Genomic DNA, 447,445 nt, shown 5'->3' with positions numbered 1-447,445 from the left:
AAGGCGGTACGATCGCCTATACGGGCAGCGTTGCAGACGCGGCCTCGCAAGCAGATGAACGTGTCGACATGGCCTTCCGCGCGCTCCGAAACTTTGAGTTCTCGGTGCTGGAGGTCGGCGCGGACGGCAACCTCACCGGCAGTATGATGATCACGCTGGAGCTGGTCGGAAAGTCGCCGGACGTGCTTGGCGGCGCGCCATTCGCCTTCAATATCGGCGTCGATTCAGAGCTTTCCAAACTGATCCGCAGCAGCCAGAGCATAACCGGGACCGACTGGCTCGCAGAGGTCCGTAATGGCTCGCTTACGGGCGATGACGCACCGGATGAAGAGGAAAGTGAAGACGCCCCCGCAGGTGACAACCCGTCTGAGCCATGAGCAAGCATCTGTTCAAATCAGGTTCAGGCACTATGCTGTAGAGTGAATGCCCATGAGAGCTGTGAACATGAAAAAAGCCGCCATTCTGGCCCCATGCCTTGTCGCTATTATTGCTGCGTGCACGCCGACCGTACGCGTGCAGGCGCCGACAGAGCCCATCACCATCAATCTCAATGTAAAGGTTGAACAGGAGATCCGCGTAAAGCTCGAAAGAGAAGTCGAGGACCTGATCGCCTCCAACCCGGACATCTTCTAGGTCAAAGGACCAAGGATTCAGATATGGCCAATATTCTCCGCATCGCCCTCTCCGCGCTCTTCATTGCCAGCTCAGCCCTCACCCTCTCAGCGCCCGCCGCTGCGGCCAATCCAGAACTGGAAGCGGCCAAGGATCAGGGTATCGTGGGTGAGCGCATCGATGGCTATCTGGGTATTGTCGATGGCAGCGCAGACGCTTCGGTTGTCCGCCTCGTGCAGGATATCAACAATCGTCGCCGCGCCGCCTATGGCGAAACGGCTGAGCGCACGGGCGCCACGCCGCAACAGGTCGCCCGCGTCACCGGCGAAACCCTGATCGCGAAGGCAGAGCCGGGCGAATACATCATGGATGACAGCGGGACCTGGTCGCAGAAATAGATTTCTGCCCTACCTCTTGGTTCATGACCCGACTGACGATCATTTTCATCATCGGCGCGATTGGCGTGCTCATTCTGGCCGGCATCGGCGTCGGCATGATGTGGGCGCAGCTTGGCGTGACGATGAGCATGCATGGCTGGATCGCCTACGGCCTTGGCGCACTCGCCAGTATCGCCCTTTCGGTCGGCCTCTTCTGGCTCACCTTTCACAGCGCGCGCAGCGGGCATGACGACATAGAGCGCCCGGAAGACCTCGATAGCTGACCGCAACGCTGCCACTTGGGGCGTCATAATGGCCCGAATCAGCTAGATTCGTTCTCTTTGCGGACACTCAAGAGGCCATCATGCAAGCTACCATCGATCCGGCGCACCTATCGGCCTACATCGCCTCGCGTATCTGCCATGACCTCGTTTCGTCGGTCTCCTCGATCACGAACGCGCTCGACTTCATGAACGAGCCGCAGGACTCCGAGATGCGGGTCCAGGCCGAAAAGCTCCTTTATGACGGCGCTGAAAGCGCGGCCTGCAAGCTGAAGTTCCTGCGCTACGCCTTTGGCTCTGTCGGCCTCTCGAACGGCGCCGCAGACATTCACGAAGCCAAGCAGATCACTGAAAGTTTCGTCTCCCACCACAACAAGCAGCCCGAACTCGAATGGGACATTGAGACAGAGCATCTCAGCTTCTCTCATGCCCGCCTGATCATGAACATGGTCATGCTCGCCATGGACTGTCTGCCGCGCGGTGGCTCGATCGTCGTAAAGGTCCGCAACGAAGTCGAAGGCCTTGGCATCGTCGTCCGCGCTGCCGGCAAGCGCTGCAAGCTGCGTGATGACACCGCGTCTGCCATCGCAGGCGACGTGCCAGAGGAGGGCTGGTCGGCCCGCACCGTGCAGCCGCTTTTCACGCGCATCATCGCAGAAGGCCTTGGCGGCGACCTCAGCGTGGAGACCGAGGAAGAGCAGATCACGCTCAAGGCAACCAGCCTCAATGCCGAAGGCTAAACTGCTCGTTAACCGGAGTGTGTCCATGCTGGGTTGTTCTGCGCGCATTTAGCTAGGGGGCTCGCGACATGAAAACCTGCCTGATCGTCGATGACTCCCGGGTCGTGCGCAAGGTCGCTGGCCGTATCATTCAGGACCTCAAATTCGAGACCCGCGAAGCCAGCGATGGCGCCGAAGCCCTCGATGCCTGCCGCCGTGACATGCCTGATGCGATCCTGCTCGACTGGAGCATGCCGATCATGAACGGGCTGGACTTCGTGCGCGCCCTTCGCCGCGAACATGAAGGCCGCAAGCCTGTCGTCGTCTTCTGCTCGACCGAAAATGACGCCGAACATATCGGCGAAGCCCTGCGCTCTGGCGCAAACGAATTCATCATGAAGCCTTTCGATGCCGACATCATCGAAAGCAAATTTGCAGAGGTGGGCCTCATCTGATGCTGATGGGGCGCAACCGCGCCCGGCAGGATCAATAGCTCACCTGGACGAGATCGGACCGGACTGGACTGGATATGGAAGAGACCGTCTTTCGCGAAATTGCAGAGCTCGCCCGTAAAGGGTCGGGTCAGCACATCCCGCCGACGAAGTCCTATCTGGTCGATGCCCGCCTGTCCTCAATCCTGCGCCGTGAAGGCCTCTCCAGCGTAGAAGACCTTGTCGCCATCCTGACTGCCCGGCCCGACAGCAAGCTCAGCACCGAAATCGCTGCGGCCCTGACCTCCAAGCGCACGCGCTTCTTCTCCGATCGCGGCACGCTGGAGCGGGTTGTGAAACTCGTCCTGCCAGAACTGGCCAAGCGGGCGCATGACGGCCGCATCCGGATCTGGTGCGCCGGTGGCTCGACCGGACAGGAAGCGCTCTCGCTTGCCATCCTGATCCAGGAAATGGGCAAGAAGGCATTCGAAGACGTCCAGATCGAAATCGTCACGACCGATATCTGTGAGCGCACCAGCGCATCTGCCCGGTCTGGCATCTTCGGCCATTTCGAAATCCAGAAAGGCCTTTCGGCCCGCCGGATGCTGGCACACTTCACGCGCCTCGACACAAGCGAGTGGCAGGTCTCTCACGCCCTCGCCAGCCAGATCGGCGTGCGCACACATAACCTCATGCAGTCGGCAGAGGGCCTCGGCATGTTCGATGTCATCCTGTGCCGCAATGTCATTACCGACATGACCAAGGAGGCCCGCATCAAGGCGCTCCTGAATGCTGGTCGCCAGCTTTCGGAGCGCGGCCTGCTCGTTCTCGGCGAAGGGGAATCGGCAGCGGGTCTCATCGCAGGCCTTGAGCCTTCGCGCGCCTTCCGGGGCGGCTATAACCGGAATGTCGACGCGGGCGACCTCACTGTCGCTGCCTGATTTTCGCCGGTACCGGCAGAAACACCGCCAGTAAACCGTCACTGCACCGTGAAAACACCGGTTTCAGGGCTGAGTTTCCCCTGCACTTTCCATACGGCCTAATCCTCCCCTTGGACCCTCTCTGGTTCCCGCCAACCGTCTCCAGCTCCCTCCGCCTCCCTTTAGGCGACCTCACAAAGCACTCTGCTTGACAAAGTTCATTTCTATGCCTACTTTGTATTTCAAAGTTATTGGAGGACGAAATGTCTAAAACTGCTACTGACGATCTTGCCTATGTCCGCTCGCTTGCTGAAGCGGGCGCAAATGCACCGCTGCTGGGCGGGCGCTTCCTTGTCTGGTGGGGCGGCCTCGTGACGGCGGCCTATATCGGCCATTATCTCATTGCGACCGGCATGCTCGGCTTCGGTCCCGAAGCGCTTGGCATCATGTGGACTGGTTTCATCGTTCTGGGACTGGGCGGCTATTTCCTGCTCGCCAAGGCCTTTCCGCATGACAAGCCCGGCCAATCTTCCGAGGGAAACCGCGTGTCCGAAACCGTCTGGATGGCATCCGGCTTCGTGCTCGGCAGTTTCTTTGCCGGCGTCACGATCAAGTCATTCCTCGACGGCGCAGCCTCCTACGGCTTCACCTGGTCCATTCCGCTCGTGCTGGGCGTCTATGGCATCTCGCAGCTCGTCAGCGGCGAAATCGCAAAGGTCGGCTGGCTAAAGCTCGCAGGCTACCTCGCCATTGCCTTTGTCGGTCTGACCATCCTCATCATCGACACAGCTGAGCTCTATCTCGCCGCTGCCTTTGCCGCTGCATGTAGTGTCCTGCTGCCAGGCCTCCTGATGCTGCGCGACGAACCGTCGGGCGTCGTGTAAGGCAGACCGTCATGGAGAACGAAAACCCTTTTGATCACAGCCAGATAGATGACGTCATACATGGCCGCCTGCGGCTCGGTGTGATGGCCTATCTCTCCTCGGCCAGCCCCGCCATCTTCGGCGAGCTGCGCGACAAGGTCGGCGCCACTGATGGCAACCTCTCGACCCATCTGAAGAAGCTTGAGGAGGCGGGCTATGTGCGTCAGGAAAAGCGGTTCGTCGGCAAGAAGCCCCAGACGCGCATCTTCCTGACAGAGCCCGGCCGCAAGGCCTGGCTCCACTGGATCGACCAGATGCGCGGCCTGATGGACGCGGCCGAATAGACCCGCGATCTGGAACGGTCCGCATCGCTCAGCATTTGTCTGAAGACCCGGTTGTCAGAGGTTCAGCCGGGTCTTGCTAGTTTAGGCTGGAAAGACAGATCTGGAGACCGGACTATGATCCCTCTGAAGAAAATCGCCCTTGGTTTTGCTGCGCTGACAGCCTTCACCCTGCCTGCAATGGCGCAATATGGCCCAAGCGGGCATGGCTATAACAGAGGCGGCGACGGCGTTGCCATCATCTATCAGCACCCTGACTTTCGCGGCCAATCGCTGCGTGTGACCGGCCCGATCGCGCACCTCAACCAGTATCGCTTCAACGACAAGGCCTCCTCCATCCGCATCCATGGCGGCAGCTGGGAAGTCTGCGTTGACCCGAATTTCCGTGGCCGCTGTGAGATCCTCAGCTACCGCGAGGGCGAGCTCAACGACTACCGCCTGAACGACAAGATCACCTCGATCCGCCCTGTCGCAGACCGCTGGGGCCGCAATGACCGCCGCTATGATCGCGGGGGCCGTTATAACCGTGATGATCGTTATGATCGTGGACGTCCCGGCTATGACCGTGGCCGCCCCGGCCGCGGTGATGCACCGCTGATCCTGTTCGCCGACCCGCAGTTCCGCGGCAGCGCCCTGCCAGTGAATGGTGCCATCCCGCACCTCAATGAGCTGCGGTTCAACGACAAGGTCTCGTCCATCGTCGTCAATCGCGGCGTCTGGGAAGTCTGTACTGACCCGAACTATCGCGGCCGCTGCGAGATCATCGACCGGTCGGTGGACGAAACCGGCTATTATCGGCTGAACGACAACATCACCTCGGTCCGCCCGGCAGGCTATAACCGCCGCCCCGGCTACAACCGCCCATTCTAGGGCTGCGCGAGGGGCTTCCCGCTTTTCCGATTGGGAAGTAGGAAGCCCTTCATGTCCGACCGATCCAATCCTGACAGGCTTATCGTCGTCGGCGCGCTGTCCGGCGCGCACGGCGTTCGCGGCGATGTGCGCGTGCGCAGCTTTACCGCTGACCCGGAAGCCATCTTCGATTTCGACCAGCTTTTGGACGACAAGGGAAAGCCCGTTCTCAGCGTCAAATCATTCAAGCCCGCCAGCGATCACTTCATCGTCACGCCGAAAACGTCCCGCCAGAAAGAGGAATGGGACGCGATGAAAGGCCTGAAGCTGCATGTCAGCCGCGCGGACCTGCCAAGCGCCGATGAAGACGAGTTCTATGTCGAGGATCTTGTCGGCCTGAAGACCTGCCACCCGGACGGCACCCTCTTTGGCCATGTGAAGTCGGTCCAGAATTTCGGCGCGGGCGACCTGCTCGAAGTCGCACCGGATGCCGCCGGAGAGCCTGCCTATTTCGTGCCCTTCACGCTCAAGGACGTGCCGGACATCGACTTCACCGCACGCACCGTCACGATAGCAGAGGCGCAGGTCTGGGCCGACCAGTCAGACCCACGCAAGAAATCAGACGTCTGAAGCCTGCATCGTGCCTGCCTTTACGGCGAGATCGATGAGGTAGGATTCCAGCTTCCGGCTCTGCGTCTGCAGGTTGAAGCTCTCCATGGCGAAGGCACGGCCAGCCTCACCCATACGGGCAGTCCGCTCACGGTCGCTCAGCATCCGGGCGAGCCGGTCTGCAAGCGCTGCATCGTCACCCTCATCGACAAGATAGCCGGTCTCGCCGTCCTTCACACATTCCGGAATACCGGCATGGCGCGTCGCCGCCAGCGCGCAGCCAGACAACATCGCTTCAATACAGACCAGCGGCAGGCCTTCTGCGTCGCCTGATTTGGCGCGTTTCGATGGCACGACGGCGATCCGCGCTTCGGCCCAATGCTTCGGCATCTCATCGGCAGGCACCCAGCCCGGAAGCTCTGCTTTGACGCCAGCTTCCTGCAGCTTCGCGACAAGCTCTTCCTTGAGGTCGCCATCACCGATCAGCCTGATCGTCCAGCCGTTCAGCTCTTCTCCAAGGCGTGCCAGTGCGGCGATCAACGTGTCGATGCCCTTCTTCTCGGTCCAGCGGCCAGCAAAGACGAGAAGGTCTTTCTTTTCACCGGGCTCAAAGCGCGAAGGGTCTGCCGTATTGTGGTGGACCACCATCTTGTCGGCCGGCGCGCCATTGCCAGCAAGCTCATCATGGATGAATTGCGAGCAGGGCAGGATAAGGTCAGCTTCGCGCCAGAGCTTGGCCCGGCGCCGGTTATAGACGCGAACAAAGCTGTCCTTGGTATTGGTCGTCTTGGTCGCGTCGCCGCCATAATAGGTCACCGCCAGCGGCAGGTTCAGCCGCTCTGCCAGCGGCAGCGCATAGGCGCCGGACTTGCCGAAGCTGGCATGGATGGCAACGGGCTCAACCGCTTCCATCGCATTCTGGAGCTTCGCAGAGATGGTACCGAGCTGCTTGTAAGCCGCCTCACCGCCTGCCCCGTGCAGCGGGCCGAGCTCGATAACTTCAGCGCCCTCTGGAACCGGGCCTTTCAGCTCATGGCCGATATAGACCGGCTTCAGCTTGCTGAATGCAGAATAGCCACGCGGAATGAAGCTTTCCGACGGGGTGAAGAGCTTGTCGCAATAGGCGAGAAACCGTCTCTGCGTGCTCATACGGGTCACCCTCTTTCTGACTGGCGCGCGGCTTCAGTATGGCACGCCCCCTGAACCGTCAAACATGTCTTGGCAGTCACCGCCCCATCGCATAAGACCCGAAGGCTGCAGCCCCAAAGGACCAGACATGTCAGATTACCGCCTCTTCGGCGCTGAGACCTCTCCCTATTCCATGAAAGTCCGTGCCTTCCTGAAATACAAGGGCGTGGACTTCGACTGGATCGGCCGTTCGTCGGAAAAGGAAGAAGAGTTCCAGTCCTATGCGAAGGCGCCGACGGTCCCGCTTCTGGTGTCGCCGGGGCGCGCACCGAACCAGGATTCGACCGATATCCTGTCTGCCATCGAGAACGACCATGCAGAGCCGTCCTCCGTGCCGGACGATCCAGCCTGCGCCGTGCTGGCCCTCATCCTTGAGGACTATGGAGATGAGTGGCTGAGCAAGGTCATGTTCCGCGAACGCTGGGGCCAGAAGCCTGACCGCGACGAAGCAGCTGACCGCACGATGGAGCAGCTCTTCGACGGCAAGCTGCCGCGCGCCAAGAAGAAGACCCGTGACCAGATCGTGAAGCGGATGCGCGACAGCCTCGAGCTGATCGGCATCGAGCGCAAGAATGAGAAGGCGCTGAAAACCTCGTTCGAGCGCTTCATTCCGCTGCTCAACGCACACCTCGAAAACAACCTTTTCATCTTCGGCAACCGCCCGTCCGTGGCCGATTTCTCGATTGCTGCGCAGCTGTCGCAGATGCTGATGGACCCGACGCCGGGTGCGTGGCTGCGTGAGAACGCGCCTTTCGTGACCGCCTGGTGTGAGTTCATGGATGCGCCAAAGGCGGGCGACAGCTTCAAGCCGCTGTCCGAGCTGGAGCCGACGCTGCTGGCCATCTTCACCGAAGAACTGTCGCAGACCTATCTGCCATGGGCGAAAGAAACGCTCGAAGCCGACATCGCCAAGCAGGACCGCGTCAGCGTCAAGATCGAGGGCAAGGCGTTCGAACAGGTCACCCAGCGCTATGCCGCGACCTCGTTCAAGTCTGTCCAGAAAGCCGTGCGCCGCCTGAGCGACAATGAGAGCCTGACGGCTTTCCTGAAAGCCGCCGGTGCCGACGTCTACTTCCAGAACCCGAACAAGTAGGCGGCCTCAAAAGCACAGAAAACAAAAAAGCCCCGGACGTCGCGTCCGGGGCTTTCTCGTGTCAGGGGTCTACGCGTCTGGAGTTACGCGGCAGACTGCTTGCCGATCAGTTTCGGCTTCGACTTTGGCTGGCCGGACGATCCGATCTCGATCTTGCGGGGCTTCTTGGCTTCTGGAAGCTCACGCAGGAGTTCGATGCGAAGCAGGCCATTCTGCAGCGATGCGCCGGTCACGATGACGTGGTCGGCGAGCTGGAACCGGCGCAGGAAACCGCGCTCGGCAATGCCGCGATGCAGATACTGGCGCTCTTCGCCGTCTTCACTGGCGGTTTTCTTGCCAGCAACGGTCAGCAGGTTTTCATTGGTTTCAATGTCGAGTTCATTCTCAGCGAAACCGGCCACGGCGATTTCGATGGCGAAGGCATCGTCTGCGACGCGCTCGATATTGTAAGGGGGATAGCCCTGCGCGCCATCGAGGCGGCTGGCTGAATCGATCAGGTTGGCCATACGGTCAAAGCCAACCATGGTGCGGTAAAGGGGGGTGAGATCAATTGTGCTCATGACAAACAGTCCTCTCTAAGCAACTGTATCCGGACGAGCCGGATCATCATTTCGGCTTATCTGTCGCTCCGGCCCGTCCATCGGCGCCGGCAGATTACCGGACCGGGCCCGCTTGGCAGCGCCCGGTCATGGTGTATTTGGGAAACACGGCCCCGCGTTCAAGGGGAAAATGAGGAGATGAAAATGAACCGGATTATCGCAACCAGCCTTCTGGCACTGACCCTTGCCGCCTGCGGTGGCAGCGACGATGCGACACCAGAGGTCGCAACCCCGCCTGAAAGTGGCGAAGCCAATGCCGAGATGGGTGCTGAAGCCACCCCAACCTCATTCACGATCGCGGACGCCATGGAAGGCACCTGGCGCAACCCGAACGAGATCGAGCGCGATGACGCCCGCAACCCGGCTGAGACACTGGAATTCTTCGGCATCGAGGGCGATGATACGGTGATTGAAGTCTGGCCGGGCGGCGGCTGGTACACCAACATTCTCGCCCCATGGCTGCACGCGAATGGCGGCACCTTCATCGCTGCAGTCACCTCGCCGGAGCGCTCAGAGCGCGCTGCGCAGGCCCTCGAAGCCTATCAGGCAAACTACAGCCCATACCCGGACCTGTTCGGCGAGCTTCAGTACACCTATTACGACTCCCAGTCGGGCCCGCTTGGTGAGCCTGAAAGCGTCGACGCTGTGCTGACCTTCCGCAACATCCATAACTGGATGTCTGGCGATCATGCCGACAAATTCTTCAATGATGCCTTCGCCGTGCTGAAGCCGGGCGGCGTCCTTGGTGTCGTCGAGCACCGCCTGCCATCGGCCCTCAACCAGGACCCGTCGGCCCCGTCTGGCTATGTCCATCAAGACTATGTCACCCGCCTTGCAGAAGAAGCAGGTTTCGTTCTTGAGGAAGCCAGCGAAATCAATGCCAACCCGGCTGACACCGCAGACCACCCGTTCGGTGTGTGGACGCTGCCACCGGTCTCGCGCACGACTGACCGTGACGGCAACACGCCAGAAGGCTTCGATGCCGCGAAGTATCAGGAAATCGGCGAGTCCGACCGCATGACCCTGCGTTTCGTGAAGCCTGCCGCAGGCGACACGCCGGCAGAGCCTGAAATGATGGAAGAAGAAGCGACCGAAGAATAGGCCGCACAGTCTAGATTGACCTCTCTGCACCCCAACCTGATAGTGGCGGGGACTGCAGGGAGGTCTTCTTATATGTTCCGGTCAACCGCGCTCGCCGCCGCCCTTGCGACGACCTTCTGCCTGCCCGCTCTGGCAGAGCTTGGCCCACCGAGAGAGGCCGCCCCCCTTTCGCGGCTCTTCCCGATGTTTGAAGACTATCTCGCGCTCGATCAGGACAAGCGCTCTCACTTTGAATTGACCTATGCGCTCAACGCATCCGACGAAGCCGATAACGATTTCCGTCTGTGGGTTGAGCGAGAGAGCGGCAATGTCGAAATCACGCGCACAGATGACGGCCTCGTCGATATGGACCAGATCGTCGGCCTTCTTCCCGGCAACCCCATGATCATGACCGACCTTCCGGCGGGACGCGGCAATGTTTCGATGAAACTGCTGCCGACGCTGGAACTCGGCGACGAGATTGCCATGGAAGATGTCTGCACGGCCCTGTCACAGGCAAATGCCGCAATCCGCAAACAGGCCGGGCTCATGTCTTTTGCTGCTCCCAAGATGAAAGGAATCGGCTTCAGCCTCCAGCCAGGCACTGAAGTCATCCTGGAGAAGCCCGATGGCGGCCGGGAAACCCTCGCCAGTAATGTAACTCTGATGAAAGTGGAGCCGCGGCGAAAAGACTGCCGTTCGGGGGGCACCCTCGCCTTTTCCAAGCCGCCCGTTTCCGACGACTTCACGACCTAGCTTCCCTGCGAACCCCAATGCCAACGCGACACCTTTTCCCGACGCGCCTCTACGAGGCCGCAATCGACGATACCGAGCAACTCAGTGAGCTGGAGGAGGCCTGCTGGATGCTGGAGGACGGCGATGAGGCCGGCCATCGCTGGTGCGAGGAGAAGGGATATCCCGGCTACACGTCTTACGCATCCCTCAACGATCTGCCGAAGCGCGCGCCAGCCTTTGCGGCGCTTGAGAAGCAGCTTCTCAAACAGGCAGGGTCATTCGCAGAAGAACTTGGCTGGGAAATAGAGCGCCGCGACATCCGTCTGGATGCGCTCTGGATCAATATTCTGGGGGAAGGCGGACATCATTCCGGCCATATCCATCCGGGCAGCATACTTTCCGGAACGCTTTATATCGCAGTACCTGAAGGCGCTGGCGCAATCCGTTTCGAGGATCCAAGGCTCGCCAATATGATGGCCGCCCCGCCGCTGCGCGATGACGTCGCCGAGGACCAGAGCAGGTTTGTCTACATTGACCCGCAGCCCGGTACGCTCCTGATGTGGGAGAGCTGGCTGCGCCATGAAGTCATGGCGAGCCGCACGGAAGAGGCCCGCATTTCCATCAGCTTCAATTTCGGCAAGCGCTGAGGCGGTCTCGCCCGGCCTATTTTACCCGGCGCACCCGGTAGCGGCCATTCGGGCCATCATCAAAGGTCAGGCCTGGATTATTGCCCACCAGCGAGTCGCTGATCGTCGCGGCGGCTGGCAGGGACGAAGGCGGCTTCACGCCACCTGGCGCGACCTGCTCCCACTCAGACCCATCCGACATGATGAAGAAGTGGCGCCCGGTCGCATTACGCAGGATGCGTGTCACCGAAACAGATATTGAATCGTCCAGTTGCTCCGGGTCAGGGCGCGGCATGAGACGCGCCCAGACAGGTCTGCGATCATCATCTTCAGCTTTTGGCGCTGGTTCTGGCTCCGGCTCTGGCGCCTGGGCCCAGGACGGAACCGAAGGCTCATTCGTCTGGGCTTGAGGCGCAGGCGTTGCCGCCTCATCGCTTTCCAGCGCATTGGAGAGTTCCCGGGCAGCCGTCTCGAAACAGCTTAGCCGCGCAGCAGCATCTTCGATCTCAAGACAGGCGGCCGTCTGCTCAGCGGCGCGGTTCACATTCTGTGCGCTCGCTGCGCCGGCGCAAATTGCTGCGCTCGCGATCAATACGGTGAAACGGCGATAAGTCATGTGCGGGCCTCCCGATCCTCTCTGGCAAGTCTTAAGACCAAATCCCTGACCTGCCAAACTGCATGTACAGGTAGCAAAAACTTGACGCGCCGAACCAGTCTGTGCAGTGCAACATTCAAATTTATCAGAGCCCTTCGGAGCCCTCCATGGACATTACCAAAATCGCCGTTGGCCAGAACCCGCCAGACGATCTCAACGTCATTATCGAAGTCCCGCTGGGCGGCGAGCCGATCAAGTATGAAATCGACAAGGCATCCGGCGCGATGTTCGTCGACCGCTATCTCTACACGTCCATGCGCTATCCGTGTAATTACGGCTTCGTGCCGCACACGCTCAGCCTCGACGGCGACCCGATCGACGTCATGGTGGTTGGTCAGCGCGCGCTGGTGCCGGGCGCTGTTGTCCGTGCCCGTCCGATTGGCGTGCTCCTGATGGAAGACGATGGCGGCGAAGACGAGAAGATCCTTGCCGTGCCACACCAGAAGCTCACCCGCTTCTATGAGAAGGTGCAGAACTATACCGATCTGCCCGACACGCTGATCGACCGGACCACCCACTTCTTCCAGCACTACAAGGACCTTGAGCCCAACAAGTGGGTGAAGGTGCGCGGCTGGGAAGGCGTCGACAAGGCGCGCGAGCTCATCCGGGAGTCGATCGAACGGGCAAAATCCAGCTAGACATCAGGAGCCGGTTTGGAACTTTCGGTCTGGCTGGCACTGGTCGGCCTCTTCTTCGCCGGCGGGCTGACGCCCGGACCAGCAGTCATGCTGGTCGTCTCCTCATCGCTGAGATACGGCGTGCGGCCAGCCATGCTGCCTGCAATCGGTGTGTCGACAGCAAACCTTGTCTGGATCGGCCTTGCCGCCGCTGGCGCAGCGGCGATTGCCTCGCAGTTCCCGCTCGCCTTTCTGGCGCTGAAGCTCGCGGGCCTCGGTTTCATTATCTGGCTGGCCTATGGTCTGGTTCGCGGAGCGGCGCGGGATCTGCGCCTCTCCCGCGAAGCCATGCCCAAGCGTGCGGCCCTGTTCGGCAGGGGCTTTGGGCTACAACTCGCAAACCCGAATGCGCTGGTCTTTTTCGGCGCGCTTCTGCCGGGTTTCTTCGACGCCTCGAGGCCGCTTGCCCCGCAAATCGCCATCATGGTCGCCACGATCACGGTCAGCGAGATGACGGGGCTGTTCGTCTATGCCTTTGCGGCTGACCGAATGGCCAAGAGTTTCAGCGACCCGGCCTTTGCGCGCTGGTTCAATATCGGGGCCGCGACCCTCATGGTCGGTTCGGCTGCCTTCGCTGTCTGGGCGACCAGCAAGCCCTAGAGCGTTTCCGCTGAAAGCGGAATTGGTCTAGGCGTCAACCAGCTCGAATTCGCCCGTGGTCGAGCTGCGCCAGTAGAGCTGGCCGAGCGCAATAGCGAACCACGAACCATGCAGTGTCAGCTTGCCCGTCTTCACGCGCTCCTCGACGAAAGGAAACGTCATGAGGTTCTTGAGAGACTGTTCAACGCCCGCAAACTCCAGAGCGCGCTGAGGGTCTTCCGGGTTTGCATTCAGCACCTTGTCACGTGCCTCGTCCAGCAGTCGCACCCAGGGCGCGATGAACTGTCCAACAGGCTTGTCCTTGGCCGCAGAGAGCGAAGCCTGCACGCCGCCGCAGCCGCCATGCCCCATGATCACGATATGCTCGACTTCCAGCGCCGTGACCGCAAACTCCAGCGCAGCACTGACACCGTGCTGGCCACCACCGGTCTCATAAGGCGGGACAAGGTTTGCGACATTGCGCACCACGAAAAGCTGGCCCGGCGCGGCGCTGAAAATGTCGGCTGGTTCAGCCCGGCTATCGGCGCAGCCAATCAGCATGATGTTCGGGTTCTGACCCTGGCCCAGCGTCTCATAGAGCTTTGCCTGCTCTTTGTAAGTTCCGCGCCGGAATGACCGGTACCCGTCAATCAATTCTTCTGGTGAACGCATGTTGATTACTCACTCTGTCTGATCCGCACCTAGTCAGAACTGCCACTATCGGCAACTTCCAATGCGGCAAAATTTAAACTTGCGATCAATCCTTTTGAAAACTCTATTGATTGAGATAGGCTTCACGGCTCGGGTCCTGGGAATGGGTGGATGACTGAAGAAACACCTGCGAAAAAGCCAAAACCTGCCCGCCGTCGCCAGGGGCCTCGGCGGAGCGAAGCCTCAAGGGTCGCCATCCTTGAAGCCACGCGCGAGGAACTGGTGCGCTCTGGATGGCGCAAATTCAGTGTCGATAGCGTAGCGCGCACGGCGCATGCCTCCAAACAGACAATCTATCGCTGGTGGCCGGCCACTGGCAGCATGTGCGTTGAGGCCGCAATCAGCCTCTTGCCTGCTGTCTCACAGGCCGTTGAAACCGATCCAGTCGAGCGTATCGCAGCGCTTATCCTGCCGATCGAGACACTGACACGCGCCGGCAATGGTCATGCTGTGCTACGCGGCGCGCTGATCGCAGCCGCCGACGAAAAGGCGGCTGGCGAAAGCTGGCGCAACTGGATGAAGGCGAATATCCGCGCGCCGCTCAGGCTCATCCTGGCGGAGGTGGCGGCAAAACAGCTGATCCGGCGAGATTACGATATAGATGAAGCGGTGAACCTGCTCATCTCACCGGCCTGGCACAATCTGATTGTCATGCGCGCGCCTTTGAAAGAGGGCTTCTCCCGCGACCAGGCGGCCCATCTCATTCAGCTGCTGAAGCCTTAAAGGTCTCAGGCCTTCGCGCCGCGCTTCCCGCCGCCATAGGCCGGGTCGGCCAGCGCACTTGCCTCATCAAGCGGCCAGCGCGGACGTGCCGAAAAACTCATCGCATCTGGATCCACCTTGCCAGCGGCCAGATGTTCTGCGCCCGCAAGCGCGATCATGGCTGCATTGTCCGTGCAATGACGAAGCGGCGGCGCAATAAGTGTCGCCCATTTTGCATGCGCCGTGCGTTCGAGCGTTTGCCTGATGGCCTGATTGGCGGCAACGCCTCCGGCGACGACCAGACGGCTTTCCGGTGCGCCATTGCGAAATACCGACAGGGCATGGAAAGTTCGAGATCCCAGGCAAGCGGCTATCGCGGCCTGATAGCTCGCGCACAAATCCGGAATGTCCCAGCTTGAGAAATCATCCTGCTCAGCGATGCGCGCAGCTGCCGTCTTCAAACCCGCAAAACTGAAATCCAGTCCGGGCTTGTTCAAAAGCGGTCTCGGCAATTTGTAACGCTCTGGATCGCCATCTTTGGCCGCTTTCTCCACCGCCGGCCCGCCGGGAAAACCGAGATCGAGAATTTTCGCAAGCTTGTCGAATGCTTCACCGGCTGCGTCGTCGATTGTTGTCCCGAGGCGCTTATAGTCGCCAAGCCCATTCACTTCGATGAGCTGACAATGCCCACCGGACACGAGTAGCAGGAGATACGGGAATGGGCAGTCTTCAGCGAGGCGCGGCGAGAGCGCATGCCCTTCGAGATGGTTTACAGGCAGGAATGGCTTGCCGGACGCGAGGGCCAGCGCCTTGCCCGTCATCATTCCCACCATGACCCCGCCGATAAGCCCCGGGCCCGACGTAGCCGCGATGCCGTCCAGCTGCGACAGCTTCAGCCCGCTTTCGAACAGCGCCTTCTCAACGATCTGGTCGGTAATGTCAGCATGCGCGCGTGCCGCGATCTCAGGCACCACACCGCCATAGGGCGCATGCGCCTCGACTTGAGAGCGTACGACCTCGGACAGGACCATGGCGCGCCCTTTCTTCAGGCGCACGACAGCTGCTGCGGTCTCATCGCAGCTCGTTTCAATTCCAAGAACCGTGTGAGAGGTCATGGCCCTCACTTAAGACGCACAGCCTGAAATCGGAAGCTTGGCGCTTCAGTTGTCGAGGAGCGCGCTCTTGATTGAGTAGATCCACTCATCCCGCTCAAGATTGTAGGCCTTGAAGGTGGTCGCGAAGTCCCAGTAGCACCAGCCTATGCCGCGGTCCTCTGCCGCCTTGCGCATGGCCCGCGTCCAGACGGCGCGCTGCTCCAGTGGCACCTCTTCATAGACGCCAAACTCACCCAGCAGCATGGGATGGCCCTGCTCGCTTGCGAACCGGGCCGCCGCTTCGGCGCCTGCATTGATCTCGCTATACTCCGCCACCGTGCCCCAGCGTGTGCCCGTTGGCGGCGGCGGGTCGGCAAAGAAGGCGCCTTGGTGGGTAAAATCATAGGGTTCATAGCTGTGAAAGGTCAGGATGATCCGGTCATCCTCTGGCGGATTGCTTTCCAGCAGGGCCGAGAGTGAGCCCCAGCCAGCACTGCCCACCACGACCCAGCGATCAGGATGGTATTCGCGCACAATGGAGAGAAGCTCTGCATTCACCGCATCGGTGCGCTCGACCGTCATCTTGTCATTCGGCTCGTTCAGAAGCTCGAGGATGACGCTTTCCGGGGCATCCTGAAGCGCCTCGGCAATCTGGCGCCACATCGCAAAGAGCCGCTCATAGTGCGCATCAGGGCGCGACATGAGGTCGTTATAATGGTGCAGGTCGACGATGATCTGGAGGCCTGCGGCATCTGCCTGCGCAATGACTTCCTTCACGCGGTCAATCTGGCCCTGGCGGATCGTATAGGGCTCTCGCTGCATCGCATGGACGTCCCAGCGCACGGGCAGGCGCACCGTATCGAAGCCAGCCGCCTTGATGGCCTGAAGGTCCTCTGCCCGGATCGTATAGCCCCAGTCGCCTTCGTTCGGCGCTTCCAGGGCTCCGCCGAGGTTCATGCAGCGCTGCACAGGAGATGTTGGCACGCGCATTTCATCGCGCGGGGCTGCTGATGAAGACGGCTCCGTACACGCCATTAGCGTCAAAACGAGAGCGGAACTGGCAAAGCGGACCAACATGGGCCGTCTCCTCTACAGGGTATTCCTGATATCAACTGGCGCACACATCGTGCCAGCTTTCACTGCTTAGCCCTGTCTTGCCTGCCATCGCCTTAATCTGTAGCAGGCAATCGATCACAATCTGGAGATGTCATGCCCGCAGGTCTTGCCCCCAAGCTAAAACTGAAAATCGGCACCAGAGGGTCTCCGCTGGCCCTGGTGCAGGCAAGACAGGTGGGCGCAGACCTTGAACGCCTCAGCAATGGTGAGGTGACCTGCGAGATCGTGACCTTCACGACGGGCGGCGACAAGCTGACGACCCAGCGCCTCATCAATGCAGGCGGCAAGGGCCTCTTCACGCGGGAAATCGACAAGGCCGTTGACGAAGGCAGGTGCGATCTTGCCGTGCATAGCCTGAAAGACGTGCCAGGCGCTCTGCCAGATGGTCAGGCCCTGCTCGCCTTTCCAAAGCGCGAAGACCCGCGCGACGGCTTCATCTCTCTGAACGGCGTCAAAAGCGCGCGCGACCTTCCAGAGGGCGCCACCGTCGGCACGGCGAGCCTGCGCCGCGAGTCCCAGACGCTGGCCATGCGGCCCGACCTCAAGATCGTCACCTTTCGGGGCAATGTGCAGACCCGGATGAAAAAGCTCGAGGACGGCCTCGCTGACGCAACCTATCTCGCCATGTCGGGTCTTGAGCGTCTCGAGATGACACATGTGGCTGTGCCGGTCCCGATCACCGACATGATCCCGGCTGCAGGCCAGGGCATCATCACGGTCGCCGCACGTCCGGATGATCTCGACCCCGCCGTCGTCGACCTCATAAAATCGCTGAACCATGAGCAGAGCCGCCTCGCCGCCTTGGCAGAGCGGGCCTTCCTTGTTGAGCTCGACGGCTCCTGTCGCACGGCCATGGGCGGCCATGCCCGGCTGGAAGACGGCAAGTGGCTGTTCGATGGCGAGGTGCTGGAGCCTGATGGTTCGCGCCGCTGGATGCAGGCGGACGCGCTGTCAGGCGAGGTGACCGACGAGGCACTGGCAGGCCTTGGCCGCAGCATCGGCCAGCGCATCCGCGAAGCGGCTGGCGGTGACCTGCCAGCCTTTGAAGATGACTAGCACGCCCATCATCGTCACCCGCAGCCAGCCGGGCGCAGACCAGACCGCGCAGGCCCTGAAAGAACGTGGCCTGACCGCCATCGTGACGCCGGCGATCAAGCTGTCTCGCAGTGAAGCCTCACTGCCGGACCTCTCAGTCTATGGCGGGCTCATCTTTACCAGCGCCAACGGGGTGCGTTTCCTGTCGGCGGAAACCGAAGCGCGTGACCTGCCTGCATGGTGCGTCGGCCCTGCAACGGCTTCAGAAGCCCTGCTTGAGGGCTACAGCCCCGTGCACCAGTCATCCGGCAATGCCGAAGACCTTGCCCATTACATTGCCCATCACTGGCCCGCAGGTCAGTCAAAGCGCCTCCTGCACGTCGCCAATTCTGCGGCAAAAGGCATCGTCAAAGCCGCGCTTGAACATGAAGGTTTCGAGGTTGATTTCCTCGCCCTTTATGAGGCGACCAACGCGCCAGCGCTGCACCCGGACGCGGTTTCGGCAATCGCGGGCGGCCCCTCTATCGTCCTCCTCCATTCTGCAAAAGGTGCGCGGGCTTTCATGGATCTCAGCGTGGGCTTGGACCTTCAGCGCGTCTCGTACGTTGCGATCTCAGAGCAGGCGGCCGGACCCCTGCGTGAGGGCGGTAAGGACCAGATTGAAATTGCTGACCATCCAGACGAAGCGCACCTTCTGGAAGCGCTGGACCGTTTGCTTGCCGCGCGCTGAGCGGCAATACATTGAAGGGCATCTGGACCGATTGGCCCGGAGCCGACAGGATGAACCCGAATGAGTGATCCGCAGACCCCGACCACAGACCCGATCGATGCCGAGTTCGAACCGGCAGAGCATGAGGCTGCGCAGGAGGGCCGCACCGAAGACACGCCTGCCCGTAAGACGTCCAGCAGCGGCCCGGGCTGGCTCTCTCTCCTGTTCGTGATGCTGATCGCCTTTGGCGCGCTTGGCCTCTCCCTCTGGTCATCCGGCCTCCTGCAGAAAGGCCTGCAGCCAGACGACACAGCCACCGGTATTGCCGCGCTGACCGACCAGCAGACCGACCTCGCCAACCGTATCGACGCACTCGAAGAGCGGCTGTCTGATGTGACCGCGCAAATCGACGGCCTGAGCGGCACTGTCGACGCGCTACGCTCAACGCCCCCGCAAAGCGACGCACCTGCTCAAAGCAGCGCGGCGGATGAAGACGCGATCGCTGACCTTTCCGCCCGCATCGATGCGGTCGAAGAGGAAATGGCGAACCAGCCGGAGACAGCTTCCTCAATCGACCCGCAGCGGATCGCCAATCTGGAAGCGGCCCTGCAGACCCTCGACAGTGAGAGCGCCCCGACATCGGCAGAGCTCGCCTCCCTTCGCCAGGAAGTCTCCAGCCTGCGCTCGCGTATCCAGCAGCTCGCCTCGGCGCAGTCCGCGCTGGAGGAAACCTGCGCTCAGACAGCCACCCAGGCAGACGCCGCGCGCCGCTCTGCGACGACAGCCGCACAGAGCGCGCTCGCCATCGCCTCGATTGAAAACGCCATCACAACCGGGGCGGATTTCAGAACATCCGCCCAACGCCTTCAGGAGCTGCAGCCTTCAAGCGAGGCCGCTGCCACGCTGGCACGCCTGTCTGGCAGCCCCGTCCCAAGCATGGGTACGCTGCAGACGCGTTTCGAGGCCCTGAAGGATGACGCGCTCGACCGGGACAGCGAAGCGGCGGGTGAGCCGGGCTGGGTTGATACCTTCTTCGGTGACATGGTGTCTATCCGCCGCGGCGGCGGCAATAGCGTCGTTCCCGCCATCCTCTTCGAAGCCGAAGACGCGCTCGAGGGTGGTGACTTGCAGCAAGCCGTCACCGCACTCGAAGGCCTGCCAACTGAAAGCCTCGCGGTTTATACAGGCTGGCTCACTGACGCGCGCAACCGGATCGAAGCGCGCGAAGCAATTGATACGCTTCACCTCGAATTTGCCGCGCAAAACCCCTAGATAAGTTTCCAATGATAGCTCTCTTCCTCATCGTCTGTCTCATCGTCGTCGCTGGCCTGATCGTCCTCTGGGCGTCCGGCCTGTCTGGCAATGTCGTCATCACGCTCGGCGCCGACACGATCAGCATCGAGCTTGTTGTCGCGATCCTTGGCGTCATCCTGCTCGGCGCGGTGATGGCGCTCGTCTGGGCCGCGCTCGCAGGGCTGATCAAGCTGCCGAAACGCTTTGGACAGGCCCGCCGCAACTCGAAGAAGCGCAGCGCCAACCGGTCGCTCGCTGACGGCATTCTCGCAGCCGAAGCTGGCGATATCAGCCTGTCGCGCAAATATGCGAGCCGGGCGGCCCAGCACGCAGACGATGAGCGGCTGAAGCTCCTGCTCGAGGCACGTACAGCCGAGATCGCGCAAGACTGGCCAAGCGCCGAACGCGCCTGGGGCCAGCTTTCCCGCCTGCCGGGCGGCGAACTTGCAGGCCTTCGCGGCGCAGCCATCGCCGCCACAGAGCGCGGTGATACCGCCGCCGCCGAAGCACGAGCCCGTGAAGCGCTCGAATTGAAAACGGCTGCGGACTGGCCCTTCACCTCGCTCTTCGACAGTCAGGTCGCACGCGGCCACTGGCAGGACGCCGTTGAAACGCTGGCCATCGGAGAGCGCCGCGGACTGATCTCTGGCGACAGCCTCCGCCGCAGGCGCTCAGTGCTCTACACAGCGCACGCGACCAGCATGCCGAATGCAGAACGCCGCGATGCCCAGAAGCTGCTTGCCGATGCGCTGCGCGCCTCCCCAGCTTTTGCGCCTGCCGCCTATCATGGCGCGCGCCAGCTCAAGCTGGAAGGCAAGGTGAAAGCGGCGCAGGGTGTTCTCGAACTCGGCTGGCGTTCCAGCCCGCATCCCGCGCTCGCCCATCTCAGCCGCAGGCTCGACCCCGAAGACACGCCAAAGACGCAGTCGGCGCGCCTCCGCGCCCTGATCGACACCAATCCCGATGCACGCGAGAGCCGCATCCTGAAGGCAGAGATCGCGATGGCAGAGCGCGACTGGATCGCCGCCATCAAGGAACTCGCCCCGCTGGTCGAAGAACAGCCAACAGCGCGCCTCTGCCTGCTGCTGGAACAGGCCCTTCGCGGCTATGGCGACAATTCCGAAGCCGACCGCTGGGGCCGAATGGCCATCACGGCCTCAAGAGAGGCTGAGTGGTCGGATATCGACCCCAACGGGCAGGCCTTTGACTATTCGCGCCGCGACTGGGCGCGTCTTGTCTATGCCTTCGGCGATGCGGGCACGCTGATCCATCCGCGCTATGAATCCTATGGCCGTGAGCTTGAGGCGGGCCGCTATATCGCTCTGCCTGCCCCCGTCGCTGCGGTGCGCACCCGCCAGACCGAACCGCAAAAGGCCTTGCCGCCTGCCAGCGAGCCAGGCCGCACGATGACAGAGCCGCCAGTCGACTATGTCCGCGACGGTGAGCAGGACGAGGCCTGACGCCGCAATAGAGACGCGCTGCGCCGCCCTGAATTGTCCACTTGCCCAAAGGCACGCTTGACGGTATTGAGGCGCCTTCCAACGGATAGCCGCCTTAGCTCAGCTGGTAGAGCATCGCATTCGTAATGCGGGGGTCAGGTGTTCAAGTCACCTAGGCGGCACCATTCATTTCTCGGTTTGCTCCGCAAAATTTTTGGTCCAGTGGACCAAAAATAGGAAATGAATGCGGCGGTAGCCGCCATGCGGGGGACCAAAATTCGGTGAAAAATGCCCCGGGAGGGGCTTCCGGGTCTGATACGGTTTCGTGGCTGCACCCATGTATGAATCGCTTTCACGGCTGCTCCCAAACCCGCTCAGTCCGTCTCCTTGGACGGCTTGAAGACGACCAGCGACAGCACGGCGAACGAGTAGACTGCCGCAATGCCTACAGTGAACAACACTGAGAGGATTTCCGGCCATCCGAGGATGGTCGCGAACACGGGATAGATTGAGATCTGCAGAAGATAGCTCGACACATAAAGCAGCGTGTAGAGGATCAGCGATCGCACGATTGCCGCGTTGCTCCTGAAGACGAAGGAACGTTGCAGATAGAAGTTTAGTAGAAGGCTGCCGACCGTCGTCACCGCGAAGGCGATTTCATGCGGGACGCCCAGTATCCTCTGGAAATACACGATGGCCGCCGCGAGCAGGTTCATCGACGCGCCGACCACGATGTACCGGATCAGCGCGCCGCTCGTCGGCGATGATTTCAGTTTCTGGAATAACGCGGCGATCATCGCGGGTTTGGTTTGTCCGACCCGGGAACATCATTGAGATAGTCCGCGACGATATAGGACGGGCGGGCCTTCGCCTCTCGCAATGTCCGACCGACATAGATGCCCGTCAGGCCGACGCTGCAGATGAGCACCCCGCCCATGAACCAGATCGACAGGATAAGCGATGGATAGCCGGAGACATCAAACTCACCCATCAGCGCCTGGATGAAAGTGACGATCGACAGCACGAATGTTATCGCCGCGATGATCAGACCGATTGTGACAATGATCCAGAGCGGCCTGTCGGAGAATGAGAAGACCACATCCGATGCAAGCTTCAGCAGCTTGCCGAGCGTGTAGGATGACTTGCCCTCGCTGCGCTTGCTATGCGCCACGTCGAGGTAGACAGGCTCAAATCCCATCCACTGGATCATGACCGGGAAGTATTTCTGTTCCTCTTCCCAGCTGCAATAGGCATCGACGACGGTGCGATGGTAGAGGCCGAAATTGGCGACGCTCGCATCAAGCGGCTTTCCAGTCATGAAGCTCAGCAGGCCATAATAGCCCGCAGAAATAGCGCGCCTATAGAGGCTGTCATTACGCTCAGCGCGGCGGGCAAGGACGATTTTCGCATCCTCTTTTTCCGCCGCCTCGAACAGGTTCGGGATTTCCTCCGGCTGGTCCTGCAGGTCGCAGTCCATGACGACGACCCACTCACCCGTCGAATGTTTAAGACCTGCCTCGATCGCGGAATGCTGACCGAAGTTTCGCGAGAACCGCATGCCCTTCACGAACGGGTTCGCCGCGCAGATTTGCTTCACGACTTCCCATGATCCACGCGGGCAGCGATCATCCACCAGGATGATCTCATAGCTGATGCCCATCTTGTTGCAGACATCGGCAACGCGCTGGCAGAGCGGCTCCAGCGATGTCGGGCTACCATAGACGGGGGAGACAACTGAGAGTGTCGGTGCGGTCATGACGTTTTATTCTTCCTGTGTAGCGCGCGACATCAGCGTGCCCGCAGCTCAAGCCAGTCAGTTCTTGAAGTAGTTCTCGACCGCTTCAATTACCTTGTCGCACTCGGCGCTCTCCATCGTGTACATCGGAAGGCGCACAAGGCCATCGGATACAGCATCCGTTACCTTGAGGTCGCCGGCTGTGCGGCCGAACTTCTTGCCCGCAATGGAAGAATGAAGCGGCACATAGTGGAACGGCGCCATGATGTCTTTCGACTTCAGATACTCCCGGAAAGCCTCACGGTCTTCGAGCTCGGGAAAGAGCAGGTAGTACATGTGGGCATTGTGCTCACACTCGTCAGGAATGAAGGGCAGGCGCACCTTCTCTGCCGGGACGCAGGCCTTGAACGCGTCATTGTAGCGATGCCAGACAGCAAGGCGCCCTTCCCTCACCGCGTCAGCAACTTCAAGCTGGCCGTAGAGAAAGGCCGAGATAATCTCGCCGGGCAGGTAGGATGAGCCGATATCCACCCAGGTATACTTGTCGACGGCCCCGCGGAAAAAGAGCGAGCGGTTGGTGCCCTTCTCGCGCAGGATCTCGGCGCGGTCGCAATAGCTCGTGTCGTTAATACAGAGCGCGCCGCCTTCGCCGCTGATGATGTTCTTGGTCTCATGGAAGCTGAAAGCCGACATCAGGCCAAGCGTGCCAGCATTGCGCCCCTTATAGGTTGAGCCGAGCGCCTGCGCGGCATCCTCAACAACCTTGAGGCCGTGCCGGTCAGCAATCGCGTTGATCGCATCCATGTCACAGACAACGCCCGCATAGTGCACGACGAAGATGGCCACCGTCTTCTCTGTGATGGCCGCCTCGATCGCTTCGGGAGAGACGTTCAGTGTGTCAGGGTCGATATCCACGAAGACAGGCGTCGCCCCGCGCAGGCAAACCGCGTTCGCCGTCGAAACAAAGGTGAAGGACGGCATGATCACTTCATCGCCTGCAGCGAGGTCGAGAAGGATGGCCGCCATTTCCAGCGCCGCGGTGCACGAATGGGTCAGCAGGGCCTTCTTTACACCGAGCATTTGCTCGATCAGGGTGTGGCAGCGTTTGGTGAATGTGCCGTCGCCTGAAATCTGGCCAAGTTCGATGGCCTCGCGGATATAGTCGATCTCCCGTCCCTGAACTTTCGGCTTGTTGAAAGGTACTATCGCCATGATCCCCGGCTTATCCTCAAATCCCTGTACGCGAGCCTCTTAGTACGCGCGAATCCTGCGTTCAAATAAATAGATGATCGATGCGTCGCGCAATGTGTAAGGCTCGGGGGCTGCAAGCGACAAAATTCCCCGAGCCGGCTAAGTTGCATCGAGCCCGGTACGGCGCTAACAGCCAAACTCTTGCAGATTGCCTGATGGGGCAGCAAGGGTGAAATCTGTTACTTTAGATAGCGTTCAGAGGGGAGCAGCAGGTGAGTTCATACGCTGAAAGATTAGCAAGCGACCCGCGATCACGCAGGGCGCCGGTCTTTTTCCTGATCCTGCTTATTCTCGCTTTCTACGCCTACGGGCGCTGGGCCATCGCGAACTATTATGACGCAGCCATCCCTCACTACGATTCTGTCGGCGCCTATCTGAGATACTTCACCGTTCTGGATGCTGTGCACCAGTACGGGCTAATACCGGCCATTCCATACGCCTTTGCTGACGCCCTCTCTCCGCTTCAATCCATCTTCACGCTTGCCTTCAGCCCCTTCCTCAGCAAGTCGATGTCGTCCTTCCACCTCTACAACACGCTATGCTTCATTCCGGCAGTGTTCGGGATGTATGCCGCCGCGCGCTCGTATCGCTGTTCGGCGGGCACGTCTTTGCTTTTCGTCTGCTTGCTCCTGGTGCCGGGCGGTTTGTACTACTGGGATCTGGGCGTCTTCGATCTTCGCCGTGACCCCGGCACCTATTTCCTGCTGATCGGCGCGCTCTTCTTCACCATCGCCTATTTCGCTGGAGAGGCGCCCACAAAGCGGCGGCGTGTTGCCTATGGTGTCTGCGCTGGTGCCACGACCGGCCTCTGCCTCCTGTCGCGCGACTCTGCTTTCGGCTTTATATTCGGTGTGATCGTGCTGCCCGCAATCGGGATGTGGCTCGCGAATTTTCGCAGGAAGCCTGTCCGCGAAAACTTTATCGACCTAGTCCCGGTCTTCGCGAGCTTTATCCCTTTCGTGTTCATCTGGGGACTGTTCGTCGACTCCATGCTGAACCGGGTGCTGAACCCCTACCTTTTCTATGGCGCGGGAAATGACGGTCAAACCACCCTGGTTGACAATGCAGCCATCACTTTCTTCCTGATTACCGACCTTGGGCACTCATACTATTGGGTGAGCTCCAAACTGGAGACCTTCAAGATCATGGTCGGTTTCGCCGCTCTCTTGGCCGGCATCTATTTTCTGTCCCGGAAAACGCCGCAAACTGACGTCAGGCCGTTGCCGCCGCAGCTGTCTGTGAAATCGAGAACGGTGACGCTGGTATCAATCTCGATCTTCATCGTCCTCTACGTGAATATATTCCTGGCCTTCGTTGTTGGCTGGATGTCGGTGAAGACCCGCTCGATCCTTGAGGTCGCAGCGCCTTATTACCCGTCAATGGCGGCCTTCCTTGTCGGTGGACTGCTCGTGCTGACCTTCCTGCCAAAAACCCAACGCATCCGCATCCAGGTCGCTAGCGCCCTGCTTGCCCTTACCCTCGTGGTCGTTGGCATGCATACGCGCTCTCAAACCCGTAAACCTAACTATCCGGACTGGTTCGTGACGGCCCACGAGGAGGTCGGGCAGATGCTCTCCGACACGACCGGCGAACCATATATCGTTGCCGAAATGGCGAACGACTTCCGCATGCCCGCCGTCCAGCTCTATGCCGTGCAGAATGGCGCAAAGCCACCGGAGCGGCTGTTCTATCAATTTGACGGGCGGTGGCACGACTTTGCCGTGGCGGGTCCTGAAGATCCGGCCATGAATGCCGGCTTCGAAGCTGCCATGGAGGAAGCTGTTCTCTGCCGCGCTGACTATATCCTCACCTTTGCAGATCTGGACAATTATCGGCTCGAGGGCCGGGCCGTCTATCTGCAGAGCAATGGTGCTGACGTGATGAACCGCATTGCGACGAAACTCGAAGACGCGCCAAAGACCTTCTTCGGCGATAACCCGCAAGCACCGTTCTTCCGCGTGATCGACAACCGCGCCAGGAGCGCCTGCGAAACAGCCAGCCAGGCGGGCTAGGCTTCACCCGCCGAGCGGATAGTCGGCGACCGGTTCGTAGATGCTCTTCTTCCCTTCGCGCGGGATGCTTTCGAAGAGATGGAAGCGGTCGGCCGTCCAGGGCCCTGCGCGAAGTACCTGCCAGCGTTCTGACCAGGCCATGGCCGCCTCAAGCGATACATTGTTGAGATAGGCGAGCGTGATGTGCGGCTTGAATGGTTTGGCATCGGGCGAAAGCCCGATCCGCGCCGCCGCCTTGCGGCAGTCGCTGGCAAGCTGGTCAAGGACCGGGCTTCGTTTCACAGTTGCGAACAGCGAGGACGGCTCCTTGCGGCCAAACCAGCCAACCCCCTCGATCTTTAGCTCAAATTGCGGCGGTGACAGCTCGCCAATCTCGGCGTCGAGCTCTTCGGCAAGTGGTTCGGACATCTCTCCGAAGAAACCGAGCGTGACGTGAAAGTGGCTGCGATCACGCCAGCGCGCGCCATCGACGCCCTTCTGCAGGGGCTCGAGGCGATCGGCGATATCGTCAGGGACGGGCAAGCCCGCAAACAGTCTGATCATCGCTCCAGCTGACAGCTAATCGCCGCCCTCAGCAAGAGCAGAGGGGCGCGGGACTAACCGGCGAGCTCGTCCAGCTTCCCGAAATGCTCTGCCAGAAGATAGTAGAAGGTCACACGCGACTTGTTTCCGCCTTCCGGCTTCAGCGTCTCGCAGACCTTGCCGATGGCAGCGTCGATTTCGGCATTCTTTTCCTTGAGGCCCAGCTTGGTGCGGCAATACTTGTCGCGCACCCGCTGCAGCTCATTCTCGTCAGAGCATGAAACCAGCGAAGAGTCCCGATTGCGCAGGGCGATACCAAGATGGCCGACAATTTTCTCTGCGGCCTTCTGGTTGTAGCCTTTTGCATATTTCTTGATGTTGTCAGCATACGCCGATGCGTCAGCCATCAGATGTCCCCCGATGAATATTTAGGTGTATCCCCACTGTCTCCCCGACAGTTGCCGTATGCTGCCGCTAGACATGCCGAAAGTCAAACTAGACTTGAGCCATTTTCCCCGGAGAGGCGTAAAATCAAGGCAACAGTCGAGGCCGATCACGAGTGTGTCAGCGCATCCGGTTTGCCTTGAACTCAGGGCGTGTTTCCCACATATTATCGGTAATCGGCATGAGAGTATGCCGGCCTTTCGAAAGAGGGATAAATGAACGACTTTAACTCATCTGTCGCCCGCGGCAGGACTATGGATGCCAGCATTGACCAAGGGCTTCGCACCTTCATGCTCGGTGTCTATCAGAAACTGACGCTCGGCATCGCGCTTTCCGGCGTGCTCGCCTTCGCGGCCGGCACCTGGGACCCGCTCACCGCGCTGATCTTTGGCACGCCATTCTACTACGTGGTGGCTTTTGCCCCGATCGCCCTGATCTTCGGCTCCATGTTCTTCATGAAGAATCCGTCGCCAACCGGATCGGCCATTCTGTACTGGGCAATCGTGACCTTCATTGGTCTTGGCCTCGGCGTTTACTTCTACATGGCTGAGTCGAACATCTCGACGCAGACCGCTGGCGGTATCTCGCAATCGCTCAACTACATGACGATCGCGAAAGCCTTCATGATCACGGCGTCGGCCTTTGGCGCGCTGACGCTCTGGGGCTACACGACCAAGCGTGACCTGTCGGCCATTGGCAGCTTTGCGATCATGGCTCTCTGGGCCCTGTTCGCGGTCTCCGTGGTCTACATGTTCCTTCCGATGCTCGGCATCATGGAAGCGTCTTCCGGCATGGAGTGGCTGATTTCGGGCGGCTTCGCCCTGCTCTCGGCTGTTCTGGTCGCCTGGCAGACACAGGAACTGAAGGAAGGCTATTACCAGCTTTCGCATGATGGCCGCAGCCTGGCCGTGATGACGAACTGGGGCGCCCTCAACTTCTTCATCATGTTCGTGAACATGTTCCGCTTTGTGTTGATGTTCCTCTCTTCACGCGAATAGAGCATCACGTCAAACCCAACTGACGAAAGCCCCGAAGCCACCGCTTCGGGGCTTTTTCATGTAAGGGGGCTGACAGCGGCTCCACCCTCGCCTTGACTCTGAACCGCGCCTGGTATGATCTCAGAACAGATCATGAACCAGCCGGAAGCGGGCGCGGCGATGGCCTATGACCCACATAACCCTTGCGCGAGCGATATCTGCCGCGGCGTCCTTCGTCTTTTCGGGGCGATGAACCTCGCTGGCGTAACGGAGATGACCCTCGCCAATGGCAGGCGTGCCGACGTGGCCGCCATTGGCCCCAAAGGCGAGATCGTGATCGTCGAGATCAAGAGCTCCGTCGCCGACTTTCGCGCGGACGGCAAGTGGCCCGACTACCGCCCCTTCTGCGACCGTTTCTATTTCGCGGTCAGCCATGGCTTTCCAAAGGATCTGATCCCGGACGAGACTGGCCTTATCGTGGCCGACGGGTTTGGCGGCGCGGTCCTGCGAGAACCAGAGCCAACGCCGCTTGCAGCCGCCCGGCGCAAGGCGATGACGCTACGCTTTGCACGCCTCGCAGCCCTTCGCGCCACGCAATATGTCCATCAACCCTTCACCCCGGAAGCCGCCAAATAGGTGGCAGGCGAGGCTGGACGCCCGAACACAGACTCCCTAGCTGACACGTTATGAGCCTTGCCTATCCCCTCGCCACCTCTGCAGACGCCGCCCTGAAGGCAGGCGGGGACGCCGCACGCACGCGCTATGAGGCCGAAAGCCTTGCCGGTGACACGCCAATCCTGTCGCTGGAGACAGAGTGGCTGAAACCGGATGCGGCTGATGTGCAGGGCCTGATCAAAGAAGCGGAATCCGGCGAGGCAAAGGGCTTCATCCAGATTTATGAGGATGCCGACGGCAAGCCGGTCCTTGCCGTCACCTACTGGAAGCTGAAACATGAGCGCACCGGCGAGGCTGCTGCCTCAGCCTCGAAGCCATCAGAGCCAGAGCCCGAAAGTCCACCGCCGCCGCCGAAACCGAAGAAACAGGCGACGGAAATCGACCACACCGATGACCTCTACTTCCGGCATGCGCGCAGCAAACGGGCCCGCAAGAGCAAACCTGCCGACCCGCGCCAGATGGACCTTTTCGTCAGCCCCGACCAGCGCGGCTACGAACACAAGGATCCAAACAATCCAAATACGATGCTGACCGATGAGGAAGGCGACGGCACCACTTTCGGGGGTTAGCCGCCAAACACCAGCTGCGTGATCATGGCCGCCAGCGCAGAAACCGCCATCACGACAAAGAAGACGATGCCGAGCATTCTGAGGCCCGGCTTCTCGCGGCTCGGCACACCGGCCCACCACGACCTGAAACTGTCATGCTTTTCCATGGCGCCCGCCTAGCAGGCGAACCTCAGGGCCGAAAGGCCAAAGTGTACCTTTTTTGCGGGTGATCAGGCGCTTGCTGGCTTGAAGGTCAGCGCGACGCCATTGTTGCAATAGCGAAGCCCCGTTGGCTGTGGCCCGTCCTCGAAGACATGCCCCTGATGGCCGAGGCAGCGGGCGCAGTGATACTCGGTCCGCGTATAGAACAGCTTGTTGTCGTCCTTGAAGCCGAGGCTACCCTCAATATAGCTCCAGAAGCTCGGCCAGCCGGTGCCGCTGTCATACTTCCATTCCGACTTGAACAGCGGCAGGTCGCAGCCCTTGCAGTGGAACGTGCCTTCGCGCTTCTCATCATCCAGCGGTGATGAGCCGGCGCGCTCTGTATCTTCCTTGCGGAGCACATTGAACGCATCGCGCGGCAGGCGCTCGCGCCATTCAGCTTCGGTAAGGTTGCGCCAGTCGGTATCGGCATACTGCGCCTCGGCGGCGCTCGGATTTTCGGCAGAGCTGCGCGCATTGGTGCACGCGGCGAGGAGGCCACCGGCAACGCTACTCAGCAGCAGACGGCGGCGCGACATGTTTGCGAAGACGTGTTTCATGATTGCGATATGGCGCTGAACAGCCCCGCGACCACTCACAAATGCGTGTGGAAAAGGTGAGAGCTGCGCAAAAAATGCCTGCAACGAAGGGTCGCTTTCGGCATCCACAGCCTTTAGAAGTCCGCCTTCAAATTAACCTCAACGTGCCGGAGCAGGTCATGGACGACGGAAAGCTGACAGACGCAGCGCGCGAAAAGCTGCGCCTCACGGTCGAGCGTATAGAGCGCCTCGAAGAAGAGAAAAAAGAAGTCGCTGACCAGATCAAGGATGTCTACGCTGAGGCAAAGGCCATGGGCTATGACACCAAGGCGCTCCGCCAGGTCGTGCGCCTGCGCAAGCAGGACCGCCAGGAGCGTGAAGAGGCCGAAGCCGTTCTCGAAACCTATCTGATCGCGCTCGGCGAGGTCTAACGACCCGTCTGGTTGAGACTTTTCGGCCAGTGTTCAGGCCGAGGGCCCAGCCCTATGGCCCTCGCAGGCAAGCGCCTCAGAATGGGCACCTTGTCCAGCAACCGGACAATCAGCGGCGCCTTGCCGGATGATTTGCCGCTGATGGCGGGCATGATCACGCGCTCATGCGCAAACACCTGTACGGCCTGCGTAATCTCTGCAGGCCATTCGCGCCGCTTTTGCACCTTTGCCAGCGTGGACCAGGACAGGCTGCCATCCTTCAGCGCCGGACCGATAATCCGCGCGGTCGCCACCGCATCCTGCAGCGCGAGATTGATGCCCACCCCGCCGACAGGCGACATGGCATGCGCCGCATCCCCGATCGCCAGCAGCCCGTCGCGCCACCATTTGCGCAGGCGGCTCACCTCGACGCGCAGCAGCTTTACATCCTCAAAGCTCTCGATGGCTTTCGCCGCACTGGCAAGGTCCGGCGCGATGGCCGCCACCTTATCGCGGAACGCGTCTATCCCCTGCTCGCGGACGCGCCCAAACCCGTCCTTCTCGATGACCAGCGCAACCTGCCAGTAGCTGCCGCGATTAAGGCTCACCAGAAAGCCGCCCTTCGCAATGTGGCCCAGCGATTCAGCTGGCGCCTCGCTCTCATCGCGCGGCAGGCGAAACCACAAGACGTCAATCGGTGCGCCCTGCTGGACCTGTTTCAGGCGGCCAGCCTCGCGCAGTGTGGAATCTCGCCCGTCGCAGGCGACCGTCAGCTTCGCGCGGATCTTGAACTCCTCGCCATCCTTGCTGGCGCAGATGCCCGTCACCTTGCCATCGCGCCCTGTGAGCCGCTCGGCCCGCGTCTCCATCATCAGCGTGAAGCCAGGCAGCTTGCGCGCCTCACTGGCCAGAAAGTCGAGGAAGTCCCATTGGGGCATGAAGGCGACGAACTTCGCCGCCGTCGGTAGATGGCTAAAATCGACCACCTGGTAGTGCCGTCCGCCCGCATTGAGGCCGATCTGCTCTGTCTTCTGGAAGTCCCGCTTCAGGAAAGCCTCGAGCAGGCCAAGTTCATGCAGCACCTGCATGGTGGAGGGATGGACCGTATCACCGCGAAAATCGCGCAGGAAATCCTTATGCTTCTCAACGACGACCACGTCGACACCCTGCCGGGCGAGCAGATAGCCCAGCATGATGCCGGCAGGCCCGCCGCCAGCAATACAGCATTCCGTTTCAATCACCTGCATGTGCCATCGCCCTGATCTTGGCGTTTCACCTGAACCGACCTAATGTCTCAGCTACTGATGTCACGCGAAATCGATGAGAGAAAGAAGCGCAAGGCGCTGCGCAAACTGCGCAAGGCGGCAGAGCTTGCCGAACGCGGCGAGGGCCCGCCCCTTTCTGATTGGGAACGTGAATTCCTGGAAGAAGTCGAGCAGCGTATTGAGACCTTCGGTTCTGCCTTCGCGGACCCTGAAAAAGGCAATCTCGAGGAGCCGATGTCGGCTCTCCAGACCCGCAAGCTGAAGGAAATCGATAAGAAGGCGCGCGGCAAGGACACCGGCTTCAAGACGCGCAAACCGCTTGGCTGGAAGAAGAAGCAGGACTTCACACCCCGCGTTCGCCAGCTCGACGATGACATCGCCGAAGAGCCAGCGCCGCCGCCTGAGACAAAGCCGGCACCCACACCGTTCAGCGTGATCCGCGGCAGCGAACTCGGCGAACCGCGCCCCAAGCGCACCCCGCGCAAGACACCGCCTGCAAAGCCTGCCGCCCAGTCCAGAAAGCCGGAGCGTGAGGCCAAGCCGGAGCCCGCCCCGAAACGGCCTGCCTTCCGCGTCATTCAGGGCGGCAAGGATGACGCCTGACCAGCAGGCGGCATGGGACCGCTTTCAGGCTGACACGGCAGATGCGCGCCAGCCCTATGACATCTTTGCCTTCGGGGACGGACCAGAACTCGCGGGCGAGCTTTTGGCGCTGGTGCTTGCGGGGACCAAACAGGCAACCGCGTCGCGCCTCAACCTCTACAAGACGATGGGCCTGCGCCCACCCGCACCCGGCGACCTTTCCCTCGTGCTCGACGGCGCGGGTCGCCCCGCCTGCGTGATAGAGACGACGCAGGTCGATATCGCGCCGTTCAGCGCCGCCACGGAAGAGTTCGCCTATGTAGAAGGCGAAGGCGACCGCTCGCTTGCCTACTGGCAGTCGGCCCACCTTTCATACTTCCACCGCGAATGCGCCCGCGAGGGCAGTTTCTTCTCACCGGACGAACCCATCGTCTTCGAACGCTTCCGGCTTATCTGGACTCCTGAAAAGCAATAGCAGGCCGACCACTGGCCTTCTGATGGAGCACAGGAATGAAAACCGTCGTCATCACAGGCGCCTCAACCGGCATTGGCCGCGCAGCCGCCGAACACCTCGCCGCTCAGGGCTGGAAAGTCTTTGCAGGCGTGCGCAAGCAGGAAGATGCCGACGCCCTGACCAAGGCGAACCCCGCCATCGAACCGCTCATGCTGGATGTCACAAAGCCTGAAGAGGTCGAAAAGGCCGCCGCGAAGGTCGCCGAAGCGCTGGGCGGGGCAAAACTGGCAGGCCTCGTCAACAATGCTGGTATCGCCAATATGGGCCCACTCGCGCTGCAGCCAGCCGATGAGTTCAAGGCCCATTTCGAGGTGAACGTCTTCGGCACGCTGAACGCCACGCAGGGCTTCCTGCCGCTGCTCGGCATGGACCGTAACCGGACCGGAGAGCCGGGCCGTATCGTCAACATCACTTCGCTCGGCGGACGCATCGCAGCCCCATTCCTTGGCGCCTACACTGCCACCAAGCACGCGGTTGAGAGCATGACAGACAGCTTCCGGCGGGAGCTGATCATCTATGGCATCGACGCCATCGCCATCGGCCCGGGCTCTGTGAAGACGCCGATCTGGGACAAGGCCGAAGACAAGAATGAAGGCCAGCCCTACGCCAATTCGGCATGGGCAGAGCCGATCTCCAGATTCTCCGACACGATGCTGAAGGGTGGGCGCGAAGGCCTGCCGCCAGAAAAGATCGCAAAAGTCATCGAGACCGCGCTGACCGATTCCAGCCCCAAGGCGCGCTACGCCCCCGTCCCGAACAAGTTCACAAACTGGACAATCCCGACCCACATCCCGAAACGCTGGCTCGACAGCATCTTTGCCAATCGTTTCGGCATGAAGAAGCCCGACTGACGCGAGAAGGCCTGACCGCGCGTCAGCATTCCAAGCGCCGCCCGCCCGTTCTAGGCTCTCCCGAAACAACAGACCAGGAGAAACGGATATGGGCGACCTCGTCACGCGCAAGGATGATAATGGGCTTTGCTGGCTTACGCTGAACCGGCCGGACAAGCTGAATGCGCTGACCGTCGACATGTTCAGGGAACTGCGCGCCCATGTCGGCGATCTCTACAAGGATGACAGCGTCGGCTGTGTCATCCTGAAGGGCGCGGGCAAATGCTTCTCTGCGGGCCACGACCTTGGCGACATCGCCGAAGGCGAAGCTGTGCCATCGCGAGGCTGGCATTCTGAAACGCTGCGCCTGATGGAAAAGCTGCCCAAGCCGGTCATCGCGGGCGTGCACGGCCACTGCTATACCGGCGCACTCGAGGTTGCCCTCGCCGCAGACTTCATCCTTGCGGCCCAGTCTGCCAAATTCGCGGATACGCATGCCAAATGGGCGCTCACCCCGATTTGGGGCATGAGCCAGCGCCTGCCGCGCCGCGTCGGTATCGCCACCGCCAAGCGCCTGATGTTCACCGCAGAGACGGTGAAGGCTGACGAAGCCATGCGTATGGGCCTCTGCGAAGCCATCTTTGCCGATGAGAGCTTTGAGGCGGACCTGGAAACCTTCGCGCGTCAGATCCTCGCAAACTCGCCCTTCAGCCATGCCGCCAACAAGCGCCTTCTTGAGGCGACTGACGCTGACAAGATGGATGCTGGCCTGCAATGGGAAATCCTGGAGAATGAAGGTGTCGGCCCTGACATGCAGGCGCGTATAGGTGCCTTCATGAAAAAGTAGCCCATCGCCTAGATGATCCAGAGCAGAACGCCGAGCAGAATCGTCCCCGTTCCGAACAGAAGCGTGATCGTCCCATACTCGATATGGGAAAGCGGCTCTGCCGTGTGCGCATCCATGCGCCGGGCAAGGCTGCAGGATTTTCGCCAGGCAAGGTAAAAGACGACGACCGCGATCAGGATGAAGACGCTGGCGCCCAGCTTGGCGACCCAGGTCGGCTCCACGGCGCGAAAGATCGCCTGAAAACCAAGGCCAAGCGCAGCCGAGGCAACGCCTGTGCGCATCCAGCCCGCGAACGTCCGCTCATTGGCGAGGATTGTGCGGTCTTCGGCGTAGTCAGTGCGTTCTTCAGCGAGTTCCTGCTTGCTGGGCATGTAAACCTAACCGCCCTGCGCCCCGATGGTTTCAGCCGCGAGGGTGCGCACCGGCGTGAACGGCCCGCAAACGCTCCGAATCAACGCCGGTATAGACTTGCGTCGTCGACAGGCTCGCATGGCCAAGCAGCGTCTGGATCGCGCGCAGATCCGCGCCCGCTGAAAGAAGGTGGGTCGCGAATGCATGGCGCAGGGCGTGTGGCGTTGCCGTTTCCGGCAGGCCCAGCGCACCGCGCAACACCTGAACGCCGCGCTGCACGATGGCGGGCTGCAGCCGCTTGCCGCGTACACCATAGAAAAGCGGAGTCTCGCCCGTCAGCCTGTACGGGCAAAGCCGCGCATATTCATCAATCGCGCGCCGCACTGCCGGGATAAGTGGCACCAGCCGCACCTTGCCTCCCTTGCCCACAATCCGCAGGCGTTCTGGCGCAGGCACCATGTCGCCATTGAGATCAAGTGCTTCAGAGATGCGAAGCCCCGACCCGTAAAGCAGCGTCAGCACGGCGGCGTCCCGCGCCGCCACCCACGGCTCCACCCCGCTCGCTTCCACCGTCTCGATCATGTCCCGCGCCGCGGCGACAGAGACCGGACGCGGCAGACGCGACTGGCGCTTTGGCCCTTTCAGGAAGGCAATCTCCGGATTTTCCATACCGTGATGATCATCGAGCCAGTGATAGAAGGTCTTTATCGCCGACAGCACCCGCGCCACCGACGTATCCGACAGCCCTTCACGTCTGCGCTTGGCAAGGAAGGCGCGAATGTCGCTGGCATGAAGGTGCCTGAACGCCTTGATCGCGACCGGCTCGCCCAGATGGTCCTCAAGGAAGTCAAAGAAACTGCGAAGGTCATGGCCATACGCCTCAACCGTATTCGCCGCGAGGCGGCGCTCACGCGCAATATGGTCCAGAAAGGCCGACAGGATTTCCATGAGGGTGGAGTGTCAGCGCGCAGGGTTAAGGGGGTATTGAGACCGCTAGAGGTTATAGCGCCGCTGGATGCTCGCCGCCGTCGAAATCAGGAAGACTGGCAGCGCAATCCAGCTGAACACCCGCACCCAGAATCCATAGAAAGCAGGCGTCAGGAAACGCGGCGTCCGCATTTCGGCAGGCTCGCTATCTACAGGAAAATAGGGTTGAACAATCTCCGGCACTCTGAATTCTGCTGGTGCCTGATCATGATACTCCCAGCGCGGCTCCGCGACGAGTGGTATGATCGGCACATGATTGGACGCGACCACCCGAATGACGTCCAGCGGCGACCAGTCTTCAGCCTCAGGACGGATGTCCCGGACAGCGCGCGTCTCCTGCTCGCCTAACTGAATGGCACTCGGCGCGATATTCGCCGGATTGCTTGCCAGCAGCACGCTAGGCACGAACAAAACAGTCCAGATCGCCATTAGCGGCCAGCTGCGCGTCCAGTATCCCGTCATGTTCCGGTGAAAGAAATCGACCAGCGCGTCGACCGGCACCCGGAAGGGCTTCGACCAGAGCGCATAATTGCTGCGCCTGCGCCGCGCCGCCTGCGCCCGCCCCGATATATGCAGCCTGTCCGCCGCGTTCTCATTGCCGCGCCTGCGCAACCAGCGTTCCGCCTCGCCATATACTCCCTGATCGAATTCGCTTCGTTTCAGGAGCTGGAAGAGCCGTTGGCCCTCATTCGATAGCGAATGTCCATCCTTGTCAGTAAAGGCCCACCGCCCGACCTGCAGCCCCTTGGGGTTGAGGCTCACCTTGTCCGGATTGCAGACAGTGATCTGCGTGAACTCGGCGCCCTGAAGGTCGATCCGGCCAACGCCCGTTGCCCCGCACCCGATCTTGAGCCGATCCCCCTTGGTCCCGAAGAGGTCGACGCTCGGCCGATCATTCTTCTTGATCTTCCCGCTCGGCGCCATGTCCAGAATGGTCAGCTCTGCACCGAATGATCCAAACCTCGCCTGCAGGCCGCCCTTGGCGTCAATGCCGCCCAGATTGGCATGCCCCTTCACATCGAGATCGTTTGCCTCGAACCGGTCGCAGACCACATGGAATTTTTTCGGCGCCCCATTCTCAAACCCGTCTATGGAGCAGGCCCTTATCGTACGCCCGACACTCACGGCGCTCAGTTCCAGCTCCTTGCCGCAATCGAAACCTGAGAGATCAATGTCGCCACCCACCGTCGCATGGGCGAGCCGTGTCTTGCCTGACACTCTGGTGACGAGGCTGTTCTTCTCGATCGTATCCGCTTGCGCCTTTGCTGCGAGCTTCTCGTCGAAACCGTAGAAGAGGTAGACGGACGGGTCGTGGCGGCAGATCAGGATACCATCCTCGAACTCACCTCCGATAAGAGAAAGATCGCCCTCGATCTGACAGCCGAACAGGTCGATGGAATGAGCTTTCAGCGGGTTCAGCATGATCGGCCCGCTCTCCATGGGGATGATCTCCCCGGAGCCGTCCTTTTCCCAGCAGAGCGCGCGAAACTGCATCCGCGAGAAGTCGCCTGTGATTGCCGTGACGCCGCCCTTGATCGACGCGCCGCAAAAGCGGGCATCTGACTTGACGGTTGCACCGCTCAGCGTGATCTGCCCGGTCACGACCGTGCGCCCGATGTCCTCATGGCTGTCGCCGTCCAGCATTTGCCCGATATAGGCGCCGCCAAGATCAAGCCGTCCACCAATCGTTGAGCCGCAGAGGCGGATGCCATTTCCGACACTGGCGTGTGACGCCTCAACGTCGCCTGCGACCTCAGCCGCCATGACGATCATGGCCCCCTCGACCTTTGCATTCAGGAAGGTCAAGGAGCGGCAGCTTGGCCTGATCTGCGTTCCGTCAGATTTTACTGCCCAGAACAACGAGAACTCGCCAATCGCGGCATCGGCAAACTCGATAGCACCGGTCTGGCTCACGAGGTTTGGCGCCAACGGCCTGATTTCTTGCTCGGTGCAGCCAATCCGGGCTCCATCAAGAACAACCCGCCCCCCAATGTCGGAGTGTTTGCCGTCGATACTGCCGCGGATGAGCGTTCGCGGAGCGGCGCCCGCTGCGTTCACATTGGAAGAAATCCTGGCAGAGTTGAAGCAGAAATTGGCGGACGCAACTTCCGGAATGCGGGAAGTTACCTTGTTTGTTTTTGGATCAAAGGCGGCTGCCTGGTCCTTCTCCTCGGCCTTGCCTGGATCAAGTGGCGCGAGGGCGAGGTTCACAAAACCAGTCTGAAGACCAGCCAGATCGATCTCGCCGGCAATCGATGCATTGTAGAGATCGACGCCGCCCCTGATCTGGAACTTTGGTTCACTTGCGCCGTCCTGAGAATATCTCAGGCTCAGCCCTTCATTCAGGACGGCCCCACGTGCATGCAGGCCCGCATCATAGCTTGAAGCGCCGCGAACATTATCCGCCACCGTCAGCCGCCCCATCTCTTCATAGGCCGTCAGCGAGGCGGCAAGACGCGGCTCCACCTTCAAATTCGACAGGTCTGCAACGCCTTTCACCTTGATGCCGGACAGGTTGAAGCCGCCATTCACCTCGGTGCCCGGCAGAACGAATTCATCTTCGATGAGGGCGCGGGAAAAGTCCGCGCCGAAAGGCGGATTGCCATCGCTGTCATCGGCCACAGATCCGCGGATCTCGAACAGGCCGCCAATGCGAAGGCGCCTCGACGTGACAAAGCGGGCATTGAGCTTGCTCGCCATCAGCCGCCCGGTCACCTCGACCCTGTCCAGCCTCAACCCCTTGGCAAAACGGCAGCCATTGAGGGCAAGCTCGCCGTCGATCATGACATTCTCAAATGTAACGGGACCACCAAATTCGAGCCCGCTCAGATCGACATCCCCACCAATCGAAAGATTGGCGATATGAAGCGCCTGCTCCGGCTGTCGCCCCGCAATGAATTGCTCAACGAAATCGGTGGCCGACAGATCCGACCGCGAGACATGATCCTCACGCACCAGGATGCCGGACGGTGACAGGAACCGCCAGCTGGAGATGTTGAGCGGCGCAATCGGGCGGTCTTCCAGCATCTCGATCGAGCCATTAGCGTAGACCCGGAAGCGCGCATTGAAGATAGCCGGCCCATACCAAAGCGAGGCAACCGCAATATCGCCGTTCCGCTGCTTGGTTTCAGGGTCGAAGCTTTTTTCGGTCACGCGCGGCTGCTCGAGGCTCACGCGGGTGAGATCAACCGGCTCCATCGACTGCTGGTGTTCGCGGGCTGCGCGTTCCCTGAATTCGCGTTCCTTGTCCTGCGGGGCTTCGCGCCACGCCTTGAGGTCTGCTTCGGTCAGTTCAAGCAGCGGTTCTGGCCAGCCTGTGTCACGGGCACGCACGGCGCACATCTGCTCGAACGTGCTGCCCTGGCGAAGCTCACCATCAACGCCAAACGCCAGGTCATCGACGCTGTCGAGGATCAGGAAAGGGCCCGCCTCGCCCGTCGTGAAGGTGCAAAAGAATTTGAGGTAGTCGACGACCTTTTCATCGGTCGTGAGCTGGATCAGCGGCTTGCCGCTACCAGCGAGCTTCAGCGAATTCGTCTGGTGCATGACGGTGCTTGAGCCGTCCAGATAGCGCGCCAGTTGCGGGCCCTTGATGTAGCAGAGATAGGCCCGCGCATAACGGTCGCCTGCGCGGATCGCATCCGGCGTCAGCGAAAGCCGGACAAGCCTGTAGCTTTGACCATCTCCGTAGAAGCTCAACGGATGGGTAGCTGCCTGAACGATCCGGTTTCGGGCCGCGAAATCCTGCAGCGCCTTCCTGTCAGCCGGTCGCTCCAGATCGTGCAGAAGTTCGCGCACAATCTCATCGGTGTCCGCTTCACTCCAGCGGCCATCATTCAGCAGCATAAGACCCCACCCTCAATTATTCTGGTCCAGCCCGCTCAACCCTAGAGATGGTCAGGCCCAAGTCCAGAACCTTCCCCTGGTTCGGGAATCACGGCCGCTGCCTGCTGCGCACCGGGCAGGATTGGCCGCTTTCTGCCGGGTGACGAAAAGAGAGGCTGCGACTACACCTCTTGGCGATGAAGATCGCCAGCATCCTCTTTCCGCTGCCGCTGCCTGAGCCGTTCGACTATGCCATTCCCGATGGCATGGATGTCGAACCCGGCAGCTATGTGCGCGCGCCGCTGGGCAAGATTGAGCGCACCGGCGTGGTGTGGGCCGTAAAGACCCGCGCCGAGGACGACACGCGTGACCTCAAACCCGTCATCGACGTCTACCCCGTCCCGGCCATGCCAGAGCCGATGCGTAAATTCGTGAGCTTTGCCGCCCGCTATAATGTCGCCCATCCCGGCCATGTACTCGCCATGGTGCTGCGGGCGCGCGGCGGTCTGAAGCCATCGCCCACCGCAACTGTGTATGTGCCCACGGGATATCGCTCGAACCGGATGACCGAAGCGCGGGTCAAAGTGCTCGACGCCGCCCGCGAAGCTGGCCCGACCAGCGCGGCAGAACTGGCAAGACAGGCAGGCGTCTCCCCCGGCGTGGTGAAAGGTCTCGTCGATATCGGCTCGCTTGAAGCGCGCGAGGTTGAAACGGACCTGCCTTACCCGCAGCCCACCCGCTTTGAGGGCGGCGAACATCTGACAGCCGAGCAAAAAACGGCGGGCGATGAGCTACGCCGCGCCATCGCAAAGGGCGGCTTCCAGCCCTTCCTCCTCGACGGTATCACGGGGTCCGGCAAGACAGAAGTCTATTTCGAAGCCATCGCCGAAGCTTTGCAGAAGGCCGACGATGCGCAGGTTCTCGTCCTCCTGCCGGAAATCGCCCTGACGCAGGCCGTGCTCGCCCGCTTTGAAGCCCGCTTCGGCGCGCCGCCCGCCCCCTGGCATTCGGGCCTGTCGGATGCTGAACGCCGCCGCACCTGGCGTGAGACCGCACATGGCCGCGCCCGCATCGTGATCGGCGCGCGCTCTGCGCTCTTCCTGCCTTTCCGCAATCTCAAACTCATCATCGTGGATGAGGAGCACGACACATCTTTCAAACAGGAAGACGGCGTCACCTATCATGCCCGCGACATGGGCGTGATGCGCGCAAAGCTCGAAGACGCTGCCATCGTTCTCGCCTCCGCGACGCCTGCGCTGGAGACAATGGTGAATGCCGAGGCTGGCCGCTACAAACGCCTCCGGCTCTCTGCCCGCCCTGGTGCGGCCCGCCTGCCGGATATCGAACTTGTCGACCTGCGTCTCAACCCGCCGGAAAAAGGCAACTGGCTCTCGCCAACGCTGTCTAATGCGCTTGTGTCTACATTTGAGGCGGGTGAGCAAAGCCTGCTTTTCCTGAACCGGCGCGGCTATGCCCCGCTCGTCATCTGCAAGGCCTGCGGGGAACGCCTCAAAAGCCCCGGCACCGAAAGCTGGCTGACCGAGCACCGCTACACCAATCGCCTCGTCTGCCACCTGACCGGCTGGTCGATGCCAAAGCCCGAAGCCTGCCCGATGTGCGGGGCAAAAGATTCGCTCATGGGCGTCGGCCCCGGGGTGGAGCGTGTCGCAGAAGAAGTCCGCGTCCTGCTGCCACAGGCGCGGGTCGAAATTTTCTCCTCGGACACGGCGCGTTCCGGCGAAGAGACGCGCGGCATTGTCGACCGGATGGCTGGCGGAGAGATAGACGTGCTGATCGGCACACAGATCGTCGCCAAGGGTCACAATTTCCCGAACCTCACCCTTGTCGGCGTGGTCGATGCCGATAGCGGCATGAAGGGCGGCGACCTTCGCGCTGGTGAGCGCACCTACCAGCTGCTGAGCCAGGTCGCAGGCCGCGCTGGGCGGGCCGAGCGCCCGGGACGCGCCCTCATCCAGACCTATGGGCCAGAAAACCCCGCCATGATCGCGCTAGCGGCAGGCGACCGTGACGGCTTCCTGCAGATCGAGCGGGATGTGCGCGCCGAGCTTATGCTACCGCCTTTCGGACGCATGGCAGCACTCGTCCTGTCGGCACCCACACCGCAACTCATCGAAGAAGCAGGCCGCCTGACGGGCGCCGCCGCGCCGAACGGTGAGGGCGTCACGGTCTATGGCCCCGCCCCTGCGCCAATTTCCCTGCTGCGCGGGCGCCACCGCATCCGCTTCCTCATCACCAGCCCGCGCGACGTGGATCTCTCGGCTTATATGGCGGCATGGTTAAAGGGGCTGAAGCTCCCGAACCCTGTGAGAATCTCTGCAGATATCGATCCGTATTCCTTCCTGTAGGCAGCCCGCGTGCCAATCGGTCGCAATTCAACCGCTGCAGCCACGTTGTCAGTGCCGAAACGAAGTGCTAAGCGCCCTCACAAGCATTGGGTCGGGGCATCGCCTGCCGGCCCAAACCCTTATGTTTCACTTCCGGGCATCCGCCCGCCAACAGACGGAATCCAAGGTCTTGGCCGCATCTTCCGCCTCCCATGCTAATGAAACTGCGCGCCGCTATGCGAGCGCTCTGTTCGATCTCGCCAAGGATAAAGGCGAGCTCGCGACGGTCGATTCCGACCTGAAGAGCCTCACCGCAATGGCCGCAGACAGTGAAGACCTTCGCCGTCTTCTTGAATCGCCTGCCTTCGCGCGCGAGGACAAGGCCAAAGCGCTTCAGGCGCTGGCCAGTGCTGCAAAGCTGTCCAAGCTCGTGTCGAACTTCCTTGCCACGATGGCGACGAATGGCCGGTCCAGCGACATCACCGGCGCTGCCAGCCATTTCGACCAGCTTTATGCAAAGCATCGCGGCGTGAAGCGGGCTGTCGCCCGTACCGCGGAAGAAATGACCGCAGAACAGCGCCAGAAGCTTGAAGCCATACTGGCAAAGGCTGTAGGCAGCGACGTCGAACTTGAGACAGAAGTGGTTCCAGCCCTTATCGGCGGCATCCAGCTGCGTGTCGGCTCCACTCTTGTCGATGCGAGCGTCGCCTCGAAACTTGAACGTATGAACACCGCCATGAAGGGAGCTTAGAGGCTCGATGGACATCAGCGCTGCAGAAATTTCAGGCATCCTGAAATCCCAGATCGAAAACTTTGGTGTCGAGGCTGAGGTCTCCGACGTTGGACAGGTCCTGTCCGTCGGTGACGGTATCGCCCGCGTCTATGGACTCGACAACGTACAAGCCGGTGAAACCGTCGAATTCGACGGCGGCGTGAAGGGCATGGCCCTCAACCTCGAAGCTGACAATGTCGGCGTCGTGATCTTCGGCGACGACCGCGGCATCAAGGAAGGCGACAACGTAAAGCGCCTGAACGAGATTGTTGCTGCACCAGTCGGCAAGGGTCTTCTCGGCCGCGTCGTGAACCCGCTGGGTGAGCCGATCGACGGCAAAGGCCCGATCGCAGACGTCGCAGACCGTAACCGCGTCGACGTGAAAGCCCCAGGCATTCTTCCGCGTAAATCGGTTCACGAGCCGATGATGACCGGCCTCAAGGCAATCGACGCCATGATCCCGGTTGGCCGCGGCCAGCGCGAGCTGATCATTGGTGACCGTCAGACCGGCAAGACCGCGATCTGTATCGACACCATCCTGAACCAGAAGCAGACCAACGATGCTGCGAAAGACGACAGCGAGAAGCTGTTCTGTGTCTATGTCGCCATCGGCCAGAAGCGCTCCACGGTTGCCCAGGTCGTCAAGACGCTCGAAGAGCGCGGCGCCCTCGACTACACCGTTATCGTGACCGCAACGGCTTCCGAGCCTGCTCCGCTCCAGTATCTTGCACCGTTCACCGGCTGCACGATCGGCGAGTGGTTCCGCGACAATGGCATGCACGCCCTGATCATCTATGATGACCTGTCCAAGCAGGCTGTTGCTTACCGTCAGATGTCCCTGCTTCTTCGTCGCCCACCGGGCCGCGAAGCTTACCCGGGCGACGTTTTCTATCTCCACTCCCGCCTGCTCGAGCGCGCAGCAAAGCTGAACGAGGACTACGGTTCCGGTTCGCTGACCGCCCTGCCGATCATTGAGACCCAGGCGAACGACGTGTCGGCCTACATCCCGACCAACGTCATCTCGATCACCGATGGTCAGATCTTCCTCGAGACCGACCTCTTCAACTCCGGTATCCGTCCGGCCGTGAACGTCGGCCTCTCGGTGTCGCGTGTGGGTTCTGCTGCACAGACCAAGGCGATGAAGAAAGTTGCTGGCTCGATGAAGGGTGAACTCGCCCAGTACCGCGAGATGGCCGCCTTCGCGAAGTTCGGTTCCGACCTCGACGCCGCAACCCAGCGCCTTCTCGGCCGTGGTGAGCGCCTCACCGAGCTCCTCAAGCAGCCGCAATTCTCGCCGCTGCAGATGGAAGAGCAGGTCGTCGTGATCTATGCCGGTACGCGCGGCTATCTCGACAAGGTTCCTGTCCGCGACGTGACGCGCTTCGAGAAGGAGCTTCTGGCCCACCTGCGCGGTGCCAAGAAGGACCTCCTCGCCAAGATCCGCAAGGACAAGGCGCTGACCGACGAGATCGAAGCCGAGATCAAATCGACCCTCGAAGACTTCACCAAGTCGTTCGCCTAAGACGCCACGCTATCAGGAGCTGAGCGATGCCCAGCCTCAAGGATCTGAAAAACCGGATCAACAGCGTGAAATCCACGCGGAAGATCACCAAGGCCATGCAGATGGTTGCAGCGGCCAAGCTGAAGCGTGCCCAGGATGCTGCGGCCGCCTCGCGTCCATACGCCCAGCGTATGGCCAGCGTTGTGGCAAACCTTGCAGGCTCCATGGGCGAAGGCTCCAGCGGCCCGAAACTTCTGTCCGGCACGGGCAGCGACCAGACCCATCTGGTCGTCGTCCTCACCTCTGAGCGCGGCCTCGCTGGCGGCTTCAACACCTATGTGGTGAAGGAAGCCCGCCGCCTGATCGCCGAGCTCGCCGGTGCTGGCAAGACCGTCAAGATCCTGACGGTCGGCAAGAAGGGCCGCGAACAGCTGAAGCGCGACTATAGCGAGCTTTTCGTCGGCCACCTCGACCTCTCTGACGTCAAGGGCAACGACTATTCCGAAGCCGGTATCGGCCTCGGCAAGGAAATCACCGGCCGTTTCGAGGCAGGTGAGTTCGACGTCGCCACCCTCGTCTACAGCCAGTTCAAGAATGTGCTCAGCCAGGTGCCCGTCGCCCAGCAGCTCATTCCTGCACAGGCCCCGGAAAACGCCGAGACAATCGATCTCAAGGGCGCGACCTATATCTATGAGCCGTCACAGGAAGAGATCCTCGAGACGCTCCTGCCGCGCTACATCAACACGCAGATCATCTCCGCCATGCTGGAAAGCGGCGCAGGTGAGCAGGCGGCCCGCATGACCGCTATGGACAATGCGACCCGCAATGCCGGTGAGATGATCGACGACCTGTCGATGGAATATAACCGGGCGCGTCAGGCCCAGATCACCAAGGAGCTGATCGAGATCATCTCCGGTGCGGAGGCCCTCTAAGGGGACGAGACGATGAATTTCTGGGTCTACGAACACTTTTCGAACAAGCGCGCACGGGTGCACGCGGCCGATTGCCGGTACTGCAATCACGGCCAGGGTGTCGGCGGCGACCAGACCAATGACGATGACAAGTGGCATGGGCCGTTCAAGACCTATGCCGAGGCAGAGACGACCGCACAGTCGCTCGGCCAGAAGGACACCCGCGACTGCGGCGTCTGCAAGCCTGCACAGGCAAGCGAGCGTCGCGGCATAAAGGTGTCCGATGTTGCCCCGGCCATCGCCGCGGCAGCCAAAAAGGATACTGCCCCTAAGCCGGCGGCAACCAAAAAGCCAGCTTCCACAAAGACCAAAACGACATCCGCTCCCAAGGAGACGCCTTCCATGAGCAGCTCTGCATCCGCCACGACTGGCAAGATTTCACAGGTTATCGGCGCCGTCGTCGACGTTGAGTTCGATGGCCACCTTCCAGACATCCTGAACGCTCTGGAAACCGACAATAATGGCAACCGCCTTGTCCTCGAGGTTGCCCAGCACCTCGGCGAGAACACGGTCCGCACCATCGCAATGGACTCCACCGAAGGCCTCGTTCGCGGTCACCCGGTGAAAGACCTTGGTGAGCCGATCCGCGTGCCGGTTGGTCCGGAAACGCTCGGCCGTATCATGAACGTCATCGGCGAGCCGATCGATGAGCGCGGCCCTGTCGAAACCAAGCAGCGCGCCCCGATCCACGCGCCAGCCCCTGAATTCGTCGACCAGTCCACCGAGGCTGAGATCCTCGTCACCGGCATCAAGGTCATCGACCTACTCTGCCCATACGCAAAAGGCGGCAAGATCGGCCTCTTCGGCGGCGCAGGCGTCGGCAAGACGGTTCTCATTCAGGAACTGATCAACAACATCGCAAAGCTGTTCGGCGGTTACTCTGTGTTCGCAGGTGTCGGCGAGCGTACGCGCGAAGGTAACGATCTCTATTACGAGATGATCGAATCCAACGTGATCAACCTCGAAGGCGACAGCCGCGTGACGCTGGTCTACGGCCAGATGAACGAGCCTCCTGGCGCCCGTGCCCGCGTCGCTCTGACCGGCCTCGCACAGGCCGAGTACTTCCGCGACCAGGAAGGCAAGGACGTCCTGTTCTTCGTCGACAACATCTTCCGCTTCACGCAGGCAGGCTCCGAGGTGTCCGCACTTCTTGGCCGTATTCCTTCCGCTGTGGGCTACCAGCCGACGCTGGCAACCGACATGGGCGCCCTGCAAGAGCGTATTACCTCCACCACCAAGGGTTCGATCACCTCGGTCCAGGCCATCTACGTTCCGGCTGACGACCTCACCGACCCTGCACCAGCGACCTCGTTCGCCCACCTTGACGCGACCACGGTTCTCAACCGCGCGATCTCGGAAAAGGGTATCTACCCGGCTGTTGACCCGCTCGACTCCACCTCGCGTATCCTCGACCCGATGGTCGTCGGCGAAGAGCACTACGAAGTTGCCCGCGGCGTGCAGGAAATCCTGCAGCGCTACAAGGAACTGCAGGACATCATCGCCATCCTCGGCATGGACGAGCTGTCTGAAGAAGACAAACTCGTCGTGGCCCGCGCCCGTAAGGTTGAGCGCTTCCTGTCGCAGCCATTCGACGTTGCTGAAGTCTTCACCGGTTCGCCTGGTGAGCAGGTCAAGCTCGAAGACACGATCAAGGGCTTCAAGGGCCTCATCGCTGGCGACTATGACCACCTGCCAGAGCAAGCCTTCTACATGGTCGGCGGCATGGACCAGGCCATGAAGAAAGCCGAAAAGATGATGGCAGACGCTTAAGCGTCCATCGAATCTCTATTGCTTTAAGCAGCCGCATCGGAAACGATGCGGCTGTTTTCTTTTGGGATCCTCGAAAATGAGACGTGTTCTGGTTGCGGGCCTTCTGGCGCTGGCGCCCTTCACCCTGCCTGCTACTGCCGTCCCACCCCCGCCGCCGCCTGCTCTGCCCGAAGGCACGCCGGAGACTGTCGACGGTTTCTACACGCCCGCCATGTACAGCGATTTCGTCGGCTGGCTCCAGGACGAGGCCGATGCTGCGATCACAGAGCGTCAGGCGCGCGACATCGCCAGACTTACAGGCCCCGCCTTCACACAGCTCCTCTCCCTTCGCATCCATGCTGACTGGTACTTCCGGGACGTTGCCGGTGGGCTGGAGCGCCTCTGCACCAGCCATCCCCGCGACTTTGACATCAATGTCGTAGGTTCGAACCATCTCACCCACGCCGAGATTGCAGAGCATTGCTACTGGCAGGTTCGCCTTATTGACGGGCCGCAGTCAGAACAGACCGCCCTGTCCTATCAGGGCGCCGCCTTCGACCCTGTCCGCGCCGCAGCACATTTGCGCGCGCAAGGCGTTTCGCCAGACGTCGAACTCTACAAGATCGATGTGGACTGGTCCGGCTACCAGAACGGTGACGCCTTCCGTACAAGCGGGCTCCGGACCCGCATCTGGACGAGCCGCACCTGTGACGCTTTCGCTCCGGCCCTCGCCAGGCTGGAATCGCTTGAGACTGGACCGGTCGACGTGCCAGGCTTCGGAAGCGAGACAGAGAAAGCTCACGGCATTCCGCATTCCTCGCGGCTAGAGGTCATCGTCTTCACTGTTCTTGGCGGCAATGATGCGAAGATCACCCTTCAGGGCAGCGCCGGTATGGCACGCTCAATCGTGACCATACTCGACGGTATTGTCGGCGGATGTGAGCCGGAATAGCGACGGCCAAGCTGTACACGTCATAACGGCCTTTCCAACTTTCAATTGAAGTCTACAGCCGCATCAGAAATGATGCGGCTGGTTTCGTTTGGGGGGGAAACGGTGAGCAATCGCGGCATGTTGAGGAAAAACGCCAAGGCTAGAGTTTCCATTATCTGTCTTCTTGCTGCCATCAGTCTGGGGGCTTGCGACAATAGCGAAAGTAGCCAGCGAAGCGCCGCGCCAGCCCCCAGAAACAGCCAACCATTCGCCGTAATGCAGGAACGTGCGGCTGATCTGGGCGCCTATAAGGACTGGATCGCATCATCCCTCGATACCTGTCTGAACTATCTGTCTGCCGACAATCCTGATCGCTTCATTTCTGACCCCGCCAATAGCAACCTTGAACCGGCCGGGTTCGACACGTTGCAATTGCGCAACGCGTTCACCCTCACGACGCGTGTGGCGGTGATCGGCGGCAGTACGCCTTTTGCGCAGCATGTTGAGGAAATAATGGTCCAGCCGGAGGTTCTGGACTTCAGCGACACCGCGCAGCAATTGGCCTCGGCCGACTCAGCTCCGGTACAGTTCGCCTTCGGTGACCAGTCCTGCGCGTCTCTTTATGCCGACGGTAACGATCGTGCGCAGATAACCGTGCCGGAAAATGCGATCTATGACTGGCTTGAGGATAAGGACAGGTCGTTCGACGCAAGCCGCCTATTTATCTGTGGGGCACATGAAGGTCAGAATTTTGAGGTCTTCCGCACTGGCTTTCGTCTTCGCGAAGCCGGACGTTGTAGCCCACTACACGGCATGTTGAAGTCATTCGAGTTTGGCGGGGACACCTACTCCATAACTTATGCCGCAAGCGAGACCGATAGCGCCTCTCCCCACTCCACGCTCTTCCTGCTCAGGCATTGAACGACGACAGGCCCTGCCAGCCCACCGCGACAGCAAGTCCCGGTAGACATTGGCGCTCAGACTTGTATTCAGGCCGCAGCAATTAACTCGGACGTACTTTCATGGCCAGCAAGCTGCACTTCTCTCTCGTTTCGCCCGCCAAGGAGCTTTTCTCTGGCGAGGTCGATCACGTGATCGCGCCCGGCACCGAGGGTGAGTTTGGCGTACTCGTCAATCACGCGCCTTTCATGACCACGCTGAAAAACGGCGTCGTCCGCGTTCTTGAAAACGACACGACCAAGATGCGCCTGTTCGTGCGCGGCGGCTTTGCCGATGTGACGCCAGCTGGACTCACCATCCTCGCCGAAGAAGCTGTGGACCTCTCCACCGTCGACACAGCCAAGGTCGATGCTGAGCTTGAAGAAGCCAAGAACAAACTGGCTGCCGAAGGCAAGGAAGGCCCGCACGCCGCAACGCTGAAGGCACAGGTCGACTATCTGAGCGACCTCAAATCAGCCATCGTCCACTAGAGACGTTTCGGCAATCCAGACTCAACAAGGCCGCCCCGAAACGGGCGGTCTTTGTGTATCTGCAGGTCTTATGTCATCCTCCCGCAACTCACGGGGAGACAAGATAATGAAAACCAGACACCTCGCCCTTATCGCGGGCGCTACCCTTCTGGCCACGGCCTGCGTCTCGCAGGACGAACGCGCCTACTACAAGGACGGCGCCTACATCGATGAAAGCGCGGGCTTCAAGGCGTTCGCCGACGCGGTGACCGCCCATTGCGCGCCCGCTATTGAAGGCAAGCAGAGCTTTGCTGAATTCGAGGTGAAGGGCGCAACACGCATTCGCCTCATCGATGACAACAAGATCCCGGTCGTCTCAAGCGACACCCTCCCTGTCTGGCAGCTTGCTGAAGGCCTCGTCCAGATGCAGCTCGACCCGTATGACCGCTGCGAAGTCATCGCCGTCGGGCTCCCCGCAGAAACGGCGCTGGAGGTTGCTGCAAACGCGGCAAAGGCCAACGGCTTCAGGGAAAGCGCGGCGAGCACAGCTGGCATGCGCCTCGTCTCTGGCCAGGGCACGGCGATTGAGTTCTCAGGACCGACAGAAGCCCAAACACCCGATGGCCGCACCTACACCAAGGTCACCGCCATCGTGACGCCCGGCGCCTAGAGCGTTTCCGACTTCGACGGAAACGCGGAGGCGTTCAAGGCGAGCCCGGCGCGAATGCGCTGCCCCCGCGGAGCCGCCCGCTTCAGCAGGCTCGCGTGAGCGGAAACAAACCGACGACCGATCCCGCTGAAAGCGGAATTGGTCTAGTCGGGATCTCAATCAGGCAAAAACCGCAATGGTCTGGCGGCCGATCATGAGCGGCTCGCCCCCGGCGTTCCAGAGGCGCATCGCTTGGCTGGAATAGCCGTCACGCGTCGCCTGCGCCTCATGGTGGACGAGGAACCAGCCTTCGGTCGTCGTGATCTCGTCGGTCAGGAATTCAGCCATCCATGTCATGGAGCTGATCGGGCCCGGCTCCACCATCATGGACATGGCCGCTGGCGGCGGTGCATCGGCAAGCGATAGCAGCGTCGTCGCATTATAGAGCGCACCCTCATCCTTGTGACGCAGCCATAGGGTTATGTCGCCGCGCTCGGCGCCGCTCACCGGCGGCTGCCCCTTGGCCAGACGCACATTGAAATTGTGCGCGAAGTTGGGGCGCCTGCCAGACCCGAAGAAGGACGGGTAGGCCTCTGGCCCGTCCACCTCAGGCTGTACGATCGACGACTTGTTGATCTGGGACGGGCGCTTGGCCCCGAAAGTGAAGATACAGCGCGCCATGACGCCGTCTTCGCTGACAAGGTCGGCATTGACGAAGGCAGACGACTTGCCGCGCCGCAGGACCGTCGGCGAGATAACCACCTTTCCGCCAACAGGGCCGACGAAGGCAACCTGCGCAGCGCGAACCGGCATGTCCGGTACAAGCTCCAGCGCCGCCTCAAGGCAGAGCGCCGCCGTCAGGCCGCCATAGGTCGTGCGGCCCTGCATCCAGTCGTCTGGGATCGCGGCTTCAATACGCCCGGCCTGGCCGCGTTGCAGCCCGGCAATCAGCTCACTGTACTGCACAGTGTCAGCCTAGTGCTGGCTTTCCGGCGTCGTGACGCGCAGGCCGTCCAGATCATCGGAAACTTGGATCTGGCAGGACAGGCGCGAATTGGCCTGAACATTCTCTGCGAAGTCGAGCATGGACTGTTCCATCTCTTCTGGCTGGCCGACCTTGTCCATAAAGGCTTCGTCGACATAGACGTGGCAGGTCGCGCAAGCGCAGGCGCCACCGCAGTCGGCGTCGATTCCGGGGACCGAATTCTTGATGGCGGTTTCCATCACGGTCTCGCCGTTCTTGGCCTCGATTGGGCGCTCGGTTCCGTCGTGGTCGATATAGGTAATGGTCGGCATGTGTATTCCCTGTCTCCTCAGGCGGCCGCAGCCGCAATTTCCTTCATGCTGATGGATGTATCCGCAAGCGTCTCAGACGCAACGGATGCACCAGACATGATCAGTCGTTTCGATGCAATGAATTCCGGCGGGCTGTTAATGGCATCCACTGCGATGAGGCGTCCATTCTTCTTGTAGAAGGCCGCAAACTTTTTCGCGTCGATGTCGCCGCGCACGACGACCTCGTCATGGCCCTGCGACAGGCCGGCGATCTGAAGCTTGATGTCGTACTGGTCAGACCAGAACCACGGGCAGTCCAGCGCCGGGCGCGGCTTGCCCATAATGGCGGCCGCCGCGAGCTTTCCCTGCTCGATCGCATTGTGAACGCTCTCAAGCCGGCCCGTACGCGCATAGTGCGCCAGCGGGCGGACCGTACAGTCACCGGCCGCAAAGATGCGCGGGTCGCTGGTGCGGGCGTCTTCGTCGACGATAATGCCATTCTTGCAGGGCAGACCCGCCTCTTCAGCGAGTTCAACATTCGGGATGATGCCGATCCCGGCCAGCACCATGTCGGCTTCGATCTCTTCACCGGACGCCAGCACCGCATGGGTCAGCTTGCCACCCTTGCCCTTCAGGCTGCCGAGACGCGCACCGCAGCGCACGTCGACGCCATGCTCCATGTGAAGCGCTTCATAGAAAGAGCTGATAACCGGACTCGTCACACGGGCGAGCGCGCGCTGCTCCATCTCCAGAACGGTGACTTCAAGGCCCAACTGGCGCGCCACAGCGGCTGCTTCGAGGCCGATATAACCCGCGCCGACAATCACCAGCCTGTGGCCGGGGATCATCTTTGGCTGGATATGCTCCACATCGGCAAGCCCGCGCAGCTCGAACACATTCTCAAGGTCGGCGCCTTCCACCGGCAGCGGACGAGGGCGCGAGCCTGTCGCGATGATCACGGCGTCATAATCGAGATGCCCGCCATGCTGCAGCAGGACCTGACGATTGGCGCGGTCGATCTTTTCAACCCGCTGTGAAAGCAGCGTCTCGACCTTGTTGTCTTCATACCAGGCCGATGGTTTGAAATAGAGCCGGTCCTCGGCCAGCTCGCCCTTCATATAGGCCTTGGAGAGGGGAGGACGCTGATAAGGCAGGGCTGCTTCGTCGCCGACAAGCGTGATCTCGCCTTCATAGCCAAACTGGCGCAGCGACTGAACCGCCTGCGCGCCCGCCTGGCCGCCGCCAATGACCACGATCTTCTTTGCTGCCGACAGGTCCAAACCTGTTCTCCTCCCTAATTGCGCGCATTCATGACGCAGGCGTCACGATTTTTCAAGCCATCGCGCGCAAGTGCGCCAATTCGCGCTTCCAGCTCTGCTTTAGCGGCGCTGGTAAGGCGATGGGAGAACAAGGTCAAATGCTGCCGGATACCGCCCATGACCGCGCCAGATCCTTCGGTCTCTGCCTTCCCGGACTCGCGCAGATATTCGAGTGTGTATCGCAGGACGAGGACCGCATTTACGGAGAGATCCGGGATCTCCTCGTCTTCAATATCCAGAAGCCCCGCATCCTTCATCGCCCGGAAATAGGCGCTGAAATTCTCCAGCGACACTTCATGGATGTAAGGCAGCTTTGCCTGAAGCGCGTCCGAATGCGCGCCATAATCGGCCTGGTCGCGGTAAAGAAAGCGATAGGTCCGCAACTCCCTCGCCAGCACGCCCAGATAGTCGACATAGGAGCCGAGCACATCGCCCGGGTTCGGGCGATAGCTCATACGCTCTGCATTGAAAGCGAGAAAATCCTCTGTGATCGCTTCTAGAAGGTCGCGTTTGGTCTTGAAGTGATACCAGAGATTGCCTTCGGAAATGCTGGCGGCCTCCGCCAGCATGGCCGTCGTCACATTGCCATAGTGCAGCCGGTTGAACAGCTGGCGGGCCGCCTCGATGATCTTCTCGCGTGTACCGGCCGCCATCAGGCTTTCGCGTGCAACACGACTGGCAGGTTCACATAGCCCGTCACAAAGTTCGACTGGACCCGCTCGGGCTCACCGACGACTTCGACATGATCGAACCGTTTCAGGATTTCCTCCCACAGGATGCGCAGCTGCATCTCTGCGACGCGGTTACCCATGCAACGGTGAATGCCGAACCCGAAGGACACGTGATGGCGCGCCCTCTCCCGATCGATCCGGAACTCGTCGGCATTCTCGATCACCTCTTCATCGCGGTTGCCGGACGCATACCACATGACGACCTTGTCGCCCTTCTTGATGGTCTTGCCGCCAAGCTCGAAATCCTCGAGCGCGATGCGGCGCATATGCGCGAGCGGCGTCTGATAGCGAATGATCTCTGACACCATGTTCGGGATGAGCGCAGGATTGGCTTTCAGCTTTTCATACTCACCGGGAAACTTGTTCAGGAAATAGACCCCGCCGGAAATCGAATTCCGCGTCGTGTCATTCCCGCCGACGATCAGCAGCATGAGATTGCCGAGCAGCTCCATCGGCTCATCAATCATGTGCTTTGTGTCATCGCTATGGGCGAGCAGAGAAATGAAATCGAATTTCTGCGGCTGGTTCGCGCGCTCCACCCAGAGGCGGGAGAAGTATTCGAGGCACTCGGTCAGGTGCTTCATGCGCCATTCCATGTCGGCGCCGACAACCCCAACCGCATCGGACGTGGTCGCAACGTCTGACCAGAAAGGCAGCTTGTGGCGGTCCTCGAACGGGAAATCGAACAGCGTCGCCAGCATCTGCGTGGTCAGTTCGACGGACACCTTCTCCACCCAGTTGAACTCCTCGCCCACCGGCAGGTCGTCGAGAATGGTGCAGACCCGCTCGCGGATCAGCGCCTCGAGCTCTGAGAGCTGCGTCGGTGCGACGGCTGGCTGGGCGGCCCGGCGCTGAACGTCATGCTTGGGCTGGTCCATGGCGATGAACATGGGCGGCTGGAAATTGTCGGTCGGGTCGCCGATCACGATGCTCGGCTCGGACGAGAAGACCTTATGGTTGGAATCGACGGTCACGATGTCCTGGAATTTCGTGATCGACCAGTACGGCCCGAAAGCGCTGTCCGGCAGGAAGTGGACCGGGTCCTCGCGGCGCAGCCGGCGGAAGACTTCATGATGCACATTCTGCTCGAACAAAGCCGCCTCGCTGGGGTCGACCTTGTCGATCGGGCCTTCAAGGTTTCTGGCAAGCACATCGTTTTCAACAAGCTGGGCCGTATCCGGCATGATTTATCCTCCCACATTTTTCTAGGGTGCATACCCTAGAACTGCGAAAGCTGCAATCAGCCGCGCTAATTCCTTTGAGATGGCGGGCGCGCCGCGATATCCCGATCAGGCAAGACAGGGCGATGAGAGGGCTCAGCCGATGACAGACCAGGACAGCAATCCGCAGCGCCGCGTCCTCGACATGCTGCATGGCCGCGCCCGCAAAGTCGCCAAGGGTGAGCCCCTCGCCCCGCCCATCATCAATGCCGCGAAATATGCGCTGCCCGGCGCGCCTGACCACCCATTCCCCTATGGCCGTTTCGACAATCCCGGCTGGCAGGCCATAGAAGACGCGATCGGCGCGCTCGAAGACGCGCCCACCATCTGCTTTCCAAGCGGCATGGCCGCCGTCACCGCTGCCCTCATGGCGCTCGCAGGCCCCGGCGCGCGCGTCCTGCTACCGTCTGATGGCTACTACACCGTCCGTGTCCTGATCGACGGTTTCCTGCGCCAGCACGGCATTGAGCCTGTCCTCGTCCCGACGCGCCAGATGGACACCTATGACCTCTCAGGCTTTGACCTTGTCTGGCTGGAAACGCCCTCCAACCCGGGTCTCGACGTCTGCGATATCAAGGCGATCTGTGAGCGTGCGCATGCTGCCGACGCTCAAGTCTGCGTCGATAACACGACGGCCACTCCGCTCCTGCAGGACCCGCTCGCCCTCGGCGCCGACATGGTGGTCGCCTCGGACACCAAGGCGCTGGCCGGCCATTCCGATGTCCTGTTCGGCCATGTCGCCTCAAAGGATGAGGCCCTGATCGAGCGGGTGCGCCAGTGGCGCAAGCTCTCAGGCGCAACGCCCGGTCCTGCCGAAGCCTATCTCGCCTATCGCGGCCTCATGACTCTGGAGCTTCGGCTGGAGCGTATGTGTGCAAATGCAGACGCCCTCGCCCGCCTCCTGCAAGGCCACGCGGCCGTGTCCACCGTCCGCTACCCCGGCCTTGAAGACGACCCTTCGCACGCCATCGCCGCAAAGCAGATGGTCCGCCCGGGCTTCGTCCTTGGCGCGACCTTCAAGACCGAAGAGACCGCAGAACGCTTCATCGACGACTGCCCGGCCATCTTCCACGCCACCAGTTTTGGCGGCATTCAGACGAGCGGAGAGCGCCGCGCCCGCTGGGGCGATGATGTCGCCCCCGGCTATGTCCGCCTCTCTGCAGGCTGTGAGCCGACTGATGCCCTGTTGGCCGCCGTCAGCCAGACACTGGACACACTCTGATGGCCGACAGTCTCGAACTTCACCTCGCAGATGAGGCCGCGACCGCGCGCCTTGCCGCCCGCCTCGCCCCGCACCTGAAGGCTGGCGATGTGATCGCCCTTCATGGCGGGCTTGGCGCGGGCAAGACCACATTCTCCCGCGCGCTCATCTCGGCGCTGCGCAGCGCCCCCACAGAAGTGCCCAGCCCGACCTATACGCTGGTCCAGACCTATGACGCGCACGGCCTCACCATCTACCATTTCGACCTCTACAGGATCGAAGACCCGGACGAGGTGACAGAGCTTGGCTGGGACGAAACCGCTGGCGGCCTCGCCCTCATCGAATGGCCGCTCAAGGCAGGCGAGCACCTGCCTGCCTGGCGGCTCGACCTCACCCTCGAACAAACCGCCGAAGGTCGCACAGCAAGGCTGGAACCGCATGGCGAAGACTGGCAGTCTCGGCTCCATGGGATTTGACGCAGACAGGCAGGCCGAGATCGAGGCCTTTCTCACCCGCGCCGGCTGGGCCGATGCGCGTCTCGACTGGCTGAATGCCGACGCCTCGACGCGCCGCTATGGCCGCCTGTCGCGCGCTGATGGCGAAGCCGCCCTCCTCATGGACGCCCCGCTGGTCGAGGATGATCCGTGCACCCCGGATATGGGCCACGAAGAACGTCTTGCTGGCGGCTGGAACAAGCAGTCCCGCCTTGCCGCCTCCCGCGTCGAAGCCTTTGCCGCCATCGGTGGCTGGCTGCGCACCAATGGCTTCAGTGCGCCGGAAGTGCTCGCGGGCGACGCCGCCCTCGGCCTCGCCGTCATTGAGGATTTCGGCAGCCAGAAAGAGTTCGCCCGCCTCATCGAGAAGGGGGCCGACGAGGTCGAACTCTACACCGCCGCCGCGGGCGCACTTGCAGACCTGCACGCCCTCGACATCCCGAAAGAACTCACCGCCCTCGAGCGGACATGGCCGATCCTCGATTTCGACACGCTGGCCCTCAATGTGAATGCCAGCCTGTTTGCCAACTGGTACCCGAAGTTCGACCCCCGCATGTCCCTCTCGGACGCCGACCGTGCGCGCTGGGAAAGCGAACTCGCTGCCCTGATAGAACGCGCGCAGGCCTTTCCGCGAGAGCTCACCTTGCGCGACTATCACGCCGAAAACCTGATCTGGCTCCCAGAGCGGGATGGCCGCGCCCGTGTCGGCTTGCTCGACTTTCAGGACGCCGTTGTCGGCTGGGACGCTTGGGACATGGCCATGCTGGTCCAGGACGCCCGCCGTCCCGTCTCCCCCGCCGCCCAATCGGCCGCCATCCGCACCTATCTCGACAGGACCGGCAAGGCAGAGGCTGACTTCCTCGAACGCCTCGCGATTATCGGCACGCTGAACGCGCTGCGCATCGTCGGCATCTTCGCCCGCCTGATCGAGCGCGACGGCAAGGCCCGCTACAAGCTCTTCCTGCCGCGCCAGAAACAGCTTCTGGCCCGCAACCTCGAACACCCCGCCGCCGCCGGCATGGCCGCCTTCGTCGCCGACACCGCCCCCTTCATTTTTGAGGAGGCGTAAGGATGGGCCACGTAATTCTTCGCCCCACCCCGACCCTCCCCGCAGGCGGGGAGGGAGACCTGACCGCAACGTTTGCACCCCCTCCCCGTTCACGGGGAGGGTCGGGGTGGGGACCTATCTCAACAGGCCAGAAACATGGGGCCTCCAGAACATGACCATCCCCCACACCGCCATGATCCTCGCTGCAGGTCTCGGCACCCGCATGCGCCCGCTGACCGACACGACAGCCAAACCGCTGATCGAAGTCGCTGGCAAACGCCTCATGGACCGCCAGATCGAACCGCTCATTGAGGCAGGCGTGAAGCGCCTCGTCGTGAACACGCACTGGTGCGCCGATCAGGTGGAGGCCCATTCGCGCGGCATTGGCGGGGTCGAAGTCGTCTTCTCCGACGAACGCGAAGAAGTGCTCGAAACCGGCGGCGCTATCTCGAAAGCTGCCAGCCTTCTCGGCGAAGACCCGATTTTCGTCGTCAACACGGATGCATTCTGGGCACCGGGTGACAGCGCGCCGCTGAAGGCACTGGCCGACACATACGACCCGGCAAACGCCGATGAAATCCTGCTTCTGGCTGACCGTGAGCGCTGTCTCGGCTTTTCCGGAAAGGGCGATTTCCACCTGTCCGATGACGGCCTCATCACCCATCGCGGCGATGACCCGTCAGCGGCCTGGGCCTATGCGGGCCTGCGCATTGCAAAGCCTGCCCTCTATGCCGAATACCCGGCAGAGCCTTTCTCCGCCTTCCGCGTCTGGTCTGGCCTGCTTGAGAAAAAGCGGATGCAGGGCCTGCCGCTCGACCGGTTCTGGCTGCATGTCGGTGATCCGAAATCCCTCAAGGATGCCGAAATGTGGCTGAGGTGCTTCGGCGCATGAGCGGGCCCGGCCTATTTGCTCCCGGCGCGCCGCGACTTCGAACCATCCCGCCCGGCGCGAACTTCCTGAATGAACTTGCGCGCGCCCTTGTCGAGGAAAAGGACGCCGCCGCCCATCCCGACGCGCTGGCCGATGATCTGATCTATGTGCCGAACCGACGGTCTGCCCGCGCGCTCGCCCTCGCCATCTATCGCGCGGCAGGCGTCAAGACGCTGCTCATGCCAGAGATCCGCCCGCTCGGTGACCTCGAAAACGATGAGCCGCCCCCAGGCGTTGAGTCGGCCCTTGCAGACCTGCCGCCCGCCCTGTCTGGCGCCGAACGCCTCGGCCAGCTCTCGCGGCTCGTCTCTGCCTATTACGAAAAGCAGGACACGCCGGTGCCGCCCGCCTCTGCGCTCGCTGCCGCTGGAGAGCTTGCCCGCCTGCTCGATCAGGCCGCGCTCAGCGGCGGCATCAACTGGGACCTTCTCGATACGTTGGTGGAAGAGCGACAGCTCGCCGTCCACTGGCAGCAATCAGTCGAATTCCTGAAAATCATTACCCAAGCCTGGCCCGCCAGCCTTGAAGACCAGCAGCGGATGGACCCCTATGCCCGCCGCCTTGCCGCAGCGGAGGCAACCGCCGCAAGCTGGCGCGATCGTCCGCCGCGCGGCGACGTCATTATCGCAGGCTCGACCGGCGCAGACCCATCCGCCTTCGCGCTGATGACGGCAGCCCTCCATTTGCCCCGCGCCCTCATCGTGCTGCCGGGTCTCGACCGCGACCTCACCCGCGCCTCCATGGACCAGATCGTCGAGACGCCAAGCCACCCGCAGGCCGCGCTCGCCCGCACGCTGGACCGGCTCGGCTACCTGCCCGACGAAGTCGCACCATGGCCGGGCCTGAAAGACAGCAATGAAGCCCGCGCCCGCCGCGCCCTGATCCACGAAGCCCTCGCCCCGGCCAGCGAAACCGCAGGCTGGCTGACCCGGCTGGATGAACTTGCAGGCGCCCGCTCGCGCGCAGACTTTGCCCGCGACGGCTTTTCCGGCCTCACCCTGCTTGAAGCCGCCGATGAGCAGGATGAGGCCTGGTGCGCCGCGCTGCTCCTGCGGGAGACGCTGGAGCGCGAGGGCGAAACCGCTGCCCTCGTGACGCCAGATGCAGGCCTTGCCCGGCGCGTTTCCTCCCTGATGAAGCATTGGGGCGTCGATCTTGCGCCGTCCGGCGGCACGCCGCTCCTGCAGACCCGCTCTGGCAGCCTTGCCGCCCTCACCATGGACTGGGCGAGCGACCCGACCCACCCCGCGCTCATGCTGGCCGTGCTGAAACACAGGCAGGTCACGCCCACCGACGACCTCGACACGCTGGAACGCTACACCCTGCGCGGCCCGCGCCGCTGGGAAGACTTCGAAGGCCTCGAAATCCATATCGACCGGCTCGATAAGGAAGCGCGTCATCAGGCAGCGCTGCGCGGGCGGCCAGAGCCCTACTTTGCCGCCCCGTCTCACCGCATCATCGCTGACCTCCAGCAGAGGCTCGTCAGCGCAGGGCTTGGCCCGGATGGCGAGGCCATTTCCGGCCGCCGCTTTCTCGAAGCCGTTAGCGATCTCATGGCAGACCTTGGCGATGCGCCGCTGCCCTGGGCGGGCGAGGATGGCGCAGCCCTCTCCACCGCGATGCGCGATTTTGCCGACATCTGCGACAGCCTTGAGCCTGCCCCCGCCGAAATCTGGGCAGAGCTTTTCAAATCCTACTGCCAGACCATCAGCGTTCGCGATGCCGGCGGCGACCATCCGCGCCTTGCCATCTGGGGCCCGCTTGAAGCTCGCCTGCAAAGCGCTGATCGGCTCATCCTCGCGGGCCTTAATGAGGATGTCTGGCCAAAACAGCCGCCACCAGACGCCTTCCTGCCCCGTAATTTCCGTAAGAAGCTCGGTCTTGCTGACCCCGATGAGCGTATCGGCCTTTCGGCGCACGACTTTGCGCAGATGGCTGCGGCCCCGAATGTCACCCTGATCAGCGCCCGGCGCCGGGATGACGCCCCAGCGGTCGCCTCGCGGTGGATATGGAGGCTGACGACGCTCGCTCGCGGTGCCCTCGGTGAGGAAGAGGCCGCCCGCGTCCTTGAGCCGTCAGAGGGCGCCGACCCGCGCGACTGGCTCACCTCGCTGCGCGAAGCACCTGCCCTGCCGGAGGGCTACACGTCAGAGCCACGCCCCACCCCGGCGCTTGAGGCGCGGCCCCGAAAACTCTCGGTCACCCGGATCGAAGACCTCATCCGTGACCCCTACAAGATCTACGCCCAGCAAGTGCTCGGCCTCTATCCGCTCGACCCGCTCGACATGCCGGTTGATGCCCGCCCGCGCGGCACCGCCATCCACGCCGCCCTCGAAAAGTTTGAGGATGAGGACGTCGAAAAATCGGCCGACAGTCTCGTCGCGCTCATCGAAGAAGAACTTCGCAGCGCTGGGGAACTTGAAGAGATCATCCTCGGCGGTGTGTCCGTCCGCAGGAAAGTCGCAGCTGAGTATCTCGACTGGCGCGCAGGTCGCCTTCACCTCATCGCCGGGCACGTCCACACCGAAATTTCCGGCCAGACAGACCTCACCGCCCCCGCCATGCCTGAGGGCCGCTTCACCGTCACCGCCAATGCTGACCGCGTGGAGCGCCATCAGGACGGCTCCATCGCCATCCTCGACTTCAAGACAGGCGATCCACCATCAGAGAAACAGGTGCGCTCAGGCCTCAACCCGCAAATGCCTCTCTCAGCCATCATCGCGCTTGGCGATGGGTTCGCCGTTAAGGACGACACCAAGCTTCGCAGCGACAGCGTCTCTGCGCTCACCTATGTCCGCTTCGGCTCAAAGTTCGCTGTCCGCAATATCGGCGATGGTACGGGGCGTTCCATCCCTGAAAAGCCCCTCGAAGAAATCATTGAGGAAACCCGCGCCGGCGTGACCCAGCTCATCGCGCGCTTTGCTGACCCGGCGCACCCTTATGTCAGCATGCCGCGCCCTGTCTGGGCGACCTATGCCTCCGACTATGCCCGCCTTGCCCGCCGCGATGAGTGGATATCGGAGAGCGGCGATGACTGATGTGATCGACTTTCCATCCCCCTATGCCCGCGCGCAGAAGGCGCAGGCCGACGCCGCCCTGCCGGACCGCTCCGCCTGGGTCGAGGCACATGCAGGCTCCGGCAAGACCAAGGTCCTGATCGACCGCGTCGCGCGCCTGCTCCTTCGCCGCGATGGCGGCCGCCCCGGCGCCGCGCCAGACACGATCCTCTGCGTCACCTACACCAAGGCCGCCGCGAACGAGATGCTCGGCCGCCTCTTCCGCACGCTCGGCAGCTGGTCCGTCGCCGACGATGCGACCTTGCGCGACAAGCTTGCCGAGCTCGAGCACCGCCCGGCTGACACCTACGAGGCCAGCGACCTCGACGCCGCCCGCGCCCTGTTTGCGCAGGCCCTCGAAACACCCGGCGGTCTCCGCATCGAGACCATCCACGCTTTTTGCGCGCGCATCCTCCGCCGTTTCCCGCTGGAAGCCCACGTCTCCCCGGGTTTCACCGAGATTGAGGACCGCGAGGCTGACGAACTCTGGACCGACGCGCTGCGTGAGCAGATCCTCCACGCCGCTGACACGAATCCAGACGCCCTCGCCGCCCTCTCCGAAGCTGGCGGCGGCCTCGGCGCATCGGTCATTCTCTCAGCGCTGCGCAGCGTCACCACAGACCTCACCGGCCGCGACCCCGAAACGCTGAAAGCCGACGTCAAAGCAGCCCTCAATGCCCCGGATGAAAGCGCCGCCGAACTCGTCGAGAACGCGATGGGCTGCGACCTCCCGCGCGCCGACATCCAGTCCATCGTCTCCATCCTCTCCGGCGAGACCAGCCTGAAAAAGACCGACGCCGACCTCCTGGACAAGCTGGTCGACTGCCTCTCAGCCCGCCCCGCTGAAGACCGGTTCGAGACTTATTGCAGCCTCTTCCTCACCCAGGCTGGCGACTGGAAAAAGTCCAACCCCTACACCAAGGCGATCGGCGACCTCTGCCCCGAAGCCACCGCCCTCTACCAGATGAAGGACGGCGACGGCAGCGAAGCTTTCCGCATTCGCAACCTGCTGGAGCGCCTGAAAGCCCGCCGCGCCTTTGAGACAACCGCCGCGCTGATCGATGTCGGACTGCCCGTCCTCTCCGGCTACGCATCAGGAAAGCGCGCCCGCGCCGCCCTCGATTTCGATGACCTGATCGAGCGCACCAAAAGCCTCCTCACCGCCCCCGGCATTGCCGAATGGGTGCTCTACAAGCTCGATGGCGGGCTCAACCACATCCTCCTCGATGAGGCGCAGGACACCAGCCCCAGCCAGTGGGTGCTGATCAACGCCCTCGTGACCGAGTTTCGCGCCGGAATGGGTGCAGAGCGCGCCGTCGACCCGCGCACCCAGTTCACTGTCGGCGACAAGAAACAGTCCATCTACTCCTTCCAGGGCGCCGACCCTGAACGCTTCCTGCAGGAGAAGCAGGCCTTCATCGGCGCCGAAGAGTCCCGCCACGGACAGGCAAACCTGCCGGACATGACCATGTCCTTCCGCTCGACGCCGGAAGTGCTCGGCTTCGTCGATGCGGTCTTCAATCAGGATAGTTTCGCAGGCGACCCCTTCTCCGACATGCCGCCCGATGAGGCCGACGCGCTCACCCATGTCGCCAAACGCAGCGATGAGGCCGGGCGCGTCGATCTCTGGCCGATCACGCCGCACACTGAGGAAGAAGAAGGCGACCCGTGGGACGCCCCGCTCGACCATATCAGCGAGAGCTCTCCCAAGAACAAACTCGCCAAACAGGTCGCCGCAGAGATCCGCCGCATGGTCGATGCGGGTGAGCCTGTCTGGCGCAAAGGCGAGCCGCAAGGCGCCCGCCCCGAAGACTTCCTCATCCTGGTGCGCAAACGCGGCGCGCTCTTCAACGCCCTCATCCGCGCCCTCAAGGATGAGAAGCTCCCCGTCGCGGGTGCAGACCGGCTCGTCCTGCTCGACCATATCGGCGTGCAGGACTGCCTGAACCTCATTCGCTTTGCCCTCTTCCCCTCCGATGACCTGACCCTCGCCGAGATACTGCGCGGCCCCTTCTGCGGCCTCATCGATGACGACAATCACCTCTTCCCGCTCGCCTATAAGCGAAAGAATGAAAGCCTGTGGGACCGGCTTCAGGCCGCGACTGACACTGTCTTTGCGCCGGCACGCACCTTCTGCGAGGACCTCCTCGCCCACCGCCACCTGCCCGCTTTCGACTTTCTCTCCCGCGCCCTGACGACGCGCCGCGAGGACGGCCTCTCAGGCTGGGACCGTCTCATCCAGCGCCTCGGAGAGCCTGCCCGCGACCCGGTCAGCGCCCTTATCGACCGCGCGCTCGGCTATGACATGGGCGAGGCCGCCAGCCTCCAGCTTTTCCTCGCCGAGATCGAAAGCGACACCAGCCAGCTCAAACGCGACCTTGCCGAGGCCAATGGCGAAATCCGCGTGATGACCGTCCACGGCGCCAAGGGCCTGCAGGCGCCCATCGTCATCCTGCCGGACACAACCGGCGCAGAAAAAGCCGATACGAACGGGCTCTTCATGCTGGAAGGTGGCATCCCGGTCTATTCCAAACGCGCCTCCGAAGACCCGCCGGTCATCGCCGCCCGCCGCCTTGCCCGACAGACCGCGCAGGCCCGCGAGTCCCGCCGCCTTCTCTATGTGGCACTCACCCGCGCAGAAGACCGGCTCATCATTGCGGGCGCCCATCATGGCTCAAAATCTGGCGCAGGCTATGGCGACACCTCATGGTACGCCCTCTGCCGGCAGGGCATGCTGTCGCTGACAGGCGGCGATGGCGGAGATGCCGACGAGACCCTCACCTATGGCGAGGTCCAGCCCGCCGTCACGCCAGATAGCGGCGCCAGCGCGGCCCCGCCTGCCGCCCCCCTCTGGACGAAACAGCAAGCCCCCGGCACTGGCCCCACCACCCGCATCCGCGCGCCCAGCCGCCTGCTGACCGACACCGCCCCCGTCTCGAAACCCTTCGGCCCGGCCCGCGCCGCCGCCCTCAAACGCGGCAAGCTCATCCACACCCTGCTGCAATACCTGCCAGAGCTCGCCCCCGATGCCCGCGAGGCCGCCGCCCGCACCTGGTTAGACCGCCACGCAGAGCTCGATGACACCGCCCGCGCTGAGATCCTCGCCGTCACCCTCCGCACGCTCAGCGATGACAGTTTCAGCCACGTTTTCGCCACTGGCGGGCGCTCCGAAGCCGCCATTGTCGGCGAAATCGAGACCGCCTCTGGTGCCACCATCATCAATGGCCGGGTCGACCGCCTCGTCGTCAGCGACACAGAAGTCCTCATCATCGACTACAAGACAGACCGCCCCGCCCCGGCGCGGGTGGAGGATGTCGACGCGTCCTATATCGCCCAGATGGCGGCCTATACGCACATCCTGTCTGAGACCTGGCCAAGGCGCACCGTCCGCGCGGGCCTGCTCTACACAGACGGCCCCGTCCTCTTCGAACTCCCTACCAGCTTATTGCAGAACTCATTGGAGCGTTTAGCTGGCCGCCTTTGAAGAATCCGTACAATTCCTATCTATAAGAGCAGACAAAGAGCAAAGGAGGCACAAATGGCCGCCGAAACGATTACAGACGACAATTTCGAAGACGCCGTAGCCGGTGACAAGCCGGTCGTGGTCGACTTCTGGGCCGAGTGGTGCGGCCCGTGTAAGCAGATGTCCCCCCACCTCGAAGCCGTGGCTGAGGAAATGGCCGACAAGGTGAAGATCGCCAAGATCAATGTCGACGAAAACCCCGTCGCCGCCTCCAAATTTGGCGTGCGCGGCCTGCCAACCCTGATGATGTTCAAGGACGGCAAAGTCACCGCCACCCATCTCGGCGCGATGTCCAAACAACGCATCGCCGAATGGATCAAGGAAAGCGCGTAAACCCGCGCTGACCTGTCAGATACCGAAAAGCCCGCCCGGCCAAACCGCGGCGGGCTTTTTCTTTGCACGGCAGGCAAACCTCTCACCACCAAGCCACCCACCCCCTCCGCCCTGCCGGGCACCTCCCCCGTAGACGGGTGAGGATGGCATTACACCAAAGGTGGTTCTTCTTCCCCCGCATGCGGGGGAAGTGGCCCGCGAAAGCGGGTCGATGGGGGCATACCTTCTCAAAAAAGCTGTTCAGTCCATTCAGGCCGAATGGCAGACCCTGCCATTCGGCCACAGCCAGCCTCTTTCGAACTTCTTTTCCGGGTCAAGGGCGCTTTGCGTCCGCAGGATTTCACCCTTGACCCGGAAAAGAAGATCGGACACCCGCCCCCTCGTCCCGCGTCACTCCCGATGAGCGCCAGCTCATCTGGGAGCCCATCTCCCGCCGCCCCCCGCCAATCCCAAACATAAAGATCAGGAGATGGACCCTCAGACCGCTCCGCGGTCGAGGGTGACGCCAACTCAAAACCACCCCCCATTCCCGTCATCCCGGAAGAGCCGCAGGCTCTATCCGGGACCCATGGCGGCTGGGCGCACCCTCCCACACCCGACCTCCCCCCCTCTCCCGATCGCGGGAGAGGGGTCAGGGGTGAGGGCACTGAAGCGAGTGGTTGTCCGGTCGCTCGCACCAATCGCCAACGCCCCATCCCCTCATGGTAAGCGAAACCTCAACCGCCATGGGTCCCGGATATTCGCTGAAGCGAATTCCGGGATGACGGCAAATTGCGGACTCTCAAACCCAATCCGCCTCCCCGCACGTCACCCATGGACGAAGCCCCGCTTGCCCCCTACGCCATCCTCAACAAAAAACATCACGGAGGAGACCCGCCCATGGAGCCGTACCAGCCGCTTTCCCGCTCGATCAAAGGCAAGACCGCCCTTATCACCGGCGCCGCCTCCGGCATGGGCCGGGCGACCGCTCACCTCTTTGCCCATGAAGGCGCGAATGTCGCCGTGACCGACCTCAAACAGGACGCCGTCGACAAGGTCGTGGAAGAGATCAAGGCCGCCGGCTTCGAGAACGTCAAAGGCTGGGCCATGGATGTCGGCGATGGGGACGCCATCAAGCGCGTCGTCAAGGAAGCTGCCGAGCATTTCGGCGGCCTCGAAATCCTCGTCAACAATGCTGGTTTCGCCATTCCGGCCAATGTCGCCGAGGAAAGCTATGAGGATAGCTGGGGCCCGAGCATCAACGTCATGCTGACCAGCCACCAGCGCGCCATCCGCGCGGCCCTGCCCTATATGCGCAAGGCAAAGTTTGGCCGCATCGTGAACGTCGCCTCCACTGAAGGCCTCGGCGCGACCCCCGGAAACTCGCCTTACGTCGCTGCCAAGCATGGCGTCATCGGCCTGACCCGCGGTCTCGCCTGCGACCTTGGCCGCGAGGAAGACATGGACATCACCGTCAACTGCATCTGCCCCGGCCCCATCCGCACCGGCATCACCGCTGGCATCTCCGAAGAGCACAAGACCATCTACGCCAAGCGCCGCGTGCCGCTCCGCCGTTACGGCATCCCGGAGGAAGTCGCCAATATGACGCTCTCAGTCGTGCTGCCAGCCGCAAGCTTCCTCAACGGCGTCCACATCCCGGTCGATGGCGGCCTGACGATCAAGAATGCTTGAGGGTTAATCCCCTCCCTCCCGAAGATGCCTGCGAAGGCAGGCATCTAGAATGCTCCAGCCGAACCGTGTCACAGCCCCGAAAGAGGCCACCATGGACCCCTGCCTACGCAGGGTTCTCGGAAGGGCGCCGAAAATGCGAGAAGATTGGTCGCTGACTTGCGGCTTCGACCAGTGGGGACTTCCTTGGGGATAAGCCGTGACGGAACAAAACAACAACACCGCTATGGACTCTTTTGAGCGATTCATCATTAGATAGAAAAATCTGCTACGCGTTGAATTGGAGCAGACCGCTAAAGATCTAACCTGAGACGGATGAAAAGCTTGTATTCCGCTCTTCTTGCGGGACGGCTCGATGTCAATCGTCTCCTCTTTTTGAGGCAAACATGTCTTCTATCGAAAACGTCAAAAAATATTTCGAACGTGAATTTTTACCTGTTCCGGGAACACAAGTGTCAGAGCAAGCGCGAGTAGCAACTGCTTTAGAGTACATTGCCCATCAACTGGGACAAATCAAAGTAGAACTTCGTAAGCTCAATGAAACTGAAAACTAAACATGGATCTTCAGTCGGCGAGTAACCACCGTTAATCTCGCATCCGACAACATCGCTACTACCATGTAGCCGAAGTTTGTGATGTGGCCGGAGGCATCCGAATTGGAACTCAACCCCAAAGCGATAACGAAAGCTCAAAGTCGCCTGCGAACCGCTCATAAAGCCGTGGCCGATCTAGAAAGATGTGAGGATGTGCAGTCCTTTTCTGACACTTGGTACACCTTCCTGACAGCAGCCAAGAACATTTATACAAGCCTAGAACAAGGCGCGAAGACGTCGCCTCAGAATGCCCAATGGTTTGGTGGCGTGAAGGCAACGAGGCGAGCGGACCCGCTACTACAGTATCTGTTTCAGGCTCGTGATGATGATGAGCACGGGCTTGATCCAGTGATCAATCAAGAGCCCTCAAGCTTAAGTATTGGAGTACCCGGCGAGGGGTATTCCTCCCACGTCCGCGTAACAGGAGACATCGGCCCGGGGAAATCGCTCAAAGTCCAATCTTTGGACGGGAAACCAGTTTTAATCGATTTCAAACCAGAGCGTGTTGTACTGGCGACGGTTACCGGCCGAGGGGATGTAAATTACGCCCCGCCAGAAACCCATTTAGGTGAGGCGCTGCAGGACAACTCGCCAATAACTGTAGCGAGAAGAGCTTTGGATTATTTCGAGGGCTTGCTTGAGGAGGCAGAGAGCCGCTCTTAGTCGGCGCTCGAATTCCTATCTTCCGGAGGTCGGGTCAAGCGTATCTTAAGGCCGTTCGCGGCACTCGCGTAGCGGCCTTCGCAAGTTCCGAGGCGCGCCGGTCAGTCCGGCATGTAATTGGTTACGCTGTATGAGAACTTTCCCACCGTACGCCGCCTCGCCCTATCCTCCCTCCCATGACCCAGCTTACCGGTTTCATCGAGGAAGGCTTTTCCACTGTCCGCGAGGCGGTTGTGGAGGTGATGGACCGGTTGAGCGTCGATTTCAGGCCTGAGGTGACGCAGACCCTCGCGCGCTATGCCCGCAGGCAGATCAGATTCATTGAGATCCTGCTGCGCCGCCTGATCCTGCTCCTTGCTTCAGAAGTCGAGCTGACGCCGCCCGCAAAAGCGACCTTCATCCCGCCGGCGCGCGAACCCCAAACCGCGAAAACCAGAGCAGGCGCCTTCAAACTCCTGCCAAAGCTTGGCCAGGCCGGAACACCGTTTGAGCACCTTCGCGCCCTGCGCACGGCACCCACGCGCAGAAACACCGCCAGTGCACCGCTGCTGCACCGTCTGGGCACACTCCTGCACCATCTTGATAACCCGATGCCGCTCGCCCGGCGCATGGCGCGCATTCTTGACCGCCTCAAAGCCGAAGGCGAACCGCGCCCCGTTATCCTGCCGCTGGCCGGCCAGCACCGCACCGCCCCGCAGCTCGCCCTCCTCACAACCAGCCTCATGCTGCACGGCAATGACGTTCTGCGCGACTGGTTCAATACGAGCTGAAAGGGGGACATTTCGGGCCACATCCCACAGATCCGCCGGGTCTGTGGCCGCACGCGCAGGTTTTTTTGCCGCTTCATCCTTCGACAGGCTCAGGATGAGGATCAAGAAATGGAAAGGTCAGGGAAGAAATCGTAATCTGAAACCTTTCCTCCTCATCCTGAGCGAAGTCGAAGGACGAGGAGGAAAGAGGCAACAAACCTAGTCAGGCAGCTCATCATTGAGGGCCAGCACCTTGCCCGCCAGATAGAGGGAGCCGCAGATGAGGATACGCTCAGCGCCCGCTGCTCGTGCCGCTTCCATCGCAGCGCGGAAGCTCTGATGGGCCTCAGCGCCCGCTCCCGCCTCGCGGGCTGCATTGGCGAGCTCCTCGGGCGTAAAACTGTTCTCATTATTGTCGATGGGGCAGGTAAAGACGCGAAGGCCGGGCCGGTTTAGGGCGGCGAAAAAGCCGCGCGCATCCTTGTTGGCCAGCATGGCCGAGACGAGCATGGTCCGCTTGGCAGGCTCTTCGCTGTCCAGCGTGTCGAGCACGGCAGAAAGCGCCCGTCCCGCATGGGGATTATGACCGCCATCGAGCCAGACCGGCTTCTCACCGGCAAGTGCGGTGACCGGGCCGGTGGAGAGCCGCTGCATCCGGGCAGGCCAGCGGGCAGAGGCCGCGCCCTGGGCAATGGCCTTAGGTGTAATGCCCTGAATGTTCGCGGCTTTCAGTGCCTTTGCGGCGAGGGCGGCGTTGGCAAACTGGTGCTCGCCCCAGAGGCCCAGCGGCGGCTGGATCAGGGCGAGGTCATCGGGGGTGAGGAAGTCGATCTCATTGCCGGTGCGGGCGGCTTCGGCCTCCAGCGCGGCTTTCGCCTCCTCGTTCTGGATGGCGGAAACGGCCGGGCAACCGGGCTTCAGAATGCCCGCCTTGTCGGTCGCGATCTTGGTGATCGTATTGCCGAGAAAGGCCTGATGATCGAGGTCGATGGGGCAGAAAACACTACAGGCGGCGGCCTTGATGACATTGGAGGCATCATACCGCCCGCCAAGCCCGACCTCGAGGATGAGGAGGTCTGCCGGGGTCTCATGGAAGGCGAGGAAACTGGCGGCTTGGGCGGCCTCAAAATGGGTGATCTGGCGATGGCCCTTGAGGGCGGCCTCGACCCGTTCGAGGCAGGAAACGAGGTAGTCATCCTCGATCAGCTTGCCGGCAAGCCGGATCCGCTCATTGAAACGGACGAGATGCGGCGAGGTTGATGTGTGGACGGAAAGGCCCGCCGCCTCCGCCATGGCGCGGATGAAGGCCGTGGTGGAGCCTTTGCCATTCGTGCCGCCGACATGGATGACGGGGGGAAGGTCTAGATGCGGATTGCCAAGCTCCTCCAGCACGACCAGAAGCCGGTCGAGCGCGAGGATACGGTCTTTGGGATTGTAGCGTTCGAACCGTTTGAGCGCCGTTTCGACGCCAAGCTGGGCGTCGATCAAGCTTTCTTGCCCTTGGACTTGTCCTTGGATTCCGGCGCCGGGACGTCGGCCAAGGGCGCTTTCAGCGGGCCGATTGGCGTCTCGTCCGTCGCGCGTTTCGGCATCAGATGGGCGAGAAGGCGCCCAACCGTTGCTTTCAGCTCGCGCCGGTCACTAACGATATCGACCTGGCCCTTCTGGCGCAGGAATTCAGAGCGCTGGAAGCCGTCCGGCAGTTTCTCGCGGATGGTCTGCTCGATCACGCGCGGACCGGAGAAGGCGATCATGGCGCCCGGTTCAGCGATATGAACGTCGCCGAGCATCGCATAGGAGGCAGAAACACCGCCCGAAGTCGGGTCGGTCAGGACGACGATATAGGGAAGGCCAGCTTCGCGGACTTCATCAATGGCAAGCGTCGTGCGCGGCATCTGCATCAGGGAAAGCGTCCCTTCCTGCATGCGCGCACCGCCCGAAGCGGTGCAGACGATGAAAGCGGCCTTGCGGGCCACGGCCAGCTGGGCTGCCGCAATGAAGGCTTCACCGGCAGCCATGCCGAGCGAGCCGCCCATGAAGGCAAAGTCCTGAACCAAGACGACGGCGGGCTTGCCCTTGATACGTCCGAAGGCGGCCGCCATGCAGTCTTCCTGCGAGATCGGCGGGCTCGCGTCCGGGCTTTCTTCCTTCTCGCGGGCGGCCAGCTTGGACTTGGCGGCCTTCAGGCGGGACGGATAAGGCTTGTCATCGCGGAATTTGAGCGGGTCCTGCGGGACCGGCGGAAGCTGCACCGGCTCCCAGCGCTCATTGTCGAAGAAGAGACGGAAACGGCGGCGCGGCGAAATGCGAAGATGCGCGCCTGCCGGAGTTACGTACCAGCTCTCTTCCAGGTCGGAGCGATAGACGAGCTCACCGGATTTGGGGCATTTGACCCAGAGATTATCGGGCGTGTCCTTCTTCGAAGACAGGAAAGTCTTCAAACCGGGCGTTCTGAAATTGGTGAGCCAGTTCATGTCAGAGTCACTCCTAAACTGTACTGCCTAGTTTCGCCGTGTATCGGCGAGGGCGCCAGACAGTTCTGCTGCCAGCGCGCCGATTTTGGATGGGATTTCGTCCGGCGTGCCCGCTTCCAGAGATGTTCGTACATGATCCACGAATGCGGACCCGACGACAACCCCATCTGCAATAGCGGCCATGGCGGCGGCTTGTTCCCCCGTCCGTACGCCGAATCCGACGCAGACAGGGAGGCCGGAAACGCGCCGGGCACGCTCTACGCCTTCACGGATATCTTCCGGATCGGCAGAGCCGGACCCGGTCACACCGGCAACGGCGACATAGTAGAGAAAGCCCGAAGCGCCCTCAGCGACCTTTGCAATACGCTTCTCGGTCGTGGTTGGCGTCGCCAGCCGGATGACGGAAATCTCATGGCGCGCATAGGCTTCGCGCAGCTCATGATCTTCTTCAGGCGGAAGGTCGACGAGGATCGTGCCATCGATCCCGGCATCGGCCGCCGCATCAGCAAAAGCGCCATAACCAAGGTGGAAGACCGGGTTGGCATAGCCCATCAGGATCAGCGGCGTGTCCTGATCGTCTTCGCGGAAACGCTTTGCCAGCGCCAGAACGTCGGTGAGCTTCGTGCCGGCCTTGAGGCTGCGCTGGCCAGCGCGCTGGATCGCCGGGCCGTCTGCCATCGGGTCGGTAAAAGGCGCGCCAAGCTCGATGATGTCAGCGCCATTGTCGCGCAAAGCGCAAAGCGCCTCGTAGCTGGTCTCAAGGTCGGGGTCGCCCGCCATGATATAGCTGACCAGTGCGGCGCGGCCTTCGGCGCGAACCTTGTCGAACCGTGCAGTAATTCGGGATGTCGGCATTAGCGGGAAGGCGCTTCCGTATTTTCTTCAAGCCACGCTGCATACTCACCCAGCGCATGAGTGCAAGGCCAGGCTACCATAGCTGGTATGTCGTAGGGGTGGAGGCTAGTCACGAGGGTTTCCAGCGCCTCCCAGCAGCTCTCGACCGATTTCAGCCAGAGAATGTGCTCGAATGCCTGCTCGACAACGCCTTTCCAGAGATAGGTGGACGAGACAGGACCTTCGATATTGCCGCAAGCGGCCAGCCGCTTTTCAACGGCCGCATCAGCAATCTGCTGGGCAACATCCTGCGAGGGGCAGGTGATCCGTATGAGGAGCGCTTTGGCCATCGCCTAGATCTCCATGCCGAGGTGCTCGGCGACAGAGAAGATGTCCTTATCGCCGCGCCCGCAGAGGTTCATGATGAGGATCTGGTCCTTGTCCATCGTCTCGCAGACATCGCCGAGGCGGGCGATTGCGTGGGCAGGCTCCAGCGCAGGAATTATGCCTTCAAGACGCGTGCAGAGCTGGAAGCCCTCAAGCGCTTCCTTGTCGGTGCAGGTCAGGTATTCGGCCCGGCCCGTGTCGCGCAGGAAGGCGTGTTCCGGCCCAATGCCCGGATAGTCGAGACCGGCAGAAATCGAGTGCGCGTCGATGATCTGGCCATCATCTGTCTGCAGGAGATAGGTCTTGTTGCCGTGCAGGATGCCGGGCTTGCCGCCATTGAGCGCCGCGGCGTGCTGGCCAGTCTCAATACCGTGGCCAGAAGCTTCGACGCCGATCAGGCGCACGCCTTCATCCTCGATGAAGGGATGGAAGAGGCCGATTGCGTTCGACCCACCGCCGATACAGGCCATGACAGCGTCAGGCAGGCGGCCTTCGCGTTCCATCATCTGGCTCTTGGCTTCCTGACCGATGACCGACTGGAAGTCGCGCACCAGTTCCGGATAGGGGTGCGGGCCCGCCGCAGTGCCGATCACGTAGAACGTGTCGTGCACATTGGTGACCCAGTCGCGCAGCGCCTCGTTCATGGCGTCCTTGAGGGTGCCGGTGCCAGAAGACACAGGCACGATCTCAGCGCCCAGCATCTTCATCCGGAAGACGTTTGGCTTCTGGCGCTCAACATCGGTGGCGCCCATGAAGACAACGCATTGCAGGCCAAAGCGCGCACAGACCGTCGCCGTCGCGACGCCGTGCTGGCCCGCGCCGGTCTCAGCGATGATGCGCTTCTTGCCCATCCGCATGGCGAGCAGGACCTGGCCAAGGCAGTTATTGATCTTGTGCGCGCCGGTATGATTGAGCTCGTCGCGTTTGAAGTAGATCTTCGGCCCGCCAAAATGCTCGCTCATCCGCTCTGCGTGATACAGAGGGGACGGACGGCCGACATAATTGCGCCAGAGATCGTCCATCTGGGACAGGAAGGCAGGGTCCTTCTTGGCGGCGCGGTATTCATCCTCGAGTTCAAGGACGAGCGGCATCAGCGTTTCAGCGACGTAGCGCCCGCCAAATTCGCCGAAGCGGCCCTTCTCGTCGGGCCATTGTGCCCATGTGTTTGGCTTGTTCATGAGAGCCCTCATAATCTGCACTTTTCGCCGCCGCAATGAAGGTACGCACGAGGTCGGCATCCTTGATGCCGCGCTGGCGTTCGACGCCTGACGACACATCGACGGCGGGTGCCCCAGTTGCCTTGATTGCGCCCGCTACATTGTGCGGGGTGAGGCCCCCGGCAAGTAGCCAGGACTTTGCAGCCTCCCAGCCCTCCAGAATGGACCAGTCGAAAGCGGCGCCGTGCCCACCTGTTCGGGTCGCCCCCTCTGGCGGCTTGGCGTCGATCAACAGCCGGTCTGCCGCCCGATAGCGATGGGCGGCCTCTTCCAGTTCTTCGCGGGTCGAGACACCGACCGCCTTCCAGACCTCCACAGAGGAGGGCAGGCTGGCGCGCAGATTGGAGACAAATTCCGGCGATTCCTTGCCATGCAGCTGGAACACGTCCGGCATCACGGCGCCGCCAACACCGCGCAGGATAATTGGGTCCGGATCTGACAGCAGCACGGCAGAGCGCACACCGTTCGAGGCGGCCGCCAGCATCAAATCCGTGACCTGATCAAAACGTGTCGCCCCGCTGCCGAGCACATTCCGCGGACTGGCTGGCACGAGGACAAAACCGACCCAGTCGGCGCCAGCCTCCGCTGCGACCTTCACCATGTCGGCGTCCGAAATTCCGCAAATCTTGACCTCTGCCATGCGGCCTAGGTCAGCCTCACACGGCGGACTGTCAAGCTGCAGCGCTTTGACCCTGCGTGATCTTCCTGCGGAATGTTTACGAACGCGCCCAAGATTGCTGAATAGTAGGAGAAGGAGTTTGCCATGCCCGCCACGTCTCTCTTGTCCGACATCAGGATCGCCGACATGACCACGGTGATCTTTGGCCCCTATTGTACGCAGACGCTCGCGGACATGGGCGCCGATGTCGTCAAGCTGGAGCCAGACAGCGGCGATACGTTCCGCAATGTTGGCAGGCCCGCCAACAATCGCGGCATGGGCCCGTGCCACATGACGATCAATCGCGGCAAGCGGTCCGTCGTCTGGGACATGAAATCTGATGAAGGCAAAGCGGCAATCAGGAAGCTGATCGAGGCAAGCGACGTCTTCATCCACAATATCCGCCCCGACGCGGTCGCCCGGCTGGGCCTGACTTTTGAGGAAGTGAAAGCGATCCGGCCTGACATTGTGTACGTCCATTGCCTCGGTTTCGGGACGGAAGGCCCCTATGCCGGCAAGCCGGCCTATGACGATCTCATCCAGTCGCTAGCAGGCGCCTGCAACCTTCTGCCGCAAGTCGATGGCAATGAAGCGCCGCGCTTCCTGCCCACCGCCTTTGCAGACAAGGTATCGGGCCTGCACGCCATGTACGCGACCCTCGCTGCGCTACATCACCGCGCCCGCACGGGTGAGGCGGTGCATGTCGAAGTGCCCATGTTCGAATGCATCTCCTCCTTCCTGCTGGAGGAGCATTTCTACGAAGCCGCCTTCGACCCGCCAGTCGGCCCTTATTACTACCAGCGCCAGATCGACCCCTCCCGCCAGCCGGTGCGCACGCAGAATGGCTGGATCACGATCGCCCCTTATGTCGACCATCGCTGGGTGACGCTTTTCGATGCGATCGGTCAGCCGCAGGAGCTCGAAGACGAACGGATCAATGATTATCGCGGGCGTTTCTTCAATCACGACTATCTGATGTCCCGCGTGCAGGCGCATTTCGTGAACTTCACGACCGAACAGCTGCTCGACATCCTCGGCAAGGCAGACGTCCCGGCCGCCCGCGTGAATGACATTTCAGACCTGCGCGAAGATCCGCACCTCAAGGCGGTCAACTTCTTCACCCGGCGCGAACATCCAAGCGAAGGCGCCTATTGGGAGGTCAAACCACCGGTGCGCTTTGTCGGTCAGGCAGAACATGAAATCACTCCTGCCCCTCGCCTTGGCGAGCACACCGACGATGTCCTGCGCGAGCTTGGGCTTGCGCCTGCGGGTGATGAATAGGCGCCCGTAAGCGCCAAACTAGTTGATGATCTGATTGGCCTCGACGATGCGGCGCCTGCGCGGCCCCCATCGGAATTGCTCTGTCTCCCGCGTCATGCCGCACGCCCGCAGCGTGCCCTTGTCGCGGTAGAGCCCGAAGCGGCGGCGAGCGGCGACGGGTTTGCGGCTCGGCCCATGAATCCCGACAACTGTGACATGGAATTCGAGCGGATTGTCACGGGTCAGCCCGCTGGTGCCGATCTCACCACGTTGGACGGAGAAGCGCTCCAGCAATTCCTCGAATGAGCCTAGCTCGAGCGCCTCGCCATGGGAGAGCGGGGTCTGGAAGGACCGTGAGTGATTGTCGGCGGCTGGTTCTGTGATGTCGCTCAGCTGGTCCTCGCCATCCCTGTGCACCCGCGCCGTCAGGTTCTGGATGTGAAAGCTGCCTTCGCTCATATTCGAGATGAAGCAGCGGGCGGCAGCATCTGACTTCAGCGATGAAGAGATGATCAGGCTGGAGCGGCGCTGGCGGAGGATCCCGTTCAGCATGAGCTGCAGATAGGTCACCCAGACCATGACCATGATCACATTGGCGACCGCGCTGATGGCCGAGGAATTATTGCTGATGAAGTCCATCATTCCGGCGCGAACGCGAGATGGCCGGTCGAGGTTTCAAAGCTTTTCAGCAAAAAAGGGAGTGGCGGTGAGACAGGGATTCGAACCCTGGATACGGGGTTACCGTATACACGCGTTCCAGGCGTGCGCCTTCAACCACTCGGCCACCTCACCACAAGGGCGCGTCTATAGAGGAAGGTGCTAGGCAACCGCAAGCCCGTGATTGTTTCTGCGCTGCTGAATTCCCATATTGGGGGCGAAGACATTGAAAGGACGAACCCCATGTTCTTTACCCGCAAGCCCGCTGAACTGCCCGCGAAGGGCGAGGCGCTGCCCGGCCGTGCGCAGGCCATACCGACTTCTGACATCCACTTCGTGAACGGCAACGATATGAGCGCGCCCGTTCCTGACGGGTTCGAGGAAATCGTCTTCGGCATGGGCTGTTTCTGGGGTGTGGAGCGCATTTTCTGGCAGATGGACGGCGTCTGGGTCACGCAGGCTGGCTATGCTGGCGGCGAGACACCCAACCCGACCTATGAGGAGACCTGCTCGGGCAAGACGGGCCACACCGAAGTCGTGCGCGTCGTCTATGACCCGTCCAAGGTGACGGCGAGCACGCTGATCAAGGCCTTCTGGGAAAACCATGACCCGACGCAGGGCATGCGCCAGGGCAATGACATCGGCACCCAGTACCGGTCTGCCATCTTCACCACGACCGAAGAGCAGGAAAAGATCGCGGCCGCGACGCGCGAAACCTTCCAGAAGGCGCTCAGGGAGTCTGGCCGCGGCCAGATCACGACGGAGATCCGCCCGCTGGATGAGTTCTATCACGCCGAGGACTATCACCAGCAATATCTCGCCAAGAACCCCAACGGCTATTGCGGGATCGGTGGCACGGGCGTCTCCTGTCCGATGCCGACGGGTGTCAGCGCCTGATCTTTTTGCTAAGCGGGCCGGGTGAGCGATTTCCTGACCCGCTTTGCGCCATCTCCGACCGGAAGATTGCATCTCGGCCACGCGGCCTCTGCCTTTCACGTCTGGAAGGTAGCAGAGCGCGCGGGCGGAGACGTGCTGCTGCGCATCGAGGATATCGACCAGACGCGCTGCAAGCCGGAATTTACGGGCGGCATACTGGAAGACCTGACCTGGCTCGGCTTTGAATGGGCGGGCGAACCCCGCATCCAGTCAGAGCATTTCGAGGACTATAACCGGGTTGTGGACCGGCTGACCGAACTTGGCCTGACCTATCGCTGTTTCCGCACGCGGACCGAAATGGCCGCAGAGGCCGAAGCGGCAGGCCTTGCCCCCGGCAGCCCGTTTACGGGGCGGCCCCTGCCAGCCGACCTTGAGGCCGAGCGCCTGTCACAGGAAGCGCCGTTTGCCTGGCGGCTGTCGCTTGCGAGATGCCGCGATTATCTCGGGCCGGACTATGACCGGCTGAGCTTCGAAGTCCGCGACCTTGATGCGCAAACGCGCATCGAAAAGGCCCGGCCAGAGCTTCACGGCGACATCAACCTCACCCGCAAGGACGCGCCGACGGCCTATCATGTCGCGTGCACACATGATGATGCGCTTCAGGACATCACGCATGTCATACGCGGCACCGACCTCGAAGATGCTGCACATATTCATGTGTTGTTACAGACGCTTATGGATTGGCCAACGCCCATCTATACCCACCATCCGCTGATCCTCGGCCCGGATGGACAGAAGCTGGCCAAACGCTTTGAATCACAAAGTCTTGCGAGTCTTCGCGAGGCGGGGTTAACGCCACAGGACGTTAAAAGGCTCGCGGGCGTTTGAGGCAGACAGTATGAGCGACACCGCAAACAGCCGCGCATGGCTTGGCCCTCTCTTGCTGCTTCTGGGCGGTCTTTGCATCGGCCTCGCGCCGATCGGCCTGCGCATGGGGCTCGACACGCTGGGCCCGCAGGCGATCGCTTTCTGGCGCTATGTGTTTGCCATCCCGATGCTCTTTATCCTGCTCATCGGCATTGAGCGGCGCATGCCGAAAAAGATCACGCCGCTCATCATGCTGGCAGGCACGCTGTTCGCGCTGGACATTGCGCTCTGGCACTGGGCGCTGACGCTGACCACGGTCGCGAATGCCACCTTCATCGTGAATATGGGCAATGTCTGCGTCGGCTTTGTCGCCTGGCTAGTCCTGAAGGAGCGTCCGAAGCCGATCTGGTTCGTCGCGGTCGCTGTGGCCGTCGCGGGTGCCGCGGCGCTGTCCCAGGGCGGCGGCGCGAATGGTCAGGCCGATATTCGCGGCGACCTGCTGGCGGTCGGCGCAGCGATCATGGTCGCGGGCTACATGCTGTTCTCGAAAATGTCCCGTAACAAGCTCGGCGCCATGGATGTCATCTTCTGGCTGACCGTGACCGAAGCCGTCGTGGCCGGTCTGGTCGTGCTCGCATCTGGCGAGTCTTTCCTGCCGGAAACGCCGCAGGGCTTTGCCGCCCCGCTCTTCCTTGCGCTTGTCGCCCAAGTTGGCGGCCAGGGACTGATCATTGCAGGGCTCGGCCGCACGCCGGCCGCCGTGGCCGGTATCATCGTTCTGATCCAGCCGGTCTTTGCGGCCGCGCTTTCCTGGCAACTTTTCGGCGAGTCGCTGTCCCTGCTACAAGGTGGCGGCGCCGGTCTCATCCTGCTTGGCATCTGGCTATCGCAGGGCGGGGTGAAACGACGCCGCCAGACTGAGTCAAAACCGTCACAAGCTGAAGCTACAAACCGCGCCTGAAACAGGAGATTTTCGCCATGACCAAGCCAAACACAGGCGCCTTCCGCGCGCTCCTTCTTGCGATGACCAGCAGCGCGGCAATCGCGGCCTGCGCAACCGCACCGGCCGAAGTGGCCCCAGTTGATGCGGCCGTGCCGCCAATGGAGGTAGCAGAGGCTGACACAGCGCCTGCGCTCGCGCGAACCGGCGTCGTGCCTCAGCAGGCTGGCGATGATTACTACGTGTCGGCGAAGACCGCCGTTCAGTCGCGCGCAGGAGACGATTTCGAGCCGCGCGCCAAGAATGTCATCCTCTTCGTCGGGGACGGTATGGGCGTTTCGACCATCACGGCTGGCCGGATCTATGCCGGCCAGCAGAAGGGGCTCGACGGGGAAAGCTACCGGCTCGCCATGGAAAGCCTGCCGTATTCGGCCTTCTCCAAGACCTACAGCCATGACGCACAGGTCGCCGATAGCGCCTCGACGGCGACGGCGATGATGTCCGGCATCAAGACGTTGTCCCGCACGCTCGGGCTGCGGTCCGGCATCGCCTATGGCAACTGCGCGTCGGTGGGCGGGCAGAGCACCGATTCCATCTTCGAGATTGCGGAGAATGCAGGTCTCGCGACAGGCATTGTCTCGACCGCGCGCATTACACACGCGACGCCTGCGGCAACCTATGCCGAGAGTGCTGACCGCAACTGGGAAGACGACAATCAGGTCGGTGGCACAGACTGCAAGGACATCGCCCGCCAGCTTGTCGACTGGGACGCCGGTGACGGCTTTGAAGTTGTTCTCGGCGGCGGGCGCGGCGCCTTCTTCCCCGCCAGCATGACCGACCCGGAAACCGGCGAAGCCGCAGGTCGCCGCGTCGATGAAGCAGACCTCACCGAAGTCTGGACCGCCAAGTCTGATGACCATGTCTACATCACCGACCAGGCAGGCTTCGACGCCATTGATTTTGCAAGCAGCGCGCGCGTCCTCGGCCTGTTTGAGCCGTCGCACATGCAGTACGAGCTCGACCGCGCTGATGACCCGGCAGGCGAGCCGTCGCTGGCTGAACTGACCAGCGCTGCGATCACGCGCCTGTCGCAGGACGATGACGGATATGTGCTTCTGGTCGAAGCTGGCCGGATCGATCACGCCCATCACGGCGTCAACGCGGCCCGCGCGCTGGGCGACACGGCAGCGCTGGATGAGGCGGTTCAGGCCGCGCTCGATATGACGGACGCTGAAGACACGCTGATCATCGTCACAGCCGACCATTCACACACATTGACGATTGCCGGCTATCCGGTGCGCGGCAACCCGATCCTCGGCAAGGTTGCCTATGGTCCGGGCGGTGTTGCCCGCGCCGATGATGGCAAGCCGTACACCACGCTGGGTTACGCGAATGGCGAAACGGGCTGCCCTCCGGGTGAAGAGGACTGCGCGCGCGCGGACCTCACAAGCGTCGACACGACCGACAAGGACTTCCACCAGCAGGCACTGGTCTTTCAGGGCTCAGAAACCCATGCCGGTGAGGATGTGCCTGTCTATGCAAGCGGCCCGGGCGCAGAACTGGTCCGCGGCACGATCGAGCAGAACGAGATCTTCCATGTGATGGGACGCGCGAGCGGCCTCGTTACCTACGAAGACTGATCATCATTCCCGGCGGCGAGGCGGCGGATCACGTCCGCAATCTCGCCGCCATGATCATGGTGGGGCATGTGCCCCGTGTCAGGCAGTGCGACCAGCTCAAAATCGCTGACCTGATGCTTGATCTTACCCGCATGAAGCTTCGGATCAATCACAGTGTCCCTGGCGCCTGAAAACAGCACGACCGGCATGTTGAGCTCGGGATAGCGGTCCTGCTGGGCTGCGAGCTCTTCCTGCAGGACATTCATGTCATCTGCATTCGCGCGGAAGCTTGGCGGGCGGAAAAGAAGGCCGATCGCAGCGTCTGAATAATAGCCGTCCGGCGCATCTTTCGGGTCGAACACGCCGTCGATGCCGCTTTTCACCATAGAGGGCGCGACGAGCGGAACGAGTTGCGAGAAGATCGGCCCAATCACGGGCGGCCCCGCAATCTTGTTGTACCAAGTCTCGCCGCCCCCGCCCCAGTCATGCGTCACCGGTGCCAGAAGAACGACGCCGCTCACGAGGTCCGGATTATCGAGTGCCAGCCGAAGTGCGACAGCGCCGCCATAGGAGTGGCCGACGATGACGGCTTTCTGGTCTGGCGCTAGCTGCCTCAGGACGCCCGCCATTTGCGCGGCTTGCACCTCAAGCGTTTCCGACCCTTGCGGACGGCCTGAATAGCCATGCCCGGGCCGGTCTGCCATCAGGACGTGAAAGTTGTCCTCCAGACGCGGGGCGAGGGTGAAGGTGAACTCACGCGCATTGGCCGACGCGCCGTGGATCATCAGAACGGGCGGCGCCGACGCCTCGCCCGCTTCGATGACATGGACGGGCTTGCCGTTCACATCGACCATGCTCCCGATCGGCGGATACTTCTCCTCGACATTGCTGGTGTAGACAGCACTGTGGACGCAAGCGCCGACACCGCCGAGCGCAAGCAGCAAAATGACAGCCGTGAGGAATATCTTCAAAGCCCCTGACCGTTCTTTTCGCGGACGAGGCGCGATTCAGCGGCGCGCGCGACTTGAAGCGTTGGATAGATTTTCAGTGCTTCGCGGTAGGCTTCGAGCGCTTCATCCTTTGCGCCGAGCGTTTCGAGGATCCTGCCAAGCCCTGTCCACGCCCCGAAGTGACGCGGCTCCAGCCGGATCGCCTCGTTGAGGTCGCGCAGGGCTTCGGGGAAGTTCTCATCTACAAGAAACAGGGCGGCGCGCCGGGTATAGGCTTCGGCATAGGCCGGCTGGATCGCGATCACGCGGTCAAGAAGCTCACGCGCGAGTTCCAGATCACCGAGATTCTGGGCTTCCACGGCGCGCTGCATGACAAGATCTGCAGCGGCTGAGCCGCTTTCGAGCCAGGCCGCCCAGATATCGGTCGCGGTGGAGCTGGCTTCTTCCTCGCTGGGAGCATTCTTCAGCTCATCGAACATCTCATCACTCGGCCCGTATTGCGGGCCGCTGGCGGAGATGACGCTGGCGATGAAGAGAGCCTTGAGCATGCCTATCAGTATGATCCTGGATAAGGTCCCGGCAAGGCCCGATTGCGGCGATCAGGCGGCAGGCGCAAGCAGGCCTTCTTCCATGAGGGCCGCTTCAAGCGATTTCGCATCGGTAAAGTGGTGGCCTCGAAAGCCAAAGGCGCGAGCCGCCTCAATGTTCTTCAGGCTGTCATCGATGAAGAAGACGCTGTCCCTGGGCGGATGGCCAAGGCGCGCATGGGTCAGCTCATAGATAGCCGGGTCAGGCTTGATGAGCTCTTCCTCGCCAGACACGACAACGTCCCTAAAAAGCTTCAGCATCGGAAACCGCTCAACCGTTTCGGGCCAGATCTCAGCAGACATATTGGAGAGCGCGAAGAGCGGCACCTGCGCTTCTTCAAGGCGGGCAATGAGGGCAGGCACGCCGGTGACGTAGCCATCAAACATCTCGAACCAGCGCCCATGCCAGGCGTCGATTTCATCTGAAAAGTGGGGGTGGTCCTGCTTCAGCAGGCGCGCGCCTTCTGCAAAGGTCCGGCCCCTGTCGTGCTCGACATGCCAGTCCATATTGCAGACATCACGGCAGAAGGTTTCGGCCTCTGCCTCGGTCGCGAAAATCTTGCGGTAGAGACGCAAGGGGAGCCAGTCGATCACGACATTGCCGAGATCGAACAGCACAATGCGGTCAGCAGTGGCAGAAATATTTCCGCCGCGTGCTGATGCGGTCATCTTCTGCTTAGCCCTGCTTTGCTTTAAAGCGTGGGTCTGTTTTGTTGATGACGTACGTCCGGCCCTTACGGCGAACGACCTTGCAATCGCGGTGGCGGTTTCTCAAGGATTTCAGTGAAGACTTAACTTTCATGGGATTGGCCCGGCGATCTTTGAAAACTCGTAAGGGGCGCCAGATACAGAATGGGTTATGTAGAGTCAACGCCGCTCACGCACCGCGACGGTAAAAGGAAGACACCACTTATGACGCGCAAGAATATGGTCCTTCTCCGCTGGACCACCGCTGCAAGTTTCGCTGCCATCCTGAGCGCCTGCGCCGCGACGCCAGAGCCGGCGCCGCAGTCGAATGCGCCGACACCGCCATCGCAAAAGCCGCAGGCTGAGATGACGACCCCGACGGCGACACCGGGTGTCGTGACAACGAACAGCACGCAAGTGACCCGCACCTCTAGCGCTTCCCCGGGTGACCCGCGCGGTACGCCGGGCGCCCCGCCTTTTTCTGGCCCCGTTGGCCCGTTCGAGCCGACCGGTAATGCCGAGATGGATGCTTGGCGCCAGGACTTCGTCTCCCGCGCCACGGCACGCGGCACCAACCCCGCCCTACTCTATGCGCTTCTGAAGGATATCCGCCCGCTCGACATCTATCTTGGGCCCAACAACCAGTCTGAGGTCGCCAATCAGGCAGAGTTTGCAAAGGCGATCTGGGAGTATCTGCGCACGGCCGTTACCGACAACCGCTTCGAAACCGGCCAGCAGAAACTCGCCGAACTCGCGCCCGTCTTTGACCGTATTGAAGCGACCTATGGCGTGAACCGCGAAGTGGTCAGCGCCATCTGGGCGATGGAAACGAATTTCGGCGGCTATATGGGCAATTACAGCGCCGCCAACACGCTCGCCAACATGGCCGTCGAAGGCCGTCGCCGCAGCTTTGCCGAGGGCGAGATCCTGGCCCTCGTCGAAATCGTCGAGAAGGGCTATGCGCGGCTCGACCAGCTTGGCTCCGGCTGGGCTGGCGCCATGGGGCACACCCAGTTCATGCCATCGACCTATCTTGCCTATGCGCAGGACTATGATGGCGACGGGCTCGCCAATGTCTGGTCCTCGTCACCGGACGCGCTGGCGTCTGCCGCCCACTATCTCTCGGCATCCGGCTACCGGTTTGACCAGCCATGGGGCGTTGAAGTGCTTGCGCCGCAGGGTTTTGACTGGTCGATGGCCGACGGCAATGACCGGCGCCTGTCTTCGTGGAAATCGGCTGGCCTGTCCCCGATCCGCGGCGGCGGCTTTGGCGTCGATGATAGCGACTATGCCGAACTCTGGCTGCCAGCGGGGGCGACAGGTCCGAAATACCTCCTGTTCCGCAACTTCGACGTCTTCAAGACCTATAACCGCTCCAACAGCTACGCCTTCGCGGTCGGTCTGCTCGCAGACGGTCTTGCTGGCCAGTATGGCCCGGTCGCGTCCTGGCCAACCGATATACAGCGCCTGACCTTCGATGAAGTGAAGCAGCTACAGACCGCACTCAACCAGCTTGGCTATGATGCAGGCGGTGTGGACGGCATTGTCGGGTCTGGCACGCGGGGCGCGCTGCGCCAGTTCCAACAGGCCAACGGTCTGGTCGCGGATGGCTATCCGTCACGTCCGGCGCTCAATGAAGTGCTGGCGCGCCTGCGCAGCTAAAATCTAGTCGTAGATTTCCGGCTGATCGTCATCGTCCTGATAGACCTGATTGGCCGGAAAGACGCGGCGAGCAAAGATCGCCATCAGGACGAGCACGACGCCCGCGCCGATAAAAGGCGCGCTCTGGTGGACATTCTCATACATCCACGGGCCAAAGAACGGGCTGACGATGAAGCCAGTGCCGTTCGCCGAGATGACGAGGCCCGCGACATTGCCCTGAAGGCTGGAGCCGACAGAGAGCGATGCGCCGCTTGAGAAACCGGGGCGCGCAAGGCCCTGACCGATTCCGACAAAGAATTGCGCCAGCACCAGCACGGCAAACTCATTGGTCGGCACGATCAGGAAAGCGCCGACAGACAGCGTCAGCGCGCCCGTCACCATCAGCGTGCGGTTGGTCATCTTGAGGCGCGGAATGATGACGAGCTGCGAGATGAGCGTACCGGCCGCACCGACCGTATAGGCCGGACCGGTGAACTGCATCGCTTCGGCCCCGTCGACGCCGATCTTGTCCATGATGGCGAAAGCAAAAGTCTGTGTCAGGACGCCAGTGACGACAGAGAGGCCGACGGCGAAAATAAGATAGGGCATGACGCGCGGATCACGCCACAGACCGTCGCCTTCCTTCTTGCCGGTCGATTTGAGGCCCGCTTCCTTTCGCGGCGCGGTCTTTTCCGGAAGCCGGGTATAGATGAGGAAAGAGAGGACGGCGGCCGCCGCGCTAATCACGAAGACGGGGGTCAGCAGGCCGAAAACTGCGCCCGCCGCCGCTGCGAAGGCAGGGCCTGCCACCGCGCCAAAGCTGAAGCCTGAGGTCAGCGAGGCAATTTCCTCTGTGCGTTTGTCACGGCTGGTGCGGTCCGCGATATAGGCCTGCGCCGCCGGATTCGTGCCTGAACCGAACAGGCCGAACAGCGTCCGGGAAGCAAGGAGACAGATAAAGATGACGAGCGAGCTTTGCAGGTAACCCGCCATGGCGAGTGCGGCGCTGGTGCCGAAGAGCAGCATCGAGACCGAAAAGCCGAGCATGCCGAGCGCGGCGACAGGGCGCCTGCCCCAGTCATTACTCTTGCGGCCCCAGAAGGAGGAGGTGATCGCCCAGAGCGCGGCTGACAGCGAGAAGATCGCGCCTGCCATCCAGTCCGGCAGGCCAAGGTCGCGCGAGAGCGGCGGCAGGATCGCGCTGACCAGCATCGTATTGCCTGCGCCGACTGCCAGAAGCGCGAAGAAAAGCAGCCGGAACGCGCCGCGGCGGTCCGGCCGGTCACGTCCAAGCTGGGGTGGAGGCGTGTCGGTCATGACTTCTCTTCGGCCCGACTGCGGGAAATTACAAGCGCCCCGTCGCGTCATGAGGCGAGCGCCCTGGTCCGGAAACCTTATTTAAAGCCTGTTGCGATAGGCATGGGTCTGAACCCGCCCGCGGAGACCCGTGAATGTTCCAACTTGTCGGCCTGATCCTGGTCACTGCCCTGATCGCAGGGGCGCTCCTGTTCACAGGAAGCCCTGCCCTGTTCAGCGCCCTGCCGTTTGAACTGGCCCTGATCGGCGGGGCTGGTCTTGGCACGCTCGTGATCGGCAATTCGCCGAGGGTCGCAGGTGCAGCACTCGCCGGCATAGTGAAATCCATGCGCGGCGCGAAGTGGAAGAAATCTGACTATGCAGACCTGCTGAGCGGTCTTGGCGACCTGATGCGCCGCGCCCGCCGGGGCGGCATGATTGCCATCGAAGCGGACATCGAGACGCCTGAAAGCTCCGAGCTGTTCGCGAACCGCCCGCGCCTGCTCGCTGACCGGACGGCGACATCGATGATCACTGACAGTTTGCGCATCCACGCCCTCAATCCGGGTGGCAAGTCGCCTGTCGCGGCACACCTTGAAGACGCGGTCGCCTCTGCCGCGCAGACCCGCCACCGCGCCGTTGCCGCGCTGAACTCGCTCGCGGATGCCCTGCCCGCGCTCGGTATTGTGGCGGCCGTCCTCGGCATCATCAAGACGATGAGCCTGATCGATCAGTCCCCGGACGTTCTCGGCCCCATGATCGCGACGGCCCTTCTCGGTACATTTCTCGGCGTCTTTCTCGCCTATGGTCTGGTCGGTCCGATTGCCGCTCGTTTCGGGCAGGTCGTGGACGAGGAAATGCAGTTTCTGGAGACAATCCGCACGGTCATCACGGCCTGGCATGACGGCGTCGCACCAGCGACCGCGATCGAGCTTGCCCGCGCCGGACTGCCCGTGCATCTGCGCCCCTCCGTGGAGGAAGCCGACGCCCCGGTATCGAACGTCGAAGCCTTCCCGGCGCAGCGCCGAAACAATCGCGCGGCCTGAAACCATCAACGACTAAATTCATGCGCTGACTCGCAATAGTGTGCGGTCCCCCCTAATTTCTCGCCTGATGAGAAAGCACTGGGAGGGCCTCACGTGTCGCGTTTCGACGAATTGAAGGCCATCGCAAAGACCTATCAGGACCTTGCGGCCGAAAATTATGCACGCGTGCGCCAGCTCGCAGAGGAAGTCCGTTCGGGCTTCTGCGACTATCTCGACGCCTCGGATGGCGTCTGCGTCCAGCTTGTCCCGCCTGTCGGCAATTTCGAGCCAAAACCCTATGGCGACCAGGCCTTTTCCGTGCCGCCGCGCGGGTTCAGGCCGCTCGGGCCCATCGCCTTCGGTCTCGCTGTGCGCGTTACTGGCGGCACTGACTGGATTCGCATCACGACCCAGTGCCAGAAGATCGGTGACCGGTTTGTACTGGACATTCAGGGCGGAGAGTCATTTACCTTGGCCCTCCCGCTTGCAGAAGAGGACTCTACGCGTCTCTTTGATTATCTCTTCAATCATCTGAGAAACTGGTTTCAGGAAAAGATTGATCATTACGAGGCCGGCGAATACGGCACGCGCGAAATCGGTTTCGATTTCTCCCGCGAAGATACCGTCGCTGACGTCTGAAACGTACGGACCCCAAGTTAAAACCATATGCCGGATATGAATCTCATCCTCGCGGCGACAGGCTCTGACAGCCTGATCTTCGCTTGCGCCCTCATCGGCGCGCTCGGTCTGGGCGCCCAGTGGCTCGCCTGGCGCCTTCAGGCCCCTGCCATCGTTCTCATGGCGCTGGCCGGGCTTGCCGCTGGTCCTGTCTGGTCACTCATCTTTGGTGACCCACTGCTCGACCCGTCTTCGACCTTTGGCGACCTGCTGCGGCCCATCGTATCACTCTGTGTGGCCGTCATCCTGTTTGAAGGCGGCCTCATCCTGAAATTCGAGAACCTGCGTGATGCAGGCGCAGCCGTGCGCCGGGTGGTGTTCTTTGGCGGCCCGCTCGCCTGGCTGCTCGGCTCGCTCGCGGCGCGCTATGCCGCAGGTCTCGACTGGGCAAGCGCGATCGTCTTTGCAGGCGTCATGGTTGTCACCGGCCCGACGGTGATCATGCCGCTGATGCGCCAGTCGAAGCTGTCTGGCAGGCCCGCCCAGTTCCTGAAATGGGAAGGCATCGTCAACGACCCGATCGGCGCGCTGTTCGCGGTTGCCGCCTATGAAGTCATCCGCGTTGCCAGTCAGGGCGACTCCATCGTTGGCGCAGGCGTCTGGATCCTTGCCGCCGCAGGCATCGGTGTCGCACTGGGTATCATTTTCGGGCTCGGTATCTCGCGTGCTTTCCGCGCGGGCTGGACGCCGGAATACCTCAAGGCGCCGCTTATCTTTGCCTCGATCATTCTCTGCTATGCACTGGCTGAGCAGGTCGAAAAGGAAATCGGCCTCGTCGCGGTCACCGCATACGGCATGACGCTCGCCAATTCCAAACTGGCTGACCTTTCCGAGCTTAGAAAGTTCAAGGAAGACATCGCCGTCCTGCTTGTCTCTGGCGTGTTCGTCATCCTGACGGCCGACCTGACTCCGGCCATCATTTCCTCAGCGCTCAACCTCAACACGCTGATGTTCCTGCTGGCGATGCTGTTTGTCGTGCGACCCCTGTCGGTATGGATCGCGACCGCAGGTACGCTGAACCGCAAGGAAGCGCTGCTTCTGGGCTGGATTGCACCGCGCGGTATCGTGGCTGTGGCGGTCTCGGGCCTTTTCGGTTCGCTGCTGGTCGACCTGTCGCGTGAGGGCCGGTTCTATTTCTCCGGCGCGGACCAGATCGTGCCGCTCGCCTTTGCTATGGTGTTCACCACGGTTGTCCTGCACGGGTTCACAATCGGGCCGCTCGCCCGCAAGCTTGGCCTTGCCCGTTCCGAAAAGCCGGGCGTGCTTCTGGTTGGCGCGAACTCATGGAGTGTGGAGTTCGCCAAGGCGCTGAAATCGGTAAAGATCGACGTCATCGTTGCCGACAGCAATTATCGCCGTCTCCGCCCCGCCCGCGAGGCTGGTCTCGATACCTTCCTTGGCGAAGTCTTGTCTGAGGACGCAGAGATCCGTCTGGACCATTCGCGCTTTGCAACTGTCGTCGCCCTGTCGACCAATGACAGCCACAATGCGCTCGTCTGTAGCCAGTTTGCGCCGGAGGTCGGCCGTCACCGCGTTTACCAGCTGTCGCTATCGGAAGGCGATGAGACCGATGACAAGTCAGTGGGCTCTTCGGCGCGCGGGCGCACACTCATCAAGCGTGGCCGTACCTATGACGGTCTGATCCGTGACCAATATCGCGGCTGGAATTTCTCGCGCACGCGCCTGACGGAAAAGTACACGCTGGAGCAGTATCTTGCTGACCGGCCGAAGGGTGATCTTGTCGCTGAAATTCGCCCGGATGGCACGCTCGTCCTGCTCGGCCCGAGCCGGGAAGCGCGCGGCGGTGAAGGCGCGACCATTATCAGCTTTGCCCCAGACCAGCAGCCGCAACCGGCAGCCCCGGCAGAAGAGCCATCTTCGCCCGATCCGAAGCTGGGTGAGCCGCAGAAGGCCTAGACCGTCACCGCATGAAGGGCACGGCCGTGGCGGCGTAGCCAGTCGCGCTCCTTCTTCCAGCCGGGACAGCACCGCGCCACATGCGCCCAGAAGCGCGGGCTGTGGTTCATCTCAAGCAGGTGCGCGCATTCATGCGCGGCGACATAGTCGAGCACGCTGTGCGGGGCCATTATAAGCCGCCACGAGAAAGCCAGCCCACCATCAGACGTGCACGATCCCCAGCGCGAGCGGGTGTCCTTGACGCTGACTTTCCGGGCATCGACGCCGAGCGTCGCGCAATGGCGCTCAACCGCCTCGCTCAGATCCTCTCGCGCGGCCTTTTTGAGGTATCGCGCCGCCCGCCGGCTGACGGTTTCTGGGTCACCTGGCAGGCAGAGCTGCTGGGGTGTGCCGGCCAGCAGCGACGCGCGGCGCCCCGCCCCCTCAAGAGTGATCTCACAGGGCGTGCCGCGCAGATTGAACACAGCGCCCTCGACCAACCCTGTCTGCTGCGGCAGTTGCGCAAGACGTGCTGCGATCCAGTCACGGCGATCGCTCGCAAACTGTGCTGCTGCCTTCAGATGACGCTTCGATGGAGCCACCGCGACCGCTTCACGTTTCGCCTCGTCCAGACGCAGTATCAGCCGCTTTGCGCGCGGGTTGATTTCCATGCGGACAGTAATGCTCTGACCGTCTGAAGCGGACAGGGTCAAAGGCTGGCCTTTATCGAAAAACATGATAAGTCTCAGACTGAAGGTGCGATGAGCCTACACCTATCTTATGACACTAGGGGAACCATCATGAAATATCTGCTCTGCGGCGTTGCGGCGATCTCGATCCTGACCGCATGCGACCAGACAGGCGTCGAGACGCCAGAAGACATCAGCGAAATCACACTGCGCGAAGGCGATGCCGCCGAAGCTCCGGACGTGATCTCCGCAATGATGCTGACCAATTCCGGCGACGGCATGATCACCTACGCCTCCAAGGAAGTTGACGGCGCAACGGCGACCTTCTCCGGAATTGGCCTGAACGGCATGGACGGCCTGACGGCTGACTCGCTCGTCTTCGAAGGCCTCGACATGGTCGATGGCCAGGCCTCTTTCTCCCGGATGAGCTTCAGCGGCCTCAGCTTCACTGCGCCGGAAGATGCCGACACGACGACGATGGGCATTGGCGAGATCGAACTGATCAACCCATCGCCAGCCCTCTCGGCCTGGGTCGCATCCGCGCTCGGCACGGGTGAACCTGCCGAATTCCCGGCCGTCGAGGACATCTCCTTCGATGCCTGGTCCGTCACTGATGTGTCGGGTGAGTTCTCCGGCACGGACGGCGAAGGCACCTATGGCGTTTCCTCGCTGCAGCTTCGCGGCGTTGAAGACCAGCGCGCGGCACTCGCCGAGCTGACCGGTGTCACTTTCGACATCATCGGCGAAGACGAGATGAACTTCAAAGGCGGCATCGACTCCCTGTCGATCGCTGGCAGCAACCTCAACTTCCTGTCTGCCATCCAGCAGAATGCAGGCGATGAGGATGCAATGGCCGCAGCCGTCATGAGCAGCATGATGCAGAACCCGATGGACCCGGGCTATGACCGCATCACGCTCGACAATATGACCTTCGAGGGCGAAGGCATGAGCTTCGCCCTGGCCTCGCTTGACGCCTATGTCGAGCGCAACAATGACGGCCAGCCGACCAGCTATGTCACCGAACCGTTCACCATGACGCTCAATGCAGATGCTGATGGCGGCGAAGTTGGCGCAGGCCTCGCACAGGGTCTCAGCATGCTCGGCTATGACGGCATCGAAATTCGCGGCGCCGGCAGAAGCGACTATGATCCGGAGTCTGACGTCCTCACCTCTGACGCTGCTGACAATTATTTCGAGCTCGTCGATGGCGCCCGCTTCTCCTATGGCGGTGAGTTCATCGGCTACTCTGCCTTCAATGAGCAGCTGGTTGCTTCCATGGACATGGAAAACCTCGCCGAAGGCGGTGAGCCTGATCCGATGGTCATGCAGCAGGCGCTTGGCGCGCTTGAAATCGGCAATTTCGAACTGCGCATCACCGATGACGGCCTTGTCGACCGCGTCTTCAACGTCGTCGCGACCCAGCAGGGCCAAGACCCGGCACAGATGCGCGCTCAGGTCGCCCAGATGATGGGTATGGCCCCGCTCATGGCCCAGCAGGCCGGCGTTGACCCGGCGATTGCCACCGAGCTCGGCACGGCGCTCTCCTCCTTCATCCAGGAACCGAAAACGCTGACCATCATGCTCGATCCTGAAGAGCCGATCTCCATGGAGAGCGTTGCTGCGATGGAAGATCCAAGCATGCTGACCAAGGGCTATCTCGGTCTTTCGGCCTCCAACGAATAGGTCGCAGACCTCTTCTGACATGTGAAGGCGCGCCCCGGGCAACTGAGGGCGCGCCTTTTCTTTTGGGGGTCAAGGGCGCATAGCTATCGCCCATGAAACTCGCTTATTTCGGAGATGTGGTCGGCAAGCCGGGCCGCGCGGCAGTGGTCGACTATCTGCCGGGCCTGCGCCGTGACCTGAAACTCGACTTCGTCGTGGTGAACGGGGAAAACGCGGCAGGCGGCTTCGGCCTGACCGAGTCCATCGCCAATGATTTCTTCAATGCAGGCGCAGACTGCCTGACGCTGGGCGATCACGCCTGGGACCAGCGCGAGGCGCTGACATTCATCGCCCGCGAACCGCGCCTGCTACGCCCCGCAAACTATCCTGTCGCGGCGGGCGCCCCGGGAAAGGGCGCGCATGTCTTCGTGCTGGATGATGGCCGCCGTGTCGGCGTCGCCCAGCTTCAGGGCAATGTCTTCATGAAGCAGCAGCTTGAGAATGCCTTCCAGCATGCAGACCGCATCCTCGACGACATGCCGCTCGGCCTCGCCGTGGATGCGATGATCGTCGACATGCATTGTGAAGCCACCAGCGAGAAGATGGCGATGGGTCATCACTGCGATGGCCGCGCCAGCCTGGTCGTCGGCAGTCATACGCATGTGCCGACGGCTGACCTGATGATCCTTGAAGCGGGCACCGCCTATCAGACCGATGCCGGCATGTGCGGCGACTATGACAGCGTCATTGGCATGCGGAAGGAAAACTCCGTCCAGCGCTTTGCGACCCAGCTACCGGGTGAGCGCTATGCGCCCGCCCTTGGCGAAGGCACGCTGTGCGGTGTCTATGTCGAGACAGACGACCGCACCGGCCTTGCAAAGCGCATAGAGCCGATCCGCATCGGCGGCCGGCTGGCAGAGCATATTCCAGCGGCCTAGAAGTTACGCCCGCTGGCGCAGCCGGTCATGCTTGTCGGCAGGCATGTCGACGCGCTTCTTGCTGGCGGCTTCGCCCATATTGGTCGCCTTACCGAACAGCCAGCCCTGAATGAGCGAACCGGCGCAATCGCGTGCCCAGTGCAGCTCCCGCGGGGTTTCGACGCTTTCGAACAGCAGGTGCACGCCGAGGCCATGCAGCTTCTGGATGATGGAATGCGCAAATTGCTGACTCGCCTCATTCTCCATCATCTTGCGGAACCAGCCCGCATCGACCTTTACGATGTCCGGCCGCAGCTCAATGACGCGCAGCAGGTCTGACTTGCCGCGTCCGAAATCGTCGATGGCGATGCCAAAGCCGAGCGCGCGCAGTTTTTCGACGACGGCCAGAAGGTCAGAGCGCGGACAGTCGGCGCCTTCCGTGATTTCAAAGACAACCTTGTCGCGCCGCAGGCCGTATTCAGCGATCAGGTCGCAATACTGCTCAACGCCAGTGATCATCTGGTCGCGATAGCTGCAGGAATGGGGGTTCAGATTGACGAAGAGACGCGTCTCGCCCAGCTGCCAAGCGGCCGCATTGGCGAGATGCACGCAGAGGCACGCCCAGTCGGCAATGAAACGGTCCCAACCCTCGAGCCGGGCGAAAAAAGCGAGTGGCTCGACAGATTTCGGGCCCAGCATCGGACGTGCCAGCGCCTCCACGCCGTAAAGCGCGCCGGAGGTCCGGCTGATCTCATAGATGGGCTGGAAGGCCGAATGAATCTGAAACGTGCCAAAGTCGAAGGTGCGGTGGCCGCCATCCAGTTCGACAATCCTGCTCGTCAGTTGATCAAGTTTCATGGGACCTCCACTCGATAGAGGCCTATATGAACGGCGTTAATACTTGATTGTCGTTTGTCAGGTCTGCATCCTTGGCTTTCAAAAAGCCCGCGCCTGATCTATCCCGGCGCGAGCAATCAACAGAACCAGACAGTTTTGCGAGGACGTCATGGCCGGACATTCGAAATGGGCCAATATCCAGCACCGTAAGGGCGCGCAGGACAAGAAGCGCGCGGCCCTGTTTGCGCGCCTGTCCAAGGAAATCACCATCGCGTCAAAGCTTGGCGGCCCGGACCCGGACGCCAATCCACGCCTGCGCCTTGCCATCAACAATGCGCGCGGCCAGTCCATGCCGAAGGACAATATCAAGCGCGCCGTGGACAAGGGCCAGGGCGGCGGCGGCGAAGAATATTTCGACATCCGCTACGAAGGCTTCGGCCCGGGCGGCGTCGGCATCATCGTCGAGGCCTCGACCGACAACAAGAATCGCGCAGCCAGCGAGATCCGCGCAGCCTTCTCCAAGAATGGCGGCAACCTTGGCGAGACGGGCTCTGTCTCCTTCGGTTTCGACCAGGTTGGCGAGATTGAGTACCCGGCGGAAGCTGGCGACGAGATGACCGTCATGGAAGCGGCCATCGAAGCAGGCGCGACCGATGTCGAGAGCGACGAGACCGGCCACTGGATCTATACCGAGCGCGAAGACCTGATGGAGGTCGCCTCGACCCTCGAAGGCAAGTTCGGAGAGGTTGAAGCCAAGTCGACCAAGCTCATCTGGAAGCCGCAGAACAATGTTCCGGTCGAGGGCGATCAGGCCGATACGCTGATGAAGCTGCTCGATGTCCTCGATGAGCTCGACGACGTCCAGAACGTCTATGACAATTCCGAACTGTCGGAAGCAGAGATGGAGCGGCTGGCAGGCTAGTCCTGCCTTCGCTTCAACCAGCTGCACACAGCGCGGTCACCAAAGCGTGAGCGCTGCTTGAGCCTGCTCGTATTTCGCGCGTGCCTTTCCATATAAGTGGAACGACAGGACTTCCCCACGGGAAACAAGGCTCATGAAAATTTCGAATTCAATGATTGTCGCCGCCAGTGCGGGCCTTGTGGCCGCAGGCGGCGCATTCGTCTGGTCCGCCATGGCAGAGCAGGCCGATACGCCACCATCGCTTCAGGCGGCGAACACAGAGACGGCCATCTTTGCCGGCGGCTGCTTCTGGTGCACGGAAGCTGACTTCGACAAGGTCGACGGCGTTGTCGCAACGGTCTCCGGCTATACGGGCGGAACGGTCGATAATCCAAGCTACCGGCAGGTCACACGCGGCGACACAGGCCACTATGAGGCCGTGCAGGTGACCTATGAGCCGTCCAGGGTCAGCTATGAAGAGCTGGTCGACTATTATTTCCGCACGATCGACCCGACCGATGATCGCGGCCAGTTCTGCGACAAGGGCTCGAGCTATCTCTCCGCTGTTTTCGTCGAGGATGAAGACGAGCGCGCCATCGTGGAAAGCGAGATCGAAGAGATCGAGGACTCCGGCGTCCTGCCAGGCCCCATCGTCACACGCGTCCTTGATGAGGCGACCTTCTGGGAAGCCGAGGACTATCACCAGAATTATTACAAGACGACGCCGGTGAAGTACCGCTTCTACCGTCAGGGCTGCGGTCGTGATGCGCGCCTCGAGGATCTCTGGGGCGATGACGCGATGAAACTGCCAGGCAGCACCAGCTAGGCGCACCGGCCCCCAAGCCAAACAAAAACCCCGCAAGCCAGATGGCTCGCGGGGTTTCTTTTTTCGTGCTGGCGAGAGGCGACTAGCGCTCGTCTTCTTCCTCGTCAGCCGGATCATCCAGCCTGAAAAGGCGCGGGTTGAGACGCACATTGGTCTCAATATCCTCAAGCACCACGCGGGTGACCTGCTGGTTCGCATCCAGCGTGCGCCAGCTGGTGAGCTGGTAGCTTGCCGGATCAAAGTAGAGCGTCAGCACGCCTTCTGCTTCGCCGCGGCGGTCTTCCATCGTGATGGCGATCTCGCTGGCCGTCTTCTGGACGTCCGTAACGCGTGCTTCCGTCTCGAAATCGAGCTCATCGTCGAGCACGAGGCCGAGCGGCGTCGAGGACAGCGGCACACGGTCCACAGTCTCAAGGTCGCTGTCTTCCATGGCCACGGTCGTGCCATTGGCAACGATCAGGATCGGCGTCGGATCATCATAGTCGAACCGCATCCGGCCCGGGCGCTGAAGGGCAAAATCACCCTCGGTGACCGAGCCATTTGGCGCCAGCTGAACAAAGCGGCCACGCGCGGTCTTCGCCGCAGCAAGGGAATCGCCAGCTGCTTTCAGGATGGCACGGCGCTCCGTCGCGGACACGGCACCGGTTTCGGTGCGCGCAGGTGCTGCCACCTCAACGCGAGGCGCTTCTGGCTCTGGCGCAACGCCCGTCACCGGCGTGTCGTTCGCGTCAGCTTGCGCGAGGACGATCTCGCCCTGCGCGGCCTGTGCGACGGGCGCGACAGAGACATTGCTGACCGCTGCGTCGCTGGCGACACGCCATGCCAGCGGTTGCTGGCTGACAGCGCTGAATTCAGTTGTAAGCGCGAAAGGGCCTGTCCCGAGTGCGAGCACGGCCGCGAGCGCTGGAAATAGAGACGTCATTGTCGTTCTCCTGTCTTGGCCACAAAACATAGGCCTCGATCAGGCGGTAAAACAGGGCTGAAATAAGGTATTTCCGCCCCGTTTCGTTGTAACTCGTTCAGCTTTGGCTGCTCAGTCCGACGGGGTGTCGCGCGCCAGGATCTCACGCTTGCCCGCATGATTGGGGGCAGAGATGACCCCCTCTTCCTCAAGCCGCTCGATCAGCGTGGCCGCCTTGTTGTAGCCGATCTTCAAACGGCGCTGGATGTAGGAGGTCGATGCGCGCTTGTCGCGGATCACGACGGCCATGGCCTGCGCATAGAGATCATCGTCGCCATCGCCAGACGACACGCCCAGCATGGCGTCCATGATCGCGCTGCCCGTACCGCCTTCTTCAGGCTCTTCGAGGATCGCTTCATTATAGTCCGGCTCGCCCTGCTCTTTCAGCCAGCCGACAACCGCCTCGACCTCTTCGTCAGAGACGAATGGGCCGTGCAGGCGCTTGGTTTTGACGCCGGCCGCCTGATAGAGGAGGTCACCCATGCCGAGCAGCTGTTCAGCGCCCTGCTCACCGAGAATGGTACGCGAGTCGATCTTGGTCGTGACCATGTAGGAAATACGGGTCGGGAAGTTGGCCTTGATCGTACCGGTAATGACGTCGACGGATGGGCGCTGGGTTGCGGTGATGAGGTGGATGCCCGCCGCACGCGCCATCTGCGCGAGACGCTGGATGCAGCCTTCGATTTCCTTGCCCGCAACCATCATCAGGTCGGCCATCTCGTCGATCACGACGACAATGTTCGGGATGTGCTCCAGCGGCAGGATTTCGGTTTCATAGGCTGGCTTGCCGCGCTCATCATAGCCAGTCTGCACCTTGCGGGTCAGTTGCTCGCCCTTTTCGCGGTAGCGCGCGGCCTTTTCGTTAAAGCCGGCAAGGTTGCGCACGCCCGCCTTGGACATGAGCTCATAGCGGCTTTCCATCTCCCGCACGGCCCATTGCAGCGCGTTCACGGCCTTTTTCGGGTCAGTCACGACCGGGGCGAGAAGGTGCGGAATGCCCTCATAGATCGACAGCTCGAGCATCTTCGGGTCGATCATGATGAAGCGGCACTGTTCCGGCGTCAGGCGGTAAATCAGCGACAGGATCATCGCATTGACGCCAACCGACTTACCGGAGCCGGTCGTACCCGCGATGAGAAGGTGCGGCATCTTCGATAGGTCAACCACGGTGGGCGTACCGCCAATATCCTCGCCAAGCGCCATGGGGAGAGGTGAGCGATTGTCCGCATACGCTTTTGCTGAGAGGAGCGAGCGCAGATAGACGGTCTCGCGCTCTTCATTCGGCAGTTCGATGCCGATGGCGTTCTTACCCGGAATGACCGCGACGCGCGCGGAGACGGCGCTCATGGAGCGGGCAATGTCATCTGCCAGCGAAATGACACGGGCAGACTTCACACCGGCTGCAGGTTCAAGCTCGAAAAGGGTGACGACGGGGCCCGGGCGCACTTCCTTGATGCGGCCGCGCACGCCAAACTCACGCAGCACTTCGGCGAGACGGTTCGCCTTGGCGAGCAGGCTGTCCTCATCCACGGAGTTGCGGCGTGCCGGCGGCGACCCGAGAAGGTCGAGCGATGGCAGGCTGCGCGGACGCTTGCGCTTGCCGTTTTTGGTCGTCGGGTGGGCAACAGGTTGCGGCGCTTGCGGGGCGGACACTTTCGGCCGGGTCACGGCACGCGGGAGCGGATCGTCTTCCTCTTCGACGCCATCAATGTCGTCATAGGCATCATCTTCATCGTCGAATTGCGGGGCAGGGCCAAGGCTGCGCGCCGCGCTTTCATATTCGTAATCCTCGTCCGCGCGATCCCGGCGACCCGCTGAGCTGAACAGCCCGCCAAAGAGGCGACCGACACCGCCCGCTGCGCCGCCAAGCCGCGACAGGGCGCGCCGCCCCGACGTGCTTGCAGCAGACTGGAGAAGGCCTGCATCGCCGCGCCGGAAACCAAGTGCCGCCGAGCCCAGAAGAAACGCGGCGATACCGAGCGCGAGCCCAGCAAGGAAACCTGGCGCAGGCAGGAGGAGCGCCTTGAACGGCATGACAACGAGGCCGAACAGCCCGTCGCCCACCATGCCGCCCATCCCCGTCCAGAAGGGCCAGGAAGCCGGCACCGGAAAGGCTGAAAGCATGGCGGCCAGCACAGGAACGAACGCAACACCGAAAAGCCAGCGCCGGATGCGCGGCGCGCCGATCAGGACAGCACGCATCGCTCCGCCAATCATCAGGCAGAGGCCCGCCATCCAGGCCGCAAAGCCGAATGTCTGGAGCGCAAGGTCAGCGACGATGGCGCCGCTATTGCCAAACAGGTTGGAAACTTCAATTCCGGTGGCCGCATTCAGGCTCGGATCTGTCGGCTCATGTGTGCCAACGCTGCCGCACAGGAAAACGCCGATCGCGAAGGCCGCCGTGCCCGTCAGGATACGCCAGGCGGGATCCGATACCTCACGTGAGAGGCCTGTGTGCGTTTCAGCGCTGGTTGTCGCCATGGCAGGTTGCTTCCATCGGTTCAGAAGGACTGTCTGGCTACAACCTCGCAGCTTGGCCTTAACACACAGCAAACAAGTGACGGCCCCACGGCAACCTCTTGCTCACCTTCCACAATAAAAAATCCCCGGCCAGAAAACTGGCCGGGGAAGTCTGGGAGGAAACGCTTCGAAAGAAGCGAGGTATTCAGCCTCAGCTGAATTCTGGATAGGCCTCGAGACCGATTTCGCTCTTGTCGAGACCCATGATTTCTTCTTCCTCGGTCGGACGCACGCCGGTCGTCATCTTCAGCGCGAGCCACACGACGGCGGACACGACAGAGACGAAGATTGCGCAAGCCGCCACACCGACGAACTGGCCGTAATAGCTTGGGTTACCTGCTTCGTTGAGGCCGATATCGTTCGCATAGGAGAATGGAACGATCATCGTGCCCCAGATGCCGCAGACAAGGTGAGCCGGGATCGCGCCGACCACATCGTCGATGCGGAGCTTGTCGAGCAGTGGCACCGTGACGACCACGAGTGCGCCGCCGATGGCACCGATCAGGATGGAAGCGCCCATCGAAGGCGCCAGCGGCTCTGCGGTGATGGAGACGAGGCCACCGATGGCACCGTTGAAGGCCATGGTTGCGTCGATCTTGCCCTTGTAGAGGATGCCCGTCAGGACCATCGCGCCAAGGACACCACCGCAAGCGGCCATGTTGGTGTTGGCGAAGATGTTGGCGACCGAGTTGATGTCGTCGAACGTGCCGGCAGCAAGCTGCGACGCGCCGTTGAAGCCGAACCAGCCGAACCAGAGGATGAACGTACCCAGCGCTGCGAGCGGGATGTTCGAACCTGGCATCGGGTGGACCGTACCGTTGACGAATTTGCCAGCACGCGGGCCGATGATGATGGCGCCAACAAGCGCTGCCCAGCCACCGGTGGAGTGCACCAGGGTCGAACCAGCAAAGTCAGAGAACGCAAACTGGGAGTCCAGAGCGCCGCCGCCCCATTCCCACGATGCCACGACCGGATAGATGAATGCGGTCAGCACAGCGGTGAACATAAGGAACGGCCAGAGCTTCACGCGCTCGGCAACCGTACCGGACACGATGGACGCTGCGGTCGCAACGAACACCATCTGGAAGAACCAGTCCGACGAGGCGGCATAGCCGGTCGCGAGGTCTTCTTCAGGTGACCAGACGAAAGACGGAATGCCAATCCAGCCGCCGACTGTGTCGCCCGGATAGGCCATATTGTAGCCGAGCAGCCAGAACATGATGCCCGCGACAGAGAAGAGCGCGACGTTCTTCACCGACTGCATGGCGGCGTTTTTCTTCCGCACCAGACCGGCTTCCAGCATACAGAAGCCGGCAGCCATGAACATGACGATCAGGCCGCCGATAAGAAAGAGATAGCTGTTATCGACATAGGCGCTGACTTCAGACGCCTCCTGCGCAGAGGCGCCCAGCGCCAGGGCGGCAGCGGCCGGCACAGCCGCGAGCCCCCGAATTGCCCTTTTAACCATACTGTTCATGCCCTTCTCCCATTGATTGGTATGACGGGGCGACTAAAGGCACTTGCCTCATTTCGTACCAGCGCGGCGGTCGCGCACTTTATGGGCGCTTTATGGTTTGACTAAAAATCGTGCACGCTGCGGCGCAAAAGCCCGCTTCTGCGTCACCTCTGGACCAGAAGCAGCCTCGATCTTAAGTCTTTCATCAATGGCTCACCTCGATACCGAAATCGCAATCGTCGGCGCTGGACCGGCTGGCGCGTCTCTCGCCCTGGCCCTTGCGGGCGCGGGCTTTGACATCACCCTGATCGATGCGCGCGACCCGGCAGCGAAGGCGCGGCCCGATACCCGCAACTTCGCCGTGGTGACGGGCAGCTGGCGGCTGCTGACTGCAATAGACATTGCAGAACGCATCGCTGGAGAGACCCAACCGCTGCACGGTCTGGAAGCAGTCGATGGCGGCACACACTGGTTTGGCGCGCCATCCGTCCTCTTCGGGGATGAAGACCTTATACACCGCGAGGAGGGCGAAACCCTCGGTCATATGATCGAGGCAACCATCCTGCAGGCCGCGCTCGATGAGGCTGTCGAGGCCGAAACGCGTATTAAGAAACTTGCGCCCGCACGCTTTAGTGCCGCGAAGGCGGAGCCGGGCCGGATTACGGTCGAGCTTGAAGATGGCAGCGCCATTACGGCCCGTCTTCTTGTCGGCGCCGATGGCATGAACTCCCCGGTGCGCAATGCGGCAGGCATCACCGTCGAGGGCCGCGACTACGGTAAATCAGTCTTTGCCGCGAATGTGACCCTGTCCCAGCCGCATGATGGCATCGCCCGCCAGCTCTTCACGCCGGAAGGCCCGTTCGCCACCCTGCCCTTGCGCGGGGACCGGGCAAACCTTGCCTGGTATATGAAGCGCGGCGCACCAGAGGCGCTCGCCAAGCTGTCGCCTGAAGAGGTCGAGGCCGAGCTCAATCACCGCTTTGCCGAATTTGCCGGTGAGATGAAGATTGACGGGCCGATGGGCTCCTATCCGCTTATCCTGCAGATCGCAGAGCACATGGTCGCCGACCGGGTCGCGCTGGTCGGGGATGCCGCCCGCCGCATCAATCCGCTGGCCGGCCAAGGGCTTAATCAGGGTTTCCGCGATGTGGCCGCGCTGCATGAGGTTCTGGTCAACAGTGACCGCGCGGGCCTTGATGTCGGGGCCGCCCAGTCACTCTCGCTCTATGAAACCGCGCGCCGGTTCGATGCGAATACGGCCTCTCTGGCGCTCGACGCCATCGACCGGTTGTTCTCAAATGACAGGATGATGACCAAGCCTGTGCGCACCCTCGGCCTGCTTGCCGCAAGCGCCCTTTCACCGATGCGCCACAAGCTGGCGGCATTGGCGAGCGCTTCGTCGCCTGACCTACCGCCGCTCATGCAGCCGCAATCGGCAACAGGCTAGAGCGTTTCCGACTTCGTCGGAACGCGAGGGCGAGCAAGGCGAGCCCGGCGCGAATGCGCCGCCCCCGCGGAGCCGCCCGCGTCAGCGGGCTGGCGTGAGCGCAAGCAGACCGAAAACAGATTCCGCTTTCAGCGGGATCTGTTTAGGCGGCGGCGAGCTCGCGCAGATACTGCCAGGTATAAAGACCGCTCGAATGGCCATCGCTGAAATGGATGCGGACGGCATAGCGACCGACCGGGTCGGCTTTGGTCACAGAGATATCGTCCGGCACAGGCGGTTGCGGCGGGCGCGGGCCGGCGCCATGACCCCGAACTTCTGCAGACGGGCTTTCCTCGCGGAGGCGCTTATAAGGAATGGAGGCTTTCAGCCCGTCCTCAAACGTAATTGAAAGCTCTGCGGCCCCTTTGCGGAACCGCAGCTCCTGCGGCCACGGCATTACAGTCATTTGCCGGTCGCCTCATCGAGCACGCGCGCTTCGCTTTCCAGCATGATCGGCAGGCCATCGCGGATCGGATAGGCAAGCCCGGCACGCTTGGAGAAAAGCTCCTGACGCTCGCGGTCATAGGTCAGCGGTGTGCGCGTAACGGGGCAGATCAGCTGCTCCAGAAGGCGCGGATCAGTCTTTGTTTCAGTCACGGGCGTCTCGGTCTCAAGGCTCATTGCAGGGTCGAGGAATCGTCGCCGGGCGCATCCATGTCAAGCAGGGCGATCAGGGCGCGGCACCGCGCCGCGACGGTTTCCGCCTCTAGCAGCGCCTGCTTTTCCATCGGCGCAAACGGGCACCCGGCAGACAGTGCATGGACCAACGTCTCAATCGGTGCGCTCTCAACCGCGTCCCAGTCCACTTCCATGGAATGGCTCGCTACATATTTCTTGAGGGCGCTCGCCAGCTTTGACCGGTCGGGCAGGTTGGAGAGATCAGGCTCAGTCAGGTCCCCCGCATAGGGCGCCCAGTCAGGGGAGACCTGCCGATAAGGCGACGTCACATCAAGCTCCTGGCCAACCCTGAACCGGCATATGCCCGTCAGGCTGATCAGGTAGCGGCCATCATCGGTTTCGGAATAGCTCGTCAGCCGCCCGGCACAGCCGACACCTGCGAGCTTTGGATGAACCTTGTCGCCGCTCACCGGCTGGATCATGCCAATCAGCCGCGAGCCGGACATCGCGTCATCGATCATGTTCAGATAGCGCGGTTCAAAGATGTTGAGCGGCAGCGACCAACGCGGAAACAGGAGCGCCCCCGTCAGCGGAAAAACGGCGAGCGTTTCCGGCAGGTCTTCTACCTTCCTGTAGCCATGCCTTGTCATATGTCAGGCCTTTCCCGTCCACTCTGAGGACATGGCGCGCCAACAGACGAAGTCGAGGCCTCAGGCAAACATCAATGAGGAAAGACGCCTGCGACCTTCAATGGTTGCGGGGTCTTTGGGCCCTGCAGCCTCAAACAGTTCGAGCAGCTTGGCCTTCGCCTTGCCTTCTCCCCATTCCAGATCATCCGACAGGATCTTGAGCAGGTGATCGGCCGCTTCCTTGTTGCGCCCACGGGCCATCAGCGCCTCTGCAAGCTCAAGGCGAAGCGCATGGTTTGCGCGGTCAGCGGTGACCTTGTCGATCAGCGCGTCCAGCTCGCTATCCTTAGGCGCGTCAGCCATCAGGTCGATCGCCGTGCGCACGCTCTTGATCGCCGGGTCCATCTGACGGTCAGGACCAGCCATTTCGAGAATCTGCGAGGCGCGGTCCGGGTCGTCATTGGCAAGATAGCAACGCGCGAGGCCAACGATTGCCGGGATGTTCTTCGGGTCACGTTCGATGATCGCGCCATAAATCTGCGCGGCCTGACCGGCATCACCAGCCTGCAGAAGCCCGTCTGCGTGCTCGATCGCTTCCTGGATCTGCTGGCCTTCATCAGTACCGCCGAGCAGCTTTTCGATGAACTGCTTCAGCTGGCTCTCAGGCAGCGCGCCCTGAAAGGCGTCGACGGGGCGGCCATTATCGAAGGCGAAGACAGCCGGGATGGAGCGCACGCCAAGCTGGCCTGCAACGCCCGGATTCTCGTCAATGTTCACCTTGACGAGTTTGACCTTGCCCTGCTGCTCATTGACCACTTTCTCAAGAACAGGGGTCAGCGACTTGCACGGCCCGCACCAAGGGGCCCAGAAATCAACGAGGACTGGGGCCTGTTTGGAGGCCTCGACCACATCCGCCATGAAGTCCTGGTCGGTGGAGTCCTTGATATTGCCGCCAGCGCCGCCGGCTGGCCCGATCGTAATGTCTTCCATTTCGCTTTCGCCTTTCGGAATTTTCTGAGGCGGAACTTGGGTCTTCAACGCCGAAAAAACAACATCCCCCGTGAGGGCTCATTCGTCTGGCAGCAAGGCTGCGAAGTCCACCACGGTGAGGTCATGGCCCGTCGCCTCTACAAAGCGCCTGAAATCATCACGTGAGATGGCCGTCGTGCCGGTATTCACCAGCGGATGGAAATTCAGCGTGTCGAACGCCATCAGGGCCGCATCGACGATGAAGCGGACTTTCTGATTTTTGTCATTCATCAGCGCAAAGCCGGTGACAGAGCCGGGCGTCACGCCGAGCAGCTCTTCCATCAGCTCGCCGCTCGCGAAGGAAAGACGCCGCGTCCCGATCAGCTTGTGCAGCTGGTTCAGCTTCAGCTCGCTGTCTGCATGGGCGGAGATGAGGACGATGACCCCATCCTTGTCCTTCATGAACAGATTCTTCGTATGCCCGCCCGGCATCGTCTCTTTCAGCTCGCGTCCTTCTTCCACGGTGAAGGTCGCCTCGTGCCACCGCGTCTCATGGGCAAGGCCGAGCTGGTCGAGATAGGCAAAGAGGTCGTCAGGGCTTGCGGGCATAGCGGTCTTTCAGGCAATCAGGGCGCAGGCGTCAAGTACGCGGCGCGCGTAAATAGACCGGCCAAAGGACAAGGAGGCTCCACATGGAGCTTGAATGCTACAAGATCTACAATGTCGCCCCAGAGATCAGGCCAGGCGTGTCCCAGCGCGACTGGATGGACAAGTTCCCGGACCGTCATCCCTATCGCTGCCTGCCGCTCACCATGGCAAACTCCACCGGCTGGGAAATCCTCTGCCCGATGGATATCAAGATCATCTGGGATGGCGGCGAGCATGACTACTCGCTGAAACTGTTCACGACGGGCGATCCGGCGGCCATTCCGTCCTTTGCCGACAGTCATTTCCGCCGCGGTATTGTGACCTTCCATACCGGTCACCTCTTCCGCACCCCGCCGGGCTGGGGCGTCTGGACCTCTGGCCCGCCAAACTATTTCAAGGATGGCATCCAACCACTGACCGGCCTTGTAGAGACCGACTGGCTGCCGTTCCCTTTCACCATGAACTGGCAGATGACGCGCCCCGGCGAAGTCGTGTTCAAGAAGGGTGAGCCATTCTGTTTCGTCATGCCGTTCGAGCACGGCAAGACCGAACAGATCCAGCCAGAGCGCAAGCTTCTGTCCTCCAACAAGCAGCTTCAGGAAGACTATCTCGCCTGGAACAAGAGCCGCAGCGGCTTTCTGGAAAAGCTTGAAGCGCGCGATCAGGACACGGTGAAGGCCGGCTGGCAGCGCCACTATATGCGCGGCGAAAAAGTCACCGGCGACAAAGCCGACGCCCACCAGACCAAGCGCCGCCTCAAGCCGCCGAAGGATGTTTGAGGCGCCAAGGTCGTCATCCCGGAAGCGCGGCCACGCGCTATCCGGGACCCAGCCAACAAAACACGCGTCACTCCCGATGAGCGACAGCTCATCTGGGAGCCCTTCTCCAGCCGTCGCCGATCAGAAAATCCTTTGCGACCCTCGCTTCACCCCGGCTTGACCGGGGTGCCCATCTCCAGACTTGTCGCAGCAGGATAACGCCGAGTGATGGATGTCACGGTCAAGCCGTGGCAAGGCGCAGAACGGCAGTTCCAAACACTGATTACACCTCCCGCCTGAAAATCCCCCTTGCACCCTGATCCTATTTGCGCTTAAAGCCCGTCTCTCGCTGATCGGCGCAAGTCGGCCAGTTACCCTATAGGACGCGGGCGTAGCTCAGGGGTAGAGCACAACCTTGCCAAGGTTGGGGTCGTGAGTTCGAATCTCATCGCCCGCTCCATATTTTTTCAATATCGACGACGTGACTTCATGCCCGGTTCGGGCATCGGTCTCATGCGAAGTCCGCAGCCCTTAGCAGTGCTAATCGCCGCGTTCAGTTGACCGTAAAACTACCCGCGCTAAGCCCCTCGCCTTGAGCGGGCGGCGCAAGATCGCCCCTCTCCGGTACAGTTTCTCCCAGAGGGTTGTTCACATGCGTATCTCTTCATTCCGGCGCGCCTGCCTCGCGTCCGCAAGCCTTGCTTTTTGCGCCGTCCCGGCCGTCGCCCAGACAGGCGCTGATGGCGAAGACACCGTCCGCAAGCTGGAGACGGTCGCCGTCACCGCGACGCGCCGCGAAGAGTCGACGCTGGACATTCCGGCCAGCGTCACCGTGCTGGCGGGCGAAATTGCTGAAGAGGCCTCCACGCTGGATGGCGCCGAAGGCGTCACGCAATATCTCACAGGCGTCGAAGCGGCCGTCGCCAATGGCTCACAGGTCGCCTTCCAGATTCGCGGTATCGGCGCTGTCGACCATCAGGCCCTGACCCCCACAGCCGCCGCGATCTATTCTGACGGCGTCTTTCTCTCGACCAACGTCCAGACCAGCCTCTTCCTCTATGACCTTGCGCGCGCCGAAGTGCTGAAAGGCCCGCAGGGCACGCTATATGGCCGCAACGCGTCTTCCGGGGCGATCAACTTCATCAGCACGCGGCCCGGCCAGGATCAGGACGGCTATCTCCGCGCCTCCTATGGTAATTTCAACCGGACTGACCTGTCCGGTGCGGGCGGCGCGGCGCTGAACGACCGACTGTCCTACCGCATCGCAGGCCGCTATCTCTCGCAGGACCCGGCCCTCAACAATGTGCAGACCGATCCCGCCATCCCGCGCGGCCCTGACGCGGCGGGCGGCAAGCGCGATGAATTCGGCCTCCGCGGCCAGCTACTCTACGAAACGCCCGGTGGCTCAACGCTCCTGCTGCGCGGCCACTACGAGGAAGACAACGGCATCAACACGACCCCGCGCAATGACAGCCTGAGCATCGGTGACCATGAGATCTCATCCGAAGGCCTTGGCCTGAGAGATACCGACAATGAATTCTACGGCCTCGCGCTTGAAGGCGAGACGACCGTCGGCGCTTGGTCGCTTTATTCGCTCTCCGCGCTTGAGGGGTATGGGCAGGACTATGGCTTTGATTTCGACGGCACGCCTGCGCCCTTCGGCAACCCGAACCTCAATGCCAATCTTAGCTATGACCGCTCTTTCCTCCAGCTGAGCCAGGAAGTGCGTGCCGCGCGTGAGTTTGACCGCGCCCGCGTGCTTGTCGGCGGCCACCTCGCCTTTGAGGACTTTTCGCAGGACTATCTCATCTGGTGCGGACAGCTCGACCCGCAGACGCTTGCAGGGACCTGTCCGTATGTCGGTACCGCGGGCCGCGTCGGGCCTGACCCCGTCTCGCCGCTAACGGCCGTCTCCCTGCTCACCCATATCGGCCAGGAGCGGACCACCGCTGCTCTCTTCACCTATAATGATTTCGACCTTTCGGACCGCCTCACCCTGACGCTCGGCGCGCGCTACACCTATGAGGACATCGAAGGCAGCGGCTACGGTCAGCACATCTTCACTGACGGCACGCGCGGGCTGAACAATCGCGACGGTCTTGGCGGCGCGGTCGGGCAGAATGAGCTCGAGGAGAACAAACTCACCGGCAATGCCGCGCTGCGCTATGCCCTCTCGCCGGACACATCGATCTATGCATCACTCGCCAATGGCTATAAGAGCGGCGGCTTTAATGGCGAGGTCCAGAACAATGCGACCAGCTGGCAGGATGAAGGCCTGTTCGGCGCGGAAACCGTGACCTCCTACGAGGCGGGCTTCAAGACCGCGCGCGGCAATTTCGCCTTCAACGCCGCCGCCTTCTATCAGGACTATGATGCCCCGCAGGCGCGTATCTTCGTGTCCTTCGACCTGCCGGATGGCAGCCAGATCACGTCGAACTCGCTCTCCAACCTCGATGAGGCGGTGTCCTATGGCGTCGAAGCCGACACACGCTGGTCACCGCTAGAGGGCCTCGACCTCACGGCCAGCGTCACCTGGCTCGAAACCGAGATCGAGCAGACAAGCAACACCGCAGGCAATGCCGCGCTCTTTGATGGCAACCCGCTGCCCTTCGCGCCGGAGCTTTCGGCCACTCTTGGCATCCGTCAGGAATGGCAGCTCGCAGACAATCGCCGCGCCGCCATTCAGGCGAATGCGAAAGCCAAGAGCGAATACTATCTCGACGCCGAGGGTCTCGATGCCCGCAGTCAGGATGGCTATGCGACGATCGACGCTAGCGCGACGCTCTATCTCGACACGCGGGGCCTCGAGCTCAGCCTCTGGGGCCGCAACCTTACGGACGAGGACGTTGCCATCTCCGGCTACGGCTTCATCGGCTACAACACATTCCGCTCTGACCCCCGCCAGTACGGCGTTGCGGCGAAGCTGAGCTTCTAGGCCTCTCCCCGGCGGCAGGGCTGGCCCTGTGCGCATCCCTCCGCCATCTTCCCCCAAAGGCCCACACGAGAGAGGCCAATGGAGGAAGCATGACAGAGCGCAAGAAAGTCCTCGTCGCGGGCGCGACGGGCGTCGTCGGCCTCGCTGTGATGAAGCATTTCGCGAGCCAAGGCGTCGAAACGGTCGCGATCAGCCGCCGCACACCGCGCGAGACCTATGGCGCGGCCCATGTCAGCCTCGACCTTATGGACGCTGACGCCTGCGCCGCTTTCGCGCGCGAGCACGGAGACGTCACCCACCTGGTTTATGCCGCTCTCTTCGAGAAGCCCGGCCTCATCGCGGGCTGGCGCGAAGCCGATCAGATCGACACAAATGACGCGATGCTGCGCAATCTGATGCAGCCACTGCTGGAGAGCGCTAAGGGTCTCCGCCACGTCTCCATCCTGCAGGGCACGAAGGCTTATGGCGCGCACATCCGCCCCATCGAGACGCCCGCACGAGAAGACCGCTCAGAAGTCGAGCATGAGAATTTCTACTGGAAGCAGGAGGCATACCTCCGCGAGGCAGCCAAGGGTGCAGGCTGGTCATGGAGCATCTTCCGGCCCCAGATTATCTTCGGTGAGGCGACCGGCGCGGCCATGAACCTCATCCCCGCCATCGGCGCCTATGGCGCGCTCCTGAAGGCGCAGGGCGAACCACTCCACTTCCCGGGCGGCGCACACACCGTCCTCGAAGCAGCGGATGCCGACCTCGTCGCCCGCGCCATCGCCTGGGCTGGTGAGAACGAGGTAGCTCAGAACCAGATCTTCAATGTCACCAATGGCGATGTCTTTACCTGGCGCGGCGTCTGGCCCGCCATCGCGGCCGCGCTCGGCATGGAGGTGGGCGAGGAACGACCGATGCTGGCGGGTGCATGGCTTGAGAGCCAGTCAGAGGCGTGGGCGACCCTCGCCAGGAAACACGGTCTCACCGAACCGGACCTGAAAGCCCTGCTCGGAGAGTCCCACCATTATATCGACTTCACCATGGCGTCCGGCCTCGAAGGCCAGCTTCCGCCCGCTATCGTCTCGACTATCAAGCTTCGCCAGTCAGGCTTCACCGAGGTGATCGACACCGAAGCCATGTTCGCCAAATGGTTCGCCTGGTTTCAGGAGGCGGGTTACCTGCCAAAATTCTAACGGATACGCGTCCACACCGTTGTCCGGCAGAGCGGGCGCACGACGCAGCCCTGAAGCTCCAGCTCATTGGCGGATGTCAGCGTGATCGTACCCGAATAGGTCTTACCATCCGCCGGATTATAGAGCTTGCCGCCGCTCCAGCGCTCCGGACCGCCCGAAAATCCGGTCAGCATGGTCACGCCTTTCAACGGACGGTCCCGCAGCGCGCGGTCATTGTTCTCGACATCTTTCGCATCTGCCGACGCCTTGATCGCGTTGGAGGTCAGCAGCGTGCCGCACATGGCCGCGCCGCAGGGTGCAATCTCGACTTCGGCGCCATTCGTGCCCGTATCCCAGACGCCGGTGATGCCTTGCGCAAAAGCTGGCGCACCTGCGGCAGCAAAAGCGATGCAAACGAGTGCTCTCTTCATATATGGTCCCCTTGAAGAAGGGGCGGTATTACGCCCCAGCACCCCACCGCTAGGGCGAATTTGCTAGAAAATGACTAATTTCAGCCAGCCTGAACGCCTCCTTACCCGGACGCAGCTTGGCTGGCGCGACCCTGTCGAGGCATTCGCGCCCCTGAAAGACACACCCTTCGCGCTCCTGCTGAATGGCGGCAGTGGCCGGTGGAGCTATATCTGCGCGAACCCGATGCGCACGCTCCATGTGACGACCGCTGACGGACCGGACGATCTTGATGCGGCGAGGGCGGCCATGGCGTCCATGCCATTCAAGCGACCGGAAGACGCGCCGCCCTTCTTCGGTGGCTGGGCCGGTCTCTTTTCCTATGAGTACGGCCGCGCCCTTCTGCCTAAGCTGGGCAACGGGGCCGAGCGCGGCGCATGGCCTGATATCGCCCTTGGTCTTTACAATGAACTCATCGCTTTTGATCACGATACGCAGCGGGCAGAGCACTTTTTCTGGCGCTGGGACGATAATGCCGAGCCAAAATTCCTAGGTCTGTTTGGCGAACTGAATTCCAATGCCGTCCGGAGTTCCCCATTAGCAACTACAGTAACAGCGCGGCTGCCGCGCGCAGACTATGAAGCCCGCCTCGCCCGCACCGTGGACTATGTCCATGCCGGCGACTGCTTCCAGTCGAACATATCGCAGCGTTTTGATTTTGAACTCAACGTGCACGCCCACTCCTTCGACCTGACGCGCCGCCTTGCCACATCCAGCCGCGCCCCGTTTTCAGCCTATTTCCGCCTGCCCGGCCTGGCGCTCGCTTCCAACTCCCCTGAACGCTTCCTGCAAATCGCCGTTCAGCCAGACGGCGCCCTCAAAGCCATCACCCAGCCCATCAAGGGCACGCGCCCCCGCGGCCAGACCGAGGCGGAAGACCGCGCCCTTGCAAATGAGCTTCTCTGCTCAGAGAAAGATCTCGCCGAGAACCTGATGATCGTGGATCTGATGCGGAACGATCTCTCGCGCATTTCCACGCCCGGCAGTGTCCGCGTCCCGAAGCTCCAGGCGCTCGAGACCTATGCCAATGTCCACCACCTTGTCTCCACGATCGAAGCGACGCTGGCGCCGGGGCGGGATGCCTTCGACGTTATAAAGGCTGCGTTTCCCGGCGGGTCAGTCACCGGCGCGCCCAAAATCCGGGCAATGCAGATCATCGAAGAGCTCGAAGATGAGGCGCGCGGTCCCTATTGCGGGTCGCTAGTATGGATCAGCCCGGACGGCGCCATGGATTCCTCTATCCTCATACGGACAGTCGCCTTCGAGGAAGCAGAAGACGGTAGCTGGCGGGGGCATTTTCGATCAGGCGGCGGAATCGTTGCGGACTCAGTGCCCGCAGAAGAGTATATTGAAACGCTCGACAAGGCCCGCGCCATCAGGGCTGCCCTCGAGCAGGAGTAGCGTATGGATATCGCCTTTCTGGGAACAGAGCGTCAGGCCAAGCCTGTCGTATCGGTCCGCGACCGCGGCTTCCTCTTGGGCGACGGGTGCTTTGAGACGCTCTGCGTCACGGGCGGCGAAATCGAAGGCGCCCACGAACACATCGCCCTGCTTCACCGGTCTGCCCAAACCCTTTCCATATCCGGCCATCCCGGCGACGAGGCGCTGCTCGATGCGCTCAATGAAGCCGCTGGCGAAACGAACGGTGACGCATCCCTTCGTATCACGGTCAGCCGCGGGGCTGGCGGCCGGGGCGCCGACGCGGGAGAGGCCGAACCGCTCACTGTGATCAGCCTGTTTCCCATGACGCAGTCGCGGCCCTATCCGCCGCTCACAGCCATCACATCTGCGATCCGGCGCAATGAAACCTCGCCCATCAGCCAGATCAAATCGACCAATTATGCCGACAATCTCGCCGCGCGGCGCGAGGCAGAGGCCGCTGGCGCAGGCGAAGCCCTTCTTCTCAACACACAGGGCCGCCCAGCCTGCTTCGCGATGGCCAATCTCTTCCTGGTCCAGCCAGACGGGACATGGGTGACCCCGCCACCATCTGAAGGCGTGCGCCCCGGCTATATGCGCGGGCGGGTCATGGCGAAGCTTGCAGAACGCGAAACGCCCTGCGTCGAGCGCCCGATAGAAGCTGAAGAACTCACCGTTCCGAATGGCCGAATTTTTGCAACGAACAGCCTGTGGGGGCTCAGACTTGTCGCAAGTCTGGATTCCCCCCGCCTGTAGAATGTCCTCAACTTATCCGGAGGCGGGACGTTGAAAACAGTAGCGCAAGAACTGGAACCGGCGAGGTATCCATTGGCTGATCAGTCTGTCATCTACGCAATTGGCGACGTCCATGGCGAGCTGGCGCGGCTGGAAGCCCTGCATCAGAAGATCGTCGACCATCACCTGAAAAACCATGCCGACAAGTGGCTGAAGCTTGTCCACCTCGGCGACTATGTCGATCGCGGCCCGGATAGCGCAGGCGTAATCGATCTGCTTCGTGAGCTGGAAGAGCGCACGAACATCATCGTCGTGAACCTGCGCGGCAATCATGAGCAGATGATGCTGGACGCCGCCGATGAAAGATATGGCGACTCGCGCCTGCACTGGCTCAGCAATGGCGGCGATGCCACCCTGCACAGCTATATTAATCGCGGCACGAACAACCCGCCCGAAGAGCATATTGAATGGATCCGCAACCTGCCGACCCTTCACCTGGAAGAAGATCGCCATCTTGTCTTTGTGCATGGCGGCGTGGACCCGTCCACCTTCCCGCATTGCGGAGCACAGACCCATATGTGGACGCGCTCAAGGCGCTTCTTCGATCCTGAAGAATGGTCAGAAAGCCCGCTCGAAGGCTGGACGGTCATCCATGGCCACACGCCAACAGACGATGCGTCACCCGAACTTGCGGGCGACCCACCCTGCCGTTTCAACCTCGACACGGGCGCAGTCTATGGCGGGCGACTGACTGCAGGCGTGTTCGCGCCCGGGGTCACGACACCCGAATTTATCTTCGCCTGATCACAGGCGAACGCAAACTCTCCCTTGCCGGGGCGGAACAAATCAGGAAAACAGGAAGAGCCTGTTAACCCGAATGGTTGTTTTTCGCCTCCTATGTCCGAAACCCTTCGCATCCTCGGTATCGATCCCGGCCTTCGCCATACAGGCTGGGGTGTGATCGAACAGACAGGCTCCCGGCTCAGCCATATCGCGCATGGCGTCATCCGCATCGATCCGGCCTTGAGCCTCGCGGCCCGGCTTGGCGGCATCTTTGAATCCATCAATCTGCTTGCCGCAGAATACCGACCGCAAATTGGCGGCGTTGAAGAGACGCTGGTCAATGCCAACCCCCGCTCTGCGCTGAAGCTCGGTCAGGCGCGCGGCGTTGCCATGGCGGCACTGCATGGCGCGGGCCTTGAAGTCTTCGAATTCTCGCCGCGCACGATCAAGCTTGCCGTCGTCGGCACTGGCGCCGCCGACAAGACGCAGGTCGGCTTCATGGTTGCGCGGCTGCTGCCAAAAGCTGGCAAGCTGCCATCTGATGCGGCCGACGCGCTCGCCTGCGCCATCTGCACCGCACACCACGCACGGATGCCAGCCCAGCTGCGCGCAAGGGGGGCGGCATGATAATCGGACGGCTCAGGGGTGAGATTGCGACGGTTGGGACCGACAGCGTCATGATCGATATTGGCGGCGTCGGCTATGTCGCGCTGGCGGGGGCGCGGCTGCTCTCTCGACTTTCACCAGGCGACAAGGCTGAGTTGCATATTGAGACCCGGGTCACCGAAAGCTCGATCACGCTGTTCGCATTCGAAAGCGATGAGGCGCGCGCATGGTTCGTGCGCCTGCAGGATGTACCGGGCGTCGCCGGTAAATCGGCTATGGCCATCATGGATGCCGTCTCGCCAGCCGAACTGATGGACGCGCTCGCCATGGGCGATGCCGCAACCATCTCCCGCGCCAAGGGTGTCGGCAAGAAACTCGCCGAACGCATTATTGGCGAGCTCTCAGGCAAACCACCGCCAATGGGCCGGTTTGGCGCCTTCGCGCCGCATACATCCACAAAAGAAACTGAGACCCAGGCGCCAGCCGCCGTAGGCAGCCGCAGCGAGGCCGTCTCGGCTCTCGTCAATCTTGGCTACGCGCAAGCCGATGCATCCAAGGCGGTACTGGCTGCGTCCAGAAATAATCCTGAGGCTGACACCTCCGCCCTCATTCGCGCCGGCCTGAAAGAGCTTGCACCCTCATGAGCCGGGACGGAAGCCTCACAGATCCTGAACGCCAGTCTGGCGAGGCGCTGGATCGCGCCCTACGCCCGCAGTCTTTCGAAGACTATGTCGGCCAGGACGCCATCAAGTCGAACCTGAAAGTCTATGTCGATGCCGCAAAGGCGCGCGGCGAAGCGCTCGACCATGTCCTGCTCTTTGGCCCGCCGGGGCTCGGCAAGACAACGCTTGCCCAGATCGTCTCGAAAGAGCTGGGTGTGGGTTTCAGATCCACGTCAGGACCGGTCATCGCAAAAGCGGGTGACCTCGCAGCCATCCTGACCAATCTCGAAGCCAATGATGTCCTGTTCATTGATGAGATCCACCGCCTGCCACCCGCCGTAGAAGAGATCCTCTATCCCGCCATGGAGGACTACGCGCTCGACATCGTGATCGGCGAAGGCCCATCGGCGCGGTCGGTCCGGCTCGATCTTGCGCCCTTCACCCTCGTTGGCGCGACCACCCGGGCCGGCCTCCTCGCCAATCCGCTTCGGGACCGGTTCGGCATTCCGATGCGCCTCGACTTCTACAGCCCGGAGCACCTCTCCCGCATCATCATGGCGGCGGCACGCAAGCTGTCAGCGAACATTTCAGAAGACGGCGCGCTGGAAATCGCAACGCGCGCCCGGGGCACGCCGCGAATTGCGATCCGGCTATTACGACGTGTGCGCGACTTTGCTGAAGCCGAGGGCACGTCCATCGACAAGGCCGCCGCGTCGCGCGCGCTTTCGCGTCTCGAAATCGACCAGGACGGGCTCGACGCGCTCGATCGGCGCTACCTTGAAGCCCTGGTGCGCACTTATGCGGGCGGTCCGGTCGGCGCAGATACGCTTGCAGCGGCCCTTTCAGAGGCGCGCGATGCCGTCGAGGACATGATCGAGCCTTTCCTCATGCAGAAGGGCTACATCGCCCGCACGCCGCGCGGACGCATCGCCGCCCCGCTCGCCTATGAGCGGCTCGGCCTGTCGCCGCCAGACAGCGGTCAGCAGACCGGACTGTTCAACGGGGACTGATCGGAACATGCCGCTCCTGCCGTTTGAATATCATGAGCTCGTACGGGCGATCGTCATCTATATGTATGGCCTCGGTGCGGGCGGCGCATGGATTGCAGCGATCGCCTCACCCAATACCTCCTATGACAAGCTCGACCCGGCGCGCGCCGATACGCATATCCGCGCGCTACTGCGCACGGCATCGGCGCAAATCGCCGTGGTTCTCCTGCTTGCCGCAGCACTCGCAGCGCTCATCGCCTATTATATGTCGGCGCTTTTCGCTGTCATTGCCGCTGTCGGCTTCGTCTCAAACCGGCTCGTCCTGTCGAGACGCTCGACCGAAGGTCGCGTCAGAGACCGCAGACAAGCCCGCCGCATCATCGCGGTCGGCCTGACCCTCGTCTTCATGCTGGCAATCTTGATTGCGATGATTTTCGCGGTGCAGCGGCTCTAGTTTGAAATCAGCCACATCAGCTGCATCGAATGGAGACGCAGTAGCGCCTCATAGGACTTTTTCGCTGCCGTGCGCGCCACATGGGCTGCCAGCCAGCGCGCGACCGCGCCAAGCGCGAGGCTGAGCGCCATACCCGGCAGGAACATCCACCAGCCGATGAGGAAGCTTCCCATCACGGCCAGCATCACAAATACGACCGACATTGCATCGGCGAGCTTGATCCAGATTGGTGCATTCCGCCCGAAAGGCGCGAGCAGCTCTGGATTGCGGTGCAGCGCTTCTGCGTCGATGGCCCAGACCGGGCCGCCACGCTTGGCAAGCTTGGCGATGCGCGTCGGCGCTCCGTTCTTGTGAGGATTTGGCGCTATTGCAAGGAACATCGTCTTCAGACCACTTTCTGTGCCGGTCCTGGACGATTTGCAATTTCGATACCGGGCGAAGGCCCCGCGGCGCCTTCCTGTCAGCCCGCCCGCGCCTTTATCGACAGGGCATGCAGCCCGCTATCGAACTCATCTTTCAGCGCAGAATTCACTTCGCGCTGCATCTCCACCCGGCTCTTTCCTTCAAAGGCGGGTGAGACAATCTCCACCTTATAATGAGTCTCGCCTTCCGGGCGGGCGCCCGCATGGCCTGCATGTTTCGCACTGTCATCGCGGACATGCAGCTCACTAGGTGCAAAAAGCTGCGTCAATCTCGCGCGAATCCGCTCTGATCTGTTTGTCAATTCTGGCCTCGTTAACTCGTTCGACCTATGTTGCCTGACCCATGGCAGATGCATTTTCATACCGCGTCAAGTTCACCGACATAAGGGTGAAGCCTCCGAAGGAGGAGCAAGAGCGCCAGAAAGCCGTCGAGACGCGTGAGTGTCATCGCGACGACTGCGACCTGGCAGGTGATCACCCCGCGCCGAAGCCGAGAGGCCTCGAGGGCGTCTACTGGTTCTGCCAGAAGCATGCGGGTGAATATAACCGCAACTATGACTTCTTTGCCGGCATGTCCGATGCCGAGCTCGAAGCCTTCAACGAGATGGCCCGTCACGGTTTCCAGAAAACCTGGAAATTCGGCACCGGACCGATGGGCAAGGGCAAGGCCGCTGCTGCGCACGATCCGCGCCGCTGGCGTGGCAAGGAATTCTTCGAGGAGAATGCCGAGGCCCGTCAGGCCCGCCGCAAGGAACAGCAGTCGGCTGGCGTTACCGCGCAAGCCCTCGCTGAGCTTGATCTCGAGGCTGGCGCAACGGCCAGCGAGATCCGCGTGCGCTACAGCGAATACATCCGCAAGTTCCACCCGGATTCCAATGGCGGCGACCGTTCGACTGAGCACATGCTTGCCCGCGTCCTTCGCGCCGGCAAGACGCTCAAGGCGGCCGGCATGATGAAGGCCTAGGCGACGCCGGGCCTCCAGAACCCAGTCATGGCCTTCGACGTCTCTATAATAACGCTCTTTCCGGAAGCGTTTCCGGGCATGCTCGATGTCTCTATACTTGGGCGCGCGCGTGAGCAGGGCATCTGGTCACTGGAAACGACGGACCTTCGCAGCTTCGGCCTCGGCAAGCATCGCCAGGTCGATGACAAGCCCGCGGGCGGCGGCGCTGGTCTCGTCATCCGGCCCGATGTGGCGGCTGCCGCAATCGACAGTATCGATCGCAAGGGCCGCGAGCTCATCTATCTCAGCCCGCGCGGGGAGCCTTTCTCACAGAAGCTCGCCCATGAATTTGCGAGCGGGCCGGGCCTCATCTGCTTCTGCGGCCGCTTCGAGGGACTGGACGAGCGCGTCATCACCCAGCGCCGCATGAGAGAAGTGTCGCTCGGCGATTTCGTTCTCGCAGGCGGGGAAGTCGCAGCGCAGGCTATTATAGAAGCAACACTCCGGCTGCTGCCGGGTGTAGCCGGCAATGAAACCTCGATCGAGGATGAGAGTTTCTCGGCCGGGCTGCTTGAATACCCGCAATATACACTGCCGCGGACATGGGAGGGCCAGCCGACGCCGGACGTACTTTTGTCGGGTGATCACAGCAAGGTCGACCAATGGCGGCTCAACCGCAGTAAACTGTTGACAGAAGGGCGCCGTCCCGATTTATGGGCCGCTTACCTCAACGGGCATAGAATACGAGCGTCGGAGACGGACGATGAACATGATTGAACAGCTCGAAGCTGAAGAAGTGGCACGCGTCACTTCAGGCAAGGAAATCCCGGATTTCTCTCCTGGCGATACCGTGTCTGTGAATGTGCGCATTCGCGAAGGCGACCGTGAACGCGTCCAGCGTTTCGAAGGCGTCTGCATCGCACGCGCCGGCAAAGGCGTGAACGAGAACTTCACGGTCCGCAAGATTTCCTTCGGTGAAGGTGTCGAGCGCGTTTTCCCGGTCGTCTCCCCGATGATCGAGAGCATTGAAGTCAAGCGCAAGGGCCGCGTGCGCCGTGCGAAGCTTTACTACCTGCGCAACCTGCGCGGTAAGTCTGCACGTATCGCAGAGCGTACCTCCGGCCACGGCATGGAGACCACCGAGGTCACCGTGTCCAAGACCGAGCGCAAGCGTCAGCGCGTCGAGCAGAAAGCTGCCCGCCGCGAGCAGGCTGCAAAGGATCGCGTCGAGGCGGAAGAAGCCAAGCGCAAGGCCGCAGAAGCTGAAGCAGCGGCCGCCGAGGCAGAAGCTGCAGCCGCCGAAAACGAGGCTGCAGAGGGCGAAAGCACCTCCGAGCAGTAGAATTTCCTAAAATTTAGTAATTTTTTGACCCCGCAACGAAAGTTGCGGGGTTTTTGTGTTCTGACTGCAACACTTTTCGCGTATACCCCGATTTCACTACGGCATATGGCTTGCAGAGCAGGGGCAAGCAGGCCGCGAAAGCCGATATTTCCCCTTCTGGGACAGCGTTTTTCAAGGACTTGCTCGCGTGCGAAGGGAATCTAGTTGGTTTCAAGATTACCGTTTCGTATACGAAATGAGCGACGCCAGTATTTCTGGTGTATCAACAACGGTCCCGAGGGCATTCGGGCAACTTGAATATCCTTTAGTTGGCCGGTTGGGGTCAGAAATGGGGAAGGTGGAATGAAACTTAGCAAGAAACTGATGGTGGGTGTCGTTGCCTTGGCTGCACTCCCCCTCGCTGCCCACGCCGATGGCGAAGCGGGCACATGGGACAATGAAGCGGTTGGAGAGCGTTATTCTTCAGCTGGTTCCGCAACCGACGAACGCGTCCTCACAGATGCTCAGGTTCGTGAAATCATTCAACAAAGCGGCACCTCCGGCGGCGCTGACGTTCGCTACCTTGGTGGTGAGCAGCAAGCGATCGACAGCGTTCTCTGCTGTGAAAACGTCGAAGAGCGCGTGACCGAGAACACCGAGTTCGAGGAAACCACAACCTATTTTGACGCCGTGACCCGCCGCGAAATCGTCCAGCCGGTCGAGCGCACGCTCATCCAGCCGATCGAACGCCGCATTGTGCGCCCACGTGTTGAAGAAGTTACCGAAGACACGGTCTACGAAGAAGAATACCTTCCAGTCCGCGTCGAGCAGGATGAAGTTCCTGCCGTCCAGGAGAATGTCACCACGGACGTGACGGAAGAATATGTCGAGGAAGCAACCGAGACCTATTACGACGTCGTGACCCGCCGTGAGATCACCCAGCCGATCGAACGCACCACGATCGTTCCAGTCCAGCGCCGCATCACGCGTCCTCGCACCGAGACGGTTACCGCTGACACCCGTTATGAAACGGTCCGCGCACCGGTTCGCGTTGAGCAGGACGAAGTCCCGCAGGTCATCGAGAACGTTGTTCAGGACGTGACGGAAGTCACCCGCGATGAGTACACCGACACCTATGTCGATGCTGTCACCCGCCGCGACGTGTACCAGCCAGTTGTCCGCACGATGATCCAGCCGGTTGAGCGCCGTATCCTTCGCGGTACGACCGAAACCGTCACCGCTGCGACCCGCTACGAGGAAGAGCGTCTTCCGGTTCGTGTTGAAACCGAGCAGGCACCTCAGGTCACCGAGCAGATCATTCCGCAGGTCACCGAGCGTACCGTCCTCGAAGTTGAAGACGTCTATGTCGATCAGGTTACCCGCAATGTGGTCCAGCCGGTTGTCGTGACGACGATCCAGCCAATCGAGCGCCGCGTGCTTCGTCCGCAGACCGAAACCATCGTCCGCGACACGATCTATCAGGAAGAGTACCTGCCGGGCCGCGTCGAAGCTGAGCCGATCCCGCAGACCCAAGTGAACTACATCCCGCAGGTCACCGAGGAATATCGCGAAGAGTACACCGAATCCTACTTCGAAGCGGTGACCCAGCGTAACGTGATCCAGCCGGTCGAGCGTCGTATCGTCCAGCCGATCGAGTACCGCCGCGTTCGCGGCACGACGGAAACCGTCGTCGCACCGACCCGCTACGAGACGCAGCGCGCTTCTCTGGTGGTCCTGAACGTCGGCCCAGGTTGCCCTTGCTAGGTCAAGCCTGAACCAGAAACACCCGGAAAGGGCCAGCTCGATGAGCTGGCCCTTTTCTTTTGCCTGTTGTTTCAAAGGGTGGACGCGGCGGATGGTCTTGTCAGCGCCACCACTGCATGGTCTTTTGCAGCGCAGCAGGAGGCCGCTCTGACATGCCGGGCAAGACACTTTACGACAAGATCTGGGACGCCCACCTCGTGGACACCGACGCCGCGAGTGGCGACGCGCTCATCTATATCGATCTCCACCTCATTCATGAGGTGACGACCCCGCAGGCCTTCTCCGGCCTGAAGGCAAATGGGCGCAAGGTGCGCAGGCCTGAACTCACCCTCGCGGTCGCAGATCACAATACGCCGACGGAAAATCAGGCGGCCGGTCTGGAAGGTGTGCGCGATGAAGCCGCCCGTAACCAGCTCTCCGCGCTCTCGCGCAACGTCGCCGAGCATGGCATCGAATTCTTCCCGATGGGCGATGTCCGAAACGGCATCGTGCACGTTGTCGGCCCTGAGCAGGGACGCACCCAGCCCGGTATGACGATCGTCTGCGGCGACAGCCACACCTCAACGCATGGCGCTTTCGGCGCACTCGCCCATGGCATTGGCACATCAGAGGTCGAGCATGTCCTCGCAACGCAAACGCTCCGCACCCAGAAGTCCCGTAACATGGCTATTGAGGTCAGCGGCCAGCTGCGAGAGGGCGTGACGGCCAAGGATCTCGCCCTCCATCTCATCTCAATTATCGGTACGGCGGGCGGCACCGGCCACGTCATGGAGTATCGCGGCGAAGCGGTTCGTGCGCTCTCCATGGAAGGGCGGATGACACTCTGCAACCTCTCGATTGAGGGCGGCGCACGCGCTGGTCTGATCGCGCCAGATGACACCACGTACGCCTACATGAAAGGTCGGCCCGCAGCCCCCAAGGCAGGTGCATGGGATGTGGCTAAGTCTTATTGGGAGACCCTCTATTCCGATGACGACGCCCAGTGGGACCGAATCGTCGAAATTCGCGGCGAAGACGTGGAGCCAACCGTCACCTGGGGCACCAGTCCTGAACAAGCCATTCCCCTCTCGGGCAGGACGCCGGACCCCGCCATCATTACAGATCCCGTTCGAAAAGCTGCCATCGAACGCGCACTCCATTATATGGACCTTGCCCCGGGTGCGCCGATCGCTGGGACTCCAGTACAGCGCGTCTTTATCGGCTCGTGCACCAATTCGCGCATCGAAGACCTGCGCGAAGCCGCGCGCGTCGCGTCCGGATCGAAGGTCGCCGACGGCGTTCGCGCCATGGTCGTTCCGGGCTCTGGTCTTGTACGGGCCCAAGCTGAAGCGGAAGGCCTCGACCGCGTCTTCATCGAGGCCGGCTTTGAATGGCGCGAGCCGGGCTGCTCCATGTGTCTCGGCATGAACCCGGACATCCTCGCCCCGGGCGAACGCTGCGCCTCGACCTCGAACCGCAACTTCGAAGGCCGCCAGGGCCGGGGCGGGCGCACACATCTGATGAGCCCCACCCTCGCCGCCCGCGCCGCAATTACCGGAGTCATCGGATAGAAAAGAGCCCGACATCGCGCGCTTTTTCTTGCGCTTGCCGCAGCGTGAGCTTACCCCTCTTGGTTAATAGAGTAAGAATAAGCTCATAACTTCGGAGGAAAACATGAAACGTACTGCACTTGCATTTGCTGCCCTGTCTATCTGCGCAGCCCCGGCCTTCGCCGCATCCATCACGCTCAAGTTCGACAGCGACAGTGGAAACGACCAACAGGCTGTATTCTACGACGACGGGACGATGACGTCTGCCGCCGGTAATGGCACCTACACCTACGACGAAGCGACAACAAAAATGTGCATTGAGAGCGACGCCTATAATGGATGTCTGATTTTCGATGACCCCAAAAGCGAGGTCGGTCATTCGACGACCTATACTGGCGACAATGGTGCAAGCGGCACCGCAACCGTAATTGCGGTAGAGAACTAGGCGAACCCGTGTCTGGTGCCGGCCTACTGACCGCAATCGACCATCTGGTCCTTCTTTGCGATGACATAGAGGCCGGCACCAAAGCCTACACAAACCTTCTCGGACGCGCGCCAGACTGGCGCGCCACCTCAGGCGGCGCAGCGACCTCCCTTTTTCACGTCGATAATACCGCACTTGAACTCATGGCCCCCGATGGCGACGCGGCCGCCGCCCCGCGCCTGCGAGAGCTGATTTCCAGCGGGGCCACCCTCACCAGCCTGGCCTTCCGTACAGATAACATCGCAGAAGCGCACAGGCTTTTTAGCCGGCGCGGCCTCCAACCCGATGCCATCCAGCCCGGGGAGAGCACACATCTGGAAACTGGAGCACACCGGAACTGGCAGCGGTTTCGCTGCAGCGACGACGCCATGGCTGGCATCAAGACTTTCATCATCGAACCGGAGTCCGAAAGCCCGGTTACGAGCGTTGAGGACTCTTGCGTCCACTCTCTGGACCATGTGGTGATCAACACACCCAACCCGGACCGCGCCGTCGCCAATTATGGTGCGCGCCTCGGTCTCGACCTTCGCCTCGACCGGACGGCCGAGCAATGGAAGACGCGCTTTCTCTTCTTCCGAACGGGCGGCCTGACGCTCGAAATTATCAACCGGCTGGACGAGACAGCAGACCCTGCTGAAAATGACCATATCTGGGGCCTCACCTGGACGGTCCGCGATATCGAAGCGGCGCATGCGCGTCTCGCCAAAGCTGGCATCCAAACCTCTGACGTGCGCAAAGGCCGCAAGCCCGGAACGCAAGTCTTCACGGTAAAGGTCAAGACTCTGGGCGTCCCCACCTTGTTCATTGCCCATTCCAGCGATTAGAACAGGCGCATGAAAGCTTTCACCACGCTCACCTCGACCGCTGCGGCCCTTACTGACAAGGGACGGCTCATGGCGAATGTCGACACGGACATGATCATTCCGAAGCAGTTCCTGAAGACCACGGAACGCGAGGGTCTGTCCACGGGTCTGTTTTACGAACTCAAGACCAAGGCAGACGGCAGCCCTGATCCTGACTTCGTCCTCAACCAGCCTGCGCACCAGAATGCGGGCATCCTGGTTGCGGGCGATAATTTCGGCTGCGGCTCATCGCGCGAGCACGCACCATGGGCACTGCTCGACCAGGGCATCACCTGCGTCATCGCGCCCTCCTTTGCCGATATCTTTCACAATAACTGTTACAAGAACGGCATCCTGCCCATAGCCCTGCCGATTGAGGTCTGTGAGGCGCTCGCGGCCCAGACGGGCGGCGCCAATCACCGTTTCACTGTCGATCTCGCCCAGCAGGTCATCACGACGCCGGATGGGGCCGAGATCTACTTCAATATTGAGCCCGGCCGGAAGCAGAGTCTTTTGGAAGGACTTGATGATATCGGCCAGACGCTTCAAGCCGCACCGTCCATCGATGCCTTCGAGGCGCGCCGCTCACACGAGACACCCTGGCTGCCACGCTCGCGCGCCTGAGCCTTCCTGAAATTACGTAATCTGACCGCATCTGCGGCCTATGGAGACGATCCATGAAACAGACCCTGCTTCTCTTACCCGGCGATGGCATCGGCCCCGAAGTAACTGCTGCAGCCCAACGCATCTGCCAGCTCGTCGCGCCGGACGTCGCGATTGAAGAGGATCTTGTCGGCGGCGCTTCCATCGACAAGCACGGCGTACCGCTTACCGGCGCTGCACTTGAACGCGCCAAATCTGTCGACGCCATCCTCCTCGGTGCAGTCGGTGGACCTAAGTGGTCTGATGTCGCCCGCGACAATCGCCCGGAAGCTGGACTTCTGGGTCTACGCAAGGGCCTCGACGTCTTCGCAAACCTGCGCCCCGCCTACTGTTTCGGCGCTCTCGTCGATGCCTCAAGCCTGAAGCGCGACCGCGTCGAAGGCCTCGACATCATGATCGTGCGAGAGCTGACCTCCGGCGTCTATTTCGGCGAACCGCGCGGTATCGAAACCGACGCAGATGGTGTGCGCCGTGGCTTCGACATGTCGGTCTACACAGCGCCGGAAGTTGAACGCGTCACGCGCGTCGCGCTGGAGATCGCCCGCGGCCGTGCCGGACGGGTCTGTTCGGTCGACAAGGCCAATGTGATGGAAAGCGGCCAGTTCTGGCGCGAGGAAGTCACCACAGTCCATAAAACGCATGGAGACGGCGTGGAGCTGTCCCACATGCTAGCCGACGCCTGCGCCATGGAGCTGGTGCGCGCCCCGAAACAGTTCGACGTCATCCTGGCCGACAATCTGTTCGGCGATCTTCTATCTGACGCCGCCGCCATGCTGACGGGTTCGATCGGCATGCTGCCGTCTGCAAGCCTCGGGACAGAAGGCACGCCAGGCCTGTTTGAGCCCGTGCACGGGTCGGCGCCGGATATTGCAGGCCAGGGCATCGCTAATCCATGCGCCGCGATCCTGTCGCTCGAGATGGCGCTACGCTGGTCGCTCGCCCGCCCGGATGCCGCAGACCGGATCATGGCGGCCGTGGGCCGCGCGCTCGAGGCCGGTGCCCGCACACGCGACCTCGGCGGTGACCTCTCCACCACCGCCATGACGGACGCGATCATCGACTGTCTTTAGGTCGTGTAGGGCGCCCCAAGGGGCGTCACTCTCGATGAGCGCAGCTCATCTGAGAGTCCAGCTTCCGACCTTTCCACTCACCCGCAGGCCGTTGGAGCTGGATCCCCAGATGGCTGAAGCCATCGGGGATGACGGATGTGGGAGGGCACCCACCCACTCAACTATAATCCGCAATCCGGCACAACAGCTGGCCGCGAAACTCAAAGAAGCTCGCACCGCGGATTTTGATCGTCTCGCCTGCCTTGCATCCATTTGGCAGATCCACCGCAGCCTTGCCCTCAAACTCGATCTCGGCCGCCGCCCGCCCATCCCCGATGACGAGGCTGATCAGCTTCTGACGGCGATAAGAGAAAGCCCGGCCAGACAGCTCGGCGACCTCACGCATCTTGTCGCGGCCTTCGAATTTCATGGTCTGGCCGTAATTGGAAATGTTCTCAAACACCACGTCTTCGGTGACGCAGTCGAGCATGCCCTCGATATCACGCGCATTATAGCTGCGGATATACTGGCCGATCAGGTCTTCGATCACGGTGTTTCACCTCTCATCACAGAGTGATTGCAGCTCCCACCCTGAATCCGCCCCAGTCGTGCACTACATGCCTTTCAAATCAAGGCTGGCGGGGCGCTCTTTCCTTCGAATTGCTGTGATCCGTCCAGCGGTCAATCATCTGATTGGACGAAAGCTCGCTTGGCGTTAAATGAGCGGGCATCGCGAAAGGAAAAACTATGGCTATCAAAGTCGCAATCGTTGGCGCCACCGGTAATGTGGGCCGCGAACTTCTCAACATCATGGACGAGCGCGATTTCCCCGCTGCTGAAGTCTATGCCCTCGCCTCGCGCCGCTCGAAAGGCCGCGAAGTGAGCTATGGCGACAAGACCCTGAAATGCGAAGTGCTGGACGATTTCGACTTCTCCAAAGTCGATGTGGTCCTGATGTCCGCTGGCGGCACCCTGTCGAAAGAATGGGCCGAGAAGATCGGCAAGCAGGGCGCGATCGTCATCGACAACTCGTCGGCCTGGCGCATGGACCCTGACGTTCCGCTCGTCGTGCCAGAAGTGAACGGCGAAGACGTCCTCGGCTATGACAAGAAGATGATCATTGCCAACCCGAACTGCTCCACGGCGCAGCTCGTCATGGCGCTGAAGCCACTGCACGATGCCGCGAAGATCAAACGCGTCGTCGTCTCGACCTATCAGTCGGTGTCCGGCTCGGGCAAAGCCGGCATGGATGAGCTCTGGAACCAGACCAAGGGCATCTTCGTGAACGATGCGCCAGAGCCTGAAGAATATCCGCGCCAGATCGCCTTCAACGCGATCCCGATGATCGGCTCTTTCCGCGAAGACGGCTTCACCGACGAGGAAGCCAAGATGTGGAATGAGACCCACAAGATGATCGACCCGAACATCAAGCTCACGGTCACCTGCGTGCGCGTGCCGGTCTTTGTCGGTCACTCCGAAAGCGTGAACATTGAGTTTGAAGAGGCGATTACGCCAGAACAGGCGCGCGAGGCGCTCCGCAATTTCGATGGCGTCCAGGTCATCGATAACCCTGAAGAAGACCAGTACATCACGCCGGTCGAGTGCAAGGGCGAGTGGGACACCTTCGTTTCCCGCATCCGCGTCGACAATACGGTCGAGCACGGCCTGTCGCTCTGGGTGGTTGCTGACAACCTCCGCAAGGGTGCAGCCCTCAATACGGTCCAGATCGCTGAAGAGCTGATCAAGCGCGGCGTCCTCGCCGCCTAGACGACACCTCAGTCATGCGGCTTTTGCCGCTGACAGCTTGCCTAAACCCCGGCTTTGTTCGATCCTTCAGCGATCTGACAAAGCTGGGGTTTTTTCATGAGAATTGTTGCCGCCACCGGCCTTCTGGCCGCGCTCGCGCTTACCGCCTGCAATCCAAGCATTCCCGAAGAGGCGCATGCCGCCACCGCGCCGGAATCCGCGTCCGCCGAAAAGGTAGAGGCCCATGTCCGCTTCCTTGCCGATGACCTTCTGGAAGGGCGCGAGGCCGGCACACGCGGCTATGACATTGCCGCGCTCTATGTCGCTGAACAGTTCCGCGCCTATGGCCTTCAGCCAGGCGGCGATGAAGACAGCTACATGCAGCAAGTCCCGCTCTTTCGCTATCAGCTCGACCAGGCCGCCCCGCAAAGCCTGACCGTAACAGAGGGCGCAGACCTCCCGCTGGAGCTTGGCAGCGATTACCTGATCTCCGCTTCCTCGCAGGTCGAACAGGGCCTCGTCGAAGCGCCGACCGTCTTCGTTGGCTATGGCTTCATCGCCCCTGATGGTAGCCGGAATGACTTCGACGGCGTCGACCTCGAAGGCAAGATCGCCGTCATTTTCCGCGACGCGCCAAGCGACCTCAACACCGAGGAACGCGCCCACTATTCCTCGACCAGCTATCAGCGCCTGTCTGAAGCTGGCGCAGTTGGCGTCGTGACCCTCTACCATCCTGTGGCGCAGGAGCGGTATTCCTTCGAACGCCGCGCCGCGATGGACCGTATGGGCCGCGCCTCGATGACGTGGGTCGATGCCGACGGCAACGCCCATTCAACCGCTCCGAACCTGCAAGCCGGCGCCACGATGAGCATTGAAGGCGCAAAGAAGCTGATCGAGGCCGCTGGCCGCGACTATGACGCCCTCGTTGAGGAAACCGTCACCGGCACCGAGCCATTTGAGCTTGGCCTAACCCTCCGCATCGAAGCCAACAGCACGCATGAAGAGATCACCAGCCCGAACGTCGCCGCCATCCTGCCCGGCACGGATGAAACTCTCGCCGGTGAATATGTCGTCCTCTCGGCCCACCTCGACCATGAAGGGGTGAAGCCAAGCTTCAACCCGAACGAGGACACGCTCTTCAACGGTGCCATGGACAATGCCTCCGGCACCTCGGCCCTTCTGGAAGTCGCGCGCCTCCTCTCGCTTGACCCGCCAAAGCGCAGCGTCGTCTTCGTTGCGGTAACGGCGGAAGAAAAAGGCCTCGTCGGCTCTGACTATTATGCCCGCTTCCCGACCGTCCCGGCCGAAGGCGTGGTCGCCAACGTCAATCTCGACATGCCGATCATGACCTATGAGTTCGAAGACGTTGTCGCCTTCGGCACCGAACGCTCCAGCCTTTATGAGCCGGTGAAAGCCGCCGTCGAAGGTGCTGGCCTGACGCTCAGCCCGGACCCGAACCCGAATCTCGGCCTCTTCACGCGCTCAGACCACTATAGCTGGGTGAAACAGGGCGTCCCGGCGACCTATCTGGTGCCCGGCCACGCCAATGGCGGCGCTGAAGCACAGGCAAAATTCCTCGCCGAGGACTATCACCGCCCATCCGATGAGGCCGACCAGCTGAACTTCAACGCGCTCGCCCGCTTTGCAGGCGTAAAGGCCGACATCGCCCGCAGCGTCGCAAACATGGAAGAACGTCCAAGCTGGAATGAAGGCGACTTCTTCGGCGATATGTTCGCAGAAGGCGGGGAATAGGCGATACAACTAGCAGACCGCCCGCTGAACTGGTTTAGCTGGGTGGTCTGCGGTGGCGCCCTGCCCCGAAAAGGAGGCAAGCGCCAACAATACCTGCGAAGATGACCAGCGCCGATCCTGTCAGGTCATCGACCCAGTCCAGCACGGCATCGTTACCGATGCTCAAATCGAGGCCTGTATAGCTCAGGGCCGAAGGCAGTCCGGCGATCAGAAGGGCGACCAAGGCGATGAGCATTGCGCGCCGGTACGAGCAGACCCGCATACCGAAAATGCCATCCACGATCGTTTTCAGGGACGCGACGCAAGATGTGAAGGCTGCCAGGAAGAAGGCTGCAAACAGGGAAATACCTACGACATAGCCGAACGGAATTTCGCTGATGGCCTGCGGCAACACCGCAAAGATGAGCTCTGGCCCCTGCGCCGGATCGGCGCCAGAGGCAAATACAAACGGGAACAGGACAAACCCTGCCGTAATCCCCGCGCCTGCATTCACGAAAGCGATTATACCTGCAGCGCGTGGCAGGTTTGTGCCCGCTGCGACGTGCCGGCCATAAGTAAGCAGGTAACCTTGGCCGATCATCAGGCTGTAGAAGGATTGGCCGAGCGCCGTGTACCAAATGGAGGCATCCAGCAAATCGGCACCTTCGAAACCCGTCAGGAAATCGACCGACTGGCCCCACCCGTCGCTGTCGAGGTAGGCATAGGTACCGATGGCCGCGAGCACGACAAGAAGGGTCGGCGCAGCGACAAAAGCGACCTTTTCAATGGCGCCAACGCCCAGAAAAAGCGGCGCACAGGAAAGAATCAGCACGGCCAGGAAAGCTAAAAGCGACCCCCAGCCTTGCTGATAATCCTCAAATGCCTGGAAGCTGCCATCAAGGGAATCGAAAGCGTAGCTGAATGTCCAACCGGTCAGCACAAGATAATAGCTGGTGATGAGGAAGATCAGGAAAAGAACCACATAGCCGAAATATCGGCGACGTGGCCCCGTCATGCTGAACGCGCCCAACACCCCGCTTCGCGTACGCCTACCCGCTGCAAGCTCTATAACGGCAATGGGAAGCGCCACCACAATGAGGCATACAAGATACGCAATCAGGAACGCACCGCCGCCCTGTTCGCCAAGCAAATAAGGAAAACGCCAGAGATTGCCGAGACCAATGGCTGCCGCCGCGGTTGCGACGATGAAGGCTGTCTCGCTCTTCCAGACGCGGTGATAGGTACCGACATTGGCCTTTTCCTGCTGGGCCTCTTCTGACGCCCGGAGGCTTTGGTCTGCACTAGTTTTAATGCCCGCTTCGGTCATCTCTTCCCGACGCATGCAAAGCGGACCTGTTCCATAGCAGCTATGCCCAGAATTTGATGGCTATTGGTCCGCGCCGGTATTACCTGCCGCGAATGACGAGCGAACTGCGCCTTGGCCTGACTTGCGGATTCGGCGCCTACCTCATCTGGGGTGGGCTGCCGCTCTATTTCCGGCTGCTCGATCATGTCGGCCCGTTCGAAATGCTGGCTCATCGCATTCTCTGGGGCCTGCCAACCGCGCTGATCTTCATCGCCATTGCCCGGCGCTGGCGGGACTTGCGCGGCGCGCTCACGCCTCGGCGCATGCTCTACCTCTCCATTTCGGCCGGGCTGATCGCGACCAACTGGCTGCTCTATATCTGGGCCGTGTCGGCCGAGCGCGTCACAGAGGCAAGCCTTGGCTATTTCATCAACCCGCTCGTGAGCGTGCTTCTGGGGATGATCTTCTTTTCAGAGACGCTGCGCCGCGCGCAGTGGATCGCAATTGCCATCGCGACGTGCGGCGTTGCTGTTCTCACCTGGGAGCTTGGACGTTTGCCCTGGGTGTCACTTGTTCTCTGTTTCAGCTTTGCCGCCTATGGCGCCGTGCGAAAGACCGTCAGTGTCGATAGCCGCATTGGGTTCGCAATTGAGACTGCGCTTCTCTTCCCAGTCGCTTTCATCTGGCTCAGCTGGTTTCAGCAGACGCCGGACGGTGGCTGGATGGGCGATGGTATTGCGCTCGACTGGCTCATTCCACTTGCTGGACCCATCACGGCCGTGCCGCTGATCCTCTTCGCGCTCGCCGCCAAACGGCTCAAGCTCGCGACCATTGGCATGATGCAGTATCTGACGCCGACGCTGCAATTCCTGATCGCTGTCCTGATTTTCCGCGAGCCGTTCGGTCCAGTCGACGCGGTCGCTTTCGGCCTCATCTGGACCGCGCTTGCCGTCTTTACGGTCGATAGTGTCCTGGGCGAACGCAAGGCCCGCCGCCTTGCCCGCGCGGCCCGCCTCGCTGAGTAGCAAAAAAAGACCGGCTGACCCAAAATGAGCCGCCGGTCAGGAGTGATGCATGTGAATCAGAATGGAGGTCCGGTTCGCGCGAGACGCTAGCAATTCCCGTGCCAATTCGTGTCTCAGGCGAGCCTAGCGCTGCGTTGAAATCGCCATCCAGACCGCGATCCCAATAAGGGCAAGGGCAAACGCGGCCCGCACCCATCGCGACTGGCGATAATGGGCGATCTGTTCGCCAAGCCGGGACCCTGCCAGAACGAGACAGACATGTACCAGAATGGCGACGAGTATGTGCAAGCTGCCCAATATCAGGATTGCGCCAGCTGATGGCACCTCACCGCCCCTGCCCGCAAATTGCGTGACGACCGCGATATAGAAAACCAGCGCTTTGGGGTTCAGCAGATTGGCGATGAAGCCGCGCCGGAAGCCCTCCAGCGCCTTTGCCTGACCGGGCGAGGCCTCTCCCGTTTCACGCCAGGCCTCTAGTGCGAGGTAGAGCATGAAGGCGATACCCGCCCAGCGCAGCACTTCGTAGACGAGAGGGTTGCCCGCGATAAAGGCAGAAAAGCCCGTCGCTGCCAGTACCAGCTGCACCGCGAGGCCCAATGTGATGCCGACCACCGCCATGAAACCGACCCGGCGGCCCTGCTGCGCAGCGAGCGCGGTCAGCCAGCCCATATTCGGGCCGGGGGTCAGCTCAACCAGAGCCATCGCGCCCAGAAAGGCGAGCCAGTTCATCTCGCTCAACATGTCTTGTCCCCGGCTATTTTTGCGGCGCTCTCAAAAACACCCCGAAAAACACCGCCCATGCACCATGAGTGCACCGTGTAACATGGGGGAAAACCCGTCAGTTTCCTACAGGCAGCCATACAGTGCGTCGACCAGACGCCGCGCCCGCGGATCGCCCTGCAGATAGCTCGATTGCCTGTTCATGACATAGGCGGCCGAGAGATGACGGTCCGGATCCCCAAGCGCGAGCGACCCGCCCCAGCCCGAATGGGCAAGGGTTTCGGGGTTCGGGCCATAGATGCCGAGATTATTGCGCATTACCCCGGCCGCGAACTCCGTCACGAAGGGCAGCACTAAGTCATCGCCGATCACCCGGCGGCGTGTCAGCTCCCGGAAAGAGTCTTCTGAAATCAACTGCTTGTCGCCAAGCTTCCCGCCATTAGCATAGATCCCATAGAGCTGCGCAACCGCCCTGGCGGTGCCATGCCCATTGGCGGCTGGCTGCTCCATGCGGCGCCACTCACCGCCTGTCCGGCTCGGCGAGGACCATTTGGTCAGGAAGGCGACCTTCCTGAACTCATTGATTTCACCGAGTTTTGGCATTTCGCGCGGGCGCTGGATCTCGGCGACGCGGTCATCATCCTCAGGCGGCAGGCCAATCTGGAAATCAACGCCAGCTGGCCCGCAGAAATCCTCTTTCAATATGGTCCCCAGCGTTCGACCGGTGATCCGCTTGACGATTTCTCCCGCCAGATACCCCCATGTGGACGGGTGATAGCCATGCGCCGTCCCCGGTTCCCAGAGCGGCTCCAGCTCTGCCAGCGCAGCAGCGAGCCCGTCCGGATTTAGCCAGAGGTCTGGGTCAATCGGCTCCGCGAACCCGACGAGACCGGCCTGGTGGGACAGCAGCTGCCCGATCGTGACATCGCCTTTCCCGGCGGCGGCGAATTCCGGCCAGACCTCGGCGACAGGGGTCTCATAGCCCTCGTTCAGATCGCCGATAATCGACGCGATCACGAGCGCCGACACGCCCTTGGTCGTTGAATAGACAGGAACAATTGTCGTCTCGTCCCAGTCCTTGTCGCGCGCGCGGGAGGTTCTCCCGCCCTGAATGTCGACAATCACCTCGCCGTCCAGAATGGCGCAAAAGCCAGCGCCGAGCTCCTCGCCAGCCTCGAACGTCTCTGCGAAAACCTCACGGACAGGCTCAAACCCGCTCGCCACATGGCCCCGGATATCGCTCATTGCCTGCTCCTCTTCGTCCAATTAGCGCTGAACGTAAGCACTCCGCCGCGCGTTGCGAGGTTTCAAGATGGAAAACAGGGACTTCAAATGAAACAACCGCTTCTGGCCGCCGCCGCCATTGCCGCCGTCTCGCTCAGCGCCTGCCAGACCGGCGCGCTGCAAGGCCCGGTGATTGATCCCGAACTTGCCGAACAGCCAGCTGCGCAGGCCCTCATTGCCGCAGACAGCGCGAATGATTTCGTGACCACAGTTTCAAAGCTTCGAGCAGCGCTTGAGAAGCGGCCCCTCACCATCTTCGCCATGGTCGACCATGCAGAAGGTGCGGGCGAGGCGGGTCTGGAGCTCTCGCCATCGACGCTGTTCATCTTTGGCAATCCCCAAGCCGGGACACCCCTGATGCAGGCCAACCCAGCGCTCGGGATCGAACTGCCAATGAAGATCCTGGTCATCGAGACAGGCAGCGGCGTCCATGTCCTTCGTCAGGACATCAGCGCGCTCGTGAGCCAGTACGGGCTGGATCCAAAAAGCGTGAATGCCGCCAGGATCGAAGAAACGCTGTTCGGCATTGTCGCTGAAGCGACAGGCTAGTCCGACAGCAGGCTGCGCCAAGCCCGCAACTGGTTGTCATGTCGATGTTGCAGCCTGTACAAGCGGCCTCCAGTGAAATCTATCCGGAGCCTTTCCATGTCCAGCGCCAATCGTCCCCGCCGCTCCTGTCTCTATATGCCGGGCGCCAATGCCCGCGCGCTCGAGAAGGCAAAGTCGCTCGCCGCAGACGCGGTCATCCTCGACCTTGAGGACGCCGTCGCTCCGGACGCAAAGCTTGAAGCGCGCAAGACCGTCTGTGACGCGGTGAACGCTGGCGGCTATGGCGCGCGCGAGGTTGTGATCCGTATCAATGGGCTCGACACCGAATGGGGCCTTGATGATCTGAAAGCGGCCGTCGAGGCTGGCCCTGACGCAATTCTGGCCCCGAAAGTCATCGATGGCGGTGATATCGACCGGCTGGACGATGCGCTTTCACGCGCTGGCGCCCCCGAGGATCTAGGCCTCTGGGTCATGATCGAGATGCCGAAGGCCATCCTCAACATTAAGGATATCGCCGAAGCGGCAGGCCGCACGCGCCTTTCCGCCTTTGTCATGGGCACCAATGACATCGCCAAGGAACTGCGCGCTGTGAACGACCCTCAGCGCACGGCCTTCCAGACTTTCTTCGGCCTGACTCTGGCTGCGGCCCGTGCTTATGACATCATCGCCATCGACGGCGTCTATAATGACATTTCGAACGCTGAAGGCCTCGAAGCCGAAGTGCGCCAGGGCCGCCTACTCGGCTTTGACGGCAAGACACTGATCCATCCGAGCCAGATTGAGGTCACGAATGAGATCTTCGCGCCCGCCGAAGCCGATGTCGCGCAAGCGAAAGACGTGATCGATGCGTTTGCCGACCCGGCCAACAAGGGCAAGGGCGTTCTCAAGGTTAATGGCAAGATGACCGAGCTTCTGCATCTTGAAGAAGCGAAGCGCATCGTCGCAGTTAATGAGGCAATCAAGGCGATGGAGAGCGCTTGACGTCCACGCCGGGCATCCCAGATCAGCGCTGACCAGACAAAGGGCAAGGCCATGACCTATATCCTGATCCACAATCCGGGCTGCGGCTCCTCCAAGAAGGGCCTCGCCCTGCTGCAGGAAAACGGCGTTGAGCCGGAGGTCCGCAAATATATGAATGCGGGCGAGCGCCTCTCCGTCGATGAGCTGAAAGGCATCGCGAAGAAGATGGGCGGCGTGTCACCACGCGAATTCCTGCGCGACAAGGACGCCGCCAAATTCGATATCCCGGCGACCATGGGTGACGAAGAGCTGTTCGAGGCAATGGCCGAGAATCCGAAGCTTATTCAGCGTCCCATCGGCATCAATGGCGACAAGGCCGTGCTTGGCCGTCCGAATGAAAAGCTCCTCGAGATTACCTGATTAGATAAAATTTGATCTAATCCGGGAGCCGGATGTTCAAACAGCTGCGGTATGAACCATGGCTATGAGCTTCCTCATTCTGATCGCTTTCGCGTTTCTCGCCCTCGCCGGTGCCCTGTTCTTCGGGCCGCACTTCATCACTTATGGCCCAGATGGCTTTCGCGATCTGATCCGCCGCGGCGATGCCCGGATGATCAGCCTGTTCCTGGTTGGCGCGATTATTCTCGCCATCCTTCTTCCGGGACAAGATCCGGCCTTGATCTCAAGGGTCTAGCCGGTGCAACTGGTCCCCGCATGAATTGACTGGGCCAGAACAGGCGTGCACTGCGCGCCGCTGCGCCCTCAGCAAAGCTTAGAGGGCGACATGACCAAATCGAATCCGGGCCACTATTTCGAAGACTTCAAGCCAGGCATGGAGCTTGTCCATGCGACCCCGCTGACTGTCTCGACCGGCGACATCTCGCTCTATCGCGCCCTCACCGGCAGCCGCCACGCGCTCTATTCGGCAGAGACCTTCGCGACGGCGAACGGCTTTGACGCCCTGCCGATCGATCCGCTGCTCGCTTTCCATGTCGTTTTCGGCAAGACGGTGCCGGACATTTCCCTCAATGCGGTCGCCAATCTTGGCTATGCCGACGGCAAGTTCCTGAAGACGGTCTATCCCGGCGATACGCTGACGGCGATTTCCGAAGTCATCGGCGTCAAGGAAAACTCCAACGGCAAGACCGGCGTGGTCTGGGTACGCACGCGCGGTGAAAACCAGCGCGGCGAAACGGTCCTCTCCTATGTGCGCTGGGTCATGGTCCACAAAAAGGACCCATCCAATCCTGCACCAGACGTTACAGCACCAGACCTTCCGGACGCTGTCGCCGCAACTGACCTAGTCGCACCGGACTACAAGGGCTGGAACAGTGCGCTTGCCGGATCCAGCTGGCGGTATTACGACTATCAGGTCGGCGAGAAGATCGACCATGTCGACGGCATGACGGTTGAAGAAGCCGAGCACCAGACCGCCACGCGCCTCTACCAGAACACCGCGAAGGTCCATTTCGACGCGCATGCGCAGGCGGGCAGCCGCTTTGGCAAGCGTCTCATCTATGGCGGTGTCGTAATCTCGATTGCGCGCGCGCTGTCGTTCAATGGCCTCGAAAGCGCCGCCCAGATGCTGGCGATCAATGCCGGCACCCATGCGGGCCCGCTATTTGCGGGCGACACGGTCTATGCGTGGTCGGAAGTCCTCGACAAGGCAGAGCTCTCCGACGGCACCGGCGCACTTCGCCTGCGCCTCGTCGCGACCAAGAACCACCCATGCAGTGACTTCCCGCTCAAGGGTGAGGACGGCAAGTATCACGCCGATGTCCTTCTGGACTTTGATTACTGGGCCGCGATCCCCAGATAGGCAGCCATGACCGGATCACCCCTCTGCACACCACAAAACATTGAGCGAGGGGCCTGATATGGGCGGCGTTCCCGGCTTCGATGGCGTCGCCTATGTCGCGACCGCCATTGCCATCCTGCTGTCTGCGCTCGCCAGCCTGCTGAGCACGATGACCCGCAAACAGCAGGTCGAGGGCGGCGTCGTGGATGCGGCCATCCTTTGTGAGCTGACGGGTATTCAGGACCCGCGCATCCTGCAGGATGTGTTCGGCCCGCCCACCATGAACCGCATGTGGCAGGGTATCACCTTGAAACAGATCCAGCGCGAGCGGCGCTTTCCCGGCTATCTCATCAGTGACGACCGGGTCGACTGGGCCTGTATGGGCGTCGTCTTCCTGTCCTTCTTCTGGCAGCACGCGCTGATGGATGGACTCGTGATTACGGCCGCACTGGCCCAGATTTCTGGCTGGGTGCTAGCTTACCAGCTACCAAGGCAGGTCTAGGCGATAAATCAGGCGCTTTCGCTTCGCGGCTTTCGCGCCTACATAGCGGGCCATGAAAGTCTGGAAGATGAATGGGGCAGGCAATGCGTTCGCGGTCTTTGACGCGCGTCAGCAAGCCTTTGCGCCAGATACAGACAAGATCCGCAGCATTGCCGCAGAGATGAAGGCGGATCAGGTCATGGCGATCGAGAAGGATGCTTCATCGGACGCTTTCCTACGTATCTGGAATTCTTCCGGCGAAGAGGTTGGCGCTTGCGGCAATGGTACGCGCGCGGTCGCCCACCTACTGCTCGAAGAGGCTGGCGCCAATACCGTCTCGATCCGCACGGCCGCAGACCTTCTGAAAGGCATGCGCGCCGAGAATGGCCTCGTCACCGTCGATATGGGCCAGCCGCGCATGGGCTGGGAAGAGATCCCGCTATCGGAGAAGATGGATGTGCGCGGCGTCGATGTGCGTATCGGGCCGATGGATAACCCATACCTCTCAAAGCCTGCCGTCGTGTCGATGGGCAATCCGCATGCGGTCTTCTTCGTCGAAGATGTCGACGCCTACAACATCCCCCAGATCGGCCCACTGGTTGAATGGCACCCGCTATTTCCTGAAGGCACCAATGTCGGCTTTGCGCAGGTCATCGACCGCGAAACGATACGGCTGCGTGTCTGGGAGCGGGGCGCCGGTCTGACCAAGGCGTGCGGTACGGGCGCATGCGCTGCGCTGGTCTGCGCCGCGCGGGCCGGGAAGACAGAGCGCAAGGCGCGCATGATCCTTGATGGCGGCGACCTCATCATTGAATGGCGGGAAAGCGACAATCGCGTCATGATGACGGGCCCTGTGGAAGTCGAGATGAGTTTCGACCTGTAGGCCGCCGCCTCCAAGAGGCCGTGCCTGCCCGCGAAACCTTGATTTACTGGGCATTCGGCGCGATGTGGCGGGGTCTGGACAGGCATTCTGGCAATGACGGCAACGAAAGATCCCAAACCGACGGCTTCGGCCTCGCGCGCCCGCGTGATTACGCTCGGCTGCCGCCTCAACTCCTACGAGAGTGAGGTGATGCGCGGGCATGCCGACGCTGCAGGCCTGGAAGACGTCATCATCGTCAATACGTGCGCGGTGACGTCCGAGGCCGTACGAAGCGCCCGCCAGACGATCCGCCGTGCCAAAAAAGACAATCCGGGCGCCCGCATCCTGGTGACGGGCTGCGCCGCGCAGATCAATCCGGACGAGTTTGCCGCCATGACCGAAGTCGACCGGGTCATCGGCAATCATGAGAAGATGCAGGCCGAAACCTGGGTCTCACCTGCCCTGAATGAGGGCCGCGAGAAGATCCTCGTCAACGACATCATGTCGGTAAAGGAAACCGCCGCGCACCTTATTGATGGAATGGAAGGCCGGGCCCGCGCCTATGTGCAGGTCCAGAATGGCTGCGATCATCGCTGCACCTTCTGCATCATTCCGTATGGCCGAGGGAATTCGCGGTCGGTGCCGGCGGGCGATGTCGTCCAGATGGTCAGACGTCTTGTCGAGACCGGCCATTATGAAGTCGTGCTGACGGGCGTAGATTTGACGAGCTGGGGCGCGGACCTTCCCGGTCAGCCGCAGCTTGGCAACCTCGTCCAGCGTATCCTGAAACTGGTGCCGGAGCTGCAGCAGCTACGCATCTCTTCCATTGATGCCATTGAAATGGATGACGCGCTGTTCGAGGCGATTGGCGACCCGCGCCTTGCGCCCTTCATGCATCTCTCGCTTCAGCATGGTGACAATCTCATGCTGAAGCGGATGAAGCGGCGTCATTCGCGGGAGGATGCAATTGAGCTGGCGCAAAAGCTGCGCGCCATCCGCCCTGACATCGCGCTTGGCGCGGACATCATCGCCGGCTTTCCGACAGAGACGGAAAGCGCGTTCGAGAATTCGGTTCGCCTCGTTGAGGACTGCAACCTCGCTTTCCTGCACGTCTTTCCCTACAGCCCGCGCCCCGGCACGCCTGCCGCGCGCATGCCGCAGCTTGAAAAGGCTCTCATCAAGGAGCGCGCCGCACGCCTGCGCGATGTCGGTGAGCGTGCCCTCGCCCGTCACCTCGACACGCATGTTGGCGCAGTGCGGGATGTTCTGGTCGAGCAGGAAAGTGACGGGCGACTTTCCGATTTCTCACGCGTTGCGCTGACGGGTTTTGCCACGCTTGAGGCTGGACGCCCCGTTCCCGCGCGGATAGTCGCTCAGGATGGACAGAAACTGATCGCGGAGCCTGCATGATCCTCTGGTTCGGAAAGAAAAAGAAAAAAGACGAGCTGGAAGACGCCGGCGCGCAAATGCGCGAGCCGGAACTGTCGGCCGAAGAGCTGGCCGCGAAAGAGGCTGCCGAGAAGGCAGAAGCTGAGCGTAAGGCGGCAGAAGAGGCTGCCGAGGCAGAACGCAAAGCTGCTGAACAGGCCAAGATCGACGCCGCAATCGCCGAAGCCAATAAGGCCTGGGAAGAGCGTCAGAAGCGCGAAGCCGTTGAGGCCGAAGACGAAGCGGCCCGCCAGAAGGCTGAGAATGAACTCAAGATCCTTGAAGAGCGCCGCCGCGCCGAGGCCGCCCGCGAGGAAGCCCGCCGCAAGGAAGAAGAGCGCCAGGCCGCCATCGCCCGCGGCGAGCCTGATCCCTATGCTGAAATTCGCGACCCGGGCTTTTTCGACAAGCTGTCGGGCGGGCTCTCCAAGTCCTCCTCCAAGCTTGGCACCAGCCTCACAGGCATGTTTGGCGGCCGCAAGCTCGACGATGACGCGCTGGAAGACCTCGAAGACCTGCTGATCATGTCGGATATGGGCGCGAAAGTGTCTGCGAAGATTACCTCGAACCTCGCAAAGACGCGGTTCGACAAGGATATCAGCGACGACGAAATCCGCATTGCGCTCGCCTCTGAAATCGAAGCGATCATGAAGCCGCGCGAGCAGGTTGTTGATTTCGCTGATGGGCCACGCCCGCGCGTCGTCCTGTTTGTCGGCGTGAACGGGTCTGGCAAGACCACGACAATCGGCAAGATCGCATCAAAGCTGAAAGAGCAGGGCGCCAAGGCGCTGCTGGTCGCCGGTGACACATTCCGCGCCGCCGCCATTGAGCAACTGACCGTCTGGGGTGAGCGGGCCGGTATTCCGGTTCTCTCCAAGCCGACAGGCGCTGATGCTGCCGGCCTCGTCTATGAGGCCATTGAAAAGGCGCAGCGCGAAGATCTCGACCTCGTCCTCGTCGATACGGCGGGCCGCCTGCAGAACAAGGCCGAGCTCATGTCAGAGCTCGCCAAGATCGTCCGCGTGACGCGCAAGCTCGACCCGGATGCGCCGCATGACGTGATCCTCGTCCTTGATGCGACGGTCGGCCAGAACGCGCTGAGCCAGGTCGAAGCCTTCCGCCATACGGCTGAAGTGTCGGGCATCGTGATGACGAAGCTCGATGGCACGGCCAAGGGCGGCGTGCTCGTTGCCGTTGCCGAAGCACATGCTTTGCCGATCCACTTTGTCGGTGTTGGCGAGAAGGCCGAAGACCTGCAACCCTTCAGCGCCGCCGCCTATGCAAAGGCGCTGGTTGGCCTTGGCCAGGAAGAAACGGTTTGAGCGCCGGGAACAAGAAAGCTGCCCTCCGGCGTGAGCTGAAGACCCTGCGCGAAGAAGCCCATGCGCGTGACCCTGACGCGGGCGAAACACTCGCATCCAAGTTTCCGCTCAAGCTGCTTGAGCGCTACGGCCCCGTGGTTGCGGGCTACCTGCCGATCGGGAGCGAGATTGATCCATTGCCCCTCATGGAACGGCTTGAGGGGGAAGGCGCAAAGCTTGCCCTGCCGCGTCTTGAGGCAGATGGCTCGATGACATTTCGAGCCTGGTCGCAAGGGGCGGGCCTTGAGGACGGGCCCATGGGCCTGCGCCAGCCTTTGGAGGGCGCGGATACGGTCTATCCGACGCTGGTGCTAATGCCACTCCTTGCCTTTGATGGCATGGGCGTGCGCCTTGGCTATGGCAAAGGCCATTATGACCGCACGCTGGCCGGCCTGCGAGAGAACGGCCGTGTCTTTGCCTGCGGTCTTGGCTTTCATGCGCAAATGCTCGACGAGCTGCCCGCCGAACCGCATGACCAGCCGCTGGACTGGGCAGTGACCGAGCGCGGCTCTGTTCCCATCTTCATGATGCGGACCTTCAAGGGTGATGGCAGCGGCGATGATGGGCCCGGCGCGGCCTGACAGGGCGATGTGCGAATTGAGGCACTCTACGCCCGCGTGGGTCGACTTCGCTCACCATGCGGGCAAGGGAACTTACCAATAGCCCCCCATCCTGAGCGAAGCAGAAGGACGGGGCGGCGCCCAAGCTCAGCGTAGAACGATCAGAAGCGGTCGAGCAGGCGCTCGAGGTAGTTACGCTCTTCCTCGTCGGCGGGGTCGCCATAGCGGCGGCGGAGTTCTTCCAGAATATCCTTCGCCCTCTGGCGTTCAGCCTCGTCAGGAATGTTCACGTCGCGGCTGTCGGACGTACCGCCCATCGGACGGCCGAACGGGTCGACCTGATCGCCGCCATTGCCATATTCCTCGCCAAGGCGCTCACGCTTGAGATCATCCAGCTCTCCGGCAAGTGTCTCGGCAAGCTCGCGTATCTGGTCGGTGGCATCATCCTGATTGCGGATGGCGCGGAAATTATTGCCGTCTTCGAGCGCTTCAGCGGCGCGGCGCTGGGCCCGCTCAATGGCTTCGAGAGTTTCCTCATCAACCGTACCGCCAGCCCCAGTCCCATCCTCGCTGCTTCCGCCGTCGCGTCCGCGCCGACGGGCGAGCTCTTCGACAAGGTCACCCAGACGGGCCTGGCGTTCGGTCAGCGTACCGCCTCGGCTTGAGCTGCCATCCTCACCCTCTTGCTCGCCGGGCTGGGAGCCGGACTCACCCTGCTCGCCCTGTTGCTGGTTTCCGGGCTGCTGGCCGGGCTGATTGCGCCGTTCGCCGCGCTGCTCGGCCAGCGTGTCGTCATTGAGGTCGCGCTGTTCGCGAAGCAGGTCGGACAGCTCCTGCAGGGTCTCGGAAAGCTCTCGCTCTTCGTCAGGCATGTCCTCGTCATTCTCACCCTGCTCGCCCGGCATGCCCGGAAAGCCTTCGCCGCTGCCATCGCCCTGCTGGAACTGGAGGTTCTCGAGCATATTCGTGATGTCGGCGAGCAGCTGGCGCGCCTGATCGGTAGCGCCGGTTTCGGTCAGGTCAGACAGCGCATCGAGCATATCGGCAAAATCGCTGCCGCCCATGCCAGACCCGCCGCCTTGCGCGCTGTCCGTATCGCTCGGCGGGCTATCGAGGCCGTTCGCGAGCGCCTCAGCCATACGGGCGGCGAGATAGTTTTGCGCCGCCTGTTTGAACGCTTCCATACGCCGCTGGATTTCAGCTTCGGAGGCACCGTCCCGCAATGCTTCTTCAAGTGCCTGACGGGCAGCCTGCAAGGCGCGAAGGGCATCGGCGGCGCTGCCATATTCTGCACGCAGCGCCAGAGACCAGAGAAGCGGCTCTGTCTCGTCGGCTTCATCTGTGGAGCTCGCCGCCTGCAGGATGGACCCGGCATGGCTCAAGCCGAAATAGACGCTGACATCCTCGAAATAGCGCTCAGGTTTGTAGGTCACGGCATCAATCATCAGGGACGCGCGCTGGATACCGGCAGGGGCGCGGGAAATACGCTGCGTCGCTTCGGTGAACACTTTGTCCTGAGCCAGGCTTTCGCGATTTGCCGCCTCGACCACTTCATATTCGCCATCCTCGCGCAGGATGGTGACGCGGATGTCCTGTATGGCCCGTGCCAGTGGCTGGAGCAGCAGCTTTTCCGGGAGGATGAAGACTTGTGCCTCGCTCATCGTGGACTGACCCGCCCCGTCGGTCGCGCGCAGGAAGCCGCGCAGTTCGAGGCCCGCCCAGCGGTGCCGGGTCAGGTCAATCGAGGTCGTCTCTTCGGCTTCCTTCGGCGACAGGCCGGGAAGCTGGACGATGATGGCGTCTTCGCGCGCATCGCCGCCCTCATCGACGCGGTAGAGGACGAGTTCGAGGCGCTCGATGCCGTAATCGTCACTCGCCTTCCATGAGAACTCGGTCTTGTCGGTGGGCGTGACCTCTGGCGCGGAGACCCATTCCACGGCCGGCGGGTCGTCTGGTGAGGCTTCGACGCGCCAGCTCGCCCGCTCACCCCACCAGCTCACACGCAGCTCGCTATCGGCTGTGATGATCGTGCGCGCTTCGTAAGCACCTTCCGGGGTTTTGCTGAAACGGACCCGCTCTCGGCCCTCTTCGCCCTCAATAATGAGATTGGGCGCTGACGGGGCCTGCGCCCGGACCGTCAGTTCAGATCCGGCAGGAACGCGGACCGGCGCGGCATCAGACGCGAGGAAGACGGGCGGCTTACCAGTATGCTCTGGCGGCGTGATCCACGCTTCGATGCGGATATTTTCAGCGCCGAACAGACTGCCAATATCCGGGCTGAAGGCGCGTGAGAGGCGCTCACCTGCGACTGAGAGCGATAGGAAAGCAGCAAGGGCCAGCAAGGCTGGCAGGATAAAGCGAAGATAAAGCGGGTCCGAGGCGCGCCATTCTGCGCCAAAATCGGGGACATTCAGGCGGCGCGCGGCGTCGGTCAGGTCTGTTTCATGGGCACGCCACAGCGCCACGCCGCTCGCATCCGGGCGGGCAGGGCGATCCTGAAGTGCAGTAAGCGGACGCAGCTCTGATTGGCGGTCGAGCAGGCGGATGGCTTCGCCGCGCTCGGGTGCGCGGTAGCGGGCTGCGCCCAGCCAGACGAGCGGCAGAAGCCCAGCGAGAAAGATGATAAGCGCAATGGAAGCGACCTGATCGCTGGCAGCGTCGATCAGCCCGGTCAGCACCATGGCGAAGAAAATCGTAACAAAAACAGCGAGAGGCCAGAATGCGCGGGCCGCACTCAGCCGCCAGAGCGCCGCTTGGGTCCGGGCGATCTTCGGCTCAAGTCCGGGGATCCGTTTCAGCTCAGCCAATCGGGCATGCTCTCCAGTGCGATCATCTCATCGAAGTCAGGTCGCCTGCGGATGACGGCGTAGCGGTCTCCATCGACCAAGACTTCCGGGACAAGAGGTCTCGCATTGTATTGCGACGAAAGCACGGCACCGTAGGCGCCCGCCGACATTACAGCCAGACGGTCGCCCCCTTCAATGCGCGGCATGTCACGCTCTGCAGCAAACTTGTCGGTGGACTCGCAGATCGGCCCGACAATGTCGTAGCGCACCTTCTCATCATCCGCGCCGCGCTCTCGTACTGGCAGGATGTCGTGATGCGCCTGATAGAGGGCAGGGCGCATAAGGTCGTTCATGCCGGCATCGACCATCAGGAAGTTACGCTGCGGCGCTGGTTTGACGAACAGCGCCTCAGTCACAAGCACGCCTGCATTGCCAGCAATGACCCGGCCTGGCTCAAGTATGACTTCGAGACCCATCCCTTCAGTCACTTCGCGGATCATCTGCGCATAGGCAGATGGCGGCGGCGGATTGTCCGTTGATTTGTAAGGGATACCGAGCCCGCCGCCGAGATCGACACGGCGGATATCGTGGCCGTCATTGCGCAGATCCTTAACCAGCGTCATGACCTTTTCGAAGGCTGCGCGCATCGGCGCGATGTCGTCGATCTGCGAGCCGATATGCACATCGACGCCGACCGCTTCGACACTGTCGGTTTCGGCGATCTGCGCATAGGCTTTGCGCGCCTCATTCCAGGGCACACCAAACTTGTCGCCCGCCTTGCCAGTAGAAATGTTCGGATGCCCACCGGCGGCCACGTCAGGATTGACCCGGACAGCAACCCTTGCCGTCTTGCCGACAGATTTTGCGACCTTGGCCAGAACGCCGAGCTCAGCTGAGCTTTCGATGTTGAACTGGTGGATGCCTTCTTCGAGCGCCAGACGCATCTCGGCCCGTGTCTTGCCGACGCCCGAAAAGACGATTTTGCTGGCCGCGATGCCAGCCTTGCGGGCGCGCATCAGCTCTCCACCGCTGACGACATCAGCGCCGCACCCTTCAGCGGCCAGTGTCTTCAGCACGCCAAGATTGCCGTTCGCTTTTACGGAATAGGCGATCAGGCAGCTCATCCCATCAAACGCGTCCGCAATCACGCGTGCATGACGGCGTAGGGTCGCGGCCGAGTAGACATAGACCGGCGTGCCAACATCGTCGGCAATTGTGTCCAGCGCCACATCCTCACAGTGGAGGCGGCCATTCTTGTAACTGAAGTGATGCAAAAGGCTGGTCCTTAGCCCGGCGAAACTTCACCAAGACCAGATTCGCCAATATCGGCCTCTGGGTCTGCTTTCGGGATCTCGCCACCGAGGCCGTTATAATAGGCCTGGTCTTCCGAGCGTGCTGGCGCAGCAGCAACCTCGACAGTCGACGCGACAGGCTGGCGGGCCTCTTCGTCAGGCGGCGAAGAAAAGATTGGCGGCGGGCGATCCAGGTCGCCGCGAACGCCGCAGCCACTGAGGACGCCAGCGGCGACAGCAAACAGGCCAATCGTGGTCAGTCGTTTCATCATGATGTGGCCTCCAGGCCCAGACGTTTGTTCCAAAGCTCAATCTGCTCCTTCACGCGGACAGGTGCAGTGCCGCCATAGCTTTCACGGCTTGCGGCAGACGCTTCGACGCTTAGCACGGAAAAGACGGCGTCCGTAAGGCGCGGTTCGACTTCCTGCATGGAATTTAAGGAAAGCGCCTCGAGGCCGATACCATCTGCTTCTGCCATGGCAACGATACGCCCCGTGACGTGGTGCGCATCGCGGAAAGGCAACTTCAGTTCACGCACCAGCCAGTCGGCAAGGTCGGTCGCCGTAGAATAGCCTTTCGCGGCCGCTGCGCGCATGTTCGCCTTGTCGAAAGCAATCGTCTCCATCATCCCGGCCATCGCGCGGGCGCAGAGGTCGAACGTGTCGAAGGCCTCGAAGGTCAGGCGTTTGTCGTCCTGAAGGTCCTTGGCGTAGGCGAGCGGGAGTGCCTTCACCGCGCCCTGCAGGCTTGCGAATTGCCCGGCGATCAGCGCTGCCTTGGCGCGGATCAGCTCTGCCGCATCCGGATTGCGCTTTTGCGGCATGATGGACGAGCCGGTCGACCACTCATCGGAAAGCCGCGCAAAGCCAAACTGGGCGCTGGTCCAGAGAACAATTTCCTCCGCCAGACGCGAGAGGTGCGTTGCCGCAATCGACAGCGCCGCCAGCGCTTCCAGCGCAAAGTCGCGGGCCGATACCGCATCGAGAGAGTTTGCCATTGGCCGGTCGAAACCAAGGGCTTCTGCCGTCATGTCCCGGTCGATCGGAAAGCCCGTCCCCGCAAGCGCAGCTGCGCCCAGCGGCGATTCATTTGCGCGAGACGCCGCGCCGAGCAGGCGGGCCTTGTCGCGCTCGATCATCTCCACATAGGCCAACAGGTGATGGCCGAGCGTGACCGGCTGGGCCGTCTGCAGGTGGGTAAAGCCGGGCATGATCGTGTCGGCATGCTCGCCCGCGCGGGTCAGCAGGATACGCTGGAGCGCGCTGAGGGCACGTGCCGCCTCGCCGATGGCGCCGCGCGTCCAGAGACGGAAGCCTGTGACGACCTGATCATTGCGTGAGCGGGCGGTGTGCAGGCGACCGGCCGGTGCGCCGATCAGCTCTTTCAGGCGCGCCTCGATGTTCATGTGAATGTCTTCAAGCTCGACCCGGTAAGGGAAGGTGCCGGCCTTTACCTCGTCGAGGACCTGATCGAGGCCATCCTGAATGGCGACATTGTCCTCTTCAGAGATGATGCCTGTCTCTGCCAGCATATCGGCATGGGCCCGGCTGCCTGCGATATCCTGCAGCACCATGCGCCGGTCGACATCGATCGACGCGTTGATCGACTGCATGATGTCGGACGGTTGCGCGGCAAAGCGTCCTCCCCACATCTGCTGGCCTTTCGAGGGATTATCTACCATGTCCTGCATCCTGGATACTTAAGAGGGGTTCGGCATGTCCCGCCTTGTAAAATTCGCTATTCCGGCCCTGATCGTGATCGGGCTCGTCGTGGTGTCTTTGACATTGCTTCAGGCAACTTCCAAGGGCGGAAGTAAGGACGAGATCGCCAATCTGGCCACAGGGTCGATTGCCGCACTGGACGTATCCAAGCGCGGAGAGCCTGTCTCAACGGCTGCGTTTGACGGGCCGGACGGTGAAGCAGTCACGCTGGCCGACTTTGAAGGCCGCAACATTCTGGTGAACTTCTGGGCCACCTGGTGCGGGCCGTGCGAGCGCGAAATGCCGTCGCTCGCCGCGCTGCAGACGGCGAAGGGCGACGAGAATTTTCAGGTCGTTGCCATCAGCGTGGATGCTGCGGAAGACCGCGACTATGCCCGCCAGCGCCTGCAGGAGCTGACCGGCGGCGTCATTGATTTCTACTTCGTGCCGCCAGAGCGCTGGGAGGTCGTCTATGACAGCGGCGCCCGCGGCTTCCCGACCACCGTGATCTATGACGAGACCGGGTCGGAGATCGCCCGCCTGTCCGGCGAGGCGGCATGGGATTCCTATGAGGCGATCGCCCTCATCGAAGCGATCAAGAACTAGGCCGGGTCTGTCGTCTCGAAAACGTAGAGCAGCGTGCGCTGATTATCGCTGAAATTGTCATCTGACAGGATGAAGATGCGCTTGCGGCCGTCGTCCAGCGGCAGGACGGCGATCGCCTCGAAATTATCAAGGGTGAGCGGCGCGGCCATGAAGGCGAGCGTTGTCGTCTCGCCGTCAGCACCTCGCACGCGAATGCCAATTGCGTTCTGCCGGGTCAGCGGATTGTAGGCGCGGTGCAGGCTGTAGAGCTCGGGCCCGACAGCGTCGAGGCCGACAAGTGGCGTGCCGTCCGCCTTCACCCACGGTTCCCCCGCAAAGGAGACGCCGCCATCTTCGGTCACGACACCGAGCGGGCCATCGCCGCCTGCCAGTGTCTCGAGACCGGGCAACAGTTTCCCTTCACGCAGGACGAGGCCTTCTGCCCCCGAATTGTCGCTGATGGACCGGCCAAGGCCTGTCGGGTGCGAGTTCATGCTGGCCACAGGGACCGCGCGCGCATTGCCGCCGCAACGCTCATAAGCGAAGGCCTCGACCCGGTGATCGCGCTCAAAGCTGATGAAGGCGATGCCGCCCTCGACGTGCAGGCCTTCTGCGTCAGCCTCTGACTTGCCTGTCAGGATCTCTCCGTCCGCGCCGCGAAGATAGGTGAGCGTCGCCTGCCCTTGCGGCGCAAGTCTCGTCTGGTCGAAGGGAATACGAACCAGCGCGCCCGCATCGGAAACAGCGAGCAGGTCACCATCCGGCAGGATATCCATGCCCGAGAGGCCACCAAAGGAGGCAAGCGGCGCGTCGAGTGCCCAGCCAGACACGAATTCGACGCCCGTAAATGCGCGGGCAATGGCGTCTTCGGGGCCGAGGTCGACGGGCTCGGCCTGCATCACGAAGGACATCGCGAAACCTTCGCCCCCTCCTTCTGTGCAGGAACGGTCTGCGAGATCACTGCTGTCCGCATCGAACACCCATGGGTCCGCCGGCGGCGAAGCGGGCGCTTCTGGTGTGCCGGAGCTACAGCCAGAAAGGCCCAGCGCCAGCAGGCTGGCAGCGAGAGGAAACGTCCGGATCATGTCTAACGTCCTGCTGGAAATCAGCTTTTGGAGGCCTTGCGAGCAATATCCTGCATTGATGTCACTTTGACATCACGCGAGCCATAGCGCGGACCACCCCGAGCTGTTTCTGACACACCGCTGGACATGGCCCGGCCACTGCTGCTGCCACCAGGGGTCTGCACGGCCATCGCTTTCTGATCTGGCAGATTGTCCTTCTCGTCGAAAAGGCTCGCCAGCTGCTCCGTTATCGCACCGCCAAGCTGTTCGGCGTCCACCAGCGTTACAGCACGCTTGTAGTAACGCGTCACATCATGCCCGATGCCGATGGCGATCAGCTCCACCGGGCTGCGATTCTCGATTTCGGCGATGACCTGACGGAGGTGTCGTTCCAGATAGTTGCCGACATTCACGCTCAGCGTGGAATCGTCGACCGGGGCGCCGTCAGAGATGACCATCATGATCTTGCGCTGCTCAGGCCGGCCTAGCAGGCGGTCATGCGCCCAGAGAAGCGCCTCGCCGTCGATATTCTCTTTCAGCAGGCCTTCACGCATCATCAGGCCGAGATTCTTCCGTGCGCGGCGCCATGGGGCGTCGGCAGACTTGTAGATGATGTGGCGCAGATCATTGAGACGGCCCGGGCCCGCAGGCTTGTTCGCCTTCACCCAGTCCTCACGGGCAAGTCCACCCTTCCAGGCCTTCGTTGTGAAGCCAAGGATTTCCACCTTCACGCCGCAACGTTCCAGCGTGCGCGCGAGAATGTCGGCGCAGAGCGCTGCGATCATGATCGGGCGCCCGCGCATGGAGCCGGAATTATCGAGCAGCAACGTGACGACGGTGTCGCGGAATTCGGAGTCGTCTTCCTGTTTGAAGGAAAGCGGCGCCGTCGGGTCGGTGATGACACGGGTAAGGCGAGCCGTATCCAGAACGCCTTCTTCGAGATCGAACGACCAGGACCGGTTCTGCTGCGCCATCAGGCGGCGCTGAAGGCGGTTGGCCAGTTTGGACACAGCGCCCTGCAGCGATTGCAGCTGGTGGTCGAGATAGGCGCGAAGCCGTGTCAGCTCTTCCGGGTCGCAGAGGTCAGCGGCTTTGGCCACCTCATCATGCGCCGTGGTGAAGACGCGGTAGGAGAAGTCCTGCCGGTCATCGCCGTCGCGGAAGTTCGGGCGAAGCGGCTTGGAGCCATCATCGCTCTCTTCGTAGTCGTCCTCACCCTCAGCTTCGGCGTCAGCATCGACGGAGACGTTGGTTTCTTCGCCTTCTACATCGTCGCTTTCGCCAGCTTCCATCTCCTCTGTGGAGGAGCCTTCGGTCTCATCACCCTGTTCGGAGTCGTCGCTGGAGGTTTCGTGCTGCTCGGATTCCTCCTCGCTTTCGGTCTCACTCTCGTCTTCCTGCTCGTCGCCCGCCTCATCGCCTTCGGTGAGGTCCTTGATCAGGCGCTGAACGGTTTTGGCAAAGGCGCGCTGGTCATTGAGCTGCGTCAGCAGCTCATCCAGTGCATTGCCGCCGCGTTCGGTCACTTCATCGCGCCAGATGGAGGCGATGCCTTCGGCCTCTGGCGGCAGTTTGCGGCCGGTCAGCTTTTCACGCAGCAGGAACTCGATCGCTGGCGCAATCGGTGCCTCGGTGCGGTCCTGCATGCGGGTATAGCCCGCCTTCTCACAGCGCGCCGCGAGGGCAGCGTCGAGATTGGCAGCGGTGCCATCCATGGCATTGGCGCCGATGGATTCGATACGGGCGCGCTCTGCGGCTTCATAGACCTGACGGGCCATCTCACCGCTGGGACGCTCAGCGAGGTGGGCGGCGGCATCATGGTGGGCCATGCGTAGGGAAAGAGCATCAGCCTCGCCACGGGCGCGGGCCGCCTGCTCTTTGGAAAGCTCACGCGGCGGCGCCTGCAGGACCAGCCTCTTCTCTTCAGTCCGGCCCGCTTCAGAGACAAAGCTCGTCTCTACGTCGCGCGTCTGGCTCATGGCCTTCGCCGTGGCGGCAAGGGCCTGCTTGAAGAGTTCGTAGGGCGTATCGTCCTTGTTAGACATGGTCCTCACTTAGCGCCCGCTATCGCAGTTGCGAAGGGTTTTGCAGGCGGGCTGCAGCCCGCCAATCAGCTTCAGGCGACGCGCACCATAAGCGCGCTTTCCGGCAGGTCTTCACCGAAACAGCGCTGGTACATCTCTGCCACGAGCGGGCGTTCGAGTTCGTCGCACTTGTTGAGGAAGGTCATCCGGAAGGAATGGCCAAGATCGCCGAAGATGCGGTAGTTCTCCGCCCAGGTGATCACGGTACGCGGGCTCATCACGGTCGAGATATCGCCGTTCATGAAGGCGTTCCGCGTGAGGTCCGCAAGGCGGACCATCTTGGACAGGAGCTCCTTGTCGAGATCGGTCGCCTTTGTCGAGACGATCTCCACTTCGGCATCATGCTCAAGATAGTTGAGCGTCGTGACAATGCTCCAGCGGTCCATCTGGCCCTGGTTGAGCTGCTGGGTGCCGTGATAGAGGCCCGTCGTGTCGCCGAGGCCGACCGTGTTGGTCGTCGCAAACAGGCGGAAATACGGGTTCGGCGAGATGACTCGGTTCTGGTCGAGCAGCGTGAGGCGGCCAGAGGCCTCCAGCACGCGCTGGATCACGAACATCACGTCCGGACGGCCAGCGTCATATTCGTCAAAGGTGATCGCGACCGGGCGTTGCAGCGCCCATGGCAGGATGCCTTCGCGGAATTCGGTGACCTGAACGCCTTCCTTGAGAACGATCGCATCCTTCCCGACCATGTCGATCCGGCTGACATGGCTGTCGAGGTTGATGCGGATCATCGGCCAGTTGAGGCGCGCGGCGACCTGTTCGATATGCGTCGATTTACCGGTGCCGTGATAGCCCTGCACCATGACGCGGCGATTGTGCTCAAAACCCGCCAGGATGGCGAGCGTCGTCTGAGGATCGAAGCGATAGGCCTCGTCGATTTCCGGCACGTATTCGGTCTTCGTTTCGAAGCCGTGCACGACCATGTCGGTGTCGATGCCGAAGACATCACGGACCTTGATCTCTACGGTCGGCTCAAGCTCGGTCAGAACATCGGTATCGCTGGTCAGGCTCATAAACTATCGTCCTCGAATTGGTCTCGCGGGTCTCACGAAGGGGTTCTAGCACGCGAATGACATGCGCCTAGTGCGACGTGAGGTAAAGGTCACTCCGCCGCAGACCAGACGATTTCACCACCAACGACTGTCATCACTGCATTTGCATTCAGAATTTCAGCTTCCGGCACGCTCATCAGATCGCGGTCGAAGACGGAAAAATCAGCGATCTTGCCCGGCTCGATAGTGCCAAGATCGTCTTCCATGAAGGCGGCGTAAGCGGCGGACGAGGTAAACAGCGCGAGCGCGTCTTGTCGTGAAAGCGCCTGCTCTGGATGCCAGCCAGCACCCGAATTGCCTTCAAGGTCCTTGCGAGCGACCGCTGCATAGAACTCGATCAGTGGCGAGCCAACCTCAACCGGCGCGTCAGACCCGCCTGCGATCACCGCGCCTGCATCCAGCAAATCCTGCCACGCATAGGCCCCGTCCAGACGATCAGGCCCGAGGCGCGCAGGCGCGAATTTGAGGTCACCAATCGCGTGGGATGGCTGCATCGACGCGATCAGGCCAAGTTCCGGTATGCGGGCAATATCGCTCGGATGGACAATCTGCGTATGCTCAATGCGCCAGCGAAGGTCGCCGTCCAGTGAAAGCTCTTCATAGACATCCAGGATGCGCCGGTTCGCAAGGTCACCAATGGCATGAATGGCAAGCTGCACCCCATCTTCCTCGGCCCGCATCATCAGGACTTCGAGCGCTTCGGGGTCTAGCAGGGATAGCCCGCTTATGTCCGGGCGGTCAGAATAAGGTTCGATCAGGAGCGCGCCGCGAGAGCCGAGGGCGCCATCCATGTAAAGCTTCACGGCCCGGTTCGTGATGGTGTCAGTTTCAAAGGCGTGGGCCTCGGCAATGTCGAAACCGTCTTCTGTGAAGGCGTTATAGATGCGGATCGGCAGCTCGCCGCGCTCGTCCAGCGTTGCCATGACCTCTGCATGCGCCGGGGGGACGCTCATATTGTGCAGGCCCGTCCAGCCACGTTCGGCATAGACGCCGGCACCTTCAGCATAGGCCCGTCGAACATCTTCCTCCGTCGGCGCGGCGACAAGACCCCAGACAGGCGTCATCGCGTTATCAATCAGGATACCTGTGGCCTTGCCGTCCTCATCGCGTTCGATCTTGCCGCCTTCGACATCTGGCGTGGTGTCATCAATGCCAGCAGCACGAAGCGCCGCCGAGCTCGCCACAAGGGCGTGGCCGTCCGACCGGCCGAGAATGACGACACGGTCGCCCACGACGGCGTCGAGATCGGCAGCCGTCGGCATACGACCTTCAGGCCAGCCCGTCTCGATCCAGCCGCGCCCGACGATGATGGCGTCCTCAGCGAGACCGTCGGCCTCTGCCTCGATCCGCGTGACAAGCTCGTCCACAGACGCTGTGCCTGTCAGGTCCAAGGACAGCTCTCTCTGCCCAATCCCGATCAGGTGCGCGTGGGCGTCGGTGAAACCCGGATACATGAAATTGTTGTTCAGCCAGACAAACTCAGCGTTTTCGATATCGACCTCGGCGTCGAGGTCATCGACGGAGCCCGTCCAGACGATGCGGCCATCGCCGCCAACGGCCACCGTGTCCACCGTCTCGCCAGCAATACCGGTATAGATCGTGCCGCTTGAGAAAATCCGCGCCGCGCTCGGGCGGTCGGCTTCGCTTGGCCCCGTCGCATCTGCTGCTGGCGGCGTCGGTGAAGGCTGCGTACAGGCTGCAAGCAGAAGGGCGGACAGGATAGCGGCAGGTCGCAGCATGGACGGACTCCTCAAAGAAGGTTTGTCTCTGGCTGGCCCATATGTGCGATCAACGCAAACAAAAACGCGCCCCGTCTGGAGCGCGTTTTTTAAAGTCTGTCGAAGATCAGGAGATCCTAGGCGCTTGCTTCAGCAGCCTGCTTCTCGATGTCCCGCTTGATCTTGAGGGCCTTCGCAGAAAGCGTGTCGTCCTTCGACTTTGCAAGGTAGCCGTCGAGGCCGCCATGCTTGTCGACCGTACGCAGGGTCTTTGCCGCAATGCGCAGGGACACGTCCCGGCCGAGGGCTTCAGACCGCAGGGTCACGTTCACCAGGTTCGGAAGGAACCGGCGCTTGGTCTTTACATTCGAGTGGCTCACTTTGTGGCCGACGATCGGCTTGACGCCTGAAAGTTCGCATTGGCGTGCCATGGGGCGCTCGCTTAATAGTGTTAGATCAAATCCGAAGCGGCGCTCATACGCGCCAGCCAGGCAAACGTCAACCGTCACGCTCAGCCGGTTACACACGGCCAAATTGAGGTATTATAGCGGCGAAGTCAGGTTGCCCCTGTTCAGCTGCCGTTCTGGTATGCACTTATATACGGTGAGAGCCAACGTCTCGAATTAAGGACTTTCCTACATGAAAAAGATGATCGCCGCCACGAGCCTTGTTGCGCTTGCGACCGCAGGTCTGTCTTCGGCCCAGTCTACATCCGCTGCGGCCACAGTGTCTCCACTTGGAGAAGTTCGGGCCGGAGAACCGATGCGTCTTGTCTATGAGGTGAAGGCGACCGCATGGGCGCTGTTCATTCCGATCACGGGCCGCGCCAATTTCCGCATGGACCTTCAACCCGACACCTATTCCATCAATGGCGTGGTGAAGACGACGGGTCTCGCTGACATTCTGGTCAATTATGACATGCGCCTTGCCGCCAGCGGCTATGTGCGCGACGACCACCTAGAGCCATACGCCTACGTCTCGCAGAACCGCGACGGCAAGAAGAACCGCCGCGTTGAGATGACTTATGGTGCGAGCGATGTCGCAATGACGGCGACGCCGGCCTTCGGCAATCTTGGTGAGCCGCCTGCCACGCCAGCGCAAAAGCTGGAAGCCGCTGACCCGCTGACGGCCTTCCTCGGCCACGCTTTCACGCCGCGCCCTGCAGACGGCAACCCATGCGGTGGCCCGATGAAGATTTTCGACGGCCGCCAGCTGACCCATCTCACCTTTGAGAATGCAGGTCTCAAACAGGTAAAGACCGATGCCTATCGCGGGCAGGCATATGAGTGTCATGTCTCCATGGACAAGATCGCTGGCTACGACGCTGACGAGATCAACGCGAAAGAGACACTGACCGGCATTGAAGGCCCGCTCCGCATGTGGATGGCTCCGATGGATAACGGCACCTACATGCCGGTGAAGATCCAGGCTGACACAGACGCAATCGGGTCGGTCACGCTGCAGGTCTCAAAGCTTCGCTATGAGCCGATCCCTGAGCCATCCAACGAAGGTTAGCCAGTCGCCGCGTTGACCGGTCCGGGCAGCGCGGCTAAGGCGAGCGACATGCCAGCGCAGCCGCTCAAACTCACCACCTGGAACATCAACTCGGTCCGCCTGAGGGCACCGAACGTGCAGGCTTTCCTGAAAGAGGAAGGCTCTGACGTTCTCTGCCTGCAGGAGATCAAGTGCCAGACCGACCAGTTCCCGCAGAAAGCCTTCCGCGAGATCGGGTACAATCACTTCCAGATCCTCGGCCAGTCCGGTGGCCATCACGGCGTCGCGATTGTCTCACGCCACCCGATTGAACCGGTCGATGCGCATCCACTCTGCCGCGAAGGCCATGCCCGCGTACAGACCGCGCGCATCAATGGCGCGCTGATCCACAATATCTACCTGCCCGCAGGCGGCGATGAGCCGGACCCAGTCAAGAACGACAAGTTCGCCCACAAGCTGGACTTCCTGGAATGCATGGCGCGTGACTTTGCGTCCTCGGCCAATGCGCCAGAGCCTCATATTCTCGTCGGCGACCTCAACGTTGCGCCGCACGAAAACGATGTCTGGTCGCACAAGCAGCTTCTGAAGATCGTCTCGCACACACCGGTTGAGACGAAGGCGCTGGAGAAGGCGCGCAAGGCGGGCGGGTTCACCGACATCGCGCGTACGCGTCACGCCGACGGCCAGAAGCTCTATACCTGGTGGTCTTACCGGGCGAAGGACTGGGCAGCCTCAAACCGTGGCCGTCGTCTCGACCATATCTGGGCGAATGATGCCGCCATGGCCGGGGCAGACCTTCAGAGCTATAGCATCCATCTTGGCTGGCGCGGCGGCTGGAAGCCGTCCGATCACGCGCCGGTCAGCACGACATTCCATTTCTAGGTAGCGAGCCTAACCCGCCTGCAGCCTGTATCCACCGGCTTCGGTAATCAGAATGCGGGCATTTGCCGGATCAGGCTCTATCTTCTGGCGCAGCCGGTAGACATGCGTCTCCAGCGTGTGCGTCGTCACGGCGGCATTATATCCCCAGACCTCTGCGAGCAGCTCCTCGCGGGCCACGGCCTTACCGCCAGCCCTGTAGAGATATTTGAGGATATTGGTTTCCTTCTCGGTCAGCCGCACCTTCTGGTCGCTTGAAGTGACGAGAAGCTTCATCGCCGGCTGAAACTCATAAGGACCGAGGGTGAAGGTCGCGTCCTCGCTCTGCTCAAAGCTGCGAAGGTGGGCGCGCACACGGGCAAGCAGGACGGAAAACCGGAAAGGCTTGGTCACATAATCGTTCGCGCCGGATTCGAGCCCAAGAATGGTGTCGGCGTCGCTATCCTGACCCGTCAGCATCACAACAGGCGCGCGAAGGCCCCGCTGGCGCATCAGTTTGCAGGCTTCGCGCCCGTCCATGTCCGGCATGTCGACATCGAGCAGGACGAGGTCAAACCGCTGCGTCTCAATCAGCTTCAGCGCTTCGGAGGCATTGGCTGCCTCCATCGCCTCGAAGCCGTCATGCAGGTTGAACTGCTCTGCGAGCGCGCCGCGAAGTTCGTCGTCATCATCGACAAGAAGAAGTGTCTTTGTGCTGATCATGTAAAGCGATGCCGGGTTGCTGGCTGTTGGCGGGACGCGATACACATAACACCGACTCGCCGTCGAATAACTAGATGATCACGATTTTGGGAGCGGCCAGATGCCGACACGTTTCCGGGTAACCCCAGACAGGAAAATTATTGGGCAGGGCCTGACTTTCCAGTGCGCGATCGGCAAGGGCGGCATGGTGGACGCCGCGAAGAAAACCGAGGGCGATGGTGCTTCGCCCATCGGTCTCTGGAAAATCAAACGGGTTTTCTGGCGCGCCGACAAGTTCGACCGGCCGAAGACCGTGCTCCCCGCAACGCCGCTTCACCCCGATGATGGCTGGTGTGATGAACCGGACGATCCGCTCTATAATTGCGCGGTCAAACGCCCGTATCCGGCCAGCCACGAAGTCATGTGGCGCGAGGATGATCTTTACGACATCGTCGTCCAGCTTGATCACAACACTGACCCGGTCGTTCCCGGCAAGGGCAGCGCCATCTTCATGCATATCGCCAAGCCCGACTATTCGCCGACCGAAGGCTGCATCGCGCTCGCTTTCGACGACCTCCAGTTGCTCCTTGCCCATTGCGACAAGGACACGGGCATAGAGATCCTGCGCGCCAGCTAGGCGGTTTTGCGCTCGCCAAAGAAGGCGCTACCAACGCGGACATGCGTGGCACCGAGCTTTGCGCCAAGCTCATAATCGGCGCTCATCCCCATCGAAACCCAGGGCAGGCCCGCCCGGTCTGCAAGTTTCTTCAGAAGCGCAAAGTGCGGCCCCGCAGGTTCATCGACAGGCGGGATGGCCATCAGCCCTTTCAGCTCTCCGGGGTAGGTCTGACGGGTGTAATCGATCAACTCTTCCAGATCGGCTGGAAGCACGCCTGACTTCTGGTCTTCCTCGCCCGTATTTACCTGAATGAGGAGATGCGGAAACCGGTTCAGTTTCTCAGCCGCCTCACTCAGCGTGCGAACAATCTTCTTGCGGTCGACCGTCTGGATCACATCGAAAAGTGCAACCGCATCTTCGGACTTGTTGCTCTGAAGCGGACCGATCAGGTGAAGGGTCAGACCCTCAATGTCCCGCCGGTGCTGCCAGTGTTCCTGCGCTTCCTGGACCCGGTTCTCACCAAAGACACGCTGGCCGCAATCGAGCGCCGCCTGAAGGCGCTCATCGGGCTGCTTCTTTGAGACGGCAACAAGTTCAACCGGATGGTCCGCTGCCGAAGCGAGCTGCTTCAGGATGCCGTCCCGGCTGGCGGCTATGTCGTTTGATAGGTCAGTGCTAGGCATGGCGGGATGAAGCACGCCGCAGCCGTCTCCCGCAAGTTCCGAAACGCCGCGCATCTCGCGCAGGCGAATACCGGCCCCCTGCTGCCGGGCGGCTTTTTCCTGACAGATCCGGCTCGGGTAAAGGATGCGCGCGCCGTGGCATCCCGTCTGCCTGACGGGATTGGCGTCATCATCCGGCATTTCGGGCAGGCAGATGCGATGGAAGACGCCTTCGATATCGTCAGCGACTGTCAGAGAGCAGGGCGCATTGTGCTGATCGGGGCTGATCCGGACCTCGCGCTCGCAACCGGCGCCGACGGCGTCCACTGGCCATTTCGCATGCGAAAGGATCTTCAACGCCACAACCAGAGTCTCGGTCTGCTCCACACAATGAGCGTCCACTCACCGGCCGAACTGCGCGCCGCGCGCGCCTTTCCGGTCGATGCGCTGATCTATTCGACCGTATTTCCTTCCGCCAGCCCGAGCGCAGGTACGCCTATCGGACTCTCGCGCTTCGCAGCAACGGCATCCAACTCGCCCGTCCCGCTCTATGCGCTGGGTGGAATATCGGCCGCAAATGTGGAAAAAGCCGCCCGGTTCGGCGGCTTTGCAAGCGTTTCGGCGTTTGAAGCGCTTCTTTAAAAGCTAAAACTTGAAAGCAGAGCGCAGACGGATACCCGTCTCAATCGTCTCGTTCTGCAGCTGCTGAAGCTCATCAAGCTCAGTTGCGCCAAGCGTCAACTCACCGCCGACACTGATGCGAGGCGTAATGCGGAACTCAGCACCAGCACGCATCTCTTCACGTGCAAGCGGAGAGTCGTCCGGACGCGACGTCATATCAACGCTCAGCTGCCAGCGGTCGCCCTTGATCCAGGCGAGACGAACTTCCTTGTTCGGCGCACCCTGCCAGATCGGCGTCGCATCAGATGGCGAGCTCAGCGTGAACTGGCGGTACCAGTCCGGCTGGGCCTTCTCAGTCTCGGATACGGTCGGCGGCGACAGCTCAATAGGCTCAGACTGTGCCGTGGCCGGAAGGGCCGCGAACACGCCGAACGCTGCAAGAGCTGTTACAGAATACTTCATTTGCCACCTTTGTTACGAGGCTACTTAATCAAACGAACGCGCGAATTGAACATTAATTCCTGCTCATACGGAAAAAATCGGCTTGGAGTGTGATTTCTACCACAACTCCCCTGCTGGTGCGGTTACCGCCGGGCGTGTCCAGACGCTCATTCTGATATGAGAGAGCGACGTCGAAGCCGTCCGAAAGTTCCCGACTGGCCGCAAGGCTGAAGCCTTCCGAGGAAAGCTGCGCGAGGTCATCCTCAGCCTCGCCATAGTTCAAAGAGACCCGCGTCTCGCCAAACTCGCGAGCCACACCAGCCTCCCAGGCCGAATAGTCGGCGCCGCCAAAGCCATTGTCGCTCTGCAGGCAGGAAAGTCCGAACTCGGTCCCATCGCGCTCGACATTTGCGCCCAGTGACCAGGTTTCCATCCGGTCGCGGGTCAGGCCCGCAAAATCATCCGGCTCAGCGCTCGACCAGGCGAGCGAAGCCTCGATGCGCGTTCCTGAAGAGCGAAGTGTGCGGGATAAATTCGCCGCTACCTCAACAACATTGGAAAGCCCGGGCTGGCCGATGGCATCTGACAGGCTGCGATCAAGATTCTGTCCATCGGCGTCCGGCGTATAGGAAATGCCCGCGCGCAGGCCAAGGATACGCGGGCTAGCATAGCTCAGCTTTGCGGACGGCCCGGTCACATCGTGATTGGTGCGGTTTATCTTGAGACCGGTAGGATCAAGATATGGATTTGCGACAGACGAATAGGTGAGGGCGCTTGCGGCGCCTTCGAAAAATCGCGCTGCGACGCCCCGGTCCTTGCCGATGCGAAGTTCGCCATACCCGCCATCGGCGCGAAGATATGCTGCTTCGAGGCGGCCGCGCGCGCCTGTCTCGTCTCCAATCGGACCGCCGGACAGGCCGCTATAGGCCCCGGCAATTGGCAGACCCGTCCCGAAGTCTCCGGCAAAACCGGGGCGGAGCGGATGGTCTCTCTGGCCCCGCAATGTCAGCCGGGCGCCAAGTTCGGTCCCGTTTTGGAGGATGGTCTCGGCCTCTGTATCAAAGCTGATCTCATATAGCACCGCTTCGCTGTCGGCGCGGGTGTCATCCAGCAACGAAACGACTGTGGCCGCTTCAATATCGCTCTCGACATCGAGGGGCAGGGCAAGCGCCTGCGGCAGGGGTGCAGCCAGCGAAATCGCAATGAATAAGGGTAGGGCTGATCTCATCTGGAGGTCATCCAATAGATTGCTTCTCGCCGAGCACATATCAGCACTGGCCCGACCGGTCTCAGATGATATACAGATCGGCGAATGAAGAAGATATTGCCGACAGGATATTCGTAATGAAGGCTTCCACAAAGATCGCCGCTGCCCTTTTCGGGGTGTTCGCTCTCTCAGGCTGCCTGTTTTCGGGCAATGGCGGTGCTCAGAACATCAGCGTTGCCGAGAACTTCGAAGGTGGGGTGAACCCTTATCTATGGCGCGCTAGCCTTGATACTCTGAACACGCTCCCACTTACGACGGCTGATCCGGTTGGCGGCATCATCAATTATGACTGGAAGTCGTTTCCCGATGCACAGGACGAGCGTATCCGCGCGACTGTCTACATCCTCGATTCGCGACTACGGGCCGACGGTGTGAAAGTTTCCGTCTTCCGTCAGATTCAGGAAAACGGCCAGTGGACTGACGCGCCCGTCGATGTCTCCACCGGGATCCAGCTCGAGAATGCAATCCTGACCCGGGCACGCGTTCTCAAATCTTCAGAACTCAGCTAGGCGCGTAAAAAGCCAGCTCACCGAATTGCAGGAGGGACGCCGTGACGTCTCGCTATGATCCGCAAACCGCGGAAGCCAAGTGGCGTAAAGCCTGGGCGGATGCCGGTATATTCAAAACAAAAACGCCGGATGAGGCGAAAGGACAGGACAAGTCCTACGTCCTTGAAATGTTTCCATATCCATCGGGCAAACTCCACATGGGGCATGTGCGCAACTATGCGATGGGCGACGTCGTCGCGCGTCACCGCCGCGCGCTCGGCCACAATGTGCTTCACCCTATGGGCTGGGACGCGTTCGGCCTGCCGGCAGAGAATGCCGCGATCGAGCGCAATGTTCATCCCGGTGAATGGACCTATCAGAATATCGCGACCATGCGCGCCCAGCTGGAAAAGCTTGGCCTGACCCTCGACTGGAGCCGCGAATTCGCGACCTGCGACACCGACTATTATGGCGAGCAGCAGCGCCTGTTCCTCAAACTTCTCGAGGCCGGTCTCGCCTATCGCAAGGCCAGCAAGGTCAACTGGGACCCTGTCGACAATACGGTGCTTGCAAATGAGCAGGTCATCGATGGCAAGGGCTGGCGCACTGGCGCGCCGGTCGAACAGCGTGAACTGACGCAGTGGTTCTTCCGCATCACCGCCTATGCAGACCAGCTTCTGGAAGGTCTGGACGGGCTGGAGAACTGGCCGGACAAGGTCCGCCTGATGCAGGCCAACTGGATTGGTAAATCCAAGGGCGCCACTGTCCGCTGGGTGATCGACGGTGAGCAACCCGCAGAGTTCGGAAAGCATATCGAGGTCTACACGACCCGTCCCGATACGCTGTACGGCGCGAGTTTCATAGCGCTGGCACCAGACCATCCAATCACGCGTGCACTCGCGGAAGACCGCCCCGACATCCGCGACTTCATTACAGAAGCCGCAAAAATCGGCACGTCTGAAGAGGCTATCGAGAAAGCGCCAAAGCTGGGTGTTGATCTTGGACTCCGCGTTCAGCATCCGTTTGATCCAAGCTGGACAATTCCTGTCTGGACGGCGAACTTTGTCCTGTCTGGTTATGGCACCGGCGCCATCTTTGGCTCCCCGGCCGGCGACCAGCGTGACCTCGATTTTGCGCGCAAATACGATCTGCCGGTTCAGCCTGTGGTCCTGCCACCGGACACCAGCGCGGACGATCACGAGATCACCGACACCGCCTACACCGGCCCTGGCACGATCTATAATTCCGACTTCCTCGACGGTCTCGCGACCGAAGCGGCAATCTCCGCCGCGATCGAGAAGCTGGAAACGCTCGGTCTGGGTGAAGGAACGATCAACTACCGTCTTCGCGACTGGGGTGTGTCGCGTCAGCGCTATTGGGGCTGTCCGATCCCGATCATCCACTGTGAGAGCTGCGGCGCCGTTCCGGTGCCTGACGCCGATCTGCCGGTCACGCTTCCAGAGGATGTGAGCTTCGACAAGCCGGGCAATCCGCTCGCGCACCATCCGACCTGGAAGAAAACAAGCTGTCCGAAATGCGGCGGCGAAGGCACGCGGGAAACAGATACGCTCGATACTTTTGTCGACTCGTCCTGGTATTTCGCACGTTTTGCAGGGATCAAGGACAAGGCCGAACGCGCCTACTGGATGCCGGTTGATCAGTATATCGGCGGTGTCGAGCACGCCGTGCTGCACCTTCTCTATGCCCGCTTCATTTCACGCGCGCTGCGCGATGTTGGGGAGCTGGATCTGCCGAAGGGCGAGCCATTCCTCGGCCTCTTCACCCAGGGCATGGTCACGCATGAGACCTACAAGAACAGTGAGGGCAAATGGGTCGAGCCGGCGGATATTGAACGCCGGGATGGCGGCCTGTTTGTGCGGGGCACGGATCTGTCAGTGACGGCAGGCCCCGTCGAGAAGATGTCGAAGTCCCGCAAGAATGTGGTCGATCCGGACCAGATTATCGTCTCGTTTGGTGCGGATGTTGCCCGCTGGTTTGTGCTGTCAGATAGTCCGCCTGAACGAGATGTTGAGTGGTCGCAGGCCGGCGCCGAGGGCGCAGCCCGCTTTGTCCAGCGCGTCTGGTCGATCTTTGCTGGCCTTGATGGCGCAGAAAGGCCGTCAGGCAAAGCTGAGCCAACGCCGCTCTTGCGCTTCTCACACCGCGCAGCCGCCGAGATCAACAAGGCCATCTCCGAATTCAGGCTGAACGCAGCGATCGCGCTTTGCCATGACTGGGTGAACACGCTCAAGAAGGCAGAAGGCGCCGACGACGAGACGTCTGCATCGCGCCATGAAAGCGCGCGCATGCTGGCAATCTGCCTGACGCCGTTCATGCCTCACCTCGCTGAGGAGTGCTGGAGCGTGCTTGGGGAAGAAGGTTTCATTTCCGACGCTGCCTGGCCGGTGTCCGACCCGGAGCTCATGGTCGAAAACACGATCACGCTTCCCATTCAGGTCAATGGCAAGCGCCGTGCGGAAATCCAGGTTGCGCGCGATGCCAGCAAGGACGAGATCGAGCAACAGGCTCTCCAGCTTCCTGAGCTTGCGAGCTTCCTCGACGGCGTCGAGGTCAAGAAAATCATTGTGGTTCCCGGCCGTATCGTGAATATCGTGGCGTCATGAAGAATTTGCTCCTCGCTTCCTTTGCCGCCCTGATGCTGGCTGGCTGTGGTTTTCGCCCGCTCTATGCCGACGCTTCCTTCAATCAGGCTGGCGAAGGGATGATCCGCGTCGATGAGATTGATGGCCGGTCGGGCTACCTTCTTCGCCGCGAACTTCTGAAAGAGCTTGCGATTGGCCTTCCCGGGCTGAACGGACCAGCAAATCTGAAAGTCACGCTCGAGGAAGAGCTTGAGCGTATCACCCTGCTGAATGATGGCAGCGTGTCGCGGTCTTTCCTCGAAGGCGATGCGGCGTTCACGCTCACAACGGAAGGCGGGCAGGCCTTTAATGGAGACGCCCAGGTGCAGATTCCGATCTCGGCCACACAGTCGCCTTTCGGTGACGTGGCCGCGCAGACCGAATCCTCTGCGCGCGGCATGCGCGACCTGGCCCGCAAGATTGTAGACGACCTTCGTCTGCAGCTTGAAGCGGCCCAATGATCCTTAAAAGCGGTCAGGTTTCCAGCCGGTTCAAGAGTTCAGAAAACAGCCCTTGGTGCGCCCTCGTTTTCGGGGATGATGAAGGCGTGGTGAATGATCTCGCCGATCAGATCACCGCGAGCTGGAGCAAGGCTGCCGGCAATGCGCGGCAGGTCGTCCTCGACGATGATGATATCCGCCGTGAGCCCCATCTACTTTCCGACAAGGTCGAAATCGGATCACTCCTCGGCGATATTGAGATCGTTCGCATACGCACCTCTGGCGAGAAGATTGCCAAGCCCGTGCTGGACCTGATTGAGCGCGCTGACCAGATGGGTAGCGGCTTCGCAAACCGCCTTCTGGTTCTCAATGGTAGCCTGAACAAGCGGTCGAAGCTTCGCGCCACGATCGAGCAGTCGAGCACAGCCGCCGCCATTCAGGTCTATGCCGATACGGCCGATTCCTTGAAGTCGCTCGTGGAGGAAAAGCTTGCTGCGCTCGACGTCCAGATTGAGACTGACGCGCTCGACGACTTTGTAAGCCTGCTTCCCGGCCATCGAGGACTGGCCAATCAGGAAAGTGAAAAGCTCTCTCTTTACGGCCGCGGCCTCGGTCGCCCCATATCCGTTGCAGATGTTCGCGCTGTTTGTCGCACCGACGCCGATGACAGTGCTCGCGATCTCGCAAATGCCGCGCTGGATGGTGACGCAGCGCGCTGTCAGGCCGAATATGACCGGGTCATCGAAAGCGGCACCAGCACGATCAGCGTGCTTCGCATCCTAGAGATGGAAATCCGGCGCCTGATGCAGGCGAGGGGACTTATGGGAACCGGCGGTGATATCGGGCGACGCCTACGCCCACCCGTCTGGGGCTCAGAATGGCCCGCTTTCCGCGCGCGCCTTGATCTCTGGACGTCAGCGTCGCTGACGCGCCTGCTGGCTGCCATTCACGATCTTGAGATTCAGGCGAAAACATCCGCAGCCGCCGCCGATCCGGCGCTACGGCTCCTGCTGCTTAATATCGTGAAATCAGCCTCGGTGCGATCAGCCCGCTGAGCGCTTGGCTGTCAGACGGCGACAGAGGTCGTCCAGCTGCTCCAAGTCACTGTATTTAATACGCATTTCGCCTTTATCGCCCTTGTGGCGAATATCGACGCTCAGCCCAAGGGCGCGCGCCAGATCAGCTTCGAGCGCTTCGGTGTCGACGTCCTTTTCCGCCTGGCGAACGCGGCCCGCAACAGCTTCGAGGCCACCATCATCCTTTGCCGAGCGAGAGAGCTTCTCGACCTCACGCACGCTGAGGCCCTTGTTCACGGCCATGGCGATTACCGCGTCCGGGTCCGGCGCACCAAGCGCCGCGCGGGCGTGGCCTGCAGAGATACGGCCTTCGCGAAGATGCTCGCGCGCAACTTCCGATAAGTTCAGTAATCTCAACGTGTTAGCGATATGCGCGCGGCTTTTCCCGACGCTTTCAGCGAGGCCTTCCTGCGTGCGCCCAAACCGCTTCATCAGGGCGCCATAAGCTTCTGCTTCTTCAATCGGATTGAGATCTGTGCGCTGGACATTCTCGATGATGCCAATTTCGAGCAGTTCAAGCTCATCCATCTGGCGGATCGTGGCCGGGATTTCGGTCAGGCCTGCCTGTTTGGCCGCGCGCCAGCGACGTTCACCAGCGACAATCTGATACTTTCCAGCCGTTTTCGGGTCTGGTCGGACAAGAATAGCCTGAAGGACACCCTTGGCGCGGATTGATTCCGATAGCTCGTTCAAATCCGCCTCAGCGAAATAGCGCCGCGGCTGCTGCGGGTTTGGCCGGATATCACTGATCGCCAGCGTGGAGGCGTCCGTCTTGGCCTCAGGGCCCCGCTCCTCTCCAGCCGAAGATGAGGAGACACCCTCAACCTCGCCAATCAAGGCGGAGAGGCCCCGCCCAAGACGGCTTGGCTTCTGCTTTGAATCACCGCTCATCAGGCCGGCTCCATCGCACGCGCGCGCTCACGCTGGAGAACTTCGGACGCCAGACGGATATAGGCCTCGCTGCCCGGGCAACGATAATCATAGAGCAGGGCGGGTTTGCCAAAGCTCGGCGCCTCGGACAAACGTACGTTGCGCGGGATAACCGTCTTATAGACCTTTGAGCCAAGCACCTCACGCACTTCGTCCGCCACCTGATCAGACAGATTGTTGCGGCGGTCATACATGGTCAGCACGATGCCCTGGATTTCGAGATCAGGATTGAGGCCCGACCGCACGACTTCGACGGTCCGCAGAAGCTGGCTGAGACCTTCCAGCGCCAGGAACTCACACTGCAGCGGCACGAGCAGCGCATCGGCCGCGGTCATCGCATTTATGGTGAGTGATGAAAGCGAAGGCGGGCAATCGATCAGGATAAAATCGTAGCGCTTGTCTTCGTCTAACGCATACTTTTCCACGTGCGTACGAATGGCATCGCGCAGCCGGTATGAACGGCGCGCCTTGTCAGCGAGCTCTGTTTCTACACCAGAGAGGTTCTCATCGCCCGGCACGATCTCCAGACGCGGCACAAGCGTTGGCAGGATCGCTTCTTCAAGCGGGATCTCATCGACGACAACATCATAGCTGGTCAGCTTGCGATCGGCGCGGCTGATGCCGAGTCCGGTCGAGGCATTCCCTTGCGCATCGAAGTCCACCACAAGCACGCGCCGCCCGACGGCCGCCAGCGCCGTGCCAAGGTTGATCGACGTGGTCGTCTTGCCAACGCCGCCCTTCTGGTTTGCGATTGCCAGGATCCGGGTGCCAGTCTTAGACACGATGCGCCTCCTCGATCTTGAGTATGACCCCCCGTTCGCTCGTACGACTAGGGATCGCTTCATGTCTCAACGTCCAGTAATCCGAGGCATCCGTCAATTCTTCCTGCCAGCGCTCACCTTTGAAAAAGAGGGCGGTCGCACCCTTGGACATCCACGGATTCGCATAGCCAAGCAGCTTCGGCAACGGGGCCAGCGCCCTTGCCGTAATAAAATCAACGCGTTCTGCCTTCGCGTTTTCGATGCGCGACTGGACGACCTTGGCGGGCAGACTGAGTTCGGAAATCACAGCCTGAAGAAATGCACACTTTTTTCCGGTCGTTTCCACCATCGTGACGTCGCCGCCGCGGGTTTTTGCCTCGCAAGCGAGCACGAGACCCGGAAAACCGGCGCCTGAGCCGATATCAACGATGCGGCTTTCTGCGGTTGTTAGGCCCGCCATTTGCGCGCTGTCCAGGACGTGGCGCTCCCATATCGTGTCCATTTCGCGTGGACCGATAAGGTTCATACGCTGGCGCCAGTCGTCCAGAAGCCGGACATAACCTTCCAGAAGCGGCAATGTTTCACGTGAAACCCCGGCGTCGGTGAGCGCCGTCTCTATCGCACGCTGCATTAGCTTACCGCACGCAGCTTCTGGCTGCGCTTCACCGCAGCGAGCAGGGCAACCAATGCCCCCGGTGTAACGCCTTCAATCCTCGACGCCTGGCCGATTGTAGAGGGGCGGACAGCTTCCAACTTACCGCGAACCTCGTTTGAGAGGCCACCCACAGCCGAGTAGTCAAAACGTGCAGGTATGTCCAAAGTCTCGTCCCGGCGCAGGGCGTCTACATCTGCCTGCTGCCGCTCGATATACCCGGCATAAAGAGCTTCGATGCTTAGCTGGGTCTTTGTGGCTGGATCCAACGCGGACACTTCATCGAACACTGTTTCAATATCCGCCATGGAGATATCTGGGTACGCCAGATAATCCCAGACTCGACGCTTCTGACCGTCCTGATTGACCTTCCAGCCGTGCTGAGCGGCCTCATTTGGTGTCAAAGTAATCGATTTCAGCAAGGAACGGCCAGATTCCAGGGCGCGATGTTTCACGTGAAACATCTCTTTTCTAGACCCAGAGACAAGTCCGATTTCGATACCCTTCTGCGTGAGGCGCTGGTCGGCATTATCTGAGCGGAGCGCCAGACGATATTCGGCGCGGGATGTAAACATCCGGTACGGTTCCGTCACGCCGCGCGTCGTCAGGTCATCCACGAGGACACCAATATAGGCTTCGGCACGGTCAAAATGCACAGCATCTTCGCCGAAGGCGCGTCGCGCCGCATTCATGCCAGCCACGAGACCTTGGGCGCCAGCTTCTTCGTAACCCGTCGTGCCATTGATCTGACCAGCGAGATAAAGGCCGCTCAGCGCCTTCACTTCCAGACTGCGATAAAGCGCGCGCGGGTCGACATAGTCGTATTCAATCGCATAGCCCGGCTGAATAATGCGGACATTCTCCAGACCTTCAATCGTTCGGATAAAAGCTTCCTGCACATCGGTCGGGAGCGAGGTCGATATCCCGTTCGGATAAACCGTATCGTCGTCCAGCCCTTCCGGCTCCAGGAAAATCTGGTGACGGTCCTTATCGGCAAAGCGGTGAACCTTGTCCTCGATGGATGGACAATAGCGCGGCCCTTTGCCCGCGATCGCGCCTGAATAGACAGCCGATTTGTTGAGGTTTTCCGCAATAATTTCATGCGTACGTGCACTCGTATACGTAATGCCACAAGCGATTTGAGGCACATCGACACGCGAATTCATGAAAGAGAAGGGCACAGGCTCGTCGTCGGCCGGCTGGGTCTCTAGGCGATCCCAGTCGATCGTCTTTCCATCCAGCCGGGCAGGGGTGCCCGTTTTGAGCCGGCCCATCGGCAACTCGAGCGCGTAAAGACGGTCCGAAAGCCCGATTGCGGGTGCTTCACCGGCACGGCCAGCCTGAATACGTTCTTCACCGCGATGGATAACGCCTTTCAGGAAGGTCCCGGTCGTGATGACAACGGCGGCCGCACTCCAGCTATCGCCCGAAAGCCCAATTACGCCCGTCACACAGCCGTCTTCAGTCGTCAGGTCTTCGACGCCGTCTTCGACAATCGTTAGATTGGGATAGTCAACCAGCTCGGCCTGCATCGCTTCGCGGTACAGCTTCCGGTCCATCTGCGCGCGCGGGCCCCAGACGGCAGGGCCTTTTGACCGGTTCAGCAGACGATACTGAATACCCGCCTTGTCAGCGATCCGGCCCATAAGCCCATCGAGAGCATCGATTTCCCGAACCAGATGTCCTTTTCCAAGGCCACCAATCGCGGGATTACATGACATCTCGCCAATCGTTGCGCGCTTGTGGGTTATCAGCGCCGTGCGCGCACCAAGCCGCGCCGATGCAGCTGCGGCTTCGCAACCGGCGTGTCCGCCGCCAACGACGATGACATCGAAATCATTTGCTGAGGCCATAACTCCTCGCACCCTGGTTCTGGTAATTTCTGTGAATATGGGCGGCTATAGCGCATCTTCACCCCCGAACACAGGGGGATGAGTCATTTGCCGATACAGAAGCTGGAGAAAACTTCTCCAAGAATATCTTCAACGTCGATCCGGCCGACCAATGCGCCAAGCTTCTGCGCCGCTAGGCGCACATCTTCCGAAACAATTTCGGCGCCAAACCCGCGCTCCAGATCCGCTCTCGCTTGTTTCACGTGAAACAGAGCAGTCGAGAGTGCGTCCCGATGACGTCGTCTGGTGATGAGCGGCGCCGTTCTTGAAGAAGAGAGCTTCGTGATCCTTTCACCGAGCGCCTCTTCAAGCGCGGAAAACCCACCGCCCGTCTCCGCCGATAGAACAATGATCTCCGCACCATGCTCGCTCTTCTCGATATCCGCCTTGTTATAGACGCAGATGTCCTCAGGGTCGGCGCTTTCAAAAGAGGATGACGTGTCAGGAGAGCGGACCTGAATTCGCAAATCTGCCGCCTTGGCCCGCTCCAGAGCGCGGCGCACACCTTCTGCCTCGATGGCATCATCAGCTTCCCGGAGGCCAGCTGTATCTGCGAGCCAAACGACCTGACCGGCAATCTTCAGGCGAACTTCGACGACATCGCGGGTCGTGCCTGGAATATCAGAAACAATCGCCGCCTCTCTTCTGGCGAGACGATTCAGAATGGATGACTTGCCCGCATTTGGCGGGCCGATGATCGCCACCCGAAAGCCGTCGCGGATGCGTTCGCCAACCTCGTCATCGTCGATTGCGGTCTCGAGTTCGCCGGCTAGACGCCCCAGAAGCCCCGCCACTGGCCCCGTACTTTCGCCCGGCGCGTCCTCTTCATCGGGAAAGTCGATGCTCGCCTCAAGAAGTGCCATGGCTTCAAGAAGCCCCGCGCGCCAACCCTCATAGACCTGCGAAAGGCATCCACCCAGCTGGTCTAATGCAAGGGACTTCTGCGCACGCGTTTCCGCGTCGATCAGGTCTGCGACCCCTTCGGCCTCAACCAGATCGAGCCGCCCATTCTCGAAAGCACGGCGCGTAAACTCTCCGGGTTCAGCAAGTCGTACATTATCAAAAGCGCAAAGCGTATCGAGGGCGTGATCGATAACAGCCGCGCCACCATGCAGGTAAAGTTCTGCTGTGTCCTCGCCGGTATACGAATGCGGGCCCGGCATGAACACGCCGAGCCCTTCATCGATTGTTTCACGTGACACATCGAGAAAGCGGCCAAACACGCTCCGCCGCGGGGCAGGGAGGCCGGCTTCAAACACGCTCCTGCATATCTCGCGGACCATGGGTCCGCTGATCCTCACAATAGCGATTGCCGAAGGCGGCGGACCAGAGGCAAGCGCGCAGATCGTATCGCGCTGCACGGCCATGCCTAGTTCTTCATTGCCTCGAAGAATTCGTCATTCGTCTTGGTCTGACGCAGCTTGTCGAGCAGGAAGTCGACCGCATCGGACGTACCCATCGGGTTTAGGATGCGGCGGAGGATATAGATCTTCTGCAGCTGTTCCTTCGGCGTGATGAGCTCTTCCTTACGCGTGCCGGACTTCATTATATCGATGGCCGGGAAGGTGCGCTTGTCTGCGATCTTGCGATCGAGCACGATTTCCGAGTTACCGGTACCCTTGAACTCTTCGAAGATGACTTCGTCCATACGCGAGCCGGTGTCGATCAGCGCCGTTGCGATAATGGTCAGCGAGCCGCCATTCTCGATATTCCGCGCGGCGCCGAAGAAACGCTTCGGGCGCTGCAGCGCGTTCGCGTCCACACCGCCGGTCAGAACCTTGCCGGAGCTTGGAACGGTCGTGTTGTAAGCGCGGCCAAGACGCGTGATCGAGTCGAGCAGGATGACAACATCGCGGCCGTGCTCAGCGAGGCGCTTTGCCTTCTCGATGACCATTTCGGCGACAGATACGTGACGTGTCGCAGGCTCATCGAAGGTCGAGGAAATAACCTCACCCTTCACGGAGCGCTTCATGTCGGTGACTTCTTCCGGACGCTCATCGATCAGAAGCACGATGAGATAGCATTCGGGGTGATTTTCCTCGATCGACGCTGCGATGTTCTGCAGCAGGACCGTCTTACCGGTACGAGGCGGCGCAACGATCAGCGCGCGCTGGCCCTTACCGATTGGCGACACGATGTCGATAACCCGGCCGGACCGGTCTTTCTTCGTCGGATCCTGGCTCTCCATGTGGAGACGCTCTTCTGGATAGAGCGGGACCAGGTTGTCGAAGTGGACTTTCTGGCGCGCCTTCTCCGGATCCTCGAAATTGATCGAGTTAACGCTATTCAGCGCAAAATACCGCTCGCCTTCGCCCGGCTCGTTGATGGGGCCATCAACCGTATCACCGGTCTTGAGGCCGGCCTGCTTGATGACTTTCGGGCTGACATAGATGTCGTCCGGGCCCGGCAGGTAGTTGGATTCAGGCGACCGGAGGAAACCAAAGCCATCGACGAGCACTTCCAGAACGCCTTGACCGATAATGACGATGTCACGTTCCGCAAGCTCACGAAGGATCGCAAACAGCATGTCCTGCGTGCGGAGTGAAGACGCGTTCTCGACTTCAAGGCTCTCTGCATAAGCGAGCAGCTGGGTCGGGCTCTTGGCCTTCAGGTCGCGCAGATAGACGTGGCTCGGCGCTTCTGAACCGGAGACCGCTTGCGGGTCGAGGGGCGTTTCGGTGTCTGACATGAAATCTTCTGGATGTGGCAGGTGCGCTGGGAGGAGATGCGCGACCGATAGATTGACTTGGGAAAGCACGGCCTGCCAAGGAATGGCGGCCTCTTCCGGCCGCTTATGTGATCAAATTCCCCGGCAGGTCAAGAGATTTCCAGCACGTCAGAACGGTTTCACGATCACCAGGATAACGATGATGATGAGAAGAATGAACGGCACTTCGTTCAGCATCTTCAGTCTTTTCGCCGGCACATCCTCGCCGCGATCGATCTTTTTGCCCATCGCAACGAAGTAGCCGTGCAGACCGGACAGGAGGAGGACGAGCAGAAGCTTCGCGTGCAGCCATCCGCCCGACATGATCGCCGGATTGATCACGATGAGGCTGATCCCCAGCACCCAGACCAGAATGATGCTCGGCGTCAGGATGATCTTGCGCAGCTTTGCCGACGCAGACTTCATCGTCTCAAACAGCGGCTCACCCGGCTTCGACGTCAGCTGGTGCAGCTTGTAGCGCGGCAGGATGAGCAACCCGGCCATCCAGGCGATGACGAAGATGAGGTGAAACGACTTGACCCAAAGATAAAGCATTATTGATCCGTATACTGTCTAACTTGCCTTCCATTCGCGAACCGTACGCACGGCGCGCTCCACATTCGGAATGGGTGTCTGCGGCAGCACGCCGTGCCCCAGATTGAAGATATGCGGGCGATCCTTGTAGGCCTCGAGCAGCTCTATGATCCGCCGTTCCATTGCATCGCCGCCCGTCATCAGGAGAAGCGGGTCGAGATGGCCTTGCACCGGCATGCCCGAGGGAAGCTCGCGGCTCACAAAGGAGGGCAGGGCGGCCGTGTCGAGACCGACAGCGCTCACACCTGTCTGCTCTGCGAATGCCGGGAGCTGGACGCCAGCCCCGCGTGGAAAGCCGATAAGTGGCACCGTCACACCAAGCTCACGCAGACGCTTCACCAGCTTCTGATTCGGACGAATGATGATCTGCTCGAAAATATCGTTTGGAAGCCCCTCAGCCCACGAGTCGAACATCATGAGGGCTTCAGCGCCAGCTTCTGCCTGCGCGGCCATATAATGCGCTGTTGCCTCAACCAGATCATCCAGAAGGAGATCCAGCTCAGCTGGATGCTGGTGAGCCCAGAGACGAGCTGTGGACTTGTCCGTCCCGCCGCGTCCTTCGATGGCATAGAGCGCCACCGTCCAGGGTGCACCTGCAAAGCCGATCAGCGTGGTTTCGGCTGGTAGACGTGACTTCACGCGAGAGACGGTCTCATAGACAGGCGACAGCCGCTCAACGACCGTCTGGACCGGGACCTCGTTCAGCCTGCCGCCAGTTTCCACCGCTTCCACGATAGGGCCGACACCTTTCTCGAACCGCACACCTCTACCGAGGGCATCGAGGATCAGCAGGATGTCTGCGAACAAGATCGCACCGTCCATGCCATAGCGCTCAATCGGCTGAAGCGTCGCTTCCACAGCCAGCGAAGGCGTGTAGCAGAAATCCAGGAAGTTCTTCGCCCGTCCGCGCAGCTCCATATATTCAGGCAGGTGCCTGCCAGCCTGTCTCATCATCCAGAGGGGGACAGGGTCCTGACGCTTGCCATTAAGCACGTTCAGTAGCGGTTTTTCCGGGACGGGGGCCATCTGGTCCTCTTCTTCCTTCAGCATGAAAATGCGCTCTTATCATTACTAAGCGCTGGATACGGTGGACAATCAGTCCCAGGCGGCTTTGTCACCAGTAATTCCACAGACTGTCCATAGGAGGCGTTCAGCGTTAACCTTTCGTCAACCTTTTGGAATCGCCATTAATTTAGTGTTAACCATTTGGATCATTCACGCCCAAAGAACAGCTCGTGAATCCTGCCTGTGGGCGTTTGCCGAATGTGGAAATGTGGTGAAAGCCGCCGGGCTGGAATCTCTATCCACAGCTCCTCCACAGGGGTTGTCGATTCTTTCAAGACACGGCAGGGTCCGGCCGTTCATCAATCAGCGGAGCCGCAATGCGCCCGAGTATATTCTTCAATGTCCATCTTGTGTCGGATTCGACGGGTGAGACATTGAACGCAGTGATGCGCGCGGCGGCCGCGCAGTTCGAAAACGTCACGCCGCTCGAACACAATTATTACTTGGTTCGCTCCGAACGCCAGCTCGAACGTGTGATGCGAGAGATCGAGGCTGCGCCGGGCGTTGTCTGGTTTACCATTTCGGATGAGGATTTGCGCCTCAAGCTGGAACAGTTCTGCCGCGCGCGCCACATCCCGACACTCGCCGTGCTCGATCCGTCCATCCACATGCTCAGCCGTCACCTTGGCGTGACCGCGAGTGACCGTGTCGCCGGCCAGCACGCGCTCAATGCCGAATATTTTGAGCGGATCGAGGCGATCAACTTCGCGCTGGCCCATGATGATGGCCAGAATTTGCAGGGGCTTCTCGCCGCTGACGTCATCCTTCTGGGTGTCAGCCGGACATCGAAGACGCCAACCTGTGTGTATCTTGCCAACCGGGGCGTGAAGGCGGGCAATATTCCGCTCGTGCCCGGCATGCCGATGCCGCCCGTGCTCGATGAAATTGACCCCAAGACCGGCCCGATGGTGATCGGCCTCAAGATTGGGGTGGAGCGCCTCGTCCAGATCCGCAGTCAGCGTCTAATGGCCCTCAATGAAAACTCGATCACCGACTATACCGACGAGGAAGCCGTGCGCGCCGAAGTGACGGAGGCGAGCCGCCTGTTTCAGCGCCGCAAATGGGCCGTGATCGATGTTTCCCGCCGCAGTGTGGAAGAAACCGCTGCCGCCATCCTAAACAAGCTCAATCAGAGGCACGACCAGGAATGAGCGCGCCGTCCGTTATTCTCGCTTCCGGCAGCGAAAGCCGCCGGCGTCTCCTCGCCAATGCTGGCGTCGAGGCAGAAGCTGTCCGCCCGAATGTCGATGAAGACGCGGCAAAGGCGACCTTCCGCGCCAAGGGCATGCGCGTTGCCGACCAGGCAATGCAGCTTGCGGAACTGAAAGCGATCAAAATCTCCCAGCGCCGGCCCGGCCTCGTCATTGGCGGCGACCAGATGCTGAACCTCGACGGCGAGCCGATCGACAAGCCAAAAGACATGGCGGACGCGGGCAATCACCTGCGCAAATTCTCCGGCAAGACACACCGGCTGGAGACGGCGATCGTAATTGCCGAAAATGGCGAACCGGTCTGGCGCCATCTTGCGGCACCCAAACTGACCGTCCGCCCGCTCAGTGAAGACTTCATCGCATCCTATCTTGACAAGAGCGGGGAGGGCCTTCTGAAAACGGTTGGCGCCTACATGCTCGAAGATCTCGGCGCGCAGCTCTTCACACGGATCGAGGGAGATTATTTCACCATCCTCGGCCTGCCGCTTCTGCCGCTCCTTGATTACCTCCGCACACGCGGTGTGCTGCAGTCATGAGACGCCTCGCAGTCATTGGCGACCCGGTCGGCCACTCGCTCTCGCCGCTTATCCACATGACGTGGATCGACGCGCTCGGCCTCGACGCCTCCTACGAGTCGATCCGCGTTCCGGCAGGTGAAACCGCTGCCGCGCTTGATGATTTCGAATATCAGGAATTTCTGGGCCTCAACGTTACCCTGCCGCACAAGCAGGCGGTACTGCCCAAGGCGTCGGAAAAATCTGCTGCGGTAGATGCGATTGGCGCGGCGAACACGCTGTCCCGGCTGCCACCAGGTGGCTGGCGCGCTGACAATACGGACGCGCCGGGCCTCATCGCCGCGCTCGGCCGGCTCGGCCTCTCGGAATTTACGGGCAAGACGGTCCTTATGCTTGGCGCAGGCGGCGCGGCCCGGGCCGGTCTCTTCGCGCTCGACAGGGCAGGGGCAGATATCATCCTGCTCAATCGGACAGTCGAGAAAGCCGAGCAGATCCTCACCGAATGCTGCTCACGTCCACATCTCTCAGGCCCGCTTGATGCCCTGTCTGATCATGCTGAACGCGCCGACCTCGTTATCAATACGACCAGCGCCGGGCATGGCGGTGCCCATATACCGCTACCCGCAGGCGAGGGCCGGCTATTTTACGATATGAGCTATGGCGCCCCTGCAGAAGCTCAGCTTGCCCACGCCAAGGTGCAAGGCTGGAAGACCGAAGACGGCCTCGGCATGCTGGTCTGCCAGGCGGCGGAAAGCTTCTCCATCTGGTTCGACGGCGTACGCCCGGATATCGAAGTCGCCCTCACCGCTTGCCGTACATCGCTGGAGCAGAACGCATGATCATCCTCGGACTGACCGGCTCTATCGGCATGGGCAAGAGCGCCACCGCCGCCATGTTCGCGGATGGCGGTGTTCCGGTCTATGATGCCGATGCGGCGGTCCATTCCATCTATGCGCAGGGCGGCCTTGCCGTAGAACCGCTCGGTGAGCGCTTTCCGGGCGTGATTGTCGATGGCGCGGTCAGCCGCCAGCGTCTTCGCGACATCGTCATGGAAGACCCCGATGCGATGAAAGACCTGGAGGCCATCGTCCACCCGCTCGTCGGCCAGACCCAGATAGAATTTCGCACCTCAGCGCTGAAGTCCGGGGCAGGGCTCGCCGTGCTCGATATCCCGCTCCTTTATGAGACAGGCGGCGACAAGCGCTGCGACTATGTTGCGGTGGTTTCCGCGCCGCCAGAAGTCCAGCGGGAACGTGTTATGGCGCGCAATGAAATGTCTGAATCAGACTTCGAAAAGATCGTCGCCAAACAGGTCCCGGATGCGGAAAAGCGGGCCCGCGCCGACTTCATCATTTCTACAGCCTTCGGTTTCGATTTCGCCCGAACCCATGTAAACGCAATCATCCACTTGCTGACCAAAATGGACAGGGAAGAGAGATGAGCCAGCCGCTTCGTGAGATTGCTTTCGATACCGAAACCACCGGTCTCGACTGGTCAGGTGAGGACCGGATCATTGAGCTTGGCGCCGTCGAACTCATCAATCACGTCGCTACGGGCCGCACCTTTCACGAGCGGATTAATCCGCGCCGGTCTGTGTCTGCCAAGACCGTAGAAATTACCGGCATCACGGATGAGATGCTGGTCGACAAACCTTTCTTTGAAGACCCGCGCATCGTCGATGCGTTTCTGGAGTTTGTCGGCGACTCCACACTGGTCGCGCACAATGCAGCGTTCGACCGCGGCTTCCTGAATGCAGAACTCGTGCGTTGTGGCCGAGCCGAAGTCCCGCTGGAGCGTTGGGTCGATACGCTGGAAATCGCAAAGAAGCGCCACCCCGGCGCGCCTGCTTCGCTCGATGCGCTCTGCAAACGCTACAGCATCGGCCTCGAAGCGCGTACGCTTCACGGCGCACTTCTCGACAGCCAGCTTCTCGCCGAAGTCTATCTGGAGCTTCGCGGTGGCCGCGCGCGTGCCTTTGACTTCTCGAACAGGGATGAAAGCGACGGTGAGGCGAACTTCCGCCGGGCAAAAACACGTCCGCAGCCGCTAGCTTCGCCGATCACCGGTGAAGAGCAGGAGGCCCATGCCGCCTTTGTGGCGACTCTGGGCGATAACCCGATCTGGGCGCGCTACCAGGGCTAGCCGGCGCGTCCCAGTTGGGCAGATCTCACAAGATCAGTTTTCGGTTTCTTTGTTTTCCGGCTCACCGGCCGGGGCGGCGGTGCCATTGTCGACAGGTGCGCCATTTGTGCCTTGCTGCATGCGGGCACGCTGCTGGCGGTAGAGCGCGGTGAAGTCGACCGGATCAATGCGCAGCGCCGGGAAGCCGCCTTCCTGGGTGAGGTCTGCGACCAGACGGCGGGCAAACGGGAAGAGAAGACGGGGGCACTCGATCAGAAGCATGGCTTCTGCATCGGCGCTCGAGGCGTTCTGGATCTGGAACAGGCCGCCATATTCAAGCTCGACCAGGAACAGGGCTGTTTCCTTGGTTCCGGCGCGCGCATTGAGTTTCAGGACGACTTCATAGACGCCTTCTTCGCGGTTCTGGGCATTCGCCTGGACATCGATGCCAAGATCGACATTCGGCTGCTCATTCACACGGGCACCCGGATTCTCGAATGACAGGTCCTTGATGTACTGGTTCAGGACGCGCATGCTCGGGCCGGTCGGCTGTTGTTGTGGTTGTGCAGCGGTGTCTGTCGTATCTGACATTACAGCGAAATCCTCTCGAAAACTGGGTTTCGCGCCTATCATGCGGCCCTTCCTTGCGCAACAACGGGTGGCATAGGGCAAAAGCTGACTATATGAGTCCGAATACGACCCCTCCACGGAGACGAAATGAACTCTTCGATGATCGAACTACTGCTCCTCACCGCGATTGCCGTCTTCGTTGGCTGGCGGCTTTACACCACGCTTGGCAGTGATGCTGGCCCGCCGGAGGGACGTTCGCGAGATCAGAAACCTGCCGTCGGCAACAAGCCGGCGACGCAGCCGCGCGAGAATCCGGCCGGCCTTCGCCCCGCTTTCACTGGCCCGGCGGCAAGCGGCCTCGAAGCGATCCATTCGGCTGATCCAAGCTTCAACCCGAAGGAATTCCTGTCTGGTGCCCGCTCGGCCTATGAGATGCTGGTCAAAGCCTTTGCAGAAGGTGACCGCGTCACACTCGGCCAATGGCTCGACACCGATGTCTATGAAGCCTGGGACGCAGCCATCGTTGAGCGCGAGAAGACCGGCGCCGAGGCGCCTCAGCTCCTTCGCCTGAAGCAGAGCGAGATCGACGCAGCTGATCTCGACGCTGGCGGCACGGCCCGCGTAACAGTGCGCTTCCAGTCTGAGCTCGGCATCGGCGACATGACGCGGACCTCTGAGGAGCTCTGGACCTTCATGCGGGACACCTCTTCGGATGATCCAAACTGGCTTCTGGACGACGTCGACACGCCATAGTCGAGCGACGCGCCCTTCAGCCGCGCTGAGACTTTCCGGTTGTCGATTTCGGCGAAACCCGGCAACTCTTTGCGCCATGATGAGACTGACTGGCCTTATTCTGGCAGCCTGCCTGACCGCATCCTGTGCGAGCTCTCCGAATTCCGAAGACGGCAGCAGCCGATCTCATGGCACGGCGCATCGCGACGTTTCCATGGGGCATCCCGCGCCGACACCGCGCTCGCGCCAGCCCGATGAGCGGCCGCCTGAAAAGGAAATCAACCCGGATGCCGTGCGTCAGGCACCGCCTGCGCCAGCCGCCTTTGCCAGCCTGCCGGGCTGGGAGGAAGCAACGCTCTATCCGGGCGTGATGGCGCTACGCAAAAGCTGCGCTGTCTTCCGCGAAGGCGCAGCTGACGCGCCGATCTCATCTGTCGCCCCGTGGGCAGGCAGCACGATGGACTGGCTCCCGGCCTGCGCCGCCCTCGAAGTGGTCGAGGATGAAGTCTCCGCCCGCACCGTGATGCAGACGCTTTTCCGCCCGGTCGAGATCAACTCCCCGGACGGCAATTCCCGCTTCACTGGCTATTTTGAACCCGTCTACGAAGCGCGCACCGCGCCAGAGGCGCCCTTTACCGAACCCGTCCCCGCTTATCCCCAAGACCTTGAGCGCGAAAGCGGCGTCGGCATCTTTCAGCGCCTGCCAAACGGTACGCGCCGGCCATATCCTGATCGCAAGGCGATTACCGAGGCGGGTGTCGAACCGCTGGCCTATGCCCACCCGGCAGATGTCTTCTTCCTCCAGATTCAGGGTTCGGGGAAACTTGTGTTTCCCGACGGCACGACGATGAAGGCGGTCTATGCCGCTCATAATGGTCACCGGTTTGGCTCGACTGCCAACTGGCTTCTCAATCGCGGCTGGATCACGCGCGGCGAAGCCTCCATGCAGGGCATTCGCGCCTGGATGGACCGCGCAACGCCCGAACAGGTGCGTCAGGCGATGAACGCTAATCCGCGCTACATCTTCTTTACGCTGGAAGAACCCGAAGAGGGCGAGACAGGCCCCAAGGGCGCGATGGGCGTCCCGCTGACCCCGCTTGGCTCCGTCGCCATCGACCGGGAGCATAACCCCATGGGCGTTCCCATGTTCATCCAGACCACTGCGCCGGGGCTTGGCGGCGACTGGTCCGGCATGCTGGTGGCGCAGGATACAGGCGGCGCCGTGAATGGCCCGGTCCGCGGCGACATCTATTTCGGCACAGGCAAGGAAGCGGGCGAAAGGGCAGGCACGATGAATGCGCCGGGACGTCTCTGGGTGCTGCTCCCGCGCGCGGTGGCCGATCGCATTCCAGGCGTCGATGCCTATGCCGACCTTGGCCGGAACCCTCCGGCCCCCTAAATCGGGCCAATGAGCGACCGGCCCCTCAAACCTGATGAAAAGAAAGCCTGGGAACAGGTCCGCCGGTCGGTGCGTCCACTTGGCGGCAGTAAATCCGTGCCCCGACCACGCGCCCCGGCGATCACAAGACCGGTCCTCGACAAAACACCCTCTGAAAACACCGCCAGTACACCGTCACTGCACCGTCCAGCCACCCCAGCCGCACCTCGTGACCGGAGCGCCGACAAACAGGTCCGCCGCGGCAAGATTTCCATTTCGGGCCGTTTCGACCTCCACGGCCACACGCAGGCATCAGCCTGGAGTGCGCTTCCGGCCTTCCTCGCCCGCGAACAGGCACGCGGCAGCCGCGCCGTCATTGTGATTACGGGCAAGGGCAAGGCAGGCGGCGGCGTTCTTCGCCACAATTTCCTGCGTTGGGTGGAAATGCCAGAAGCCCGCGCACTCATCACCGGATATGCAGGCGCTCACCCACGCCATGGCGGCGAGGGTGCGTTCTATGTATTCCTCAGAAAACGCTAGTCTTTCTTGGTGCGGGCCGCTTTTTCAGCGAGGCCGGACACACCCCGGCGCTCTGCCAGCGCATCGGCGACCATGTCCAGCGAAACGCCTTTTGCGCGCAGGCCCACCAGCAGGTGGAATAGCAGGTCAGCCGTTTCAGCGGCCACTTCCTTGCGGCCCTGCGCGGCGATAGCCAGCGCAACCTCTGCGCCCTCCTCGGCGATCTTCTTGCCGCAGCGGATTGGGCCCGACTTGATCAGCCGCGCCGTATAGCTCTTTTCAATATCGCCCCCGACCCGGCTATCCACCGTCTTGGAAAGCAGGGCGACGAGCTCGTTCAGGCGTTTGGCAGAGCCGAGTTCGGTCTTCGACATGTCGTTTTGTCCAGTCGTCATTAGAGGGGGCGCACCGGCGCACCGGCGTCTGAAAGGGCTTTGCGCGCCTCATCGAGGCTGACTTCGCCAAAGTGGAAGATCGAGGCGGCGAGCACGGCAGTTGCGCCGCCTTCGAGTATTGCTGGGGGCAGGTCGGCTGCGGACCCGGCACCGCCCGAAGCGATCACGGGAAGATTTACCGCTGAGGTCACCGCTTTCAACAGAGCAATGTCATAGCCGGACTTGGTCCCGTCACGGTCCATGGAGGTGAGCAGGATCTCGCCTGCGCCGCGCTTCTCGGCCTCGCGCGCAAATTCGACGGCATCAATGCCGGTCGGCTTGCGCCCACCATGGGTGAAGATTTCCCAATGGTCGCCGGTCTGGCGCGCGTCAATGGCGACCACGACAGCCTGGCTGCCTGCGCGGGCGGCACATTCTGAAATCACGCCCGGATTGGCCACAGCGGCCGAATTGATCGCCACCTTGTCAGCGCCCGACCGAAGCAGCTGGACGAGGTCGTCACCGCTCCGCACGCCGCCGCCAACCGTCAGCGGCATGAAGCATTGCTCCGCCGTGCGCCGGACAACATCCAGCATTGTGCCGCGCCCTTCATGGCTGGCCGTGATGTCGAGAAAACAGAGCTCATCTGCGCCCGCCTCGTCATAAGCCTTTGCCAGCGCCACCGGGTCGCCCGCATCGCGCAGGTCGACGAAATTGACGCCCTTCACGGTGCGCCCATCCTTCACATCGAGGCACGGGATGATGCGGGATTTCAGCATCTAGCGCGCCCCTGCCGCCTGAATGGCTTCAGCCGGGTCGATGTCACCATCATAGAGCGCGCGACCAAGAATGGTGCCCGCTACGGCGCGATCGCCGTCAGCTGATTTGAGGTCAGTTATGTCCTTCACGCTGGCAAGGCCGCCAGACGCGATGACCGGAATGGACACCGCATCCGCCATCTTTGCGGTGAAGTCGACATTGATGCCGCTCTTCATGCCGTCGCGCGAAATATCGGTCACGACAAGCGCGGCGACGCCGCAGCCTTCGAACTGCTGCGCCAGATCAACGGCTTCCATGTCGGAGGTTTCGGCCCAGCCTTCGACGGCAACGCGGCCATCGCGCGCATCAATGCCGACGACGATCTGGTTCTCGAAGGCTTTTGCTGCGGTCTTCACCAGCTCCGGGTCCCGCAGGGCCGCGGTGCCGAGGATGACGCGGCTAAGACCGGCATCGAGCCAGACTTCGATCTGCGCCAGTGTGCGAATACCGCCGCCAAGCTGGACCGGCACATCCACAGCAGACAGGATCGCACGGACGGCGTCGCCATTGGCGCTATCGCCCGCAAATGCGCCATTGAGGTCAACGACGTGAAGCCGGTCAAACCCCATCGCCTTGAAGCGGGCGGCCTGATCGGCCGGGTCCGGGTTGAACGTCGTCGCCTGATCCATTTCGCCGCGCAGGAGACGCACGCAATTGCCGTCCTTGAGGTCGATGGCAGGCCAGAGCTCGAAAGGGGTCGTCATTGCGGGCTCCATTGAAGGAAATTGGCGAGAAGTTTGAGCCCCACGCGCTGGCTTTTCTCGGGGTGGAACTGGGTGGCGACCATATTGTCTCGGCCGATCACTGCCGTCAGCGGGGTGCCATAGTCCGTCTGCGCCAGCACATCGGAGGCGTCCTTTGCCCGAAAGCTGTAGGAGTGGGTGAAGTAGACATGCGGGTCATCGCCAAGGTCACTCAGGACGGGGTGAGGGCGTAATATTTCCAGACCATTCCAGCCCATGTGCGGGATCTTGAGGCCGGGCCCGGGTTCAATCCGGTCGACATCGCCAGCGATCCAGTCCAGTCCCGCGGTCACGCCATCTTCCAGCCCGCGCGTCGCGAGCAGCTGCAGGCCGACACAGATGCCGAGGAAAGGAACGCCGCGCTGCATCACCGCTTCGCTCAAAGCCTCGACAAGACCCTCGCGGGCAAACAGCCCCCGCGCGCAATCTGCAAAATGGCCAACACCCGGCAGAACGATCCGGTCTGCCTTGCTCACGGCTTCCGGATCATCGGTCACGCGGACCGACGCGCCGCCCGGGCATGACTTGCCCGCCTCATTCAGCGCGCGTTCGGCCGAATGAAGATTGCCAGAGCCATAATCTATGAGAACGAGGTCGGTCATCGCCTGCGCTCTTAGCGGGGCCGGAGCCGAAGTAAAAGTGGGCTTGGCTTGATTGATGTGCATGCCTGACGCAAGGTCGCGGCTCAGATCACATTGGAGACGAATTCATGCGCCTGATCCCCTCGCTTCTGGCCGCCGGTATTGCGTCGGCCGCGCTGGCCCTGCCAGCCGCCGCCGACCCATCGACTGAAACGGCAAGCTCGCTGGTCGAGCAACGCTCAGAGATGATCTCTGAAATCGCGATGAGCCTCTGGGACTGGGCCGAGGTGGGCTATCAGGAGAACCGTTCCTCGCAGCTCCTCCAGGACCAGCTCGCCGCCGAAGGCTTCACCATTGAGGCAGGCGTCGCGGATATTCCAACTGCCTTCATCGCTGAGTACGGCACCGGCGAACCTGTCATCGCGATCCTCGCTGAGATGGACGCGCTGCCGGGCATCAACCAGAGCGCCAGCCCAGTCCGCCAGCCCGTCGAGAACAAGCATGCAGGCCAGGCCTGTGGCCATAACCTTTTCGGGGCGGGGTCTGTCTCCGCGGCTGTCGCGATCCGCCACTGGCTGGAAGACAATGACGCAACCGGCATGATCCGCCTTTATGGCACGCCTGCCGAAGAAGGTGGCAGCGGCAAGGTCTATATGGTCCGCGCCGGTCTCTTCGATGACGTGGACATCGCCCTTCACTGGCACCCGTCTGACCGCAACTCGGCGGCCGCATCGACGACACTTGCCAACCGCTCGGCCAAGTTCCGCTTTTCAGGCCAATCCGCTCACGCAGCAGGCGCACCAGAGCGCGGCCGCTCTGCGCTCGATGGCGTCGAGGCAATGAACATGATGGCGAACATGATGCATGAGCACATCCCGCAGGATGCCCGTATGCACTACGTTATCACCTCAGGCGGCGAAGCCCCGAACGTGGTGCCGGACTTTGCCGAGGTCTTCTATTATGTCCGCCACCCTGAGCCGGCAGGGGTCGAGCAGATCTGGGCACGTCTTGAAAATGCAGCGCGCGGCGCCGCCATGGGCACAGGCACTGAGGTCGATTGGGAAGTCATCCACGGCAACAATCCGCTGCTCGTCAATGAGACGCTGGCCAAGATGATGGATAGCAAGCTGCGCGAGTTTGGCGGCATCACCTACACCGCCGAAGAACAGCAGTTCGCCGAGAACATCGTCTCCACCTTCGACAATCCCCGCAATGAGCTTGGCTCGCAGGAGGAAGTTCAGCCCTATGAGGTCTCGCTCGGCTATGGCTCGACCGATGTGGGCGATGTCTCATTTGCGGCGCCAACTGTCGGCCTTCGCACCGCAACCTGGGTGCCGGGCACCTCTGCCCATAGCTGGCAGGCTGTCGCCGCAAGCGGCATGTCCATCGGTGAAAAGGGCACAGAGCTTGCCGCCAAGACGCTGACCGCGGCCGCTATCGAGCTTTACCAGAACCCGGCCCTCGTCGAAGCGGCCCGCGAAGAGTTCGAGGAGAAGCGCGGTGAGAATTACGAGTACAAGTCACTGCTCGGCGACCGCGAACCGCCGCTCGATTATCGGAAATAACCACTTACTATCGGCAGGCTCGACTAACTCAACTTTGGCGATATCATATCGCCAAAGCATTTGGGGTGTTGGGGTGAAGAATGGTGGGAAGCTACAGGATCGTCTATTTGGGTCTTCCGCCTCGAGGTTTCAGCAAGAAGCGGTTTGAGCAATTTCTAAAGCAATCGAAGACTCTGCAGATAGAGCCATCCTCTGATCGCATTGAGCAAGTTCGTGTTGGGGGATGGGGAGAAATAGCGGATACGGAGCTAGAACGATTAAGAAAGCAGTATGTTAATACTGACGTTCAGCTACTTTTCGTGACACGTCATCCTATTGAGAACAACTGGTTTACCCGCTCCAATTACTCGCTTGAAGGTAATCGCAAAGGCAAAACGTGGGTTGTCGCTACAACGTACCAGCTTGATGAGTTCTGCGAAAAAGCTGGAATGCCCCTCGAAAAGGCACTGGCCAACGCAGTAGTGACGTCCTGCTTCTCAGCAGAGTTCGTAAGGAATGGGGGCGACTATTGGACGTTGTGGTCCAAGTTACCCGAGAAGTCTCCATACGGATGGTGTGAGCGCAAAGAGGAAGTTTTAGATGGGCTGGACTGCAGTGGGCTTGGCGATAGGGCCAGAGCCGCTATCAGAGTCCAAGGTTATTCTGACGAGCAGATCTCATGCTTAGAGAGCGACTGCAACCGATTGCGGTTAGGACGGGCCGATAAGTTCAAATACTGGGTTCGAAAGAATAGTGGCCCTTTCTACTTCGTTTTGGGTTCTTGCGTGACGGGCATAGCGACAAGTTTGGGCATTTATTTCTCCTAGAGGCTGCCCTTTGTCGATGCGGGTTTACCGCCGAGGCGCTCATCAGGCGTCACCGCCATGCGCAGCGCGCGGGCCGCCGCCTTGAAGCAGCTTTCTGCGATGTGGTGATTATTCTCACCATAGAGATTCTCGATGTGCAGGCACATGCCGCCATTCCCGGCGAGCGCGTGGAAGAACTCCTTGAAGAGTTCGGTGTCTATATCGCCAATCTTGTCGCGCCGGAAATCGACCTTCCAGACGAGATAGGGCCGTTTGCAGAGGTCGACGGAGGCACGGCTCAGCGTCTCATCCATCGGGATGTAGGCGTGGCCAAAGCGGGTGATACCCGCGAAATCGCCCAGCGCATCCTTGATGGCCTGGCCGATCACGATGCCAGTATCCTCAACCGTATGGTGGGCATCGATGTGCAGGTCGCCATCCGCCTTCACGTCGAGGTCGATGAAGCTGTGGCGGGCAAATGAGTCCAGCATGTGGTCGAAGAAACCAACGCCGGTCTGGACGTTCGTCTTGCCGGTCCCATCAAGGTTCACCGTGACCGTAATATCGGTCTCGCGGGTCGTGCGGGTAATCGTGGAAGTGCGCGTCTTGGTCATCGTTGCCTGAAATAGTTTGTGTTCGCGTCAAGGGCTACTGCAGATTTGTTCACGGATTTCTAAAGTTTATCACCGAGTGTGCATTTAACGCAGGAGAGAAGCCGCGTGAACACGGGGGTGGCATCTGACTAGGACATCTACATTCGAACGGGTTTTGTCGCGGACAAGTTTCGCGAACGCTCTACCGACTGGCGCCGCTTTGCTTGCATTCGTTGCGGCGAGTGCTGTCTCTATTCTCTTCCTGGTTTCTGCAGAACGCGCCCTGTCTGATCGCTCGGACCGGATTGCGACGCGTGTCGCTGATGGCATCTATGTCGAACTTGCTTTCGGCAATGAGAATAATGCAGACGCCATACTGGAGCGGCTTTCCCCGGGCAGGGCCGCCGCTTTCGATCTTGAGGGCAACCTCATCGCGGGCAAGGCAGCGCCGCAGGTGCTGGAGAATGGCCGGCGCTATCCAATCGCGTCTGCGGGGGATGTGCGCGGCGAGCTCGTCATGCTGCGGGCCCTGCCGGGCACCATGGTTGTGTCTTTGCCCGTCGTTGTCGGCGTCATCCTTCTGGTGACGATCATCTCGTATTTCTTCGCCAATTTCTTTGCCCAGCTTGTTGCCCAGCAGTCGAGCGAGATCACAAGCCTCGTATCGCGAACGTCCCTGAAGCAGGGCCTTCCTGATCGCGAAAAGACAGTCCTCTTCGCAGAACTCCGCCGTCTTCGCACCACGCTGGTCCGCAGGATCCAGCAGCTCCAGCGTGAGAATGAGCGCCTTGTCAGCGCCGCCTATATCGATGAGCGCACAGGCCTTGGAAACGGCGCCGAACTGACGCGCCAGCTGACACAGTTCATTTCCCGCTCTTCTTTCGAGTTTCCGTCCGCCTTCATCCAGATCGACACAGAGCCCATGCAGATGGAAGGCGACCATCAGGACACGGCCTTCGTGCTTGAGGTCCAGTCTGCAATCTCGCGCCGGATTACGAGCTTCCTCAGCGAGCAGCAGGCCGCCTACAGTCTGCCGGATGGTCGCTGGCCCGCCTTTGCGCTGGCATCTGATGATTTCGGCGTGATGATCGACAGGGTCGGCCCGCGCAATGAGATCAACCGGATTGCAAAGTCTCTGCTCGTCCGGCTGAAAGAGCCCTATACGATTGGCGGCAAAAAGGTGACTTTCACCGCATTCGCCGGCATCGCCATGATCCCGGAAGACGGCCAGAACCCGCAGGACATTCGCAAACGCGCCTATACGGCCCTTGTTCAGGCAAAGCGCACTGAAGGCGCAGAGCTGCAATTCTACTCGCCAAAGCTCGACCGCCAGACAGCGGCCCGCAAACGTCTCGAATCGGAAGTCCGCACTGCCGTCGAGCAGAGTGCGTTCACCCCTGTCTTCCAGCCAAAGGTCGACCTTGCGACGGGCCGGATCGTCGGCGCCGAGGCGTTGGCCCGCTGGCAGCTCGATAGCGGCCGCATCGTATCGCCCGGCGTCTTTATTCCTGTGGCTGAAAGCTGCGGACTCATCGGCGATATCGGCGAACAGATTACCCGCAAGGCCTGTATAGGCGCGGCCCGGTGGGCCGAGATGGGCTATGACGACATCTCTGTTGCGGTGAACGTGTCGCCGCGCCAGTTCGAGAATGATGACCTTGGCACGATGCTGGTCGATGCCATGACCACGGCGGGCCTGCTGCCGCGTCTTCTGCAGCTTGAGATCACGGAAAGCGTTGCCGTCACCGACCCGGAGCGTCTGCGCGATGTTGTCGGGCCGCTGAAATCGATGGGCGTTCGCCTTGCGATTGACGATTTTGGCACCGGCCATTCCAACCTCGCCATGCTTGGGCGACTGCCATTCGACGTCTTCAAGATTGACCGTGCCTTCATTTCCAACCTTCACAGCGACAAGCAGGCGCCAGCCATCGTCGAGATGATCCTTGGTATGGCTGAAACGCTTGGCATGGAAACCGTGGCCGAAGGCGTCGAGACCGATGACCAGCTGCAGTTCCTGAAGCGCCGCGGATGCGACCAGTATCAGGGCTATCTCTTCAGCCCGCCGGTCGGTCTGGAAAAATTTATCGAGATGGTCCGCCGCAACCGGCAGCCTGCTGCAGCGTGAGAAAGCGCCAAGGCTCTTGCAGAGCCGGGCCGTCCGCGCCACATCACCGGGCGTGACTGATCAAGACAGACAGAATTCAGCGCTCTGGCACGGGACCACCATCCTCGCGGTGCGCACGAGAGACCACGTCGTCATTCTGAGCGATGGCCAGGTGTCGATGGGTCAAACCGTCATGAAGGGCAATGCGCGCAAGGTGCGCCGTCTCGGCAAGGGCGACATCCTGGCCGGGTTCGCGGGCGCAACGGCCGATGCCTTCACCCTGTTTGAGCGCCTCGAGCAGAAGCTGGAGCGGTTTCCGAACCAGCTGCAGCGTGCCGCGGTTGAGCTCGCCAAGGACTGGCGCACGGAAAAATACCTTCAGAAGCTGGAAGCCCTGCTGATCGTCGCCGACCGCGATACGACGCTGGTCATTACGGGCGCCGGCGATGTGCTGGAGCCAGAGCATAACGTCGTGGCTGTCGGGTCCGGCGGCAATTATGCGCTGTCGGCCGCCCGAGCACTTTATCCCTATGAAGCAGATGCCGAGAAGCTCGGCCGTCAGGCCATGGAAATTGCTGCCGACATCTGTGTGTACACCAATTCGAACTTCTCGATCGAGAAACTGGACCTGAAAGACTGATGGATCTCTTGACCCCCAAGGAAATCGTCGCCGAGCTGGACCGCCATATCGTCGGGCAGGGCGATGCAAAACGCGCCGTCGCGCTCGCCCTCCGCAATCGCTGGCGCCGCAAACAGGCGCCTGATGACCTGCGCGAGGAAATCACCCCGAAGAACATCCTGATGATCGGCCCGACCGGCGTCGGCAAGACAGAAGTGTCCCGCCGCCTCGCCAAGCTTGCCAATGCGCCCTTCCTGAAGGTTGAGGCGACCAAGTTCACAGAGGTCGGCTATGTCGGCCGTGATGTCGAACAGATCATCCGTGATCTCGTTGAATCTGCCGTTGGCATGGTAAAAGCCCAGCGCCGCAAGCAGGTCGAGGAACAGGCCCGCGAAGCGGCTGAAAAACGTCTGCTCGACAGCCTCGTTGGCGAAGATGCCCAAAACTCCACGCGTGAAGTCTTCCGCCGCAAGCTCCGCGACGGCGAACTCGACGACCGCGACATCGACATCGAGCTGCAGGATACAGGCACTGGCATGCCCATGATGGACATTCCGGGAGCAGGTGGCTCCATGGGCATGGTCAATCTTGGCGACCTGCTCGGCAAGGCGATGGGCGGACGTACCAAGCGCGTGCGCACCACGGTTCGCGATGCCTACAAGCCTCTGATCGGCGAGGAAGCCGACAAACTGATCGATGAGGAAAGCGTCACCCGTGAAGCGATCCGCCTCGTGGAATCCGATGGCATCGTCTTCCTCGATGAGATCGACAAGGTCGCTGCCGGTAGCAATCGCAGCGGCGCCGATGTCTCCCGCGAGGGCGTGCAGCGCGACCTTCTGCCCCTGATCGAAGGCACGACCGTCTCGACCAAGCGCGGGCCGGTCCGCACAGACCATATTCTCTTCATCGCGTCGGGCGCTTTCCACGTTTCAAAGCCGTCCGACATGCTGCCAGAGCTGCAAGGCCGCCTGCCGATCCGGGTTGAGCTGAAGCCGCTCAGCAAGGCCGATATGCGCCGCATCCTGGTCGAGCCGGAAGCCTCGCTTATCCGCCAGCACCAGGCACTCATGCAGGCCGAAGGTGTCGACCTACAGTTCGAAGACGCAGCGATCGACGCGCTCGCCGATGTGGCGGTTCGCGTGAATGACACGGTTGAGAATATCGGCGCGCGCCGTCTGCAGACTGTTCTGGAACGCCTGCTGGACGAGATCAGCTTTACGGCCAATGACCGCAAGGGTGAGACCGTCACTATCACGGCTGACTATGTCGATGCACAGCTGTCCGACCTTGCAGGCAACACGGACCTGTCGAAGTTCATTCTGTAGCGTTTGGCCGGGCTGACCGCCTGATCGGCAAGTGGGTCCGGCCCCAGTCGCGGAACGTTTCCAGTGCGGGCGCGAGCTCTCTGCCGCGCTCGGTCAGGATATAGTCAAAACGTACGGGCCGCTGCTGGTAGGGTTTCTGCTCGAGCAGGCCGGCGGCCACGAGCCGCTTAAGGCGGTCCGCAATAATGTGCCGGGTCGCGCCCGTGGAGCGTGCAAACGCCTCGAACCGTGTTTCACCTAGCAGGCAATCGCGCAGGATAAGCAGCGTCCATCTCTCTCCGACCAGAGAAAGCGTCCGGGCCACAGGACACCAGTCATCTTCGAGCGCACGCCACTTCATAAGAAGGCGCTCTAGACTGATTTGCGCGCTGGGCGAAGTTTATGCAGCGGCCTCAACGAAAGATGGAACGGTTCGCGGGCGCAGTGCATAGGGCTTGTGAAGGCGGATGCATTCCAACTCGACAACCCATCCAACTGGCCGGCGATTTCGTCGGCCATTTTTTTATTGGGCTCTCAGATTCTGGATGAGCGCCTGGCTCACAACAGCCTTTACCATGTCTGGCCTGAACGGCTTGGGAATGAGGTAAACCGGCTCACCATCGCGCCCCATCAGCAATTTCTGCGGATAGGCGGTGATGAATACCACGGGGATACCCAGCTCTTCTGTAATGATTGTTGCAGCTTCAGCGCCCGATGACCCATCGGCCAGCTGGACGTCTGCCAGAAGGAGGCTTGGTTTGAGCGCCCGGCATCGCTCTATCGCCTGGTCGCGCGTGACCGCCTGACCGACCACATCATGGCCAAGTTCGCTGACGATCTGTGAGATATGGGCGGCGACAAGCGGCTCGTCCTCCATGACGAAGACGCTGGTCTGGAGCGAGCGGGTAAGCTCGTCTTCGGCCTCAACCATGAGCGCGCCGACTTCGTCCGTTTCGCAACCGAGGATGATGGCGGTCTCCGAGACAGGAAAGCCTTCCATGGCGGTGAGGAGGAGCGCGCGGCGCGAGCGGGAGGCCGGATCGGCCCCGGAAGCGGCCTCAGGCAGCGTATCGCGGATCGCCGCTTCGAGTTTTGTGAAAAACCCCAGCCTGTCGACGGCAGGGCCCTGTTCGCCAATGAGTGAAGAAATCGCCGTTTCGACGATGGCGTCGCCGCGCTGGCTGCTTCCTGTCACAGCGCGGGCATAGCGGCGCAGATACGGCAGTTCCCGTTCAAGATTATCTGCCACGCCCATCTACTCACCTGTTTGTTTTGTGAGCCCCACTAAGCCCCAAACAGGTTTAGAAAAAATTAGCCGTGCTGCACCGCATGAAACTGTGTGCAGCACGGCCTCATTCTAGATGTCGATGCCGGCCTTGCGGGCGAGTTCGGCTAGCGAAACTTCAGGGCGCGGGCCGTAATGCGAAATCACCTCGGCGGCGGCGATATGGCCGAGCTTTGCACAGGTCTCCAGCGGCAGGCCGCGGCTGACACCGAATAGAAAACCTGCAGCATACTGGTCGCCCGCACCGGTCGTGTCGACAACCTTGTCGATCGGTTCTGCGGCAACAGCGACAGCGCCTTCGGGGCTGATCACGACGGAGCCTTTTTCGGACCGCGTGATGGCGGCAAGGCCCGCATCGGCCTGCATCCGCTCAACCGCCTCGTCGAAATTGTCGGTCTGGTAAAGCGACAGGGCTTCGTCCTCATTGGCGAAGACAAGATCGACATGGTTCTTGATGAGGTGGAGGAAGCTTTCGCGGTGACGCTCAACGCAGAAGCCATCCGAGAGAGTCAGCGCAACCTTGCGGCCTGCAGCCTGCGCGATCTCTGAGGCGTGGACGAAAGCGGCCTTGGCGTCTTCCTGATCGAACAGATAGCCTTCCAGATACAGAATGGCGGCGTCTTTCACCATCTGCTCGTTGACGTCGCTCGCCGAGAAGAGAACCGAGGCACCGAGGAAGGTGTTCATGCTGCGCGCGCCGTCTGGCGTCACGAAGATGATGCAACGCGCGGTTGCAGGGCCATCTTCGAGCGCAGGCGTGTCGAACGGAATGCCGCTATCATTCATATCCTTGCGGAAAACGTCGCCCAGCGTGTCTTTTGCGACCTTGCCAATATAACCGGCGCGGCCACCAAAGCTGGAAATACCGACAATCGTGTTGGCCCCAGAGCCGCCTGAAAGCTGCGGGCCTTCAGGCGCGGCTTCGACCAGTGCGTCAGCACGCTCTTCGTCGATCAGCGTCATGCCATTCTTGCGGATGTCATGCTGCTCCAGGAAGGAATCCTCGACACTGGCGAAAACGTCGACAATCGCGTTTCCAAGGCCAACGACGTCAAATCGGGTATCGGTCAAAATTTACCTCAGTTTTCTATGGGTTCGGGCGGCTAAGCCCGTTGGATAACGCGCCTTGGTGCAGCGCGTGCTTGGTCAGATCTTGATGCCAGCTTTCTCAGCATCCGCGAGGAATGCGGCAAGGCCCTTGTCCGTCAGCGGGTGGCTCGCAAGGCCGCGCAGCACGTTCGGCGGCACGGTCGCCACGTCTGCCCCGGCCAGCGCTGACAGCTTCACATGGTTCGCATTCCGGATCGACGCGGCGAGGATTTCGGTCTCGAAGCCGTAATTGTCATAGATGATCCGGATTTCTTCGATCACTTCCATCCCGTCGATATTCATATCGTCGAGGCGGCCGATGAAGGGCGAGATATAGGCTGCACCGGCCTTGGCAGCGAGAAGCGCCTGGTTCGCCGAAAAGCAGAGCGTGACATTCACGGCCGTGCCCGCATCGCTCAGCGTGCGGCAGGCCTTCAGGCCATCCATGGTCAGCGGCAGCTTTACCGCGACATTGGACGCGATCTTCTGAAGCTTGCGGCCCTCGCTCACCATCGTGTCGAAATCGGTCGCGACCACTTCAGCGCTTACATGGCCGGTGGTCAGATCGCAGATCTCGGCGATGACGTCGGACATGTTGCGTCCTGACTTCGCGATCAGCGATGGGTTGGTCGTCACGCCATCGATCAGGCCCGCCTCTGCGAGCGACTTGATTTCATCTGTGTCTGCGGTGTCGACGAAGAATTTCATTTGGGCCTCCTGCGCGTCTGTTGGCGCTTTAGCAATGATGGGCCCATCGGGCTAGCCAGCCGCGTGCAGCTCTCTGAAATAAGCGATGGTCTTCTCAAGTCCGTCGCGGAGTTTCACCTGCGGCTCCCAGCCGAGGGTATTGCGGGCGCGGGTAATGTCCGGCTTTCGCTTGCGCGGGTCATCCTGCGGAAGCGGCTTCTGCACCAGCTTTGACGACGTGCCAGTCATCTCGATGACCAGCTCGGCCAGTTCCTTGATGGTGAATTCACCCGGATTGCCAAGATTGATCGGGCCGGTGACGCCGGTTTCGGTGTTCATCAGGCCGATCAGCCCGTCCACAAGGTCATCGACGAAACAGAAGCTGCGGGTCTGGCTGCCATCGCCATAGATGGTGATGTCCTCACCGCGCAGCGCCTGCATGATGAAGTTGGAAACAACGCGCCCGTCATTCGGGTGCATGCGCGGGCCATAGGTGTTGAAGATGCGCGCGACCTTGATCTCGACCCCATGCTGGCGGTGATAGTCAAAGCAGAGCGTCTCGGCGCAGCGCTTGCCCTCATCATAACAGCTCCGCGGGCCGATCGGGTTCACATTACCCCAATAGCTTTCTTCCTGCGGGTGGATTTCCGGGTCGCCATAGACTTCGGACGTTGAGGCCTGGAGGATCCTTGCCTTGGTCCGTTTGGCGAGGCCCAGCATATTGATCGCGCCATGCACTGACGTCTTCGTCGTCTGCACCGGGTCGAACTGGTAATGGATCGGGCTGGCCGGGCAGGCCATATTGTAGATCTGGTCGACTTCCACAAAGAGCGGGAAGGTCACATCATGGCGCATCAGCTCAAAGCGTGGATTGTCCATGAGGTGCGCGACATTGCTGCGCGTGCCCGTGAAGAAATTGTCGACACAGAGAACTTCGGCCCCCTGGTCGAGCAGGCGCTCACACAGGAAAGAGCCAATGAAACCGGCACCGCCGGTAATCATGATCCGGGGTGCCAGATGCATCAGGGACGTCCCACGCTGATATAGGTGAAGCCTCGTTTGGCCATGTCTTCGGGCGAATAGATGTTGCGAAGGTCAACGACGATGTCGCTCTTCAGCGATGTCTTCACCCGGTCAAGATCGAGCGCGCGAAACTGGTCCCACTCGGTGATGATGACCATAGCGTCTGCGCCATCGATGGCCGCATAGGCGCTCTCTGCATAGTCGAGGCCGGAGAGAAGCTTCCCTGCCTCATGCATGCTTTCCGGGTCATAGGCGCGGACAGTTGCCCCAGCTTCTGTAAGCGCCGGAATGATGTCGAGCGAAGGGGCGTCGCGCATATCGTCCGTGTTCGGTTTGAAGGCGAGGCCGAGCACGCCGATCGTCTTGCCTTTCACGTCGCCGCCCATCGCCTTGATGACCTTGTCGGCCATGGCGCGTTTGCGCGCGGCGTTGACCTCGACAACCGTGTCGACAATGCGCACCGGGCAGCCTGCATCATTGGCCGTCTTGGTCAGGGCGAGCGTGTCTTTCGGGAAGCAGGAGCCACCATAGCCAGGGCCTGCATTGAGGAATTTCCGGCCAATCCGGCCATCAAGACCGATCCCGCGAGAGACTTCCTGCACATTCGCGCCAACGGCCTCACAGAGGTCTGCCATTTCGTTGATGAAGGTGATCTTCACCGCCAGGAAAGCGTTCGCCGCATACTTGATCAGCTCAGAGGTCCGACGGCTGGTGAAGAGGATCGGCGTCTCATTGAGGAAGAGCGGACGGTAAAGCTCACGCATCACTTCGCGGGCGCGCTCGCTGTCGGTGCCAACGACGACCCGGTCAGGGATCTTGAAGTCCTTGATCGCCGCGCCTTCGCGCAGGAATTCAGGGTTCGAAACAACAGCAAAGTCAGCATCCGGATTGGTCTCACGGATGATCGCCTCAACCTCGTCGCCCGTGCCGACAGGAACGGTCGACTTGGTCACGACGACGGTGAAGCCGTCCATCAGCTCTGCGATTTCCTTGGCAGCCGCGTAGACATAGGAGAGGTCCGCATGACCATCGCCGCGCCGGGAAGGCGTACCGACCGCGATAAAGACCGCGTCCGCGCTGGCAATCGCGTCCTTCGCTTCCGTCGTGAAGGCCAGACGGCCCGCTTCGACATTCTGGGCAACCAGCGCATCGAGGCCCGGCTCGAAGATCGGGATCTCGCCCCTTTTTAGCCGGTCGATCTTGCTTGCATCCTTGTCGACGCAAGTGACCACATGGCCGAAATCGGCAAAGCATGCCCCGCTGACAAGGCCGACATAGCCTGTTCCGATCATCGCTACGCGCATGGCTTCAGTCCTGTTTCTGTTGCTGCCACGAATTTGCGGCGAGGGGTGCGATTTTTATGCCAAGAGGTCAAGACAGTGGGGCAGGCAGGCAAGCCCTAGATTTCCTGATTGTAGTTCCCGACTTCCTTGTGTTTGCCGAGGCGCGGTTTGACCTCCTTGCGGAACAGGTCGCGCATATCGTCTTCAGACTGAAGGCTTTCGACAACGACGACGAGCTCAGGCTTGTTCGATGATGCCCGGACGAGCACCCATGACCCATCTTCCAGCGTGACGCGCGCGCCATTGACCGTGTTCACATCGACCACCTTGCGGCCGAGGATTTCCTTGCCAGCCATGCCTTCATATTCGGCGACCATCTTCTCGATGACCGAATATTTGATCTCGTCATCACAGTGCGGCGACATGGTGAGCGAGGTGTAGGCGATACCAAGCTCACCCTTGAGGTCCGCCATCGTCTTGTCCGGGTTGCGGTCCAGCATCTGCAGGATCGCGCCAGCGGCCACGATACCATCATCATAGCCAAGCCCGATGGGCGGGCGGAAGAAGAAGTGGCCCGACTTCTCAAACCCGGCCAGCGCGCCAAGGTCTGTCGTGCGCCGTTTGATGTAGGAATGGCCGGTCTTGTAATAATCGACCGAGGAGCCGTTCTCCTTCAGCACCGGATCGGTCTTGTAGAGGCCAGTCGACTTCACATCGACAACGAAGTTCGCGCCTGGATGTACCTTTGAGAGGTCGCGTGCCAGCATCAGGCCGATCTTGTCGGCGAAGATTTCCTCGCCCGTATTGTCGACCACGCCGCAACGGTCTCCGTCGCCATCAAAGCCAAGCGCAACGTCCGCGCCATGTTCTTTGACGGCTTTTGCCATCTCGTGGAGCATCTTGGAATCTTCGGGGTTCGGATTGTATTTCGGGAAGGTGTTGTCGAGATTGCAGTCCATCTCGATCACGTCAGCGCCCATGGCGCGAAGGGCATCAGCCGCAAACGCGCCTGCCGTGCCATTCCCGCAGGCGGCAATGACCTTCAGTTTGCGCTTCAGGGAAATGCCTTCTGACACTGATGCGATATACTTCTCGCGCAGCCCATCGACGCGGAAGGTTCCGCCACCGGCACGCGGTTGAAACTCGCCATTCAGCACAATCTCTTTCAGGCGGCCCATTTCATCAGGCCCGAAGGTGAGCGGCTTGTTCGCGCCCATCTTCACGCCGGTCCAGCCATTCTCATTGTGGCTGGCGGTGACCATGGCGCAGCAATCGGCATCGAGCTCGAACTGGGCCCAGTAAACCATTGGCGAGAGCGCAAGGCCGACATCCAGAACCTCGCAGCCGCCGGCGACGAGGCCAAGCTTCAGCGCATTCTTGATCGGCAGCGAGATGGAGCGGAAGTCATGACCCGTCACGACTTTCGGCTGAACGCCAAGCTCATGGAATAGAGTCGCCATGCCAAGGCCAAGCGCTTCGGCGCCGAGCAGGTTCAGCTCCGGCGCCTTGTCGCTGCCGGGGATGCCGAACCACCAGCGCGCATCGTATTCTCGAAAGCCGGTCGGCTTGACCAGCGGCAGGGTTTCGAACTCGATCGAGTTGGGGGCAATGTCGGCGCGCGGCTTCGGCATCATGGGCTGCGGGTCTCCTGAAACTGTCTACTACCTGTGATGGCATGAAAAGATGACACTTTTCCAGCCTCAAGGGTCACTTATCTTCGCGCGGCGCTGCCTAGCAGGAAGTTCGCCATCCATTTGCCAACAAGGGGGTTATCGACCGGCGTCTCGAGGCTGTCGCAGGCTTCGTCGACGCGCTCGGCTGAAAATGCGGTGCCACGGCGGACATTATAAAGGGCGCAGCAGAAGCCGCTGGAGAATTCCGGGTGGCCCTGAAAGCTGATGGCGGGCACGTGGCCATAGTCCAGAACGGCGTAGTTGCAGAAGTCCGAGCGGGCGACGACGCTGGCGCCGGGCGGCAGGCTCTGGACCTGGTCCTGATGGCTTACACCGAGGGAGAATGTGTCGGCAGAAAAATCGCCCATCCAGTCCGGGCGCTCGCAGACATCATAGACGTGCCGGCCAATGCCCCAGCCCTTGTCAGACTTCTCGACTTTGGCGCCGAGCGCCTTGGCGATCGCCTGATGGCCAAAACAGACACCTATCTGCGGTACGCCTTTCGCGGCGGCGCGCTGGATCGTGTTGAGGAGCGGGCCCATCCAGTCATGCTGTTCATAGACACCAGCGGCAGACCCCGTCACAAGCAGTGCTTCAACCTCTTCAAGGTCCGGGAAGGGTTCGCCCGAACTGACAGCGACGCTCTCACAGGTGAGGCCTGGCAGGTGCGGGGCGATTAGGTCTTCGAACATGGCCGGATAGCGCGGCCAGTCATTCTGCATGGCCTGCGGCGGCAGGCCGGTTTCGAGTATCGTCAGTTTCATTAGGTCGTCTCTTCTGAATAGTCTCTCGCAGGCTCCGGCTCGACAAGGAAGCCGCCGGACTGGCGCGACCAGAGGTCTGCATAGAGCCCGCCTGCCGCAACAAGCGCTTCATGCGTACCCTGTTCAACGATCTCGCCATTATCGAGCACGATAAGCCGGTCCATCGCCGCAATCGTGGAGAGGCGGTGCGCAATGGCGAGCACGGTCTTGCCCTCCATCAGGTCGAACAGGCTGCCCTGAATAGCGGCCTCGACTTCGGAATCGAGCGCGGAGGTGGCCTCATCAAGGATCAGGATCGGCGCGTCTTTCAGGAAGATACGGGCAATCGCGATGCGCTGGCGCTGGCCGCCAGAAAGCTTTACGCCGCGCTCGCCGACATGGGCGTCGAGCCCGGTCCGGCCCTTCGCATCTTCAAGCGAATGAATGAAGCCCAGCGCTTCGGCGCGGCCAGCCGCCGCGAGGATTTCTTCATCGCTCGCGCCGGGCCTGCCATAGGCGATATTCTCGCGGATCGAGCGGTGGAGGAGGGAGGTATCCTGCGTCACTACACCGATCTGGGAGCGAAGCGAGTCCTGCGTGACGGCAGCGATATCGTGCCCGTCGATGAGGATGCGCCCGGCCTCGGCGTCATAGAAACGGAGGAGTAGGTTGGTCAGCGTCGTCTTGCCCGCGCCAGAGCGGCCGACCAGGCCGATCTTCTCGCCCGGCTTGATGTCGAGGGTCAGCCCCTCAATGACGCCGCTGCCCTTGCCATAATGGAAAGCGACGTTCTCGAAACGCACAGCGCCGCTGACGGGGGGCAGGGGCTGCGCGTTTTCGCGGTCCTCTACGGCGACGGGCTTCTTCAGCATCGACATGCCGTCAAAGACGACGCCGATATTCTCAAACAGGCCCGCGACTTCCCACATGATCCATTGCGACATCGACTTGATGCGCAAGGCGAGGCCGACCGCAGCAGCAACAGCGCCAGCGGTCACGAGCTCTCCAAGCCAGAGATAGATGCCGCCAGCTGCGATCAGGAAAACGAGGAGCGAATTGTTGAGATAGACGATGGCGTTGAGGCTCGTGACCATGCGCATCTGGCGGTACACGGTGCCGAGGAAGCCTGACATGCTGCCCTTGGCATAGTCTTCCTCAAGCCCCGAATGGGCAAACAGCTTCACCGTCTGGATATTGGTATAGGAGTCGACGATGCGCCCCGTCATGATGGAGCGGGCATCGGCCTGCTCCTCGGCGATCTTACCAAGGCGCGGCACATACCAGTACATGATGAAGCCATAGACCACCGCCCACAGGATGAGCGGCAGGGTGAGGCGCCAGTCCGCGCTTGCGACCAGGGCGAGCGCGGAGACGAAATAGACGATCACGAAGACGAAGACGTCGAGCACCTTCATCACGGACTCGCGGACAGAGAGCGCTGTCTGCATGACCTTGGTGGCAACCCGGCCAGCAAACTCATTACCGAAGAAGCCCATGGACTGGCCCAGCATCTGGCGGTGCATGCGCCAGCGCGCGCTCATCGGAACGTTGCCCATCAGGCCCTGATAGACGATCAGTCCCTGCAACAGCGTGGCGAGCGGCAGGCCGATCAGGAGCACACCGCCCATCAGGATCAGCGTGCCGGCTTCGCGCTGGACAAAGCCGTCTCGGTCAGCCTCTGCCAGCCAGTCGACAATCCCGCCAAGGAAGCCAAACAGCGCGACCTCGCCAACCGCGATGATGGCGGTGAAGAACGACATGGCGATGAGCCACGGCACCGCGCCGCGAATATAGTGCCAGACGAAGGCCAGGAACCGGCCGGGCGGCAGGCCGCCCTGGGCATCCGGGAATGGGTTCAGACGGCGTTCGAAGAAGCGATACATGGCTCGCCCATGTGGCGCGGGTCTAGGGTCTGCGCAAGCGATGAAAGCGCCGGTGGGCGCGAAGCCGCTCTCTATTCTGCGTCAGTTGCCGAGCCAGCTCCCGTCTCGCTTTCGATCCATGCCATCACCCTTGCTTCCAGCGCATCGAGGGGCAGGGCGCCTGCGCCGAGCACCACATCGTGGAAGTCGCGGATATCGAAGTCCGCGCCGAGCGCCTCTTTTGCGGCCGCGCGCAGTTCGAGGATTTTCAGCTCACCGATCTTGTAGGCCGTCGCCTGTCCCGGCCAGCCGATATAGCGGGTGACCTCGGTCTGGATGTTGAGCGGTGCGAGCGCGGAATTGTTCGTGAAGCACTCCTCGGCTTCTTCGCGGCTCCAGCCATACCAGTGAAGGCCTGTATCCGCGACGAGACGGCAGGCGCGCCACATCTCCATGGAGAGCGCGCCGAACCGCTCATATGGCGTCTCATAGATACCAGCTTCACCCGCGAGCTTCTCGGCGTAGAGGCCCCAGCCTTCGCCAAAGGCTGTTGCGTAATATTGCTGGCGGAAGCGGGGGACATCTTCCAGCTCTTGTGCGAGCGAAATCTGCAAGTGGTGGCCCGGTACGGCTTCATGTGCGGAGAGCGCCGGCAGTTCATACAGCGGGCGCTGGTCCAGCGCGTACGTGTTCACGAGGTAGTTGCCCTCAATGCCCTTTTGCAGGTCGCCGCTTGAGTAACGGCCCGTCGTATAGCCGGGCGCGATTTCGGCGGGCACGGGAATGACGCCATAGGTCAGGCGCGGCAGCTTGCCGAAATAGGCGGGCAGGATGGCGTCGAGACGCTTTGAAAGGCGCGAGGCCTTTTCGAGAAGGTCCTCTGGCGTCTCGGCATAGAATTGTGCGTCCGTGCGCAGGAAGTTCTGGAAGTCTTCGAAACTGCCGGGATAGCCAAGCTCTTCGATGATGCTTTCCATCTCTCCTCGGATGCGGGCGACTTCACGCTCTCCTAGCTCATGGATTTCTTCTGGCGAGTAGCCGGCCCCGGCCGTGTGATCGGCGATGGCTGCGGCGTAATAGGCCTTGCCGCGCTCAAGATTGGCGATGCCAGCATCCGCGCGAGCGGCGGGCGCATAGGTGCTTTCCATGAAATAGAGCGCTTCGGCATAGGCCTCGATGGCTTTTGCGACGGCGCGGCGGCCGCTCGCCTGGATCATGGCTTGCGCTTCCGGGCTGATCGTGTCGGGCAGGGTTTTGAGCGGGGCGTAGAGCCCGCTCTCTTCAGGCGAGACATTGGCCTGTTCGCGGATTTGCGCCGTGGTCGTGGCCAGCGGGTCCTTGTGCGAGGTCCAGCCGGTTTCGATCCCGCGCCTCATATTGGCTTTGTGATCATTGAAGTAGCGGGGGATCGCATTGAGGCGGGACAGCCAGGCTTCGGCGTCGTCTTCATTCTGGATGCGCACCTGGCGCGCGGCATAGAGCGGCTCTGCCTGAAAGCCCCAGTCGCCATTGAAAGGCATCCGGGCCGTGTCGAACTCAGCTTCGGCGATATGGCTTTCGAGAAGATGGGAGAGGATCTTCCATTCAGGGGTGGTCTGGTCTTCGACCTTTTGCAGGCGGGCAAGGAGTGCGCGCGCCGCTTCTGCGGTCTGCTCGATCCGCTCTGGTGACACATCGGCCCAGCGATCCGGCGCACGGTCCTGCGCGCGGGCAGCTTCGCTCGGATCGACTGAGCGGATCAGCTCTTCATAATCCATCACGATCTGTTCGATGGTCGGGGATAGCCGCTCCTCCGCCGAACCGGACTGCGCGCTGGCGAGAGCGGGCGACGCGACGGAAAGCATGAGAACTGTAGCAAGAGAACGGAGATTCATGCGCATTAGACCTTTCATGTCGCGTTGACACCGCGCTGCACCATTCTAGAACCCGGTGTCGTAAGGCTTATTATTCGGGAGACCCCAATGTCAGGCTCAGAGTGGACTGATCCACGCCCGATGTCACCACACTTGCAAGTGTGGAAGTGGCACTGGACGATGGCGACCTCAATTTTCCATCGCGTTACCGGTGTCGGCAACTATCTGGGGGCGCTGCTTATCAGTGTCTGGCTGATTGCATTGGCGACGGGCCCTGAGGCCTATGGCGTCGTTGAAGGCATCATGCTGCACCCGGTGGGGCAGATCCTTCTCTTCTTCTGGCTGCTCTCGCTCGTTTTCCATCTCGTCAATGGCATCCGCTTCCTTCTCTGGGACGGACCGAAGATCGGCTTTGAGCCAAAGACGGCGAGCCGGGTCTCCATCTTCAACTTCGCCATCGCAATCATCCTTGCGGCGACGATCTGGTCGCTTGCGACCAATCTGTTCTAGGGGGCGGGTATGAGCACCAATTTCAAGACACCTGCTGGTGCAGTTCGCGGACTTGGCTCCGCACGTGCCGGGACCGAGCATCACATTCGCCAGCGCGTCTCTGCCATCGCGCTCATCTTCCTTGTGCCCTGGTTCCTCTATGCGGTGATCGCGGCCAGCCGGTCTGGCTATGAAGGCGCGACGGCGTGGCTTGCCCAGCCCTGGAATGCGATCCTGATGGTGCTCGCAGTCAGTGCGGCCTTCTACCACATGCGGATCGGTATGCAGGTCATCATCGAGGACTATATCCACAAGGCAGGGATGAAGCAGGGGCTGCTCATTCTGAATACCTTCGTCTGCTTCGCGCTTATCGCCGCGACAGCTCTGTCGGTTCTTAAAGTCTGGATTTCGGCCGGCGCCTGAAGCGCGACGGGCCCCGGAAAGGGAAGGCACCATGTCTGACTATAAATTTGTCGATCACACCTATGACGTCGTCGTTGTCGGCGCTGGCGGTTCAGGCCTTCGCGCAGCGCTTGGCGCAGCACAGGCAGGCCTGAAAACGGCATGTATCACCAAGGTCTTCCCGACCCGCTCGCACACGGTTGCCGCGCAAGGCGGCATCGCCGCGTCGCTGGGCAATATGGGCCCGGATGACTGGCGCTGGCACATGTATGATACGGTCAAGGGCTCCGACTGGCTCGGCGACCAGGACTCTATCGAATATCTCTGCCGTGAAGCGCCGAAGGCGGTTTATGAGCTTGAGCACTGGGGCATGCCATTCTCGCGCAACGAGCAGGGCAAGATCTATCAGCGTCCATTCGGCGGCCACACCACCGAATATGGCGAAGGCCCTCCAGTCCAGCGCACCTGCGCCGCCGCTGACCGGACCGGTCACGCCATGCTGCACACGCTTTACGGCCAGTGCGTCAAGGAAGAGACCGAGTTCTTCATCGAGTATTTCGCGCTCGACCTCATCATGGATGAGGAAGGCGCCTGCCGCGGTGTCACCGCTTGGAAGCTGGATGATGGCACGCTTCACCGCTTCCGCGCGCAGAAGACGATCCTCGCGACGGGCGGTTATGGCCGCGCCTTCTTCTCCTGTACCTCGGCTCACACCTGTACGGGCGATGGCAATGCCATGGTGCTTCGCGCCGGCCTGCCGCTGCAGGACATGGAGTTCATCCAGTTCCACCCGACCGGCATTTACGGCGCAGGCTGCCTCATCACTGAAGGCGCACGCGGCGAAGGCGGCTATCTGACCAATTCCGAAGGTGAGCGCTTCATGGAGCGCTATGCCCCATCGGCGAAGGACCTTGCATCCCGCGATGTCGTGGCGCGTGCCATGACCGTGGAAATCCGCGAAGGCCGCGGCGTTGGTGAGGGCAAGGACCATATCCACCTTCACCTTGAACACCTGCCGCCGGAAACGCTGGCAGAGCGTCTGCCGGGCATTTCGGAAACCGCGAAAGTCTTCTCTGGCGTCGACGTCACGAAAGAGCCGATCCCGGTCCTCCCGACGGTCCACTACAATATGGGCGGCATCCCGACGAACTATCACGGCGAAGTTCTCACCAAGAAGGGCGGCGATCCTGACAGCGTCGTCCAGGGCCTGATGGCCGTTGGTGAAGCAGCCTGTGTGTCCGTCCACGGTGCAAACCGCCTTGGCTCCAACTCGCTGATCGACCTTGTGGTCTTCGGCCGGGCGGCAGGTCTTCGCTGCGGCGCGACGCTGGAAGCGGGTGCAAGCCAGCCAGAAATCCGCGACAGCCAGACCGACAGCCACCTTGCCCGCTTTGACCGCGTGCGCAATGCGAAGGGCGACCAGCCTGTCGCGCAGCTGCGCATGGACATGCAGAAGGCGATGCAGACCAATTGCGCCGTCTTCCGCACCGGTGAAGTCCTTGATGAAGGCGTCGAGAAGATCGACAGCATCTATGGCCGCGTCGGCGGCATGGATGTGAAGGATCGCGGCCTGATCTGGAACACCGATCTTGTCGAGGCGCTGGAGTTCGACAACCTCATCGCGCAGGCCGCGGTGACAGTGAACTCAGCCGCCAACCGTAAGGAAAGCCGCGGCGCGCATGCCCGCGAGGACTTTGCGGACCGCGACGATGCAGAATGGATGAAGCACACGCTTGCCTGGGTCGACGAGGCCGGCAAGGTGACAATCGACTACCGCCCCGTGCATGAGTTCACGATGTCCAACGACATCGAGTACATCAAGCCGAAGGCGCGTGTGTACTAGATGTCAATTAACCCGCATGATGGAAATTGGGGGCTCGATTTTTGGGTTTCCGAGGCTTCCTATCTTAATGACGATGAAGCACAGGAATGCTACGCCTCGACAGAGATGGAAGCCCGCGACGAGGCAAAAAGAATTCTGACCGCGGGCCGCTATAAGTTCATTGTCTTGAGCAGATGGAACTACACAGAGCAGGACTGGGACGAGGTTGAAACTCTGACTCCTGAAGACTTGGAAGACTAAAATATGGTTCAGCTGACACTACCCAAAGGCTCCGCGCCCAAAAAGGGCAAGGAATGGCCAAAGCCGGATGGCGCCAAGACCACCAAGGCGTTCAAGATCTATCGCTACTCTCCTGAAGAGGGCGGCAATCCGCGCTGGGACACCTATCATGTGGACATGGACCGCTGCGGTCCGATGGTTCTCGACGTCCTGATCTGGATCAAGAACAATGTCGACCCGACCCTGGCTTTCCGCCGGTCGTGCCGGGAAGGCGTTTGCGGCTCCTGTTCGATGAACATTGGCGGCCACAACACGATCGCCTGTACCAAGGGCTGGGACGAAGTTGCCGGATCGACCATCACGATCGCGCCGCTGCCGCACCTGCCTGTGGTCAAGGACCTCGTGCCGGACCTGACAAACTTCTACGCCCAGCACGCCTATGTGCAGCCCTTCCTCAAGACCGATACGCCGGAGCCTGAGAAAGAGTGGAAGCAGTCGGAAGAACAGCGCAATGAGCTGAACGGCCTCTATGAGTGCATCCTCTGCGCCTGCTGCTCGACCTCCTGCCCGTCCTATTGGTGGAATGGCGACAAGTATCTGGGCCCTGCCGCGCTGCTTCAGGCCTATCGCTGGCTGATCGACAGCCGCGACGAAGCCACCGGTGAGCGCCTCGATGACCTTGAAGACCCGTTCAAGCTCTATCGCTGCCACACCATCATGAACTGTGCGCAGGTCTGCCCGAAAGGCCTCAACCCGGCCAAGGCGATCGCAAAGATCAAGCACATGATGGTTGAGCGCGTCGCTTAGCGCCGCTTTTCCAGAAGATCAGATGACGGCCCGTACCTTTTCAAAGTTGCGGGCCGTTTTCGTTTGGGCCCATGCGTGTGGGCCAGCGCGTGTGGACAAGCGCGCGTGAGGCAGTGCGTGCGCCCGCACGATGCGGGTGGTGTGGGTCTTCAGGGTTAAAGCGGCGGCGGGGCGCGAAGCTCGACGGTGACGACAGCGAGGCCGTCGCGCAGCCAGTCCGGCACCTCGCGGGACCTTGCGCCGGGCGGATGACCAGCTCGGAGCGGCGATCGCTTGCGGATGAGGCCGATCGCGCTGACGCGCGGGGTCATCCTGCGGGCAAGGCGCCTTGTGGCGGCGGCCGTGTCGTCGATGATGGCGAGAAGGGCGTGTAACCGCTCAGCCAATTTATCGGAACGGCCCGTTCTATCTTGCTCGAATTTTGGTAAATGGGCGTCCAGAATTTCGAGGATTCGGGGCTGCGGACGTGGTCCGAAGCGGCCTCTCTTCTGCCCCTCGATCCAGAAGCCCGCGCGCAGGGAAGCGATAGGCTCGGTGAGCTGGAAACCCCGCTTTGAGGGGGATTGGCCGGTGGTGTCGAGGCGTGTGGTTTGGGTTGAAGGGGTGGCACGCGCTGGGTGTGGGCGCAGCGGGCCGAGGGCGCGCACCTCCAGCATGAGGAGACGACGTGTGAGCGCCTCTGCCGCCAATAGTGACGAGCGAATCCAGCTTGGGTGTTGGCTTGGCCCCGATCGCTCAATCAGGATCAGGAGATACGCGGCCAGTCTGGCAAGATGCTGCCAGAGGCGCTGCAGGGTCTGATCCAGCTGGGGCGGGTTGGGGGACATGCATTAAGGATAGCCGTACCCACGAGATATGCGGACGGAAGAATTGTTTCCGACCGGAAATTAACCATGATTGTACGTTTGTACGGGGCGTACTGTTTTGGGGTTTTTGGGGGATTACAGAGCCCGGCATCTGACGCTGACATCTTCGAAGATACCTGCGCAGGCAGGTATCCCTTCGAAGCGCCCGGAAATCAGTCCGGTGGACTGATTTCAGCGAAGAAGGCCACGGCAGTGGCGCGGCTCGCCAGCGCCGGGACGCTACCCCTCAAACCCACCACCATGGACCCATGCCTCCGCAGGGGTCTTCGGGAGGTTGGGTTTGAACAAATCAGTCCTCGTCATCCCGGGCGCTGGAAGCGACCCGGGACCCAGCTTTTTAAGAGGATCTGGGTCCCGGATATTTGCATGCGCAAATTCCGGGATGACGGATCACGGATTTGTCGGATGATTGCATGAATGGCGCTCTGCAGATCGCTCGCTCTCTCCGGCGATACCTGCGGCCTTCGACAAGCTCAGGATGAGGGGCAGGTATCCATAGCGGCTCGCCAGCACCGGAGTGCAAACCATTGAGCATCCCAACATGGACCCCTGCTTTCGCAGGGGTCTTCGGAAGGTTGTGTTTGAACAAATCAGTCCTCGTCATCCCGGGCGCTGCAAGCGACCCGGGACCCAGCTTTTTTCAAAGGATCTGGGTCCCGGATATTTGCATGCGCAAATTCCGGGATGACGGATCACGGATTTGTTGGATGATCGCATGAATGGCGCTCCGCAGATCGCTCGCTCTCTCCGGAGAACCCTGCGTCCTTCGACAAGCTCAGGATGAGGGGCGGGTATCCCTTTGAAGCGCCCGGAAATCAGTCCGGTGGACTGATTTCAGCGAAGAAGGCCACGGCAGTGGCGCGGCCCGCCAGCCCCGGAGTGCAAACTCTCAAGCATACCACCATGGACCCCTGCCTCCGCAGGGGTCTTCGGGAGGTTGGGTGTGGGGCTTGCTGCATGAGATCCCGGCTTGCGCCGGGATGAGCGGACTGTGGAGGAATCACATCAGGGCGTCGGCGAGATCGAGCCAGTCTGGATTTCGCTCTTCGATGAGCTCAATTTTCCAGTCGCGTTTCCATTCCTTGATACGGCGCTCGCGAGCGAAGGCCGACTCGCGGCTTTCATGGACTTCGACCCAGACCAGCATTTCGCAGTTATACTTGTCGGTGAAGCCTTCGATTACGTGCTCGCGGTGCTCCCATGCGCGACGATTAATGTCGTCGGTCATGCCGGTGTAGAGAACGCCTCTCGGCTTGTTGGTCATGATGTAGACGTAGAAGGCCATGCACCTTGGTATGCGGGCCGGAAAAGGCTGCATAGCCACAATCCGCTCACCCCGGCGAACGCCGGGGTCTCAGCCAGGTTGGGTGCAGGGCTTGTTGCACGAGATCCCGGCGTTCGCCGGGATGAGCGGCTGTTTCCGGCCATGAAGAAGCCCGGCAGTTGGCCTGCCGGGCTTTTGTGTTTGGGGTGGCCTCAGAGCCTACATCGTCACGACGACTTTGCCCTTGGCCTTGCGTTCCATCAGTTCGGTGATGGCGTCGGCGGCTTTTTCGAGGGGGTAGGTGTTGGAGACGTGGGGCTTGATCTTGCCGGTCTCGTAGAGCTCAAAGATTTCCTTGATGTTCTGCTCGTTTGCTTTCGGGTCGCGGGCGACGGCGGCGCCCCAGAAGACGCCGATGATGTTGCAGGATTTGAGCAGGGTCAGGTTGAGCGGCATTTTCGGGATGCCGGCCGGGAAGCCGATGACGAGGAAGCGGCCATCCCAGTTCATGGCGCGCAGGGCCGGTTCGGCATAGTCGCCGCCGACGCCGTCATAGATGACGTCCACGCCGCCGCCGCCAAGTTCCTTGATCTTGTCTGAGAGGGCTTTCTGCTGGGCCTTGTCGAGCGGGCCGCGATCATAGACGAGGCCGTGCTTTGCGCCTTTCTCAATGGCGAGATCCACCTTGTCCTGGCTGGACGCGGCGGCGATGACTTCCATGCCCATGGCCGCGCCAAGTTCGACGGCAGCGAGGCCGACACCGCCAGCGGCACCAAGTACGAGCAGGGTTTCGCCCGCCTTGCAGTTACCGCGGTCTTTCAGCGCGTAATAGGAGGTGCCGTACGTCATCAGGAGGGCGGCGGCCTCTTCAAAGGACATCGAGTCCGGGAAAGGACGCACGCGGCCTTCGTCGACCTTGGCTTCTTCGGCCATGCCGCCCCAGCCGATGGAGCCCATGACGCGGTCGCCGACCTTTACCTTGGTCACGCCTTCGCCGACGGCCTTCACGATGCCCGAAAGCTCACCGCCCGGAGAGAAGGGGCGTTCCGGCTTGAACTGGTACATATCCTGGATGATGAGGACGTCTGGATAGTTCACCCCAACGGCTTTGACGTCGATCACGACCTCGCCCTTGCCCGGTTCTGGCGATGGCACATCCTCAAGGACGAGGGCGTCGGGGCCACCGGCGGTCTTGGAGAGTAGGGCTTTCATGGGCGTATTCCTCTTGCTGTAGCACTTGGCAGTGTCTTGTGGGACTTGTAATTGACGGGCCGAACCTATCCATGGCACCGCGCGCTGTGAAGCATGACGCGAGGAAAAATCACCTCGTAGCTGGAGCATTGAAACGATGGCGAAAAGCTGGGCGCTGGCCCTTCATGGTGGAGCCGGTCCGCTGAGAAAGCGTGACCATGCGGCGGCAGAGACGCATATGGCCGAACTGCTGCGCGAAGGCGAAGCGCGCCTGGCGCGCGGCGACAAGGCGCTGGATGTGGTGCACACGCTGGTCATCGCGCTGGAAGAGTGCGGGCATCACATTGCCGGGCGCGGGTCTTCCCCCAATGCGATCGGCCAGTGGGAGCTGGACGCCGCCATCATGGACGGGCGTTCGCGCAATGCAGGCGCTGTCGCGTCGCTGCGCGGGTACAAATCGCCGGTCACGGCAGCGCGCCTTGTCATGGAAAAGACCCCGCACGTGCTGATCGTCGGCAAGGGCGCGGCGATGATTGCGCGCGAGCACAAGCTGGAAAAGGTCCACAGCCCGAAGAATTACTACAAGCCCGCGGTGACGCGCCCTGTTAAGAAGGGTGAGCTGGCGCATGGCACGGTGGGGGCGATCGCGCTCGACACCGATGGGCGGCTTGCGGCGGCGACGTCTACGGGCGGTCTGCTTGGCAAGACGCCGGGCCGGGTGGGCGATACGCCGATTATTGGCGCAGGCCTCTGGGCAGATGAGCGGGTCGCCGTCTGCTGTACGGGGCAAGGCGAGTATTTCCTGCGCACCAATGCGGCGGCCGATGTCAGCTCTCGCGTGCGCTATGGCAAGCAGCGCCTGCGCGAGGCGGCGGAAGGCTCGCTGGAAGACCTCACCCTGCTGGGCGGGGATGGCGGCATGATCTGCGTCGACGTGCTGGGCCATGTCGAAGTGGTGTTCAATGCCGAGACGATGAAGCGCGGTGTCGTGACAAGCGCGGGCCGCTTCGACGTCGCGACGATGAGGTGAGCAGAGCATGAGCGGCGCGACGCTGGGCTTTTTCATTGCGGGTGTGCTGGTCGCCTTCCTGTTTGCGCTGGCGGTGCAGATGCGGGTGATGGCGGGGCTGGTGCTGCGCCGGGCCGCACAGGCAAAGTTCAGTGAGCTGAAAGACGGCACGGCGCGCTTTGCCGTCGTGCACGCGGTGGCCGGGACTGACAAGCTGGACGCGGGCGATGCCGTCGGTGAGGCCGCGACCTGGCTACGCACCGAGTATCCAGCCGCGATCCGCCACATCAAGATTGCACGCGTGGCGACGGCGGTGACCGCGGTGCTTTTCCTGGCGGTGCTGGTCACGTGGCGGTTCACGGCGGGGGCAGAAGGGTAGAGTCATGCGCGGTTATTTTGCGATTGGGGCTGAGGGCATTTCCAAGCCGATGAATCTTGGCGCGCTGATGCGGACGGCGAATGCGTTCGGGGCGAGCTTTGTGTTCTCTGTCGGCGCGGCGGACCGGCTGAAAGTCGCCTATAAGGCGGACACGTCGAAGACGTTCGAGAGCGTGCCCTATTATCAGTGGGATGCGATGGATGACATTGCGCTGCCCAAGGGCTGTCAGATGGTGGGGATCGAGCTTACCGATGATGCGATCGAGCTGCCGGAATTCCGTCATCCGAAATCGGCGGCCTATGTGCTGGGCCGTGAGCGGGGCGACCTGTCGCCGGAGATGCTGGCGCGCTGTGACCATGTGGTGAAGATCCCGACACGCTTCTGCATCAATGTGAGCCTTGCGGGCGCGTTGGTCATGTATGACCGGGTGCTATCCATGGGCAGCTTCCGCGACCGGCCCGTCATGCCGGGAGGCCCGAAGGCATGAGGCTTTCGCGGGGCGAGAAAGACCGTCTGCGCGATAGCTTGCTGGCAGAGGCGCGCGGGCGCCCGCTGATCATGGGTATCCTCAATGTGACGCCGGATAGTTTCTCCGATGGCGGCAAGTTTGATGAGGCAGGCGCGGCGCTCGCCCATGCCGAAGAGATGGTCGCGGCGGGCGCCGATATTCTGGATGTTGGCGGGGAGTCGACGCGGCCGGGCGCTGAAGCCGTGAGCGAGGCCGACGAGCTGGCGCGGACTGTGTCCGTGGTCGAGGCGCTGGCCGGGCCGGACCGGGTGCCGGTGTCGATCGATACCTACAAGTCAGGCGTCGCGAAGGCGGCCTGCGAGGCGGGCGCGGTGATCGTCAATGATGTGAGCGCCATGTCGGACCCGGCGATTGTGGGCGCCGCGGCAGAAGCGGGCGCGGCCTATGTGCTGACCTATAATCGCGGCGTAAAGGATGAGGCGCTGGATGCCGGCGCCGACATGCTGGCCTTCTTTGAGGGCGCGATTGCGACGTGTGAGGCTGAAGGCCTGCCGCGGGACCATATCATTCTCGACCCGGGTGTCGGCTTTGCGAAGACGTATGACCAGAACTTTCAGGTTCTGGCGCGGGTGGGCGATCTGGTGGGCCTTGGCCTGCCGGTGCTGATCGGTGTGTCGCGTAAATCCTTTATCGGCAAGCGGCTTGGTATCGAGGCGGCAGCGGACCGGGATGCAGCGTCTGTCGCTGTTGGCCTCGACTCGCTGCGCCGGGGGGCGCATATGCTGCGCGTCCATGATGTTGCTGCCCACCGGCAGGCGATCGAGCTCTGGGAGACCATAGAAAATGCGGCGCACTGAACGGGTCTTTGTCGAAAATCTCGGCATTCACGGCTTTCACGGCCTCATCGCGGAAGAACAGCGGCTGGGGCAGAAATTCTATGCCGACATCGAGTGTCTGGTCGCGCGCGATGAAGCGCCGTCCGACACGATGAAGGATGCGGTGGACTATGGGAAAGTCTGCGACCTCGCGCACAGCATTTCCGCCAGCGGGCCGTTCAATCTGATCGAGACGCTGGCCGAGCGGATCGGGCATGGCGTGATGGAGACGTTTCCGCTGGTCTCGACCGTGCGTGTGCGTATCCGCAAGCCGAACGCGCCGATCCGGCATTTCCTCGACCATGTCGGCGTGGAGATCGAACTCAGCCGTGACTAGGGCTGCGCTCGCCTTTGGCTCCAATCTCGGCGACAGCGCCGGTATGATCGGACGGGCAATAGACGCGCTGGACGAGATGGTGGACGTGTCGGTGACGGCGCGCTCCAGCCTCTATGCGACCCCGCCCTGGGGCGTTGAGGACCAGCCCGATTTCGTGAATGCCTGCGCGCTGGTCGAGACGGACCTTGCGCCGCTGGATCTGCTTTCCGCGTGCAAAGATCTTGAGGTGGCGCTTGGCCGGGTGCCGGGTGAACGCTGGGGCCCCCGCCTGATCGATATTGATGTATTGTGGATGGACAGTGTCTCACTGGAGAGCGAGCACCTGACCCTGCCGCATCCGCGCATGACGGAGCGGGCGTTCGTGCTGGTGCCTCTGGCGGAGATAGCGCCAGAGCTGGTTGTCGGGGGACGGGCGGTTGCTGATTGGTGCGCTGATCTGGAAAGTTCGGGGATCAGGCGAATTTGAGAACCAAGGTCACCGCGCACGCGCTCGTCCTTCGACTTCGCTCAGGATGAGCGCTAAGGTCGCGCATGGAGTTTTTCGTCTACATTTTGCGGTGTTCGAACGGCGCCTATTATGTCGGATCGCATCGCGGCGACGATGTCGCTGCGCGCGTTGCAGAGCATAACGCTGGCGTCGACAGAAAGGCTTACACTTTCAGATATCGACCCGTGGAGTTGATCTGGAGCTGCGCGTTTTCTGATCCGACCGACATGGTCTCATTCGAGAGACAGCTGAAGGGATGGTCCCGCGCCAAGAAGGAAGCCTTCATGCGCAGTGACTGGGCAGAGCTGAAGCAGCTAGCAAAGTCGCATACAGCGCCCGCTATCCATGAACGTGGGCGCTTTCATCTTTTGACGGAATCCGAACCAAAGACGCGCTCATCCTGAGCGAAGTCGAAGGACGAGCGCCTCTCAGATCTGCGCTATCTAACCCTGATAGATCGATCCTGCAGGGGCGAAGGCCATGATGAGGGTGAGGGCTGCGATGACCGCGAGTGCGGCAAGCGAGAGGCCTTTAGAGATACCCTGGGTCATGGTCCTTTTCCTTCGGCGCGGGGCCTTGCTGTTCCGGTAGATCTTCCGGGCGTTTCGAACCCGGCGGATGTAGGAAGTTATCGTGCAAGAAACATGCTGCACTGCGAATAGGTTCCATTCCGGGCTGGAATGGGACTGTTTGCGGGCAAGACGAGGTGACCTTATGGCGCGGGCGCTTCAGCTCGCGAAGCCGGCGTCCTTGACGGCGGCCTGGTAGGAGCGGGAGACGGGGACTTCTTCGCCAGAGCGCAGGATCAGCTTCAGTTTTCCGTCGCCGCGTTCGGCGCGCGCGACGCCCTTGCGTGCAACCCACCAGGAGCGGTGGACGCGCAGGCCATCTGCGTCGGCAAGTTCGCGGTCCACATCCGACAGACGGGCCAGGATGAGGTCACTGCCGAGCGAGGTAAAGACGCGGCAGTAATGGTCTTCCGAGCTGACGGCCCAGAGGTCGGCCGTGTGAAACTTGACGGGCAGGCGCTGGAGGAAGGTCTGGACGGCACTGCCCTCATTGGCGGCGTGGGCAAAGTCCGGCCCGGCAACGTTGAAGGCGCGGCTGAGCGTGTAGCCGATCAGCGTCATCGCGACCGAAATAACGAGGACATAAGGGTAAAGCATCAGGAAGCGGCGCTCTCCGACAGAGACCCAGCCGCCGGATAAAACGTCCATGGCGAGCAGAACGAGCGTGACGCCAAGGGCGGTGACCAGCGAGGTCACGATAATCATCAGCCAGTCAGGGCCATCGGGGCGGACCTTGTAATAGGCCCAGACTGTCAGCTCACCGAGCAGCGAGCCGCACATGATGAGGACCCACCACAGGAAGAAGACATAAGGCAGGGGGGCGTCTGCGCTGGTGCCGAAGGGGCGCAGGAAAGCAAGGAAGAGAGCGATCCCGCTCAGGATCGCGAATTCACGTCCGCGTTTCTTCCAGTCAATCGCGATACGCAAGCTGCAGGCCCCTCTCCATTCGCGCTTCGTGAATGACATTGGCTGCATTTCGCGAAGGATTCCAGACCTCTGACGCAATCTGTGTCGCGGCCTCAATCCGGCTCGGCAATTTTTGCTGGGACGGCGACACAATCGCCGGGACCCGCAGACAGATGGAGCCGACAATGAGCCTCATAGACATATCCTCCCAGACCCGCCGCCTGCCGCGCCTTCCGAAGCTTTCGCGGACCGGATGGACGCTTGGCGTGGCCGTCCCGATCTATGCCGCGATCAGCGCGCTGACTCTGATGGATGCCGGCAGCCTGCCGCGCTTTCGCTTCGATCCGCAGCCGCTGATCGAGTCTGGCATCGCCATTCAGGTGCATGTCGCCGCTGCGCTGACGACACTGGCGATCGGCATCTATCTCATGATGGCGCCGAAGGGATTCACCCTCCACCGCACTTTTGGCTGGGCCTGGGTGATCTCCATGGCCATCACGGCGGGCTCTTCCTTCTTCATCATGACGCTGTTCCAGAACTTCTGGAGCCCGATCCATGCGCTGTCAGCCTGGACCATGATCGGCCTGCCGGTCGGCATCGCCGCGATCCGTCGCCGCAATATCAAGAAGCATCGCGAAGAAATGACGAACATGTTCGTCGGCGGAATGGTGGTGGCGGGCCTCTTCACGCTGCTGCCTGGCCGGATGATGTGGCACGTCTTCTTCGCCGTCTGAGCCGCATCTTTCCAACCAACTCTCAACTCACCCTTACCCCTCTCAAAACACTGGAGACCGACATGAACAAGAAGACCTTTATCGCTGCAGCCCTTGGTGCCCTGATGATCGCCCCGCTGGCCAATGCCGGGCCCCTGACCATCGAGATCGACAATATCCGGACCCAGACGGGCACGATCCGCCTCGGCGTCTTCGATGAGGCCGGATACAAGAGCGACGAGGCGGTGCAAGGCGCGAACATCACCGTCGACGGGGCGAAGGTGAGCGTCACCATCGATGGCCTCGCGCCCGGCGCTTACGGCATCAAGCTTTATCATGATGTCGACGACAATGGCGCCATGAACACCAATCCCTTCGGCATGCCGACAGAGCCATTTGCCTTTTCCAACAATGCTGCGGCGCGTTTCGGGCCTGCCAGCTGGGCGAATGCGAAGTTTGACATCACCGAAGAAGGCGTCGTTCAGACCATCAATCTGAACTAGGCACGCCGCCGCAAGCAAGCTCCCAAGGAGAAGACGAGATGACCCTTTCCCGCCGCCATTTCCTGACCAGCAGCGCCGCAGGCACCGCCGTCATGGGCCTTGGTCTAAACCTGCCATCTGCCTTTGCTGAAACCTCCGGCATGCCGGACTGGCATCTGGGGTATACATCCGCGCCTGCAGCCGGGTTCGAGCCATCTGCCATGCGGCTTGTCTATGGCAAGGTGCCAGCAGGGCTTGAGGGCACGCTTTACCGGAATGGGCCAGCCCAGTTTCGCTATGGTGCGGACGATTATGCCAGCCACTGGTTTGACGGTGATGGCATGGTCCAGCGCATCGCCATCGCAGATGGAAAGGCGGTGCATTCGGGTCGCTTCGTCCAGACCGTGAAGCACCGGATCGAGCAGGCGGAGCAGAAATTTTCCGCGCCCGGCTTCGGCACGGCAGGCCTCATGTCCTTTCCTGTGAGCGGGCCGGACGATGTCAACGCCGCCAACACGTCGGTTATCGTCATCGATGGACAGCTCTATGCGCTCTGGGAAGCAGGCTCTGCCATTGAAATGGATGCAGACACGCTGGCGACGAAAGGTCCAAAGGCCTGGAGCGCGGATCTCGCGGGCATGCCCTTCCTCGCGCATCCGAAGCGTGAGCCGGACGGCACCGTCTGGAACCTTGCGGTCAGTGGCCGGCGGGTCGGCGTCTACCAGATTGATGCGGGCGGCGGGCTGAAGAATTTCGGCATGCTGGATATCGGCAAAGCCGCCTACATTCATGACTGGGCGATGACCGAGCGGCATCTGATCATCATGGTGCAGCCATGGATCAATGAAGCGCTGCGCCCGCCCGTGGTGGAAGGGTTTGAATGGCATCCTGAAGAGGGGTTCAAATTCCTCATCGTCGACAAGAATGATTTTTCCAACCAGCGGTGGTCGCAGGGCCCGGCGCGCGCCTTCTATCATACAGGTGCGGCCTGGGAGGAGGCTGACGGGACCATCCGGCTGGACGCGGCGCTGTATAAAGAGCCGGTGCTGGGCGTCGGCGGCGGCACCGATGAGATCCGCGGTATCTGGAATGGCCCGGATGCCAGCTTCATCAGCAATCTGACGCAGATCGTCATCTCGCCGAGCGGGGATGCAAGGCTGATCGAGACGGGGCTGGACGGTGATTTCCCGCAGGTCGATCCACGCCGCCACGGTTTGCCCCGGCGTCTCACGGCACTTGTCACAGGGCAGGCGGTGAGCCAGCCGGGCAAGACCTCTGTCAGCGTCCATGACTGGTCGAGCGGCAAGACGTCGACATTTGATTTTGGCGAAAGCCGGATGGTGGAGGAGTTCCTGTTTGTGCCGAAGCCCGGCGGCGTCACTGAGAAAGAAAGCTGGCTGATCGGGCCGGTGCTGAACCTGAAAACCGGGACGACCGATATCTGCGTGTTCGACGTGGCCGGGCTCAGCGATGGCCCGGTCTGTATCTGGCGCGGTGATCGGGCCTGGCCGCTGGGCTTTCACGGCACGTGGAGTTAGGCGCGCGGGACAACACTTCTTCGCTGCAGAGGCGAGCGGCCCTTTATCTATGACGCGACGCCCGGCATAACTGCTGGGCGTCGTGGTATAGTGAAAGGGTCTCTCCTCATGCGTCTCAGCTCTCTGGCTGTCATCGGAGCCTTCGGGCTTGTCTCCTGCGCTACACAGAGCGCGCCGCCTGTCCTGTCAGACCTGTTTGAGGGTGAACCTGAAACCGCTGTCGAGGCGCTGAACCGCTATTATGCGACGATTGACCCGGCGACGCTGCCGCAGGCGCCGGAAGGTGTGTCCCTGCCGCTGAGCGAGCCGCTGACGCGGGTGCTGCTGGCTTCGTGCAATGATGAAGAGCAGACGAGCCCGACGCTGTCGACACTGGCGCAGGAGGAGGCTGACCTGTTCCTGATGATCGGCGACAATGTCTATGGCGACCGTGACGGCCGCGACTATGCCAATAACCAGCCTGAGCTGGACGAACTGCGCGAGAGCTTCGCAGATCTTGCAGAGCGCGCGGAGTTCCAGGCGGTACGGGCGAAGTTCCCGATGATGGTGGCCTGGGATGACCATGATTACGGCGCCAATGATGGCGGCAAGAATTTTCCGTTCCGCGACTATGCCGAGCTGATCCACGAGACATTCTGGGGCCTTGGCGACCAGGATGTCGGCCAGTGGCCGGGCACCTATTATGCGCGCACCTTCGGGCCTGAAGGCCAGCGTGTGCAGGTCATCATGCTGGATACGCGTTTCTTCCGCTCTGACCTGACGGCGACGGACCAGTACAATGCGCCCGGCAAGGAGCGTTACATGCCGGCGCCAGAAGGCAGCTATCAGGACATGCTGGGCAGTGCGCAGTGGACATGGCTGCAGAACCGTCTGCAGGACCCGGCTGACCTTCGTTTCATCGTGTCGTCCATACAGGTCCTGCCAACGGTGCATGGCTGGGAATCCTGGGACAAGCTGCCTGATGAGCGCCAGCGCCTGTTCGACATGGTGAAGAGCACAGAGGCAGGCGGCGTCGTCTTCCTGACGGGCGACCGGCATACCGGCTTCATCTATGAAGAGGCAGGCGTGCTTCCCTATGAAGCCAATGAACTGACGGCGTCCTCGCTCAACGTGTCCTTTGCGACCGAGAGCGATGAGATGGATGAGCGCCAGGTCGGCGCAGCGTTTCCGCCAGAGAATTACGGCGTCGTGGAAATCGACTGGGAAGGTCGCAGCCTGAGTTTCCTGCTGAAGGACAGGGAAGGGCAGACCGTGCGCCAAAACGACATTGCCTTTGGTGACATTGGCGTGGAATAAGCCCGGCTGAACGCCAAGCCACACCGAGAGGGGCCGTAAAGGAGCCCGGTCTGCCATGAGCGATTACCGCAATGTCTGGGCGCTGATTGCAGCCGCTGCCTTCCTTCAGCTGGGCGGCGGTATCCTTGGTGTGGTCACCCCGCTCGGCCTTGAGACGCTGGGCGTCAGCCCGGGCCTTATCGGTGCGATTGCAGCCGTTTATGCGCTCGGCTTCATGGTTGGGGCCTATACGGCCAGCAATGCGGTCATCCTGTTCGGTAATATCCGGGTGTTTTCGGCTGCGGCGGCGACGTGCGGGGCAAGCGTGCTGGTCATGCAGCTGGCGCTCGACCCGTGGAGCTGGACATTTGTGCGTATTCTGCAGGGCGCGGCCTTTGCGTGGATGTTTTCCAGCATCGAGGCATGGCTCGGCTCGACTGTTTCGGTGAAGAACCGGGGCAGTGTCAGCGGCTTCTATCATCTGATTGCGAAAATTGCCCTGATGGCGGGGCCGTTCTTTGTGGCCGGGCTCGCGCCGGTGGATTTCCGGCCATATCTCTGGTGCGCGATGTTCCTCTGCCTGTCGCTGTTGCCGGTCTGCCTGACACGGCGCGGGGAGCCGCCTGCGCCAGGTGTCGAGCCGCTGCCCTTCAAACGCCTGTTCGACATTGCGCCATCGGCGGTAATTTCAGTGTTTCTGGCGGGCCTCATCAATAGTGGCACGCTGGCGCTCCTGCCGCTCTATGCAGGCGTAGCGCTGCCGGGTGTCTCGGGCGGCGCGACGGGCGCGGCCGCGATCGCGGCGGCAGCCGTCTGGACGGGCGGGCTGATCAGCCAGTGGCCGGCGGGCCGTATTTCCGACCATATGGACCGGCGCGTGGTGATCGCCGTCATGGGCGCGGTGTCAGCCATTGCCGCGCTGGTGCTGGGGCTTTTCCCGGGCATGCCGCAGAACTGGATCCTGATCACGCTGGCTGTCTGGGGGGCGGGATCGCTGTCCTTCTATGGCATCGGTGTCGCGCATGCGATCGACCGGTCTGATACCGCGCAGATTTCCCGCGTCATGTCGGGGCTGCTATTCGTTTGGGCGGCAGGGTCTGTCATCGGGCCGCCGCTCTCTGGTTATGCCTTCCGGATGCCATTTACCGAGGGCGGACTGTTTCTTCTTGCCGCGATTAGTTCAGCAATTCTGGCTGCGGCAATGATGTACAGGCGCACAAAGCGGCAGGATGTGCCCAAGGAAGCGCAGGAGCCGTGGAAGATTACGCTGCCAAGCACAGCATCTACGGGCGAAATCGACCCGAGAACCGAGTAGGAATAGCTTGGTCCGGGTTCTGGACCCATCCGGTTGCGCCGTAAATTCTCAGTGTTATAAGGCCACGAGTTTCTGAGCGGTGGTGCGCGCTTCGCGTCCCACTCCCGCCGACGATATCAAAGAGGCTTATTTCCCCCATGAACATTCACGAATATCAGGCCAAGGCCGTGCTGAAGTCCTATGGTGCGCCCGTTGCGAACGGTGCGCCCGTGCTTTCGATCGACGAAGTGGAGAAGGCTGTCGACCAGCTGCCTGGACCGCTCTGGGTCGTCAAAAGCCAGATCCACGCAGGTGGACGCGGCAAAGGCAAATTCGTGGAATCAGCTGCGGGTGAAAAAGGCGGCGTTCGTCTTGCTTTCTCCAAGGAAGAAGCGATCAGCCACGCCAAGGCAATGTTCGGCAACCACCTTGTTACGGCGCAGACCAACAAGGACGGCAAGCAGGTCAACCGCCTCTACATCGAAGACGGCGCTGACATCTCGCGTGAGCTTTACCTCTCTGTCCTGATCGACCGCGCAACCGGCAAGCCGGCTTTTGTCGCATCGACCGAAGGCGGCATGGACATCGAGGAAGTCGCGCACTCCACGCCAGAAAAGATCCTGACCCTTCCGATCGATCCGATCGCCGGTGTCACCGACAAGGACAGCGAGCAGCTCTGCGACGCGCTGAAGCTTGAAGGCGACGCACGCGCAGACGGCATGAAACTCTTCCCGACGCTCTACAAAGCGTTCACGGAGAAGGACATGTCCATGCTCGAGATCAACCCGCTGATCGTCATGGAAGACGGCCACCTGCGCGTTCTCGATGCCAAGGTATCGTTCGACGGCAACGCGCTTTTCCGTCATCCGGACATCGTGGAACTCCGCGACAAGACCGAGGAAGACGAGAAGGAAATCGAGGCGTCCGAATGGGACCTCGCCTATATCGCGCTCGACGGCACGATTGGCTGCATGGTGAACGGCGCAGGCCTTGCCATGGCGACGATGGACATCATCAAGCTCTACGGTGAAGAGCCAGCGAACTTCTGTGACGTTGGCGGCGGCGCCAATAAGGAGAAGGTCGCAGCTGCATTCAAGATCATCATGAAGGACCCGAACGTGAAGGGCATCCTCGTGAACATCTTTGGCGGCATCATGAAGTGTGACGTCATCGCTGAAGGCGTGATCGCTGCGGTCAAGGAAACCAACCTTGGTGTGCCGCTGGTCGTTCGCCTCGAAGGCACGAATGTCGATGAGGGCAAGTCCATCATCAAGAATTCGGGTCTCAACGTGATCCCTGCCGACGATCTCGACGACGCGGCCAAGAAGATCACCGAAGCGATCAAAGGCTAGAGCTTAAACGTTTTTTCGCGCGCCTGAGGGCGCGACCCAAAGATTTCAGGGACCTTATCCATGTCCATTCTCATCGACTCAAATACCAAAGTCATCGTGCAGGGCCTGACCGGCAATACCGGTTCGTTCCACACCAACCAGGCGCTCGAATATTACGGCACCAAGATGGTTGCCGGCACGCACCCGAAGAAGGCTGGCCAGAAATGGACCGCCGACAATGGCACCGAGCTGCCGATCTACGCGACCGCAGGCGAAGCCAAGGAGGCCACCGGCGCCAACGCATCCGTGATCTATGTGCCGCCAGCCGGCGCAGCTGCTGCGATTGAAGAAGCCATCGACGCAGGCATCGAACTCATCACCTGTATCACCGAAGGTGTGCCGGTCATGGACATGGTGCGCGTGAAGGCGAAGCTCGCCAATTCCAAGTCGCGCCTCATCGGCCCGAACTGCCCAGGCGTCCTGACCCCTGAGCAGTGCAAGATTGGCATCATGCCAGGCAAGATCTTCAAGAAGGGCTCTGTCGGCGTCGTTTCCCGTTCGGGCACGCTGACCTATGAAGCCGTTTTCCAGACCTCGAATGCTGGCCTTGGCCAGACGACGGCTGTCGGCATCGGCGGCGACCCGGTCAACGGCACCAACTTCATCGACGTGCTGGAGCTTTTCCTCGCCGACGACGAAACCAAGCAGATCATCATGATCGGCGAAATCGGCGGCTCTGCTGAAGAAGAAGCTGCACAATTCCTCAAGGACGAAGCCAAGAAGGGCCGCAAGAAGCCAATGGTTGGCTTTATCGCTGGCCGCACGGCGCCTCCGGGCCGCACGATGGGCCATGCTGGCGCTATCGTTTCGGGCGGCAAGGGCGATGCCCCTTCCAAGATCGAAGCCATGGAATCGGCTGGCATCAAGGTGTCTCCGAGCCCTGCGCGTCTCGGCGATACCATGGTAGAGGTTTTGAAAGGATAGCCCCGGATACTAAGTGTCCGAATGGCGGCCAGACGAGGCCAATAAAACGACCCCGCCGGGCCGTCCAGTGAAGCAACAGGACGGTACACACCATGGCTGATGACGGTTCCCCGATTTCGGGCAAGCGGAGCGCACAGAACAGCGCGATGCTGGAAACCGCGTTCTTGTATGGCGGCAGCGCAGTCTGGATCGAAAAGATGCAGGCTGCGTATGCGCGCAACCCTAACTCCGTGCCCGAAAGCTGGCGCGACTTCTTCGCCGCGCTCGGCGACGAAGAAGAAGCGTCTACGCGCAATGCGGACGGGGCGAGCTGGAAGCGCGATCGCTGGCCCAAACCGGCGGACGCCGAACAGGTCGCAGCCTTTGACGGCAACTGGACGCTGCTTGAGCCCAAGCTCAAGGAGAAGATCAAGTCCGACAAGCCGGCCGCGACGGCTGAGGATGTCGCCGATGCGGTGAAGGATTCGATCCGGGCGCTGATGATGATCCGTGCCTACCGGGTACGCGGTCACCTGGCGGCGAACCTCGACCCGCTGGCGATCGAGAACGACGTCGATCATCCAGAGCTCGAGCCGGCCAATTACGGCTTCACGGATGCGGACATGGACCGCCGCATCTACATCGACGGCTATCTCGGCCTCGATTATGCGACCATTCCTGAAATGGTCGACATCCTGAAGCGGACCTATTGTTCGACCATCGGCATCGAGTTCCAGCACATCTCCAATCCTGAGGAGAAGTCGTGGCTGCAGGAACGTATCGAAGGCCCGGACAAGGGCGTTGCCTTCACCCCTGAGGGCAAGAAGGCGATCCTGACCAAGCTGATCGAAGCGGAAACCTTTGAGCGCTTCCTTCACCGTCGTTATCCCGGCACCAAGCGCTTCGGCCTTGATGGCGGCGAAGCGGCCGTTCCGGCGCTGGAGCAGATCATCAAGCGCGGCGGCGCCCTCGGTGTGAACGAGATCGTTGTCGGCATGCCGCACCGCGGCCGCCTCAACATGCTGGCTGCCGTCATGGGCAAGCCGTACGAGAAGATCTTCCACGAATTCCAGGGCGGTTCTACCCAGGGCGCAGAAGGCTTCGGGTCTGGCGACGTGAAATATCACCTCGGCGCGTCTTCGGACCGCGCCTTTGATGGCAATGAAGTGCACCTGACCATGAACGCCAACCCGTCTCACCTTGAGGCGGTGAACCCTGTCGTTCTTGGCCGGACCCGCGCCAAGCAGGCGATGGAAGCCGAAGAGACCGGCACGCTGGACCGTTCGCACAAGCTGCCGCTTCTACTGCACGGCGATGCGGCCTTTGCGGGCCAGGGCGTTGTGTCTGAGTGTTTCGCGCTGTCGGGCCTTGCTGGCTATCGCACGGGCGGCACGATCCACTTCATCGTAAACAACCAGATCGGCTTTACGACCAGCCCGATGTATTCGCGCTCCTCGCCATACCCGTCAGACGTTGCGCTGATGGTACAAGCACCGATCTTCCACGTGAATGGCGATGACCCTGAAGCGGTCACCTATTGCGCGAAGGTCGCGACCGAGTACCGGCAGAAATTCGGTAAGGACGTCGTCATCGACATGTTCTGCTATCGCCGGTTTGGCCACAATGAGGGTGACGAACCGATGTTCACCCAGCCGGTCATGTACACCAAGATCAAGGGCCACCAGTCGACCCGTGAGATCTATGCCGCCCGCCTCGTCGAGGAGGGCCTGGTGTCCGAGGAGGAAGTTGCCTCGCAGATCAAGGATTTCGAGGACTTCCTCGACAAGGCCTTTGATGACGGCAAGACATTCGAAGCCACCAAGGCTGACTGGCTGGATGGCGAATGGAAAGGCCTCGGCCTTCCTGAGGATGATGAGCGCCGCGGCAAGACCGGCGTTGCGGTCAAGAAGCTGAAAGAGCTCGGCGAGACGATCACGACCGTCCCGGAGAATGTCGACATCCACAAGACGCTGCGCCGGGTCATCGATGGCCGCCGCGAAGCGATCGAGACCGGCCAGGGCCTCGACTGGGCGACGGCGGAACATCTCGCCTTTGCGACCCTGCTCGATGAGGGTTTCCCGGTTCGCCTGTCCGGTCAGGACTCGGGCCGCGGTACTTTCTCGCAACGCCACAGCCACTTCGTCGATCAGGAAACGGGCGCGCGCTACACGCCGCTCAACAATCTGAGCGAAGGCCAGGCCAATTACGAAGTCATCGACTCGCTTCTCTCTGAAGAGGCGGTGCTTGGCTATGAGTATGGCTATTCGCTGGCCGACCCGAACTGCCTGACCCTCTGGGAAGCGCAGTTTGGCGACTTCTCGAACGGCGCGCAGGTCTTCTTCGACCAGTTCATTTCCTCTGCAGAGCGTAAATGGCTGCGGATGAGCGGTCTCGTCTGCCTTCTGCCGCATGGCTATGAAGGCCAGGGCCCGGAGCACAGCTCTGCACGCCTTGAGCGCTTCCTGCAGATGTGCGCCGAAGACAATATGCAGGTCGTGAACCTGACGACGCCAGCCAACTATTTCCACGCGCTGCGCCGCCAGATCCACCGCGACTTCCGCAAGCCGCTGATCATCATGACGCCGAAATCGCTTCTGCGTCACAAGCTAGCGACCTCGACGCTGGATGACCTCAATACCAAGTCGTCCTTCCACCGTATCCTCTGGGATGACGCGGAAACGCCGGGCCGTGAAGGCAAGGTGAAACTGGCTGAGGACAGCAAGATCCGCCGCGTCGTCATGTGTTCGGGCAAGGTCTATTACGACCTGTTCGAAGCACGTGAAGAGAAGGGTGTCGATGACATCTACCTGCTGCGCGTCGAACAATTCTACCCGGTGCCGCGCAAGTCGCTGATCGCCGAGCTGAAGCGCTTCCCGGGCGCCGAAATGGTGTGGTGCCAGGAAGAGCCGCGCAATATGGGCGGCTGGACCTTCATGCGCGACGAGATCGAGTGGACCGCCAACCAGGCCGGCGTGAAAAATGCCCGCCCGAAATATGCGGGCCGCCCGCCATCGGCAGCCACGGCAACCGGCCTACTTTCACAACATAACAAGGAAAAGGATGCTCTCATCGCAGCCGCGCTGGGTGACCAGCCGGTCGAAGACAGCATCGTTTCCGCCTGACCTGAACGAATCTAACGGAAACGGAAGCATATGACTGATATCGTAGTCCCTCAGCTCGGTGAGAGCGTGACGGAGGCCACTGTTGGCCAATGGCTCAAGAAAGCTGGCGACAAGGTCTCCAAGGATGAGGTTCTGGTCGAGCTCGAAACCGACAAGGTTTCAGTTGAGGTTGCCGCAACGGCAGATGGCACGCTGAGCGAGATCGTCGCCAATGAAGGCGACACGGTCGAGATCGGCGCGGTGCTTGGCCGCCTCGGTAGCGGCAGCGGCGAAGCGCCTGCCAAGGAAGAAAGCGCGCCTGCGGAAGCAAATTCCGAAAGCGCTGAGCAGCCGAAAGAGGAAGCGCCAAAGCAGGAAGCAAGTGCGCCTTCTGGCGGCGGCGACCTGACCGATGTGACCGTTCCGCCAATGGGCGAAAGCGTCACCGAAGGCACGCTGGGCGAGTTCCTGAAAAAGGTCGGCGACAAGGTCTCCAAGGATGAGACGATTGCCGAGATCGAGACCGACAAGGTCGCGCTGGAAGTGCCGGCAACGGCGGATGGCACGATTGCGGAGCTGCTCGTCTCGCCGGGTGATACGGTCACGCCAGGCTCTGTCATCGCACGCATTTCGGGCGGTGCAGGTGGTAGCGCAGCGGCGTCTTCATCGAAGTCTTCGGGCGGCACTGTTGCCAAGGAAGCGCGTGTCACAGAAGGCGCCGCCACCAGCCAGACCCCTGCAGAAACCGGCCAGTCGGCTTCTGGTCAGGAAGACCGTCCGGTCTCTCCATCGGTGCGCCGCGTCGCAGCCGAAGGCGGTGTGAACCCGCAGGACATTCCAGGCTCTGGCCGCGATGGCCGCGCCACCAAGGCGGATGCGATCGACTTCGTGAACAAGGCCGCGCAGGCACCAAAGGCAGAGAGCAAGCGGCAGGCCGCCTCAGCCCAGCGTGAGATTGGCCCACGCGAGGAGCGGGTGAAGATGACCCGTCTTCGCCAGACCATCGCCCGCCGCCTGAAAGAGGCGCAGGACACCGCCGCCATGCTGACGACATTCAACGATGTCGACATGAGCGCGGTGATGGACCTTCGTTCACGCTACAAGGACGCTTTCCTTGAGAAGCATGATGTGAAGCTCGGCTTCATGGGCTTCTTCGTGAAGGCCTGCGTCAACGCGCTGAAAGAGATCCCGGCCGTGAACGCCGAGATCGACGGCACGGACATCATCTACAAGAACTTCTATGACCTCGGCATCGCGGTCGGCACCGATCGCGGCCTCGTCGTGCCGGTCGTTCGTGATTGTGATGAGCTGTCGCTGGCAGGCGTCGAGAAAGAGATCGGCAATCTTGGCCGCAAGGCCCGCGATGGCGAGCTTTCCATCAATGACATGCAGGGCGGCACTTTTACCATCACGAATGGCGGCGTCTATGGCTCGCTGATGTCGACGCCGATCCTGAACCCGCCGCAGTCCGGCGTGCTCGGCATGCACCGCATCGAGCAGCGCCCGGTCGCCGTGAACGGCAAGATCGAGCTGCGTCCGATGATGTATCTCGCGCTCTCCTATGACCACCGCATCGTCGACGGCAAGGAGGCTGTGACCTTCCTCGTCCGCGTCAAGGAAGCGCTGGAAGATCCAGAACGCATGCTGCTGGACGTCTAGGCGTCCGATTGCAGGAAGACTTTGAAGAGCGCCCGGTCAGGAATGGCCGGGCGTTTTTGTTGGGTATGGGAGGCCCCCTTTGGCCCGCATGCGCGGGCCACTTCCCCCGCACGCGGGGGAAGAAGAACCAACGCTAGTGTACCGCCATCTTCCCCCGTTCACGGGGGAGGTGCCCGGCAGGGCGGAGGGGGCGACCTAACGCCGAATTCCCATTTCCCAGGCGGTGTCGTCGCCGCCGCCTTTCCAGGCGGCGTAGGCGACGGCGCCTTCGAGGTCTGCGGCGTCCATCAGGGTGCGGGGCCAGTCGCTTTCCTCGATCATGTCGACATGGATGGGGTGCACGCCCCAAAGGAGTTGGGCGCGGCGCAGGCGTGCATCGTCTGACGAGCCGTAGAGAATGAAATAGCGCCCGCGATGCTTGGCGAACTGGGCGAGGCGTCGGGCCGACCCGGTACGAAGCGCGAGCGCCTTGGCCTTCACCGCAAAGGCCAGCGACTGGGCAGCGCGCGCGACGATGTCGATGACGCGCTCATCATCGCGGTCGCCCATGAACTGTTTGAGGGAGTCGCGATAGTCGGGGGCAGCTTCCGTCGCCCTGATGATCCGGTCCATGATGGCGACGGCGGTGGGCGGATGGCGGCCGATTGCGGTCTCGGCAGACAGCATGACCGCGTCGACGCCCTGATAGATGGCCGTGGCGACATCGCCTGTCTCAGCGCGCGTGGGGGCAGCATTCTCGATCATCGATTCCAGCATCTGCGTTGCGACGATGACGGGGCGGCCCACCTCACGTGCTTCGCGCACGATGCGCCGCTGGATGATGGGGACCTGTTCGAGCGGGAATTCGACGCCGAGGTCGCCGCGCGCGATCATCACCCCGTCAGACGCGCGGATGATCGCATCGAGGTCTGACACGGCACCGGGCTTTTCGATCTTGGCGATGAGCGGGGCGCGCGCGCCGATCGCGGCTTTGGCGTCTTTCACGTCCTCCACGGACTGCACGAAGCTGAGCGCAACGAGATCGACGCCAAGGTCGAGCGCAAAGGCGAGGTCTGCGCGGTCCTTGCCGGTCATGGATTTGAGCGGCAGCGTCTTGCCCCGCACGGTGAAGCCTTTTCGGTCCGACAGGGTGGCATGAAAGGCCGGCGTAACGCGCATTGTGTCGCCAGCCTCGCTGACGGTGAGGCGGACCTTGCCGTCATCGCAGAGGATTTCGTCGCCTTCTTCAAGCGACGACAGGATTTCGGGATGCGGCACGGGGATCGTGTCCGGCGCGCTGGTGCTCTCATCGGCGGTCAGCGTGTAGGTCTTGCCATAGGCGAGCTTGATTTCGCCGCCCTCAAAAGTGCCGACGCGTATCTTGGGGCCCTGCAGGTCTGCGAGGATGGCGAGCGGGCGGCCCATAGCCTTTTCAGCAGAGCGGACGGCATTGAAGACGGCAGCATGGGTTTCATGTGCGCCATGGCTGAAATTCAGGCGGAAGATGTCTGCGCCCGCTTCGGCGAGGAGGCGTATGGCGTCGGGGCTCGCGCTTTTCGGGCCAATCGTGGCGAGGATCTTGGCGTTGCGGCCACGCAGGCGAGGTGAGGTCATTGGGGCTTCCTGCTGGCGCGGCGGGGCCGCAATTGAACCTTTTGCCAATCTGGCGCGACTATCCATTCAGAACAAGGCAGACAGACGCAGGCATGACCCGGGACACAGGACGCATATTCGATGAGCTTCTGCTCATCTCGGCACGTGCTGGCGACCGAAGGGCTGGAGAGCGTTTGGCCGCGCGTTGGCAGCCGCGGCTTCTGCGTACCGCAAGACGCTTGCTGCGCGATGAGGATGAGGCGGTTGAGGCAGTCCAGAATGCCTGGGCGGCGATCTGCCGGGGCTGGTTCACGCTGCAAGACCCGGCGCGGTTTCCGGCATGGGCCTTCACCATCCTGCACCGCAAATGCGCAGACCGCATCAGGGGCAACCAGACCGACCGGGCGCGCCATGCAGAGCTGACGCCTGATGCTGGCGCCGTAGCAAGGGGCGCCTCGGAAGATGGGCTCGCCATTCGGCAGGCGATGGACGGCCTCAGCGACGACCACCGCGCCGCTGCTGTCCTGTTCTTTGGCGAGGGGATGACCCTCATCGAGGTCGCAGAGATTACGGGCGTGCCGGTGGGCACGGCCAAATCGAGGATTTTTCACGCACGCCGCCAGATGAAGGCGGCTTTGGAAGGAGATGAAGAATGACCGGTATTGATGAGAAGATCCGCCGAGGCATGAGCGAGGATGACCGGGCCTTCCTGGCAACGCTCGATGCAGAGCCGGGCCTGTTCCAGCAGATGGGAGCCGCCTTTGCAGGGACGATGAAGGCGTGGACGGTGTTTGCTTTCCTGCTCTCGCTGGTCTTTTTCGGATTGGCGATCTGGTCAGCCTTTGCCGTGTTTGCCAGCGAAACGCCTGTCGAAGCGATTGGCTGGGCAGGGGTGGGGCTGGCAGGCTTTATGGCGACCGGGTTTGTGAAGATCTGGTTCTGGCTGCGCATGAACCATCTGACGCTGCTGCGCGAAATGAAGATTATCGAGTTGCGGCTGGAGAGCCTGAACGCGAATTAAGGAAAGCCGCGGAACAGGTCTGCGGGGCAGCCGTTTTTACCGGGTCACAAGCAGAATGCTGAAAGGACCTGCCATGAAACGCACATTTCTGACTGCTACCGCCGCTATCGCGCTTATGACGGCGCCTGCCATCGCGCAAGCAGCCGACGCGGACATCGAAACTCAGACCGAAGCCGAGATCACGACGGACATCCCTGATGTCGAGATCGAGAGCGATGTAACCGCTGATGCGCCGCTGGAGGCGGAAACGCCGACCGACACGACCCCAAGCTGGGATGGTGACGCAGAACTCGACACGCAGACCTATATCGATGACGGAATGGGCGGCGAATACTATGAGAGCGAAGAGGATGCGATTGCAGACTCTGACCTTGAAACCGGTGCTGACGTAGAGGTGGAAACACCGGGCGCAGATGTGGACGTCGATGTCGAAACCGAGACTGAGTACAATGATGAGGCTGAAGCAAAGCTGCAGATGAACGATCAGTACGGCGCGGTCGAGACGTATGACGAGACCAAGACTGCAGACGCATCGACCGATTTAACTGATGGTGAGCTTGCAGCGCTGAACGACGAGAAGTCTGCCCAGATGGCAGCGACAACCGATACCGAGATGGGTGTCGGTGGTCCTGAAGCCACCGACGAGGCAGATGCCGCAGCCCGCTATGGCGACATCAACGAGGTTGCCAATCCGGACGTCGATGTCGATGGCCTGACCGAGTATGAAGAAGAGCAGATCGAGAAAGCCGGTGAAGACGCCGCGCAAGATATCGACAAGCTCGAGAAGGACAGCACCAAGTACTAGGACGCTGACCCCGACATGAAATCAGCCCCGCAGTGTGAAAGCTGCGGGGCTTTTTTGTGCACGGCGTGTGGGCTTTCTACGCCTCGAGTTCGACGTCCCAGTAGAGATAGTCCATCCAGGTCTCATGCAGATGGTTGGGCGGGAAGCGCCGGCCGATTTCCTGCAGCTGGTAATTGGTCGGGCGGACGGGTTTGCGGTGCGGGACCATGCCGGCGTCATTGGGCATCCGGCCACCCTTTTTGAGGTTACAGGGCGAGCAGGCCGCGACGATGTTTGTCCAGCTGGTGCGCCCACCGCGCGAACGCGGCACGACGTGGTCAAAGGTGAGCTCATCGGGCGCGCCGCAATAAGCGCACTGGAAGCCGTCACGCAGGAAGACATTGAAGCGGGTGAAGGCGGGCGAGCGGTCCTGACGCACGAATTCGCGGAGCGCGATGACGGAAGGCAGGCGCATCTCAAAGCTCGGGCTGCGCACGACGGTGTCGTATTCGGCGATGATGTCGACGCGGTCGAGGAAGACGGCCTTTACGACGTCCTGCCAGGGCCACAGCGAGAGCGGATAGTAGGAAAGGGGCCTGAAATCGGCGTTCAAAACGAGAGCGGGCCGCCCATTTGGCGGATTAGTCAGGACCTCAGGCATTGCAGCCTCCTTCCTGTCCCTCTGTGCGGCTGACGAGAATGTCAGTGAACGCGCGCCTCCATCGGTTTTATCGAGATCATTACTGATTCCCTAATACGAGTTTATGACAGTTTACGGGTTTGGCTAGCGCATCTGCGCGTTTTCGTTCGTAACTGTAGTGCGTGCTGCAGATCAGGCATCGTTGCCACCGCTTGCTGAATAGGCTTTTGCGCGTTCCGCATTGATCCAGCCCCAGAGAAGATGGGCGGCGACCCCGCGCCATGGCCGCCATGCTTCGGCGAGCTCTGTGAAAGCCTTTGAGGCATAGCGCTCTTCATGGCCGCTGAGCTGGCGATAGGCTTCCATCAGGCCGACATCGGCGATGGGAAAGGCGTCGAGCCGGCCGCAATAGAGTAGGAAGAGGTCTGCGGTCCATGGGCCGATGCCCTTGACGGCGAGAAGCTCGGCGCGGGCGGCCTCGATCTGTGCATGGTAGACGCGGGTGAGGTCGAGCGCGCCCGTATCGACGGCGGTCGCGATGGATTTGAGGTGGCCGATCTTGGGCCGTGACAGGCCGCAGCTTCTCAGCGTGTCCTCGCTGGCGCCAAGGACCGAGGCGGGGGTGACCTCTCCAAGTTCTGCTTCAACGCGGCCCCAGATCGTGGCGGCCGCCTTGGTCGTGATCTGCTGGAAGGCGATCATGCGGGCGATGGTGTGGTAACCGGGCGGGCTGTAGCGCCAGTCGGGCAGGCCGGTGACCGCGAAGGCGGCGGCGAAGGCCGGGTCGCAGGCCATAAGCTCATCGCAGGCCTGCTGCAGTGTCTCTTGCGATGGTTTCGACATGGTGCGCTCCGCGGTTCAGGACAGGGGATCAGCCTATCGCAAGACTCTATGGCCTGCGAGCGGCGGCGCGCCGGTCATCGGTAAATCTTTGACCGTCTGCGGCTCTGCGCGTATTCTGTCGGGCGAAAAGATAATGGAGGAAACAGCATGGCAGACGGACACGGCGCGGGCGGACAGGCCCAATTTCGCGAAATGATGGAAGGCACGAAGGAAGACTGGGAGATCATCTCTGAGCATTCGCGTATCTTCAACAAGGGGCTCGCGAAGCGCGTTCTCGACCACCTTCGCCTGTTGGACGGCGATTTTGGCGGCTTCCCGGTGGATCGGCTGGAGCATTCGCTGCAGACGGCGACGCGCGCGCACCGCGATGGCCGTGACGAGGAATATGTCGTTTGCGCCCTGCTGCACGATATCGGCGACACGCTGGGAAGCATGAACCACCCGGACGTGGCGGCTGCGATCCTCAAACCTTTCGTGTCAGAGGAAAACCTCTGGATGGTCGCCAATCATGGCGTCTTCCAGGGCTATTATTTCTTCGAGCATCTCGGTCTCGACAGGAATATGCGCGACCAGTTCAAGGATAATCCGCACTTCCAGCGCTGCGCCGAGTTCTGCCACAAATACGATCAGAAGGCGTTCGATCCTGAGTATCAAAGCGAGCCGCTGGAGTTCTTCGAGCCGATGGTGGAGCGCGTCTTCTCCAAGCCGAAGAATTCGATCTATCTGCGCAAGAAGGAAGAGGCGTCGGCCTAGGGGCTGCGCTGGCCCCACCCCGACCCTCCCCGGGAACGGGGAGGGGGCGATAAACTCAAGCGTTGCACCCCCTCCCCCTTGGGGAGGGTCGGGGTGGGGCGCTTTAGTTTACTGCCAGATCAGCGCGCGTGCGGCCCTGCGCTGCTAGGCCCTCGTCCAGCAATGCGTCTGAGGCCGTTTCCAGTTCCACCTTCAGCCGGGCAAACATGTCCTTGCGATCAAGGCCGGCAGGGATCGGGGGCAGGGCTTCATAGATGACGAGACCCGGCTTGCGGACCATGCCGCGCGGTTTCCAGCAAAGCCCGGAATTGGTCGCGAGTGGGACGATCGGCACGTCTAGCTGATTGTAGAGGGCGGTAATCCCGGCAGATTTATAATCCAGGGTCGCGCCTGCGGGCTGGCGGGTGCCTTCCGGATAGATGAGCACCTGGCGGCCTTGTTCGGTACGGGCCTTTGCCTCGCGCAGCATCTTTTTCAGCGTCTTTGTTGTGCCGGCCCGGTCGATGGGAATCATCTTCGTCTTGAGGGCATACCAGCCGAGCGCGGGGTACCAGAGCAGTTCGCGCTTCAGGATGATGGCCGGGTCAGAGAAGAGGATGAATGGGATGAAGACGTCCAGCATGGCCTGATGCTTACCGGCGATGAGGACAGGGCCCTGCGGGATGTGTTCGTGTCCGCGCAGCTCAACCCTGATGCCGCAGAGGAGACGGAGGCCGACGCGGATGTATTGGGCGTAGAACCGGATGGCGGCCACAGCGAATTTGCGCGGCAGGAGCAGGGTCGGCAGGCAGGTGATGCCGATGACGGCCATGCCGCCATATAACCAGATAACGAACAGGAATGAGCGCACAGCGTTCAAAGTGAACTCCTCAGCGAGCGGCCAACGGTGATCCGCGCAGCGATACGGGCTGCAAGCGCGCCAGCAATGGGCGAGACGGCAAGAATCATGAGGCCCCACTGGTCGAGCGAAAGCTTGGGCAGGAGCTCACTCGGCGCGTTGGAGCTTTGCGCGGAGAAGACGATGATGGCGGTGACGGCGAGGGCCGCGACAGAGCCTGCCGCCCCGGCTTTCAGACCCAGCAGCCAGAAGCGGCGCTCAAACAGGCGCGCGATAAAGCGATCTTCTGCGCCTGCCAGATGCAGCACATCGACAATATCCTTACGCGCCAGCAGGGCCGCGTGGGTGGCGAAGGCAATGACGGATATGGCGGTCATGGTGAGAAGGAGCACGGTGCCGATCGCGGCAATGCGCAGTGTGCCGAGGGCTTTGCGAACTTCGGCGGCATAGGCCGAATGTGTGTCGGCGCGGCCATTGATGCCGGCTTCGGCGAGCGCGGCGTCGATTTCGGCAGCGAGCGCTGTCGTGTCGCCCTCGGCGTTGACCGCGATGAGCAGCGGCAGCGGGATGCCATCGGGGATGCCACCGGGGCCAAAGCTCGGGGAGAGGAGCTCATCGAGTTCTTCATCGGTGAGGACATGCGCACGTTCTACACCGGGCAACTCCTCAATCAGGCTCGCAGCCGCTTCGGCGCCGCGCCTGTCTGTGTCGCTGACAAGGACGGTCATCTCGCCCTCGACCTGCGCGGTCCAGGCTTCGGCGGCGGTATAGGTGCCGCGGGCTACGAGGGTCGCGAGCACGGCGAGAAAGCAGAGGGCCGCGACCACGAAAAAGAGGGCCGCCTCGCGCGCATCGCTTTCGGGCAGGAGGGGGTTCATCTTGATGTTCATACTTGCTCGTAGGAGCTGTCTGCAAAGAGCAGCCCGTCCTGCAGCTTGAGCACCGGCGCCTTGAACTCACGGATGATGTGCATGTCGTGCGTGGCGATGATGACAGTCGTATTGAGGCGGCGATTGAGCTCAATAAAGAGGCGGAAGATGCGCCGGGCCATATCCGGATCAACGTTGCCGGTCGGCTCATCCGCGATGAGGATATCCGGCTTGTTGATCAGCGCGCGGGCGATGGCAAGGCGCTGCTGCTCGCCGCCTGAAAGCGCCGGGGGGAAGGCGTGCATGCGTTCGCCGAGGCCGACCCAGCGCACAAGATCGACGACTTCGTCGCGGTAGTCCTCAGGCTTTTCGCCGCTGACCCGCAAAGGCAGGGCGACATTCTCGAAGGCGGTGAGGTGGTCGAGCAGGCGAAAATCCTGAAAGACGACACCGATGCGGCGGCGAAGCGCCGAGAGCTGGTTGCGGGACATGTCGGCGGTGCGCTGGCCGAACAGGCGCACTTCGCCGGATGTTGGCGCATGGGCGAGGTAGAGCAGCTTCAGAAGGGATGATTTGCCTGCGCCTGACGGGCCGGTCAGGAAGGTGAACGTCCCCGGTTTCAGCCGGATATCGATATCGGTGAGGATATCGTCAGCCGTGTCGTAGCGAAGGCTGACGCCGTTCAGCTCAACAGCCGGTTCACTGGCAAGAGGCGCGCCCGCCTGGGTCATCAGCTTCCTTTCGAATCCGCAGCGGTCCAATCGACTATTTCAGAGAATTGCGCGAAACTCCAAGCCATGATTCTCACCTGTCCGAACTGCGAGACCCAGTATTTCGCGCACGACTCCACGATTGGTGAGGCCGGGCGCACGGTGAAGTGCGCCGCGTGCGATCATAGCTGGTTTGTCGGTCAGGGCGAGGGTCAGGCAGCTGCTGCGGGCCGCGGTGCGCATGAGGCATATCGCAAGCGGGTGCGTGACCGCAAAGCGCGGGCGAGCCGGATGGCGGCGATCGTGTCCTGGGCCGTCGCGGCCTGTTTTCTCGTCGGCATTCTGGGCGGGGCTGTCCTGATGCGCAGCCGGGTGGTGGAAGCCTGGCCGCAGAGCGCATCTGCGTTCAGCGCGCTCGGCCTTAAGGTGAACCGGTTCGGTGTCGAGTTTGCCTCAGAGGATGCCGAGCGCTTCCTCGATGGGACTCTGCCTGTGCTGGAGATTAGCGGCGAGGTCCGCAACTTCACCAAACGCCCCAGGCGCGCGCCGCTTGTCGAGGTGCGCCTGCTGGACGATGGCGGCGTGCATATCGCCACTTATTACGCGCAGGTCGCGCAGGGTGAGATCGCGGCCGGACAGACGGCAGGCTTTTCCAAGCGGATCGAGAACCCGCCATTTGAAGCTTTCCAGCTGGAACTCGGCCTTGTCGATGAGGGTGAGGCTGGGCTTGAAAGCGAGCAGGCAAACGTCACACCAGACCTCGGCGGAAATCCATGAGCCAGAACACTCCTGAAATCGATGTCGTCCTGAAAGAGGACGAGCTGATGGCTATGGTCGACAGGCTGGCTGATACGCTTGCACCCCGCCTCCAGGGTGACTGGACGGCGATCAATATCCTGATCGGCGCGACGCCGTTTACGAGTGACCTGATGAAGGCGCTGGCGCGGCGTCATATCCATCCGATGCTCGATGCCCTGTGGCTGGAAAGCTACCGCGATGCGCGCGAAAGCTCTGGCCGGGTAAATGTGCGCGCGGACATTACGCGCCCTGTGACAGGCCGCGGCGTCCTGCTGATCGATGATGTGTTCGATACGGGCCGCACGCTGGCCTTTGCCCGCCAGCATCTGATGACCAAGGGCGCGCGCGAGGTGATCACTGTGGCGCTTGCCCGCAAGCCGTCAGCGCCGAGCGGGGCGGATGATGTCGATTACCACGCCTTCGAAGCGCCCGAGCGGTTTCTCGTCGGCTATGGCATGGACGATAAGGGGCTCTATCGCGGGCTACCTTTTGTCGGCGCCCTCGACTGATCACATGACGGGCTGAGGCTCTGCCGCCGGGGCCGTGTCCGGCAATTTGCGATCCAGCCATTCAAGCATGTCGGCGACGACCTTGTCGGTGCCCGGCTCATCCACGATCCAGTGTGCGTGCTGGGCGTATTCGATATAGTCGCCCGGAACGCCTGCACCCTTATACTTCTGGCCGACGCGGCGGACCGCCTTGATCGGGGTTGCGCGGTCCTTGCCCGCGCCGATGGTCAGCGTCGGGATGGTGACGGTCTTCTCGTCGATCGGGGAAGGCTCTGTCAGGTCGCGGTAGACCTTGCCTGAATCAAAGCGGGCCTGCGCATAGATCTCATCGTGGCGGCTCTTGGGGACCTCGTTCATCACGCCCCATTTGAAGCCGAACTTGCCAACCTTGTAGCTGTTCTCCGGGACGTTCTTTTTGCCTGCCTTCAGGATGCTCCAGAAGGTGATCATCAGGCGCAGATCCTGCACCTGGCAGTCCGGGGTCTGGGCTGGCGTCAGGAAGATGGCGGCAGAGGCGTCGCCGCGCGCGGCAAGGTTCTGCGCGATGAGGCCGCCCATGGAGTGGCCCATGATGACAGGCTTTGCGCCGGTCTCGCCCTCAATCTCGCGCGCCTTGGCGGACATTGCCTCGATATAGTCGGTGAGGGTGAGGTCTTTCAGGCTGTCTGGCGGATTGTCGATCGTGCGCTGGTCTTCGAACAGGGTCGGGGCCTCGACGCGCCATCCAGCCGCTTCGAAGGCGCGCTGCATCGGGCCCCAGGCTTCGCCGCCGCACCCGACGCCGTGGATCATCAGTATCGTCCGGCTCATGGCGTTTCTCCTGCTTTTGTCTCAAGGGCAAAATTCTCACCCGCCCAGGGGCGGAAGCGTTCAGCGACGGCCTGATAGACAGGGCGTTTGAACGGCACGATGGCTGCGGGCGCTTCGCTGAGGCGGGCCCATCGCCATGCGTCGAATTCAGGTGTGTGGCGGTCGAGGCGGATGTCGCTGTCAGAGCCCTTGAAGCGCAGGGCAAACCATTTCTGGCGCTGGCCGATAAAGGCGCCCGGCATGCGGCGGCGCACTTCGGCCGGAAATTCATAGAACAGCCAGTCAGAGGTTTCCTCGAGCACGTCGACAAGCTTGTCGGAGACGCCGATTTCTTCTTCGAGCTCTCGCAGGGCCGCGTCGTGGGCCGTTTCCCCTTCGTCGATGCCGCCCTGCGGCATCTGCCACTGGAACGCGCCGCGCCCGTTTATACGGCGGCCAAGGAAGATGTAGCCGGTCGCCGAGAACAGGACGAGGCCGACATTTGGGCGATAGAGCGAGGGATCAGGTGTCTGGATGGTCACCCAGTCGTATCTACAGCGTCCATGTCTGCTTGCCCACCCGCCTGTTGGTCGATGGACGCAGTTTCGCGGCCTGCCGTGACAGATGGCCTTGTGTGCGTTGCCGCTGATGCGGGCGCGAGCACGATGCCCTTGGCGGAAAGGCTGTCGGTCCAGGCTTTCAGAATGTCGATGGTGACCGGATAGGCGAAGCCGGAGCCGACGGCAGAGCCCTTGTCGATGGCCAGCGTTTCCAGCTCCAGCAGGCGTTCCTGAATGTCTCCGCCATGCGGCTGGGTATCGATAGGGAAGTTGGCTCGGCGGAAGCGGAGTGGCGCGTCCGTCGCGACGGTGTCCATGGCAGAGCGGGGGAGGCTGCCATCCTCAACGAAGGCAAGACCACGGGCGGCTGTCAGGCGGGCAAGGTGAGAGACGCTTTCCGGGCTGCGCAGGAAGCGGCCGCCCTGATAGTTGGTAAGGCCGAAATAGCCACTCGCAGATGCCATCAACGCGCTGAGGCGAGACTCGATCTGCGCTTCCTGCATGGTGGTGGTCAGGCTTTGCGGATGGGCCGGGCCAGAGGACAACTCATAGGCTTCAAGCGGGACTTCCAGCAGCACTTCGTGGCCAGCGGCGCGGGCCTGATCGATCCAGCCCTGAAGGTCGCGGGTGCCCGGCGCGAAGGACAGCGTCACTTCCGGCGGAAGCTCATCAATGGCCGAGCGGGTATGGGTGCGGTTGATACCGAGCCCACCGAGAATGATGGAGACGGTCGGGCGCCCCTCAGTGTTGGCGAAGGGGCGGGCGTAAACGCCAGCAGGCGTGCGGCCATCATCGGAAATCTTTGGGAGCGTGCCGACAGGGGTGCGTTCAGACACGGCGGCAACCGGCGCGCGCGGCAGAGCGAGCGTGCTGCGCGATTCCTGCCAGGACTGGCCAGAAGAGACGCTGATGCCATTGATGCGGACTTCCTGACGCTCAGGAATTTCATCGCTTTGCGCGGCAACGCGTACGACGCGAGAAACGCCATCGACATAGTCAACGCCAAGATCAGGTGTCCCCGCCTCACCGCGGGCGATCATCGCATCGGTGACGAAGGGCGGTGCGCCGTCTTCTTCATTGAAGGACGGGGCTGCGATCTGCCTCGTGGGCGCGTTGGAGGAGGCGAGCCGCGTCTTCAGCTGCGGGGTCGTGATGGTCGGCGCTTCGGTTTCGAAGAGGGCGATCTGGCGGACGGGGCTGGACGTGTCGTCGCTGCCCCAGACATGGATGCCGCCTGCCATGGCCGTCAGCGCAAGACCGACAGTGGCAAAGCTCAAAACCGAATGCTTGATAGCACTACGCAGCGGCGATGGCTCACGGGGTGCCTTTGCGGCCATGTATAGTCTCTCCGGTCGCTGGTTTGGCGGGTCAGTGCAGACCCTGCCAGCGACCGGTTAAGACAACGCAAATTTCCGTTAACCGGCCTGCGGCGTTTCCGTCGCGCTCATCTGGCCGCCGCGAAGGACTTCGAGGGCACGGTCGAGCTGATAGTCTTCGCCTTCATAGTCCTCAGGAGGTTGCTCCTTTGGAAGGTGCGGAATTTCACGCTCGGCGCCGTCCTCATTGGTCAGCGCATTCGGCAGGTCGGCTTCGGAGAAGCGGCGGATACGGGCCAGTTCTTCCTCGGAGACGCGGGCCTGCGCGACTTCCATGTCAGGCACGATACCGGTGGCCTGGATGGACCGTCCGGACGGGGTGTAATAGCGCGAGGTGGTGAGGCGGATTGCGCCGCGATCACTGCCAAGCGGAATGACGGTCTGAACCGAGCCCTTGCCAAAGCTGGTCATGCCGAGAACGGTGGCGCGTCCACGGTCTTGAAGGGCGCCAGCGACGATTTCAGAGGCGGATGCGGTGCCATTATTGATCAGCACAACAATCGGCACGTTCTGGAAAACTTCACCGGAGCGGGCATTGTAGCGGGCAATGTCGCTTGGCCGACGGCCAATGGTCGACACGACTTCGCCGCCCGACAGGAACTTGTCGGAGACAGAGATCGCCTGATCGAGCAGGCCGCCGCCATTGTTGCGCAGGTCGAGAATGATGCCAGCCGGGCGGTTGCCAAGCTCATCGGACACGCCCTCGAACGCATCTTCGAGAAGATCGGTCGTGCGCTCATTGAAGGTGGAGATGCGGATATAGGCCACGTCTTCGTCAACCGTCTTCCAGTCGACGGACTTTGGACGGATGACTTCGCGCTCCATGGTGACGTCGAACGGGTCTTCGCCTTCGCGCATGACGCTGACGATGATTTCGGTGCCCGGAGGCCCGCGCATGTCTTCGACAGCGTCATCAATGTTGAGGCCGACAATAGGCTTGCCATTAATGGCTGTGAGCAGGTCGCCGCTCTGCAGGCCTGCGCGCGAGGCCGGGGAGTCGTCCATCGGCGTGATGACTTTGACGAAGCCATCTTCCATCTGAACTTCGATTCCGAGGCCGCCATATTCGCCGGAGGCCTGGACCTGCATGGCGGAGAAGTCTTCTGCCGACAGGTAAGATGAGTGCGGGTCGAGCGAGCCGAGCATGCCGTTGATTGCCGCTTCCATCGCTTCGGCTTCGTCGATTTCGGTGACGTAGTCGGCGCGGGCGCGGGCCAGCACTTCGGCAAAAAGATCAAGCTGTCGGTAGGTTTCCGCTCGGCTGCTGCTTGTGCCAGGATCTGGCCATGCGACGGCCGAGACGCCTACGGCGACCCCGCCCATTACGACACCGATTGCAGCCCCCGTCAGCATTGCTCTCATGGTCATCATCTCCTGTGGCGGCTTATCCGCCCTGCATCCAGCGTGCCGGATTCATCGGTACGCCATTCCGCCTGACTTCTAGATAGAGCTCAGGCGGCGGATTTGCACGTTCGGACATGCGTCCAACTGGCTCACCGGCGCGTACCGTCTGTCCCGGGGTACCGTAAATACGGCCCATTCCGCTCAGAACGATATGGTATCCATCACTTGTCGAAATGATCAAGAGCTTACCGTAGCTTCTGAATTCGTCGGCATACTCAATTGTGCCGTCGATCGGGGCGACGATGTCGGAACTGGCGCGCGGCTGGATGTAGAGACCCTTGGCGGTTTCACCGCCTGGAAGGTCATCGCCCCAGTTGCGTGAGACAAGGCCTGCGACCGGTTGCATGAGGCCGCCGAGCGCCTCGCGGCCGAGCGGTCTGAGATTGGCGACAGCCGGGCTGCGGGCCGGATTGCGCGGCGCGTCCGTCGTACGGCTGGGCGTTGACGTGCGCGAGGCGGCGAGCTGGATCTGGGCGCGCGGCTTGATGGCCGGAGCGCGCGGAGCCTGGCTTTCAAGCGCGGCGAGTAGGTCGCGCAGGGTCTCAGCTTCGCCGCCGATCTGGCGTACGCGGGCACGCAGGGCTTCGGCTTCACTGGAGACGTTTTCATACTGGGCGCGCTTGCGGGCGACCAGCGTTTCGATTTCGGCCTGCTTGGCCGAGAGGCGCTCTTCTGCGGCAGCGAGGCGGTCCTGCTCTTCCAGCACGGATTGCTCCAGCGATTTCAGTTCAGCGATCTCGCTTGCGAGGCGGTCGGTCTGTTCATTGATCTGCGGGGCGACCCCGCCCATCACGATGGCTGCGCGGATGGCGGCGTTCGCTTCTTTGGGCGCGGCGATGAGGGCCGGGGGGCGGTGCCTGCCTGAAATGGCGAGGTTGGCCATGATCTCTTCGAGATTGTCCGTGCTCTCGACGAGCGCATCGCGGGCCGAACCGAGACGCGTGCGAAGATCGATCAACTTGATCTCGGAGGCGGCGGCCTGCTCCTCGCGCCGGCGGCTCTCCAGCGCGGCGGAAATGAGCTGGCGTTCAAGGCTGGTGACGTCCTGTCCGCTTTCGGACTCGGCCTTCTCCAGGGCTTCAAGCTGGCGGATGGCGGACTGGCGCTGGGCCTCAAGGGCGCTCAGCTCCTCGCGGCTATACTCACGCGGTGCGGCGGCCAGGAGAAGACCGGCGAGCGGTATAAAGGCAAGGCGGATGAGAGAAGGGCGCATGTCGACACAGGCATGCCACGGCGAGCGTCACCGTATCCTTAACGAAACGCGCTTTGCGGGTAAGGATTGCAGCGCGCTTCTGCCTATTCGGGTGCGGGGGTCTCAGTGAAGGCGTCGATGTCCTCCATCCACTGTAGCCGCTGGTCCATCGGCAGGTCGCAGTCCGCTCCAAGCTGGCGCACCAGAACCCGATCAGCCCATTGGTTAAAGGCGAAGGCATATTCGCCATCTGCCGCGAAGGCGGCTATCAGGCCCCGATGTGAGGACGCGGCGAACACGCGGAGGAGGTAGAGCGCTTCTTCAGAGGCATCGCATTCGGGCGGGATAATACCTTCCGGATAGGGGGCATCCGGCGCAATCAGGGCGATGGTGACAGCGCTGGTCGCGCGGGTGTCCGGATTGACGAAATCCACAGGGGCGAAGCCATAGAGGCCATCTGCCTCAGCGCGGAGGACGGCGGATGAACGGTAAACGCCAGAAACCGGAAGCGGTACGCGGCGTTCCTCGACGGCTACGGCTGGCAGCGAGAAGCTTCCATCGGCATTGCTGATCGTTATGCCCTCAGTGGCGACAGGGGCGATGCGGGCGCCTTCGACAGGTGTGTTCGTTTCCAGCGTCACGACGCGGCCAACTGTGTCAGGAACAATCGTGCGGCTGGTGGTCTGGCAGGCGGCGAGGCCTGCGGGGAGAAGAGCGAGGGCGAGAGCAGGCAGGAGGTTTCTCAAGGCCGCCTCCCTCTAATCCATTGGCTGGAAGACGACCGACTGGACGTAGATGGCGCGTTGTTTTTCAGGCGCGACCGGGCGGATGCCGAGATAGTCATAGCCAGCATCGGTGCCCTCTGCGCGCGGCGGCGGGGTCCAGACGAAGGACTGGTCGGTAAATTCGCGCGTGACGGTGAAGGTCTGCCAGCCGGACTCGATCGCTGCGCCAATCGAATAATTGACGCGCATCTGTTCAGCGCCAAAGCGGTCAGCGGCGCGGGCGCGGACGGTGACCTGTATTTCGCGGCCTGCGAAGACGGTCTCAAGGTCACGGTCTAGGACGAAATGGGGGCCACGCAGTGGATCATCTGCGAGTGCGCCGGCTTCAACCTCGATACGCAGGGCTGGCTGGCCGTCCACACGTTCGACCGAGATATCGACATCACCGCCCGCAACGAAGCGGTTGAGCTGTGCGCCGCTGACCTCAATCCGGCGATAGTCTGTATTGCCGCCGCTGACAGGACCGGTTGGCACAGCATTCATGCCGGGGAGGACTGCAATCGCGACCATGAGAATGGCGACGAGCAGGGCGCTCGGGAAGAAAATACGGTCAGTCATTGTAAGGCTAGGGTATCCCGGCTGCGGCTTCGGACTTTTATGGTGTCTAGACGCTGGAAAACATCTTGGCCAGTTGATAGCAAGCAGGCACCAAACTTGCGAAGCGATGGCCTGGTCCGCACGGAGCTTTATCTGATGACATCTACCGCATTGAGCCGGCGCGCACGTGAAGCGCGAGACTGGATGCTGGACAGCTGCTTCCCGCTCTGGAGCCGCGAAGGCGTGCTTCCCAATAATCTTTTCCGTGAAAAGCTCGATATCACGCACCGCCCACTGGAGACTGACAGGATGCGCGTGCGGGTACAGGCACGCCAGACCTACATGTTCGCCGCCGCCAAGCGCCTTGGATGGGACGCCGACCGGGCCGACCGGCTGATCGGCTATGGCGTCGATGCTCTGTCAGGCCCAAGCGTGCGCGCCGATGGCCTGATCGGCCGGTGCATTAGTGCGGACGGGGCGGGCCTCATCGACGAGACAGCAGACCTCTATGACACCGCCTTTGTGCTGTTCGCCTATGCCCATGCCGCGATGCAGGGGCATGAGAGCGCGGCGGCGCATGCCCGCCAGCTGATCGCCAATGTCGAGGCAAAGCTCGAAGATGTGGCGCATGGCGGCTATGCCGAGAGCCTGCCAAAGGGCGACCGTCGCCTGCAGAACCCGCACATGCATCTGCTCGAGGCCAATCTGGCGCTTTATGAAAGCGATAAGCGGCGCGATCATCTGGAGCGGGCGAGTGCGCTGGTGCGCCTTCTCGATGAGAAGATGCTCCATCAGGTGACAGGGACGCTGGGTGAGACATTCGGGCCCGACTGGTCTGAAGAGCGCGACCCGGCGCTTCGCTTCATCGAGCCCGGACACCAGTTTGAATGGGTGTGGCTGCTGAAGTCGCATGCGGATGCGGCGCACACAGATCTCAACCCGGCCATGAGCAAGCTCTATGACATCGGCCTGCGGACGCTGGACGCTGAAGGTCGCGTCTTCGCCAAGGCGACGCGGGAGGGTCAGATCGTTGATGGATCGCGGCGCACCTGGATGCAGACAGAGGCGCTCAAGGCACATCTGGCGATGATGGAGCTTGGCGCGGACGAGCACTGCGAGGCACGCGCGGTGGAGTGTTTCGACGTCCTCATAGATGAATATCTGACGCCAGAAGGCGGATGGATCGACTGCTACCATGCCGATGGTCAGGTCGGCGCCGACGATATGCCAGCCTCGACCGGCTATCACGTTGTGCTTGCCTTCTGCGAGCTGTTGCGTGTGACCGGGGTCTGAGCTTAAACCCCGCAGGACAAACAGAACGCAGCGCGCAGCCAGGAGACGCATCATGCCTAAACTCGCCCTCGTCCGGCATGGCCAGAGCCAGTGGAATCTGGAGAACCGCTTCACAGGCTGGTGGGATGCCGACCTCACGGCCAAGGGCGAAGCCGAGGCCAAGCATGCCGGTAGTCTCCTGAAGGATGCAGGCTTTGCGCCGACGCAAGGGTTCACCAGCCTTCAGACCCGCGCCATCCGCACGCTCTGGATCGCGCTGACCGAGATGGACCGTGTCTGGCTGCCGGTGGAAAAGCACTGGCGCCTCAATGAGCGCCACTATGGCGGGCTGACGGGCCTCGACAAGAAAGAGACCGCCGAGAAGCATGGCGAGGATCAGGTCCATGTCTGGCGCCGCTCCTATGACGTGCCGCCGCCGCCGATGGAAGAAGGCAGCGCCTATGACATGTCCAAGGACCCGCGCTATCACGGCATCGATATTCCGGCGACGGAAAGCCTCAAGCTGACGCTTGAGCGCGTGCTGCCTTACTGGCACGAGACGATCGCGGCGCGCCTTCGCAATGGCGCGGACATCGTGATCGCGGCGCACGGCAATTCTCTGCGTGCGCTGGTGAAGCATCTATTCCAGGTCGAGGATGACAAGATTACCGGTGTCGAGATCCCGACGGGTAACCCGCTCCTCATCGAGCTGGGCGACGGCCTGCAGCCGACTGCGGCGCGTTACCTTGATGGATCGCGCGCGACCGATCTGCCAGCGCTTCCCTGATCGATGCATCAGCGCGATGAAGATGCAATGCGCCGGGCAATCGAGATTGCCCGCGCCCAGCATGGCCGGACAGGGGCCAACCCGTCGGTCGGCTGCGTCCTGATGAGCGCCGATGGACGCCGTCTATCCGAGGGCGCGACAGGCGATGGCGGCCGGCCCCATGCCGAGCAGCTGGCGCTGACCCTGTTTGAAGGCAAGCTGCCGCCCGGCACGATTGCCTATGTCACGCTGGAGCCCTGCCGTGAGCGCTCTACCGGTGAGGCGTCCTGCTCAAGCCGGCTGATCGAGGCGGGGGTGGCCCGCGTGGTCGTGTCTGTCATGGACCGCCATCCCAAAGGGGCTGGCGGCAAGGCCGCAATTGAAGCGGCCGGGATCGAGATCGAGACCGGGCTTCTGGAAGAAGAAGCAGCATTTCTTTATGACGACTTCTTCGCGTCGCTCGGTTAGTTTTGGCGGAGCATTTTGAACTCAACCATCCGAAAATGCCTGCGCAGGCAGGCATCCAGAGCGCTACGTTAGCTATTCCAAATGAAAAGCTAAGGCCGTCCGTGGACACCTGCCTTCGCAGGTGTCTGCGGTTGTCTGGGCTTTGGACCGGACAGTTCCGCGATTTATAGGCTGCGCTGCCAGAAAAGTGCGCATTCAACCGCCATGGGCCCCAGCTTTCGCCGCGGAGGCGGGGACGGCTATTGATCCTTGGCCCGCGGATCGTTCCATTCGGCAGCGATGCCGGGTTTGCCGCGCCGGACCAGCCAGAACATGCCGATCAGGTCAGCGATGCCTGCGCCGAGGCGTCCGAGAAAGCCGTATTTGGAGCTGCCATGCCAGCGGCGGCGATCGTTGACGAGTTCCTCGCGCACCTCCCAGCCTGCACGCTTGAACAGCGCTGGCAGGAAACGGTGCATGGAGGCGAAATAGGGAAGTTCCCTGAAAGCGTCGGTGCGCATCAGCTTCCAGCCGCAGCCGGTGTCAGTCGCATCGTCACGCAGCAGGAAACGGCGCACGCCATTGGCGATGCGCGATTGCAGCCATTTGAAGCCGCTATCATTTCGGCTGTTGCGCTTGCCCGCGATGAGGCCGAGCCTGCCTGTGCCGCCCGGCGCGACGATAGCGTCCCAGAGGCGGCGGGTGTCCGCGATATCGTTCTGGCCGTCGCCGTCGAGCAGCTGCGTCCAGCGGCCTGATACTTCCCGCAGGCCCGTCATCAGCGCAGCCGACTTGCCCGCGCGCTGAACATGGGTGCGGACGATAATCCGGTCGGGCATTGTGAGGCGGGCGGCTTCAAGCTCTTCGCCGGTCGTGTCGTCAGAGCAGTCATTCACGCAGACGATTTCATAATCGATGCCATCAAGCGCGCCCTTGATCTCTTCGATGAGCGGCGCGGCGTTTCCAGCTTCGTTGTAGAATGGAATGAGGACGCTGAGGTCTTTCCGGGGCGTCACTGACCCGCCTCAATGCGTTCGGTCAGCGCGCGAATGCGGGCGGCGGCATCGCCAATGGCGGCGGCAGCCCTGTCAGAACCGCCGGACGTGGCGAGGTTTCGCTGGGCGTCGTCAAGTTCATCGAGAAGGGCGAGCGCGGCGATCAGGAGGAGTTTTTCTTCGCCCATATCCCCGAGCGCGTCAGCAATCTGGGTCACGCGGGTGTCGAGGTCGCTGGCAAGATCGACAAGCCTTGCTTCCTGGCCGGGGGCGCAGGCGATGGAGTATTGCTTGCCACGAACGACGATATCAGCCTTAGCCATCACGTATCCTGTTCACGTTTGAGGGCAGCGCGGACTTCCTCGATCGCTGAGCCGAGCGCAGCGGAAGCCTCGTCTGCCAGAGCCTGAAGTTCCTTCTGACGGGCGATGGACTGGTCCAGCTCTTCGGCAAGACGCGCGCGATCGGCAATCATGGCCGAGAGTTCGCGCCGGGCAACCGCCGGGTCGCCCGCCTTCTCGAAAAGGCCTTCGAGCGCCTCTTCAAGGTGCGTGAGCGCGTTTTCGAGCTCTTGCGTTGCCGAATTGAATTTATCCATCACGAATCCGATAGCAGGATGCAGCCCCAACTGCCAAGCTGGTTGACAGCCAAGCCGGGCAGCGTCCAAAGCGAAGCGAAACGGAACAGGGTGACTTATGGCGGTTGAACACAAGGATATGGCGAATGCCATTCGTGCGCTCTCCATGGATGCTGTGGAGCAGGCAAAGTCTGGACATGTGGGTCTTCCCCTCGGGATGGCAGATGTCGCGACGGTCCTCTGGACGCGCTATCTGAAGCATGACCCCGCTGATCCGTACTGGCCGGACCGCGACCGTTTCGTCCTGTCGGCGGGCCACGGCTCCATGCTGATCTACTCGCTGCTTCACCTGACGGGCTATGACAGTGTCAGCCGCGATGACATCCGCAATTTCCGCCAGCTGGGCGCGAAGACGCCGGGCCATCCGGAGAACTTTGTGACGCCGGGCGTCGAGACGACCACCGGCCCGCTGGGTCAGGGCATCGCGACCGCTGTCGGCATGGCGATGGCCGAGCGTCACCTGAATGCGCGCTTTGGCGATGAGCTGGTCGATCACAAGACCTGGGTCGTTGCGGGCGATGGCTGTCTCATGGAAGGCGTCAGCCAGGAAGCGATCACTCTGGCCGGGCACATGAAGCTGAACAAGCTGATCGTGCTGTTCGACGATAATGCGGTCACGATTGATGGTGGCACCGACCTTTCCGACTCGACCGATCAGTGCGCACGCTTTGAAGCGGCAGGCTGGGTCACCAAGCGGATCGACGGTCACAACACCGAAGAGATCCATGAGGCCCTCAGCTGGGCGCAGGATCAGGACAAGCCAGTCATGATCGCCTGCCGGACGATCATCGGCTATGGCGCGCCGACGATTGCGGGCACGGGCAAGGCCCATGGCGGCCCATACGGCGCCGAAGAGATTGCGGGCATCCGCAAGAATATTGGCTGGGACCATGAGCCATTCGTGGTGCCGGATGACATTGCCGATGCGTGGAAGCGCGAAGGCAGCCATTCGGCCAGCCAGCATGGCGAATGGAAAAAGCGCCATGAAGGCTCTGCCCACAAGGCCGCGTTCGATGCAGCGATGCGCGGTGATCTCGGCGACATCGAAGCGGTCGTCCGCGCGCACAAGCAGGACGTCGTCGATGGCGACAAGGATGATGCGACCCGCAAATGGTCCGGCGCCGTGCTGGAGAAGCTGGCCGTGTCGATCCCTGAAATGGTTGGCGGTTCTGCTGATCTTTCCGGCTCGAACAATACCAAGGCCAAGTGCCAGGAGCCGATGACGCCGGACAACTGGGCTGGGCGTTATGTCCACTATGGCGTGCGCGAGCATGGCATGGCGGCGGCGATGAACGGCATGGCGCTGCACAAGGGCATTATCCCTTATTCCGGCACCTTCCTTGTCTTTGCAGACTATTCGCGCGCGGCGATCCGCCTAGGCGCGCTGATGGGCGAGCGGGTCATCCATGTGATGACGCACGACTCCATCGGTCTTGGCGAAGACGGGCCGACCCATCAGCCGGTCGAACATGTCGCCAGCCTCCGGGCGATGCCGAACATGCATGTCTTCCGTCCGGCAGATGGCGTCGAGACGGCTGAGTGCTGGGAACTGGCGCTCAAGAAGACAGACGGCCCGTCGACCATCGCTCTGACCCGTCAGACGGTGGCGAGTGTGCGCAAGGCGCATACGGATGAGAACCTCTCGGCCAAGGGCGGCTATGTCCTCTCTTCCGGTGAGGGCAATGAGCAGGTCGTGCTGATCGCCACCGGTTCCGAGGTCGAGATCGCTGTCGCGGCGCAGGAAATGCTGCGCTCGAGCGGTATCAGCGCCCGCGTCGTGTCGATGCCGTGTGTGGAGCTCTTCGCAGAACAGACCCCGGCCTATCAGGAAGAGACGCTGGGCAAGGATCTGCCACGTATCGTTGTCGAAGCTGGCGTCCGCTTTGGCTGGGACCGCTGGATTGGTCTTCGCGGCGGCTTCGTTGGCATGGACAGCTTTGGGGCGAGCGCGCCGTATCAGGACCTCTATGAACGTTTCGGCATTACGCCGGACGCTGTCGCAGAGATGGCGCACGCGCTGGTCAACTGATCGCGCGCCAAGGCTGGAGGCGGCACCAGAATTCATCTAGACCGTCCCCAGCTTGGGTTGAGGGAGGCCGCTGATGGACTGGAACCTGCTATATGTGCTGATCAATGCCGTGGTGGTGCCAGCCTGGCTTCTGCTGCTGTTTGCGCCGCGTTGGCGTACGACTGCGCTGGTCGTGCATTCGGGCATCTATCCGCTGGCCTATGGCGCGCTCTATACGGTCTGCCTTCTTGCCTCGATGTTCTTTGGCCAGTCGGCCGAGGGCGCCGGAATGGAGTCCATTGCAGCGATCTCGACACTGTTCGACCATCCGAACGGGGTGATCGTCGGCTGGACGCATTACCTTGTCTTCGACCTGTTCGTGGGCGCCTGGATCGGGCGCGATGCACCGCGCCGGAACATCCCGCATGTGATTGCCGCGCCCTGCATGATTGCGAGCTTCCTGTTCGGGCCGGTTGGCCTGCTTGCCTATATGGTCGTGCGCCTGCTGCGGGGTCAGGGCATCAGCCTGTTTGAAACCGAAGCGGGCGGGGCAGAGCCTCGCGGCTAGTCGATTCGACGGGTGGCAGCGCGTGTTTGCCGAGTGTGAGATAAGGGTCAATCTACACCCCGCTTTGGGGCTTCAGATCCGCTGACGAGGCGTAAAGAGCCGTTTTTCCTGCATTTCTGTGCGTCAGATCGACGGTTCTGGGCTGTGTCATGCTGGACGCCGCCGATGGAGACAGCTAAACCCCGGCGTCAAGAGTTATGGGCTTTCAGCCTTTGAGTTTTACCGGAATGGAGAAGACAATATGGCAGTTCGTGTAGCCATCAACGGATTTGGCCGGATTGGCCGGAATGTACTGCGTTCGATCCTCGAGCATGGACGTGACGATATCGAGATCGTCTCGATCAACGACCTCGGTCCTGTCGAGACCAATGCGCACCTTCTGAAATACGACTCCATTCACGGCACGCTGCCGATGGACGTCTCTGTCGATGGCGACACGATCAAGGTTGGCGGCCAGTCCTTCAAGGTGACGGCGATCCGCGACCCGAAAGACCTGCCGCACAAGGAAAATGGCGTCGATATCGCCATGGAATGTACGGGCATCTTCACCGCCAAGGAGAAGGCTGCCCTTCACCTTGAAGCCGGTGCAAAGCGCGTGCTCGTTTCGGCGCCTGCGACCGGTGCCGACAAGACCATCGTGTACGGCGTCAACCATGACACGCTGACGAAGGACGACCTCATCGTCTCCAACGCATCGTGCACGACTAACTGCCTGTCACCTGTCGCAAAAGTGCTGAACGACACGATCGGTATCGACAAGGGGATCATGACCACGATTCATTCCTATACCGGTGACCAGCCGACGCTGGATGCGATGCACAAGGACCTCTATCGCGGCCGCGCGGCTGCGATGTCGATGATCCCGACCTCAACCGGCGCTGCCAAGGCTGTCGGCCTCGTCCTGCCGGAACTGAACGGCAAGCTCGACGGCTTCGCGATGCGCGTGCCGACCCCGAACGTCTCGGTCGTTGACCTGAAGTTCCTCGCCAAGCGCGACACGACCGTCGAAGAGATCAATGACGCGATCCGCAAGGCTGCTGACGGCCCGCTGAAAGGCGTTCTTGGCTATACCGATGCGCCAAACGTCTCGATCGACTTCAACCACAACCCGCACTCGTCTGTTTTCCACATGGACCAGACCAAGGTTATGGACGGAAACCTCGTTTCCGTGTTGTCCTGGTACGACAATGAATGGGGTTTCTCCACGCGCATGAGCGATACCGCCATCGCGATGTCGAAATTCCTCTAGTCTAGCTACCAGACAAGGAGCGTCCCCATGTCCGACTTCAGACGGATCGAGGATGTCGAGGATCTTGCCCTGAAAACGGCGCTTGTCCGCGTCGATTTCAATGTGCCGGTCAACGATGCCGGTGAGGTGACTGACGATACGCGGCTGCGCGCAGCCCTGCCGACCGTACAGTACCTCATGAACAAGGGGGCGAAGGTCGCGCTGCTGGCGCACTTTGGCCGTCCGAAGGGCGAGGTGAAGCCTGAGCTGAGCCTCAAGCCTGTTGCCGAAGCCTTCGGGGGCGTGCTGGGCGCGCCTGTCGCGTTCGCCAGCGATTGCGTGGGTGAGGCGGCGTCCAACGCGCTTGCCTCCATTCAGCAAGGCGGTGTCGTGCTTCTGGAAAACACCCGTTTCAAGCCGGGTGAGACCAAGAATGACGACGCGCTGGCTGATGAGATGGCGAAGCTTGGCGATATCTATGTCAACGATGCCTTCTCTGCGGCGCACCGCGCACACGTCTCCACCGAGGGACTGGCGCAGCGCCTGCCGGCCTATGCGGGCAAGTCGATGGAACGTGAGCTCGATGCGCTGGAAGCTGCGCTGGGCAGCCCGGAGCGTCCTGTGCTGGCTGTTGTCGGCGGGGCGAAGGTCTCTTCCAAGATCGACCTTCTGAAGAACCTCGTCTCCAAGGTCGATGCGCTCGCCATTGGCGGCGGTATGGCGAACACTTTCCTCGCGGCACGCGGCCATTCGGTCGGCAAGTCGCTCTGTGAGCATGACCTCACCGATACGTGCCGTGAGATCGAGAAGAATGCTGCCGCGGCCGGATGCGACATCATCCTGCCGCAGGATGTCGTTGTGGCGAAGGAGTTCGCCGCGAACGCCGACCACCGCATCTGCTCGACCGGCGAAGTCGCTGACAATGAAATGATCCTTGATGCCGGGCCGCAATCGGTCGGCATTCTTGCGATCGCCATGGACGCGGCAAAGACGCTGGTCTGGAACGGTCCGCTCGGTGCATTCGAGACGACGCCGTTCGACAAGGCGACGGTCGAAGCTGCACGGGCTGCGGCAAGCCGTTGCCGCGATGGCGACCTGACTGCCGTTGCAGGCGGCGGCGATACGGTCGCTGCGCTCAACCATGCAGGCGTTGCCGACGATTTCACCTTCGTCTCGACCGCTGGCGGGGCCTTCCTGGAATGGATGGAAGGCAAGCCGCTGCCGGGCGTCGAGGCGCTCAAGACAAGCCAGAACTGACAAGATTGCACGACGGGGAAGAGGACCGCACCACATGCCGAACGCAGAGATGAGAAAACAGGCCGCCACGAAAGACGGCTTTATCGCAGCACTGGACCAGTCGGGCGGCTCCACGCCGAAGGCGCTGCGTCTCTATGGCGTCGAAGAAAGCGCCTACACCAATGATGACGAGATGTTCGCGCTCGTCCACGACATGCGTGCCCGCATCATCACCGCACCAGCGTTCAATGGCGACAAGGTGATGGGTGCCATCCTCTTCGAAAAGACGATGGACGGCGAGATTGAAGGCAAGCCAACGGCCCAGTATCTCTGGGAAGACTGCAGCGTCGTACCATTCCTGAAGGTCGACAAGGGCCTCGCCGATGAGAAAGACGGCGTGCAGGTCATGAAGCCGATGCCGGGTCTCGACGAGCTTCTGAAACGCGCCGTGAACAAGGGCATCTTCGGCACCAAGATGCGTTCTGTCATCAATGCCGCGAACCGTGACGGCATCGCCGCCGTCGTGCAGCAGCAGTTCGAAGTCGGCAAGCAGATCCTCGGCCACGGTCTCGTGCCAATCATCGAGCCGGAAGTGACGATCACAATCGCTGACAAGGCAGAAGCCGAGCAGATCCTGCTCGAAGAGATCACCAAGGAGCTCGACAAGCTGCCAGAGGGTGAGGAAGTCATGCTGAAGCTGACGCTTCCGGAAGAGACCAACCTCTACAAGCCGCTGGTCGACCACCCGAAAGTCATGCGCGTTGTCGCACTGTCGGGCGGCTATTCCCGCGAAGAGGCATGTGAGCGCCTGTCGAAGAATACCGGCATGATCGCAAGCTTCTCGCGTGCGCTCACCGAAGGCCTGTCAATTGCGCAGTCGGACGACGACTTCAATGCGAAGCTCGGCGACTCCATCGACAATATCTGTGAGGCCTCGCGCGCCGGCTAGGCGGCGGACGCTATCTGAATTGAAAGGCGCTACCGCGAGGTGGCGCCTTTTTTGTGCCGGGGATAGGATGGACCATGCTTGAGATGCGCCCCAATTGCGAGACCTGCGACAGGGACCTGCCCGCTGATGAGGCTGGCGCGGTGATCTGCTCATTCGAGTGCACCTTCTGCGAGGATTGCGCCGCTACGGTCCACCATAATGTCTGCCCTAATTGCGGAGGCGACTTCTCCCGGCGCCCATTGCGAACAGGCGCATCGCTCGAGAAGTTTCCGGCGAGTACAAAACGCGTGCTGAAACGAAATTAGGCTTGCCTTCCGTGGGGCCAGGGCCGGTCCATTGTGCACAACACAATTAATGGAGGCCGCCGCACATGCTCATCGTCTACGAACACCCGCTCTCGCCCTATGCGCAGAAGGTCAAAATCTCCCTGCGTGAAAAAGGGATCGAGTTCGAAACGCGTCTGCCTGCCGGGATCGGGACAGGCTCTACTCCTGACGATTTCATGAAGGGCAATCCACGCGGCGAGGTGCCCTTCCTGCGCGACGGCGATGCGGCAATCTTCGATTCCACCATCATTCTCGAATATATCGAGGACAAGTGGCCGACCCCGCCCATGCTGCCGAAGTTGCCGCTGGAGCGGGCCCGCGTCCGCCTCATCGAGGATGTGATGGACTGCCACTATGAGCCGATCAATTGGGGCCTTGGTGAGCTCAACAATTTCAAGCGGGCGACGGGTGAGTTGAAAGACCGGATCATGGCGCGCGCGGGCGAGCAGATCGCCGGGCTTCATGCCTGGCTGGAGCGGGAGCTGGGCGAGCGCGAGTGGTTCAATGGCGACAATTTCGGCTGGGGCGACCTTTCTGTCGTGCCTTATATCAACGGATCTGCCGGCTCAGGCTTCAGCCCGCCAAAGGGCAGCAAGCTCGAAGCCTGGCACAAGCGGGCCATGGGCCGCTCAAGCGTCTCGACATCGGCGCAGGAAGCAGTCGACAGCATTTCCGGCATGCAGGATGTCAGCGGCGCGGTCGAAGCGGGGCTGTTCAAACGTGAATACCGGGACCACCGTCTGGAATGGATGATCAAGTCGGGCGGCCTCGATGTCGTCCTGAAGGGGCTGGAGAAGGACAATATCCGTTTTACGCCTGACTTTAGCTAGGTCGGCTGCAGCCTGGCAGGCTTTGCGCGGGGAAGCGAAGGCGCTACCTAGGCGGCCATGACCGATATCAAACGCGAGCGCACGCGCCTTTACCTCATCACGCCGTCCAGTGTTCCGGACGTGGACGCCTTCGTGAAAACGTTTGAGGGCGCACTGGAGGGCGGCGATATCGCCTGCCTGCAGGTGCGGATCAAGCCGGACGGCATGGTGGATGAAGCCGCTACTGAAGCCTTGGCCCGCGCGCTGCTGCCGGTGTGCCGCGCCAATGACGTCGCGCTGATCATCAATGACAGTGTCGATGTCTGCGCACGGGTCGGCGCGGACGGGGTGCATCTGGGACATCTCGACATGCAGGTGAAAGAGGCACGCAAGCGGCTCGGCAAGCAGCCGATCATTGGCGCGACGGCCAAGGACTCGCGCCATGTCGCCATGGAAGCAGGCGAGCAGGGCGCCGACTATGTCGCCTTCGGGGCCTTCTTCCCGAGCGAGACCAAGGCCGACACGGTGCCTGCGGATACCGATCTTCTGACCTGGTGGCAGGCCGTGATGGAATTGCCCTGCGTCGCGATTGGCGGGATCACGCCGGAACGAGCGAAAGCGCTGTCACTGGCGGGCGCTGACTTTCTGGCTGTGAGCGCAGGCGTTTGGGCGCATCCGGACGGGCCAGCCGCGGCGGTGCGGGCGTTCAATGCCGCACTGGATGAGGCGGCTGCCGAGTTTTAGGGCTGGGGGCGCGAGGCGCTCTATCCTTCGACTTTACTCTTCGTGCGACTTGTCGAGGCGGAGGACGGCCAGAACGGCTTCAGTGAACACGCGCAACATCAGGAGCTGAACAATGACGACCACCGGGGTCTTCAGGATGCCCCAGAGGGCCATGCCAAAGTTCTCACCGAAATAGGTGAGATAGAAGACAAGCGTCTCCACACCGCGCCACAGGATGAAGATGATGAACAGGTAGAAGAGCAGGCGGGTGAGCAGCTCACCCAGCGGCTTTTCAAAGCTCAGGAAATTCGACAACCAGTTCATGAGAGACATCCGTAAGGCATGTTTGAGGCGGCGGAAACAAGCAGAGACAGGCGTTCGTGTCCAGTGGAGCGGCCCTTGTCAGCTTGACCATGGCGGCTCTCGCGGCTACCTCGCGCCCATCGTCGACTTACAGGAAATTCGCGCATGGCCAAGATCAATGGCAATGAAATCAAGCCGGGCAATGTCATCGAACACCAGGGCAGCGTCTGGCGCGCGGTCAAGACCAATGCAGTGAAGCCCGGCAAGGGCGGCGCTTTCAATCAGGTCGAACTGCGCAACCTGATCAACGGATCCAAGCTGAATGAGCGCTTCCGCTCTTCGGAGACGGTCGAAAAGATCCGTCTCGAGCAGAAAGACTATCAGTATCTCTATGATGCCGGTGAGGCGCACGCCTTCATGGATCAGGAAACCTTTGAGCAGATCGAGATCCAGAAAGATTTCATCGGCGAGCAGGAAGCTTTCCTTCAGAGCGAGATGGTCGTTGTCATCGAATTCTACGAAGACAAGCCGATCGGCATTTCGCTGCCGGATCAGGTCATCCTGACGATTGAAGAGACCGAGCCGGTCGTGAAAGGCCAGACGGCCGCCAACAGCTTCAAGCCGGCGACCTGCGAGAACGGCATCCGCGTCCTGGTCCCGCCATTCGTTGGCCAAGGCGAGCGCATCGTCGTTCAGACCGAAGACTCCACCTATCTCAGACGCGCTGACTAGACAGGCTTACTGAATGTCCAAACCCTCTCCCGTCGGAACCGTGATGATTGCCGCAGCCCGTGCTGCGGGCCGCTCGCTTGCGCGCGATTTCGGGGAAGTCGAAAACCTGCAAGTGTCCAAGAAGGGCCCTGCCGATTTCGTTTCCAATGCCGACCACCGCGCCGAGCAGATCATCTATGACAGCCTGACAAAGGCACGTCCGGGCTATGGCTTCCTGATGGAAGAGCGCGGCCTGGTCGAGGGGTCGGACAAGTCGAACCGTTTCATCGTCGATCCGCTGGATGGCACGCTGAACTTCCTGCACGGCCAGCCGCACTATGCGGTGTCGATTGGCCTGGAGCGTGAAGGCAAGCTGCTGGCAGGTGTCGTCTATGACGTCGCCAAGAATGAGATCTTCTGGGCAGAGACGGGCCGCGGGGCGTGGCTCGACCAGCGCAAGCTGATCGTCGCGGCGCGCAAGAATACCGAAGAAGCTGTCCTCGCCATGGGCTCTCCATGGGTTGGACGCGGTGCTGACGCGCACCGCCTGTTTGCCGGTGAGCTTGGTTCGCTGACGCCAGTGACGGCAGGTCTTCGCCGCAATGGCTCTGCCGCGCTGGACCTTGCCTGGGTCGCAGCGGGCCGTTTCGATGGTTTCTGGGAACGTGGCCTGAAGCCTTGGGACATCGCTGCTGGTATCGTGCTGGTGCGTGAAGCAGGCGGCTATGTCGAAGAAATCGATGGCGGCGACGTGCTGGAGACCGGCAATATCCTCGCCACCAATGAGCCTCTCATGCCAAAGCTGCGCGAGCGGCTGCGCAAGGCGAAGGCCTTCATGGGCGGCTGATCTTACCGCTTATTCTGCGGCTTCGGCGGCAAACTGCATTTCAGCGAGGCGGGCATAAAGCCCGCCTTTTTTGACGAGCGCGTCGTGGCTGCCCTGTTCGACGATGCGGCCATCTTCCATGACAATAATCCTGTCGGCGCGCCGGATGGTCGAGAGCCTGTGCGCGATGACGAGCGTGGTGCGCCCTTCGGCGGCGGCCGCAATGGCTTTCTGGACGAGGCCTTCGCTTTCACTGTCGAGGGCAGACGTCGCCTCATCGAGCAGGAGGATCGGCGCGCGGCGGACGAGCGCACGGGCCAGGGCGACGCGTTGGCGCTGGCCGCCTGAGAGGCTGCGGCCTTTCTGGCCAAGGTCTGCATCGAGGCCGCCGCGATCTTCAAGGAAGCGCCAGGCCTCAGCCATGCGGGCCGCGTCGATCAGCTCGTCGTCAGGGGCTGTGCCGCCCTGCGCGCCAAAGGCGATGTTCTCGCGTGCAGTCCCGGTGAATAGGGCCGACTCCTGCGGGGCATAGGCGAACTGGCTGCGCCAGAGGGCGGGGTCTGTGTCCGGGGCTTCGACGCCATCTACAGTGATGTGGCCAGATTGCGGGTCGAACAGGCGAAGGGCGAGGCGGAAGACGGTCGACTTGCCTGCGCCGGACGGGCCGACAAGGGCAACGAATTCGCCCGGCTGAACATCGAGGCTGAAGCTCTTGAGGGCGGGCGCGTCTTCTGTGCCGTAGGAAAAGTCCACCGCATCAAAGATGAGATGTCCTTGGACGGATTGGGCGATGGGCAGGGCGGTCTGCGGGGGCAGGATTTCCGGTGTCTCGCGCAGGATCTCGCTGGCACGGTCGCTGGCGCCTGCTGCGCGCATGACCTCACCCCAGACCTCTGCCAGCATGCCGAAGCCGGAGCCTGCATAGAAGGCATAAAGGATCATCTGCGTCAGCTCACCCGGTGACATCTGGCCGGTCGCCACGGCGCGGGCGCCGAGCCAGAGGATGCCGACCATGCCGCCCAGCAGCATAATGGAGACGGCCAGGATCATGAACGCGCGGGCGGTGATGCGTTTCAGCGCGGCCTGAAAGACAGCTTCTGCGGCTTCGGCGAAACTCTTCTCGCGGCGCTGCTCCTGTCCATAGGCTTGCACCAGCTCGATCGCGTCGAGCGCCTCTGAGGCCTGCGCGCCCGCATCGGCCAGACGTGACTGGGCGCGGTTGGAGGCACCGCGGATGATGCGGCCTATGATCATGACAGGCAGCATGGCAAGCGGGATCATCAGGAGGAGTGTGCCGCCAAGCTTCCAGTTGGTGACGAGCATCATGGCGATGGCGCCCGTCGTTGAGAGAATAGTGCGGGTCGCGAGCGATGCCGACGAGCCGAGGAATTGTTCGATCAGGGTGACGTCTGCGGTCAGGCGCGACACGCTCTCACCAGAGCGCATACCCGCATGAAAGCGGGGCCCGAGGCTCAGCAGCTTGGCGTAAAGGTCAGTGCGAAGATCAGCGGCAACGCGCTCACCAAAGCGCGAGACGAAATAGAAGCGAAGCGCGCTCAATATCCCCATCAGGACAGCGGCGAGCAGGACATAGAGGAAATACTGGTCGATCGTGTCGAGAAGGGCGGCCCCATTTGCGCCGCCTGCGCCCGCATCGACCGCACGGCCGAACAGCCATGGGATGGACAGCGCCGCCACGGTGGACACGACAAGGAAGAAGAGCGCGACGAAAACGAGTGTCAGGTGCTTGCGCACATAAGGCCAGAGCAGGGCCAGTGGCTTCACGCTCCGGGCCTTTGGCCGGTCTGCGCCGCCCTGGTCGGGCAGCGTTTCGCGGCGGTCATCGCTGATCTGGCTCGTCGCCTCGCTCATCTCTTGCACCTTCCTTGGCACCAGGCCCCTTGCGGGCCGGGCCTCAATCTACTAAGACCCCGCTTTCCGAATTTCACAGAGGCCAATCCGCGCAGGGTGGCCGCTGACGCGAGGACTAGAGACGATGAAAGCCGAAGGCCATCCCGATTATCACTTCATCACCGTCGTCATGACCGACGGGACGGAGTACCAGACCCGTTCGACCTATGGCAAAGAGGGCGACCGCCTGACGCTGGACATCGATTCCAGCTCGCACCCGGCATGGACCGGCGGCAACCAGCAGCTGGACCGCGGTGGCCGTGTGTCGCGCTTCAAGGACAAGTTCAAGGGCTTCGGCGTCTAAGCCAGCTTTCGAACAGACAAGTTCAGAAAATCCCCGCCACGTGCGGGGATTTTTTTTATGCCTGTTTCTCTGTGTCGAGGTTTTCGGCGCGCGGCGGTGTGCGGTGTTCGAGCGCGAGATAATCGCGTGAGCGCATTTCGAAGAGACGGCTGGCGGTGCGTTCGAACTCGAAACTGCCATCGCCTTCAGGATAGAGCGCTTCGGGTTCAGCCTCGGCGGTCGCGACAAGTTTGACGCGTGCTTCGTAAAGCGCATCGATCAGGGCAACGAAACGGGCCGCCTCGTTGCGCTTTTCCTTCGACAGGAGCGGTATGTCGTCGAGCAACACGGTGTGGAAGGTGGACGCGATGGCGAGATAGTCGCGCGCGCCGAGCGGGCGGGCACAAAGCTCCGTGAAGGAAAAACGGGCGACACCTGCAGCTTCGCGGCTGACCTGAAGCTGGCGGCCTTTGACATGCAGGACGCAGGAATTTGGCCGCGCGCCGAGCGTCAGGCGGTCGAAGGCTTCATCGAGCGTCTTCTCTCGCTCATCGGCGTCCTGCGACACATGCCAGACAGGCGCTGCAGTGAGGCGCTCGAGCCGATAATCCCGCTCGGCCACGAGTTCGAAGATATCGCACTCATCCTTGATGCGCTGGATGAAGGGAAGGAAGAGCTGGCGGTTAAGGCCGTTCTTGTAGAGATCGTCCGGGTGGCGGTTCGACGTGGCGACGACAGTGACGCGCTCTTCGAACAAATTCTCGAAAAGGCGGCCGAGGATCATGGCGTCGGCGATCTGTGTCACTTGAAACTCATCGAAGCAGAGAAGCTTGGCTTCCGAGGCGATGAGTTTGGCGACGGGCGGAATAGGGTCACTGCCTGCGCCTTTGACGCGGTGGTCGGCGCGCTTGCGCTCGGCCTCGCTCATTTCGCGCCAGGCATTCATTTCATCATGGACCCGGCCCATGAACTCATGGAAGTGGACGCGCTTGGCCTTCACCGGCGAGAGGTCATGGAAAAGGTCCATCAGCATGGACTTGCCGCGCCCGACCCCGCCCCAGAGGTAAAGGCCCTTCACCTTGGTTTCCTTGCGAAAGAGCCCGGCGGGCTTTGCCTCGCTGAGGCGTTCCAGCACGCTATCGAGCTTGCGGGCAGCCTCGCGCTGTGCGCTGTCCTCATTCAACTGCCCAGCATCAATGCGGGCCTGATAAGCTTGTTCGACACTCATGTGTTCAGCCCCCTCCGAGGACGCTGGCGACCTGGCTGGAGAAGATGGAAAGCGATTCCGGCGCGATAACGATGGTCGCGATCAGGCCTGCAATGGCGCCGCCGATGTGGGCTTCATGGCCGATGATCCGGTTCTCGCGCTGGGCGAGGATGACGCTGATCACGATGAAGAGGACGCCGAAGACAATGGCCGGCATCGGAACGATAAAGAAGAGCAGCATCGCGAAAGGCTGGAACAGGCAGAAGGACAGGATGATGCCTGACGTCGCCCCGGACGCGCCGAGGGCGCGGTAATCCGGTGAGCGGAAATTCTCCAGCAGCGCCCAGAGATTGCCGCCCAGAAGCGCGGCGAAATAGACGAATACAAAGGCGAGCGTGCCCAGTTGGTACTCAATGTATCGTCCGAACTGGAAGAGGACGAACATGTTAATGAGCAGGTGGAACACACCGCCATGCAGGAAGCCCGATGTGAGAAGGCGATGGTATTCGCGCTGCTCGCGGATTGCGCCGACATCGAAGAGGTTCTTCAGCAGGAATTTCTGGTTCAGCCAGCCATAGATGCTGACGAGGACATTGACCGCGATCAGTGTCAGCGTGGCGGGAAAGATGGAAAGCTGGTCCATGCCGGACGCCTATCGCATGGCGGGCTGGAAAAGAAACAGAAAAAGCGTCGCGCCCTGCGTGCGGGCCTGGTCTCAGGCGCTCTGGCGCAGATCTGGTGCGTTTTGCTCAGGTTGCAGGTCGCTTGCGTCGAGGTTTTCGATTGGGGCCGGGCGGCCCAGAAGGTAGCCCTGCACCTTGTTGAAACCTGCCAGCCGGACGAGGCGGAGCTGGTCTTCGGTCTCGATTCCTTCGGCGACGATGTCGACATCCATAATGCCGCCAATGCCGGACATGAGGGCAAGAAGCTGTTGTGCGCGGCGGCTTTCAACGGCCTGCGTCAGGAAGGAGCGGTCGACCTTGATCCGGTCGACAGGCAGCGACTCCAGACGGCTGAGCGATGAGTAGCCCGTGCCGAAATCATCGAGCGAGATGCCGACGCCATGTTCGCGGATCGTGTTCAGCCGGGCGCGGGACACTTCGACATCCTCGAACATGCCGCGTTCGGTGATCTCCAGCTCCAGAAGCTCCGCCGGAAAGCCGGTTTCGGTGAGGATGGAGAGCAGGGAGTCAATGAACCCGTCGCTCATGATCTCCATGGGGGAGATGTTTACATTGAGCTGGATCGACGCGCCATGTGTGGTCATCCAGTCGAGCGCTTCGATACATGAGCGGCGCAGCGTGTACTGGCCAAGCGATACGATGGAGCGGCTGCTCTCTGCTATGGTGATGAACTCGTCCGGGGCGATCGCGCCATAGACCGGGTGGTTCCAGCGGGCGAGGGCCTCGACGCCGCTCAGCGCGCCGCTGCGAACGTCAAAGATCGGCTGGTAATGCATCCGGATGTCGCCATTTGCGATGGCGCCAGCAAGATCGCGCCGGATGGCAAGGCGACGCTCCAGCCGGACTTCAATTTCACCTGCGCAGAGGATGCACTGCCCGCCGCCAAGCGACTTGGCCTCATAGACGGCTGCGTCGGCCCTCTCGAGTGCATTGGCGAGCGTCTTGTTCGGGCCGGTGCAGGCCGCCCCGATGGATGCGGCCATATCGATAACGCGATCATCCATCCTGATTGGACGGAAGACGGCTTCGGCGAACTGCTCGGCCAACCAGTGGATACGCTGAGGATCCCATTGCGTGCTCAGAAGGGCGCAGAACTCGTCACCGCCCAGCCGGAAAACTTCGAGGCCTGGAATGGCTTCTTCAAATTCGTGAAACCGGCGGCCGAGCTCGGCGAGCGCGGCGTCCCCGCACTCATGGCCCTGGCGGTCATTGAGGTTCTTGAAATTGTCGAGGTCGATGCAGATGACCGCCGTCTCCTGTCCGTCGGTCTGGGACAGGCGGGCCTCGACCGACTCGTTGAAGGCGTGGCGGTTCTTGAGCCCCGTCAGCCTGTCGCACATGGCGAGGACTTTCAGCTTCTCTTCGGCTTCTGCCTTGTCGGTGATGTCGTGCGCAATGACGCGGTAGCCGGCAAACCCGCCATCGGGATGGAAGATCGGCTGACCGGTAACTTCGACCCGCCGCGAGAGTGTACCGACGCGCATGTTCGCCCGGATGTTCTCGTAAGCCGTCCGGGTCTTGAGCGCTTCATTGAAGACGTGGGCCTGCTCTTCCCAGTCGTAGAAAAGCGTTCGCCAATTGCAGCCCGCTGCATGACCCGGTCCGAAAAAGTCGGTCACGGTGCCGAACTCATCAATTTCGAGATGCCAGTCTGAAGCGAGCGTTGCGTAGTCAGCAAAGCGTTTCTTGAGCGTGCTTTCCTGCCTGGCGGCCTTGTCGAGTGAGGCAAATGCGGCGCCTGTGACTTTCCTTGGAAGGATCGCAGCGAGCGCGCTTCCAACGCCGATGACGCTCAATGCGATTGCGGTGAGATAGGTCTCGTCATGTCCAGCAAAGGTCACCGCTTCGCCCGGCAAACCGGCGAGATAGATACTGTAAAAACCTATGAGCCCTATCGTGTAGAGAGATGTCAGCCAAAGTGGCGCCAGCAGGCCCAGCATGAAGGGGCTAAGACCGATCAGGAAGAGGGCCGGCCACGCGCCAGCCCCTTGAAGCATGATTTCAGCGATCAAATTGGCGGGGATGCTCATGCAGACCAGAAGGATCTGTAGCCTGGGTGACTTTCGCCAAAGCGCGAGAACGATCGCGCTGACCAGGCCGAGAACCGTCGCGCCATCCACAATGGCCATGACACCAAGAGGATAATTTCCCGACAGTGCCATGGAGCCAATGACGAAAGCCATCGTCAGGAGAATGGAGGTCGCGCAAAACAGGACCAGCAATTGCTGTATCTGACTGTCACGCAGATGGGCGAAAGACCAGCCGGGCTGGCCGTCAGGCTTGCGTTTCGGTTCGGCGCTTTTGGCCTCGCTCTGCATCGGGTCCTCTTTCTAAGGCTGCAGATGATCGGATCGCTCTAGCGGGTTGTCTTTGACTCAATTTAAAAGTGAGTTGGAAAATTTAGGTGAAGGCGCAGAGCGAAATTCAGTCTTGAAATTAACCGAGTGTGTGGGCGGAGCGGCCCCGCGCGATCAGGCAGCGACGATGCGGCCGGTCGCCTTGCTGTCCGGGGCTGGCATCTGCTCGAAGAAGAAATCAAGCATCGCCTCTGGTCGCTGGATGAAGCGGTTATAGGGCAGGCTGGCCTTGAAGATCGGGGCCTTCGCGATGTTGCAACCGCAGCGAAGCGCGGTTTCCACGATGGTGTCGCGATCAGGATTGGCAGACGCCACGGCGATACGGTGAGAGCCCATATTGGCGAGACGGGCAATCGTCATGTCGCCATCATAGCTGTCAGGCAGGGTCAGTTCAGTGATGACAAGGTCAAAGCGCTCAAGGCGAAGGCGGCGTTCTGCTTCCATGAGGGTGTGGGCAAGAACGAGGTCCACCTGAACGCGTGCCCGGGCTGCCTTGTCTGCAGCCACAGCCAGCATGTCGCGCACCGGCTCGTGATCCTCGATCCACAATACTTTCATAAAGCTCTACCCTGTGTGCCGAACGCTTCGGGCGCTGAACGCCGCGTTCTCCCTCAATGTGAGGCACTTTGACATCCATGCGTTTCTGCTTGGTAAAGCGAACCTTGCCGAAGTGTTTACGGCTTCATCTATCTGGTTACCGCACGAGAAGATCGCATGCGGACGAATTTCTATGATAGACTCAGTGCTGGTAGGGGATTCAGCGTATTCCGCGCGTCAGCAAGGGACCTAAAATGCCGGATGGCACTGTAAACGAAGCAGAAAAAGGTTCAGCTTTCCTCAGCAACATTGAGGAAAGCGATCAACATATTGTCGACACGCTGATTGCCGAACGCTGTCCGAGTTTCGTGTCGCACTGGTCCTGGCCGTTAACGCGGCGGGTGCTCTACAAGATGCTCGGCTATGCACGGGCGCGCGAAATGGCGGACAAGCTCATGACGCTGAATGGGCGCGATTCGTTTGACTATCTCGCGAGCGAGCTCGACGTTCAGCTGGACGTGCATCACCTGGACCGCCTGCCGGAGCGCGGCCGCTGTGTCGTTGCTGCGAACCATCCCACCGGTCTCGCCGATGGCGTCGCGGTGTGGGACGCGCTGATCCAGCGGCGCAAGGATGTGGTGTTCTTTGCAAATGCGGACGCCATCCGGGTCAATCCGCGCTTTCAGGATGCGATCATCCCGATTGAATGGGTCGCCGACAAGCGCAGCCCCGCCAAGACACGCGAAACGCTCAAACGCGCTTCAGAAGCTTTCGAGGCGGAAAAGTGCGTGGTTATCTTTCCCTCCGGCAAGCTCGCCAAGAAGATTGACGGTGTGCTGACCGAGCAGGCCTGGTTCCCCACTGTGGTGAGCCTTGCCCGCAAACAGGGCGCCCCCATCGTGCCGCTGAATGTAAAAGCCGAGAACTCGAAACTCTTCTACCGCCTCAGCCAGATCAATGGTGAGCTACGCGACATCACGCTGTTCCACGAACTCCTCAACAAGAAGCGCGCCCGCTTCGAGCTTACCTTTGGCAAGCCGATCCCGACCTATTCGCTGATGGGTGATGCGGGGCAGGTCACCGAAGCGCTGAAGCACCATGTCTCCTACACGCTCGGCGAGAAACCAGACGCTGAATTTGGAACTGAAGTCCTCAGCCCTAGTTGAAGGCGCATGCCACAACTCTTCATCGGGGTTGGCATTCGTAAAAAGCGAAAGGGCTGAACATGGAAGAATTCTGGAATAATACAGTTACTCAGGTGCAGGACTACGGGCCGAAAGTGCTCTTTGCCCTGCTTATCCTGATCGGGGCCTATATTATTGGCCTCCTTTTCAAATGGGCGATCTCCACGGCGGTCAACAAGACCGGCTTTGGCAAGGGCCAGGCTGATCCTGACGGCAAGGCAACCAAGTCGCTAGGCGACAGTCTTGGCATAGCGGCCTTCTGGATCATCATGCTGATTGGTGTCATCCAGGCGCTGACCCGGCTTGAACTGACGCAGATCGTCCAACCGCTGAACGGCATGCTGAGCGACGTGCTCAACTATCTGCCGAACATCTTTGGCGCGATCCTGATCTTCATCGTCTTCATCATTGTGGCCAATGTGGTCCAGAAGACCGTGAAAGCCGTTTTTGTCTTTGCTGACCCCGTGCCACAGCGCCTTGGCTTGGCTGACGGTCCGGTCAATATCTCTGGCGTAACTGCGACAGTGCTCGCCGCCATCGTTGGTATTCTCGGCGCGATTGCTGCGTTCGACGTGCTGGCGATTGATGCGATCTCCGTTCCGGCAACGGCGATGCTGAATGAGATTATCGGCGCGATTCCGAACATACTCATTGCCGCGATCCTGCTGACCGTCTTCGTCATCATTGGCCGCTTCGTGCACAACCTCATCCTGCGCACGTTGCCAAACTTTGGTGTCGACAGTGCGGTGGCTGAGCTTGGTATCCTTAAGAGTGCCGACAAGGGCCTCACGGCGTCGAACGTGATCGCCAAGGGCGCACTGTTCTTCATCGTGCTTCTCGGCCTTGTGCAGGCAATGCGCGCGCTTGAGTTCGATGTCCTGACCAATGCGACCTATACGGTGCTTGATCTGGCCGCATCGATCGTCTTCGGCGCGATCATCATCTTTGCCGGCGTCGTCATCGCCCGCATTGTGAGCGGTGCCATGGCATCCTCCGGTGACGGTGAGAGCGACACAGTCGCAAAGGTCATGAAGTGGGCCATCATCATCCTCGCGACCATCCTTGGTATCTCGCGCATGGAGCTGGACCCAACGGGCGGCGAGTTCGTGCTGAACGTAGCCGAGATGCTCGTCATGGGCGCGGCCATCGGTCTCGCCATTGCGTGTGGCATCGGCTTTGGCTGGGGCGGCCGCGACTGGTTCGCCAAGCAGCTCGAAAAGTGGAGCCGTAAGGACGGCACTCCATAAGGCGCAAGCTGCCTCACCCAAAAGACAAAGGCCGCTCCATTCGGGGCGGCCTTTTTCGTTGTTCGTCTGAACTGTGAAGCTGAAAGCGCGTCTTAAGCGCGCTGCGTACCTGCCGGGCTGAGTGAGCCGTGGCAGTGCTTGTACTTCTTGCCAGAGCCGCATGGGCACGCCGCGTTCCGCGGGGTCTGCGACCAGTCATCCTCTGCCTGGTGCAATGGCGGGCCGTCATGCGGATCGTTCGGGCCTTCAACCACGTCAGGCGTCATTTCATTGTCGCCGGTATCAGGGTTGAGGTGCGTTTCGCGCAGATTTTCACGTGACAGGATGGAGGCGCGAGCGGCTGCGAGCGCTTCCTCGTCGCGCGCGCGGGCTGCAGCACGCTGTGCCTCGTCCGATGGCGGCGTGATGCGGATATTCATCAGGATGCGCGTCACTTCGTGGCGCAGCGTGCTCAGCAGTTCGTTGAAGAGCTTGAAGGCTTCTTCCTTGAACTCGTTCAGCGGGTCGCGCTGGCCGTAGGAGCGCAGGTGAATGACCGAACGCAGCTGGTCGATCTGCTGCAGGTGGTTGCGCCACTTGCTGTCGAGGACCTGGAGCAGGACCTGTTTCTCGACATTGCGGATCTGTTCGGCGCCAGCGAGCTTCACCTTCTGCTCGAAGGCTTCGTCGGACGCCTTGCGGACACGCTCGGCGATCTCGGCATTCGCGACGCCTTCTTCAGACGCCCATTCGGCAATCGGCAGGTCGAGGCCGAGCTCATTCTTCAGCGTTTCAGTGAGGCCTTCAACGTCCCACTGCTCAGCGAATGCCTTCTCCGGCATCGCCTCTTCGACCCATTCATCGATGATGTCGTGGCGCATGTCGGTCACTTCTTCAGTGACCTGTTCGGCATTCATGAACTCGCGGCGCTGCTCGAAGATGGCCTTGCGCTGATCATTGATGACGTCGTCATATTTAAGGACGTTCTTACGGATCTCGAAGTTGCGTTCCTCGATCTTCTTCTGCGAAGTCTCGATCGCCTTGTTCATCCACGGGTGTGTGATGCCCTCATCTTCCTTGATGCCGAGGCTCTTCATGATCGAGTTCAGGCGGTCAGCCGCAAAGACACGCATGAGGTCGTCTTCGACGGAGATAAAGAATTTCGATTTACCCGGGTCACCCTGACGGCCCGTCCGGCCGCGCAGCTGGTTATCGATCCGGCGGCTTTCGTGGCGCTCTGTACCGAGAACGAAGAGGCCGCCTGCATCGAGGGCCTCTTTCTTGCCAGCCTGGATCTCGGTCTTGATCTCGGCTTCCATGGCTTCTTCTTCCTCACGGGAAGGATCCCGGCCATGCTTTTCCTTGAACGCGTCAACGGCCTTCCAGAGACGCATTTCGAGGTTGCCGCCAAGCTGGATGTCAGTACCGCGGCCAGCCATGTTGGTGGCGACCGTCACGGCGCCCGGAAGACCAGCATCGGCGATGATTTCGGCTTCCTGCTCGTGGTGGCGTGCGTTCAGCACCTTGTGCGGGATCTTGGCCTGCGTGAGCAGGGTGGAGATGATCTCGGACTTCTCGATCGAGGCGGTACCGAGCAGGATTGGCTGGCCCTTGGACCGGGCGTCGCGCACTTCCTTGACGATCTCCTGATATTTCGCGGAGGCAACCCGGTAGACGACGTCATCATCATCAATACGCTGGATCGGCTTGTTGGTCGGCAGCTGGAAGACTTCCAGCTTGTAGATGTCTGCAAACTCGGCCGCTTCGGTGATGGCCGTACCGGTCATGCCGGCGAGCTTGTTGTAGAGGCGGAAATAGTTCTGGAAGGTGATGGACGCCAGAGTCTGGTTCTCTGGCTTGATGTCGACGCCTTCCTTGGCCTCGATGGCCTGGTGCAGGCCTTCAGAAAGGCGGCGGCCTTCCATCATGCGGCCCGTGAACTCGTCGACCAGCATGACCTGGCCGTCTTTCATCAGGTATTGCTTGTCACGGTGGAACAGCTTGTGGGCGCGCAGGGCCTGGTTCGAATGGTGGACGATGGAGACGTTCTGCGGGTCCCAGAGATTGCCTTCCAGCATGCCGGACTCTTCCAGCATGCGCTCCATCTTCTCCATGCCTTCTTCGGTGAAGATGACAGAGCGCTGCTTCTCGTCGAGCTCGATATCGGTCTCGTCGTTCAGCTTCGGGATGAGGTCGTTGATGGTGCGGTAAAGCTCTGAGCGGTCGTCAGTCGGGCCGGAAATGATCAGCGGGGTGCGCGCTTCGTCGATCAGGATGGAGTCGACCTCATCGACGATGGCATAGGCGTGACCGCGCTGAGCCATCTGGTCGAGGGAGTATTTCATATTGTCGCGCAGATAGTCGAAGCCGAACTCATTGTTCGTGCCATAAGTGATGTCGCAGGCATAAGCCGCCTTGCGCTCACCATCATTGAGGCCATGCACAATGGTGCCGGTCGTCATGCCAAGGAAGCCGTAGAGCTTGCCCATCCATTCCGCGTCGCGGCTGGCGAGGTAGTCGTTGACGGTGATGACGTGCACGCCCTTGCCGGCGAGCGCGTTGAGATAGACGGCGAGCGTTGCCACCAGCGTCTTGCCCTCACCGGTGCGCATCTCTGCAATGGCGCCCTTGTGAAGCACCATGCCGCCGATCAGCTGCACGTCGAAGTGGCGCATACCGAGCGCGCGGACAGATCCCTCACGCACGACGGCGAAGGCTTCTTCCAGAAGGTCGTCCAGTGTTTCGCCCTTGTCGAGGCGCTCGCGGAAAGCGGCAGTCTTGGCTTTCAGCTCCTCGTCGGAGAGCGCCTGCATTTGCGGCTCCAGAGCATTGATCCGCTCGACGCTCTTGCGCATCGGCTTGATCTTTCTGTCGTTGGCGGAGCCGAACATTTTGCGGGCAAGGGAGAGCATGGAAACAAGCACCAATCTGCGCTGTTGACTTGAAGGATGCCTCCTGACCAGAAACCATGTGCAGGAGGGGCACGCGAGGTGAGCGCGCCACGGGTGACTAAACCTCTCGACCAGTCCCCGCGGGAGACTTAAGAACGCCGCCAAATAGTGTCAATGCGGACGGCTGTAGCACGAACACAAGGACTTAGGCATGCATAGGCACCGGTTCTCCATCCCCGCACTCGCGCTTGCTCTCGGCCTCGTGCTGACAGCGTGTAACGAGACTGACCCGGAAAATGGCGTCAGGCGGCCTGTCGGCTTTGATGCGTCAGCTGCCGCAAGGGTAAATGGCGACCCGATCTACCTCTCCGATGTCGAGCTTGAAGCGGTCGCCCAGGGCCGGATCGAACCGGGCGACTCCTTTGGGCCTGAGCATGAAGATTACCAGCTTGTCCTCGACCAGCTGATCGATCAGCGTCTTCTCGCGCAGGAAGCGGTACGCCGCGGCCTCGACCGTACCCCCGCCGCCCAGCGCCGTCTGGAAACCGCGCGTGAGCGCCTGCTCGGCAATTTCCTCATGGAAGACCTTGTCGCCACGCAGGTGAATGAGGAAGCCATCGACCGGATGTATGAAGAGCAGGTGCGCCTGCAGCAGCTCGACGATGAGGTGCGCATCCGCCACATCCTGCTGGCGACACAGGAAGAAGCCGAGACGGTTCTTGAGAAAGCGCGCGCAGGCGAAGACTTCACGGCGCTGGCGTTCGAATTCTCAGAAGATACCCGCACCCGACTCGATGGCGGCTCGTTTGGCTGGGTGTCCCCGAATGAAATGGTCGATCCGTTCCCGGCGGTGATCGCCGATACGCCTGCAGGTGAGATGTCAGAGCCATTCCAGTCCGAGCAGGGCTGGCACATCCTGAAGGTGGAGCAGCGCCGCACCCGACCGCCGAAGACGCGTGAGGAGATGCGCCCTGAAATCGTGACCTACCTCACCTTCACGCAGATCAGCCAGATCCTGCAGACCCTGCGCGCCAATGCTGACATTGAAGAGCGCGAAGGCGGCATGATTGCGCGAGACCTTGCCGAAGAGGCAGGGGAAGCCGCAGCAGGCGAAACCGGCTTTGGTGACGAGGATGAAATCGGCATCGAAGGCAGCGAAGGCGATATGGAAGAGAACGGTCTCGCGCCGGCAGGCGAGGACGATATGGAGACTGTAGAGTGAAGCTCACCCCATCACCATTTGCGCCTGAGGCTTTTCCGAAGCTTCCAGAGGTCAAAGGCGTACAGGCCGCGACGGCGTCGCGCGGCTTCTATGCACGCCGGGGCATACAGCGCGATGATGTCTTCCTCTTCCTGATGCCGGAAGGCACGTCGGCGGCAGGTGTGTTCACACGTTCGCTGACGGCGTCGGCAGATGTTGAATGGTGCCGCGAGGCGCTGAAGGCGTGCGGCGGGCATGGCCGGGCGGTCGTCGCAAACTCCGGCAACTCCAATGCCTTCACCGGCAAGGCGGGCAAGCTCAAGAATGAAGCGACGCTCGCAGCGATGACGAAGACGCTGGGCGTGCCCAAAGAGGCCTGCTTCCTGGCCGCGACGGGCGTGATCGGGGAGCCGCTGGCCGATCCGAACTTCGTTGGCGAAATGCTGCCTGAGCTTCATGGCAAGCTTGGCCCGGCAGACTGGGAGGCGTGCGCGCGCGCCTTCATGACGACGGACACCTATCCGAAGGGCGCCGGGGCGACCACAGAGATTGACGGGACGCCTGTTGCCATCTCCGGCATCCTCAAGGGCTCCGGCATGATCATGCCGAACATGGCGACCATGCTCTGTTATGTCTTTACCGATGCGGCCATCGCGCCTGCGCTGCTTGACCAGCTGCTGCGTGAGACGGTCGATCCGACGCTGAACTCCGTCACCGTGGACGGCGACACGTCGACGTCTGACACCTGCATGCTGTTTGCGACCGGCGCGTCCGGTGCGCCGATGATCGAGGAGGCCAGCGACCCACGCCTTGCCGGTTTCCGTACGGCGCTGATGGATGTCTTCCGTGATCTTGCTCACCAGCTGGTGAAGGATGGCGAGGGCGCGTCGAAATTCGTCGAGATCTGCGTCGAGAACGCCGTTTCGCAAAGCTCTGCCAAGACGATTGGCATGCACATCGCCAATTCGCCGCTCATCAAGACCGCGATTGCGGCGGGTGACGCAAACTGGGGCCGCATCGTCATGGCGGTCGGCAAGTCGCTGGAACCCATCAAGAAAGACCAGATGCAGATCTGGTTTGGCGACCATCTGGTTGCCGATGGCGGCATGCGCGCGCCGGGTTATGACGAAGCCGTGGCGAGCGGGCACTTTGCGGGCGACCATATCTCTATCAAGGTGGATGTCGCCGCCGGTGATGCGTCCTGGACTGTGTGGACCTGCGATCTCACGCACGGCTATGTCGACATTAACGGCGCCTACCGGACATGAGCGGCAAGGTGCTGCTCGTGGTCGCTGCGGCGATCTTTAATAGGCAAGGTGAAATCCTTCTCGCCCAGCGCCCGGAAGGGAAATCCATGGCGGGCCTCTGGGAATTTCCGGGCGGCAAGCTGGAGCCAGGTGAGCGGCCTGAAGAGGCGCTTTGCCGGGAGCTGAAAGAAGAGCTCCAGATCAGTGTTGAACCCTCGGCGCTCAAACCGATCACTTTTGCAAGTTTTGGTTATCCTGATTTTCACCTTTTGATGCCACTTTACGAGGTGCGGGTCTGGCAAGGCGAACTTGCCGGGCTCGAAGGACAACAGATTGCCTGGGTGCGCCCGGCAGAGCTGGGTGACTATGATGCTCCGCCTGCCGATATTCCTCTGTTTGAGGAGCTTGCCCGTCGGTTTTGAGAGGACTTCATGTTCATTAAGCCAGTGAAGAAGCTGAAGTCCGATATCGAAGGCGCCAGTGCCGTCGAATATGGCCTTCTTCTCGGTCTGATGACCATCCTGCTCATCACCGCGCTGACAACGGTCGGCACCAAGACCTCAGACCATTTCAACGAGGTCGAGAACGGCTTCTCTGCCTAGTATTTCCGGGGCAGCTGCCCCCATGTGAGCCTTGACCCTCACGCGCTGTGCGCGCTTCATCCTGACTGACGAGATACCAGCAGGAGATCCGCCATGAGCAAGGTCACCCCTTTCACCGTAAATGTGCCCGATGACGTGCTCGCGCGCATTCGGGCACGGGTCGAAGCCTATCGCTGGTTTCCCGCCCCCTCCATCGGTGATGAGTGGGCGTTCGGCATGTCGACCGCCTTCCTGAAAGACATACAGGCCTACTGGCTGGAGCAGTATGACTGGCGCGCGGCGGAGAAGACGCTCAATGCCTGGCCGCAATTTACGACAGAGATCGATGGCCTCGACATCCACTTCCTGCATGTGGTGGGCGAGGCTGGCGGCAAGCGCCCCCTCCTGCTGACGCATGGCTGGCCGGGGTCAGTCTATGAGTTCTACGACGCTATCGGTCCGCTGGCCTATCCATCGAAACATGGCGGTAAGGCCGAGGATGCCTTCGACCTCGTGATCCCGTCACTGCCCGGCTATGGCTTTTCGGGCAAACCGGCTGCGCCAACGGGCCAGCAGGCGACGGCGAAGATGTGGGACACGCTGATGCGTGAGCGTCTTGGATATGACACCTATCTGGCGCAGGGCGGTGACTGGGGCGGGCTGGTGACCTCGCTACTTGGCCTCAATCATGGCGTCGATAGCGGCGGTGGCTGCAAGGCGATCCACCTCAACATGATCGGCCATCAGCCAGCCGACCGGACCCCGCGCACCGATGAAGAGAAGACATGGGTTGCCGCTTCGCAGGCAGCCATGCAGGCCGAGGGCGCCTATCTGATGGAACAGGCGACCAAGCCGCAGACGCTGGCCATGGCGCTGATGGACAGCCCGATGGGCACCGCAGCCTGGATACTGGAGAAGTTTCACGGCTGGAGTGACCGCAGCCGGGGCAAGCTCACCGATATCTACTCGCGCGACCAGCTCCTGACCAATGTGATGATCTATCTGGTGAATGACGCGATCGCGACATCGGTCTGGTACTACGCCGCACTGTTCCTTGAAGGCGGCGCGCAGCTGAAACCAGACCAGAAGGTCAATGTGCCGACGGGGATCGCAGATTATCCGGGAGAAACAATCTACAGGACGCCGCCGCGCAGCTGGTGCGAGCGGATCTACAATGTCGCCTATTGGTCAGACATGAAGGAAGGCGGTCACTTCGCAGCGATGGAAGTGCCGGACCTGTATGTCGAGGATGTGAGGGCGTGGGCCCGGACAGTCAGCTAGGCGTTGCCTACATCGCCATCGAGAAGAGGGTGATCAGCAGCTGGACGACCAGTGCGAGGCCGGCAAGGCCAATCACGGTTGCAATCCAGGCGCCGCCAAGGCTCATGCCGACGCCGATCGCAATGCCTGCGCCGGCGCAGAGGATCAGCGCGACGAGCCAGTTCATGCCGACCGACAGGGTGAAAACCATGTAGCCAACGGCGAGCAGCAGGATGAGGGCACCCCACATGCTGGCTTTCATGAAGCCCGAATACATTTTCGATTGCGCTTCGATTTCCATTTCGCCGCGGGTGTATTCGCTGGACGCCATTGATCAACTCCGTTCATGGGCCTTCTGTAACGGGTTTTATCTACGCCGGGCCGATGGTCAAGAAGTCAGGCGGTCGCAGCTGCAGCGCAGGGCCCCGCGTTTCAGTTCAGCTTCGTCTTTTCGGTTTTCCTGGGCGGCACGAAAGCGGGCGGTAGGGGCGCAGCCGGGACGCCTTCCTCTTTCAGGCTTTCGCGCTCCTCAGCGGTGGTTTCACCCCAGATCGGCTTATGCTCGCGCTCGCCATAATACATGGAGCGGGCTTCCTCGGCGAAACCGTCGCCAACATAGTCGTAATTGTCCGCAATGTGCTGACGTGCATGGGCCGCCAGCTTGCCAAAGACTTTTTCGGGGTCGCTCGCGCCTGATTTCTCCGATGGGCGCACAGACGGGGCCATGACCTGTTTGCGGATATTGTGACCGCCGCAATTCGGGCAGTCGATCAGGCCCTTCTCCGACTGGGCGTCGAACCCTTCGGAAGAGGCGAACCAGCCGTCAAAACCGGCCTCGCAATCCCTGCATTCAAGTGCGTAGCGGATCATGGGCGGCGTGCTTTCAGAGCGCAGCGAGCTTCTTGTCGAGCTTGCCGGAGCGTTCAAGCGCCATCATCTCGTCGCAGCCGCCAATATGTTCCTCGCCGATAAAGATCTGGGGGAAGGTCCGGCCGCCATTGGAGCGCTGGATCATCTCCTGCTTCTTGTCCGGGTCCATGCCGGCATCGATCTCGTTAAAGTCGACGCCTTTCTGCTTCAGCAGCGACACCGCGCGGGTGCAGAACGGGCAGAAGGCACGTGTGTAGATCGTCACAGCGGACATAGGAAAAATCCTCGTCGATTGCAGTCAGTATGGGTCTTATATGGTCACGTCCGACGGCCTGACAACGCGCGCCAGCACTACAAGCGAGATATGAGACGCGCCTGCACGCCTCAGGGCACGGCTGCATGCCGACAGTGTGGCACCGGTCGTGAACACGTCATCGACCAGAATGACGCGCTTGCCCTCGATCAGCGGCAGATGGGCAGGGCGCACTTCAAATGCGGCGCGGACATTGCGCCAACGCTCGCCTGCAGACAGCCCACCCTGACTTGGTGTTGGCTTGCGGCGCACCAGCGCATCAACCTTTGAAGGCACGCCTGAGCGCTGTGACAGGGCCTGTGCCAGCCAGCCGGACTGGTTGAAGCCGCGATGTACCAGTCGCCGATAATGGAGCGGCACCGGCACGATGAGATCAGCTTCATCGAGAAGCTCACGGGCAGCCAGCGTCATCCAGTTCGCAAAGGTCGAAAGACCGTCACGGCGGCCTGCATGTTTGAGATCGAGCACCAGCTTGCGCGAGACATCGTCATAGGCGAGCGCAGCACGGGCGGCGTCCCAGCGGGGCGGCTTGGCCGCGCACTTGCCGCAAAGGCTTGCCTCACCAAGGTCGCTTTCGAGCGGCAGGGCGCACTGGCGGCAACCGCTGGCCCCGAGAAAGGTCAGCTGGGCGAAGTCTTCAGGCGCAATAAGCCCCTCGCCGCCATGATGCTGGCCGGAGACAAGCGAGCGTGATGGCCAGACGAAATGCGCTGCCGCGCGCAGTCCGCCCTTTGCCCTCTGCCGCACAAGGTGCATATCGAGGCCCATGTCACCAGCTCCACCCAAGCTTTTCAATCGGGCGCTTCACCGGCGCAATCGCGACCGGGCGGCCCATCATTATAGCGACTATGCGTTTCTCAAAGCGCGAGAGTCGAGTCATCTCATTGAAAGGCTGGAAGATGTGAGCCGGCAGTTTGAACGCGTGCTCGACCTTGGCAGCCATGATGGCACGTTGGCACTGATGCTGGCCGGGCATGGCCAGGTCGGCGCTGTCGAGGCCGGGGAGCTGTCGCCGGCGTTTCGTGCGCTTGGAGCTGAACGCGGGCTCGACATGCGCGAGATGGATGAGGAACAGGTGGGCGCCGATGAGGCCGCCTATGACCTTGTTACCTCCGTGCTTTCTCTCCACTGGGTCAATGACCTGCCGGGCGCGCTGATCCAGATCAGACGGGCGCTGAAGCCGGATGGGCTGTTCCTTGGCTGCCTGTTCGGGGCAGGCACTCTGGCCGAATTGCGGACGTCATTTCTGGAAGCCGAGGCCGAAATCACGGGCGGTGCGGCGCCCAGAATCTCGCCGCTGCCAGGGCTCCAGGACATGGCGGGCCTGATGCAGCGGGCTGGATTTGCCCTGCCAGTCGTCGATGTGGAGCCGGTGACGGTTCGTTATGATGACCCGTTTGCGCTGATGCGGGACCTCAAGGGGATGGGCGAGCAGGCGGCTTTTGCGGCCAATGAGAAGAGCCCCCGAAGGCCATTGTCACGGCGTATTCTGGCACGAATGGCAGAGATTTACGCTGAACGATTCGCTGATCCGGATGGCCGATTGAGGGCGACATTCAACGTCGTCTGGCTGTCAGGCTGGGCCCCGGCCGAGAGTCAGCCCAAGCCCCTGCGGCCCGGAAGCGCGCGCCATTCCATGGCGGATGCCGTGCGGAAAGTGCGGGGGACGGAGGAATAGGTTTTCGGTGTTTTCACGGTGCAGTGACGGTGCACTGGCGGTGTTTTCTGACGGTATAGAAAAAGGCGCCCCGAAATGTCAGGGCGCCTTTCCATTTTTCGACGATTAAGGGCCTGACTACTGACTAGCCCTTGAAGTTCGAGAAGATGTCGTCGGCGTTTGGCTCGTCGTCATTACCGGAGTCGGTATCGACGGCCTGGCTGGCGGCGTCGGCGTCTTCAGCGGGGCGAAGGCCCGGGCCGTCCGTGTCGAGGCCAGCTTGCGCTTCCATCTTCTTGCGGCGGTCGACGGCCTTGTTGACGACTTCGTCGAGCTCGATCTGCGAGCAGAGGCCAAGGGTCACCGGGTCGACTGGTTTGATGTTCTGTGAGTTCCAGTGCGTCTTGTCGCGCACATTGGTGATCGTGGCTTTTGTGGTGCCGATCAGCTTGGAGATCTGCGCGTCGGAGACTTCCGGGTGGTTGCGGATGAACCAGGCGATGGCGTCCGGCTTGTCCTGGCGGCGGGCAACCGGCGTGTAGCGCGCGCCCTTGCGCTTTGGCTGCGGGATGTGCGCGATCTTCGATTCAGCCTTTTTCAGGCGATAGTCTGGGTTTTCCTCGCCCTTGCGGATTTCATCGCGGGTGAGCTCACCGCCCGAGATTGGATCGACGCCGCGCATATTCTCAGCGACGTCACCATCGGCGATGCCTTTGACTTCGAGCTTGTGAAGACCGCAGAAGTCAGCGACCTGCTCGAACGACAGCGTGGTATTGTCGATCAGCCAGACGGCGGTTGCCTTCGGCATCAGAATATCGGCCATTTTCGGGGCTCCATCATGCTGGTCCCAGAAACGCAGCCGCCCGGCCTTTCGGGCCGGGCGGTCAGGGTTCCAGAACGGGAAAGTTCCTAACAGCCTCAAGTATAGGACGAAGCCGCGCCCTTGGGAAGGCAGGGTTTGTAGTGGGCTTTGTCAGCTTGACCCTTCGGCACCCTCAGCCTATCGGCGAGCGGCAGATCGAGGGGATGCCATGCTTCGGATGACAGGTTTACTGGCAAGCGTGCTGTTTGCTGCGTCGTGCGGGTCCACGCCGACAGACGAGACACCGCTAACGCGCGATGATTTCGCGCCGCCGCAGCAGATGATCGCAGGCGAGGCGCTTCCCGATACGGTGACGGGTATCTGGCGTTCGCGCGGCTATGGCTGGGTGTTCGATATCAGCGATGGCACGGTTCGCCAGTACCAGATCACCGAGAGCTATTGCTTCGAGACGCCTGAAGCGTCGAAATCGATGACCGAAACGCTGGCCCTCGACTATTCGATCTACCGCGACCATCCGAGCGGCGAGCATCTCATCCTGCAGCTTTTGCCGGAAGACACCGAAATCTGGACGGACAGGATCGATGCGCTGCCGGCGGCCTGCGAGGCGGGGACGGGTGATGACCCGCTGACAGTGTTCAATTACGCCGCCGAACTGGTTGGTGAGCACTATGCCTTTTTCGATGTGCGCGGCATCGACTGGCAGGCCCGCGTAGAGGCGGAGCGGGGCAATGTCACCGCGGATATGAGCGCGGCGGCCCTGTTCGACACGCTGGCAGGCCTGATCGATGGCTTCAGCGATTCCCACACCAAGCTGATCGGAGAGGTAGAAGGTGAGAAGCGGCGCCAGCAGGACGGGCTTGGCGAAACGCTGCCATTCCTTCGTGAGGCTGGCCGCGAGACCGAATGGCTGATCGGTATCTTCGTCGGGCTGCAGCAGGACGTACTGGATGAGGGCGCGCAGCACACGGCGAATGACCGCATCCTGTGGGGCACGATCGATAATGGCCGCGTAGGTTATATCCAGATCCTGCAGATGGGCGGTTTCAGCGGTGTCGAGATCAGCGACCCTGCCTTCAGGCAGGCGGAGTTCGATGCCTTTGACGCTGTCATGGATGAGGCGCTGTCGGCGATGGCAGACGCTGAGTTCGTCATTCTGGACCTGTCGAATAATCGCGGCGGCTATGATGCGATTTCGCGGCGCGTGGCATCGCGCTTTTCTGATGACGCTTTCAATGGCTACCAGACCTATGTGCCGGGGACTGACGTCCCGACGCGCATGCGCCAGATCGAGCGGGCAGATGGCGTCACCTATACTGGCCCGGTGAAACTGCTGACGAGTGATGTCACGGTGAGCGGCGGTGAGATCGCCGCCCTGGCGCTGCGCCAGCTACCGAACGTCACCCATTATGGCAAGACGACGCGCGGGAGCTTCTCCACCGTCCATTCCAAGCCTTTGCCGAATGGCTGGATCATTGAGCTTTCCAATGAGGTGATCGCCGCGCCAGATGGCCAGAGCTTTGAAGAAACCGGCATCCCACCGGAAGTGGAGCTGGAGGTCTTTCCGCTTGATGAGCCAGTTGAGGGCCACAGGCGCGCCGTGCTGGCGCTTGCCGGGAATGAGGCAGGCTGAGCGTGATCAAGATCACTTGTGTGCGCTTCAGGGGCGAGACTGTCGCTCACACTCATATCAGCCATGTTGGTGGTCCCGCGGGCGGGGGCTGGCTTATGCCAACTAGCCAAGCCATGCGCACGATCGAATCCGGGACGAATGAGTTCTATATGGCTGGCGAAGATGGAGGCCGCGTGAAGATCGAGATCGAGCAGGGATCGCGTCGCAAGCACCTTCGGGCAAAGCGCGGCGACGCCTGGTGCGATGACCTGCTCAACCTCCCGGTCTGCGAATCCTGAGCGGCGAACCGGTCAGGCGACCAGCCTGTGCTCAGCATCTTTCCTGAGCACGATGTCGGCATGCTCGCGCAGCGGGAGGATGTGGTTTTCGAGGTTGGGGAGGTTGATTTTCTGCCAGACCTCCGTGCGGGCGAAGGCGCGGGCTTCGTCTTCGGTCATGCCGCGAAAACGCTGGTAGAATGATGTCGGATCATCGGCGGCCGCGTGCCAGAAGCGCATGAACCGGTCGAGGAACCAGGCTTCGATATGGGCGGTTTCAGCGTCGAGATAGATAAGGACGTCCGGCTCACCTGCGCGGCGCTCTTCGCCAGATGGCGGCTCAAAGCCGAGCCCTTCGAGGATCAATATGTCCGGCGGACTAATCGTGCGGGCAAGCGCCGGGTCTATGTCATAGATTTCATGGCTATGGACCGGGAAGACCGCTGGCAGCACCCTGACGCGGGCGATCGCCGTACGCATCGCCAGATTGTCATAGCTCTCCGGAAAGCCCTTGCGCATCATCAGGCCGCGGGCTTCAAGTTCTGCATTCGGGCAGAGAAAGCCGTCCGTCGAGACGTTTTCAACGCTGTGATGAGCGGCGAGAAGCTCGCAAAGGGCGGCGGCGAGCGTGGATTTGCCGGAGGCGACCGAGCCGGTCAGCCCGACAACAAGCGTGCAATTATCGCCGTAGGCGCGGCTCAATCTGGAAGCGAGATTTTCAAGTCCGTCACTATGCTTCATCAGAAGCTCCCGGAACGACAATGCCTGAACAGGTTGGCCGACTGCCCTTGAGCCCGTCTAGGCGTTGGGGCGGGTTGCGGCCGCTGAAATCGATTCCATAAGGACGCTGTCCTTGAACGGCTTCGACACGACAGGGCAGTTTTGTAGCCGTTCTGGCAGGTCTTCAAGCTCTTCATAGCCCGTGCAAAAGACGACCGGGACGCCGGCCTTTATCAGACGCTCTGCGAGGCCATAGGATTTGCGTCCACCAAGATTGGAGTCGAGGAGCGCGATGTCTGGCAGTGCATGCTCGATCTCTCTTTCAGCGCCAGCGATGGTCATTGCGGGGCCCATGATGTTGTAGCCCGCATCGCTGAGGCGCATCTCAAGGTCGAGCGCGGTCATCGGCTCGTCCTCAAGTATCAGGATGGTCTGACGGGCAGGGCGCTCACCAACAACGTTCTGATTCTGTCCGGTCAGCTCTATCGCGATGGTCGCGCCAGGCTTTATCTCTATGCGGTGCAGAAGGTCTTCAGGCGGTTGGTCAGTGACCGAGCTGACAGCGTCGGAGATCTGTTCGGTGACATCCATATTGGTGCCGAACCAGAAACGGACCTTGCCGTTCTCATCAAACAGGGGCTGGGCCTCGGACAGGAACCAGCGATAGCCACCATCCTTTCCGCGCAGGGGAAAGAGGTCTTCCCACGGCTCGCCTGTGTCAAAGCAGGCTTTGATACGTGTGACGACGCGGTCGACATGATCAGGGTGGTGGACGGCTTGCCAGCCCCAGCCGGACATCTCTTCAAGCGTGGTGCCGGTGTAATCGAACCAGTGCCGGTTGTACCAGTAGATCGAGCCGCTTCCGTCAGCGATCCATGCCAGTCGCGGCATGGAGTCCGCCCGTGTCCGGAAATCGGTCTCTCGTTGTAGGAGCGTGCTCCCGTGCTCGTTAATCCGCTGTGCCATAAAAGGCTCCGGTCGCTGAAGGCGGGTGAATGTTGTTGCCTCGCGACTGGTTACACCATCGCACACTTATAGCGTGTACGATAGACGTCATTGCCCGTTGCGGTCAGTATTTGGTTCATAATTGAAGGTTCTGGCGTTTTATCCGCCAAATTCGAGAAGCAATTTACCGATATGGCCGCCATCGGCCATATGTGCCTGGGCTGCTTCGGCTTCGCTGGCCGGGTATACCTTCTCGATCACAGGCTTGATAGCCCCGCTCGCAACCTTTGGCCAGAACTGATCTTCAATGGCCGCCCGGATTTCAGCCTTTTCCTCTGCAGAGCGGGCGCGCAGGGTCGTACCCGTCAGGATCAGGCGTTTCATCATCAGATAGATGAGGTCCAGCTCTACTTTTGAGCCATTGAGATAGGCGATATTGCAGATGCGGCCGTTCACGCGGGCGACAGAGATGTTTTTCTGCACATAGTCGCCGCCAACCATGTCGAGGATCACATCGGCGCCGCCGCCATCCTTGACGACCTTCTCGAAATCCTCGGTCTTGTAGTTGATGGCGCGAGTGGCGCCGAGCTCGGTGGCGGCTTCGCATTTTTCGTCAGAGCCGGCCGTCGTCCAGACGGTGCCTGCGCCAGCCTCTTTCAGCATTTGCAGCGCCATGGAGCCGATGCCGGACGTGCCGCCGTGAATGAGGACGTTCTCGCCCGCCTTGAAGGCCGAACGCATGAAGATGTTGGCGTAGACCGTCATCATGGCCTCTGGCAGGGCGGCGGCTTCGGTCAGGGTCAGGTTTTCCGGCACAGGCAGGAGCGAGCCTTCATCGACGGCGCAGAAATCTGCATAGCCGCCACCTGCGAGCAGGGCGCAGACGCGGTCGCCTTCCTTCCAGCGGGTGACCTTTTCGCCGAGGGCGACAATGGTCCCCGCGCATTCAAGGCCCATGATCTGTGATGCGCCGGGCGGCGGTGGATACTTACCAGCGCGCTGGACAAGGTCAGCGCGGTTGAGGCCTGCAGCGGCAACCTTCACGAGGACATCGTGCGGGCCGATTTCTGGCCGGTCGACCTCTGCCAGTTTCAGTGGTTCGCCTTCTTTTGCCACGATAGCCTGCATCCGGTCGGTCATGTTTACGTCCTGTCTGGTGTCTCGATTAACTGTGTCTCGCGCCGGGTCTTCTCGATTGAGGCTTGATTTCGGCGCGCGTCTGTCCTTGCCTTGAGGGGGAGAGGTAAGCGTCTGAGGAGGCCCGATCAATGTTTGAAGAGGACACACCGCGTCCCGCCAAGGTCGATCTGGAAAGATTGTCTGTCGATGAGCTGAAGGCGCGGATCGAGGCGCTGAAGGCGCGGATCGAGGCGCTGAAGGCGGATATCGAGGCATGCGAGGCTGAAATTGCCAAGAAAGAGGCGCACAAATCGGCGGCGGACAGTATTTTCAAGTCCTAGCTCGCCACCCGATCTTAAGACCCTTTAAAGGTCTCGGGTCCTAGACCTTGCGATTGAGCCTGATGAATTTTTGCGGACTGTGCTGAGGGGAAATATGGCTGCCGTTTCCAGTCAAAGAACGCTCGACGAGATGCAGCCGGACTTCACGTCCGGGCGTGTCTTCGACAAGGTTTTCGCAGAAGGCATGGCGCTTGTTGAAAAGACGGCGAGCTATCTGGACGGGCCGGGCCGCGACATGTCGCGCAAGCTGCCGCGCGAGGCGGGCCTAACCTATGCCGCGTGGAGCATGGAGCTGACGGCGCGCCTGATGCAGGCAGCAAGCTGGCTGGTCATGCAGCGGGCTGTGCGCGACGGCGACATGTCGCGCGAGGATGCGCTGTCGCCAAAGTATCGCCTGCGCCGGGAAGCACCTGCACTCGACGCCTCCGAACAGCGCGGACTTGGCCTGCCGGATGCGTTTCTTGACCTCGTGGAGAATTCCGAAGCCCTCTTCAATCGCATCTGCCGCCTTGATGAGGCGATCTACCAGTCAGGCACAGAGGCCCATGAGGGGCCGGTGAACCGGCAGATTGAAGCGTTGAAGGCTGCCGCCCAGCAGGGCGCGTTCGACCCGCTCAAGATCTGGGGCAACACCCGCTAGAGCCGCCTGAATACGCTCGGCTTTTTTACCCATCCATTTGAAATTTCATCTATCTCGCGAACCAGATTTTGACTTGGGGGCGCTACACAAAACGCCAATGGAGATTGGCTGATGCGCTTTTGGTCCGACCAACGCGGTAATACCGCTATGATCTTTGCGATCTGTGTCATCCCGCTGCTGGCGATTGCTGGCGGCGCGATTGATATGACGCGCCATCGCACGGCGTCGGTGGAAACGCAGGCTGCGCTCGATGCAGCCCTTCTGCATGTTGCGCATGACCTCGGCGAGCGGGATATCGAAGCCTTGAAACTCGAGGCGCGTCAGATTTTCGATGAGCAGATGCAGGGCCGCGGCGTGTCCATTCACGACTTCCAGATCGTGCAGGATGGCGACGATATTACCGCGACGGTTGATGGCGATATCGAAACCACGCTGCTCGGCCTTGCGGGGGTGACAAAGCTCGATGTGAGCCGTGTTTCGCAAGTGCGCCACAGCGAGCGCAAGTTCGAGATTGCCATGGCGCTCGACACGACGGGCTCGATGCAGGGTGAAAAGATTGTCCAGCTGCGCGCGGCCGCGAAGCTGCTGGTCGACAAGATCGACGCAGCGACCAGCAAGACATCCAGCCGCCGCTTTGCGCTTGTGCCGTTTACGACCTGGGTGAATGTCGGGCCTGACAAGTTTGGCGAAGACTGGATCGACCAGGATGGGCGCTCTGATGTGAGTGCGACCAACCTTCTGCCGCGCACGAGCCGCGTTGCGCTGTACGAGGCACTTGGCGAAGTCTGGCCGGGCTGCGTCGAGGCGCGTGAATATCCGCTCGATGTGAATGACACGCTGCCGGAGCGGCGCAATCCCGAAACGCTGTTCACGCCGAGCTTCTATCCGGACGAGCCTGATGACCGCCGCAATTATGCAAATGACTATCTCGAGGATAGTGGCTGGTCGTGGAATCCCATGAATCTGATCAGCGATGTGTCGAAGTACGGTGTCGCGATCCTCAGGGCTTCGACAAACGGGCTGAACAATGGCGATATACGCGGGCGGGCGCCCGACCTGAAACGGACTTACCGTTTCTATTCCGACGTCAACACGCCGATCGGTCCGGGCTTCAACTGCGCGCCGCGCCCGATCGTGCCGCTGACCGAGAATGCGGCCTTCATCAAGAGTGAGATCGACAAGCTGCAGGCTGAAGGCAGCACGAACATGACTGAGGGCGTGGCCTGGGGCTGGCGTGTCCTGTCGCCCGAGGCGCCTTTCACCGAGGGCGGGGCGTATAATGACCGCAGTGTCGATAAGGTCATCGTGCTCCTGAGTGACGGTAACAATCATATCAGTGCGCGCTCTGACATGCGGGGCAGCGACTATTCGGCCTATGGCTATGCCGCGAATGGGCGCATGGGTGTGCCGTCGCGGCCATCGCAGGCGCAGATCTGGACAGAGATGGACAAGCGGACGCTGGAAGCCTGCTCGAATGCGAAAGCCGCAGGGGTGGTGATCTATACCGTCCGTCTGGAGCTGACCGATGAGCGCTCCGACGGGGTGCTGAGCAAGTGTGCGACCTCACCTGAGCATTACATGGATGTCCCGGATGCCGCGCAGCTGGGCGAAGCGTTCAGCCGGATCGCAGACGATGTGCTGCAGCTTTATCTGGCGAAGTAGGCCGGACGCCTAGCGGCGGATCACGACGCGAAGATCGTCGAGGGCGACTTCGCGGCCAGCGCCGGAGACGAAGGCGAGGCGAACGGCATCGCGGCTTTCAGAATCAGTGAAGCTGATCGGTGGCTGTCCGCCTGCGCCAAGCCAGGCGTCGCCCCACTGGGTCAGGCCAATCAGGACCGGGCGAAGCGCTTCGCCCTTGTCCGTCAGCACATATTCAGACCGCGCACGGCGCCCCTTGAGCTTATAGGGCTTCTTGTCGAGCAGGCCTGCATCGACAAGGTCATTGAGGCGGCTGGAGAGAACTGTTCGGGGGGTGCCCAGCTCTTCCTGGAAATCGTCAAACCGTCGCACACCATAAAGCGCCGAGCGAAGGATGAGCAGGGTCCAGCGGTCACCGATGAGTTCGATGGCGCGCGCAAGGTTGCACTGCGAGGGCGGGACTGGCGATTTGCGCGACAATGGGATCATGGTGGCGAAAGCCTGCATGAGTTCGTCAGACAAATCCAGCCTGAGAAGCGAACTTGGCGCTCATTGCTGGTATGCGCCCGTCGCCATTGGCTGCAGGGCTTGCCAATGGGCTGAAATCATGGACATTTCCGCCCCTTCAGTAGAGCGCACCAAGGGGACACATATGATGCGTATGACTATGGGGCTGAGCGCCCTTATTCTGGCTGGCTGTGGGGCAAGCGGTGGAAATAGCGAGATACCGGGCGCGGGGGCGCCTGTTTCGGTTGAGGATCAGGCGGCGATGACCGCGTGTGAGGCGGTCGAGGCACTGGCGATCAGCATGGAAGCGGACATTCCGTTCAAGGGGCTGTCGCAGGAAGCTGCAGAGGGCGAAGGCTTTCCGGGTGACCTAGTCACCGCGCTGAAGCCATGGGGCTATACGTGCAAGCACGGGAAACTGGGCGGCTGGAATGACGGGGATCCGGACAGTCACGTTTTCCGCTGTACCATTTTCGAGGCCAGCAGCCTTCGCTTCGAGGAAGAGATGCCGAATGCGCAGGCCGCGTTCGATGAAGCCAAGGCGACCCTCGATAGCTGCCTGCCTGAAGGTTGGACAGCGCGGGAAGATAGCGGCGGCAAGGGCGAGGAAGCCCAGACCTTCATCTATGAGCGCGCCAGCGACATTGAGCGGAGCGAGACGGCCGATTTCTACATGTATCCGATCATGCTGCGGAAGGCGTTCTTCCGGTCTCCGGAATCGCGCGGCGGCTCATGGGGCTGGATTGTCGATGTTGCCTTCCAGCAGACCGAAGTGGCCGAGGCTGAGCCTGCCGGCGAATAGGGCAAGATAATCTCCCGGGCGGCTGGCAAGACTGGCCGCCCGGGCCTAGTTTAGGCGCATGGTCCACCCGCTTTCGAGACAGCTTGCCGATACGGCGAAGTTCACCTCCACACATGCGATCCTCGTCGTTGAGACAGAGACGTCGCTGCCATGGCTTGTGACCGGGGCGGTGCTGATGGTGCAGCAGGCCTGCGTCATGGCGCTGTCAGAGGCAGGCGCAGAACTGCCTGCCATGCCGGGGCCGGGCGAACTGGTCGCGCGGGTATCTGACCCGGCCTTCCTCGATCAGCCCTATACGGCGCCGCTGCGGCCTGAAGAGCACCGGGCGATCGAGCGCGTCATCGCGGCGCGAAACGATGTAATGCACCCAAGGCCCAAGGGATTGAGCCTTGACGCACGGGCCCTGCCGGAAGGGCTGTTCACCTGCACCAAGCTGGTGCGACATCTGGCAATCACGCAGCCGGTGCGCCCGTCCATGATGGACGGCCACGACATTGTCGTCATTCAGGATGCGCTGGGCCTGATCGACACGTCCGCCGATTTCTGGGCGAGCGTGTTCTAGATCAGCGCTGTGTGTGGATCGCCTGTATGGCGGCTTTCAGTTCAGGCGCGGGCATTGCGTCGAGATCGAGCGCGGCGAGTTTCTGAAGGCGCTTTTTCAGGCTGAAATACGTGTCCTCGAACGCGATGCGCTGGCGCGACATCTCCTCAACCTCAGCCGGGTCCGGTAATCCCCAATGGACCTGCACCGGGTGGCCCGGCCAATAGGGACAGACCTCTCCGGCAGCATTGTCGCAGACCGTGATGATCACATCCATTGTCGGCGCATCCTCGGCGGCGAAGACATCCCAGCTCTTTGAGGTGAGCCCGCTTGTATCGTGGCCCTTTGCCGCAAGCACGGACATGGCCATCGGATTGACCTCACCGCGCGGGGTCGAGCCTGCGCTATAGCCCTTGAAGCCGGGCATGGCGGAGACCAGCACTTCGCCGATGATCGAGCGCGCGGAATTCCCGGTGCACAGGATCAGTATGTTGTGGTTCTTCAGAGGGATGGTCGTTCTCCTGCAACGCCGAGTGCGTTTTCAAGCGCTGCGCCGAATGAGAGTAGCGTGTTTTCCTGAAAGAGCGGTGCCCACATTGAGATCGCAATGGGCGTGCGCGCGGTCGAGGCGGTCTCATCCTGCGGCTGGCCAAAAATGCTACGTGGACGCGTGTCCTGGAAGCCGGCGCGCATCACAAGGCAAGGATGGCCGGTGAAGTTGGTTGGCGTCAGCATGCCGGATGAGAAGTTCGGGCCGATGACGAGGTCGATGCCCTCGAAGGCTTCATGCATGGCCTGCATCCATAAACGGCGCAGCCTGTCGACCTGGATGAGGTCGATTGCAGAGACAAAGCGGATGGCGCGGAAGCTGTTTGGCCAGGCTGGGTCTTCTTGCCAGACCATATCATCATCGCGGTTGGAGAGTGTGAGCTCTTCAAAGGCGGCGGCAGCTTCTGCAAGCAGCTGCTGTGGTAGCGGCGCCGATGGGAGTTCTGGAAGTTTAAAACGTACGAAAGTTGCACCCAGCCTTCTTGCCTCAAGAAAGGCGGCTTTCTCCACATCGTTGGCGGACTCCATCCAGGCATCGTCAAAACCAATCTTCATGCCGGAGAAGTCGGCAGTCGGCTGATAGGCAAAGCTTGAGTGAAGCGAGCTTGGATCGTCCTGATCATACCCATTGATGGCGGAGAGCACATGGCCGAGGTCGCCCACGCTGCGGGCCATGGGGCCGACCTTGTCGAGCGACCAGCAGAGCGCCATGCCGCCCGCGCGCGAGACACGTCCAAATGTTGGACGCAGGGCAGATCCCCCGCAGCGGTGTGACGGGGAAACGAGGGAGCCCAGTGTTTCGGTACCGATCGCAAAGCCGCAAAGGCCTGCAGCGACTGCAGAAGCAGAGCCTGCGCTGGAGCCTGAGGAGCCTTCACGCGGATCGAATGGGTTACGGGTCACGGCGCCATACCAGATGTCGCCATAGGCGAGTGCGCCGCAGCTTGTCTTGCCAAGCAGGACGGCGCCCGCATCTTTCAGCTTACGAACGACGGCGCTGTCAGCAGCGGCCAGTTCCCCTTCGCTGTAAGGCTTCGCGCCCCTGGTCGTTCGTGCGCCAATCGCGTCAAACAGGTCCTTGAGTCCATATGGGATACCGTGCAGGGGCCCGCGATCATTGCCGCTTGCGAGTTCGCGGTCCATCGCGTCTGCTTCAGCGCGAGCACGCTCCGGCATGACGGTGATCCAGGCGTGCAGCTTCGGGTCGAGCTGCTCGATGCGATCGAGATAGATATCCGTCAGCCGGCGAGACGTCAGGTCCCCAGAACGGATCCAGCCTGCAAGCTGTGTCAAAGGGGCAAAGGCGATATCGACTTTGTCGGACGGAATGCCGGAATTAGGCGTAATCGTTGCCGCATCGCCAGAACTTGCCTTGGCGGCGGGATAGTCGATGCCGGGAAGCTGCGGATTGAAAGTCTGTGCAGGCGCGAGCGTGTTTGGCTTTTCTACCGCACGGAGCTGCTGGATGGCGCTCAGCTGGTCCTCAAGTGAGGAAACCATCTGTTCGCGCTCGGCGGCTGTATATTCAACACCGGCAAGCTTTTCGGCGCTCGATATCGTGCCCGGAGTAATGCCTGCCATGTCCGTCTCCTGCGCAGCGGCACGCCCGGAAAGCGCAGCCATGCCCGAGATTCCTGCGGCTCCAACCTTTAGCAGGTTGCGACGGGTTGTGTCTTTCATGGATGCTCCCTTGTATCCGGACAATCTTTTCTGCTTAACCATGCAGGAAACAATATTCTGCGTCACCTTATCGGAGTTTCTGAATGAAAAAACCCCTGACAGCGATGGCGGCTCTTGTGCTGGTTGCAGCGTGCCAATCGACCCCGCCGCCAAGTGAAGAGGCTGATATGGCAGCGGCCGAAACGGTGGAATCTGCCGAAGCAGAAGCGACGCAGGAAGAAGCTGAATTGATGCCCGAGGAGGCCGTTGCCGAAGTGAAAACCTATCCGCAGGAAAACGTCGCCCCGGGTGAAGACCCGTATATCTGGCTGGAAGAGGTCGAAGGCGAGGAAGCGCTGGACTGGGTCCGCACCCAGAATGAGCGCACGCTGGAAGAGCTCCAGTCCGGCGGCATGTATGACCGCTACTATCAGGAAGCGCTGGACGTCCTGCAGTCGGATGAGCGCATTCCCTACGGCACTGTGCGCGACGGCTATGTCTATAATTTCTGGCAGGACAGCACCAATGTGCGCGGCGTCTGGCGCCGCACCTCTCTGGAAAGCTATGAGACCAGCAATCCGCGCTGGGAAACGCTGCTCGATATCGACGCGCTGGCCGAGGAAGAAGGCAAGAACTGGGTCTATAAGGGCGCCAATTGTTTCAAGTCTGATGTCGGCGCGCGCTGGTACTGCATGATCTCGCTGTCGGATGGCGGCAAGGACGCCGTCATCCAGCGCGAGTTCGATATCGCCACCAAGCGCTTTGTCGAGGACGGCTTTGTCACGCCTGAGGCCAAGCAGGGTTTTGCCTGGGTGGACCGCAATACGGCGCTGATCGCCACAAACTGGGGTGAAGGCACGACCACGGCGTCCGGCTATCCTTTCATCGTGAAGCGCTGGTCGCGCGGCACGCCGCTATCGTCAGCTGTGGAAGTTGTGCGCGGCGATGAGAGTGATGTCGGTGTCTGGCCGTCTGTGATCGAGACCGATGATGGCCGCCGCCTGCAGATGGCTGTCGAGGCAGATACGTTCTTCACCTCGACCTACTGGTGGCTGCCGGAAGGCGAAACCAAGCCGGTGCGCATGCCGATCCCGCAGAAATCCTCACCTGAAGGTGTGTATCAGGGCATGCTGCTGATCACGCTCAAGCAGAACTGGTCACCGCGTGCCGGCTCCGCCTTCTTCTCTGGCGATGTCGTGGCATTCGATCTTGAGACCTTCCTGCGTACGCGCGAGGTGCCGCCGGTCTCTCTCGTCTTCCACCCTGAGAATAATCAGGCCGTAAACGGTGTCGCGATTGCCAAGGGCGCTGCGCTTCTCTCGATCGACGAGAATGTGCGCGGCAAGGTGTTGCAGATCGAGCCGGCTGATAATGGCTGGTCACGCACCGAGCTCAGCCTGCCGGGCACCTCTGGTCAGGCCGGGATCGCGTTTGCCGACCGCGATTCCGACACGGTGTTTCTGAACTATGAGGACTTCCTGACGCCTGACAGCCTGCTTCGTTATGATGTGAGCACGGGCGAAGTGCGCCAGATCAAGAGCCTGCCGACGAAGTTCGATGCAGACGGGCTGACCGTGGAGCAGCATTTCGCAGTCTCCAGCGATGGCACGGCGATCCCCTACTTCATCGTCTACAGGGAGGGGATCGAGCTCGACGGCACGACCCCGACGCTGCTCTATGGCTATGGCGGCTTCGAGATTTCGATGAACCCGTCCTATTCGGGCGTGCGTGGACGCCTGTGGCTGGAAGAGGGCGGCGCTTATGTGCTGGCCAATATCCGGGGCGGCGGCGAATTTGGCCCGGCCTGGCATCAGGCTGGCCTGAAGACGCAGCGCCAGATCATCTATGATGATTTCATTGCCGTGGCGCAGGACGTCATCAATCGGGGGGTCACATCGACCGAGCATCTCGGCATCATGGGCGGGTCGAATGGCGGCCTTCTCATGGGCGTGATGCTGACACAGCGTCCGGACCTCTGGGACGCCGTCGTCATTCAGGTGCCGCTGCTCGACATGCTGCGCTATCACCTGCTGCTGGCCGGCGCCTCATGGGTGGACGAGTATGGCTCTCCGGATGTGCCGGAGGAGCGTGCTTTCCTCGAGACGATCTCGCCGTATCAGAACTTTAATCCGAATGCGGACTACCCGGCGCCATTCTTTGTGACATCGACCAAAGATGACCGCGTGCATCCCGGCCATGCGCGCAAGATGGCCCGCAAGTTCGAGGTCGCTGGCAAGCCGTTCTATTATTATGAGAACATTGATGGCGGCCACTCGGCAGCCGCGAACCAGCAGGAAGCGGCGCGCCGCAATGCGCTGGAGCATGTCTATCTCCACCGCAAGCTGTTTGGTGAAGGCGAATAGGCCTTTCCGCTAAAAGACTGAACCAGATCGCCCCTGGGACCTGAGATGGTGCCGGGGGTTTTCTTTACCCGACGCAAGTCTTGACTTGAGGCCCGGTCAGGCGCCCCCTCGCAGACAAACAATATGAGGAGGAATTCATGGGCGATCTCAGCGGGAAAACGGCAATTATTACAGGCGCGGCAAGCGGCATTGGCTATGCCGGTGTCGAAGTGTTTGTCGAAGCTGGCGCGAATGTCGTTGCGGGCGACCTGCAGGACGAAAAGGGCAAGGCGCTGGAAGCGCGATTTGGCTCTGACCGGGTGCGTTATGTCCATTGCGACGTGACGAAGACCGCCGACCTGCAGAAACTGTTCGACACTGCGCAGGACGTCTTTGGCGGGCTCGATATCCTCTGGAACAATGCGGGCCATGGCGGCACCCCGACCGGCGTTGAGGAGCTGGACGAAGAGGGCTGGGACCAGACCATGAACCTGCTCCTGAAGTCTGTTTTTGTGGGCACGAAGCTGGCTGTGCCGATGATGAAGGAGAAGGGCGGATCGATCATCAACACCTCGTCTATCTCGGCTGTCTGTGCAGGCTATGCGCCGATCACCTATTCGGTGGCCAAGAAGGGCGTTGCGCACTTCTCCAAGCTCGCGGCGGCGGAGCTGTCGAAGTACAAGATCCGCGTCAACGCGATCCTGCCGGGCTTCATCGCGACCTCGATCTTTGGCGCATCGCTTGGTCTTTCGCGGGAGCAGGCCGACCAGATGGCGGCGCTGGTCGAGCAGCAGGGCGGGCGGATGCAGCCTGCGGGGCGCACCGGGCAGGGCAAGGATATCGCCGAGATGGCGGCTTATCTCGCGAGTGAGAAGTCAGGCTTCATCACGGGCGGTGAGTTCCTCGTCGATGGCGGCATGACCGTCGGTCCGCGCCATAGCTGGGATGAGAGCGATGGCGGGCCGTTGCTGGATGCGTTGGGCATTTCGGTCGAGCAGGCAGAGCAGATGCGTCTTGCCATGCAGGCAGGTCAGGCGGGTTCCTGACCCTGTCAGCGTTTGGCAGCCTCGCTGGCGGCGAGGGCAGGGATGCTCTCAACTGCCGTCAGAAGATCATCGAGTGAGGCCGCCTCGGCGACGGGGCGGTCCTTCTCGTCAAAGAGGGCGAAACCGTGTTCTGTCTTGCGGAGCGGGAATTTGCGCCAGTGCGCCCGTGTGCGGTAGAGCCAGACCTCTTCCGGCTCTGCGCCGGCTGCTGACCATCCGGCCCACATATGGTCGGCCGGGACGCTTCGCCATAGCTTGTCGATCTCGTCGAGGTCAGATTGGGAAAAGGTCTGCATGAGCCGTGAAACAGAAATGGAAACTGAGGACGAGCCTAGTACAGGCAGGCTGTCAGGCAATGCCCTCGGCGCGCTTTTCATGCTGTTTTCGGCCGTCGGCTTTACCGCCTATACGGTGCTGTCAAAGACGCTGACCGAGGAAGTCCACCCGGTTTTCCTGGCGTTCTGGCGGGCCTTCTTTGCCTGTTTCATGTCAGTGCCGATCATCATGCGGGTCGGCATTTCGAAGATGAAGACCAAGCATCCGGGCCTGTTGTTGCTGCGCTCGCTGTTCGGGACGCTGGGCTTCACGCTGGCCATCGTGGCGCTGTCGGCAGACTTCAATCTGACCTTCTCACAGTTCAACGCGATCAGTTTTTCACGCTCGCTCTTCGTGACGGTGCTGGCGGCGATTTTCCTGCGCGAAGTGGTCGGGCCTCATCGCTGGGGCGCGGTCATCATTGGCTTTTTCGGGGTGCTGATCATGGTGGTGCCCGGGGTGTTCGTATTCTGGATGCCGGTCGCGCCGAGCGCTGGCTTTCACCTCGATACAGGCACGATTTGCGCGATCCTCAGCGCCTTCTTCCTCGCCTTTGCCATCGTGCTGGTGAAGACGCTATCGGCCGAGCTGTCGGCCGTCGCGCTGCTGACTTATGCCAACGTGCTCTCGTCCATCCTGCTCCTGCCCTTTGCGATCTATTACTGGTCGATGCCGTCGCTCGAGACTTGGGGCTGGATCGTGGTCATGGCGGGCGTCGGGTTCGTGGCGCAATTCTGCTACATCTCGGCGGTGAGTATCGGTGACGCGTCCTTCCTGTCGCCGCTAGACTATCTTCGCCTGCCCATGGCGACGGGCGCAGACCTTGTCATCGTCGGCATGTTGCCGGGCGTAAATGTCTGGGTCGGCGCCGGGATTATTATCGCCTCGGCGGTCTACATCACCTGGCGCGACCGCAAGAAGAAGGCCCAGAAAGTCACCGTGCTGGAGAAGCGGGGCTAAGCGCGAGAAATTCGCGCCAGTCGGCTTGCCGCCTTCCGAACCTTGTGCTCCGGTGACGGCCTCTGAAAAATTGCGAGGCTGGCATGGAAAAGACACTCAATATAGGCGCGGTCATCGGCGAGACCTTCAGCGTGATCGGCCGCAAGTTTGTCGACCTCGTCGTGCTGGGCCTCGTCTTTGTCGGCGTGCCGACCTTGCTGGTCGCGCTCTTTTCCTCGCAGATGCTGGAGCGGTCGCTTGAAGGCGGAACGTTCGAGATGAATTTCTCGCTCGGCTATTTTCTGGCCAACCTGCTCTACGCGCTCTTTCCTTTCATGCTGCAGGCAGCCGTCGTGCATACCACGGTCACCTCCCTCAACCGGGGCTCTAGCGACACCGGGGAGGCTATTGGTACGGCGCTGCGCGCCCTCCTGCCGCTTTTCATTGTCTCCATCCTGATGAGCATCGGCCTGACGATCGGTTTCCTTCTACTGATCATCCCCGGCCTCATCCTGCTGACGGTCTGGGCGGTGGTGGTGCCAGCGCTGGTCATCGACAAGGCCGGTATCTTCGGCAGTTTCGGACGCAGTGCAGACCTGACGCGCGGATCGCGCTGGCAGATCTTTGGCCTCATCCTGATCGGCTATGTGATCCTGTTTGTCGTCGGTGCCATTCTCGGCTTCCTGTCGATTGGCTTCGGCGCAGCGGGCGCGTTCTCACCGACCGGCATCAACGTGCCGGCGATGCTGACAGGCGTCGTCATCGATACGGCGATGGCCATTATCGGCGCGGTTGGCGTATCGGTTCTCTATGTTCAGCTGCGCGAACTGAAAGAAGGCACCCGCGTCGACCGTATCGGCGACGTGTTTTCCTGAAGCAGGGGCTCGAGCTGGTCGCGGATACGAAACCAGCTCAAAGGCGTTCTGTCTCACGTCATGGGAGGTTGCCCGTCTCCTGCAGCCAGTCCCTGATCGCGCGGGCGACCATCACTGAGCCCAGAGGGTTCAGGTGGATGTGATCCTTGTGAATGGCCCGTCCGCCGACTTCGTAGCGTGGCACGCCATCTTCACACATGAACTCATCCATGGAGAAGAACCTGTCTGCGGGGACGAGCTCATCGACGCCGAGTTCTGTGCCCTTGCATCCGATATGCAGCTTTTCCCGTAACGCTTCGCCGATATCTGCGCCTTCCGGCAGGCGTGCGATGATTTCGGTTGGGGGCTCTCCGAAATAGGGGATCTGTCCAATCATCACGTACGGAATACCAGCGGCGTCGAGGCGCCGCGCGGTTTCCGGAAAGCCCTTCACCAGCGGTTCCCAACGGCCAGTGTTGGATATGACGATCAGATCGTACTGGTTGGCCGCGATGACCTCGGTCAGGAAATACTCGACATTGGCCGGGCAATTGGGGGTGTGAGGCTCGGAATAGCCCAGAACAGGCGGGCAAGTCGCGCCGGAATATTGCAGCACCTGATAACGCTCACCGAAGACCTGGCGGAAGCCGCTGACCAGATGTTCGGCTGTGCTGTCTCCGAAAAGGAGAATGCTCTTCTTCGATGAGGTGGGGTCGATCTCATAGCAGGCAGGATCGATGTCCCTGTAGGTCAGCGACGGTGCCATGAAACAGGAATGGTCTTCCTCGACGGCGGCCGCTTCGAGGAAGAGGGCCTCCTGTGACGAATAGCGCCAGCTTGCACCATTTGTGAGGTAGACCATTGCGCCCAGCCCCACGAAAACGCTCGCCACCACGGCAGCTGCGCCAAGGAATTGGCGGTCGGCCGCTTTCGTCGGGCCGGGCTTTCTCAAGGGTTGTTCGATGAACTGATATATTACCGCCGAAATCGCCAATGTGGCCGCGAAGAGGGCGATTTGCTCGGTTGCCGACGCCTGCGACTGACCGCGCCAGTAGAGATAGAAGACGATCAGCGGCCAGTGGACGAGGTAAAGCGAGTAGCTGATCTTGCCGACCCAGACGACTGGCGTCGTGCGCATCCAGCTTGCAATACGGGCGGTCTGGCCGGACTGGATAAGGAATGCGGCGCCGATGCATGGGATCAGCGCGCGCCATGCCGGGAAGACGTCGGTTTCCGAGTATAGCACGACGGGCACGAGGATCATCGCCAGGCCGAGGACAGCAGCGGCTTCGCCCGCCCATCCTTTGCGGAAAATCCGCGAAGGCGACCAGTTCAGCAGCGCTCCAATCACGAACTCGAACATACGAAACATGGTGAGGTAGAAGATCGAAGCCTGATCATTCGCCATCCAGTCTGCCAGAGGCGGGGCCAGCGTGCGGGTGACCGCTGAATCGAGATAAGCGAGGTCAAAATTCCAGAGCAGGCTGAGTACGCCGACAATCAGAAGCCCCCAGACCGGGGCGAATTTGTTCGGGAGACGCAGCAGCAGGAAGAGCAGGGCGGGCCAGACGAAGTAGAACTGTTCTTCGACCGAAAGCGTCCATGTGTGGAGGAGCGGTTTGGTGATGGAGGCCGCGTCGAAATAGCCAGCTTCCTGCCAGAACCAGATGTTCGAGACGCTGAAGATCGATGTGATGAAGGAGCCAGCAAAGCGCTGCAGGGGCTCTGGCGGAAACAGGATGATCGCAGCGACGAAACTAACTGCAAGCGTAACGGCGAGGGCCGGGAACAGGCGCCTGACACGGCGCAAGTAGAAGTGCCCGAACCGGAAAGCGCCCGTAGATTCAACCTCATTGCGGATCAGACCGGTAATGAGGAAGCCGGAAATCACGAAGAAGATATCGACGCCGATGAAGCCGCCGCCGAAGCCGGGGCTGCCGAGGTGGAACAGGACGACGACGACAACGGCAATCGCTCGCATGCCGTCAATGTCTGGCCGGTAGCTAGAGCGCGCACGGCCGTTCGGCGACTCGCTTGATATGTCCTTCATGCCGCGCCCCGCCTCGTCCCCGACAACAATACCTAACCGCAGGGCCAAACTGGCAATCTACGCGCGACGGCTGAGGCCAAGCTTGAGTTGGCCACTCAGAACATCAGGGCGCAAATTATACGGTTCGATAGGACTGTCAAAAGGACAAGTCTGCGCTCTGCAGAACCGGACGCATCAATTCTGCCGGGGCAGGTAGTCGCCTGAAGCTTTGACCAAACAGGCAGTCTGCTTGTCAGTGTTTCACCGAATTCGCTTGCCAAGGCGGCGGGCTCGTCCATCTTGATTTGGGCGAGGGGAGATAGGCATGGAAAAGGTACTGGTTACGGGGGCGACGGGGTTTATCGCGTCGCATCTGATCCTGCAGCTGATCGAGCGGGGCTATGAGGTTCGCGGGACGGCGCGGTCGACGGACAAGGCGGCGCGGCTGAATGAGATCCTGTCTGCCTATGCTGGCAAGCCCGTTGCCATCGAGATCGTGGCGGCTGACCTCAACAAGGATGAGGGCTGGGCCGAGGCGGTACAGGGCGTGGACTTTGTCCAGCATGTCGCCTCTCCATTCCCTTCGGAAACGCCGAAATCAGCTGATGAGCTGATCGTGCCTGCGCGCGATGGGGCGCTGCGCGTGCTGAAGGCTGCCAAGGCCGAGGGCGTGAAGCGGGTGGTGCTGACCTCGTCGATGGCGGCAATTGCCTATGGATGGGGCGACAAGCGGCCGGATGTGCTGAGCGAGGTGGACTGGTCCAACCCGGACAATCTGGATGACAATACGGCCTACACCCGTTCCAAGACCATCGCGGAGCGCGCCGCCTGGGACTATGTGACGGGTGAGGGCGCGGGGCTTGAGCTTGCCGTTATCAATCCGGTCGCTGTGCTTGGCCCGGCCATGAGCGCGGATGTCTCATCCTCGCTGCAGCTGGTGAGTCAGCCGCTGGAGGGGAAGCTGCCTGCGTTTCCTAAGCTCAGCTTTGGCATTATCGATGTGCGGGATGTGGCCCGCGCGCATATCGAGGCGATGGTTCGACCTGAAGCGGTCGGTGAGCGCTTTATCTGCGGGGGCGATGTGCTCTGGATGGATGAGATGGGCGCGGTCCTGCGTGAGGCCTTCCCGGATCGCAAGATCCCGAAGGGCACGCTGCCGAACTGGCTGGTGCGCCTGTTTGCGCAGGTCAATCCGCCGCTGAAGCAGGTTCTGCCAGAGCTCGGCAAGAAGCGCGGCTACACCAATGAGAAGCTCAAGACCGTGCTGGGCATCGAGCCGATCCCGGCCGATGAGGCGATCATTGCGAGCGCGAAAAGCCTGATAGAGGTCGGGGCGATCTGATCAGTCGGCTCCACTTGCGCTGGCTGGCTAAAGCGCAAAGGTGACGTGCCCGTCGGAACTGATAGGCCAGTGCGGGTTCCAGGCAATTTCCCAGGCATGGTCGTCGGGATCGGCGACATAGCCGCGAAAGCCGCCTTGTGGGGGTGCGTCTGCGGCTCTCAGCAAAGTGCCCCCTGCGCCGATAAGCTGGTCCATGACGGGTTCCACCTCGCTCTTGCTCATCACATTGTGGGCGAGGGAAAATGCACCGGGAGAGGTATGGCCTGAGCGAGCCATGTCGGCCTCAAGAGCGGTCTTCTCGAATGTGCCGAGGACGAAGCCATTCATCTGGTAGAATATGATTTCTTCATTCTCGAATACGGGATTCCAGCCAAAGCCCTCCGTATAGAAACGGCGCGAGCGGGCCATATCCGAGACTCCGAGGGTAATAACCGCGATCTGATGTTGCATATCCAAAACCTTCTGGTTCGCCCACGCACAATTGCGGGGCGTTCAAGGCCTTGGGACTCAGCGCCGAAGCGATGTCAGGACCTGTTTGCACAGGGGCCGGGCTAACCGCACCGACCTTTCCTTCTCAGACATTGGCTTCCTAGCGGGCAAGAAAGCGGCTGACAATCGTCGGACCTAGTGTCCGCCGCCGCCGTGTCCGCCACCTTTGTGGCCGCCGCGGCCGCCGCCATGGCCACCACCCTTGTGACCTCCATGACCGCCGCCTTTCCAGCCGCCGCCCTTATGGCCACCGCCGCCGCAGGTATTGCACCCACCGCCGCCATGGTGCTTGCCGACGCCGCCACCGCGGAAGCTGCCATTGAAGGTGAATGAGGCGGCTGCTGAGGACAGGGCGCTCGCCGAGGAGCTGGCGCTCGCATAGGCAAAGCCGCCACCGCCGCCATAATAGCCGCCGTCAACACCATTGCCGACGCCGCCATCAAAGCCTGAAATGTCGAGATCGACATCGCGGCGGGCATAGCTTGTCGAACGTGTGGCGGACCGTGTTGCGTAGCCGGTGCTGCGGGTGGCCGTGCGCGAGACGGCTACGGGCCGCGGTGCGGAATGAGAGACTGTGCGAGTTGAATAAGCCGCCGATGAAGACCGCGTCGCAGGGTATGCCGCTGTGTGCGTCGCATAGCTGACCTGTGCAGGGCGCGCCGCAATGGCGTTGTAGCCGCCGCCGCAAGCTGCGCCATAGGCATGTGCGTGGCCGGCATGTGCTGCCGCATAAGATTGGGAAACCGTGCCGGACGTGTAGCCACCATGGCTGACGCTGTGGCTCTCGACGCTGCGCGCGGGCGCGCTGCTATAGCCGTGATGGCTGGAATGCGCTGCGCCATGTGAACGATGTGCCGACTGTGGCAGCGGCGGGCATGACCAGGTGTCGTGGCCGACCAGGTAGCAGCCGGGCTCGGGCGGTGTCTGCTGGGCGTGTGCCTGCAGGGGCGCCGGGCCACGGTTGACCGGACGGTTCTCATAACCATCTGCGAGCGCAGGTGTCGCCAGAAGCGCTGCGGATGCAGCAAGCAGGGCCGCCTTGTACCGATATGGCATAGTATTCGCCTCCTGAGCGAAAGTCCGGTCGATCTACTGTGTCCTGCAGCAAATGCAGGGCCAACGGCCAGTAAACGTGATCAGGAGGGGCGAAGCAAACGGCTTAACCGGAGAGGGGAACGGCGCTCGCGTGCGACGTGCAGAGCGCTAGAGGAGGCAGGCTGACGACAGGCGGCAGTCCTAGAAATCGTAAGTAATGCCCTTGCGTTCCCAGTCACCAAAACGCGTGGGTTCGCGGTGACGCGGGCCGCCGGTTTCCTTTTCGCGCTCTGCTTCGAGCGCCTTTTCATGCTCTATCTGGGCCTCGCGGCGCGCTTTTGCTTCGTCGAGGGCGCGTTGAGCTTCGGGGGAAAGGGGCTGTTTCATTAGATTATTGTCATGCTTGCGGCGTCACGCTTCTCAGGCGCGTTAACGCTTTCCATATAGTTCAACGCAAAATATTAAAACGTCTGCCCTCAGCATCAAGGAGCGCCCGATGGCGGGAACAATGAAGACTTTTGTCTTGCTGGCTGCGATGACAGCCCTGTTCATGGCTGTCGGATATCTGGTGGGGGGCGTTGTCGGTATGGCAATCGCCTTTGCTGTCGCGCTCCTGCTCAATGTTTATTCGTGGTGGAATGCCGACAAGATCGTGCTGCGCATGCAGGGCGCGCGCGAAGTCTCGCCAGATGAACGCTCGCCGATCTTCAGGACATTCGCCAATGACACGCGGGCGCTCGCCGCCCATGCAGGCCTGCCTGCGCCGCGCATCTATATTATCGACACGCCGCAGCCGAACGCGTTTGCGACAGGCCGTAATCCGAAGAATGCTGCAGTGTGTGCGACGACGGGGCTGCTCAATACGCTGACCCGCGAGGAAGTATCTGGCGTCATGGCGCATGAGCTGGCCCATGTGGCGCACCGCGACACGCTGACTATGACGGTGACGGCGACGCTGGCGGGTGCCATCGGTATGCTGGCCAATTTCGCGATCTTCTTTGGTGACCGCTCACGCGGCGGCATCTTCACTTCGCTTGCCATCATGATTTTTGCACCAATGGCGGCGGGCCTCGTCCAGATGGCGATCAGCCGATCGCGGGAATATGAGGCCGACAAGCGGGGCGCAGAAATCTGCGGCAACCCTTACTGGCTTGCGTCGGCGCTCGAAAAGATAGACAGGGGCGCACGCTCCAATCTCAATCAGCGCGCCGAAGCCAATCCGGCCATGGCGCACGTCTACATCATGAACCCGCTTGCCGGGCGTAAAGGTGACAATCTGTTTTCGACCCATCCTTCTACCGCCAACCGTGTCGAGGCGCTGCACAAGCTCGCCATGGAAATGAATGTGGCGCCGCCTGAGCGGCTCTATCCCGAAACGGTCACAGCCCGTGGGCCGTGGGGATGAGCGCATCCAGATCAAGACAAGCTGCCGCCGATCTCCTCATTGAAACCCTCGACAATCGCCGCACGCTGGATGAGGCGATGGAGCTTTCGGAGACGTATGGCGCGCTGACCGGCCCGGACCGGGGCTTTGCCCGCGCCATGGCGAGCGCCGCGCTGCGCCAGCTGGGCCGTATCGACAAGGGGCTTGCGCCTTTCCTCAACCGCCCGATCGAGACGGCCGTGCCGCCAGCGCGGGCGCTGCTGCGGATTGGGGCGGCGCAAAGCTGGATACTGGATACGCCGGCGCATGCGGTGGTGAGTGAGACGGTGAACGCGGCGAAGCATTGGGCGCGTGCCCGCTCTGCTTCGGGGTTTCTGAATGCGGTGCTGCGCAAGGCGGTGAATGACCGGACCGCTTTTGATGCAGCGCCGGTAACATCTGTCTGGCCGGACTGGCTGACGGTGGAGCTGATGACATCGCTGGGTGTTGAGGGCGCATCGGCGCTGGCCCGCCTGCAGATGGAGGAGCCGGACCTCGACCTCACTGTCCGTGATGAGGGCTTTGCCGAAGACCTCGCCAAGCGGATTGGCGCGAAGCGCGTCGGGCTTGGCAGCCTGCGGGTTGCCTCTGGTGATGTGGCGGGCGTTGAAGGCTACCGCGCTGGCGACTGGTGGGTTCAGGATGCGGCGGCGGCGATCCCAGCGCAGCTGCTCGGGATCGAGGCTGGCCAGACGGTATTTGACCTTTGCGCCGCGCCGGGTGGCAAGACGATGCAGATCGCCGCGATGGGCGCGAAGACGGTGGCGGTCGACCGGTCGAAGACGCGGCTGCAGCGGGTCGAAGAGAACCTTGAGCGTACAGGCCTAACGGAGGGAGTGGAGATTGTTGCGGCGAATGCCGAGACATGGTCTCCGGGCGAGCAGGCAGATGCCGTGCTGCTGGATGCGCCGTGTTCAGCTTTCGGAACGCTGCGGCGTCACCCGGAAGGGGCATGGATCAAGGGGCCTGACGACATTGCGCGCTTTCCTGAAGTACAGCTACGCCTCCTGAACGCAGCGGCGGGCCTGGTGAAGCCGGGCGGTACCATCGTCTATTGCGTCTGTACGCCGCTGAAGCGTGAAGGGGCTGATGTTGTGGCGGCCGCGCTGAAGGATGCGGAGCTGGAGCGTGCGCCGATCACTGCCACGGAAGCCGGGCCTTTTGCGGGTGGACTGACAGGGGCGGGCGACCTTCTCACCCTGCCGCAGGACGGTTTCGTGCACGACGCCTTCCTCATCTCGAGGCTTCGCCGCAAGGCTTGAGCCGTCCGATCGCCGAAAAGTATTCGGTTGCCTTATTCTTGCCGCCGGCAATTCATATTCCGTTCAGCGCGCGGGGCGGATACTTTGTCCTGTCCCGTAATCAAAGGATCCGGATAATGAATACCAAAGCCTCTCAAGTCGCCAAGCCTAGCCGTCTGATGGCAGGCGCGTTTGCGGCCCTCACCCTGACGCTGGCTGGTTGTGCGAGCACCTATGGCGCGAACACGGTGAGCCCGAATGATGTCGGCTATGCCTCGCAGGTCGAGCTCGGCACGATCAGCGATGTGCGCGAAGTCACGATCCGTCCGGACAATAGCATTCTTGGCGCAGCGACCGGCGCGGTACTCGGTGGTCTTGCAGGTTCTGAGCTTGGCGGCGGCGACAAGGCGCAGACGGCTGGCGCCGTTGGCGGTGCAGTCCTTGGCGGCCTTGCCGGTAATGAGCTTGGCAAGGGCATGAACACCCGCCGCGGCTTCGCCTATACGGTGCAGCTCGATAGCGGCCGCACGGTCGAAGTCGTGCAGGGCGCGGACATTGCCATGTATCCCGGCCAGCGCGTGAACGTGACCTATGCAGCCGGCCGCACCACGGTGTCGCCAGCGCAGGGCTACTCACGCTACTAGATCGCCGCCGGGCCGGGTCTCTGGCCTGCTGAAACTGAAGCTTCGATGCCGCCGCGAGCCTTGTGCTTGCGGCGGTTTCGCCTTACCCAGCGTGCCATGTCACGCGTCATGATCTCCCCCTCGATACTGTCTGCAGATTTCGCCTGTCTGGGCGAAGAAATTCGCGCCATCGATACGGCTGGCGCCGACATGATCCATGTCGATGTGATGGACGGGCATTTCGTGCCGAACCTCACTTTCGGCGCGCCAGTGATCAAGAAGCTGCGTCCGCACACGGACAAGCCGTTCGACGTTCACCTGATGATCGCGCCTGTTGATCCCTACATTCAGGACTTTGCCGATGCCGGCGCGGATATCCTGACGGTGCATCCAGAAGCTGGCCCGCACATTCATCGCACGCTCCAGTCGATCCGCGCGGCAGGCATGCGTCCGGGCGTTGCCATCAACCCCGGCACCCCGGCCGAAGTCGTCGATCCGATCATTGATGATATCGACCTCATCCTGGTCATGTCGGTGAATCCGGGCTTCGGGGGCCAGAGTTTCATTGACAGCCAGCTCAGAAAGATTGAGTCATTCCGTAGGAAGATAGATGCCTGTGGACGCGACATCATTCTTGAGGTCGATGGCGGATTGACTCCGGAAACGGCGCCTCGTGCAATCGAGGCGGGGGTAACGGCGATCGTCGCAGGATCAGCTGTGTTCAAGGGGGGTGCGGATGCTTATGCTCGCAACATCGCCGCACTTCGTGGAGAAGACGGCCAGTAGAGCTATAAGCACCAGGCGAGTGACCGCAGTGGAGTACGCCAAATCGACCCCACCCCCACGCCGTACACCTGAAGAGGATGCGGATTTGTGGATGCGTCTGGCTGGTGTCAGCGGGCAGGACATTGCCGCCTCTCCCATTCACCGGCTGAAAATCTCCGGTGCCACGCCAGACGGTTTTTCAATCTATCCCGATCCGATTGCGCCGCCTGACCATATGCGCGGCGAGAGCCTGATGAAGGATGTCTGGCGGATCGGCGCGGACAAGATCGAGATGAATGAGGGTCTGCCGCCATGGACGGCCCCTCTGCCATCGCGCCACTTTGCCGACAGGGTTCATCGTTTCGACTGGCTGGCCGATGTGTTCGCCCAGGGCGAGGCAGGGGCAGAGCGGGCCTGCTATCTTGTCGATGACTGGATGGCCAATTTCGGGCGCTTCAACGGATTTGCCTGGCGGATCGGTTGCGCGGGCGACCGCGTCTGGAACTGGATGCTTTGCGGCTCCATGCTGTTTACGCGCGGGGAGCCTGCCGACATCGAGCGGCGGCTTGAGACACTAGCGCGGCATCTGCGCCATATCGAGGCGCTGCAGCCAGACTGTGTCGACTTCATCGCCCGCTGGCGCGTGGCCTGCGTCATGGTGCTCGATAGCCTCTGCCTGAAGGAAGGCGAGGGCCTCGATGAGGCGCTTGAGCTGCTGGAGAGCGAGTGCACGGCGCAGATCCTGCCGGATGGCGGGCATGTGACAAGGGCACCTGCGCGCGGCCTGCGGACCATGCTGGACCTCTGCATCCTGGCAGATGCCTTTGGAAAGGCCGGCCGGCCCGTCCCGGAATTCATGTCAAAGTGGATCGAGCGGCTGGGCGGCATGGTCGCTTTCTTCCGCAGCGGCGACGGCGCGCTGCCGCCCTTCAATGACAGCGATGAGAGCCTGCCGCAGATTGTAGACGCGGTTCTGGAGCGGATGAAGACGCGGCCGCGCGGCTTCATGGTCGCGCCAAAGTCCGGCTTTCACAAAATCCTCAAGGCTGGGGCATGCCTTATCCTCGATGCGGGTGAAGCGCCGGCCCAGCCTTTCGGGGACGGGGCCCATGCCGGGGCGCTGAGTTTTGAATTCCAGGACGGCGAGTCCCGGCTGGTGACGTCATGCGGGTTCAGTCCTGAAGCGGACATTGACTGGCGGGCTGCCGTCCGCAGAACCGGCGCCCATTCAACACTGGTGCTGGACGCCGAAGATTCCGCCCCGTTCCGGCGCAATGAAGAGACGGGCCTGACGTTTCCTGAAGGGCCCGAAGGCATCTTTGCCAAGCGTATGGAAGAGAATGAAGAGATCTGGCTGGATGCCCAGCATGGCGGCTATAAGCGGCTGTTCGGCCTGCTTCATCGCCGCAGGCTTTTCATGTCTGCAGACGGTAGCCGCCTGACAGGTGAGGACTCGCTCGCGCGCCCGCTGTCACAGGGGCCGGCCAAGCTGGAAAAGCCCATCCCTTTTGCCGTGCGCTTTCACCTACATCCAACGGTTTCAGCCACGATGAAAGACAGGTATATCCGGCTACGAACCGATTCAGGCGATATCTGGCATTTCAAGACCAGCCATCCTGGTGCGAAACTTGAAAAGACGGTTTATCTCAGCCGCGGTGTGGTGGAGAAAAGCAGGCAAATCGTACTTTCTGGGCGCGCCGACCCGAATAGTGATGGTTCTGCACCGCCTAATTGCCTTAGGTGGGTGTTCTTGAAGGAAAAGGCAGAGTGACGCCACGCGACGAAGCCCGAAGAGCCATGGCGATTACGCTTGGCTTCGACACCGCAGCCGCAGCGGTGGCGATGGCTATTGCGCTGGTCGTGCGCTGGATGATGACAGGCGGCGCGCCGCCTGACAGTTTTTTTGGCGGTATCGTCACCACCGCGATCTTTGCCGGCGTCGGCTTTGTCTCTTTCTACATGCTGGGCGTGCACAAACAGGTGTGGCGCCATTCCGGCTGGCGGGATGCGGTTCGTATCGTCCAGGCCGTTGGTCTGGCAACGCTGTTCTTCCTGCCGCTTGTCTTCCTTTGGAACCGGCTCGTCGGTGTGCCGCGCACGGCTATCGTCATTGCGGTCGTCATCTGGCTGACCATCATCTTCTCTGGCCGCATGGTCGCGCTCTGGCGTTCGACGCAGCGGCCGCTCCAGATCTTCTTCTCGCGGGCACGTCCCGACGCGCCGATGGTGCTGCTGATCGCGCAATCAGAAGAGGCGGCCCGTATCGACTCGCTCATGGGCAAGGATGAGAAGGGCGCGAAGGTTCGCATTCTTGGCCTGCTGGAGCCCGAAGGCGCAGAGTTCGGCCGGAAGATTCGCGGCATCCCCGTGCTTGGCGGGCTGGAAGATCTGAGCAAGGTGCTCGACCTGCTGACCCTTCGTTATGAGAAGACGCCGCTTGTGGCCGTGGCGGGCATCGCGCGCGAGCGTCATTATATGACGCAGGTTCTGGAAGTGGCGGCCAGCCGAAAGACAGAAGTCATGTCGCTCGGCGCTGCCGCCGACCAGACATCGGCCGCCATGTTGCCTGTACGGCCGGCAGACCTGCTGCGCCGACGTGAACGCCAGCTCGACATCGAACCTGTCGCGGACATGATCGAAGGTATGCGGGTCTTCGTGACGGGCGGCGGCGGCACGATCGGGTCCGAGCTTGCGCGCCAGTGCGCGAGCATGAACCCGCAATCGCTGACCCTGTTCGATTCGTCCGAGTACAATCTCTACGAAGCCGACCTGTCGCTTCGAGAACAGTTCCCCAACCTGCCGATCAACTCAGAGCTCGGCGATGTGCGCGATATCGCGAGGGTGTCCCGGGCCATCGAACAGTTTGAGCCTGACATCATTATTCACGCGGCGGCGCTGAAGCATGTGCCGCTGATGGAGCAGAACGTCTGTGAAGCCATCCTGACCAATGTCGGCGGGGCGCTGATCACGGCAAAAGCGGCGCAGACTTCATCAGTCCAGAAATTCGTCTTCGTATCGACCGACAAGGCAGTACACCCTGACAATGTTATGGGGGCGACCAAGCGTCTGGCAGAGCTGACCGTGACGCGGCAGGCTGTCTCCTCGAACTTCTCTGTTTCCATGGTCCGCTTCGGCAATGTGCTAGGGTCTTCAGGCTCTGTGGTGCCGCTGTTTGAGCGCCAGATCGCCAAGGGCGGCCCGGTGACACTGACCCATCCGGAAGTCACTCGTTACTTCATGACGGTGGAAGAGGCCTCCGCGCTCGTCCTGCAATCGGCGACGCATAATGGCAGCCCGGGGTCAGCCTCTCTCTATGTGCTCGATATGGGTGAGCCGGTTCGCATCAAGGCGCTGGCTGAAGCGATGATCCGCCTGAAAGGCCTTGTGCCAGGGCAGGATATCGAGATCCGCACGACGGGCCTTCGCCCCGGCGAAAAGATGCATGAGAAGCTCACCTACAATCATGAAGAGGTGAATGCGATCGGCATTGAGGGCATCTACAAGGTTGCCTCCAAGCAGGTTGTCGCAAACGACTTCGATGAGAAGCTCGATGAGCTGCTCGATCATGCCCGTCATCGCCGCCGTGACGAGGCGATTAAAATGCTCGCAGAGCTGGTGCCGGAGTACCGTCCGCGTCGGGCGGCGGAGTAAGCGGCCACACACGGTTGACCTAATGGATTGCGGTGCTACCCACTGGCGCCGGTTTCCAGAAGAATGAAAGTCGCCGAGCCCATGACTGAGCGTTTCAAGGTCCGCCGTGCCCTGCTGTCGGTTTCAGACAAGTCCGGGCTTGTCGAACATGGTCAAAGGCTCGCCTCTCATGGCGTTGAGCTGGTCTCGACGGGCGGCACGGCCCGCACGCTGAAAGAGGCAGGCCTCGACGTCGTCGATGTCGCTGACCTGACCGGTTTTCCAGAAATGATGGATGGCCGGGTCAAGACACTGCACCCGGCAGTTCATGGCGGCCTGCTTTACCGCCGTGACCTTGAAAGCCACCGCAAGGACGCAGAGCGCCACGGCATCGAGGCCATCGATCTCGTTTATATCAACCTTTATCCGTTCGAAGCGACGGTCGCGTCGAATGCCGATTTCGACACCTGTATCGAGAATATCGACATTGGTGGGCCTGCCATGCTGCGGGCTGCGGCGAAGAATGGCGAGTCCGTTGCCGTCTGTACGGATGCGGGCGATGTGGCGCGCGCGCTGGCTGAGATGGATGCCAATGAAGGTCAGGTGAGCCGGGAGCTGAGCATCCGCCTTGCGGCAAAGACCTATGCGCGCACGGCCGCCTATGATGCTGCAATTTCCGGCTGGTATGCCGAGCAGCTCAACGATGCGACGCCGGACTGGGCAGGCTTTGGCGGCAAGCTGGCGCAGGAGCTTCGTTATGGCGAAAACCCGCACCAGTCGGCCGCCTTCTATGTCACGGGCGACAAGCGACCGGGCGTTGCCAATGCGCGCCAGGTGCAGGGCAAGGAGCTGTCCTACAATAACATCAACGACACGGACGCGGCGTTCGAGCTGATCGGTGAACTGGGCGATGAGCGCCCGGCCGTTGCGATCATCAAGCATGCGAACCCTTGCGGCGTTGCAATGGGCGACACCCCGCTCGCCGCTTACAAGGCGGCGCTTGAATGCGACTCGACGTCGGCGTTTGGCGGCATCGTTGCGCTGAACCGTCTGCTCGACGAGGAGACGGCAGAAGAGATCACGAAGATTTTCACCGAAGTCGTCATCGCGCCAGGCGCTGATCAGGGCGCCCTCTCCATCTTTGAGAAGAAGAAAAACCTTCGCCTGCTGCTGACCAGCGGTGTGCCTGACCCACTGGCGCGCGGTCGTGTGGTGAAAAGCGTCGCGGGCGGTCTCCTCGTGCAGGACCGTGATTTCGGGCGCGTCTCGCGCGACGACCTTCGCGTTGTGACGGCAAAGGCGCCGAGCGACGAGGAGCTTGAGGACATGCTGTTTGCCTGGCGCGTCGCCAAGCATGTGAAGTCCAATACCATCGTCTATGTGAAAGGTGGGGCTACTGTCGGGATCGGCGCGGGCCAGATGAGCCGGATCGATTCCGCGCGTATCGCTGCCCGCAAGGCGGTGGACGCCGCCGAGGTGGCAGGCTGGGATGAGCCGAAGACGCGTGGCTGTGTGGCAGCCTCCGACGCGTTCTTCCCATTCCCGGATGGTCTCCTGCAGGCCGCTGAGGCCGGTGCGACAGCGGTGATCCAGCCGGGCGGCTCTATCCGCGATGAGGACGTGATCAAGGCGGCTGACGAGGCGGGCCTTGCCATGGTCTTCACCGGCATGCGCCACTTCAGGCACTAGGGCAGTGGCAGAGGCCGTCTCTCCCTTCGATGCCGCAATGCAGCACTGGCTGCCGGTCAGGGTCTATTACGAAGACACTGACTTTACCGGCATGGTCTACCACGCCAATTATCTGCGTTTTTTTGAGCGGGGACGGTCAGAATTCCTTCGCGATGCCGGTGTTTCGCACCAGTCACTTCTGGCGCTGCCGGAGCCCGCGGCCTTCACGCTGACCAATGTGCAGGTGGATTATAAGCGTGCAGCACGGATCGATGACGCGCTGATGATCTGCTCGCGTTATACCGGCGTGAAGGGCGCAAAAGTCCTGTTCGAGCAGACTGCCCGCCGCGGCGACGAGGTCATTGCAGAAGCTGTGATTACCGCGATCATGATCCATACGGACGGGCGTCCGCGCCGGCCCATCCCGGATGTCGTCCAGCGACTTCGCCCCTATATTTTCAAGGCCTGAACAAAGGGGCAATATTTTTGCCTCTAAAGCGGTCTGTCATACGCGCTCCGGCACATATTCTGCTTCAGATGCCAAGTTTCCGCCTGATTTCCGTAGGATAGGGGGAGCGTATTGATCGTGCGGTCTGATGGGGGCCGTGCGCAAAGGCTGTGCTGCAGCCAGCAAGAAGAGGAATTTCATGGAAAGCGACGTCCCAGCGCCGATTGTCAACGATGGCGGCTTCTCCCTTCTCGGCCTTCTTATGGAAGCCGACATCGTGGTCAAACTCGTCCTTATTATCCTTCTCATTGCCAGCCTCTGGTCATGGGCAGTGATCGTGGAGAAATCCTTTGGCGTCTCGCGGGCGCGCCGCCGGGCAAAGGCTTTCGAGGATGCCTTCTGGTCGGGCCGGGCAGATGACCTTGACCGCCGCGGGCCGCCTGCAGGCAGCGACGCAGCCTCGCGCATCTATGCCTCCATCTCTCGTGAATGGAGCGATGCCCGCCGCGCGCCAGAGCCGAACGATCATATGATGATGATCGACCGGGCCGAACGCTCTCTGCGTGCAGGTGTCGACCGTGAGGTTGGCCGATTGAGCAATGGCCTTGGCGTACTCGCGACAATCGGTTCAGCATCCCCGTTCATCGGTCTTTTCGGCACAGTCTGGGGCATCATGAACGCGTTTCTCAACATTGCCGAGAAGCAGGACACCAGCCTGACCAACGTTGCAGGCCCGATTGCCGAAGCGCTGTTTGCGACCGGCCTCGGCCTCGTTGCGGCCATTCCGGCGGTCATTTTCTACAACAAGTTCACCGGCGACGTGAACCGGTTCGCAGACCAGCTCGATACTTTCAGCCAGGACCTTCTGGTGCGCCTGTCGCGCCGCGCTTCGGACCTCGGAGCGTAAGTCATGGCTGGAGGATTTGCTGCTGGCCCGTCAGGGCGAAACCGCGGCCGCCGCGCGATGGCCGCAGAAATCAATGTGACCCCGCTCGTCGATGTCATGCTCGTGCTGCTGATCGTTTTCATGATCACGGCGCCGCTGCTGACAACGGGCGTGGAGGTCTCTCTGCCCAAAGCGTCAGCAGAGAACCTGCGCGCGCCGCAGAGCCAGCCGCTTTCGGTGTCGCTCGACTCCAGCGGGGCGATCTATATCCAGGAAACGCGCGTGAACCCCGAGGAGCTCGTCTCCACGCTCTATGCGATCGCGGGCGAGGGCTATGAAGAGCGCATCTTCCTGCGGGCAGATGAGGGCGTGAATTATGGTCAGGTCATGGGCGTCATGACCCGCATGCAGCGCGCCGGCTATCGCAATATTGCGCTCGTCACAGACCCTCAGGCCGAGGAGTCGCGCTAGGATATGATCCGAGGCCTTCCGGCATCCATCATGCTGCATGCTGCAGTGATTGGCGCAGGCTATATCGCCTGGCCCTACGTCGGCACGACCGTGACGGAGGATGAGTTTGTCGTTGTGCCGGTCGAACTGGTCGATGTCGGTGAGATGACGAATGTCGCGCCGGTTATCGAACCGCAGGAACCGGAAGAAGAGCTCGAGCCAGAGCCGGAACCGGAGCCTGAGGAAGACGAAGAGCTTCCGGTCGAGGAGATCCCGGACGAGCGGGACATTCCGGTCGATGAGGTCGAAACGGCTCGCGAGGCTGCTCCGCCTGAAGAGGATGACGACATTCTTCCAAACTTCGAGGCAGAGCCTGACGAGGAAGAAGAAGCGCCGCCAGAGGAACCAAAGGAAGAGCGTCCGGCCGCGCCGAACCCGAAGCGTAATAGCAGCGCGCTCGACAATCTCCTGAACTCGGCAGAATCGACCTTCCAGAGCGAGCGTGAGACCCGCCGGGAAACGCAGGCGCCGCGCCGTGAAACACAGCCGCGCGAAGAAACGCCCGCCCCGCAGGAGCGGCGTGCCGGCGCAGGCGATCGCACGGCCAACACTGTCCGGATCGAGCAGCTGCTCTACAATCAGATCTATCCGTGCTGGGACGGTGTCGGCGATCAGCCAGAACCGGAACGGCTTAATGTCAGCATGCGGGCACGCCTCGATGCAGAAGGCAACCTGATCGATCTCGACCTGGTGCGCCCGTCGCGCGCGCCGATCGGGGACCGGCCAATGCAGCTTGCGATCGAACGGGCGCAGCGCGCGGTCCAGAAGTGTCAACCATACCGGCTTCCGAGGGATGATTACGATCTCTGGAAGGAAGCCAATATCAATCTCGGCCCGGCTTTTACGGGTAACTAGACGTCAGGAAAGGGCGATAGCCAGATGATGAAATCAATTGCCGCCTATCTCTTCGCTGCCTTTGTGGCGGTCATTCCCGCCGCGACGGCGCAGGTGACCGTGAACATTTCCGAAGGCACGCTGAAGCCGACGCCGATCGCAATTCCTGTGTTCGAAGCAGAAGGCGCGGACAGGCAGCTGGCGACGGATATCACGTCAGTCATCCAGAATGACCTTCTGTCGACCGGCCTCTTCGAGATCACACCGCAGAGCGCCTTCATCCAGCGCGACCTGTCGATCAATACCCAGCCGCGTTTTGCCGACTGGAAGATCATCCAGACCGATGCGCTGGTCGTGGGCGAAGTTGACCGTGTGACCATCGAGGGCGTCGAGTTTATCCGCGCGTCCGTTCGCCTCTGGGATGTCTATGGCGAGGAAGTCATGCGCCTTGAAGGTCAGGCCGGCCGCCGCTTTACGGCAAAGCCCGAAGACTGGCGCCGTATCGCGCACAAGATCGCAGACACGATCTATGCCCGCCTGACCGGTGAAGACCCGTATTTCGACTCGCGTATCGTCTATGTTGCCGAAACCGGCCCGAAGGATGACCGCACCAAGCGCCTCGCAATCATGGATTCTGACGGCGCCAATGTGAAATACCTCACCTCCGGCACGTTCACGGTCCTGACGCCGCGTTTCTCGCCTTCGAACCAGCAGATCACCTATATGTCGTTCGAGAATAACCGTCCGCGCGTCTATCTGTTCGACATCCAGAGTGGTCGCCAGGAAGTGCTCGGCAATTTCCAGAACATGACATTTGCGCCGCGCTTCTCTCGCGATGGCCAGTCGGTGCTGTTGACGCAGGCGGTGAACGGCAATTCCGACATCTATCTGAGAGACCTTGTCACGCAGAGTACGCGCAGGCTGACGGACCATCCGGCAATCGACACATCGCCCTCCATGTCGCCTGACGGACGCCAGATTGTCTTCAACTCTGACCGTGGTGGCAGCCCGCAACTGTACATCATGAATACGGACGGCTCACCGCTGACCTGCCCGTCGGGCGGACGTGATACGGCCTGCCGTATTACCTTCGGCTCGGGCCGCTATTCTACGCCAGTCTGGAGCCCGCGCGGTGACCTCATCGCCTTCACCAAACAGTCGCGTGGCCGCTTCTCAATCGGTGTCATTGGCACTGATGGCGAAGGCGAGCGTGTTCTGACCGAGTCCTATCTGGACGAAGGTCCGGAATGGTCGCCGAACGGGCGCGTCATTACCTTCTTCCGTGAGCGCGCGCCGGGCGCTGGACCGCAGCTCTGGTCCGTCGATCTGACCGGCCGCAACCTGCGCCAGATTCCGACCCCGACACAGGCGTCCGATCCGGCATGGTCGCCGCTTCTGAACTAGGATACGAGCCGCGGCGAGTGCAGAAAGCCCTGCCGCTGAATATTTTTTCAGGAACCTATCGTCAGCCACGAAGTTGACAAAATCCGACACTAATGGGTCGCGCCAACGACCTTACGAAGGAGTAACCAATGCGTCGTCTAGTTCTTTCTACTGCTTCCCTCGCCCTGATCCTCGGCGCCGCTGCTTGCGCATCGAAGCCAGATCCGGTCGACAATTCGGCGTCGCAAGTTTCCGATAACGGCAATGCGAATACCGGTCCGGTCCGCGAGTCCGACATCGAAACTCCGAACCGCGTGATCGACGCTGGTCCGGCTGCTGGCTCTCTCGAAGACTTCCGCGTGAATGTCGGCGACCGCGTTTACTTCGACCTCGACCAGTACCGTCTCGATGGCGACGACCAGGCTGTGCTGCAGCGTCAGGCTGCCTGGCTGCAAAACTACCCGAACGTCCGCATCCTGGTTGCAGGCAATGCCGACGAGCGCGGCACCCGTGAGTACAACCTCGCACTCGGTGAGCGCCGTGCCTCTGTGGTTCGCGACTACCTCGTGAACCTTGGTGTTACGCCTTCGCGCATCGACACGGTTTCCTACGGCAAGGAGCGCCCGATCGCGCCAGAGTCGAACGAAGCTGCATGGGCGATGAACCGCAACGCGTTCACCCAGATCATGGGCGGCCCGAGCAGCTAAGCGCTCTGGACTGACAATAGCTGATACAGAAAGCCGGGCGTCATAATTTGGCCCCGGCTTTTTTCTTATCTATATGCTGAAATCGTGCACCTACTGCCCCGAAGAGGCCCTTTCATGATCCGTATGGTCCCGCTTATCGCCGCGCTCGCGCTGCTTGCCCCGATAGAGGCTGGCGCCCAGTCCAATCGCGCGCCCATCACCCGCGGCGCAACCAGCGGAGACCTGGCAACGACCGTCAATGATATGCGCCAGCGCATGGCGCAGATGGATCTGGAGCAGAAGCGTCTGGAAGACGAAATCAATCGTCTGAACGGCGAGGTCGAGACCCTGCAATTCCTTCTGTCCCAATCGCGCGATGAGTCCGAACGGATGCAGCGGGACGACCAGCGCATTGGCCAGTCCATCCGTGAGCTGACCGAGCAGAATGAGCGCCTTCAGCGCCAGATCTCCGCCCTGCAGGAGGACGTCAGTCAGAACCGCGCTGAGGTCGATGAGGTTCAGGAGACAGCGCCGACCACGAGCCGGAGCGAGACCCAGACGTCTTCAGCGACCGAGATGCGCGGAACCAGCAATAGCGGCGCGAACTCGCAAGAGCGGGCACCTGCGACAACGCAAACGGGTGACGCGGGCAATCCGAATTATCAAGGCTCGCTCGGTACGTTGAGCGCCAGCGACCTTCCGGGTGAGGCAGGCCCGCTTTTTGCGGCGGCGAAATCCCGCCTCCTGAAGTTTGACTATGCCGGCGCCGAGGAAGCGTTCCGTGCCTTCCTTGATCGTTTCTCTGATGATCCGCAGGCAGGCGAAGCGCAGTACTGGCTTGCCGAAACCCTGTTCCAGCAGGAAGCCTATGGCGAGTCCGGTGAGGCCTATCTGAAAATGATCCGCGAATATCCAGACGATGCGCGCGCGCCGGATGCGCTCGTCAAGCTGGCCCGCTCCATGCGGCTTGTTGGTGATACCGACCGCGCCTGTGAGGCTCTGGATGTCCTGCCGCAGCAATATCCGAACGCTTCGGGCGTGACGCGTAACCTCGCGGCCCTGGAACGCACGCGTGCAGGGTGCAGCGCCTAGACGCCTATAGCTGTCAGCTCATCGATGCGGTGGCAGCCGGGTCGCAAGGCCCGGTCTGCGTTGCTGTATCGGGTGGGGGCGACTCGCTCAGCCTGCTGAACCTTGCAGGAACGTGGGCAGAAAAGCGCGGCCGCGACCTGCTCGTCCTGACGATTGATCATGGCCTGCGCCCTGAAGCGGCCAAAGAGGCGCGCTGGGTGGCTGATCTGGCTCATGATCGCGGGATTGCCGCTGAAATCCTGACATGGTCGCCGGACAAGCGCAGTCAGAATGCTGCCCGGAGGGCCCGGCATATCCTGCTGGCAGAGGCTGCACGCAAGGCAGGCGCAGGCGCCGTGCTCCTCGGCCATACGCTGACAGATGTGGTGGAGACGTTGTTGATGCGTCTGTCGCGGCCAGTACGGCTTGCGGGTGCGGTTGGGCCGCAGCCGGTCTCCATCTGTCCGGTCTGGCCTGAAGGGCGCGGTATCCTGCTGGCGCGGCCGCTTCTCGCCTCACGGCGAGAGGAGCTTGTCGCGGACCTTGAGGCGAGCGGGCAGGACTGGATCAGCGACCCCAGCAATGATGCAGACTATTATGAGCGTGTGCGTGTGCGCAGGCTCCTTGCGGCGCTGGATGGCGCGCAGCTGGGGCGGATCGGTTTCGACGCTATGCGCCTCCGGGCGTTTGAGGACTTGCAGCTGTCGAGGCTGTTGACCGGGGCGGTGCGTACAGATCCGAGCGGCCTGATCGAGGTCGAGCTCGGGCGGGTTGAAGCTGCGCTCGCAGTTTGGGCCCGGTTTCTCGATATGCTTCTGCAGGCAGCGTCGGGGAGCAGCCATGGCGCGCCGGCTCCGTCTCTGTCGGCGCTTGCCGAAACGATCGTCTCTGACGGGCCGGGGAGCCGTGTCACGCTGGGTGGGGCGTGGGTGCAGCGTCGCGGCGACCATCTGCTAATTGGGAGAGACCCCGGCGAAGCGCGCAAGACGTGGAGTGATGGTGTGTGGGATGGGCGCTACCAACGTCTGGATATCGATGACAGAGCCGACGCATCAGAGACAACGGCGCTTCCATTCCTGGTGCGGGATAGTGCGCCGGCTGAGGCTGCTGAAGAAATCATCTCAGCGAGGCTGGCGCAGTGGAGCCAGGCATTGAGATTAAGTGCGCAGTTCAGCGCCGCGATGGTGCAAGACGTTTGAGGCGCGCTACCAGACGCCCCGGCTGAGCCCGCTCCAGAGATAGCCGCCCAGCGTTGGGGCAAAATACTGCTTCGATGGCAGGTCGACTTTCTGTGGGCGAAGTGAGCTGTTGATTGCGTCCTCCATGGCGCGCACGACGATATCGCGGCTGCCTGCAGCCATCCGCCAGAGATAGGTGTGGAAGTTATCTTCCGGTTCGGCCCGGAGGCGCGACTGGTAGAGGATGTCGCCGGTATCCACGCCATGATCGACGAGGTGTACCGTGGCGCCGAAATGCTCCGGCTCTCCGTTGGCGAGGGCGAAATAGCCGCCGAACATGCCGCGATAGGCCGGATTGATGCCAGAATGGTAATTGATGAACGGCGCGTCGATACTGGCGAGCGTCTTCTTCGAGATCATGCGCGTCGAGACCACGAACACAGCTTTCGGGTTGAGCGACTTCAGCGTGGCGCGGCACTGATCGGAATTCACCGATGGCACGTCGATTATACGCATGTCGCTGCGTGGTTCAGGTTCCAGCTTTTCGCGCGCGATGAGCTTGGCAATCGTGTCCTGGCTGCCCTTGCTGGTGAGTTTGATAGGAATGCGCGCAGCCTGCATGCTGGCTACCTTCAACGGCCCGAGAAGTTTGCGGCGACGACGCCACAGCGTTGATTGTGACTCGCCTTCCTCGCGGATGACCTGGAAGTCGCCGAAGCGCTCCCTTAGCGTATTGATCATGATCCAGGCGTGCGGGCCGCCTGCCGTGAGCGCAACGATCTTTGGTGCCGTAGCCATGTCAGCTTCTCTCCCTGAATAGGACAGTCTGACAGGTGGATTGCAAGTATCAGGCTAGTTCTGTCGGGACAGCTAGCCTATTGAGCGAACTGCATCGGCGACTTCATTGACCGCGGTTTCCATGGCGTCGGCATCTTCTGCCTCTGCCATGACGCGGATAAGTGGCTCGGTGCCTGACTTTCGAATGACGAGACGGCCTGAGCTGCCGAGCCGTGCCTCTACGGCGCTGATGACCTGCTTGACGCTGTCCTGCTCCAGCGGCGCCTCACTCTTGTATCGGACGTTTACGAGCTTCTGCGGCACGGGCTCGAAGACTCTCGCAATTTCCGACAGTGGCTTGCCGGTCTCCACCATGACGGCGAGGGCCTGGAGCGCGGCGATCATGCCGTCGCCGGTGGTGACATGGTCAGAGACGACGATATGGCCGGACTGTTCGCCGCCAAGATTGAAGCCGCCCTCGCGCATCCGCTCGACGACATAACGGTCGCCAACCTTGGTGCGTTCAAGGCTGAGGCCTTGGGATTTGAGGTAGTTCTCAAGGCCCAGATTGGACATGACGGTGGTGACTACGCCGTCGCGGGCGAGCAGGCCGCGCTTTTTCCAGTCGCCGGCGATCAGGCCGATCAGCTGGTCACCGTCAATCTCATTGCCCTTTTCATCGATGAGGATGCAGCGGTCGGCATCGCCATCGAGCGCGATACCGATATCGGCGCGATACTTAACCACCGCTTCGCGGAGTGCCAGCGTATGCGTGCTGCCGACTTCCTGGTTGATATTGAAGCCGTCCGGCGCCACGCCGATCGGAAAGACTTCGGCGCCAAGTTCATAAAGGGCGGTCGGGGCGACCTTGTAAGCTGCGCCATTTGCGCAGTCGACGCAGACGCGAAGGCCAGACAGGCGCATCCCGCGTGGAAAGGTTGCCTTTACGATCTCGATATAGCGGGCCTGCGCATCATCGACGCGGCGGGTGCGCCCCAGCGCAGACGGCGCCGCGAGTTTGTCGTCGAGCGCGCGGTCCATCCGGCTTTCAATTTCGAGCTCGATTTCGTCGGAGAGTTTGTAGCCGTCTGGCCCGAAGAGTTTGAGGCCATTATCCTCGAACGCATTGTGGCTGGCAGAGATCATGACGCCGAGATCTGCGCGCAGCGAACGGGTCATCATGGCGACGCCGGGCGTCGGCAGTGGGCCGAAGAGGGTCACGTCCATACCAACCGAAGTGAAGCCTGCCACCAGCGCAGGCTCGATCATATAGCCAGAGAGGCGTGTATCCTTGCCGATCACGACCGAATGGCGCCGTGTGCCGCCGCGGCGGAAATACTTCCCAGCGGCCATGCCGAGACGCATCGCGATCTCAGGTGTCATCGGCGGCGTGTTCGCCGTGCCGCGAATGCCGTCTGTACCGAAATATTTGCGCGTCATTGGCGGCCTCCCGTCTTCCAAGCGACTTCGCATACATTCACTGAACGTGCCAAGTCCGTGAAAGCCACTATAGCCTCAAGTTGCAACAATACCTTTAACCAAAGCGGGTAATCACCTTATCAGGTGAAGCCTGCACCCTTCTGGGGAACGAGGGCTGACATAAAACGTCACGCTTTTTGCAATGACCTGTGGCCTTCCGGTTTTCTAGAGGAAGGCTGAGCACTCACGGAGGCGACACATATATGTGCGGTATTATCGGTATCCTCGGCAACGAGCCTGCAGCGCCGCGGCTCGTTGATGCGCTGAAGCGTCTTGAGTATCGCGGTTATGACAGCGCCGGCATTGCGACCATCGACGCCAGCGGCAAGATGGACAGACGCCGCGCGCCGGGCAAGCTTATCAACCTGGACGAGGCGATTGCCGCCGATCCGCTGACCGGCAATCAGGGCATAGGTCATACCCGCTGGGCGACGCACGGTTCACCGACTGTGGGCAATGCGCACCCGCACGTGTCCGGGCCGGTAGCCGTGGTTCACAATGGGATTATCGAGAATTTCCGGGAGCTGCGCCAGGAACTGGAAGCCGAAGGCCACCATTTTGAGACAGAGACAGATACCGAAACGATTGCCCACCTCATCGCGTCCAACCTGAAGAAGGGGATGGGTGAGGTTGAGGCCGTAAAAGCCGGGGTGGCGCGCCTGCATGGGGCATTCGCGCTTGCGCTTCTCTTTGAAGGCCGATCCGACCTTCTGGTCGGTGCACGCAAAGGTTCTCCGCTGGCGATTGGCGTGGGCGAAGGTGAGATGTTCCTTGGCTCTGACGCCCTCGCGGTCGCGCCTTTCACCAATCGCGTCATCTATCTCGAAGAAGGCGATGTCTGCGTCCTCAGCCATGAGAGCTATGAGATATTTGATCGCAAGGACAAGCCGGTCGAGCGCGCGGTCAGCATTGTGCAGGGCGCGGGCGCTGCAGCAGAGAAGGGCAATTATCGCCACTTCATGCAGAAGGAAATCTTCGAGCAGCCAGACTCAACGGGCCGCACGATTGGTGCCTATACGAATATCCTTCGCCAGACCGTTGAGCTGCCCGGTGAGGGCGCCGACGCGATCGACTGGTCCGAGGTGAAGTATCTCTACATGATCGCCTGTGGCACGGCCCACTTTGCGACGCGTGTGGCCGAATACTGGTTCGAGCAATGTGCCGGCCTGCCGGTCAAAACCGATATCGCGTCGGAATTTCGCTACCGCGAACCTGCGCTCGCCAAGGAGGGCGGCCTTGCACTCTTTGTCAGCCAGTCAGGCGAAACCGCCGATACGCTGGCGGCGCTCCGCTATTGTAAGGAGCAGGGACTGAAGACGGCTGCGGTTGTTAATGTGCCGACGTCGTCAATTGCGCGCGAAGCTGATCTTGTCCTGCCAACACTGGCCGGCCCGGAAATCGGTGTTGCGTCCACCAAGGCGTTCACCGCGCAGCTGGCAGCGCTAGCAGCAGTAGCCATTTCCGCTGGCCGGGCGCGTGAGCAGATTTCGCGGGACGCTGAAATCCGGCTTGTGCGCGCACTGACTGAACTGCCACGCCTAATGTCGACAACGCTGCAGCTTGATGAGCGGATTGCAGAGCTCTCGCGCGACATCGCGAAGGCAAGTGACGTCATCTATCTCGGCCGGGGCGTGCACTACCCGATTGCGCTTGAGGGCGCGCTGAAGCTGAAAGAGGTCAGCTACATTCACGCGGAAGGCTACGCATCTGGCGAGCTGAAGCACGGTCCGATTGCGCTCATCGATGAAGAAACGCCGGTGGTGTTCGTCGCGCCTTTCGATGGGCTGTTCGACAAGTCGCTGTCCAATTTGCAGGAAGTCGCGGCCCGCCGGGGCGAGGTTGTCCTGATTTCTGATGCAGCCGGTGTGAGAGCAGCGGGTGAAACCCCTGCAAGCCGGATCGAACTGCCGGACTGCGACCCGTTCATCGCGCCGATCCTCTATTCGCTTCCGATCCAGATGCTCGCCTATCATGTGGCGGTGGAGAAGGGCACTGATGTGGACCAGCCGCGCAATCTCGCGAAGTCCGTCACGGTCGAATAGCGGCCAGCTTCATACTCAGAAGCCAGACACGAAAAAGCCCCGTCAGCGTCGCGCTGGCGGGGCTTTGTCTCGTTTGCCTGACGGTTTCTAGATCAGGAGCCCGGATCCGAGCATCACGAAAGCGCAGAGGCTGGCGGCCATCGGGAGGCTGACCAGGAGTGCGAAGATACCCTGACGGGTTTCAGTGGAGGAAACGCTCATTGTTTTTTGTCCTTCTCAAAAGAGCCGGGCAGGCGAGCCTGTCTGCTCCGGTAAGAAGGATATAGCACCGTTCAATCTGGCAATCAATGAATGATTTCAAAATTATTTAGTGTTCAGTCTCCGGCGTCTTTTCGATGCCTTTGGCGAGGCCCGCGATGATGATGTCGAGGACGCCATTCAGCTCACGGCGGAGCTTCGGGAGGGTGAGGCGGGAGAAAAGCTGCGGAAACCGGTACTTCATCAGCGCCGACTGGATCATTTCGGCGGTGTAGTTGCAGTCAGCAATTGGCGCGAAGTCGCCGCGCTCGACGCCGTCTTCAAGAATTGTGCAGAGGTAGATGCGCTCCTGCGCCAGACCTTCATTCATGAAGAGAGGGCGTTCCTCACCAAGCACCTCTGCGACTTCGAGGATTTTCGCTTCGCGCTCTATCGCATCGAAAGTCTGGTCCAGATTGTAATGAAAGACCTGACGCAGGCGCTGAGCTGGCGGGCCGTTGCTTCGCGCGATCTCTGAATAGGACTGGTAGAGCTCTGCGTTAAACTGGCGCGCCATTGCCTCGGCGATATCCAGCTTGGACGCAAAGAAACGATAGATATTTCCCGCCGACATATCGCAATCGCTTGCGATTTCGGACATGGTTGTTTTGCCATAGCCGTAGTGTTTGATACGGTTCATGGCCGCATCGAGGATCTGCTCACGGGTCTTGGATTTGTCACTCATGGCCTGAAGATACGGAAATCGTCTGAATGATCAATAAATTCTTCAGCGGCCTCTTGGCACAGGAAGGCTGATATGCAGACCATTGGAGTATTGGGCGCGGGCGCCTGGGGAACAGCGCTTGCGGCGACCGCCGCGAAAGCCGGGCGCGATGTCCGGGTCTGGGCGCTGGAAAGCGAAGTTGCCGAGGCGCTGAGCGCTGGCAAGGGGAACCCGGTTTTCCTGCCGGGTATTGATCTACCCGCCATGCAGGCATCAAACGACATGTCCATCCTGGCTGGATGCGAGGCCATACTTGCGGTCGTGCCAGCCCAGCATGCGCGGGCAAGCTTTGAAAGGCTTGCCGAACACCTGTCGCCCGGCGTGCCTGTGCTGCTTTGCTCGAAGGGTATCGAGAAAAATACGCTGAGCCTGATGACGGATGTCGTGCATGAGACGATGCCGAAAGCCACGCCAGCCGTGCTGTCCGGCCCAAGCTTCGCGGCAGATGTGGCGCGCGGCTTGCCGACTGCGGTGACGCTTGCCTGCGCCGATGTGAAACTTGGCCAGACGCTGATGCAGGCCATCGGACGGAGCGCCTTCCGTCCCTATTGGTCGAATGATCTGATCGGTGCTGAGATTGGCGGGGCTGTAAAGAATGTGCTCGCCATCGCTTGCGGGATTGTCGAAGGCCTGGAGCTTGGCAAGTCGGCCCATGCGGCGCTGATCTCTCGCGGCTTTGCGGAGATGACGCGACTTGCGGTCGCGATGGGCGCGCAGCAGCAGACGCTGGCAGGCCTCTGCGGCCTTGGCGACCTTGTCCTCACCTGTTCGTCGACGCAGTCGCGGAATATGAGCTTTGGCAAGGCGCTGGGGCAGGGCCGGTCAGCGGAAGATATTCTCGCAGAGCGCAATTCGGTCACTGAAGGCGTCGCAACGGCACCTGCGCTGACAGAGCTCGCCGCGCGCGAAGGTGTCGCCATGCCGATCTGCTATGCGGTCCATGAAATTCTGGCCGGTCAGAAGAATGTCGATGAGGCAATGACCGCGCTTCTCAATCGTCCATTTACGCACGAAGGTCTCTGATATGGCGCAATTCCTGATCAATGCCCGCGACAAGGCTGGCGCGCTTCCCCTGCGCATGGAGAACCGGCCAGCTCACCTCGACTGGGCGAAAGCGCATGCCGACAAGATCCTGATGGCCGGACCAGTTTTCGCCGATGATGGCGAGACGTTTGCCGGGTCGACCTTCGTGGTGGAGTTTCCGACGCTTGCCGATGCCAAGGCGTGGGCGGCGGATGACCCGTACGCGAAGGCGGGTCTGTTCGACGCGGTGGAGATCCGTCCCTTCAGATGGCTGCTCGGCGTCGGAAAGCCGGAATAGGACGACCTCAGATGCGCAAATTTGTCAGTGGCAACCTGAATTATTCCAGCTGGTCTATCAGGGCGCTCCTGATGGTTCGGCATCTGGGCCTCGAGGTCGAAGAGGAGATCGTCCCGCTGGATTTTCCGGACACGACGGCGCGGCTTGCTGAGATCAGCCCGACGCGGAAAGTGCCGCTCCTGCTCTGGGATGATGAGACGGTCTGGGACTCTCTTGCCATCATCGAATGGCTGGCAGACCGTTATCCCGACGCAGGGGTTTGGCCTGCAGACCCCAAGGCGCGGGCCAGAGCACGCGCTATCTCAGCAGAGATGCATTCAGGCTTTCCGACGCTCCGGCGCGAATGTCCGATGGATATCCGCTCGCGTCATGGCCGCCCGGAAATGTCCGAAGCGCTCGCCAATGACATTCTGCGCGTCGATGCAATCTGGAGCAGCGCGCTGGAAAAGTCTGGCGGGCCGTACTTGTTTGGTGCCTGGAGTGCAGCTGATGCGGTCTATGCACCTGTCGTCACGCGTTTCCTGACCTATGACCTGCCGCGCTCAACAACGGCGCAGGCCTATATGGTGGCCGTCATGTCCCATCCGCTGATGGTCAAGCTCGCCGCAGAAGCGGCGGCAGAGCCTTGGTGGATCAAGTATGACGAAAACGGCCGTAGCGCCGGCTTTACGTCTTCGGAAGATTCATGAGGTCATAGCCGAGGTCGTGACGGAAAAGCTCCGTCACGCGGCCCCGGTAAATCTCCAGCGCTTCACCTGAGAACTGCTCGCTAAGCGGCGTCTTGCGGAACTGGAGCACGTTCGCTTCGGCGTCCGGATCGACCTTCTTGGCCATCGCTTCCTTGGTGCCGGCCTTGAGCGCGCCGTCCAGTGCCTTGGAGGTCAGGCTGATCTGCCAATGAGCGGCCATACCGCCAAGAATGGCGCGCGGATTGGCGCGGGTGTCTTCATAGTGCACGCGGTAAATGCGGTCGCCCGCCTTTTCGAGGATGTCGCCCCAGCGGTTCCAGAAGCGGGCGAGCCAGTAGAGGTCACAGCGATAGACCGAGCCTGACGGGTCGCCGCGAAGATAGTCCAGCCAGTCCACCTCAAGCTCATGGTTCCACTTGGCATGGTGGCTGGCGAGGATGGACATCGGGTGGCGCACGAAAAGAACGTAAGGCGGCAGGCCTGCAATGCCGCGCGCCCATGTCCAATCAGCCAGCTTGTGCGGGATGGTGTGGCTGAAGGCGAGACGCGGCAGCTCCGGGAAGGTCGGTTTGTCCTTCGGCCAGCCGATGTAGGGACGCACCGCATTCTCGGAGAAGTATTCCGGGCGCGGCACCCCGTAGGTGTCGGCAAGCGCCACCGAGAACATGTATTTGACCCAATGGGTGCCGGAATTCTTCGACGTGACCAGCACGCCATCAAAGGCGCGGTGGCGCAGGACGGAGAAGTTTCCCCAATTGTCCTTGCGGACACGTTTTTCGTAGGCGTCGCTCATGGGCATGGCTTGTACAGCGCCGCGCCCGCTCCTGCCAAGCGGTTCAGTTCAGGCCCGCCTTGCGGCGCCAGATCTGGATGAGGTCGCGCTGGTTGGAATTGGCCCGTCCGTCTGTCACGGCGACATTCTCCAGCATGGCGCAGAGGTCGTCGAACTCTTTCGGTCCCATGCCAGGAGAGTGAATAACGATGTCGCTCATACGAGCCATCACCTTCTGGGGTGGCGGTGCATTGCGAACGGCCCAGCCAGCCTTCGCCATCAGGTCTTCGGCGTCCATTTCCGAGCATCCAAAGTGTGCCTTTATTTCGTCCCGGATCGCAGCATCCTGGCGGTCAGAGAGCGCGCCTTCGGGCCCAGCGATCTGCATCATCATGACAACGGCAGCCTGACGAGGGTCAGTTACCGATCCCAATGGAGTTCCGTCCGGCTTTGGCGCCGTGCTTTTGCTGGCTCGGCGCCCCGCAAGGGTACGAGCAGCACGATAGGAGCCGCGTGCCGCGGTCGAGATCATCCGGATCCGGTGATACCAGAGCGCAAGCGCTGCCACGACGCCAAAAATCGCAAGCAAAATGTGCATGGAAAAAAACTCCCCGGCGGGTCTGCCGGGGAGTTTATGACTTCCGGTCCTGCAGCGAAAGCTGCAAGCGCTGCGGCTTACTGTTCGTCAGCTTCCAGTTCAGGGTCTGCGTCCGGGTCCATTCCGGGGCCGACAGCTTCTTCCTGGATATCCTGATTGCTGACATCCTCGCGGTTCATGTGCGCCTGGGTCACGACATAGGCACGGATCGCTTCGGAGTCTTCTGGTGTCAGGACGTCGCTGAAGGACACCATGCCATTGCCGGCGAGGGCACCATTCATCACGACATTGTTCCAGGCATCCGCGCTCGCCGTGTAGGTCGACCAGCGAAGATCTGGCAGCACGCCGGAGCTGATGCCGAGCAGACCGTGACAGACGCCGCAGTTGCGCGAGTAGTGGATAAGGCCGGCCTCCAGCATCTCTTCGTCACCAAAAGGCTCTGCCTTTGGCTCTGGTTCGACGATGAGATCGGTATCGAGTGGCGGGATTTCAGCTTCGCCGCCAAGCTTGAAGGTGATCACCTTGCCGAGTGCTGGTGGCACAGCGTCCTTGAACAGCATGCCCGCAGCGAGACCATAGGCATGGCCCCAGCCAGTCGTGATGGTGACATACTGTTCGCCATCGACCTCATAGGTCATCGGACCGGAGAGCGCGCCGGAATTGAGCTGGTCGCTCCACAGTTCTTCACCTGTTGCGCCGTCATAGGCTGCGAAGGTGCCATCAAGCTGGCCCTGGAAGATGATGCCGCTTGCGGTGGAAAGAATGCCGCCATTCCAGCCAGCACCATGCTCAACTGTCCAGCGGGCCTCCTGAGCGACTGGGTCCCATGCCACCAGCGTGCCTTTTGCGGCTGCGCGCAGCGCCTGGACGGTACCTTCAGGATAGCGAAGCGGCATGCCGGCGGAGAAGTCCATGCCGGTATTCCACTTGGCGGGCTTCGACTGGAAGCGTGGGTCTGTGATGTAGGCCTGACCAAGCTCCATCGCAGGGATGTAGACGAGGCCAAGATCCGGGTTCATCGCCATTGGATGCCAGTTGTGGGCACCGTATGGGGCAGGGACCTGCACGAAACCAGCATAGGTTTCGGGGTCGTTGTTGCGCGCTTCAGGGTTTTCGATCGGACGGCCATCCTCATCGAGGCCTTCAGCCCAGTTGATCGCGGCATAGGGTTCACCGGAGATCAGCTCGCCAGTCTCTGCGTCGACAACGTAGAAAAAGCCGTTTTTTGGCGCCTGCATGGCGACGCGGCGGGTTTCACCGTTCTCACCCACTGGCAGGTCGGCCAGCATGATGTGCTGGGTGGCGGTGTAGTCCCAGTTATCGCGCGGCGTGGTCTGATAGTGCCACTTATACTCACCCGTCGTGGCATCGACTGCGACGATGGACGAAACAAAAAGGTTGTCGCCGTCGCTGTTCGGGTCGCGCAGATCTGCGTTCCACGGAGAGCCGTTGCCAACGCCGAAGATGACCTGGTCGTTCACTTCGTCATAGACGATCGCGTCCCAGACTGTGCCGCCGCCGCCATCGCTGACCCATGCGCCATCATCGCCCCATGTGTCATTGGCGAGTTCTGCGAAGATCGCATCGGAGGCTGCGCCGTCCGGTTCCTTGTTCGGGTTCGGCACCGTGTAGAAGCGCCAGTCGAGGTCACCCGTCTCTGCGTCATAAGCAGAAAGGTAGCCACGGACGCCGAGTTCGGCGCCGCCATTCCCGATGAGGACATTGCCTTTGACGATGCGCGGCGCGCCGGTGATCGTGTACGGCTTGGACTGGTCGACGGTGACGACGCTCCATTCCACTTCGCCGGTTTCGGCATCGAGGGCCTGGAGGCGGCCATCGATCACACCGACATAGACCTTGCCATCATAGACAGCGACACCGCGGTTTACGACATCGCAGCAGGCTTTCACGCCAACTGCGCGGTCGACTTCCGGGTCGTGCACCCAGAGCTCTTCGCCGGTGACAGGATCAAGTGCGTAGACGACCGACCAGGAGGAGGTGAGGTACATCACGCCGTCGACGACGATCGGCGTCGATTCAATACCGCGCCCGGTATTCAGCTCATACGTCCAGGCTGGCGCCAGCTCAGAGATGTTCTCTGCGGAAATATTAGTCAGCGCAGAGTGGCGCTGCTCTTCATAGGTGCCGTTATAGGTCAGCCACTCGGCAGGCGTTGAGGCTGCATTCGAGAGGCGGGCCTCATCGACAGCGGCCGCGCCGGTCGGAGAGGCTTCATCTGCCTCGGGTGGGTTTGGGGCTTCGACATCGGCCGCGTCCTCAGACGGGTTTCCGCATGCCGTCAGCCAGAGTGCAGACAGCGCAGCCGTCGCAACCAGGCGTACAGGTTTCATGATCCCTCCAGTGTTTCCTCAAGACCGGCCTTATCATTGCCGTGGCCGATGCCCGTGTCATGCTACGGTTTTCGATAGCCTTGTCGAGGTGGACGCAACGTCAGGGCAGGAGGGCATTTTCAGCGCGTTGCGGCGACCATGAGATCGGCCTGCGCGGCATTGATGGCGCCTGCGATCGCGGTGCGCCACTCGTCGAGGGTCGAGGCAGACTGGGCCTCTGGCGGGAAGCTGACAGAGCGAGATGCGCTGACTACGCCGCCGGAAAGGCGGTTTCCGCGCAGGACAAAGCCGCTCATGGCGTCTGCGGCCCCTGCGCCCTGTGCGCCATAGCCTGGCACGAGGAAAAGCGCGTCGGGTGCCAGCTCTCGCAGGCGGCGGGCTTCCTGTGGGCCGGTTGCGCCGGTGACGAGCATAAGACCAGACCAGCCGCTCTCGCCCCTGAGGCGTTCGATCATTGGCGCGAGCGCTTCGACGATGCGCTCATAGAGGGGCGCACCCTCGAGCGATTTCGACTGGAAGTCGGCAGAGCCGGGATTGGAGGTGCGGGCAAGGACGATGACGCCTTTGCCGTTCGCTTCGGCTGCCTTCACGTGCGGCTCCAGCGTGTCGACGCCCATATAGGGGTTCACCGTCAGCGCATCGCTGGGAAAGGGCGCGGTTTCGGCGAGGAATGCGGCCGCATAGCCTTCGGCGGTTGAGCCGATATCGCCGCGCTTTGCGTCCATAAGCACGACGAGGCCAGCGTCGCGTGCGGCTTCCAGAATGCGGGTTAGTGCACGCATGCCCTGCCAGCCATGACGCTCATAGAAGGCAGATTGAGGCTTGATGACGCCGGTGCGGCCCTTGGCAGCCTCGACCATCGCAAGGCCCCAGGCCTCGACGCCTTCTGGCGTGTCACCGCCGAAAATGTCCGGAATACGGCCAGCATGCGGGTCGAGGCCAACGCAGAGCGGGCCATACTCATCTGTGGCTGCAATGAGCCGGTCAGCGAAATTCATGAGTCTGCTTCCGGTTCGTCGACCTTGCAGGCGACCTTCACGACCTGGAGGCTCTGGCGGACGCGGTCAGCAGAGCCGCCATAAGTGCCTGGCTCAAACGGAACGGGGCGTTCACCCAGGGGGACGACGTCCTGCTCGGCAAGGAAGGTGCGGATGGTTTCGGGCGACGCGCTATAGAGGCGGCCACGACGGGGGCTTTCAGCGATGATGACGCCGCGAACCTTGCCTTCTGCGTCGTAAACTGGGCCACCGCTCAGGCCGCCAAGCGTGCCTTCAAGATCAGAGGTGCGACCGGTCTCAGCCCAGGCGAGCACGGACTCTTCACCGGTACGGCGACCGCGAGAGATCAGGCGGGACCGGGAGATCAGACGGCTGGCAGCTTCGCCGGGGCGCCCCTGCGGATAGCCGACATGGTAGCCATAGCTGCCAACGCGAAGATCGTTGGAAATGTCGAGCGCGACCGGGGCGAGGCTTGGCGGCGCATAGAGCAGCGCGAGGTCATTCGTGTCCGAGACAGAAAAGTCGCGAACCGGGAGATAGCGGTTCGGGGCGACGAGAAGCCAGACATCATCGCACCCATCGACGACGTGGCGGGCGGTCAGCCAGTAGCCATCCGTATTGATCGAGAAGGCGGTACCGATGCCGTCGCGCGGCGCTTCCACACGCACCAGAACAGCCTCATCAAAGGCAGATGGCGGCGGCAGCGTCGCGCCTTCGCGTTCAACGGAGTCCGGCGTCGCTGGCGGCGCATCTTGGTTTGGCGAAATAGAGAATACGCCAATGACCAGCGCCGCGAGCGCAAGCAGGTAGAAAACCCAGTCTGGAAGGTGGCGTAAGATAGCTCGCTCCCTTTAGCCGAGGCGCTGAAGTGCTGGATCCCAGAGGCCTGCTGCGAGCAGCATGGCGCTGGCAAGCTTTGTCCCGATGAGCACGATAGCTGCGCCGGCTTCATCTTCCTGGATGCGACGCGGCAGATCCCGCAGGAGAAGGTCAGTGAAGCGATAGGCAAGAAGCTGCAGTATCAGCGAGACCATGCCCCAGAGGATCAGGTCAGGCAGCGACACACTCGAGGCGAGGCATGATGCGAGTGGAATTGCGAGGCCGACAATCGCGCCGGAAAGGGCAAGGCCTGCAGTCCCATTGCCGCCGCGCACAAGCGCGAGCTCTTTCCACGGTGTCAGCAGAATATAAATCGCCACGGCGACAATCAGCATGAGGCCGGCCGTGCCGGTCCACATCAGGAATGTCGGAAAGCCTTCCTGAAAAGACTGAAAAACCGCACCCATGGAAACCTCTACTGTTCTGTTCTGATGGTCTGTCCTAAACAAGCCGGACCAACCACTCAAGCAGGACGGATGCCAATGTTGCACAGCGGGAAAACGGCACTCATCACCGGTTCAACCAGCGGTATCGGCAAGGCCGTTGCCAGGGCGCTGGCGAAAGAGGGGGCGAATGTCATCCTGAATGGCCTCACCAAGCCGGGCGAGGACGAGAAACTCGTAGAGGACTTCAAGTCGGAATTTGGCGTCGATGTTGGCTTTTCTGGCGCTGACCTGACCGACCCCAAGGCGATTGAGGGCCTGATCGGATACGCGCAGCGCGATTTTGGCGGTGTCGATATTCTGGTCAATAATGCGGGCGTCCAGCACGTTGCGCCGGTCGATGAATTTCCGGTCGAGAAGTGGAATCTCATCATCGCGCTGAATTTGAGCGCGGCGTTTCACACGACGCGTCTCGTTATGGGACAGATGAAGGAGAAAGGCTGGGGGCGCATCATCAATACGGCGAGTGCCCACGCGCTGGTCGCGTCGCCCTTCAAGTCAGCCTATGTCGCGGCCAAGCACGGAATTGCAGGCCTGACCAAAGTTGTTGCGCTGGAAGGGGCCCAGCACGGCGTGCGCTGTAACGCGATTTGCCCCGGCTATGTCCACACGCCGCTTGTCGATGCGCAGATTGCCGATACCGCCAAAGCGCGCGGTATCAGTGAGGAAGAGGTCAAGCAGAACGTCCTGCTGGCGGCACAGCCGACCAAAGAGTTTGTGACGGTTGAGCAGGTCGGTGCAATGGCGGTGTTCCTGACGAGCCCCGCCGCGAACCAGATCAATGGCGCGCTCATGCAGATGGATGGCGGCTGGGTCGCACAGTAGCGCGCTACCCGAACCCGCCATCTTTCAGCGTCAGTCGTCCTCAGGCTCTTCCGGCATGGGGGCGACCCGCAGGCCCGTGATCTGGTTGCGGGTCTTGCGGATGATGTCGAAGCGGTGGCCGTGAAAGGCAAAGCGCTGGCCCGGTTCCGGGATGGTCTGGGCTTCGTGGATGACGAGCCCGGCCACAGTGACGGCTTCCTCGTCTGGCAGCTGCCAGCCCGTTGCGCGGTTCAGATCGCGAATAGTTACCCAGCCTTCGGTAATGACCGATCCGTCTGATTGTGGACGCACACCCTGAACCGGCACGTCGTGCTCATCGCGGATATCGCCAACAATCTCTTCGAGAATGTCTTCCAGCGTCAGCAGGCCCTGGAGTTCGCCATACTCGTCGATGACGAGGGCGAAGTGATTGCGCTCTTTCAGGAAGAGGTCGAGCTGGTCCTGTAGCGGCGTCGTTTCCGGCACGAACCAGGGTTCACGTAGCAGCTCCGTCAGGTCGAGCCCGTCGATATTGCCCTTGTGATGGACGACCGCGCGCAGCAGGTCCTTCACGTGAAGGATGCCCGTAATCTCGTCATCATCGGCCTGATAGAGCGGGATGCGGGTGTGCGGGCTTTTCAGCGCCTGGCGGATGATCTCACCGGAGGGGAGGGTGCCGTCCAGCATGGTGATGTTCTTGCGGTGGATCATGACCTCTTCGACGGTCATGTCCTTGAGGTCGAGCGCGCCGACGAGACGGTGGCGGTCAGCTTCGTCCACGCCGCCTTCAAAGTGGTGGTAGTCGATGGCGCCGCGGATTTCTTCTTCGGCGGTGAAGTCCGCGTCAGGCGCGCTTGCGCCAATCATGCGCAGGGTGAAGTTCACGATGCTCTGGATGATAGTGACGACCCATGCCGCGCCAGCGACGAGCCAGGAGATCGGCTTTGCGACCGACATTGCCATGCGGTCTGCGCGCGTGATTGCGTAGGTCTTTGGCAGGACTTCGGCAAAGATGAGAACCAGAATGGTCATCACAGCGGTGGCGACCGCCACACCTGCCGCGCCCGGCAGGAGCGAAGCGAATAGCGTCGTCGCCAGCGCCGAGGCGAGAATGTTAACGAGGTTGTTGCCGAGCAGGATTGCCCCGATCAGCTTCTCGCGATCTGAAATCAGCGTTGTGACCTTGGCAGCGCGCTTGTCGCCGTCACGCTCAAGCTGGTGCATCCGGGTGCGTGAGGCGGCCGTAAGGGCTGTCTCAGAGCCTGAAAAGAAAGCCGACATCCCGAGCAGGCAGAGGATGGCGATAAATGTTCCAATAATCATGGCTTAGCTCCGCTGGAGCTCCCCTTCTAAGAATTCGCCGACATCGGCGAGATCGGCGTCTGGCAGGATAAAGGCCTGACCGAGACCGCGCGCAAGAATGAGCGGAATCTTTCCGGCGCGGCCCTTCTTGTCCTGCTTCATCGCTTCGACGAGCGCACTGGATGTGTATGGACCCCCTGGCACGCGGTTCAATTGTGTCACGAGGCCTGCTTTTTCAAGCAGCGCTTCAGCGCGTTGTGCGTCTGCCACGTCCATCAGGCCGAGGCGCGCAGAATAGCGAAGGGCGAGCGCCATGCCCGCGGCAACAGCTTCGCCGTGCAGGAGGGTGTCGCGAAACCCGTTCACAGCCTCCAGCGCGTGGCCGAAGGTATGACCCAGATTGAGGAGCGCGCGGACGCCGGATTCGCGCTCATCCTGTGAGACGATGCGCGCTTTGGCGCGGCAGGATACGGCGACCGCTTCAGCCAGTGCCTCCTGCTTCAGTGCGACGACATCGCGGCCATGGCTTTCAAGCCAGTCGAAGAAGGCGGGGTCGTCAATCAGCGCGTATTTCACGATTTCGGCATAGCCCGCGAGACGCTCTCTTTCCGGCAGGGAGGCGAGCAGGCCGGTATCTGCGAGCACGAGCGCAGGCTGGTAGAAGGCGCCGATGAGGTTTTTGCCCTGCGACGCGTTTACGGCGGTCTTGCCGCCGACAGAGCTATCGACCTGGGCAAGGAGAGTCGTCGGCACCTGAACGAAGGTCATGCCGCGCTTCATCAGCGAGGCGGCGAGGCCTGTCAGATCCCCCACGATGCCGCCGCCAAGGGCGACGAGTACGTCGTCCCGGCCAGCGCCTTCTGACAGGAGCCAGTCCAGCACTTCGCCAAGAATTGCCCAGCTCTTTGCGCCCTCACCAGGAGACACGGCCTTGAGGCGCATATCGAGGCCTTCGGCGCTCAGGCTTTTTTCGAGCGCGCCTGCATAGAGCCCGCCGACCGTTCCGTCGGTCAGCACGAAAACGCGTGGCTGCCGGGTCAGAGGCGCGAGCGTTGCGCCTGCGCTCTCGATCAGGCCAGCGCCGATCTTGATGTCATAGCTGCGCGCGCCAAGATCGACGCGCACCGAATGAAGGGCGGTCGTTGTTTCAGTCATTATGCGTCTGGCTCCACTCGTCGAGCGCTTTCAGGATAGCGTTCACGGTCGCGCGGTGAGGGCCTTCCTCACTGGTCACGACCAGATCGGCCTTTTCATAGATTGGCGTTCGCTCATCGAGAAGACGGCTGAGCACGCCTTTTGGGTTGTCTGCCTTCAGAAGCGGGCGGTGGCTGCGACGGGAAACGCGGCGCCATAGCGTCTCAAGATCGGCATTCAGCCAGATCGTCACGGCTTTTTCGCGCAGCAGGTCGCGCGTGTCGGGATTGAGGTAAGCGCCGCCGCCCGTCGCGAGGACATGAGGGGCTTCACCGAGGAGCCTTTCCAGCACGCGGTGTTCGCCGCGCCTGAACTCTTCCTCGCCATGCAGGGCGAATATGTCGGAGATGGAAAGGCCGGCTGCCTTCTCGATCTCATTATCGCTGTCATAGAACTGGCGGCCCAGCACTTCTGCCAGCCGACGGCCTACAGTCGATTTGCCAGCGCCCATGAGCCCGACAAGCGCGACTGTGCGTTTAGAGATGGCTTGCCCTATTCGTGCCGGATCTGCGGTGTAGCTACTCTTTGTGGTCATGGGCTTTTAAGCTCGCTCATGAGTGTCCTATACAGGCTCGACGTTGCCGAGCAACAATCGCGGTCATGCTAATGCCAATGAGGTTTCTTTCGAATGCGCAAATGGTTCATCCTGTTCGCTGTCCTGATCATCGCCATTGTTGGCACTCTTTGGTGGCTGGGCACCGAAGTTGATAACTCGCGCCCGGACGCCGGCGAAGTGCGCATGGAGGTCGAGAATGTTTTCTAGAACGGTTCCGGCGCTGCTTCTGGCAGCGTCGATCAGTTTTGGGGCAGACGCGCAGATCCGCACTAGCGGCCTTGATGACGTGAATGCCTGGAACACCAACCTTCTGGCGCGCGGCGAACGCGCGCTGAGTGACCGTATCTGGACCTCGTCTGACCCGGATTTTCTTCTGGACCTGATGAATTCCCTCGAGGTCGAGACGATGACTGAGGCGGAGCGCGACCTGCTCAGCCGTGCATTGCGCTCACCGTCGGCGGCGCCGCGCGGAGAAGGCGCGGCTGAATTGCAAACTAAACGGCTCGAGCTGCTTGCAGCCTTGGGCGAACGCCAGGCGGTTTCCGAGCTTGGCCGTCAGGTGGATATGCTGCCAGAGGGCGTCGACCCTGATGCGATCACGTCGGACAACAGGCTCGCACGCGGCGAACTTGGGCTTGTCTGCGATCAGATGAACCCTGAAGCGGCCGACAAGTTCTGGCTGGAGCTTCGTATCATCTGCGCCATCGAAGGCGAAAATCTTGGCGATGCTGAGCTCGCGCTTGAGCTTGCCGCCATTGAAGAAGGTGCTGATCCGTGGGTCACAGAGACCGCGATCGCGATCATTGCGGAGGCTGAGGAGCGCCCCGAGGCGAGACTGGGCTCTGGCCTGCAGGTCGCGTTCTCCGAGCTGGCTGACCTCGAAGTAACACCTGAAGCGCTGGAGACGGCACGGCCGGATCTTGCGCTCGCCTATGCAAATGACCGCGGCAATCCGATTGAACTGCGTGTGGTGGCTGCGCGCACGGCGGTCGCGGGCAGGCTGATGGACGCTCCGCAATTGCGCTCGCTCTATGTCGACTATGTCGCTGCGCCAGATTTCGAGCCGGAGACGGCGAGTGAAGAAGCGCTCTACCTGCTGACGCAGGTTGAAGAGCAGCCTGTGATCCTGCGCCCCGGCGACCTGACCGCGCTCCAACCTATTGGTACCGAAGAAGAGATCGATGCCGACGAGGACGATGCCGAGGAGACTGTTCCGCTGGAACGCCGCCGGATCGAAGCACTGGCAGCCGCCCTTGAGGAGGCCCGCGCCAGCGAGGAAGGTCTCGCGACGACAGCCGCCCTGTTCGAAGACGATCTGAAACGCTTTCCGGCAGATGCCGTGGAGCAGGATGAGGCGCTCAGCTTTGCCCGCGCCGCAATGGCCGTTGGCAACATGTCGCTGGCGACGTTCTGGCTCGATGCAGCTGGCGTGGAGTCAGGCGATGCGTCCTATGAGGTCGATCTCATGCGCGGCTATGGCCTGATCATGTCCCGCGAACGCAACCGCGCGACCATCGAGCGCGTGGCCGAAAACCTTATCGGCGAAGATGCGAGCGACGAGGTTCGCGCACAGGCGCTGGCGTTGTTCGCGGTCTGGACCGCCTTCGATGTCTCGCTGCCGGTTGATGCTCGTCAGGCGCTTGCGACGCAGGTCGATGAGGCAGCTAGCCGCCCGTCTCCGGGCCAGCTCGTCGCCATCGATGCAGCGGCCCGCAATGGCGCGCATGGCGAGGCGCTGTTCCTTATCCTCAACGCTGTTGGTGGCAATCCAGACGAGCTTTCCCCGGCTGGTCTGCAGAATGCCCTGTCCACCCTTCGGAGGCTTGGCGCTGAGGACGAGGCACGCGACCTCGCGCTGGCTGTAGGTGGCTTCTAGCGCCGCTTAGCGGCCCTTGAAGTTCGCCTCGCGCTTTTCGAGGAAAGCCATCATGCCTTCGCGGGCATCTTCTGACCGCATGAGCGGCAGGAGTTGCAGGAAGACGTGGTGGACGTGCTCGGTGAATGGCTCCGACAGGCCCATACGCATGAGGCGTTTGGATGCCTGAACGGCGAGCGGCGCGTTGGACGCGATTTCCTTGGCCAGGGCGCGGGCCTCGTCCATCAGGCTGTCATGTGCGACGACCTTGGAGCAGAGGCCTTCGGCGAGGCACTCGTCAGCCTTGAGCGTGCGGCCCGTGAAGATGAGCTCACATGCTTTCTCCCAACCCAGCATGCGCGGCAGGAACCAGGTGCCGCCGCTTTCAGGCAGGATGCCGCGCTTGGTGAAGGCGGCCGCCATCTTCGCCTTGTCGGACATGATGCGGATATCGCAGCCAAGCGCTGTATCCATGCCATAACCCGCCGCCCCGCCATTGATGGCGCAGACGGTCGGTGTGTCCATGTTAAAGAGGATGGTCGGCGGCGTGTTGCGGAGGTCAAGGTTCGCCGACGAGACCGCGCCGGAGCCCATGCCTTCGCCTTTGGTGGCGCTTTCCAGGTTGAGGCCCGCACAGAAGGCACGGCCAGCGCCGGTCAGGATCACGCAGCGGACTTCCGGGTCCTTGTCGGCCTTGAGGAGGGCTTCCGAGAGCCCGTCGAGCATCGGCCCCGAAATCGTGTTCATCCGGTCAGGCGCGTTGAGCGTGATGGTCGCAATATTGTCAGCGACCTCGTAGAGGATTTCCTCGAAAGTGGTGGCGGTGTCCGGCATGGCGTGTCTCCCTGTTTTGCGTGGGAGATTAGCTGCTGGCGCCCCGGCTGCCTATCGGTGACGCGGGGGAGGGGTCACATCTCCGCGGCGTCTTTGAGGTCTTCCAGTTCGAAGGCGCGCTCTGCCGTCATGTTCATGATGCAGTCTGCGCCTGTGATGCGGCCCAGCGTGCCGCCCCGAAACTCGTCATAGGCAAAGCGGCATTTGAGATCGCGCCACTCTATCCAGCCGCGCTGCGTCTCACGCAGGCGTGCGGCCATATTGTAGGCATCGTCAAACTCGGCGTCCTGTTGCTGGTAGAGCGCCATGAGCTCGCGGTAGACCTGATTGAGACGGGCATCCCAGAAAGCAGTCTCATCAGTGATGCAGGTCACCATTTCGAGGGTGGAGCCGGCATTCCCCGGGCAGGCATCGTACATCTTGCCGACGCAGGATTGCCGGTCACGGTCACCGGCTTCAGCCTCGGCGAGGCAGTCTTCGAGCACAGTCGTGCCGCGGGCGCCGGCGAGGTCAGACTTCTGTCCGTAGGCAGATGATCCCGTTATCAGGGCCAGTGCGGTTGCGACGGTCCAGAATGGTCGTGTCATGTTGCCCCCAGTTCACGGTTTATCGCAAGCGCTCAGGCCTTTTCCATGGTCGGAAAGTCGGTATAGCCGCGTGCGCCGCCGCCATAATAAGCCTTGAGCGGGGCTTCGTGAAGTTCGGCATCGGCCTTGAGGCGTTCGACGAGGTCCGGATTGCCAATGAACGGGCGCCCAAAAGCGATGATGTCGCCGCTGTCTTTCTCGCGCGCGTCGAGGGCCATTTCTCTTGTGTAGAGATTGTTGAGAATGGTCGGGCCCTTGAAGCGATTGCGCAGTTTCAGGACGTCGAAGAAGGGCTCTGGTGTACGTGTGACGCCGGTATCGCCTTCGACGAGGTCGAGCCAGCCAATGCCGAGATCATTCATCATGTCGACGACATGAGTGAAGAGCGGCTCGGGGTCAGTGTCCCAGGTGCCATAGGCGTGACCGAGCGGGGCAAGGCGTATCATGATGCGATTGCCGTCCCAGACCTTCAGGCAGGCTTCGAGGACTTCTTTCAGGAAGCGGGCGCGGTTCTCGATAGAGCCGCCATACTCATCGTCCCGCTGGTTCGTCATGTCATTGAGGAAGGCCGAGATGAGGTAGGAATGGGCCGCGTGCAGCTCGATCCCGTCGAAGCCGGCCTCCTTGGCGCGGGTTGCGGCGGCCTCATAGGCGCCGACCATCTCCCTGATTTCCGCCTTGGTCATGACGTGGACCGGCTCATAGGGCTGAGGGCCGGTTTCGGTGAAAATCTCGCCGGGCTGGCTGTATTCTGACGGGGCGACGGGCGCGCTCTTGCCGTCAGCGCTGAGAGAGGAGTGGCTGAGCCGGCCTGCATGCCAGAGCTGGCTGAAGATGAGGCCGTCCTTCGCGTGTACCGCGTCGGTCACTTCCTTCCAGCCAGCGATCTGTGCGTCTTCCCAGAGACCGGGCAGCATTGGCCCGCCGCGTCCACCCGGAACGACCGCTGTTGCTTCGGTGATGAGGAGACCGGCGCTCGCGCGCTGTGAATAATAGTCTGCCTGAAGCTTGCCTGCCTTGCCATCCTGCGTCGCGCGGGCGCGCGTCAGCGGCGATAGGGCGATGCGGTTCTTGAGCGTCAGTCCGTTATAGGTGACGGGCTCGAAAAGATCGGTCTTGGTCATGCGGCAGGCCTCCCGGATATCTGTTTTCCGGGACAGTATCAGCGAAAAGCCGCCTGCCTATCGGTGACGTGGGGGAGGCCCCACCCCGACCCTCCCCGCAGGCGGGGAGGGGGCGCTTGCATTAGCGTGCCGACTGCCGACCCTGTGGTTCGGCTTCGGTCGCTATGCGAGTGGATAGGAAGAGATCAATCGTCATCCATCCGCAGCGCTGCGACGAACGCTTCTTGCGGAATCTCCACCTTGCCGAACTGGCGCATGCGCTGCTTACCGGCCTTCTGCTTTTCCAGAAGCTTGCGCTTCCGGGTCGCGTCGCCGCCATAGCATTTCGAGGTCACATCCTTGCGGAGCGCCGAGATGGTCTCGCGTGCGATCACGCGGCCACCAATGGCGGCCTGGATCGGGATCTTGAACATCTGGCGTGGGATGAGGTCTTTCAGGCGCTCACACATCTGACGGCCCCGGCCTTCGGCGCGATCGCGGTGGACGAGCATGGAAAGCGCATCGACCGGCTCATCATTCACGAGGATCTGCATCTTCACGAGGTTCTCGGCGCGGTGGCCGATGATCTCGTAATCGAAGCTCGCATAGCCTTTCGAGATGGACTTCAGTCGGTCATAGAAGTCGAAGACGATTTCGTTGAGCGGAAGCTCATACTTCACCATGGCGCGACCGCCGACATAGGAGAGCTCTTTCTGGATACCGCGGCGGTCCTGACAGAGCTGCAGGATGGCGCCGAGATAGTCGTCCGGTGTGTAGATCGTTGCATTGATCCACGGCTCACGGATTTCACTGATGCGCACGACGTCTGGCATGTCCGCCGGATTGTGCAGCTCCATCTCTGTGCCGTCCGTCATGGTCATTTCATAGACCACGGATGGGGCCGTCGCGATCAGGTCGAGGTCAAACTCGCGGCTGAGGCGCTCCTGGATGATTTCGAGGTGGAGCAGGCCGAGGAAGCCGCAGCGAAAGCCCATGCCGAGCGCCGCAGACGTTTCCATTTCCCAGGTGAAAGACGCATCGTTGAGGCGCAGCTTCGACATGGCCGCGCGCAGATCGTCGAAGTCACCTGCATCGACCGGGAAGAGGCCGCAGAACACCATCGGAACGACTTCCTTATAGCCCGGAAGCGGTGTGGTGGCCTGGTTCTTCTCGTCCGTGATCGTATCGCCGACCGCCGTGTCTGCCACTTCCTTGATGGAAGCGACGAAGAAACCGACTTCGCCCGGACCAAGCTCGTCTACGTCGGTCGGCTTGGGGCCGAAAATGCCGACCTTGTCGATCTCATAGGTCGACTTGGCGCGCATCATGCGGATCTTCTGTTTCTTCTTCATCACGCCGTCGACGATGCGCACGATGACGACCACGCCGAGATAGGGGTCGTAATAGGCGTCGATCAGTGACGCCTTCAGCGGCTTGTCGCGGTCGCCTTCATGCGGCGGGGGCAGGCGCGTAACGATGGCTTCGAGCACGTCCTCGATGCCGATATTGTTCTTGGCCGATGTCATGATCGCGTCTGAGGCGTCGAGGCCGATAATGTCCTCGATCTGCTCTTTCACGCGGTCAGGTTCAGCGGCAGGCAGGTCAATCTTGTTGAGGACAGGGACGATCTCATGGTCCTGCTCGATCGCCTGATACACGTTGGCGAGGGTCTGCGCCTCAACGCCCTGAGAGGCGTCGACGACGAGGAGCGAGCCCTCACAGGCAGCAAGACAGCGGCTGACTTCGTAGGAGAAGTCGACGTGACCGGGCGTGTCCATCAGGTTCAGGACATAGGTCTCGCCATCCTTGGCGGTGTAGTTCAGGCGGACCGTCTGGGCCTTGATCGTGATGCCGCGTTCCTGCTCGATATCCATGGAATCGAGCACCTGTTCGCGCATCTCACGATCAGTGAGACCGCCCGTGACCTGGATGAGCCGGTCAGCGAGGGTGGACTTGCCGTGGTCGATATGGGCCACGATGGAAAAATTGCGGATCTTGTCGCGGGGTGTCATGGCCCGCCATATAGCGGGGCTTGCCGTCCCCGACTAGCGGCTGCGTGCTGTCAATGCGGGGTGTTGCAGGCTTTCTGTAAGGGTTTGCGCAGTATAAAAGGCGTCATGGCCGACACGCAGACCCTTATCGACAAGACGACAGACACCCAGCCGGGCATCACGGCTGAAGGCTGGCTGACCGATAGCTGGTATCTGGCGTGCCCGTCCAGCGAGCTGAAACCCGGCGGCCTGAAGCATGTCATCATGCTGGATCAGCCCATTGTGGTTGGCCGGACTGAGGCAGGCGAGGCCTTTGCGCTGCGCGATATCTGCCCGCATCGCCTCGTGCCGCTATCGGCAGGCAAGATGAAGGACACGAATGGCGAGCCGACGGTTGAGTGCCCCTATCATGGCTGGCGCTTTGGGACGGACGGGGTCTGCCGCCACATGCCGAGTGTGCTCGAAGACCAGCCCTATGAGGCAAGCCGCTTCAAGGTGCGCCGCTATCCGGTGCACGAAAAGAACGGGATGATCTTCGTCTTCATCGCGCATGACCCCAAGTTCGAGGGCGAACCCGATGTGCCGCCGCCAGACTACGGAGAGCTGCCCGACAAGCCGAAATTCGTCATCGAAGAGACTTTCAACGCGCACATGGACGACGCCGTCGTGGGCCTGATGGACCCGGCCCATGTCGCTTTCGTGCATTCGCAATGGTGGTGGCGCCCGCCGAGCGTGGGCCTCAAGCTGAAGGAAAAGCCCTTCGTGCCGCGTGATCGGGGCTGGGCGATTGATCGCCACCAGCCGTCTTCCAATTCGCTGGCATACAAGGCGGTATTCGGCGGCAAGGTTACGACGCAGATCATATTCCAGCTTCCCGGCTATCGTTGGGAGATTGTCGAGAATGACACGGCGCGCCTTCTGACGCTGACCTGTCTGACCCCGGTCTATAAAAAGCAGACCCGGATCACGCAGGTGACCTGGTTCTTCGGGGCGCCGCTTCTGAACCTCGCCATTCCGATCTTCAAGCCGGCCGCGCGCAAATTCCTGCGCCAGGACGGCGACATCGTCGACCTTCAGAATGAGGGCATGAAGTATCAGAAGGCGATGATCTGGATCGACGATATCGACGTGCAGGCCAAGTGGTACCGCACGCTGAAAAAGGAATGGGCGGCTTCGCGAACCGAGAGCCGCCCGTTTGAGAACCCGATCAAGCCGGTGACGCTGCGCTGGCGCAGCTAGACCTTGCTAGCTGAGGTCGACGATCGGCCTGAAATTGCCAAAGATCATGCGCTTGCCGTCGAAAGGCATTTCAATGTTCTGCATGCGCTCATCGGACATCATCTTTTCCCAGCCGGCATCGCTGGCCTCCTTTGAGGGCCATTCGACCCAGCCGAAGGCAACGGTCTCATCATCGGTTGCCTGCACGGCGCGCTGGAAGTCGGTGACCTCGCCAGCGGGAACGCCAACGCCCCAGGCATCGAGCAGGCGTGTCGCGCCATACTCCTGGAAAATTGCGGCCATCGTCTTTGCGAATTCGGCATAGCTTTCCTTGCCGTCGGCAGGGGCCGGGGCGACCATCCCGCTGATGTATTCAGTGGCATCAGCCTTTCCGACATCCGACAAGGTTTCGAAGCCGCCGAAGATCATCCGCATGCCATCGAAGGGCATCTCACCGCCCATCGCTCCCATGCGGGGGTCTTCCATCATTTTCTGGCTGGCCGCATCGGCGGCTTCCTTCGAGGCAAATTCAAACCAGGAAAAGACGATCTTCTCGCCGGGTTCTGCCTTCACGGCGCGGCGAAGGTCGGTCACGTTGCCGTCCGGAACGTCGTCTTCCCAACTTTCAACCATGCGCAGGACGCCGAACTCCTTGAACAGGGGGAAGGCGTCGGCGGCGTGCTTTCGATAGGCTTCCTTGTTTTCTTCCGGGACGGCGGCGACGAAACCTTGAATGTAGCTCATGGGAGAGGTCCTTTTTGAGTGCTTCAGCGTCCAAATCCAATGTGAGAGGAGACTGAGATAGGCAAATTCCGCGATTGAATAAGAGTTGATATCAACGTAAATTATATAAGCGATGACGAATCAAGTGACATTTTCGCAAACCCTTCATGTGAAGGATCATTGCCTCTGCCTGGCGGCGCAGCGGGCGGCCAGAGCGCTGGCACGCCGCTTTGACGAAGCGTTTCGCCATCTTGGCATCACGAGCGGTCAATTCTCGCTGTTGATGTCGCTGAACAGGCCCGAGCCGCCGCCAATGGGGACTGTAGCCGAGCTGTTGGCAATGGACCGCACAACCTTGACCGCGAACCTCAAGCCATTGGAGCGGCGCGGATTGCTGGAAATCACCCCCAATCCCAAAGACCGGCGAAGCAGACTTTTGAGGCTGACGGACGCAGGGCATTCGCTTTTAGCTGAGGCCGCCCCGATCTGGGAAAGCGAGCACGCGAAAGTTGATGCATTGGTCACCGCCTGCGGGCCCCAGGACCTTAGAACAGCTCTGTCCGAGCTCGCCTGACACATTTCTTTGCAGGCAAGCACACCCGCGCACTTGTAATCGTGCTTTGGTCCGCAATCTCTGAAGCAGCTCCGTTAAAAATTCAGATTTTGCAGGAAAGGCGTGCCAGCCAAGCATGACGCACACCCTCGTTGAACAGTTCATCCTGCTATGGGTCGTAATCGATCCGATCGGTACGATCCCGGTTTTTATTGCCGTCACTGCAGCGATGACCGCAGTCCAACGAAGACGGGTTGCCGTGCAGGCGACGATTGCGTCGACGTCCGTCCTCCTGACTTTTCTGGTCGGCGGACAGTTCCTGATTAACGCGCTTCAGATCAGTCTGCCTGCCTTCCAGATTGCAGGCGGCCTCGTCCTTCTGGTCTTTGCGTTGACGATGATCTTTGGAGACTCCAAGCCGGAGTCCGAAGCGCTTGGGTATGAGCAGGAACCAGATGGCGGATCGGTCGCCGTGTTTCCGTTAGCGATGCCGTCTCTGGCATCCCCTGGCGCGATCCTCGCGATTGTGGTGCTGACGGACAATAACCGTTTCAGCATCGAAGAGCAGGCCGTCACGGCCGGAATCATGGTTGCCATCATGCTGTGCGCGCTCGCGCTCATGCTGTTGGCATCGCCAATCCTGAAAGTGATCCGGATGGCGGGCGCAGCCCTTGTCAGCCGCGTTATGGGCATGATCCTGGCGGCTGTCGCCGTAAATACGATGATCAATGCCGTAATTGAATTGATCAGGACGACGGCAGTTTAAGATAGCCGTGTGTATGAAGGGCGCGTGGTCCGGACCTAGCGGGTCGGGACCGGGGCGTCGCCGCGATAGTCGTAGAAGCCGCGGCCTGCCTTGCGGCCGACCCAGCCGGCCTCGACATATTTCACCAGAAGCGGGCAAGGGCGATACTTGGTATCGGCAAGACCATCATGGAGGACCTGCATGATGGAAAGGCAGGTATCGAGGCCGATGAAGTCTGCAAGCTGCAGTGGCCCCATTGGGTGGTTTGCGCCGAGCTTCATGGCCGTGTCGATGCTGTCGACGGTGCCGACGCCTTCATAGAGGGCGTAGACCGCTTCGTTGATCATCGGGACAAGGACGCGGTTCACGATGAAGGCCGGATAGTCTTCGGCGTTCGTGGTCGTCTTGTTGAGGCGCTTGGCAAAAGTGAGCGCCATTTCATACGTGTCCTGATCGGTGGCCAGGCCGCGAATGACTTCCATCAGCTTCATCAGCGGCACAGGGTTCATGAAGTGCAGGCCGATGAACTTCTCCGGCCGATCGGTCGTCGCCGCAAGGCGCGTGATCGAGATGGAGGAGGTGTTCGTTGCGAGGTAGGCGTTCGCCGGAACGGCATCGCAGAGTGATTTGAAGATGCCTTCCTTGATCTCGCGCTTTTCCGTGGCCGCTTCGATCGCAAGATTGACGTCGCCGAAGCCGTCGAGCGATGTGCTGGTATGGATGCGCGACATCGCCTTCGACATATCCTCATGCGAGATCATGTCGCGTGAGACCTGCCGGGTCATATTGGCTTCAATCGTCTTCATTCCTGCGGACAATGCGTCCTCAGAAATGTCGTTCAGATGGACGTCATAACCGGCCAGTGCGCAGACATGGGCGATGCCATTGCCCATCTGACCTGCGCCTACAACACCAATGCGTGCGATCTCACTCATTCCGCCCTCCAGATGGCGAAGATAGTCAATTCTCTGCTTCTAGAGTGATTGTGCAGCGCGTCAAATATCAAGCCCTGTGCGCACATGGCCATTGGCGGAGGCGGCATACTAGCTCTCCTCGCCCGTCGACTGCGGCAGCGGAAATCGCTTGTGAATGAACCATGAGGCCGGCCATGTCAGGATCATGAGGAAACCTGCAAAGGCTGTCATTGGCGTCCAGACGGCAAGAACGCCGACCAGCACAACGATCAGTATCTCCGTTCGGTAATACCAGACCGACTGCTTCGTGATCGCCACCTCCATGTCGCTCAAATCAAGAAGATCAGCCATTTTCAGCGTGTGGGCGTACATCTGGCTGATGACCAGATTTATCAGCCCGTAGCCGAGCGCGAAATAGCCCATGGTGATGCCCGAGGTGCGATAGCTGAGCCCCGCGGACTCCAGCCTTTCCCAATCACCGGTCGCGGCGCCGACGATATAGCCGAAGAGCCCATCGAAGATGTATCGCAGCGGATAGGCGACGAAGAGGATCAGAAGGAGAAGAATGCAGTTCAGAAAGATGATCCAGCCATCCGCGACGCCATAGCGGCGAAAGAAAATGTAATGGGCATTCCAGATCACGAAGAGGATCGCGAAGGCTGCGGTCACGGGAATGATCGTGAAGAGGTGGCTGGTCAGCTCTGAGAAGGTGGTCGGGCTGGCGCCTGAGGAAACGATCATGCCCAGCGCGAGCGCGAAGACGATGTCTGAGAGATTCTCGATGCGTGTGACCGACCCGCCGCGCCAGGTAAAGCGTGGATCGTGGTCTAGTTCACGGTTGATCGCTTCGCGCAGCATCAAGCTTTCCCCGGATTTTCTTGGAACTTAGCGGAGCGCGATACCTTCTCCAATAAGAAAGAAAGTGGAGGACAACCGATGAATACTTCATCTTCCTATTTCCGATTTGGCGCGATGATATTGACGTCCATGCTCGTCATGTTCGCGCTGATGTATTTCAACACCTACGCCTTTGAGCATGTTCGCTGGAGCGAAACCCGCTTCTATATGACCTTCATCATGGGCGGTGCGATGGCGATCGTCATGCTTGGCTACATGCTGGGCATGTACAAGAACACGAAGGCGAACATCGCCATTTTTGCCGGTAGCGCCCTGATGCTTCTAGGGGCGCTTTATCTAGTCCGGAGCCAGACGACGGTTGGCGACCGCTCATACATGAAAGCCATGATTCCCCACCACTCCATCGCCATCCTGACGAGTGAGCGGTCGAATATCGAGGATGTGCGTGTGCGCGAGCTGGCAGACGGGATTATCCGGGCGCAGCGCAAGGAAATCAAAGAGATGAACTGGTTGATCGCCGACATTGCGGAAAATGGCGTTGCGTCGACCGAAGAAGAAGCTGAGGCGCGCCCGCTACCGGAGTTTGAGGGTGAGCTGAACCCTCAGTGATCAAAGGCGGAGAGAATGGGGCAGGGGCCAGCAGGCCCTTCGGCGCAGGCGTTTGATAGCTTGATCAGGCTCTGGCGAGCTTTCTGTAGCGCCGTGATTTCTGCGTCGAGCGCTGCGAGCCTTTCCTCAGCGATTTTCCGGGCCCGGCGTCTGTCCTGACTTGCGTCGAGTTCGAGAAGCTCTTCGATCTGCGAAAGGGTAAACCCGGCTTTTTGGGCCGATCGAATGAAGTTAAGCGTTTTCAGGTCGTCAGCGTTGTAGCGCCTGACTGTCCTCGTATGAGCTTGCTGAGGGCGCACCTCAGGAACCTCGAGCAGGCCCCGGCGCTGATAATAGCGAATGGTTTCAACGCCAACGCCGCCAGCCTCGGCGAGTTGGCCAATCGTCATATCATTCATCTCTTGACTCCGTACCATGGTACAGACCCGATATAGGGGTCATTGACCGCACTCAAAGGAAGTTGTGACACCAATGTCTGACGCAGTGAAAGAACATGACATCGCAATGGGCCCCGCTGAACGCAGTGGGCCAAACAAGGCCGTCCTCTACCGGATGGTCATGGACAAGCATATCTGTCCATTCGGGCTGAAGTCGCGCGACCTTCTCAAGCGTGAAGGATTTGAGATTGAGGACAACCACCTCACCACGCGTGAGGAGACCGACGCCTTCAAGCAACAGCATGACGTGAAGACGACGCCGCAGACCTGGATCAATGGGGAACGGATTGGCGGTCATGACGATCTGCGTCGGTACTTCGGCAAGTCGACAGCCGCTGACAAGGAAGGCAAGACCAGCTACACGCCGGTCATTGCTATCTTTGCGACCTCATTCCTGATGGCGCTGGCGGTGAGCTATTTGGCGTCCGGGACGATCTTCACCTTCCGCGCGATTGAACTTTTCATCGCGATCGCGATGTGTGTGCTCGCCATCCAGAAGCTGCAGGACCTGACCGCCTTCCAGAACCAGTTCCTGGGATATGACCTCTTGGCCCAGCGCGACGTGCGATACGCCTTCGTCTACCCTTTCGCCGAAGCTTTCGCTGGCATTTTGATGATTGCGGGGGCGTTGATCTGGCTCGCCGCGCCTGTTGCGATCCTGATTGGCTCGATTGGGGCAATCTCGGTCTTCAAGGCGGTCTATATCGACAAGCGGGAGCTCAAATGCGCCTGTGTTGGCGGTAATTCGAACGTACCGCTCGGCTTTGTCTCGCTGACAGAGAATCTCATGATGATCGCCATGGGCCTCTGGATGCTGTTCTGACGCTGGGATAAGGTCAGTCCATGAGCAATGCTAAATCCCTAGCGGAGATGATCCGCGCCGCCGACCGCGTCCTTGTTTTCACGGGCGCGGGTATCTCAACCGAAAGCGGCATCCCTGACTTCAGAAGCCCGGGCGGCGTCTGGTCGAAGATGAAACCGATTTATTTCCAGGACTTTGTGTCGGACCGTGATGCGCGCCGCGAAGGCTGGAAGCGTGTCTTCAATCGCACCGCTGGTTGGGTCGGAGCGAGTCCGAATACGGGCCACTATGCAATTGCTGAACTGGTCAAGCAGGGCAAGGTCAGCGCCGTCGTGACGCAGAATGTCGATAACCTCCATCAGGATGCAGGCGTGCCCGATGACAAGGTCATCGAGATCCATGGCAATGCCTCCTACGCCAAATGCCTCGATTGCGGCATGCGCCATGAGTTCGAAGAGCTACGCGCACCTTGGGAGAATGACGAAGAGCTTGTCTGCGCCTCGTGTGCGGGCCTGTTGAAGACGGCGACCATTTCGTTCGGACAGGCCATGCCAGAGGACAAGATGGCGCGTGCGACAGCTGAGGCGGAGTCGTGCGATCTGTGCATCGTGCTCGGTTCATCCCTCGTTGTCTATCCGGCGGCCGGGATCCCGGTGATGGCGGCGCGTGCAGGCGCACGTCTCGTCATCATCAACCGCGAGCCGACGGACCTCGACCCCTATGCGAGCCTCGTTCTCAACACAGAGATTGGCGCGCTGATGGATGAGGTCATGAAAGAGCTTGAGGCCGCATAGAAAAGCCCCGGACGCGTCACGCCCGGGGCTTCTGTATTGTCTTATGCTGCGAAAGCTTAGACCGCTTCGGTCAGCTCCGGCACAGCATTGAAGAGGTCAGCAACCAGGCCGTAATCGGCAACCTGGAAGATTGGTGCCTCTTCGTCCTTGTTGATCGCAACGATGATCTTGGAGTCCTTCATGCCAGCAAGGTGCTGGATGGCGCCCGAAATACCGATGGCGATGTAAAGTTCTGGCGCAACGATCTTGCCGGTCTGGCCGACCTGATAGTCGTTTGGCGCATAGCCTGCGTCCACTGCAGCACGCGAAGCACCGATACCGGCGCCGAGCTTGTCTGCCAGCGGGATCATCAGGCGGTCGAACTCTTCCTTGGAGCCAAGCGCACGGCCACCAGACACGATGGTCTTTGCGGAGGTCAGCTCTGGACGGTCGGACTGGACGATCTTCTCTTCGACGAAAGCCGATTTGAACGGACCAGCTGGTGCGTCGATCGTCTCGACCGAAGCAGAGCCGCCTTCGCCAGCCGCGTCGAACGCCGTACCGCGGACGGTGACGACTTTCTTCGCGTCGGACGATTTGACCGTCATGATCGCGTTACCTGCATAGATCGGGCGCTCGAACGTGTCGGTGCCTTCAATGCCGGTGATGTCGGAAATCTGCATGACGTCGAGCTTTGCTGCGATGCGCGGCGTGACGTTCTTGCCCATCGTAGTGGCAGGCGAGAACAGCGCATCATAGCTGTCCATCAGCGGGACGATCAGGGCTTCCATGGCTTCGGCGAGCTGCTTTTCATAAGCATCGCCCTCGGCGTGGAGAACCTTGCGGACGCCGTCGATCTTTGCGGCAGCAGCAGCAACATCGCCTGCGCCCTTGCCAGCGACGAGGACGTCGATGTCCCCACCGAAGGCCTTGGCAGCGGTCACAGTCTTGTGCGTCGCATCCGTCAGCGTTGCGTTGTCGTGATCAGCAATAACGAGAACAGCCATTAGATCGCTCCCTTAGCTTTGAGTTTGGAGACCAGTTCAGAGACGTCTTCGACCTTCTCACCGGCTTCGCGAACTGGTGGCTCGGTCACTTTGACGACGCTGAGGCGGGCGGCGGTGTCGACGCCATAATCGCCTGGTGCCTTCTCATCGATCGGCTTTTTCTTGGCCTTCATGATGTTTGGCAGAGACGCGTAGCGCGGCTCGTTGAGGCGGAGGTCCGTCGTCACAATGGCCGGGGTCTGCAGCGAAAGCGTCTGGAGGCCGCCATCGATCTCGCGGGTGACGTTGATCTTGCCGTCTTCCAGGATGACTTCCGACGCAAACGTGCCTTGCGGCCAGCCAAGCAGGGCAGCCAGCATCTGGCCGGTCTGGTTAGAGTCGTCGTCGATTGCCTGCTTGCCGAGGATCACGAGTTCCGGGTTCTCTTCACCAATCACCTTCTCAAGGATCTTGGCGACAGCCAGCGGCTCAACCGTGTCGTCGGTCTTGATCAGGATGCCGCGGTCGGCGCCCATGGCGAGAGCGGTCCGCAGGGTTTCCTGCGCCTGTTGTGGGCCGATGGATACAACCACGATCTCCTCAACCGCGCCTTTTTCCTTCAGGCGAACGGCTTCTTCGACGGAGATTTCGTCGAAGGGGTTCATGGACATTTTCACGTTGGCGAGGTCTACACCGCTCTGGTCAGATTTAACGCGGACCTTCACATTGTAGTCGATGACCCGCTTTACGGGTACGAGCACCTTCATAGGCTGGCTCCTGTTTCTATCCCTGTTAAACTCGTGATGACCTAGAGAAGCGCAGTGCAACAATCAAGCGCTGCGGCGGCTTCAAGGTCATTTCGCCGCTGTCTTGATCCCCGGAGATGGGCAACTTTCAGCGTTCGTATTCTGGCGAGGCTACTCTTCCTGGCCCTCGACATCCTCGAACCAGACTTCGACTGGCCCTTTCAGGGTGAGGGTCAATGGGTTGCCCTTGCGGTCGAGAGATTTGCCCGCGGCGACCTTTATCCAGCCTTCCGAGAGACAGTATTCGACAACATTAGTCCGCTCCTGGCCCTTGAAACGGACGCCAACGCCGCGGCGGATCAGAGCTTCATCATAGAAGCGGCTGCGAGGATTCAGGCTGAGCCTGTCTGGAGGTGTGTCTGTCATGGCGCTTCAATGCCTCTAATATTGGCGCAACTCAACCCGGATTTGGCCGCGGATCGTGTGGCAAGTTTTCGTCTGGAAACTTTCAAAAATTAATTCTCGTTTTGCGCCTCCCAGAAGTAGTTACGGCCGGTTGTGGGTGGAGAAACTTCAGATGACGGATGAAAATACAGTCGTCGCCAGGCGTGGGGACGACATGGCCGCCGCTGTGCTTCGGGAGGTTGGGCGACTGGCTCACATGACCGACTGCGCTGTTGCGGCCCGCCTGCCCGGTCCTGTGACCGTTGCGCAGTACGCCGTCCTGAATACGCTCGCCACGAGCGACGGATTATCCATCACGCAGCTGGCCGAAACCCACACGGTCTCACAACCGACCATGTCCTCGACGGTGGCGAAGCTGCGCGGGCGTGGACTTGTCGAGACGCGGTCGAAGCCGGGTGACCGCAGGGCCAGATTTGTAACCCTCACGCAGGAGGGACGAGACATCAAAGCATCCTGCGACGCCGCAGCCCGGCCCGTGCTGAGTGAAGTCGCGGCGCAGATTTCCGCGAGCGAGTGGATGTCGCTTCAGCAGATCGTATCAGGTCTGAATGGCCATCTCAGCGAGACGCTGAATATTCAGGACAGCTAGAGTCTAGCGGTTTGCGCCCGGCTTCCATTTGATATCGGCCTTGCCCTTGTCATTGGCGAAGCGGGAAGCGACAAAAAACCAGTCGGACAGCCGGTTGATGAAGGTCAGCGCGTGCTCGCTGACGATTTCGCTTTGGTCGCTGACCAGTTTTGCGATGTCGCGTTCGGCACGCCGGCAGATCGTACGGCACACATGGAGTTGAGCGGCCAGCGGCGTGCCGCCCGGCAGTACGAAACTGTCCAGTGGCGTCAGATCGGCGTTCATGGCGTCAATTTCGGTTTCGAGACGCTTGGTCTGCTCTGCAACAACGCGCAGGGGCTCAAAGCCGAGCGGCTTGTCGCGTTCCGGCGTCGCAAGGTCTGCGCCGAGGTCAAACAGGTCATTCTGGATGCGCTGAAGCTGCGCTTTCATCTCGCCATCGGCGCTGAGGACAGCGACGCCGAGCGCAGCGTTCACTTCATCAACGCTGCCATAGGCGGTAACGCGTGGATTCCACTTGTCGACCAGTTCCCCCGTCGCAAGACGTGTCTTACCCTTGTCGCCGGAGCGCGTGTAGATCTTGTCGAGTTTTACCATGGGGTGGTCTCCCGCGGTCTTGCCAATTTTAGCTGAAGGCGCCCGCCGCAAGCGCAAGCGCGCAGAGTAGTGCGATCGCAATCGCCTGCACCAGAACGCGCAGCCGCATCAGTTTGTTGGACCGGCTTGCCTGCGCGTCGTCGGTGCGGGTGAGATTCACGACCCCCGCAACAAGGACGATCACCAGCACCGCTATGGCAATATAGAAACCGATCGTGAGCAGATTGATCATTTGAATGTCCTTCCAGCCGCTGATGTAGGTCAGTCGGTGTGAAATGTCATCGGCAGCGTTCTGCGCTTACTCGACGCAGCTGGAGGTGCAGGGAAGGTCTAACAAAGACTTCATCTCAACGGCGGGAAAAGACCACGCCTGAGCGATCCACCTAGTGCGACAAGAGCGCCTGATAGTTAATTGGCCCACGATCGTGACAGACCGCCTTGATCGTTGTTTTTTCGATGGTTTACCCCTTCCAAATGCACTCCGGCCTACCCATTTATGCAGCGGCGCGATAATGCAAATGCGCTTAAGGGGGAGAGACGCTGCCGATGATCGGGGCTACAAGCTTTCTCCAGGGCCGATACGGAACTGATGCCGGACGAATGGGTCAGTACCTGTAGATACGGAGACAAAAGCCGATGGCTGTTAAAACATCAATTGCACTCAGCCCAGAGCAGGGACTGAGCCGCTACCTCAGCGAAATCCGCAAATTTCCCATGCTGGAAAAGCAGGAAGAGTTCATGCTCGCCAAGAGCTGGCAGGAGCATGAAGACACTGAGGCTGCTGAGAAAATGGTGACCTCGCACCTTCGGCTCGTGGCAAAGATCGCCATGGGCTATCGCGGCTATGGCCTGCCGATGGCTGAGGTAATTTCCGAGGGCAATGTTGGCCTGATGCAGGCCGTGAAGAAGTTCGACCCGGACAAGGGGTTCCGTCTCGCCACCTATGCGATGTGGTGGATCCGCGCGGCCATTCAGGAGTACATCCTGCGCAGCTGGAGCCTCGTGAAGCTCGGCACCACGGCTGCCCAGAAGAAGCTTTTCTTCAACCTTCGCCGCATCAAGGGCGAGATCAACGCGCTGGACGCCGGTGACCTCAACCCTGATCAGGTCACTGAGATTGCGACCCGTCTGAACGTGTCCGAGAAGGACGTGCTCAGCATGAATGGCCGTATGAGCGGTTCCGACGCATCGCTGAACGCGCCGATGGGGCAGGAAGGCGACATGGAGTGGCAGGACTGGCTCACCGATGATGAGCCGACCCAGGCTGATACCTATGCCAACCGGCAGGAATTCGACAGCCGTATGGAGCTTCTTCAGGAAGCCATGGCGGACCTGTCTGAGCGTGAGCAGCACATCCTTCAGGAGCGCCGCCTGACTGACGACCCGAAGACGCTGGAGCAGCTGTCGGAGGTCTATAACGTCTCGCGTGAGCGTATCCGTCAGATCGAGGTGCGCGCTTTCGAGAAAATCCAGAAAGCGATGAAGCGTATGGCGAAAGAGCAGGGCCTGCCTGTCGGCGCCTGACGCATCCTTCAAATGACGATCAAAACGCCCGGCCGGCTCATACTGGTCGGGCGTTTCTGTTTGTGGGATGAGGCTTCGATGAAAACTGTCTTCATCAGTGACGCTGGCGACCCGCGCCTTGCCCCCTATGTCTCGATCAGGGAGCGCGACCTCACTGGCCGTAGCGATGGGCGCTTCATCGTTGAGGGGAAGGTAACGCTCGCCATCCTGCTGGAGCGGTCGCGGTTCGAGATTGAGAGCGTGTTTATAGGGCAATCGCGGGTCGAGCCGCTGTTCGAAGTTTTGGCGCAGGTCCCTGAAGGCGTGCCGGTCTACGTCGCGTCGCAAAATGTCATGGATCAGGTTGCGGGGTTTCCGATCCACCGGGGCGTCCTGGCGTGTGCCCGGAAAGGTCAGCCAGTCGGAGTTGAGCAGCTTCTTGGGGCAGAGACGCTGCTTGTCCTCAACGGCATCTCCAATCACGACAATGTCGGCGCGGCTTTTCGCAATGCCGCTGCCTTTGGTGCGGGCGGCGTGCTGCTCGATGAGCAGAGCTGCGACCCGCTCTACCGGAAGTCTATCCGCGTTTCGGCCGGCGCGGCGCTCTGGCTGCCTTACGTGCAGGAGGGGCGGAGTGAGGATCATGTATCCAGATTGCTGGAAGAGGGCTTTGAGGTCTGGGCCATGACGCCGCGGGCGTCGGCAGAAGAGCTGCACAGTCTGAGGCCTGCACCGAAGACAGCGATCCTGCTGGGGCCCGAGGGGCCCGGACTCGACGATCGACTAATCGACAGCTGCCGGCCGGTAAGAATTTCCATGACGGGTGGCTTCGACAGCATCAATGTTGCGACGGCCGGTGCGGTCGCACTGGCCCATTGTCACGCGTCTGCCGCGCCTCGCGGGGGCTGACATATCGATGAATCATCAGTGTTGGCGGGGTTACGCCGGAACTGCCTGACCGCACGGGCCGTTCTGGATATGAACGGAGCAACCCCGATGCTGAACCTCGTACTGGTCATTTCGCTATTTTCTAATCTCGCCATCGTGAGCGAGGCAGGCCCACCTGCGTCCTTTGACGAGCCAGAGGCGGCGCGTGAGGAAATGGCGGGTGATGACCGGGACGCGTCAGATTTTGAGCGGGGCGAGTACCTGCCGATCCAGTATCGCGGCGATCTGGTGAAAAACTGGAAGAGGGCAGGCCTGCGCAAGCCGGATACCGGCTTTGAATGGGTGAAGGTCGCGCAGCTTGCCTTCCTGATAAACCCGACCAGCGGGTTTATCCGCGATATCGTCGAACTTGAGGACTAGACCCGCTCGAACGGGTCACGCATCAGGATGACGTCTTCGCGTTCCGGAGAGGTCGAGACCAGCGCACATGGTTTGCCGACCAGTTCTTCGAGGCGGCGGACATATTTCACCGCCTCCGCAGGCAGGTCGCTCCAGCTGCGCGCGCCTTTCGTCGTTTCTTTCCAGCCCGGCATGCTTTCATAGACAGGCTCCACGGCGGCCTGATCAGTGAGTCCCGCCGGGTAGTAGTCAATCGTCTGGCCATTCAGCTTGTAGGCGACGCAGACCTTAATCTCTTCAAACCCATCGAGAACGTCGAGCTTGGTGAGAGCAAGGCCGTTGACGCCAGACGTCGCGCAGGCCTGGCGCACCATCACGCTATCGAACCAGCCGCAGCGACGCGTCCGGCCCGTGTTCACGCCAACTTCGCGCCCGACTGTGCCGAGACGTTGTCCGATTTCATTGTCCTGCTCGGTCGGGAAGGGGCCCGAGCCGACGCGGGTGGTGTAAGCTTTCGCCAGTCCCAAGACGTAGGAGATGGCGCCCGGCCCAACACCGGCGCCTGCTGATGCGTTACCAGCAACGACGTTCGAGGAAGTGACGAACGGGTACGTGCCGTGGTCAACGTCAAGCATCACGCCTTGTGCGCCTTCAAACAGGATGCGCTTGTCCGCGCGGACCTGCTCATCCAGCGTTTTCCAGACAGGCTGCGCATAGGCGAGGACTTCCGGCGCGATCTTGAGGAGCTCCTGCTTCAGCGCTTCGCCATCTGGCTCTGGCAGGCCGACGCCGGCACGAAGTGGCCGGTGGTGGGCAAGCAGGCGCTCGATCTTGAGGTCGAGGGCGGCAGGGTCTGCGAGGTCTGCCACACGGATGGCGCGGCGGCCGACACGGTCCTCATAGGCCGGGCCAATGCCACGCTTTGTCGTGCCAATCTGGGCGGCACCAAGTGCGCCCTCGCGGGCCGCATCGATGTCCTTGTGCCAAGGCAGGATGAGCGAGGCATTGTCAGCAAGGATGAGCGATTCAGGCGACACGTCGACGCCCTGCTCGCGAATACCGGCGATCTCAGTCAGCATGTGCCACGGGTCTACGACCACGCCATTGCCGATCACGGACAGCTTGCCACCGCGCACGAGGCCAGAGGGCAACAGGGCAAGTTTGAAGGTCTTGCCATCGATCACGAGGGTGTGGCCGGCATTATGCCCGCCCTGGAAGCGAACAACCGTGTCGGCGCGGCTCGAGAGCCAGTCGACGATCTTGCCTTTGCCTTCATCGCCCCATTGGGCGCCGACAACCACCACACCTGCCATGTGAAGCTCCTGATCTGTGCGCTCGCCACTGAAAGGTTTTAGGGGCGGATTTCAAGAGCGCAGATGCCGAACCTGCGTAAGGTCCGGCAAATAATGCGTCAGCTGAGCTCGTAATCCTCAACCTTCACAGCCTCGACGGCCTTGGCGTAGTCGCGGGTATGCGACGACCAGTTCTGGGTGATGAGGCCGTCATCGGTCTTGTACCAGGAGTTGCAGGCCGGGTCCGCCCAGACGGTTTTACGAAGATCAGCCTGGATGCGCGCATTCCAGTCATCCTGAGCGGCTTTCTTCGGCATCATGGACTTTGCCGACTGCGCGTCCATCGCCTCGATCGCCTTCATCATACACTCGACCTGCCGTTCCAGCATGAAGGTGATCGAGTTGTGCCCGAGATTGGTGTTTGGCCCATAGAGCACAAAGAGGTTCGGAAAACCGTTCACCGTGACGCCTGCATAGGCTGACGGGTGATCGGCCCAGACATCGTTGAGATGTTTGCCATCGACGCCTTGCACATCGACGGACCATTTCCACTCGGTTGTTTCAAACCCCGTGGCAAAGATCAGGATATCAAACTCGCGATAGTCACCATCCGGTGTCGTGACGCCCTTCGCATCTATCTTCGAAGGCGCCTGCGTCACGAGGTCGACATTGTCACGTTGCAGGGCAGGGAAATAGTCGTCTGAGATCAGGATTCGGCGACAGCCAATCGGATAATCAGGGGTCAGCTTCTTGCGAAGCTCTGGGTCTTTTACCTGCTCATTCAGGTGGTTGGTCGCGATTGTGGTGTAGGCGGCGCGCCCGGCGTCGGTCCATTCGAAGACCTGCCAGAAGAAATGATCGGCATTGTCATAGATGAGCTGTCGGCCACGTGCGCCGATATCCATCGCGGCCTCTGGCTGGGTGAACATCAGCGCCTGTTCCTGCGGCGTGATCGGGACATCGCGGCGCGGTGTGACCCAGTTCGGTGTACGCTGATAAACGGTCAGGTGGCCCGCGGTCTTTGCGACTTCGGGGATAATCTGCACGGCGCTCGCGGCAGAGCCGATGACCGCGACGCGCTTGCCTTCCCAGGACACTGAATGGTCCCAGCGGGCCGAGTGCATTTTTGCGCCTTCGAATGTGTCGAGCCCTTCGATGGTCGGCCAGTTCGGGCGGTTGAGCTGCCCAAGCCCTCCGACAAGGATGTCGCCAGTGAAGGTCTTGCCGCTGGCGGTTTTGACGGTCCAGGTCTTGGTGTTCTCGTCCCAGTTGGCGGCGACCGCCTCATCGCCGAGGTGCATGTGAGGGGCGAGCTGGTAGCGCTCAGCGATCTCCTCGGCATAGGCCTGAATTTCAGGGCCTTGAGGGAAAGTGCGCGTCCAGTTGATGCTCTGGGCAAAGGAGAGCTGATAAAGGGCAACCGGCACGTCGCAGGCGCAGCCCGGATAGGAGTTTTCGTACCAGGTGCCGCCAACTTTCGGGTTTCGATCAATCAGATCAAAAGTGTGCCCGGCTTCCTGCAGTTTGATGGCAGCAGTCAGCCCACCAAGACCGGACCCGATGACAATGGCATGCTTCCTAGTCATGCAAATTCTCCCTCAAACCAAGTTTCTTGGGAGGGAGAATTCGCGTTTAGCTGGCGTGATGCAAGGCTGACGAAGGGTAAGCTGCGTCAGCCTTGAGCCGGTTTATTGTCCGAAGCGGAAGTAAGCACGAACGCCGATATTATCGACGCCCTGATTGCGGCCATCGCCGAGGATCTGGCCGTGCGAAAGGTGCTCGTAAAGCACTTGTACGCCGACTGAATCTGTCAGGTCGCGGTTCAGCGCGAGGCCCGTGCGGAAAAGGTCGTCGGAGCCGAAATAGATGTTGTCCTGGGCAAAAGCGTCGCTGCGCGGATCGCCCTGTGGGAATGGGCTTTCATTCGCGCCGTCATGGATGACATAGCCAAGGCTTGGCTCAAGAGACCAGCCCTCAGCAAAGTCCCAGTTCCACATGAAGCCGAAGCCGCCAAAGCTGGTGTCGCCTGCGGTATTGAAGGAGCCAACAATGTAAGGGCGCGGGCTGGCGAGTATGCTCAGAAAGTCGGGGCTGGCGAAGACGAGCTCCGCTTCAATGTTCGGGCCATCTTCCTTGTCGGCATTCTTGCAGTCGAGGATGCAGACATTGTGCTGCATCACGCCAAGGCGCGCCTCTTCAACGAATTGCGCGCTGGCCGGAGCAGCGATCGCGGTCGTGGCAAGTGCGAGTGCAATCAAACGTTTCATGGGTAGCTCCCCTTAAAAGTATACCCGCCCAGAGAGTACCGGGCGGGCATAAGGTCAAGTTTTTTCGGGGATCTGCTGCAAGTTCGCGTGTGAACTATGCCTTTCCGGCAACCCAGCGTTTCGTGATCTCCGCAACGCGCTGACCGAAGTCCTCCGACGTGCTCAGGTCTGCCTTGTCAGGGGCCTGGTCTGCAGGAAGGTCGGTCAGTGCCTGCGTGCCGAGGCCGATCATATGGCCGGCCCGATTCCACGCAGCGCCAAAGTCGCTCTTGCTCGTATTGTAGCCCGGGAACGCGCCATAGTTTGCCCAGACCATGCCATGCTGGCCAGCGAGAATCATAAGCTCCTGAAGCGTGTTGAGTTTGTCGCCTGCAAGCGAGCCGGAATTGGTGAAGCCTGCGCCGATCTTGTCGCGCCAGCCCCCATTCATCCAGACCTTGGAAGAGGCTTCGGCAAACTTTTTAAAGACCGAGGAGCTGGAGCCCATATAGGTGGGCGAGCCGAAGATGATGCCGTCAGCGGATGCGAGCGCGTCCCACGGGCCCTCTTCGGCGTTCTGAAGGTCGTCAGCCTTGATGAGGTCAACCTCTACACCGGTGACGCCGCGCGCGCCTTTCGCAACGTGTTCTGCGACTTTGGCGGTGTGGCCGTAGCCGGAATGATAGACGATAGCGAGTTTGGTCATGATAGGTCTCCGAAAACAGGGATTATGGAGACCAAGATAGAAAGCCTGCCCCGAGTATAACCCTCAGGGCAGGCATAAATGTTATGATCGCACGCTAGAAGTTCAGCACTTTCGCGTAGCGGACATGTGGCAGCGCATCGAGCTTCGCGGTAAGCTCATGAGGCGGCTCGCCGTCAATGCCAATCAGCGCGATGGCTTCTCCGCCTGCATCCTGACGGCCGAGGTGGAAGGTCGCGATGTTGATCCCGGCCTCACCCAGCATGGCACCAAGCGCGCCGATGAAGCCCGGCTTGTCGATATTGTTGACGTAAAGCATGACCGGGGAGAACGCGCCTTCGAGCGGCATGCCCTTTACTTCGACAATGCGGGGGCGACCCGCCGAAACCGTACCGGCGAGCGAACGCCAGCCCGTTTCATCCGAATTTGCCGTGCGCGGCACCTTCACCTTGATACGGATGAGGTTGTCATAGACCGGGCTTTCCTCGGTCTTCGTCTCGGAAAGCTTCACGCCCGACTCGGCCAGTATCGACGGCGCTGAAACCATGTTCACGTCGCCGCGCGAAGCGTGCAGCAGGCCGGAAAGCGCCGCTGCCGTTACCGGCTTGCGGTTCAGTTCGGCAACCTCGCCCTCATACTCGATGATGACTTCTTCAAAGCCGTGATCAGAGACCTGACCGGCGAATGCACCAAGCTTTTCTGCCAGTTCGATGAACGGCTTCAGACGCGGGGCCTCATCAGCGGTAACCGATGGCATGTTGAGAGCGTTGGTCACGGCGCCGGAGAGGAGATAGTCGCTCATCTGTTCAGCGACCTGAAGGGCGACGTTTTCCTGTGCCTCGACGGTGGCTGCACCGAGGTGAGGCGTGGCGATGAAGTTGGGTGCGCCAAACAGCACGTTTTCCTTCGCAGGCTCTTCAGCAAAAACGTCGAAGGCCGCTGCAGCGAGATGACCATTGTCGAGCATTTCACGCACTGCCGCCTCGTCGACGAGACCGCCGCGCGCGCAGTTGACGAGGATCAGTCCCTTCTTGGCCTTGGCCAGCGCTTCCCGTGACAGGATGTTGCGGGTCTGGTCTGTCAGCGGGGTGTGCAGCGTGATCACGTCAGCCCGCGCGAGCAGCGTGTCGAGATCGACCTTCTCGACGCCAAGCTCAATGGCGCGCTCTTCGGTGAGGAACGGGTCATAGGCGACCACTTTCATGGTCAGACCCTTGGCACGTTCTGCAACGCGGGCACCGATATTGCCGCAGCCGATCAGGCCGAGCGTCTTGTAGGAGAGCTCGGTGCCGACGAAGTGCTTCTTCGGCCATTTGCCGGCCTGGGTACCTTGGTCGGCGGCGGGGATCTGCCGGGCTGCTGCGAACATCATGGCAATGGCGTGCTCGGCGGTCGTGACCGCGTTCCCGAACGGGGTGTTCATGACGACGACGCCTTTGGCGGTTGCGGCCTTGATATCGATATTGTCGACCCCGATCCCGGCGCGGCCGATGACCTTGAGGTTCGTTGCGGCGGCGATGACATCGGCGTCCGGCTTGCAGGCCGAGCGCACGGCGAGGCCGTCATACTGGTCGACAATGGCGATGAGCTCGTCTTTCGAAAGGCCGACCTTGATGTCGGTTTCGATGCCGCGATTGGTGAAGATATCGACGGCGGCCTGGCTGAGATCGTCAGCGATTAGGACTTTAGGCATGGGAGGGTTTCCTGAAGATTTGCCCCGATCGTCCCCGCGAAGGCGGGGACCTCGGGCAATGAAGGGAAAGGTTTGTGGCACGAGATCTCCGCCTTCGCGGAGATGAGCGGCGTTTGATCAGGCGTCCTGAAGGTCCGAAGCGACAGTCGCAAAGGCCCAGTCGAGCCACGGCAACAGCTTCTCGACGTCAGACGGCTCTACAGTTGATCCAACCCAGATGCGCAGACCCGGAGGGGCTTTTGCGTAGGAGTTGAAGTCGAAACCGGCGCCTTCCTTCTCGATCAGGGTGACCATCTTTTTCACGAAGGCTTCCTGCGCGTCGGTATCAAGCTTCGCGACCCGCGGGTCGGTGATCTTGAAGGTGACACCCGTGTTGGACCGCGTGGCCTTGTCGGCGCAGAGGAAGTCGATCCAGTCGGTTTTCGCGACCCAGTCTTCGAGGATGCTGAGGCTCTTGTCAGAGCGGGCCTTGAGGCCTTTCAGGCCGCCACACTCTTCCGCCCAGTCGAGCGCGCGCAGATAATCTTCAACGCAGAGCATGGACGGCGTGTTGATCGTCGCGCCTTCGAAGAGGGCCTCGTTCAGCTTGCCGCCGCTGGTCATGCGGAAGATTTTCGGCAGCGGACGGTCCGGCGTGTAGCTCTCGAGCCGCTTTACGGCATTCGGGCTGAGGATCAGCATGCCGTGGGCCGCTTCGCCGCCGAGCACTTTCTGCCAGCTATAGGTGATGACATCGAGCTTCTCGAAGGGAATGTCCTGCGCGAACACAGCCGAAGTGGCATCGCAGATCACCACGCGGTCAGGGTTCGGCCTGATCCAGCTATGGTCATCGACGCGCACGCCGGATGTGGTGCCGTTCCAGGTGAAGACGATATCGGCATCGTCGCGCGCCTTCTCGAATGGCGGCAGGACGCCATAGTCGCCGACATAGACTTCGCAGTTGTCGAGTTTCAGCTGCTTCTGGGCGTCGGTCACCCAATCCTTGCCAAAGCTTTCCCAGGCAAAGATATCGACCGGCTTTGCGCCGAGCATGGACCACATGCACATCTCGACAGCGCCCGTATCAGAAGCGGGCACGATGGCGACGCGATAGTCAGCAGGAAGGTTCAGCACCTGCTTGGTGCGATCAATCGCTTCCTTCAGCTTGGCTTTCGCATCCTTGGCGCGGTGCGAGCGGCCAAAGGCTGTCGTTTCGAGTTGTGTGAGGGAAAATCCGGGGCGTTTGGCCGTGGGGCCCGATGAAAAATGCGGGCACGCCGGACGGACCTCCGGCTTGGGGGGTAGTGTCATCTGTTTTACTCCTATCCTTACAGATAGGCTGGCTCTCGTTGGGGAGGGCTGGCCCACCGCCCTTATGCCAGACTTGTGCGCCCCCGCATAGGGAAACAATTGTGACATTATCGAGAGCTGGAGACTTGCCGGAGGCCCGCTGGGGTGCGAGTCCCTGTCGGCAATAGATTTACGGACCAGCCTTCATGCAGACAAAGCGTTCACCTGGCGACTGGGGCCTGTTCCTGCTTCTGTCTGCCTGCTGGGCGAGCGCCTTTGCGATGACCAAGGTCGCCGTCGGAGAATTGCCAGCAAGCGTCATTATTCCGGGGCGCCTGATGACAGGGGCGCTGATCCTGTGGGCGGTGATGCTTGTTCGCGGTGATCGCCTGCCGCCCTTTTCGGACCGCTCATCCTGGCTCGCTATTGTCGGCATGGGCGTCGCTGGCACGGCGCTACCCTTCTATCTGATCACCATCGGGCAGAAGACGATCGACTCTTCGCTGGCCGCGCTTCTAATATCAGGTGCGCCGCTTTTTACCGCTGTGCTCGCGCATTTCTATTTCCATGATGAGCGTTTTACAGGCTTCAAGATTGCAGGCCTTGCGACAGGCTTTGCGGGTGTCGCGCTACTGCTTGGCCCGGACGCGATGCAGGGGCTTGGCAATGCAGACCTCATCGCGCAGCTGCTCGTGCTTTGCGGGGCCTTCTGTTACGCGGTGAACAGTATCATCGCGCGTCAGGCACCGCGCCTTCCGCCCATCGTGCTTCCGGTCGGCTTTCTGACTGTTGCGTCGATCACGTCGGTACCGATGCTGCTCTGGACCGACTGGGAAACGGTCGACCCCACAAAGGCGAGCCTCTTGTGCATTCTTGGCCTGGGCGCTGTCTCAACCGGTCTTGCCGGCATCCTGCTCATGCAGCTTGTGGCCCGCACCAGCGCGACTTTCGTGGCGCTGACCGGCTATGTCATTCCGATCATGTCGGCAGTGCTCGGCTATTTCGCCTTTGGTGAAACACAGAGCTGGAATGCCGTCGCTGCTTTCATCCTGATTCTGGCGGGCGTGTGGTTCTCACAGCGCCAGAGCCGCAAGCGCGCCTCCGCCTCTTCCTGATCTTCCGGCAGGCCAGCGGGTCTGCTACCCTACACGGAGGGCGGCACAAGACTGCCCAGTGGAGGATAGACGATGAACCGCGAAATCAATGTCAGGCCAATCTCAGGCGCGCTGGGCGCAGAGATTGAAGGGATCGACCTTTCGCAAGACCTTTCCAATGAAGCCTTCGACAAGGTGCACCGCGCCTTTCTCGATCATCACGTCATCTTCTTCAGGGACCAGAACGATCTGAGTCCCGAGCGCCACAAGGCGTTTGGCAGGCGTTTCGGCAGCCTCAACGTCCATCCCTATGTGAAGGGGATGGAGGGCCACCCGGAGATCCTCGAGATCATCAAGGAGCCAGAAGAGAAGACCAATTTCGGCGGCGGCTGGCACACCGACATGTCCTTCCTTGAGGAGCCTGCACTCGGCTCCATCCTGCACGCGATAGAGGTCCCGCCCTATGGCGGCGATACGCTCTGGGCGAACCAGCATATGGCATACGATGCCCTGTCGGATGGGCTGAAAGCGACGCTCGATGGGCTGACTGCCATCCATTCAGCAGGCCGGGAGTATGGGCCGAAAGGTCAGTCGGCCCTCAATCGTCAGTCGATGGAAACGAAACAGGCCGATGATGCGCCTGAATTCGAGCATCCTGTGGTGCGTACGCATCCAGAGACAGGCCGCAAGGGGCTATACGTGAACCCGGCCTTCACGCTGCGCTTCAAGGGCTGGACGAAGCGCGAGAGCCGACCGCTGCTCAACTACCTGTTCGAGCATTCAAGACAGGAGCAGTTCACCTGCCGCTTCCGCTGGGAGGCAGGCTCGGTCGCTTTCTGGGACAACCGCTCAACCTGGCACTTCGCCCTCAATGACTATGCGGGCCATCGCCGCCACATGCGGCGCGTGACCGTCAACGGGGACCGGCCGTTCTAGGATGACTTCTGAAGACGGCTGCCGTGAAATCCCACGAGCCACAGGACAAGAGCCACCGCCGCAAACCGTTCGACAAGGCCGATAATCTCGTTTGAGACCCCGAAGGTTGCCGCGCCAGCCGATAGAAAGATAATCGCTGCGAGAGCCGTCCCCCACCTGAATAAGGGATGGGCCTCGCTTCGCGCCCACGCGATCAGTCCGAGCGCCGCGGAAATGGAGAGCCCGATAGCCCCTACCGCCCAATAATGAATGAGGGGGCCGTCCGGGTCCTGTTTCGAATAGGCCTCGTAAAGCGAGATAAGAACGATAATCGGCCCGGCGAAAGCCAACAGAATGGCTGCGGTTTTGAGGCGCCGATCGCTGTCCGTATCTTTCCAGATCACGAGAGCGGTCAGGGCAATGGCCAGCGCCACCAGCGTGAGTCCGATATCCTGCGCCAAGTCAAAGTCACCCGCGGCGAGATCACTGATCGTTGATGTCAGCAGGCTCTGACGATCCATGAAAATAGCGAGCGACAGATCAATCGTGACGGCGATCAGACACGCTACTATTGAATAGAGGTGAATATAGCGGTTGCTCTTATCCATTAAGGCCTAACGCCTGATGCCTCGGCTCGTTCAGAGCGTGAACTTGCCCTCTATGACGGTCACGGCATCACCGCGCAGCTTTACCCGGTCGCCGACAAGCTCAATCCCGATCTTCGCGCCGCGTCCCGGATAGGCCTGGTAGCAATCGAGCGGGCGCTTGAGGCGCGGCCCCATGATAGCGGCGACCATGCAGTGCCAGCTGCCGGTGGCGGGGTCTTCATCAATGCCGCTGCCCGGTGCGAAGAAACGGCTGGTGAGGTCAGCACCGTTAGCGCCGCCGGGTGCGACACATCCGAAATTGCCCCTTTCCCAGTTTCCGCCAATGCCGCTGACGCCGAGCGTCTTTAGCAGGCTGATATCGGGTTTGAGCTCTTCGATATCTTCGGGCGTGCCGAATACGGCTGCATAGAACGGGCCGCCCCAGGCTTCCAGGGGCCACGCACCAAGCGCCGCCGCAACGTCTTCAGTGACGGTGATCTTCTCGACCTTTGGCGCCGGGAAATCCATCTCATAGGTCTCGTCTGCCAAGCGGCGGACTTTCAGGACGCCGGACTGGACGGTTTCAAAGTCGATCTCCTCGCCGTCGAAGCCGAGATGCGTATAGATCGCATGCGCCGATGCCAGCGTCGCATGGCCACAAAGCGGGACTTCCACGGCAGGCGTGAACCAGCGCAGGGCGTATTGTCCGGGCTTCTTGGCGACGATGAAGGCCGTCTCGGCCACATTATTCTCTGCCGCGATGGCCTGCAGCGTCTCGTCTGGCAGAAAGTCGTCCAGCGGCATCACGCAGGCCTGATTGCCTTCAAATGGCCGGCTGGCGAATGCGTCGATCTGATAGAAAGGAATAGCCGTCATGTCGGGCTCCCGGAGCGTTTCAAGTGCCGCCCCGACCTACGGCAAACCAGCTCGCACCACAAACCAGACTTTCTAAGCGATGCATGAGAAAGGCTTCTTGGGGTGGTTCAGGCGAGTTCAAGAAAGCTTTCATGACGGAACGGGTCGCCTGCAGAAAGCGACTTCATGGCTGGCACAATGACGCCCCCGCCAAAGGGCCGCTTCGCAAAGACCGCATCGTCGCCGAAAAAGCGAAGCGACAGGGTTCGCCTGATTGTACCCGCAGGCGTAGGCGCGCCGCCATGCATGATGGCTGGATGGAAGACGACCACATCGCCCGGCTCAACGCCGAACGAGACGATATCATGCTTGTCGCGCTCGGCCTCGTAAGGCGGGATGCGAGGCAGCTCATCGCTCGGATAAAGCGGTTTTGTTTCATCCTCCGGGTCGAAGGCGGAGCCATTGTAGAGCTTCCCCTTGTGAGACCCGCGAATGAATTCAAGCGAGCGTTCGGCCGGGACGGCTTCGAATGATATCCAGAAGACGGCGATATCATCGCCCTCAATGGCAAGGTAAGGCAGATCCTGATGCCAAGGCGTGCGGCCGACACCATCGGCGCCATCCTTGCGAAAGACCTGCTCATACATGAACCAGCAATTTCGCGCGTTCCAGAGCGCTTTCGATGCCTTGGCAAACGGCGCCGACCTCAGGAAATCTTCATATGCCGCCGGGGCTTTGGGATTGATTAGGTCCTGACGGGCGCCCGCGCGCCCTGGTAGAAGGTCGCCAGCCGCCGGGCCCGGATTGTCCATCGACCATTCGAACAGTCTGAGCGCTTCGGCCATCTCCTCCCCGTCGAGAAAGCCGGGCAGGAGTGCCACGCCGTCAGTTTTGAATTGGCGCTTCTGCTCGTCTGAAATGTGCATCTCGTCCTCCCGGTATCGAGCCACGTCCGCAATGCGGCGCAGCCTCTTATGCGAGCAGTCTTGCGCAGGTTTCACGGCCGGAAAAGCCTTCCGCCGCGTCGCCCATCTGGCCAGAAGGGGCCAATCGCGCCAGTGTCGCGCACCTTGCCTGTGTCGGAGGATCGAATGAACTGGGGGCAGCTGCTCGTCGGACTGGGATTTATCTGCGGCACGCTGATCGCGGCGCAGGGGGCAATCAATGGCCGGCTGGCGAGCGGGGTTGGTGGGCCGCTGCAGGCAGCCTTCATTTCCTTCTCTATCGGCTGGCTCGCCCTGCTCGCGGTGAACATCGCCCTTGGCTACAAAATACCGAGCATCAGCCAGACCCTGACCGTGCCCGCCTGGGCGTGGATAGGAGGGCTGATCGGCGCAATCATGGTGGCGAGCTCTGCGACGGCGGTGCCGCGCATCGGTGTGGCCGCATGGGTCAGCGCCGTCATCGCGGGCCAGCTGACCGCGGCGGTTCTATACGACCAGTTCGGCGCATTCGGGCAAGCCGTGCGCCCCGCGACGCCATTGAGACTCGTCGGTATCGGCTTTCTGGTGCTGGGCGTGTATCTTGTGCGGCGCTTCTAGCTGGCGAGCCCGATCAGCGCGCGGGGATCCGGGCAGAGTTGCAGCCACTGAGACGCCTCGCTCTTCCAGCAAACACCGGGGAAGTCGCCAGATTTTCCGAGCATGTCCAGCATGACCTGGAAATGGAGATGGGGTGCCCACCCGCCATTCACGCTGCTGTCTCCAAGATGCGCAATTTCTTGCCCAGCCTCCACTCTATCGCCGGGCTGGAGTGTATCGAGAAGGCTCGGGTCGAGGTGGCCGTAGAGGGTGTAGAAACAGAGGCCTGGTTCGACATCGTGCTGCAGGATGAGCGTCGGCCCATAGTCCTTCTCATTGTCGTTGCGCTGCAGGTTGTGCACCTGTCCATCCAGCGGTGCGAACACGGGTGCACCTGCTGCGGTAAACACATCAAGGCCGAGATGAAGCGTGCGTGGCTCATCGCCTGGCGGATTGAAGATCGGGGTGTCGTAGATGGCGCGGTCTTCGCCATAGCCCCCATGTAGTACGCCGCCGTCCGCCGGTATCCAGCCGATGGGCAGGTCGCTCCAGCCGCGCGCGGCAAGTCCAGCCTTGTCGAGCGGCAGCGTGCCTTCAGCAGACAGGCCGCGCATTGGCGGGGTCGCCCGCGGTGAGGTGGCGAGCCAAGCATCATAGCGCTTTCGCAGGTCGCTCAGCGCCGCTGGGAAAATGGTCTTAGCGTTCATCTTGTCTTTCCAGCGGCCAGCCATGATGGACGGGGCCGTGCCCTTTCCCGAAGCCCTTGGCCTCTGCAATTGCGCGGTGGAGATAGTCGCGCGCGGCTTCGACGGCGTTCTGCGTGTCGTCACCAAGCGCGATGCGGGCGGAGATGGCGCTCGCCAGCGTGCATCCGGTCCCGTGTGTGGAGGTCGTATCGATGCGAGCGCTTTCAAAAATCCATTCGCCGTGGACGGTCTGGAGCACGTCAATGACGGGATTGCCCGGAATATGTCCGCCCTTCACAAGAGCACCTTGAGCGCCCCGTTTCAGGAGGGCTTCAGCGGCGCGGCGCTGGCCGTTCACACCGTCCACGGACTTGCCGGTCAGGATTTCTGCCTCTGGCGCGTTTGGCGTGACGAGGGCGGCACCCGGCACGAGAAGGGAGGCGATGCTTTCCACAGCCCGCCTATCGACCAGCCTGTCACCGGATGTCGCCACCATGACAGGGTCGATAATGCGCGGCGTTTCTTTCGCCTGCTCATCGAGTGTCTCTGCAGCGTGTTCAACGAGGTCTGCGTGCCCGAGCATACCTGTTTTGATTGCATCTGCGCCAATATCGGCGAGGCAGACTTTCATCTGAGCGATGACAGTGCTGACCGGGATGGGGTGCACATCATGCACACCCGTCGTGTCCTGCACGGTGATGGCCGTGACGGCGGTCATCGCATAGCCGCCCATCGCCATGATGGCCTTGATGTCGGCCTGTATGCCTGCGCCGCCGCCGGAATCGGAGCCTGCAATGACCAGAACGCGCCCAGACTTATTTTCGGTTTCAGTCGTCATCCTGCTGGAATAGACGCTATGGCCCGGCTGGAAAAGCGGGGTTTCAGCAGACGCGTATTACCAGGGGTCGGCTGGCGCCTCGACAGGCTGGGAGAGGTCAAACTCCACCCGGAAGAAGCGTTCGGGTCGCTTCAGTTCATAGGCGAACATGTCCTGATCCGGATGGATTTCCATCGCCCAGACATTCGTTTTCGAGACAGGAATCTCTTCAGCGTCGAAGAGGTCCTTGGTGCGCTGGTCTGCTGGAAATTCCTGCCGCGTCGCATCGGAGACATTGGAGGCCTTGCCGCCATACATTGTCAGCGCGTCCGGCGTGCCATCTTCATGCGTGTGCCGGTGACGAAGTGCGATGCGGCCATCTTCGCCGAGCGCGAGCAGCCACATGCGCGAATGGTCTTCGCCGACATGAAGCGGAATGCGGGCCGCCGTCGCGGTGCAATAATCGAAATCCGCGATCACGGCCTGCGAGGCCCATTCGGCATCCTGAGGGTCATCACTGACCACCCGGCCGAGATACGCGTTCCCGCAATAGGGCTCGAGGCTGGCCAGGAATGCGTCGCCGCCAAGCTCGGCCGGGGCTTCCTGCTGACAGGCGGCCAGAAGAAGGGCGGCACCGGGAATTGCGAATCTCAAAAACATGAGGCGCAGCCTATATGGGCTGCGCCTCTTTGCAATGCTTAAGCGATTGGCCGGGATCAGGCCGGTTCTGGCTCGCCGCCCGGTTCGTCACCCCGGTTCTTGCGGCGCTTGCCGATGACCGGCACAGCAGAGGCTGGGCCTTGCGGCTCGTCCGGTTCATCCGGGCGGGTTGGCGGCTTGCCATTGAGGAGGTCGTTCAGCTCTTCGCCGGTGAGCGTTTCGTATTCGAGCAGTCCTTCAGCGATCGCCGTCCACTGATCCTTGTAGTCGGTCATGATGCGGCGTGCCTCATCCTTACCGTGCTGGATCAGCTTGCGGACCTCTTCCTCAATACGCTTGGAAGTTTCTTCCGAGACGTGGTTCGGGCGCGAATATGGGTCGCTATTGTCGGAATAATCGACAGGACCGATCTCGTCCGACAGGCCATAGCTCGTCACCATGGCGCGCGCGATGCGGGTCGCCATCTGGATGTCAGACGAGGCGCCGGAGGTCACAGCATCCTCACCGAAAGCAAGTTCCTCGGCGACGCGACCGCCCATGAGGACTGCCAGTCTGGAGGTCATCTCCTGACGGGTCTGCGAGTACTTGTCGTCCTCAGGCAGCTGCATGACCATGCCGAGCGCGCGGCCGCGCGGAATGATCGTTGCCTTGTGGACCGGGTCGGTCGCCGGCATTTTCAGGCTGACGATTGCGTGACCTGCCTCGTGATAGGCGGTCAGGCGCTTTTCCTTGTCCGACATGACCATGGAGCGCTTTTCGGGGCCCATGAGGACCTTGTCCTTGGCGTCCTCAAACTCCTGCATGGCGACGACACGCTTGCCGCGCCGGGCTGCGAGCAGGGCCGCCTCATTGACGAGGTTCGCGAGGTCAGCACCGGAGAAGCCCGGCGTACCGCGTGCGATCACCTTCGGCTCGACGTCCTTGGCGAGCGGCACGTTGCGCATGTGAACTTTCAGAATGCGCTCACGGCCCATGATGTCCGGATTGTTGACGGTGACCTGACGGTCGAAACGGCCAGGGCGCAGCAGCGCCGGGTCGAGCACGTCAGGACGGTTCGTCGCGGCGATGATGATGATGCCCTCATTGGACTCAAAGCCATCCATCTCGACGAGGAGTTGGTTGAGCGTCTGTTCGCGCTCATCATTACCGCCGCCAATGCCTGCACCGCGTGAGCGGCCGACCGCATCGATTTCGTCGATGAAGATGATGCATGGAGCGTTGCGCTTGGCCTGCTCGAACATATCGCGCACGCGGCTCGCGCCGACACCCACGAACATTTCGACAAAGTCCGAACCGGAAATCGTGAAGAATGGCACACCAGCCTCGCCTGCAACGGCGCGAGCGATAAGCGTCTTACCGGTGCCCGGAGGGCCGATAAGCAGAGCGCCCTTCGGGATCTTGCCGCCAAGGCGCTGGAAGCGTGACGGGTCCTTCAGGAACTCGACGACTTCCTGCAGCTCTTCCTTGGCTTCATCAACGCCAGCGACGTCATCAAACGTCACGCGGCCGTGCTTTTCGGTCAGCATGCGAGCACGCGATTTGCCAAAGCTCATGGCGCCGCGGCCACCGCCGCCGCCCTGCATCTGACGCATCAGGAACAGGAAGAGGCCGAGGATGAGGATCAGCGGAAGCAGGTTGAGGAGGAGACCGCCAAGGCTGAAGCCGCTCTCTGCGTCTTCATTAACGGTGACGCCCTGATCGGCAAACCAGGTCGATGCCTCGATATTGGTCGGCAGCTTCTCAGCGTAATAAGTGTCGCCGCCACTGGTCTGGGCGGTGATGCGGTCATTCGTGACGGTCACTTCAGCGAGCTGGCCTTCAGTTGCCATTTGGCGAAGGTCGGAAATCGGCACCTTCTCCGCATTCGACGCGACAGATGAGCCCTGCATGGCGATCATCATGGCCACGACGAGAGCAGCAATCAGTCCCCAGACAGCGAGATTACGCATGTTCATAGTTTGGATCCGTCTGTTGGTCTCAATCTTCTGGACCCTAACATAGGCAGCCGCACAACGGAAAACGACTCAATTAGCAGTAATCTGGGCGCATTTTGTCGCGCTCGCGCTGCTCTTGGGCAGGTGCGAAACGAAACGAAGCGCCTACTCGACGCTTGTGCTGGCCCGCACTAGTCTTGTGACAAGCGGGGGCGCGAATGGAAAAATCTATGAAAGACATCCTGAAGGTCTATGGCCCGCTGGCGTTGCTTGTCGCGATCAGCATCTGGGTCGCGCTTGCGCTGATCGACCCGGCGCCGCCATCGCGCGTTACCTTCGCCGCAGGTAATTCAGGCGGCGCATACTATGCCCTCGCGCAGGAATATGCCGACAGGCTGGCCGAGAGCGATGTCGAAGTCGAAATACTGGAAACACGCGGCTCGCTTGAGAATATCGAGCTGCTCCGGTCGGGCCGGGCAGGGATGGGCTTCGTGCAGGGCGGGCTTGCGACTGACGCTGACCGTGAAGTTCTGAACTCACTTGCCGGCATGTTTCATGAGCCGTTCTGGGTCTTCGTCCGGGCCGAAGTTGGGATTGAGGGCTTTGGCGGCCTGCGGGATGTCCGCTTTGCGATCGGTCCGGAAGGCTCGGGCACGCGGGCGCTGGCGCTCCAGATGCAGGACGCCTGGGGCGGCGACTGGCCCTCATCTGCGCAAAGCATAGAAAGCGGGCAGGCCGCCGCGAGCGCACTTCTGGCGGGCGATATCGATGCTGCTGCGTTCTCCGCCTCAATGAACGCGCCCTATGTCCAGCGCCTCATAGAGGAGCCGGGTATCGCGCTTCTGCCGTTCGACCGGGCGCCTGCACTGGCCCGTCGTACGCGCGCACTCGACCCGGTCACACTCTATCGCGGAATTGTTGATCTGGAGGCTGACATACCGTCCGCCGATGTGCCGCTGATTGCTTCTGTCGCGCAGCTCGCCATTCGAGAGGATCTGCATCCGGCCATCCAGTCACTGCTGCTCGAAGCGTCCGAAGACATCCATGCTGGCAATAGCGCCTTCGCGAATGCCGGTGAGTTTCCCGCCCCTGAACTTGTCGACATGCCACTGTCGAGCGAGGCTGAGCGCTTCTGGAAAAACGGCCCGTCTTTCCTGCGAAATTACTTCTCGTTCCAGATTGCGAACTTCCTTGAGCGCGCCTGGGTTTTCCTGATTCCGCTCATCACGCTGCTCATCCCGCTCATCCGCGTTGCGCCGCCAATCTATCGCTGGCGTGTGCGCCGCAAGATCTATGTCTGGTATTCAGATCTGAGAGAGCTTGAGGCGCGCGGACGCGAAGCCTCGAACGATGAGGCGCGCGACAAGGTGCTGGATGAGCTGTCAGAGCTTCAAAAGGAGGTCGGTGAGCTGGATGTGCCGCTGTCCTACACCGAAGAGGTGTATCACCTGCGCAGCCACATCGCCTTTGTCCGCAATCTGGTGAAAGGGCTTTACGCAAGGGATGCCGGGGAAGAGGCACGCCACACCGCCTAGTGCGGAGCACTGCAAGCGGTATCAGGCTTCGGCCTGCTGCTCCAGCGCTTCACGGCGCTTCTCTGCGGCAGACTTCTTCACGCTTTCAGAGCGCAGCTGGCCGCAGGCAGCGAAGATGTCGCGGCCCCGCGGGGTGCGGATCGGGGAGGCATAACCGGCCCGGTTCACGACTTCGGCGAAGTTCTCGATCGTTTCCCAGTCCGAGCACTCATAGGGGCTGCCCGGCCACGGATTGAACGGGATGAGGTTAATCTTCGCAGGCACGCCCTTCAGCAGCTTCACGAGATCACGCGCTTCGGCCAGCGAGTCGTTGACGCCTTTCAGCATGACGTATTCGAACGTCACCCGTTTGGAGTTGCCAAGGTCGGGATAGGCGCGGATCGCTTCGAACAGGGTCTGCAGATCATACTTCTTGTTGATCGGTACGATTTCATTGCGCAGGTCATCGCGGACCGCGTGCAGCGAGATGGCGAGCATGGCGCCTGTGCGCTCACCCAGTTCCGGAATCTTCGGCGCTACGCCTGCGGTCGACACGGTGATCCGGCGGCGGCCGAGCGCGATGCCGTCGCCATCCGAAATCGTGTCGATGGCCTCAGCCACATTATCGAGATTGTAGAGCGGCTCACCCATGCCCATGAACACGATATTGGTGAGCTTGCGGTTCTCGTTCGAGGACGGCCATTCCGACAGCTCATCACGCGCGATGAGGACCTGGCTGACAATTTCCTGCGCGGTCAGGTTCCGCACCAGCTTCTGTGTGCCGGTGTGGCAGAAGGTGCAGTTCAGCGTGCAGCCGACCTGGCTCGACACGCACAGCGCGCCGGAGCGGCCAACATCAGGGATGAAGACGCTTTCGCCTTCTACGCCTGGCTGGAAACGGGTCAGCCATTTCTGCGTGCCGTCGACCGAGACCTTGTGTTCAGCGATTTCCGGGCGGGTCAGGATGTATTTCTCCGCCAGCTCCGCGCGCAGTTCCTTGGCAATATCGGTCATGCCGGAAAAGTCCTGCACGCCGAAATGGTGAATCCAGCGGCGCAGCTGCTTGGCGCGCATCCCCGCTTTTTTCGGGTCGAGGCCAAGGGCTTCCATCTCTGCTTTCAGGGCAGGGATGGACAGGCCAGCCAGCGATTTGGCCGAACTAGCGCTTGCATTGACGCCGCGTGAAAGGTCCAGAACATGTTTCATCGACGCCGCACATAGCACGTCCTGCCTGATAATCTAAGCAGATGAGGACAGGTTTGCTGCGGCGCATCACGACAGAGGGCCACAAAGGCTCCGTGGGAGGAAAATATGGCTGACGGAACACCCGGAATCGATTTCGATCCAGACAAGCTGCGCGAACGCTATCGCGCAGAACGCGACAAGCGCCTGCGCGATGACGCAAACGAGCAATATGTCGAGATCAAGGGCGAATATGCCGGCTATGTCGAAGACCCTTACATCGACGAAAAGATCGACCGCGCGCCACTCAGCGATGAGATAGACATCATCGTCGTTGGTGGTGGTTTTGGCGGGCTGCTCGCGGGGGCGAGGCTTCGTGAGGCGGGCCTCAAGAACATTCGCATGATCGAGAAAGGCGGCGACTTCGGCGGCACTTGGTACTGGAATCGCTATCCGGGCGCGGCCTGCGATATCGAAAGCTATATCTACCTGCCCCTGCTGGAAGAGACCGGCTTCATGCCGAAGGAAAAGTACACGCCCGCCAAGGAAATCCTTGAGCACAGTGCGCGTATCGCCCGCCATTATGACCTCTATGACGACGTGCTTTTCCAGACCGAAGTCACAGCCATGAACTGGGACGAAGCGTCTAAGCGCTGGATCGTCGAGACCAATCGCGGTGACGCCATGAAGGCGCGCTATGTCATCATGTCGAACGGACCGCTCCATCGTCCAAAGCTGCCGGGCATTCCGGGTATCGAGACCTTCAAGGGTCACACCTTCCACACAAGCCGGTGGGATTACGACTATACGGGCGGCGGGCCGGAAGGCGGTCTCGACAAGCTTGCAGACAAGCGCGTCGGTATCATCGGCACCGGCGCGACCGCTGTTCAGTGCGTGCCGCATCTGGGGGCAGGCGCGAAGGAGCTCTTCGTCTTCCAGCGGACGCCAAGCTCAATCGATGTCCGCGACAACAAGCCGACCGATCAGGACTGGGCCAAATCGCTGGAGCCGGGCTGGCAGAAGAAGCGCATGGATAATTTCAATATCCTTGTCTCCGGCGGCTATCAGGCTGAAGACTTGGTTCAGGATGGCTGGACCGACATCATCCGTAATCTTCTTTTCATCGCCAGCAAGCAGGACGGCAAACAGCTGACCGCCAAGGAACTGGAAGAGATTGGCGAACTGGCTGATTTCAAGAAGATGGAGTCCATCCGGGCACGCGTCGATGATGTGATCGCGGACAGCAAGACAGCGGACGCGCTGAAGCCATGGTATCGCCAGTTCTGCAAGCGCCCATGTTTCCATGACGACTATCTTGCGACCTTCAACCGGGACAGCGTCCACCTTATCGATACGGACGGCAAAGGCGTAGAGCGGATCACCGAAAAGGGCGTCGTTGTCGCTGGCAAAGAGTATGAAATCGATTGCCTGATCTATGCGACCGGGTTCGAGGTCGGCACCAGCTATACCCGCCGGTCGGGCTATGAGCTCTATGGCCGGGGCGGCAAATCACTCTCAGAAGCCTGGGAAGGCGGCGTTGAAAGCCTGCACGGCATGTTCGTGCGTGATTTCCCGAACGTGTTCGTGATGGGCGGCGCGCAGGCCGCCTTTACCGCGAACTATCCACACCAGCTGGATGAGCAGGCCGTGCATCTTGGCTACATCCTGTCACGTGCCTTCGATGAGGGCATCGTGCAGATCGAGCCGGAAAAAGACGCGCAAGCCAACTGGGTGGAGACCATCATTTCCAAGGCCCAAATGCGCGAGAAATTTCTCGCGGAATGCACGCCCGGCTACTACAATAATGAAGGTCAGATCGCCGCGCGCGCGCGCCAGAATTCATTCTATGGCGGCGGATCGATGGAGTATTTCTCGATCCTCAAATCATGGCGCGAGACGGGCGACATGGCCGGGCTCGAGGTGCAGCGGGAAACCGCGACGGCCTGATCAGGCCTCAGCGTGCTATCGGCAAAGCGAGGAGGCCTTGTCGATAGCTGCCGCCGATCCCGACAGGGAGAAGTGGTAGGAGACTTGCGTGTTGCGCGAGGAGACCGCCTCTACGTGCAACTCGCTGCCGCGGCGCAGCGCGTCCACGATCTGTGAATCGTCCCGGTCCTGCGCAAAGGCCTCGCCGCCCACACCGTAAAGTGTCCAGCCAGACCGTCCGACGCTGGCGCGTGCAGGAAGGTCTGCGCGAAGGTCATAGCCGACTTTCAGGCTCGGCTGGCTGCGTGCCTTGCCCGATGCCCAGTTGGATACGAAGAACCAGACATCGCCGTGATTGGCCGATTGCGGTGCCTTGTCGGTGGCCTCGGTCGCCGCGTAGCAGAGCTTCTCGCCGCCAACCTGCTCTGTGAAGACTGTCCAGTCGTCATAGCGTCCTATCGCTGTGGGCGCTGCCAGGGCGGCTGGAATGGCGACGGCGGCGCAAAGTGCGGCGGTTGCGGCAAAACGGATCATGGTGAGCGTCTGGTCTGTTATTATTTCGTGAGAAACTTCGGTTGAGGCAGCTTATTTGCCTAAAGGTTAAGGCGGAATTTTGACGGATGATCGATCACAGATTCGTTAGAAGCGCGATCAATGGTTGCATAAGTTGTAACAAACACAGACAATAGGTGTGCTGTTGCAAACGGATGTAACTTTGTCTGTCGCTCGCCTTGATCAAGTCGATAATCCTCGCTCGCTCCACGCTGATTGCATGAAGCGCATCTCAGAGCGTAGTGACCGGCGTGCGTTCGGAACCTTGTTCGAGTTCTTCGGCCCCCGCCTGAAATCCTACTTGCTGCGCATGGGGGCGGATGACGCTCAGGCCGAGGAGATCGTACAGGACGTCATGCTGACCGTGTGGCGCAAGGCGGGGCAGTTCGATCCAGAGCAAGCCTCCGTGTCCACCTGGATCTTCCGGATTGCCCGCAATCGCCAGATTGACCTCTTCAGGCGCTCATCGAAGCCCGACCTCTCCCCTGAAGAAACGATGCTTCAACCGGCCGCCGAACAGGCGCCGTTCGAAACACTTTCGCAGGCCCAGCTTCAGGCAGAGGTGCGCGAAAAGCTGAACATTCTTCCGGCAGAGCAGCTGGAGCTTCTGAAGGCCGCTTTCTATGACGGCATGTCTCATGCCGAGATTGCCGAACGCTACGGCATTCCCCTGGGGACGGTGAAGTCCCGCATCCGCCTTGCTTTTGACAAGCTGCGGGGTGTCCTGTCACGCGAATAAGCCGCGCGGTGCACACGCTCTGCCCGTAACTTCTTGACCTTGTTCACGCCTGCTCAATATCCGTTTGAGTATAAGGCGCCCGATAGAAGGGCAGAGAGAGGATTTCAAACGTTTGAAGGAAGCCACGCCACAGCTGTCGGATATCTACGCGGCATACGCGGCTGGAACGCTCAGTCCGCCTTTCAGGCTGCTTGTCGAAACGCAGGCGGCGATCCGCTCTGACATTCGCGACAAGGTCAATCAGGCAGAAGCCCTCTCGGGTATTTTTCTGGAACAGGAAACGCCCAGCATGCTTGCGCCCAACGCGTTTGAGCGAACCCTCCGGGCGATTGATGATCTTGAAGATCAAGTCGATGCCAAGGACGCGGCAAAACTCGCCAGCGAGCGCCTTTCTGAATTGCTGGACCTGCCGGAACCCCTTCGGGAGAAAGCTCTGGAGTCCTGCATGCGTGGCGGCTGGAAGCGAATGACGAGCGGCGTCAAAAGGCTTGAAATCGGGACCCGTTCAGGTGGTCATGTCTACCTTTATCGCATTGAACCCGGCGCAACTGTGCCGAGCCACTCGCATTTCGGCGATGAGCTGACGCTTGTGGTCCAGGGCGGTTTCTCTGATGAGGTCGGCAGTTACGGGCCCGGCGACATCTGTCTGAAAACACCGTCAGACACACACGCACCGGTCGGTGACGATGACGGCATCTGTCTTGCGCTTGCGGTGAGCGAAGGCGGTATGGAGTTCAAGGGGATGCTGGGCATCCTGCAGAAAGTCTTCACGCGCCGCACACATTAGAGGGCGAGCAGCTCAGGACGGCTTGCCAAAATTCAGAACTTCGAATTTGCGCGTCTCGAAAACCTTGAGCACTGTCTTGATATCGTGCCCGCGTTTGAGCACCTGCCCCTGGTTCCCATAAACGACAAAAGCGCCCTGGCGATTGCGAAGCTCGGGGACTTTCTCGATTAGCCAGGTCGGCGCTTCGGCGTGACGCCTGAAGATCGCGAACACGGCGTGGTCTTCATGCATCCCGATAGCGTAGTCCTTGGCCTGCCCGGCCATGACCATCTTGCCGTAAACATCGAGAATGGCCGACATTTCGGTGCGGTGAAACGCGATTTTTGGGGACTTGTCGAACTGTAAGGGTGTAATGCTAGCCATGCGCGCTCTAACGTTACTCTGCCTGCTGCGTTCATTCTGTCGTATTTGTAATCAGATTGACAGGTTTTAGCCGCAATCCGGCCTTGCCGCAGACACCGATTGAATACACCTTGCAATGGTCGGATGACGGTGTCCAGCAGGTTTCCCGGACCCATCAGCCCCCCCAGCCCCCCGGGGCTCCTGTTACCGTTGTCCGACAGCTTCCCCTTCACAACCAAAAGATCCTTGAGCAGCCTCCATCAGGTCTGCGGTTTCCGCATTACGACTCTGGAAAACTGACGCGTGTCTGATTAGTCAGTCTCCAGCGCGGTGCTACAGGACCAGTGATGCTCGAATTGAAGCAGCTTTCAAAGTCGTTCGGCGGGCGGACAGCTGTTGAGTCCATGAGCTTCAGCCTGAACAAGGGCGAAGTTCTGGGCTTTCTCGGTCAGAATGGCGCGGGCAAATCCACGACAATGCGTATGGCGGCCGGCGTTATTGAGCCGGACAAAGGCGACGTGATCGTGGCGGGCCATTCGATCGTGTCCAACCGGCGTGAAGCGCAGAGGCGCCTCGGCTTTCTGCCAGAAGGCGCGCCGCTCTATCCGGATATGACGCCGCTCGACTTTCTGAACTTTCTCTGTTCGGCGCACCGCATTTGGCGCAGCGATTGCCGCAGCGCGGTTGAGCGGGTGATCGCCGACGCGCGCATCGCCGATGTGATGTCCAAGCGGATCTCCACCCTCTCTAAAGGTTATCGCCGCCGGGTCGGGCTGGCAGGCGCGCTGATCCATGATCCGGACGTGCTGATCCTCGATGAGCCGACGGACGGACTGGACCCGATCCAGAAGCGGGCAGTGCGCGCGCTGATCTCTCGTATGGCGAAGGACAAGGCCATCGTCATTTCAACGCACACGCTGGAAGAAGTGCCGGCAATGTGCAACCGCGTGATCGTTATCGATCAGGGCAAACTCATTGCAGACAGTTCGCCGGAAGAAATGGCAAAGCGCCGCAAGGGCGGTCTCGAAGAGGCGTTTATCGACCTCGTCTCCAAGAAGGAGGCTGCGAGCAATGAAGGCTGAGCTGCGCGATATCCTGACGAGCATTCGCGCGAGTTATCTGAGAGAGCTGCGCGCCTATTTCGCGACGCCGCTCGCCTATGTGTTCGTCGCCATCTTCCTGATGCTGGTCGGCGTGTTCACCTGGGAGGCGTCCCGCTTCTTTGATACCGGCCTCGCCGATCTCCAGCCATTCTTCTACTGGCACCCCTGGCTCTACATGATCTTCCTGCCCGCGCTTTCCATGCGCCTCTGGGCAGATGAGATCGCCTACAGCACGTCAGAGCTTCTCTTCTCGCTGCCAGTCAGCCTGTTCGGCCTTGCGACCGGTAAGCTGCTGGCGGCGTGGAATGTCGCAGCGCTGTCGCTCGTCCTGACCTTTCCGATGTGGATCACGGTGAACTATCTCGGCGCCCCTGATAATGGTGCCATCGCGATCACTTATCTGACCAGCCTGCTCATGGCGGGCGCGTATCTTTCGATCGGCGCAGCGATGTCCTCGCTCTTTTCCAGCCAGGTGTTGGCCTATATCGCAGGCATCCTCGTGGCGTTTGTCTTTACTGCCGCTGGCTGGCCCATGCTGGTGGGCGCGATCTCTGGCCTTCTCGGTGCGGCAGCAGGTGACCTCGTCGCGCAGTTTTCCTTCCTCACCTATTTCGAGACGGCCCAGCGCGGCGTGCTGGAGCTTCGCGCGCTTCTCTACTTTGGCGGCGTGATCCTCGCCTGGCTGTCGCTGAACACGATCTGGGTGGCCAACAAGAGGGCGTTCGCAGGATGACACCGCGCGCTTTCCTCCCCGCCGCTACGGCGCTGATCCTCGCGATCTTCATTGCCGCGACGCTGATCATCTATCCGCTGACACGTCCGGCGCGGGTAGACTTCACGCAGAACGCGCTTTTCACCCTGTCGCCAGAGACGAGGTCAGTGCTCGATACGCTTGAGGAGCCGATAGAGCTCACCTTCGTCTATACCCGCCAGGTCGGGCAGGATTATCCGCAAGTGCGGGCCTATGCGGCGCGCGTGCGCGAACTGCTCGACAGCTATTCAGCTGTCGCGGGCGCCAATCTCAAAGTCACGGAAATCGATCCCAAGCCGTTCTCGGAAGCTGAAGATCAGGCGCTGGCCGCTGGCATCGATGCGGTCGATACAGAAGGCGACGATCCGCTCTATTTCGGCATCATTGGCCAGAACACCGTCGATGAACAACGCGTCCTCGCCTTCCTTGCGCCAGAGCGCGAGGAGACGCTCGAATACGACCTCACCCGCCTCATCGCCCGCCTCGACCGTCCTGACCCGCCCAAGATCGGCCTCCTGACGACGCTTCCGGGTATGGGCGCGGATGGCGCAGAGGGCGGTTACACGCTGCTGCAGGAGATGGAGCGCTCTTTTGATGTCGAGCCGGTGGCGGGCGACTTCTATGCGCTGCCGGAAGATCTCGACGCGCTCATCATGATCCACCCGCCAGAGCTGACGGAATGGCAGAGCTGGGTGATCGACCAGTTCATCCTGCGCACGGGCCGCGTGGTCATGCTGGTCGATGCGGCTGCCAAGACATCACCAGAGCCGCCGAGCCGCCGGGTGGAGCGGCGCATCCGCTCTGACCTTGGCCGCTTTGGACCGGTCTGGGGCGTGACGCTTGCTGAAAAGGCCATCGCTGACACGGAAACCGCGCTCCCCATACAGGCCCCGACCGGAAGCGGGCGGACCGGCATCATCCGCCATCCGCTCTATCTGTCGACCCCGCCATCGATGATGTCACAAGACAGCATTTTGACAGCGCCCCTGTCGCGGTCCGTCAATTTTGCCTCGTCTGGCGCACTTGTGCTCGATGAGGCCTCTCCGATTGACAAGGAAGTGCTGATCGAGACAGGCACCGGCCCATCCTGGATCGATCCGGAAACCGCGATGACGGATATCGGCGTGGAAGAGACGCTTGCGCTTTATGAACCAACCGAAGGCGCTCGCGCGCTCGGGGTACGCGTCCATGGCACGCTGGTCTCAGCCTTTCCTGATGGACGCCCGGAGCCGGTCCTGCCCGAAGACCCTGTCATGGCCCAGTTTGCGTCGGAGGCGATTGAGCAGGCACAGCCGCACATTTCCTCGAGCGAGCGTGAAGCGGAAATCCTCATCCTCGCAGACGCAGACCTCGTTGATGATGGCCTCTATATCGACATGCAGCGCCAGAGCGCCTTTGCAGACAACGGGGCGCTCATCATGAATGCGCTCGACATGATGTCCGGCAATGCCAATCTGCTCAGCCTTCGGGCGCGTGCATCTTCCCGCCGCACGATGACGCGTGTCGAAGCGATGCGGGATGAGGCGCAGGCCCGTTTCTTTGAGGAACAGGCCCAGCTCGAATCCCAGCTCGCTGAATCCGAAGCGCGCCTGCAGGAACTGCTTCAGATCGATAGCCGCGACAGCGCACTGCTCGACAGTGCCACCGGCGCCAGCCTCTCGGCGGAACAGCAAGAGGAACTCGCCCAGCTTCGCAGCGAAGTTCTCGCTACCCGTGAGCGCCTGCGCTCCATCGAGCGTGACTTCAGGCGAGACATTGATGGTCTCGAAGGCTGGCTGAAATTCATCAACATCTTCGCAGGCGCGATCCTCATCGGCGCGGTTGGCTGCTTTGTCTGGTGGCGGCGGAGGAAGTCGCCGGCATGAGCAGACGTCTTGATCGCAAGCGTTCCGTTCTGGTTCAGCGGCTGTCGATTGCGGCAGCCTCGCTCTGGATCATCCTCATCCTGTTTGCTGTCTTCAATGCGGATGGCCGCTCGACCAGCCCGAGGACGGGCAACCCGGTCCTGTCGAACTTCTCTGCAATCAAGGGCGACGTCGCGCGCATCACCATCACCGATCAGGACGTAACCTATAATCTCGTCAAACGGGATGATGCCTGGCTCATGGAAGAGTCGGGCGCGTACCCGGTCCGTGAAGACAGGCTCAACACGCTTCTCGAAGGTCTCGAAACCCTGAGCTGGGGGGAGCGTCGCACTTCGAACCCTGAGCGGCTTTCCTTGCTCGCGCTTGGGGATCCGCGCGAAGAAGGCAATGGCACACTGATTGAGCTTTTCTCCGGCGATGGCGCGAGGGTCGCCGAAGTCATCACCGGTCGGCGCAATGAATACACCTATGCCCGCATGCCGGATGAGACGATTGCCTTCCGGGTGCGCGGTGACCTGCCACCACTCCGCACCCGTGAGGCATGGCTTGATCTCGACATCATGTCGATTGAGCCATCGGCGGTCTCCGCTGTGCGCATTACCGGCCGGGGCGGAAACTCCGTCTACCTGTCCCGCCCAGCGGGCAGCGATGCACGTAGCTTCCGGCCTGCGCCGCCCTATCAGGATTTCGAAGTCTCCAATCCGCTGGCGGTATCGGCCACTGCGCTTGCCATCACGCGGCTCGCCCCCATCGACGTGAAGTCTGCAGAGGCCCTCAGTGGCCGCGCCGTGTCGCGCCATATCAGCGAGACGTTTGACGGACTCGAGATCGACCTGCGTGCCTGGCGTGAGACGGACGGATACTGGGTGACCTTGCGCGCGATTGAGGCAGGGGAGGGCGCTCGCCGTGCGCGCACCATAAATGAGCGTGCCGAGCCTTATGCGTTCAAGCTGACTGAATATGACTGGCGCGAGTTCACCCCGTCCGTGAGTGAGCTTGTGGCTCGCCCCACGCCGGAAGAGACCAGCGCGCCGCTGCCACCGGCCGACTTCCAGCCCTAGTCGCGGGCGCGCGAGACGATTGCAAACCGCAGGAGCGGTGCGATCAGGTCTACTGCGAGGCGCTCAAGCGGGCCGCTAGCATGCTTCCTGAAATAATAGACGAGGCTGTCAGCCTTGTAGCCCGCCACGCGCTTGGCCGGGGCTTCGGACGTTGCGCCGTAATGCAGGGCGCCGGCATGCGGCGTATACATCGTAATGCCGCCCGCCTCGGAGGCGCGCCTGCAGATATCGACGTCCTCAACATGCATGAAGAAGCCCTCATCGAAGCCACCGAGCGCAGTGAAATCCTTCGCGGAAATCAGCATGAGCGCGCCTGACACGGCACCAACCGGGACAGGCCCTTTTGGTGGCGGCGTGCGCTCCAGCGTCCAGGTGTTCCAGCCAGAGAAAGTCGTGAGCGCCCGTAGCAGGGTGAGCTTGCGTCGGCGCGGCCCGCGTACTTCGCGGCCATAGGTGTCGAAGACATTTCCGCCCACCACACAAGGCGAAGGCTGGCCTTCTGCGGCCTGCTGAAGGGCTTCGATACTGCCGCGTTTCAGGATGGCATCGGGATTGATGATGAGAAGGTCGCCCGCCTCGATGCCCGCTGCACCGCGATTGACGCCCGCCCCGAAGCCGATATTGCCGCCGGCATCGATCAGGGTGATGCTCGGACGGCCCTCACAGAATTGCCGGAGCCAGTCCCGCATCGTCTGCGGATTGCCATTGTCGACAATGCGCACTGCATCCACCGCCGGGTCGCTGGCGAGTGCATAGAGGCATTCTTTCAGACTTTGTCCGGTGTGATAGCTGACCACGATGGCGGTGGTCGGGCCTCTCATTTGGTGTCCGGTCTCGCCAGCCCTGTCACGCGGTCAAGCAGGATGACGCCCGCGGACGCCAGCGCAATCGTTGCCCAGAACGCTTCGTTCCAGACGCTGTAAGACAGGCTGAACAGTGCAAAGGAGCCGCCGATAAGGCTGGCAACTGCAAGGCGCGTCGGTATGTCGACATCGCCCGGACGTGGAAGGCGATAAGCAATGATGATGAGCGACGCGATGGCGAGGATCACACCGATGAGACCCGTTTCTGCCCAGATCTGCATGCCCATATTGTGCGGGTGGCCAGGCAGGATGCGATAGACTTCCCAGTCTGCATTATCGCTGCGGCACTTCTGGTCGACTTCGCGCAGGAGTTCCGGCCGGTCGCCAAACGTGTCCCGCCATTCCTTCGACGCTTCGATGCCGTGGCCGGTGATCGGGCGTTCCTTGATTTTCTCCAGTGTCAGATTCCAGGCCCAGACACGCGACTGGACCGAACAGGGCATTGGCATTTCCGTCCGCGTCAGCGCCGCAGCGCCGACACCGAGGATGATCGGCGAGAGCAGAATGAAAGCTGAGATGGCGATCATCAGAACCTTGAAGCCGTAATGCACGAAGATCAGCACAACGCCGATGGAAACGGCCATGCAGATCACGCCCAGAAGCGCGACGTCGGTCCCGATCATCAGGAAGGCAACGAAAGCAACAGTCAGAAGCGCCACGCAAGCGGCGACCGTCGCGCGTCCTGCAAAGGCAGCGGCGAGGCCGATCAAGATGGGCAAGCCGAGCACAAAGGCGTTGGCACTGCGCAGGATGTTCTGCGGCGCTTCCTTCACCCGGTCGCTCATCGGGGCATAGAGGTCGAGCGCGGTCTCCGGCAAGAGGCCCATGGCCAGCGTTACCAGGCCGTGCAGGCACAGCATGCAGCCAACAACGAGAAGCGATTTGCGCCCAGCGCCTTGCGGTATCCGCAGGGCAGCTGCGATGGTGAGCGTGCTGGCGAGCACGGTGAGCAGGATGCGCAGACCGGCGGCATCGACATTCATCGTGCCTTCCGACAGCGCGCCATCAATGATCGTGCCGGTTTCGGCAGACCAGAAACTGCTCGCCGCAGACCAGATGGCCAGGGCGAACAGCGAAATGACAATGAGGTTGATACGACGAAGGGGCGCGAAGAAGGCGGCCGCAATCGCGGTGAGGCCGATCAGGGCCGAATAGCCCTGAGAGCCGAATACTGCGACTGGCAGCCAGAGCACGAATGCTATGGCCAGTATGACGGCAAAGCCTGCCCCGCGCCCCTGAGTCATGTCTATTCGTCTCCAGATCGTTTCAGGTCGGGCGGCGTGGCTTCGGCAGCGATCTTCGAAGCCGCCTCGTCGAGCCCCAGGATTTCCTGACCCTGAGAGCCAAAGCGGCGCAGCGCCACCTTGCGATCATCGGCCTCGCGCTGACCAACGACGGCGATCACAGGAATCTTCCGGAGGGAATGTTCGCGGACCTTGTAGTTGATCTTCTCGTTGCGCGTATCGACTTCGACGCGCAGGCCTGCGGCGCGCAGCGTGCGGGCCGCTTCCTCAGCATACTCGTCGGCGTCCGAGGTGATCGTCGCAACGATCACTTGCGCTGGCGCGAGCCAGAGCGGGAAGGCGCCAGCAAACTCCTCGATCAGGATGCCGATAAACCGCTCCATGGAGCCAAGGATGGCCCGGTGCAGCATCACAGGGCGCTGCTTGGTGCCATCAGACGCCGTGTATTCGGCGCCGAGACGCTCAGGCAGCACATAGTCGAGCTGGAGCGTGCCGCACTGCCAGACGCGGCCAATCGCGTCCGTCAGCTGGAATTCAAGCTTCGGCCCGTAGAAGGCGCCTTCGCCCGGCAGAATCTCACAAGGAAGACCTGCCGCATCGACGGCGTCTTTCAGGCCCTTCTCGGCGCGGTCCCATACCTCGTCGCTACCGGCGCGAACGTCAGGGCGCGTCGAGAGCTTCACGGCAATCTCTTCAAAGCCGAAGTCGCGGTAGACGCTTTCAAGGAGACGGCAGAACTTGATCGACTCCTCGACGATCTGGTCTTCGCGGCAGAAGATGTGCGCGTCGTCCTGCGTAAACTGGCGCACGCGCATGATACCGTGAATGGCGCCGTGCGGCTCATTGCGGTGGCAACAGCCAAACTCCGCCAGACGGATCGGCAGGTCGCGATAGGACTTCTGGCCCTGCTTGAACACCTCGACATGCGCCGGGCAGTTCATCGGCTTCAGCGCCATCAGCTTGGCGTCTTCAGGCACCGAAATTTCGACGCCTTCTTCCCCTTCAGGGATGAAGTCGGGCACGATGAACATATTCTCGCGATACTTGCCCCAGTGGCCGGATTTCTCCCACTGGACAGAGTCCATTAGCTGCGGCGTCTTGATCTCGTCATAGCCCTCAGCGTCGAGCCGGCGGCGCATATAGGCCTCGATCTGGCGCCAGACCGTATAGCCATTGGCGTGCCAGAAGACTGACCCGGCCGCGGCCGTCCCGTCGAGATGGAAAAGGTCCAGCTGTGCACCGATCCGGCGATGGTCACGCTTTTCGGCTTCCTCGATGCGCAGCAGGTGGGCCTTGAGGTCCTTCTCATTGGCCCAGGCCGTACCGTACATGCGCTGGAGCATCTCATTGCGATGGTCACCGCGCCAGTAAGCGCCGGCCAGCTTCATCAGCTTGAACGCCTTGGGCAGTTTGCCCGTCGATGGCAGGTGTGGGCCACGGCAGAGGTCGAACCAGTCGCCCTGCTTGTAGACTGTGATCGGCTCACCCGGCGGGATGATGTCGTCGATGATCTGCGCCTTGTAGTCTTCGCCGATCTTCTTGAACGTCGCGATGGCGTCTTCCTTCGACCAGACTTCCCGGACAATCGGGTAGTCCTGGTCGATGATCTCTTCCATCTTCTTCTCGATGCGCTCGAAATCCTCCGTGGAGAAGGGCTTTTCGCGCGCGAAGTCGTAGTAGAAGCCGTCATCGATCACAGGGCCGATCGTGACCTGCGTATCAGGATACATCTCCTGTACGGCCTGCGCGAGGACGTGCGCGGCGTCGTGCCGGATGAGCTCTAGGCCCTCCTTGTCGCGTGCCGTCACGATGGCAACTTCGGCGTCGCCGTCCAGCGGACGGTTCAGGTCATAGAGTTCCCCGTTCACCTTGGCGGCAAGCGCAGCCTTGGCGAGGGATTTGGAAATGGACTCCGCAACATCGGCCGGGCTTGCCCCGTCCTCATACTGGCGCTGCGATCCATCTGGTAGCGTTACATTGATCATGGATTTGCTTTTCAGTTCGTCTCAGGGCCTGCATCCGGGAAGGGCCGCTCGGTTCTGGCCCAGTCTCCGGCACGCCAGGGCGCCCAGACAGGTATCGTGTCTGCTTTTTCGGGAACAGGATCGTAGCCGCTGGAGCCGCCAGGGCGGCATCGCGACAGCCGGGCCAGTGTCATCCACCCGCCGGTCCACAGACCGTGGCGGGAGACGCATTCAGCGCAATATTCACTGCACGACGGCACATGACGGCACTGCGCTCCAAACACCTGAAAGGCGGGAGACAGCGTCATCTTGTACGTTCTGAGGGCCGCGTGCGCGACCTTCCTGCGTCGTTCAGACATAAGGCTTCATGGCCCGGTTCGTGTTTCGTCGAAAGCGGTTCTAGACGCGTGGACGGCGGCCCTCAACCCGATAAGGCTGCAGGATTTTCTTCCCGGGGCTGCCTCTCGGCTACGGCGGTCACGCTCAGGCCGCCGCAGCCCGCTTAGTTCGCGCTGTTTCGATGGCCGCGCAGGCCGCATCGAAGGCCAGCATCGTCGAGGTGTGACGGGGCGGATAGTCGGCAACGCCCTCTAGGTGGCGAAGCTCTGCAAACCGGCCTTTCGGCGGCTCACCATTGTCTTTCAGCATCGCCTTCAAGGCGTCGCGGGCGGCAAACACATCGTCCACCGGTGCGCCAACAGCGTGCTCGGCAAGGATGGCCGTTGCCGCCTGACCAAGCGCGCAGGCTTTCGGGTCGACGGCAATCGCCTCAACCGTATCGCCGTCTTCGCTGAGACGAATATCGACGCGCACCACAGACCCGCACACACGTGAGACCTTCTCCACCGATGCATCGGCATCGGGAAGCGTCCCCACATGTGGGATATTGGCGGCCAGTTCCAGCACGCGGTTATGATAAAGCTCTGCGCTCATGGCCCCTAGATCGCCCCGAAAGCGCTGAAGATCAAGTAAACTCGGTGAAACCGGTCCCTAGAGGCCAAGGAACGCCATCACGCGCGGCAGGATACGGATGAGCAGCATCGCTGCGCCGACAAGGCTGCCGATTGCGATAATCAGAAGCACGCCGTCACGGGCGGTCAGGGCAAGTCCGAACAGAAGCACTGTCAGGCCGGGCAGGAATGGTCCGAAAGGAACGAGGCCCAGCGGGAAGGTAATGAGCGCCGCGGCGACGCAGGCCAGCGCCACCAGGTTGATAAAAGGCACCCGCGTCAGGAAGGTCAAACGGGGTTTCAGGATCTGATCAACCGCGTGGGCATACTTTTCGATCAGGTGGATGCCACTGACGAGGTGTTTACGCGGAAAGCTGAAATCGAGCGCCCGGCGCGGTAGCCACGGATATTTCAGGCCAAGCACGATCTGCAGCGCAAAAATGAGGGTCACCAGCGCGATAAGCCAGTTCGCCCCCGGCACGATGGAGAGCGGGCTGATCGATATGAAACCCAGCAGCAGGAGGACCGGGCCATAGGCCCGCCGGCCCACCGCATTGAGCAGGTCAGCGATCGTGACGGTTTCGCCCCCGGTCCGCTCTTCAAGCGAGATCAGGAGCGAGCGCAGATTATTTACGTGGCTCATGGCCCCCCAGCTCTCTGGCTCAATACAGTGCACGCCGCCTTTGGTGACCATGACGTGCGATGGCTATTCTGACAAACGCCTCAGAGCAGGAATACGTTCACACGGCGTTCACGGCACAATAATTAACGTATGTTAACCAAAAAGCTTGTTCTGAAGTGCTTTGGTGGTAGGCTGAATACTGAATTTATCAGGGAGGGTGACCATGAAAATCTTAGGTTTTGTAGCTTTATCTGTTTCTGCACTTGGAATAGCTGGGACAGCATCTGCGCAGGATTTTATGAAGGAGCCGACATACGGCACGATCGAGCTGAGCGCCGGATTTGAGCCTGACCCTCACGAGATCGACCTGCGTGCGGGCGGCAGCATTGATGCCAGCGGCACGCTTGGCTCCGGCTGTCAGGGCTATGTCGCCGATGCCCCGGACTACGACTTGATGTACGACAATGGCTCCGGGTCTCTGCCGCTCATCATCACGGTTCGCTCAGCCTACGACACGACGCTGGTGATCAACACACCCGATGGGAGCTGGCTGTGCGACGATGACAGCGGCCCAAGCCACAATCCATCTGTCCGGTTCGATCCAGGCGAAGATGGTCTGTATGACATCTGGGTCGGCACTTATGAGGAAGGCTCGCTGCAGGATGCGACGCTGATCATTTCCGAGCTGAGTTCGTCTGAGGACTGAAGTCGCCGGTACTGGAATTGAAGACGCCCCGGTTTTTTGCCGGGGCGTTTTTTTATTTCAGAACTGGGCAACTTCAGTCGGCACTTTGTCCAAAGCGCTGGATCTCTTCTGACACCGTCACCCCGTCCTTGCGCTGAATGACATAGAGGCGGTCATACTCGTTGGCCTCGACGATCGGTTCGCCCGGGGCGGCGCCCAGAAGTTCAGCCAGCTGCGGCGTCGTATTCGAATGGCCGACCACGAGCGCGGTCCGGCCCTCTGCGTTCAGTCGATCAGCAAGCGAAGTCAGGTCAGACGCGTCATAGATCTCTATGTCGAGGCCGAGGCGAGTCGCCAGCGGGGCGGCCGTCTCGCGCGTGCGGCGATAATCGCTCGACCAGATTTTTTCGACGTCAGCGCTCGACAGAAGCTCGCCAAGTATCCCTGCTCGTTCCAGCCCAGCACCGGTCAGCGAGGGGTCGTCGCCAGCCTGCTTCTCGGCATGACGCACAAGATAGATCGTGTAGGCGTCGTCGTCGCTCATGCGTGATGGCTCGGGCGATGCCGTACACGAGACAAGTGCGAACGTTGCCGCCAGAACTGTCAGGACCAGAGTGAGATGTTTCATGCGTTCATCCCCGCCTAGACGCGCCGCCAGGTCGAACCACCTGCGCCGTCCATGACCTCAATGCCCTCGGCGGCAAGCTCGTCCCGGATACGGTCCGCTTCAGCCCAGTTTTTGGCCTGACGCGCATCAAGCCGGGCCTGAACTAGCGCATCGATCCGTGCCTTGTCATCGGCGCTCCCGCCTTGTTCCCAGGCTGATGGTGTCAACGTCAGCAGGCCAAGCTTTTCACCCGCCGCCAGCAATTCAGCGCGCGCCTTTGCCATCTTCGCTGCGTCCTTGGCGTCAGCTGCGAGGTTCGCCTCAGAGGCAAGCCGCGACAGTTCTGCCAGCGCGACCGGCGTATTGAGGTCATCATTGAGCGCCTTGTCGATACTCTTGTCGCTCGCCTGACCGCCTTCTGCCTCCCAGACGCGGCGGAGCGCGCCATAGATACGGCCCAGCGTGGTCTTTGACTGTTCCAGCAGGTCGCGCGTCCAGTCGAGCGGTGCGCGATAGTGTCCGGACAGAAGTGCAAAGCGCAGCACCTCGCCCGGCCATTGCTCAATCAGGTCATGAATGAGTTTCACATTGCCGAGCGACTTCGACATTTTCTCGCCATCCATGTCGAGAAAGCCATTATGCAGCCAGTAGCGAGCCATCGGCTCGCCGTGGGCGCATTCTGACTGGGCGATCTCATTCTCGTGGTGTGGGAATTGAAGGTCGATCCCGCCAGCATGGATATCGATCGTCTTGCCGAGATGGGCCGCGATCATGGCAGAGCATTCGATATGCCAGCCGGGGCGGCCACGGCCCCAAGGGCTGTCCCATGTCGCTTCTTCCGGCTCGCCTTCCTTGGCAAACTTCCAGAGCGCGAAATCGGCCGGGTTGCGCTTGTCTTCGGACACGGCGACGCGCGCGCCTGCCTCATTGTCCTCAAGCTTGCGGCCGGACAGCTTTCCATAATCGTCCATCTGGCTGACATCGAAAAAGACGCCAGAGGCGGCTGGATAAGCATAGCCCTTGCTCACCAGTTGCTGGGTCAGGCGCACCATGCCGTCGATATGTTTTGTCGCCCATGGCTCAATCGATGGCGGCAGCACATTCAGCGCAGCCATGTCAGCATTATAGATCGCCGCATATTTCTGCGTGATCTCATCAATCGGCGTGCCTTCCTCGAGCGAACGCGCAATGATCTTGTCCTCAACATCGGTGATGTTGCGGGCATAGAGGACCGACGCTTCGCCATAGGTCCGCCGCAGCAGGCGGAAGAGGACGTCAAACACGACCGGTGGGCGCGCATTGCCGATATGGGCGTAATTATACACCGTCGGCCCGCACACATAGAGGGTCACACGATCCGGGTCCTGAGGTTCGAAAACCTGCTTTTCTCGTCCAAGCGTATTGTAAAGCTTCAGGGGCATTTGGTGTGACTTCTTCTATCGGCGCGGCGTCGAGGGATAAGAACTGTGGCTGCTTGAACGCAAATTCTGGTCGCGCGTCAATTCGCGGGGGTGCTGGCAGAGGCTGGGGTGCTGCCGCGGGCGACTGCGATCTGCTGCGCGAGCAGAAGGGCCGCAGCCGCGAGAATGACGGGGCCGAGCGGCGCGAAGAAGGCGATCAGCGGCAGGAAGAGCAGAGCGCCCATCACAAGGTTGAACCGTGTCAGTGCAGGGCCGTCTCCGGTCTGTCGTGAGAACACCAGATAGAGCGCAGGCACCAGCGCCAGCATGTCGTAGTTGAAGGCGTAAGGCGAAAAGAGAAACACTGCGACGAGCAGCAGGGCGGTTTCCAGTTCTGGCGCGGCCGATGGCTTTCGGAATGTCCAGATCACCAGCCCCAGTGCCAGCAGCGAGAAGGGCGCCTGAACAAGCATCGCCAAGGAGGCGTCGAGCCCCGCCAGTCTGCCCAGTGCAAACCCTGTCGGCATCATGCGCAGGAAAATGCCCGTGCCCTCTTCGGCGACGATGCGCTGGAAGGGGAGGACATAGTCGAAATAGTCCCGCCACAGCTCCACCCCGAAGACGAGTGCCGACAGGACAATCATCGCGGCGCTGGTGACGACCGCTGAGCCGATAACCGTCCAGTGCCCACGCAGCAGCAGGAAGACAGGAATGAGCAGCCCAAGTTGAGGTTTCACCGTCAACGCGCCGAGGCAGATGCCCGCCAGTATCGGCCGGTGTCGGACAAGGCTCACGCCCAGAAAGAGGAGCGCACCCGTGATCAGCCCGTTCTGGCCGAAGGCAGCATTCACCAGGAAGGCGGGCGCAGCCAGTGTGAAGAGCGCATAGGTGACCCAGTCCGGCCTCTGCGCGCCAAGCCCGAGCCGCGTCGCCGCGACAAAAAGCACAACGCCGACACCAATCCAGAGCGCATAGGCGGGCAGATAGCCAAAGAGGCCGAGTGGCAGAACGAAGAACAGGTAATGCGGCGGGTATGACCAGTTGAGCCCTAGCGCGATCTCATACTGGGCTTGCAGATAGGCGCGGTACTCACCGACCTTCATCAGCGTCTCGCCAGCTCCGTTGAGGATGAGGCTGCTTGCGCTGTAATAATTGATGAAATCGCGCCCGATGAGCTCACGGCCGGTAAAATCGACAAGGCCGCTGGCTGCACTCAGATAGATGCCATACCCAATGGCTGAGACGCACAGGATGGCGACCGCATAGTATTGAAAAAGCCGTTGCATCACGCCTTGCCGCCACGCCCTCAGCGGGCCGCCCTCAGGCTGTCATCGCTAGCACTTCAGTCTTAACAGTCCGCTTCGAAGGGATGTCTTGTCGCGGCGGCAGTGATGGCAACTTGTAGAAATAGTGATCCAGTTGGCTTATGTGACAGTATACGCCCTGAGGGAACACGAATGGGCGGGCGTTAAGTCCGGTATTGGGGTGTGTAGGGCGCATCCACAGAACATCTGGCTCGACCCCCGTCCCTCAGAAACAGGAAACTTACCATGGCGATGGATGCCATCACAAAACAAGAAAATCGCGGACAAATGGACGCTGTACGTCGACCAACACAGGAAGAGGCCGAAGAGGCCGTACGCACGCTGCTCGCCTGGGCAGGTGACGATCCACGTCGCGAAGGCCTGCTCGATACGCCAAAGCGCGTCGTGAATGCCTATAAGGAGTGGTTCCAGGGTTATGAGGAAGACCCTGTGAAGTATCTCTCGCGCACCTTTGACGATGTGCAGGGCTATGACGACATGGTCATGCTCCGCGAGATCGACGTCGAGAGCCATTGTGAGCACCACATGGCGCCTTTCATCGGCACGGCCTATGTCGCCTACATGCCGACCCAGGCTGTCGTCGGCATCTCCAAGATTGCCCGCGTGGTCGAGATTTTCGCAAAGCGCCTTCAGACGCAGGAAACGATGACGGCGCAGATCTGCGACGCCATCACGGAAAGCCTCGCGCCAGCTGGTACTGCTGTGCTGATCGACGCCGTCCACCAGTGCATGACGACCCGCGGTGTTCACCACCCGAACGTGTCGACCATCACGACGCAGTTCACCGGCGTCTTCAAGACCGACAAGGACATGCGCGACCGCTTCCTGCGCCTTGCAGGCCGGTAACACCGCGTCCTCTTCAAGATCCGAAAGGCCAGCCTGCCCAAGGCTGGCCTTTTTTATTTTCTTGACGCCTCCGGTATCTCGAATTATTGTTTTTCGATAATAACGAGAAGAAGGAAGCCTCCCATGCGCGCAGAACTGGTTCGAGTCGGTCTCCATCAGGTCGACATCAAGGTCGTTACCGAAGAGGGCGAAATGCACGTCCTGCAGTGGCGGCGTAACCTCCTCTGGGACGAAGTCCTGCTCGACGGAAAGCGCCAGGGCCATTCGGGCGGTTTCGGCCGTGAGAAATGCTATGGCCTTGTTTTCGGCAAGCGCGCCGACGGCACAGGCGGAACCAAGGTGATGCTGCTGCTCGACCCTGCCACCAGCTATGGCAATTGGGGCAATCCGCATCAGCAGCTCTCCGGCGTGCGCCTCGAAACGGCTGAGGGTCCCGTCATTGCCTTTGGCACGCTCGATCCCAAAAATCTGGAAAAGCCGGCCACATTCGGTGACTGGATGAAGAAGACGATGGGCATGGAATGGGGCGACGAACGCCGCCCGCACTAGGTCGAAAGGGATGCTGCGTTTGATTGGGCGTTTTTCTGCTATGGGCGCGGCTTTATGCGCGATTGCGTTCGCCGCAGGTCCAGTCGCGGCGGCTGAAACTCCGCGAGACACGTACCTTGTGATGCAGGTCCGGTTCATGCCTTGGGACGTGTTCACCAGATACAGCTATGATCGACCTGATCTTGAGCGCGCCGCATCCAAAAAGAAAACCGTCACCTCTTCGAAAGAGATGACGGAGATTTCAGGCCTGATTTCGTCCGGGCGAATGATTGAGTTCAGACCGGTCAGCAAGATGAATCTGCGCTTTCATGCCGAGGTTCGCAGAGGCGACGTGCTGATGCTCGAATACGTTGCCGATCGATTTGCGGTCTGTGAAACGACGTCTGAGACTTGCTACGAGAATTCTGAAGAAATTCGCGCCGCTATCGCCGAATTTATGGGACGAGCGCCAAAACTGACGCTCAGAGATTAAGCCGTTTCTTCGTCATCCCCACATGTGGCTTCGCCGATGCAGGATCATCTGGCCAGTCATGCTTTGGATATTGCGCGCGCATATCCTTGGCCATGTCGCGGTAACCCCCGCTCCAGAAGCCTGAAATGTCCTTGGTCACCGCGATCGGCCGTCCGGCCGGCGATATCAGCTGCAGTGTCACCGGCACCCGCCCGTCTGCGATTGCGGGCTGACGGGATAGGCCAAACAGCTCCTGCGCCTTGGCCTCGACCAGCGGTGCATTGTCATCGAGATAGTCGACAGGCGCATTCCGGCCTGACGGCAGCGCAATCGTCAGAGGCGCCAGAGTGTCGATCTCCTGTGCCTTCGGCCAGCCAAGCGACTGTTTCAACGCGTTCAGCACCGCGCCGTCGGATGGCATCTCGAACTTGCCGCCGCCGAGTGCAGGCGCCAGCCAGTCACCGGCTGTCGCCGCAAGCTGCGCCTCATCCAAGTCCGGCCAGTCCTCACCGAAGCTGCGATGTAGGAAGCCGAGCCGGGCGAGAAAGACGCGCACCGGCTCGCCGATGCCTGCTGCGCCAAAACCATTCGCCTGCACGAATTCGATAAAGGCGGCCCGCGCCGCCTCTCCCGATGGCTGGGGCAGGGGTGTCTCTGACAGGACGATGCGCCCGACGGCCTTCACGCGCCGCGCCTTGAAGCCTTTCGACGCAGGATCAAAACTCGCCCACTCCTCAATGACCGGAGGGTGCAGGGCCAGTACATCCGCTTCATTTATGGGGGCCGCTAGCGTGATGCGGGCACGCCCGGCTGCGCCGATCATGTCGGCGACGACAATCCATTGCGTGCGGGCGAGCGGGGAGGCTGCCTCCACCTCACCTGCGCGGCCATTCGCCAGAAGGTAGCTTGTTTCTGAGCCGTCCCGGCGCCGCGCGATCTGCCCGGGCCAGGCTTTGGCCAGCAGTTTGGCCGGGTCGCCCGAAGGCGACGCGCCATTCGCCCAGCGGTCTGCCTGACGCTTCAGCGCTTTGGCGCGCGAACTGTTTTCCTTCCTGAAGCCCGCCAGCCGGTCGCTCAGGTTGGGGGAGCTTCCACCGATGCCTGCCTCACTGGCCAGTGCAGCGATTTCGGCGGCCAACGCACGCTCGCCATCGCTGGCGGCGCTCGCCACAAGGCTTGCATATTTCGGGTCGAGCGGCAGGGCGGCCATCGCCTTGCCGTGCGCGGTCAGCTTTCCTGCTTCGTCGAGCGCGCCAAATGCACTCAGCGCTTCGCGGGCCGCTTCAATGCGGCCGCGCGGCGGGGTGTCGAGCCAGGTCAGCCGGTAAGGGTCATCTTCGCCCCATTCAGCGATGGAAAGGAGCAGGCCGGAAAGGTCTCCATTGAGGATTTCCGGGCGCGGCGCGGCGATCAGGCCGCGCGTTTCTTCCTCATCCCAGAGGCGATAGCAGACGCCCGGCCCAAGACGCCCGGCCCGGCCCCGGCGCTGGTCCACATTCGCCTTTGCCGCGCGGATTGTGCGAAGGACTTGCGTCCCGCTGGACGGTTCAAATTCAGGCACACGGGCGAGACCTGCATCGACAACGACGTGGACGCCTTCGATGGTGAGGGCGCTTTCAGCGATATCGGTCGCGAGCACGATCTTGCGCTGGCCAGCCTTGGCAGGGCGAACCGCCTCATCCTGCTCGCGCGGTGACAGCGCGCCATAAAGGGGATGAACCGATACGTCTGCTGGCAGGCTCGAGAGCCGCTCGGCCGTGCGCCTGATTTCACCAGCACCCGGCAGGAAAGCGAGGATGGAGCCCGTCTCAGCCTGAACCGCCTTTGTGATGGCCGTAGCCATCTGGTCCTCGATGCGATCCCGGTTGCGGCCTAGATACTTGGTCTCGACCGGAAACTGTCGCCCCTCACTCTCGATCACGGGTGCATCGAGCGTTCCAGCGACCTTTTCCGTATCCAGCGTCGCCGACATCGCGAGCAGCAGGAGGTCATCGCGGAAGACCGATTGGGCTTCCAGTGCCAGCGCGAGACCGAGATCGGCATTAAGGCTGCGCTCATGGATTTCGTCGAAGATGACAGCTGACACGCCCTCAAGGCCCGGATCGGCCAGCAAGCGGCGCGTGAACAGGCCATCGGTCATCACTTCGACCTGCGTCGCCTTTGAGACTTTCCGTTCAATACGGGTCGAGAGGCCTATTCGCTCGCCAGTCTTCTCACCCAGTGTCGCGGCCATACGGTCAGCGGCCATTCGCGCGGCAAGCCGTCTTGGTTCGAGTAGCAAAATCTTGCCGGGCAGCGCGTCAAAGCCGTCGATCAATCCGGCCAGCGCCAGTGGCACACGCGTCGTCTTGCCCGCGCCCGGTGGGGCCGCCAGAACCAGCCGCTTCCGGTCCCGGATGACCGAACATATCTCGCCAAGCAGGCTCTCAATCGGAAGGGTGGCTGCGTCACTCATCGCGGGCGTCGTATCGCAATCTGTCAGCCTTGGCACGGCTTCTCGCAGTGCCTTCCCGCATCCATGGTTTCGCATTCTGGCCGAACCGCGTAAGGAACTGCGCTAAAGTTTTCAGCAAAAGGCGAGAGGCCATGGCCGAAACGCTCGAATTTTCAGTCGTCGTCCCGATGCATAATGAGGCTGGCAATGCCGCCGGTCTCATCGAAGAGATTGCTGCCGCGCTCGATGGCCGCGCCTATGAGATGATCATGGTGGACGATGCCTCCAGCGACGATACGCGCGCTGTGCTGGCCGGTCTGAAGTCGCAATACCCAACGCTGCGCGTGCTCAGCCACCGCGCCAATTCCGGCCAGAGCCGGGCGATCCGCACAGGTGTTCGCGCGGCGCGTGGCCGGGTGATCGGCACGCTCGACGGCGACGGCCAGAACGACCCGGCTGACCTGCCGGACCTCTACCGGTCGCTCACCCGCGCTGATGCGCCAGCCGACCTCGTCATGGTGATGGGCCGCCGCGCCAGCCGAAAGGATACCGCCTGGAAGCGCTTCGGGTCGAAATTCGCCAATGCAATCCGCCGGCGTATGCTGCGTGATGACTGCGACGATAGCGGTTGCGGCATCAAGGTCATCAAGCGCGATGCGTACCTCTCGCTTCCCTATTTCGACCATATGCACCGCTACATGCCTGCACTGGTAAAGGCAGAAGGCTATGCGGCCGAATTCATGGATGTGAACCACAGGCCGCGCGGCGCTGGTAAGTCGAACTATACCAATTTCGGACGTCTATGGGCCGCGCTGTCTGACCTTAGAGGCGTGACCTGGCTGATCCGCCGTCGCCGCAACCCGGGCGGCGCGGACGAGCTTTAGGCGCTCAATCCCCAGCGAGAGGGCTGCCGCCTGTTCGCCTGATCCGAGATTCCGCTTAACAGCCCGCACCTGCCGGGTTAGTCAGGCACGGTTAATGGGCCGCGTGGTAACTGGTTGCGCAGCCTGAAAAAGGGGGTGTCTTCCATGCGCGCAGTGTTCAGTTTCTTTCCTCTCCTGGTGATCCCGGTCGCGATCTATAACATTATCGCGGTGACCTATTCCGGCACGACGGTGAACTATGATGCGGTGAACAATGCCGCGCCGCTGCTTGAGCTTCTGTCCGGCTCGCTCCTTACCTTTCCGATGATTTCGGGCGTCACCTGGTCGATCACCAATGGTGAGATGCTGGTGATTGTTGCTATCGCATTGCTATTCATCGAGATTTTGAAATCGACCAGTACGGGCACGTCGTCTATTTTCAATCATGCAATCTCGCTGAGCCTTTTCGTCGTCTGCCTGATCGAATTCCTGATCATGCCGAACTTTGCGACCTCGACCTTTTTCATCATCATGAGCATGACACTGCTCGATGTTCTGGCCGGCGTGATCGTGACCATCGTTTCAGCGCGCCGCGACTTCGGCGTTGGCGAAGGCTTTGCCTGATCGGCATCTCAAGCGACAAAATTCATGCAGGTTGAGCGGGGCAGGTGAAAAATCTGCCCCGTTTGCGCTTCACACGGATGAAAACACGTCTAGTGTCGCCGCCTGAGCTGAGAGGGAGCCGGAGGGGCTTATGGAATCGCTTGTCACGCTGATTGAGAATGTCGCCGGATTTATCTGGGGCGGCACATGGGGCGACACCGTCGTCATCCCCGGAGAGATAGGACCGCTTGCCATTGTGCTTCTGGGCACAGGCCTGTTCGTCATGATCCGCCTTGCTGGCCGTCCGGTTCGCCGGTTCGTGCCTGCCCTTGCCGAAGTCTGGCAGGGCCGCAAGGCACAAGGCGAGGATGGCGCGATTACGCCCTGGCAGGCGCTTTCGACTGCGCTGTCTGGCCAGGTCGGTACTGGTAACCTTGCAGGTGTCGCGACGGCGATTGCGATGGGTGGTCCCGGCGCGATCTTCTGGATGTGGATCACGGCGCTCCTCGGTATGGCGCTCGCCTTTGCTGAGAGCTCCCTTGCCGTGAAGTACCGCGAAACCGATGAGTATGGCCGCATCAATGGCGGGCCGATGTACTACATCAAGAACGGCCTCGGTAAGAAATGGACCTGGCTGGCCGTCATCTTCTGTCTCGGTACGCTCTTCTCTGCAGCGGCGACGGGCTCAATGATCCAGTCCAACTCAATTACGCAGACGGCCATGGAAACGGCCCGCGGCACGATGGGGCTTTCGCTTCCGAACTGGGGCATTGGCGTCGTCATTGCCGGTCTCGTCTTCGCGGTCATCATTGGCGGCATCAAGTCGATCGGTAGTGTTGCCGGGCGGATCGTACCGCTCATGGCGGGCGCTTATGTGCTCTGTGCGCTGGTCGTGCTGATCCTCAATGCGAGCGAGATCCCGCATGCTTTCGCGGTCATCTTCAAGTCGGCCTTTGGTCTGCAGGAAGTGGTCGGCGGTGCAGCTGGTTATGGCATGATGCAGGCGGTGCGCTTCGGTATCGCGCGCGGCCTCTTCTCCAACGAGGCCGGTCAGGGTTCGGCCCCGATTGCGCATGCTGCGGCCAAGACCAAGAACCCGGTCCAGCAGGGCGAGATCGCAATGATCGGCGTGTTCATCGACACGATCGTCATCTGTACGATGACGGCGCTGGTCATCCTGACCGTGTCTGGTGACTTCACACGCAGCCCGGCGCTGATCGCGGCGAACCAGTGTGTGGAGGAAGGATACAATACCTTGCCGGAAGGCACGGGCGTCGAGGACCTGTTCCCATCGGCCTATACCGAAGGACGCACCGAGATTGTTGCCGCGCGCGGCGAGGAGGCTTCGGCCTTCCTGCAGCAGTGCCGCACCAATGGCCTGAGCCTCGCCTCCGACCTGCCAAGCGGGTCGACCGAGGCTGAAGAGCAGGCCTATTTCGACAAGGCGCTTGCTGCCTCGACGGATGCAACGGTCCTCAATGAGGTGCGCTATGTCTATGAGACCGACGCAGAGTCGTCCGGCATCACGGCACGGGCTTACGGCGCAGCCCTTCCGGGCGGCGAGTGGGTTGTAACCATTGCGCTTTTCTTCTTCGCCTTCACCACCATCATCGGCTGGTCCTATTATGGTGAGCAGGCCGTGACCTATCTGGTTGGCGAATGGGCAACGCACCCTTTCCGCTATTTCTGGGTGATCGTGGTCTTTGGCGGGGCGATTGTGACCAATACCGATGCGCTCTGGCTGTTCGGGGACATCGCGAATGCGTCGATGGCCTTCCCGAACCTTATCGCCATTCTGGCCCTCTCAGGGGTCGTGGTGGCGATGCACAAGATGAATGATGACCCTGATCATGGTCATCCGGTGGTCGACAAGACAGAGCCACCAAAGGAGTAGAGCGCCCCTGTTTTGACGGTGCAGCCACGATGTAGTGGCGGTGCACTGGCGGTGTTTTTTGAAGACCTTTTGAGGCGAGCGCCGGGAGACTGGCGCCCGTTTCGCTATTTAAGCGCCCTGTTAAGCATCGCGGCGGCAAATTCAGGTCATGAGCGACGCTGCCCGCATAGATGCCTTCCTCGAAATGATGAGCGCCGAGCGTGGGGCCTCCCCCAATACGCTGGATGCCTATGGGCGCGATCTCCGTGATGCCTCTGACAGTATGCGCGGAAAGCTGACGCGAGCGGACGCAAAAGATGTGTCCCGCTATGTGTCCTCCCTTGCGGCCCAGGGTCTCGCCCCGCGGACGCAGGCGAGAAAGCTCTCCTCGATGCGCCGCTTCTTCCGGTTCCTGTTCGAGGAGGGCGACCGCAAGGATGACCCGACCTCAAAGCAGGAAGGGCCGAAGGCGGGCCGCGACATTCCAGACGTGCTCAGCCGCGAGGAGGTGGAGCGCCTCATCGATGCGTGCGGCGAGGATGTCAGGATGCGCTGCCTGCTCGAGCTTCTCTACGGCGCCGGCCTGCGTGTCAGTGAGCTGGTCAGCCTGAAGCTTGGCAATCTGCCTCGCCGGAAGGGCGGCCATTGGGAAACACGTGACATCATCGTGCGCGGCAAGGGTGGTAAGGACCGGCTCTGCCCGCTTGGCGGACCGGCGCTGGAGGCGATTTCAGACTGGCTGGAGGTTCGCGAGGACAGCCTGCCGAAAAAGACGCTGAAAGCGAACGGGGCGGCGGCCTACCTTTTTCCGTCGCGCGGCAAGGAGGGGCATCTGACCCGCCGCCGCCTTGGCCAGATGCTGGACGCGCTGGCCGTCGAGGCCGGGATCAAGCCGTCGAAAGTCCATCCGCACGCCCTGCGCCATGCCTATGCGACCCACCTGCTACAGGGGGGCGCTGATCTCCGATCGGTTCAGACGCTGCTTGGCCATGCCGACATTTCGACCACGGAAATCTACACGCACGTCCTGACCGACGAGCTCGCCGAGCTTCTTGAAACGGCCCATCCGTTGGCCGGATAGACAGCTATCCAAACTGTAATCTTTCAATAATTGACCTTTTGCTGGACCCAAATCAAAACCGTCCGCAGGGTATAGTGCCAACAGGCTTTCAGGGTCGCCTGTGCATCAACGCTGAGAGGCGTCTTTGTATGAGTGCGATCTTCACGCCGCAGGCGGAGAAGGAATTCTTCACGCCGTTTGGTCCCCTGATGGGCTTCACCCGTATGACGCCGGATTTCGTCGATGAGATGAACCGTGCCATCAGCCGGGATCTTGAGGATCATTCGGGCGCCCTCGTCGGCAAGGTCCGCCAGGAGCTGCGTTTCGACAAGGCGTTGATCGACCTTGCGGCGGCAGCGCTGGGCCAGACCCTTATAGAATATCATATCCGCGCGACCCATCGCGGGGCCTTCGGTGACTACGAACACCGCACCAAACAGTTCGAGCTGAACATTATGGGCGGCTGGTTCGTGCGCCAGTATGCAGGCGACTATAACCCGCTGCACATCCATACCGGGGCGTCGATCTCGTGCGTGGGGTACCTCGCCCTGCCAGAAGGCATCGACAGGGAATGGGAAGAGGATGACAGGGACCACCACCCGACCCATGGTCATCTCCAGTTCGCGCACGGCACCGACAGTCACTACTCGGTCTCGAACTTCATGATCCGGCCGCGCGTGGGCGACTTCTATATCTTTCCCTCGAACATGTTTCACTGCGTCTACCCGTTCCGCTCGGAAGGAGAGCGCCGGTCGTTCAGCATGAACCTGTCGGTGGTGGAGCGCGCGCAATAGGCGCTCATCTTCTGGCGTGATAAGAGTTATGCAGGTGCTTGCCTCGCGCCCGCACTGCTCCACCTTTCTGGGCAGGATTACATTTCCTCGCCTTCTGAAAGGATACTTCATGACCAGAACCGCCACTTTCGCGATGACCGCCCTCGGTCTTGCCCTTGCTGCCCCTGCCGCCATGGCAGAGCCTGTCGCCTATGAGTTCGACAAGGATCACACCACGATCGTTGCGAGCTGGGACCATATGGGCTTTTCCCGCCAGGCCATCGAATTCACGGACTATGAAGGCAGCCTGATGCTGGACATGGAGAACCCGGAAAACTCCAGCATTGAAGTGACCTTCAATCTTGCTGGCGGCGGCTTCTGGGTCGGTACGCCTGGCGACGAACAGTTTGAGAACCATCTGTCGTCCGGCGACCTGCTTGACGTTGAAGCCTTCCCGACCGCGACCTTCACTGCCACGTCGTTCGAAACCGAAGACGGCAAGACCGGCACGATGACCGGCGACCTGACGCTCAAGGGTGAAACGCATCCGGTCACGCTCGATGTCACGCTCAACAAGGCGGCTGAAGCTCGCGGCACCTACAAGGCTGGCTTCTCAGCGACTGGCACGATGATGCGCTCTGACTGGGGCGTCGATTACGCTGTACCGGCCGTCTCCGACGAGCTGCAGCTGATGATCGAGACCGAGCTGGTCAAGGTCGCTGAAGATGCGAGCGAATAGGCTGCATTAAATTTCCAGACAGTAACTTCCACAATGCCGGGCGCGCCACTATTATAGATGGCGCGCCCGAGCTTTTTTGGACGCCTCGTTTTGTCTGGAGCTCTTCTATGGCTGCATTCTTCCGCGCCGCTGTTGCCGGCCTTTTCATGTTCGAAATCTCTGCGGCCTTCCTGATGGGCCTCGCCGCACTGATCCTGTTTGCGCTTCACATTACCGGCGCGATCTTCTGGGGTGTCGAGGCGATCACGGCTATTGGCGCGCTCTATCTGAGCAGCCTGTTCTTCCGCAGCGCTCTGAAATACGAGCGCCAGGCTGAGACGATCGACCTGCGCCGCAGCTAGGATCAGGTGGGCGAGTTACAGCGCGTCGCTAGTCGGCCGCTGTGAACACGCCCTCGCTCGCCAGTCTTTCTTCAATGCCTGTTTCGGACGCCGACCAGTGGTCGAACGTGTCTGCACCGCGCGCGCCCTTCTCCCATGCAAGGGCGGCGACGCGGCCCATGCCCGTAAATCCGGTAGTGACCGCAGGCCGGGACAGGGGATGGGCATAGGCTTCATCCGGCGTTACAATCGTCCAGCCTGCGCCGCGTAAGCCCTCAATGGCGGCGGGCAGGAAGCTCGCGGCGGTGTCATTCTCATGCAGCAGAAGCGTATGTACCGGCTGGCTATCGAGCCAGGTCTCCGCCAGTGAAGCGGCGTGCTCTGCGGCGTCGACAATCATCGCAGCGTAGACCGCTGAAAGAACAGCCTCATCGACGATGGTGCCTTCTGCGATGGCCTTCTGCCACTGGCGGTCGAGGTGCCAGTCATAGGTGTCGACCGTGACGTAACCGTCGCCCAGCCCGCGCGCGTCGAGGCCATCCCAGACAGACTGGCGCTTTTCGGTGTCGCGTCGTCCCTGATCCAGGAATGGATAGCGAAACCACGGACGTCGGCTTTCCAGCCCTTCAAGGTGGGCTTCGGCGCGGTCGATGTCAGACAGGAAGGCATCCGCCTCCACCTGATATAGCCACGGGTGGGAGTGTGTGTGATTGGCGATGAGGTGGCCAGCATCCGCATAGCGCTCGACGCGCGCCTTGCCGTCTTCAAGCTCTTCGAACCCATCAGTGGTGACGAAGAAGACGGCCTGCACGCCAGCGGTGTTCAGGCCTTCAATCAATGAGGCGGCCCTGTCCCAGTCGCCCTTCGCACCCGGTCCAAGCGGCGCATCGTCTATGGTGATGGCAATGCGCCGCTCTGTATCCGGCAAAGAGGGCGCAGCTTCCTGCGCGGTGATCGGCGCGCCGGCGAGACAGGCAAGTGCGGCGGCGAGCCAGATGTAACGGAGCATCATGGTTTCCTTTAAGTGCCGGAATCAAAAGGGCGAAGTTACCTGACCGATTGGACGGCGTTCGCAGGATTCAGTCAAATGCCATTGACCTCGTGCCCGGCGACGGGTGCATTGTCGCCAGACAGATATGAGGACAGGCCCCATGAGATTTCCTTCCATCCTTTTAGGCCTCGCCTTTGTCGTGGCGGGATGCGGCAATGATGCGGGTGAAACACCGCCGCCTCCTGCGCCACCTGCACCAGAGGAAAGCCCTGCGCGCGTCGACGCACCGGGGCAGACGGCCAGCGTCTCCATTGAGGATTTCGAGCCGATACTGGGCGATGGCTGGACGGGTAATCTCGTCTATGCCGACCCGAACGCTGAAAGCGGGCAGGGCACCGCCGATGTAGAGCTTGAGGTCAGCCGCGAGGGGCAGACGCTGACGCTGGACTTTTCCTTCCCCGGTTCGCCGCAGGGCGATGGCAGCGCGCCTCTGGAGATCTCCGAGGACGGCGACTGGATCAATGATGAGATGGTGCTGCGGCGTGAGCAGACTGGCGACATGCTGACCCTGCTGACCCGTCAGGAATGTATCGAGGGGCGCTATATTGCGACCTGCGAATACCTCTACGACATTTCCGAAACCGAGTTTTCCATTGCCAAGGCCTATCGACTGGCCGGTGAGGAAGAACAGCGCTTTGGCCACCAGTACAGCTTTCAGCGGGATGCGGCTGGCTAGGCTTTTCCATGCGGGCACACGCGCCCCGCGCACACGATACCGAATTGGGGGAATGAATGCGGACGATTATCGGCTTGGTGGCCGCAGGCGCGCTTGCGGCCTGCACGCAGATGCCTTGGCGCGAGGAAGCGCCTGAGCTGCCAGCAGTGCAGCCGGGCGACCTTGCCTTGCTTGAAGGCAGCTGGACGGGCAGTCTCACCTATCGTGATTACAGCTCGCCGCACGAGGATGTGAGTATTCCGGCAACGCTGGAGGCTGACCAGCTGGACGAGGGAATTCGGCTGGAGCTGAAATATCCAGATGAGCCTTCGGCCTATGACAGGTCCATGCTGATCGCATCCGATGAAGGACGCACACTGAACAGCGAAACGGTGATGTCGCGGACGAAGACCGGTGATGAGGTCACGATTGTGACCGCGTCAGACTGCGAGGATGACGGGCGCCCGGCCCAGTGCGAGGTCACGTATACGCTCTCGCCGAAAGTCTTCGAGATGAAGAAGATGGTCGCGCTGGATAGCGGTGAAGCGTCGTTCAGGCGCAACGCCTATGCCTTCGTTCGTATGGCCAAACCAGACTGAAAAGCGCTGCAGAACCAAAGCATTTTGCCGGACTGAATTGACGCACCGGCAGCGAGGGATATGTTGCGCCGCAACAGGAGGATGAGGATGAGCCAGAAAACACCGCGAAACTTTTTCAAGCCGCTCGCGATCGGCGCGCCGGACCCGATGCGGGAGCTTCCGGTCCGTCTGGAGCGGATGATCCATTTCGTCCCGCCGCACCTTGAAAAGGTGCGCGCCAAGGTGCCGCAAATGGCCGATCAGGCTGATGTGGTTCTGGCCAATCTTGAGGACGCCATTCCGGCCGATGCCAAGGATGCCGCCCGCGACGGCGCCATCGAGATGGGCAAGATGGTCGACTGGCAGGGTAAGGGCACAGGCTTCTGGAGCCGGGTCAATCCGCTGAACTCGCCATGGTTTCAGGAAGACGTTTCGCGCCTCGTGCTTGAGGCCGGTGAGCAGCTCGATGTCATCATGCTGCCCAAGGTCGAAGGGCCATGGGATATCCATTTCGCCGACCAGTATGTGGCGCAGCTGGAAGCCAAGGCAGGGCTGAAGCGGCCTATCCTGTTCCATGCGATCCTCGAGACCGCGCAGGGCATGGCGCTGGTCGAGGAGATCGCGCTTGCGTCTCCGCGCATGCAGGGCATTTCGCTTGGGCCAGCGGACCTTGCCGCAGACCGCAAGATGAAGACGACCCGCGTCGGCGGTGGTCACCCTTATTACCGCGTCGTGGATGATCCGAATGAGGACGGCTCCAAGCGTGAAAGCGCGCAGCAGGACCCGTGGCACTATACGATTGCGCGCATGGTCGATGCCTGCCGCATGGCCGGGATCAATGCGTTCTACGGTCCATTCGGTGACATCGCCGATAGCGAGGCGTGTGAGCAGCAATTCCGCAATGCCTTCCTGCTCGGCTGTTCGGGCACGTGGAGCCTGCATCCGAGCCAGATCGAAATCGCCAAGCGCGTCTTCAGCCCGGCACCCGATGAAGTGAAGTTTGCGCGCCGGATTCTCGAGGCGATGCCGGACGGCACAGGCGTCGCGATGCTGGACGGCAAGATGCAGGATGACGCGACCTGGAAACAGGCCAAGGTCATCTCTGATCTGGCTGATCTGGTGTCGGAAAAGGACCCGGAATTGGCCAAAGCCTACGCGGCGGACTAGGTTGGGGGGTGTATCCAAGAGCAATCAAGGAGACCACCCTTTGACCAAACTTACAAAAATCCTCGCATTTACAGCCGCTTCAGCCGCGCTTTCAGGCACTGCCGCTGCGCAGATGGACTATCATGGTTTCAACCCGGAAACGGTCGACGCGCTGAATGAGCGCCTGCTTGAACCGTTGACGAGTGAGCAGCTGGAAGTCCTCGCCCCGCATCGTGACATCGAGGTCTGCGGCGGCACCTCCAGTGTCCAGATGCTGATGCCTGAAGGCTGGGAAGAGCGCGCGGCGAGCGCCAATCCGGTTGGCGGCGATGTCGTCATGCCGGTGCCGACCGGTCCGCTCGCGCCGGAATACCCGCCACTGTTCAATGCGCTTGGGGTTGAGGGCAGCTGCCAGACGATTTTCAGCGTGAACGCCGCCGGCGAGACCGAAGACGTGCTCGCAAGCTGCACGCTGCCGCAATTTGCAGCTTCGGCGACCGAAGTGCTCGAGGCGCTTGAGTTCGAGCCTGCAGATGGTGAGGCGAGTGCGGAGACGGCGGATATCCTGCTGCCGATGAATTACTGCCTGGAGGGGCCGGCAGACGGCTAGGCGCGTTGTACCTGTCCGGGGTGGCCAAAAGGGCTGGCCCGGGCGCGCTTTTCTTCTCTGCAACTCTGGCCTCCAACTCTGAAAGACCAAATCGATGAGACTTTCACATGCCCTGCCGGGTGCCCTCATGCTTGCGGGGTTGTCTGCCTGCGCGGTTGACCCCTATCCGCCTGCGCCAATCGACCAGCGCGGCGTGAATGCGCCTGTCGGGGAGGCTATGGGCGTCCAACCCGGGCAGATCGCGGCTTGCGGTCATGCGGGGGCGCCAGTTGTGGAGTTGCGATATCCCGATGGCTGGCAGGCGCGGCTTTCGCAGGTGCCAACCATGAGTTCGGGCGGTGGCGGCGATGAGCTTCTTGGCGGCGTGTCTGAGCCGGATGCTGTCGTGGGCACGGGTGTCCAGCCGATCACGCCGCCGCAGCCGGTCTATCCGGTCAGCGCGCGTAATGCCGGCCAGGAAGGGCGCTGCGAGATCCTGATGGATGTGAGCCCGGCGGGGACGCCGCAGAACATTCTGACAGCGTGCTCTGCGCCCCAGTTTAACGCGCCAACGTATCAGGCTGCGACGGGCCTTCGCTTTGACCCGCCGCGCGAGGGCGGTCGCTCAGTGCGGCTGGTCAATGTCGTCTATCCGGTCACCTATTGTCTGAATGAGTAGAGGCAGCGCGAGCGACTGGCTGCCCGGGAGCAGAGCATGAAATTCTCCGTGGTGGCCGTTCTGGCGGCGCTTTTCTTGGGCAGCGGGGTTGCCGACGCGCAGCAGCGCGAGGTCTGGCAGACCGAGATCGGGACGGTGGTCTATGACCATGAGACCGCGCGCGGTGAAGCGGTGCTGACCTTCCCGATCGCCAATAGCGAGCAGCGCGGGGTGGCTTTCATCCCGCAGCTGGCTGGAAACCGGACCAATCGCGGCGTCTTCTATGGCCTCTGGGTTGAGCCGGACGGGTCGGGTGCGCCTGCCTGCGACTTTGCGATTACCGATCCTGAGACGAATACGCCGCGCCAGACCTGGGGGCGTATCCAGATGATCTTTGTCGATCCGGGCGTTCCCTCAAGCTGGGTCTTGCGCCGGGGCTATTGTTTCGACGACTATTCGGAATTCCTGATTGGGCGACCGGTCGGGGTCCAATAGACACAAAGAGATGAGGGGACGCGCATGGCGGCGACGACAGGGTATTCAGACAATCTGCAGCGCTGGATGGACTATTTTCACGGCGACCATGACGCCGCTGCGCTCGATGCGATCCTGCATGACGATGTCGTGTTCCAGAGCCCGATCGTCCACACGCCCCAGCGCGGCAAGCCGATCACAATGATGTATCTTGGCGCGGCAGGTGAAACGCTCGGCAATGACAGCTTTCGCTATGTCCGCATCTTCGATTGCGGCGATAAGGCCGTGCTGGAGTTCGAGACCGAGATGGACGGCGTTCACGTCAATGGGATCGACATGATCGAATGGGATGATGCGGGCCTCATCACTGACTTCAAGGTCATGGTGCGCCCACTTAAGGCCATCGAGACGGTACATGCGTCGATGAAGGCCATGCTGGAAAGCATGAAGGCGAAACGCGCATGAGCGGGCGGCCCGTGCCGGTCATCCTGACCGAGCGGCTGAAATTGCGCGCGCATGAAGCGTCCGATTTCGACGCGCTTGCCGCCCATTGGAGCCATCCCGAAACGATCCGTTTTATTGGCGGTACGGCCCGCTCCCCACATGACGTCTGGAACAGGAATGTCCTGCGCAATCGCGGGCTCTGGGAGGTCCTGGGTTATGGCTACTGGCTGGTCGAGGAGCGCAAGGGCGGAGCGTTTGTCGGCGAGGTTGGCTTTGCCGATTTTCACCGCGACACCGAGCCGGGCTTCTGGGGCGTGCCGGAATGCGGCTGGGTGATCTCTCCCGACAGGTTCGGGCAGGGCTATGCGAGCGAGGCCGTTAAAGCCATTCACGACTGGCTGGACAACGAGACCGAACACGAAAAATGTTGCTGCATCATCGACGCTGAAAACGCGCCTTCGATCCGGATTGCGGAGAAGATTGGCTACGTCCAGCACGGCACGGTGCGCTTCAACGAAGAGGATGTGATGTATTTTGAGCGTGCCAAGGGCGGGCAGAGCGCCTAGGAATCGCCCAAAAGCAGCACTAGGTTCATCATTATGCCAACGACCTATCTCGATTTTGAAAAGCCGATCGCAGAGCTCGAGACAAAGATTGCCGAGCTGGAAGCGGTGTCCCAGCAGGGTGAAGGCCCGTCGATTTCCGACGAGCTGAAGAAGCTCAAGGACAAGGCTGCCAAGCAGCTGAAGGACACGTATTCCTCGCTGACGCCGTGGCGCAAGACGCAGGTTGCCCGCCATCCGGAACGCCCGCATTTCAGCGACTATATCGAGCAGCTTTTCGAAGACTTCCAGGAACTGGCCGGCGACCGCGTGTTCGGCAATGACGAAGCAGTGATTGGCGGCCTTGCGACCTTCCGGGGCCAGAGCGTCGTGGTCATGGGCCATGAGAAAGGCCGCAACACCGAAAGCCGCCTGCGCCACAATTTCGGCATGGCGCACCCTGAAGGCTACCGTAAGGCCGTACGCCTGATGGATCTGGCCGACAAGTTCAACCTGCCTGTCCTGTCCTTCGTGGATACGGCTGGCGCATTCCCGGGCAAGGCCGGCGAGGAGCGCGGACAGGCTGAAGCGATTGCACGTTCGACCGAGCGTTGCCTGACGTTGACCGTGCCGATGGTGTCGCTGATCATTGGTGAAGGCGGCTCCGGCGGCGCGATTGCCATCGCAGCGGCCAATCGCGTCCTGATGATGGAGCACTCCATCTATTCTGTGATCTCGCCAGAAGGCTGCGCCTCGATCCTTTACCGCGACTCCGCCAAGGCGCGCGATGCGGCCGAAGCGATGAAGATCACCTCCGAAGACCTTCTGAAGCTGAAAGTCATCGACGATGTCGTGAAGGAGCCGATTGGCGGTGCCCATCGCGACCCGCAGCGCGCCGTCAGCCAGGCGGGCAAGGCCATCGAGAAGGCGCTCAGCGAACTTGAAGGCCTGTCCCCAGCCGAATTGAAGCGCCAGCGCCGCGAGCGCTTCTATGCGATTGGGCGCGAGGGTCTGAACTAGGCTTCAGAGGTAAGCGTCCTTAAGCCCTTATGGTTCGACTTCGCTCACCATACGGGCGTCAGTGTAAGAAAAGGCAGGCCACGTCCTCGCCCTCATGGGAGAAAAGTCCGGGACGGCCCGGCGCTTTTCTGATGAGGTCATGCGATGGCGTGGATCATTCTTTTCGTGGCCGGACTGCTTGAGGTTGTCTGGGCCTATTTCATGAAACAGTCAGCCGGTTTCACCCGGCTCTGGCCGAGCGTCATTACCCTGACGGCGATGATTGGCAGCTTTGCGCTGCTGTCATGGTCGATGCGCGTCCTGCCGCTGGGCACAGCCTATACGGTCTGGACCGGTATTGGCGCGGTCGGCGCCTTTGTCCTTGGCATCGTCTTTCTGGGCGAAAGCATCAGCCCCATGCGCATCGCCGCAGCAGTCCTGATCCTGTCGGGGCTGGTTCTGATGCGCCTCTCGGCAGCGAGTTAGTCCGGCTTACCAGCGGGCGTCGTGCCCTATCGTGAAGCCGTCGCGCCTGAAGCCGAAAGCGCCTTCACCGGTCCAGTTTTTTCCGTCCGGGAACTGGACCGGCACGCCGTCCAGAAGGTCAGGGTCGAAGAGGCGCATGTTGACGCCCACCATGTCGTTGACCTTGTGCGTGTCCCTGAAGGCGTCGGTGCGGACCCAGTGCGTTGTCGCCCCGCAGCATTTGCAGGAATGAACGTCTACGGCGGCGAGCGTCTTGTCGCTGCGCGCATATCCGACGGTCTCGCCGTCGGTAGTCACCGCTTCAGGCTTGAAATAGCCCCAGGCGCTGCCCGTCTTGCGGCAGAGGCTGCAATTGCAGTCGAAGATGAAGTCCGGCTTTGCGTCGATGGTCACGCTGACCGAGCCGCAGAGGCAGTTAGCTGTCATGATGTTCTATCCTGATTAAAGTCTGCCTGAAGGAGGCGGGCCTAGTCTTCCTCGCATGTATCGCAGCTTTCGACGGCGGGGTCATGCTGTAAGCGCTCAAGGTCGATCCGGTCGCCGCAATAGAGGCAATGGCCGAACTGCCCGCGATCAAGGCGCTTTAATGCGGCCTCGACGCGCTGGAGTTCTTCGTCCCTGTCGATACTAGTCGCGCCGATCGTGTGCGTCTCGCCCATGTCGGTGCCAGCGCTGTAAGGCGTTGAGGCACGTCCCGTTCCCTGACCCATACGAGGCTTCATGGGACGGAGCCTGCGCGCTGTTTTAAGTCTTGGCAAGGGCTAGCCAGGAAACCTCGGTTTGGTTTATCGATAGTCGAGAAGTTTTAGTCTTCCCGGAGGGATTATGGGGCCTGCGCCACTCGAACTGGACGCCGTGACGAAACGCTTTGGCGCTTTCACGGCGGTCCGCGACCTGAGCATGAGTGTGCCGAAGGGCAGCATTGTCGGCTTTCTTGGTCCGAACGGTGCGGGCAAGTCGACCAGCCTGCGCATGGCGCTCGGTGTGCTGAGCCCGGATGAGGGGAAGGTCAATCTTTTCGGAGCCTCGCCAAACATTGAAAGCCTGCGCCATGTCGGCTTCCTTCCTGAGGAGCGCGGCCTCTACAAGAAGATGACCGCGCGGGCGACCATCTCCTATTTTGCGCGGCTGAAGGGCTTGAGCGCGAGCGAAAGCCGCAAGCGTGCCGATGAACTGCTTGAGCGTATGGGTCTTGGAGAGTTTGCCCGCTCGCGTGTGTCGAAGCTTTCAAAGGGCATGTCGCAGAAGGTGCAGATCCTGTCCTCGCTGGCGCACCAGCCGGACTTCCTGATCCTCGATGAGCCATTTTCCGGGCTCGACCCGGTCAACCAGCAGGGGCTGGAAGACATGATCATTGAGGAGCACAAGCGCGGCGCGACGATCCTGTTCTCAACCCATGTGATGGAGCATGCCGAACGGCTGTGCGACTCCATCGTGATGATGGCGCGCGGGCGCAAGGTGTTCGATGGTACGCTGGACGAGGCGTTCGGTGCGCTCGGCCGCGCTGTGCTGATCGGCGTGTCTGAAGGGTTCGACCTTGATGCGGCGCTGAAACCCAAAGGCTTTGAAATCAATGAGCGCAGCGGCGATGTCTGGCGGGTCAAGCTGCCTGCCGGTGTGGATGCGCAGGATGCCCTACGCGCCGCGATCGATGCCGGGGCGCCAATTACGAGTTTCAGGCCGGAAGAAGCGCGTCTGCGCGACGTCTTCGTGTCGCTCGTCTCTGAAGCCGAAGCTGAAGACCTTCGCCAGTCGCTTGCTGGTGATGCTGCGAGGAAAGTCGCATGATCCGTTCCATCTATCTCGTCGCCCGCCGAGACTATCTTGGCTATGTGCAGGCCTGGGGCTTCTGGCTCGGCCTGTTGCTTACGCCGCTACTGTTGGCCGTCGCCATGATGGCGCCGACCTGGGCGGAGAATTCACAGCCGACGCGCTACTTCGCGGTTATCGAGAGCGGTGATGCCTTCTCGACCGTGCTTGATGCCGAGCTCAATGAAAACCGGGTGGAGATGGCGAGGCTGTCCCTGGACCCGGCAAGCGTCATGGGCACTGCTGAGCCCAATGAGGCGCTGGTGACGTTCGATACGGCGCTCGCCGATGGCGCATCTGTCGAGGATGCGTTGGAGCGGGCTGGCGCGCCTGCCTTTGAGCTGCCGCAGCCGGGCTTTGTGCAGGTCCCAGCACCGGCAAACACGCAGGACGCGATCACGCCTTACCTTCTTGGCGAGCAGCTGATCGATACGCCTGAAGGGCCGCTGCCGCTCTTTGCCGCGATCTTCGTGCCGGACGGCGATGGTGAGATTGAATACTGGAGCGAGAACGTCACCGCCGACACGCTGCTGCGGCGGGCAAAAGCTGCGGAGCGGACGCTGGCTGAGCGGCGCATCTTTGAGAGTGCGGGCGTCGATCCAGCGCTCCTGAATCGTGCCAGCCAGGAAACGCGGCCCGTGACCGAACGCCGGGCCCGCCCGGCTTCGGCTGAGGGCGGCTCACAGGTGACCATGGCCGACAGGGCACCTTTCTACGCTTCCATCCTGATGGCGTTCATGCTGTGGTTTCTGATCTTCTCGGTCGTGAATTACCTTCTGATGGGGACGATCGAGGAGCGCTCCAACAAGATTTTCGACAGCCTTCTGACCTCTGTGAAGCTGCCGCATATGCTGGCGGGCAAGCTGCTCGCCGTTCTGGCCGTGGCACTGACGCTGATGGGCGTCTGGGCGATCGGCACGACGGTCCTCGCCACGGCGTTTGGCGACATGATCGATCCGGGCATACGCGGGCCGATCTTCACGGTGCTTGGCTCTGTGGGGGACATCCAGCTTTTGCTGCCGGCGCTGCTCAGCTTCGTGCTTGGCTATCTTATGTATGGCGCGATCTTCCTCGCGCTCGGCTCGCTCTGTGACACGATCCAGGAAGCGCAGACGCTGATGACGCCGCTGATCGTGATGCTGATGGTGCCGATGTTCATGATCACTGTCGCGATTTCCGATCCGGAATCGCCGCTGATCGCGGTGATGAGCTGGGTGCCGGTGTTTACGCCCTTCCTGCTGATCCTGCGCATTCCGACGGTGATGCCGCTCTGGGAGATTGCAGGACTGCTCGTCCTGATGGTTGCAGCCTCGCTTCTGGTCCTGTGGCTCGCCTCGCGCGTGTACCGCGCGGGCGCTGTGCATGGCGCAGGTGTCGGCGATGTCGGCAAATGGTTCGGCAAGCTGGTGCCGGGGAAGAAGTCGAAGGCTTAGGTCTGCTTCGCCCCCTCCGCCTGCCGGCACCTCCCCCGTGAACGGGGGAGGACATACAGCATCAATATTGGTTTCTACCTTCCCCCGCGAGCGGGGGAAGTGGCCGCGAAGCGGTCGAAGGGGGCAGCTCCAGACATGAAAAAGCCCCTCCGGCCAAGGCCGAAGGGGCTGATTTCACGCCAGATTGGCGGTCTGGTTCTAGGCCAGACCCTCGCGCTGGGCGCGCTTACGAGCAAGTTTGCGAGCGCGGCGCACAGCTTCCGCCTTCTGGCGGGCCTTCTTTTCGGAAGGCTTTTCGAAATGCGTGCGGGATTTCATTTCCCGGAAGAGACCCTCACGCTGCATCTTTTTCTTCAGTGCGCGAAGGGCTTGTTCGACATTGTTGTCGCGGACGACGATCTGTACGATGGTCAAATCTCCATTTGTTTTCCCAGCCGGTAGAGCCAACTGGGACATAGTCTGGCGTGATCAGATACTTGTGAAGGCGCGCCTATAACACCAATTTTTGAGCTTGCCTACTCCCGGAGCCAGCAATGACAGCAGAACGCCCGTCGATACGACTACAGGATAAATGGCTGGAATGCCTGCTGCCGCATGTCGCTGACATGGGCTGGACGGACCAAGCCTATACGACATCAATGCGCGAGGCCGGGATAAGTTCCGATGAAGCTGCACTCGCGGCGCCAAATGGCATCGGCGATCTTGTCGAGCGGTTCTTCGACCGGGCCGAGGAAGACATGCTGGCAGCGCTGGCAGAGAGCGACCTCTCAGACCTGCGCACGCATGAGAAAGTGGCTGAAGGCGTGAAGGCGTGGCTTGGCGCGCTGGAGCCGCACCGCGAGGCGGTGAAACGAGCCTCGGCGCGCGGCTTCCTGCCGTGGAATACGCCAGATGCGGCGCACAGGACCTGGAAGACCGCCGATGCGATCTGGACGGCGGCAGGCGATACGGCGACGGATTATAACCGCGAAACCAAGCGCGGCCTTCTGTCAGCCGTACTCCCGCCTATCGTGCTTTATTGGCAGAATGAGCCGGATGAAGCCGACCTTGATGCCTTCATCGAGAAGCGCCTTCAGAATGCGATGACCTTTGGCAAGTGGGGCTCAAAGATTGCCAAGCCCGGTCTTGAGCTGCTGGACAGGTTGCGCGGGCGGGGAGACACCGGGTAAGAGGGCCGCACGACCCAATCAGACCGGATTGAAGGCATGTTCGACCTTTTACTTGCGCCAGCAATCGCTGGTGGCGCAGCCCCTGCCATTATCAGCCCAGACGTTGAAGAGCTGCCTCGCGCGGTTCACCGGATGATATCGGCGGCGATGAACACGCGCGATCCCGCCCAGCTGGAGGCTGTGATTGCTGCGGCAAAGATGGCCTATCCGCAGCATGCTGCGAAGATTGACGCCGTTGTCGAAGATCTGAGCCTGCCCGTAGAGCCACTGCGCATCCAGCCTCTGGTGGTGCCAGCCCCGAAGCCTGCGCGGTTTGAGCGGGCAGGCTATTGGGAGGACCGCAATGGTGAGATTTCGCTGAGCGCGGCCGAGACCAAGGGCAACACGGACACGCTGTTTCTGGGCTTGCATGGCAAGCTGAACCTGAAGCGGCGTTCGCAGATCCACCGTCTGGAGACCTATGCGAACATGGCCGAGGCCAATGGGGTGGACAGCCAGAACAATTGGGGCGCTTCCTATCAGCTCGATACGCTCTGGACCGATGCGTATTTCGGCTATGTGCGCGGCTCTTTCGCGCGCGATGATTTTGCCGGGTTCGAGACGGATGCATTCGCGGGCGTCGGCGCGGGTGCGTATCTCATTCAAAGTGCGGCCATGACGCTGCGCAGCGAGTTCGGCCCCGGTTACCGCTTCCTCGATATCGCCAAGAAGGAAGGCACGGTCGGCTCCATCGGTCTATACGGCGCCGCTGAGTTCGACTGGCTGATCGATGAGGACTGGACGCTGGAGCTGGACACAAAGGTCAACTTCTCAGGGCCGACCTCTACAGTGCACCCAACGCTGCGCATGAATGCAGACGTGTCCGACCATGTGCAGGCCGGCGTCTCATATGATGTGCGTTATGAGTCCAATCCGCCGCTGAAGAGCGAAAGCCTCGACAGGATCCTGCGGTTCAATGTGAAATATAAATACTAGGCCGGACCGGGCAGATCTTATGCCCCTGGCGTGGGTCTGGCAGGCCGGTGGCGGGTAGGTGACGCCCCGGTGGCGTGGCCTGACGGTGCGTGTTTGGGCTTTTCTTGCGGCTCAGTTTAAACACAGCCAACCGAAAGGAAGAGGGTCATGCAATTCAGGGCCGATGCAGAGAAAATAAAGCGCTGGCGCGAGGAACGGCACTGGTCGCAGGAGCACCTGGCCGAGCTTGCCGGGATCGGTCTTCGCACCGTCCAGCGCATCGAGAAGGGTGAGCAGGCCTCTGGTGAGTCGCTCAAGGCGCTGGCGGCGGCGTTCAATGTCGATGTCATGGCGCTGACGGTGGATGCGCAGTCGCAAGCGGCCAAGGCGGCAACGCAGCACCGGGCCGAGGGTGTCGCCGCGCTGAAGCTGTCCTTCTGGATTCACCTTGGGAGCTGGGGGCTCGGCATGCTGATCTTCGCGGCAATCGGGGTGAGCGAGCGGAACATCCTGCTCATGGCTGTTCCGGCGATGTGGTGGACGGTTGGTCTGGCGAGCCATGCTCTCACCGTGATGATCGTGACGCTCGTCTCGCGGTATCAGAATGAGATGCAGCCGACAGACTAGCCGACTAAGCCGCGTGGGGGGCGGAGGCTTCAGATGTCGGCTCCGCCGCCTCCGGCGCTGCCATCTCCGAACTCTTTTGGTGGATGGATCACGAGGCCTAGCCCGACAACGGTGAACACCAGTCCGAAGAGCGCGACGCCCCAGGTTCTCATGGCTTCACCGAAGCCGCCGGTCAGGCGCGGTTCACATTCCTCGCCGCCGGTGCAGTCGGGTACGAGTAACTCAACGGTCTCGCCGCGATCATAGGCCGGGGGGCTCGAATAGCTCGAGGATACGTGGGTCTGAAGCTGTCCCGAGGAGTCGCGGTAGCGGATGACGGGCGCGTAAGTGTCGCCCTGTCCGTAGCGTGTCGTGACTCCCGTATATCTTTGCTGGCGGACGACAACGCCGGACACGCGTTCCGCCGATGCTTCGAGCGCTTTCCAGTCAGCCCGCTGCTCAAGCCCGAACTTCATGACTCCAAGACCAATGATGAGCGCGCCCGCGCCGAAGATTGTGAAGATGATCTGGGCGAAGGTAACGCGGCCGCCTGATCCCACGGGCTGAAGGATTTTCCACGTCTCGTCGGAGCCGGATTCCTTAAGCGTCTGCCTTGCTTCGAGGAGCACGCCGCCCCCCAGCGCAAGCAGAGGCAGTCCAACGAGAAGAGAGGCCCAACTAAATCGAAAAACAGCCAGCGCAACGAGGCCCATCACGGTGAGAGCAATGCCCGGCAAGGCAGTGAAGATAGCTCTCTTCATTTCCGGTCCCCCCTGCGCCCCAAATCGAAACCTAGGCTGGGCGCAAGCGCCTGACAATGTGGCCCATCTTACGGCCGGGTTTGGCGTCGCGCTTGCCATAGAGGGTGAGCACAGTGCCGTCCGGATAGGAAGCTGGCGGGGCGAGCGCCTCGTCGCCGAGCAGGTTTTCCATCTCGGCATCAAAGTGACGGGTCACGGGCGCGAGGGGCCAGCCGGCGACAGCGCGGATGTGCTGTTCAAACTGGCCGGTGGCGCAGGCTTCCGGGGTCCAGTGACCGGAATTGTGGACGCGCGGTGCCATCTCATTGGCGAGCAGCGTGCCGTCTTTCAGGACGAACAGCTCAAGGGCGAGGACGCCGACATGGCCGGTCTCTGTCGCTAGTGTTTCGGCAAGCTTGCGACCGTGCGCAATGACCTCATCAGAAAGCCCGCAAGGCACGGTCGAGCGCTTGAGGATGCCGCTCTCATGGTCGTTCTTGCTGGGGTCGAACGCGGTCATGGAGCCATCGACAGCGCGCGCGATGACGACGGAGATCTCACGCTCAAAGGGGACAAGCGCTTCGAGGATCGCAGGTGCTTGACCAATTTCCTTCCAGGCAGCGGCAAGGTCGTCGCCGGACTTCACGCGGACCTGACCCTTGCCATCATATCCGTCGCGGCGGGTCTTCAGGAGACCTTCGCCGCCAAGCGTTTCAAGCGCGGCTTTTAGCTGGTCGACGCTATCGACCGGCGCAAACTTGCCGGTCTCAATCCCGATTGCGTTGAGGAACTGCTTCTCGGACAGGCGGTCCTGCGAGACTTCCAGCGATTTGACGCCGGGCCGGACGACCGCACCTTTTGAAACGAGGTAAGCGACCGATGCGACGGGGATGTTCTCGAACTCATAGGTGATGACATCGCAATTTTCCGCAAAGTCGCTGAGCGCGGTTTCGTCATCATAGTCTGCGTCCCAGTGACCGGCGGCGACGCGGGCAGCAGGTGGGCTTTCACCGGGGCAGAAGATGTTCACGTCAAAACCAAGCTGGGCAGCGGCCGTCGCCAGCATACGGCCGAGCTGGCCGCCGCCGAGGATGCCGATCACTGATCCAGCTGGAAGCGGGCTCATCCTTCTGGCGCCTCGCCGACGCTATCGGTCTGGGCCTTGCGATAGGCGTCGAGCCTGGCGGCGACGTCGCTATCATTGAGCGCAATGATGGACGCGGCAAGGAGGGCGGCGTTGACAGCGCCCGCTTCGCCGATTGCCAGTGTGCCAACGGGGACACCTTTCGGCATCTGGACGATGGAGAGAAGGCTATCCATGCCTTTCAGCGCGCGTGATTTTACGGGCACGCCCAGCACAGGAAGCGGGGTCATGGCAGCGGTCATGCCTGGCAGGTGGGCGGCGCCGCCCGCGCCTGCGATAATAACCTTAAGGCCGCGGTCGCGTGCGCTCTTGGCGTATTCAGTCAGGCGCTCAGGGGTGCGATGTGCAGAGACGATGCGCGCCTCATGGGTCACGCCAAGCTGCTCGAGTGTCTCGCAGGCAAGCTTCATTACGGGCCAGTCCGACTGGCTCCCCATGATCACGCCGACGCTAGGTTGGGATGCACTCATTTTCTGGCGCCCCTTCTTTCAGGAAGCGGCAGAACATAGAGGCCGGCCCTTTTGCGTCAAGACGCGCTGTTCTGCTGGCCCGAAAGGCCGATACCGCCTATAGTCCGTATATGGACAGACCAGGCGAACATCATGCCCGCGGCGGCAGGATCAGGCGGCCAGCGACACCGGCAGAAAAACTGCTGGAGGCGCTCGAGCTTCCACTGAAGTCGGCTGATGCCCAGGTGGATGCCGGGTTGCGCGCGCTGGCCGAGGAGGTGCTCTACCTTCGAGGCCAGGAAGCGCGCCTGCACAGGGCGCTGTCCATTGCAGAAGCGCTTGCTGACCGCGATGCGCTTTGCCCCGTCTTCAATCGCCGCGCCTTTGTAAGAGAGCTTTCGCGGGAGATGGCCTTGTCCCGCAGGCACGGCAGCTCGCTATGCCTCGTCTATATCGACCTTGACCGCTTCAAGCTCGTCAATGACCGCTTTGGTCATGCCACGGGTGACAAGGCGCTCAAATCGATCTGCAAGCTCATCAACGCAAATATAAGAGAGACCGACATTATCGGGCGTCTCGGCGGCGACGAGTTTGGCGTGATCCTGTCTCATGCCCTGCGCAGCGATGGGGAAGCGAAAACCGAAGAGCTTACCAAGCTTATCGGTGACATGGTGATTACGGCGCCTGATGGCCGGACGGGGGAGCCTGTGGCGCTCGGCGCGTCTTGCGGCATCGTGCAATGGGATGGACGGATGGGCGCCGATGCCCTGATCGCGGCAGCCGACGAGGCGATGTACCGCTCAAAAACCGTGCGCCGGCAAACGTCCGAATGAAATCCTCTTCATGCGAAGGATTTTTCGTCGATTCTGCGTGACCGCCTTTTCCTGATGTGATTTACTGTGACCTCAAAAGCACAGTTTTCTCATCAGCAAGAAAGGAGCATGGTACAATGTCACTTCAAGGACGTATCGCCGAACTCTCTAACCGCCACCAGCGTCTTGATGAGGAGATTGAGCAGGAGCAGAAGAGACCAGCTGCCGACGAAATCCGCCTGCACGATCTCAAACGCCGCAAGCTCAAGATCAAGGAAGAGCTGCACCACCTTAAACCGAACTAGTCCGGCTTTCTGGCGTTACCTGATCCGGTGGGGCGCTTCCTGCCGGATCAGGAGCCCAGATGGACCAGCCTGTTACCCTTATTCTCGGACTTGGCCAGATGACTGGCGAGGCCGTAGCACGCCGCTTTGCTGAAGATGGCCATGCGGTCGTCGCCTGCGACCAGAGCCAGAAGCGCGTCGAGAAGTTCGCCGACAGCTTGCGTGACCGGGCGATCGTCCATCAGGAAGATCTAGACACGCAGATTGGCGTGAAGAATGCGCTGGCCGCCGCGCTGGAGGCGTATGGTCAGGTCGATCACATCGTCGCCGTGCCTCCGATCCCGCCAAAGACAGCCTTTGCCGAGCTTGATGTAGCGGAGTTCGAGAAGGCGCATACAAAGGCGCTGCGAACCTCAATCCTCATTCTCAAAATGTTTGAGCGCCATGTCGCCAAGCGCGTCGATGAGGCGGGTGAGACGCTGGGCCGCAAGAAGCAGCTGGGCTCAGTGACATTCGTTCTCTCGCTATCTGCGCAGCAGGTGAGCGAAGGTGATTTCGCCGACGCCGTGATGCAGCATGCGATACTGGGCGTCGTGCGTGCAGGCGCGGTGGACCTCGCCTCGAAAGGTATCCGTGTGAACGCGATCTGCGCGCTACGACCGCGCGCCGAGAGCGAAGACCCGTGGCTGCGCAAACGCACGCCGCTCGGCCGTGCCAGTCTTGCCGACGAGATCGCGGAAGCGGCGCTCTACCTCTCCTCGCCGAAATCGGCGATCATTACAGGGGAGACGCTTGTCATGGATGGCGGGCGCTCGCGCCTCAGCGGGATCATCGACGACTTCGAAGACTAGGCGCGCTGCTGCGCCCCAAAGAAAAGCCCCGCAGGTCTGATGATCTACGGGGCTTCTTAATTTCAGGTGCCGTGATGGCTTATTTCTTAGGGTGCAGGATCACCGGCATCCAAGTGTAGCCCTTCACGAAGGAGTGTGCATTCCGCTCTGGTTCTTCCAGCGCTTCGATATGATCGAAACGCTCCAGAAGCTCTTCCCAGAGGATGCGGAGCTGAAGCTCGGCCAGGCGGTTGCCGACGCAGCGGTGGATGCCGAAACCGAAGGAGATGTGGTTGCGGGCCTGCTTGCGGTCGATGATGAGGCGATATGGGTCTTCGTCCCAGAAACGCTCGTCGCGGTTCGCTGAGACATACCACATGGCGACCTGCTCGCCCTTCTTGATGGTCTTGCCGCGAAGCTCGACATCTTCAAGCGCGGTACGGCGCATATAGGCGAGCGGCGTCTGCCAGCGGATGACCTCTGACACCATGTTCGGGATGAGCGACGGGTCCGCCTTCAGTTTCTCGAACTGGTCCGGCCACTTGTTCAGGGCATGGACCGATGCGGTCATCGAGTTGCGGGTCGTGTCATTGCCGCCAACGATGAGGAGGATGACGTTCCCGAGAAGCTCCATCGGGGTCATGTTCTTGGTCTTTTCGCCATGGGCGAGAAGGCTCATCAGGTCATTCTTGACCGGCTTGGACTGACGGTCCTGATAAATGCCCATGAAGGTGGTCAGGCATTCCATGAGTTCCTGCTTCCACTGGTCGAGCCCGCCCGGGCAGATGTCCGGATTGTGCGGGTTGGTCGCAACGTCCGACCAGTGGGTCAGCTTGCGCCGATCCTCGAACGGGAAGTCGAACAGGGTCGCGAGCATCATGGTCGTGAGCTCGATCGAGACCGTGTCGACCCAGTCGAATGGCTCATTGACCGGCAGGGAGTCGAGCAGGCCTTGCGTCCGCGAACGGATCAGAGGCTCGAATTCCTTCAGCATGTTCGGCGCGACGGCCGGCTGGACGGTCTTGCGCTGTTCAGAGTGGCGCGGCTCATCCATGGCGATGAACATCGGCAGCTCGAAGTCCTCGAACGGCTCGCCAAGCGTGATGCCGCCATATTCCCAGGACGATGAGAAGCGCTTGTGGTCGATATCGACGTCGCGAACATCGTCATAGAGCGTCACGGACCAGTATGGCCCAGCAAAGCTGTCCGGCGTGTAGTGGACCGGATCATTGTCGCGCATCCATTTGAAGAAGTCCCAATGGGCGTCGCGGCGCCAGAGCTCCGGGTCCAGGATGTCGAAGGTCTTCATGTCGACATCTTCAGGCGACGGGATCGGGGCGTCACGGTCGAGATGGAATTCCATCAGCTTTTCGCGGCCCGTGGTTTTCGGGCGCTCGAGATTGTGGGCGATCTTAGTTGCTGTGTCAGCCATGTCCTTGCCTCCTGATCTCCCGGTATTCCGGTGAGTTTTTCTGTGCCTGACCAAAGGTAACACAGACAGAATGAAAAAACCATGACGCAGGCGTCATTTTTTACGCGTAGCGTTCGGCGCGGGCTTTTTCGATGGCAGATTTGAGGGCGGTGTGTAGGGATTTGCGCTCGCCCGGCGTCAGGAAGCGGCCAATCACATAGGCCTGCTGCCCGTGCGCAAGTTTAAGCTCGCTTGGGCGGCGCTCGGGGTAATCGAGACTGAGCCGGGCAAAGCCGGTAGGCAGTTCGACATGCCGCGGCTCACTGCCCGGCGCGGTGTGCGACATGGAAATCTTTTCCGCTGTCACCTCGATACGCGTTTCCTGACGCAGGCTGTGAAAGCTGGCGCGAAAGGCGAGCCAGATGGCGAGCGCGTCGAGACCGAACCAGGCAATCACGGGCACGGCCCCCATGGAGAGGAACATCATCCCCCCGACAAAGCTCATCAGACCAACGAGGCCCATGACGACCAGAAAGGCACGCGGGCTGAGCGCCGTATGCGGGGTCAGCGTGGCATCGAAGTAAACGGTGGACGGGGTGTCGCTCATCACGGAGTGGAAAATAAAGCTGTGCGGCGCGCAGGCAAGTTGATGCTTGATCGCAGCGCCGCGGCATTTACACCTCGCATCCATGGCAAAGACCCCGACTAAATCGCGAAAGAAGCGCCGTTCCCCGACGCTCGGCCCTGAGAAGACGGCGCAGCTCTATGCGGCGCTCGCCGAGGACAGGCCCGCGCCTGAAACAGAGCTGAACTATCACAACCCTTTCACCCTCGTCGTGGCTGTCGCCCTTTCGGCGCAGGCGACCGATATCGGTGTGAACAAGGCAACGAAAAAGCTGTTCGAGATTGCCGATACGCCAGAAGCGATGCTGGCGCTGGGCGAGGAGGGCGTCGCCGATCACATCAAGACGATCGGCCTCTGGCGCAACAAGGCGAAGAATGTGATCGCGCTTTGCGAGCTCCTGATCGAGGAATTTGACGGCGAGGTGCCGCAAACGCGCGATGAGCTGACACGGCTACCGGGCGTCGGTCGCAAGACGGCGAATGTGGTCCTGAACGAGGCTTTCGGACAGCCGACAATCGCCGTCGATACGCACATCTTTCGCGTGTCGAACCGTACGGGCCTCGCGCCCGGCAAAAACCCTGACGAGGTTGAAGACCAGCTCGAACGCGTGACGCCGGACGAATTCAAGAAGGGCGCCCATCACTGGCTGATCCTGCACGGACGCTATGTCTGTGTGGCGCGCAAGCCCAAATGCTGGCTGTGTACCATCAGCGACATCTGCAAGTTCAAGGACAAGACGCCTGATCCGGCCCGGAAGGAGTCTGATCTGGGGCCGAAGGGATCGTAGGCCATAACTGAGAGATGGACCTCGCCCTTCGACAGGCTCAGGGTGAGGTCTACGGGGTGCGGGCCGCAAGCGTACCCTCATCCTGAGCCTGTCGAAGGATGAAGCCGCATACGCAAGATTAGTAGAACTAACGAGGCGCGCGTTTTGCCAGGATGCGCTGAAGCGTGCGGCGGTGCATGTTCAGGCGGCGGGCCGTTTCGGAGACATTGTGGTTGCAGAGCTCATAGACGCGCTGGATGTGTTCCCAACGTACGCGATCTGCGGACATCGGGTTTTCCGGCGGCTCCGGCAGGCTATCGCCCTTGTTAACGAGCGCGCGGATGATGTCTTCCACCTCAGCAGGCTTGGCGAGATAGTCGACGGCGCCGGCTTTCACGGCGGCGACGGCTGTTGCGATTGCGCCATAGCCGGTGAGGATCACGGCGCGTGCTTCTGGGCGGTACTGGTGGAGGGTTTCGACCACGTCGAGACCTGAGCCATCTTCCAGACGAAGATCCAGCACCGCAAAGGCAGGCGGATTCATCCGGGCGATGTCCTTGGCCTCATTGGCGCTCGACACAGCAGAGACGAGGAAGCCGCGCTGCGTCAGCGCGCGGGCCAGCCGCTGCAGAAATGGGCCATCATCGTCAAGTATCAGACAAGTGCGGTCCTCTACATCCTTGAGGGCCTCATGAATTTTGACGGTAACGTTATAGTCCATGATCAAGTCTCCAGTACGGGACCATTTATTGGAATTCTGTCTGATTCCAAGCTTTCCAGTGCGCTTCGAGGCCAGACGGCCTGCACAATCGCGCCTTTTCTCGGCGGCGTCCTGTTCCTGGTGGCGATACGCCCGCCCGTCCGCTCGATCAGTGTCTTCGCGATGAAGAAGCCAAGGCCCATATCGCCGCCGTGCAGATGGGCCTCACCGCGCTGGGAGACATAGGGCTCGCCAAGCTTTGGCATCACGTCCGGTGCGAAGCCCGGGCCATCATCGGAAATGGTGACCATAAACTGCTTGTCGGTCCAGCTGGCCGCAGCCTTCACCTGACTATCGGCAAAGCTGACGGCGTTTTCAACAAAGGCACCGAGCGCGTGAAGGACTTCGGGGCTGCGCCGGATAGTGGGAATGCGGGACTCGCCATTCTCGCCCGCCGACCAGGTGACGTTCAGCGCGACGCCGAGCCCTTTGAACGGGGCGGCGGCCTCTTCGACGAGGCTGGAGAGGGGCATGTTGGCATGAACGATGTCTTCGGCTTCGCGAGAGCGGCTGAGCTGGCGCAGGATATCGCGGCAGCGGTCGGCCTGTTCTGCGATCAGGCGGACATCGTCATACTGGGGATGGTCGCTATCGAAGTCGCTGGCCAGCTCCTTGGCGACAAGGTGGATGGTCGCGAGCGGTGTGCCGAGCTCATGAGCGGTCATGGCGGCCATTGCGCCAAGTGCCGAGAGTTTCTGCTCACGGGCCATGACGACCGATGCCGCATCCATGGCGCGTACAAGCCGGGCTTCGTCTTCGCTAAGGCGGACCGACGACACGGCAAAGAAGACGATTGCGAGCAGGAAGGCGGCGAAATGACCCCACTCAAAAAGCTCTGGCAGGTTGAGGCTGCTGCCGGGATACCAGGGCAAGTCCAGCGCAAATGCTGGCATAAGGGCCGCAAGCAGGATGGCGATCCCCGCGATGATCGCCGAATAACGCGGCCGAAGGCTGGTTGCGGCTACAGTGACAGGCGCGAGTAGGAAGAGAAGGAAGGGATTTGAGAGCCCGCCGGTGAGGCCCAGCAGAAGCGCCAGCTGCAGCGTATCAAAACAGAGCTGGAGCGCGGCCTCCCACCCCTTGAGCAGGACCTGGTCGCGCATGGCAAAGGACAGGAAGACGTTCAGCCAGGCTGAGGCGGCAATGACCGTCAGGCAGGGGCCGAGTGGCACGTCGAAGCCGAGGACGAAATTGACGAAGAGCACAGCCGCCGTCTGACCACCCACGGCGAGCCAGCGCAGGGTCATCAATGTGCGAAGGCGCGCGCGGCCACGCGCCGCGTCGACGCCGGCCAGACCGGTCGGCAGCAGGCTATAGAGTGCCTGCTCTATTCCTTCGCGGGACGCGTGGGCGTCGTCCATTCTTGCCCCTTTCAGCTGTGCCGCAGGATGCGACACTGTAGCGGCGCGGCGCCACCTTGATCGAAGCACCTGCCCAACGCATACGTAGCCGCATGCGTATCAGATCGACAATTCTCTTAGCATCATTCCTTCTCGCGGCAGCCTGTAGCGGCGCGAATGAGGGGAATGAGACCGCAACTTCGGGCGAAACGGCAAGGGCCGGAGGGCCAGTCGCTGGGTGTACATCGCGCGCCTATGAAGAGATTGGCGGTCCGTTCGAACTGACCATGCATACGGGCGAGCGCGTTACCCAGGAAGACTTCATGGGTAAGCCGTCGCTGGTTTATTTCGGCTTCACCTATTGTCCTGATGTGTGCCCGGGCACGCTGGTGGCGATCAACAATGCCTATAGCCGCCTGCCTGAAGACATGGAGCGTCCGCAAACGCTGCTGATTAGCGTCGATCCGGAGCGAGATACCCCAGAAGCGCTGGCTGACTATGTGCAGAGCAATGCGTTTCCGGACGGGCTCGTCGGCCTGACGGGTACGCCGGAAGAGATCGAAGCGGTCGCGAATGAGTTCAGCGCCGCCTTCTCACGCGTTGAGACGCCAGAAAGCGTGGCCGAGTATACGATGGACCACACATCGCTCATCTATGTGATGGGCCCGGACTGGAAGCTGAAAACCTTCTTCTCCGAGACGATCACCAATCCCGAAGAGATGGCGACCTGTCTGGAAACCATCTTCGGTTAGAACTGGCTGATTGCAAAAGGTCGTTTCCCTGCCTATGTTGCGCTGCAGCATACGGAAGGTGACGCATTGCTTTACGCTCTTGTTGAAATGAACCGCGCGGCCATGGCGCCGCTGCGCCTGCAGGCCAAGGCGACCGCATCCTTCTGGAGCTCCCCGATCAACCCCGCCCGTGACACCGAAGCGGGCCGCGCGATTGCCGCGGCGGCGAACGTGTTCGAGCGGGCGACGCGCTATTACGGCAAACCTGAGTGGCAGATCGAGTCGACTGAAATCAAAGGCCGGACCCATGCGGTCATGCCTGTCACGGCCTGGTCCTCGCCATGGTGCCAGCTTGTCCATTTCGAGACTGCTGGCGCGCCCGCGAACCGTCCAAACCTCTTTATTGTTGCGCCGCTGTCTGGCCACTATGCAACGCTGCTGCGCGGCACGGTCGAAGCCTTCCTGCCGACCCATAATGTCTACATCACCGACTGGACCGATGCGCGCATGGCCCCGATCTGGTTCGGCCGCTTCGATCTGGACGATTATATCGACCACATCCAGGACATGCTGGCATTCTTGGGTGCAGGCGCGCATGTGCTCGCCGTTTGCCAGCCCGGCCCGCCAGTCCTCGCTGCGATTTCGATGATGGCAGAGGACGGGTCAGACGCGCTGCCAGCGACGATGACGTTCATGGGCTCACCGATCGATGTGCGCCGCTCCCCGACTGTGCCGAACCTTCTGGCTGAAGAGCGAAGCCTCGACTGGTTCCGATCGAAGATGATTCACACGGTGCCACTGCCTTGGGCAGGGGCTGGCCGACGGGTCTATCCGGGCTTCATCCAGCTCAGCTCATTCATGCACATGAACTGGGAACGTCACGTCGATGCCCAGCACCGCTTCTTCGAGCACCTGATCGAGGGCGATGAAGACGGCGCCGAGAAGCACCAGGCGTTCTATGACGAATACCTGTCCGTTTTGGACCTGACCGAAGAATTCTATATCCAGACGATTGAGCGTGTTTTCCAGAAGGCGCTTTTGGCCAAGGGCGAATATCGCTACCGCGACCAGCGCCTCGTCAAACCGGAAGCGATCTCAACTGTCGGCCTGATGACGGTCGAGGGTGAGCTGGATGACATTTCCGGCATTGGTCAGACGCAGGCGGCCCATGACCTCTGCGCCAATATTCCGGACACGCTGAAGGAAGACTATGTGCAGTCAGGCGTCGGCCATTACGGCGTGTTCAATGGCTCGAAATTCCGCGAGAAGATCGTGCCGCGCGTGATCAATTTCCAGAAGCACGTGACCAAGACGCGCTAGTTCTCGCTAGCGCGCCCCGTCAGGGTTTGGCCTATTCGCCTTGCGCGCGGACTTCGGCTTCTGCTTCCAGTGTCAGCGTCTCACCGGTTTCGGTCTCGAAGCTGAAAGAGATATTTGCGACTTCACCGGCAGAGAGATCCTCAACCAGGCTGAAGAACATGAGGTGGTTGCCGCCGCGCTCGAGCGTCAGCGTCTCGCCGTCGGCGATCTCGAAGCTCTCGACAGGGCGCATCTGCATCGAGCCATCATTCATTTCCATCGTGTGCATCTCGACCGTGCCGGCGATGTCAGAGATCGCGCCCGTCAGCGTGACATTGCCGCCTTCCACCGAAATCTCGATCCCGCCCATGGTGACATCGCGTCCGGCGATCGGGGCCATCACGAAAGCGTCTTCATAGGAGAGCACCGGGCCATCGGTCTCAGCCGGCTGGCTGCAGGCTGCGATAAGGGCAGGGGCGAGAAGCAGGGCAGACAGGCGTTTCATGGAAATGACTTTCACGAGAGGGGGAGGGAGTGGGGAGAGTTAAAGTGGCTTATGGGCGCCAGAACCCGACCGTCTGGCGGACTTCTTCCATGATCGGCTCCGCGATTGCGTTCGCGCGCTCGGCACCGATGCGCAGGGCAGCGTCAATCTCGCCTGGATTATCCATCAACTCGCGCATGCGATTGGTGATCGGGGCGAGGTGATCGACGGCGAGGTCGGCAAGCGCCGGTTTGAACACGCCAAAACCCTTGCCGCCATACTCGGCGAGCACCTGTTCGTCGCTCATGCCTGCAAGCGCGCCATAGATTCCGACAAGGTTTGCGACTTCCGGGCGTCCTTCGAGGCCAGCGACTTCCGAAGGGACGTCGCCCAGCGTGTCGGTCTTCGACTTCTTGATCTTGCGCGAGATGGTGTCGGCATCGTCGATAAGGTTGATGCGCGAATTTTCGGCCGGATCAGACTTTGACATCTTCTTCGTGCCGTCTTTGAGGCTCATGATCCGGGCGCCGGGGCCTTCGGTCAGGGCTTCAGGCAGGGGGAAGAAGCCCGGCGCGCCGTAGTCGCGGTTGAAGCGGTCTGCGATGTCACGCGAGAGCTCGAGGTGCTGGCGCTGGTCTTCGCCGACCGGAACGTGCGTCGCCTTGTAGGCAAGGATGTCGGCAGCCTGCAGCACTGGATAGTTGAAGAGGCCGACCGAAGAGCGCTCAGCGTCCTTGCCGGACTTTTCCTTGAACTGGATCATCTTCTCCAGCCAGCCCATGCGGGCGACGCTATCGAAAATCCAGGTGAGTTCGGTGTGCACACGGACCGAGGACTGCGCGAACAGGACCGACTTGTCGGGATCGACGCCGCTCGCCATCATCGCAGCTGCGATCTGGCGGGTCTGGTTGGCCAGCTGCGACTGGTCAAACGGCATGGTGATGGCGTGCAGGTCAACGACACAGAAGACGCAGTCCCAACCATCATTCTGCAGCGTGGTGAATTTCTTCAGGGCACCAAGGTAATTTCCAAGGTGGAGATTGCCGGTGGGCTGGATACCGGAAAAGACCCGCTTGGGCCCGGTATAGGTCGGTGTGTCTTGCTCGCTCATGGCGGGGCGTTTAGCGCATGCCTCTAGCGGCGCAAAGCCCCCTTCATGTCACTGAGACGAATAGCGCCAAACAGGACTGCGAAAACGAGATAGGCTGCGGCCCCTGCTAGCGAGATCACGATGGCGCCGACGAATTTGGAATCGAGCGCGACCTCGGAAATCTGGCCGCTGATGCTGGCGAGATACCAGAGCAGTGCGCCGAGTGCCGATGAGGCCAGCATGACGGAGACGAGGCGTTTGAGAAGCTCCGGCCCCGGATTGTACCAGTCGCGGCGTTTCAGGGTCGCAAAGAGCAGGATGACGTTGATCCACGCCGCTGTGCTGGTCGCGATGGCAAGGCCGGGGAAGCCGTAGACGCCCTGCGACTTCAGGAAAAAGAAGAGGCCAGCGCCCAGCACCGTGTTCACAACCACAGAGATGAGAGAGAAATTCATCGGTGTACGCGTGTCTTCGCGCGCGAAAAAGCCCGGCGCGAGCACCTTGATTAGCACGAAGGCAGGTACGCCCCAACCGAAGTGGAAGAGCGCCTGCGCCGTTAGTGCTGCATCGTCGCTGGTAAAGTCGCCGCGCGTGAAAAAGCTGTCGACGAAGAGGAAAGGCGCGGCCATGAGCGCCGCAGCGGCGGGGACCGTCAGCGCCATGGCGAGGCCGATGCCATTGTCCATGATATCGCGGCTGTCGCCCTCATCGCTGGCACGGGCCGCGCGGGCGAGGCGCGGCAGGATTGCGAGGCCAACGGCTACCCCAACGAGGCCGAGCGGCAGCTGGTAAAGCCGGTCGGCTGAATAGAGCCAGGACTTTGCGCCCGCCTCAAAGCTTGCGAGCGCCTGGCTGACGACGATGTTAATCTGCATGCCGGACGCCGCGATCGTGCCGGGAATGGCGAGCGCCGCGACGCGTTTCACGCCAGGCGTGATCTTGGGAAAGCCGATGCTCAGCCGGACTTTCTGGCGGGAGACCCCGTACCAGAGCAGTGCGACCTGAAGCGCCCCTGCCACGGTGACGGCGATGGCGAGTGATTGGGCGACAGCATAATTGTCCGATCCCATGAAGGCTGCTGCGAGCAGGCAGAGATTGAGCAGGGTTGGCGCGCCTGCCGACATGCCAAAGCGCCCGGCAGAGTTCAGGACACCTGACAGGAGCGCCGCAAGCGCCATGAAGGCGAGATACGGCATGGTGATCTGCGTCAGCAGGATCGCCAGCGGAAAATGGACCGGGTCATTGCGATAACCGCCGTGCAGCAGCAGCATGATCCAAGGCATGGCGACCTGCGCTATGATGACTAGACCCACCGTGACTGCCAGGAGCCCTCTCAGCGTTTCTTCAGCAAGTTTGCGGGCAGCTTCTTCGCCTTCGGCTTCCATGGTGCGCGCATAGGCGGGGACGAAGGCCTGCGCGAATGCGCCTTCGGCAAAGACGCGTCTGAACAGGTTCGGGAACATCAGGGCGGTGAAGAAGGCGTCAGCCACCGGGCCTGCGCCCAGCTTGGCGAGAATGACAAGGTCGCGGGCAAAGCCGAGGATGCGGCTGCCAAGCGTCCAGCTCGACTGGGTCAACGTATTGCGAAGAACGCTCATGCTGGGTGCGCTATACCGCCAAGGTTAACAATCAGAAGCTGTCTGCCGCATTTGCCTGCTTCAGGCTGCGGGCAGGCGTGCGCGGCGCATCTGGCTCTTCACGCTGTAGCACTTCCAGCAGCTTCTCCTTGAGGGCAGCAAGCTTCACGTCGGTATAGCTCGCAGGGAGTTGGACGTAAAAAGCATCGAACACCCGCTCACCATAACTGCCGACATGAGCGGAATGAATGGAGATGTTCTCGTCGGCCAGAAGGCGGGCGACATCGTGCAGAAGGCCCGGCCTGTCGCGGCCAGCCACATCGATGACCGTGTAACCATCAGACAGCGTGTCATCGATCTTGACCTGCGGGATGACCTTGAAGGCCGCTTCGCGCCGGTAGGACTTGGCTGGGATGTTGGCCACAGGCTCATTGGTGGCGAAGGCGCGGCGAACCTCATTTTCGAGGCGTCTCAGACGGCCCTCATCACCCGCAGCGAACACGCCGCCCTTGCCATCCTGAAGGATGAAAACGTCGACGATGAAGCCCGATGGCGCGGTGAAAACCTGCGCGGAGACAACATTGGCGCTTTGTGATGCAATCGTCCCGGCAAGGCGTGAGAAGAGGCCCAGCCTGTCCTGACCGGCAACAAGTAGCGAGACACCGCCGCCATCTTCGCGGACATGCGCAGAGACGATGGGTGGGTCCCCGGCGCGGATCGTGCGGGCATGCTGCTCCAGCGCGTCGAGGTCAAAGCCGGTCCAGTAGGCTGGATCCATGTCGGACATCACTTCGGGTATCGTGCCCACGCGGTCTGCGAGCTGCTCACGGTTCAGTGCGGCGCGGCCTTCAAGTTCGCGAGAGACGCTGACGGCGTCGGTGCGCCCACCGCGCAGCGCGGCTTCGGTGTTCTGGTATAGGTCTTCCAGAAGCTGGCCCTTCCAGGCATTCCAGATGCCAGGCCCCACGGCGCGGATGTCTGCAATGGTGAGAATATAGAGCAACCGCAGTCGTTCGATTGAGCCCACCATGGAGGCAAAGCGGACGATGGTCTGCGGGTCTGCGATGTCGCGCTTCTGAGCGGTCTCACTCATTTCGAGGTGGTGGCCGACCAGCCAGGCAACGAGGTCTGTCTCGGCATCGGACAGGCCGAGGCGTTTGCCTGCAGCCGTTGCTGTCTTCGTGCCTTCAATTTGTTGGTCGCCGTGACCCTTGCCAGTGTCGTGCAGCAGCATGGCCAGATAGAGAATGTGCTTGTTGTCGATCTTCTGGAACAGTCGGTGGGGCAGTTCAAAGCCTTCGCCGCCCTCCCGGTCCATCTGCGCCATGTAATCGACAGCGCGGATCGTATGCTCATCCACCGTGAAGTGGTGATACATGTTGAACTGGGTCTGCGCGACGATGCCGCCGAATTCCGGAATGAAGCGACCGAGCACGTCAGCCTCATTCATCCGGTGCAGGGCCAGCCCGGGGTTTTTGCCGTTCACCAGAAGGTCGATGAAGATCTTGCTCATCTCTGGCTTGGAGCGCGTGCGCGAGTTGATGACGCGGGCATTGCGGGCCGCAATCGTCATGGCGTCGGGGTGGATGTCGTGTTCGGTCTCATCAGCCAGCTGGAAAAGGCGGATCAGGTTTTCCGGTGACTTCTTGAAGACGTCTTCATCCGTGACGCTGACGCGTTCGCCATCGAGGACAAAGCCTTCATGTTCCATGGGCTTTGGTGTGCCGGTGCGGATAAAGCGGCGCCAGCCTTCAGGCTTCTTGATCTGATCGGCTTCGAGTTTTGCCGCAAGGATGCGAGTGAGGTTACCCACATCCTTCGCCACGAGGAAATAGTGCTTCATGAAGCGCTCGACGCCAAGCTGGCCCGACCGGTCGCGGTAGCCCATGCGGGAGGCAATCTCTGGCTGAAGGTCGAAGCTCAGCCGCTCTTCGGCGCGGCCTGTGAGATAATGAAGATGGCAGCGCACCGTCCAGAAGAAGCGCGCTGCGCGGATGAAAACGCTGTATTCGTGCTTGGTGAAGGGGCCTGACTTCATCACGTCTTCAAGCGAGACGCCGTCATACATGTGCTTGGTGATCCAGTAGAGCGTCTGCAGGTCACGCAGGCCGCCCTTTCCCTCTTTCACATTAGGTTCGACCACGTAGCGCGTATTGCCCTGCTTGGCGTGGCGGCTATCGCGCTCTGCCAGCTTGTCGGCAATGAACTGCGCGTCGTAGCCTTCAACGGCCTCCTTGCGAAACTTTGCTTTGGTTTCAGCAGCGAGTTGCTCATCGCCGAAAAGAAAACGCGCATCGAGCAGGGAGCTCTTGATCGTCACATCCTGTTTGGACAGGCGGATGCACTCTTCGGGCGTCCGGAAGGCGTGACCGACCTTTATGCCGACATCCCAGAGGGCGTAGAGCATGTATTCGATGACGCTCTCTGCATGGGCCGATGCCTTGTAGGGGCGGATAAAGAGCAGGTCGACATCACTCGATGGCGCGAGGACGTTGCGGCCATAGCCGCCGGTCGCGAACACGGCGAGGCGCTCCCCCTCTGTGGGGTTGCGGGCGCGGTGCACATGGACGGTGATATAGTCATAGAGCGCGTGCAGCGTCTCATCCATGACGGCAGAGAGAAGCCGCGCCGTATCGAGACCGCCTGCGCCTTGTTGCAGGCGTTCCTGCGCGATCATCCGGCCGCGGAAGAGCGCACCGTGAAGGTGGTCGAGCACCTGTTTGCGCGCCTTGGCCTCATCAGACAGATTGTCGAGGAAGTCCGAGGTGAGCTTCACGCGAAGCGCGCGCCCATCAATGATGTTGGATATGTTCCACTTGCTCGGCCAGCGACGGGTCGGCAGCTTGCGGTGGACGAGGGAGTCGCTCTGTTCGCTCATGCAACAGAACCTAGCGCACAAGTCGGGCAGGTGACCAGCGTCGCTGTAATTGATTAATCGCCAGCAGAGCGACGCAGCGAGATGAAGGCCTGCTCGAAGACGGCTTCCGATGATGCGCAGACAATCTGGGGCCCCTGTTTGGCTTCGCGCCCCCGCCAGTCTCTCGCAATGCCGCCAGCGCCCCGTACAACCGGAATAAGCGCTGCGACATCATGTGGCTGCAGGCCCGATTCACAGACCAGATCGATGCTGCCAGCAGCAAGGCGACCATAGGCATAGGCATCAAGGCCATAGCGGCAGATGCGGGCCGTGTGCCGGATATGCGTCCATGCCCCCTGTTCGGCCGGGTTCATGATGAACGGATCGGTTGTGGCGATGATTGCCTGTCGCAGGTCATTGCAGGAAGACACGCGCAGCGGCGTGCGGCCCTTTGGCGTTTGCAACCAGGCCTCGCCCGGTGCGCCGATATAGCGCTCGCCGAGGACGGGCTGGTCAATGATGCCAATGACGGGATTGCCGTCCGGGTCCGCCAGCGCAATGAGCGTGGTCCAGACAGGAAGGCCTGCGAGAAAGGCACGTGTGCCGTCGATTGGGTCGAGCAGCCAGGTCCAGCCGGATCTGCCTTCATGCTTGCCAAACTCTTCGCCGTCGATGCCGTCATCCGGGCGCTCGACTGCAAGGATGGCACGGATGGCCTCCTCGCCAGCGCGATCCGCAACTGTGACGGGGTCGTAAGCGGCGCCGCCTGCCTTGTTTTCGGCATCAATGCCGGCGCGAAAATGCGGCGAAATCGCCTGCCAGGCCGCGTCAGCGAGCCGGCAGGCTAGGTCTACAAGATCAGACTGCGATGCAGGGAGGGTCATGCCTCGCGCTTATGGCGCGCGAGACAGGAAGGTCAAGCTGCGCCTGTGCCACTCTGGTCGGATTCCAGCGCTTTGGCGAGCTCGAGCAGGCGGCGGCGTGGACGCTCGCCGAGGCGGTAGTATGCCCGCACCAGTTCGAGGGTCTCTTTCTGGCTCAGGATGTCGCCGTCCATCGTGTCGGCGTCATTCGCGGCGAGAAGGTCGTCCTGCTCGATGCCGTCGAAGAAGTACTGGACCGAGACGTTCAGCGCTTTCGAGAGATCGAAAAGGCGGGACGAGGTCATGCGGTTTGCGCCGCACTCATATTTCTGGATCTGCTGGAAGCGGACCCCCACCTGGGACGCCAGCTCCTGCTGGGTCAGGCCGAGCAGCCTGCGGCGGCGGCGTAGTCTCTTGCCTACGTGAAGGTCGGTATTGTCAGTCATGCCCGGCTCCCCTTGATCATCCTTAAGCCCGGGATCGTCCCGGTTTGAGCGTCGCAGAGATGGAGAGCAAACTTCATGCCGTCCGGTTGTCTCAGTCTGATTTCATGCAAAAACGCATCGATGCAGATTTTGGGTCTTGCATTTTGTGCGCCGCACAATAAGTTGGTCTCAGCACTGCGGTGCTAACGCCTTCTGGCGTTTCCTCCCTTTACCTTATTCGGCCGCGCCAGCCTTGGCGCGGCCCTTTTTTTATGGGCGCAAGCGGTCGCTCAATTCAGAGATATTTTCCATCAGCCCATCTAGCTGATGCGACAGCGCGGCCATCGCGTCAATCGCTGTGACTTGAGCTTCATCAAGGTAAAGTCGCCGGTTTATCTCTATTTGCAAGGCGTGGACGTGCTGTTTCGGCCGGCCATACTTCCGTGTGGTAAAGCCGCCAGCATAAGGCGCATTCCTCACAACGCTGTATCCTGCCTTGCGTAATGTTCGCTCCACAAGGCCGGTCAGCTGGCCTGTGCAGCTCGACCCAAAGCGGTCGCCAAGCACGAAATCGGGCAAGTCAGGGCGGCCCGGCTGGGTCGACGGCATGGAGTGGCAATCGATCAGAATGGCGCAGCCATGCTTCTGACGCAGTGCAGCAATCTCGCCCGATAATGCGGCGTGATACGGCGTGTGAACAAAGTCCAGACGGGCGCGCCCGTCAGCTGGGTCCAGCTTTTTTGCATAAATGAACTCACCGCGCGCACCGATACGCGGGAAGCAGCCCAGTCCCGCTTCGACCCGGACTGTGGGTGCAGCGACAGGCCCTGGCGGGTCACCATGAAACATGGAGGCGTCAATCTCGCGCGGATCGCGGTTGAGATCGACAAAGGAGCGCGCATAGGTCGCTTTCAGCAGCCGCGCACCATAAAGAGGCGCGTTCGCGAACAGCTCATCGACATAGGCGTCTTCTGTCTGTTTTAGATCCAGAAGTGGCACACGCAAACTGTTGCGGAAGTGGTCGGGATATTCCCGCCCGCTGTGGGGGGACGCAAATATCAGCGGGCGTTCATCTGTTTCAGGCATGACGAGAGAGAAGGCCGGCAAGCTCAGCCCATTGCCCGGCATCGGGCTCTGCTCTTCTGTCGCCTCAATCGTCATCGTGCCATAGGTCGGTCATTGCCTTTCCGGGTCAAGCTTTACTCCCACGTTCACCGTCGATTTACCCGAACCGTGCTTTGTGCGATCAAACGACAGTCAGATAGCCGGAACGCAGTCCCCATGAGTAAGATACTTCTCGCCGAAGACGATGAAATGATGCGCACCTTTCTGGCTGCCTCGCTGAAGCGTGCCGGACACGATGTTCAGGACTTCGAGGATGGCGAGACAGCGCTGAACGCGCTTGAGCGTGAGGTGTTTGACCTGCTGCTGACTGACATCGTCATGCCTGGCATCGACGGTATCGAACTCGCCCGCCGCGGCGCAGAGCTCGACCCGGCCATGAAGATCGTCTTTATCACCGGGTTCGCTGCTGTCGCACTGGCGTCCGGCACGCCGACGCCTGCAGGTGCAAAGATCCTGTCGAAGCCATTCCATCTGCGTGAGCTGGTCGAGGAAGTCGACCGCGTCATCGCTGCCTGACATTTGCAGCTGAAACAGGCTTGACTTGGACGCTCCGACGTCCGATTAGGGCCGCTTCGAAACGGATGGGCGGTTAGCTCAGCGGTAGAGCACTACATTGACATTGTAGGGGTCACAAGTTCGATCCTTGTACCGCCCACCATTTTCCAAATCCTGACATCGAAATCTCCGCTGCCGAAGCCGAGGCGCGCATGTGATATGGCGGGCGTTTGCCATCGACCGAGATGCAGGTCGTAATTCTTCTCTTTCAGACGCCCCCATCGTGCCGAAGCATTGCGCAACGCACAGAAGTCCTTGTATTTAATAAGAAAATTCCAGAGTTTATCGTCAGGCGCGGTATCATCTATCGATTTCTCTATAGCATAGACAACATTCAATAAAACAAAAAATATAAATGACGCGATCACTTGCTGCCGGCAGAAAAAACATCGGAAATACAAGGTTTAACTTGGTTAATCGCTAGCATGCTCAATCGTTACTACGAATTGGGAAGAGCCCCGGAATAATCCGTTAATGACTGTTTCGACTAATCACTCTCAAAGCGGGAAATAATATGCGTCTTTCTACCAGAGGGCGCGTACTCGCAAGGAGGGGTGATGAAGCGTATCAGAGTACAGAAGTGGTCACTATTAAAGCGCACTGAGGGGTCTTCGGCGGTCGAATTTGCGATCGTAACGCCGGTGCTTCTTTTCCTTCTCTTCGGCATCATCGCATACGGCATTTTCTTCGGCGCCGTTCATTCTGTGCAGCAGCTTGCGGCGAACAGTGCGCGAGCTGCCATCAGTGGCCTTGATCTGGCTGAGCGCCAGGCTCTGGTAGAGCAGCACCTTGCGTCCTCGCTGGCTGATGGCGGACTTCTCACGCGGGACGCAGTGAGTGTGAGCGTCGAAACACTTGAGGACGATTCAAGCTATCTGCGCGTAGTGGTCGCCTTCGACGCGAGCGATTTGCCTGTCTGGAATCTCTATAGCGGGCTTCCTCTACCTGAAAAGACGATACGCCGGGAGGCAATCATCAGGGCGGGAGGATACTGATGCCTCAAATCCTGAACCCTGCGAGACCTTTGAAAGAACTTGCCCGCTCTCGCGCGGGCAATGTTGCCGTAATTACCGCGGCCTTCGCGCCTATCGCGGCAATGATGGCCGCAATGGCGATCGACACTGGCGCAATCTCGACGCAAAAGCGCGCGCTGCAAGGCCATGCGGACATGGCTGCGCTGGTTGCTGCATCAGACCTTCTCAATGCCGAGCGCGTCGCCCAGGCTTATCTGGCCGACAATGGGCGGACCGGAATTGAGATTGCGCGCAGCGAAGGAGGTGAAGAGGTCCGCTCCACCGCGGGCGCCACCATGCGCGTCGAAACAGGCAGGTACACAGCTGACAGAAACCTTTCAGCCTCCGAACGCTTCATCGTCGGGCAGGAGCCGCTCAACGCCGCTCGCGTGTCCCTTTCTGAGCCGCAGCATAGATTCTTCGACTTCCTTGGCGCCTCGTCAAAGCCTGTCGATGTCACCGGGGTCGCTGTCATATCTTCAGAGGCTGGCATTTCCGTCGGCTCCCGGCTCGCCCGCCTTGAAGGCGGCATTCTGAACGATCTTCTGTCCGCTTTACTCGGCGCCGAAGTGAGTCTTTCGGCAATGTCGTACGAAGCGCTGCTCGATGTAGAAGTCGATATGATCGATTGCATTGAGTGGTTGGCCGAGGATCTTGAGCTCACGGCCGTCACCTACTCTGACGTCCTCGAAACGAATATCGGTCTGGAAGACCTCCTGTCGGCGATGGCGGAAACAGCAGGCGAGAACGTTCTCGCGCGGCAGGCCTTGCGTACATTGGCCGACGACGCTCGCGGCGATGCGCGCACGCTTCGGCTTGGCGAGCTCATCGAACTCGGTCGGATCGAACCGCGCGCGCTTGGTGACCCATCTGCAGCCGCGGGAGTTTTGCTGAATGCGCTTCCCATGCTCATGGCGAGTGCAATGGTCGCGAATGGGGAGAACCAGATCGATCTGGCGCTATCGGCGCGTGCGGGGCAGCTTGTCCATGTCGACGCTACGCTCGTGATTGGCGAGCGCCCGCAAGGGCAATCATGGTTTGCGCTATCGGGTCTTCCGGGCGAAACGGTGTCGACGGCGCAGTTGCGTCTTTCAGTCGTGGCGGAAATCGGGGGCGGGCGGCTTCTTTCCAATGCGCTTGTCAGATTGCCCATCCATATTGACCTCGCCTCCGCCGACGCGCGCATCACAGACATTGCCTGCAAACAGGGCCAACGTGAGGCCGAGCGGGTACAAGTGGCGGTCAAGCCGTCCATTGCGCGCTTGCGGATTGCGGAAATTGAGGAGTCGGGACGGGTCCAGTCAGCCAAAATCCTTGACGGCCGACTGATCCAGATAGAGGCCTTCGCAGATGTACAGGCTGCCAATCCTGACGATACGCAGCTACGCTTTCTTCGCCACGAAATTGGAGGTGGCCCGAAAACGGCAGGCACCAACAAGGCGCTGGAAGGACTTTTGTCGTCTGCAATCACAAATCTCGACTATGAGATCGACGTGGTCGGCCTCCAATTGCTGAGTGACGCCTATATCGCGTCCATCCTCTCATCCCTGTTCAGTGACCTCGCAGCCCCGCTCGATCGGCTCGTCTTCAGCCTGACGTCAGCCCTGGGGCTTGGGCTCGGGGAGGCTGATGTCTGGGTGCATACTGCGTCCTGCAACGCTCCAGTGCTGGTGCAGTGAGAATTACTTTGACGATGAAAACAAACGGGCTAACAATGCAAAGCATTGAAAGCTATGGGTTTTATATTGCGCGTTCGATAGAAATTCGAATGTCTCCCGAGACCTTTTAGGAGTTGTAATGGCAAGGCCGGCAGGCGTCCGAAATCAAGATTTTGAGCAGAAAAAGCAGGCGCTTACGAACAAGCTGTTGGCCTTTGTACTGAGTGATGGCGTCGACAGGCCCTCCTTCAGGCAGCTGGCCATCGCGGCTGAAACATCCGAACCGACCCTTCGCCACTATTTCAAGGACCGGACAGGTCTGATCATTCACCTTCTGGAGCAGATCAACGACCGATCAGAGCCGATGAGAGAGGCCCTGCGGCAGCCGCAGGAGAATCTCGATGACGCGGTGAAAGGATATTTCCGGCAGATGGCGGCGCTCACGCGCACCGACTCTTACGTAAAGGTGCACGCCTTCGGGATTCGTGAGGCGATGGCTGACGAGGAAATCCAGAAATTCTACCTTCAGAAGTATCTCGCATCCGGCATAGATTCCGTGGCCGAGCGTCTGGTGCGTTCGAAGGGTGGCATGAAATCATTTGACGAAGCCCGCCATGCGGCCATCCTGATCGTGTCAGCCTCGCTCCTTCGCGTCGTCCACCAGGAAGTTCTGAGGGGGAAAGTCCACAAGCCGCTCGATGAAGACATCTACTTTGAGCGGGTCGGCGAATGGCTGCTCAACGGCCTGAGGCCGACCTCAGGCGAGTAGGTCTGAAAGCCGTTCGACTGTCTCTGCAGGCGTAGACCAGCTTGTAACGAGCCGGTGCGAGCCACCAATCCAGGGATAGAAGGTCGCGCCCGCATCTGTCAGCGCGCGCAGATTGGCATCGCTGAGGCGAACAAAGATCTCATTGCCGTGAACAGGGTGAACCAGTTCCGTCTCGCCATCGCGGCAAAGAAGGTTTGAGACTTCGCGCGCGCGCTGGTTTGCAGTGGCGGCGAGGGAGAGCCAGCGGTCATCTGCGAACATCGCGATCGCCTGCGCCGCCAGATAGCGCATCTTGGGCGGCATATGGCCCGAGCGCTTCGCGCGGGCTTTCAGCTCATTGAATTTCTGCCGGGCACTGCCGAACAGGATAATAATCTCGCACCCCATCGCGCCCGTCTTGGTCAGGCCGAGCGTGAGTACATCAACGCCCGCCTTCCAGCTCATCTCCGCTGGCGACGCGCCGGTTGAGACGAGCGCATTGGCAAAGCGTGCGCCATCAAGGTGGACCGTAAGGCCTGCATCCTTCGCGAGCGCGCAGAAATGTTTGACCTGAGCGACCGGGTAGGCCGTGCCAGACTCGGTGAGGTTGGTCAGCGAGAGGACGTGCGCGGGCGTCTCATGTACAAAATCCGGCTTGATGCCTGCGATCGCCTCGCGAAGCGCCGCTTCATCAATCTGCGCCCCCTCGCCGGGCAAAAGCTGGAGCTTGCCGCCGCCGGTGAAGAATTCAGGCGCCGAGCGTTCGTCCCGCGCAATGTGAGCTTCCTCATGGCAGAGGATCGCGCCCATGGGCGGGCAGAAACAGGAGAGGGCCAGCGCATTCGCCGCGGTGCCCGAAGCACAGAGCCAGAAATCGAAGTCGCTGGTCTCCAGAACACGCGTCAGCTCATCGCGCAGACGCGTCGTCACCTCGTCGGCGCCATAGCTCGGCTGCATGCCATTGTTCACCCCGGCAAGGGCTTCGAGCACGGCTGGATGGGCTGGTGCGGACGTATCGGAAGAGAAGTTCATCAGACCTGCGTATCGGGTGTCTGCCACATGAGATGTTGGCCGCCATCAGTGGCGATCATCTGGCCGGTGACGCTGTCGCCTTCGATGAGATAGCGCATGGCGCGGACGATTTCTTCGGGGCGGGAGCCTTCCTGCGTCAGCGTTGCCTGTCTCTCCGCTTCGAACTCTTCGTCGCTCTGGTGAACGCTGGCGAGCGTCGGGCCGGGGCCGATGCCGTTTACCCGGATGTTCGGGGCCAGCGCCTGCGCCAGTGTCTTCGTCGCTGTCAGGAGCGCCGCTTTGGACAGGGTGTAAGTGAAGAACTGCGGATTGAGCTTCCAGACGCGCTGGTCGATCACATTGATGATCAGGCCTTTCTCGTCGCCCGGTAGCGCCTTGGCAAATGCCTGCGAGAGCGCGATCGGTGCGCGCAGATTGGCATCGAAATGAAGGTCCCAGCCCTGACGGTCATGGTCGAGGGCCGTGTCATCTTCAAAGGCTGATGCAGAGTTGACGAGCAGCCTGAGCGGTCCGCCGAGCTTCTCCTGCGCGGATGGTATCAGTGCCTTTAGGTCTTTTTCTTCAGTGAGGTCGCCCTGCACGATGACGCCCATGCCGCCAGCCTTGCTGATCGCATCCGCAGTTTCCTGCGCGCCTTCGGCAGATGAGCGGTAGTGCACCGCAACGCTCCAGCCATCTTCGCCCAGCGCTTCAGCGAGCGCGCGGCCAATGCGTTTGCCTGCGCCTGTAATCAAAGCGCGTTTCGGGGTCAGCCTATGATCTGCCAATCCAGCTCTCCACTTCGCCAGTGATGTCCCAGCCATGGATGAGGCCGTAGATATACGCGGCATAGACGAGCAGCATTGCAAGCGCTGCAAGCCGCGTCACACGGCTGCGTGGCAGGACGAACAGGCCGAGAACTATAGCGGCGCCCGCAAGTGCCCAGTGGTCGAACTGAAGAAAGGTCGGAGCGAGATCTGTCGGGCCAAAGAAAGCGATGATCGCGCCAGAGCCTGCCAGATTGAAGATGTTGGAGCCAATGACATTGCCAATCACGACCTCGCCGCGGCGACGAAGGCCGGCTGCGATGCCTGCGCCAAGTTCTGGCAGCGAAGTACCGATGGCGAGCAGGGTCAGGCCGATCACTTCCTCAGGCACGGCATAGATGCGAGCGATGCCCACGCCGCCTTCGACGATGAGATGCGCGCCAAGCGGCAGGCCGACCAGGCCGATGACCAGGTTCACCCACATGGCCACGGTGCCAAGCGACTCGCCTTCATCTTCAAGGCCGACATCGATTCCTTTGCGGATGCCCTGAGATGTCCAGACCAGCATCAGAATCGAGTAGAGAATGAGACTGCCGAGCAGCACGAAGCCGAAGACCGGCGTTAGCGGCATGAAAGCCGTCCAGCCAATCCAGACGGCCGTCACAGCAATCATGATCCAGTAGGACCGGCGAAGGCCGAACTGGCGCGTGGCGAGTGGGATGAGGAAGGCGGGGACGGCGAGCACCAGCCAGATATTGGCGATGTTCGAGCCGACGATGTTGCCGATCGCGATGCCGGGCTGTCCTTGACTGGAGGCATCAACCGCGACGACCATTTCTGGCGCCGATGTGCCAAAGCCGACAATCAATATACCGGCCACGAGTGGAGACACGCCAATCCGGCGTGCGAGTGCCACGGCCCCGTTTACAAGGAAGTCGCCCGCAACGGCGAGAATGACGAGGCCGCCGACAAGGGCTGCAAGAAGCGTCAGGTCAGGCAAGGGTACTTTTCAGGTAACCTAGTCGAGACGGCGATAGTCGATCAGGTTCAGGATGCCGAAAATGGCGACAGTTGCGCCGATTGCGAAGAGTGCAAACATGGTCTTTAGCTCCGAATTCGTCGTTCGCTGCGCTAACTAGACTGTGTTAGCCCGTTTGGCGAGGGGCGTTTTCACAGATTGGGTAGAGTTATGGCCCGCATCAGGCAGCGAATCTTTCAGGCATGGTTCCGCTTCAGGCGGCCAATGACGCTCGGCGTGCGCGCTCTGGTGGAGCGATCTGACGGCAAGGTCCTGCTGGTGCGCCATACCTATACCAAGGGGCTCTACCTTCCCGGCGGGGGTGTCGAGAAAGGCGAGATTGCCAGCGTGTCACTCCTGCGTGAGCTGAAGGAAGAGGGCGGGGTCGAGCTGACCGGCACGCCGCGACTTGTCGGCATCTATTCAAACGAGGCAATCTTTCCGAACGATCACGTCGTCTTCTATCATTTGCGGCCCGGCGACTGGGTGGGCGGCGAAGCAACCAGTGTGGGTGAGATTTCAGAGATTGTCTGGGCAGACCCGCACGCCCTGCCGGAGGATACGACGCCTGCGACCCAGCGGCGCGTCGCTGAAGTCTTTTCCGGTGGGCCGGATGATGGCTATTGGTGAGGGTCGTCGTCTGACGCGGTCAGGCCCTTCACATAGTCGATGGCCGTCATCACCGCGAGGACCGCAGCGACCCAGACCATGACGAGCCCGGCCAAAAGTGTGCCGCGCGACAGGACCCAGTTCGGCGAATAAGTGTCGGCGTCCGCTGCAACAGCGCTGATCGCCATGCCCAGAAGGACGAGCGCGATACCGCCAAGGACGAGCGCGGTCTTCATCTTGGCACTGTTGGACACTTTCATCGTGCCAGGATTGCCCATCGCTTCGCGCATGGCGGTGATGAGCACGTCGCGGCTCACAATGGCGAGTGTTGGCAGGGTGATGTACCACGACCATTTATCGATAAAGGCGAGCGCGAGAAGGCTGGACGCTGACAGCAGCTTGTCACCGATCGGGTCAAGCCGCGCGCCAAAGGCCGATTCTGCATCAAGCTTCCTTGCCAGCCAGCCATCGAGCCAGTCCGTCAGCGCCACGAATGAAAAGAGCGCAAAGGGCAGAAATGCCATCAGTGTCGCGCCATCACCTGCGCGCAGGCGCGTACTGAAATCCAGAATGGTGTAGCCGACAACGATCGCCAGAATGCAGCGTCCGATCGTCAGGGCATTTGGCAGCCATTTCAAAGTCATGCTGTCCTAACCGCCATTGAAATGGCCATAGATACGTTCAGCGAGTGAGCGATTGATTCCCTCAACGCTTTCAAGATCAACCAGCTTGGCACGTGACACGCCTTTTGCCGACCCGAAGTGATGCAAAAGTGCTTTTTTGCGGGACGGTCCGATCCCTTCGATCTCATCCAGCGGTGAGGATTTGATGTCCGCGGAGCGCTTGGCGCGGTGTGCGCCAATGGCCCAGCGGTGCGCCTCATCGCGCAGGCGCTGCAGGTAGTAGAGGACGGGCGTGTCTGGCGGCAGCTGGAAGGGCGCCTTGCCGGGGCGGAAGAATTTCTCGCGCCCCGCATTCCGGTCAGGCCCCTTCGCGATGGACACCAGCGTGACATCGTCTGTGCTGAGGCCAAGCTCCGTCAGCGTCTCGGTCACGGCGCTCAGCTGGCCAAGGCCGCCGTCGATTAGGACGAGGTCTGGGTATGTCTCCAGCTCAGAAATCGTGACCTTCTGCTCGTCGGCTTCCTTGAGCAGGCGCTTGAACCGGCGCCGCATGACTTCGCGCATCATGCCATAGTCATCGCCTGGCTCCAGCGCGGTGTCCTTGATGTTGAACTTTCGGTACTGGCCCTTGATGAAGCCTTCAGGCCCGGCAACCACCATGCCGCCAACGGCATTCGAGCCCTGGATGTGGCTGTTGTCGTAGACTTCGACCCGTTTTGGCTCTCCGGGCAGATCGAACGTTTTCGCGAGATCCTTGAGCAGGCGTTGCTGGCTTGCCGTTTCAGCAAGCTTGCGTGATAGCGCCTCGGCCGCATTACGCGTCGCCTGCGCGACGAGCTCGCGCTTGTCGCCGCGTTGCGGGGTGCGGATCTCGACTTTCCGGTTGGACTTCAGCTCAAGAGCTTCGGCAATCAGCTCGCCCTGATCCGGCGCCTGATTGGTCAGGACCAGTTTTGGCGGCGGCCGCTTGTCATAGAACTGGACGAGGAAAGCCGACAGGATTTCCGGCGCGGTCTCTTCTTTCTCGTGGCGCGGGAAGTGGATCGTCGCGCCCCAGTTCTGACCGGCGCGGATGAAGAAGACCTGCACGGCAGACTGCCCGCCCTCCATTGCGATGGAGAAGATGTCTGCTTCCTCGATCCCGTCCGGATTGATGTCCTGCTGCGCGCGGACGACAGCCAGCGCCCGTATGCGGTCGCGCAGGCTTGCGGCGCGTTCGAACTCCATATTCTCGGCGGCAGCTTCCATCTCGCTGGCGAGGTCTGCCTGAAGGTCGGTGGCCTTGCCCTTCAGGAAGTCGGCCGCCTGATTGGCGAGCTTTGTATAGGCCTCCTCGCTGACAAGGTCGACGCATGGGGCAGAGCACCGCTTGATCTGGTGCAGCATGCAGGGCCGCGTGCGTTGCGAGAAAACGCTGTCCTCGCAGGTGCGTAGCAGGAAGGCCTTCTGCAGCGTGTCGAGGGTGCGCGTCACTGCATTGGCGCTGGCGAACGGGCCGAAATAGTCGCCCCGGTCCTGCTTGGAGCCGCGATATTTCAGGATCTGCGGATAGTCGTGGTCGCGGCGGATCAGGATGTAGGGGAAGGATTTGTCATCGCGTAGCAGGATGTTAAAGCGCGGCTTCAGCGACTTGATGAGGCTCGCTTCCAGCAGCAGCGCCTCGGTCTCTGTCTCCGTGACAACGAATTCCATGCGCGCAGTGAGCGCGATCATCGCGGCGATACGCTGTGTGTGGCCACCCAGGCGGGCATAGTTCGAAACGCGCGCCTTCAGATTGCGGGCCTTGCCGACGTACAAGACCTCATCCTTGGTCCCGAACATGCGATAGACGCCTGGCTTTGCGGGCAGGCGTTTCAGATTGTCCTTGATGACATCGACGCCCCGCCGGGCTGGTCTGTTGGATGAGGTTTCTGACATGCTGGCGCTAACCTAATGGCAGCCGCGCCCGCCGCCTAGTTGGGCAGCTGTCAGGCGTGCTGCGGACTGCATCTACTGCGGCTAGATTTGCAATCAGCCTGTGCGGGCCCAATTCTTTGAGCTGAGAGCCCCGCGCCCGCTTGTGCACGGCGCGCGGGCGACATATGCAGACCCACGCCTTCCAAAGGAGTTCAGTCACATGGCAACCGAAATCGCCCTTAGCCGCGCCGTAGAGCGTGTCCAGCCTTCAGCTACGATCGCTGTCACGACCAAAGCGAACGAAATGAAGCGTCAGGGCATCGACGTCATTGGCCTTGGTGCCGGTGAACCGGATTTCGACACGCCCGAGCATGTGAAAGAAGCCGCGATTAAGGCGATCAATGACGGCAAGACCAAGTACACGCCTGCAGACGGCATCCCTGAGCTGAAAGAGGCCATCTGCGCCAAGTTCAAGCGCGACAATGACCTTGAGTATACGCCGGCCCAGATCAACGTGTCGCCGGGCGGCAAGGCCGTTCTCTACAACGCTTTCATGGCGACGCTGAACCCGGGCGACGAGGTGATCGTGCCTGCGCCTTACTGGGTGAGCTATCCTGAGATGGCGCGTCTGGCTGGCGGCGATCCGGTCTTCGTGCAGTGCGGCCCGAACTCCAATTACAAGCTTTCTCCCGAGGCGCTTGAGCAGGCGATCACGCCGAATACCAAATGGCTGGTCCTTAACTCGCCATCGAACCCGACCGGCGCAGCTTACACCAAAGAAGAGCTGCGCGCGCTCGCCGATGTTCTTCTGAAGCACCCGCACGTCTGGGTGATGACCGACGACATGTATGAGCACCTCGTCTATGACGACTTCAAGTACTTCACGATCGCGCAGGTCGAGCCGAAGCTCTACGACCGCACGCTGACGGTGAACGGTGTCTCCAAGGCCTATGCGATGACCGGCTGGCGGATCGGGTATGCCGGCGGCCCTGAAAAGCTGATCGCGACGATGCGCAAGATCATGTCGCAATCCACCTCGAACCCATGTTCGATCAGCCAGTATGCGAGCGTTGCGGCTCTCAATGGCGATCACAGCTTCCTGGCGGAGCGCAATGAAGTCTTCAAATCGCGCCGCGACATGGTCGTGAACGCGCTGAACGATTGCGAAGGCCTGTCCTGCGCAACGCCAGAAGGCGCGTTCTACGTCTACCCAAGCTGTGCGGGCGTCATCGGTAAGTCTTCGCCGAAAGGGGCGCTGATCAGCTCTGACAAGGATTTTGCCACCGCGCTTCTGGAAGAAGAGCAGGTCGCCGTTGTCTTTGGTGAAGCCTTTGGTCTGTCGCCAGCGTTCCGTATTTCCTACGCGACCTCCACCGAGGCGCTGGAAGAAGCCATGAAGCGTATCAAGCGCTTCTGTGCGGCGCTGAAATAGCCCAGACTTTCAAGCTCCAGCTATAGGCAGGCTCTATAGCTGGAGCTTCTAAATCCAATTTGTATGCGCTCCGGCGGGTCCCCATTTCAGTGCCATCACTGGTCACTGAAGACGATGAGACACGTCTGGAGGTATCGAAATGAGTAATACAGATCGAAATGCATCGATTGAGGCCCTGCGTAATGTGCTGGGCGACACCTATGCGCTTTATGTGAAGACGCACGGCTATCACTGGAACGTCACCGGGCCGCGCTTCAAGTCGCTACACGAGCTGTTCATGCAGCAATACACGGAGCTCTGGACGGCGCTGGATGAGCTTGCCGAGCGCCTGCGGGCGCTTGGGAAGTTCGCACCCGGCTCAACCGAAGAAATCCTGTCCAGCGCGACGATCAAGCCGGACAATGGCGTGCCGGACGCTGAAGACATGATCAACAATCTCGTGCGCGGTCATGAGATGCTGGCGGAAGTTGCGCGCAAGGGCGTCGAGGCTGCCGAAAGCGATGGCGACGTCGTGACGGCCGACTTGCTCACACAGCGCGCGGCGATATCCGAGAAGGCGGCATGGATGCTGCGCGCCAGCATCTAGCTGGTGGCCCGTCAGTCAAAAAGGCAGAAAAAAAGCCCGGCTGCGAGTGATCGCGCCGGGCTCTAAGTATCGGTTCCTACTTGGAGGGAGGAAACGCACAATCGGAGGAGATTGGCTGAAGCCGGAACCAAGGCATGCGCGTCAGCTAAATGCTGCGTATGCGAAAGAAAACACCCGTTTCAGTATTGAAGCCATGCATTTCTGCATGTTACCTAGGGTCAGCTTGCACGAAGTTGCAGGTTTTCGCGTTTGATCGCGTCCACTTCGGCCGTGAGGAAGTCCCGGAACACCGCGATTCGCTTGGATCGCTTGAGGTCGCTTGGATAGATGAAGAAGAGGTCGAAGGTCGGCCCGGTATGGTCCGGCAGGACGCGCACCAGCTTCGGCACCGCGCTCACCATATAGTCTGGAAGGTCCGCGATCCCGATGCCGGCTTCGACGGCGCGCAGCATGGCTGGCACGTTTCGCACCTGCAGCGTTGCCTTGCGCGGGAGCGTATCATCGCGGCCAACCCGCTGGGCCCAGCTCATCGCGTCCAGCGGCGTATTTTCCGTGCCGTAGCCAATGATCCGGTGATTATCGAGATCCTGCGGCGTGCGCGGCGTGCCATGCGCCTTCAGGTATTCCGGTGACGCATAGAGGTTCGTCGCGACCGTGCCGAGCTTGCGCTGGATCAGGTCGGACTTGTCAGCCGCCCAGAGGCGGATGGCGCATTCCGCTTCCAGCTTCAGAAGGTCATAGGTCTCGCCATCGTCGAGGCGCAGATCGATCCGCATCCCGGAATTGGCGCTGAGAAAGTTGCCCAGTCGCGGCACCAGCCAGGTCGAGCCGAAAGCTACAGGGGCTGTAACCACGAGGTCGCCCTGGGCCACATCCTGCTGGTCGCGAAGGGCTGCATTGGCCGACTGCGCCGCAGAGGCCATGTCCATGGTCGAGCGGTGAAGCGTATGGCCAGCATCCGTGAGGACAAGACCGCGCGCATGGCGCTGGAATAGCGAGACGCCAAGCTGTTCTTCAAGGGCGGAAATTTGCCGCGAGACAGCCGACTGCGAAATGCCGAGGCGTTCACCCGCGGCCGTCAGGCTGCCAGCTTCTGCCGCAGCGTGGAAGGATTTGAGCTTGTCCCAGTCCATAACGTCTTTTGGATGACACGCTCACGGACGTCAGGGCAAGCGGATTATGTGCTGCGTATGCGAACGCTGCAGGTGCTTACTGGCTCACCCAGAGGATGCGCGCAATCCAGTTGATTTGCGACGGTTTAAAAGTGCGGACAGGATGGTCGGGATTGAGTGAGACAAGCTCGACCTGCGTTTCGGTCTGCCGACCGAGCACCTTCGCCATGACCTCGCCGTCCTCGGTCTTGACCACAACACGGTCGCCCTTGCGCACCTGTGCGCCGGGGGCGACGATGATGCGGTCGCCTTCGCGATAGGCAGGCTCCATACTGTCGCCGGTGATCTCCAGCGCATAGACAGGATCGCCGCCAAGGCCGGGAAACCGGACCTCGTCCCAGCCGCCGCCGGTTGGAAAGCCGCTATCATCGAAGAAGCCATCGGCACCAGCCTGCGCAAGGCCAATGAGCGGGGCCGTCGCGCCGCGATGGCCTTCGATAAGGGCTGCAAAATCATCCATGCCCGCGCCCACTGCTTCCAGAGCCCGGGCAATGCTTTCGGTCGATGGCCAGCGCAGGCGTCCATCCTTGGCCTGGCGTTTGGAGGGGTTGAAGCTTGTCGGGTCGAGACCCGCCTGACGGGCAAGGCCAGAGGCGCTGAGGCCGTTCTTCTCTGCCAGAAGATCTATGCCCTTCCAGACGTCGCCGTGGCGCATGATCATTGATCTCCGCTTGCTCCCTGATTTCCTAACATGGGAACAAATACCTAGCAAGCTTGATGCTTGCCGCGTCTGAGGAAGCCTGTAAGACCGCTCTCATGATGCTTGATACACCCGTCTACAAAATCCTGAGTGCCGCGGACGACGAACGTGCCCGCGAGCTTGGCCATACCGATACTGATCTCGATGCCCGCGACGGCTATGTGCACCTGTCCTCGAAGGACCAGGTCGCCGAAACGCTACGGCTGCACTATGCCGGTCAGCATGGGGTCAGCCTCTATGAGTTCATCGCAGAGCGCCTCGGCGGCGATGTGAAATGGGAGGCGTCCCGCGGCGGAGATCTGTTCCCGCACCTCTACGGCACGCTGCGCCTGTCAGATGCACAGCGGCGCTGGACGCTCGAAACAGACGACCAGGGCAATCCCGTCCTGCCAGAAGAGGTACGCTAGATGGCACTCTCATCGATTGGCGCCCGCTTCTTCCGCACCATGCCGCCTGAGGCAGCACACACGGCTACAATCCGGGCCTTGAAGACCGGTGTCGGCGTACCGCGTATCAAGCCAAAGCGCTGGAACACGCCGGTGACCCTGCCAAAATCAGGCCTTCGCCTCGGCAACCCGGTCGGGCTGGCCGCTGGCTTCGACAAGAATGCCGAAGTGTTCACGGCAATGTCCCACTTCGGGTTCGGCTTTGTCGAATGCGGAACAGTGACCCCGCGCCCGCAGGAGGGCAATCCGAAGCCGCGCCTCTTCAGGCTGAGTGAGGACAAGGCGGTCATCAACCGGATGGGCTTCAACAATGAAGGGCTCGATGCTTTCGCCCAGCGCCTTCGCCATGCAGACCGCGCGTCTTGCCCGGTCGGCGCGAATGTCGGGGCAAACAAGGACAGCGACGACCGCATTGCTGATTACGAAGCCGGTATTGCGGCCGTCTATCCGCTGGCGGGCTACATCACGATCAACATCTCGTCTCCGAATACGCCGGGGCTTCGCGGGCTGCAGGACAAGGGCGCGCTGGAAGCCTTGCTGACGAGATGCGGTGAAGCTGTCGCCATGGCGCATGCTGAACTGGACGACGCAGGCCAAACGCCGCGAAAGCCGGTCTTCCTGAAACTTGCGCCAGACCTCGATGAGCGGGCTATCAATGACATCATTGCGGTCGTCCGTGGCCCGGGAAGCTGGCTGTCGGGGCTGATCATCTCCAACACGACGCTGGAGCGCCCCGAGACCCTGCAGAGCGAACACAAGGCGGAAGGCGGCGGCCTCTCCGGCGCGCCTCTCTTCACGCCGTCTACGCAGGTGCTCCGTGCGTTCGCGCGGGAGCTTCTCGGTGAGTTCGACCTGATCGGTGCGGGCGGCATCTCGAACGGCGCGGAGGCTTATCAGAAGATCCGCGCAGGTGCGCATGCCGTGCAGCTCTATTCAGCGCTGGTCTATAAGGGGCCATCGCTGGTGGCGCAGATCAACAAGGACCTTGCCGCAAGGCTCTATGCCGACGGCTTTACGTCTGTTGAGCAGGCTGTCGGGGCTGACTTTCGCTGACCTTGGCAATCATTGACGGCAGGTATACGCCGAGTGCGGCTGCCCGCCAGACATACATCGTCAGAAAAGCAATCCAGACGCCCGTATTGGCGAAGGCATCCTTCAGAAGCACGTCTGTCCCGACATAGAGA

470 protein-coding genes, 4 tRNA genes and 1 pseudogene (2 of these 475 running past the window's edge) are annotated in these 447,445 nt (G+C 61.1%); 265 read left to right on the top strand and 210 right to left on the bottom strand.

The features are described from left to right. From KUV46_06710 to rimM, 11 genes are all read left to right on the top strand, one after another. On the top strand, positions 1-377 hold the 3' portion of the coding sequence (locus tag KUV46_06710; GenBank protein ID QYJ02075.1) for a YdbH domain-containing protein. Its footprint begins 2,911 nt before the window's first position; 377 of the gene's 3,288 nt are visible here — the last part of the coding sequence; the start codon falls outside the window, past its left edge; it ends in the stop codon at positions 375-377. A 67-nt stretch (positions 378-444) separates the two neighbouring features. Next, a complete protein-coding gene (locus KUV46_06705) occupies positions 445-633 on the top strand; it encodes a YnbE family lipoprotein (GenBank protein QYJ02074.1) in 189 nt (62 codons plus the stop codon). A gap of 23 nt (positions 634-656) precedes the next feature. Beyond that, a complete protein-coding gene (locus tag KUV46_06700) occupies positions 657-1,010 on the top strand; it encodes a YdbL family protein (protein QYJ02073.1) in 354 nt (117 codons plus the stop codon). A gap of 23 nt (positions 1,011-1,033) precedes the next feature. Continuing rightward, positions 1,034-1,273: a hypothetical protein gene (locus KUV46_06695; GenBank protein ID QYJ02072.1), complete on the top strand. Its 240-nt coding sequence runs from the start codon at positions 1,034-1,036 to the stop codon at positions 1,271-1,273. An 80-nt stretch (positions 1,274-1,353) separates the two neighbouring features. Further along, entirely contained in the window at positions 1,354-2,010 is a 657-nt protein-coding gene (locus KUV46_06690; GenBank protein QYJ02071.1) for a hypothetical protein, read from the top strand. Positions 2,011-2,078: 68 nt separating this feature from the next. Then, positions 2,079-2,444, top strand: a complete 366-nt coding sequence (locus KUV46_06685) for a response regulator (protein QYJ02070.1) — start codon at positions 2,079-2,081, stop codon at positions 2,442-2,444. A 74-nt stretch (positions 2,445-2,518) separates the two neighbouring features. After that, the gene (locus tag KUV46_06680; GenBank protein QYJ02069.1) at positions 2,519-3,361 is read left to right on the top strand and encodes a hypothetical protein; all 843 of its coding nucleotides are present in this window, start codon (positions 2,519-2,521) and stop codon (positions 3,359-3,361) included. Positions 3,362-3,603: 242 nt separating this feature from the next. Then, on the top strand, positions 3,604-4,224 hold the full coding sequence (locus KUV46_06675) for a hypothetical protein (protein QYJ02068.1): 621 nt from the start codon (positions 3,604-3,606) through the stop codon (positions 4,222-4,224). Positions 4,225-4,235: 11 nt separating this feature from the next. Continuing rightward, positions 4,236-4,547: a transcriptional regulator gene (locus KUV46_06670; GenBank protein QYJ02067.1), complete on the top strand. Its 312-nt coding sequence runs from the start codon at positions 4,236-4,238 to the stop codon at positions 4,545-4,547. Positions 4,548-4,661: 114 nt separating this feature from the next. After that, positions 4,662-5,414, top strand: a complete 753-nt coding sequence (locus KUV46_06665; protein ID QYJ02066.1) for a beta/gamma crystallin family protein — start codon at positions 4,662-4,664, stop codon at positions 5,412-5,414. A gap of 51 nt (positions 5,415-5,465) precedes the next feature. Next, complete coding sequence (gene rimM, locus KUV46_06660) at positions 5,466-6,023, top strand: ribosome maturation factor RimM (protein ID QYJ02065.1); 558 nt, start codon at positions 5,466-5,468, stop codon at positions 6,021-6,023. On the opposite strand, the gene KUV46_06655 is transcribed toward rimM, so the two are convergent. Continuing rightward, entirely contained in the window at positions 6,012-7,151 is a 1,140-nt protein-coding gene (locus KUV46_06655; GenBank protein QYJ02064.1) for a glycosyltransferase, read from the bottom strand. The genes rimM and KUV46_06655 overlap by 12 nt on opposite strands. A gap of 127 nt (positions 7,152-7,278) precedes the next feature. Here KUV46_06655 and KUV46_06650 point away from each other — a divergent pair, with 127 nt between their 5' ends. Continuing rightward, positions 7,279-8,283 (top strand): glutathione S-transferase family protein, encoded by a 1,005-nt coding sequence (locus KUV46_06650; protein QYJ02063.1) that lies wholly within the window; start codon positions 7,279-7,281, stop codon positions 8,281-8,283. A gap of 83 nt (positions 8,284-8,366) precedes the next feature. Here the strand turns inward: KUV46_06650 and KUV46_06645 are convergent, their stop codons facing one another. Continuing rightward, complete coding sequence (locus tag KUV46_06645) at positions 8,367-8,843, bottom strand: Hsp20 family protein (GenBank protein ID QYJ02062.1); 477 nt, start codon at positions 8,841-8,843, stop codon at positions 8,367-8,369. A gap of 183 nt (positions 8,844-9,026) precedes the next feature. Here KUV46_06645 and KUV46_06640 point away from each other — a divergent pair, with 183 nt between their 5' ends. The 3 genes from KUV46_06640 to KUV46_06630 all read left to right on the top strand — a co-directional run bounded on the left by KUV46_06640 (position 9,027) and on the right by KUV46_06630 (position 11,344). Continuing rightward, on the top strand, positions 9,027-9,983 hold the full coding sequence (locus tag KUV46_06640; protein ID QYJ02061.1) for a methyltransferase domain-containing protein: 957 nt from the start codon (positions 9,027-9,029) through the stop codon (positions 9,981-9,983). Between the two features lie 72 nt (positions 9,984-10,055). Next, complete coding sequence (locus KUV46_06635; protein ID QYJ02060.1) at positions 10,056-10,718, top strand: hypothetical protein; 663 nt, start codon at positions 10,056-10,058, stop codon at positions 10,716-10,718. Between the two features lie 17 nt (positions 10,719-10,735). Further along, positions 10,736-11,344 carry a hypothetical protein gene (locus tag KUV46_06630; protein ID QYJ02059.1) on the top strand — a complete coding sequence of 203 codons (609 nt, stop codon included), beginning with the start codon at positions 10,736-10,738 and terminating at the stop codon, positions 11,342-11,344. Positions 11,345-11,360: 16 nt separating this feature from the next. Here KUV46_06630 and KUV46_06625 read toward each other — a convergent pair whose 3' ends face one another. Continuing rightward, complete coding sequence (locus KUV46_06625; GenBank protein ID QYJ02058.1) at positions 11,361-11,939, bottom strand: hypothetical protein; 579 nt, start codon at positions 11,937-11,939, stop codon at positions 11,361-11,363. A 146-nt stretch (positions 11,940-12,085) separates the two neighbouring features. On the opposite strand from KUV46_06625, the gene ppa reads away from it, so the two are divergent. Together ppa and KUV46_06615 are read left to right on the top strand one after the other, a co-directional pair. After that, on the top strand, positions 12,086-12,616 hold the full coding sequence (ppa, locus tag KUV46_06620; protein ID QYJ02057.1) for an inorganic diphosphatase: 531 nt from the start codon (positions 12,086-12,088) through the stop codon (positions 12,614-12,616). A gap of 15 nt (positions 12,617-12,631) precedes the next feature. Beyond that, positions 12,632-13,255: a LysE family translocator gene (locus KUV46_06615; protein QYJ02056.1), complete on the top strand. Its 624-nt coding sequence runs from the start codon at positions 12,632-12,634 to the stop codon at positions 13,253-13,255. A gap of 27 nt (positions 13,256-13,282) precedes the next feature. Here the strand turns inward: KUV46_06615 and KUV46_06610 are convergent, their stop codons facing one another. Further along, a complete protein-coding gene (locus tag KUV46_06610; GenBank protein QYJ02055.1) occupies positions 13,283-13,906 on the bottom strand; it encodes a carbonic anhydrase in 624 nt (207 codons plus the stop codon). A gap of 150 nt (positions 13,907-14,056) precedes the next feature. On the opposite strand from KUV46_06610, the gene KUV46_06605 reads away from it, so the two are divergent. Then, complete coding sequence (locus KUV46_06605) at positions 14,057-14,668, top strand: TetR/AcrR family transcriptional regulator (GenBank protein ID QYJ02054.1); 612 nt, start codon at positions 14,057-14,059, stop codon at positions 14,666-14,668. Between the two features lie 5 nt (positions 14,669-14,673). Here KUV46_06605 and tsaD read toward each other — a convergent pair whose 3' ends face one another. Continuing rightward, positions 14,674-15,762: a tRNA (adenosine(37)-N6)-threonylcarbamoyltransferase complex transferase subunit TsaD gene (gene tsaD, locus KUV46_06600; protein QYJ02053.1), complete on the bottom strand. Its 1,089-nt coding sequence runs from the start codon at positions 15,760-15,762 to the stop codon at positions 14,674-14,676. Between the two features lie 45 nt (positions 15,763-15,807). After that, complete coding sequence (locus KUV46_06595; GenBank protein ID QYJ02052.1) at positions 15,808-16,698, bottom strand: glycoside hydrolase family 5 protein; 891 nt, start codon at positions 16,696-16,698, stop codon at positions 15,808-15,810. 252 nt (positions 16,699-16,950) lie between these two features. Here KUV46_06595 and hemC point away from each other — a divergent pair, with 252 nt between their 5' ends. From hemC to KUV46_06570, 5 genes are all read left to right on the top strand, one after another. Beyond that, complete coding sequence (gene hemC / locus KUV46_06590; protein QYJ02051.1) at positions 16,951-17,913, top strand: hydroxymethylbilane synthase; 963 nt, start codon at positions 16,951-16,953, stop codon at positions 17,911-17,913. After that, a complete protein-coding gene (locus KUV46_06585; GenBank protein ID QYJ02050.1) occupies positions 17,906-18,622 on the top strand; it encodes a uroporphyrinogen-III synthase in 717 nt (238 codons plus the stop codon). The genes hemC and KUV46_06585 overlap by 8 nt, the downstream gene beginning before the upstream one ends. 60 nt (positions 18,623-18,682) lie before the next feature. After that, entirely contained in the window at positions 18,683-19,873 is a 1,191-nt protein-coding gene (locus tag KUV46_06580) for a hypothetical protein (GenBank protein QYJ02049.1), read from the top strand. Between the two features lie 11 nt (positions 19,874-19,884). Further along, complete coding sequence (locus tag KUV46_06575; GenBank protein ID QYJ02048.1) at positions 19,885-21,354, top strand: hypothetical protein; 1,470 nt, start codon at positions 19,885-19,887, stop codon at positions 21,352-21,354. 88 nt (positions 21,355-21,442) lie between these two features. Next, positions 21,443-21,518, top strand: a tRNA-Thr gene (locus tag KUV46_06570). 189 nt (positions 21,519-21,707) lie between these two features. Here the strand turns inward: KUV46_06570 and KUV46_06565 are convergent. The 3 genes from KUV46_06565 to rffA are packed head-to-tail and all read right to left on the bottom strand — an operon-like array spanning position 21,708 to position 24,280. Continuing rightward, on the bottom strand, positions 21,708-22,130 hold the full coding sequence (locus KUV46_06565) for a GtrA family protein (protein QYJ02047.1): 423 nt from the start codon (positions 22,128-22,130) through the stop codon (positions 21,708-21,710). Beyond that, positions 22,127-23,089 (bottom strand): glycosyltransferase family 2 protein, encoded by a 963-nt coding sequence (locus KUV46_06560; protein ID QYJ02046.1) that lies wholly within the window; start codon positions 23,087-23,089, stop codon positions 22,127-22,129. The genes KUV46_06565 and KUV46_06560 overlap by 4 nt, the downstream gene beginning before the upstream one ends. Before the next feature lie 57 nt (positions 23,090-23,146). Beyond that, a complete protein-coding gene (rffA, locus tag KUV46_06555) occupies positions 23,147-24,280 on the bottom strand; it encodes a dTDP-4-amino-4,6-dideoxygalactose transaminase (GenBank protein ID QYJ02045.1) in 1,134 nt (377 codons plus the stop codon). A 251-nt stretch (positions 24,281-24,531) separates the two neighbouring features. Between rffA and KUV46_06550 the strand changes: the two genes are divergently transcribed. Then, a complete protein-coding gene (locus tag KUV46_06550; GenBank protein QYJ02044.1) occupies positions 24,532-26,331 on the top strand; it encodes a hypothetical protein in 1,800 nt (599 codons plus the stop codon). A gap of 3 nt (positions 26,332-26,334) precedes the next feature. On the opposite strand, the gene thpR is transcribed toward KUV46_06550, so the two are convergent. Together thpR and KUV46_06540 are read right to left on the bottom strand one after the other, a co-directional pair. After that, complete coding sequence (thpR, locus tag KUV46_06545; GenBank protein ID QYJ02043.1) at positions 26,335-26,874, bottom strand: RNA 2',3'-cyclic phosphodiesterase; 540 nt, start codon at positions 26,872-26,874, stop codon at positions 26,335-26,337. 53 nt (positions 26,875-26,927) lie between these two features. Then, positions 26,928-27,260, bottom strand: coding sequence for a DUF2853 family protein (locus KUV46_06540; protein QYJ02042.1), 333 nt, complete (start codon positions 27,258-27,260; stop codon positions 26,928-26,930). Between the two features lie 252 nt (positions 27,261-27,512). Here KUV46_06540 and KUV46_06535 point away from each other — a divergent pair, with 252 nt between their 5' ends. The 3 genes from KUV46_06535 to KUV46_06525 all read left to right on the top strand — a co-directional run bounded on the left by KUV46_06535 (position 27,513) and on the right by KUV46_06525 (position 29,518). After that, complete coding sequence (locus tag KUV46_06535) at positions 27,513-28,295, top strand: Bax inhibitor-1/YccA family protein (GenBank protein QYJ02041.1); 783 nt, start codon at positions 27,513-27,515, stop codon at positions 28,293-28,295. A gap of 159 nt (positions 28,296-28,454) precedes the next feature. After that, positions 28,455-28,910, top strand: a complete 456-nt coding sequence (gene mmcB / locus KUV46_06530; protein QYJ02367.1) for a DNA repair putative endonuclease MmcB — start codon at positions 28,455-28,457, stop codon at positions 28,908-28,910. 50 nt (positions 28,911-28,960) lie between these two features. Continuing rightward, positions 28,961-29,518, top strand: coding sequence for a hypothetical protein (locus KUV46_06525; protein QYJ02040.1), 558 nt, complete (start codon positions 28,961-28,963; stop codon positions 29,516-29,518). On the opposite strand, the gene KUV46_06520 is transcribed toward KUV46_06525, so the two are convergent. Both KUV46_06520 and msrB read right to left on the bottom strand, forming a co-directional pair. Then, on the bottom strand, positions 29,515-29,664 hold the full coding sequence (locus KUV46_06520) for a hypothetical protein (protein QYJ02039.1): 150 nt from the start codon (positions 29,662-29,664) through the stop codon (positions 29,515-29,517). The two genes, KUV46_06525 and KUV46_06520, sit on opposite strands and share 4 nt — an antisense overlap. Positions 29,665-29,727: 63 nt before the next feature. Further along, positions 29,728-30,237 (bottom strand): peptide-methionine (R)-S-oxide reductase MsrB, encoded by a 510-nt coding sequence (gene msrB / locus KUV46_06515; GenBank protein QYJ02366.1) that lies wholly within the window; start codon positions 30,235-30,237, stop codon positions 29,728-29,730. A 179-nt stretch (positions 30,238-30,416) separates the two neighbouring features. Here msrB and KUV46_06510 point away from each other — a divergent pair, with 179 nt between their 5' ends. Next, positions 30,417-30,668: a DUF2312 domain-containing protein gene (locus KUV46_06510; protein ID QYJ02038.1), complete on the top strand. Its 252-nt coding sequence runs from the start codon at positions 30,417-30,419 to the stop codon at positions 30,666-30,668. On the opposite strand, the gene KUV46_06505 is transcribed toward KUV46_06510, so the two are convergent. Continuing rightward, entirely contained in the window at positions 30,665-31,894 is a 1,230-nt protein-coding gene (locus KUV46_06505; GenBank protein QYJ02037.1) for an FAD-dependent oxidoreductase, read from the bottom strand. The genes KUV46_06510 and KUV46_06505 overlap by 4 nt on opposite strands. Positions 31,895-31,936: 42 nt before the next feature. Here KUV46_06505 and KUV46_06500 point away from each other — a divergent pair, with 42 nt between their 5' ends. The 4 genes from KUV46_06500 to KUV46_06485 all read left to right on the top strand — a co-directional run bounded on the left by KUV46_06500 (position 31,937) and on the right by KUV46_06485 (position 34,685). After that, the gene (locus KUV46_06500; GenBank protein QYJ02036.1) at positions 31,937-32,515 is read left to right on the top strand and encodes a hypothetical protein; all 579 of its coding nucleotides are present in this window, start codon (positions 31,937-31,939) and stop codon (positions 32,513-32,515) included. Then, the gene (locus KUV46_06495; protein QYJ02035.1) at positions 32,505-32,969 is read left to right on the top strand and encodes an ASCH domain-containing protein; all 465 of its coding nucleotides are present in this window, start codon (positions 32,505-32,507) and stop codon (positions 32,967-32,969) included. The genes KUV46_06500 and KUV46_06495 overlap by 11 nt, the downstream gene beginning before the upstream one ends. A gap of 35 nt (positions 32,970-33,004) precedes the next feature. Next, entirely contained in the window at positions 33,005-33,859 is an 855-nt protein-coding gene (locus KUV46_06490) for an SDR family NAD(P)-dependent oxidoreductase (GenBank protein ID QYJ02034.1), read from the top strand. An 88-nt stretch (positions 33,860-33,947) separates the two neighbouring features. Next, entirely contained in the window at positions 33,948-34,685 is a 738-nt protein-coding gene (locus tag KUV46_06485; GenBank protein QYJ02033.1) for an enoyl-CoA hydratase/isomerase family protein, read from the top strand. An 8-nt stretch (positions 34,686-34,693) separates the two neighbouring features. Here KUV46_06485 and KUV46_06480 read toward each other — a convergent pair whose 3' ends face one another. Genes KUV46_06480 through KUV46_06470 form a run of 3 tightly spaced genes read right to left on the bottom strand, consistent with a single transcriptional unit; the run spans position 34,694 to position 39,869 of the window. Next, entirely contained in the window at positions 34,694-35,056 is a 363-nt protein-coding gene (locus KUV46_06480) for a DUF202 domain-containing protein (GenBank protein ID QYJ02032.1), read from the bottom strand. A 31-nt stretch (positions 35,057-35,087) separates the two neighbouring features. Next, positions 35,088-35,984 (bottom strand): tyrosine recombinase XerC, encoded by an 897-nt coding sequence (locus KUV46_06475; protein ID QYJ02031.1) that lies wholly within the window; start codon positions 35,982-35,984, stop codon positions 35,088-35,090. A 45-nt stretch (positions 35,985-36,029) separates the two neighbouring features. Beyond that, positions 36,030-39,869, bottom strand: a complete 3,840-nt coding sequence (locus KUV46_06470) for a hypothetical protein (protein ID QYJ02030.1) — start codon at positions 39,867-39,869, stop codon at positions 36,030-36,032. A gap of 170 nt (positions 39,870-40,039) precedes the next feature. On the opposite strand from KUV46_06470, the gene KUV46_06465 reads away from it, so the two are divergent. From KUV46_06465 to KUV46_06425, 9 genes are all read left to right on the top strand, one after another. Continuing rightward, on the top strand, positions 40,040-42,214 hold the full coding sequence (locus tag KUV46_06465) for a primosomal protein N' (protein ID QYJ02029.1): 2,175 nt from the start codon (positions 40,040-40,042) through the stop codon (positions 42,212-42,214). A 169-nt stretch (positions 42,215-42,383) separates the two neighbouring features. After that, positions 42,384-42,944, top strand: a complete 561-nt coding sequence (gene atpH, locus KUV46_06460; GenBank protein ID QYJ02028.1) for an ATP synthase F1 subunit delta — start codon at positions 42,384-42,386, stop codon at positions 42,942-42,944. 7 nt (positions 42,945-42,951) lie between these two features. After that, positions 42,952-44,487: a F0F1 ATP synthase subunit alpha gene (atpA, locus tag KUV46_06455; protein ID QYJ02027.1), complete on the top strand. Its 1,536-nt coding sequence runs from the start codon at positions 42,952-42,954 to the stop codon at positions 44,485-44,487. Positions 44,488-44,513: 26 nt separating this feature from the next. Beyond that, entirely contained in the window at positions 44,514-45,398 is an 885-nt protein-coding gene (locus KUV46_06450; protein ID QYJ02026.1) for a F0F1 ATP synthase subunit gamma, read from the top strand. Between the two features lie 381 nt (positions 45,399-45,779). Next, on the top strand, positions 45,780-47,207 hold the full coding sequence (atpD, locus tag KUV46_06445; protein ID QYJ02365.1) for a F0F1 ATP synthase subunit beta: 1,428 nt from the start codon (positions 45,780-45,782) through the stop codon (positions 47,205-47,207). A 76-nt stretch (positions 47,208-47,283) separates the two neighbouring features. Beyond that, positions 47,284-48,138, top strand: a complete 855-nt coding sequence (locus KUV46_06440) for a hypothetical protein (protein QYJ02025.1) — start codon at positions 47,284-47,286, stop codon at positions 48,136-48,138. A gap of 102 nt (positions 48,139-48,240) precedes the next feature. Beyond that, entirely contained in the window at positions 48,241-49,038 is a 798-nt protein-coding gene (locus tag KUV46_06435; protein QYJ02024.1) for a hypothetical protein, read from the top strand. 101 nt (positions 49,039-49,139) lie between these two features. Further along, entirely contained in the window at positions 49,140-49,547 is a 408-nt protein-coding gene (locus tag KUV46_06430; GenBank protein QYJ02023.1) for a F0F1 ATP synthase subunit epsilon, read from the top strand. Positions 49,548-49,653: 106 nt separating this feature from the next. Beyond that, complete coding sequence (locus KUV46_06425) at positions 49,654-50,196, top strand: hypothetical protein (GenBank protein QYJ02022.1); 543 nt, start codon at positions 49,654-49,656, stop codon at positions 50,194-50,196. Positions 50,197-50,355: 159 nt separating this feature from the next. Here KUV46_06425 and KUV46_06420 read toward each other — a convergent pair whose 3' ends face one another. From KUV46_06420 to KUV46_06400, 5 genes are read right to left on the bottom strand one after another with little or no spacing between them, the layout of a single operon-like run. Continuing rightward, positions 50,356-51,141, bottom strand: a complete 786-nt coding sequence (locus tag KUV46_06420) for a thioesterase family protein (protein QYJ02021.1) — start codon at positions 51,139-51,141, stop codon at positions 50,356-50,358. 9 nt (positions 51,142-51,150) lie between these two features. Further along, positions 51,151-51,471, bottom strand: a complete 321-nt coding sequence (locus KUV46_06415; protein ID QYJ02020.1) for a 2Fe-2S iron-sulfur cluster binding domain-containing protein — start codon at positions 51,469-51,471, stop codon at positions 51,151-51,153. Between the two features lie 17 nt (positions 51,472-51,488). Continuing rightward, positions 51,489-52,730 carry an FAD-dependent oxidoreductase gene (locus KUV46_06410; protein ID QYJ02019.1) on the bottom strand — a complete coding sequence of 414 codons (1,242 nt, stop codon included), beginning with the start codon at positions 52,728-52,730 and terminating at the stop codon, positions 51,489-51,491. A gap of 14 nt (positions 52,731-52,744) precedes the next feature. Then, positions 52,745-53,422 carry a TetR/AcrR family transcriptional regulator gene (locus KUV46_06405; protein ID QYJ02018.1) on the bottom strand — a complete coding sequence of 226 codons (678 nt, stop codon included), beginning with the start codon at positions 53,420-53,422 and terminating at the stop codon, positions 52,745-52,747. Further along, entirely contained in the window at positions 53,422-54,684 is a 1,263-nt protein-coding gene (locus tag KUV46_06400; protein ID QYJ02017.1) for a cytochrome P450, read from the bottom strand. The genes KUV46_06405 and KUV46_06400 overlap by 1 nt, the downstream gene beginning before the upstream one ends. Before the next feature lie 139 nt (positions 54,685-54,823). On the opposite strand from KUV46_06400, the gene KUV46_06395 reads away from it, so the two are divergent. The 11 genes from KUV46_06395 (at position 54,824) to KUV46_06345 (ending at position 69,000) form a co-directional block, all read left to right on the top strand. After that, positions 54,824-55,942, top strand: coding sequence for a cystathionine gamma-lyase (locus KUV46_06395; GenBank protein QYJ02016.1), 1,119 nt, complete (start codon positions 54,824-54,826; stop codon positions 55,940-55,942). Beyond that, positions 55,942-56,397 carry a tRNA (adenosine(37)-N6)-threonylcarbamoyltransferase complex ATPase subunit type 1 TsaE gene (gene tsaE / locus KUV46_06390; GenBank protein ID QYJ02015.1) on the top strand — a complete coding sequence of 152 codons (456 nt, stop codon included), beginning with the start codon at positions 55,942-55,944 and terminating at the stop codon, positions 56,395-56,397. Before KUV46_06395 ends, tsaE begins: the two co-directional genes overlap by 1 nt. After that, on the top strand, positions 56,360-57,484 hold the full coding sequence (locus tag KUV46_06385) for a phosphotransferase (GenBank protein ID QYJ02014.1): 1,125 nt from the start codon (positions 56,360-56,362) through the stop codon (positions 57,482-57,484). Before tsaE ends, KUV46_06385 begins: the two co-directional genes overlap by 38 nt. Before the next feature lie 151 nt (positions 57,485-57,635). Continuing rightward, positions 57,636-58,355 (top strand): nucleotidyltransferase family protein, encoded by a 720-nt coding sequence (locus tag KUV46_06380; protein QYJ02013.1) that lies wholly within the window; start codon positions 57,636-57,638, stop codon positions 58,353-58,355. Further along, positions 58,331-61,432, top strand: coding sequence for a double-strand break repair protein AddB (addB, locus tag KUV46_06375; GenBank protein ID QYJ02012.1), 3,102 nt, complete (start codon positions 58,331-58,333; stop codon positions 61,430-61,432). The genes KUV46_06380 and addB overlap by 25 nt, the downstream gene beginning before the upstream one ends. Then, positions 61,425-64,934, top strand: coding sequence for a double-strand break repair helicase AddA (gene addA, locus KUV46_06370; protein ID QYJ02011.1), 3,510 nt, complete (start codon positions 61,425-61,427; stop codon positions 64,932-64,934). The genes addB and addA overlap by 8 nt, the downstream gene beginning before the upstream one ends. A gap of 54 nt (positions 64,935-64,988) precedes the next feature. Beyond that, positions 64,989-65,306, top strand: coding sequence for a thioredoxin (trxA, locus tag KUV46_06365; protein QYJ02010.1), 318 nt, complete (start codon positions 64,989-64,991; stop codon positions 65,304-65,306). An 879-nt stretch (positions 65,307-66,185) separates the two neighbouring features. Continuing rightward, the gene (locus KUV46_06360; GenBank protein QYJ02009.1) at positions 66,186-66,977 is read left to right on the top strand and encodes an SDR family oxidoreductase; all 792 of its coding nucleotides are present in this window, start codon (positions 66,186-66,188) and stop codon (positions 66,975-66,977) included. A gap of 383 nt (positions 66,978-67,360) precedes the next feature. Then, entirely contained in the window at positions 67,361-67,528 is a 168-nt protein-coding gene (locus tag KUV46_06355; GenBank protein ID QYJ02008.1) for a hypothetical protein, read from the top strand. 102 nt (positions 67,529-67,630) lie between these two features. Continuing rightward, complete coding sequence (locus tag KUV46_06350; GenBank protein QYJ02007.1) at positions 67,631-68,230, top strand: hypothetical protein; 600 nt, start codon at positions 67,631-67,633, stop codon at positions 68,228-68,230. Between the two features lie 176 nt (positions 68,231-68,406). Further along, positions 68,407-69,000: a hypothetical protein gene (locus KUV46_06345; GenBank protein ID QYJ02006.1), complete on the top strand. Its 594-nt coding sequence runs from the start codon at positions 68,407-68,409 to the stop codon at positions 68,998-69,000. 198 nt (positions 69,001-69,198) lie between these two features. On the opposite strand, the gene KUV46_06340 is transcribed toward KUV46_06345, so the two are convergent. Genes KUV46_06340 through KUV46_06315 form a run of 6 tightly spaced genes read right to left on the bottom strand, consistent with a single transcriptional unit; the run spans position 69,199 to position 74,531 of the window. Continuing rightward, a complete protein-coding gene (locus tag KUV46_06340) occupies positions 69,199-70,467 on the bottom strand; it encodes a bifunctional folylpolyglutamate synthase/dihydrofolate synthase (GenBank protein ID QYJ02005.1) in 1,269 nt (422 codons plus the stop codon). Further along, positions 70,464-71,453 carry an acetyl-CoA carboxylase carboxyl transferase subunit beta gene (locus KUV46_06335; GenBank protein QYJ02004.1) on the bottom strand — a complete coding sequence of 330 codons (990 nt, stop codon included), beginning with the start codon at positions 71,451-71,453 and terminating at the stop codon, positions 70,464-70,466. Before KUV46_06335 ends, KUV46_06340 begins: the two co-directional genes overlap by 4 nt. 27 nt (positions 71,454-71,480) lie before the next feature. Next, the gene (gene trpA, locus KUV46_06330; protein ID QYJ02003.1) at positions 71,481-72,308 is read right to left on the bottom strand and encodes a tryptophan synthase subunit alpha; all 828 of its coding nucleotides are present in this window, start codon (positions 72,306-72,308) and stop codon (positions 71,481-71,483) included. Continuing rightward, positions 72,308-72,637: a divalent-cation tolerance protein CutA gene (locus KUV46_06325; protein QYJ02002.1), complete on the bottom strand. Its 330-nt coding sequence runs from the start codon at positions 72,635-72,637 to the stop codon at positions 72,308-72,310. Before KUV46_06325 ends, trpA begins: the two co-directional genes overlap by 1 nt. A 3-nt stretch (positions 72,638-72,640) precedes the next feature. After that, positions 72,641-73,852 (bottom strand): tryptophan synthase subunit beta, encoded by a 1,212-nt coding sequence (trpB, locus tag KUV46_06320; GenBank protein ID QYJ02001.1) that lies wholly within the window; start codon positions 73,850-73,852, stop codon positions 72,641-72,643. Continuing rightward, positions 73,773-74,531, bottom strand: coding sequence for a phosphoribosylanthranilate isomerase (locus tag KUV46_06315; protein ID QYJ02000.1), 759 nt, complete (start codon positions 74,529-74,531; stop codon positions 73,773-73,775). The genes trpB and KUV46_06315 overlap by 80 nt, the downstream gene beginning before the upstream one ends. Positions 74,532-74,654: 123 nt before the next feature. Here KUV46_06315 and KUV46_06310 point away from each other — a divergent pair, with 123 nt between their 5' ends. Then, positions 74,655-75,830: a CoA transferase gene (locus KUV46_06310; GenBank protein ID QYJ01999.1), complete on the top strand. Its 1,176-nt coding sequence runs from the start codon at positions 74,655-74,657 to the stop codon at positions 75,828-75,830. A gap of 18 nt (positions 75,831-75,848) precedes the next feature. On the opposite strand, the gene KUV46_06305 is transcribed toward KUV46_06310, so the two are convergent. After that, the gene (locus KUV46_06305; protein QYJ01998.1) at positions 75,849-76,451 is read right to left on the bottom strand and encodes a hypothetical protein; all 603 of its coding nucleotides are present in this window, start codon (positions 76,449-76,451) and stop codon (positions 75,849-75,851) included. A 59-nt stretch (positions 76,452-76,510) separates the two neighbouring features. Then, a tRNA-Ser gene (locus tag KUV46_06300) sits at positions 76,511-76,601 on the bottom strand. A gap of 108 nt (positions 76,602-76,709) precedes the next feature. Here KUV46_06300 and msrA (KUV46_06295) point away from each other — a divergent pair. The 4 genes from msrA (KUV46_06295) to KUV46_06280 all read left to right on the top strand — a co-directional run bounded on the left by msrA (KUV46_06295) (position 76,710) and on the right by KUV46_06280 (position 80,789). Continuing rightward, positions 76,710-77,363, top strand: a complete 654-nt coding sequence (msrA, locus tag KUV46_06295) for a peptide-methionine (S)-S-oxide reductase MsrA (protein QYJ01997.1) — start codon at positions 76,710-76,712, stop codon at positions 77,361-77,363. 21 nt (positions 77,364-77,384) lie between these two features. Beyond that, complete coding sequence (gene gluQRS, locus KUV46_06290; GenBank protein QYJ01996.1) at positions 77,385-78,230, top strand: tRNA glutamyl-Q(34) synthetase GluQRS; 846 nt, start codon at positions 77,385-77,387, stop codon at positions 78,228-78,230. Between the two features lie 10 nt (positions 78,231-78,240). Next, complete coding sequence (locus KUV46_06285; GenBank protein QYJ01995.1) at positions 78,241-79,170, top strand: DMT family transporter; 930 nt, start codon at positions 78,241-78,243, stop codon at positions 79,168-79,170. A 140-nt stretch (positions 79,171-79,310) separates the two neighbouring features. After that, on the top strand, positions 79,311-80,789 hold the full coding sequence (locus KUV46_06280) for an alkaline phosphatase (protein QYJ02364.1): 1,479 nt from the start codon (positions 79,311-79,313) through the stop codon (positions 80,787-80,789). On the opposite strand, the gene KUV46_06275 is transcribed toward KUV46_06280, so the two are convergent. From KUV46_06275 to ykgO, 4 genes are read right to left on the bottom strand one after another with little or no spacing between them, the layout of a single operon-like run. After that, positions 80,777-81,739 carry an alpha/beta hydrolase gene (locus tag KUV46_06275; GenBank protein ID QYJ01994.1) on the bottom strand — a complete coding sequence of 321 codons (963 nt, stop codon included), beginning with the start codon at positions 81,737-81,739 and terminating at the stop codon, positions 80,777-80,779. The two genes, KUV46_06280 and KUV46_06275, sit on opposite strands and share 13 nt — an antisense overlap. Continuing rightward, the gene (locus KUV46_06270) at positions 81,736-82,266 is read right to left on the bottom strand and encodes a tetratricopeptide repeat protein (GenBank protein ID QYJ01993.1); all 531 of its coding nucleotides are present in this window, start codon (positions 82,264-82,266) and stop codon (positions 81,736-81,738) included. Before KUV46_06270 ends, KUV46_06275 begins: the two co-directional genes overlap by 4 nt. Before the next feature lie 51 nt (positions 82,267-82,317). Then, on the bottom strand, positions 82,318-82,974 hold the full coding sequence (locus KUV46_06265; protein ID QYJ01992.1) for an HAD family phosphatase: 657 nt from the start codon (positions 82,972-82,974) through the stop codon (positions 82,318-82,320). Between the two features lie 7 nt (positions 82,975-82,981). After that, entirely contained in the window at positions 82,982-83,107 is a 126-nt protein-coding gene (gene ykgO / locus KUV46_06260) for a type B 50S ribosomal protein L36 (protein QYJ01991.1), read from the bottom strand. A gap of 110 nt (positions 83,108-83,217) precedes the next feature. Between ykgO and KUV46_06255 the strand changes: the two genes are divergently transcribed. Continuing rightward, the gene (locus KUV46_06255) at positions 83,218-84,654 is read left to right on the top strand and encodes a lytic murein transglycosylase (GenBank protein ID QYJ01990.1); all 1,437 of its coding nucleotides are present in this window, start codon (positions 83,218-83,220) and stop codon (positions 84,652-84,654) included. A 3-nt stretch (positions 84,655-84,657) separates the two neighbouring features. Here the strand turns inward: KUV46_06255 and KUV46_06250 are convergent, their stop codons facing one another. Beyond that, entirely contained in the window at positions 84,658-85,950 is a 1,293-nt protein-coding gene (locus tag KUV46_06250; protein QYJ01989.1) for an MFS transporter, read from the bottom strand. Positions 85,951-86,084: 134 nt separating this feature from the next. On the opposite strand from KUV46_06250, the gene motA reads away from it, so the two are divergent. From motA to KUV46_06235, 3 genes are all read left to right on the top strand, one after another. Then, complete coding sequence (gene motA / locus KUV46_06245; protein ID QYJ01988.1) at positions 86,085-86,975, top strand: flagellar motor stator protein MotA; 891 nt, start codon at positions 86,085-86,087, stop codon at positions 86,973-86,975. 93 nt (positions 86,976-87,068) lie between these two features. Further along, positions 87,069-87,593, top strand: coding sequence for a hypothetical protein (locus tag KUV46_06240; protein ID QYJ01987.1), 525 nt, complete (start codon positions 87,069-87,071; stop codon positions 87,591-87,593). Between the two features lie 27 nt (positions 87,594-87,620). Next, positions 87,621-89,549, top strand: coding sequence for a sodium:proton antiporter (locus KUV46_06235; GenBank protein ID QYJ01986.1), 1,929 nt, complete (start codon positions 87,621-87,623; stop codon positions 89,547-89,549). On the opposite strand, the gene KUV46_06230 is transcribed toward KUV46_06235, so the two are convergent. Next, positions 89,546-90,265 (bottom strand): M48 family metallopeptidase, encoded by a 720-nt coding sequence (locus KUV46_06230; GenBank protein ID QYJ01985.1) that lies wholly within the window; start codon positions 90,263-90,265, stop codon positions 89,546-89,548. The genes KUV46_06235 and KUV46_06230 overlap by 4 nt on opposite strands. 63 nt (positions 90,266-90,328) lie before the next feature. Here KUV46_06230 and KUV46_06225 point away from each other — a divergent pair, with 63 nt between their 5' ends. Both KUV46_06225 and KUV46_06220 read left to right on the top strand, forming a co-directional pair. Then, on the top strand, positions 90,329-91,900 hold the full coding sequence (locus KUV46_06225; GenBank protein ID QYJ01984.1) for a hypothetical protein: 1,572 nt from the start codon (positions 90,329-90,331) through the stop codon (positions 91,898-91,900). Positions 91,901-91,992: 92 nt separating this feature from the next. Continuing rightward, on the top strand, positions 91,993-92,817 hold the full coding sequence (locus tag KUV46_06220; GenBank protein QYJ01983.1) for a YmdB family metallophosphoesterase: 825 nt from the start codon (positions 91,993-91,995) through the stop codon (positions 92,815-92,817). A gap of 3 nt (positions 92,818-92,820) precedes the next feature. Here KUV46_06220 and KUV46_06215 read toward each other — a convergent pair whose 3' ends face one another. Then, positions 92,821-93,654: an EAL domain-containing protein gene (locus KUV46_06215; protein ID QYJ01982.1), complete on the bottom strand. Its 834-nt coding sequence runs from the start codon at positions 93,652-93,654 to the stop codon at positions 92,821-92,823. Between the two features lie 148 nt (positions 93,655-93,802). Between KUV46_06215 and KUV46_06210 the strand changes: the two genes are divergently transcribed. Together KUV46_06210 and msrA (KUV46_06205) are read left to right on the top strand one after the other, a co-directional pair. Beyond that, positions 93,803-94,555 carry a YebC/PmpR family DNA-binding transcriptional regulator gene (locus KUV46_06210; protein ID QYJ01981.1) on the top strand — a complete coding sequence of 251 codons (753 nt, stop codon included), beginning with the start codon at positions 93,803-93,805 and terminating at the stop codon, positions 94,553-94,555. Between the two features lie 133 nt (positions 94,556-94,688). After that, entirely contained in the window at positions 94,689-95,360 is a 672-nt protein-coding gene (msrA, locus tag KUV46_06205; protein QYJ01980.1) for a peptide-methionine (S)-S-oxide reductase MsrA, read from the top strand. A gap of 82 nt (positions 95,361-95,442) precedes the next feature. Here the strand turns inward: msrA (KUV46_06205) and KUV46_06200 are convergent, their stop codons facing one another. From KUV46_06200 to amt, 3 genes are all read right to left on the bottom strand, one after another. Then, complete coding sequence (locus KUV46_06200; protein QYJ01979.1) at positions 95,443-96,282, bottom strand: outer membrane lipoprotein carrier protein LolA; 840 nt, start codon at positions 96,280-96,282, stop codon at positions 95,443-95,445. A 111-nt stretch (positions 96,283-96,393) separates the two neighbouring features. Continuing rightward, positions 96,394-98,445, bottom strand: a complete 2,052-nt coding sequence (locus KUV46_06195) for a cell division protein FtsK (GenBank protein ID QYJ02363.1) — start codon at positions 98,443-98,445, stop codon at positions 96,394-96,396. Positions 98,446-98,992: 547 nt separating this feature from the next. Next, positions 98,993-100,309, bottom strand: a complete 1,317-nt coding sequence (gene amt, locus KUV46_06190) for an ammonium transporter (GenBank protein ID QYJ02362.1) — start codon at positions 100,307-100,309, stop codon at positions 98,993-98,995. Positions 100,310-100,505: 196 nt separating this feature from the next. Here amt and KUV46_06185 point away from each other — a divergent pair, with 196 nt between their 5' ends. After that, positions 100,506-101,744 (top strand): FAD-dependent oxidoreductase, encoded by a 1,239-nt coding sequence (locus tag KUV46_06185; protein ID QYJ01978.1) that lies wholly within the window; start codon positions 100,506-100,508, stop codon positions 101,742-101,744. A gap of 142 nt (positions 101,745-101,886) precedes the next feature. Here the strand turns inward: KUV46_06185 and KUV46_06180 are convergent, their stop codons facing one another. From KUV46_06180 to KUV46_06160, 5 genes are all read right to left on the bottom strand, one after another. Next, a complete protein-coding gene (locus KUV46_06180; protein ID QYJ01977.1) occupies positions 101,887-102,189 on the bottom strand; it encodes a DUF971 domain-containing protein in 303 nt (100 codons plus the stop codon). Beyond that, positions 102,186-102,404, bottom strand: coding sequence for a Trm112 family protein (locus KUV46_06175; GenBank protein QYJ01976.1), 219 nt, complete (start codon positions 102,402-102,404; stop codon positions 102,186-102,188). Before KUV46_06175 ends, KUV46_06180 begins: the two co-directional genes overlap by 4 nt. Continuing rightward, positions 102,401-103,051: an LON peptidase substrate-binding domain-containing protein gene (locus KUV46_06170; protein QYJ01975.1), complete on the bottom strand. Its 651-nt coding sequence runs from the start codon at positions 103,049-103,051 to the stop codon at positions 102,401-102,403. Before KUV46_06170 ends, KUV46_06175 begins: the two co-directional genes overlap by 4 nt. A 60-nt stretch (positions 103,052-103,111) precedes the next feature. Next, positions 103,112-104,020, bottom strand: coding sequence for a thioredoxin (gene trxA, locus KUV46_06165; protein ID QYJ01974.1), 909 nt, complete (start codon positions 104,018-104,020; stop codon positions 103,112-103,114). A gap of 78 nt (positions 104,021-104,098) precedes the next feature. Then, the gene (locus KUV46_06160) at positions 104,099-104,608 is read right to left on the bottom strand and encodes a prolyl-tRNA synthetase associated domain-containing protein (GenBank protein QYJ01973.1); all 510 of its coding nucleotides are present in this window, start codon (positions 104,606-104,608) and stop codon (positions 104,099-104,101) included. Positions 104,609-104,691: 83 nt separating this feature from the next. Between KUV46_06160 and KUV46_06155 the strand changes: the two genes are divergently transcribed. The 4 genes from KUV46_06155 (at position 104,692) to KUV46_06140 (ending at position 109,518) form a co-directional block, all read left to right on the top strand. After that, positions 104,692-105,426, top strand: coding sequence for a hypothetical protein (locus tag KUV46_06155; GenBank protein QYJ01972.1), 735 nt, complete (start codon positions 104,692-104,694; stop codon positions 105,424-105,426). A gap of 364 nt (positions 105,427-105,790) precedes the next feature. After that, positions 105,791-105,865: transfer RNA gene (locus KUV46_06150), tRNA-Gly, on the top strand. Between the two features lie 192 nt (positions 105,866-106,057). Continuing rightward, positions 106,058-108,340 (top strand): TonB-dependent receptor, encoded by a 2,283-nt coding sequence (locus KUV46_06145; protein QYJ01971.1) that lies wholly within the window; start codon positions 106,058-106,060, stop codon positions 108,338-108,340. An 89-nt stretch (positions 108,341-108,429) separates the two neighbouring features. Further along, entirely contained in the window at positions 108,430-109,518 is a 1,089-nt protein-coding gene (locus KUV46_06140) for an SDR family oxidoreductase (GenBank protein QYJ01970.1), read from the top strand. Here KUV46_06140 and KUV46_06135 read toward each other — a convergent pair. Next, positions 109,515-109,928 carry a DUF2147 domain-containing protein gene (locus KUV46_06135; protein QYJ01969.1) on the bottom strand — a complete coding sequence of 138 codons (414 nt, stop codon included), beginning with the start codon at positions 109,926-109,928 and terminating at the stop codon, positions 109,515-109,517. The two genes, KUV46_06140 and KUV46_06135, sit on opposite strands and share 4 nt — an antisense overlap. 70 nt (positions 109,929-109,998) lie before the next feature. Between KUV46_06135 and KUV46_06130 the strand changes: the two genes are divergently transcribed. The 7 genes from KUV46_06130 to KUV46_06100 all read left to right on the top strand — a co-directional run bounded on the left by KUV46_06130 (position 109,999) and on the right by KUV46_06100 (position 115,613). Beyond that, complete coding sequence (locus tag KUV46_06130) at positions 109,999-111,366, top strand: anthranilate synthase component I family protein (GenBank protein QYJ01968.1); 1,368 nt, start codon at positions 109,999-110,001, stop codon at positions 111,364-111,366. A 3-nt stretch (positions 111,367-111,369) separates the two neighbouring features. Further along, positions 111,370-112,140 carry an aminotransferase class IV gene (locus KUV46_06125; GenBank protein QYJ01967.1) on the top strand — a complete coding sequence of 257 codons (771 nt, stop codon included), beginning with the start codon at positions 111,370-111,372 and terminating at the stop codon, positions 112,138-112,140. Between the two features lie 72 nt (positions 112,141-112,212). Further along, positions 112,213-112,923 carry a serine/threonine protein phosphatase gene (locus KUV46_06120; GenBank protein QYJ01966.1) on the top strand — a complete coding sequence of 237 codons (711 nt, stop codon included), beginning with the start codon at positions 112,213-112,215 and terminating at the stop codon, positions 112,921-112,923. 93 nt (positions 112,924-113,016) lie between these two features. Next, positions 113,017-113,529, top strand: coding sequence for a crossover junction endodeoxyribonuclease RuvC (ruvC, locus tag KUV46_06115; GenBank protein QYJ01965.1), 513 nt, complete (start codon positions 113,017-113,019; stop codon positions 113,527-113,529). Next, positions 113,526-114,152, top strand: coding sequence for a Holliday junction branch migration protein RuvA (gene ruvA / locus KUV46_06110; GenBank protein ID QYJ01964.1), 627 nt, complete (start codon positions 113,526-113,528; stop codon positions 114,150-114,152). Before ruvC ends, ruvA begins: the two co-directional genes overlap by 4 nt. Then, positions 114,149-115,180 (top strand): Holliday junction branch migration DNA helicase RuvB, encoded by a 1,032-nt coding sequence (ruvB, locus tag KUV46_06105; GenBank protein QYJ01963.1) that lies wholly within the window; start codon positions 114,149-114,151, stop codon positions 115,178-115,180. Before ruvA ends, ruvB begins: the two co-directional genes overlap by 4 nt. 7 nt (positions 115,181-115,187) lie before the next feature. Beyond that, positions 115,188-115,613, top strand: a complete 426-nt coding sequence (locus KUV46_06100) for a hypothetical protein (GenBank protein QYJ01962.1) — start codon at positions 115,188-115,190, stop codon at positions 115,611-115,613. Here the strand turns inward: KUV46_06100 and KUV46_06095 are convergent. After that, positions 115,610-115,993 (bottom strand): hypothetical protein, encoded by a 384-nt coding sequence (locus KUV46_06095; GenBank protein ID QYJ01961.1) that lies wholly within the window; start codon positions 115,991-115,993, stop codon positions 115,610-115,612. The genes KUV46_06100 and KUV46_06095 overlap by 4 nt on opposite strands. A gap of 80 nt (positions 115,994-116,073) precedes the next feature. Further along, the gene (locus tag KUV46_06090) at positions 116,074-116,391 is read right to left on the bottom strand and encodes a BolA family transcriptional regulator (protein QYJ02361.1); all 318 of its coding nucleotides are present in this window, start codon (positions 116,389-116,391) and stop codon (positions 116,074-116,076) included. Here KUV46_06090 and KUV46_06085 point away from each other — a divergent pair. The 9 genes from KUV46_06085 to leuB all read left to right on the top strand — a co-directional run bounded on the left by KUV46_06085 (position 116,379) and on the right by leuB (position 124,651). Continuing rightward, the gene (locus KUV46_06085; GenBank protein QYJ01960.1) at positions 116,379-116,999 is read left to right on the top strand and encodes a J domain-containing protein; all 621 of its coding nucleotides are present in this window, start codon (positions 116,379-116,381) and stop codon (positions 116,997-116,999) included. The genes KUV46_06090 and KUV46_06085 overlap by 13 nt on opposite strands. A 27-nt stretch (positions 117,000-117,026) precedes the next feature. Continuing rightward, entirely contained in the window at positions 117,027-117,755 is a 729-nt protein-coding gene (gene trmD / locus KUV46_06080) for a tRNA (guanosine(37)-N1)-methyltransferase TrmD (protein QYJ01959.1), read from the top strand. Further along, on the top strand, positions 117,751-118,320 hold the full coding sequence (gene rplS / locus KUV46_06075; GenBank protein QYJ02360.1) for a 50S ribosomal protein L19: 570 nt from the start codon (positions 117,751-117,753) through the stop codon (positions 118,318-118,320). Before trmD ends, rplS begins: the two co-directional genes overlap by 5 nt. A 342-nt stretch (positions 118,321-118,662) precedes the next feature. Next, entirely contained in the window at positions 118,663-120,063 is a 1,401-nt protein-coding gene (locus KUV46_06070; protein ID QYJ01958.1) for a hypothetical protein, read from the top strand. 152 nt (positions 120,064-120,215) lie between these two features. Beyond that, positions 120,216-121,613, top strand: a complete 1,398-nt coding sequence (gene leuC / locus KUV46_06065; protein ID QYJ01957.1) for a 3-isopropylmalate dehydratase large subunit — start codon at positions 120,216-120,218, stop codon at positions 121,611-121,613. Positions 121,614-121,716: 103 nt separating this feature from the next. Beyond that, entirely contained in the window at positions 121,717-122,037 is a 321-nt protein-coding gene (locus KUV46_06060; GenBank protein ID QYJ01956.1) for a hypothetical protein, read from the top strand. A gap of 8 nt (positions 122,038-122,045) precedes the next feature. Then, entirely contained in the window at positions 122,046-122,900 is an 855-nt protein-coding gene (locus tag KUV46_06055; GenBank protein QYJ01955.1) for a VOC family protein, read from the top strand. 9 nt (positions 122,901-122,909) lie between these two features. Further along, positions 122,910-123,542 carry a 3-isopropylmalate dehydratase small subunit gene (leuD, locus tag KUV46_06050; protein QYJ01954.1) on the top strand — a complete coding sequence of 211 codons (633 nt, stop codon included), beginning with the start codon at positions 122,910-122,912 and terminating at the stop codon, positions 123,540-123,542. A gap of 53 nt (positions 123,543-123,595) precedes the next feature. Then, positions 123,596-124,651, top strand: a complete 1,056-nt coding sequence (gene leuB, locus KUV46_06045; GenBank protein ID QYJ01953.1) for a 3-isopropylmalate dehydrogenase — start codon at positions 123,596-123,598, stop codon at positions 124,649-124,651. Positions 124,652-124,808: 157 nt separating this feature from the next. Here leuB and KUV46_06040 read toward each other — a convergent pair whose 3' ends face one another. Next, complete coding sequence (locus KUV46_06040) at positions 124,809-125,180, bottom strand: nuclear transport factor 2 family protein (protein QYJ01952.1); 372 nt, start codon at positions 125,178-125,180, stop codon at positions 124,809-124,811. Between the two features lie 197 nt (positions 125,181-125,377). Between KUV46_06040 and KUV46_06035 the strand changes: the two genes are divergently transcribed. Continuing rightward, positions 125,378-126,397: an aspartate-semialdehyde dehydrogenase gene (locus tag KUV46_06035; protein QYJ01951.1), complete on the top strand. Its 1,020-nt coding sequence runs from the start codon at positions 125,378-125,380 to the stop codon at positions 126,395-126,397. 96 nt (positions 126,398-126,493) lie between these two features. Next, positions 126,494-128,128: a M28 family peptidase gene (locus KUV46_06030; protein ID QYJ01950.1), complete on the top strand. Its 1,635-nt coding sequence runs from the start codon at positions 126,494-126,496 to the stop codon at positions 128,126-128,128. A 34-nt stretch (positions 128,129-128,162) separates the two neighbouring features. Here the strand turns inward: KUV46_06030 and KUV46_06025 are convergent, their stop codons facing one another. Continuing rightward, positions 128,163-129,449 carry a sodium-dependent transporter gene (locus KUV46_06025; GenBank protein QYJ01949.1) on the bottom strand — a complete coding sequence of 429 codons (1,287 nt, stop codon included), beginning with the start codon at positions 129,447-129,449 and terminating at the stop codon, positions 128,163-128,165. Positions 129,450-129,490: 41 nt separating this feature from the next. Between KUV46_06025 and rarD the strand changes: the two genes are divergently transcribed. Further along, positions 129,491-130,438 carry an EamA family transporter RarD gene (gene rarD / locus KUV46_06020; GenBank protein QYJ01948.1) on the top strand — a complete coding sequence of 316 codons (948 nt, stop codon included), beginning with the start codon at positions 129,491-129,493 and terminating at the stop codon, positions 130,436-130,438. A 123-nt stretch (positions 130,439-130,561) separates the two neighbouring features. Here the strand turns inward: rarD and KUV46_06015 are convergent, their stop codons facing one another. Together KUV46_06015 and KUV46_06010 are read right to left on the bottom strand one after the other, a co-directional pair. Next, entirely contained in the window at positions 130,562-131,179 is a 618-nt protein-coding gene (locus KUV46_06015) for a LysE family translocator (GenBank protein ID QYJ01947.1), read from the bottom strand. Between the two features lie 105 nt (positions 131,180-131,284). Further along, positions 131,285-132,403 (bottom strand): beta-lactamase family protein, encoded by a 1,119-nt coding sequence (locus KUV46_06010; protein ID QYJ01946.1) that lies wholly within the window; start codon positions 132,401-132,403, stop codon positions 131,285-131,287. Between the two features lie 87 nt (positions 132,404-132,490). Here KUV46_06010 and KUV46_06005 point away from each other — a divergent pair, with 87 nt between their 5' ends. The 10 genes from KUV46_06005 (at position 132,491) to KUV46_05960 (ending at position 140,462) form a co-directional block, all read left to right on the top strand. After that, positions 132,491-132,991 (top strand): DUF302 domain-containing protein, encoded by a 501-nt coding sequence (locus KUV46_06005; protein ID QYJ01945.1) that lies wholly within the window; start codon positions 132,491-132,493, stop codon positions 132,989-132,991. Between the two features lie 96 nt (positions 132,992-133,087). Then, on the top strand, positions 133,088-133,972 hold the full coding sequence (locus KUV46_06000; GenBank protein QYJ01944.1) for a CoA ester lyase: 885 nt from the start codon (positions 133,088-133,090) through the stop codon (positions 133,970-133,972). Positions 133,973-134,023: 51 nt separating this feature from the next. Then, complete coding sequence (locus tag KUV46_05995; GenBank protein QYJ01943.1) at positions 134,024-134,371, top strand: arsenate reductase (glutaredoxin); 348 nt, start codon at positions 134,024-134,026, stop codon at positions 134,369-134,371. 64 nt (positions 134,372-134,435) lie between these two features. Next, complete coding sequence (locus tag KUV46_05990) at positions 134,436-134,645, top strand: hypothetical protein (GenBank protein ID QYJ01942.1); 210 nt, start codon at positions 134,436-134,438, stop codon at positions 134,643-134,645. A gap of 90 nt (positions 134,646-134,735) precedes the next feature. Then, complete coding sequence (locus KUV46_05985; GenBank protein QYJ01941.1) at positions 134,736-135,770, top strand: MaoC family dehydratase; 1,035 nt, start codon at positions 134,736-134,738, stop codon at positions 135,768-135,770. Between the two features lie 58 nt (positions 135,771-135,828). After that, complete coding sequence (locus KUV46_05980) at positions 135,829-136,251, top strand: hypothetical protein (GenBank protein QYJ01940.1); 423 nt, start codon at positions 135,829-135,831, stop codon at positions 136,249-136,251. A 52-nt stretch (positions 136,252-136,303) separates the two neighbouring features. Next, positions 136,304-137,113, top strand: coding sequence for a diaminopimelate epimerase (gene dapF / locus KUV46_05975; protein ID QYJ01939.1), 810 nt, complete (start codon positions 136,304-136,306; stop codon positions 137,111-137,113). Positions 137,114-137,206: 93 nt separating this feature from the next. Then, positions 137,207-138,502: a tRNA (N(6)-L-threonylcarbamoyladenosine(37)-C(2))-methylthiotransferase MtaB gene (mtaB, locus tag KUV46_05970; GenBank protein QYJ01938.1), complete on the top strand. Its 1,296-nt coding sequence runs from the start codon at positions 137,207-137,209 to the stop codon at positions 138,500-138,502. Between the two features lie 56 nt (positions 138,503-138,558). After that, positions 138,559-139,842: a signal recognition particle-docking protein FtsY gene (ftsY, locus tag KUV46_05965; protein ID QYJ02359.1), complete on the top strand. Its 1,284-nt coding sequence runs from the start codon at positions 138,559-138,561 to the stop codon at positions 139,840-139,842. Beyond that, entirely contained in the window at positions 139,839-140,462 is a 624-nt protein-coding gene (locus tag KUV46_05960) for a 5-formyltetrahydrofolate cyclo-ligase (protein ID QYJ01937.1), read from the top strand. Before ftsY ends, KUV46_05960 begins: the two co-directional genes overlap by 4 nt. A 140-nt stretch (positions 140,463-140,602) precedes the next feature. On the opposite strand, the gene KUV46_05955 is transcribed toward KUV46_05960, so the two are convergent. The 4 genes from KUV46_05955 to argH are packed head-to-tail and all read right to left on the bottom strand — an operon-like array spanning position 140,603 to position 146,200. Then, complete coding sequence (locus tag KUV46_05955) at positions 140,603-143,248, bottom strand: DUF4175 domain-containing protein (protein QYJ01936.1); 2,646 nt, start codon at positions 143,246-143,248, stop codon at positions 140,603-140,605. Then, entirely contained in the window at positions 143,236-144,501 is a 1,266-nt protein-coding gene (lysA, locus tag KUV46_05950; GenBank protein QYJ01935.1) for a diaminopimelate decarboxylase, read from the bottom strand. The genes KUV46_05955 and lysA overlap by 13 nt, the downstream gene beginning before the upstream one ends. A gap of 11 nt (positions 144,502-144,512) precedes the next feature. Next, a complete protein-coding gene (locus KUV46_05945; GenBank protein ID QYJ01934.1) occupies positions 144,513-144,791 on the bottom strand; it encodes a lipoprotein in 279 nt (92 codons plus the stop codon). Next, positions 144,788-146,200: an argininosuccinate lyase gene (argH, locus tag KUV46_05940; protein ID QYJ01933.1), complete on the bottom strand. Its 1,413-nt coding sequence runs from the start codon at positions 146,198-146,200 to the stop codon at positions 144,788-144,790. Before argH ends, KUV46_05945 begins: the two co-directional genes overlap by 4 nt. A 34-nt stretch (positions 146,201-146,234) precedes the next feature. Here argH and KUV46_05935 point away from each other — a divergent pair, with 34 nt between their 5' ends. After that, entirely contained in the window at positions 146,235-146,825 is a 591-nt protein-coding gene (locus tag KUV46_05935) for a TlpA family protein disulfide reductase (protein ID QYJ01932.1), read from the top strand. On the opposite strand, the gene KUV46_05930 is transcribed toward KUV46_05935, so the two are convergent. The 5 genes from KUV46_05930 to rpmB form a co-directional block, all read right to left on the bottom strand. Beyond that, on the bottom strand, positions 146,822-147,889 hold the full coding sequence (locus tag KUV46_05930) for an esterase-like activity of phytase family protein (GenBank protein ID QYJ01931.1): 1,068 nt from the start codon (positions 147,887-147,889) through the stop codon (positions 146,822-146,824). The two genes, KUV46_05935 and KUV46_05930, sit on opposite strands and share 4 nt — an antisense overlap. A gap of 20 nt (positions 147,890-147,909) precedes the next feature. Then, positions 147,910-149,913 (bottom strand): cobaltochelatase subunit CobT, encoded by a 2,004-nt coding sequence (gene cobT, locus KUV46_05925; protein ID QYJ01930.1) that lies wholly within the window; start codon positions 149,911-149,913, stop codon positions 147,910-147,912. 71 nt (positions 149,914-149,984) lie between these two features. Further along, complete coding sequence (gene cobS, locus KUV46_05920) at positions 149,985-150,968, bottom strand: cobaltochelatase subunit CobS (GenBank protein QYJ01929.1); 984 nt, start codon at positions 150,966-150,968, stop codon at positions 149,985-149,987. Between the two features lie 89 nt (positions 150,969-151,057). Then, on the bottom strand, positions 151,058-152,746 hold the full coding sequence (locus KUV46_05915; GenBank protein ID QYJ01928.1) for an amidohydrolase: 1,689 nt from the start codon (positions 152,744-152,746) through the stop codon (positions 151,058-151,060). A 116-nt stretch (positions 152,747-152,862) separates the two neighbouring features. Next, positions 152,863-153,156: a 50S ribosomal protein L28 gene (rpmB, locus tag KUV46_05910; GenBank protein ID QYJ01927.1), complete on the bottom strand. Its 294-nt coding sequence runs from the start codon at positions 153,154-153,156 to the stop codon at positions 152,863-152,865. Between the two features lie 208 nt (positions 153,157-153,364). Between rpmB and KUV46_05905 the strand changes: the two genes are divergently transcribed. Together KUV46_05905 and KUV46_05900 are read left to right on the top strand one after the other, a co-directional pair. After that, the gene (locus tag KUV46_05905; GenBank protein QYJ01926.1) at positions 153,365-154,240 is read left to right on the top strand and encodes a DUF3108 domain-containing protein; all 876 of its coding nucleotides are present in this window, start codon (positions 153,365-153,367) and stop codon (positions 154,238-154,240) included. A gap of 48 nt (positions 154,241-154,288) precedes the next feature. Continuing rightward, the gene (locus tag KUV46_05900; protein QYJ01925.1) at positions 154,289-155,101 is read left to right on the top strand and encodes an exodeoxyribonuclease III; all 813 of its coding nucleotides are present in this window, start codon (positions 154,289-154,291) and stop codon (positions 155,099-155,101) included. A 9-nt stretch (positions 155,102-155,110) separates the two neighbouring features. Here KUV46_05900 and KUV46_05895 read toward each other — a convergent pair whose 3' ends face one another. After that, complete coding sequence (locus KUV46_05895; GenBank protein ID QYJ01924.1) at positions 155,111-155,800, bottom strand: response regulator transcription factor; 690 nt, start codon at positions 155,798-155,800, stop codon at positions 155,111-155,113. Positions 155,801-155,900: 100 nt separating this feature from the next. On the opposite strand from KUV46_05895, the gene KUV46_05890 reads away from it, so the two are divergent. Beyond that, a complete protein-coding gene (locus KUV46_05890; protein QYJ01923.1) occupies positions 155,901-156,416 on the top strand; it encodes a L,D-transpeptidase family protein in 516 nt (171 codons plus the stop codon). Here KUV46_05890 and KUV46_05885 read toward each other — a convergent pair. Next, a complete protein-coding gene (locus KUV46_05885; protein ID QYJ01922.1) occupies positions 156,413-157,081 on the bottom strand; it encodes a YggS family pyridoxal phosphate-dependent enzyme in 669 nt (222 codons plus the stop codon). The two genes, KUV46_05890 and KUV46_05885, sit on opposite strands and share 4 nt — an antisense overlap. Before the next feature lie 6 nt (positions 157,082-157,087). Here KUV46_05885 and KUV46_05880 point away from each other — a divergent pair, with 6 nt between their 5' ends. Beyond that, on the top strand, positions 157,088-157,702 hold the full coding sequence (locus KUV46_05880) for a thiamine phosphate synthase (GenBank protein ID QYJ01921.1): 615 nt from the start codon (positions 157,088-157,090) through the stop codon (positions 157,700-157,702). Positions 157,703-157,705: 3 nt separating this feature from the next. Here the strand turns inward: KUV46_05880 and KUV46_05875 are convergent, their stop codons facing one another. Beyond that, on the bottom strand, positions 157,706-158,143 hold the full coding sequence (locus tag KUV46_05875; GenBank protein QYJ01920.1) for a hypothetical protein: 438 nt from the start codon (positions 158,141-158,143) through the stop codon (positions 157,706-157,708). Positions 158,144-158,195: 52 nt separating this feature from the next. Continuing rightward, the gene (locus tag KUV46_05870) at positions 158,196-159,350 is read right to left on the bottom strand and encodes a porin (protein ID QYJ01919.1); all 1,155 of its coding nucleotides are present in this window, start codon (positions 159,348-159,350) and stop codon (positions 158,196-158,198) included. Between the two features lie 116 nt (positions 159,351-159,466). On the opposite strand from KUV46_05870, the gene KUV46_05865 reads away from it, so the two are divergent. From KUV46_05865 to holA, 4 genes are read left to right on the top strand one after another with little or no spacing between them, the layout of a single operon-like run. Beyond that, complete coding sequence (locus KUV46_05865; GenBank protein ID QYJ01918.1) at positions 159,467-159,898, top strand: DUF3576 domain-containing protein; 432 nt, start codon at positions 159,467-159,469, stop codon at positions 159,896-159,898. A 41-nt stretch (positions 159,899-159,939) separates the two neighbouring features. Next, the gene (gene leuS, locus KUV46_05860) at positions 159,940-162,501 is read left to right on the top strand and encodes a leucine--tRNA ligase (GenBank protein ID QYJ01917.1); all 2,562 of its coding nucleotides are present in this window, start codon (positions 159,940-159,942) and stop codon (positions 162,499-162,501) included. Then, positions 162,498-162,980: a hypothetical protein gene (locus KUV46_05855; GenBank protein QYJ01916.1), complete on the top strand. Its 483-nt coding sequence runs from the start codon at positions 162,498-162,500 to the stop codon at positions 162,978-162,980. Before leuS ends, KUV46_05855 begins: the two co-directional genes overlap by 4 nt. Then, entirely contained in the window at positions 162,977-164,014 is a 1,038-nt protein-coding gene (gene holA / locus KUV46_05850) for a DNA polymerase III subunit delta (protein ID QYJ01915.1), read from the top strand. The genes KUV46_05855 and holA overlap by 4 nt, the downstream gene beginning before the upstream one ends. Here holA and KUV46_05845 read toward each other — a convergent pair. The 8 genes from KUV46_05845 to hemE form a co-directional block, all read right to left on the bottom strand. Beyond that, a complete protein-coding gene (locus KUV46_05845; GenBank protein ID QYJ01914.1) occupies positions 164,003-164,926 on the bottom strand; it encodes a ParB/RepB/Spo0J family partition protein in 924 nt (307 codons plus the stop codon). The two genes, holA and KUV46_05845, sit on opposite strands and share 12 nt — an antisense overlap. Next, positions 164,926-165,810, bottom strand: a complete 885-nt coding sequence (locus KUV46_05840) for an AAA family ATPase (GenBank protein QYJ01913.1) — start codon at positions 165,808-165,810, stop codon at positions 164,926-164,928. Before KUV46_05840 ends, KUV46_05845 begins: the two co-directional genes overlap by 1 nt. Further along, the gene (rsmG, locus tag KUV46_05835; GenBank protein ID QYJ01912.1) at positions 165,740-166,357 is read right to left on the bottom strand and encodes a 16S rRNA (guanine(527)-N(7))-methyltransferase RsmG; all 618 of its coding nucleotides are present in this window, start codon (positions 166,355-166,357) and stop codon (positions 165,740-165,742) included. The genes KUV46_05840 and rsmG overlap by 71 nt, the downstream gene beginning before the upstream one ends. After that, positions 166,357-168,231: a tRNA uridine-5-carboxymethylaminomethyl(34) synthesis enzyme MnmG gene (gene mnmG / locus KUV46_05830; GenBank protein ID QYJ01911.1), complete on the bottom strand. Its 1,875-nt coding sequence runs from the start codon at positions 168,229-168,231 to the stop codon at positions 166,357-166,359. The genes rsmG and mnmG overlap by 1 nt, the downstream gene beginning before the upstream one ends. An 83-nt stretch (positions 168,232-168,314) precedes the next feature. Then, the gene (gene mnmE, locus KUV46_05825) at positions 168,315-169,637 is read right to left on the bottom strand and encodes a tRNA uridine-5-carboxymethylaminomethyl(34) synthesis GTPase MnmE (GenBank protein QYJ01910.1); all 1,323 of its coding nucleotides are present in this window, start codon (positions 169,635-169,637) and stop codon (positions 168,315-168,317) included. Positions 169,638-169,639: 2 nt separating this feature from the next. Continuing rightward, positions 169,640-170,959 (bottom strand): transcription termination factor Rho, encoded by a 1,320-nt coding sequence (gene rho, locus KUV46_05820; protein QYJ01909.1) that lies wholly within the window; start codon positions 170,957-170,959, stop codon positions 169,640-169,642. 147 nt (positions 170,960-171,106) lie between these two features. Beyond that, on the bottom strand, positions 171,107-171,532 hold the full coding sequence (locus tag KUV46_05815) for a CopD family protein (GenBank protein QYJ01908.1): 426 nt from the start codon (positions 171,530-171,532) through the stop codon (positions 171,107-171,109). A gap of 18 nt (positions 171,533-171,550) precedes the next feature. After that, positions 171,551-172,621 (bottom strand): uroporphyrinogen decarboxylase, encoded by a 1,071-nt coding sequence (hemE, locus tag KUV46_05810; GenBank protein QYJ01907.1) that lies wholly within the window; start codon positions 172,619-172,621, stop codon positions 171,551-171,553. A gap of 332 nt (positions 172,622-172,953) precedes the next feature. Between hemE and KUV46_05805 the strand changes: the two genes are divergently transcribed. From KUV46_05805 to dnaQ, 5 genes are read left to right on the top strand one after another with little or no spacing between them, the layout of a single operon-like run. Next, on the top strand, positions 172,954-173,787 hold the full coding sequence (locus KUV46_05805) for a kinase/pyrophosphorylase (GenBank protein ID QYJ01906.1): 834 nt from the start codon (positions 172,954-172,956) through the stop codon (positions 173,785-173,787). Then, on the top strand, positions 173,784-174,383 hold the full coding sequence (locus tag KUV46_05800; protein ID QYJ01905.1) for a Maf family protein: 600 nt from the start codon (positions 173,784-173,786) through the stop codon (positions 174,381-174,383). Before KUV46_05805 ends, KUV46_05800 begins: the two co-directional genes overlap by 4 nt. After that, entirely contained in the window at positions 174,380-175,201 is an 822-nt protein-coding gene (aroE, locus tag KUV46_05795) for a shikimate dehydrogenase (GenBank protein QYJ01904.1), read from the top strand. The genes KUV46_05800 and aroE overlap by 4 nt, the downstream gene beginning before the upstream one ends. Continuing rightward, complete coding sequence (coaE, locus tag KUV46_05790) at positions 175,198-175,803, top strand: dephospho-CoA kinase (GenBank protein ID QYJ01903.1); 606 nt, start codon at positions 175,198-175,200, stop codon at positions 175,801-175,803. The genes aroE and coaE overlap by 4 nt, the downstream gene beginning before the upstream one ends. Continuing rightward, complete coding sequence (gene dnaQ, locus KUV46_05785) at positions 175,800-176,504, top strand: DNA polymerase III subunit epsilon (GenBank protein QYJ01902.1); 705 nt, start codon at positions 175,800-175,802, stop codon at positions 176,502-176,504. The genes coaE and dnaQ overlap by 4 nt, the downstream gene beginning before the upstream one ends. A gap of 33 nt (positions 176,505-176,537) precedes the next feature. Here the strand turns inward: dnaQ and secB are convergent, their stop codons facing one another. After that, positions 176,538-177,074 carry a protein-export chaperone SecB gene (gene secB / locus KUV46_05780; GenBank protein QYJ01901.1) on the bottom strand — a complete coding sequence of 179 codons (537 nt, stop codon included), beginning with the start codon at positions 177,072-177,074 and terminating at the stop codon, positions 176,538-176,540. 138 nt (positions 177,075-177,212) lie between these two features. Between secB and KUV46_05775 the strand changes: the two genes are divergently transcribed. The 3 genes from KUV46_05775 (at position 177,213) to KUV46_05765 (ending at position 179,703) form a co-directional block, all read left to right on the top strand. Further along, positions 177,213-177,806: a Tim44/TimA family putative adaptor protein gene (locus tag KUV46_05775; protein ID QYJ01900.1), complete on the top strand. Its 594-nt coding sequence runs from the start codon at positions 177,213-177,215 to the stop codon at positions 177,804-177,806. Between the two features lie 76 nt (positions 177,807-177,882). Next, entirely contained in the window at positions 177,883-179,184 is a 1,302-nt protein-coding gene (locus tag KUV46_05770; GenBank protein ID QYJ01899.1) for an MltA domain-containing protein, read from the top strand. A 9-nt stretch (positions 179,185-179,193) separates the two neighbouring features. Beyond that, positions 179,194-179,703, top strand: coding sequence for a Smr/MutS family protein (locus KUV46_05765; protein ID QYJ01898.1), 510 nt, complete (start codon positions 179,194-179,196; stop codon positions 179,701-179,703). Here the strand turns inward: KUV46_05765 and hisE are convergent. The 4 genes from hisE to hisH are packed head-to-tail and all read right to left on the bottom strand — an operon-like array spanning position 179,700 to position 182,220. Beyond that, positions 179,700-180,056 (bottom strand): phosphoribosyl-ATP diphosphatase, encoded by a 357-nt coding sequence (gene hisE, locus KUV46_05760; GenBank protein QYJ01897.1) that lies wholly within the window; start codon positions 180,054-180,056, stop codon positions 179,700-179,702. The two genes, KUV46_05765 and hisE, sit on opposite strands and share 4 nt — an antisense overlap. A gap of 20 nt (positions 180,057-180,076) precedes the next feature. Further along, complete coding sequence (gene hisF, locus KUV46_05755; protein ID QYJ01896.1) at positions 180,077-180,835, bottom strand: imidazole glycerol phosphate synthase subunit HisF; 759 nt, start codon at positions 180,833-180,835, stop codon at positions 180,077-180,079. Beyond that, positions 180,836-181,579 carry a 1-(5-phosphoribosyl)-5-[(5-phosphoribosylamino)methylideneamino]imidazole-4-carboxamide isomerase gene (gene hisA, locus KUV46_05750; GenBank protein QYJ01895.1) on the bottom strand — a complete coding sequence of 248 codons (744 nt, stop codon included), beginning with the start codon at positions 181,577-181,579 and terminating at the stop codon, positions 180,836-180,838. After that, complete coding sequence (hisH, locus tag KUV46_05745) at positions 181,576-182,220, bottom strand: imidazole glycerol phosphate synthase subunit HisH (GenBank protein ID QYJ01894.1); 645 nt, start codon at positions 182,218-182,220, stop codon at positions 181,576-181,578. Before hisH ends, hisA begins: the two co-directional genes overlap by 4 nt. 107 nt (positions 182,221-182,327) lie before the next feature. On the opposite strand from hisH, the gene KUV46_05740 reads away from it, so the two are divergent. Next, a complete protein-coding gene (locus KUV46_05740) occupies positions 182,328-183,764 on the top strand; it encodes an amidohydrolase (protein ID QYJ01893.1) in 1,437 nt (478 codons plus the stop codon). A gap of 802 nt (positions 183,765-184,566) precedes the next feature. Here the strand turns inward: KUV46_05740 and hisB are convergent. Further along, the gene (gene hisB / locus KUV46_05735) at positions 184,567-185,163 is read right to left on the bottom strand and encodes an imidazoleglycerol-phosphate dehydratase HisB (GenBank protein ID QYJ01892.1); all 597 of its coding nucleotides are present in this window, start codon (positions 185,161-185,163) and stop codon (positions 184,567-184,569) included. 199 nt (positions 185,164-185,362) lie between these two features. On the opposite strand from hisB, the gene KUV46_05730 reads away from it, so the two are divergent. Genes KUV46_05730 through hslU form a run of 3 tightly spaced genes read left to right on the top strand, consistent with a single transcriptional unit; the run spans position 185,363 to position 189,190 of the window. Beyond that, entirely contained in the window at positions 185,363-187,267 is a 1,905-nt protein-coding gene (locus KUV46_05730) for an EAL domain-containing protein (protein ID QYJ01891.1), read from the top strand. 52 nt (positions 187,268-187,319) lie between these two features. Then, positions 187,320-187,886, top strand: a complete 567-nt coding sequence (gene hslV / locus KUV46_05725) for an ATP-dependent protease subunit HslV (protein QYJ01890.1) — start codon at positions 187,320-187,322, stop codon at positions 187,884-187,886. Beyond that, a complete protein-coding gene (gene hslU / locus KUV46_05720; protein QYJ01889.1) occupies positions 187,886-189,190 on the top strand; it encodes an ATP-dependent protease ATPase subunit HslU in 1,305 nt (434 codons plus the stop codon). The genes hslV and hslU overlap by 1 nt, the downstream gene beginning before the upstream one ends. Here hslU and KUV46_05715 read toward each other — a convergent pair. From KUV46_05715 to KUV46_05670, 10 genes are all read right to left on the bottom strand, one after another. Beyond that, positions 189,180-189,530, bottom strand: a complete 351-nt coding sequence (locus KUV46_05715; protein QYJ01888.1) for a helix-turn-helix transcriptional regulator — start codon at positions 189,528-189,530, stop codon at positions 189,180-189,182. The genes hslU and KUV46_05715 overlap by 11 nt on opposite strands. Positions 189,531-189,692: 162 nt before the next feature. After that, complete coding sequence (locus KUV46_05710; protein QYJ01887.1) at positions 189,693-190,418, bottom strand: response regulator; 726 nt, start codon at positions 190,416-190,418, stop codon at positions 189,693-189,695. A gap of 108 nt (positions 190,419-190,526) precedes the next feature. Further along, on the bottom strand, positions 190,527-191,525 hold the full coding sequence (locus KUV46_05705; protein QYJ01886.1) for an adenosine kinase: 999 nt from the start codon (positions 191,523-191,525) through the stop codon (positions 190,527-190,529). 75 nt (positions 191,526-191,600) lie between these two features. Then, positions 191,601-192,251: a fructose-6-phosphate aldolase gene (gene fsa / locus KUV46_05700; GenBank protein QYJ01885.1), complete on the bottom strand. Its 651-nt coding sequence runs from the start codon at positions 192,249-192,251 to the stop codon at positions 191,601-191,603. A gap of 51 nt (positions 192,252-192,302) precedes the next feature. Next, positions 192,303-193,253: an SDR family oxidoreductase gene (locus tag KUV46_05695; GenBank protein ID QYJ01884.1), complete on the bottom strand. Its 951-nt coding sequence runs from the start codon at positions 193,251-193,253 to the stop codon at positions 192,303-192,305. Further along, positions 193,253-194,557 carry a UDP-glucose/GDP-mannose dehydrogenase family protein gene (locus tag KUV46_05690; GenBank protein ID QYJ01883.1) on the bottom strand — a complete coding sequence of 435 codons (1,305 nt, stop codon included), beginning with the start codon at positions 194,555-194,557 and terminating at the stop codon, positions 193,253-193,255. The genes KUV46_05695 and KUV46_05690 overlap by 1 nt, the downstream gene beginning before the upstream one ends. Positions 194,558-194,652: 95 nt before the next feature. Further along, entirely contained in the window at positions 194,653-196,170 is a 1,518-nt protein-coding gene (locus tag KUV46_05685; GenBank protein ID QYJ01882.1) for a phosphomannomutase/phosphoglucomutase, read from the bottom strand. A gap of 77 nt (positions 196,171-196,247) precedes the next feature. After that, positions 196,248-196,973, bottom strand: coding sequence for a type 1 glutamine amidotransferase (locus tag KUV46_05680; GenBank protein ID QYJ01881.1), 726 nt, complete (start codon positions 196,971-196,973; stop codon positions 196,248-196,250). Then, positions 196,973-198,835: an ABC transporter ATP-binding protein/permease gene (locus tag KUV46_05675; GenBank protein ID QYJ01880.1), complete on the bottom strand. Its 1,863-nt coding sequence runs from the start codon at positions 198,833-198,835 to the stop codon at positions 196,973-196,975. Before KUV46_05675 ends, KUV46_05680 begins: the two co-directional genes overlap by 1 nt. Positions 198,836-198,906: 71 nt before the next feature. Further along, entirely contained in the window at positions 198,907-200,658 is a 1,752-nt protein-coding gene (locus tag KUV46_05670) for a DUF885 domain-containing protein (GenBank protein ID QYJ01879.1), read from the bottom strand. A gap of 117 nt (positions 200,659-200,775) precedes the next feature. Here KUV46_05670 and sdhC point away from each other — a divergent pair, with 117 nt between their 5' ends. The 5 genes from sdhC to KUV46_05645 are packed head-to-tail and all read left to right on the top strand — an operon-like array spanning position 200,776 to position 204,427. Continuing rightward, a complete protein-coding gene (sdhC, locus tag KUV46_05665; protein ID QYJ01878.1) occupies positions 200,776-201,177 on the top strand; it encodes a succinate dehydrogenase, cytochrome b556 subunit in 402 nt (133 codons plus the stop codon). A gap of 9 nt (positions 201,178-201,186) precedes the next feature. Further along, positions 201,187-201,579, top strand: coding sequence for a succinate dehydrogenase, hydrophobic membrane anchor protein (sdhD, locus tag KUV46_05660; GenBank protein ID QYJ01877.1), 393 nt, complete (start codon positions 201,187-201,189; stop codon positions 201,577-201,579). Between the two features lie 31 nt (positions 201,580-201,610). After that, the gene (gene sdhA, locus KUV46_05655; protein QYJ01876.1) at positions 201,611-203,401 is read left to right on the top strand and encodes a succinate dehydrogenase flavoprotein subunit; all 1,791 of its coding nucleotides are present in this window, start codon (positions 201,611-201,613) and stop codon (positions 203,399-203,401) included. Then, positions 203,402-203,641: a hypothetical protein gene (locus tag KUV46_05650; protein ID QYJ01875.1), complete on the top strand. Its 240-nt coding sequence runs from the start codon at positions 203,402-203,404 to the stop codon at positions 203,639-203,641. It abuts the gene before it with no gap. A gap of 3 nt (positions 203,642-203,644) precedes the next feature. After that, positions 203,645-204,427 carry a succinate dehydrogenase iron-sulfur subunit gene (locus KUV46_05645; GenBank protein ID QYJ01874.1) on the top strand — a complete coding sequence of 261 codons (783 nt, stop codon included), beginning with the start codon at positions 203,645-203,647 and terminating at the stop codon, positions 204,425-204,427. Between the two features lie 155 nt (positions 204,428-204,582). On the opposite strand, the gene KUV46_05640 is transcribed toward KUV46_05645, so the two are convergent. From KUV46_05640 to KUV46_05630, 3 genes are all read right to left on the bottom strand, one after another. Next, positions 204,583-204,813: a hypothetical protein gene (locus tag KUV46_05640; protein ID QYJ01873.1), complete on the bottom strand. Its 231-nt coding sequence runs from the start codon at positions 204,811-204,813 to the stop codon at positions 204,583-204,585. 1,480 nt (positions 204,814-206,293) lie between these two features. Continuing rightward, entirely contained in the window at positions 206,294-206,578 is a 285-nt protein-coding gene (locus KUV46_05635; protein ID QYJ01872.1) for a GIY-YIG nuclease family protein, read from the bottom strand. 198 nt (positions 206,579-206,776) lie between these two features. Then, positions 206,777-207,769 (bottom strand): NADPH:quinone oxidoreductase family protein, encoded by a 993-nt coding sequence (locus tag KUV46_05630; GenBank protein ID QYJ01871.1) that lies wholly within the window; start codon positions 207,767-207,769, stop codon positions 206,777-206,779. Between the two features lie 136 nt (positions 207,770-207,905). Between KUV46_05630 and KUV46_05625 the strand changes: the two genes are divergently transcribed. The 7 genes from KUV46_05625 to KUV46_05595 all read left to right on the top strand — a co-directional run bounded on the left by KUV46_05625 (position 207,906) and on the right by KUV46_05595 (position 211,708). Beyond that, positions 207,906-208,778: an isoaspartyl peptidase/L-asparaginase gene (locus tag KUV46_05625; protein ID QYJ01870.1), complete on the top strand. Its 873-nt coding sequence runs from the start codon at positions 207,906-207,908 to the stop codon at positions 208,776-208,778. A gap of 7 nt (positions 208,779-208,785) precedes the next feature. Beyond that, a complete protein-coding gene (locus KUV46_05620) occupies positions 208,786-209,136 on the top strand; it encodes a hypothetical protein (GenBank protein ID QYJ01869.1) in 351 nt (116 codons plus the stop codon). Positions 209,137-209,140: 4 nt separating this feature from the next. Continuing rightward, entirely contained in the window at positions 209,141-209,623 is a 483-nt protein-coding gene (locus tag KUV46_05615) for an RNA methyltransferase (protein ID QYJ01868.1), read from the top strand. After that, complete coding sequence (folP, locus tag KUV46_05610; protein ID QYJ01867.1) at positions 209,620-210,462, top strand: dihydropteroate synthase; 843 nt, start codon at positions 209,620-209,622, stop codon at positions 210,460-210,462. Before KUV46_05615 ends, folP begins: the two co-directional genes overlap by 4 nt. Next, positions 210,449-210,817: a dihydroneopterin aldolase gene (folB, locus tag KUV46_05605; protein ID QYJ01866.1), complete on the top strand. Its 369-nt coding sequence runs from the start codon at positions 210,449-210,451 to the stop codon at positions 210,815-210,817. The genes folP and folB overlap by 14 nt, the downstream gene beginning before the upstream one ends. Further along, positions 210,810-211,283 (top strand): 2-amino-4-hydroxy-6-hydroxymethyldihydropteridine diphosphokinase, encoded by a 474-nt coding sequence (folK, locus tag KUV46_05600; protein ID QYJ01865.1) that lies wholly within the window; start codon positions 210,810-210,812, stop codon positions 211,281-211,283. Before folB ends, folK begins: the two co-directional genes overlap by 8 nt. A gap of 65 nt (positions 211,284-211,348) precedes the next feature. Next, positions 211,349-211,708: a GIY-YIG nuclease family protein gene (locus tag KUV46_05595; GenBank protein ID QYJ01864.1), complete on the top strand. Its 360-nt coding sequence runs from the start codon at positions 211,349-211,351 to the stop codon at positions 211,706-211,708. A gap of 324 nt (positions 211,709-212,032) precedes the next feature. Here the strand turns inward: KUV46_05595 and KUV46_05590 are convergent, their stop codons facing one another. Then, on the bottom strand, positions 212,033-212,839 hold the full coding sequence (locus KUV46_05590; protein QYJ01863.1) for a LytTR family transcriptional regulator: 807 nt from the start codon (positions 212,837-212,839) through the stop codon (positions 212,033-212,035). 125 nt (positions 212,840-212,964) lie between these two features. Between KUV46_05590 and KUV46_05585 the strand changes: the two genes are divergently transcribed. From KUV46_05585 to odhB, 9 genes are all read left to right on the top strand, one after another. Beyond that, positions 212,965-213,513, top strand: a complete 549-nt coding sequence (locus KUV46_05585; GenBank protein QYJ01862.1) for a DUF2306 domain-containing protein — start codon at positions 212,965-212,967, stop codon at positions 213,511-213,513. A 62-nt stretch (positions 213,514-213,575) separates the two neighbouring features. Then, positions 213,576-213,995, top strand: a complete 420-nt coding sequence (locus KUV46_05580; GenBank protein QYJ01861.1) for a DUF2141 domain-containing protein — start codon at positions 213,576-213,578, stop codon at positions 213,993-213,995. A 38-nt stretch (positions 213,996-214,033) separates the two neighbouring features. Further along, entirely contained in the window at positions 214,034-215,512 is a 1,479-nt protein-coding gene (locus KUV46_05575; GenBank protein ID QYJ02358.1) for a carotenoid oxygenase family protein, read from the top strand. A gap of 108 nt (positions 215,513-215,620) precedes the next feature. Further along, complete coding sequence (locus tag KUV46_05570) at positions 215,621-216,808, top strand: alkaline phosphatase family protein (protein QYJ01860.1); 1,188 nt, start codon at positions 215,621-215,623, stop codon at positions 216,806-216,808. 55 nt (positions 216,809-216,863) lie between these two features. Beyond that, on the top strand, positions 216,864-218,102 hold the full coding sequence (locus KUV46_05565) for an MFS transporter (GenBank protein QYJ01859.1): 1,239 nt from the start codon (positions 216,864-216,866) through the stop codon (positions 218,100-218,102). A gap of 137 nt (positions 218,103-218,239) precedes the next feature. Next, positions 218,240-219,433: an ADP-forming succinate--CoA ligase subunit beta gene (gene sucC / locus KUV46_05560; protein QYJ01858.1), complete on the top strand. Its 1,194-nt coding sequence runs from the start codon at positions 218,240-218,242 to the stop codon at positions 219,431-219,433. Positions 219,434-219,493: 60 nt separating this feature from the next. After that, on the top strand, positions 219,494-220,396 hold the full coding sequence (sucD, locus tag KUV46_05555) for a succinate--CoA ligase subunit alpha (GenBank protein QYJ01857.1): 903 nt from the start codon (positions 219,494-219,496) through the stop codon (positions 220,394-220,396). 146 nt (positions 220,397-220,542) lie between these two features. Then, the gene (locus KUV46_05550) at positions 220,543-223,497 is read left to right on the top strand and encodes a 2-oxoglutarate dehydrogenase E1 component (protein ID QYJ02357.1); all 2,955 of its coding nucleotides are present in this window, start codon (positions 220,543-220,545) and stop codon (positions 223,495-223,497) included. Between the two features lie 30 nt (positions 223,498-223,527). Next, positions 223,528-225,135 (top strand): 2-oxoglutarate dehydrogenase complex dihydrolipoyllysine-residue succinyltransferase, encoded by a 1,608-nt coding sequence (gene odhB / locus KUV46_05545; protein QYJ01856.1) that lies wholly within the window; start codon positions 223,528-223,530, stop codon positions 225,133-225,135. Between the two features lie 195 nt (positions 225,136-225,330). Here the strand turns inward: odhB and pyk are convergent, their stop codons facing one another. After that, the gene (pyk, locus tag KUV46_05540; protein QYJ01855.1) at positions 225,331-226,728 is read right to left on the bottom strand and encodes a pyruvate kinase; all 1,398 of its coding nucleotides are present in this window, start codon (positions 226,726-226,728) and stop codon (positions 225,331-225,333) included. A gap of 92 nt (positions 226,729-226,820) precedes the next feature. Here pyk and KUV46_05535 point away from each other — a divergent pair, with 92 nt between their 5' ends. The 3 genes from KUV46_05535 (at position 226,821) to KUV46_05525 (ending at position 228,533) form a co-directional block, all read left to right on the top strand. Further along, positions 226,821-227,363, top strand: a complete 543-nt coding sequence (locus KUV46_05535) for an RNA polymerase sigma factor (protein ID QYJ01854.1) — start codon at positions 226,821-226,823, stop codon at positions 227,361-227,363. After that, positions 227,360-227,728 carry a hypothetical protein gene (locus tag KUV46_05530; protein QYJ01853.1) on the top strand — a complete coding sequence of 123 codons (369 nt, stop codon included), beginning with the start codon at positions 227,360-227,362 and terminating at the stop codon, positions 227,726-227,728. Before KUV46_05535 ends, KUV46_05530 begins: the two co-directional genes overlap by 4 nt. A gap of 73 nt (positions 227,729-227,801) precedes the next feature. Further along, positions 227,802-228,533, top strand: coding sequence for a hypothetical protein (locus KUV46_05525; protein ID QYJ01852.1), 732 nt, complete (start codon positions 227,802-227,804; stop codon positions 228,531-228,533). Positions 228,534-228,609: 76 nt separating this feature from the next. Here KUV46_05525 and KUV46_05520 read toward each other — a convergent pair whose 3' ends face one another. Both KUV46_05520 and KUV46_05515 read right to left on the bottom strand, forming a co-directional pair. Then, positions 228,610-229,173 (bottom strand): HNH endonuclease, encoded by a 564-nt coding sequence (locus KUV46_05520; GenBank protein ID QYJ01851.1) that lies wholly within the window; start codon positions 229,171-229,173, stop codon positions 228,610-228,612. A gap of 171 nt (positions 229,174-229,344) precedes the next feature. Next, positions 229,345-229,995, bottom strand: coding sequence for a DNA-3-methyladenine glycosylase 2 family protein (locus tag KUV46_05515; protein QYJ01850.1), 651 nt, complete (start codon positions 229,993-229,995; stop codon positions 229,345-229,347). Between the two features lie 192 nt (positions 229,996-230,187). Between KUV46_05515 and KUV46_05510 the strand changes: the two genes are divergently transcribed. Next, entirely contained in the window at positions 230,188-230,748 is a 561-nt protein-coding gene (locus KUV46_05510) for an HD domain-containing protein (GenBank protein ID QYJ02356.1), read from the top strand. Between the two features lie 103 nt (positions 230,749-230,851). Here KUV46_05510 and KUV46_05505 read toward each other — a convergent pair whose 3' ends face one another. From KUV46_05505 to ftsE, 3 genes are read right to left on the bottom strand one after another with little or no spacing between them, the layout of a single operon-like run. After that, a complete protein-coding gene (locus KUV46_05505; protein ID QYJ01849.1) occupies positions 230,852-231,607 on the bottom strand; it encodes a 1-acyl-sn-glycerol-3-phosphate acyltransferase in 756 nt (251 codons plus the stop codon). Then, complete coding sequence (locus KUV46_05500) at positions 231,604-232,476, bottom strand: hypothetical protein (GenBank protein ID QYJ01848.1); 873 nt, start codon at positions 232,474-232,476, stop codon at positions 231,604-231,606. Before KUV46_05500 ends, KUV46_05505 begins: the two co-directional genes overlap by 4 nt. Beyond that, entirely contained in the window at positions 232,473-233,186 is a 714-nt protein-coding gene (gene ftsE / locus KUV46_05495; protein ID QYJ01847.1) for a cell division ATP-binding protein FtsE, read from the bottom strand. The genes KUV46_05500 and ftsE overlap by 4 nt, the downstream gene beginning before the upstream one ends. A gap of 66 nt (positions 233,187-233,252) precedes the next feature. Here ftsE and KUV46_05490 point away from each other — a divergent pair, with 66 nt between their 5' ends. Both KUV46_05490 and KUV46_05485 read left to right on the top strand, forming a co-directional pair. Next, positions 233,253-233,942, top strand: coding sequence for a DUF3426 domain-containing protein (locus KUV46_05490; protein QYJ02355.1), 690 nt, complete (start codon positions 233,253-233,255; stop codon positions 233,940-233,942). Then, on the top strand, positions 233,939-234,472 hold the full coding sequence (locus tag KUV46_05485) for a hypothetical protein (protein ID QYJ01846.1): 534 nt from the start codon (positions 233,939-233,941) through the stop codon (positions 234,470-234,472). Before KUV46_05490 ends, KUV46_05485 begins: the two co-directional genes overlap by 4 nt. Here KUV46_05485 and KUV46_05480 read toward each other — a convergent pair whose 3' ends face one another. The 7 genes from KUV46_05480 to KUV46_05450 form a co-directional block, all read right to left on the bottom strand. Then, the gene (locus KUV46_05480) at positions 234,473-235,282 is read right to left on the bottom strand and encodes an alpha/beta fold hydrolase (protein ID QYJ01845.1); all 810 of its coding nucleotides are present in this window, start codon (positions 235,280-235,282) and stop codon (positions 234,473-234,475) included. Next, entirely contained in the window at positions 235,279-235,803 is a 525-nt protein-coding gene (locus tag KUV46_05475; GenBank protein QYJ01844.1) for an RNA pyrophosphohydrolase, read from the bottom strand. Before KUV46_05475 ends, KUV46_05480 begins: the two co-directional genes overlap by 4 nt. Beyond that, positions 235,800-237,158 (bottom strand): divergent polysaccharide deacetylase family protein, encoded by a 1,359-nt coding sequence (locus KUV46_05470; protein ID QYJ01843.1) that lies wholly within the window; start codon positions 237,156-237,158, stop codon positions 235,800-235,802. The genes KUV46_05475 and KUV46_05470 overlap by 4 nt, the downstream gene beginning before the upstream one ends. A 78-nt stretch (positions 237,159-237,236) precedes the next feature. After that, positions 237,237-238,565: a S41 family peptidase gene (locus KUV46_05465; protein QYJ02354.1), complete on the bottom strand. Its 1,329-nt coding sequence runs from the start codon at positions 238,563-238,565 to the stop codon at positions 237,237-237,239. 16 nt (positions 238,566-238,581) lie between these two features. Further along, on the bottom strand, positions 238,582-239,814 hold the full coding sequence (locus KUV46_05460; protein QYJ01842.1) for a peptidoglycan DD-metalloendopeptidase family protein: 1,233 nt from the start codon (positions 239,812-239,814) through the stop codon (positions 238,582-238,584). Positions 239,815-239,897: 83 nt separating this feature from the next. Then, entirely contained in the window at positions 239,898-240,539 is a 642-nt protein-coding gene (locus tag KUV46_05455) for a hypothetical protein (GenBank protein QYJ01841.1), read from the bottom strand. 12 nt (positions 240,540-240,551) lie between these two features. Beyond that, positions 240,552-241,136: a hypothetical protein gene (locus KUV46_05450; GenBank protein ID QYJ01840.1), complete on the bottom strand. Its 585-nt coding sequence runs from the start codon at positions 241,134-241,136 to the stop codon at positions 240,552-240,554. A 135-nt stretch (positions 241,137-241,271) separates the two neighbouring features. Here KUV46_05450 and KUV46_05445 point away from each other — a divergent pair, with 135 nt between their 5' ends. Genes KUV46_05445 through KUV46_05435 form a run of 3 tightly spaced genes read left to right on the top strand, consistent with a single transcriptional unit; the run spans position 241,272 to position 243,621 of the window. Further along, on the top strand, positions 241,272-242,408 hold the full coding sequence (locus KUV46_05445; GenBank protein ID QYJ01839.1) for an AGE family epimerase/isomerase: 1,137 nt from the start codon (positions 241,272-241,274) through the stop codon (positions 242,406-242,408). Between the two features lie 52 nt (positions 242,409-242,460). Next, positions 242,461-243,174, top strand: a complete 714-nt coding sequence (gpmA, locus tag KUV46_05440) for a 2,3-diphosphoglycerate-dependent phosphoglycerate mutase (GenBank protein ID QYJ01838.1) — start codon at positions 242,461-242,463, stop codon at positions 243,172-243,174. A gap of 27 nt (positions 243,175-243,201) precedes the next feature. Further along, on the top strand, positions 243,202-243,621 hold the full coding sequence (locus tag KUV46_05435) for a hypothetical protein (protein QYJ01837.1): 420 nt from the start codon (positions 243,202-243,204) through the stop codon (positions 243,619-243,621). A gap of 239 nt (positions 243,622-243,860) precedes the next feature. Here the strand turns inward: KUV46_05435 and KUV46_05430 are convergent, their stop codons facing one another. Genes KUV46_05430 through KUV46_05420 form a run of 3 tightly spaced genes read right to left on the bottom strand, consistent with a single transcriptional unit; the run spans position 243,861 to position 245,193 of the window. After that, positions 243,861-244,616 (bottom strand): glycosyltransferase family 2 protein, encoded by a 756-nt coding sequence (locus tag KUV46_05430; GenBank protein QYJ01836.1) that lies wholly within the window; start codon positions 244,614-244,616, stop codon positions 243,861-243,863. After that, entirely contained in the window at positions 244,613-244,918 is a 306-nt protein-coding gene (locus tag KUV46_05425) for a cell division protein ZapA (GenBank protein ID QYJ01835.1), read from the bottom strand. The genes KUV46_05430 and KUV46_05425 overlap by 4 nt, the downstream gene beginning before the upstream one ends. After that, the gene (locus KUV46_05420; GenBank protein ID QYJ01834.1) at positions 244,918-245,193 is read right to left on the bottom strand and encodes a DUF4164 domain-containing protein; all 276 of its coding nucleotides are present in this window, start codon (positions 245,191-245,193) and stop codon (positions 244,918-244,920) included. The genes KUV46_05425 and KUV46_05420 overlap by 1 nt, the downstream gene beginning before the upstream one ends. Before the next feature lie 118 nt (positions 245,194-245,311). Between KUV46_05420 and tkt the strand changes: the two genes are divergently transcribed. The 8 genes from tkt to thiE all read left to right on the top strand — a co-directional run bounded on the left by tkt (position 245,312) and on the right by thiE (position 253,100). After that, positions 245,312-247,261 (top strand): transketolase, encoded by a 1,950-nt coding sequence (gene tkt, locus KUV46_05415; GenBank protein ID QYJ02353.1) that lies wholly within the window; start codon positions 245,312-245,314, stop codon positions 247,259-247,261. Positions 247,262-247,334: 73 nt separating this feature from the next. Then, the gene (locus tag KUV46_05410; protein ID QYJ01833.1) at positions 247,335-247,808 is read left to right on the top strand and encodes a DUF4281 domain-containing protein; all 474 of its coding nucleotides are present in this window, start codon (positions 247,335-247,337) and stop codon (positions 247,806-247,808) included. A gap of 241 nt (positions 247,809-248,049) precedes the next feature. Then, positions 248,050-249,057, top strand: coding sequence for a type I glyceraldehyde-3-phosphate dehydrogenase (gap, locus tag KUV46_05405; protein QYJ01832.1), 1,008 nt, complete (start codon positions 248,050-248,052; stop codon positions 249,055-249,057). A 27-nt stretch (positions 249,058-249,084) separates the two neighbouring features. Next, positions 249,085-250,293 carry a phosphoglycerate kinase gene (locus tag KUV46_05400; protein QYJ01831.1) on the top strand — a complete coding sequence of 403 codons (1,209 nt, stop codon included), beginning with the start codon at positions 249,085-249,087 and terminating at the stop codon, positions 250,291-250,293. 34 nt (positions 250,294-250,327) lie between these two features. After that, positions 250,328-251,221: a fructose bisphosphate aldolase gene (locus KUV46_05395; GenBank protein QYJ01830.1), complete on the top strand. Its 894-nt coding sequence runs from the start codon at positions 250,328-250,330 to the stop codon at positions 251,219-251,221. A 74-nt stretch (positions 251,222-251,295) separates the two neighbouring features. Next, a complete protein-coding gene (locus KUV46_05390) occupies positions 251,296-251,526 on the top strand; it encodes a DUF1272 domain-containing protein (GenBank protein QYJ01829.1) in 231 nt (76 codons plus the stop codon). 65 nt (positions 251,527-251,591) lie between these two features. Next, positions 251,592-252,377 (top strand): glutathione S-transferase family protein, encoded by a 786-nt coding sequence (locus KUV46_05385; GenBank protein ID QYJ01828.1) that lies wholly within the window; start codon positions 251,592-251,594, stop codon positions 252,375-252,377. 57 nt (positions 252,378-252,434) lie between these two features. Next, positions 252,435-253,100 (top strand): thiamine phosphate synthase, encoded by a 666-nt coding sequence (gene thiE / locus KUV46_05380; GenBank protein ID QYJ01827.1) that lies wholly within the window; start codon positions 252,435-252,437, stop codon positions 253,098-253,100. A gap of 33 nt (positions 253,101-253,133) precedes the next feature. Here thiE and KUV46_05375 read toward each other — a convergent pair whose 3' ends face one another. Next, on the bottom strand, positions 253,134-253,403 hold the full coding sequence (locus KUV46_05375; GenBank protein QYJ01826.1) for a DUF4282 domain-containing protein: 270 nt from the start codon (positions 253,401-253,403) through the stop codon (positions 253,134-253,136). A 144-nt stretch (positions 253,404-253,547) separates the two neighbouring features. On the opposite strand from KUV46_05375, the gene efp reads away from it, so the two are divergent. Next, positions 253,548-254,114: an elongation factor P gene (efp, locus tag KUV46_05370; GenBank protein QYJ01825.1), complete on the top strand. Its 567-nt coding sequence runs from the start codon at positions 253,548-253,550 to the stop codon at positions 254,112-254,114. 13 nt (positions 254,115-254,127) lie between these two features. Next, entirely contained in the window at positions 254,128-254,940 is an 813-nt protein-coding gene (locus tag KUV46_05365; GenBank protein ID QYJ01824.1) for an inositol monophosphatase, read from the top strand. A gap of 9 nt (positions 254,941-254,949) precedes the next feature. Here KUV46_05365 and KUV46_05360 read toward each other — a convergent pair whose 3' ends face one another. Beyond that, positions 254,950-256,791 (bottom strand): ATP-binding cassette domain-containing protein, encoded by a 1,842-nt coding sequence (locus KUV46_05360; GenBank protein ID QYJ01823.1) that lies wholly within the window; start codon positions 256,789-256,791, stop codon positions 254,950-254,952. A 124-nt stretch (positions 256,792-256,915) separates the two neighbouring features. On the opposite strand from KUV46_05360, the gene rpmE reads away from it, so the two are divergent. Further along, entirely contained in the window at positions 256,916-257,134 is a 219-nt protein-coding gene (gene rpmE / locus KUV46_05355; protein QYJ01822.1) for a 50S ribosomal protein L31, read from the top strand. A gap of 55 nt (positions 257,135-257,189) precedes the next feature. Here rpmE and KUV46_05350 read toward each other — a convergent pair whose 3' ends face one another. The 4 genes from KUV46_05350 to KUV46_05335 all read right to left on the bottom strand — a co-directional run bounded on the left by KUV46_05350 (position 257,190) and on the right by KUV46_05335 (position 261,918). Next, the gene (locus tag KUV46_05350) at positions 257,190-258,341 is read right to left on the bottom strand and encodes an AFG1 family ATPase (protein ID QYJ01821.1); all 1,152 of its coding nucleotides are present in this window, start codon (positions 258,339-258,341) and stop codon (positions 257,190-257,192) included. Between the two features lie 4 nt (positions 258,342-258,345). Further along, a complete protein-coding gene (locus KUV46_05345) occupies positions 258,346-258,963 on the bottom strand; it encodes a rhomboid family intramembrane serine protease (protein QYJ01820.1) in 618 nt (205 codons plus the stop codon). A gap of 72 nt (positions 258,964-259,035) precedes the next feature. Further along, a complete protein-coding gene (locus KUV46_05340; GenBank protein QYJ01819.1) occupies positions 259,036-261,321 on the bottom strand; it encodes an EAL domain-containing protein in 2,286 nt (761 codons plus the stop codon). A 153-nt stretch (positions 261,322-261,474) separates the two neighbouring features. Further along, entirely contained in the window at positions 261,475-261,918 is a 444-nt protein-coding gene (locus KUV46_05335) for a hypothetical protein (protein ID QYJ01818.1), read from the bottom strand. Between the two features lie 233 nt (positions 261,919-262,151). Here KUV46_05335 and KUV46_05330 point away from each other — a divergent pair, with 233 nt between their 5' ends. Together KUV46_05330 and KUV46_05325 are read left to right on the top strand one after the other, a co-directional pair. Next, entirely contained in the window at positions 262,152-263,063 is a 912-nt protein-coding gene (locus tag KUV46_05330; GenBank protein ID QYJ01817.1) for a 1-acyl-sn-glycerol-3-phosphate acyltransferase, read from the top strand. Between the two features lie 59 nt (positions 263,064-263,122). After that, a complete protein-coding gene (locus tag KUV46_05325; protein QYJ01816.1) occupies positions 263,123-264,328 on the top strand; it encodes a mechanosensitive ion channel in 1,206 nt (401 codons plus the stop codon). Between the two features lie 92 nt (positions 264,329-264,420). Here KUV46_05325 and secA read toward each other — a convergent pair whose 3' ends face one another. Then, positions 264,421-267,219 (bottom strand): preprotein translocase subunit SecA, encoded by a 2,799-nt coding sequence (secA, locus tag KUV46_05320; protein ID QYJ01815.1) that lies wholly within the window; start codon positions 267,217-267,219, stop codon positions 264,421-264,423. 190 nt (positions 267,220-267,409) lie between these two features. Here secA and KUV46_05315 point away from each other — a divergent pair, with 190 nt between their 5' ends. The 5 genes from KUV46_05315 to KUV46_05295 all read left to right on the top strand — a co-directional run bounded on the left by KUV46_05315 (position 267,410) and on the right by KUV46_05295 (position 271,508). After that, complete coding sequence (locus KUV46_05315) at positions 267,410-268,420, top strand: peptidylprolyl isomerase (GenBank protein QYJ01814.1); 1,011 nt, start codon at positions 267,410-267,412, stop codon at positions 268,418-268,420. Then, complete coding sequence (argJ, locus tag KUV46_05310) at positions 268,417-269,667, top strand: bifunctional glutamate N-acetyltransferase/amino-acid acetyltransferase ArgJ (GenBank protein QYJ01813.1); 1,251 nt, start codon at positions 268,417-268,419, stop codon at positions 269,665-269,667. The genes KUV46_05315 and argJ overlap by 4 nt, the downstream gene beginning before the upstream one ends. Then, positions 269,664-270,068 carry an 8-oxo-dGTP diphosphatase MutT gene (gene mutT / locus KUV46_05305; protein QYJ01812.1) on the top strand — a complete coding sequence of 135 codons (405 nt, stop codon included), beginning with the start codon at positions 269,664-269,666 and terminating at the stop codon, positions 270,066-270,068. The genes argJ and mutT overlap by 4 nt, the downstream gene beginning before the upstream one ends. A gap of 9 nt (positions 270,069-270,077) precedes the next feature. After that, positions 270,078-270,248 (top strand): Flp family type IVb pilin, encoded by a 171-nt coding sequence (locus tag KUV46_05300; GenBank protein QYJ01811.1) that lies wholly within the window; start codon positions 270,078-270,080, stop codon positions 270,246-270,248. A 93-nt stretch (positions 270,249-270,341) separates the two neighbouring features. Further along, positions 270,342-271,508 (top strand): epoxide hydrolase, encoded by a 1,167-nt coding sequence (locus KUV46_05295; protein QYJ01810.1) that lies wholly within the window; start codon positions 270,342-270,344, stop codon positions 271,506-271,508. Positions 271,509-271,515: 7 nt separating this feature from the next. Here KUV46_05295 and KUV46_05290 read toward each other — a convergent pair whose 3' ends face one another. From KUV46_05290 to KUV46_05275, 4 genes are all read right to left on the bottom strand, one after another. Beyond that, positions 271,516-271,818 carry an aa3-type cytochrome c oxidase subunit IV gene (locus tag KUV46_05290; protein QYJ01809.1) on the bottom strand — a complete coding sequence of 101 codons (303 nt, stop codon included), beginning with the start codon at positions 271,816-271,818 and terminating at the stop codon, positions 271,516-271,518. A gap of 101 nt (positions 271,819-271,919) precedes the next feature. Then, a complete protein-coding gene (locus KUV46_05285; protein ID QYJ01808.1) occupies positions 271,920-272,357 on the bottom strand; it encodes a DUF1178 family protein in 438 nt (145 codons plus the stop codon). A 13-nt stretch (positions 272,358-272,370) separates the two neighbouring features. Continuing rightward, a complete protein-coding gene (grxC, locus tag KUV46_05280; protein QYJ01807.1) occupies positions 272,371-272,631 on the bottom strand; it encodes a glutaredoxin 3 in 261 nt (86 codons plus the stop codon). A gap of 36 nt (positions 272,632-272,667) precedes the next feature. Further along, positions 272,668-273,438, bottom strand: coding sequence for a ComF family protein (locus KUV46_05275; GenBank protein ID QYJ01806.1), 771 nt, complete (start codon positions 273,436-273,438; stop codon positions 272,668-272,670). Here KUV46_05275 and KUV46_05270 point away from each other — a divergent pair. Next, complete coding sequence (locus KUV46_05270) at positions 273,437-274,348, top strand: methyltransferase domain-containing protein (protein QYJ01805.1); 912 nt, start codon at positions 273,437-273,439, stop codon at positions 274,346-274,348. The two genes, KUV46_05275 and KUV46_05270, sit on opposite strands and share 2 nt — an antisense overlap. Before the next feature lie 124 nt (positions 274,349-274,472). Here the strand turns inward: KUV46_05270 and KUV46_05265 are convergent, their stop codons facing one another. Then, the gene (locus tag KUV46_05265; protein QYJ01804.1) at positions 274,473-275,150 is read right to left on the bottom strand and encodes a DUF1013 domain-containing protein; all 678 of its coding nucleotides are present in this window, start codon (positions 275,148-275,150) and stop codon (positions 274,473-274,475) included. A gap of 208 nt (positions 275,151-275,358) precedes the next feature. On the opposite strand from KUV46_05265, the gene KUV46_05260 reads away from it, so the two are divergent. Then, the gene (locus KUV46_05260; protein ID QYJ01803.1) at positions 275,359-276,780 is read left to right on the top strand and encodes a S41 family peptidase; all 1,422 of its coding nucleotides are present in this window, start codon (positions 275,359-275,361) and stop codon (positions 276,778-276,780) included. Between the two features lie 2 nt (positions 276,781-276,782). Then, positions 276,783-277,058 (top strand): DUF3892 domain-containing protein, encoded by a 276-nt coding sequence (locus KUV46_05255; protein ID QYJ01802.1) that lies wholly within the window; start codon positions 276,783-276,785, stop codon positions 277,056-277,058. Positions 277,059-277,070: 12 nt separating this feature from the next. Here the strand turns inward: KUV46_05255 and KUV46_05250 are convergent, their stop codons facing one another. From KUV46_05250 to KUV46_05240, 3 genes are all read right to left on the bottom strand, one after another. Next, a complete protein-coding gene (locus KUV46_05250; protein QYJ01801.1) occupies positions 277,071-277,778 on the bottom strand; it encodes a hypothetical protein in 708 nt (235 codons plus the stop codon). A 57-nt stretch (positions 277,779-277,835) separates the two neighbouring features. Further along, positions 277,836-278,648, bottom strand: a complete 813-nt coding sequence (locus tag KUV46_05245) for a PAS domain-containing protein (GenBank protein ID QYJ01800.1) — start codon at positions 278,646-278,648, stop codon at positions 277,836-277,838. A 213-nt stretch (positions 278,649-278,861) separates the two neighbouring features. Further along, on the bottom strand, positions 278,862-279,842 hold the full coding sequence (locus tag KUV46_05240; GenBank protein ID QYJ01799.1) for an NAD(P)H-quinone oxidoreductase: 981 nt from the start codon (positions 279,840-279,842) through the stop codon (positions 278,862-278,864). 128 nt (positions 279,843-279,970) lie between these two features. Between KUV46_05240 and KUV46_05235 the strand changes: the two genes are divergently transcribed. The 3 genes from KUV46_05235 (at position 279,971) to KUV46_05225 (ending at position 282,464) form a co-directional block, all read left to right on the top strand. Further along, on the top strand, positions 279,971-280,162 hold the full coding sequence (locus tag KUV46_05235) for a DUF1192 domain-containing protein (GenBank protein ID QYJ01798.1): 192 nt from the start codon (positions 279,971-279,973) through the stop codon (positions 280,160-280,162). Between the two features lie 94 nt (positions 280,163-280,256). Further along, entirely contained in the window at positions 280,257-280,802 is a 546-nt protein-coding gene (locus KUV46_05230) for a DUF1465 family protein (protein QYJ01797.1), read from the top strand. A gap of 111 nt (positions 280,803-280,913) precedes the next feature. Next, on the top strand, positions 280,914-282,464 hold the full coding sequence (locus tag KUV46_05225) for a pilus assembly protein (protein QYJ01796.1): 1,551 nt from the start codon (positions 280,914-280,916) through the stop codon (positions 282,462-282,464). Positions 282,465-282,473: 9 nt separating this feature from the next. On the opposite strand, the gene KUV46_05220 is transcribed toward KUV46_05225, so the two are convergent. Then, complete coding sequence (locus KUV46_05220) at positions 282,474-282,965, bottom strand: helix-turn-helix transcriptional regulator (protein QYJ01795.1); 492 nt, start codon at positions 282,963-282,965, stop codon at positions 282,474-282,476. 130 nt (positions 282,966-283,095) lie between these two features. Here KUV46_05220 and KUV46_05215 point away from each other — a divergent pair, with 130 nt between their 5' ends. Together KUV46_05215 and KUV46_05210 are read left to right on the top strand one after the other, a co-directional pair. Further along, positions 283,096-283,752, top strand: a complete 657-nt coding sequence (locus KUV46_05215; GenBank protein QYJ01794.1) for a hypothetical protein — start codon at positions 283,096-283,098, stop codon at positions 283,750-283,752. A gap of 58 nt (positions 283,753-283,810) precedes the next feature. Further along, a complete protein-coding gene (locus KUV46_05210) occupies positions 283,811-284,314 on the top strand; it encodes a hypothetical protein (GenBank protein QYJ01793.1) in 504 nt (167 codons plus the stop codon). 1 nt (position 284,315) lies between these two features. Here KUV46_05210 and KUV46_05205 read toward each other — a convergent pair whose 3' ends face one another. Together KUV46_05205 and KUV46_05200 are read right to left on the bottom strand one after the other, a co-directional pair. Continuing rightward, a complete protein-coding gene (locus KUV46_05205) occupies positions 284,316-284,798 on the bottom strand; it encodes an arsenate reductase ArsC (GenBank protein QYJ02352.1) in 483 nt (160 codons plus the stop codon). Further along, positions 284,795-286,423 (bottom strand): amidase, encoded by a 1,629-nt coding sequence (locus KUV46_05200; GenBank protein ID QYJ02351.1) that lies wholly within the window; start codon positions 286,421-286,423, stop codon positions 284,795-284,797. Before KUV46_05200 ends, KUV46_05205 begins: the two co-directional genes overlap by 4 nt. Positions 286,424-286,605: 182 nt before the next feature. On the opposite strand from KUV46_05200, the gene KUV46_05195 reads away from it, so the two are divergent. Together KUV46_05195 and KUV46_05190 are read left to right on the top strand one after the other, a co-directional pair. Then, positions 286,606-288,864 (top strand): prolyl oligopeptidase family serine peptidase, encoded by a 2,259-nt coding sequence (locus KUV46_05195; protein ID QYJ01792.1) that lies wholly within the window; start codon positions 286,606-286,608, stop codon positions 288,862-288,864. 137 nt (positions 288,865-289,001) lie between these two features. Then, positions 289,002-289,889 carry an SDR family oxidoreductase gene (locus KUV46_05190; GenBank protein QYJ01791.1) on the top strand — a complete coding sequence of 296 codons (888 nt, stop codon included), beginning with the start codon at positions 289,002-289,004 and terminating at the stop codon, positions 289,887-289,889. 5 nt (positions 289,890-289,894) lie between these two features. Here KUV46_05190 and KUV46_05185 read toward each other — a convergent pair whose 3' ends face one another. Beyond that, positions 289,895-290,185, bottom strand: coding sequence for a hypothetical protein (locus tag KUV46_05185; GenBank protein QYJ01790.1), 291 nt, complete (start codon positions 290,183-290,185; stop codon positions 289,895-289,897). On the opposite strand from KUV46_05185, the gene KUV46_05180 reads away from it, so the two are divergent. Continuing rightward, positions 290,184-291,164: a DMT family transporter gene (locus tag KUV46_05180; protein ID QYJ01789.1), complete on the top strand. Its 981-nt coding sequence runs from the start codon at positions 290,184-290,186 to the stop codon at positions 291,162-291,164. The genes KUV46_05185 and KUV46_05180 overlap by 2 nt on opposite strands. An 83-nt stretch (positions 291,165-291,247) precedes the next feature. Beyond that, positions 291,248-292,018, top strand: a complete 771-nt coding sequence (locus KUV46_05175; protein QYJ01788.1) for a hypothetical protein — start codon at positions 291,248-291,250, stop codon at positions 292,016-292,018. 58 nt (positions 292,019-292,076) lie between these two features. On the opposite strand, the gene KUV46_05170 is transcribed toward KUV46_05175, so the two are convergent. Continuing rightward, complete coding sequence (locus KUV46_05170) at positions 292,077-294,047, bottom strand: acyltransferase (protein ID QYJ01787.1); 1,971 nt, start codon at positions 294,045-294,047, stop codon at positions 292,077-292,079. 304 nt (positions 294,048-294,351) lie between these two features. Between KUV46_05170 and KUV46_05165 the strand changes: the two genes are divergently transcribed. Beyond that, positions 294,352-295,368: an aldehyde reductase gene (locus KUV46_05165; protein QYJ01786.1), complete on the top strand. Its 1,017-nt coding sequence runs from the start codon at positions 294,352-294,354 to the stop codon at positions 295,366-295,368. Positions 295,369-295,395: 27 nt separating this feature from the next. Here KUV46_05165 and KUV46_05160 read toward each other — a convergent pair whose 3' ends face one another. From KUV46_05160 to KUV46_05150, 3 genes are all read right to left on the bottom strand, one after another. Next, positions 295,396-295,818, bottom strand: a complete 423-nt coding sequence (locus KUV46_05160; protein QYJ01785.1) for a VOC family protein — start codon at positions 295,816-295,818, stop codon at positions 295,396-295,398. 174 nt (positions 295,819-295,992) lie between these two features. Continuing rightward, positions 295,993-296,913 (bottom strand): hypothetical protein, encoded by a 921-nt coding sequence (locus KUV46_05155; GenBank protein QYJ01784.1) that lies wholly within the window; start codon positions 296,911-296,913, stop codon positions 295,993-295,995. 180 nt (positions 296,914-297,093) lie between these two features. Continuing rightward, complete coding sequence (locus KUV46_05150; protein ID QYJ01783.1) at positions 297,094-297,279, bottom strand: DUF1674 domain-containing protein; 186 nt, start codon at positions 297,277-297,279, stop codon at positions 297,094-297,096. Between the two features lie 109 nt (positions 297,280-297,388). Between KUV46_05150 and htpX the strand changes: the two genes are divergently transcribed. From htpX to tilS, 15 genes are all read left to right on the top strand, one after another. After that, a complete protein-coding gene (htpX, locus tag KUV46_05145) occupies positions 297,389-298,297 on the top strand; it encodes a zinc metalloprotease HtpX (protein QYJ01782.1) in 909 nt (302 codons plus the stop codon). Continuing rightward, positions 298,294-299,577, top strand: a complete 1,284-nt coding sequence (locus tag KUV46_05140; protein ID QYJ01781.1) for an MFS transporter — start codon at positions 298,294-298,296, stop codon at positions 299,575-299,577. The genes htpX and KUV46_05140 overlap by 4 nt, the downstream gene beginning before the upstream one ends. A gap of 116 nt (positions 299,578-299,693) precedes the next feature. Further along, positions 299,694-300,200 carry a glycine zipper 2TM domain-containing protein gene (locus KUV46_05135; protein QYJ01780.1) on the top strand — a complete coding sequence of 169 codons (507 nt, stop codon included), beginning with the start codon at positions 299,694-299,696 and terminating at the stop codon, positions 300,198-300,200. A gap of 96 nt (positions 300,201-300,296) precedes the next feature. Then, a complete protein-coding gene (gene rpe / locus KUV46_05130) occupies positions 300,297-300,965 on the top strand; it encodes a ribulose-phosphate 3-epimerase (GenBank protein ID QYJ01779.1) in 669 nt (222 codons plus the stop codon). Between the two features lie 91 nt (positions 300,966-301,056). Next, positions 301,057-302,715: a heparinase II/III family protein gene (locus KUV46_05125; protein QYJ01778.1), complete on the top strand. Its 1,659-nt coding sequence runs from the start codon at positions 301,057-301,059 to the stop codon at positions 302,713-302,715. 26 nt (positions 302,716-302,741) lie between these two features. Next, positions 302,742-304,595, top strand: coding sequence for a polysaccharide biosynthesis protein (locus KUV46_05120; GenBank protein ID QYJ01777.1), 1,854 nt, complete (start codon positions 302,742-302,744; stop codon positions 304,593-304,595). Between the two features lie 81 nt (positions 304,596-304,676). After that, complete coding sequence (gene purH, locus KUV46_05115; GenBank protein ID QYJ01776.1) at positions 304,677-306,263, top strand: bifunctional phosphoribosylaminoimidazolecarboxamide formyltransferase/IMP cyclohydrolase; 1,587 nt, start codon at positions 304,677-304,679, stop codon at positions 306,261-306,263. Positions 306,264-306,312: 49 nt separating this feature from the next. Then, complete coding sequence (locus KUV46_05110; GenBank protein QYJ02350.1) at positions 306,313-306,711, top strand: YbgC/FadM family acyl-CoA thioesterase; 399 nt, start codon at positions 306,313-306,315, stop codon at positions 306,709-306,711. Between the two features lie 178 nt (positions 306,712-306,889). Next, entirely contained in the window at positions 306,890-307,597 is a 708-nt protein-coding gene (gene tolQ / locus KUV46_05105) for a protein TolQ (GenBank protein QYJ01775.1), read from the top strand. Positions 307,598-307,600: 3 nt separating this feature from the next. Beyond that, a complete protein-coding gene (locus KUV46_05100; GenBank protein ID QYJ01774.1) occupies positions 307,601-308,047 on the top strand; it encodes a biopolymer transporter ExbD in 447 nt (148 codons plus the stop codon). A 3-nt stretch (positions 308,048-308,050) separates the two neighbouring features. Beyond that, complete coding sequence (locus tag KUV46_05095) at positions 308,051-308,941, top strand: hypothetical protein (GenBank protein QYJ01773.1); 891 nt, start codon at positions 308,051-308,053, stop codon at positions 308,939-308,941. Positions 308,942-308,965: 24 nt separating this feature from the next. Continuing rightward, positions 308,966-310,324: a Tol-Pal system beta propeller repeat protein TolB gene (gene tolB, locus KUV46_05090; protein ID QYJ01772.1), complete on the top strand. Its 1,359-nt coding sequence runs from the start codon at positions 308,966-308,968 to the stop codon at positions 310,322-310,324. Positions 310,325-310,452: 128 nt separating this feature from the next. Beyond that, positions 310,453-311,010: a peptidoglycan-associated lipoprotein Pal gene (pal, locus tag KUV46_05085; protein QYJ01771.1), complete on the top strand. Its 558-nt coding sequence runs from the start codon at positions 310,453-310,455 to the stop codon at positions 311,008-311,010. A gap of 114 nt (positions 311,011-311,124) precedes the next feature. Then, positions 311,125-312,081, top strand: a complete 957-nt coding sequence (gene ybgF / locus KUV46_05080; GenBank protein QYJ01770.1) for a tol-pal system protein YbgF — start codon at positions 311,125-311,127, stop codon at positions 312,079-312,081. Continuing rightward, positions 312,069-313,259 (top strand): tRNA lysidine(34) synthetase TilS, encoded by a 1,191-nt coding sequence (tilS, locus tag KUV46_05075; protein QYJ01769.1) that lies wholly within the window; start codon positions 312,069-312,071, stop codon positions 313,257-313,259. The genes ybgF and tilS overlap by 13 nt, the downstream gene beginning before the upstream one ends. A gap of 6 nt (positions 313,260-313,265) precedes the next feature. Here the strand turns inward: tilS and KUV46_05070 are convergent, their stop codons facing one another. Together KUV46_05070 and glmM are read right to left on the bottom strand one after the other, a co-directional pair. Beyond that, positions 313,266-314,036 carry a formyl transferase gene (locus tag KUV46_05070; protein ID QYJ01768.1) on the bottom strand — a complete coding sequence of 257 codons (771 nt, stop codon included), beginning with the start codon at positions 314,034-314,036 and terminating at the stop codon, positions 313,266-313,268. Positions 314,037-314,108: 72 nt separating this feature from the next. Continuing rightward, positions 314,109-315,455 (bottom strand): phosphoglucosamine mutase, encoded by a 1,347-nt coding sequence (gene glmM / locus KUV46_05065; GenBank protein QYJ01767.1) that lies wholly within the window; start codon positions 315,453-315,455, stop codon positions 314,109-314,111. A 242-nt stretch (positions 315,456-315,697) separates the two neighbouring features. Between glmM and glmS the strand changes: the two genes are divergently transcribed. Further along, positions 315,698-317,536: a glutamine--fructose-6-phosphate transaminase (isomerizing) gene (gene glmS, locus KUV46_05060; GenBank protein ID QYJ01766.1), complete on the top strand. Its 1,839-nt coding sequence runs from the start codon at positions 315,698-315,700 to the stop codon at positions 317,534-317,536. Between the two features lie 307 nt (positions 317,537-317,843). On the opposite strand, the gene KUV46_05055 is transcribed toward glmS, so the two are convergent. Continuing rightward, positions 317,844-318,458, bottom strand: coding sequence for a TetR/AcrR family transcriptional regulator (locus tag KUV46_05055; protein QYJ01765.1), 615 nt, complete (start codon positions 318,456-318,458; stop codon positions 317,844-317,846). A gap of 72 nt (positions 318,459-318,530) precedes the next feature. On the opposite strand from KUV46_05055, the gene KUV46_05050 reads away from it, so the two are divergent. The 3 genes from KUV46_05050 (at position 318,531) to KUV46_05040 (ending at position 320,507) form a co-directional block, all read left to right on the top strand. Next, a complete protein-coding gene (locus tag KUV46_05050; protein QYJ01764.1) occupies positions 318,531-319,520 on the top strand; it encodes an NAD(P)-dependent glycerol-3-phosphate dehydrogenase in 990 nt (329 codons plus the stop codon). A 1-nt stretch (position 319,521) separates the two neighbouring features. Further along, entirely contained in the window at positions 319,522-319,818 is a 297-nt protein-coding gene (locus tag KUV46_05045) for a YciI family protein (protein QYJ01763.1), read from the top strand. A gap of 71 nt (positions 319,819-319,889) precedes the next feature. Continuing rightward, complete coding sequence (locus tag KUV46_05040) at positions 319,890-320,507, top strand: glutathione S-transferase (GenBank protein QYJ01762.1); 618 nt, start codon at positions 319,890-319,892, stop codon at positions 320,505-320,507. Here the strand turns inward: KUV46_05040 and KUV46_05035 are convergent. The 6 genes from KUV46_05035 to KUV46_05010 form a co-directional block, all read right to left on the bottom strand. Further along, a complete protein-coding gene (locus KUV46_05035) occupies positions 320,485-321,300 on the bottom strand; it encodes a hypothetical protein (protein QYJ01761.1) in 816 nt (271 codons plus the stop codon). The genes KUV46_05040 and KUV46_05035 overlap by 23 nt on opposite strands. Before the next feature lie 43 nt (positions 321,301-321,343). Next, positions 321,344-321,877, bottom strand: a complete 534-nt coding sequence (locus KUV46_05030; GenBank protein QYJ01760.1) for a hypothetical protein — start codon at positions 321,875-321,877, stop codon at positions 321,344-321,346. A 77-nt stretch (positions 321,878-321,954) separates the two neighbouring features. After that, positions 321,955-324,228 (bottom strand): PQQ-dependent dehydrogenase, methanol/ethanol family, encoded by a 2,274-nt coding sequence (locus tag KUV46_05025; GenBank protein QYJ01759.1) that lies wholly within the window; start codon positions 324,226-324,228, stop codon positions 321,955-321,957. A gap of 119 nt (positions 324,229-324,347) precedes the next feature. After that, positions 324,348-325,226, bottom strand: a complete 879-nt coding sequence (gene pyrF, locus KUV46_05020; GenBank protein ID QYJ01758.1) for an orotidine-5'-phosphate decarboxylase — start codon at positions 325,224-325,226, stop codon at positions 324,348-324,350. After that, positions 325,223-325,894: a serine protease gene (locus KUV46_05015; protein QYJ01757.1), complete on the bottom strand. Its 672-nt coding sequence runs from the start codon at positions 325,892-325,894 to the stop codon at positions 325,223-325,225. Before KUV46_05015 ends, pyrF begins: the two co-directional genes overlap by 4 nt. A 183-nt stretch (positions 325,895-326,077) precedes the next feature. Beyond that, entirely contained in the window at positions 326,078-326,512 is a 435-nt protein-coding gene (locus KUV46_05010) for a DUF350 domain-containing protein (GenBank protein ID QYJ01756.1), read from the bottom strand. Positions 326,513-326,587: 75 nt separating this feature from the next. On the opposite strand from KUV46_05010, the gene KUV46_05005 reads away from it, so the two are divergent. Then, complete coding sequence (locus tag KUV46_05005; GenBank protein QYJ01755.1) at positions 326,588-327,373, top strand: 3-hydroxybutyrate dehydrogenase; 786 nt, start codon at positions 326,588-326,590, stop codon at positions 327,371-327,373. 30 nt (positions 327,374-327,403) lie between these two features. Here KUV46_05005 and KUV46_05000 read toward each other — a convergent pair whose 3' ends face one another. From KUV46_05000 to KUV46_04990, 3 genes are read right to left on the bottom strand one after another with little or no spacing between them, the layout of a single operon-like run. Then, positions 327,404-328,675: an HlyC/CorC family transporter gene (locus tag KUV46_05000; GenBank protein ID QYJ01754.1), complete on the bottom strand. Its 1,272-nt coding sequence runs from the start codon at positions 328,673-328,675 to the stop codon at positions 327,404-327,406. A gap of 3 nt (positions 328,676-328,678) precedes the next feature. After that, positions 328,679-329,809, bottom strand: coding sequence for a 3-dehydroquinate synthase (gene aroB / locus KUV46_04995; protein ID QYJ01753.1), 1,131 nt, complete (start codon positions 329,807-329,809; stop codon positions 328,679-328,681). Continuing rightward, a complete protein-coding gene (locus KUV46_04990; protein ID QYJ01752.1) occupies positions 329,802-330,383 on the bottom strand; it encodes a shikimate kinase in 582 nt (193 codons plus the stop codon). Before KUV46_04990 ends, aroB begins: the two co-directional genes overlap by 8 nt. A 217-nt stretch (positions 330,384-330,600) precedes the next feature. Here KUV46_04990 and KUV46_04985 point away from each other — a divergent pair, with 217 nt between their 5' ends. Continuing rightward, a complete protein-coding gene (locus KUV46_04985) occupies positions 330,601-332,280 on the top strand; it encodes a hypothetical protein (GenBank protein ID QYJ01751.1) in 1,680 nt (559 codons plus the stop codon). Positions 332,281-332,286: 6 nt separating this feature from the next. Here the strand turns inward: KUV46_04985 and KUV46_04980 are convergent, their stop codons facing one another. The 4 genes from KUV46_04980 to lepA all read right to left on the bottom strand — a co-directional run bounded on the left by KUV46_04980 (position 332,287) and on the right by lepA (position 336,795). Beyond that, complete coding sequence (locus KUV46_04980; GenBank protein QYJ01750.1) at positions 332,287-333,093, bottom strand: enoyl-CoA hydratase/isomerase family protein; 807 nt, start codon at positions 333,091-333,093, stop codon at positions 332,287-332,289. 74 nt (positions 333,094-333,167) lie between these two features. Next, positions 333,168-333,680, bottom strand: a complete 513-nt coding sequence (locus KUV46_04975; GenBank protein QYJ01749.1) for a DUF1311 domain-containing protein — start codon at positions 333,678-333,680, stop codon at positions 333,168-333,170. A gap of 32 nt (positions 333,681-333,712) precedes the next feature. Next, on the bottom strand, positions 333,713-334,804 hold the full coding sequence (locus tag KUV46_04970; protein QYJ01748.1) for an alkene reductase: 1,092 nt from the start codon (positions 334,802-334,804) through the stop codon (positions 333,713-333,715). A 185-nt stretch (positions 334,805-334,989) separates the two neighbouring features. Further along, positions 334,990-336,795 carry a translation elongation factor 4 gene (lepA, locus tag KUV46_04965; GenBank protein ID QYJ01747.1) on the bottom strand — a complete coding sequence of 602 codons (1,806 nt, stop codon included), beginning with the start codon at positions 336,793-336,795 and terminating at the stop codon, positions 334,990-334,992. 105 nt (positions 336,796-336,900) lie between these two features. Here lepA and KUV46_04960 point away from each other — a divergent pair, with 105 nt between their 5' ends. Further along, the gene (locus KUV46_04960) at positions 336,901-338,013 is read left to right on the top strand and encodes an aromatic ring-hydroxylating dioxygenase subunit alpha (protein QYJ01746.1); all 1,113 of its coding nucleotides are present in this window, start codon (positions 336,901-336,903) and stop codon (positions 338,011-338,013) included. Positions 338,014-338,019: 6 nt separating this feature from the next. Here KUV46_04960 and KUV46_04955 read toward each other — a convergent pair whose 3' ends face one another. Then, positions 338,020-338,352, bottom strand: coding sequence for a DUF1428 domain-containing protein (locus tag KUV46_04955; GenBank protein ID QYJ02349.1), 333 nt, complete (start codon positions 338,350-338,352; stop codon positions 338,020-338,022). Positions 338,353-338,385: 33 nt separating this feature from the next. After that, a pseudogene (locus KUV46_04950) lies at positions 338,386-338,736 on the bottom strand (DUF1428 domain-containing protein). A gap of 112 nt (positions 338,737-338,848) precedes the next feature. On the opposite strand from KUV46_04950, the gene KUV46_04945 reads away from it, so the two are divergent. Together KUV46_04945 and KUV46_04940 are read left to right on the top strand one after the other, a co-directional pair. Continuing rightward, positions 338,849-339,289 (top strand): MarR family transcriptional regulator, encoded by a 441-nt coding sequence (locus KUV46_04945; GenBank protein QYJ01745.1) that lies wholly within the window; start codon positions 338,849-338,851, stop codon positions 339,287-339,289. A 115-nt stretch (positions 339,290-339,404) separates the two neighbouring features. After that, complete coding sequence (locus KUV46_04940; protein QYJ01744.1) at positions 339,405-340,034, top strand: MarC family protein; 630 nt, start codon at positions 339,405-339,407, stop codon at positions 340,032-340,034. Between the two features lie 35 nt (positions 340,035-340,069). Here the strand turns inward: KUV46_04940 and KUV46_04935 are convergent, their stop codons facing one another. Both KUV46_04935 and KUV46_04930 read right to left on the bottom strand, forming a co-directional pair. After that, positions 340,070-340,948, bottom strand: a complete 879-nt coding sequence (locus tag KUV46_04935; protein QYJ01743.1) for a 3-hydroxybutyryl-CoA dehydrogenase — start codon at positions 340,946-340,948, stop codon at positions 340,070-340,072. 108 nt (positions 340,949-341,056) lie between these two features. Then, positions 341,057-341,785 carry a DUF1211 domain-containing protein gene (locus tag KUV46_04930; protein QYJ01742.1) on the bottom strand — a complete coding sequence of 243 codons (729 nt, stop codon included), beginning with the start codon at positions 341,783-341,785 and terminating at the stop codon, positions 341,057-341,059. A 78-nt stretch (positions 341,786-341,863) separates the two neighbouring features. On the opposite strand from KUV46_04930, the gene KUV46_04925 reads away from it, so the two are divergent. Beyond that, the gene (locus KUV46_04925) at positions 341,864-342,394 is read left to right on the top strand and encodes a DUF305 domain-containing protein (GenBank protein ID QYJ01741.1); all 531 of its coding nucleotides are present in this window, start codon (positions 341,864-341,866) and stop codon (positions 342,392-342,394) included. Here the strand turns inward: KUV46_04925 and KUV46_04920 are convergent. Then, positions 342,388-342,783, bottom strand: coding sequence for a MerR family transcriptional regulator (locus tag KUV46_04920; protein QYJ01740.1), 396 nt, complete (start codon positions 342,781-342,783; stop codon positions 342,388-342,390). The two genes, KUV46_04925 and KUV46_04920, sit on opposite strands and share 7 nt — an antisense overlap. A gap of 163 nt (positions 342,784-342,946) precedes the next feature. Here KUV46_04920 and KUV46_04915 point away from each other — a divergent pair, with 163 nt between their 5' ends. Both KUV46_04915 and KUV46_04910 read left to right on the top strand, forming a co-directional pair. Next, complete coding sequence (locus KUV46_04915) at positions 342,947-343,654, top strand: glutaredoxin (GenBank protein QYJ02348.1); 708 nt, start codon at positions 342,947-342,949, stop codon at positions 343,652-343,654. Between the two features lie 20 nt (positions 343,655-343,674). Further along, positions 343,675-344,427, top strand: a complete 753-nt coding sequence (locus tag KUV46_04910; GenBank protein ID QYJ01739.1) for a Sir2 family NAD-dependent protein deacetylase — start codon at positions 343,675-343,677, stop codon at positions 344,425-344,427. A 56-nt stretch (positions 344,428-344,483) separates the two neighbouring features. On the opposite strand, the gene KUV46_04905 is transcribed toward KUV46_04910, so the two are convergent. The 3 genes from KUV46_04905 to KUV46_04895 all read right to left on the bottom strand — a co-directional run bounded on the left by KUV46_04905 (position 344,484) and on the right by KUV46_04895 (position 346,564). Next, positions 344,484-345,413: an electron transfer flavoprotein subunit alpha/FixB family protein gene (locus KUV46_04905; protein ID QYJ01738.1), complete on the bottom strand. Its 930-nt coding sequence runs from the start codon at positions 345,411-345,413 to the stop codon at positions 344,484-344,486. Beyond that, positions 345,413-346,159 carry an electron transfer flavoprotein subunit beta/FixA family protein gene (locus tag KUV46_04900; protein QYJ01737.1) on the bottom strand — a complete coding sequence of 249 codons (747 nt, stop codon included), beginning with the start codon at positions 346,157-346,159 and terminating at the stop codon, positions 345,413-345,415. Before KUV46_04900 ends, KUV46_04905 begins: the two co-directional genes overlap by 1 nt. Before the next feature lie 150 nt (positions 346,160-346,309). Next, positions 346,310-346,564 carry a DUF3297 family protein gene (locus KUV46_04895; protein ID QYJ01736.1) on the bottom strand — a complete coding sequence of 85 codons (255 nt, stop codon included), beginning with the start codon at positions 346,562-346,564 and terminating at the stop codon, positions 346,310-346,312. Positions 346,565-346,715: 151 nt separating this feature from the next. Between KUV46_04895 and KUV46_04890 the strand changes: the two genes are divergently transcribed. Then, positions 346,716-347,192, top strand: coding sequence for a MarR family transcriptional regulator (locus KUV46_04890; protein ID QYJ01735.1), 477 nt, complete (start codon positions 346,716-346,718; stop codon positions 347,190-347,192). 3 nt (positions 347,193-347,195) lie between these two features. Here KUV46_04890 and KUV46_04885 read toward each other — a convergent pair whose 3' ends face one another. Both KUV46_04885 and KUV46_04880 read right to left on the bottom strand, forming a co-directional pair. Further along, entirely contained in the window at positions 347,196-347,768 is a 573-nt protein-coding gene (locus KUV46_04885) for a cob(I)yrinic acid a,c-diamide adenosyltransferase (GenBank protein ID QYJ01734.1), read from the bottom strand. Positions 347,769-347,796: 28 nt separating this feature from the next. Then, a complete protein-coding gene (locus KUV46_04880; protein ID QYJ01733.1) occupies positions 347,797-348,000 on the bottom strand; it encodes a twin transmembrane helix small protein in 204 nt (67 codons plus the stop codon). 404 nt (positions 348,001-348,404) lie between these two features. Here KUV46_04880 and rpoH point away from each other — a divergent pair, with 404 nt between their 5' ends. The 3 genes from rpoH (at position 348,405) to KUV46_04865 (ending at position 350,579) form a co-directional block, all read left to right on the top strand. Continuing rightward, positions 348,405-349,292, top strand: a complete 888-nt coding sequence (gene rpoH / locus KUV46_04875) for an RNA polymerase sigma factor RpoH (GenBank protein QYJ01732.1) — start codon at positions 348,405-348,407, stop codon at positions 349,290-349,292. A gap of 78 nt (positions 349,293-349,370) precedes the next feature. After that, on the top strand, positions 349,371-350,180 hold the full coding sequence (locus KUV46_04870) for an RNA methyltransferase (protein QYJ01731.1): 810 nt from the start codon (positions 349,371-349,373) through the stop codon (positions 350,178-350,180). A 69-nt stretch (positions 350,181-350,249) separates the two neighbouring features. Continuing rightward, the gene (locus KUV46_04865) at positions 350,250-350,579 is read left to right on the top strand and encodes an RcnB family protein (protein QYJ01730.1); all 330 of its coding nucleotides are present in this window, start codon (positions 350,250-350,252) and stop codon (positions 350,577-350,579) included. Here the strand turns inward: KUV46_04865 and KUV46_04860 are convergent. From KUV46_04860 to KUV46_04835, 6 genes are all read right to left on the bottom strand, one after another. After that, complete coding sequence (locus KUV46_04860) at positions 350,576-351,871, bottom strand: adenylosuccinate synthase (protein ID QYJ01729.1); 1,296 nt, start codon at positions 351,869-351,871, stop codon at positions 350,576-350,578. The genes KUV46_04865 and KUV46_04860 overlap by 4 nt on opposite strands. A gap of 98 nt (positions 351,872-351,969) precedes the next feature. Continuing rightward, positions 351,970-353,436 carry an NAD(P)/FAD-dependent oxidoreductase gene (locus tag KUV46_04855; protein QYJ01728.1) on the bottom strand — a complete coding sequence of 489 codons (1,467 nt, stop codon included), beginning with the start codon at positions 353,434-353,436 and terminating at the stop codon, positions 351,970-351,972. A gap of 102 nt (positions 353,437-353,538) precedes the next feature. Beyond that, entirely contained in the window at positions 353,539-354,117 is a 579-nt protein-coding gene (locus KUV46_04850) for an acyloxyacyl hydrolase (GenBank protein ID QYJ01727.1), read from the bottom strand. A 94-nt stretch (positions 354,118-354,211) separates the two neighbouring features. Then, positions 354,212-354,802, bottom strand: a complete 591-nt coding sequence (locus KUV46_04845) for a flavodoxin family protein (protein QYJ01726.1) — start codon at positions 354,800-354,802, stop codon at positions 354,212-354,214. A gap of 94 nt (positions 354,803-354,896) precedes the next feature. Further along, on the bottom strand, positions 354,897-356,492 hold the full coding sequence (gene serA / locus KUV46_04840; GenBank protein QYJ01725.1) for a phosphoglycerate dehydrogenase: 1,596 nt from the start codon (positions 356,490-356,492) through the stop codon (positions 354,897-354,899). 117 nt (positions 356,493-356,609) lie between these two features. Beyond that, on the bottom strand, positions 356,610-357,782 hold the full coding sequence (locus KUV46_04835) for a phosphoserine transaminase (protein ID QYJ01724.1): 1,173 nt from the start codon (positions 357,780-357,782) through the stop codon (positions 356,610-356,612). A 185-nt stretch (positions 357,783-357,967) separates the two neighbouring features. On the opposite strand from KUV46_04835, the gene KUV46_04830 reads away from it, so the two are divergent. After that, complete coding sequence (locus KUV46_04830; protein QYJ01723.1) at positions 357,968-358,876, top strand: DMT family transporter; 909 nt, start codon at positions 357,968-357,970, stop codon at positions 358,874-358,876. Positions 358,877-358,975: 99 nt separating this feature from the next. Next, positions 358,976-359,791, top strand: a complete 816-nt coding sequence (locus KUV46_04825; GenBank protein QYJ02347.1) for a TauD/TfdA family dioxygenase — start codon at positions 358,976-358,978, stop codon at positions 359,789-359,791. On the opposite strand, the gene KUV46_04820 is transcribed toward KUV46_04825, so the two are convergent. The 3 genes from KUV46_04820 to KUV46_04810 all read right to left on the bottom strand — a co-directional run bounded on the left by KUV46_04820 (position 359,788) and on the right by KUV46_04810 (position 362,138). Further along, the gene (locus tag KUV46_04820; GenBank protein ID QYJ01722.1) at positions 359,788-360,378 is read right to left on the bottom strand and encodes a DUF998 domain-containing protein; all 591 of its coding nucleotides are present in this window, start codon (positions 360,376-360,378) and stop codon (positions 359,788-359,790) included. The two genes, KUV46_04825 and KUV46_04820, sit on opposite strands and share 4 nt — an antisense overlap. Positions 360,379-360,408: 30 nt before the next feature. Further along, positions 360,409-361,233, bottom strand: coding sequence for a PhzF family phenazine biosynthesis protein (locus KUV46_04815; GenBank protein QYJ01721.1), 825 nt, complete (start codon positions 361,231-361,233; stop codon positions 360,409-360,411). 107 nt (positions 361,234-361,340) lie between these two features. After that, complete coding sequence (locus KUV46_04810; GenBank protein ID QYJ01720.1) at positions 361,341-362,138, bottom strand: phytanoyl-CoA dioxygenase family protein; 798 nt, start codon at positions 362,136-362,138, stop codon at positions 361,341-361,343. A gap of 165 nt (positions 362,139-362,303) precedes the next feature. On the opposite strand from KUV46_04810, the gene KUV46_04805 reads away from it, so the two are divergent. Then, positions 362,304-362,753: a DMT family transporter gene (locus tag KUV46_04805; protein ID QYJ01719.1), complete on the top strand. Its 450-nt coding sequence runs from the start codon at positions 362,304-362,306 to the stop codon at positions 362,751-362,753. On the opposite strand, the gene KUV46_04800 is transcribed toward KUV46_04805, so the two are convergent. From KUV46_04800 to ftsH, 4 genes are read right to left on the bottom strand one after another with little or no spacing between them, the layout of a single operon-like run. Beyond that, on the bottom strand, positions 362,750-363,439 hold the full coding sequence (locus KUV46_04800) for a peptidoglycan DD-metalloendopeptidase family protein (GenBank protein ID QYJ01718.1): 690 nt from the start codon (positions 363,437-363,439) through the stop codon (positions 362,750-362,752). The two genes, KUV46_04805 and KUV46_04800, sit on opposite strands and share 4 nt — an antisense overlap. Further along, positions 363,429-364,256 (bottom strand): bifunctional hydroxymethylpyrimidine kinase/phosphomethylpyrimidine kinase, encoded by an 828-nt coding sequence (gene thiD, locus KUV46_04795; protein ID QYJ01717.1) that lies wholly within the window; start codon positions 364,254-364,256, stop codon positions 363,429-363,431. Before thiD ends, KUV46_04800 begins: the two co-directional genes overlap by 11 nt. A 57-nt stretch (positions 364,257-364,313) precedes the next feature. After that, positions 364,314-364,895, bottom strand: a complete 582-nt coding sequence (locus KUV46_04790; protein ID QYJ01716.1) for a hypothetical protein — start codon at positions 364,893-364,895, stop codon at positions 364,314-364,316. A 56-nt stretch (positions 364,896-364,951) separates the two neighbouring features. Then, positions 364,952-366,850, bottom strand: a complete 1,899-nt coding sequence (ftsH, locus tag KUV46_04785) for an ATP-dependent zinc metalloprotease FtsH (GenBank protein QYJ01715.1) — start codon at positions 366,848-366,850, stop codon at positions 364,952-364,954. Positions 366,851-367,059: 209 nt separating this feature from the next. On the opposite strand from ftsH, the gene KUV46_04780 reads away from it, so the two are divergent. Continuing rightward, positions 367,060-368,364, top strand: a complete 1,305-nt coding sequence (locus KUV46_04780; protein ID QYJ01714.1) for an ABC transporter substrate-binding protein — start codon at positions 367,060-367,062, stop codon at positions 368,362-368,364. A 21-nt stretch (positions 368,365-368,385) separates the two neighbouring features. On the opposite strand, the gene rlmN is transcribed toward KUV46_04780, so the two are convergent. Continuing rightward, the gene (gene rlmN, locus KUV46_04775) at positions 368,386-369,549 is read right to left on the bottom strand and encodes a 23S rRNA (adenine(2503)-C(2))-methyltransferase RlmN (protein QYJ01713.1); all 1,164 of its coding nucleotides are present in this window, start codon (positions 369,547-369,549) and stop codon (positions 368,386-368,388) included. A 105-nt stretch (positions 369,550-369,654) separates the two neighbouring features. Between rlmN and KUV46_04770 the strand changes: the two genes are divergently transcribed. Further along, a complete protein-coding gene (locus KUV46_04770; protein ID QYJ01712.1) occupies positions 369,655-371,472 on the top strand; it encodes an NAD(P)/FAD-dependent oxidoreductase in 1,818 nt (605 codons plus the stop codon). 15 nt (positions 371,473-371,487) lie between these two features. Here the strand turns inward: KUV46_04770 and KUV46_04765 are convergent, their stop codons facing one another. Further along, positions 371,488-371,985 (bottom strand): invasion associated locus B family protein, encoded by a 498-nt coding sequence (locus KUV46_04765; GenBank protein QYJ01711.1) that lies wholly within the window; start codon positions 371,983-371,985, stop codon positions 371,488-371,490. A gap of 238 nt (positions 371,986-372,223) precedes the next feature. On the opposite strand from KUV46_04765, the gene KUV46_04760 reads away from it, so the two are divergent. Beyond that, on the top strand, positions 372,224-372,742 hold the full coding sequence (locus KUV46_04760) for a sigma-70 family RNA polymerase sigma factor (protein ID QYJ01710.1): 519 nt from the start codon (positions 372,224-372,226) through the stop codon (positions 372,740-372,742). Positions 372,743-372,854: 112 nt separating this feature from the next. Then, positions 372,855-373,529, top strand: coding sequence for a ChrR family anti-sigma-E factor (locus tag KUV46_04755; protein QYJ01709.1), 675 nt, complete (start codon positions 372,855-372,857; stop codon positions 373,527-373,529). Between the two features lie 12 nt (positions 373,530-373,541). Here KUV46_04755 and KUV46_04750 read toward each other — a convergent pair whose 3' ends face one another. Further along, positions 373,542-373,892, bottom strand: a complete 351-nt coding sequence (locus KUV46_04750; protein ID QYJ01708.1) for a DUF2794 domain-containing protein — start codon at positions 373,890-373,892, stop codon at positions 373,542-373,544. A gap of 326 nt (positions 373,893-374,218) precedes the next feature. Here KUV46_04750 and KUV46_04745 point away from each other — a divergent pair, with 326 nt between their 5' ends. Genes KUV46_04745 through KUV46_04730 form a run of 4 tightly spaced genes read left to right on the top strand, consistent with a single transcriptional unit; the run spans position 374,219 to position 378,651 of the window. Further along, positions 374,219-374,953: an ABC transporter ATP-binding protein gene (locus tag KUV46_04745; protein QYJ01707.1), complete on the top strand. Its 735-nt coding sequence runs from the start codon at positions 374,219-374,221 to the stop codon at positions 374,951-374,953. Continuing rightward, positions 374,943-375,707: an ABC transporter permease gene (locus KUV46_04740; GenBank protein QYJ01706.1), complete on the top strand. Its 765-nt coding sequence runs from the start codon at positions 374,943-374,945 to the stop codon at positions 375,705-375,707. The genes KUV46_04745 and KUV46_04740 overlap by 11 nt, the downstream gene beginning before the upstream one ends. Beyond that, positions 375,704-377,590 (top strand): Gldg family protein, encoded by a 1,887-nt coding sequence (locus KUV46_04735; GenBank protein QYJ01705.1) that lies wholly within the window; start codon positions 375,704-375,706, stop codon positions 377,588-377,590. The genes KUV46_04740 and KUV46_04735 overlap by 4 nt, the downstream gene beginning before the upstream one ends. After that, complete coding sequence (locus KUV46_04730) at positions 377,587-378,651, top strand: DUF4340 domain-containing protein (protein ID QYJ01704.1); 1,065 nt, start codon at positions 377,587-377,589, stop codon at positions 378,649-378,651. The genes KUV46_04735 and KUV46_04730 overlap by 4 nt, the downstream gene beginning before the upstream one ends. Here the strand turns inward: KUV46_04730 and KUV46_04725 are convergent. The 6 genes from KUV46_04725 to KUV46_04700 form a co-directional block, all read right to left on the bottom strand. After that, positions 378,648-379,472: a glycosyltransferase family 2 protein gene (locus tag KUV46_04725; GenBank protein ID QYJ01703.1), complete on the bottom strand. Its 825-nt coding sequence runs from the start codon at positions 379,470-379,472 to the stop codon at positions 378,648-378,650. The two genes, KUV46_04730 and KUV46_04725, sit on opposite strands and share 4 nt — an antisense overlap. Beyond that, the gene (locus KUV46_04720; protein QYJ01702.1) at positions 379,469-380,758 is read right to left on the bottom strand and encodes an O-antigen ligase family protein; all 1,290 of its coding nucleotides are present in this window, start codon (positions 380,756-380,758) and stop codon (positions 379,469-379,471) included. The genes KUV46_04725 and KUV46_04720 overlap by 4 nt, the downstream gene beginning before the upstream one ends. Positions 380,759-380,760: 2 nt before the next feature. Next, complete coding sequence (thrS, locus tag KUV46_04715) at positions 380,761-382,743, bottom strand: threonine--tRNA ligase (GenBank protein QYJ01701.1); 1,983 nt, start codon at positions 382,741-382,743, stop codon at positions 380,761-380,763. 11 nt (positions 382,744-382,754) lie between these two features. After that, positions 382,755-383,081 (bottom strand): membrane protein insertion efficiency factor YidD, encoded by a 327-nt coding sequence (gene yidD, locus KUV46_04710; GenBank protein ID QYJ01700.1) that lies wholly within the window; start codon positions 383,079-383,081, stop codon positions 382,755-382,757. A 124-nt stretch (positions 383,082-383,205) separates the two neighbouring features. After that, positions 383,206-383,655: an iron-sulfur cluster assembly scaffold protein gene (locus KUV46_04705; GenBank protein ID QYJ01699.1), complete on the bottom strand. Its 450-nt coding sequence runs from the start codon at positions 383,653-383,655 to the stop codon at positions 383,206-383,208. Positions 383,656-383,712: 57 nt separating this feature from the next. Further along, complete coding sequence (locus tag KUV46_04700; protein ID QYJ01698.1) at positions 383,713-384,315, bottom strand: exopolysaccharide biosynthesis protein; 603 nt, start codon at positions 384,313-384,315, stop codon at positions 383,713-383,715. Between the two features lie 277 nt (positions 384,316-384,592). Here KUV46_04700 and KUV46_04695 point away from each other — a divergent pair, with 277 nt between their 5' ends. Beyond that, on the top strand, positions 384,593-385,000 hold the full coding sequence (locus KUV46_04695; GenBank protein ID QYJ01697.1) for a peptidase S1: 408 nt from the start codon (positions 384,593-384,595) through the stop codon (positions 384,998-385,000). Between the two features lie 73 nt (positions 385,001-385,073). Here the strand turns inward: KUV46_04695 and KUV46_04690 are convergent, their stop codons facing one another. The 3 genes from KUV46_04690 to KUV46_04680 all read right to left on the bottom strand — a co-directional run bounded on the left by KUV46_04690 (position 385,074) and on the right by KUV46_04680 (position 388,272). Continuing rightward, positions 385,074-385,607 carry a histidine phosphatase family protein gene (locus KUV46_04690; protein ID QYJ01696.1) on the bottom strand — a complete coding sequence of 178 codons (534 nt, stop codon included), beginning with the start codon at positions 385,605-385,607 and terminating at the stop codon, positions 385,074-385,076. A 14-nt stretch (positions 385,608-385,621) separates the two neighbouring features. Further along, the gene (gene cysS / locus KUV46_04685) at positions 385,622-387,007 is read right to left on the bottom strand and encodes a cysteine--tRNA ligase (protein QYJ01695.1); all 1,386 of its coding nucleotides are present in this window, start codon (positions 387,005-387,007) and stop codon (positions 385,622-385,624) included. A gap of 77 nt (positions 387,008-387,084) precedes the next feature. After that, a complete protein-coding gene (locus tag KUV46_04680; GenBank protein QYJ01694.1) occupies positions 387,085-388,272 on the bottom strand; it encodes a DUF2029 domain-containing protein in 1,188 nt (395 codons plus the stop codon). A gap of 306 nt (positions 388,273-388,578) precedes the next feature. Between KUV46_04680 and folE the strand changes: the two genes are divergently transcribed. The 3 genes from folE (at position 388,579) to KUV46_04665 (ending at position 390,178) form a co-directional block, all read left to right on the top strand. After that, on the top strand, positions 388,579-389,157 hold the full coding sequence (folE, locus tag KUV46_04675; GenBank protein QYJ01693.1) for a GTP cyclohydrolase I FolE: 579 nt from the start codon (positions 388,579-388,581) through the stop codon (positions 389,155-389,157). A gap of 123 nt (positions 389,158-389,280) precedes the next feature. Then, positions 389,281-389,706, top strand: a complete 426-nt coding sequence (locus tag KUV46_04670; GenBank protein ID QYJ01692.1) for a hypothetical protein — start codon at positions 389,281-389,283, stop codon at positions 389,704-389,706. Between the two features lie 10 nt (positions 389,707-389,716). Further along, the gene (locus KUV46_04665; GenBank protein QYJ01691.1) at positions 389,717-390,178 is read left to right on the top strand and encodes a hypothetical protein; all 462 of its coding nucleotides are present in this window, start codon (positions 389,717-389,719) and stop codon (positions 390,176-390,178) included. Here the strand turns inward: KUV46_04665 and hrpB are convergent. Next, positions 390,168-392,612, bottom strand: a complete 2,445-nt coding sequence (gene hrpB, locus KUV46_04660) for an ATP-dependent helicase HrpB (GenBank protein QYJ01690.1) — start codon at positions 392,610-392,612, stop codon at positions 390,168-390,170. The genes KUV46_04665 and hrpB overlap by 11 nt on opposite strands. 131 nt (positions 392,613-392,743) lie before the next feature. On the opposite strand from hrpB, the gene KUV46_04655 reads away from it, so the two are divergent. From KUV46_04655 to KUV46_04625, 7 genes are all read left to right on the top strand, one after another. Then, on the top strand, positions 392,744-393,475 hold the full coding sequence (locus KUV46_04655; GenBank protein ID QYJ01689.1) for a glycosyltransferase family 2 protein: 732 nt from the start codon (positions 392,744-392,746) through the stop codon (positions 393,473-393,475). Positions 393,476-393,619: 144 nt separating this feature from the next. Beyond that, positions 393,620-394,078, top strand: a complete 459-nt coding sequence (locus KUV46_04650; protein QYJ01688.1) for a hypothetical protein — start codon at positions 393,620-393,622, stop codon at positions 394,076-394,078. A gap of 130 nt (positions 394,079-394,208) precedes the next feature. Continuing rightward, positions 394,209-395,951 carry an alanine:cation symporter family protein gene (locus KUV46_04645; protein QYJ01687.1) on the top strand — a complete coding sequence of 581 codons (1,743 nt, stop codon included), beginning with the start codon at positions 394,209-394,211 and terminating at the stop codon, positions 395,949-395,951. Between the two features lie 148 nt (positions 395,952-396,099). Further along, on the top strand, positions 396,100-397,011 hold the full coding sequence (locus KUV46_04640) for a tyrosine recombinase (protein QYJ01686.1): 912 nt from the start codon (positions 396,100-396,102) through the stop codon (positions 397,009-397,011). 128 nt (positions 397,012-397,139) lie between these two features. Next, the gene (locus tag KUV46_04635) at positions 397,140-397,784 is read left to right on the top strand and encodes a 2OG-Fe(II) oxygenase family protein (GenBank protein ID QYJ01685.1); all 645 of its coding nucleotides are present in this window, start codon (positions 397,140-397,142) and stop codon (positions 397,782-397,784) included. 109 nt (positions 397,785-397,893) lie between these two features. After that, on the top strand, positions 397,894-398,502 hold the full coding sequence (locus KUV46_04630; GenBank protein QYJ01684.1) for a YceI family protein: 609 nt from the start codon (positions 397,894-397,896) through the stop codon (positions 398,500-398,502). Between the two features lie 107 nt (positions 398,503-398,609). Next, positions 398,610-398,843: a hypothetical protein gene (locus KUV46_04625; protein ID QYJ01683.1), complete on the top strand. Its 234-nt coding sequence runs from the start codon at positions 398,610-398,612 to the stop codon at positions 398,841-398,843. 28 nt (positions 398,844-398,871) lie between these two features. On the opposite strand, the gene KUV46_04620 is transcribed toward KUV46_04625, so the two are convergent. Continuing rightward, entirely contained in the window at positions 398,872-399,834 is a 963-nt protein-coding gene (locus KUV46_04620) for a polysaccharide deacetylase family protein (protein QYJ01682.1), read from the bottom strand. A 139-nt stretch (positions 399,835-399,973) separates the two neighbouring features. Here KUV46_04620 and KUV46_04615 point away from each other — a divergent pair, with 139 nt between their 5' ends. The 10 genes from KUV46_04615 to sugE all read left to right on the top strand — a co-directional run bounded on the left by KUV46_04615 (position 399,974) and on the right by sugE (position 406,444). Next, on the top strand, positions 399,974-400,549 hold the full coding sequence (locus KUV46_04615; GenBank protein QYJ01681.1) for a hypothetical protein: 576 nt from the start codon (positions 399,974-399,976) through the stop codon (positions 400,547-400,549). A gap of 56 nt (positions 400,550-400,605) precedes the next feature. After that, the gene (locus KUV46_04610) at positions 400,606-401,127 is read left to right on the top strand and encodes a hypothetical protein (protein QYJ01680.1); all 522 of its coding nucleotides are present in this window, start codon (positions 400,606-400,608) and stop codon (positions 401,125-401,127) included. Between the two features lie 87 nt (positions 401,128-401,214). Continuing rightward, a complete protein-coding gene (locus KUV46_04605; GenBank protein QYJ01679.1) occupies positions 401,215-402,273 on the top strand; it encodes a CoA ester lyase in 1,059 nt (352 codons plus the stop codon). A 40-nt stretch (positions 402,274-402,313) separates the two neighbouring features. Beyond that, positions 402,314-402,862: an energy transducer TonB gene (locus tag KUV46_04600; GenBank protein ID QYJ01678.1), complete on the top strand. Its 549-nt coding sequence runs from the start codon at positions 402,314-402,316 to the stop codon at positions 402,860-402,862. Between the two features lie 94 nt (positions 402,863-402,956). Continuing rightward, entirely contained in the window at positions 402,957-403,520 is a 564-nt protein-coding gene (locus tag KUV46_04595) for an energy transducer TonB (protein ID QYJ01677.1), read from the top strand. A gap of 36 nt (positions 403,521-403,556) precedes the next feature. Continuing rightward, positions 403,557-403,994, top strand: a complete 438-nt coding sequence (locus KUV46_04590) for a hypothetical protein (protein ID QYJ01676.1) — start codon at positions 403,557-403,559, stop codon at positions 403,992-403,994. Between the two features lie 24 nt (positions 403,995-404,018). Then, positions 404,019-404,438: a nuclear transport factor 2 family protein gene (locus KUV46_04585; protein ID QYJ01675.1), complete on the top strand. Its 420-nt coding sequence runs from the start codon at positions 404,019-404,021 to the stop codon at positions 404,436-404,438. After that, positions 404,435-404,983 (top strand): GNAT family N-acetyltransferase, encoded by a 549-nt coding sequence (locus tag KUV46_04580; protein ID QYJ01674.1) that lies wholly within the window; start codon positions 404,435-404,437, stop codon positions 404,981-404,983. Before KUV46_04585 ends, KUV46_04580 begins: the two co-directional genes overlap by 4 nt. 33 nt (positions 404,984-405,016) lie before the next feature. Continuing rightward, a complete protein-coding gene (locus tag KUV46_04575; protein QYJ01673.1) occupies positions 405,017-405,979 on the top strand; it encodes an acetyl-CoA carboxylase carboxyltransferase subunit alpha in 963 nt (320 codons plus the stop codon). A 144-nt stretch (positions 405,980-406,123) separates the two neighbouring features. Continuing rightward, positions 406,124-406,444 (top strand): quaternary ammonium compound efflux SMR transporter SugE, encoded by a 321-nt coding sequence (gene sugE / locus KUV46_04570; GenBank protein ID QYJ01672.1) that lies wholly within the window; start codon positions 406,124-406,126, stop codon positions 406,442-406,444. 6 nt (positions 406,445-406,450) lie between these two features. On the opposite strand, the gene KUV46_04565 is transcribed toward sugE, so the two are convergent. Both KUV46_04565 and KUV46_04560 read right to left on the bottom strand, forming a co-directional pair. Next, positions 406,451-406,870: a hypothetical protein gene (locus KUV46_04565; protein QYJ01671.1), complete on the bottom strand. Its 420-nt coding sequence runs from the start codon at positions 406,868-406,870 to the stop codon at positions 406,451-406,453. A gap of 41 nt (positions 406,871-406,911) precedes the next feature. Further along, entirely contained in the window at positions 406,912-407,166 is a 255-nt protein-coding gene (locus KUV46_04560; protein QYJ01670.1) for a hypothetical protein, read from the bottom strand. Positions 407,167-407,269: 103 nt separating this feature from the next. Here KUV46_04560 and KUV46_04555 point away from each other — a divergent pair, with 103 nt between their 5' ends. After that, a complete protein-coding gene (locus KUV46_04555; GenBank protein QYJ01669.1) occupies positions 407,270-408,232 on the top strand; it encodes an ATP-binding cassette domain-containing protein in 963 nt (320 codons plus the stop codon). After that, positions 408,229-409,686, top strand: a complete 1,458-nt coding sequence (locus KUV46_04550; protein ID QYJ01668.1) for an ABC transporter permease — start codon at positions 408,229-408,231, stop codon at positions 409,684-409,686. Before KUV46_04555 ends, KUV46_04550 begins: the two co-directional genes overlap by 4 nt. Positions 409,687-409,884: 198 nt before the next feature. Here KUV46_04550 and rpsU read toward each other — a convergent pair whose 3' ends face one another. After that, on the bottom strand, positions 409,885-410,142 hold the full coding sequence (gene rpsU, locus KUV46_04545) for a 30S ribosomal protein S21 (GenBank protein QYJ01667.1): 258 nt from the start codon (positions 410,140-410,142) through the stop codon (positions 409,885-409,887). A gap of 77 nt (positions 410,143-410,219) precedes the next feature. Between rpsU and KUV46_04540 the strand changes: the two genes are divergently transcribed. The 3 genes from KUV46_04540 (at position 410,220) to KUV46_04530 (ending at position 412,436) form a co-directional block, all read left to right on the top strand. After that, the gene (locus KUV46_04540; protein ID QYJ01666.1) at positions 410,220-410,855 is read left to right on the top strand and encodes a COQ9 family protein; all 636 of its coding nucleotides are present in this window, start codon (positions 410,220-410,222) and stop codon (positions 410,853-410,855) included. 36 nt (positions 410,856-410,891) lie between these two features. After that, positions 410,892-411,830: a DUF481 domain-containing protein gene (locus KUV46_04535; protein ID QYJ01665.1), complete on the top strand. Its 939-nt coding sequence runs from the start codon at positions 410,892-410,894 to the stop codon at positions 411,828-411,830. 147 nt (positions 411,831-411,977) lie between these two features. After that, positions 411,978-412,436 (top strand): helix-turn-helix domain-containing protein, encoded by a 459-nt coding sequence (locus KUV46_04530; protein QYJ01664.1) that lies wholly within the window; start codon positions 411,978-411,980, stop codon positions 412,434-412,436. 29 nt (positions 412,437-412,465) lie between these two features. On the opposite strand, the gene KUV46_04525 is transcribed toward KUV46_04530, so the two are convergent. From KUV46_04525 to purE, 3 genes are read right to left on the bottom strand one after another with little or no spacing between them, the layout of a single operon-like run. Then, positions 412,466-413,176 (bottom strand): DUF3592 domain-containing protein, encoded by a 711-nt coding sequence (locus KUV46_04525; GenBank protein QYJ01663.1) that lies wholly within the window; start codon positions 413,174-413,176, stop codon positions 412,466-412,468. Between the two features lie 31 nt (positions 413,177-413,207). Continuing rightward, positions 413,208-414,281: a 5-(carboxyamino)imidazole ribonucleotide synthase gene (locus KUV46_04520; GenBank protein QYJ01662.1), complete on the bottom strand. Its 1,074-nt coding sequence runs from the start codon at positions 414,279-414,281 to the stop codon at positions 413,208-413,210. Continuing rightward, the gene (purE, locus tag KUV46_04515) at positions 414,278-414,769 is read right to left on the bottom strand and encodes a 5-(carboxyamino)imidazole ribonucleotide mutase (GenBank protein ID QYJ01661.1); all 492 of its coding nucleotides are present in this window, start codon (positions 414,767-414,769) and stop codon (positions 414,278-414,280) included. Before purE ends, KUV46_04520 begins: the two co-directional genes overlap by 4 nt. 110 nt (positions 414,770-414,879) lie before the next feature. Between purE and KUV46_04510 the strand changes: the two genes are divergently transcribed. The 3 genes from KUV46_04510 (at position 414,880) to KUV46_04500 (ending at position 416,695) form a co-directional block, all read left to right on the top strand. Beyond that, positions 414,880-415,581, top strand: a complete 702-nt coding sequence (locus KUV46_04510) for a GGDEF domain-containing protein (GenBank protein ID QYJ01660.1) — start codon at positions 414,880-414,882, stop codon at positions 415,579-415,581. Positions 415,582-415,697: 116 nt separating this feature from the next. Continuing rightward, positions 415,698-415,865 (top strand): YdcH family protein, encoded by a 168-nt coding sequence (locus KUV46_04505; protein ID QYJ01659.1) that lies wholly within the window; start codon positions 415,698-415,700, stop codon positions 415,863-415,865. A 59-nt stretch (positions 415,866-415,924) separates the two neighbouring features. Continuing rightward, complete coding sequence (locus KUV46_04500; GenBank protein QYJ01658.1) at positions 415,925-416,695, top strand: SDR family oxidoreductase; 771 nt, start codon at positions 415,925-415,927, stop codon at positions 416,693-416,695. Positions 416,696-416,774: 79 nt separating this feature from the next. Here KUV46_04500 and KUV46_04495 read toward each other — a convergent pair whose 3' ends face one another. Beyond that, on the bottom strand, positions 416,775-418,106 hold the full coding sequence (locus tag KUV46_04495; GenBank protein QYJ01657.1) for a cytochrome P450: 1,332 nt from the start codon (positions 418,104-418,106) through the stop codon (positions 416,775-416,777). Positions 418,107-418,206: 100 nt separating this feature from the next. After that, on the bottom strand, positions 418,207-418,776 hold the full coding sequence (locus tag KUV46_04490; protein QYJ01656.1) for a DUF2244 domain-containing protein: 570 nt from the start codon (positions 418,774-418,776) through the stop codon (positions 418,207-418,209). Between KUV46_04490 and nth the strand changes: the two genes are divergently transcribed. Beyond that, positions 418,775-419,497 carry an endonuclease III gene (gene nth / locus KUV46_04485; protein QYJ01655.1) on the top strand — a complete coding sequence of 241 codons (723 nt, stop codon included), beginning with the start codon at positions 418,775-418,777 and terminating at the stop codon, positions 419,495-419,497. The two genes, KUV46_04490 and nth, sit on opposite strands and share 2 nt — an antisense overlap. Positions 419,498-419,624: 127 nt before the next feature. Here the strand turns inward: nth and KUV46_04480 are convergent, their stop codons facing one another. After that, on the bottom strand, positions 419,625-420,197 hold the full coding sequence (locus KUV46_04480; protein QYJ01654.1) for an ActR/PrrA/RegA family redox response regulator transcription factor: 573 nt from the start codon (positions 420,195-420,197) through the stop codon (positions 419,625-419,627). Positions 420,198-420,199: 2 nt separating this feature from the next. Further along, a complete protein-coding gene (locus KUV46_04475) occupies positions 420,200-421,597 on the bottom strand; it encodes an ActS/PrrB/RegB family redox-sensitive histidine kinase (GenBank protein QYJ01653.1) in 1,398 nt (465 codons plus the stop codon). Positions 421,598-421,689: 92 nt separating this feature from the next. Between KUV46_04475 and KUV46_04470 the strand changes: the two genes are divergently transcribed. Continuing rightward, positions 421,690-422,328: an SCO family protein gene (locus KUV46_04470; protein QYJ01652.1), complete on the top strand. Its 639-nt coding sequence runs from the start codon at positions 421,690-421,692 to the stop codon at positions 422,326-422,328. A gap of 66 nt (positions 422,329-422,394) precedes the next feature. Next, positions 422,395-423,627 carry a polyhydroxyalkanoate depolymerase gene (gene phaZ, locus KUV46_04465; GenBank protein ID QYJ01651.1) on the top strand — a complete coding sequence of 411 codons (1,233 nt, stop codon included), beginning with the start codon at positions 422,395-422,397 and terminating at the stop codon, positions 423,625-423,627. A 31-nt stretch (positions 423,628-423,658) separates the two neighbouring features. On the opposite strand, the gene KUV46_04460 is transcribed toward phaZ, so the two are convergent. From KUV46_04460 to KUV46_04430, 7 genes are all read right to left on the bottom strand, one after another. Next, positions 423,659-424,111, bottom strand: a complete 453-nt coding sequence (locus tag KUV46_04460) for a copper chaperone PCu(A)C (protein QYJ01650.1) — start codon at positions 424,109-424,111, stop codon at positions 423,659-423,661. A 49-nt stretch (positions 424,112-424,160) separates the two neighbouring features. Beyond that, positions 424,161-425,201: a tryptophan--tRNA ligase gene (trpS, locus tag KUV46_04455; protein QYJ01649.1), complete on the bottom strand. Its 1,041-nt coding sequence runs from the start codon at positions 425,199-425,201 to the stop codon at positions 424,161-424,163. 23 nt (positions 425,202-425,224) lie between these two features. Continuing rightward, positions 425,225-426,778: a murein biosynthesis integral membrane protein MurJ gene (gene murJ, locus KUV46_04450; protein ID QYJ01648.1), complete on the bottom strand. Its 1,554-nt coding sequence runs from the start codon at positions 426,776-426,778 to the stop codon at positions 425,225-425,227. A gap of 31 nt (positions 426,779-426,809) precedes the next feature. Next, on the bottom strand, positions 426,810-429,635 hold the full coding sequence (locus KUV46_04445; protein ID QYJ01647.1) for a [protein-PII] uridylyltransferase: 2,826 nt from the start codon (positions 429,633-429,635) through the stop codon (positions 426,810-426,812). A gap of 53 nt (positions 429,636-429,688) precedes the next feature. After that, positions 429,689-430,498: an inositol monophosphatase family protein gene (locus tag KUV46_04440; protein QYJ01646.1), complete on the bottom strand. Its 810-nt coding sequence runs from the start codon at positions 430,496-430,498 to the stop codon at positions 429,689-429,691. A 32-nt stretch (positions 430,499-430,530) separates the two neighbouring features. Next, positions 430,531-430,923, bottom strand: coding sequence for a helix-turn-helix transcriptional regulator (locus KUV46_04435; GenBank protein QYJ01645.1), 393 nt, complete (start codon positions 430,921-430,923; stop codon positions 430,531-430,533). A 249-nt stretch (positions 430,924-431,172) separates the two neighbouring features. Then, positions 431,173-432,063 (bottom strand): N-formylglutamate amidohydrolase, encoded by an 891-nt coding sequence (locus KUV46_04430; GenBank protein QYJ01644.1) that lies wholly within the window; start codon positions 432,061-432,063, stop codon positions 431,173-431,175. Between the two features lie 120 nt (positions 432,064-432,183). Here KUV46_04430 and KUV46_04425 point away from each other — a divergent pair, with 120 nt between their 5' ends. From KUV46_04425 to KUV46_04405, 5 genes are all read left to right on the top strand, one after another. Beyond that, on the top strand, positions 432,184-432,543 hold the full coding sequence (locus tag KUV46_04425) for a response regulator (protein QYJ01643.1): 360 nt from the start codon (positions 432,184-432,186) through the stop codon (positions 432,541-432,543). Between the two features lie 67 nt (positions 432,544-432,610). Further along, positions 432,611-432,685: transfer RNA gene (locus tag KUV46_04420), tRNA-Val, on the top strand. Positions 432,686-433,139: 454 nt separating this feature from the next. Then, complete coding sequence (locus KUV46_04415) at positions 433,140-433,577, top strand: pilus assembly protein (protein QYJ01642.1); 438 nt, start codon at positions 433,140-433,142, stop codon at positions 433,575-433,577. Continuing rightward, positions 433,577-435,274, top strand: a complete 1,698-nt coding sequence (locus KUV46_04410) for a hypothetical protein (GenBank protein ID QYJ01641.1) — start codon at positions 433,577-433,579, stop codon at positions 435,272-435,274. The genes KUV46_04415 and KUV46_04410 overlap by 1 nt, the downstream gene beginning before the upstream one ends. A gap of 118 nt (positions 435,275-435,392) precedes the next feature. Next, the gene (locus tag KUV46_04405) at positions 435,393-436,022 is read left to right on the top strand and encodes a hypothetical protein (GenBank protein ID QYJ01640.1); all 630 of its coding nucleotides are present in this window, start codon (positions 435,393-435,395) and stop codon (positions 436,020-436,022) included. Here KUV46_04405 and KUV46_04400 read toward each other — a convergent pair. Genes KUV46_04400 through KUV46_04390 form a run of 3 tightly spaced genes read right to left on the bottom strand, consistent with a single transcriptional unit; the run spans position 436,011 to position 438,779 of the window. Further along, entirely contained in the window at positions 436,011-437,033 is a 1,023-nt protein-coding gene (locus KUV46_04400) for a low specificity L-threonine aldolase (protein QYJ01639.1), read from the bottom strand. The genes KUV46_04405 and KUV46_04400 overlap by 12 nt on opposite strands. Further along, positions 437,033-437,836, bottom strand: a complete 804-nt coding sequence (locus KUV46_04395) for an SDR family oxidoreductase (GenBank protein ID QYJ01638.1) — start codon at positions 437,834-437,836, stop codon at positions 437,033-437,035. The genes KUV46_04400 and KUV46_04395 overlap by 1 nt, the downstream gene beginning before the upstream one ends. After that, positions 437,787-438,779: a calcium/sodium antiporter gene (locus tag KUV46_04390; GenBank protein ID QYJ01637.1), complete on the bottom strand. Its 993-nt coding sequence runs from the start codon at positions 438,777-438,779 to the stop codon at positions 437,787-437,789. The genes KUV46_04395 and KUV46_04390 overlap by 50 nt, the downstream gene beginning before the upstream one ends. Positions 438,780-438,968: 189 nt before the next feature. On the opposite strand from KUV46_04390, the gene KUV46_04385 reads away from it, so the two are divergent. Continuing rightward, entirely contained in the window at positions 438,969-439,427 is a 459-nt protein-coding gene (locus tag KUV46_04385) for an NUDIX domain-containing protein (GenBank protein QYJ01636.1), read from the top strand. Here KUV46_04385 and KUV46_04380 read toward each other — a convergent pair. Together KUV46_04380 and uvrC are read right to left on the bottom strand one after the other, a co-directional pair. Then, positions 439,418-440,044, bottom strand: a complete 627-nt coding sequence (locus tag KUV46_04380) for a CDP-alcohol phosphatidyltransferase family protein (GenBank protein ID QYJ01635.1) — start codon at positions 440,042-440,044, stop codon at positions 439,418-439,420. The genes KUV46_04385 and KUV46_04380 overlap by 10 nt on opposite strands. A 12-nt stretch (positions 440,045-440,056) precedes the next feature. Next, positions 440,057-441,946, bottom strand: coding sequence for an excinuclease ABC subunit UvrC (uvrC, locus tag KUV46_04375; protein QYJ01634.1), 1,890 nt, complete (start codon positions 441,944-441,946; stop codon positions 440,057-440,059). Positions 441,947-442,145: 199 nt separating this feature from the next. Here uvrC and KUV46_04370 point away from each other — a divergent pair, with 199 nt between their 5' ends. Together KUV46_04370 and KUV46_04365 are read left to right on the top strand one after the other, a co-directional pair. Continuing rightward, positions 442,146-443,357 carry a pyridoxal phosphate-dependent aminotransferase gene (locus tag KUV46_04370; protein QYJ01633.1) on the top strand — a complete coding sequence of 404 codons (1,212 nt, stop codon included), beginning with the start codon at positions 442,146-442,148 and terminating at the stop codon, positions 443,355-443,357. Positions 443,358-443,496: 139 nt separating this feature from the next. Beyond that, positions 443,497-443,943, top strand: a complete 447-nt coding sequence (locus KUV46_04365; protein ID QYJ01632.1) for a DNA starvation/stationary phase protection protein — start codon at positions 443,497-443,499, stop codon at positions 443,941-443,943. Positions 443,944-444,161: 218 nt separating this feature from the next. Here the strand turns inward: KUV46_04365 and KUV46_04360 are convergent, their stop codons facing one another. Together KUV46_04360 and KUV46_04355 are read right to left on the bottom strand one after the other, a co-directional pair. Next, positions 444,162-445,076: a LysR family transcriptional regulator gene (locus KUV46_04360; GenBank protein ID QYJ01631.1), complete on the bottom strand. Its 915-nt coding sequence runs from the start codon at positions 445,074-445,076 to the stop codon at positions 444,162-444,164. 76 nt (positions 445,077-445,152) lie between these two features. Next, positions 445,153-445,773, bottom strand: coding sequence for a helix-turn-helix transcriptional regulator (locus tag KUV46_04355; GenBank protein ID QYJ02346.1), 621 nt, complete (start codon positions 445,771-445,773; stop codon positions 445,153-445,155). A 98-nt stretch (positions 445,774-445,871) separates the two neighbouring features. On the opposite strand from KUV46_04355, the gene KUV46_04350 reads away from it, so the two are divergent. Together KUV46_04350 and KUV46_04345 are read left to right on the top strand one after the other, a co-directional pair. Beyond that, complete coding sequence (locus KUV46_04350) at positions 445,872-446,222, top strand: DUF952 domain-containing protein (protein QYJ01630.1); 351 nt, start codon at positions 445,872-445,874, stop codon at positions 446,220-446,222. Continuing rightward, positions 446,223-447,314, top strand: coding sequence for a quinone-dependent dihydroorotate dehydrogenase (locus KUV46_04345; protein QYJ01629.1), 1,092 nt, complete (start codon positions 446,223-446,225; stop codon positions 447,312-447,314). Here the strand turns inward: KUV46_04345 and KUV46_04340 are convergent. Further along, positions 447,274-447,445, bottom strand: partial view of an MATE family efflux transporter gene (locus tag KUV46_04340; GenBank protein QYJ01628.1) — the end only. It continues 1,157 nt past the right edge of the window; 172 of the gene's 1,329 nt are visible here — the last part of the coding sequence; its start codon lies beyond the right edge, outside the window; it ends in the stop codon at positions 447,274-447,276. The two genes, KUV46_04345 and KUV46_04340, sit on opposite strands and share 41 nt — an antisense overlap.

Source organism: Thalassovita mediterranea (assembly GCA_019448215.1).
Lineage (GTDB): Bacteria > Pseudomonadota > Alphaproteobacteria > Caulobacterales > Hyphomonadaceae > Henriciella.
Note: the sequence above shows the minus strand (reverse complement) of the source record. Positions and strands in the feature narration are given on the sequence as shown.

Coding starts and splice junctions, on each gene's coding strand:
- KUV46_06705 (QYJ02074.1), top strand. CDS start 445: ATGAAAAAAGCCGCCATTCTGGCCCCATGCCTTGTCGCTATTATTGCT.
- KUV46_06700 (QYJ02073.1), top strand. CDS start 657: ATGGCCAATATTCTCCGCATCGCCCTCTCCGCGCTCTTCATTGCCAGC.
- KUV46_06695 (QYJ02072.1), top strand. CDS start 1,034: ATGACCCGACTGACGATCATTTTCATCATCGGCGCGATTGGCGTGCTC.
- KUV46_06690 (QYJ02071.1), top strand. CDS start 1,354: ATGCAAGCTACCATCGATCCGGCGCACCTATCGGCCTACATCGCCTCG.
- KUV46_06685 (QYJ02070.1), top strand. CDS start 2,079: ATGAAAACCTGCCTGATCGTCGATGACTCCCGGGTCGTGCGCAAGGTC.
- KUV46_06680 (QYJ02069.1), top strand. CDS start 2,519: ATGGAAGAGACCGTCTTTCGCGAAATTGCAGAGCTCGCCCGTAAAGGG.
- KUV46_06675 (QYJ02068.1), top strand. CDS start 3,604: ATGTCTAAAACTGCTACTGACGATCTTGCCTATGTCCGCTCGCTTGCT.
- KUV46_06670 (QYJ02067.1), top strand. CDS start 4,236: ATGGAGAACGAAAACCCTTTTGATCACAGCCAGATAGATGACGTCATA.
- KUV46_06665 (QYJ02066.1), top strand. CDS start 4,662: ATGATCCCTCTGAAGAAAATCGCCCTTGGTTTTGCTGCGCTGACAGCC.
- rimM (QYJ02065.1), top strand. CDS start 5,466: ATGTCCGACCGATCCAATCCTGACAGGCTTATCGTCGTCGGCGCGCTG.
- KUV46_06655 (QYJ02064.1), bottom strand. CDS start 7,151: ATGAGCACGCAGAGACGGTTTCTCGCCTATTGCGACAAGCTCTTCACC.
- KUV46_06650 (QYJ02063.1), top strand. CDS start 7,279: ATGTCAGATTACCGCCTCTTCGGCGCTGAGACCTCTCCCTATTCCATG.
- KUV46_06645 (QYJ02062.1), bottom strand. CDS start 8,843: ATGAGCACAATTGATCTCACCCCCCTTTACCGCACCATGGTTGGCTTT.
- KUV46_06640 (QYJ02061.1), top strand. CDS start 9,027: ATGAACCGGATTATCGCAACCAGCCTTCTGGCACTGACCCTTGCCGCC.
- KUV46_06635 (QYJ02060.1), top strand. CDS start 10,056: ATGTTCCGGTCAACCGCGCTCGCCGCCGCCCTTGCGACGACCTTCTGC.
- KUV46_06630 (QYJ02059.1), top strand. CDS start 10,736: ATGCCAACGCGACACCTTTTCCCGACGCGCCTCTACGAGGCCGCAATC.
- KUV46_06625 (QYJ02058.1), bottom strand. CDS start 11,939: ATGACTTATCGCCGTTTCACCGTATTGATCGCGAGCGCAGCAATTTGC.
- ppa (QYJ02057.1), top strand. CDS start 12,086: ATGGACATTACCAAAATCGCCGTTGGCCAGAACCCGCCAGACGATCTC.
- KUV46_06610 (QYJ02055.1), bottom strand. CDS start 13,906: ATGCGTTCACCAGAAGAATTGATTGACGGGTACCGGTCATTCCGGCGC.
- KUV46_06605 (QYJ02054.1), top strand. CDS start 14,057: ATGACTGAAGAAACACCTGCGAAAAAGCCAAAACCTGCCCGCCGTCGC.
- tsaD (QYJ02053.1), bottom strand. CDS start 15,762: ATGACCTCTCACACGGTTCTTGGAATTGAAACGAGCTGCGATGAGACC.
- KUV46_06595 (QYJ02052.1), bottom strand. CDS start 16,698: ATGAACCTCGGCGGAGCCCTGGAAGCGCCGAACGAAGGCGACTGGGGC.
- hemC (QYJ02051.1), top strand. CDS start 16,951: ATGCCCGCAGGTCTTGCCCCCAAGCTAAAACTGAAAATCGGCACCAGA.
- KUV46_06585 (QYJ02050.1), top strand. CDS start 17,906: ATGACTAGCACGCCCATCATCGTCACCCGCAGCCAGCCGGGCGCAGAC.
- KUV46_06580 (QYJ02049.1), top strand. CDS start 18,683: ATGAGTGATCCGCAGACCCCGACCACAGACCCGATCGATGCCGAGTTC.
- KUV46_06575 (QYJ02048.1), top strand. CDS start 19,885: ATGATAGCTCTCTTCCTCATCGTCTGTCTCATCGTCGTCGCTGGCCTG.
- KUV46_06565 (QYJ02047.1), bottom strand. CDS start 22,130: ATGATCGCCGCGTTATTCCAGAAACTGAAATCATCGCCGACGAGCGGC.
- KUV46_06560 (QYJ02046.1), bottom strand. CDS start 23,089: ATGACCGCACCGACACTCTCAGTTGTCTCCCCCGTCTATGGTAGCCCG.
- rffA (QYJ02045.1), bottom strand. CDS start 24,280: ATGGCGATAGTACCTTTCAACAAGCCGAAAGTTCAGGGACGGGAGATC.
- thpR (QYJ02043.1), bottom strand. CDS start 26,874: ATGATCAGACTGTTTGCGGGCTTGCCCGTCCCTGACGATATCGCCGAT.
- KUV46_06540 (QYJ02042.1), bottom strand. CDS start 27,260: ATGGCTGACGCATCGGCGTATGCTGACAACATCAAGAAATATGCAAAA.
- KUV46_06535 (QYJ02041.1), top strand. CDS start 27,513: ATGAACGACTTTAACTCATCTGTCGCCCGCGGCAGGACTATGGATGCC.
- mmcB (QYJ02367.1), top strand. CDS start 28,455: ATGGCCTATGACCCACATAACCCTTGCGCGAGCGATATCTGCCGCGGC.
- KUV46_06525 (QYJ02040.1), top strand. CDS start 28,961: ATGAGCCTTGCCTATCCCCTCGCCACCTCTGCAGACGCCGCCCTGAAG.
- KUV46_06520 (QYJ02039.1), bottom strand. CDS start 29,664: ATGGAAAAGCATGACAGTTTCAGGTCGTGGTGGGCCGGTGTGCCGAGC.
- msrB (QYJ02366.1), bottom strand. CDS start 30,237: ATGTCGCGCCGCCGTCTGCTGCTGAGTAGCGTTGCCGGTGGCCTCCTC.
- KUV46_06510 (QYJ02038.1), top strand. CDS start 30,417: ATGGACGACGGAAAGCTGACAGACGCAGCGCGCGAAAAGCTGCGCCTC.
- KUV46_06505 (QYJ02037.1), bottom strand. CDS start 31,894: ATGCAGGTGATTGAAACGGAATGCTGTATTGCTGGCGGCGGGCCTGCC.
- KUV46_06500 (QYJ02036.1), top strand. CDS start 31,937: ATGTCTCAGCTACTGATGTCACGCGAAATCGATGAGAGAAAGAAGCGC.
- KUV46_06495 (QYJ02035.1), top strand. CDS start 32,505: ATGACGCCTGACCAGCAGGCGGCATGGGACCGCTTTCAGGCTGACACG.
- KUV46_06490 (QYJ02034.1), top strand. CDS start 33,005: ATGAAAACCGTCGTCATCACAGGCGCCTCAACCGGCATTGGCCGCGCA.
- KUV46_06485 (QYJ02033.1), top strand. CDS start 33,948: ATGGGCGACCTCGTCACGCGCAAGGATGATAATGGGCTTTGCTGGCTT.
- KUV46_06480 (QYJ02032.1), bottom strand. CDS start 35,056: ATGCCCAGCAAGCAGGAACTCGCTGAAGAACGCACTGACTACGCCGAA.
- KUV46_06475 (QYJ02031.1), bottom strand. CDS start 35,984: ATGGAAATCCTGTCGGCCTTTCTGGACCATATTGCGCGTGAGCGCCGC.
- KUV46_06470 (QYJ02030.1), bottom strand. CDS start 39,869: ATGCTGCTGAATGATGGCCGCTGGAGTGAAGCGGACACCGATGAGATT.
- atpA (QYJ02027.1), top strand. CDS start 42,952: ATGGACATCAGCGCTGCAGAAATTTCAGGCATCCTGAAATCCCAGATC.
- KUV46_06450 (QYJ02026.1), top strand. CDS start 44,514: ATGCCCAGCCTCAAGGATCTGAAAAACCGGATCAACAGCGTGAAATCC.
- atpD (QYJ02365.1), top strand. CDS start 45,780: ATGAGCAGCTCTGCATCCGCCACGACTGGCAAGATTTCACAGGTTATC.
- KUV46_06440 (QYJ02025.1), top strand. CDS start 47,284: ATGAGACGTGTTCTGGTTGCGGGCCTTCTGGCGCTGGCGCCCTTCACC.
- KUV46_06430 (QYJ02023.1), top strand. CDS start 49,140: ATGGCCAGCAAGCTGCACTTCTCTCTCGTTTCGCCCGCCAAGGAGCTT.
- KUV46_06425 (QYJ02022.1), top strand. CDS start 49,654: ATGAAAACCAGACACCTCGCCCTTATCGCGGGCGCTACCCTTCTGGCC.
- KUV46_06415 (QYJ02020.1), bottom strand. CDS start 51,471: ATGCCGACCATTACCTATATCGACCACGACGGAACCGAGCGCCCAATC.
- KUV46_06405 (QYJ02018.1), bottom strand. CDS start 53,422: ATGGCGGCCGGTACACGCGAGAAGATCATCGAGGCGGCCCGCCAGCTG.
- KUV46_06400 (QYJ02017.1), bottom strand. CDS start 54,684: ATGCCGGATACGGCCCAGCTTGTTGAAAACGATGTGCTTGCCAGAAAC.
- KUV46_06395 (QYJ02016.1), top strand. CDS start 54,824: ATGACAGACCAGGACAGCAATCCGCAGCGCCGCGTCCTCGACATGCTG.
- tsaE (QYJ02015.1), top strand. CDS start 55,942: ATGGCCGACAGTCTCGAACTTCACCTCGCAGATGAGGCCGCGACCGCG.
- KUV46_06385 (QYJ02014.1), top strand. CDS start 56,360: ATGGCGAAGACTGGCAGTCTCGGCTCCATGGGATTTGACGCAGACAGG.
- KUV46_06380 (QYJ02013.1), top strand. CDS start 57,636: ATGACCATCCCCCACACCGCCATGATCCTCGCTGCAGGTCTCGGCACC.
- addA (QYJ02011.1), top strand. CDS start 61,425: ATGACTGATGTGATCGACTTTCCATCCCCCTATGCCCGCGCGCAGAAG.
- trxA (QYJ02010.1), top strand. CDS start 64,989: ATGGCCGCCGAAACGATTACAGACGACAATTTCGAAGACGCCGTAGCC.
- KUV46_06360 (QYJ02009.1), top strand. CDS start 66,186: ATGGAGCCGTACCAGCCGCTTTCCCGCTCGATCAAAGGCAAGACCGCC.
- KUV46_06355 (QYJ02008.1), top strand. CDS start 67,361: ATGTCTTCTATCGAAAACGTCAAAAAATATTTCGAACGTGAATTTTTA.
- KUV46_06345 (QYJ02006.1), top strand. CDS start 68,407: ATGACCCAGCTTACCGGTTTCATCGAGGAAGGCTTTTCCACTGTCCGC.
- KUV46_06335 (QYJ02004.1), bottom strand. CDS start 71,453: ATGAACTGGCTCACCAATTTCAGAACGCCCGGTTTGAAGACTTTCCTG.
- trpA (QYJ02003.1), bottom strand. CDS start 72,308: ATGCCGACATCCCGAATTACTGCACGGTTCGACAAGGTTCGCGCCGAA.
- KUV46_06325 (QYJ02002.1), bottom strand. CDS start 72,637: ATGGCCAAAGCGCTCCTCATACGGATCACCTGCCCCTCGCAGGATGTT.
- trpB (QYJ02001.1), bottom strand. CDS start 73,852: ATGAACAAGCCAAACACATGGGCACAATGGCCCGACGAGAAGGGCCGC.
- KUV46_06315 (QYJ02000.1), bottom strand. CDS start 74,531: ATGGCAGAGGTCAAGATTTGCGGAATTTCGGACGCCGACATGGTGAAG.
- KUV46_06310 (QYJ01999.1), top strand. CDS start 74,655: ATGCCCGCCACGTCTCTCTTGTCCGACATCAGGATCGCCGACATGACC.
- KUV46_06305 (QYJ01998.1), bottom strand. CDS start 76,451: ATGATGGACTTCATCAGCAATAATTCCTCGGCCATCAGCGCGGTCGCC.
- msrA (QYJ01997.1), top strand. CDS start 76,710: ATGTTCTTTACCCGCAAGCCCGCTGAACTGCCCGCGAAGGGCGAGGCG.
- KUV46_06285 (QYJ01995.1), top strand. CDS start 78,241: ATGAGCGACACCGCAAACAGCCGCGCATGGCTTGGCCCTCTCTTGCTG.
- KUV46_06280 (QYJ02364.1), top strand. CDS start 79,311: ATGGAGGTAGCAGAGGCTGACACAGCGCCTGCGCTCGCGCGAACCGGC.
- KUV46_06270 (QYJ01993.1), bottom strand. CDS start 82,266: ATGCTCAAGGCTCTCTTCATCGCCAGCGTCATCTCCGCCAGCGGCCCG.
- KUV46_06265 (QYJ01992.1), bottom strand. CDS start 82,974: ATGACCGCATCAGCACGCGGCGGAAATATTTCTGCCACTGCTGACCGC.
- ykgO (QYJ01991.1), bottom strand. CDS start 83,107: ATGAAAGTTAAGTCTTCACTGAAATCCTTGAGAAACCGCCACCGCGAT.
- KUV46_06255 (QYJ01990.1), top strand. CDS start 83,218: ATGACGCGCAAGAATATGGTCCTTCTCCGCTGGACCACCGCTGCAAGT.
- KUV46_06250 (QYJ01989.1), bottom strand. CDS start 85,950: ATGACCGACACGCCTCCACCCCAGCTTGGACGTGACCGGCCGGACCGC.
- motA (QYJ01988.1), top strand. CDS start 86,085: ATGTTCCAACTTGTCGGCCTGATCCTGGTCACTGCCCTGATCGCAGGG.
- KUV46_06235 (QYJ01986.1), top strand. CDS start 87,621: ATGCCGGATATGAATCTCATCCTCGCGGCGACAGGCTCTGACAGCCTG.
- KUV46_06230 (QYJ01985.1), bottom strand. CDS start 90,265: ATGTTTTTCGATAAAGGCCAGCCTTTGACCCTGTCCGCTTCAGACGGT.
- KUV46_06225 (QYJ01984.1), top strand. CDS start 90,329: ATGAAATATCTGCTCTGCGGCGTTGCGGCGATCTCGATCCTGACCGCA.
- KUV46_06220 (QYJ01983.1), top strand. CDS start 91,993: ATGAAACTCGCTTATTTCGGAGATGTGGTCGGCAAGCCGGGCCGCGCG.
- KUV46_06215 (QYJ01982.1), bottom strand. CDS start 93,654: ATGAAACTTGATCAACTGACGAGCAGGATTGTCGAACTGGATGGCGGC.
- KUV46_06210 (QYJ01981.1), top strand. CDS start 93,803: ATGGCCGGACATTCGAAATGGGCCAATATCCAGCACCGTAAGGGCGCG.
- msrA (QYJ01980.1), top strand. CDS start 94,689: ATGAAAATTTCGAATTCAATGATTGTCGCCGCCAGTGCGGGCCTTGTG.
- KUV46_06200 (QYJ01979.1), bottom strand. CDS start 96,282: ATGACGTCTCTATTTCCAGCGCTCGCGGCCGTGCTCGCACTCGGGACA.
- KUV46_06195 (QYJ02363.1), bottom strand. CDS start 98,445: ATGCTTTCAGCCTTTCCGGTGCCGGCTTCCTGGCCCTTCTGGACGGGG.
- amt (QYJ02362.1), bottom strand. CDS start 100,309: ATGGTTAAAAGGGCAATTCGGGGGCTCGCGGCTGTGCCGGCCGCTGCC.
- KUV46_06185 (QYJ01978.1), top strand. CDS start 100,506: ATGGCTCACCTCGATACCGAAATCGCAATCGTCGGCGCTGGACCGGCT.
- KUV46_06180 (QYJ01977.1), bottom strand. CDS start 102,189: ATGACTGTAATGCCGTGGCCGCAGGAGCTGCGGTTCCGCAAAGGGGCC.
- KUV46_06175 (QYJ01976.1), bottom strand. CDS start 102,404: ATGAGCCTTGAGACCGAGACGCCCGTGACTGAAACAAAGACTGATCCG.
- KUV46_06170 (QYJ01975.1), bottom strand. CDS start 103,051: ATGACAAGGCATGGCTACAGGAAGGTAGAAGACCTGCCGGAAACGCTC.
- trxA (QYJ01974.1), bottom strand. CDS start 104,020: ATGGAAGACATTACGATCGGGCCAGCCGGCGGCGCTGGCGGCAATATC.
- KUV46_06160 (QYJ01973.1), bottom strand. CDS start 104,608: ATGCCCGCAAGCCCTGACGACCTCTTTGCCTATCTCGACCAGCTCGGC.
- KUV46_06155 (QYJ01972.1), top strand. CDS start 104,692: ATGGAGCTTGAATGCTACAAGATCTACAATGTCGCCCCAGAGATCAGG.
- KUV46_06145 (QYJ01971.1), top strand. CDS start 106,058: ATGCGTATCTCTTCATTCCGGCGCGCCTGCCTCGCGTCCGCAAGCCTT.
- KUV46_06140 (QYJ01970.1), top strand. CDS start 108,430: ATGACAGAGCGCAAGAAAGTCCTCGTCGCGGGCGCGACGGGCGTCGTC.
- KUV46_06135 (QYJ01969.1), bottom strand. CDS start 109,928: ATGAAGAGAGCACTCGTTTGCATCGCTTTTGCTGCCGCAGGTGCGCCA.
- KUV46_06130 (QYJ01968.1), top strand. CDS start 109,999: ATGACTAATTTCAGCCAGCCTGAACGCCTCCTTACCCGGACGCAGCTT.
- KUV46_06125 (QYJ01967.1), top strand. CDS start 111,370: ATGGATATCGCCTTTCTGGGAACAGAGCGTCAGGCCAAGCCTGTCGTA.
- ruvC (QYJ01965.1), top strand. CDS start 113,017: ATGTCCGAAACCCTTCGCATCCTCGGTATCGATCCCGGCCTTCGCCAT.
- ruvA (QYJ01964.1), top strand. CDS start 113,526: ATGATAATCGGACGGCTCAGGGGTGAGATTGCGACGGTTGGGACCGAC.
- ruvB (QYJ01963.1), top strand. CDS start 114,149: ATGAGCCGGGACGGAAGCCTCACAGATCCTGAACGCCAGTCTGGCGAG.
- KUV46_06100 (QYJ01962.1), top strand. CDS start 115,188: ATGCCGCTCCTGCCGTTTGAATATCATGAGCTCGTACGGGCGATCGTC.
- KUV46_06095 (QYJ01961.1), bottom strand. CDS start 115,993: ATGTTCCTTGCAATAGCGCCAAATCCTCACAAGAACGGAGCGCCGACG.
- KUV46_06085 (QYJ01960.1), top strand. CDS start 116,379: ATGGCAGATGCATTTTCATACCGCGTCAAGTTCACCGACATAAGGGTG.
- KUV46_06090 (QYJ02361.1), bottom strand. CDS start 116,391: ATGCATCTGCCATGGGTCAGGCAACATAGGTCGAACGAGTTAACGAGG.
- trmD (QYJ01959.1), top strand. CDS start 117,027: ATGGCCTTCGACGTCTCTATAATAACGCTCTTTCCGGAAGCGTTTCCG.
- KUV46_06070 (QYJ01958.1), top strand. CDS start 118,663: ATGAAACTTAGCAAGAAACTGATGGTGGGTGTCGTTGCCTTGGCTGCA.
- leuC (QYJ01957.1), top strand. CDS start 120,216: ATGCCGGGCAAGACACTTTACGACAAGATCTGGGACGCCCACCTCGTG.
- KUV46_06060 (QYJ01956.1), top strand. CDS start 121,717: ATGAAACGTACTGCACTTGCATTTGCTGCCCTGTCTATCTGCGCAGCC.
- leuD (QYJ01954.1), top strand. CDS start 122,910: ATGAAAGCTTTCACCACGCTCACCTCGACCGCTGCGGCCCTTACTGAC.
- leuB (QYJ01953.1), top strand. CDS start 123,596: ATGAAACAGACCCTGCTTCTCTTACCCGGCGATGGCATCGGCCCCGAA.
- KUV46_06035 (QYJ01951.1), top strand. CDS start 125,378: ATGGCTATCAAAGTCGCAATCGTTGGCGCCACCGGTAATGTGGGCCGC.
- KUV46_06030 (QYJ01950.1), top strand. CDS start 126,494: ATGAGAATTGTTGCCGCCACCGGCCTTCTGGCCGCGCTCGCGCTTACC.
- KUV46_06025 (QYJ01949.1), bottom strand. CDS start 129,449: ATGCGTCGGGAAGAGATGACCGAAGCGGGCATTAAAACTAGTGCAGAC.
- rarD (QYJ01948.1), top strand. CDS start 129,491: ATGGCTATTGGTCCGCGCCGGTATTACCTGCCGCGAATGACGAGCGAA.
- KUV46_06015 (QYJ01947.1), bottom strand. CDS start 131,179: ATGTTGAGCGAGATGAACTGGCTCGCCTTTCTGGGCGCGATGGCTCTG.
- KUV46_06010 (QYJ01946.1), bottom strand. CDS start 132,403: ATGAGCGATATCCGGGGCCATGTGGCGAGCGGGTTTGAGCCTGTCCGT.
- KUV46_06005 (QYJ01945.1), top strand. CDS start 132,491: ATGAAACAACCGCTTCTGGCCGCCGCCGCCATTGCCGCCGTCTCGCTC.
- KUV46_06000 (QYJ01944.1), top strand. CDS start 133,088: ATGTCCAGCGCCAATCGTCCCCGCCGCTCCTGTCTCTATATGCCGGGC.
- KUV46_05995 (QYJ01943.1), top strand. CDS start 134,024: ATGACCTATATCCTGATCCACAATCCGGGCTGCGGCTCCTCCAAGAAG.
- KUV46_05990 (QYJ01942.1), top strand. CDS start 134,436: ATGAGCTTCCTCATTCTGATCGCTTTCGCGTTTCTCGCCCTCGCCGGT.
- KUV46_05985 (QYJ01941.1), top strand. CDS start 134,736: ATGACCAAATCGAATCCGGGCCACTATTTCGAAGACTTCAAGCCAGGC.
- KUV46_05980 (QYJ01940.1), top strand. CDS start 135,829: ATGGGCGGCGTTCCCGGCTTCGATGGCGTCGCCTATGTCGCGACCGCC.
- dapF (QYJ01939.1), top strand. CDS start 136,304: ATGAAAGTCTGGAAGATGAATGGGGCAGGCAATGCGTTCGCGGTCTTT.
- mtaB (QYJ01938.1), top strand. CDS start 137,207: ATGACGGCAACGAAAGATCCCAAACCGACGGCTTCGGCCTCGCGCGCC.
- ftsY (QYJ02359.1), top strand. CDS start 138,559: ATGCGCGAGCCGGAACTGTCGGCCGAAGAGCTGGCCGCGAAAGAGGCT.
- KUV46_05945 (QYJ01934.1), bottom strand. CDS start 144,791: ATGATGAAACGACTGACCACGATTGGCCTGTTTGCTGTCGCCGCTGGC.
- argH (QYJ01933.1), bottom strand. CDS start 146,200: ATGGTAGATAATCCCTCGAAAGGCCAGCAGATGTGGGGAGGACGCTTT.
- KUV46_05935 (QYJ01932.1), top strand. CDS start 146,235: ATGTCCCGCCTTGTAAAATTCGCTATTCCGGCCCTGATCGTGATCGGG.
- KUV46_05930 (QYJ01931.1), bottom strand. CDS start 147,889: ATGATCCGGACGTTTCCTCTCGCTGCCAGCCTGCTGGCGCTGGGCCTT.
- cobT (QYJ01930.1), bottom strand. CDS start 149,913: ATGTCTAACAAGGACGATACGCCCTACGAACTCTTCAAGCAGGCCCTT.
- cobS (QYJ01929.1), bottom strand. CDS start 150,968: ATGAGCCTGACCAGCGATACCGATGTTCTGACCGAGCTTGAGCCGACC.
- KUV46_05915 (QYJ01928.1), bottom strand. CDS start 152,746: ATGCTGCGACCTGCCGCTATCCTGTCCGCCCTTCTGCTTGCAGCCTGT.
- rpmB (QYJ01927.1), bottom strand. CDS start 153,156: ATGGCACGCCAATGCGAACTTTCAGGCGTCAAGCCGATCGTCGGCCAC.
- KUV46_05905 (QYJ01926.1), top strand. CDS start 153,365: ATGAAAAAGATGATCGCCGCCACGAGCCTTGTTGCGCTTGCGACCGCA.
- KUV46_05900 (QYJ01925.1), top strand. CDS start 154,289: ATGCCAGCGCAGCCGCTCAAACTCACCACCTGGAACATCAACTCGGTC.
- KUV46_05895 (QYJ01924.1), bottom strand. CDS start 155,800: ATGATCAGCACAAAGACACTTCTTCTTGTCGATGATGACGACGAACTT.
- KUV46_05890 (QYJ01923.1), top strand. CDS start 155,901: ATGCCGACACGTTTCCGGGTAACCCCAGACAGGAAAATTATTGGGCAG.
- KUV46_05885 (QYJ01922.1), bottom strand. CDS start 157,081: ATGCCTAGCACTGACCTATCAAACGACATAGCCGCCAGCCGGGACGGC.
- KUV46_05880 (QYJ01921.1), top strand. CDS start 157,088: ATGAAGCACGCCGCAGCCGTCTCCCGCAAGTTCCGAAACGCCGCGCAT.
- KUV46_05875 (QYJ01920.1), bottom strand. CDS start 158,143: ATGAAGTATTCTGTAACAGCTCTTGCAGCGTTCGGCGTGTTCGCGGCC.
- KUV46_05870 (QYJ01919.1), bottom strand. CDS start 159,350: ATGAGATCAGCCCTACCCTTATTCATTGCGATTTCGCTGGCTGCACCC.
- KUV46_05865 (QYJ01918.1), top strand. CDS start 159,467: ATGAAGGCTTCCACAAAGATCGCCGCTGCCCTTTTCGGGGTGTTCGCT.
- KUV46_05855 (QYJ01916.1), top strand. CDS start 162,498: ATGAAGAATTTGCTCCTCGCTTCCTTTGCCGCCCTGATGCTGGCTGGC.
- holA (QYJ01915.1), top strand. CDS start 162,977: ATGATCCTTAAAAGCGGTCAGGTTTCCAGCCGGTTCAAGAGTTCAGAA.
- KUV46_05845 (QYJ01914.1), bottom strand. CDS start 164,926: ATGAGCGGTGATTCAAAGCAGAAGCCAAGCCGTCTTGGGCGGGGCCTC.
- KUV46_05840 (QYJ01913.1), bottom strand. CDS start 165,810: ATGAAGCGATCCCTAGTCGTACGAGCGAACGGGGGGTCATACTCAAGA.
- rsmG (QYJ01912.1), bottom strand. CDS start 166,357: ATGCAGCGTGCGATAGAGACGGCGCTCACCGACGCCGGGGTTTCACGT.
- mnmG (QYJ01911.1), bottom strand. CDS start 168,231: ATGGCCTCAGCAAATGATTTCGATGTCATCGTCGTTGGCGGCGGACAC.
- mnmE (QYJ01910.1), bottom strand. CDS start 169,637: ATGGCCGTGCAGCGCGATACGATCTGCGCGCTTGCCTCTGGTCCGCCG.
- rho (QYJ01909.1), bottom strand. CDS start 170,959: ATGTCAGACACCGAAACGCCCCTCGACCCGCAAGCGGTCTCCGGTTCA.
- KUV46_05815 (QYJ01908.1), bottom strand. CDS start 171,532: ATGCTTTATCTTTGGGTCAAGTCGTTTCACCTCATCTTCGTCATCGCC.
- hemE (QYJ01907.1), bottom strand. CDS start 172,621: ATGCTGAAGGAAGAAGAGGACCAGATGGCCCCCGTCCCGGAAAAACCG.
- KUV46_05805 (QYJ01906.1), top strand. CDS start 172,954: ATGCGCCCGAGTATATTCTTCAATGTCCATCTTGTGTCGGATTCGACG.
- KUV46_05800 (QYJ01905.1), top strand. CDS start 173,784: ATGAGCGCGCCGTCCGTTATTCTCGCTTCCGGCAGCGAAAGCCGCCGG.
- aroE (QYJ01904.1), top strand. CDS start 174,380: ATGAGACGCCTCGCAGTCATTGGCGACCCGGTCGGCCACTCGCTCTCG.
- coaE (QYJ01903.1), top strand. CDS start 175,198: ATGATCATCCTCGGACTGACCGGCTCTATCGGCATGGGCAAGAGCGCC.
- dnaQ (QYJ01902.1), top strand. CDS start 175,800: ATGAGCCAGCCGCTTCGTGAGATTGCTTTCGATACCGAAACCACCGGT.
- secB (QYJ01901.1), bottom strand. CDS start 177,074: ATGTCAGATACGACAGACACCGCTGCACAACCACAACAACAGCCGACC.
- KUV46_05775 (QYJ01900.1), top strand. CDS start 177,213: ATGATCGAACTACTGCTCCTCACCGCGATTGCCGTCTTCGTTGGCTGG.
- KUV46_05770 (QYJ01899.1), top strand. CDS start 177,883: ATGATGAGACTGACTGGCCTTATTCTGGCAGCCTGCCTGACCGCATCC.
- KUV46_05765 (QYJ01898.1), top strand. CDS start 179,194: ATGAGCGACCGGCCCCTCAAACCTGATGAAAAGAAAGCCTGGGAACAG.
- hisE (QYJ01897.1), bottom strand. CDS start 180,056: ATGTCGAAGACCGAACTCGGCTCTGCCAAACGCCTGAACGAGCTCGTC.
- hisF (QYJ01896.1), bottom strand. CDS start 180,835: ATGCTGAAATCCCGCATCATCCCGTGCCTCGATGTGAAGGATGGGCGC.
- hisA (QYJ01895.1), bottom strand. CDS start 181,579: ATGACGACCCCTTTCGAGCTCTGGCCTGCCATCGACCTCAAGGACGGC.
- hisH (QYJ01894.1), bottom strand. CDS start 182,220: ATGACCGACCTCGTTCTCATAGATTATGGCTCTGGCAATCTTCATTCG.
- KUV46_05740 (QYJ01893.1), top strand. CDS start 182,328: ATGCGCCTGATCCCCTCGCTTCTGGCCGCCGGTATTGCGTCGGCCGCG.
- hisB (QYJ01892.1), bottom strand. CDS start 185,163: ATGACCAAGACGCGCACTTCCACGATTACCCGCACGACCCGCGAGACC.
- hslU (QYJ01889.1), top strand. CDS start 187,886: ATGGATCTCTTGACCCCCAAGGAAATCGTCGCCGAGCTGGACCGCCAT.
- KUV46_05715 (QYJ01888.1), bottom strand. CDS start 189,530: ATGAAGTGGCGTGCGCTCGAAGATGACTGGTGTCCTGTGGCCCGGACG.
- fsa (QYJ01885.1), bottom strand. CDS start 192,251: ATGAAATTCTTCGTCGACACCGCAGACACAGATGAAATCAAGTCGCTC.
- KUV46_05695 (QYJ01884.1), bottom strand. CDS start 193,253: ATGCATCTGGCACCCCGGATCATGATTACCGGCGGTGCCGGTTTCATT.
- KUV46_05690 (QYJ01883.1), bottom strand. CDS start 194,557: ATGCGCGTAGCGATGATCGGAACAGGCTATGTCGGCCTTGTCAGCGGG.
- KUV46_05685 (QYJ01882.1), bottom strand. CDS start 196,170: ATGATGCCGAAGCCGCGCGCCGACATTGCCCCCAACTCGATCGAGTTC.
- KUV46_05680 (QYJ01881.1), bottom strand. CDS start 196,973: ATGAAACTGACGATACTCGAAACCGGCCTGCCGCCGCAGGCCATGCAG.
- KUV46_05675 (QYJ01880.1), bottom strand. CDS start 198,835: ATGTATCGCTTCTTCGAACGCCGTCTGAACCCATTCCCGGATGCCCAG.
- KUV46_05670 (QYJ01879.1), bottom strand. CDS start 200,658: ATGCTTTCCGTCGCGTCGCCCGCTCTCGCCAGCGCGCAGTCCGGTTCG.
- sdhC (QYJ01878.1), top strand. CDS start 200,776: ATGTCAGGCTCAGAGTGGACTGATCCACGCCCGATGTCACCACACTTG.
- sdhD (QYJ01877.1), top strand. CDS start 201,187: ATGAGCACCAATTTCAAGACACCTGCTGGTGCAGTTCGCGGACTTGGC.
- sdhA (QYJ01876.1), top strand. CDS start 201,611: ATGTCTGACTATAAATTTGTCGATCACACCTATGACGTCGTCGTTGTC.
- KUV46_05650 (QYJ01875.1), top strand. CDS start 203,402: ATGTCAATTAACCCGCATGATGGAAATTGGGGGCTCGATTTTTGGGTT.
- KUV46_05645 (QYJ01874.1), top strand. CDS start 203,645: ATGGTTCAGCTGACACTACCCAAAGGCTCCGCGCCCAAAAAGGGCAAG.
- KUV46_05635 (QYJ01872.1), bottom strand. CDS start 206,578: ATGGCCTTCTACGTCTACATCATGACCAACAAGCCGAGAGGCGTTCTC.
- KUV46_05630 (QYJ01871.1), bottom strand. CDS start 207,769: ATGAAAGCCCTACTCTCCAAGACCGCCGGTGGCCCCGACGCCCTCGTC.
- KUV46_05625 (QYJ01870.1), top strand. CDS start 207,906: ATGGCGAAAAGCTGGGCGCTGGCCCTTCATGGTGGAGCCGGTCCGCTG.
- KUV46_05620 (QYJ01869.1), top strand. CDS start 208,786: ATGAGCGGCGCGACGCTGGGCTTTTTCATTGCGGGTGTGCTGGTCGCC.
- KUV46_05615 (QYJ01868.1), top strand. CDS start 209,141: ATGCGCGGTTATTTTGCGATTGGGGCTGAGGGCATTTCCAAGCCGATG.
- folP (QYJ01867.1), top strand. CDS start 209,620: ATGAGGCTTTCGCGGGGCGAGAAAGACCGTCTGCGCGATAGCTTGCTG.
- folB (QYJ01866.1), top strand. CDS start 210,449: ATGCGGCGCACTGAACGGGTCTTTGTCGAAAATCTCGGCATTCACGGC.
- KUV46_05595 (QYJ01864.1), top strand. CDS start 211,349: ATGGAGTTTTTCGTCTACATTTTGCGGTGTTCGAACGGCGCCTATTAT.
- KUV46_05590 (QYJ01863.1), bottom strand. CDS start 212,839: ATGTCATTCACGAAGCGCGAATGGAGAGGGGCCTGCAGCTTGCGTATC.
- KUV46_05585 (QYJ01862.1), top strand. CDS start 212,965: ATGAGCCTCATAGACATATCCTCCCAGACCCGCCGCCTGCCGCGCCTT.
- KUV46_05580 (QYJ01861.1), top strand. CDS start 213,576: ATGAACAAGAAGACCTTTATCGCTGCAGCCCTTGGTGCCCTGATGATC.
- KUV46_05575 (QYJ02358.1), top strand. CDS start 214,034: ATGACCCTTTCCCGCCGCCATTTCCTGACCAGCAGCGCCGCAGGCACC.
- KUV46_05570 (QYJ01860.1), top strand. CDS start 215,621: ATGCGTCTCAGCTCTCTGGCTGTCATCGGAGCCTTCGGGCTTGTCTCC.
- KUV46_05565 (QYJ01859.1), top strand. CDS start 216,864: ATGAGCGATTACCGCAATGTCTGGGCGCTGATTGCAGCCGCTGCCTTC.
- sucC (QYJ01858.1), top strand. CDS start 218,240: ATGAACATTCACGAATATCAGGCCAAGGCCGTGCTGAAGTCCTATGGT.
- sucD (QYJ01857.1), top strand. CDS start 219,494: ATGTCCATTCTCATCGACTCAAATACCAAAGTCATCGTGCAGGGCCTG.
- KUV46_05550 (QYJ02357.1), top strand. CDS start 220,543: ATGCTGGAAACCGCGTTCTTGTATGGCGGCAGCGCAGTCTGGATCGAA.
- odhB (QYJ01856.1), top strand. CDS start 223,528: ATGACTGATATCGTAGTCCCTCAGCTCGGTGAGAGCGTGACGGAGGCC.
- pyk (QYJ01855.1), bottom strand. CDS start 226,728: ATGACCTCACCTCGCCTGCGTGGCCGCAACGCCAAGATCCTCGCCACG.
- KUV46_05535 (QYJ01854.1), top strand. CDS start 226,821: ATGACCCGGGACACAGGACGCATATTCGATGAGCTTCTGCTCATCTCG.
- KUV46_05530 (QYJ01853.1), top strand. CDS start 227,360: ATGACCGGTATTGATGAGAAGATCCGCCGAGGCATGAGCGAGGATGAC.
- KUV46_05525 (QYJ01852.1), top strand. CDS start 227,802: ATGAAACGCACATTTCTGACTGCTACCGCCGCTATCGCGCTTATGACG.
- KUV46_05520 (QYJ01851.1), bottom strand. CDS start 229,173: ATGCCTGAGGTCCTGACTAATCCGCCAAATGGGCGGCCCGCTCTCGTT.
- KUV46_05515 (QYJ01850.1), bottom strand. CDS start 229,995: ATGTCGAAACCATCGCAAGAGACACTGCAGCAGGCCTGCGATGAGCTT.
- KUV46_05510 (QYJ02356.1), top strand. CDS start 230,188: ATGATGGAAGGCACGAAGGAAGACTGGGAGATCATCTCTGAGCATTCG.
- KUV46_05500 (QYJ01848.1), bottom strand. CDS start 232,476: ATGAACATCAAGATGAACCCCCTCCTGCCCGAAAGCGATGCGCGCGAG.
- ftsE (QYJ01847.1), bottom strand. CDS start 233,186: ATGACCCAGGCGGGCGCGCCTCTTGCCAGTGAACCGGCTGTTGAGCTG.
- KUV46_05490 (QYJ02355.1), top strand. CDS start 233,253: ATGATTCTCACCTGTCCGAACTGCGAGACCCAGTATTTCGCGCACGAC.
- KUV46_05485 (QYJ01846.1), top strand. CDS start 233,939: ATGAGCCAGAACACTCCTGAAATCGATGTCGTCCTGAAAGAGGACGAG.
- KUV46_05480 (QYJ01845.1), bottom strand. CDS start 235,282: ATGAGCCGGACGATACTGATGATCCACGGCGTCGGGTGCGGCGGCGAA.
- KUV46_05470 (QYJ01843.1), bottom strand. CDS start 237,158: ATGGCCGCAAAGGCACCCCGTGAGCCATCGCCGCTGCGTAGTGCTATC.
- KUV46_05465 (QYJ02354.1), bottom strand. CDS start 238,565: ATGACCATGAGAGCAATGCTGACGGGGGCTGCAATCGGTGTCGTAATG.
- KUV46_05460 (QYJ01842.1), bottom strand. CDS start 239,814: ATGCGCCCTTCTCTCATCCGCCTTGCCTTTATACCGCTCGCCGGTCTT.
- KUV46_05450 (QYJ01840.1), bottom strand. CDS start 241,136: ATGACTGACCGTATTTTCTTCCCGAGCGCCCTGCTCGTCGCCATTCTC.
- KUV46_05445 (QYJ01839.1), top strand. CDS start 241,272: ATGACATCTACCGCATTGAGCCGGCGCGCACGTGAAGCGCGAGACTGG.
- gpmA (QYJ01838.1), top strand. CDS start 242,461: ATGCCTAAACTCGCCCTCGTCCGGCATGGCCAGAGCCAGTGGAATCTG.
- KUV46_05435 (QYJ01837.1), top strand. CDS start 243,202: ATGCGCCGGGCAATCGAGATTGCCCGCGCCCAGCATGGCCGGACAGGG.
- KUV46_05425 (QYJ01835.1), bottom strand. CDS start 244,918: ATGGCTAAGGCTGATATCGTCGTTCGTGGCAAGCAATACTCCATCGCC.
- KUV46_05420 (QYJ01834.1), bottom strand. CDS start 245,193: ATGGATAAATTCAATTCGGCAACGCAAGAGCTCGAAAACGCGCTCACG.
- tkt (QYJ02353.1), top strand. CDS start 245,312: ATGGCGAATGCCATTCGTGCGCTCTCCATGGATGCTGTGGAGCAGGCA.
- KUV46_05410 (QYJ01833.1), top strand. CDS start 247,335: ATGGACTGGAACCTGCTATATGTGCTGATCAATGCCGTGGTGGTGCCA.
- gap (QYJ01832.1), top strand. CDS start 248,050: ATGGCAGTTCGTGTAGCCATCAACGGATTTGGCCGGATTGGCCGGAAT.
- KUV46_05400 (QYJ01831.1), top strand. CDS start 249,085: ATGTCCGACTTCAGACGGATCGAGGATGTCGAGGATCTTGCCCTGAAA.
- KUV46_05395 (QYJ01830.1), top strand. CDS start 250,328: ATGCCGAACGCAGAGATGAGAAAACAGGCCGCCACGAAAGACGGCTTT.
- KUV46_05390 (QYJ01829.1), top strand. CDS start 251,296: ATGCTTGAGATGCGCCCCAATTGCGAGACCTGCGACAGGGACCTGCCC.
- KUV46_05385 (QYJ01828.1), top strand. CDS start 251,592: ATGCTCATCGTCTACGAACACCCGCTCTCGCCCTATGCGCAGAAGGTC.
- thiE (QYJ01827.1), top strand. CDS start 252,435: ATGACCGATATCAAACGCGAGCGCACGCGCCTTTACCTCATCACGCCG.
- KUV46_05375 (QYJ01826.1), bottom strand. CDS start 253,403: ATGAACTGGTTGTCGAATTTCCTGAGCTTTGAAAAGCCGCTGGGTGAG.
- efp (QYJ01825.1), top strand. CDS start 253,548: ATGGCCAAGATCAATGGCAATGAAATCAAGCCGGGCAATGTCATCGAA.
- KUV46_05365 (QYJ01824.1), top strand. CDS start 254,128: ATGTCCAAACCCTCTCCCGTCGGAACCGTGATGATTGCCGCAGCCCGT.
- KUV46_05360 (QYJ01823.1), bottom strand. CDS start 256,791: ATGAGCGAGGCGACGAGCCAGATCAGCGATGACCGCCGCGAAACGCTG.
- rpmE (QYJ01822.1), top strand. CDS start 256,916: ATGAAAGCCGAAGGCCATCCCGATTATCACTTCATCACCGTCGTCATG.
- KUV46_05350 (QYJ01821.1), bottom strand. CDS start 258,341: ATGAGTGTCGAACAAGCTTATCAGGCCCGCATTGATGCTGGGCAGTTG.
- KUV46_05345 (QYJ01820.1), bottom strand. CDS start 258,963: ATGGACCAGCTTTCCATCTTTCCCGCCACGCTGACACTGATCGCGGTC.
- KUV46_05340 (QYJ01819.1), bottom strand. CDS start 261,321: ATGCAGAGCGAGGCCAAAAGCGCCGAACCGAAACGCAAGCCTGACGGC.
- KUV46_05335 (QYJ01818.1), bottom strand. CDS start 261,918: ATGAAAGTATTGTGGATCGAGGATCACGAGCCGGTGCGCGACATGCTG.
- KUV46_05330 (QYJ01817.1), top strand. CDS start 262,152: ATGCCGGATGGCACTGTAAACGAAGCAGAAAAAGGTTCAGCTTTCCTC.
- KUV46_05325 (QYJ01816.1), top strand. CDS start 263,123: ATGGAAGAATTCTGGAATAATACAGTTACTCAGGTGCAGGACTACGGG.
- secA (QYJ01815.1), bottom strand. CDS start 267,219: ATGCTCTCCCTTGCCCGCAAAATGTTCGGCTCCGCCAACGACAGAAAG.
- KUV46_05315 (QYJ01814.1), top strand. CDS start 267,410: ATGCATAGGCACCGGTTCTCCATCCCCGCACTCGCGCTTGCTCTCGGC.
- mutT (QYJ01812.1), top strand. CDS start 269,664: ATGAGCGGCAAGGTGCTGCTCGTGGTCGCTGCGGCGATCTTTAATAGG.
- KUV46_05300 (QYJ01811.1), top strand. CDS start 270,078: ATGTTCATTAAGCCAGTGAAGAAGCTGAAGTCCGATATCGAAGGCGCC.
- KUV46_05295 (QYJ01810.1), top strand. CDS start 270,342: ATGAGCAAGGTCACCCCTTTCACCGTAAATGTGCCCGATGACGTGCTC.
- KUV46_05290 (QYJ01809.1), bottom strand. CDS start 271,818: ATGGCGTCCAGCGAATACACCCGCGGCGAAATGGAAATCGAAGCGCAA.
- KUV46_05285 (QYJ01808.1), bottom strand. CDS start 272,357: ATGATCCGCTACGCACTTGAATGCAGGGATTGCGAGGCCGGTTTTGAC.
- grxC (QYJ01807.1), bottom strand. CDS start 272,631: ATGTCCGCTGTGACGATCTACACACGTGCCTTCTGCCCGTTCTGCACC.
- KUV46_05270 (QYJ01805.1), top strand. CDS start 273,437: ATGTCACCAGCTCCACCCAAGCTTTTCAATCGGGCGCTTCACCGGCGC.
- KUV46_05275 (QYJ01806.1), bottom strand. CDS start 273,438: ATGGGCCTCGATATGCACCTTGTGCGGCAGAGGGCAAAGGGCGGACTG.
- KUV46_05265 (QYJ01804.1), bottom strand. CDS start 275,150: ATGGCCGATATTCTGATGCCGAAGGCAACCGCCGTCTGGCTGATCGAC.
- KUV46_05260 (QYJ01803.1), top strand. CDS start 275,359: ATGCTTCGGATGACAGGTTTACTGGCAAGCGTGCTGTTTGCTGCGTCG.
- KUV46_05250 (QYJ01801.1), bottom strand. CDS start 277,778: ATGAAGCATAGTGACGGACTTGAAAATCTCGCTTCCAGATTGAGCCGC.
- KUV46_05245 (QYJ01800.1), bottom strand. CDS start 278,648: ATGCCGCGACTGGCATGGATCGCTGACGGAAGCGGCTCGATCTACTGG.
- KUV46_05240 (QYJ01799.1), bottom strand. CDS start 279,842: ATGACCGACCGGATGCAGGCTATCGTGGCAAAAGAAGGCGAACCACTG.
- KUV46_05235 (QYJ01798.1), top strand. CDS start 279,971: ATGTTTGAAGAGGACACACCGCGTCCCGCCAAGGTCGATCTGGAAAGA.
- KUV46_05230 (QYJ01797.1), top strand. CDS start 280,257: ATGGCTGCCGTTTCCAGTCAAAGAACGCTCGACGAGATGCAGCCGGAC.
- KUV46_05225 (QYJ01796.1), top strand. CDS start 280,914: ATGCGCTTTTGGTCCGACCAACGCGGTAATACCGCTATGATCTTTGCG.
- KUV46_05215 (QYJ01794.1), top strand. CDS start 283,096: ATGATGCGTATGACTATGGGGCTGAGCGCCCTTATTCTGGCTGGCTGT.
- KUV46_05210 (QYJ01793.1), top strand. CDS start 283,811: ATGGTCCACCCGCTTTCGAGACAGCTTGCCGATACGGCGAAGTTCACC.
- KUV46_05200 (QYJ02351.1), bottom strand. CDS start 286,423: ATGGCAGGCATTACTCCGGGCACGATATCGAGCGCCGAAAAGCTTGCC.
- KUV46_05195 (QYJ01792.1), top strand. CDS start 286,606: ATGAAAAAACCCCTGACAGCGATGGCGGCTCTTGTGCTGGTTGCAGCG.
- KUV46_05190 (QYJ01791.1), top strand. CDS start 289,002: ATGGGCGATCTCAGCGGGAAAACGGCAATTATTACAGGCGCGGCAAGC.
- KUV46_05180 (QYJ01789.1), top strand. CDS start 290,184: ATGAGCCGTGAAACAGAAATGGAAACTGAGGACGAGCCTAGTACAGGC.
- KUV46_05185 (QYJ01790.1), bottom strand. CDS start 290,185: ATGCAGACCTTTTCCCAATCTGACCTCGACGAGATCGACAAGCTATGG.
- KUV46_05175 (QYJ01788.1), top strand. CDS start 291,248: ATGGAAAAGACACTCAATATAGGCGCGGTCATCGGCGAGACCTTCAGC.
- KUV46_05170 (QYJ01787.1), bottom strand. CDS start 294,047: ATGAAGGACATATCAAGCGAGTCGCCGAACGGCCGTGCGCGCTCTAGC.
- KUV46_05165 (QYJ01786.1), top strand. CDS start 294,352: ATGGAAAAGGTACTGGTTACGGGGGCGACGGGGTTTATCGCGTCGCAT.
- KUV46_05160 (QYJ01785.1), bottom strand. CDS start 295,818: ATGCAACATCAGATCGCGGTTATTACCCTCGGAGTCTCGGATATGGCC.
- KUV46_05155 (QYJ01784.1), bottom strand. CDS start 296,913: ATGCCATATCGGTACAAGGCGGCCCTGCTTGCTGCATCCGCAGCGCTT.
- KUV46_05150 (QYJ01783.1), bottom strand. CDS start 297,279: ATGAAACAGCCCCTTTCCCCCGAAGCTCAACGCGCCCTCGACGAAGCA.
- htpX (QYJ01782.1), top strand. CDS start 297,389: ATGGCGGGAACAATGAAGACTTTTGTCTTGCTGGCTGCGATGACAGCC.
- KUV46_05140 (QYJ01781.1), top strand. CDS start 298,294: ATGAGCGCATCCAGATCAAGACAAGCTGCCGCCGATCTCCTCATTGAA.
- KUV46_05135 (QYJ01780.1), top strand. CDS start 299,694: ATGAATACCAAAGCCTCTCAAGTCGCCAAGCCTAGCCGTCTGATGGCA.
- rpe (QYJ01779.1), top strand. CDS start 300,297: ATGTCACGCGTCATGATCTCCCCCTCGATACTGTCTGCAGATTTCGCC.
- KUV46_05125 (QYJ01778.1), top strand. CDS start 301,057: ATGCGTCTGGCTGGTGTCAGCGGGCAGGACATTGCCGCCTCTCCCATT.
- KUV46_05120 (QYJ01777.1), top strand. CDS start 302,742: ATGGCGATTACGCTTGGCTTCGACACCGCAGCCGCAGCGGTGGCGATG.
- purH (QYJ01776.1), top strand. CDS start 304,677: ATGACTGAGCGTTTCAAGGTCCGCCGTGCCCTGCTGTCGGTTTCAGAC.
- tolQ (QYJ01775.1), top strand. CDS start 306,890: ATGGAAAGCGACGTCCCAGCGCCGATTGTCAACGATGGCGGCTTCTCC.
- KUV46_05100 (QYJ01774.1), top strand. CDS start 307,601: ATGGCTGGAGGATTTGCTGCTGGCCCGTCAGGGCGAAACCGCGGCCGC.
- KUV46_05095 (QYJ01773.1), top strand. CDS start 308,051: ATGATCCGAGGCCTTCCGGCATCCATCATGCTGCATGCTGCAGTGATT.
- tolB (QYJ01772.1), top strand. CDS start 308,966: ATGATGAAATCAATTGCCGCCTATCTCTTCGCTGCCTTTGTGGCGGTC.
- pal (QYJ01771.1), top strand. CDS start 310,453: ATGCGTCGTCTAGTTCTTTCTACTGCTTCCCTCGCCCTGATCCTCGGC.
- ybgF (QYJ01770.1), top strand. CDS start 311,125: ATGATCCGTATGGTCCCGCTTATCGCCGCGCTCGCGCTGCTTGCCCCG.
- KUV46_05070 (QYJ01768.1), bottom strand. CDS start 314,036: ATGGCTACGGCACCAAAGATCGTTGCGCTCACGGCAGGCGGCCCGCAC.
- glmM (QYJ01767.1), bottom strand. CDS start 315,455: ATGACGCGCAAATATTTCGGTACAGACGGCATTCGCGGCACGGCGAAC.
- glmS (QYJ01766.1), top strand. CDS start 315,698: ATGTGCGGTATTATCGGTATCCTCGGCAACGAGCCTGCAGCGCCGCGG.
- KUV46_05055 (QYJ01765.1), bottom strand. CDS start 318,458: ATGAGTGACAAATCCAAGACCCGTGAGCAGATCCTCGATGCGGCCATG.
- KUV46_05050 (QYJ01764.1), top strand. CDS start 318,531: ATGCAGACCATTGGAGTATTGGGCGCGGGCGCCTGGGGAACAGCGCTT.
- KUV46_05045 (QYJ01763.1), top strand. CDS start 319,522: ATGGCGCAATTCCTGATCAATGCCCGCGACAAGGCTGGCGCGCTTCCC.
- KUV46_05040 (QYJ01762.1), top strand. CDS start 319,890: ATGGTTCGGCATCTGGGCCTCGAGGTCGAAGAGGAGATCGTCCCGCTG.
- KUV46_05035 (QYJ01761.1), bottom strand. CDS start 321,300: ATGAGCGACGCCTACGAAAAACGTGTCCGCAAGGACAATTGGGGAAAC.
- KUV46_05030 (QYJ01760.1), bottom strand. CDS start 321,877: ATGCACATTTTGCTTGCGATTTTTGGCGTCGTGGCAGCGCTTGCGCTC.
- KUV46_05025 (QYJ01759.1), bottom strand. CDS start 324,228: ATGAAACCTGTACGCCTGGTTGCGACGGCTGCGCTGTCTGCACTCTGG.
- pyrF (QYJ01758.1), bottom strand. CDS start 325,226: ATGAATTTCGCTGACCGGCTCATTGCAGCCACAGATGAGTATGGCCCG.
- KUV46_05010 (QYJ01756.1), bottom strand. CDS start 326,512: ATGGGTGCGGTTTTTCAGTCTTTTCAGGAAGGCTTTCCGACATTCCTG.
- KUV46_05005 (QYJ01755.1), top strand. CDS start 326,588: ATGTTGCACAGCGGGAAAACGGCACTCATCACCGGTTCAACCAGCGGT.
- KUV46_05000 (QYJ01754.1), bottom strand. CDS start 328,675: ATGATTATTGGAACATTTATCGCCATCCTCTGCCTGCTCGGGATGTCG.
- aroB (QYJ01753.1), bottom strand. CDS start 329,809: ATGACTGAAACAACGACCGCCCTTCATTCGGTGCGCGTCGATCTTGGC.
- KUV46_04990 (QYJ01752.1), bottom strand. CDS start 330,383: ATGACCACAAAGAGTAGCTACACCGCAGATCCGGCACGAATAGGGCAA.
- KUV46_04985 (QYJ01751.1), top strand. CDS start 330,601: ATGTTTTCTAGAACGGTTCCGGCGCTGCTTCTGGCAGCGTCGATCAGT.
- KUV46_04980 (QYJ01750.1), bottom strand. CDS start 333,093: ATGCCGGACACCGCCACCACTTTCGAGGAAATCCTCTACGAGGTCGCT.
- KUV46_04975 (QYJ01749.1), bottom strand. CDS start 333,680: ATGACACGACCATTCTGGACCGTCGCAACCGCACTGGCCCTGATAACG.
- KUV46_04970 (QYJ01748.1), bottom strand. CDS start 334,804: ATGACCAAGACCGATCTTTTCGAGCCCGTCACCTATAACGGACTGACG.
- lepA (QYJ01747.1), bottom strand. CDS start 336,795: ATGACACCCCGCGACAAGATCCGCAATTTTTCCATCGTGGCCCATATC.
- KUV46_04960 (QYJ01746.1), top strand. CDS start 336,901: ATGGCCGACACGCAGACCCTTATCGACAAGACGACAGACACCCAGCCG.
- KUV46_04955 (QYJ02349.1), bottom strand. CDS start 338,352: ATGGTCGCCCCGGCCCCTGCCGACGGCAAGGAAAGCTATGCCGAATTC.
- KUV46_04945 (QYJ01745.1), top strand. CDS start 338,849: ATGACGAATCAAGTGACATTTTCGCAAACCCTTCATGTGAAGGATCAT.
- KUV46_04940 (QYJ01744.1), top strand. CDS start 339,405: ATGACGCACACCCTCGTTGAACAGTTCATCCTGCTATGGGTCGTAATC.
- KUV46_04935 (QYJ01743.1), bottom strand. CDS start 340,948: ATGAGTGAGATCGCACGCATTGGTGTTGTAGGCGCAGGTCAGATGGGC.
- KUV46_04930 (QYJ01742.1), bottom strand. CDS start 341,785: ATGCTGCGCGAAGCGATCAACCGTGAACTAGACCACGATCCACGCTTT.
- KUV46_04925 (QYJ01741.1), top strand. CDS start 341,864: ATGAATACTTCATCTTCCTATTTCCGATTTGGCGCGATGATATTGACG.
- KUV46_04920 (QYJ01740.1), bottom strand. CDS start 342,783: ATGACGATTGGCCAACTCGCCGAGGCTGGCGGCGTTGGCGTTGAAACC.
- KUV46_04915 (QYJ02348.1), top strand. CDS start 342,947: ATGGTCATGGACAAGCATATCTGTCCATTCGGGCTGAAGTCGCGCGAC.
- KUV46_04910 (QYJ01739.1), top strand. CDS start 343,675: ATGAGCAATGCTAAATCCCTAGCGGAGATGATCCGCGCCGCCGACCGC.
- KUV46_04905 (QYJ01738.1), bottom strand. CDS start 345,413: ATGGCTGTTCTCGTTATTGCTGATCACGACAACGCAACGCTGACGGAT.
- KUV46_04900 (QYJ01737.1), bottom strand. CDS start 346,159: ATGAAGGTGCTCGTACCCGTAAAGCGGGTCATCGACTACAATGTGAAG.
- KUV46_04895 (QYJ01736.1), bottom strand. CDS start 346,564: ATGACAGACACACCTCCAGACAGGCTCAGCCTGAATCCTCGCAGCCGC.
- KUV46_04890 (QYJ01735.1), top strand. CDS start 346,716: ATGACGGATGAAAATACAGTCGTCGCCAGGCGTGGGGACGACATGGCC.
- KUV46_04885 (QYJ01734.1), bottom strand. CDS start 347,768: ATGGTAAAACTCGACAAGATCTACACGCGCTCCGGCGACAAGGGTAAG.
- KUV46_04880 (QYJ01733.1), bottom strand. CDS start 348,000: ATGATCAATCTGCTCACGATCGGTTTCTATATTGCCATAGCGGTGCTG.
- rpoH (QYJ01732.1), top strand. CDS start 348,405: ATGGCTGTTAAAACATCAATTGCACTCAGCCCAGAGCAGGGACTGAGC.
- KUV46_04870 (QYJ01731.1), top strand. CDS start 349,371: ATGAAAACTGTCTTCATCAGTGACGCTGGCGACCCGCGCCTTGCCCCC.
- KUV46_04865 (QYJ01730.1), top strand. CDS start 350,250: ATGAACGGAGCAACCCCGATGCTGAACCTCGTACTGGTCATTTCGCTA.
- KUV46_04860 (QYJ01729.1), bottom strand. CDS start 351,871: ATGGCAGGTGTGGTGGTTGTCGGCGCCCAATGGGGCGATGAAGGCAAA.
- KUV46_04855 (QYJ01728.1), bottom strand. CDS start 353,436: ATGACTAGGAAGCATGCCATTGTCATCGGGTCCGGTCTTGGTGGGCTG.
- KUV46_04850 (QYJ01727.1), bottom strand. CDS start 354,117: ATGAAACGTTTGATTGCACTCGCACTTGCCACGACCGCGATCGCTGCT.
- KUV46_04845 (QYJ01726.1), bottom strand. CDS start 354,802: ATGACCAAACTCGCTATCGTCTATCATTCCGGCTACGGCCACACCGCC.
- serA (QYJ01725.1), bottom strand. CDS start 356,492: ATGCCTAAAGTCCTAATCGCTGACGATCTCAGCCAGGCCGCCGTCGAT.
- KUV46_04835 (QYJ01724.1), bottom strand. CDS start 357,782: ATGACACTACCCCCCAAGCCGGAGGTCCGTCCGGCGTGCCCGCATTTT.
- KUV46_04830 (QYJ01723.1), top strand. CDS start 357,968: ATGCAGACAAAGCGTTCACCTGGCGACTGGGGCCTGTTCCTGCTTCTG.
- KUV46_04820 (QYJ01722.1), bottom strand. CDS start 360,378: ATGGATAAGAGCAACCGCTATATTCACCTCTATTCAATAGTAGCGTGT.
- KUV46_04815 (QYJ01721.1), bottom strand. CDS start 361,233: ATGACGGCTATTCCTTTCTATCAGATCGACGCATTCGCCAGCCGGCCA.
- KUV46_04810 (QYJ01720.1), bottom strand. CDS start 362,138: ATGCACATTTCAGACGAGCAGAAGCGCCAATTCAAAACTGACGGCGTG.
- KUV46_04805 (QYJ01719.1), top strand. CDS start 362,304: ATGAACTGGGGGCAGCTGCTCGTCGGACTGGGATTTATCTGCGGCACG.
- KUV46_04800 (QYJ01718.1), bottom strand. CDS start 363,439: ATGAACGCTAAGACCATTTTCCCAGCGGCGCTGAGCGACCTGCGAAAG.
- thiD (QYJ01717.1), bottom strand. CDS start 364,256: ATGACGACTGAAACCGAAAATAAGTCTGGGCGCGTTCTGGTCATTGCA.
- KUV46_04790 (QYJ01716.1), bottom strand. CDS start 364,895: ATGTTTTTGAGATTCGCAATTCCCGGTGCCGCCCTTCTTCTGGCCGCC.
- ftsH (QYJ01715.1), bottom strand. CDS start 366,850: ATGAACATGCGTAATCTCGCTGTCTGGGGACTGATTGCTGCTCTCGTC.
- KUV46_04780 (QYJ01714.1), top strand. CDS start 367,060: ATGAAAGACATCCTGAAGGTCTATGGCCCGCTGGCGTTGCTTGTCGCG.
- rlmN (QYJ01713.1), bottom strand. CDS start 369,549: ATGAAACATGTTCTGGACCTTTCACGCGGCGTCAATGCAAGCGCTAGT.
- KUV46_04770 (QYJ01712.1), top strand. CDS start 369,655: ATGGCTGACGGAACACCCGGAATCGATTTCGATCCAGACAAGCTGCGC.
- KUV46_04765 (QYJ01711.1), bottom strand. CDS start 371,985: ATGATCCGTTTTGCCGCAACCGCCGCACTTTGCGCCGCCGTCGCCATT.
- KUV46_04760 (QYJ01710.1), top strand. CDS start 372,224: ATGAAGCGCATCTCAGAGCGTAGTGACCGGCGTGCGTTCGGAACCTTG.
- KUV46_04750 (QYJ01708.1), bottom strand. CDS start 373,892: ATGGCTAGCATTACACCCTTACAGTTCGACAAGTCCCCAAAAATCGCG.
- KUV46_04745 (QYJ01707.1), top strand. CDS start 374,219: ATGCTCGAATTGAAGCAGCTTTCAAAGTCGTTCGGCGGGCGGACAGCT.
- KUV46_04740 (QYJ01706.1), top strand. CDS start 374,943: ATGAAGGCTGAGCTGCGCGATATCCTGACGAGCATTCGCGCGAGTTAT.
- KUV46_04735 (QYJ01705.1), top strand. CDS start 375,704: ATGACACCGCGCGCTTTCCTCCCCGCCGCTACGGCGCTGATCCTCGCG.
- KUV46_04730 (QYJ01704.1), top strand. CDS start 377,587: ATGAGCAGACGTCTTGATCGCAAGCGTTCCGTTCTGGTTCAGCGGCTG.
- KUV46_04725 (QYJ01703.1), bottom strand. CDS start 379,472: ATGAGAGGCCCGACCACCGCCATCGTGGTCAGCTATCACACCGGACAA.
- KUV46_04720 (QYJ01702.1), bottom strand. CDS start 380,758: ATGACTCAGGGGCGCGGGGCAGGCTTTGCCGTCATACTGGCCATAGCA.
- thrS (QYJ01701.1), bottom strand. CDS start 382,743: ATGATCAATGTAACGCTACCAGATGGATCGCAGCGCCAGTATGAGGAC.
- yidD (QYJ01700.1), bottom strand. CDS start 383,081: ATGTCTGAACGACGCAGGAAGGTCGCGCACGCGGCCCTCAGAACGTAC.
- KUV46_04705 (QYJ01699.1), bottom strand. CDS start 383,655: ATGAGCGCAGAGCTTTATCATAACCGCGTGCTGGAACTGGCCGCCAAT.
- KUV46_04700 (QYJ01698.1), bottom strand. CDS start 384,315: ATGAGCCACGTAAATAATCTGCGCTCGCTCCTGATCTCGCTTGAAGAG.
- KUV46_04695 (QYJ01697.1), top strand. CDS start 384,593: ATGAAGGAGCCGACATACGGCACGATCGAGCTGAGCGCCGGATTTGAG.
- KUV46_04690 (QYJ01696.1), bottom strand. CDS start 385,607: ATGAAACATCTCACTCTGGTCCTGACAGTTCTGGCGGCAACGTTCGCA.
- cysS (QYJ01695.1), bottom strand. CDS start 387,007: ATGCCCCTGAAGCTTTACAATACGCTTGGACGAGAAAAGCAGGTTTTC.
- KUV46_04680 (QYJ01694.1), bottom strand. CDS start 388,272: ATGCAACGGCTTTTTCAATACTATGCGGTCGCCATCCTGTGCGTCTCA.
- folE (QYJ01693.1), top strand. CDS start 388,579: ATGGACGCTGTACGTCGACCAACACAGGAAGAGGCCGAAGAGGCCGTA.
- KUV46_04670 (QYJ01692.1), top strand. CDS start 389,281: ATGCGCGCAGAACTGGTTCGAGTCGGTCTCCATCAGGTCGACATCAAG.
- KUV46_04665 (QYJ01691.1), top strand. CDS start 389,717: ATGCTGCGTTTGATTGGGCGTTTTTCTGCTATGGGCGCGGCTTTATGC.
- hrpB (QYJ01690.1), bottom strand. CDS start 392,612: ATGAGTGACGCAGCCACCCTTCCGATTGAGAGCCTGCTTGGCGAGATA.
- KUV46_04655 (QYJ01689.1), top strand. CDS start 392,744: ATGGCCGAAACGCTCGAATTTTCAGTCGTCGTCCCGATGCATAATGAG.
- KUV46_04650 (QYJ01688.1), top strand. CDS start 393,620: ATGCGCGCAGTGTTCAGTTTCTTTCCTCTCCTGGTGATCCCGGTCGCG.
- KUV46_04645 (QYJ01687.1), top strand. CDS start 394,209: ATGGAATCGCTTGTCACGCTGATTGAGAATGTCGCCGGATTTATCTGG.
- KUV46_04640 (QYJ01686.1), top strand. CDS start 396,100: ATGAGCGACGCTGCCCGCATAGATGCCTTCCTCGAAATGATGAGCGCC.
- KUV46_04635 (QYJ01685.1), top strand. CDS start 397,140: ATGAGTGCGATCTTCACGCCGCAGGCGGAGAAGGAATTCTTCACGCCG.
- KUV46_04630 (QYJ01684.1), top strand. CDS start 397,894: ATGACCAGAACCGCCACTTTCGCGATGACCGCCCTCGGTCTTGCCCTT.
- KUV46_04625 (QYJ01683.1), top strand. CDS start 398,610: ATGGCTGCATTCTTCCGCGCCGCTGTTGCCGGCCTTTTCATGTTCGAA.
- KUV46_04620 (QYJ01682.1), bottom strand. CDS start 399,834: ATGATGCTCCGTTACATCTGGCTCGCCGCCGCACTTGCCTGTCTCGCC.
- KUV46_04615 (QYJ01681.1), top strand. CDS start 399,974: ATGAGATTTCCTTCCATCCTTTTAGGCCTCGCCTTTGTCGTGGCGGGA.
- KUV46_04610 (QYJ01680.1), top strand. CDS start 400,606: ATGCGGACGATTATCGGCTTGGTGGCCGCAGGCGCGCTTGCGGCCTGC.
- KUV46_04605 (QYJ01679.1), top strand. CDS start 401,215: ATGAGCCAGAAAACACCGCGAAACTTTTTCAAGCCGCTCGCGATCGGC.
- KUV46_04595 (QYJ01677.1), top strand. CDS start 402,957: ATGAGACTTTCACATGCCCTGCCGGGTGCCCTCATGCTTGCGGGGTTG.
- KUV46_04590 (QYJ01676.1), top strand. CDS start 403,557: ATGAAATTCTCCGTGGTGGCCGTTCTGGCGGCGCTTTTCTTGGGCAGC.
- KUV46_04585 (QYJ01675.1), top strand. CDS start 404,019: ATGGCGGCGACGACAGGGTATTCAGACAATCTGCAGCGCTGGATGGAC.
- KUV46_04580 (QYJ01674.1), top strand. CDS start 404,435: ATGAGCGGGCGGCCCGTGCCGGTCATCCTGACCGAGCGGCTGAAATTG.
- KUV46_04575 (QYJ01673.1), top strand. CDS start 405,017: ATGCCAACGACCTATCTCGATTTTGAAAAGCCGATCGCAGAGCTCGAG.
- sugE (QYJ01672.1), top strand. CDS start 406,124: ATGGCGTGGATCATTCTTTTCGTGGCCGGACTGCTTGAGGTTGTCTGG.
- KUV46_04565 (QYJ01671.1), bottom strand. CDS start 406,870: ATGACAGCTAACTGCCTCTGCGGCTCGGTCAGCGTGACCATCGACGCA.
- KUV46_04560 (QYJ01670.1), bottom strand. CDS start 407,166: ATGAAGCCTCGTATGGGTCAGGGAACGGGACGTGCCTCAACGCCTTAC.
- KUV46_04555 (QYJ01669.1), top strand. CDS start 407,270: ATGGGGCCTGCGCCACTCGAACTGGACGCCGTGACGAAACGCTTTGGC.
- KUV46_04550 (QYJ01668.1), top strand. CDS start 408,229: ATGATCCGTTCCATCTATCTCGTCGCCCGCCGAGACTATCTTGGCTAT.
- rpsU (QYJ01667.1), bottom strand. CDS start 410,142: ATGTCCCAGTTGGCTCTACCGGCTGGGAAAACAAATGGAGATTTGACC.
- KUV46_04540 (QYJ01666.1), top strand. CDS start 410,220: ATGACAGCAGAACGCCCGTCGATACGACTACAGGATAAATGGCTGGAA.
- KUV46_04535 (QYJ01665.1), top strand. CDS start 410,892: ATGTTCGACCTTTTACTTGCGCCAGCAATCGCTGGTGGCGCAGCCCCT.
- KUV46_04530 (QYJ01664.1), top strand. CDS start 411,978: ATGCAATTCAGGGCCGATGCAGAGAAAATAAAGCGCTGGCGCGAGGAA.
- KUV46_04525 (QYJ01663.1), bottom strand. CDS start 413,176: ATGAAGAGAGCTATCTTCACTGCCTTGCCGGGCATTGCTCTCACCGTG.
- KUV46_04520 (QYJ01662.1), bottom strand. CDS start 414,281: ATGAGCCCGCTTCCAGCTGGATCAGTGATCGGCATCCTCGGCGGCGGC.
- purE (QYJ01661.1), bottom strand. CDS start 414,769: ATGAGTGCATCCCAACCTAGCGTCGGCGTGATCATGGGGAGCCAGTCG.
- KUV46_04510 (QYJ01660.1), top strand. CDS start 414,880: ATGGACAGACCAGGCGAACATCATGCCCGCGGCGGCAGGATCAGGCGG.
- KUV46_04505 (QYJ01659.1), top strand. CDS start 415,698: ATGTCACTTCAAGGACGTATCGCCGAACTCTCTAACCGCCACCAGCGT.
- KUV46_04500 (QYJ01658.1), top strand. CDS start 415,925: ATGGACCAGCCTGTTACCCTTATTCTCGGACTTGGCCAGATGACTGGC.
- KUV46_04495 (QYJ01657.1), bottom strand. CDS start 418,106: ATGGCTGACACAGCAACTAAGATCGCCCACAATCTCGAGCGCCCGAAA.
- nth (QYJ01655.1), top strand. CDS start 418,775: ATGGCAAAGACCCCGACTAAATCGCGAAAGAAGCGCCGTTCCCCGACG.
- KUV46_04490 (QYJ01656.1), bottom strand. CDS start 418,776: ATGGATGCGAGGTGTAAATGCCGCGGCGCTGCGATCAAGCATCAACTT.
- KUV46_04480 (QYJ01654.1), bottom strand. CDS start 420,197: ATGGACTATAACGTTACCGTCAAAATTCATGAGGCCCTCAAGGATGTA.
- KUV46_04475 (QYJ01653.1), bottom strand. CDS start 421,597: ATGGACGACGCCCACGCGTCCCGCGAAGGAATAGAGCAGGCACTCTAT.
- KUV46_04470 (QYJ01652.1), top strand. CDS start 421,690: ATGCGTATCAGATCGACAATTCTCTTAGCATCATTCCTTCTCGCGGCA.
- KUV46_04460 (QYJ01650.1), bottom strand. CDS start 424,111: ATGAAACGCCTGTCTGCCCTGCTTCTCGCCCCTGCCCTTATCGCAGCC.
- trpS (QYJ01649.1), bottom strand. CDS start 425,201: ATGAGCGAGCAAGACACACCGACCTATACCGGGCCCAAGCGGGTCTTT.
- murJ (QYJ01648.1), bottom strand. CDS start 426,778: ATGAGCGTTCTTCGCAATACGTTGACCCAGTCGAGCTGGACGCTTGGC.
- KUV46_04445 (QYJ01647.1), bottom strand. CDS start 429,635: ATGAGCGAACAGAGCGACTCCCTCGTCCACCGCAAGCTGCCGACCCGT.
- KUV46_04440 (QYJ01646.1), bottom strand. CDS start 430,498: ATGACCCTCCCTGCATCGCAGTCTGATCTTGTAGACCTAGCCTGCCGG.
- KUV46_04435 (QYJ01645.1), bottom strand. CDS start 430,923: ATGACTGACAATACCGACCTTCACGTAGGCAAGAGACTACGCCGCCGC.
- KUV46_04430 (QYJ01644.1), bottom strand. CDS start 432,063: ATGACGATTGAGGCGACAGAAGAGCAGAGCCCGATGCCGGGCAATGGG.
- KUV46_04425 (QYJ01643.1), top strand. CDS start 432,184: ATGAGTAAGATACTTCTCGCCGAAGACGATGAAATGATGCGCACCTTT.
- KUV46_04415 (QYJ01642.1), top strand. CDS start 433,140: ATGAAGCGTATCAGAGTACAGAAGTGGTCACTATTAAAGCGCACTGAG.
- KUV46_04410 (QYJ01641.1), top strand. CDS start 433,577: ATGCCTCAAATCCTGAACCCTGCGAGACCTTTGAAAGAACTTGCCCGC.
- KUV46_04405 (QYJ01640.1), top strand. CDS start 435,393: ATGGCAAGGCCGGCAGGCGTCCGAAATCAAGATTTTGAGCAGAAAAAG.
- KUV46_04400 (QYJ01639.1), bottom strand. CDS start 437,033: ATGAACTTCTCTTCCGATACGTCCGCACCAGCCCATCCAGCCGTGCTC.
- KUV46_04395 (QYJ01638.1), bottom strand. CDS start 437,836: ATGGCTGGGACATCACTGGCGAAGTGGAGAGCTGGATTGGCAGATCAT.
- KUV46_04385 (QYJ01636.1), top strand. CDS start 438,969: ATGGCCCGCATCAGGCAGCGAATCTTTCAGGCATGGTTCCGCTTCAGG.
- uvrC (QYJ01634.1), bottom strand. CDS start 441,946: ATGTCAGAAACCTCATCCAACAGACCAGCCCGGCGGGGCGTCGATGTC.
- KUV46_04370 (QYJ01633.1), top strand. CDS start 442,146: ATGGCAACCGAAATCGCCCTTAGCCGCGCCGTAGAGCGTGTCCAGCCT.
- KUV46_04365 (QYJ01632.1), top strand. CDS start 443,497: ATGAGTAATACAGATCGAAATGCATCGATTGAGGCCCTGCGTAATGTG.
- KUV46_04360 (QYJ01631.1), bottom strand. CDS start 445,076: ATGGACTGGGACAAGCTCAAATCCTTCCACGCTGCGGCAGAAGCTGGC.
- KUV46_04350 (QYJ01630.1), top strand. CDS start 445,872: ATGATGCTTGATACACCCGTCTACAAAATCCTGAGTGCCGCGGACGAC.
- KUV46_04345 (QYJ01629.1), top strand. CDS start 446,223: ATGGCACTCTCATCGATTGGCGCCCGCTTCTTCCGCACCATGCCGCCT.